Annotated in this window: 388 protein-coding genes, 3 tRNA genes, 36 pseudogenes and 1 riboswitch (2 of these 428 running past the window's edge); of the genes and pseudogenes, 237 read left to right on the top strand and 190 right to left on the bottom strand. The window is 42.5% G+C overall.

Going from position 1 to position 461,373, the window contains the following annotated elements:
- On the top strand, positions 1-1,656 hold the 3' portion of the coding sequence (locus tag P7F88_RS06380; RefSeq protein ID WP_277822939.1) for a methyl-accepting chemotaxis protein. Its footprint begins 354 nt before the window's first position; 1,656 of the gene's 2,010 nt are visible here — the last part of the coding sequence; its start codon lies beyond the left edge, outside the window; it ends in the stop codon at positions 1,654-1,656.
- An 80-nt stretch (positions 1,657-1,736) separates the two neighbouring features.
- Here P7F88_RS06380 and add read toward each other — a convergent pair.
- Positions 1,737-2,733: pseudogene (gene add, locus P7F88_RS06375) on the bottom strand (adenosine deaminase).
- A 66-nt stretch (positions 2,734-2,799) separates the two neighbouring features.
- Positions 2,800-2,899, bottom strand: a riboswitch (purine riboswitch).
- A 191-nt stretch (positions 2,900-3,090) separates the two neighbouring features.
- Positions 3,091-5,141: pseudogene (locus P7F88_RS06370) on the bottom strand (alpha-amylase).
- 188 nt (positions 5,142-5,329) lie between these two features.
- On the opposite strand from P7F88_RS06370, the gene P7F88_RS06365 reads away from it, so the two are divergent.
- Entirely contained in the window at positions 5,330-5,902 is a 573-nt protein-coding gene (locus P7F88_RS06365) for a hypothetical protein (protein WP_277822937.1), read from the top strand.
- Positions 5,903-6,072: 170 nt separating this feature from the next.
- Here P7F88_RS06365 and ltrA read toward each other — a convergent pair whose 3' ends face one another.
- Complete coding sequence (gene ltrA, locus P7F88_RS06360; protein ID WP_277822935.1) at positions 6,073-7,545, bottom strand: group II intron reverse transcriptase/maturase; 1,473 nt, start codon at positions 7,543-7,545, stop codon at positions 6,073-6,075.
- 888 nt (positions 7,546-8,433) lie between these two features.
- Here ltrA and P7F88_RS06355 point away from each other — a divergent pair.
- A complete protein-coding gene (locus tag P7F88_RS06355; protein WP_277822933.1) occupies positions 8,434-9,207 on the top strand; it encodes a methyltransferase domain-containing protein in 774 nt (257 codons plus the stop codon).
- A gap of 111 nt (positions 9,208-9,318) precedes the next feature.
- On the opposite strand, the gene P7F88_RS06350 is transcribed toward P7F88_RS06355, so the two are convergent.
- Positions 9,319-10,659 carry a MopE-related protein gene (locus P7F88_RS06350; protein ID WP_277822931.1) on the bottom strand — a complete coding sequence of 447 codons (1,341 nt, stop codon included), beginning with the start codon at positions 10,657-10,659 and terminating at the stop codon, positions 9,319-9,321.
- 930 nt (positions 10,660-11,589) lie between these two features.
- Between P7F88_RS06350 and P7F88_RS06345 the strand changes: the two genes are divergently transcribed.
- From P7F88_RS06345 to P7F88_RS06330, 4 genes are all read left to right on the top strand, one after another.
- Positions 11,590-13,287 carry a hypothetical protein gene (locus tag P7F88_RS06345; RefSeq protein ID WP_277822929.1) on the top strand — a complete coding sequence of 566 codons (1,698 nt, stop codon included), beginning with the start codon at positions 11,590-11,592 and terminating at the stop codon, positions 13,285-13,287.
- A 922-nt stretch (positions 13,288-14,209) separates the two neighbouring features.
- Complete coding sequence (gene cspE, locus P7F88_RS06340; RefSeq protein ID WP_277822927.1) at positions 14,210-14,422, top strand: transcription antiterminator/RNA stability regulator CspE; 213 nt, start codon at positions 14,210-14,212, stop codon at positions 14,420-14,422.
- A 546-nt stretch (positions 14,423-14,968) separates the two neighbouring features.
- Positions 14,969-15,256 (top strand): YkgJ family cysteine cluster protein, encoded by a 288-nt coding sequence (locus P7F88_RS06335; RefSeq protein ID WP_277822926.1) that lies wholly within the window; start codon positions 14,969-14,971, stop codon positions 15,254-15,256.
- Between the two features lie 522 nt (positions 15,257-15,778).
- Positions 15,779-16,600: a substrate-binding periplasmic protein gene (locus P7F88_RS06330; protein ID WP_277822924.1), complete on the top strand. Its 822-nt coding sequence runs from the start codon at positions 15,779-15,781 to the stop codon at positions 16,598-16,600.
- A 237-nt stretch (positions 16,601-16,837) separates the two neighbouring features.
- Here P7F88_RS06330 and P7F88_RS06325 read toward each other — a convergent pair whose 3' ends face one another.
- The 3 genes from P7F88_RS06325 to P7F88_RS06315 all read right to left on the bottom strand — a co-directional run bounded on the left by P7F88_RS06325 (position 16,838) and on the right by P7F88_RS06315 (position 21,682).
- A complete protein-coding gene (locus tag P7F88_RS06325) occupies positions 16,838-19,105 on the bottom strand; it encodes an EAL domain-containing protein (protein ID WP_277822922.1) in 2,268 nt (755 codons plus the stop codon).
- A 1,111-nt stretch (positions 19,106-20,216) separates the two neighbouring features.
- Positions 20,217-21,254 (bottom strand): alpha/beta hydrolase, encoded by a 1,038-nt coding sequence (locus P7F88_RS06320; RefSeq protein ID WP_277822920.1) that lies wholly within the window; start codon positions 21,252-21,254, stop codon positions 20,217-20,219.
- A 5-nt stretch (positions 21,255-21,259) separates the two neighbouring features.
- Positions 21,260-21,682, bottom strand: coding sequence for an XRE family transcriptional regulator (locus P7F88_RS06315; RefSeq protein ID WP_277822918.1), 423 nt, complete (start codon positions 21,680-21,682; stop codon positions 21,260-21,262).
- A 113-nt stretch (positions 21,683-21,795) separates the two neighbouring features.
- On the opposite strand from P7F88_RS06315, the gene P7F88_RS06310 reads away from it, so the two are divergent.
- Positions 21,796-22,704 carry an aldo/keto reductase gene (locus tag P7F88_RS06310; RefSeq protein WP_277822916.1) on the top strand — a complete coding sequence of 303 codons (909 nt, stop codon included), beginning with the start codon at positions 21,796-21,798 and terminating at the stop codon, positions 22,702-22,704.
- Between the two features lie 70 nt (positions 22,705-22,774).
- Here the strand turns inward: P7F88_RS06310 and P7F88_RS06305 are convergent, their stop codons facing one another.
- Complete coding sequence (locus P7F88_RS06305; RefSeq protein WP_277822914.1) at positions 22,775-23,488, bottom strand: glutathione S-transferase family protein; 714 nt, start codon at positions 23,486-23,488, stop codon at positions 22,775-22,777.
- Positions 23,489-23,617: 129 nt separating this feature from the next.
- Between P7F88_RS06305 and sigZ the strand changes: the two genes are divergently transcribed.
- Positions 23,618-24,160, top strand: a complete 543-nt coding sequence (gene sigZ, locus P7F88_RS06300) for an RNA polymerase sigma factor SigZ (protein WP_277822912.1) — start codon at positions 23,618-23,620, stop codon at positions 24,158-24,160.
- 36 nt (positions 24,161-24,196) lie between these two features.
- Here the strand turns inward: sigZ and P7F88_RS06295 are convergent, their stop codons facing one another.
- Entirely contained in the window at positions 24,197-25,087 is an 891-nt protein-coding gene (locus P7F88_RS06295) for a hypothetical protein (protein WP_277822910.1), read from the bottom strand.
- Between the two features lie 283 nt (positions 25,088-25,370).
- Between P7F88_RS06295 and P7F88_RS06290 the strand changes: the two genes are divergently transcribed.
- The 11 genes and pseudogenes from P7F88_RS06290 (at position 25,371) to P7F88_RS06240 (ending at position 38,423) form a co-directional block, all read left to right on the top strand.
- Entirely contained in the window at positions 25,371-26,465 is a 1,095-nt protein-coding gene (locus P7F88_RS06290) for a methyl-accepting chemotaxis protein (protein WP_277822908.1), read from the top strand.
- Positions 26,466-26,698: 233 nt separating this feature from the next.
- Positions 26,699-27,232: a hypothetical protein gene (locus P7F88_RS06285; protein WP_277822906.1), complete on the top strand. Its 534-nt coding sequence runs from the start codon at positions 26,699-26,701 to the stop codon at positions 27,230-27,232.
- A 24-nt stretch (positions 27,233-27,256) separates the two neighbouring features.
- The gene (locus tag P7F88_RS06280) at positions 27,257-27,934 is read left to right on the top strand and encodes an ABC transporter ATP-binding protein (protein WP_277822904.1); all 678 of its coding nucleotides are present in this window, start codon (positions 27,257-27,259) and stop codon (positions 27,932-27,934) included.
- The gene (locus P7F88_RS06275) at positions 27,931-29,190 is read left to right on the top strand and encodes an ABC transporter permease (protein ID WP_277822902.1); all 1,260 of its coding nucleotides are present in this window, start codon (positions 27,931-27,933) and stop codon (positions 29,188-29,190) included. The genes P7F88_RS06280 and P7F88_RS06275 overlap by 4 nt, the downstream gene beginning before the upstream one ends.
- The gene (locus P7F88_RS06270; RefSeq protein ID WP_277822900.1) at positions 29,183-29,947 is read left to right on the top strand and encodes an outer membrane lipoprotein-sorting protein; all 765 of its coding nucleotides are present in this window, start codon (positions 29,183-29,185) and stop codon (positions 29,945-29,947) included. Before P7F88_RS06275 ends, P7F88_RS06270 begins: the two co-directional genes overlap by 8 nt.
- A 2-nt stretch (positions 29,948-29,949) precedes the next feature.
- Positions 29,950-31,239 carry a hypothetical protein gene (locus P7F88_RS06265; RefSeq protein WP_277822898.1) on the top strand — a complete coding sequence of 430 codons (1,290 nt, stop codon included), beginning with the start codon at positions 29,950-29,952 and terminating at the stop codon, positions 31,237-31,239.
- Positions 31,239-32,295 (top strand): annotated as a pseudogene (locus P7F88_RS06260) (sensor histidine kinase). Before P7F88_RS06265 ends, P7F88_RS06260 begins: the two are co-directional and overlap by 1 nt.
- 9 nt (positions 32,296-32,304) lie before the next feature.
- Positions 32,305-33,094: pseudogene (locus P7F88_RS06255) on the top strand (LytR/AlgR family response regulator transcription factor).
- A 135-nt stretch (positions 33,095-33,229) separates the two neighbouring features.
- Positions 33,230-34,387 carry an efflux RND transporter periplasmic adaptor subunit gene (locus P7F88_RS06250; RefSeq protein ID WP_277822896.1) on the top strand — a complete coding sequence of 386 codons (1,158 nt, stop codon included), beginning with the start codon at positions 33,230-33,232 and terminating at the stop codon, positions 34,385-34,387.
- Complete coding sequence (locus P7F88_RS06245) at positions 34,381-37,533, top strand: efflux RND transporter permease subunit (RefSeq protein ID WP_277822894.1); 3,153 nt, start codon at positions 34,381-34,383, stop codon at positions 37,531-37,533. The genes P7F88_RS06250 and P7F88_RS06245 overlap by 7 nt, the downstream gene beginning before the upstream one ends.
- Before the next feature lie 542 nt (positions 37,534-38,075).
- Positions 38,076-38,423, top strand: a complete 348-nt coding sequence (locus P7F88_RS06240) for a DUF3316 domain-containing protein (RefSeq protein ID WP_277822892.1) — start codon at positions 38,076-38,078, stop codon at positions 38,421-38,423.
- 67 nt (positions 38,424-38,490) lie between these two features.
- Here the strand turns inward: P7F88_RS06240 and nlpI are convergent.
- Together nlpI and P7F88_RS06230 are read right to left on the bottom strand one after the other, a co-directional pair.
- A pseudogene (gene nlpI / locus P7F88_RS06235) lies at positions 38,491-39,416 on the bottom strand (lipoprotein NlpI).
- A 270-nt stretch (positions 39,417-39,686) separates the two neighbouring features.
- Positions 39,687-40,589, bottom strand: coding sequence for a chemotaxis protein (locus P7F88_RS06230; protein ID WP_277822889.1), 903 nt, complete (start codon positions 40,587-40,589; stop codon positions 39,687-39,689).
- 170 nt (positions 40,590-40,759) lie between these two features.
- Here P7F88_RS06230 and ppiC point away from each other — a divergent pair, with 170 nt between their 5' ends.
- Positions 40,760-41,038, top strand: a complete 279-nt coding sequence (ppiC, locus tag P7F88_RS06225; protein WP_277822887.1) for a peptidylprolyl isomerase PpiC — start codon at positions 40,760-40,762, stop codon at positions 41,036-41,038.
- Between the two features lie 34 nt (positions 41,039-41,072).
- Here the strand turns inward: ppiC and P7F88_RS06220 are convergent, their stop codons facing one another.
- Positions 41,073-42,701, bottom strand: coding sequence for a VRR-NUC domain-containing protein (locus tag P7F88_RS06220; protein ID WP_277822886.1), 1,629 nt, complete (start codon positions 42,699-42,701; stop codon positions 41,073-41,075).
- 292 nt (positions 42,702-42,993) lie between these two features.
- Here P7F88_RS06220 and P7F88_RS06215 point away from each other — a divergent pair, with 292 nt between their 5' ends.
- The 7 genes from P7F88_RS06215 (at position 42,994) to P7F88_RS06185 (ending at position 49,692) form a co-directional block, all read left to right on the top strand.
- The gene (locus P7F88_RS06215; RefSeq protein ID WP_277824564.1) at positions 42,994-44,058 is read left to right on the top strand and encodes a TRAP transporter substrate-binding protein; all 1,065 of its coding nucleotides are present in this window, start codon (positions 42,994-42,996) and stop codon (positions 44,056-44,058) included.
- A gap of 141 nt (positions 44,059-44,199) precedes the next feature.
- The gene (locus P7F88_RS06210; RefSeq protein WP_277822883.1) at positions 44,200-45,567 is read left to right on the top strand and encodes a ferredoxin reductase family protein; all 1,368 of its coding nucleotides are present in this window, start codon (positions 44,200-44,202) and stop codon (positions 45,565-45,567) included.
- Between the two features lie 23 nt (positions 45,568-45,590).
- Positions 45,591-45,806: a 4Fe-4S dicluster domain-containing protein gene (locus P7F88_RS06205; protein ID WP_277822881.1), complete on the top strand. Its 216-nt coding sequence runs from the start codon at positions 45,591-45,593 to the stop codon at positions 45,804-45,806.
- 5 nt (positions 45,807-45,811) lie between these two features.
- Positions 45,812-47,578: an FAD-dependent oxidoreductase gene (locus tag P7F88_RS06200; protein ID WP_277822879.1), complete on the top strand. Its 1,767-nt coding sequence runs from the start codon at positions 45,812-45,814 to the stop codon at positions 47,576-47,578.
- A 133-nt stretch (positions 47,579-47,711) separates the two neighbouring features.
- Positions 47,712-48,545 carry an AraC family transcriptional regulator gene (locus tag P7F88_RS06195; protein ID WP_277822877.1) on the top strand — a complete coding sequence of 278 codons (834 nt, stop codon included), beginning with the start codon at positions 47,712-47,714 and terminating at the stop codon, positions 48,543-48,545.
- A gap of 77 nt (positions 48,546-48,622) precedes the next feature.
- Positions 48,623-49,363 (top strand): AzlC family ABC transporter permease, encoded by a 741-nt coding sequence (locus P7F88_RS06190; RefSeq protein ID WP_277822875.1) that lies wholly within the window; start codon positions 48,623-48,625, stop codon positions 49,361-49,363.
- Positions 49,360-49,692: an AzlD domain-containing protein gene (locus P7F88_RS06185; RefSeq protein WP_277822873.1), complete on the top strand. Its 333-nt coding sequence runs from the start codon at positions 49,360-49,362 to the stop codon at positions 49,690-49,692. Before P7F88_RS06190 ends, P7F88_RS06185 begins: the two co-directional genes overlap by 4 nt.
- A gap of 67 nt (positions 49,693-49,759) precedes the next feature.
- Here P7F88_RS06185 and P7F88_RS06180 read toward each other — a convergent pair whose 3' ends face one another.
- Positions 49,760-51,391, bottom strand: a complete 1,632-nt coding sequence (locus tag P7F88_RS06180) for a methyl-accepting chemotaxis protein (protein ID WP_277822871.1) — start codon at positions 51,389-51,391, stop codon at positions 49,760-49,762.
- Between the two features lie 175 nt (positions 51,392-51,566).
- Here P7F88_RS06180 and P7F88_RS06175 point away from each other — a divergent pair, with 175 nt between their 5' ends.
- Positions 51,567-52,538: an ABC transporter substrate-binding protein gene (locus P7F88_RS06175; RefSeq protein WP_277822869.1), complete on the top strand. Its 972-nt coding sequence runs from the start codon at positions 51,567-51,569 to the stop codon at positions 52,536-52,538.
- A 40-nt stretch (positions 52,539-52,578) separates the two neighbouring features.
- Here P7F88_RS06175 and P7F88_RS06170 read toward each other — a convergent pair whose 3' ends face one another.
- The 10 genes from P7F88_RS06170 to P7F88_RS06125 form a co-directional block, all read right to left on the bottom strand.
- Positions 52,579-52,782 carry a hypothetical protein gene (locus tag P7F88_RS06170; protein ID WP_277822867.1) on the bottom strand — a complete coding sequence of 68 codons (204 nt, stop codon included), beginning with the start codon at positions 52,780-52,782 and terminating at the stop codon, positions 52,579-52,581.
- 281 nt (positions 52,783-53,063) lie between these two features.
- Positions 53,064-54,629: a putative bifunctional diguanylate cyclase/phosphodiesterase gene (locus tag P7F88_RS06165; protein WP_277822865.1), complete on the bottom strand. Its 1,566-nt coding sequence runs from the start codon at positions 54,627-54,629 to the stop codon at positions 53,064-53,066.
- A gap of 258 nt (positions 54,630-54,887) precedes the next feature.
- On the bottom strand, positions 54,888-56,837 hold the full coding sequence (locus P7F88_RS06160; RefSeq protein WP_277822863.1) for a methyl-accepting chemotaxis protein: 1,950 nt from the start codon (positions 56,835-56,837) through the stop codon (positions 54,888-54,890).
- A gap of 162 nt (positions 56,838-56,999) precedes the next feature.
- Positions 57,000-57,335, bottom strand: a complete 336-nt coding sequence (locus P7F88_RS06155) for a fructose PTS transporter subunit IIB (RefSeq protein ID WP_277822861.1) — start codon at positions 57,333-57,335, stop codon at positions 57,000-57,002.
- Positions 57,336-57,459: 124 nt separating this feature from the next.
- Positions 57,460-58,137, bottom strand: coding sequence for a fructose-6-phosphate aldolase (locus P7F88_RS06150; RefSeq protein WP_277822859.1), 678 nt, complete (start codon positions 58,135-58,137; stop codon positions 57,460-57,462).
- 28 nt (positions 58,138-58,165) lie between these two features.
- Complete coding sequence (locus tag P7F88_RS06145) at positions 58,166-59,077, bottom strand: SDR family oxidoreductase (protein ID WP_277822857.1); 912 nt, start codon at positions 59,075-59,077, stop codon at positions 58,166-58,168.
- Complete coding sequence (locus P7F88_RS06140) at positions 59,061-59,942, bottom strand: [formate-C-acetyltransferase]-activating enzyme (protein WP_277822855.1); 882 nt, start codon at positions 59,940-59,942, stop codon at positions 59,061-59,063. The genes P7F88_RS06145 and P7F88_RS06140 overlap by 17 nt, the downstream gene beginning before the upstream one ends.
- Positions 59,932-62,232: a formate C-acetyltransferase gene (locus tag P7F88_RS06135; protein ID WP_277822853.1), complete on the bottom strand. Its 2,301-nt coding sequence runs from the start codon at positions 62,230-62,232 to the stop codon at positions 59,932-59,934. Before P7F88_RS06135 ends, P7F88_RS06140 begins: the two co-directional genes overlap by 11 nt.
- 241 nt (positions 62,233-62,473) lie before the next feature.
- Positions 62,474-62,791, bottom strand: a complete 318-nt coding sequence (locus P7F88_RS06130; protein WP_277822851.1) for a PTS fructose-like transporter subunit IIB — start codon at positions 62,789-62,791, stop codon at positions 62,474-62,476.
- 107 nt (positions 62,792-62,898) lie between these two features.
- Positions 62,899-63,972: a PTS fructose transporter subunit EIIC gene (locus P7F88_RS06125; RefSeq protein ID WP_277822849.1), complete on the bottom strand. Its 1,074-nt coding sequence runs from the start codon at positions 63,970-63,972 to the stop codon at positions 62,899-62,901.
- Between the two features lie 556 nt (positions 63,973-64,528).
- Here P7F88_RS06125 and ptsP point away from each other — a divergent pair.
- Both ptsP and P7F88_RS06115 read left to right on the top strand, forming a co-directional pair.
- A complete protein-coding gene (gene ptsP, locus P7F88_RS06120; protein ID WP_277822847.1) occupies positions 64,529-67,033 on the top strand; it encodes a phosphoenolpyruvate--protein phosphotransferase in 2,505 nt (834 codons plus the stop codon).
- Positions 67,034-67,170: 137 nt separating this feature from the next.
- A complete protein-coding gene (locus P7F88_RS06115; RefSeq protein WP_277822845.1) occupies positions 67,171-67,635 on the top strand; it encodes a heme-degrading domain-containing protein in 465 nt (154 codons plus the stop codon).
- A gap of 70 nt (positions 67,636-67,705) precedes the next feature.
- On the opposite strand, the gene P7F88_RS06110 is transcribed toward P7F88_RS06115, so the two are convergent.
- On the bottom strand, positions 67,706-68,455 hold the full coding sequence (locus P7F88_RS06110) for a LuxR family transcriptional regulator (RefSeq protein ID WP_277822843.1): 750 nt from the start codon (positions 68,453-68,455) through the stop codon (positions 67,706-67,708).
- A gap of 500 nt (positions 68,456-68,955) precedes the next feature.
- Between P7F88_RS06110 and P7F88_RS06105 the strand changes: the two genes are divergently transcribed.
- From P7F88_RS06105 to P7F88_RS06035, 15 genes and pseudogenes are all read left to right on the top strand, one after another.
- A complete protein-coding gene (locus P7F88_RS06105) occupies positions 68,956-69,801 on the top strand; it encodes a histidinol-phosphatase (protein WP_277822842.1) in 846 nt (281 codons plus the stop codon).
- A gap of 43 nt (positions 69,802-69,844) precedes the next feature.
- Positions 69,845-70,708 (top strand): tetratricopeptide repeat protein, encoded by an 864-nt coding sequence (locus P7F88_RS06100; RefSeq protein ID WP_277822840.1) that lies wholly within the window; start codon positions 69,845-69,847, stop codon positions 70,706-70,708.
- Positions 70,709-70,875: 167 nt separating this feature from the next.
- Positions 70,876-72,393, top strand: coding sequence for a glucose-6-phosphate dehydrogenase (gene zwf, locus P7F88_RS06095; protein WP_277822838.1), 1,518 nt, complete (start codon positions 70,876-70,878; stop codon positions 72,391-72,393).
- 4 nt (positions 72,394-72,397) lie between these two features.
- Positions 72,398-73,111 (top strand): 6-phosphogluconolactonase, encoded by a 714-nt coding sequence (gene pgl, locus P7F88_RS06090; RefSeq protein WP_277822836.1) that lies wholly within the window; start codon positions 72,398-72,400, stop codon positions 73,109-73,111.
- 10 nt (positions 73,112-73,121) lie between these two features.
- A complete protein-coding gene (gene gnd / locus P7F88_RS06085) occupies positions 73,122-74,570 on the top strand; it encodes a decarboxylating NADP(+)-dependent phosphogluconate dehydrogenase (protein ID WP_277822834.1) in 1,449 nt (482 codons plus the stop codon).
- A gap of 119 nt (positions 74,571-74,689) precedes the next feature.
- Positions 74,690-76,753 (top strand): NAD(+) synthase, encoded by a 2,064-nt coding sequence (nadE, locus tag P7F88_RS06080; protein WP_277822832.1) that lies wholly within the window; start codon positions 74,690-74,692, stop codon positions 76,751-76,753.
- A gap of 395 nt (positions 76,754-77,148) precedes the next feature.
- On the top strand, positions 77,149-78,318 hold the full coding sequence (locus P7F88_RS06075; RefSeq protein ID WP_277822830.1) for a carbohydrate porin: 1,170 nt from the start codon (positions 77,149-77,151) through the stop codon (positions 78,316-78,318).
- A gap of 449 nt (positions 78,319-78,767) precedes the next feature.
- Positions 78,768-79,775: pseudogene (locus P7F88_RS06070) on the top strand (LacI family DNA-binding transcriptional regulator).
- A gap of 17 nt (positions 79,776-79,792) precedes the next feature.
- Positions 79,793-81,040, top strand: a complete 1,248-nt coding sequence (locus P7F88_RS06065) for an ABC transporter substrate-binding protein (RefSeq protein WP_277822828.1) — start codon at positions 79,793-79,795, stop codon at positions 81,038-81,040.
- A 53-nt stretch (positions 81,041-81,093) separates the two neighbouring features.
- Positions 81,094-82,100, top strand: a pseudogene (locus P7F88_RS06060) (carbohydrate ABC transporter permease).
- Between the two features lie 2 nt (positions 82,101-82,102).
- A complete protein-coding gene (locus P7F88_RS06055) occupies positions 82,103-82,969 on the top strand; it encodes a carbohydrate ABC transporter permease (RefSeq protein ID WP_277822826.1) in 867 nt (288 codons plus the stop codon).
- A gap of 111 nt (positions 82,970-83,080) precedes the next feature.
- Entirely contained in the window at positions 83,081-84,172 is a 1,092-nt protein-coding gene (locus P7F88_RS06050; protein ID WP_277822824.1) for an ABC transporter ATP-binding protein, read from the top strand.
- A 21-nt stretch (positions 84,173-84,193) separates the two neighbouring features.
- Complete coding sequence (locus P7F88_RS06045; protein ID WP_277822822.1) at positions 84,194-86,617, top strand: glycoside hydrolase family 94 protein; 2,424 nt, start codon at positions 84,194-84,196, stop codon at positions 86,615-86,617.
- Between the two features lie 24 nt (positions 86,618-86,641).
- Positions 86,642-88,345 carry a GH116 family glycosyl-hydrolase gene (locus tag P7F88_RS06040; RefSeq protein ID WP_277822820.1) on the top strand — a complete coding sequence of 568 codons (1,704 nt, stop codon included), beginning with the start codon at positions 86,642-86,644 and terminating at the stop codon, positions 88,343-88,345.
- Positions 88,269-89,732 carry a GH116 family glycosyl hydrolase gene (locus P7F88_RS06035; RefSeq protein ID WP_277822818.1) on the top strand — a complete coding sequence of 488 codons (1,464 nt, stop codon included), beginning with the start codon at positions 88,269-88,271 and terminating at the stop codon, positions 89,730-89,732. Before P7F88_RS06040 ends, P7F88_RS06035 begins: the two co-directional genes overlap by 77 nt.
- Positions 89,733-89,785: 53 nt before the next feature.
- On the opposite strand, the gene P7F88_RS06030 is transcribed toward P7F88_RS06035, so the two are convergent.
- Positions 89,786-90,805, bottom strand: coding sequence for a LacI family DNA-binding transcriptional regulator (locus P7F88_RS06030; RefSeq protein WP_277824562.1), 1,020 nt, complete (start codon positions 90,803-90,805; stop codon positions 89,786-89,788).
- A 356-nt stretch (positions 90,806-91,161) separates the two neighbouring features.
- On the opposite strand from P7F88_RS06030, the gene P7F88_RS06025 reads away from it, so the two are divergent.
- The gene (locus P7F88_RS06025) at positions 91,162-93,147 is read left to right on the top strand and encodes a methyl-accepting chemotaxis protein (protein WP_277822816.1); all 1,986 of its coding nucleotides are present in this window, start codon (positions 91,162-91,164) and stop codon (positions 93,145-93,147) included.
- A gap of 13 nt (positions 93,148-93,160) precedes the next feature.
- Positions 93,161-93,631: a P-loop nucleotide/nucleoside kinase family protein gene (locus P7F88_RS06020; protein ID WP_277822814.1), complete on the top strand. Its 471-nt coding sequence runs from the start codon at positions 93,161-93,163 to the stop codon at positions 93,629-93,631.
- 58 nt (positions 93,632-93,689) lie between these two features.
- On the opposite strand, the gene P7F88_RS06015 is transcribed toward P7F88_RS06020, so the two are convergent.
- Positions 93,690-95,381 carry an NAD-dependent malic enzyme gene (locus P7F88_RS06015; protein WP_277822812.1) on the bottom strand — a complete coding sequence of 564 codons (1,692 nt, stop codon included), beginning with the start codon at positions 95,379-95,381 and terminating at the stop codon, positions 93,690-93,692.
- A gap of 383 nt (positions 95,382-95,764) precedes the next feature.
- Between P7F88_RS06015 and P7F88_RS06010 the strand changes: the two genes are divergently transcribed.
- The 3 genes from P7F88_RS06010 (at position 95,765) to P7F88_RS06000 (ending at position 97,767) form a co-directional block, all read left to right on the top strand.
- Positions 95,765-95,917 (top strand): hypothetical protein, encoded by a 153-nt coding sequence (locus tag P7F88_RS06010; RefSeq protein WP_277822810.1) that lies wholly within the window; start codon positions 95,765-95,767, stop codon positions 95,915-95,917.
- Complete coding sequence (locus P7F88_RS06005) at positions 95,907-97,322, top strand: FAD-binding oxidoreductase (protein ID WP_277822808.1); 1,416 nt, start codon at positions 95,907-95,909, stop codon at positions 97,320-97,322. The genes P7F88_RS06010 and P7F88_RS06005 overlap by 11 nt, the downstream gene beginning before the upstream one ends.
- 64 nt (positions 97,323-97,386) lie before the next feature.
- Entirely contained in the window at positions 97,387-97,767 is a 381-nt protein-coding gene (locus P7F88_RS06000; RefSeq protein WP_277822806.1) for a YbaN family protein, read from the top strand.
- Here P7F88_RS06000 and P7F88_RS05995 read toward each other — a convergent pair.
- The gene (locus P7F88_RS05995; RefSeq protein WP_277822804.1) at positions 97,764-98,630 is read right to left on the bottom strand and encodes a patatin-like phospholipase family protein; all 867 of its coding nucleotides are present in this window, start codon (positions 98,628-98,630) and stop codon (positions 97,764-97,766) included. The genes P7F88_RS06000 and P7F88_RS05995 overlap by 4 nt on opposite strands.
- 260 nt (positions 98,631-98,890) lie before the next feature.
- On the opposite strand from P7F88_RS05995, the gene P7F88_RS05990 reads away from it, so the two are divergent.
- Complete coding sequence (locus P7F88_RS05990; RefSeq protein WP_277822802.1) at positions 98,891-99,028, top strand: hypothetical protein; 138 nt, start codon at positions 98,891-98,893, stop codon at positions 99,026-99,028.
- A 58-nt stretch (positions 99,029-99,086) separates the two neighbouring features.
- Here P7F88_RS05990 and P7F88_RS05985 read toward each other — a convergent pair whose 3' ends face one another.
- Entirely contained in the window at positions 99,087-99,698 is a 612-nt protein-coding gene (locus P7F88_RS05985; protein ID WP_277822800.1) for a glutaredoxin, read from the bottom strand.
- 206 nt (positions 99,699-99,904) lie between these two features.
- Here P7F88_RS05985 and P7F88_RS05980 point away from each other — a divergent pair.
- Positions 99,905-100,688: pseudogene (locus tag P7F88_RS05980) on the top strand (AraC family transcriptional regulator).
- Positions 100,689-100,752: 64 nt separating this feature from the next.
- Here the strand turns inward: P7F88_RS05980 and P7F88_RS05975 are convergent.
- Together P7F88_RS05975 and P7F88_RS05970 are read right to left on the bottom strand one after the other, a co-directional pair.
- Entirely contained in the window at positions 100,753-101,226 is a 474-nt protein-coding gene (locus tag P7F88_RS05975) for a BamJ family beta-barrel-assembly machinery protein (protein WP_277822798.1), read from the bottom strand.
- Between the two features lie 16 nt (positions 101,227-101,242).
- Complete coding sequence (locus P7F88_RS05970; RefSeq protein WP_277822796.1) at positions 101,243-101,866, bottom strand: thioredoxin domain-containing protein; 624 nt, start codon at positions 101,864-101,866, stop codon at positions 101,243-101,245.
- Positions 101,867-102,024: 158 nt separating this feature from the next.
- Between P7F88_RS05970 and P7F88_RS05965 the strand changes: the two genes are divergently transcribed.
- Positions 102,025-102,645 (top strand): OmpA family protein, encoded by a 621-nt coding sequence (locus tag P7F88_RS05965; protein WP_277822794.1) that lies wholly within the window; start codon positions 102,025-102,027, stop codon positions 102,643-102,645.
- 9 nt (positions 102,646-102,654) lie between these two features.
- Here the strand turns inward: P7F88_RS05965 and P7F88_RS05960 are convergent, their stop codons facing one another.
- Both P7F88_RS05960 and P7F88_RS05955 read right to left on the bottom strand, forming a co-directional pair.
- Positions 102,655-104,403 carry a formate--tetrahydrofolate ligase gene (locus tag P7F88_RS05960; RefSeq protein WP_277822792.1) on the bottom strand — a complete coding sequence of 583 codons (1,749 nt, stop codon included), beginning with the start codon at positions 104,401-104,403 and terminating at the stop codon, positions 102,655-102,657.
- A gap of 195 nt (positions 104,404-104,598) precedes the next feature.
- Positions 104,599-105,076: pseudogene (locus P7F88_RS05955) on the bottom strand (CreA family protein).
- Between the two features lie 355 nt (positions 105,077-105,431).
- Here P7F88_RS05955 and P7F88_RS05950 point away from each other — a divergent pair.
- From P7F88_RS05950 to P7F88_RS05910, 9 genes and pseudogenes are all read left to right on the top strand, one after another.
- Complete coding sequence (locus tag P7F88_RS05950; RefSeq protein ID WP_277822790.1) at positions 105,432-105,926, top strand: hypothetical protein; 495 nt, start codon at positions 105,432-105,434, stop codon at positions 105,924-105,926.
- Positions 105,927-106,052: 126 nt separating this feature from the next.
- Positions 106,053-106,226, top strand: coding sequence for an HAD hydrolase-like protein (locus P7F88_RS05945; RefSeq protein WP_277822788.1), 174 nt, complete (start codon positions 106,053-106,055; stop codon positions 106,224-106,226).
- 23 nt (positions 106,227-106,249) lie between these two features.
- Positions 106,250-106,711 (top strand): HAD-IA family hydrolase, encoded by a 462-nt coding sequence (locus P7F88_RS05940; RefSeq protein ID WP_277822786.1) that lies wholly within the window; start codon positions 106,250-106,252, stop codon positions 106,709-106,711.
- A 269-nt stretch (positions 106,712-106,980) separates the two neighbouring features.
- Entirely contained in the window at positions 106,981-107,520 is a 540-nt protein-coding gene (locus P7F88_RS05935) for a DUF3332 domain-containing protein (RefSeq protein WP_277822784.1), read from the top strand.
- Between the two features lie 381 nt (positions 107,521-107,901).
- The gene (locus P7F88_RS05930; RefSeq protein WP_277822782.1) at positions 107,902-108,261 is read left to right on the top strand and encodes an NADH:ubiquinone oxidoreductase; all 360 of its coding nucleotides are present in this window, start codon (positions 107,902-107,904) and stop codon (positions 108,259-108,261) included.
- Between the two features lie 137 nt (positions 108,262-108,398).
- Entirely contained in the window at positions 108,399-108,638 is a 240-nt protein-coding gene (locus tag P7F88_RS05925) for a hypothetical protein (RefSeq protein ID WP_277822780.1), read from the top strand.
- Positions 108,639-108,843: 205 nt separating this feature from the next.
- Positions 108,844-109,847, top strand: a pseudogene (locus P7F88_RS05920) (response regulator).
- The gene (locus tag P7F88_RS05915) at positions 109,847-110,284 is read left to right on the top strand and encodes a PAS domain-containing protein (RefSeq protein WP_277822778.1); all 438 of its coding nucleotides are present in this window, start codon (positions 109,847-109,849) and stop codon (positions 110,282-110,284) included. Before P7F88_RS05920 ends, P7F88_RS05915 begins: the two are co-directional and overlap by 1 nt.
- 19 nt (positions 110,285-110,303) lie before the next feature.
- Positions 110,304-111,791 carry an NAD(P)H-hydrate dehydratase gene (locus P7F88_RS05910; protein ID WP_277822776.1) on the top strand — a complete coding sequence of 496 codons (1,488 nt, stop codon included), beginning with the start codon at positions 110,304-110,306 and terminating at the stop codon, positions 111,789-111,791.
- 29 nt (positions 111,792-111,820) lie between these two features.
- On the opposite strand, the gene P7F88_RS05905 is transcribed toward P7F88_RS05910, so the two are convergent.
- Complete coding sequence (locus P7F88_RS05905) at positions 111,821-112,330, bottom strand: DUF2301 domain-containing membrane protein (RefSeq protein ID WP_277822774.1); 510 nt, start codon at positions 112,328-112,330, stop codon at positions 111,821-111,823.
- Positions 112,331-112,477: 147 nt separating this feature from the next.
- Between P7F88_RS05905 and P7F88_RS05900 the strand changes: the two genes are divergently transcribed.
- Positions 112,478-114,949 (top strand): bifunctional diguanylate cyclase/phosphodiesterase, encoded by a 2,472-nt coding sequence (locus P7F88_RS05900; protein WP_277822772.1) that lies wholly within the window; start codon positions 112,478-112,480, stop codon positions 114,947-114,949.
- A 330-nt stretch (positions 114,950-115,279) separates the two neighbouring features.
- On the top strand, positions 115,280-116,323 hold the full coding sequence (locus tag P7F88_RS05895) for a GMP reductase (protein ID WP_277822770.1): 1,044 nt from the start codon (positions 115,280-115,282) through the stop codon (positions 116,321-116,323).
- Between the two features lie 273 nt (positions 116,324-116,596).
- On the opposite strand, the gene gcvP is transcribed toward P7F88_RS05895, so the two are convergent.
- Complete coding sequence (gene gcvP / locus P7F88_RS05890) at positions 116,597-119,482, bottom strand: aminomethyl-transferring glycine dehydrogenase (protein ID WP_277822768.1); 2,886 nt, start codon at positions 119,480-119,482, stop codon at positions 116,597-116,599.
- Positions 119,483-119,526: 44 nt separating this feature from the next.
- Complete coding sequence (gene gcvH / locus P7F88_RS05885; RefSeq protein ID WP_277822766.1) at positions 119,527-119,907, bottom strand: glycine cleavage system protein GcvH; 381 nt, start codon at positions 119,905-119,907, stop codon at positions 119,527-119,529.
- A 433-nt stretch (positions 119,908-120,340) separates the two neighbouring features.
- Between gcvH and P7F88_RS05880 the strand changes: the two genes are divergently transcribed.
- The 6 genes and pseudogenes from P7F88_RS05880 (at position 120,341) to elbB (ending at position 127,411) form a co-directional block, all read left to right on the top strand.
- Positions 120,341-120,964 (top strand): helix-turn-helix domain-containing protein, encoded by a 624-nt coding sequence (locus tag P7F88_RS05880; protein ID WP_277822764.1) that lies wholly within the window; start codon positions 120,341-120,343, stop codon positions 120,962-120,964.
- Between the two features lie 102 nt (positions 120,965-121,066).
- Positions 121,067-122,183: pseudogene (gene gcvT, locus P7F88_RS05875) on the top strand (glycine cleavage system aminomethyltransferase GcvT).
- Positions 122,184-122,307: 124 nt separating this feature from the next.
- Positions 122,308-123,402: a S1 family peptidase gene (locus tag P7F88_RS05870; protein WP_277822762.1), complete on the top strand. Its 1,095-nt coding sequence runs from the start codon at positions 122,308-122,310 to the stop codon at positions 123,400-123,402.
- Positions 123,403-123,575: 173 nt separating this feature from the next.
- Positions 123,576-124,370 carry an HAD-IIB family hydrolase gene (locus tag P7F88_RS05865; protein ID WP_277822760.1) on the top strand — a complete coding sequence of 265 codons (795 nt, stop codon included), beginning with the start codon at positions 123,576-123,578 and terminating at the stop codon, positions 124,368-124,370.
- Between the two features lie 297 nt (positions 124,371-124,667).
- Entirely contained in the window at positions 124,668-126,689 is a 2,022-nt protein-coding gene (gene fusA, locus P7F88_RS05860) for an elongation factor G (RefSeq protein WP_277822758.1), read from the top strand.
- Positions 126,690-126,760: 71 nt separating this feature from the next.
- On the top strand, positions 126,761-127,411 hold the full coding sequence (elbB, locus tag P7F88_RS05855) for an isoprenoid biosynthesis glyoxalase ElbB (protein WP_277822756.1): 651 nt from the start codon (positions 126,761-126,763) through the stop codon (positions 127,409-127,411).
- A gap of 46 nt (positions 127,412-127,457) precedes the next feature.
- Here the strand turns inward: elbB and P7F88_RS05850 are convergent, their stop codons facing one another.
- From P7F88_RS05850 to P7F88_RS05805, 10 genes and pseudogenes are all read right to left on the bottom strand, one after another.
- Positions 127,458-127,805 (bottom strand): rhodanese-like domain-containing protein, encoded by a 348-nt coding sequence (locus tag P7F88_RS05850; protein WP_422127808.1) that lies wholly within the window; start codon positions 127,803-127,805, stop codon positions 127,458-127,460.
- A gap of 86 nt (positions 127,806-127,891) precedes the next feature.
- The gene (locus P7F88_RS05845; protein WP_277822752.1) at positions 127,892-128,917 is read right to left on the bottom strand and encodes a sensor domain-containing diguanylate cyclase; all 1,026 of its coding nucleotides are present in this window, start codon (positions 128,915-128,917) and stop codon (positions 127,892-127,894) included.
- Between the two features lie 162 nt (positions 128,918-129,079).
- Positions 129,080-130,191, bottom strand: a pseudogene (locus P7F88_RS05840) (ABC transporter ATP-binding protein).
- Positions 130,192-130,196: 5 nt separating this feature from the next.
- Positions 130,197-131,054 carry a carbohydrate ABC transporter permease gene (locus P7F88_RS05835; protein WP_277822750.1) on the bottom strand — a complete coding sequence of 286 codons (858 nt, stop codon included), beginning with the start codon at positions 131,052-131,054 and terminating at the stop codon, positions 130,197-130,199.
- A complete protein-coding gene (locus P7F88_RS05830; RefSeq protein ID WP_277822748.1) occupies positions 131,051-131,974 on the bottom strand; it encodes a carbohydrate ABC transporter permease in 924 nt (307 codons plus the stop codon). Before P7F88_RS05830 ends, P7F88_RS05835 begins: the two co-directional genes overlap by 4 nt.
- A gap of 82 nt (positions 131,975-132,056) precedes the next feature.
- A complete protein-coding gene (locus P7F88_RS05825; RefSeq protein ID WP_277822746.1) occupies positions 132,057-133,304 on the bottom strand; it encodes an ABC transporter substrate-binding protein in 1,248 nt (415 codons plus the stop codon).
- Between the two features lie 179 nt (positions 133,305-133,483).
- A complete protein-coding gene (locus P7F88_RS05820) occupies positions 133,484-134,923 on the bottom strand; it encodes an ATP-binding protein (protein ID WP_277822744.1) in 1,440 nt (479 codons plus the stop codon).
- A 14-nt stretch (positions 134,924-134,937) separates the two neighbouring features.
- On the bottom strand, positions 134,938-135,669 hold the full coding sequence (locus P7F88_RS05815) for a response regulator (protein ID WP_277822742.1): 732 nt from the start codon (positions 135,667-135,669) through the stop codon (positions 134,938-134,940).
- A 131-nt stretch (positions 135,670-135,800) separates the two neighbouring features.
- Positions 135,801-136,376 (bottom strand): TMEM165/GDT1 family protein, encoded by a 576-nt coding sequence (locus P7F88_RS05810; protein ID WP_277822740.1) that lies wholly within the window; start codon positions 136,374-136,376, stop codon positions 135,801-135,803.
- A gap of 120 nt (positions 136,377-136,496) precedes the next feature.
- Complete coding sequence (locus tag P7F88_RS05805; RefSeq protein ID WP_277822738.1) at positions 136,497-138,431, bottom strand: ATP-binding protein; 1,935 nt, start codon at positions 138,429-138,431, stop codon at positions 136,497-136,499.
- 199 nt (positions 138,432-138,630) lie between these two features.
- Between P7F88_RS05805 and P7F88_RS05800 the strand changes: the two genes are divergently transcribed.
- The 3 genes from P7F88_RS05800 (at position 138,631) to P7F88_RS05790 (ending at position 140,571) form a co-directional block, all read left to right on the top strand.
- Positions 138,631-139,653 (top strand): ABC transporter substrate-binding protein, encoded by a 1,023-nt coding sequence (locus tag P7F88_RS05800; RefSeq protein WP_277822736.1) that lies wholly within the window; start codon positions 138,631-138,633, stop codon positions 139,651-139,653.
- A gap of 63 nt (positions 139,654-139,716) precedes the next feature.
- Entirely contained in the window at positions 139,717-139,965 is a 249-nt protein-coding gene (locus tag P7F88_RS05795) for a DUF3297 family protein (protein WP_277822734.1), read from the top strand.
- Between the two features lie 60 nt (positions 139,966-140,025).
- Entirely contained in the window at positions 140,026-140,571 is a 546-nt protein-coding gene (locus P7F88_RS05790) for an SRPBCC family protein (RefSeq protein ID WP_277822732.1), read from the top strand.
- On the opposite strand, the gene manA is transcribed toward P7F88_RS05790, so the two are convergent.
- Positions 140,564-141,763, bottom strand: a complete 1,200-nt coding sequence (gene manA, locus P7F88_RS05785; RefSeq protein ID WP_277822730.1) for a mannose-6-phosphate isomerase, class I — start codon at positions 141,761-141,763, stop codon at positions 140,564-140,566. The genes P7F88_RS05790 and manA overlap by 8 nt on opposite strands.
- A gap of 204 nt (positions 141,764-141,967) precedes the next feature.
- Positions 141,968-143,863, bottom strand: coding sequence for a PTS fructose transporter subunit IIABC (locus P7F88_RS05780; RefSeq protein ID WP_277822728.1), 1,896 nt, complete (start codon positions 143,861-143,863; stop codon positions 141,968-141,970).
- Positions 143,864-144,231: 368 nt separating this feature from the next.
- On the opposite strand from P7F88_RS05780, the pseudogene P7F88_RS05775 reads away from it, so the two are divergent.
- A pseudogene (locus P7F88_RS05775) lies at positions 144,232-145,070 on the top strand (helix-turn-helix transcriptional regulator).
- 9 nt (positions 145,071-145,079) lie between these two features.
- Here the strand turns inward: P7F88_RS05775 and P7F88_RS05770 are convergent.
- Together P7F88_RS05770 and P7F88_RS05765 are read right to left on the bottom strand one after the other, a co-directional pair.
- Positions 145,080-145,871, bottom strand: coding sequence for a PTS sugar transporter subunit IIA (locus P7F88_RS05770; protein WP_277822726.1), 792 nt, complete (start codon positions 145,869-145,871; stop codon positions 145,080-145,082).
- Positions 145,872-145,881: 10 nt separating this feature from the next.
- A complete protein-coding gene (locus P7F88_RS05765) occupies positions 145,882-146,184 on the bottom strand; it encodes a PTS fructose transporter subunit IIB (RefSeq protein WP_277822724.1) in 303 nt (100 codons plus the stop codon).
- A 227-nt stretch (positions 146,185-146,411) separates the two neighbouring features.
- On the opposite strand from P7F88_RS05765, the pseudogene selD reads away from it, so the two are divergent.
- The 7 genes and pseudogenes from selD (at position 146,412) to P7F88_RS05730 (ending at position 152,851) form a co-directional block, all read left to right on the top strand.
- Positions 146,412-147,444 (top strand): annotated as a pseudogene (gene selD / locus P7F88_RS05760) (selenide, water dikinase SelD).
- A 36-nt stretch (positions 147,445-147,480) separates the two neighbouring features.
- A complete protein-coding gene (gene mnmH / locus P7F88_RS05755; RefSeq protein ID WP_338405539.1) occupies positions 147,481-148,533 on the top strand; it encodes a tRNA 2-selenouridine(34) synthase MnmH in 1,053 nt (350 codons plus the stop codon).
- A 170-nt stretch (positions 148,534-148,703) separates the two neighbouring features.
- Positions 148,704-149,333, top strand: coding sequence for a LysE family translocator (locus tag P7F88_RS05750; protein WP_277822722.1), 630 nt, complete (start codon positions 148,704-148,706; stop codon positions 149,331-149,333).
- Between the two features lie 156 nt (positions 149,334-149,489).
- Positions 149,490-150,116: a recombinase family protein gene (locus P7F88_RS05745; RefSeq protein WP_277822720.1), complete on the top strand. Its 627-nt coding sequence runs from the start codon at positions 149,490-149,492 to the stop codon at positions 150,114-150,116.
- Between the two features lie 45 nt (positions 150,117-150,161).
- Entirely contained in the window at positions 150,162-150,959 is a 798-nt protein-coding gene (locus tag P7F88_RS05740) for a siderophore-interacting protein (protein ID WP_277822718.1), read from the top strand.
- Positions 150,960-150,989: 30 nt separating this feature from the next.
- Complete coding sequence (locus P7F88_RS05735; RefSeq protein WP_277822716.1) at positions 150,990-152,177, top strand: multidrug effflux MFS transporter; 1,188 nt, start codon at positions 150,990-150,992, stop codon at positions 152,175-152,177.
- 104 nt (positions 152,178-152,281) lie between these two features.
- Positions 152,282-152,851 (top strand): NnrU family protein, encoded by a 570-nt coding sequence (locus P7F88_RS05730; RefSeq protein ID WP_277822714.1) that lies wholly within the window; start codon positions 152,282-152,284, stop codon positions 152,849-152,851.
- An 18-nt stretch (positions 152,852-152,869) separates the two neighbouring features.
- On the opposite strand, the gene P7F88_RS05725 is transcribed toward P7F88_RS05730, so the two are convergent.
- Positions 152,870-153,499 (bottom strand): hypothetical protein, encoded by a 630-nt coding sequence (locus P7F88_RS05725; protein WP_277822712.1) that lies wholly within the window; start codon positions 153,497-153,499, stop codon positions 152,870-152,872.
- 241 nt (positions 153,500-153,740) lie between these two features.
- Between P7F88_RS05725 and P7F88_RS05720 the strand changes: the two genes are divergently transcribed.
- Genes P7F88_RS05720 through P7F88_RS05710 form a run of 3 tightly spaced genes read left to right on the top strand, consistent with a single transcriptional unit; the run spans position 153,741 to position 155,315 of the window.
- On the top strand, positions 153,741-154,244 hold the full coding sequence (locus tag P7F88_RS05720; RefSeq protein ID WP_277822710.1) for a helix-turn-helix domain-containing protein: 504 nt from the start codon (positions 153,741-153,743) through the stop codon (positions 154,242-154,244).
- A gap of 10 nt (positions 154,245-154,254) precedes the next feature.
- Positions 154,255-154,977 carry an AzlC family ABC transporter permease gene (locus tag P7F88_RS05715; RefSeq protein ID WP_277822708.1) on the top strand — a complete coding sequence of 241 codons (723 nt, stop codon included), beginning with the start codon at positions 154,255-154,257 and terminating at the stop codon, positions 154,975-154,977.
- Positions 154,978-154,979: 2 nt separating this feature from the next.
- Entirely contained in the window at positions 154,980-155,315 is a 336-nt protein-coding gene (locus P7F88_RS05710; RefSeq protein ID WP_277822706.1) for an AzlD domain-containing protein, read from the top strand.
- A 73-nt stretch (positions 155,316-155,388) separates the two neighbouring features.
- On the opposite strand, the gene P7F88_RS05705 is transcribed toward P7F88_RS05710, so the two are convergent.
- Positions 155,389-156,990 (bottom strand): long-chain fatty acid--CoA ligase, encoded by a 1,602-nt coding sequence (locus P7F88_RS05705; protein ID WP_277822704.1) that lies wholly within the window; start codon positions 156,988-156,990, stop codon positions 155,389-155,391.
- A 495-nt stretch (positions 156,991-157,485) separates the two neighbouring features.
- Here P7F88_RS05705 and P7F88_RS05700 point away from each other — a divergent pair, with 495 nt between their 5' ends.
- On the top strand, positions 157,486-159,471 hold the full coding sequence (locus tag P7F88_RS05700; protein WP_277822702.1) for a hybrid sensor histidine kinase/response regulator: 1,986 nt from the start codon (positions 157,486-157,488) through the stop codon (positions 159,469-159,471).
- 62 nt (positions 159,472-159,533) lie between these two features.
- Here the strand turns inward: P7F88_RS05700 and cqsA are convergent, their stop codons facing one another.
- Both cqsA and P7F88_RS05690 read right to left on the bottom strand, forming a co-directional pair.
- Positions 159,534-160,709, bottom strand: a complete 1,176-nt coding sequence (gene cqsA, locus P7F88_RS05695; protein WP_277822700.1) for an alpha-hydroxyketone-type quorum-sensing autoinducer synthase — start codon at positions 160,707-160,709, stop codon at positions 159,534-159,536.
- A 267-nt stretch (positions 160,710-160,976) separates the two neighbouring features.
- Positions 160,977-161,960: a GGDEF domain-containing protein gene (locus tag P7F88_RS05690; protein ID WP_277822698.1), complete on the bottom strand. Its 984-nt coding sequence runs from the start codon at positions 161,958-161,960 to the stop codon at positions 160,977-160,979.
- A 496-nt stretch (positions 161,961-162,456) separates the two neighbouring features.
- Between P7F88_RS05690 and P7F88_RS05685 the strand changes: the two genes are divergently transcribed.
- From P7F88_RS05685 to P7F88_RS05655, 7 genes are all read left to right on the top strand, one after another.
- Positions 162,457-163,446, top strand: a complete 990-nt coding sequence (locus P7F88_RS05685; protein ID WP_277822697.1) for a Bug family tripartite tricarboxylate transporter substrate binding protein — start codon at positions 162,457-162,459, stop codon at positions 163,444-163,446.
- Positions 163,447-163,537: 91 nt separating this feature from the next.
- Positions 163,538-164,032, top strand: a complete 495-nt coding sequence (locus tag P7F88_RS05680) for a tripartite tricarboxylate transporter TctB family protein (protein WP_277822695.1) — start codon at positions 163,538-163,540, stop codon at positions 164,030-164,032.
- Positions 164,033-164,043: 11 nt separating this feature from the next.
- On the top strand, positions 164,044-165,549 hold the full coding sequence (locus P7F88_RS05675; RefSeq protein ID WP_277822693.1) for a tripartite tricarboxylate transporter permease: 1,506 nt from the start codon (positions 164,044-164,046) through the stop codon (positions 165,547-165,549).
- A gap of 205 nt (positions 165,550-165,754) precedes the next feature.
- Positions 165,755-166,846 (top strand): [citrate (pro-3S)-lyase] ligase, encoded by a 1,092-nt coding sequence (gene citC, locus P7F88_RS05670; RefSeq protein WP_277822691.1) that lies wholly within the window; start codon positions 165,755-165,757, stop codon positions 166,844-166,846.
- Between the two features lie 215 nt (positions 166,847-167,061).
- Positions 167,062-168,105 carry an extracellular solute-binding protein gene (locus tag P7F88_RS05665; RefSeq protein ID WP_277822689.1) on the top strand — a complete coding sequence of 348 codons (1,044 nt, stop codon included), beginning with the start codon at positions 167,062-167,064 and terminating at the stop codon, positions 168,103-168,105.
- A gap of 10 nt (positions 168,106-168,115) precedes the next feature.
- On the top strand, positions 168,116-169,261 hold the full coding sequence (locus P7F88_RS05660) for a hypothetical protein (RefSeq protein ID WP_277822687.1): 1,146 nt from the start codon (positions 168,116-168,118) through the stop codon (positions 169,259-169,261).
- Positions 169,230-170,501: a putative bifunctional diguanylate cyclase/phosphodiesterase gene (locus tag P7F88_RS05655; RefSeq protein ID WP_338405557.1), complete on the top strand. Its 1,272-nt coding sequence runs from the start codon at positions 169,230-169,232 to the stop codon at positions 170,499-170,501. Before P7F88_RS05660 ends, P7F88_RS05655 begins: the two co-directional genes overlap by 32 nt.
- A 69-nt stretch (positions 170,502-170,570) precedes the next feature.
- On the opposite strand, the gene citX (P7F88_RS05650) is transcribed toward P7F88_RS05655, so the two are convergent.
- Positions 170,571-171,107, bottom strand: coding sequence for a citrate lyase holo-[acyl-carrier protein] synthase (citX, locus tag P7F88_RS05650; protein ID WP_277822685.1), 537 nt, complete (start codon positions 171,105-171,107; stop codon positions 170,571-170,573).
- A gap of 256 nt (positions 171,108-171,363) precedes the next feature.
- On the opposite strand from citX (P7F88_RS05650), the gene P7F88_RS05645 reads away from it, so the two are divergent.
- From P7F88_RS05645 to P7F88_RS05590, 12 genes are all read left to right on the top strand, one after another.
- Positions 171,364-171,618, top strand: a complete 255-nt coding sequence (locus P7F88_RS05645) for an OadG family protein (protein WP_277822683.1) — start codon at positions 171,364-171,366, stop codon at positions 171,616-171,618.
- Positions 171,619-171,636: 18 nt separating this feature from the next.
- The gene (gene oadA, locus P7F88_RS05640) at positions 171,637-173,439 is read left to right on the top strand and encodes a sodium-extruding oxaloacetate decarboxylase subunit alpha (RefSeq protein WP_277822681.1); all 1,803 of its coding nucleotides are present in this window, start codon (positions 171,637-171,639) and stop codon (positions 173,437-173,439) included.
- A 9-nt stretch (positions 173,440-173,448) separates the two neighbouring features.
- Entirely contained in the window at positions 173,449-174,753 is a 1,305-nt protein-coding gene (locus P7F88_RS05635) for a sodium ion-translocating decarboxylase subunit beta (RefSeq protein ID WP_277822679.1), read from the top strand.
- A 154-nt stretch (positions 174,754-174,907) separates the two neighbouring features.
- Positions 174,908-176,539, top strand: a complete 1,632-nt coding sequence (locus P7F88_RS05630; RefSeq protein ID WP_277822676.1) for an ATP-binding protein — start codon at positions 174,908-174,910, stop codon at positions 176,537-176,539.
- A 312-nt stretch (positions 176,540-176,851) separates the two neighbouring features.
- Positions 176,852-178,486 carry an ATP-binding protein gene (locus P7F88_RS05625; RefSeq protein WP_277822674.1) on the top strand — a complete coding sequence of 545 codons (1,635 nt, stop codon included), beginning with the start codon at positions 176,852-176,854 and terminating at the stop codon, positions 178,484-178,486.
- Complete coding sequence (locus P7F88_RS05620; RefSeq protein WP_277822672.1) at positions 178,483-179,175, top strand: response regulator; 693 nt, start codon at positions 178,483-178,485, stop codon at positions 179,173-179,175. The genes P7F88_RS05625 and P7F88_RS05620 overlap by 4 nt, the downstream gene beginning before the upstream one ends.
- A 265-nt stretch (positions 179,176-179,440) precedes the next feature.
- Complete coding sequence (gene citD, locus P7F88_RS05615) at positions 179,441-179,734, top strand: citrate lyase acyl carrier protein (RefSeq protein WP_277822670.1); 294 nt, start codon at positions 179,441-179,443, stop codon at positions 179,732-179,734.
- Positions 179,734-180,609 carry a citrate (pro-3S)-lyase subunit beta gene (gene citE / locus P7F88_RS05610; protein ID WP_277822668.1) on the top strand — a complete coding sequence of 292 codons (876 nt, stop codon included), beginning with the start codon at positions 179,734-179,736 and terminating at the stop codon, positions 180,607-180,609. Before citD ends, citE begins: the two co-directional genes overlap by 1 nt.
- 72 nt (positions 180,610-180,681) lie before the next feature.
- Positions 180,682-182,151, top strand: a complete 1,470-nt coding sequence (gene citF / locus P7F88_RS05605; protein WP_277824558.1) for a citrate lyase subunit alpha — start codon at positions 180,682-180,684, stop codon at positions 182,149-182,151.
- Between the two features lie 3 nt (positions 182,152-182,154).
- The gene (gene citX / locus P7F88_RS05600) at positions 182,155-182,676 is read left to right on the top strand and encodes a citrate lyase holo-[acyl-carrier protein] synthase (RefSeq protein ID WP_277822666.1); all 522 of its coding nucleotides are present in this window, start codon (positions 182,155-182,157) and stop codon (positions 182,674-182,676) included.
- Entirely contained in the window at positions 182,663-183,595 is a 933-nt protein-coding gene (gene citG / locus P7F88_RS05595) for a triphosphoribosyl-dephospho-CoA synthase CitG (RefSeq protein WP_277822664.1), read from the top strand. Before citX (P7F88_RS05600) ends, citG begins: the two co-directional genes overlap by 14 nt.
- A gap of 98 nt (positions 183,596-183,693) precedes the next feature.
- Entirely contained in the window at positions 183,694-184,476 is a 783-nt protein-coding gene (locus P7F88_RS05590) for a DUF5718 family protein (protein ID WP_277822662.1), read from the top strand.
- A gap of 65 nt (positions 184,477-184,541) precedes the next feature.
- Here the strand turns inward: P7F88_RS05590 and P7F88_RS05585 are convergent, their stop codons facing one another.
- The 4 genes and pseudogenes from P7F88_RS05585 to P7F88_RS05570 all read right to left on the bottom strand — a co-directional run bounded on the left by P7F88_RS05585 (position 184,542) and on the right by P7F88_RS05570 (position 186,456).
- Positions 184,542-184,817, bottom strand: coding sequence for a hypothetical protein (locus tag P7F88_RS05585; protein ID WP_277822660.1), 276 nt, complete (start codon positions 184,815-184,817; stop codon positions 184,542-184,544).
- Positions 184,818-184,989: 172 nt separating this feature from the next.
- Positions 184,990-185,250: a hypothetical protein gene (locus P7F88_RS05580; RefSeq protein ID WP_277822658.1), complete on the bottom strand. Its 261-nt coding sequence runs from the start codon at positions 185,248-185,250 to the stop codon at positions 184,990-184,992.
- A gap of 160 nt (positions 185,251-185,410) precedes the next feature.
- Positions 185,411-186,009 (bottom strand): annotated as a pseudogene (locus P7F88_RS05575) (hypothetical protein).
- A gap of 132 nt (positions 186,010-186,141) precedes the next feature.
- Positions 186,142-186,456 (bottom strand): YfcZ/YiiS family protein, encoded by a 315-nt coding sequence (locus P7F88_RS05570; RefSeq protein WP_277822656.1) that lies wholly within the window; start codon positions 186,454-186,456, stop codon positions 186,142-186,144.
- 421 nt (positions 186,457-186,877) lie between these two features.
- Here P7F88_RS05570 and P7F88_RS05565 point away from each other — a divergent pair.
- Positions 186,878-187,345 (top strand): annotated as a pseudogene (locus P7F88_RS05565) (TetR/AcrR family transcriptional regulator).
- A gap of 67 nt (positions 187,346-187,412) precedes the next feature.
- On the opposite strand, the gene P7F88_RS05560 reads toward P7F88_RS05565, so the two are convergent.
- From P7F88_RS05560 to P7F88_RS05545, 4 genes are all read right to left on the bottom strand, one after another.
- Positions 187,413-187,670, bottom strand: a complete 258-nt coding sequence (locus tag P7F88_RS05560) for a YgjV family protein (RefSeq protein WP_277822654.1) — start codon at positions 187,668-187,670, stop codon at positions 187,413-187,415.
- A 271-nt stretch (positions 187,671-187,941) separates the two neighbouring features.
- The gene (locus P7F88_RS05555; protein WP_277822652.1) at positions 187,942-188,118 is read right to left on the bottom strand and encodes a hypothetical protein; all 177 of its coding nucleotides are present in this window, start codon (positions 188,116-188,118) and stop codon (positions 187,942-187,944) included.
- A 68-nt stretch (positions 188,119-188,186) separates the two neighbouring features.
- Positions 188,187-190,541, bottom strand: coding sequence for a fatty acid cis/trans isomerase (locus P7F88_RS05550; protein WP_277822650.1), 2,355 nt, complete (start codon positions 190,539-190,541; stop codon positions 188,187-188,189).
- Positions 190,542-190,661: 120 nt separating this feature from the next.
- On the bottom strand, positions 190,662-192,107 hold the full coding sequence (locus tag P7F88_RS05545; protein ID WP_277822648.1) for a methyl-accepting chemotaxis protein: 1,446 nt from the start codon (positions 192,105-192,107) through the stop codon (positions 190,662-190,664).
- A gap of 544 nt (positions 192,108-192,651) precedes the next feature.
- Here P7F88_RS05545 and P7F88_RS05540 point away from each other — a divergent pair.
- Positions 192,652-193,245, top strand: coding sequence for an acyl carrier protein phosphodiesterase (locus P7F88_RS05540; protein WP_277822646.1), 594 nt, complete (start codon positions 192,652-192,654; stop codon positions 193,243-193,245).
- Between the two features lie 67 nt (positions 193,246-193,312).
- Positions 193,313-194,584 (top strand): DEAD/DEAH box helicase, encoded by a 1,272-nt coding sequence (locus P7F88_RS05535; protein WP_277822644.1) that lies wholly within the window; start codon positions 193,313-193,315, stop codon positions 194,582-194,584.
- Here the strand turns inward: P7F88_RS05535 and P7F88_RS05530 are convergent.
- Positions 194,581-195,324 (bottom strand): TetR/AcrR family transcriptional regulator, encoded by a 744-nt coding sequence (locus tag P7F88_RS05530; RefSeq protein ID WP_277822642.1) that lies wholly within the window; start codon positions 195,322-195,324, stop codon positions 194,581-194,583. The genes P7F88_RS05535 and P7F88_RS05530 overlap by 4 nt on opposite strands.
- A 170-nt stretch (positions 195,325-195,494) precedes the next feature.
- On the opposite strand from P7F88_RS05530, the gene P7F88_RS05525 reads away from it, so the two are divergent.
- Genes P7F88_RS05525 through P7F88_RS05515 form a run of 3 tightly spaced genes read left to right on the top strand, consistent with a single transcriptional unit; the run spans position 195,495 to position 200,703 of the window.
- Positions 195,495-196,565, top strand: coding sequence for an efflux RND transporter periplasmic adaptor subunit (locus tag P7F88_RS05525; RefSeq protein WP_277822640.1), 1,071 nt, complete (start codon positions 195,495-195,497; stop codon positions 196,563-196,565).
- The gene (locus P7F88_RS05520; RefSeq protein ID WP_277822638.1) at positions 196,565-197,632 is read left to right on the top strand and encodes an efflux RND transporter periplasmic adaptor subunit; all 1,068 of its coding nucleotides are present in this window, start codon (positions 196,565-196,567) and stop codon (positions 197,630-197,632) included. The genes P7F88_RS05525 and P7F88_RS05520 overlap by 1 nt, the downstream gene beginning before the upstream one ends.
- Positions 197,633-197,679: 47 nt before the next feature.
- Positions 197,680-200,703 (top strand): efflux RND transporter permease subunit, encoded by a 3,024-nt coding sequence (locus P7F88_RS05515; protein WP_422127806.1) that lies wholly within the window; start codon positions 197,680-197,682, stop codon positions 200,701-200,703.
- A gap of 202 nt (positions 200,704-200,905) precedes the next feature.
- On the opposite strand, the gene P7F88_RS05510 is transcribed toward P7F88_RS05515, so the two are convergent.
- Positions 200,906-201,421 carry an NUDIX hydrolase gene (locus P7F88_RS05510; protein WP_277822634.1) on the bottom strand — a complete coding sequence of 172 codons (516 nt, stop codon included), beginning with the start codon at positions 201,419-201,421 and terminating at the stop codon, positions 200,906-200,908.
- A gap of 191 nt (positions 201,422-201,612) precedes the next feature.
- Here P7F88_RS05510 and P7F88_RS05505 point away from each other — a divergent pair, with 191 nt between their 5' ends.
- The 5 genes from P7F88_RS05505 (at position 201,613) to P7F88_RS05485 (ending at position 206,191) form a co-directional block, all read left to right on the top strand.
- On the top strand, positions 201,613-203,274 hold the full coding sequence (locus tag P7F88_RS05505) for an ATPase RavA domain-containing protein (protein ID WP_277822632.1): 1,662 nt from the start codon (positions 201,613-201,615) through the stop codon (positions 203,272-203,274).
- Positions 203,275-203,286: 12 nt separating this feature from the next.
- A complete protein-coding gene (gene viaA / locus P7F88_RS05500) occupies positions 203,287-204,732 on the top strand; it encodes an ATPase RavA stimulator ViaA (protein WP_277822630.1) in 1,446 nt (481 codons plus the stop codon).
- A 165-nt stretch (positions 204,733-204,897) separates the two neighbouring features.
- Positions 204,898-204,971, top strand: a tRNA-Cys gene (locus P7F88_RS05495).
- 3 nt (positions 204,972-204,974) lie between these two features.
- Positions 204,975-205,063 (top strand) — tRNA-Gly (locus P7F88_RS05490).
- A gap of 444 nt (positions 205,064-205,507) precedes the next feature.
- On the top strand, positions 205,508-206,191 hold the full coding sequence (locus tag P7F88_RS05485) for a MaoC family dehydratase (protein WP_277822628.1): 684 nt from the start codon (positions 205,508-205,510) through the stop codon (positions 206,189-206,191).
- Between the two features lie 75 nt (positions 206,192-206,266).
- Here the strand turns inward: P7F88_RS05485 and P7F88_RS05480 are convergent, their stop codons facing one another.
- A complete protein-coding gene (locus P7F88_RS05480) occupies positions 206,267-207,088 on the bottom strand; it encodes a phosphate ABC transporter substrate-binding protein (protein ID WP_277822626.1) in 822 nt (273 codons plus the stop codon).
- A gap of 178 nt (positions 207,089-207,266) precedes the next feature.
- On the opposite strand from P7F88_RS05480, the gene P7F88_RS05475 reads away from it, so the two are divergent.
- Complete coding sequence (locus tag P7F88_RS05475; protein ID WP_277822624.1) at positions 207,267-207,626, top strand: DUF3024 domain-containing protein; 360 nt, start codon at positions 207,267-207,269, stop codon at positions 207,624-207,626.
- A gap of 23 nt (positions 207,627-207,649) precedes the next feature.
- On the opposite strand, the gene P7F88_RS05470 is transcribed toward P7F88_RS05475, so the two are convergent.
- Positions 207,650-208,450 carry a helix-turn-helix transcriptional regulator gene (locus P7F88_RS05470; RefSeq protein WP_277822622.1) on the bottom strand — a complete coding sequence of 267 codons (801 nt, stop codon included), beginning with the start codon at positions 208,448-208,450 and terminating at the stop codon, positions 207,650-207,652.
- Positions 208,451-208,515: 65 nt separating this feature from the next.
- Positions 208,516-210,513 (bottom strand): exoribonuclease II, encoded by a 1,998-nt coding sequence (gene rnb / locus P7F88_RS05465; RefSeq protein WP_277822620.1) that lies wholly within the window; start codon positions 210,511-210,513, stop codon positions 208,516-208,518.
- A gap of 391 nt (positions 210,514-210,904) precedes the next feature.
- Here rnb and P7F88_RS05460 point away from each other — a divergent pair, with 391 nt between their 5' ends.
- The 5 genes from P7F88_RS05460 (at position 210,905) to P7F88_RS05440 (ending at position 217,165) form a co-directional block, all read left to right on the top strand.
- On the top strand, positions 210,905-212,767 hold the full coding sequence (locus tag P7F88_RS05460) for a DEAD/DEAH box helicase (protein ID WP_277822618.1): 1,863 nt from the start codon (positions 210,905-210,907) through the stop codon (positions 212,765-212,767).
- Between the two features lie 290 nt (positions 212,768-213,057).
- Positions 213,058-214,251, top strand: a complete 1,194-nt coding sequence (locus tag P7F88_RS05455) for an acetate/propionate family kinase (RefSeq protein ID WP_277822616.1) — start codon at positions 213,058-213,060, stop codon at positions 214,249-214,251.
- 315 nt (positions 214,252-214,566) lie between these two features.
- Complete coding sequence (locus P7F88_RS05450) at positions 214,567-215,724, top strand: alpha-amylase family glycosyl hydrolase (RefSeq protein WP_277822614.1); 1,158 nt, start codon at positions 214,567-214,569, stop codon at positions 215,722-215,724.
- Positions 215,637-216,503, top strand: coding sequence for an alpha-amylase family protein (locus P7F88_RS05445; RefSeq protein WP_277822612.1), 867 nt, complete (start codon positions 215,637-215,639; stop codon positions 216,501-216,503). The genes P7F88_RS05450 and P7F88_RS05445 overlap by 88 nt, the downstream gene beginning before the upstream one ends.
- A gap of 140 nt (positions 216,504-216,643) precedes the next feature.
- The gene (locus P7F88_RS05440) at positions 216,644-217,165 is read left to right on the top strand and encodes a methylated-DNA--[protein]-cysteine S-methyltransferase (protein ID WP_277822610.1); all 522 of its coding nucleotides are present in this window, start codon (positions 216,644-216,646) and stop codon (positions 217,163-217,165) included.
- Between the two features lie 12 nt (positions 217,166-217,177).
- Here the strand turns inward: P7F88_RS05440 and clcA are convergent.
- A pseudogene (clcA, locus tag P7F88_RS25620) lies at positions 217,178-218,532 on the bottom strand (H(+)/Cl(-) exchange transporter ClcA).
- A 405-nt stretch (positions 218,533-218,937) separates the two neighbouring features.
- On the opposite strand from clcA, the gene P7F88_RS05425 reads away from it, so the two are divergent.
- A complete protein-coding gene (locus P7F88_RS05425; protein ID WP_277822604.1) occupies positions 218,938-219,918 on the top strand; it encodes a CobW family GTP-binding protein in 981 nt (326 codons plus the stop codon).
- Between the two features lie 78 nt (positions 219,919-219,996).
- Here P7F88_RS05425 and ylqF read toward each other — a convergent pair whose 3' ends face one another.
- Together ylqF and P7F88_RS05415 are read right to left on the bottom strand one after the other, a co-directional pair.
- On the bottom strand, positions 219,997-220,941 hold the full coding sequence (gene ylqF, locus P7F88_RS05420; protein ID WP_277822602.1) for a ribosome biogenesis GTPase YlqF: 945 nt from the start codon (positions 220,939-220,941) through the stop codon (positions 219,997-219,999).
- Between the two features lie 351 nt (positions 220,942-221,292).
- Complete coding sequence (locus tag P7F88_RS05415; RefSeq protein ID WP_277822600.1) at positions 221,293-222,216, bottom strand: LysR family transcriptional regulator; 924 nt, start codon at positions 222,214-222,216, stop codon at positions 221,293-221,295.
- Positions 222,217-222,312: 96 nt separating this feature from the next.
- On the opposite strand from P7F88_RS05415, the gene P7F88_RS05410 reads away from it, so the two are divergent.
- The 4 genes and pseudogenes from P7F88_RS05410 to P7F88_RS05395 all read left to right on the top strand — a co-directional run bounded on the left by P7F88_RS05410 (position 222,313) and on the right by P7F88_RS05395 (position 227,728).
- Positions 222,313-223,386 (top strand): medium chain dehydrogenase/reductase family protein, encoded by a 1,074-nt coding sequence (locus tag P7F88_RS05410; protein ID WP_277822598.1) that lies wholly within the window; start codon positions 222,313-222,315, stop codon positions 223,384-223,386.
- An 89-nt stretch (positions 223,387-223,475) separates the two neighbouring features.
- Positions 223,476-225,012: pseudogene (gene pntA / locus P7F88_RS05405) on the top strand (Re/Si-specific NAD(P)(+) transhydrogenase subunit alpha).
- A gap of 10 nt (positions 225,013-225,022) precedes the next feature.
- Positions 225,023-226,417 (top strand): Re/Si-specific NAD(P)(+) transhydrogenase subunit beta, encoded by a 1,395-nt coding sequence (gene pntB, locus P7F88_RS05400; protein ID WP_277822596.1) that lies wholly within the window; start codon positions 225,023-225,025, stop codon positions 226,415-226,417.
- Positions 226,418-226,522: 105 nt separating this feature from the next.
- Entirely contained in the window at positions 226,523-227,728 is a 1,206-nt protein-coding gene (locus P7F88_RS05395) for a patatin-like phospholipase family protein (RefSeq protein ID WP_277822594.1), read from the top strand.
- A gap of 21 nt (positions 227,729-227,749) precedes the next feature.
- On the opposite strand, the gene P7F88_RS05390 is transcribed toward P7F88_RS05395, so the two are convergent.
- The 5 genes from P7F88_RS05390 to P7F88_RS05370 all read right to left on the bottom strand — a co-directional run bounded on the left by P7F88_RS05390 (position 227,750) and on the right by P7F88_RS05370 (position 232,289).
- Positions 227,750-228,562: a LysR family transcriptional regulator gene (locus tag P7F88_RS05390; RefSeq protein ID WP_277822592.1), complete on the bottom strand. Its 813-nt coding sequence runs from the start codon at positions 228,560-228,562 to the stop codon at positions 227,750-227,752.
- Entirely contained in the window at positions 228,563-229,444 is an 882-nt protein-coding gene (locus tag P7F88_RS05385; RefSeq protein WP_277822590.1) for a nuclear transport factor 2 family protein, read from the bottom strand.
- A gap of 155 nt (positions 229,445-229,599) precedes the next feature.
- The gene (locus P7F88_RS05380; protein ID WP_277822588.1) at positions 229,600-229,995 is read right to left on the bottom strand and encodes a hypothetical protein; all 396 of its coding nucleotides are present in this window, start codon (positions 229,993-229,995) and stop codon (positions 229,600-229,602) included.
- 93 nt (positions 229,996-230,088) lie between these two features.
- Complete coding sequence (locus P7F88_RS05375) at positions 230,089-231,081, bottom strand: quinone oxidoreductase family protein (RefSeq protein WP_277822586.1); 993 nt, start codon at positions 231,079-231,081, stop codon at positions 230,089-230,091.
- Between the two features lie 314 nt (positions 231,082-231,395).
- Positions 231,396-232,289 carry a LysR family transcriptional regulator gene (locus P7F88_RS05370; RefSeq protein ID WP_277822584.1) on the bottom strand — a complete coding sequence of 298 codons (894 nt, stop codon included), beginning with the start codon at positions 232,287-232,289 and terminating at the stop codon, positions 231,396-231,398.
- Positions 232,290-232,544: 255 nt separating this feature from the next.
- On the opposite strand from P7F88_RS05370, the gene P7F88_RS05365 reads away from it, so the two are divergent.
- Entirely contained in the window at positions 232,545-233,030 is a 486-nt protein-coding gene (locus tag P7F88_RS05365) for an ester cyclase (RefSeq protein ID WP_277822582.1), read from the top strand.
- Positions 233,031-233,368: 338 nt separating this feature from the next.
- Here the strand turns inward: P7F88_RS05365 and P7F88_RS05360 are convergent, their stop codons facing one another.
- Positions 233,369-234,076, bottom strand: a complete 708-nt coding sequence (locus tag P7F88_RS05360) for a LysR family transcriptional regulator (protein ID WP_277822580.1) — start codon at positions 234,074-234,076, stop codon at positions 233,369-233,371.
- Between the two features lie 419 nt (positions 234,077-234,495).
- Between P7F88_RS05360 and P7F88_RS05355 the strand changes: the two genes are divergently transcribed.
- The 6 genes from P7F88_RS05355 (at position 234,496) to P7F88_RS05330 (ending at position 244,551) form a co-directional block, all read left to right on the top strand.
- Positions 234,496-236,376, top strand: coding sequence for a methyl-accepting chemotaxis protein (locus tag P7F88_RS05355; RefSeq protein WP_277822578.1), 1,881 nt, complete (start codon positions 234,496-234,498; stop codon positions 236,374-236,376).
- A gap of 316 nt (positions 236,377-236,692) precedes the next feature.
- Positions 236,693-237,523: an ABC transporter substrate-binding protein gene (locus P7F88_RS05350; RefSeq protein ID WP_277822576.1), complete on the top strand. Its 831-nt coding sequence runs from the start codon at positions 236,693-236,695 to the stop codon at positions 237,521-237,523.
- A gap of 152 nt (positions 237,524-237,675) precedes the next feature.
- Positions 237,676-238,593: a sensor domain-containing diguanylate cyclase gene (locus tag P7F88_RS05345; protein ID WP_277822574.1), complete on the top strand. Its 918-nt coding sequence runs from the start codon at positions 237,676-237,678 to the stop codon at positions 238,591-238,593.
- Positions 238,593-240,461 (top strand): sigma-54-dependent Fis family transcriptional regulator, encoded by a 1,869-nt coding sequence (locus P7F88_RS05340; protein WP_277822572.1) that lies wholly within the window; start codon positions 238,593-238,595, stop codon positions 240,459-240,461. Before P7F88_RS05345 ends, P7F88_RS05340 begins: the two co-directional genes overlap by 1 nt.
- 191 nt (positions 240,462-240,652) lie before the next feature.
- A complete protein-coding gene (locus P7F88_RS05335; protein ID WP_277822570.1) occupies positions 240,653-242,596 on the top strand; it encodes an NAD(P)/FAD-dependent oxidoreductase in 1,944 nt (647 codons plus the stop codon).
- 14 nt (positions 242,597-242,610) lie between these two features.
- Entirely contained in the window at positions 242,611-244,551 is a 1,941-nt protein-coding gene (locus tag P7F88_RS05330) for an NAD(P)/FAD-dependent oxidoreductase (RefSeq protein ID WP_277822568.1), read from the top strand.
- Between the two features lie 164 nt (positions 244,552-244,715).
- On the opposite strand, the gene P7F88_RS05325 is transcribed toward P7F88_RS05330, so the two are convergent.
- A complete protein-coding gene (locus P7F88_RS05325) occupies positions 244,716-245,609 on the bottom strand; it encodes a LysR family transcriptional regulator (RefSeq protein ID WP_277822566.1) in 894 nt (297 codons plus the stop codon).
- Positions 245,610-245,700: 91 nt separating this feature from the next.
- On the opposite strand from P7F88_RS05325, the gene P7F88_RS05320 reads away from it, so the two are divergent.
- Entirely contained in the window at positions 245,701-246,369 is a 669-nt protein-coding gene (locus tag P7F88_RS05320; RefSeq protein ID WP_277822564.1) for an NAD(P)H-dependent oxidoreductase, read from the top strand.
- Positions 246,370-246,787: 418 nt separating this feature from the next.
- Here the strand turns inward: P7F88_RS05320 and P7F88_RS05315 are convergent, their stop codons facing one another.
- Positions 246,788-247,693 (bottom strand): LysR family transcriptional regulator, encoded by a 906-nt coding sequence (locus P7F88_RS05315; RefSeq protein WP_277822562.1) that lies wholly within the window; start codon positions 247,691-247,693, stop codon positions 246,788-246,790.
- A gap of 110 nt (positions 247,694-247,803) precedes the next feature.
- Here P7F88_RS05315 and P7F88_RS05310 point away from each other — a divergent pair, with 110 nt between their 5' ends.
- The 4 genes from P7F88_RS05310 to P7F88_RS25770 all read left to right on the top strand — a co-directional run bounded on the left by P7F88_RS05310 (position 247,804) and on the right by P7F88_RS25770 (position 249,745).
- A complete protein-coding gene (locus P7F88_RS05310) occupies positions 247,804-248,760 on the top strand; it encodes an ankyrin repeat domain-containing protein (RefSeq protein WP_277822560.1) in 957 nt (318 codons plus the stop codon).
- A 131-nt stretch (positions 248,761-248,891) separates the two neighbouring features.
- A complete protein-coding gene (locus tag P7F88_RS05305; RefSeq protein ID WP_277822559.1) occupies positions 248,892-249,086 on the top strand; it encodes a hypothetical protein in 195 nt (64 codons plus the stop codon).
- A 14-nt stretch (positions 249,087-249,100) separates the two neighbouring features.
- The gene (locus P7F88_RS05300) at positions 249,101-249,538 is read left to right on the top strand and encodes an ankyrin repeat domain-containing protein (RefSeq protein WP_277822557.1); all 438 of its coding nucleotides are present in this window, start codon (positions 249,101-249,103) and stop codon (positions 249,536-249,538) included.
- Between the two features lie 6 nt (positions 249,539-249,544).
- A complete protein-coding gene (locus P7F88_RS25770) occupies positions 249,545-249,745 on the top strand; it encodes an SDR family oxidoreductase (RefSeq protein WP_422127805.1) in 201 nt (66 codons plus the stop codon).
- 175 nt (positions 249,746-249,920) lie between these two features.
- On the opposite strand, the gene P7F88_RS05295 is transcribed toward P7F88_RS25770, so the two are convergent.
- Positions 249,921-250,871: an NAD(P)H-dependent oxidoreductase gene (locus P7F88_RS05295; RefSeq protein ID WP_277822555.1), complete on the bottom strand. Its 951-nt coding sequence runs from the start codon at positions 250,869-250,871 to the stop codon at positions 249,921-249,923.
- 194 nt (positions 250,872-251,065) lie between these two features.
- Between P7F88_RS05295 and P7F88_RS05290 the strand changes: the two genes are divergently transcribed.
- Complete coding sequence (locus P7F88_RS05290; RefSeq protein WP_277822553.1) at positions 251,066-251,458, top strand: hypothetical protein; 393 nt, start codon at positions 251,066-251,068, stop codon at positions 251,456-251,458.
- 37 nt (positions 251,459-251,495) lie between these two features.
- Here P7F88_RS05290 and P7F88_RS05285 read toward each other — a convergent pair whose 3' ends face one another.
- Complete coding sequence (locus P7F88_RS05285; protein WP_277822551.1) at positions 251,496-252,425, bottom strand: LysR family transcriptional regulator; 930 nt, start codon at positions 252,423-252,425, stop codon at positions 251,496-251,498.
- 68 nt (positions 252,426-252,493) lie between these two features.
- On the opposite strand from P7F88_RS05285, the gene P7F88_RS05280 reads away from it, so the two are divergent.
- The 10 genes from P7F88_RS05280 (at position 252,494) to P7F88_RS05235 (ending at position 260,766) form a co-directional block, all read left to right on the top strand.
- Positions 252,494-253,414, top strand: a complete 921-nt coding sequence (locus P7F88_RS05280; protein ID WP_277822549.1) for an SMP-30/gluconolactonase/LRE family protein — start codon at positions 252,494-252,496, stop codon at positions 253,412-253,414.
- Between the two features lie 139 nt (positions 253,415-253,553).
- A complete protein-coding gene (locus P7F88_RS05275) occupies positions 253,554-253,859 on the top strand; it encodes a hypothetical protein (protein ID WP_277822547.1) in 306 nt (101 codons plus the stop codon).
- Positions 253,860-253,998: 139 nt separating this feature from the next.
- Positions 253,999-254,880: a nuclear transport factor 2 family protein gene (locus P7F88_RS05270; RefSeq protein ID WP_277822545.1), complete on the top strand. Its 882-nt coding sequence runs from the start codon at positions 253,999-254,001 to the stop codon at positions 254,878-254,880.
- Positions 254,877-255,701, top strand: coding sequence for a LysR family transcriptional regulator (locus P7F88_RS05265; protein WP_277822543.1), 825 nt, complete (start codon positions 254,877-254,879; stop codon positions 255,699-255,701). The genes P7F88_RS05270 and P7F88_RS05265 overlap by 4 nt, the downstream gene beginning before the upstream one ends.
- Positions 255,702-255,805: 104 nt before the next feature.
- Complete coding sequence (locus P7F88_RS05260) at positions 255,806-256,510, top strand: 3-keto-alpha-glucoside-1,2-lyase-like domain-containing protein (protein WP_277822541.1); 705 nt, start codon at positions 255,806-255,808, stop codon at positions 256,508-256,510.
- Between the two features lie 280 nt (positions 256,511-256,790).
- Complete coding sequence (locus P7F88_RS05255) at positions 256,791-257,882, top strand: hypothetical protein (RefSeq protein ID WP_277822539.1); 1,092 nt, start codon at positions 256,791-256,793, stop codon at positions 257,880-257,882.
- Between the two features lie 131 nt (positions 257,883-258,013).
- Positions 258,014-258,253 (top strand): AlpA family phage regulatory protein, encoded by a 240-nt coding sequence (locus tag P7F88_RS05250; protein WP_277822537.1) that lies wholly within the window; start codon positions 258,014-258,016, stop codon positions 258,251-258,253.
- Positions 258,254-258,300: 47 nt separating this feature from the next.
- Complete coding sequence (locus P7F88_RS05245; RefSeq protein ID WP_277822535.1) at positions 258,301-259,644, top strand: YfjI family protein; 1,344 nt, start codon at positions 258,301-258,303, stop codon at positions 259,642-259,644.
- Positions 259,645-260,063: 419 nt separating this feature from the next.
- On the top strand, positions 260,064-260,375 hold the full coding sequence (locus P7F88_RS05240) for a YagK/YfjJ domain-containing protein (RefSeq protein WP_277822533.1): 312 nt from the start codon (positions 260,064-260,066) through the stop codon (positions 260,373-260,375).
- Positions 260,368-260,766, top strand: coding sequence for a YagK/YfjJ domain-containing protein (locus P7F88_RS05235; protein WP_277822531.1), 399 nt, complete (start codon positions 260,368-260,370; stop codon positions 260,764-260,766). The genes P7F88_RS05240 and P7F88_RS05235 overlap by 8 nt, the downstream gene beginning before the upstream one ends.
- 91 nt (positions 260,767-260,857) lie before the next feature.
- On the opposite strand, the gene P7F88_RS05230 is transcribed toward P7F88_RS05235, so the two are convergent.
- The 5 genes from P7F88_RS05230 to P7F88_RS05210 all read right to left on the bottom strand — a co-directional run bounded on the left by P7F88_RS05230 (position 260,858) and on the right by P7F88_RS05210 (position 263,915).
- Complete coding sequence (locus tag P7F88_RS05230) at positions 260,858-261,139, bottom strand: hypothetical protein (RefSeq protein ID WP_277822529.1); 282 nt, start codon at positions 261,137-261,139, stop codon at positions 260,858-260,860.
- A gap of 183 nt (positions 261,140-261,322) precedes the next feature.
- The gene (locus P7F88_RS05225; RefSeq protein ID WP_277822527.1) at positions 261,323-261,769 is read right to left on the bottom strand and encodes a DUF2787 domain-containing protein; all 447 of its coding nucleotides are present in this window, start codon (positions 261,767-261,769) and stop codon (positions 261,323-261,325) included.
- A 27-nt stretch (positions 261,770-261,796) separates the two neighbouring features.
- Positions 261,797-262,246 carry a DUF2787 family protein gene (locus P7F88_RS05220; RefSeq protein WP_277822525.1) on the bottom strand — a complete coding sequence of 150 codons (450 nt, stop codon included), beginning with the start codon at positions 262,244-262,246 and terminating at the stop codon, positions 261,797-261,799.
- Complete coding sequence (radC, locus tag P7F88_RS05215; RefSeq protein ID WP_277822523.1) at positions 262,243-262,710, bottom strand: RadC family protein; 468 nt, start codon at positions 262,708-262,710, stop codon at positions 262,243-262,245. The genes P7F88_RS05220 and radC overlap by 4 nt, the downstream gene beginning before the upstream one ends.
- Before the next feature lie 386 nt (positions 262,711-263,096).
- Positions 263,097-263,915: a WYL domain-containing protein gene (locus tag P7F88_RS05210; RefSeq protein WP_277822521.1), complete on the bottom strand. Its 819-nt coding sequence runs from the start codon at positions 263,913-263,915 to the stop codon at positions 263,097-263,099.
- Positions 263,916-264,199: 284 nt separating this feature from the next.
- Between P7F88_RS05210 and P7F88_RS05205 the strand changes: the two genes are divergently transcribed.
- The 10 genes from P7F88_RS05205 to P7F88_RS05160 all read left to right on the top strand — a co-directional run bounded on the left by P7F88_RS05205 (position 264,200) and on the right by P7F88_RS05160 (position 272,513).
- Complete coding sequence (locus P7F88_RS05205; protein ID WP_277822519.1) at positions 264,200-264,382, top strand: helix-turn-helix transcriptional regulator; 183 nt, start codon at positions 264,200-264,202, stop codon at positions 264,380-264,382.
- A gap of 9 nt (positions 264,383-264,391) precedes the next feature.
- Positions 264,392-265,096 carry a hypothetical protein gene (locus P7F88_RS05200; protein ID WP_277822517.1) on the top strand — a complete coding sequence of 235 codons (705 nt, stop codon included), beginning with the start codon at positions 264,392-264,394 and terminating at the stop codon, positions 265,094-265,096.
- 72 nt (positions 265,097-265,168) lie between these two features.
- Entirely contained in the window at positions 265,169-265,378 is a 210-nt protein-coding gene (locus P7F88_RS05195) for an AlpA family transcriptional regulator (RefSeq protein WP_277822515.1), read from the top strand.
- A gap of 446 nt (positions 265,379-265,824) precedes the next feature.
- Entirely contained in the window at positions 265,825-267,063 is a 1,239-nt protein-coding gene (locus P7F88_RS05190; RefSeq protein ID WP_277822513.1) for an ISL3 family transposase, read from the top strand.
- A 310-nt stretch (positions 267,064-267,373) separates the two neighbouring features.
- Positions 267,374-267,664: a co-chaperone GroES gene (locus P7F88_RS05185; protein ID WP_277822511.1), complete on the top strand. Its 291-nt coding sequence runs from the start codon at positions 267,374-267,376 to the stop codon at positions 267,662-267,664.
- 32 nt (positions 267,665-267,696) lie between these two features.
- The gene (gene groL / locus P7F88_RS05180; protein WP_277822509.1) at positions 267,697-269,301 is read left to right on the top strand and encodes a chaperonin GroEL; all 1,605 of its coding nucleotides are present in this window, start codon (positions 267,697-267,699) and stop codon (positions 269,299-269,301) included.
- A 234-nt stretch (positions 269,302-269,535) separates the two neighbouring features.
- A complete protein-coding gene (locus P7F88_RS05175) occupies positions 269,536-270,015 on the top strand; it encodes an Hsp20 family protein (protein WP_277822507.1) in 480 nt (159 codons plus the stop codon).
- Between the two features lie 72 nt (positions 270,016-270,087).
- Entirely contained in the window at positions 270,088-270,705 is a 618-nt protein-coding gene (locus P7F88_RS05170; RefSeq protein ID WP_277822505.1) for an Hsp20/alpha crystallin family protein, read from the top strand.
- Positions 270,706-270,769: 64 nt separating this feature from the next.
- Complete coding sequence (locus tag P7F88_RS05165; protein WP_277822503.1) at positions 270,770-272,128, top strand: Do family serine endopeptidase; 1,359 nt, start codon at positions 270,770-270,772, stop codon at positions 272,126-272,128.
- 22 nt (positions 272,129-272,150) lie between these two features.
- Positions 272,151-272,513, top strand: a complete 363-nt coding sequence (locus P7F88_RS05160) for a hypothetical protein (protein ID WP_277822501.1) — start codon at positions 272,151-272,153, stop codon at positions 272,511-272,513.
- Positions 272,514-272,622: 109 nt separating this feature from the next.
- Here P7F88_RS05160 and P7F88_RS05155 read toward each other — a convergent pair whose 3' ends face one another.
- A complete protein-coding gene (locus tag P7F88_RS05155; protein ID WP_277822499.1) occupies positions 272,623-273,570 on the bottom strand; it encodes a cation:proton antiporter in 948 nt (315 codons plus the stop codon).
- A gap of 14 nt (positions 273,571-273,584) precedes the next feature.
- Complete coding sequence (locus P7F88_RS05150) at positions 273,585-274,661, bottom strand: cation:proton antiporter (RefSeq protein WP_277822497.1); 1,077 nt, start codon at positions 274,659-274,661, stop codon at positions 273,585-273,587.
- Between the two features lie 636 nt (positions 274,662-275,297).
- Between P7F88_RS05150 and P7F88_RS05145 the strand changes: the two genes are divergently transcribed.
- On the top strand, positions 275,298-275,990 hold the full coding sequence (locus tag P7F88_RS05145; RefSeq protein WP_277824556.1) for an IS6 family transposase: 693 nt from the start codon (positions 275,298-275,300) through the stop codon (positions 275,988-275,990).
- A 214-nt stretch (positions 275,991-276,204) separates the two neighbouring features.
- Here the strand turns inward: P7F88_RS05145 and P7F88_RS05140 are convergent, their stop codons facing one another.
- Positions 276,205-277,197: a quinone oxidoreductase family protein gene (locus tag P7F88_RS05140; RefSeq protein ID WP_277822495.1), complete on the bottom strand. Its 993-nt coding sequence runs from the start codon at positions 277,195-277,197 to the stop codon at positions 276,205-276,207.
- A gap of 264 nt (positions 277,198-277,461) precedes the next feature.
- Here P7F88_RS05140 and P7F88_RS05135 point away from each other — a divergent pair, with 264 nt between their 5' ends.
- Positions 277,462-278,358, top strand: a complete 897-nt coding sequence (locus P7F88_RS05135; protein WP_277822493.1) for a LysR family transcriptional regulator — start codon at positions 277,462-277,464, stop codon at positions 278,356-278,358.
- Positions 278,355-279,344 (top strand): zinc-binding dehydrogenase, encoded by a 990-nt coding sequence (locus P7F88_RS05130; RefSeq protein ID WP_277822491.1) that lies wholly within the window; start codon positions 278,355-278,357, stop codon positions 279,342-279,344. Before P7F88_RS05135 ends, P7F88_RS05130 begins: the two co-directional genes overlap by 4 nt.
- Positions 279,345-279,406: 62 nt before the next feature.
- On the opposite strand, the gene P7F88_RS05125 is transcribed toward P7F88_RS05130, so the two are convergent.
- Complete coding sequence (locus P7F88_RS05125; RefSeq protein ID WP_277822489.1) at positions 279,407-279,706, bottom strand: DUF1330 domain-containing protein; 300 nt, start codon at positions 279,704-279,706, stop codon at positions 279,407-279,409.
- Between the two features lie 205 nt (positions 279,707-279,911).
- Here P7F88_RS05125 and P7F88_RS05120 point away from each other — a divergent pair, with 205 nt between their 5' ends.
- From P7F88_RS05120 to P7F88_RS05110, 3 genes and pseudogenes are all read left to right on the top strand, one after another.
- Positions 279,912-280,808, top strand: a complete 897-nt coding sequence (locus tag P7F88_RS05120) for a LysR family transcriptional regulator (protein WP_277822487.1) — start codon at positions 279,912-279,914, stop codon at positions 280,806-280,808.
- A gap of 82 nt (positions 280,809-280,890) precedes the next feature.
- Positions 280,891-281,487: a short chain dehydrogenase gene (locus P7F88_RS05115; RefSeq protein ID WP_277822485.1), complete on the top strand. Its 597-nt coding sequence runs from the start codon at positions 280,891-280,893 to the stop codon at positions 281,485-281,487.
- Positions 281,488-281,921: 434 nt separating this feature from the next.
- Positions 281,922-283,069 (top strand): annotated as a pseudogene (locus P7F88_RS05110) (IS3 family transposase).
- Between the two features lie 223 nt (positions 283,070-283,292).
- Here P7F88_RS05110 and P7F88_RS05105 read toward each other — a convergent pair.
- Positions 283,293-284,240 carry an NAD(P)H-dependent oxidoreductase gene (locus P7F88_RS05105; RefSeq protein ID WP_277822483.1) on the bottom strand — a complete coding sequence of 316 codons (948 nt, stop codon included), beginning with the start codon at positions 284,238-284,240 and terminating at the stop codon, positions 283,293-283,295.
- A gap of 189 nt (positions 284,241-284,429) precedes the next feature.
- Between P7F88_RS05105 and P7F88_RS05100 the strand changes: the two genes are divergently transcribed.
- Positions 284,430-284,822 (top strand): hypothetical protein, encoded by a 393-nt coding sequence (locus tag P7F88_RS05100; RefSeq protein WP_277822481.1) that lies wholly within the window; start codon positions 284,430-284,432, stop codon positions 284,820-284,822.
- 38 nt (positions 284,823-284,860) lie between these two features.
- Here P7F88_RS05100 and P7F88_RS05095 read toward each other — a convergent pair whose 3' ends face one another.
- On the bottom strand, positions 284,861-285,763 hold the full coding sequence (locus P7F88_RS05095; protein WP_277822479.1) for a LysR family transcriptional regulator: 903 nt from the start codon (positions 285,761-285,763) through the stop codon (positions 284,861-284,863).
- A 99-nt stretch (positions 285,764-285,862) separates the two neighbouring features.
- Here P7F88_RS05095 and P7F88_RS05090 point away from each other — a divergent pair, with 99 nt between their 5' ends.
- On the top strand, positions 285,863-286,783 hold the full coding sequence (locus tag P7F88_RS05090; RefSeq protein WP_277822477.1) for a hypothetical protein: 921 nt from the start codon (positions 285,863-285,865) through the stop codon (positions 286,781-286,783).
- Positions 286,784-286,938: 155 nt separating this feature from the next.
- On the opposite strand, the gene P7F88_RS05085 is transcribed toward P7F88_RS05090, so the two are convergent.
- Positions 286,939-287,568 (bottom strand): DUF1349 domain-containing protein, encoded by a 630-nt coding sequence (locus tag P7F88_RS05085; RefSeq protein ID WP_277822475.1) that lies wholly within the window; start codon positions 287,566-287,568, stop codon positions 286,939-286,941.
- Between the two features lie 141 nt (positions 287,569-287,709).
- On the bottom strand, positions 287,710-288,462 hold the full coding sequence (locus P7F88_RS05080; protein WP_277822473.1) for a nitroreductase family protein: 753 nt from the start codon (positions 288,460-288,462) through the stop codon (positions 287,710-287,712).
- Positions 288,463-288,568: 106 nt separating this feature from the next.
- Between P7F88_RS05080 and P7F88_RS05075 the strand changes: the two genes are divergently transcribed.
- Both P7F88_RS05075 and P7F88_RS05070 read left to right on the top strand, forming a co-directional pair.
- A complete protein-coding gene (locus P7F88_RS05075; RefSeq protein WP_277822471.1) occupies positions 288,569-289,468 on the top strand; it encodes a LysR family transcriptional regulator in 900 nt (299 codons plus the stop codon).
- Positions 289,459-289,782: pseudogene (locus P7F88_RS05070) on the top strand (GNAT family N-acetyltransferase); the annotation flags it as partial. The gene P7F88_RS05075 and the pseudogene P7F88_RS05070, both read left to right, overlap by 10 nt.
- Here the strand turns inward: P7F88_RS05070 and P7F88_RS05065 are convergent.
- From P7F88_RS05065 to P7F88_RS05050, 4 genes and pseudogenes are all read right to left on the bottom strand, one after another.
- Positions 289,779-289,952 carry a hypothetical protein gene (locus tag P7F88_RS05065; protein WP_277822469.1) on the bottom strand — a complete coding sequence of 58 codons (174 nt, stop codon included), beginning with the start codon at positions 289,950-289,952 and terminating at the stop codon, positions 289,779-289,781. The pseudogene P7F88_RS05070 and the gene P7F88_RS05065 sit on opposite strands and share 4 nt — an antisense overlap.
- Positions 289,953-290,018: 66 nt before the next feature.
- Positions 290,019-290,120 (bottom strand): annotated as a pseudogene (locus tag P7F88_RS05060) (oxidoreductase); the annotation flags it as partial.
- A gap of 7 nt (positions 290,121-290,127) precedes the next feature.
- Entirely contained in the window at positions 290,128-290,508 is a 381-nt protein-coding gene (gene gloA, locus P7F88_RS05055; RefSeq protein WP_277822467.1) for a lactoylglutathione lyase, read from the bottom strand.
- Positions 290,509-290,662: 154 nt separating this feature from the next.
- Positions 290,663-291,577: a LysR family transcriptional regulator gene (locus tag P7F88_RS05050; protein ID WP_277822465.1), complete on the bottom strand. Its 915-nt coding sequence runs from the start codon at positions 291,575-291,577 to the stop codon at positions 290,663-290,665.
- A gap of 128 nt (positions 291,578-291,705) precedes the next feature.
- On the opposite strand from P7F88_RS05050, the gene P7F88_RS05045 reads away from it, so the two are divergent.
- The 5 genes from P7F88_RS05045 (at position 291,706) to P7F88_RS05025 (ending at position 298,069) form a co-directional block, all read left to right on the top strand.
- On the top strand, positions 291,706-292,647 hold the full coding sequence (locus P7F88_RS05045; RefSeq protein ID WP_277822463.1) for an NAD(P)H-dependent oxidoreductase: 942 nt from the start codon (positions 291,706-291,708) through the stop codon (positions 292,645-292,647).
- A 1,347-nt stretch (positions 292,648-293,994) separates the two neighbouring features.
- Complete coding sequence (locus tag P7F88_RS05040; RefSeq protein ID WP_277822461.1) at positions 293,995-294,996, top strand: alpha/beta hydrolase; 1,002 nt, start codon at positions 293,995-293,997, stop codon at positions 294,994-294,996.
- 138 nt (positions 294,997-295,134) lie between these two features.
- Positions 295,135-296,025, top strand: a complete 891-nt coding sequence (locus tag P7F88_RS05035; protein ID WP_277822459.1) for a LysR family transcriptional regulator — start codon at positions 295,135-295,137, stop codon at positions 296,023-296,025.
- A gap of 605 nt (positions 296,026-296,630) precedes the next feature.
- On the top strand, positions 296,631-296,765 hold the full coding sequence (locus tag P7F88_RS05030; RefSeq protein WP_277822457.1) for a membrane lipoprotein lipid attachment site-containing protein: 135 nt from the start codon (positions 296,631-296,633) through the stop codon (positions 296,763-296,765).
- A 359-nt stretch (positions 296,766-297,124) separates the two neighbouring features.
- Entirely contained in the window at positions 297,125-298,069 is a 945-nt protein-coding gene (locus P7F88_RS05025) for a DUF4382 domain-containing protein (RefSeq protein WP_277822455.1), read from the top strand.
- Between the two features lie 283 nt (positions 298,070-298,352).
- Here P7F88_RS05025 and P7F88_RS05020 read toward each other — a convergent pair whose 3' ends face one another.
- Entirely contained in the window at positions 298,353-298,856 is a 504-nt protein-coding gene (locus P7F88_RS05020; RefSeq protein ID WP_277822453.1) for an EF-hand domain-containing protein, read from the bottom strand.
- Between the two features lie 584 nt (positions 298,857-299,440).
- Complete coding sequence (locus P7F88_RS05015) at positions 299,441-300,649, bottom strand: integrase arm-type DNA-binding domain-containing protein (RefSeq protein WP_277822451.1); 1,209 nt, start codon at positions 300,647-300,649, stop codon at positions 299,441-299,443.
- A gap of 446 nt (positions 300,650-301,095) precedes the next feature.
- Here P7F88_RS05015 and P7F88_RS05010 point away from each other — a divergent pair, with 446 nt between their 5' ends.
- Complete coding sequence (locus tag P7F88_RS05010) at positions 301,096-302,442, top strand: MATE family efflux transporter (RefSeq protein ID WP_277822449.1); 1,347 nt, start codon at positions 301,096-301,098, stop codon at positions 302,440-302,442.
- Between the two features lie 84 nt (positions 302,443-302,526).
- Here the strand turns inward: P7F88_RS05010 and P7F88_RS05005 are convergent, their stop codons facing one another.
- Positions 302,527-303,063, bottom strand: coding sequence for a hypothetical protein (locus tag P7F88_RS05005; protein WP_277822447.1), 537 nt, complete (start codon positions 303,061-303,063; stop codon positions 302,527-302,529).
- A 170-nt stretch (positions 303,064-303,233) separates the two neighbouring features.
- Between P7F88_RS05005 and modA the strand changes: the two genes are divergently transcribed.
- From modA to modC, 3 genes are read left to right on the top strand one after another with little or no spacing between them, the layout of a single operon-like run.
- The gene (gene modA / locus P7F88_RS05000) at positions 303,234-303,998 is read left to right on the top strand and encodes a molybdate ABC transporter substrate-binding protein (protein ID WP_277822445.1); all 765 of its coding nucleotides are present in this window, start codon (positions 303,234-303,236) and stop codon (positions 303,996-303,998) included.
- Positions 303,999-304,035: 37 nt separating this feature from the next.
- On the top strand, positions 304,036-304,734 hold the full coding sequence (gene modB, locus P7F88_RS04995) for a molybdate ABC transporter permease subunit (protein ID WP_277822443.1): 699 nt from the start codon (positions 304,036-304,038) through the stop codon (positions 304,732-304,734).
- Positions 304,731-305,843: a molybdenum ABC transporter ATP-binding protein ModC gene (gene modC / locus P7F88_RS04990; RefSeq protein WP_277822441.1), complete on the top strand. Its 1,113-nt coding sequence runs from the start codon at positions 304,731-304,733 to the stop codon at positions 305,841-305,843. Before modB ends, modC begins: the two co-directional genes overlap by 4 nt.
- Before the next feature lie 54 nt (positions 305,844-305,897).
- Here modC and P7F88_RS04985 read toward each other — a convergent pair whose 3' ends face one another.
- The 4 genes from P7F88_RS04985 to P7F88_RS04970 form a co-directional block, all read right to left on the bottom strand.
- Positions 305,898-306,335, bottom strand: coding sequence for a DUF3069 domain-containing protein (locus P7F88_RS04985; RefSeq protein WP_277822439.1), 438 nt, complete (start codon positions 306,333-306,335; stop codon positions 305,898-305,900).
- A 110-nt stretch (positions 306,336-306,445) separates the two neighbouring features.
- Entirely contained in the window at positions 306,446-306,658 is a 213-nt protein-coding gene (locus P7F88_RS04980; protein WP_277822437.1) for a cold-shock protein, read from the bottom strand.
- Between the two features lie 141 nt (positions 306,659-306,799).
- Positions 306,800-307,246, bottom strand: a complete 447-nt coding sequence (locus P7F88_RS04975; protein ID WP_277822435.1) for a DUF1499 domain-containing protein — start codon at positions 307,244-307,246, stop codon at positions 306,800-306,802.
- Positions 307,247-307,306: 60 nt separating this feature from the next.
- Positions 307,307-308,461 carry a GGDEF domain-containing protein gene (locus tag P7F88_RS04970; RefSeq protein ID WP_277822433.1) on the bottom strand — a complete coding sequence of 385 codons (1,155 nt, stop codon included), beginning with the start codon at positions 308,459-308,461 and terminating at the stop codon, positions 307,307-307,309.
- A gap of 340 nt (positions 308,462-308,801) precedes the next feature.
- Here P7F88_RS04970 and P7F88_RS04965 point away from each other — a divergent pair, with 340 nt between their 5' ends.
- The 11 genes and pseudogenes from P7F88_RS04965 to P7F88_RS04915 all read left to right on the top strand — a co-directional run bounded on the left by P7F88_RS04965 (position 308,802) and on the right by P7F88_RS04915 (position 319,325).
- The gene (locus P7F88_RS04965; RefSeq protein WP_277822431.1) at positions 308,802-309,173 is read left to right on the top strand and encodes a late competence development ComFB family protein; all 372 of its coding nucleotides are present in this window, start codon (positions 308,802-308,804) and stop codon (positions 309,171-309,173) included.
- 36 nt (positions 309,174-309,209) lie between these two features.
- Positions 309,210-309,491 carry an HlyU family transcriptional regulator gene (locus tag P7F88_RS04960; RefSeq protein WP_277822429.1) on the top strand — a complete coding sequence of 94 codons (282 nt, stop codon included), beginning with the start codon at positions 309,210-309,212 and terminating at the stop codon, positions 309,489-309,491.
- Between the two features lie 392 nt (positions 309,492-309,883).
- On the top strand, positions 309,884-311,419 hold the full coding sequence (gene pntA / locus P7F88_RS04955) for a Re/Si-specific NAD(P)(+) transhydrogenase subunit alpha (protein ID WP_277822427.1): 1,536 nt from the start codon (positions 309,884-309,886) through the stop codon (positions 311,417-311,419).
- Positions 311,420-311,429: 10 nt separating this feature from the next.
- Positions 311,430-312,824: a Re/Si-specific NAD(P)(+) transhydrogenase subunit beta gene (gene pntB, locus P7F88_RS04950; RefSeq protein ID WP_277822425.1), complete on the top strand. Its 1,395-nt coding sequence runs from the start codon at positions 311,430-311,432 to the stop codon at positions 312,822-312,824.
- A 164-nt stretch (positions 312,825-312,988) separates the two neighbouring features.
- Positions 312,989-314,432: pseudogene (gene vxrA, locus P7F88_RS04945) on the top strand (sensor histidine kinase VxrA).
- Positions 314,407-315,069 carry a response regulator transcription factor VxrB gene (gene vxrB, locus P7F88_RS04940; protein ID WP_277822423.1) on the top strand — a complete coding sequence of 221 codons (663 nt, stop codon included), beginning with the start codon at positions 314,407-314,409 and terminating at the stop codon, positions 315,067-315,069. Before vxrA ends, vxrB begins: the two are co-directional and overlap by 26 nt.
- A complete protein-coding gene (locus P7F88_RS04935; protein ID WP_277822421.1) occupies positions 315,069-315,932 on the top strand; it encodes a DUF2861 family protein in 864 nt (287 codons plus the stop codon). Before vxrB ends, P7F88_RS04935 begins: the two co-directional genes overlap by 1 nt.
- A 65-nt stretch (positions 315,933-315,997) precedes the next feature.
- A complete protein-coding gene (locus P7F88_RS04930) occupies positions 315,998-317,197 on the top strand; it encodes a conjugal transfer protein TraF (RefSeq protein WP_277822420.1) in 1,200 nt (399 codons plus the stop codon).
- A gap of 40 nt (positions 317,198-317,237) precedes the next feature.
- A complete protein-coding gene (locus P7F88_RS04925; protein ID WP_277822418.1) occupies positions 317,238-317,390 on the top strand; it encodes a YoaH family protein in 153 nt (50 codons plus the stop codon).
- A gap of 566 nt (positions 317,391-317,956) precedes the next feature.
- Positions 317,957-318,733: a hypothetical protein gene (locus P7F88_RS04920; protein WP_277822416.1), complete on the top strand. Its 777-nt coding sequence runs from the start codon at positions 317,957-317,959 to the stop codon at positions 318,731-318,733.
- A gap of 199 nt (positions 318,734-318,932) precedes the next feature.
- On the top strand, positions 318,933-319,325 hold the full coding sequence (locus tag P7F88_RS04915; RefSeq protein WP_277822414.1) for a DUF3653 domain-containing protein: 393 nt from the start codon (positions 318,933-318,935) through the stop codon (positions 319,323-319,325).
- Positions 319,326-319,592: 267 nt separating this feature from the next.
- Here the strand turns inward: P7F88_RS04915 and P7F88_RS04910 are convergent, their stop codons facing one another.
- From P7F88_RS04910 to P7F88_RS04860, 11 genes are all read right to left on the bottom strand, one after another.
- Complete coding sequence (locus P7F88_RS04910) at positions 319,593-320,663, bottom strand: hypothetical protein (RefSeq protein ID WP_277822412.1); 1,071 nt, start codon at positions 320,661-320,663, stop codon at positions 319,593-319,595.
- Positions 320,664-320,666: 3 nt separating this feature from the next.
- On the bottom strand, positions 320,667-321,896 hold the full coding sequence (locus P7F88_RS04905) for a hypothetical protein (protein ID WP_277822410.1): 1,230 nt from the start codon (positions 321,894-321,896) through the stop codon (positions 320,667-320,669).
- 131 nt (positions 321,897-322,027) lie between these two features.
- Positions 322,028-322,234, bottom strand: coding sequence for a hypothetical protein (locus P7F88_RS04900; protein ID WP_277822408.1), 207 nt, complete (start codon positions 322,232-322,234; stop codon positions 322,028-322,030).
- Between the two features lie 74 nt (positions 322,235-322,308).
- On the bottom strand, positions 322,309-323,157 hold the full coding sequence (locus P7F88_RS04895; protein WP_277822406.1) for a zonular occludens toxin domain-containing protein: 849 nt from the start codon (positions 323,155-323,157) through the stop codon (positions 322,309-322,311).
- Between the two features lies 1 nt (position 323,158).
- Positions 323,159-323,473, bottom strand: coding sequence for a DUF2523 family protein (locus tag P7F88_RS04890; protein WP_277822404.1), 315 nt, complete (start codon positions 323,471-323,473; stop codon positions 323,159-323,161).
- A 1-nt stretch (position 323,474) separates the two neighbouring features.
- On the bottom strand, positions 323,475-325,244 hold the full coding sequence (locus tag P7F88_RS04885) for a hypothetical protein (RefSeq protein WP_277822402.1): 1,770 nt from the start codon (positions 325,242-325,244) through the stop codon (positions 323,475-323,477).
- 145 nt (positions 325,245-325,389) lie between these two features.
- Positions 325,390-325,614 carry a phage coat protein gene (locus P7F88_RS04880; RefSeq protein WP_277822400.1) on the bottom strand — a complete coding sequence of 75 codons (225 nt, stop codon included), beginning with the start codon at positions 325,612-325,614 and terminating at the stop codon, positions 325,390-325,392.
- A 25-nt stretch (positions 325,615-325,639) separates the two neighbouring features.
- Entirely contained in the window at positions 325,640-325,882 is a 243-nt protein-coding gene (locus P7F88_RS04875) for a single-stranded DNA-binding protein (RefSeq protein WP_277822399.1), read from the bottom strand.
- Between the two features lie 36 nt (positions 325,883-325,918).
- Positions 325,919-326,257 carry a DUF1293 family protein gene (locus P7F88_RS04870; RefSeq protein ID WP_277822397.1) on the bottom strand — a complete coding sequence of 113 codons (339 nt, stop codon included), beginning with the start codon at positions 326,255-326,257 and terminating at the stop codon, positions 325,919-325,921.
- A complete protein-coding gene (locus tag P7F88_RS04865; protein WP_277822395.1) occupies positions 326,245-327,345 on the bottom strand; it encodes a replication initiation factor domain-containing protein in 1,101 nt (366 codons plus the stop codon). The genes P7F88_RS04870 and P7F88_RS04865 overlap by 13 nt, the downstream gene beginning before the upstream one ends.
- On the bottom strand, positions 327,335-327,544 hold the full coding sequence (locus tag P7F88_RS04860) for a hypothetical protein (RefSeq protein WP_277822393.1): 210 nt from the start codon (positions 327,542-327,544) through the stop codon (positions 327,335-327,337). The genes P7F88_RS04865 and P7F88_RS04860 overlap by 11 nt, the downstream gene beginning before the upstream one ends.
- A gap of 217 nt (positions 327,545-327,761) precedes the next feature.
- Here P7F88_RS04860 and P7F88_RS04855 point away from each other — a divergent pair, with 217 nt between their 5' ends.
- Positions 327,762-328,130, top strand: a complete 369-nt coding sequence (locus tag P7F88_RS04855) for a DUF3693 domain-containing protein (RefSeq protein WP_277822391.1) — start codon at positions 327,762-327,764, stop codon at positions 328,128-328,130.
- Positions 328,131-328,244: 114 nt separating this feature from the next.
- Here the strand turns inward: P7F88_RS04855 and yciH are convergent, their stop codons facing one another.
- On the bottom strand, positions 328,245-328,556 hold the full coding sequence (yciH, locus tag P7F88_RS04850; RefSeq protein ID WP_277822389.1) for a stress response translation initiation inhibitor YciH: 312 nt from the start codon (positions 328,554-328,556) through the stop codon (positions 328,245-328,247).
- Positions 328,557-328,558: 2 nt separating this feature from the next.
- Positions 328,559-328,924 (bottom strand): DUF3319 domain-containing protein, encoded by a 366-nt coding sequence (locus tag P7F88_RS04845; RefSeq protein WP_277822387.1) that lies wholly within the window; start codon positions 328,922-328,924, stop codon positions 328,559-328,561.
- Between the two features lie 436 nt (positions 328,925-329,360).
- On the opposite strand from P7F88_RS04845, the gene P7F88_RS04840 reads away from it, so the two are divergent.
- Positions 329,361-329,978: a tyrosine-type recombinase/integrase gene (locus P7F88_RS04840; RefSeq protein ID WP_277822385.1), complete on the top strand. Its 618-nt coding sequence runs from the start codon at positions 329,361-329,363 to the stop codon at positions 329,976-329,978.
- On the opposite strand, the gene P7F88_RS04835 is transcribed toward P7F88_RS04840, so the two are convergent.
- Entirely contained in the window at positions 329,962-330,966 is a 1,005-nt protein-coding gene (locus tag P7F88_RS04835) for a D-alanine--D-alanine ligase (RefSeq protein WP_277822383.1), read from the bottom strand. The two genes, P7F88_RS04840 and P7F88_RS04835, sit on opposite strands and share 17 nt — an antisense overlap.
- Before the next feature lie 153 nt (positions 330,967-331,119).
- Entirely contained in the window at positions 331,120-331,701 is a 582-nt protein-coding gene (locus tag P7F88_RS04830) for an SPOR domain-containing protein (RefSeq protein WP_277822381.1), read from the bottom strand.
- A gap of 209 nt (positions 331,702-331,910) precedes the next feature.
- On the opposite strand from P7F88_RS04830, the gene P7F88_RS04825 reads away from it, so the two are divergent.
- The 4 genes and pseudogenes from P7F88_RS04825 to P7F88_RS04810 all read left to right on the top strand — a co-directional run bounded on the left by P7F88_RS04825 (position 331,911) and on the right by P7F88_RS04810 (position 337,402).
- Positions 331,911-334,577: a bifunctional acetate--CoA ligase family protein/GNAT family N-acetyltransferase gene (locus P7F88_RS04825; RefSeq protein ID WP_277822379.1), complete on the top strand. Its 2,667-nt coding sequence runs from the start codon at positions 331,911-331,913 to the stop codon at positions 334,575-334,577.
- A gap of 455 nt (positions 334,578-335,032) precedes the next feature.
- Positions 335,033-335,779 (top strand): 5-oxoprolinase subunit PxpA, encoded by a 747-nt coding sequence (locus P7F88_RS04820; protein WP_277822377.1) that lies wholly within the window; start codon positions 335,033-335,035, stop codon positions 335,777-335,779.
- Between the two features lie 5 nt (positions 335,780-335,784).
- A pseudogene (locus P7F88_RS04815) lies at positions 335,785-336,485 on the top strand (5-oxoprolinase subunit B family protein).
- A complete protein-coding gene (locus P7F88_RS04810; RefSeq protein ID WP_277822375.1) occupies positions 336,476-337,402 on the top strand; it encodes a 5-oxoprolinase subunit C family protein in 927 nt (308 codons plus the stop codon). Before P7F88_RS04815 ends, P7F88_RS04810 begins: the two are co-directional and overlap by 10 nt.
- A gap of 266 nt (positions 337,403-337,668) precedes the next feature.
- Here the strand turns inward: P7F88_RS04810 and P7F88_RS04805 are convergent, their stop codons facing one another.
- The 3 genes and pseudogenes from P7F88_RS04805 to P7F88_RS04795 form a co-directional block, all read right to left on the bottom strand.
- Entirely contained in the window at positions 337,669-338,019 is a 351-nt protein-coding gene (locus P7F88_RS04805; protein WP_277822373.1) for a hypothetical protein, read from the bottom strand.
- A gap of 153 nt (positions 338,020-338,172) precedes the next feature.
- Complete coding sequence (locus P7F88_RS04800) at positions 338,173-340,605, bottom strand: ABC transporter permease (protein ID WP_277822371.1); 2,433 nt, start codon at positions 340,603-340,605, stop codon at positions 338,173-338,175.
- Positions 340,605-341,281, bottom strand: a pseudogene (locus P7F88_RS04795) (ABC transporter ATP-binding protein). Before P7F88_RS04795 ends, P7F88_RS04800 begins: the two are co-directional and overlap by 1 nt.
- Between P7F88_RS04795 and P7F88_RS04790 the strand changes: the two are divergent.
- The 4 genes and pseudogenes from P7F88_RS04790 (at position 341,280) to P7F88_RS04775 (ending at position 346,969) form a co-directional block, all read left to right on the top strand.
- A complete protein-coding gene (locus P7F88_RS04790) occupies positions 341,280-341,879 on the top strand; it encodes an arylesterase (RefSeq protein ID WP_277822369.1) in 600 nt (199 codons plus the stop codon). The pseudogene P7F88_RS04795 and the gene P7F88_RS04790 sit on opposite strands and share 2 nt — an antisense overlap.
- Positions 341,880-341,956: 77 nt before the next feature.
- Positions 341,957-343,157, top strand: a pseudogene (gene fabV, locus P7F88_RS04785) (enoyl-ACP reductase FabV).
- A 160-nt stretch (positions 343,158-343,317) separates the two neighbouring features.
- The gene (locus P7F88_RS04780; protein ID WP_277822367.1) at positions 343,318-345,237 is read left to right on the top strand and encodes a bifunctional diguanylate cyclase/phosphodiesterase; all 1,920 of its coding nucleotides are present in this window, start codon (positions 343,318-343,320) and stop codon (positions 345,235-345,237) included.
- An 85-nt stretch (positions 345,238-345,322) separates the two neighbouring features.
- Positions 345,323-346,969, top strand: a complete 1,647-nt coding sequence (locus P7F88_RS04775; protein ID WP_277822365.1) for an ABC-ATPase domain-containing protein — start codon at positions 345,323-345,325, stop codon at positions 346,967-346,969.
- 38 nt (positions 346,970-347,007) lie between these two features.
- On the opposite strand, the gene P7F88_RS04770 is transcribed toward P7F88_RS04775, so the two are convergent.
- The 4 genes from P7F88_RS04770 to P7F88_RS04755 all read right to left on the bottom strand — a co-directional run bounded on the left by P7F88_RS04770 (position 347,008) and on the right by P7F88_RS04755 (position 349,893).
- The gene (locus tag P7F88_RS04770) at positions 347,008-347,607 is read right to left on the bottom strand and encodes a DNA-J related domain-containing protein (RefSeq protein WP_277824554.1); all 600 of its coding nucleotides are present in this window, start codon (positions 347,605-347,607) and stop codon (positions 347,008-347,010) included.
- A gap of 24 nt (positions 347,608-347,631) precedes the next feature.
- Positions 347,632-347,937 (bottom strand): divalent-cation tolerance protein CutA, encoded by a 306-nt coding sequence (cutA, locus tag P7F88_RS04765; protein WP_338405556.1) that lies wholly within the window; start codon positions 347,935-347,937, stop codon positions 347,632-347,634.
- Positions 347,938-348,012: 75 nt separating this feature from the next.
- Positions 348,013-348,684, bottom strand: a complete 672-nt coding sequence (locus tag P7F88_RS04760; protein WP_277822361.1) for an ATP-dependent zinc protease family protein — start codon at positions 348,682-348,684, stop codon at positions 348,013-348,015.
- Positions 348,685-348,705: 21 nt separating this feature from the next.
- The gene (locus P7F88_RS04755) at positions 348,706-349,893 is read right to left on the bottom strand and encodes an amino acid aminotransferase (protein WP_277822359.1); all 1,188 of its coding nucleotides are present in this window, start codon (positions 349,891-349,893) and stop codon (positions 348,706-348,708) included.
- Positions 349,894-350,164: 271 nt separating this feature from the next.
- Here P7F88_RS04755 and P7F88_RS04750 point away from each other — a divergent pair, with 271 nt between their 5' ends.
- Both P7F88_RS04750 and P7F88_RS04745 read left to right on the top strand, forming a co-directional pair.
- Positions 350,165-351,727: a thrombospondin type 3 repeat-containing protein gene (locus P7F88_RS04750; protein WP_277822357.1), complete on the top strand. Its 1,563-nt coding sequence runs from the start codon at positions 350,165-350,167 to the stop codon at positions 351,725-351,727.
- Positions 351,728-351,747: 20 nt separating this feature from the next.
- Positions 351,748-352,992: a polymer-forming cytoskeletal protein gene (locus P7F88_RS04745; protein WP_277822355.1), complete on the top strand. Its 1,245-nt coding sequence runs from the start codon at positions 351,748-351,750 to the stop codon at positions 352,990-352,992.
- A gap of 8 nt (positions 352,993-353,000) precedes the next feature.
- Here the strand turns inward: P7F88_RS04745 and P7F88_RS04740 are convergent, their stop codons facing one another.
- The 3 genes from P7F88_RS04740 to nrdD form a co-directional block, all read right to left on the bottom strand.
- The gene (locus tag P7F88_RS04740) at positions 353,001-353,768 is read right to left on the bottom strand and encodes a helix-turn-helix transcriptional regulator (protein ID WP_277822353.1); all 768 of its coding nucleotides are present in this window, start codon (positions 353,766-353,768) and stop codon (positions 353,001-353,003) included.
- Between the two features lie 134 nt (positions 353,769-353,902).
- Positions 353,903-354,376 (bottom strand): anaerobic ribonucleoside-triphosphate reductase-activating protein, encoded by a 474-nt coding sequence (nrdG, locus tag P7F88_RS04735; protein WP_277822351.1) that lies wholly within the window; start codon positions 354,374-354,376, stop codon positions 353,903-353,905.
- Between the two features lie 3 nt (positions 354,377-354,379).
- Entirely contained in the window at positions 354,380-356,500 is a 2,121-nt protein-coding gene (nrdD, locus tag P7F88_RS04730; RefSeq protein WP_277822349.1) for an anaerobic ribonucleoside-triphosphate reductase, read from the bottom strand.
- A 285-nt stretch (positions 356,501-356,785) separates the two neighbouring features.
- Between nrdD and P7F88_RS04725 the strand changes: the two genes are divergently transcribed.
- Positions 356,786-357,694 carry an endonuclease/exonuclease/phosphatase family protein gene (locus P7F88_RS04725; protein ID WP_277822347.1) on the top strand — a complete coding sequence of 303 codons (909 nt, stop codon included), beginning with the start codon at positions 356,786-356,788 and terminating at the stop codon, positions 357,692-357,694.
- Between the two features lie 58 nt (positions 357,695-357,752).
- Here P7F88_RS04725 and P7F88_RS04720 read toward each other — a convergent pair whose 3' ends face one another.
- From P7F88_RS04720 to P7F88_RS04700, 5 genes are read right to left on the bottom strand one after another with little or no spacing between them, the layout of a single operon-like run.
- A complete protein-coding gene (locus P7F88_RS04720) occupies positions 357,753-358,799 on the bottom strand; it encodes an efflux RND transporter periplasmic adaptor subunit (RefSeq protein ID WP_277822345.1) in 1,047 nt (348 codons plus the stop codon).
- Complete coding sequence (locus tag P7F88_RS04715) at positions 358,796-362,113, bottom strand: efflux RND transporter permease subunit (RefSeq protein WP_277822343.1); 3,318 nt, start codon at positions 362,111-362,113, stop codon at positions 358,796-358,798. Before P7F88_RS04715 ends, P7F88_RS04720 begins: the two co-directional genes overlap by 4 nt.
- 43 nt (positions 362,114-362,156) lie before the next feature.
- Positions 362,157-362,612 (bottom strand): YeeE/YedE family protein, encoded by a 456-nt coding sequence (locus tag P7F88_RS04710; protein WP_277822341.1) that lies wholly within the window; start codon positions 362,610-362,612, stop codon positions 362,157-362,159.
- 13 nt (positions 362,613-362,625) lie between these two features.
- Positions 362,626-363,045 (bottom strand): YeeE/YedE family protein, encoded by a 420-nt coding sequence (locus P7F88_RS04705; RefSeq protein ID WP_277822339.1) that lies wholly within the window; start codon positions 363,043-363,045, stop codon positions 362,626-362,628.
- A gap of 21 nt (positions 363,046-363,066) precedes the next feature.
- The gene (locus P7F88_RS04700) at positions 363,067-363,360 is read right to left on the bottom strand and encodes an ArsR/SmtB family transcription factor (RefSeq protein WP_277822337.1); all 294 of its coding nucleotides are present in this window, start codon (positions 363,358-363,360) and stop codon (positions 363,067-363,069) included.
- Positions 363,361-363,527: 167 nt separating this feature from the next.
- On the opposite strand from P7F88_RS04700, the gene P7F88_RS04695 reads away from it, so the two are divergent.
- Both P7F88_RS04695 and P7F88_RS04690 read left to right on the top strand, forming a co-directional pair.
- Complete coding sequence (locus P7F88_RS04695; protein WP_277822335.1) at positions 363,528-363,713, top strand: YgaP family membrane protein; 186 nt, start codon at positions 363,528-363,530, stop codon at positions 363,711-363,713.
- Positions 363,714-363,849: 136 nt separating this feature from the next.
- A pseudogene (locus P7F88_RS04690) lies at positions 363,850-365,552 on the top strand (FAD-dependent oxidoreductase).
- Between the two features lie 51 nt (positions 365,553-365,603).
- Here the strand turns inward: P7F88_RS04690 and P7F88_RS04685 are convergent.
- Positions 365,604-366,691 (bottom strand): annotated as a pseudogene (locus P7F88_RS04685) (beta-ketoacyl-ACP synthase 3).
- 211 nt (positions 366,692-366,902) lie between these two features.
- Between P7F88_RS04685 and P7F88_RS04680 the strand changes: the two are divergent.
- Positions 366,903-367,091: a hypothetical protein gene (locus P7F88_RS04680; RefSeq protein ID WP_277822333.1), complete on the top strand. Its 189-nt coding sequence runs from the start codon at positions 366,903-366,905 to the stop codon at positions 367,089-367,091.
- A gap of 52 nt (positions 367,092-367,143) precedes the next feature.
- Here P7F88_RS04680 and P7F88_RS04675 read toward each other — a convergent pair whose 3' ends face one another.
- The 3 genes from P7F88_RS04675 to P7F88_RS04665 all read right to left on the bottom strand — a co-directional run bounded on the left by P7F88_RS04675 (position 367,144) and on the right by P7F88_RS04665 (position 369,576).
- A complete protein-coding gene (locus tag P7F88_RS04675; RefSeq protein WP_277822331.1) occupies positions 367,144-368,838 on the bottom strand; it encodes an SgrR family transcriptional regulator in 1,695 nt (564 codons plus the stop codon).
- Positions 368,839-368,914: 76 nt separating this feature from the next.
- The gene (locus tag P7F88_RS04670; protein WP_277822329.1) at positions 368,915-369,145 is read right to left on the bottom strand and encodes a DUF3389 domain-containing protein; all 231 of its coding nucleotides are present in this window, start codon (positions 369,143-369,145) and stop codon (positions 368,915-368,917) included.
- Positions 369,142-369,576 (bottom strand): hotdog fold thioesterase, encoded by a 435-nt coding sequence (locus tag P7F88_RS04665; protein WP_277822327.1) that lies wholly within the window; start codon positions 369,574-369,576, stop codon positions 369,142-369,144. The genes P7F88_RS04670 and P7F88_RS04665 overlap by 4 nt, the downstream gene beginning before the upstream one ends.
- Positions 369,577-369,658: 82 nt before the next feature.
- Between P7F88_RS04665 and P7F88_RS04660 the strand changes: the two genes are divergently transcribed.
- Both P7F88_RS04660 and P7F88_RS04655 read left to right on the top strand, forming a co-directional pair.
- Positions 369,659-370,438, top strand: coding sequence for a M48 family metallopeptidase (locus P7F88_RS04660; RefSeq protein ID WP_277822324.1), 780 nt, complete (start codon positions 369,659-369,661; stop codon positions 370,436-370,438).
- Positions 370,439-370,538: 100 nt separating this feature from the next.
- Positions 370,539-371,108 carry a PhnA domain-containing protein gene (locus tag P7F88_RS04655; RefSeq protein WP_277822322.1) on the top strand — a complete coding sequence of 190 codons (570 nt, stop codon included), beginning with the start codon at positions 370,539-370,541 and terminating at the stop codon, positions 371,106-371,108.
- A 44-nt stretch (positions 371,109-371,152) separates the two neighbouring features.
- On the opposite strand, the gene P7F88_RS04650 is transcribed toward P7F88_RS04655, so the two are convergent.
- The 3 genes and pseudogenes from P7F88_RS04650 to P7F88_RS04640 all read right to left on the bottom strand — a co-directional run bounded on the left by P7F88_RS04650 (position 371,153) and on the right by P7F88_RS04640 (position 374,177).
- The gene (locus tag P7F88_RS04650; RefSeq protein WP_277822320.1) at positions 371,153-371,539 is read right to left on the bottom strand and encodes an ATP-binding protein; all 387 of its coding nucleotides are present in this window, start codon (positions 371,537-371,539) and stop codon (positions 371,153-371,155) included.
- Positions 371,540-371,636: 97 nt separating this feature from the next.
- Positions 371,637-371,828 (bottom strand): hypothetical protein, encoded by a 192-nt coding sequence (locus P7F88_RS04645; RefSeq protein WP_277822318.1) that lies wholly within the window; start codon positions 371,826-371,828, stop codon positions 371,637-371,639.
- Between the two features lie 618 nt (positions 371,829-372,446).
- Positions 372,447-374,177, bottom strand: a pseudogene (locus P7F88_RS04640) (bifunctional metallophosphatase/5'-nucleotidase).
- 180 nt (positions 374,178-374,357) lie between these two features.
- Here P7F88_RS04640 and P7F88_RS04635 point away from each other — a divergent pair.
- On the top strand, positions 374,358-376,004 hold the full coding sequence (locus P7F88_RS04635) for a DUF2813 domain-containing protein (protein WP_277822316.1): 1,647 nt from the start codon (positions 374,358-374,360) through the stop codon (positions 376,002-376,004).
- Positions 376,005-376,046: 42 nt separating this feature from the next.
- On the opposite strand, the gene P7F88_RS04630 is transcribed toward P7F88_RS04635, so the two are convergent.
- Together P7F88_RS04630 and P7F88_RS04625 are read right to left on the bottom strand one after the other, a co-directional pair.
- Positions 376,047-376,538 (bottom strand): DUF1097 domain-containing protein, encoded by a 492-nt coding sequence (locus P7F88_RS04630; protein ID WP_277822314.1) that lies wholly within the window; start codon positions 376,536-376,538, stop codon positions 376,047-376,049.
- Positions 376,539-376,719: 181 nt separating this feature from the next.
- Positions 376,720-377,625 (bottom strand): LysR substrate-binding domain-containing protein, encoded by a 906-nt coding sequence (locus tag P7F88_RS04625; protein WP_277822312.1) that lies wholly within the window; start codon positions 377,623-377,625, stop codon positions 376,720-376,722.
- Between the two features lie 208 nt (positions 377,626-377,833).
- Here P7F88_RS04625 and focA point away from each other — a divergent pair.
- Positions 377,834-379,290 (top strand): annotated as a pseudogene (gene focA / locus P7F88_RS04620) (formate transporter FocA).
- A 47-nt stretch (positions 379,291-379,337) separates the two neighbouring features.
- Here the strand turns inward: focA and P7F88_RS04615 are convergent.
- Complete coding sequence (locus tag P7F88_RS04615) at positions 379,338-379,586, bottom strand: DUF2164 domain-containing protein (protein ID WP_277822310.1); 249 nt, start codon at positions 379,584-379,586, stop codon at positions 379,338-379,340.
- Between the two features lie 115 nt (positions 379,587-379,701).
- On the opposite strand from P7F88_RS04615, the gene P7F88_RS04610 reads away from it, so the two are divergent.
- Entirely contained in the window at positions 379,702-380,340 is a 639-nt protein-coding gene (locus tag P7F88_RS04610; protein ID WP_277822308.1) for a hypothetical protein, read from the top strand.
- A gap of 10 nt (positions 380,341-380,350) precedes the next feature.
- Here the strand turns inward: P7F88_RS04610 and P7F88_RS04605 are convergent, their stop codons facing one another.
- Together P7F88_RS04605 and P7F88_RS04600 are read right to left on the bottom strand one after the other, a co-directional pair.
- Positions 380,351-380,830: a LabA-like NYN domain-containing protein gene (locus tag P7F88_RS04605; protein WP_277822306.1), complete on the bottom strand. Its 480-nt coding sequence runs from the start codon at positions 380,828-380,830 to the stop codon at positions 380,351-380,353.
- 10 nt (positions 380,831-380,840) lie between these two features.
- Positions 380,841-381,734: an AraC family transcriptional regulator gene (locus P7F88_RS04600; protein WP_277822304.1), complete on the bottom strand. Its 894-nt coding sequence runs from the start codon at positions 381,732-381,734 to the stop codon at positions 380,841-380,843.
- A gap of 52 nt (positions 381,735-381,786) precedes the next feature.
- Between P7F88_RS04600 and P7F88_RS04595 the strand changes: the two genes are divergently transcribed.
- The gene (locus tag P7F88_RS04595) at positions 381,787-383,157 is read left to right on the top strand and encodes an MATE family efflux transporter (RefSeq protein WP_277822302.1); all 1,371 of its coding nucleotides are present in this window, start codon (positions 381,787-381,789) and stop codon (positions 383,155-383,157) included.
- Between the two features lie 32 nt (positions 383,158-383,189).
- Here the strand turns inward: P7F88_RS04595 and P7F88_RS04590 are convergent, their stop codons facing one another.
- The 7 genes from P7F88_RS04590 to P7F88_RS04560 all read right to left on the bottom strand — a co-directional run bounded on the left by P7F88_RS04590 (position 383,190) and on the right by P7F88_RS04560 (position 391,289).
- Positions 383,190-383,582, bottom strand: coding sequence for a nitrous oxide-stimulated promoter family protein (locus P7F88_RS04590; RefSeq protein ID WP_277824552.1), 393 nt, complete (start codon positions 383,580-383,582; stop codon positions 383,190-383,192).
- Between the two features lie 92 nt (positions 383,583-383,674).
- Positions 383,675-385,276, bottom strand: a complete 1,602-nt coding sequence (locus P7F88_RS04585; protein ID WP_277822300.1) for a glycoside hydrolase family 32 protein — start codon at positions 385,274-385,276, stop codon at positions 383,675-383,677.
- 140 nt (positions 385,277-385,416) lie between these two features.
- The gene (locus P7F88_RS04580; RefSeq protein WP_277822298.1) at positions 385,417-386,406 is read right to left on the bottom strand and encodes a LacI family DNA-binding transcriptional regulator; all 990 of its coding nucleotides are present in this window, start codon (positions 386,404-386,406) and stop codon (positions 385,417-385,419) included.
- Between the two features lie 198 nt (positions 386,407-386,604).
- The gene (locus P7F88_RS04575) at positions 386,605-387,255 is read right to left on the bottom strand and encodes an SH3 domain-containing protein (protein ID WP_277822296.1); all 651 of its coding nucleotides are present in this window, start codon (positions 387,253-387,255) and stop codon (positions 386,605-386,607) included.
- Between the two features lie 155 nt (positions 387,256-387,410).
- Positions 387,411-387,761: a hypothetical protein gene (locus tag P7F88_RS04570; RefSeq protein ID WP_277822294.1), complete on the bottom strand. Its 351-nt coding sequence runs from the start codon at positions 387,759-387,761 to the stop codon at positions 387,411-387,413.
- Positions 387,762-387,778: 17 nt separating this feature from the next.
- Entirely contained in the window at positions 387,779-389,014 is a 1,236-nt protein-coding gene (locus tag P7F88_RS04565) for a peptidoglycan DD-metalloendopeptidase family protein (RefSeq protein ID WP_422127802.1), read from the bottom strand.
- A gap of 241 nt (positions 389,015-389,255) precedes the next feature.
- On the bottom strand, positions 389,256-391,289 hold the full coding sequence (locus tag P7F88_RS04560) for a methyl-accepting chemotaxis protein (protein WP_277822290.1): 2,034 nt from the start codon (positions 391,287-391,289) through the stop codon (positions 389,256-389,258).
- A gap of 270 nt (positions 391,290-391,559) precedes the next feature.
- On the opposite strand from P7F88_RS04560, the gene P7F88_RS04555 reads away from it, so the two are divergent.
- From P7F88_RS04555 to yjeH, 3 genes are all read left to right on the top strand, one after another.
- Positions 391,560-391,958, top strand: coding sequence for a GFA family protein (locus P7F88_RS04555; protein WP_277822288.1), 399 nt, complete (start codon positions 391,560-391,562; stop codon positions 391,956-391,958).
- 217 nt (positions 391,959-392,175) lie between these two features.
- Positions 392,176-393,546 carry a YjiH family protein gene (locus P7F88_RS04550; protein ID WP_277822287.1) on the top strand — a complete coding sequence of 457 codons (1,371 nt, stop codon included), beginning with the start codon at positions 392,176-392,178 and terminating at the stop codon, positions 393,544-393,546.
- A 207-nt stretch (positions 393,547-393,753) separates the two neighbouring features.
- Positions 393,754-395,010 carry an L-methionine/branched-chain amino acid transporter gene (gene yjeH / locus P7F88_RS04545; RefSeq protein WP_277822285.1) on the top strand — a complete coding sequence of 419 codons (1,257 nt, stop codon included), beginning with the start codon at positions 393,754-393,756 and terminating at the stop codon, positions 395,008-395,010.
- Between the two features lie 94 nt (positions 395,011-395,104).
- Here yjeH and P7F88_RS04540 read toward each other — a convergent pair whose 3' ends face one another.
- The 6 genes from P7F88_RS04540 to P7F88_RS04515 all read right to left on the bottom strand — a co-directional run bounded on the left by P7F88_RS04540 (position 395,105) and on the right by P7F88_RS04515 (position 402,088).
- Entirely contained in the window at positions 395,105-396,550 is a 1,446-nt protein-coding gene (locus P7F88_RS04540; RefSeq protein ID WP_277822283.1) for an alpha-amylase family glycosyl hydrolase, read from the bottom strand.
- Positions 396,551-396,983: 433 nt separating this feature from the next.
- Positions 396,984-398,183, bottom strand: a complete 1,200-nt coding sequence (locus P7F88_RS04535) for a hypothetical protein (protein WP_277822281.1) — start codon at positions 398,181-398,183, stop codon at positions 396,984-396,986.
- Entirely contained in the window at positions 398,170-398,862 is a 693-nt protein-coding gene (locus P7F88_RS04530) for an ABC transporter ATP-binding protein (RefSeq protein ID WP_277822279.1), read from the bottom strand. Before P7F88_RS04530 ends, P7F88_RS04535 begins: the two co-directional genes overlap by 14 nt.
- 16 nt (positions 398,863-398,878) lie before the next feature.
- Positions 398,879-400,108, bottom strand: coding sequence for an ABC transporter permease (locus P7F88_RS04525; RefSeq protein WP_277822277.1), 1,230 nt, complete (start codon positions 400,106-400,108; stop codon positions 398,879-398,881).
- Complete coding sequence (locus P7F88_RS04520; RefSeq protein ID WP_277822275.1) at positions 400,098-401,327, bottom strand: ABC transporter permease; 1,230 nt, start codon at positions 401,325-401,327, stop codon at positions 400,098-400,100. Before P7F88_RS04520 ends, P7F88_RS04525 begins: the two co-directional genes overlap by 11 nt.
- Positions 401,328-401,335: 8 nt before the next feature.
- Complete coding sequence (locus P7F88_RS04515; RefSeq protein ID WP_277822273.1) at positions 401,336-402,088, bottom strand: outer membrane lipoprotein-sorting protein; 753 nt, start codon at positions 402,086-402,088, stop codon at positions 401,336-401,338.
- A 263-nt stretch (positions 402,089-402,351) separates the two neighbouring features.
- Here P7F88_RS04515 and glgC point away from each other — a divergent pair.
- A pseudogene (gene glgC / locus P7F88_RS04510) lies at positions 402,352-403,575 on the top strand (glucose-1-phosphate adenylyltransferase); the annotation flags it as partial.
- Between the two features lie 41 nt (positions 403,576-403,616).
- On the opposite strand, the gene P7F88_RS04505 reads toward glgC, so the two are convergent.
- The 3 genes from P7F88_RS04505 to P7F88_RS04495 form a co-directional block, all read right to left on the bottom strand.
- Positions 403,617-403,967, bottom strand: a complete 351-nt coding sequence (locus tag P7F88_RS04505; RefSeq protein ID WP_277822271.1) for a Dabb family protein — start codon at positions 403,965-403,967, stop codon at positions 403,617-403,619.
- A gap of 65 nt (positions 403,968-404,032) precedes the next feature.
- A complete protein-coding gene (tdh, locus tag P7F88_RS04500) occupies positions 404,033-405,064 on the bottom strand; it encodes an L-threonine 3-dehydrogenase (RefSeq protein ID WP_277822269.1) in 1,032 nt (343 codons plus the stop codon).
- A gap of 14 nt (positions 405,065-405,078) precedes the next feature.
- A complete protein-coding gene (locus P7F88_RS04495) occupies positions 405,079-406,275 on the bottom strand; it encodes a glycine C-acetyltransferase (protein ID WP_277822267.1) in 1,197 nt (398 codons plus the stop codon).
- A gap of 185 nt (positions 406,276-406,460) precedes the next feature.
- Between P7F88_RS04495 and P7F88_RS04490 the strand changes: the two genes are divergently transcribed.
- Positions 406,461-407,384, top strand: coding sequence for a LysR family transcriptional regulator (locus P7F88_RS04490; protein ID WP_277822266.1), 924 nt, complete (start codon positions 406,461-406,463; stop codon positions 407,382-407,384).
- 11 nt (positions 407,385-407,395) lie between these two features.
- Complete coding sequence (gene gloA2, locus P7F88_RS04485) at positions 407,396-407,779, top strand: SMU1112c/YaeR family gloxylase I-like metalloprotein (protein WP_277822264.1); 384 nt, start codon at positions 407,396-407,398, stop codon at positions 407,777-407,779.
- A 23-nt stretch (positions 407,780-407,802) separates the two neighbouring features.
- Here the strand turns inward: gloA2 and P7F88_RS04480 are convergent, their stop codons facing one another.
- Positions 407,803-408,546: a phosphatase gene (locus tag P7F88_RS04480; RefSeq protein ID WP_277822262.1), complete on the bottom strand. Its 744-nt coding sequence runs from the start codon at positions 408,544-408,546 to the stop codon at positions 407,803-407,805.
- 228 nt (positions 408,547-408,774) lie between these two features.
- Between P7F88_RS04480 and P7F88_RS04475 the strand changes: the two genes are divergently transcribed.
- On the top strand, positions 408,775-411,642 hold the full coding sequence (locus P7F88_RS04475) for an HD domain-containing phosphohydrolase (RefSeq protein WP_277822260.1): 2,868 nt from the start codon (positions 408,775-408,777) through the stop codon (positions 411,640-411,642).
- Here P7F88_RS04475 and P7F88_RS04470 read toward each other — a convergent pair whose 3' ends face one another.
- Positions 411,643-412,209, bottom strand: a complete 567-nt coding sequence (locus P7F88_RS04470) for an EamA family transporter (RefSeq protein ID WP_277822258.1) — start codon at positions 412,207-412,209, stop codon at positions 411,643-411,645.
- Positions 412,202-412,564 (bottom strand): EamA family transporter, encoded by a 363-nt coding sequence (locus tag P7F88_RS04465; RefSeq protein ID WP_277822256.1) that lies wholly within the window; start codon positions 412,562-412,564, stop codon positions 412,202-412,204. The genes P7F88_RS04470 and P7F88_RS04465 overlap by 8 nt, the downstream gene beginning before the upstream one ends.
- Before the next feature lie 90 nt (positions 412,565-412,654).
- Between P7F88_RS04465 and P7F88_RS04460 the strand changes: the two genes are divergently transcribed.
- Complete coding sequence (locus P7F88_RS04460) at positions 412,655-413,560, top strand: LysR substrate-binding domain-containing protein (RefSeq protein WP_277822254.1); 906 nt, start codon at positions 412,655-412,657, stop codon at positions 413,558-413,560.
- A 28-nt stretch (positions 413,561-413,588) separates the two neighbouring features.
- Here P7F88_RS04460 and glpD read toward each other — a convergent pair.
- A pseudogene (gene glpD / locus P7F88_RS04455) lies at positions 413,589-415,123 on the bottom strand (glycerol-3-phosphate dehydrogenase).
- Between the two features lie 258 nt (positions 415,124-415,381).
- Here glpD and glpK point away from each other — a divergent pair.
- Both glpK and P7F88_RS04445 read left to right on the top strand, forming a co-directional pair.
- Positions 415,382-416,869, top strand: a complete 1,488-nt coding sequence (gene glpK, locus P7F88_RS04450; RefSeq protein ID WP_277822252.1) for a glycerol kinase GlpK — start codon at positions 415,382-415,384, stop codon at positions 416,867-416,869.
- Positions 416,870-417,088: 219 nt separating this feature from the next.
- Complete coding sequence (locus P7F88_RS04445) at positions 417,089-419,428, top strand: patatin-like phospholipase family protein (protein ID WP_277822250.1); 2,340 nt, start codon at positions 417,089-417,091, stop codon at positions 419,426-419,428.
- Between the two features lie 30 nt (positions 419,429-419,458).
- On the opposite strand, the gene P7F88_RS04440 is transcribed toward P7F88_RS04445, so the two are convergent.
- Positions 419,459-421,456: a putative bifunctional diguanylate cyclase/phosphodiesterase gene (locus P7F88_RS04440; protein ID WP_277822248.1), complete on the bottom strand. Its 1,998-nt coding sequence runs from the start codon at positions 421,454-421,456 to the stop codon at positions 419,459-419,461.
- 212 nt (positions 421,457-421,668) lie between these two features.
- Here P7F88_RS04440 and P7F88_RS04435 point away from each other — a divergent pair.
- The 4 genes and pseudogenes from P7F88_RS04435 to P7F88_RS04420 all read left to right on the top strand — a co-directional run bounded on the left by P7F88_RS04435 (position 421,669) and on the right by P7F88_RS04420 (position 424,713).
- Positions 421,669-422,679 (top strand): annotated as a pseudogene (locus tag P7F88_RS04435) (PstS family phosphate ABC transporter substrate-binding protein).
- A 67-nt stretch (positions 422,680-422,746) separates the two neighbouring features.
- Positions 422,747-422,977, top strand: coding sequence for an alternative ribosome-rescue factor A (locus P7F88_RS04430; RefSeq protein WP_277822246.1), 231 nt, complete (start codon positions 422,747-422,749; stop codon positions 422,975-422,977).
- A gap of 169 nt (positions 422,978-423,146) precedes the next feature.
- Positions 423,147-424,460 (top strand): malic enzyme-like NAD(P)-binding protein, encoded by a 1,314-nt coding sequence (locus P7F88_RS04425; RefSeq protein ID WP_277822244.1) that lies wholly within the window; start codon positions 423,147-423,149, stop codon positions 424,458-424,460.
- 178 nt (positions 424,461-424,638) lie between these two features.
- Positions 424,639-424,713, top strand: a tRNA-Gly gene (locus P7F88_RS04420).
- 216 nt (positions 424,714-424,929) lie between these two features.
- Here P7F88_RS04420 and P7F88_RS04415 read toward each other — a convergent pair.
- Complete coding sequence (locus tag P7F88_RS04415; protein WP_277822242.1) at positions 424,930-425,142, bottom strand: helix-turn-helix domain-containing protein; 213 nt, start codon at positions 425,140-425,142, stop codon at positions 424,930-424,932.
- A 133-nt stretch (positions 425,143-425,275) separates the two neighbouring features.
- On the opposite strand from P7F88_RS04415, the gene P7F88_RS04410 reads away from it, so the two are divergent.
- The 4 genes from P7F88_RS04410 (at position 425,276) to P7F88_RS04395 (ending at position 427,484) form a co-directional block, all read left to right on the top strand.
- Positions 425,276-425,488, top strand: a complete 213-nt coding sequence (locus P7F88_RS04410; protein WP_277822240.1) for a hypothetical protein — start codon at positions 425,276-425,278, stop codon at positions 425,486-425,488.
- A gap of 9 nt (positions 425,489-425,497) precedes the next feature.
- Positions 425,498-426,676 carry a site-specific integrase gene (locus P7F88_RS04405; RefSeq protein WP_277822238.1) on the top strand — a complete coding sequence of 393 codons (1,179 nt, stop codon included), beginning with the start codon at positions 425,498-425,500 and terminating at the stop codon, positions 426,674-426,676.
- The gene (locus P7F88_RS04400) at positions 426,673-426,984 is read left to right on the top strand and encodes a hypothetical protein (protein ID WP_277822236.1); all 312 of its coding nucleotides are present in this window, start codon (positions 426,673-426,675) and stop codon (positions 426,982-426,984) included. The genes P7F88_RS04405 and P7F88_RS04400 overlap by 4 nt, the downstream gene beginning before the upstream one ends.
- 77 nt (positions 426,985-427,061) lie before the next feature.
- Complete coding sequence (locus P7F88_RS04395; protein WP_277822234.1) at positions 427,062-427,484, top strand: YlcI/YnfO family protein; 423 nt, start codon at positions 427,062-427,064, stop codon at positions 427,482-427,484.
- Positions 427,485-428,295: 811 nt separating this feature from the next.
- On the opposite strand, the gene P7F88_RS04385 is transcribed toward P7F88_RS04395, so the two are convergent.
- The 6 genes from P7F88_RS04385 to P7F88_RS04360 form a co-directional block, all read right to left on the bottom strand.
- Positions 428,296-429,144: a hypothetical protein gene (locus tag P7F88_RS04385; RefSeq protein WP_277822232.1), complete on the bottom strand. Its 849-nt coding sequence runs from the start codon at positions 429,142-429,144 to the stop codon at positions 428,296-428,298.
- Between the two features lie 218 nt (positions 429,145-429,362).
- Positions 429,363-430,202 (bottom strand): arabinose operon transcriptional regulator AraC, encoded by an 840-nt coding sequence (araC, locus tag P7F88_RS04380; protein ID WP_277822230.1) that lies wholly within the window; start codon positions 430,200-430,202, stop codon positions 429,363-429,365.
- A 57-nt stretch (positions 430,203-430,259) separates the two neighbouring features.
- The gene (locus P7F88_RS04375; protein ID WP_277822228.1) at positions 430,260-430,799 is read right to left on the bottom strand and encodes a hypothetical protein; all 540 of its coding nucleotides are present in this window, start codon (positions 430,797-430,799) and stop codon (positions 430,260-430,262) included.
- Between the two features lie 56 nt (positions 430,800-430,855).
- On the bottom strand, positions 430,856-432,343 hold the full coding sequence (gene araA, locus P7F88_RS04370; protein ID WP_277822226.1) for an L-arabinose isomerase: 1,488 nt from the start codon (positions 432,341-432,343) through the stop codon (positions 430,856-430,858).
- A gap of 9 nt (positions 432,344-432,352) precedes the next feature.
- The gene (locus P7F88_RS04365; RefSeq protein ID WP_277822224.1) at positions 432,353-433,102 is read right to left on the bottom strand and encodes an L-ribulose-5-phosphate 4-epimerase; all 750 of its coding nucleotides are present in this window, start codon (positions 433,100-433,102) and stop codon (positions 432,353-432,355) included.
- The gene (locus tag P7F88_RS04360) at positions 433,099-434,796 is read right to left on the bottom strand and encodes a ribulokinase (protein ID WP_277822222.1); all 1,698 of its coding nucleotides are present in this window, start codon (positions 434,794-434,796) and stop codon (positions 433,099-433,101) included. The genes P7F88_RS04365 and P7F88_RS04360 overlap by 4 nt, the downstream gene beginning before the upstream one ends.
- 370 nt (positions 434,797-435,166) lie before the next feature.
- Here P7F88_RS04360 and P7F88_RS04355 point away from each other — a divergent pair, with 370 nt between their 5' ends.
- The 3 genes and pseudogenes from P7F88_RS04355 to araH all read left to right on the top strand — a co-directional run bounded on the left by P7F88_RS04355 (position 435,167) and on the right by araH (position 438,755).
- The gene (locus tag P7F88_RS04355; protein WP_338405555.1) at positions 435,167-436,168 is read left to right on the top strand and encodes an arabinose ABC transporter substrate-binding protein; all 1,002 of its coding nucleotides are present in this window, start codon (positions 435,167-435,169) and stop codon (positions 436,166-436,168) included.
- 66 nt (positions 436,169-436,234) lie between these two features.
- Positions 436,235-437,750, top strand: a pseudogene (araG, locus tag P7F88_RS04350) (L-arabinose ABC transporter ATP-binding protein AraG).
- A 17-nt stretch (positions 437,751-437,767) separates the two neighbouring features.
- Positions 437,768-438,755: pseudogene (gene araH / locus P7F88_RS04340) on the top strand (L-arabinose ABC transporter permease AraH).
- 131 nt (positions 438,756-438,886) lie between these two features.
- On the opposite strand, the gene P7F88_RS04335 reads toward araH, so the two are convergent.
- On the bottom strand, positions 438,887-439,870 hold the full coding sequence (locus tag P7F88_RS04335; protein ID WP_277822212.1) for an aldo/keto reductase: 984 nt from the start codon (positions 439,868-439,870) through the stop codon (positions 438,887-438,889).
- 61 nt (positions 439,871-439,931) lie between these two features.
- Here P7F88_RS04335 and P7F88_RS04330 point away from each other — a divergent pair, with 61 nt between their 5' ends.
- Positions 439,932-440,882, top strand: coding sequence for a LysR family transcriptional regulator (locus P7F88_RS04330; protein ID WP_277822210.1), 951 nt, complete (start codon positions 439,932-439,934; stop codon positions 440,880-440,882).
- A 65-nt stretch (positions 440,883-440,947) separates the two neighbouring features.
- On the opposite strand, the gene P7F88_RS04325 is transcribed toward P7F88_RS04330, so the two are convergent.
- From P7F88_RS04325 to P7F88_RS04290, 9 genes and pseudogenes are all read right to left on the bottom strand, one after another.
- Complete coding sequence (locus P7F88_RS04325; protein WP_277822208.1) at positions 440,948-441,649, bottom strand: helix-turn-helix domain-containing protein; 702 nt, start codon at positions 441,647-441,649, stop codon at positions 440,948-440,950.
- A 55-nt stretch (positions 441,650-441,704) separates the two neighbouring features.
- On the bottom strand, positions 441,705-442,841 hold the full coding sequence (locus tag P7F88_RS04320; protein ID WP_277822206.1) for a TRAP transporter large permease: 1,137 nt from the start codon (positions 442,839-442,841) through the stop codon (positions 441,705-441,707).
- 135 nt (positions 442,842-442,976) lie between these two features.
- Positions 442,977-443,503 (bottom strand): annotated as a pseudogene (locus tag P7F88_RS25765) (TRAP transporter small permease).
- A gap of 112 nt (positions 443,504-443,615) precedes the next feature.
- Complete coding sequence (locus P7F88_RS04315; RefSeq protein WP_277822204.1) at positions 443,616-444,524, bottom strand: TRAP transporter substrate-binding protein; 909 nt, start codon at positions 444,522-444,524, stop codon at positions 443,616-443,618.
- Positions 444,525-444,581: 57 nt separating this feature from the next.
- On the bottom strand, positions 444,582-445,895 hold the full coding sequence (locus tag P7F88_RS04310; RefSeq protein ID WP_277822202.1) for an FAD-dependent oxidoreductase: 1,314 nt from the start codon (positions 445,893-445,895) through the stop codon (positions 444,582-444,584).
- Between the two features lie 13 nt (positions 445,896-445,908).
- The gene (locus P7F88_RS04305; protein WP_277822200.1) at positions 445,909-446,862 is read right to left on the bottom strand and encodes an aldose epimerase family protein; all 954 of its coding nucleotides are present in this window, start codon (positions 446,860-446,862) and stop codon (positions 445,909-445,911) included.
- 254 nt (positions 446,863-447,116) lie between these two features.
- Entirely contained in the window at positions 447,117-448,352 is a 1,236-nt protein-coding gene (locus tag P7F88_RS04300) for a sensor domain-containing diguanylate cyclase (RefSeq protein WP_277822198.1), read from the bottom strand.
- A gap of 57 nt (positions 448,353-448,409) precedes the next feature.
- Positions 448,410-450,302, bottom strand: a complete 1,893-nt coding sequence (locus P7F88_RS04295) for a methyl-accepting chemotaxis protein (RefSeq protein WP_277822196.1) — start codon at positions 450,300-450,302, stop codon at positions 448,410-448,412.
- A gap of 33 nt (positions 450,303-450,335) precedes the next feature.
- Positions 450,336-451,232 carry an EAL domain-containing protein gene (locus tag P7F88_RS04290; RefSeq protein WP_277822194.1) on the bottom strand — a complete coding sequence of 299 codons (897 nt, stop codon included), beginning with the start codon at positions 451,230-451,232 and terminating at the stop codon, positions 450,336-450,338.
- 478 nt (positions 451,233-451,710) lie between these two features.
- On the opposite strand from P7F88_RS04290, the gene P7F88_RS04285 reads away from it, so the two are divergent.
- On the top strand, positions 451,711-452,481 hold the full coding sequence (locus P7F88_RS04285) for a hypothetical protein (protein WP_277822192.1): 771 nt from the start codon (positions 451,711-451,713) through the stop codon (positions 452,479-452,481).
- Positions 452,482-452,494: 13 nt separating this feature from the next.
- Here P7F88_RS04285 and P7F88_RS04280 read toward each other — a convergent pair whose 3' ends face one another.
- The 5 genes from P7F88_RS04280 to P7F88_RS04260 all read right to left on the bottom strand — a co-directional run bounded on the left by P7F88_RS04280 (position 452,495) and on the right by P7F88_RS04260 (position 458,932).
- Positions 452,495-453,814: an anaerobic sulfatase maturase gene (locus P7F88_RS04280; protein WP_277822190.1), complete on the bottom strand. Its 1,320-nt coding sequence runs from the start codon at positions 453,812-453,814 to the stop codon at positions 452,495-452,497.
- Positions 453,815-453,825: 11 nt separating this feature from the next.
- Positions 453,826-454,671, bottom strand: a complete 846-nt coding sequence (locus P7F88_RS04275; protein WP_277824550.1) for a MurR/RpiR family transcriptional regulator — start codon at positions 454,669-454,671, stop codon at positions 453,826-453,828.
- Positions 454,672-454,733: 62 nt separating this feature from the next.
- On the bottom strand, positions 454,734-455,576 hold the full coding sequence (locus P7F88_RS04270) for an aldose epimerase family protein (protein WP_277822188.1): 843 nt from the start codon (positions 455,574-455,576) through the stop codon (positions 454,734-454,736).
- Positions 455,577-457,337, bottom strand: coding sequence for a sulfatase (locus P7F88_RS04265; protein ID WP_277822186.1), 1,761 nt, complete (start codon positions 457,335-457,337; stop codon positions 455,577-455,579).
- A gap of 50 nt (positions 457,338-457,387) precedes the next feature.
- Entirely contained in the window at positions 457,388-458,932 is a 1,545-nt protein-coding gene (locus P7F88_RS04260; RefSeq protein WP_277822184.1) for a PTS transporter subunit EIIC, read from the bottom strand.
- A 411-nt stretch (positions 458,933-459,343) separates the two neighbouring features.
- On the opposite strand from P7F88_RS04260, the gene P7F88_RS04255 reads away from it, so the two are divergent.
- Both P7F88_RS04255 and P7F88_RS25760 read left to right on the top strand, forming a co-directional pair.
- Positions 459,344-459,712 (top strand): YidH family protein, encoded by a 369-nt coding sequence (locus P7F88_RS04255; protein ID WP_277822182.1) that lies wholly within the window; start codon positions 459,344-459,346, stop codon positions 459,710-459,712.
- Complete coding sequence (locus P7F88_RS25760) at positions 459,709-460,032, top strand: DUF202 domain-containing protein (RefSeq protein WP_422127435.1); 324 nt, start codon at positions 459,709-459,711, stop codon at positions 460,030-460,032. The genes P7F88_RS04255 and P7F88_RS25760 overlap by 4 nt, the downstream gene beginning before the upstream one ends.
- A gap of 107 nt (positions 460,033-460,139) precedes the next feature.
- On the opposite strand, the pseudogene P7F88_RS04250 reads toward P7F88_RS25760, so the two are convergent.
- Positions 460,140-461,373: pseudogene (locus tag P7F88_RS04250) on the bottom strand (glycoside hydrolase family 1 protein) (it continues 148 nt past the right edge of the window).

Genomic DNA, 461,373 nt, shown 5'->3' with positions numbered 1-461,373 from the left:
CAACTACCTCCGGCAGCGCCAGAAATCGCAACCCAACTGGAACAGGTTAAAGCACTCTGGGGTCAGCAACATCAGAAGATCTCCCAAATCGCAAACAATAGCTATGACGTAAAAGCGTTAGAAGAAATAAGTGCTCATAGCGTTAAGGTTTTGGCGACGATGAACAAGGCAGTCGTGATGTTTAGTCAAGCATCTGAAAAAGCGATCCTTGTGATGGAAAGAAACCAGGTAATTGGTGCATTCATCGCTTTAATTGTGGCAATCGCACTGTCTTTTATTATTGTTCAAAACATTGTCAATCCGATTAATAGAGCGGTGAAAACCACTAAAAGAATCAGTAGTGGTGATCTAAGGGATTACGATGAAAATGAACATCACGATAATGAGATGGGTGACCTGACCAGGAATGTTGAACAGATGCGGGTGTCTCTGCATGACGTAATAAATGTTGTTCAGCAAAATAGTCGCCAGATGGCACATTCTGCTCAGCAAGTATCTACGGTTTCTGCAGAAATATCTTCGAGCAGCAAGTTAGAGCAGGAGAGTTCAACGCAGGTTCTTGATGCAATCAATTCCTTGATCGACACATCGAACGTGGTGAGTGAACACATTGATAGCACTACTGAGGTTTCAAAAACTACTTTGAATATGGCAGAGAAAGGTATTTTGGTTGTCAATGAAAGTATTGAGGAGCTTAATTCAGCTGTCCAATCGGTCAATCATACAGCTCAGCAAATGGAAGAGCTGCGTAGTTTTACAGAACAGATTAACGAAATTACCGAATCAATTCATAATATTGCAGATCAAACCAATCTATTAGCGTTGAACGCTGCGATTGAAGCAGCTCGTGCAGGCGAACAGGGTAGAGGCTTTGCCGTTGTTGCTGATGAAGTGCGTAACCTAGCAGCCCGGACTTCTAGCTCAAGTGGTGAGATTTCTGATTTGATTTCTCAATTAATGGAAAAGGTGGAGACATCTGTTGGTTCAATGCAAGGTGTGGTAAGCGCAGTACACCAATCACAGGAAAAATCAGCCCAGACTGTGGAATCTTTCACCTCAATGTCTGACGGTATCAGTAAGACTACCGAGAGTGCTTCTGTGATTTCAAGTTACAACCATGAACAGACAACAAACTTAGAATATCTGGATAGTAAATTGAAGGAATTGTTCTCAGTGTTAGTTGAGAGTAGTGGTAAAGCGAAAACGACATCTATGGTTGCTGGTGATCTCTACAACATTTCAGAACAGTTAGATGGACAGCTCAGAGGTTTTGTTACAGAACTCAATGAGTCTGTTGGGCTGGAAGGTCATGATCAGAGAAGAACCCCAAGAGCTGAGAACAAAATTCGTGTTCATCTTAGCCAGAACGCAACGACAGCGGATGGCTTAACCCATGATATCAGCATGGAAGGTTTAAAGATTCGTTCCAGCTCAGAGTTTGAAGTCAACAAAGTACTGACTGTTCAACTGCATATGCCCACAGAGATAGCTTCAAAAACGGGTAGAACCCTGTCATTGGGAGCAAAAATTGTGCATAGCGATCCATCAAATGAGCACTTCACGTACGGTATTCGTTTCGAGTCAATGTCAGCATCCGATAAGGATAAACTGAGGGAGCTGTTTACTTTCTTCAAGCAACCTTATAAGTACCATTAGTTTTAACCGCTTGAATTTATGCTAATAAAAACAGGCTAGCGTTTTGCTAGCCTGTTTGCGTTGAGGTTATGCTTCATTGCCTACTTTGGTAAGTGAGCCAGCAACAGCTGCTTTACCTCATCGGATGCAAATGACGATTCAGCGCTAATTTGATAGATCGCGAAGTATTCTTCTTCCGTTAACTCAAACTCTTCGATCACTTTACGCACTTCATCGGTCATGGTGGTGTTTGACACCGTGCGGTTGTCCGTATTGATGGTGATAGTTACACCATCTCGCAGGAACTTACTGGCAGGGTGAGACTTTAGGTCATCAACTGCTTTAGTTTGTACGTTACTGCTTGGACAAGTTTCCAGCGCGACGTTTTGCGCTTTAACCAAGTCATAGGCACCTTTATGGCCTTTTATGTGGATGCCATGTCCAACGCGCTCAGCTCCTAACATGCTAATAGCATCATAAACGTTCTGACCGGATCCTTGTTCACCAGCGTGAATGGTGATGTGGAATCCTTTTTCCGAAGCATATTTTGCGTAGGGGATAAATTCTTCACAAAAGCCGGGTAGTTCACCACCTGCTAAATCAAAGGCTGTTACGCCTTTACCCAGATATTTTGCGCCAATATCCACAACCTTCTTTATTTGGTCTTTTGGCATATGGCGTAAAATACACAGAATATAATTACCCTTGATATCGTATTGAGATTCCGCCTTTTGCATTCCTTTTACAGCAGCCGTTATGATCTCATCCAGAGAGGCCTCTTTGCTGGTGGAGCAATGGGCCAAATCGAACCTCAAGATACTTCACGTTTTCTTTCGCAGCATCTTCGAATACCTCAAAAGAGATTCGCTCAATCGCCTCAGCGCTTTGCATTACTGATAGTGGTAGCTCAAAACGTTTTAAGTATTCATCAAGGTTAGGGCAAGTTTCAGGAGCGATCATCAGCTCTCGAACTTGTTCGATATCTTCAGTAGGTAATGAAATATTTTGTTGTTTTGCCAGTTCAATAATAGTTTCAGGGCGAACGCTACCATCAAGGTGGCAATGTAGATCTATCTTAGGAAGGTCAAAATAATTCATGAGTCTCTACCTTTATTAAACAAAGATCAACGACAACAAGATCATTGATTTTGTTGTGAGTGACAAAAATAAAGTTACAGACTTCATAATCAAGAGTTTAAGGCTCTTGGTAGAAACTCCCAAACCATATCATTGGGATTATACGAAGTTACGTTAGTTTCATTTGATTTGAAACTTGGGCGTGAATACTAACGATATTTTTATCGACTGTCTAAATGATTTGATACCAAATTGAAGGGCAATCGTTAAAATATTATTAATATAGTAGATATTAGATATCTTTTGATGAAAAAATCCCCACGCTTAGTCCAAACCGTACTAAGTGTGGGGATTTTGTAATTGTCTGTTTGAGTATGTTTACTTCCCTGCGAAAACAACGATCACTTTGTCATCGCCAAGGCTTCTTGAGAATACATAAGCGCCATCTTGTTCAATGACTTTATGTTCACCGGCACCGATAGCGGCATGTGACTGGCGGAACTGACCTAGTTTTTTCCAGTGTTCCAGAAGGGACTGTCGTTTCTCATCAAGATTCCAGACCATATCGGAACGAGTCCCTTGATGGAAATCATCTGCATAAGGACCAATGTTTCGGCCAACTTCATCGCCGTAGTACACCTGCACTGCACCTGGACTTAGTAGTAGAGCACTAGCTGCACCGCGCTGCATTTCGAACGACTTGAATCGGCTGAAGAACAGTTCTGTGTCATGAGAAGACATGTAGCTCACCGGGTTAAAATCAGCTTCTTCCGACATGGTTTTTGCGTAGCTTTCGTAAGTACTATCCATTTCAGTAAGACACGCTGCACCACGATCCATTTTTTCTGCATATCGAAGTTGATGAGTGCGTCGAAGCCATCGTCGAAGTAAGGACTGCGGTAAGCAGTATGCCCCCACACTTCACCCATCATAAAGAAAGGCTGACCTTGTTTACTATTTTCTTTACGCCATTGTTCAAGGCTTTCAGAAGCTTCTTTCTTAAGACGCTTCCATACCTCACCTTCCACATGTTTTACCGTATCTACGCGGTATCCGTCGATGCCAAAGCGCTTAACCCAATCTGTTTGCCATTCAATCAAATAGTCGCTAACGGTATAGCTATCTTTTGCTTCTACTCTTGTCCCCGGGTTATCTAACAACCACTTTGGCGGTGTAACGTGTTTGTCTGACTCTGTCAAAAAGTCCGGCAAGCCAGCAAGAGAAAGCTTTGTGTCGCTGCTGCCCGGTTGTGGATAGCCCGGCAAACCAGTACGTACCCAGTCAGGCCCCCACCACTGCATCCAGTTAGGGCTCTTATAGTTAACTTGTTTGTGGTAGCTGTGCCAGTTTTCACCATCTGATGGTTTCCACTCGGCCCTCTGTTTTGGCCAACTATCCAGTGGTGTAACCACATCAATTTTATCAAACTGAAGATCAGCAAGTGAAGAGTATCCAGAGTGGTTAATCACCGCATCCAGAAGGACTTTAATGCCACGTTTATGCGCTTCCTCAACCAGTGTTTTTAAATCTTCATCCTGACCGAAGTTTTCATCAATTTTAGTGAAGTCTCGTGTCCAGTAACCGTGATATCCATAGAATGGGAAAGAGCCTTTCTCACCGCCGCCAACAAAGCCATGCATCTGTTCAACAATCGGAGACAGCCAGATTGCATCGGTGCCAAGGCTTTGGATGTAATCCAGTTTTTCGATAACCCCTTTCAGATCGCCACCATGAAAAGTGCCAACTTCGTCTTTACCATCTTTTTGACGCCCGTAGCTCTGGTCGTTGCTTTTATCTGCGTTGTAGAAGCGGTCGACCATGACGAAATAAATATTGGCGTTTCTCCAGTCTAATTCGCTAGAAGTTTTCTCTCTTTCAACGGGCTCCAATAAAGCAACACCACCACTTAGTGGTGAAGGCGTTAAAGACACTTTATTATCAGTGACCGTTACAATTGCACCGCTATAGGCATCACGTAGTTTGGCTCCATCTGGATAGGTTCCATCAAGGGTTATCGTGATCTCACCACCGTCATACTTTTCGCACTGGACATTAGGAAGGGGTCGTTTGAACTCTTTCTTTGCAGATTTTTTTGGTTGACGCTTTACCAGTATTATTTTTGCGTTGTCATCGTAGACAAAAGCATAGTCGCCACTAAAACGAATCTTTATTGGTAACTCGGTTGGTGCGCCACAGTTGAGTGACAGCGGGTTGTTAAAGCGAACTTTTTGATTTTCAGGGGCACTACAGTTGCCATCAACTTCGGTGATCTTCAGTACGTAGTTATCTTTTGTGAGAGAAACCACCAGAGGCTCACTTTCAGACAACGGGAAGTTACGGCTGTTAGTTGTGGTAGATACTGCTAAGTTTGCTGCGATAAGCGCCGGGGAAACTGATGCCAGCGCCAGAAAGAGGGCAGAGCGTTTCATGAATAAACCTTCCTATAGTTATTTATTCAGATAGTAAATAAAGAAAGTCTTTCCGACATCATTCTGTGGCTCTACGCCCTTTTTCGTTAACCAGATCAAATTTACTGAAGCATCTAATCCCTTTTGGGGCGTAGGACACTCATTGCGTATCGCGCTATATTAACCGGGCTTCTAATTTGGAAAATCTCATGAACATCAATCCGTTATTATTTTTGTTTTTGACTCTGATTTCTGGTCAGGTAACTGCGCAATCGGCGTCTTTATCGCTGCCATGGCTGGAACCTATGTTATTTGGTGATACCAGTGAGTTCGATGTGAGCTCACTGGAGCATATGCCGGGGCTGTTTGATTGTGGAGAGGAAGAAGGGGTGGAGTATTGCTCAGAGCCTGTACGCTATTACACCACGCTGGTGGATAGCTTCGTATGGGTAGAAAATGGCCGTGTTAAGACTGTTGAGTTAAATGCTCCATTTACACCGCTGAGTTACTCAGAGCTACAACTAAGCCTGCGAAAAGATGGTTATGTACTTGCTACGGTAACCATAGGTGATACTACAATCAATGTGAAAGAGGAGCTGGATACCAAACCCGTTTATAAGGTTGATCGTGAAGTGATGAAATTTATGAATAAAGGTTCGATCACTAAACCACGTACACTTATATGGGTGCCGAAAAATCAGTTTGAACACTCGAAGCCAGATCGCTACGCTGAGTTTATCAGCGATGGTAAAGAGATCATCGTCCGCTTCCATCAGCTCTAAAGACCGATAGAGTCACCTAGTAATCACAAGTCAGAGCCTTTAGCCTTCGAATAGTTTTTGTCGAGTAGACGACACTTGTTACCAAGTGCCGCCCCTCTAAGAACCGTACGTGCAACTTTCACTGCATACGGCTCAAGCCTCCACTAAGGCATCGTTTGATACCCAACAACTCATAAAGCAGTAGGAACAGGTTCGATCCAAGAGTTACGAGCTCGCCTTTTTGACTTTCGCTTAGCCAAGTATTCTTGGTACTCGGGGTCAAAAGGGGTCGCTGCACTCCTGATTTTCACATGTCGTTCGATAGGCACTTTAGCTATTTGGAACAGATTGAAATGACAGTCCATGTTCATGATTTTCTGCCAACCGTGAAATTGCCACTGGCCTTTACGATTGAGAAAGTACTTATGAACAACCCAGTCTTTGGGCTTGGTTGGATGACGTCTAACTGCCCAGTGCCATAGCGCTTGGAATAGTCTGTGGCCGATGTACCCGAATACTTGTTTGGCAACGCAATGACGATAGTAATTCGCCCATCCCCTAAGTTTTGGATTTATCAATCTGATAAGATCGTTAACAGGAATGGTTGCGTGCTTCTTGATAAGTTCACGTAGATTTCTCAAGAATAACAGCGTGTTGGATTTGCTCGGTTTGATGAGCAATTTCCCTTTGTACTTCCTGTGGTTGAAACCCAGAAAGTCAAAGCCATCATCAATATGAGTAATCTTCGTTTTCTCTTCGGATAGGGTTAACCCTCTTTCTGCCAGAAAGTCAGCAATCAACGGTTTGATGTCGTTCACTAGCACTTCCTTTGAGGCGCAGGTGACGACAAAATCGTCGGCATATCCAATAAAGTTGGCTCTTGTACCCTTTTTAAGAGCGGTAGACTTAATACGCCGTTCGAGACCAGAGAGCGTCATTAACATCAAGGTTGGGGATATAATCCCACCTTGAGGCGTGCCTTCATCAGTATCGTAAAACAGCCCTTTCTCTACAAAGCCAGACTTTAACCATTGCTCCAACATACGCTTATCAATAGCGACATTGTCCATAAGCCATTGATGCCCGATTTTGTCAAAGCAGGCTTTGATGTCACCTTCAAGAACCCATTGTGCTGACTGTTTTTGGCTCAAGCAGATAAAACACTGCCCGATTGCGTCAGCGGAGCTGCGTCTTGGTCGAAAGCCGTAGCTGTTAGGGTCGGCAAGACTTTCTGACACTGGCTCTAATGCTAATAGGTGAAGTGCTTGTTGCGCTCGGTCTATCATACATGGGATACCCAGTGGTCGAAGTTTGCCATTCTTTTTGGGGATATAGATACGCTTGAGTGGTCTGGCTTGATAAGCCTTTCGACTCAATTGATTCACTGCTTTCATGCGGCGTGCATCCGTATTCCAGATGACACCATCTATTCCAGGCGTTTTACTGCCTTTATTTTGAGATACTCGCCTAACCGCTAGGAGTTTAGCAGAGCGAGAATGAGTCAAGAGCCACTGTAAAGACTTCACCTTACGATATTTCTTTTCTCTAGTTGCTTTTGCGATACGCATTTGAAGCTTTAATACGTGCGCTTCAATGGGTTTCCAGTCGATAGACTGCCATTGGGCACCGTCAGAAGATGCACTAATCTCTTGCGAGACCACCATTTGCTTTTCCTCTTAAATAAAGTTCTTCAAATTCTCTCGCAAAGGGAGACCAGTCGGAAGTGGGCTCACTTTCGTGATCAGGGACAACCCTGTATCAACATCATTACAATGCAGCCTTTGCTTTCTCCGACCTCCTATACCTGCACCACTATCGGCCACAGCGGCTTTCCCCAAAGGGAGTGATACAGGCTTACCCTGTTCCATATGTCACGTAAAATGTCAGCTTAGATGCCCACTATAGTGCGGAGAGTACTGCGATCACGAAAGAGTACTGTCCAACTTCTTTCCGACTCTCATTGCCGTTTTGGCCACAGCGTATTAACCACTTCCGCTGCTTCATCATATAACGCGCCTTACGTGGATTCACTTACGTTCATCATACTGACACCCTAGCACTTACCCGATTTGTGGTTATCAGGAAGAACCTCCTCTCACGATTCAGTTCCCACTCGGTCTAGCGCAACCAAGTATCGTTACATTGTCGGATTCGCTGCTTTATTCAGAATCCTAGGGTCATCTGGTGATACAGATGGTTCACTCTTATCGTGGTGAACAACGCTTCATACGACTTCAGGTCGCACGGACAGAACTGAGTTTGGAGCTTCGGGCGCGATCTACCCTTCGGATAACTTCTGATATTGCAAAACGTAGAACGGCACCTCAATGTGAGATGCCGACCATGCAAGCTTTTGGACAAATGCTTCCACCTTTGAGGGGTGACGAAAATCTATTTTATGCAGGATTTTTGTAAAGCCATGCAGTATCTTGTCAGCACCAGAACCAATGTTGTCACTGAAATTGTTCTGAATCAGGGCTTAACTCTCTGCCCCCCTATAGTTCATCTATACTCAAAACTATCTACAGAATGATCCAAGTTAGGAGGCAAGCGTGAATACATTTGCTTATGATGAATCCCTAGCAAAAAAACAGGAGCAGATAGCAGCTACGTCAGATATGTGCATACAGCGTAAGACAATATTAGATTGCGCCAATATATCGGCCGGAGAACAAGTGATTGATATCGGCTGCGGCAACGGGATTCTTGCCCGCGATATGCTGGAATATGTGGGTAAAGAAGGAGAGGTTTATGGCTTGGACAGCGTGGTCCCAATGGTGGAACTCGCAAGTTCCCTATGTAGTCAGGGCAACTTTATTCTTGGCAGTGTTGACGACATGCCGTTGGAAGATGAACAGTTTGATGTTATCACGGCTAGCCAGCTATTTTGTTTCTTGCCACAGCCAGAGAAAGCCTTAGCCGAGTGTTGGCGGATACTAAGGCGTAGAGGGCGCCTCATTGTCCTCGACACCGACTGGGATTCACTTATCTGGCACTCATTGGAGCCGTCACTCTTTCAGCAAATCAAGCATAACATGCTGAAAAGATATACTGACGCCCACCTGCCGCGGACTCTGTCAAACAAATTAACTGACGCTGGCTTCACACTCATACAACGCAAATCATTACCGATTGTAAACTGGCAACTTACCCGTGACACTTTCTCGCAGCAGCTACTCAACCTGCTCAAACCCAAAGGCGAGAGTGCTACTGCTGAGGCAATCGAACTCTGGGAGCAGTGGCAACAAGCTTTAAAGGCCATTGATGAGCGTGGAGAGTATATGTTTTCAGTTAACCGTTATATCTTTGTTGTTGAAAAGCAGTAACTTTATGAAGAGTTGTGGATATCACCAAAACAGAGAGTTTTTTACATTCTATATAGCAAAAACAGCACTCACAATAGAGTGCTGTTTGTCATTTGTAGGGTATTTAAAAGGCTACCATTGGATTATCGCATATCCGTTGAGTCCAGACTTACCAATGCCAGAGTAACCGCATCCACTACCTCCATCACCTCCACCGTTTTGACCTCCTAATCCGCCAGAACATGTGCCACCATCGGAACCATTATAACCACCAGGACCACCTATACCACCAGCGCCTGGGTGACAAGCTTCAGCACTTTGACCTCCGGTTCCACCCAATGCAGAAATATTCGTAAAATCAGATGACATAAGACTAGAACTACCATTTTGTCCTGAGCCACTTCCCGCAACGCCTCCTGCACCAATGGCGATATTGAAAGTCTCACCCGGAGTAACTACCAAATCACCTATATAGCGACCCCCACTTCCACCGCCACCGCCACCATATCCATCTGAAAAACATGTCGATGAGTAAAAACCGGCACCACCGGCACCACCGCCGCCCCAAAGCTCAACATGAATCTGTGTAATACCTTCTGGAACAATAAATGAGCCGCTCTCGTTGAATCTGTCCTTATTAAAACCTTCATCAATTAAAGTATCACAGTCGTTATCGATGCCATCTTCAATTTCCGTTGCTGACGGGTAAACATTTGCATTGCTATCATCGCAGTCACCAGAGATGCTCACATAATTGCTCGGAGCACTACATGCTATAATTGTCGTATCCGCAGCCCCGTACCCATCTGAATCCAGATCGAGGTAATAGGTTGTTTCCCCTAGTGCACCAGATTCATCTATTTGTCCGTCACAATTATTGTCTATGCCATCACATGCTTCTGTTGCTTGAGGATTTACAGATGGTTTACTATCGTCGCAATCAATTGGAGAGCCACAACCAAATTGAGCAAAAAAGCCATCCGAATCATTGTCTGTGCATACTAAGCAGCCCTCATCTACAGAGCCGTTACAGTTGTTATCGACACCATCACCACAACTCTCAGGCATATTAGGGTTTACAGTCGGATTATTGTCGTTGCAATCAAGTGGTGGATTAAACCCATCCCCATCTCGATCCAGGCAAAAGTCTCGTGCGCCAATATCACTAATTTGTTTTTTTTCAACTTCGACTTGAGCAATGGTTCCAATAATAAGCCCATTGTTTACCACAACTAAATCATAGCTACCCTGCTGGACGTAGCTCAACTTAAAATTTCCGTTACCATCAGTAGAAGAGCGATACGAAGTCCCTCTGATGTACACTTCCATATCTTGAGTTGACTGGCTGCACTGGCTTAGTGAACCAATAATGTCGCCGGCTTCACGGATATTGTCAGAGGTTTGTGGGGCGGAGTTGGCACCAAAAGTAGCAACGCCATATAGTATAAACACAAAAAAGTGACCTAATTTCATAATCATAGTTCCTTTATTGTAGAGACAATACGAAGGATGAGCATACTGATACATTTAATAATAGTGTTTGTGAGGTTTTTTTGCATGAAAATAAGTCTCATTAATACATATAACACTTATTATGGGAGAGGACTTAATTGGTTTGAGTGTACTGTACTACTTATGCTAAACACGCCCTAGGAGACGGTTCTGTACCTGAAGATGATTTATGATTTTCCTAATTATTAAGGCTGTTGACGCAATAATTGTTCACATTGCCGGAGAGCGACACCTCTTCAATTGGTTAGATTCGTGAACGGAACTGGACGGCATGACTTACCGGATAGTTCTAATCTGGCATTAGGAAATGTAAGGAACTCTGATGACGCTATTTATCAGCCGAGAATCTTGCGGACACATAATGGGGCATAAACTGCTTAGAGCAATTACGTTAAATCATCGCTGGACATTTTCAATTTACGGCAACGGGCTGATTTCTACCCTTCGGATAACTTATGATGTCCCAAATTAACAAACGGCATCTCAATGCGAGATGCTGAACCTGAAAGGTTTGGACAAAAGCTGTCATTTGCGCTTTGTCGCATAATACTAATCTCATGCAGTAATTCTTAGAAAATATGCAACGTTTCACCAGTCACCCAAGCGCTAATTAGATGGGACGCCCCTCCAAGGGTTTAAGCGAACAAATCTACTTCTTAACTTATTATGCACAGCATCTCTTATTGCATGTGTAACTTAGTAAGAAGTAAATATAGATTTCGCAACATAGACAAAAACTCACCGTCATGACTGTATTTTTTGTCAAAACAAACCCCTTAATGTCTTAAATATCAATTAATTAAATCTGTTGCATAGTGATACCTAATATATGTATAGTCTCTGATGTGAAACGCTTGTTTTATAAACTATAACTATGAAAATTAGGTGATTATGAATAACGCAAAGAAGTTCAAAAGAATTGCTAGTATCGCAGTGTTACCGCTTGCTATTTCAGCATGTGGAGATGATAGCTCTGTAGACACATCATCCTCAGCTCAAGCAACTTATACCGCTATAGACGGGTACCTAGGGCAAGCTGAGGTATACTTTGATCACAACCGAAATGGGGTCGCTGATAGCGATGAGCTCCAAGGCTCTACAAACTCAAATGGTGTCTTTGTCGGTGATGATAGTGATGATGACCCAGTTATCATTAAAATTGTTGCAGGTACTACTACGGACAGCGACTATACAGGTGCACTAACCGAAAACCGCGAACTAGTTGCAGCAGCAGGTATTAATACCATCACACCTTTCTCAACTATAGCCTATCTGCAAGATATGGATATGTCAGAGTTAGCTACTGAGTTGGGGGTGTCGCTTGATGAAATTCAGGGAGATTTTATCGCTGAAGGTCATGATGAAGTACATGTATTGGCCCGTTCTATATACCAGCGTTTAGACTCTAGCTTAGCAGCTAGCGAATCTAATATTTCAAATATTCACTCAGAAGCTCAAACTATCAGTCAATTTATCAGCAATAATAGTACCGCAGACTTTAGTGATCTTATTGTTGAACTCGACGCAAGCAATAACCCTAGTTTTGCATCTATTACCGATTCTGATTCTAGCCCCGTAAATACTCAATTTAACTTTGCCACCGCAACCGTTCAATGGGAACAAAAAGATTTCAGTGCACACCAATACAATGGCAGTACGTTTCATCCATGTTATCCGCATAAATTGTCAGATAGCAAAATCATAGCAGGGGACTGTATGGGTGAGTACTTTATTGTACTTTCCGCAACAGACGGCTCCATCCTGTCGTCATTGGATATATCCTCTACGCCCGCAGAAAACTGGTATCTTGATGGTGAGGTTCTTATTGTCGAAACAAATAATACTACGTACTACTATGATGAAAATTTGTCTGCACTACCTTCTTACACACCAACTCAATCTGTATATTGGTCTGGTGATGAATGGAATGTCATCAACAACTCCAGCGAGACACAAATCGATAACTTGCAATCAGGTTTTAGTGATCACAAAACAACTTCAGGTATGTGGCGTTCTGAAGGCGTAGCGTACCGCGTATATTACACTTATGATCCTTCTAGATCAGATGGTGCTAATATATACACTGCACTGGTTAACGGCACACTGGATACCGAAAGTAATATAACATCTGAGCCTACCATCCAATCAGCAGTTATAACTGCGCACAATAGCTCTGAACTAGGTTCAGATTATACGGCAAGTACGAGTAACACTTCGGTGACTTACCTTTCACAAGGCTCTTTTTTAGTTCGGGTTGATACTGATTCTACCTATGTGAGTGATGACTACCATTACATGTATAACGATGGCAATGTGGCTTACCTTGGAAAATTCTACCAAGGAAGTTGGTACGGTGGCTTAGATAACAGCACTGTAACTTGGTATACTTCTCTTCGCTCAGCTAAAGTTAATGGTTTCTATCCAGAACCTCATCAATTTAAGCAATTTGCACTGGATGACGGTGAGCTTGTCGGTACTTGGGAAAAGCCTCATTCAGAATTTGAGCCAGTACTTTATCGCCAGGAGCATTCTTCTCTGGGGATTGTTTCTATTTCTGACTCTTACTCCTCAGTGTCTTTGATAAAATAAGACTCTGTTCGATTTAAAGGCATCTATGATTCACCATTGATGCCTTTTTGAACCTATCACTCTATTTTGAGTACAAACCTGCTAATATCAGCAAATACTGAAAAACAAATAGCCTGTCACTCCTAATTATTGACCTTAGTTGATATTTAATTTGGGCTGCATCTTCTATTTCTCCAAAATACCAGACGCAAACAGCAACATGTTTGAAAACCCCAAGCTGTTGGTATATTTCGTCCAAAGATTCTGCCTTGTTCATATCTATAAGTGAGCTATGCCTTCCAGTGAGCTTGCATAACGATGCAGGTAAAAGTTATTGATTGAGAACCCCGCCCAAGCAAATTTTTGGAGATAGCTTTTACCATGTTTTATCTTCCGTTCGTTCAGATAGTGCCGATAAATCAGGGACGAAATTTATCGGCACTAAATCGAACTGGCACGTTTTGGGCAAAGATGAGTCAGCGGAAGTCTCGCTGACTCAAAGATGGACAAAACCGACTTAACGTAAATGCTCTATCATCCCGCTTTCAGATTACTTTTCGTATCCTAAAACGAGATTCGGCACCTCTATGTAAGATGCCGAATCTGAAAGGAAATGGACAAAACTTTCCAGTAGCTGAAAGTTATTATGCATTTGTAGTTATGCATTTAATTAACATAAAAATAGCTCATCACTATTGATGTTGAACTGGGCTATCTCAAATTCAACAAATTTTGAAAAACATAAAATAAAGCTGTTCATTTTCCAAACAACCTGTATAGTGCGCGTAGCTCTTGCAAACGAGCTATTAGTGAAAATTTAGTACAAGCCCTCTCCCAGTTTCCTTTCGATACCTTCGTTTAGCTCCTGCGATTGCTTCTCGTCATAGTTTTTTAAATAGCAGTTGCTCGTAGTTTCAATATTATTAATTTCTTAGAGGTATCTATGTCTACTAAAACAACTGGTTCAGTTAAATGGTTTAACGAAACAAAAGGCTTTGGCTTTATTTCACAAGACAATGGTGGCGCTGATGTATTTGTACATTTCAGAGCTATCGCGTCTGACGGCTTCAAAACACTAGCTGAAGGCCAAAAAGTAAGCTTTAACGTTGAGCAAGGCCAAAAAGGCCCTCAAGCGTCGAACGTAACTGCACTATAGCATCAGTGGGTGTAATGCAAGTGCATTACACCCGTATTCTTTCCATATAACCATCTAATACACTTAAATTTCAGGAGTTTTATTGCCTCGAAGAACTAGTCGCCAGCGATACTGGTATAAAAAATTATCTGATAAACATAGAAGATCAAATGAAGCTGAGCTCAACGTATGTTCCAAATAGAGTTTTGCTTGGTCAATGAACAACTTAACTGGTCAGCAAGCATACATCAACTTAATAGTGACATTCTACAACGTCACATTTCCCCCAAACTTCACTCTAAACAGAATAATCTAGAATTTACCTTCTCTGAGTCAAATATGATGGGAAGTATATTATCAACCACTGGGGTGAAGTTAGGCACTTTCAAAGTTGACTAACAACCATGCTAAGGAAAGCTCAAATGAATAAGAGTAAAAAAAGATCACCTAAAAAAGAAAATAAACCACTTAAAGGTGAAAATGAAAGCACAAAATCAGCAAGAAGAAAAAATCGAAGATATTCTTGAAAAACGCGATTTTGATAAATTATTTGAGCTGTAATCTCTTATGAACATACCTGCCAAAAGCGAGATTGAGCCAAATATTAGTTGTTCAAACTGTAAGGCTTGCTGCTGCCGCCTTGAAGTAATGATTATTTCAGACACTTCAGTTCCAGAAGAGCATATTAGTAGAGATGCTTGGGGTGGAGAGACTATGCTTAGGTTGGCAGATGGCTGGTGCTCAGCACTAGATAGAGAAACCTTCAAGTGCAGTATATATGAGAACCGAACTTGGATATGTCGAGAATTTGAGATGGGCTCTTATGAATGCCAAGAAGTGTACAGTTTCAGATAGGTGATGGTGTAAAAAACTCTAGATCTTGCTTAGTTCCAAACAATGCTTTTCAAGGCAGTTGCATAACAATTCAAATAGGGAAATACGTGTAAGAAACACCGCACTTGCTCGAAAATGGGAGAAACCTTCCACCGCGTCTCGGTTTACTTTCAGACTAGGATGGTCCAAAAGTTAGGGCCGAAATTTATCGGCCTAATATCTTGCTGACTCAGAAAGGGGCAGAACCGAGATAGCGAGCTCACAGCTAACACATCAATGGACATGTTTAATTCACGACGGCGGGGTAACTTCTACCATTTCGATGAGTTTCGTTTATGAACTATTGGGATAGGTAGTGCTTGCTGAATCTTAAAGCAAGCGAAAGAGCCTCTGTAAGACTTTATGGTGGGCAGGATAATTGGTTATTTTTTCCAGAAAAACGTAATGAGGCTAAAATGTTGCGTTATAGGGCTTAGCACTTAAAATTATTCTTAATGACACTGTTACTTTAGCCCGACTCTAACAAATAGAGAAGATTATTTTATGGCTCTTATTCGTCTGATCTTAGTGAGACTAGTTTGCCTCGTATGCACACAGATATCTTGGGTACACGCCGTACAAGCAGATACGATCAACGTATCTGTACTTGAGTTTTGCCCTTACGTATGCGACCCGTTAAAAGAAAATGGCAAGCTTGGTTTTACAGTCGATATAGAAAAGGTGATCCTTGAAAGAGCTGGACATCAGGTTAATTTTGATATTGTTCCTTATGCTCGCTCGCTGAAAGGTACCGAGCTAGGGATTTACGACGCTGTAGGCATCTGCAATGACCATAGTTCCGAGGTCAATATCTGCTCTAGTGAAACTATTGGCCCAATGATCTATACCTTTTATGTACTTAAAGATCAGCCTTGGAGATATACCGGTATTGAATCTATTAAGCAAATAGTCCTTGGAACCATCGCAGGCTACAACTTAACTCAGATATCTCCTGAATATCAGGATTATGTCGAAGAGCACGAAAACGAGAAAAAGAGGGTTCATATACATCACGGAAAGGGGGATCTCGTTTATCGAATGTTTAAAAAAGTCGAATTAGGCCGTATAGACACGTTTAGCGAGGCATCTTACGTAGCGCAATATTACCTAAATACTCACAATTTGGCAGATAAATTCGTAGATGCAGGTAGGTTTAAAAAGACGTTATGGGGGCGTATTTGTTTTTCACCGAAAAACCCTAAAGCTCAAGAGTATGTAGAACTGATCGATAAAGGGGTAAGAAAGATGAGGGCTACAGGGGAACTGCAAACTATTATGGAAAGCTACGGGTTAGGGTTGTGGGAGTCAGAGATCAAAAGCAAGTGATAACCAACTATATTTCTAAATTTCTCGCTTCATTTATTCTATATAAATTTTGCTCACTTCTGGGAAATTTCTTTCAGCACTCTTCTAGTAACAACCATAAGTAAAAGTACGGCAATGTCATCGGCACGATCTGCCACTGAGTAACTGCGTTAACACCGAAAAGGGCAATTCTGAGCTATGAAGAGCCAACTGTCTCGACTCTAGAACATTGTGGGACAATTTGTCCCATCCGCAAACTTATGGACAAAGCGCTTTAGTGTTTCCGTTTAAGAAATGCACAATATTATAGATATCGATGATTGCCACATAATCTCCAAAGTCATCGATAACCACCCATGGAAATTGGTTTCTATTGTGTATCTTCTCGTGTATCTCACCAGTGTTAATGGTCTCATGCACGGTTGTTAATTTGGAGCTCATCATCGCACTCGCAACTTTGGACATTGTCTGATATTCATGCATTGTTTCTCTATCTGTCCCCATTGCTGGGGTAGCATGTAAGTTAAATTGCTCCCTCGTGATAATGCCAACGCATTTTCTCTCTAATAACACTGGAAATGCTGAAAAGCTGCTGTTGTCAAACAGCTCCTTAATTTCTCTCAGCGTATGTTGTGGAGTTAACATAGGAGGATGAGACATCAATTCAACTTCAGCAGAATCCAGTTCCTCTAATGATTCAATGCCATCAACATTAACAGTTTGAGCTGAAAGTTTTTCAATCGGTTGTGGCCGCTCAAAGTAGAATCCCTGAATATAATTCACTTTCAACTGACTGAGTATTTTGACTTCTTGAAGCTTTTCAACGCCTTCTGCGACTACTTCTACACCCAAAGTATGGGCAAGATGTGTGATCATTTTTACGATGTAGTAGTTATGAGAGCCCACAGTAAGATCCGTCACAAACTCTCTATCAATCTTCAATAAATCAAAATTGCCATCTTTTAAATAAGAAAAAGATGAATACCCTGTACCGAAATCATCAATGGCGACTTTTAAGCCCTTTTTCCTGAGTTCAAAGAGCAAGTTATTGTCTTTTTGCTCGCTATCGAAATACGCAGACTCGGTCAGCTCTACTGTTATAAATGGAAGGTGCCTAGCGTGTTTCTTAAATAGCCTTAACAAGTCGTTAAAAACCACTTTCATTGGTTTATCGGAGTTCAACGATATGTTTATTGTCAGTTCTACATTCGGTCCATATAACTTAGCTAAATCACGGCGGTAACTGATTGCTTTATCAGCTATTGCCAAGTCCAGCTCAGAGATTAACTTCATGTCCTCAGCAACTTGTATCATCTCTTGTGTGTTTAACAAGTTACCGTTGTAATCCCGAAATCGACACAACGCTTCTAACTTGGTTATTTTCCAGTTTGATGTATTCACAATGGGCTGAAAAAACACCTCCATTTTTCTATGACGCACTGATTGTGTCACGATATCTTCAAGAACTTCACGCCGTTTTATTTTTTTATGTAAAGTGCGGTTGAAAAAGCAAATGTTACTCGTTCCAGAAGTATGCTGCTCATACATCGCCTGAAGAGAATGGGAAATCATTTTATTTTCATTGTTTGCGTCTAGGCCAAGGACAGAAACACCTATCGTGCATTCTGTGACAGCTTTGTAGACTGAAGGCTCAACCCGCTGTTTTAACGTTTTAAACCTGCCTTTAATGGCTTCAAAAATAGAAAGCGAATGCGGTTTATCTTTATGACGCTCATACACAATTGATATCGAAAAAACAGCCTTTTTAATGAACCCGGCAGAGCAGTGATGCTCATAGTAGGCCAACGCACTTGCCAGCTGTTTCTTATTTTCGAACTCATATTCTTTATCAAATCGGGGGACGAAAGAGAGAACCAGCATTCCTTGATTCTCTTTGAGGTCTATCGCGCTATCTTGAACCTTGAGGAAAAATTCATCTTCACCAGGTAATTGTGTTAATAACTCAATACCACCATGCTCAACTCCCGCCACCCGATACAGTTTATTTGATAAATCCTGAGTCATCCCTAGATAAAATACGTAGCCACTAATGGACTCTAGCCGCTGTAAACGCAGCTCCTGGGGTTTGATGGTCCCCGTTTTCTCTTTGCTAAGAATAAGGCCATTCCAAACTCCTGTCTTACTGAGTTTTTGCCACATCTCTTGAAAGAAGGCCTCTCCGTGTTTGCCTGCATTAAACATGGATGTTTTTTGCCCAAGTAACTCATCTATCTTGTACCCTGTCGATTTTTCAAAGTAGGTATTGCACGCAAGAATTCGCGTCTCTTCATCGGTGACAACCATTCCTTGGCTTTTGTTTTCAAAGATTTGGAGAAAGAATGACGATATATCATGTGCCGTAGGCACCATGAACAAAGGAAGAACTACCCCAGCTATATGGTTGCCAGTGATTTTTTTTGCAGATACTACACATAAGGTAATCTGACCTTTACTCGTCGCGATACACGCCTTAACGGGTTCAGATGAAATATCTTCAATAACTTGTTGGAAGTGTCTAGCTACCAACTTTTGGTCCTCTTTTGAAAATAAGCAAAAAAATCGTCAATTTTCTCAAGAGGTTTTCTGGAATCGACAATGAAATTTAAGTCCTCCATATTGATGCTGAAGGAATCAGTTGCAACTTGCCATGTGAAAGGCATCTCTTTGTGCTTGTGATAACTAACGAGTTCTTCTTTAACCAACTTTGTTCACCGTTCGACGAATTTACTTAGTTATAAATATTTTTTAGATATATATAATATAGCCCAAAAAAACGTATCAGTTTACACATTCTCACTCTAATGGAATTAAAAACACATTTGCAACCTTAATAAACATTGCTTTTCATTGTTAAACTTCATTTGAAATATAGCCTTATTCTATCTTTACATGGAGAATGTTTCACTGTTAACAATATTGCTCGTTAATTAAATATTTAGGTTGCATATAACGTGTTGTAAATAAAGAGGGTGTGAGGAAATCTTTAGTAAGATAAAGTGCTTGCGGGAGAATTGCGATATCTTGTCTGATAGTAAGGTGCTTTCAGGTGTCAATTCAGTTTTAAATAATTAATACAAACTAAGAATATGAATCTAATAATATATTCTTGAAATCCATGAAACATATCACTCATTAATATAGAGGTAATACACTAAAACTAAATCTATAAAAGCACTGCCTGGCCATAATTGGAATATTAAAAACATACATACTTAGGCCGAGACAAAAGAGTCAGGTATGTTGTCTACCAATGAACTTACATGATAATCCACACTAGAGTTACTGATGGACGCGCCAAGGTCTATTACAGAATAGCTGTAAGGATGTACCAGATCTGATAATTGCTTAGGCTAGTTATCAACGCAGCACCGATAGTGGATAGAAGCAGTGAATATTTAGCTATTTTCATGACGTACTCCTGATGAGTATTGGTGAGCGATGGCGTGAATTATAAGTGAATCCTTATATAGGAAAAACAAATGTAATTACCATTCACTGGTGCCAGAATTGCAACAATGGAAGCTGTTATGCATAACTACGTGAAGCGTAAGAAACGAAGGGAAACCATGAATATGTGGTGTTACTGAGTTTCCCTAGCGCTGTTAAGGCAATGTTCCGTAACCTTCTCCGAAGGCACTTAATCAGCAGCTACTCTTCTTGGCTCGTGACTATTATCCCTTATAAACTGGTCAATGGTGTTTAACGCTCTGTTTCGAATTTCATCTCGCTCCATAGTAGGAACATGCTTGGACTTTGGAAAAAGCACCTGCTCACACTCTTCGATTAATGAGCATGAATTGGTGTGAGCTTCTTTGCTTACCAGTCTGTCGTTTCCTGCACTCAGGATTAACACCGGCACTTTTATCTTATTCAGAAACGATGCTTCGTTCACCATGTCCATGGAGTCGTATGCCTTGTTTAACCAGCGATAGGTTGCGCCACCCATTGTTAGCTCAGGCTCGTGTATACGCCAGTAAACGGTTGCTAAGTCGCGTTCTGGGTCGGTTGTACAGCAGCTCTTTTCTAGCTTGTAATCATCCCACAATACCCAGTCACCGTGACCTAAAACGTAAGAATCAGAGAAACCGAAAGAATCGGCAAGATACGCCAATGTACGCACTGCCCATTCTGGTTTGGCTCCAGTTTTAATATCGTACATTGGAACCTGTGCAATAAGCGCGTCAAAGTATCCGGGGTATTCACCAACATACCGGGTCGCAATATGCCCACCCAGGCTTGTACCCATCAATAATATGGGGGTGTTCTCTGTAGGATGCATGATCCTGGTGCGAAGGTAGTGAACGGCTTCGGTATAGGTAGAAAAGTCATCAATATATACCTTATGGCTGTTTTCTAGCCACCTTGTGGACTTACCATGACCAGGCAGATCCAGAGCCCAAACCTCTAGACCAAGACTTAACAAGTGACGGAACAGCTCGTAGTTAAACTCTGGTGACTCCATAATTCCGTGAATCATCACTAATGTCCCACGTTTGGGCAGCTCAGGCTTTATGGAAACATAGCGAATAGTCAAATCTGGTCTAAGCTGAAAACTGCCCCAGGTTGCTGTTTCTGGTTGTTTCATTCTTTCAGGTAGCTGAGTTGGCGGGTACTCCAGTGCAGCGACAGAAGTAGACAGTACTAGCGAAAGGAACAATGTTGCGACAATTTTCATATCTATTATTTTTCACTTTGCTCTGGGTTCTGCTCTTGTGGATGGCGGTTTAGGAAATTAACCATGGCATCTTTATCCAGATATCCATCAGATTTTTTATGCGCCCTAAGATACTGGTAGCCAGACACAATCAGCCTGTATTGCAGCTGCTCAGTTTCAGTCATTGGTTTTTTCTTGACCACTTCGTGCGCGATTTCTAAAGCTTCCATATCCACAACCTCGGCTTGTCGGTAAAGGTAACCACAGCCAGTTGCCAGCCATTCTAGTGAGCAATTTGCTTTTACCGCTATTTGATTCGCCTTAGCGAGACTTGGCTCACTGCCTTTGAGATATTTACGGATTAAACCTTCGCTCATATCAACGCGTCGGGCAAAACCACTAATACTCTCTTGCCCGATCAATGATTGTAGCCGTTCGGCAAAACTCATAAATTCGTACTCTGGTTCGAAATTGTTCCGTTTTACCATTGAGTGGGGGTATAAACAAGCATAGGATGAAGGCAAATTATTAAACCAATAAATCGCAACGGGGGAACTACCTTATGGTGGAGAAAGTATCAATTGCACCTCAGGGGCCGCAATTTTCTGAGTTGGTTCAGGGCTACTGGAGAATGGCAGAGTGGGGAATGACACCACAAGAACGCTTGTCATTTCTAAAGCAACATGTCGAACTGGGTATATCGACTGTTGATCATGCAGACATCTATGGTAACTACGAATGTGAAAAGCTGTTTGGTGAAGCGTTAGCGTTGGAACCTTCTGTCCGAGATAGCATTGAAATAGTGACTAAATGCGATATTAAGCTTTGCTCAGATAAGTTCCCTGAGCGTGAAGTTAACCACTATGACACCAGCAAACAACATATTATCGAATCGGTGAACAACTCTCTCGAGCGTTTGAATATTGATAATATCGATGTGTTGCTTATCCATCGCCCTGACGTGTTAATGGAGGCAGATGAAGTAGCCGAAGCATTTGCTGAATTAAAAAGATCAGGGAAAGTGACTCACTTTGGAGTATCTAATTTCTCGCCATGTCAATTTGAGTTGCTGCAATCGCGCCTTGAAGTACCTCTAGTGACCAATCAGGTTGAAATCAATCCACTTAACTTTGAAGTGGCTCATGATGGCACATTGGATCAGCTTCAGATGTTAAGAGCACGCCCAATGGCATGGTCATGCCTTGGCGGCGGCGCTATTTTCTGGGGTGAAGAAGAGCAACATGTACGAGTTCGCAATGAGCTAGAGGCTATAAGGAAAGAAGTCGGTTCCGAATCGATTGATCAGGTTATCTACGCTTGGGTGAGACGCCTTCCATCCAAGCCGCTACCGATTATCGGTTCAGGTAAGATTGATCGTGTTAAAACCGCAATTTCAGCGTTGAATATTGAGCTAACCAGAGAGCAGTGGTTCCGCGTTTGGGTTGCTTCGAAAGGTCACGGTGTGCCATAGAGCCTGAAATAGAACCGGAATAAGCCATTCCCTGAATGGGGAATGGCGAACTCTTATCAGCATCAAGAATCTAACAGCAGCATGAATCGGAGTTTGCTTCGCTTGAGCAGCAAGCCGGAGCACAAGTTGGCTTCTTCTCAATCACTGATGCAAAGTAATTATTAGTCAGGTAATAACTACTAAATCTTTCAATAAAGTCAGAAGGCACTGTTCGCTGAGGAAGGCCAGATTCCATCAGTGCTTGTTGCCATTGCTGTACCTTCGGAAACCCTTCCAGCATATCAATTCCAGAGTGCTCTTTGATGACATAGGCTCTATGAAGCAAAGGTAACCAGGCGATATCTACGTTGGAGATATAGTCGCCTTTAAAGTAGGTATTTTCGCCTAACTTCTTTTCTGCTCTGGCAAAAGATTTTGCCAGATTAGCCAGACGCGTTTCGTAAGTTTCTTTATCTTTGCTCGACATCGTGCTGCACTGAGGCATGTAGTGTTTACTGGCCTGATAGGACCAGGCGCGGTTTATCGCTTTCTCTTCGGGGTTTAACTCTTCGATTGGAGCATATTTATCGTCGAGATACTCAACAATAGCATCAGATTCATACAGAGCCGTTTTATTTTCCGTTATCAAAACGGGCACCTGGCCATTTGGGGAGATATCCAAAAACCATTGCGGCTTGTTGTTAAGTTCAATATATTCAATTTCATACGGAACCTCTTTCATCTCTAATGCCCCCATAACACGCTGTACAAAAGGGCAGTTTTTAAAGCTAATGAGTTTGATCATCTTTACTCCGGAATAGTCTCTTGGTTTGTTTACATACATAAGACGAACTGACTTTGAAAAAGACGAAAAAAAGATGATTTTTTTTACTTAAGGAACCATAGTGTTCAAAAATTAAGAGAGAACTTGAAAATGGATGTAGAGAAAGTTTGGCTAGAATACCAGTCAGGGCTAAAAGCATTTCTAAATAAAAATATCTCCAACACAGACGATGTGGATGACCTACTTCAAGACATTTTCCTTAAAACCTACAAGAATCTTCCATCTGTCAGTGACCAGGAAAAAATTAAGCCCTGGCTCTATCAGGTTACAAACAACGCTATCATGGATTTTTATCGACAAAGCTCGAAAGAGAGCGGAATTTTGAGTGAAGAGCTCTGGCAGAAGCAGCCTGAAGAAAATATTCAGCGAGAACTATCAAGATGTATTGCGCCTTTCATTTATAGCTTGCCTGAAGAAGATGCTGAACTATTAGTGGCTATAGAACTAGATGGTATTTCGCAAAAAGAGTATGCCCAAAAAAGTGGAATAAAATACTCGACACTTAAATCCCGAGTCCAAAAAAGTAGAAAACTGTTGCATAAAGTATTCACTGAATGCTGTGAATTTACCTTGAGTCATAGCGGTGGTGTAATTGAATATTCGAGAAAAAAGAAAGGTTGTACCGGTTGCTAGCCGATGAAGGTCGTATTCGACATAGTAATCATGAATTTAAGGAGGATATCTGATGCTGTCGTCATTATTTTCCTCCACAGTTGTAGTAAGGGAATCGGGTATTTCTGTGGCTGAAGTTAATGTTGCCTTGTCGAAATTATCATCAAAATGTTCTACCGGTGGAACACCAGATTCGTTGTCTACTTCTTCATTGCTCTCTTCTTCAGAGTCGGTAGTGAGCAGTTTGTTAAACTGAAATTCATCAGATAACTGTTCTTCTAGTGCCTCTAACTGTTCGAGCAGAGGAGCGATAGTACTCGCCGAGTCTATACCGGATTTCGACTCCAGGTAGCTTATACCCTTTCGAACCAATTCTGTTGCCAGGTCTTTTTGATCAAGCTCTAATGCATAGTTAGCTCGTTTAGTAAGGTTTCCAATCACAATTTGTGTCTGTAGGTTATTGAGCCTTGTGTTTTCATGCATAAACTCAGTGATATTAATGATTTTTTTGATACGTACTGTACGGATAATGACACGAAACTGTTTGATTAACTTGATCAGTTCAATTGCTTGCATCTCATTTGAGGGGGCTTCAAAAGAACTTGTATCAGCATATGAAGAGGATGACTTGAGCAACTGTATCTGCTCTCGTAAATATTCTGCCCGGTTAGCGAAAGGCGAGTTATCCGGATCCAGAGTCAAGATCGAATCTAAAATGTGTAATTGCCGTTGGTAGAGACAAAAGTAAAGCGTTTTGCTGAAAGGCAACTTCTTAGCGCCGTTTAATAGCTCATTAGAGCTTCTTAACTTACTAAATAGTATGGCAAGTTCTTTTTTCTTCTGAGCTTCTTGCCGATTGATATACATAGTTCTCAATCGCAGGAAAATGAACAGCGATGCGATGCCGGAAGCAAAAGTAATAATATAGCCAATCAAATCTAAATTCATCTTACGCCTTAGTACTGCCTTCGGTGGCTATCTGGTTCACTTCTATCGTATATTCACGGGGTTTATTGGAATATATTAGAATATTACGATGATTAATAGAGTGTTGATTGGTGAATTTTCTTAAAAGTGATGCTGATATAGCGTTTGTTGCATGTTGCACGCCAAATGGAGTCAGAGCACTAGATATAAAAGCAAATCTTGATATTCATCAACATATTGTGTCCTGCAATTAAAACTCTCGTCCTATAATGTAAAATAAGTGTTACTTGTCGAGTAAGGGATTATGTTTAATCGTAAGTTAAGGCTAGAAAACGAATTACTAAAACAAGAGCTGTCGGACCTTAAAGCTCAATATGAAAGTCAACTAGAACTAATGCGTCAGGATCTTACTGGTGTTAACCAAAAAGTTACGCAGGAGCAGTCCCAAAGTAAACTTTGTAATGAACTTATGCAAAGCAGCCTGAAGGGAGGCAGGATGCTTGATGCAATTCGTACGGGGATGGCGACTAGCGCAGAGGCTCTCGAAAGCGAAAATCATGAGCTTGCTCAGCTCGATGAGCTATTTAAGCAGACACATCAGGCGTTATCTCGTCTTGATACTCGTGCAGAGAATATCAGCAGTCAGGCCAGTAGCAGCATGGTGTCTGTGACCACCCTTGATAATACGGCTAACTCCATCAGCCAGTTAGTTTCGGCTATTCAGGAGATATCTGATCAGACGAACTTACTGGCTTTGAACGCAGCTATCGAAGCGGCGCGAGCTGGAGAAGCCGGACGAGGTTTTGCGGTAGTAGCGGATGAGGTGCGAACCCTCGCAGGAAAAGCGCATGAGGCGAGTAATCAGATAGATACACTGGTTAATCAAGTGCTGACTCAGGTAGCTTCTATCAAAAAGTCTGTCGAAGAAAATGAAATATGTGCGGCCGAAGTGTCGGCTTCTAGCGCTCAAATTGGCACGATCGTCAACGAAGTATTGGTGAAGTCTGAGCACATGCAAAAAGTCATTCATGTTGCTGCAACGAGAAGCTTTCTGGATACTGTGAAACTTGATCATGCGGTGTGGAAAAACAATCTCTACCATTTGCTTGAAAATCAAAAATTTGATGAAACGGTTAACACCCATAAAGAGTGTCGTTTGGGGCAATGGTATTACCAGGGAGATGGTCAGCAATATAGTAACCTTAGCGCATTCCAGGCTCTGGAGGGACCACATCAACAGGTGCATGATTTAGGCCGGGAAGCCATGATGAAAGGGCGGGATCAAAACTACACGTCATTGATAACCGCGGTCAATGGTATGGAAAGTGCGAGCGAAAGTGTGGTTGCCAGATTAGACAGCCTGTTAGAGCAAATCATCGCATCACGACAACAAGGGTAGAACAAGTAACTTAAAAACATTATGAGCCTGAACCTACACCGGTTCGGGCTTTTTATTTTCATCTGTCCTCCTCATTTACCGTTCACTCCGTTCATACCCCGTTCATCGCATTAGGAAAAAGTTCGAGTTCACCCGAGTTAATCTTTAATCAGGTTAATAAAAAGGGACAAACCATGTTAGTATGAACTCTATCAATCCTAAGTATCTCTTTGTTAGTTGCTGGACATTCTGCAATGGCCGCAGTGCCTACAGAGCTAATAAACATGTATAACCAAGCAGCGCAGGGCGACGAAGATAAAACTGAAGAAGTTTATAAAGCGCTGAGTTCACTTATTGAAAAAGAAGGGGCGAGTGCGCTTGGGCTGGTTTATCTCGGTGGTTCTGAAACCCTTCTTGGCCGGGATGCCTTTTTACCATGGAACAAAATGAAGTACGTAGAAAAAGGAGTAGCAAAAATCGACAAGGGCTTGTCGTTGATAGATGCAGACTTCGCTTCGCCAGATTTGGTTATGGGATTACCAGAAAACTATCTGGCGAGAGCTAATGCAGCTGCTGTTTATACCGGACTTCCAGACATGTTTAATCAGTTCGATAAAGGTTACGACATCTATCTTGAGCTTCTTAGTCGTGAAGATTTTCCAAGCTACCATCCCGCAGCCATATCCTGGGTTTATGAGTATGCTATTAAAGCGGCAGAAAACACCGGCGATTCAGAACAGGCAAATAAATGGAGTGAGCAACTTCAGACACTGAGCTCGGCTGATTGAGAAAAAGTTGTGTGAGGGGAAAATATGATTAGTTACGAGATGATTTCTAAAGATTATCAGCTGGGAAAGCAGAAAGTGCCTGCATTACAAGGAGTCTCTGGTGTGATTGAGCAAGGCGAGATGGTAGCCCTGTGTGGTCCATCTGGCTCAGGCAAAAGTACGTTATTAAATATTTTGGGGCTATTGGATAGAGAGTATCAGGGGGAGGTTTGCCTTGATGGAAAGCCGTATCCGACGACGGTGTCCGAAGCGGCGAAGTTGCGAAGGACCCAATTTGGATTTGTGTTTCAGAAGTTTAACCTGGTTCCGGTGATGACGGCGTTAGAAAACGTGGCTTACCCACTGTTTCTTAATGGATACGACAAAGTGCAACAACAGCAAATCGCGAAAGAAATGCTGGAAAGGGTAGGGCTGTCTGAGTTTGTTCACCACAGACCAGACCATTTATCGGGAGGCCAGCAACAACGAGTCGCTATCGCTCGTGCTTTGGTGCATAAACCGCAGCTTGTAATTGCCGATGAGCCTACTGCAAGTCTGGATAGTCACACAGCAAACTTGGTTATCGACATAATGCACACACTAGGACATGAAATGAAAACAACGTTTATTGTGGCAACTCATGATCCTCGTATGGCAATGCGGTGTGACAGAAGTATCGAGCTTCTCGATGGGAAAGAAAATGCAAGAAGGAAAGTTGCATGAGCAGTTTAATACCATACTCAATCCGAATGGCATGGCTGAATTTACTGAGAAATGCCAGACGAAGTTCTTTATCAATACTGATCGTAGCAATCGCTGTTTTTGCACTAGCAAGCGTTGGTGGATTTGGCTTGTATACATACGACTCTCTTAAAGAGATGGCAGCGAGAGACAGTGGTCACCTGACATTAAGTACGCCGGGATACTTTGAAAAAGATGAAGAAATGCCATTAAGCAACGGCTTATCTGAAACCGATAAACTAACAAGAAAGCTACTGAAGCATGACTCTGTCCGAGGTGTCCAGCCTCGTATCTACTTTACCGGGCTGGTTTCCAACGGAAGTAAATCAACAATCTTTGTAGGAACAGGAGTTAATGAACGAGAGTTTGATATGAAAGGACCATTCCTTTCAGTTCAATCGGGTTCTGCATTGGCTTCGATTAATAGTAGTCGGTATGACCCGGCTGAACCAGAAGTGATGTTAGCAAAAGACCTGGCGAAGAACCTTAATGTTGCTACCAATGATTGGGTCACCTTACTGGCTACCACAAGCGACGGGGCACTAAATGCTTATGACTTTAAGGTCAAAGGCATTTATTCCACCGGTGTGCCCGAACTGGATAAGCGCCAGTTGTATATTCATCTATCGATGGCTCAAGAGCTGTTGGTCAGCGAAAAGGTGAGTACCTTGTCTGTGTTTTTATTTGAAACCGCAGAAACAAACCGAGTTCAATCTTTAGTGCAGCGGGATTTATCCGATCTTGGTGTGCGCGATAATATCGCCATAACACCATGGCAGGAACGCGCCTTTTTCTACAAAAAGGTCAAAGATCTCTACGATCGTATATTCGGCATCATGGGAGCAGTTATGGCTTTAGTTGTGTTTGTCGCTCTGTTTAATACCATGACTATGTCGGTGACTGAGCGAACAAGAGAGATTGGTACACTTTCAGCTTTAGGCGCATATCCCACAGATATTATTGCTGATTTTCTCAGGGAGGCTGGTCTGCTTGCTGTAATAGGTGCAGTTATAGGTACGTTATTTAGTGCTGCTATTTCAGTATTTCTCTCATTTGCAGATATTCAGATGCCACCACCACCGGGAAGCAGCGAAGGATATCCACTTCATGTGTATTTTTCACTTGAGCTTGTACTTTATGCCGCGCTGGGAGTTTTAGTGATATGTCTGTTTAGCGCTTACTTATCTGCCCGTCGAGGTGTGCAGAAACCAATTACGGAGGCGCTAACGTATGTATAAGTATCTCAAGGTGATGATGTTTGTTTTTGCTTCTTTTCTTTCATTCGGGGTCGCGTCTCAAGAAGCTGATGTGAACGCGATGCTGGAAAGAGCGGATAGATACCGACTTCAGGAAGGTGCCTCAAAAGTTGTGTCGAACATACATCTATACAAACGTGGAGAACACGAAAGATCTCAGTTGTATCATGTGTACTTACGTGAAAACAGAGAGTCCCTAGTGATATTTAAATCTCAGGTCGAAGCAGGGCAAAAAATGTTAATGCTTGGCGATAATTATTGGCTTCTTATGCCCAAAAGCCGCAGGCCAATAAGGATTACACCGATGCAGAAGCTATTGGGAGAAGCTTCAGTAGGCGATATATCAACATTGACCTGGAGTGACGATTATCAGGGAAAATGGATTAAGCAAGAAGACATTACTCTGGAGAGTGGGGAGACATTTAAAACTAATCTGTTGGAACTAAATGCTAAAACAAAAGGAGCGACCTATTACAGAATTGAACTATGGCTTGAACAAGGCTCTGATTTTCCGGTAAGTGCAAATATGTATTTACGTTCAGGGAAGATGGCTAAAGTTGCCACCTTTACTAAAGGTGCGAGAAATGGCCTGGAGTCAGTGTTATCGATGACATTGGTAGACAAGATACAGTCAGAAAAAATGACTAAGGTAGAGTATTTGTCCGTTGAGCCAAAAGTACTCTCAGACAAATACTACAACCCGGCGTATCTATCGAGAAACAATGTATCGGAGCTTTAGCCATGGGACGATATTTACTGATGCTGATGCTTGCTCCCTTGTATTCTGCATATGGCGGCTCATCATCTGTGTTCTTGTTAGATCAAAGTGAGATTAACTTCGACTGGGATTGGACAGTGAGCTCTGAACATAGCGTCCATAGAGAAACGGGTTACGTTCAGACACACGAATCTCGCTCAACAAACTCTATTGATGGATTGCTAGATGTGGAAGTCAGGTACAAGCAATGGACAGGATTGTTCGCGCTTAGCGTTGGTGACTTATATAACAGTGGACATGCGCGTAGCGAATCTGACTTTGTTATCCAGGAACTATTTACTCAGGGCACTGTAGATGTAGGTGGGACGTCTTTGGATTATCTCCTTGGCAAAACCAGGCTGGATTGGGGGATTGGATACGGTCATAGGCCATTGGATATATTCAAACCGTACCGACGAAACCCCGTTGGTATTCAGGTTGAAGAAGGGTCAGGGGTTGCCTCTATTTCCTATTTTGATATGGATGGGGAGTGGACTCTTATCTATTCAGATTCCAGTTGGAATAACCAAAAAAGTGGGGAGCTGGACCAACTGAACGAACAACAAGGTGTTGGGTTACGTAGATACTGGTTATCAGCAAACTCAGAGTACCAGTTGATAGCTTATTATGACGACGTACGAAGAGGATTAGTTGGGAGTAGTCTGGTCTCTGTACTCGATGCTTCGTGGGAGATACACGCTTCGGCGCTTTTTCAACAACAATATTATGCTTATTCGATACCCACTAATTCGTTTGCACCTGTGTCGACAGAAAAGTACAACGATGGTGTTCAGGCACTGTTCGGTTTTACGTGGGCGAATGAGTCAGGCCATCAGGTCATTGGCGAATATTGGTACGATAGCCGAAGTTGGAGTAGGGACGAATGGAAAAATGCCAACTCGAGGGTGGATAATTTGGCCTCTTCGACGGCTTTTGATGGCTTAAGGTACTCTTATGCTAATGGCTTTAATCACGCGAATCTTGTACAGCACAATTTGATGATCCACTGGAGCCTGAACGGCAGTTCGCTTTCTACAATGTCTGAAAGTTACCGTTGGATCGAAGATATTACTCCAACCTTTGACCTGATTTTTTCTCCGGAGGACAAGGGTTTTATTGTTACTCAGTGGATCAATTATCAGGTGATTGATACAGGTGATTCACGTTGGGAATTGGAGGCAGCAGCACGTTTTTATAGTGGCGATGGTGATTCTGTTTATGCAAACCTCCCCGATAGGCATAAGATTCTGATGAATGTAAAAGGACGCTTTTGATGATAGAAAATCGTTTATCAAACAAATCCAACCATTGGATTAAAAGTTATCTGGTAACGACCGTGGTTTGTGTAGTTATTGCCGCTTTTACCAGAACGCTATGGCTCCGGGCCTTACCTGCAGCATTTAGCAATTAGCTTTGGCTTTGGTTATAGCTCTATTATTTCAGCGAATTTGCTCGCTTACTTTTTTCCGAAGCTAACGACGGCACAGAATAGTATATTGTCGATGCTATTTGCGGTGATAGTTGGCACGGTACATGCGCATTTTTGGCTTTCCACGTATGACGGCTATAGTGCTCAAAAAGGGCTTCTTTCTGTCGTTATTCTCGGCATTATCTTTACCAGTGTTTGCTTCAATTACTTCTATCACTATGAAAAAAAGCTTATTGCCGAAGCAGAGTTGGAGAAACTAAAAAGACAGGAGTCAGAGAAGGAAAAGGCACTGGTACTAAGCCAGCTAAGTCAGCTTCAAAGTCAGATAGAACCGCACTTTTTATTTAACACATTAGCCAATATTTTAGCACTTATCGAGAATGACAATGATAAGGCGAAATCAATGCTGAACAAGTTAACTGAACTATTGCGTGCCAACTTAAAGATTACACGAGAGAGCCTGACTACTATTGAGCAGGAAATGGCGCTACTGAACGCTTATCTTGGAATACAGCAGATTCGCTTAGCCGAAAGGCTTAAGTTTCATATTTCCTGTGATGAGCAGATAAAACTTACGTCATTACCTCCACTATTGGTGCAACCACTGGTAGAGAATGCCATCAGTCATGGGATAGAGCCTAAACCTGAAGGTGGAACGATCAATGTGGAGTTCAAACAAACAGACAGTTGTATCGTGATTACGGTTGACGATGATGGGCAAGGTCTATCAGATCAAGTTATTGCCGGGCATGGGATCGGGTTGAGTAATATCCGCAATCGATTAAAGGTGTTATTCGACGATGGTGCGGATTTGTCTATAACGGAAAAGGAATCAGGTGGTGTAACGGCGAGTATTACTCTTCCTCATAAAGAGTTGAATGCTCTGCATAACCAAAAATAAGGAGTTAGCTTGAGTAAGGAATTTCCCACAGCCATCATTGCTGACGATGAGCCTTTGCTGCGTCACCACCTAAACAAGATGCTTGCCGAGGTGTGGCCTCAATTAGATGTGGTTTCAGTTGTATCGGATGGCTTGTCTGCTCTAACAGAAATAGAGCAAAAAACACCGGATGTGGCTTTTTTAGACATACGTATGCCCGGAATGGATGGGATGACGTTGGCGAAAAAGCTCAATCGATTAGCTACACCACCGAAGATCGTTTTTATTACTGCTTACGATGAGTATGCGGTAAAAGCGTTTGAACAGTGTGCATTCGATTATCTGTTAAAGCCTTTAGATGAAGAACGTCTTTTTCAGTCGTGTAACCGATTAAAGGAGCAGTTGCGACGAGAAGTGCCAGAACAGAGTCAGGATCTTGCTGTGTTATTGGAGCAACTGACATTAAACAGTCAGACCTCCAGTAGGACAGAGTATCTTAGCTGGATTAAAGCTAGTCGGGGGAGATATCCACCTGATATCTGTTGATGATGTCCTCTATTTTAAGGCGGAGGATAAGTATGTGTCGGTTTATAAGAAGGCTGAGGGCAGGAAGGAAGAGTATGTAATTAGGACGCCTCTTAAGGAGTTGCTGAAAAAAATTGACCCGGACAAGTTCTGGCAAATTCACCGCTCAATGGTTATTAACGTCTCAAAAGTTGAGAAGGTTAAGAAAGGTTTAACCGGTAATATGAGCGTCATTATTGAGAATGAATCGCACCCTGTGAGCAGAAGCTCCCAAACTTTGTTTAAAAGTCTGTAAAAAAAGAAATTTTATCTATACTTGATGCTGTTACAAACTGATACAAATTATTATCAGAATTGATATAGCTCGGACATGAGCGCTATTGTAATTCTATAAGTTTCACGGTTAGTTGTTGCTATTGATGGTATTTAAATGAATAAAAGCAAAATTCTTTTGGTTACAGCACTAAGCTCTGCTGTACTGGTAGGTTGTGGTGATAAACAGGGACAAGGTCAGTCAATGCCTGCTCCATTAGTAGTCACCCAGGAAGCCATTGAGATAACTCTACAAAGAAGCAAAGAATATGTAGGAAGAATCAATGCAGTAGAAGATATTTCGGTAAATGCGCAGGTTACTGGTTATCTTGAATCCCGCCATTTTAATGAAGGCCAGATGGTGACCAAAGGCCAACTCCTTTATCAAATTGAATCCGCGCCATTTGAAGCTCAGGTTGCTAGTGCAAAGGCTTCATTAGCTCAAGCTAACGCTGCTCTAAAAAAGGCGAATCTTGATTTCGCTAGAGGAGAGGACTTGCTGCCTAAAGGCAACATATCTAAATCTGAATTTGATACGTTAACGGCAAATAAGCTTAGCGCAGAAGCTCAGGTTGAAGCTGCTAAAGCACAGGTTGAATCCGCTGAGGTTAGCCTTTCACATACGATGATTGTGGCTCCATTTGATGGGCGTATCAGTGAAAGCCAGGTTGGTATTGGTGATCTGGTGTCTCCTTCTACTGGTGTATTAACGACACTTGTCAGCCTGGATCCTATTCATGCTAGCTTTAGTGTGAGTGAGAGAGAAAGGCTTGAAATGGGCTTAGATAAGGCGAGTGGAGATGGTGAAGGTTCAGCTGAAGTCGCCGAAGTGCAACTTATTCTGGAAAATGACGAAGCGTACTCGGAGCTTGGCTATATCGATTACATTGCCAACAGGATCGATCTGAGCACAGGCACTATCGGTATGCGCGCTATGGTAGCGAATCCAGAGCATGTGCTACTGCCTGGCCAACACATCAAGGTGTCGTTGCGAGAAAAAGAACCAACCAAAGCAGTATCTGTACCACGCAGAGCGGTACAAACAGACCTTGAAGGTGACTTTGTAATGCTGCTTACCGAAGGAAATATTGCCGAGAGAAGAAACGTAGAACTTGGCAGGCAAACCGATACAGGGATAATTATTAATGAAGGCCTGTCAGTGGGTGATGTGGTCATCACTAAAGGGCTTCAGCGAGTGAGAAATGGCTCTACAGTGACTACAGAGCCACCATCGCTACCAGGCGCTAATTCTAAAAAGAGGGTTAACGCATGCTGAGTCGCTTTTTTATACAGCGCCCCAAGTTTGCGCTGGTTATCTCCATTATTCTGACGTTAGCTGGTGCGATAGCGCTTACCCAGTTGCCAGTTGCTGAATACCCTAAAATTAGTCCACCTTCAGTTAGTGTTACCGCATTCTATACAGGTGCAAGTGCTGAAACTGTGGAACAGGCAATCGCGGATCCTATAGAGTCGTCCGTTAATGGCGTAGAAGATATGATCTATATGTCTTCAAAAAGTGCAAACGACGGCTCTTATTCACTTAATGTGACCTTTGATGTCGGTACCGACCCAGATATGGCTCAGGTTAACGTGCAAAACCGGGTAACACAGATTGAATCGAAGCTTCCTCAGGAAGTTCGGTCTGTCGGTGTCACGGTTAAGAAACGTTCACCCGATCTTTTGATGGTTCTGAACTTTTATTCTCCAGATGGACGTTATGACGATAAATTTCTTATTAACTACATCAATCTGAACGTAAAAGATCAGTTAGCACGTATCGATGGAATTAGTGATGTAGCGGTGATTGGTGGTGGTGAATACGCCATGCGTGTCTGGTTAGATCCGGAAAAAATGGCAAACCTCAACCTAACAACCAGTGACATTCATGCCGCTCTTGCAGAGCAGAATGTCCAGGTAGCGGCCGGTAAAGTAGGTGCTCCTCCTTACAATAATGCTCAGGAAGTGCAGTTTAACCTTGTTACTAAAGGTCGTCTTGAGTCTGTATCTGAGTTTGAAAATGTTCTGCTTAGAGCGAATAACGATGGCTCGTCTGTCTATCTGAAAGATGTAGCCAGAGTTGAACTGGGTAAAAAGTTCTACGATGGTACGGGTAAGTTCCGTGGGCAGGATGCGTCGATTGTAACTTTATCACTTCAGTCAGACGCGAACGCGCTTGACAGTGGTAAAGCGGTTATGGAGCTGCTCGACAGAATGAGCCCGAACTTCCCTGAGGGTATGGCGTATGAAACCAGTTACGATACAACGGTGTTTGTTGCTGAATCTATCAAAGGGGTAGTGAAAACGCTGATTGAAGCGATTTTACTTGTAATAGCGGTTACCTACCTGTTCCTTGGTAGTGGTCGATCAACGCCTATTCCGGTTGTCGCCATTCCGGTATCTTTGATAGGTACATTCGCCATTATGTTGATGGCTGGCTTCACAATTAACACAGTGACGCTGTTCGGTCTGATATTGGCAATCGGTATTGTGGTTGATGATGCAATTCTGGTGATTGAAAACGTCGATACCACCATGCGTAATGACCCAAGTTTAACGGCTCCAAAAGCGACATTGATTGCTATGAAGCAGGTAACAGGGCCTATCATTACGTCGACTCTGGTTTTGCTTGCGGTATTTATACCCGTATCTATGCTTCCGGGCATTACAGGTATTATGTACCAGCAGTTTGCACTGACTATTTGTATATCTGTTGTCATTTCCTCAATAAACGCGTTAACGCTTTCACCAGCATTGTGTTCACTGGTTCTGAAACAAGGTGGAGATAATACGGCGAAGTGGTTTAAGTCGTTTAACCGTGGGCTGGACAAAGTGACAGATAAATACGGTAAAGCAGCAGGATTCCTGGTTAAGAAATCAGCAGTATTGGTGGCGTTCTTTATCGTGGCTGTTGTTGCGGTTAGCTTATTTGCGAAAACAACCTCGACGGGATTTGTTCCTCAGGAAGATAAAGGGATCTTGTTGGTTAACGTTCAGCTACCTGATGCTGCTTCGCTATCCAGAACGGAAGAAACAACCGAGAAGCTATCTGCGATTATTGAGCAAGAGCCAGGAATCGACGGTATCACCGTTGCGAATGGTTACGCGATGATGACAGGCGCTGCTGCATCGAACGGCGCCACTCTGTTCATTAAGCTAAAGAGCTGGGAAGAGCGGCTCGAGATGGAAGGTGAACACTCATCCTTTGCGATTGCTCAACGCATTAATGTCCGTTCAGCAATGCAGCTTCCGGAAGCGGCAATATTCGCGCTTGGTCCTCCAGCGGTTCCGGGAATGGGTACAGCGTCGGGTTTTGAGTTTGTTCTGGAAGATACGCTTGGCAGAAGCAGAACCGACCTCGCTCAGGTAATGAGTGAAGTGATTCAAAAAGCGAACGAGCAACCTGAGATTCAGCGCACATTCAGTACGTTCAGAGCGAACGTGCCTCATTACTATGTAGACATTGATCGTGATAAGGCGAAACAACTGGGAATTTCACTGGGCGATATATTCACTACGCTTCAAGGTAACTTGGGCTCTCTGTATGTGAATGACTTTACCTACTTTGGTAAAAACTTCCGGGTGACATTGCAGGCAGATAGTGAACACCGAGGTAGTATTGATGATCTGAAAAGGTTCCATGTTCGGTCTGCTCAAGGTGATATGATCCCGCTGAGTACACTGGTTACCTATGATCAGGTGTTTGAACCAGATGTGGCGTGGCGATATAACATGTATCGTTCTGCTGTGATTCAAGGTCAACCAGCTGCAGGTTATTCCAGTGGTGATGCTATTGCAGCGATGGAAAGAGTCGCAGAAGAAGTTCTACCAATGGGCTACCAGTTCGAGTGGACAGGCATGGCTTATCAGGAAGTGAAGGCAGGTAATCAGGCGATATATGCGTTTGCATTGGCGCTTATCTTTATCTATCTGTTTATGGTGGCACAGTATGAAAGCTGGGCAATCCCGCTTGCTATTATCCTTGTTGTACCTGTGGCAACGCTAGGTTCGTTTATTGCGATAAACCTGGCTGGAATCCCGCTGAACTTGTATGCGCAGATTGGTTTGGTTCTTTTGATAGCGCTAGCTGCGAAGAACGCAATTTTGATTGTGGAGTTTGCTAAAAATGAACGAGAACAAGCAAACATGCCTATCGATAAAGCGGCAGTGAAAGGTGGTACGCTGCGTTTCCGAGCAGTAAATATGACATCCTGGTCGTTTATTCTTGGTATAACGCCTCTGATATTTGCGAGTGGAGCGGGTCATATTAGCCAGAACTCGTTGGGTATCTCGTTAACCGGCGGTCTGTTGTGTGTACTACTGGCGGGTACTTTCCTAATCCCAGGGTTCTATGCGTTTGTACAAAGAGGGCGCGAGAAAGTGCATGGTGGTAATACCAAACTAATAGAACTGGATGATGAGTAACTAACAAGAATTAGTTAAACTTAATCGAAAATCTAAAAAAGGAGCCATATAGGCTCCTTTTTATTTAAAATAAATATATTACATATCTATTTCTTATATAAGTATCTAGACGGTTTTCATAACTAACTTACTGAGTTTTAAACTATTAACTGACAATGGAAAACACAATTGGATTACAAAATAGATGTTTAAAGACTATCTGCAAAATGTTTCCTATTAATAAATGTGTTAATAAACATTGGTTTATGTGTTTTGTTTTTATTTTTAATGGGAAGGTTTAGTTTTTTACGATAATTTAGTGATCTATATTTAGGTGAAAGAAGTACATTAAATTACCGTTCTACTTGAATATGTTTTCAAGGGAGGGATGAGTAAGAATAATCTGATTTTCATTTTTAGATGAATTACAGGTTTGGATAAATTGAATTTCGTCTCGGTTTTAAGTTTATATAATAATTGAGGCGACAAATTAAGGTAAGTTACGAGAAATTTGGATTTTGGGCAGTACAAGTTTCAAGTAAGTTTATAAAAAGGAAGGTATTATGAAAACTTTAATTGCTATTGCCGCTGGTCTTTTAATCAGTGCTTCTGTGACAGCTAGACCAATTGACACAAACCATCAAGGTCAAACATTTGTAACAGATAACTTTGGTACAAAGCAAGAAGCTTTAAATGCAGGGTTTGATATTTATGAATCACTGAATACTGCTAGCTCACAGGAGCTAAGACAAAAGCTGAGTGGTTTTGGTAATGATATCGTACTGGGTATTACAGTCGATAGTGCGCAGGTTAAGGTGGAAGAAATATCTACCTCGCGAGACAATATTATGTATCGCGCAGTAGTCGATGTCGATTACACATATCGCAGTAAAGACAGAGATGACAATTAATGTATAGGAAACCCTATGCATTAATACAAGAAAAGGCCTTAGTTATTTTAAGGCCTTCTTAACATATTTATCTCTTAACAAACTTATCTACTTGACCAGTTATTTTAGCCTCTTGGAATGCATTATAAATGTTTTGCAGTTCCAAAAAGAGTACCCATGTTCACCGTAGTCGAATACGTTAAATGAGATTGCTAGCTTGTACATCGATAAAGCTTCAGCATACTTTCCTTGTGACCTTTTCATTTTACCAAGATAAAAGTATGCTTCAGTAAGACGCTGCGCCATTGTGACATTACTATTAGTATTGTTAATAGCAAGTTCTAATGCTTGTTTCTCGGACAGCTCTCCTAGTAATACGCTAGCCATAGTCCAACCCCAACTTGGGTCGCTTGTTTCATGGCACCTGGTCAGGCGCTGAGTTGCTTTATCCTTATCTATTTTACTTTCAATAATGTAGTACCAGATTGCACTATAGGGATCTTTGGGATTGTTTTCGCTGTACAAACGAATGTCATCCAGTGCAAGTTGATATCGGCCACCGTAATAAAGTGCGATTGCTCTGTTATAGATAGCATCTTGATTTGACGGCATAAGATCTATTGTTGAGTCAAACGCTTCGTAAGCTGAGTCAAATTCGCCTACTTGTGTAAAATATACTCCAAGATGGTTGTAGATCATTGGTTGTGCAGGGTTAATCTGCAAGGACTTACCGTAATCTATCCGGGCTAAATCTTTTAAGCCAACACTCTCATAATACCTGCCTCGTTTATAGAATGCCTGGGCCTTTGTTTCTTGAGCGATGTTATTTTGCTGCAAGAGTGTGTTGAGTTTGGCGATCTCTATTTCCTGATTTAAGGTGGATTGAAGCGGAACAGCCATTGTTGGATAACTTGAGTTTTCAACAGTGGATAGGTGAGATTGAGACGCGAAGGTATTGCTGGAAGCGCAGCCAATAAGCGCTAACAAGGTTACTATTCGATGTGGCTTGAACATACCTAGAGTCATAATTCACCTATTTGAAGTGTGGAAATAGTTTTTGATACCGTGCATCTTTTATAACACAGTTGGTGAATAATTGACCACTATTAATTGTTATATCAATAGCGAATTATGTAAAATTAACGACCGGATCACGCTGACATTTGCTAAGTCATTGAAGTTAAATTCTCACTGAACAAACTTATTGGCTCATCAGTTGCAGGCAAGTTATAATTTCTAGGAATTAAAAATGAGCTTATAATTTATTTATAAGCTCATTATAAATTAACTATTGATTGCCTCAACCATGTCTGCACCTCTTAACATGGCTTGAACTAGTTCAGTAGCATCGAACTTAGTTAGGGCTTCATGAGCACCAACCTGATGGGCTCGGTCTGCACTCATTTCACTGGATAAAGATGTGTGTAGGATACGATAAGCATGGCTAAGTCGTGCATCGTTTTGAACTTCGAAAGCTAACTCATAACCATCAAGTCCGGGCATTTCGATATCACTCACCAGAATGTTTACAGGTTTGCCTTCGTCTGCAAAGTTCCTCATCAACTCTAGGGCATCCATTCCGTTTTTACATACAGAATAGGAGATGTTAATACTATCTAGTGCGTCAGAAAGCTGCTTTCGTGCGATGCTGGAGTCATCCACCAGTAATATGTTTAAAGGTTTCAGTTTCTCTCTTTCAACATCGGTGAGAATTGGTATTTTTGCAGACGCGTCCTGAGGGTAGATCTTAGAAAGCAGAAGCTCTACATCGAGCATCTGGACGATTTTATCTTCATGACGCGTAATACCAGTTACAAATACGTTTGAACCGGCTGTTTCAGGTGATGGTTCAATATTGTGCCAGTCACAATCTATGATTTTATCGATTGATCGAACCATGAACGCCACAACGGTTCTTAGGCAGTCAGTTACTATGAGGTAGCACTTTTCGTACTCCTCCTGTGCTATCGGCCTGAATCCAATCGCCGCTGCCATATCAATTACTGGTACTGTGAGATCCCTGATGGTAACTGTCCCGATAACATGGTGATGAGAATAAGGGATTTGAGTGGTAGGCATATAAGGCACAATCTCGCGAACCTTTAATGTACCTATGGCAAAGCTTTGCTGTTGCAGTGATAGCTTAAAGAGTAACATTCCCTGAGACTGGTTTGCTTTGCTTTTCATTGGCTGTCCTGATACGTCATTCAAAAAAGGGATATCTTTAATATATAGCTTTAATATTCATATTAAGTATTTATCAAGATCAAACTTTCCTATTATTACTTATATCTCGAAGAATTCATAACGATAAGCTACAATCCGCGACAAGTTTCAATCTACGTTAGGTTAATCTAATGGCAAAAACAGCAGCGGCTTTGCATATTCTGGTGAAGCATGAATCTAAGGCGAAAGACATCCTTCAGCAACTCAAAAAGGGTGCGAAGTTCCAGACGTTAGCTAAAAAGTACTCAACCTGCCCATCAGGTAAAAAAGGTGGAGATTTGGGAGAGTTCAGGCAGGGAGCTATGGTTCCTCAATTCGATAAAGCTGTCTTTAAGAACGAAGTATTGACGCCGTTTATAGTTAAAACTAAGTTCGGGTGGCATGTGGTAAAGGTATTGTATCGCTGCTGATTTATAGCTCCCCGATTACGATATTCCACGGTCACTATATAGCTTGCACGTAGCAAACCACGTAAGGAATTTCTAGCTGGTCGAAGTGCTGTATCCAGCGCTTCTGGCTGTCTTGTAGCTTATCTCCTGGCCCTTTTACCTCGATCCATAAAAACTGGTCATCTTTGAAAGCGATAAGATCAGGCATTCCGCTTCTATAGTGTTTTAAATCACTTAACTGGATTTCAAACAATGAGATGAGCTGTTCTGCGGAAAACGATCTTAAGCAAAGCCTCAGTAGTTCTTTTGTCATTACTGACCAATTGACGAGTGTATTTGCTATCCCTTGTTTTTGTTCGAAATGCATTCGAATCAGTTTCTTATGATCATCGTTCAGTTCGATAAGCCGATTTGAAATAAGCGACCTTCTTCTGGTTTCAAACTCGGGTTGATAAAGATCGAGAGGCTGATGTTGGTACGGGTTAATAAATGCTCCTTCAATCGGCGTGAAAATAATATCCCAAAACGCTAAACCAAACAGAGCATTGAGCAAGGCATTTTCGGTATAAAAAGCTTGCCAGCCTTGTGCTTTATAACGCGCTTGAACGGCCAACTCTACCCGAAGTGAGGATAAATCTAGTGTTAAATTCTGCTCGTTAAAAGCAGAGGGTTTAGCGCGGGATATTCGTTCCCCCGATTTTCTTCTTAACCTGGAGTCAAGCCTACTTGCGACTTCAAACTCAGAGATATCATATGGAGCGGTGAGCATCTCAGACACTAGAGACTTCGCTTCGGCATCTCTTTCCATGTTATCTAGAATCCTTACCCGACGCTCTTTAGACGGTGGCACAGCATTTTTCATGAACCAGTTTAGTGCCTTTTCATGTGCCCCAATACGTTCGTATTCTCGGGCGATAAGGTTAATCAGCCTATCTGTTTTTTTAGTCACATAAGGGTGTTTCGGGTTAGAAGGCAACAGAGTAAGCAAGTTATCGAGAAAGACTTCATCTCGCATTTCTTCAGTGTGAAATTGTTCGGTAAGTAAACTTATCGTTAACAGAGCGTCGATTTGCTCGCGAGACTGAAAAAAACGGAGTTTCTTGTCTAGTGAATAAGATTCAAATCGCTGTATACCGAGGTCACTGACAACAAATTGTGTGATGTCTTGTCGGGTATTGGCAAAAAAGAGTAACGATAAAACATCGATAATATGATGTTCTCTGACGAGATAAATATCAAAAGGTAACTGCGGTGCAGGCTCCTGAATTTCTTTCAAAATGTCATCAATAATTTGCGATTTTCTGGCTGAGCGGTTTTGTTCTGGGAACAGAGCCAGGAGCTCAGGCTTAGTAAGCAATTGTTCAGCGATAATCGAGAATTCAAGAGTCGGGTTTATCTCAAGAAAGCCTTGCTCGCTAAGCAGCTTAGCAGCAGTTTGTAAGTCTTCAATTTCTGGGTATGTGAGCTTATCGCTACGGAAATAAGGCCCCTTTCTGGAGATTAAACGTACCAATAGGCATTGGGCGCTTGATGTGAGGTTCTCAAAACACACTATCCAATCGAGTTCTTTTTCATTTAGTAGATCTCGATACCACAATAAGGCGTGACTGGTTAGCTTACGAAAATTGTCCCGGTAGTAGTGTTGGGATAGTTGAACGCTTTCGATCTCGTGTTCTTTTTTCATATTTGTACTCAGGTAGTTCGTAAGAAGCTAAAAATATAACCGAAGTCGTAATAAAAATTTTAACCTGCAACCGACACTTAGGTAAGTAATAGATCCTAATAATGAGCTAATTGATACCATATTGTCTTTAAGTAATTACGCTAGGTAGCTAATCCTATTTTGTACAAGTTACTGGTTGCGTAGATACTGCTTGACGTATTGAATATAACTCGTAAATCTATGTTTACAAATTGATAGGAATATTTTTTGCCTGACATAAAACGAGGTATAAATGAGTACAAAAAATAAAGCCATGCTACTGATAAAAACAGTAAGTTTGGCAGCAATCGCAGCATTCTCACTTTCTGCCCATTCCGCTGAAAAAGTTTATCGATTAAAGCTTGCTGAAACATGGGGGCCAAACACCCCTATTCTTGGTGATGCAAGTAAAAACATGGCTAAGTTAGCAAACGAAATGTCTAACGGACGCCTTCAGATTCGAATCGATTCAGCGAACAAACATAAAGCACCATTTGGTGTATTCGATATGGTGAAGTCAGGTCAGTACGATCTGGGTCATTCAAGCTCTTACTACTGGAAAGGCAAGGTTCCTAACACTTTATTCTTCTCTTCTATGCCTTTCGGGATGATGACCACAGAACAATACGCCTGGTTCTATCGTGGGGGCGGTATGGAGTTGATGCAAGAAGTCTATTCACCTCATAACCTACTTTCTTTCCCTGGTGGTAACTCTGATATTCAGATGGGGGGCTGGTTTAAGAAAGAGATCAACTCTGTAGAAGATCTTAAAGGCCTCAAGATGCGTATCCCTGGCTTTGCTGGTGAAGTGTTCGCACGCGTAGGTGCTAAGCCAACCAATATCGCACCAGGTGAGTTATTTATGTCGCTAGAGCGCGGTACTATCGATGCTCTTGAGTGGGTTGGGCCTGCGTTTGACTTACGTATGGGTTTCCAAAAAATCGCGCCTTACTACTACACAGCATGGCATGAGCCGGGCTCTGAGACTCAGTTCCTTGTAAACAAGCGCAAGTGGGAATCACTGCCAAAAGATCTTCAGGTGATTCTGGAAACTGCATTTCGTGTAGCGGCTTTCGATATGTACGTGCAGGCGATTGATGCTAACGCAGTAGCGTGGGATAAGATGCTGGCAGATAACCCAGATATTAAAGTTCGCGACTTCCCTGAAGAGGTTATGGACGCGATGCGCGCAGCAAATAAAGAGCTGTTAGAAGAGCAAGCGTCTAAAGATGATCTGGCTAAGCGTATTGTTGAATCTCAGGAAGAATATCTGAAGAAGGTTCGTGCATGGACCGATATTTCAACCAAAGCTTATCTGGACAGCAGTAAGCTAGATTAATCATCATAACCAATAATAGATGCCCGCACACTTCACCAGTAAGTGTGCGGGTATTTTATTAGAGTCCTCTCTTTCTCCACAATTTCTCCAAGGTTTTTAAGTAATTTATATCCAGATAAATACAACATACTGGATATGCTTATGAACACTAAAGTGAGTTCTTTAAATAGTAAGTTGCTTGCCAGCTATATGGCATTGTTGGTTATTCCATTTCTTGCAACATTTTCTCTCGATATGGACTACAAAGGTCTGTATGTCTGTATGTCTGTATGTCTGTATGTCAGTATTCTGGGGATGCTTAATGTCATCGCCATGATGGCATTTTTTGTTCAGTTTCCTTTAGGCAGTCGCGTTCGAAAGCTCGCTATGTTTGCCAATATTGACTGGAGCATGGCAAAGCACAAATCTGTGGGTCAGTGGATCGGTGTGTTTTTCCTGCTTCACTCTCTGCTTATTTTAGCTCCCCGTTTTCAACAAGCATTTACTGATGGCATCACCAGCGTGGTCGAGGTAGTGACTTCGCCACAAATGCTGATGGGACTCATAGCCTGGGTAACGATGGTTGTCTGGGTATTGATGGCGGTATTCAAAAATAAACTGAAAATGAGTTATGAAATGTGGCGCCTGACTCATGTTATCGGTTTTGTTGTTATCGCAGTTCTGGCGACACTGCATATCACCAGCGTAGGCAGTCACGGGCAGTTTGAAGCGCAGTTTAATACCATGTGGTGGGCACTGTGTAGTGTTTCAATAGCTTTAGTTATCTATAACTACTTTATTAAAAAGCTAAGCATAAACGCCAAGCCATTCACCTTAGTTAATGTTGAAAAAGTAAGTAGTAGCGACTGGCAGATCACTCTAGAGAATACCAGCGGCGCCAGCTTTGAGTTTGATGCGGGGCAGTTTGTTTGGATGAACACGTCCGCATCTGCATTCAACATGAATGAGCACCCGTTTTCCATCGCATCGTGTAAGAAAGAGCTTCCTCAAATGTCGATGATCATAAGAGAGCTAGGTGATTACACTTCTTCGCTAGATTCTTTGAAAGTAGGCCAGGATGTGTTTGTCGATGGCCCATATGGAAGCCTGAGTTTGAGTGAGAGTGATAAATCTGACGCTATTGTTCTTATCGCTGGTGGCGCCGGGATTGGTCCTATGTTGAGCTTACTGCGAGAACTTGCCTCTCGGAATGAACAGCGCCCGGTTCGACTTATCTACGGTAACGGCAGATATGACCAGATGGTTTTGCAAGATCAGATTAGACTGCTTGAAAATTCGATGCCTAATTTCAAACAGAAACTAGCGTGTGTTGAAAGCACTGAAAGCAGCGATGTCTATCATGGGGTGATTGATCAATCTTGTATTGGCAATGTTTTATATGATGCAAACGCTAATAACTGGACGGTTTACCTGTGTGGACCAGAAGCCATGATATCAGGCGTTAAAAAGAGCCTAAAAGCACTTAAAGTTCCTGCATCAAACATTCACTACGAGCAGCTTTCTTTTTAAGTACAGGTTTAGAGGTAACAGATATGCCAATTAGTCAGATTTCCGGTTGTATAGGTTGTAAAACCTGTGTTGAAAGTTGTCCAACGGATGTGATTCAGTTTGATGACAAAAAGAAGAAAGCGGTGATCGCTTATCCAGAGGATTGCCAGATTTGCCATTTATGCAGACTTTACTGCCCGGTTGGGGCGATCACTATCACCCCTGAAAAAACATTGCCTGTAATGGTTTCCTGGAGGTAACTAAGATGAGTAATAAAATGGATATGTCCAGACGCCAATTTATTGGTGTTGCAGGTGGCGTGATAGGTGCTTCTGCGTTTGCTTCCATGGCATTTGCAGACTCCCCAATTGAAAACCAACCTAAAATTGATGCCGGTAGTTTTACACAAGAGTCGCATGAAACTGATGTTCTGGTTATCGGTGGTGGTATGGCTGGGCTTTTCGCAGCCGTTAAAGCGTATGATGCCGGTGCGAAAGTATTAATGGTATCGAAAGGTCGTCTAGGTAGTTCCGGATTAACGCCATTTGCCAAAGGTATCTTTAGTTTTGATAAAGAAAACTCCGAGGTTAGCATCGATGAGTTTGTTGCAAAGGTGTCTGAATCCGCAATAGGGACCAATAACCCGGTGTTTACCCGACAACTAGCCGAACATTCCGCAGATAGAGTTGACGAGCTTAGGTCATGGGGCTTTTTTGATTCTCCACTATGTAACAAATCCTTTATGCGTCCAATGAAAGAGCGAAATATACCTCTTCAGGAGCGCATTATGATTACTCATCTAATGAAAGAGCAGGGGCGTGTAGTCGGTGCCGCCGGTTTTAGTATGGATGAGAATAAGGTTATTTTTTACAACGCTAAAACAGTCGTTCTGTGTACCGGTTCAGGTGGCTTTAAACCGAATGGTTTTCCAATGTGTGATGTGACTCATGACGGCACGATAATGGCGTATGACATTGGGGCTAAAGTCACTGGTAAAGAGTGGAATGATGGACATCCGGCTTCTGCTGAAAACTCTGGATCATGTTATGACAACTGGCATGGCCAGATTGAAGAGAAACCCGGAATAACAGGCGTTCAGGTGAATCATCACTTAGGCGTTGACCTGAACTACGAAGCGTATGTAAACGGCGGTGCCAAGCCAATGGGACCGCCTCCCGGTGCAGGAAAACCTGGAGGACAACCACCGAAAGAAAGTGATGACCGATATTCTCAGGGACCGTATGTACCCGAGGCGTTTAGACAATCCGGACCACCTCCAAGACCACCTGAGGAAACAGGTTTACTTTCTATGTTTAGTAAGCCAAAGCATTCAGGACCGCCGGGAATGAGTAGTGATAGGGTTGGTGGGTCTACCGCTGGCATGGCGATTCATAAGGCTGAAGGTCTGGTTCCTGTTGATGAGACCGGCTTGAGTACGATTCCTGGTCTCTATGCTGCTGGGGATGCTCTGGGTTCTTATATGTCAGGAGGGATATACACTCAAATTGGAGGTTCGCTTGCTGGTTCAGCAGTGCAAGGCACATTTGCAGGAGAAGCGGCCGCGAAGGCGAGTAAATCTGTAAGCCAGATTCAGGTAAGTGATGCTAAACAGGCGCAGATCCGACAGGAAATATTGGCTCCGTTAAAAAGAGAACTAGGCTATAGTCCGGCTTGGGTAACTCAGGTTCTACAGGGTGTTATGATTCCAAACTTTGTTCTTTATATAAAGAAAGAGCGCATGATGCAGGGCGCACTCGCTTATGTTGAAGAATTAAAAGAACACCATGTTCCTATGCTGCTGGCAGAAGATCGTCACGGATTAAGATTGGCGCATGAAACTAAAAACATGATCGTTTCTGCTGAGATGAAGTTAAAGGCTTCTATGATTCGTACCGAAAGCCGTTGCAGTCACTATCGCCTGGACTATCCAGAAATCGATTACGAAAATTGGCAGGCATGGCTTAATCTTTATAAAGATGAAAACGGAGAGATGCAGTTTGAGAAGCAGCCTTTCAATACATGGCCAGCTTAGTTAGCGTTAACAACAAACCTAAAGGGAGCTCAGATAGAGCTCCCTTTTTGTTGAATGCGCAATTTTGTACAAAAAATTGGATTGGGTGTAGGCTAGACTTGATGAAACACTATTCGGTATCTACAGAGCGTACATGGCAGACAAGAAAAAACGCAAGGAAAAAGCAGATTACAAAATCACTCAGGAACTGGGTGGGTTGGAAATCCTTGATGCTGAATATGAAACCCAGAACTTTTCCCGTCATAGCCATGAAGGCTACACAATAGGTGTCATCGAAAATGGTGCTCAGCGGTTCTATCGAACTGGAGGACACCACATTGCCCCTCAGGACACTATTATTCTGGTCAACGCTGATGAAGTCCATAGTGGCCATTCAGCTACAGAGGGTGGTTGGGCGTATCGGGCTATGTATCCGGTGCCTGAACAACTTGAAAAGCTGACCAATGAGTTGAGCTTAGGTGGATATGGAGCGCCATATTTCCCAAGTGCGGTGGTCTCAGACCCTGAGCTTGCCAACCAGCTAAGATTGGTCTTCAGTTCCATAGAAAATTCTGACAACCGCCTGCTTAGAGAGACGCTTATCTATGGTGCTCTGGTTAAGTTGATTGCAAAGCATGGAAAGTCCCGAATACAGGCGATTGATGAGCATAAGGCTCAAAGGCAGCTAAGGCTGGTTAAAGAGTTTTTAGATGATTTCCCTCAGGCCGATGTATCACTAGGAGATCTGGCTAATCTGGCGGCGATTAGCCCTTTTCATCTGGTTCGTTCATTCCAGAAGGAATTTGGTCTTCCACCTCATGCTTATCAGATTCAGGCTCGATTAAGATTGGCAAGAAAGTTACTCAAGCAAGGACACACTATATCTGATACTGCTCAGGAGTGTGGTTTTCATGACCAAAGCCATTTTCATCGTCATTTTAAAAAGGCCAATGGATATACTCCTGGTCAGTACGTAAAGATGCTCTAGGTAAAGCCGAGCAAGAAAGTACAATCACACACTCATTATTAGCAATAGACTTAAATAAAAAACATTGTGAGGAAACAATGAGTACAAAACCTATAGATAGCTCTCCTGGCCGACAGCTAATGAAAGGAGTGTTAGCTGTAATGCCTTTGAGTATCGCCGTTATTCCCTGGGGAATCCTTGCTGGTTCCTATGCAATTGATGCAGGTCTATCCCCACTAGAAGCCCAGGCGATGTCGGCTATTTTGTTTGCGGGATCGGCTCAACTGGTCGCGGCGGGCATGTTTAAAGCAGGAGTAGGATTAGGAGCCATGCTTCTCACGACTTTTTTTATCACTTCTCGCCATTTTTTATACAGTGTTTCTATGCGAGAAAAAGTAAAAAAACTGCCTGTTCGATGGAGGTTGTTGATTGGATTTTGGCTGACAGATGAACTGTTTGCTATTTGTAATAGTCAATCGGACAAAGCGTTTAATCGTTGGTATGCAGCGGGTGTTGGCGGTGGGTTTTATGTTATATGGAACCTCGCCAGTCTGGTTGGCATTGTGGCAGGGAGCTACATCCCTTCAATGAATGAACTAGGACTAGATTTTGCTGTTGCAGCAATGTTTATTGCGCTTGTTCTTCCTCTGGTTAAATCCCTGCCAGTTGTCGTTACAGTGTTAGTGTCATTAGTTTTGTCAGTGGTACTGTACATTTTACAGGTTGATGGTGCGCTTATGTTTGCGTCGTTGGCGGGTATGATATCCGGCTATTGGTGTGAAACGATGATAAACAGAAGGAATAGCAAAATGGACAAGATATTGGAGGAAAAAGCGTGACAGCAATTTCAATTATCCTGATGACTCTAGTTGTGTTTCTTAGCCGTTATCTGTTTCTAGAGCCGAGTGTCCCTGTAAAACTATCTTATGGTATGAGACGCTTTTTAAGTTATTCCAGTCCAGCGGTATTAACCGCCATTTGTGGGCCGATTGTATTTGCTCCTGATGGTGAAGCCTGGATTGGAATCGATAATCCTTACCTTATCGCAGCACTGGTGGCGGCGTTAGTTATGTTTAAAACAAAAAACCTATTACTGTCTATCGTGGTTAGTATGGCTCTGTTTTTATTGTTAAATCTGGTTTTGTTTCCAGCCATAACTCAAAGTTGAAATATGCAGTAACTCCGGCCTCGCCGGAGTTACTGATACACAATACGTCTCCTTTAGATGCACAAGATCAGACCTTAAACTCAGCGACCAGATCATCAAGTTTCTGGCACTGTACAGATAAGCTATAGCAGGCCTGATCTGCGCTACTTACCATTTGAACCATTTGATGACTATTATCGGTAATATGCTTAACATTGGTATTTACGTCGTTGCTTACATGCAGTTGCTGAGTGGCTGCTGTAACAATTTCAGTGTTCATCTGGTCTATTTGCTCAATTGCACCACGAATTACCTCTAGAGATTCTGTTGCGCGGTTGGTCATCTGTATCGCGTTTTCGCTACTGTTCTTGCTTTCAATCATTACATTTACAGCCTGTTTAGCTCCAGACTGAAGTTTCTCAATCATCGATTGGATTTCACCTGTACTATGCTGGGTACGGCTTGCTAGTGAGCGAACTTCATCAGCCACAACGGCAAAACCTCTCCCTTGTTCACCCGCACGAGCCGCTTCTATTGCAGCATTTAAAGCAAGTAGGTTGGTTTGATCGGCTATATCGCGGATAACATCCAGAACAGTAACAATACTGTCTACATCAGTATCGAGGTTATGAATGACTTCACTGGCGTTTTGAATACTGGATGACAACGCTTTGACTGAACTTGCGGTTTGTCCGACCGTTTGATTGGTTTGAATAACTTCGTTATTAGCGCTTTCACTCACATTTGCGGCTTCGGTTGCTCTATGACTGACGGTTGTGCTGGTTATCTCCATCTCGTTGACTGCAGTAGAGACGGACTCGCATTCTTGCTGCTGGGCGTTACTAAACGTTGACATCTGTCGAGTCAGGCTTTTTATGTTGTCCATTTCATTGCGAACTGTGCTGGCTGAGGTAATAACATCTTCTACAGTTTTATGAATTTTGCTTACGAAGCTATTAAATGAGTTCGCTAATGCCCCCAGTTCATCGTGGTTACGGATCTCAATACGTTTCGATAGGTCGCCTTCTCCCTGTGCTATATCTGCCATTGTCTGTTCTATCTCTTTTATTGGTGTAATGACATAACGTTTTGCTACCAATATGCAAAAGAGTACGCCAATGGCAATTGCGGCAGATGTAATCGAGATAATTTGTTCGGTAATATTGATGGAATCTGAAACGGCCGTCCTCAAATTTAACTGTTTTTCTTCTATTAAGTTTCGGATAGTGACAAGTTGTTTTCGAATAACGGTAAACTGGGCATCAAGTTCATTTCGGTTATCCTGATAATATCGGTTTGCGATCGATGGATCATTAAACATAGGCTCGTATAAGGATACCCATTTTGACGTCGATTTAATCAATTGATTTAATTCGTAAACTTTATTGCTTGGCAATAATTCAAGATCAAAAAGTAAAGCCACTTTTTCCATTCTTGGGCCAGCTTTATAACCATTAAACTCAAATTCTTTTTTATGGCGTTTTATTTCTTCTGGGTCACCATTGGCATGAGCAATGCCGAATGCAGCAACCTTGACCTGATATAAATCCCGGTAAGCGTCCTCCAGGCCATCATAAACAGGCTGAACATTTTCATTAAGCAGTATATTCAGAGACTTTTGCCTTTCCCCTTGATATATAACCGCTACGGCGGATAGAACTGCTAAGAAAAGTACGAAGTACAGCGAAGCATTAATTTTACTTGATATAGATTTATTCATATTTTTACATCTGAGATATTAAGAGCACGATTTAAACGTACTAATATTTTTATAAGTTCTATTTATATAATTTAAAGCTCACTCATAGAAATTGATATTGTTACAAACTGTAAAGGTCAGAAAATAGCGGGAAACAGATTTTGCAACTAACCTTAAACAAGGGGGAGGACTGCAAATGAACAGAAGTGTATTGCTGACGTGCTTAATGGCGTTTGTAAGTTTCTTCGCTCACTCAGAGGTCGTGTATGTGGTTGAGAGTTATCATGCCGAGTATCTTTGGGATAAGAGTTATAAGAAAGGGCTTGAAGAGGTATTAGCTAGTGAACACCAACTGATTTACTTTCAGATGGACACTAAACGCTTGCCAGAATCCATGTTTCAGGCTCAGGCAGATAAGGCCTGGGAAAAATACCAACAGCTCCGTCCGGATTTGGTTATTCTCGCGGATGATAATGCTCTTAAGTTCCTGGGACCCAGATTTCTGAACACATCCACTCCTGTGGTTTACCTGGGTATCAACGCAAATCCGAGAAAATATGGTGTAGCAGATGCGGCTAACTTCTCGGGTGTGATTGAGCGACCGCTATTGTTCCGATCAATACTAATGCTTAAGAAGTTTATGTCAGTTGATCGGCTTCTTATACTGTTTGATTCAAAAGAGACCAGTAAAGTTATCAAAGCAGACTCCTTTTATGGGAATGATTCTATAATAATCGCAGGAACTCAAATTGATCTGGAGTTCATCGGTAGTTTTCATCGCTGGCAACAGGTTGTACTGGAATCAGAAAAGAATGGATATGACGCGATTATTGTGGGGCTATATCACACACTTACTGATTCGAATGGTCAGTATGTTGATCCAGAAGATGTAATTGAATGGACCAGTACTCATACTCCATTGCCACCTTTTGGTTTTTGGGATTTTTCTGTGGGAATGACTAAAAATATAGGTGGTTATGTAATATTTGGTTACGAAGAAGGGAAGCTGGCTGCTGAGATAGCACTGCAGATGCTGGACGGTAAACGCACACAGGCAAGGCCAATGATCGGCGGGCAAGGGCGGTTTTTGTTTAGTAAGAGCCAATTAGAAAAGTGGGGGATCAGTTTACCCCCTAATATACTGAATGAATCGGAACTCTTAGAATAAATTCTCGCTGAAGCTGCGTTTTGAAGGTCACTGAGTATATTTACTTCATCAGAGACTGAGATCCCTCGTCTAACAAAAATAGTTCTCCATTACTGTACATGTACTCAACCTGGAACTCTTCATCATCTGTATACGTTACTCTCACATCGTCAGGTATCATACTAGTAACGGTTAACTTGACGGGTTCACACTCTGTCAAATAGATGATCTTGTCCAGTGCTTCTTTGATCTGCTCTCTGCACATAAACTCACTCCCACTTATTTACACTATCATCTATTCTAGCTGAAGGATCCGAGCTCTGCTGTCTGTAGTACAAAAAATGTGCGATTCTTATGAGCTGATATTGAAATTGCGTAGACGAGGTCACAGGAATTATGAAATATTCATGAATCTGACATTAATTTCATGAATTAGTACTTAATATGCGTTTTTTGCTCAGCAAATGAATGTTTCACACAAAATTTAAGAAGGCGTTCACGATAGTACATTTGAAAGTAAAAACCGCCCCTGAGCCTTTATCTAAACTAACTTTTATCCTGTTTAGTTGCGTCGTACCACAACTGAAATTCACTTAATGGAAGAGGTTTACTAAAGCAGTATCCCTGTAAATAATCACATTTCATGGTATTTAGCATGTCGGCGGTGTGTCTATCTTCGACTCCTTCTGCAACCGCTGAGCAGTTGAGAGACTTTGCCAGATAAAGCATGGATTTGACGATAGAATGATTCGCCTCATTTGTTGCCATATCTTTGACAAAAGAACGATCGATTTTGATTTGATTGAGAGGAAGATCTCTGAGCAGAGGAAAAGATGAAAAACCCGTACCAAAATCGTCGAGACTAAACGCAAATCCTAATTCGGATAGTTGCGCCATATTTTGAGTTGCGGTTTTGATGTCTGTCATCATAGCGCTTTCGGTTACTTCAAGCGTTATCCGGTGAGGCGCTGAAGTTTGCTTTATGATTGTTTCATCTAAGCAGGTTAACAGAGATTGGCTGTGCAAGTCTTTTACAGACAGGTTAATGTGCAAATTGCCAGAGAATCCATTTTGATCGAGAATTTGCAAATCATTAATAGCCTGGTCAATCACCCAGCAGGTAATGTCGTGTATTAGTGTGCTTTGTTCTGCAATAGGAATGAAAAGGTCAGGTGGAATAAAGCTTCCATTTTTTTGCTGCCAGCGTATAAGCACTTCAGCACCGTGTAGTGAGTGGTCGGCGGCATTGATCAACGGTTGATAATAGAGTTCAAACTCATGATTATCTAAAGCACGTTGAAGCTTATTCGCAATTGCCAGGTGTTCAGCTGCGTTTCTGTTTAGTTCTTCAGAGTACATTCGCCACTGGTTTCTACCAGTTTTCGATGCATCAAGTGCCTGTTCTGCCTGCTGGATTAGTTCGTCTATATCGTTACCGAAATTGGGGAATACGGTAACGCCAATACTGGCTCCCACTCTTAAATATTGGTTACCGATCGCGATTGGCTGCTCAAATGGTTCAAGTAGGGCGTTAACATCGTTAGTGATGTCATTTGCCTGATGTTTGTTACCCAGCACAGCGAACTCATCGGCTCCGACACGAAACAACAGGCAGTCAGTAGGGAGGGACGTTGATAGGTACTGAGCAATTTTCTTTAGTAGTTCGTCTCCGAATGGATAACCAAAAGCATCGTTAAAATGCTTAAAATCATTCAAGTCTATCAACATTATGTAGAATGGCTTTTCATTCTGCGTCATTAGGGCAATAGACTTGTTGAAAGAATGACGGTTTTTAAGATTAGTGAGACGATCGTGCGAGGCCTGGTATTCCTGATCCATTAGGCTATTTAAGGAGTAATGTGTCACGACAAACACAAAAGCGGCTCCTCCTACTAATAAGAAACCTAGCCCTAGGTATGCACTGATAAATTCTTCAGACGAGAAGATAAATATAAAAGCTTCTATATAGGCCACCAGAAAACAGCCAATAAGAAATAAGAGGAATTTCCAGCCACTTTTCTGAGTACTGTTAAGAATCTTCCTGGTGGGTTTTAAGCTGAGTGCTAACCACACAAGTCCGACGAGGATCAGGGACAATGCTAACAACTTCATTAAAACTGGCTGTCCTATATTAATACTAACTCCACCATTATCTTTGTGATATATGTGACAAAGTAACCAGTGGACAATTCGCGTACAAGAAATTTAGAAAGATGGATAACGCGCTGGTGTCAGAATCTAATCCATAAATTTATAACATGGTTAGGCACATAAACAATAGATATAAATGTTTACAGATTGTTGTTTGGCTCTCATTCTTAGCAAAAAGCGAATCGTAGCAGTCGATTCGCCTTTCGCCTATTCAAAACTTTAGACTTTGAACTGAGTGACAAGCATTTTCAACTGAGTTGCTAGTTTATCAATTTCGTTGCTAGAGCTTAAGGTCTGGTTGGATGCAACGGTGTTTTGTTCAGCAATGCTTTTCACATTTATCACATTCATGTTGATACTTTCCGCAACGGAACTTTGTTGCTCAGATGCGCTGGCTATCTGCATATTCATGTCGTTGATAATACCGATTGCTTTGGTGATTGCATTTAAAGCATCACCAGCTTGTGCAGCCTGCTTTACACAGTCGTCTGCTTGCTGACGACCCCGACTCATAGCTTGAACGGTAGCTTTAGTCCCCGTTTGAAGCTGTTCAATAAGGTCCTGAATCTCTTGTGTCGATCCCTGTGTTCTTGACGCAAGGGTGCGAACTTCATCAGCAACAACGGCAAAACCTCTGCCTTGTTCGCCAGCTCTTGCTGCTTCAATTGCTGCATTCAGAGCGAGAAGATTGGTTTGGTCAGCAATACCTCGGATCACATCTAGAATTGAACTTATATTGGCTACTTCTTGTTCTACTTCAGATAACTTCTCTGATGACAAGTGTACGGAATCAGAAAGAGAGTTAATCGAGTTGATGGTTTGGCCAACAACCACAGAGCCGGACTTTGCTTGTGTATCTGCCTGGTTCGCAGCCTCAGCAGCTTTGCTTGCGTTATCAGCTACCTCATGCACAGTGACTGACATTTCATTCATAGCGGTTGCGACCATATCAGTTTCCGCTTCCTGACCGACAATTCCTTCCTGTGTTTGCTCTGTAACCACCGCCAGTTCATCATAAGCTGAAGATAGGTTCGAGCTTGCTCCTGATATAGTAGAGATCATACCCTTTAGGTTTGTTGCTGTGTTTTGTATCGCTTTTAGCAGTAAACCCGTTTCATCCTTCCTTGTGGTTTCTACGTGTACGGTTAAATCACCATTGGATAGTTGATTTGCGGCGGTTACGGCCCTGTGAAGGGGACGAGTGATGTTTATTGTTAGCGTGTAAGCAGCGATAATACCAAGTAAAATTGCTGAGAAGGAAAGCAGTAGAGTTAGGTTGATGCTATTATCCGTGTTCTTTTTCAGCTCAGGGCCGAGTAAATTTTGTTCCTGCATTACAGAAAGTTTAATCTGTTCCAGAGTCGAAGCCACTTCCACACCAGTGAAATTGAGGGTGCCTTCAATAATCTGGTTGCGTTCAATAATAAGGTTATGGATCAAGTTAATATTTTCAATATATGCAGAACGGGCATTGTTAAACTCTTCCAGTAATTCTCTGTAGTCACCATTATTTATGTATTGATTAAGTTCATCTACCTGATGGTTAATAGCGGTTTCAATAAACTTGATGGCAACGACAAAATCACTTTCTGAGTTTGTCTGGAGAAACTTCACACTATATATCCGGCCTAACAACATTCTCTCCTGAACTAAAGCAGAGTAATATGCAACATCACTGCTTTCATCGTCAAATGCCGTTTCAACAAGATCAGCGATGGCTACACTCATCTCTTCACCATAAGGAACCAGCTCTTCATCGTGAACTCGATTTGTTTCGTTGACGATGTCTACGACTTTGGAGAACCCTTGTTTGTATGTATCAATTGCCTTGCTCATATTAGTGATGCGTTCGGCTCTTTTGGGTTCACTTATCTCTGCTCTTGCATTATCCAGAAAACCCTGCATTTTGGTCAGGTAGTTTTGATATTGTTCGAGGTCATCGGAGCTTTTGCTGATGAGGTAGTCTTTTACGCTTGTCTGAACCATCAGCATGTTGGCCTGAAGTTCTCCCGATAGATTGGTAGCGTTTGCAAGATCTCTGTACTGAGTGATGCCGTTGTCGGTTTTATTTAGTGCTGAGATGCTGATTCCGAGAACGATAGAGAGCAATAGCAGTACTACACCGAACCCCAGCCCAATTTTCAATCCTAGTCTTAAATTTTTGAACATAAGCCAACCGTTTGATAGTAAATATTATTAGAGCTTATATTCAAACGTAGCAGACTATGATTTATCAGGTATGACCGTGATCATGTATTGGAATTCTGCTCAAGGGATGAACAGTCGCGGAAGTTTAGAGGGGGGCATATATTGAAGTTGCCCCCAAGCAGGTTATACCTCTATTACCGTTTTAGGTGGTGAGTTATATACACGGTCTAATAAGTCGAATATCTCTTGAGGGTGTCTTAAAAAGGTGGAGATATTTGCTTTTATCTGTCTGGTATTCTCAAAGCGTTCGATACCTTCGATATTGATATCGGCAACGATTATGGCTACGTCAGCCTGTTCAATTTGCTCAGAATTCAGACCGTTTTCCAGCCCCAATGCTCCCTGAGTTTCAACCACGATTTTTATACCGTGTTTATTGCAATATTTTTCGATTGCTTCTGCCGCCATATAGGTATGTGCGACACCACTTATACATGCTGTAACTGCGACTATATTCATTTGAACCAAAATAAAATAGAGATATACCAAACAGTATATCTCTATTCTGACTATTAATGCTTTTATAAGAGAAAAAAATCAGTCTAATTAGTCACTTTGTGCGCTATGGCGCGTTAAGTGTTGGTTAAAGTACATCCAGAACGTTGGTTCCTTCACCATATACAGATTCCCAGTCAGATACGAAGCCAGCAACGCCTGAATCTGTTAGTGGGTGAACCAGTAGTTGGTCGAACACATCCGCAGCAATCGTCGCTGACTGAACACCTGCTTTTGCGATTTCATGTACTTGCTGAACATTTTTAAATGAAGCCGCCAGTACTTTAGCATCAAGACCATATACATCGATAAGGTGTGCAATTTCTGCCGCTACCTGAGTACCGTCAGCACAGATGTTATCAAGACGGTTAACGTAAGGTGCCAGGTATTCCGCGCCTGCTTTTGCAGCCATAAGCGCTTGCTGAGGAGTAAGAATCGCAGTTGCTGTGATAGGGATGTTTTTCTCTGTCAGCAGTTTCATTGCTTTGATGCCCTGCGGTGTCACAGGTACTTTAATGTATAGCTCCGGGTCGATCTTGCGCAGAGCTTCTGCTTCTTCAACCATCACCTCAGCCGTTTTACCCATTACCTGAACATGAAGCAGGCGATCTGGGCCAATTAGCTCACGAATGCTCAGAATGATCTCTTTCAGCGGCTTCTTCTCTTTTGCCACGATAGATGGGTTAGTTGTTACACCCGCAAGAGGGTATAGGTCTACTGCTTTTTTAATGGATTCCAGGTCTGCTGTATCTAGGAAGTAAATCATGTTGTCTCTCCAAAATTCTATAAATCGATTATTTCTTAAAGCCAAATTCTTTAAGGCATTTTGTGATAGCGGCTTTACTGTCGGTAAAGACAATTCCCTGTTGTGCCAGCTTAGAGGTATCTAGTCGTACATCTCGAGTTTTTGGTGCTTCAGTTGATTCCAGCACTTCACCCCAGCGGACTTCCTGATCCATCTCAGTAAGAATGTGCTTTGCAATATCAAAGCGGCTGTCTGGGTTGTGCGCGCCAGTGTGGTACGTTCCGTAAGGGATCTCGAAAATGTTCTCAAACTGATCGATAAGCTCGTGAATGTAGGTTAGTCCGCGGAACTCGTTGGTGCGCTCTTGCATTTTTTCACCACTCATCAGCGCCTGAAGGGTGTTCCATACCACGTTCGGATTGATGCTGGTGTTGCGCTCTGGTAGACCGAACATCCAGGTAAAGCGTAGAATCCACATCTCTTCAAGAATGCTCTTAAGTTCATGTTCCGCTTCCAGTTTGTTCTGACCATATACGGTATCTGGATTTGGTGTGTGCTCTTCAGAATATGGACCAGACTCTTCATTACCATTAAAGATCTGCTCAGTACTGATAAATACCAGCTTAGAGCCTTGTTCTTTACAGGCGTTTGCAACGTTGATTGCACCCTGAACGTTCACTTTGTGTGCTACTTGCGGGTGTTTGTTGCAGAAATCTGTTACGGCAATAGCTGCTGCGTGAATAACATAGTCCGGTTTTACCTCCGCAAACATTTTATTAACCTGGTCTGCGTCAGTGATATCAAGCTGCTCTACATCTGTAGGAGTGATATCGAACTTGTTCTGGTATTTGTTGATAAAGCGAGTGCCGAAAAAGCCATTAGCACCAGTAATCAGAATTCTTTTTTCATCATAGTTCTCCTGTTTGTCATCGCTATCTGGTTCACTAACCGCCAATGACAACCTTATAACCCTGAGCTTCGATATGCCGTTTCACCGAAGCTACTTCATCTTTTGTTGGAACGGTTACGTCTTTAAATTCGTAGTCCATCTCCAGCGTGTCGTATTTACTTGCGCCATACTGGTGGAAAGGCAGAATATGAACCTCTTTTAAACCGAATGGTTTGATGAAATTCATTACCTTGTAGACATTTTCCATATCCAGTGTGTAGCCAGGAATCAGTGGCAGACGAGGAATAACATTTACACCGTTTTCAACCAGTTTGGTAAACCCTTCGAGAACTCTCTCCAGATTGATACCGATAACTTCTTTTGCCTGCTCTTCATCCATTATTTTGAAGTCAAACAGCACTTCGTCACACAGCTCGCCAATACGGAGTAGCTGAGTGGTACTGCCCTGACCAGATGTTTCCACAGCGGTCTGGTAACCAAGCGCTTTTAACTTTTTCAAAAGCTCGATGATAAATGGTGCCTGAGACAACACTTCTCCTCCTGAGAGGGTAATGCCACCACCAGATGTGCGATAAAACACTTCGTCTTTGGCTATCTCTTTCAGTACCTCGTCCATGGTCATATCATGGCCGACCACTTCAACCGCGCCGCTTGGACATTCATCCACATCCATATCGCAGGTATCACAATGGATACATTTGGCTTCACGCTTGATGGTGTGTGGCTTGTGTGAACGAGATTCCGGGTTCGCACACCACGGGCATTTCAAAGGACAACCTTTGAAAAACACGACTGTTCTGATGCCTTCACCATCGTTTAGCGAATAACGCTGAATGTTAAAGACATGTCCTGTGGAAGAGGCGTTACCCGCCTCGTCCAGCTGAACAATATCAATTTGATTGCTATTACAGTTCATGAGCAGTTCTTCGGATAATGTCGTCCTGAATCTCCTTCGATAGCTCAACGAAGAAGGCACTGTATCCTGCTACTCGTACTACCAGACCAGCGTAGTCTTCTGGTTTTTCCTGTGCTTTACGCAGTGTATCTGCATTCAGTACGTTGAACTGGATATGTTGCAACTTCAGCTTCATAAACGCTCTTAGGAAGTCTCCCAGCTTAGAAAGGCCTTGAGCGCCTTCCAGGGTTGAAGGAGTAAACTTCACATTTAGCAGACTTCCGTTTGATAGTAGGTAGTTATCCAGCTTCGATACCGATTTAAGTACCGCTGTTGGACCCTGATGGTCTTTACCCAGCATTGGAGATAAACCGCCATCTGCCAGCTGCTCGCCAGACAAGCGACCGTCAGGGGTAGCTCCTACAACAGCACCTAAAGGAACGTGGGCCGATACTGTGTAGGAGCCTGGGGTAAACTTGCCGCCGCGTGGGTTGTCGTATTCTTCAACTTCTTTACAGAACAGACGAAGTAGGTCAGATCCGATAGAGTCAACCTCATCGATGTCGTTGCCGTACTTCTCATACTTGTTCATCAGGCGAGCACGTACTTTGTTGCCGTCTTCTGCTTCAAAGTTGCTGTCCAGCATCTCGATGAACTCAGCGAATGTTGCTCGTTTCTCTTCAAACACAAAGCGTTTCAGAGCGTGCAGTGAATCTGAAAGGTTCGCGATACCAATGCCCTGTACACCAGAGAAGTTATAACGGCCACCACCATAGGTAATGTCTTTTCCGTTGTCGATACAGTCGCTGATAAACGAAGAGAGTAGGGGAACCGGAGCCCAGTCACGGTGGCCGATATCGCAAATGTTTGAACCTTCTGCCATTAGTTTTACGTAATGACGGATGTCATCGCGTATCTCTTCAACCAGCTGGTCGTAGGTAACCTCTGCATTGTTCTGGTTACGCTTAAGAACCAGCTCCATTACTTTAAGCAGGTTGAACATGGCGATGTCATGCAGGCCATAGGTTTTGCCCGGAATAGATAGCTCTACACAACCAACCACTGAGTAGTCACGCGCATCTTCCAGTGAAACTCCACGGTTCAGGAATGCCGGAACGACGACTTCATCATTGAAGATCTGAGGGATACCAGTACCCAGGCGAATAGTCTCTGCCGTTTTCATCATGAACTCGCGGTCCATAAATTCGTTTACGCGTACACCAAGGTTTGGCTGAGGTAACTGCACACTCTGGTAAGCGTCCAGGCAAAGTGTAGACAGCTTGTTTACAGCGCTCTGGCCTGTTTCAGTCAGGCCACCCAGCAAGATGGTGTAACCAGTCGGGAAGCCTGCGAAAAACTTAGCACTGCCTGAAGAGCGAAGCAGAACGATGTCGTTTGTTTTGATCCATAAGCTTTCAAGATATTCTTTCAGGAATGCAGGATCTTCACCTTGTTCGATAGACTGGTTATAGAAAGGCATCATGTACTGGTCGAATCGACCCAGTGACAGTGAACTAGCGTTTGACTCGTACTGCAGGATGATGTTCATGTACCAGAATAGCTGACACGCTTCGATAAAGCCTTGTGGTTTCTCGGTTGCGATTTTTTCTGATACCGATGCGATGATTTCAAGCTCGATACGGCGGGTTTCATCATCGCAGTTCGCTGCCATCTCTTTAGCAAGCGCTTCGTATCGGCGGATATGACGTACAGAAGCATGAAGCAGGATCAGTACTGACTGATAGAATTCGTTTTCTGGCTGAGAAACAGTAAGCGTTTCCAGCTCATCGATAAGTGCGCCAAGGCCATTGTCCAACAAGCGGTCGAAGTCGATGATGATGTGTCCCTGACCTTTGTCGGTTTGGTTAACACTAAAGATTTTCTGACCAACAGCGTCTTTGATTTCCGCAGGGATCTGGCTGTTGATGAAGTCTTTCATAGAGCGTTCCGACCAGTAAGTCAGAAGCTCTTCGCGGTATACTTTTTTGTCTTCTTCTGAGATGTAGAATTTGTCTTGTGGACGTGATTCAAAGATATCCAGCTCTTTTTCAATCCAGTATGGGTCCATCTCAGGGGATACGATACCCGCACGAGGTATTACTGTACGGTTGCCAGCTACTAATTCATCTTCACGGATAGATATTGCAACGTTATCCAGGATATGAGCGGTTGCTTTTGCACGGCGGATTAGCGTGTGTTCGCCTTCAGTTTGCTTATGACTTTCGGTGTATAGCAGCGCTCGTTCTAGTGATATTTCTCTTTTGGCTGCAAATAGTGCCGATTTTAGTCTTTCGATTCTGGCTGTGCTCATCACAAGCTCCATTTCTATGTTATTCGGTTTATCAGGTTTGTTGAGTTTTATTGTTCTTTATTCTCTTTTTTCTCGTTCCCACGTTCCAGCGTGGTAATGAAGAAAATTCTCGCTCCACGCTCCCTTGTCTTCTCGTTCCCACGCTCTGCGTGGTAATGAATATGGAGGGTAGGGTAGTGTGCGTAGCTGTTTTTTGTTCGGTATGCGTTCCCACGCAGAGCATGGGAACGAGGGATGTTGTTTAAGCAGTTGCCAGGTGAGCTTCGATTTTATCCATTACTGCAGCTGCACGTTTTACTGCGTCGCTAACACCAATGCGTACAACCATTTTGCCTTCAAAGCGTTCCTGGTTCTTGATGTCGATATCTTTAGTCAGGATAACTACGTCTGCCGCGGCTACTTGCTCTGCAGTCAGTTCGTTTTCAATACCGATAGACCCCTGAGTTTCTACATCGCAGTTCCAGCCTTTTGCTTTTGCTGCTGCTTCGATTGCTTCTGCTGCCATGTAAGTATGTGCAACACCTGATGGACATGCTGTTACTGCTACTACGTTAGTCATAATACTCTCCAGAAATATAGATTTAGTTATTTGGTTGGGTGACCTGCCGTGCCTGTAAATGACGGGCCATCCGTTTGTTCGTTAAAGATTCGGTTTACAAAAAGTGATTAACCGATAGTAATGTCCAGGTCGATATCGTCAGAAGACTCTTCTTTTGGTGCTTCTACTTTGCGACGAGCTTTAAGAAAGTTAACCATTAGTGCTGTCACTACAGAACCAACCGCTAGTGCAATCAGGAAGCCAACGCGACCTTCAACTACAGGTAGTACAATCAGACCACCCCATGCAGCGAAACATTTAACACCTAGTAGAGCCGCTGTTACTGCACCACAAGCTGTACCAATCATGATTGAAGGAAGTACGCGTAGTGGATCTGCTGCTGCGAATGGGATTGCACCTTCAGTGATACCCATAGTACCCATTAGGATTGATGCACGACCTGCTTCTTGCTCGTCAGCACCGTATAGCTTTTTGTTAAGGAATGTAGCCAGACCCATACCAACAGAAGGTGTTGCTACTGCTACTGCTGAGATACCTGCAACGTTGTAGATGCCTTCACCAACACAAAGGATAACGAATGCGTAAGCTACCTTGTTTACCGGACCACCCATATCGAATGCGATCATTAGACCCATGATGATAGCCAGAACAACGATGCTTGAATCCTGCATACTTTTCAGGAATTCAGTAAGCGCTGCTGTACCTGCACCGATAGGCTCACCGATACCCCAAACAATTGCACCAGCAGTGATGAACGTACCAACAATAGGGATAACGAAAATTGGCATGATGGAACGTGCAAATGAAGGTACTTTTATCTTCTTAAGGTAGAAGACAACGATACCACCCAGCAGACCCGCGAAGATCGCTCCGAAGAAGCCAGTGTTGTACATGTTTGCGCCGATGAAAGCTGCGATTGCTGAAGGAGCAAGAGCAGAGCGGTCCGCGATAGAGTAACCAATGTAAGCTGCAAGAATTGGTACCATCAACTGGAAGCCTGCAACACCGATAAAGAATAGATCGTGTAACCAGGTTCCTTCTGCTGGTACGGCACCTTCACCGTATAGCATTACAGAAGCTGCGAGTAAGATACCACCTGCAACCACAAATGGGATCATGTGAGAAACACCAGTCATAAGGTGTTGTCTTGTGTTTTTCAGTATGGAAATGATGTCATTCATAATACTGTCCTTAGAGCACAAAGTTATTATTAAAAGTTTAGTTAATTAAAACAGTTCACGTTTACTCGCTGCGCAGCGTTTGTAATCCTTTTACTTTCCGAATGAAATACACTTCATCCGGGTTGTGTCCATAATATAGTGAGTAAATGTGCTGCTTAGTTAGAGGACAAAACATCTATTTACTGGAATATTGTAAGATCTAATCAAGAAGGTGATCCATGACACATAATTATGCGAATACTTAAAATTTAACACCAATACGTATTTTATTGCTTTAAATACAATATGTTGTAGTTATAGATTTGATATTTAACAACTATTAAACATGATATTTGTCACAAATTTGGTAGTATTTTTGAGCGTGATCACACTTGGTTTTCTATCTAACAAATGTCCAGTAAATCGAAGGAATGTCCAATAGTGGCAATCGAGAGGAAGTTCTATTGTGTATAAAAAGCGAATCAACGCTCTGACAGAGAATCAAACATCTGATATAGATAACCCATTCTAAGTATGTGCAGAGCGAACAAGATAAACTGTTCTGAGGTCAGAATTTATGAAAACTTTCTCATTTTCCTGCGAGCTTCCAAATGGTGTTCATGCTCGCCCTGCTAGTCATGTAGAAGCTCTGTGTAATGAGTTTGATGCTGAAATTAAATGGCAGAATGAGCGTACCGGCATTTCCGCAAACGCAAAAAGCGTACTTTCTCTTATTGGTACGGACACTTTATTAGGCGACAAATGCCTAATCACCATTGAAGGTGAAGACGAAGAGACAGCATTCGAAAAAATCAAAAGCTTTATCAGCAATGAATTTCCACATTGTGATTCTCCATTAGAAACAAATGAAGAAGAAGCTGGCGAGTTTGTTACTCTGCCAAGAAACTTTACAAACCTTGAAGTGCCAGTTGTTCATGGTAATGCTGTAAGCGCAGGGTTTGGGTTTGGTCAACTACTGCGTGTTGGTGCTATCAACTTCGATACCCTGACCGATCTTCCTGAAAAACGTGATCTGGACACAGAGAAAGCCGCTCTTGATCTTGGTGTTAAGCAGTTAGCTAAAGCGTTTGAGCTACAACTAAAAACGGCTAATCATACTGAAGCTGAAGTAGTAAACGCCCATTTCTCTATTGTTAAAGATGCAGAATTCAAACAAACACTGGAAAGCAACCTGGTTGAAGGTCGTAGCGCAGCGGATGCGGTTATCGCAACAGCAAAACACTTTGGTGAGCAGCTACAAAAATCCGCTTCCGCTTATATGCGTGAGCGTGAACTGGATATCCGCGATGTGTGCTTCCAGCTTCTGCAGAGCATCTATGGTGAAGAAAAATTCTCAAATCAGCTTAACCTAAGCGAGCCAACTATCTGTATTGCAGATGACCTGACACCAAGTCAGTTCCTTGAGCTGGATAAGAGCCTTCTTAAGGGTCTTGTGCTGACTCATGGCGGCAGTACTTCTCACACCGTTATTCTTGCCCGCTCTTTTGCTATTCCAACGCTTGTTGGAATTGATGAAAGTAAGCTTTCATCATTTATCGACTCTGAAGTACTGATCGACGGTAGCCTTGGTTTGGTTGCAACAGAGATTAACGAACCGCTACGCCGTTACTACGAACAAGAGCAGCGCGTTGCAGATACCATTAAACAGCGTCAAAGCCAGTTTAAAGATCAGAACGGTATGACTGCGGATGGTAAAGCACTTGAAGTTGCAGCAAACATCGCGCATTCCGTTGAAGCAAAAGCTGCGTTTGGTAATGGTGCCGAGGCTATCGGTCTGTTCCGTACAGAAATGCTGTATATGGACAGAACATCAGCGCCAGATGAAGATGAGCTGTACAACATCTTCTGTCAGGCGCTTGATGCGGCTGAAGGTAAATCTATCATTATCCGAACCATTGATATCGGTGGTGACAAGCCTGTCGATTATCTGAATATCCCGGCTGAGAACAACCCATTCCTGGGCTACCGTGCTGTTCGTATCTACGAAGAGTTTATCGGTATGTTCAAGATTCAGCTTCGCTCTATCTTGCGTGCATCGGCTCACGGCTCACTTAAAATTATGATCCCTATGATCTCGTCTATGGAAGAAATCCTATGGGTAAAAGACATTCTTTCTGAAGTACGTAAAGAGCTACGCGCAGAGCAGATTCCTTTTGATGAGAAGATCCCTCTGGGCATCATGATGGAAGTACCGTCGGTTGCATTTATCATCGACCAGTGCTGTGAAGAGATTGACTTCTTCAGTATTGGTAGTAACGACCTGACTCAGTACCTGATGGCCGTTGATCGTGACAACTCGAAAGTGACTAAGCACTACAATAGCCTGAACCCTGCATTCCTGCGAACTCTGGACCATGTGGTTCGTGAAGTACACCGTCACGGTAAGTGGATTGGCCTATGTGGTGAACTGGGGGCGAAAGGTTCGGTTCTTCCTCTGTTAGTTGGCCTTGGGCTGGATGAAATCAGTATGAGTGCACCAAGCATTCCGGCAACCAAAGAGCGTATCGCTAAGCTGGACAGCCGTGAGTGTCGCCAGCTACTGAACAAAGCGATGGATTGTCGTACTCCGCTTGAAGTTGAACATCTACTTGCGCAGTTCCGTATGCAGCAGTCCGATGCACCGCTTATTTCTCAGGATTGCATTACGCTGGATAACGACCTGCGCACCAAAGAAGAGGTGATTAAGACACTTTCTGACAACTTGTTCCTGGCAGGACGTTGTCGCTACCCAACTAAGTTGGCAGACGATTTATGGGCTCGTGAAGATGTATTCTCAACGGGTCTGGGTTTTGGCTTCGCGATTCCTCATACAAAGAGCGAACACATTGAACAATCGACCATCAGTGTGTCTCGTTTAGCGAAGCCTATTCAGTGGGGAGACGAAGAAGCTCAGTTTGTGATTATGCTTACGCTCAACAAGCATGCTGCTGGTGATCAGCATATGAAGATCTTCTCTAAACTTGCGCGTCGCATCATGCACGAAGAGTTCCGGCAGAGTCTGATGAACGCCGCATCAACAGAAGAGATCGAGAATAAGCTGAAAGCTGAATTAGAGCTATAAGTGATTAGGTGAATACCTAATTTATAAACGGGAAAATACTCTCCTCGGAGACCTTTGGCGGTGTATAGAAATATCACCGCCCTTTTTTGTTTATGCATTCCAACGCAGAGCGTTGGAACGAGAAAGAGAGATAAATAATGAAAGAACTACTAAACGAAATCCTGGAGCAAGAAAAACGGCTTCAATTTAATCAGTTTTCACACGAAATAGCGTGGGATCTTGGCTGTGCACTAAAGAAGGCGGCAGAAGAAAAAGGGGCTAGTGTTGCCATCGATATATCGATGAATGGCCTATGCATCTTCAGCTACGCGATGTCGGGTACAAGAATCGACAATGTCGAGTGGATTCGTCGTAAGAGAAATGTGGTTAACCGTTACCAGAACAGTTCCTGGTATATTGGCAACTACTATAAAAATAAGGGCGTATCGATAGCGGAAGGTTCGCTGGTGGACGGAAAAGAGTTCGCTGCGTTTGGCGGAAGCTTCCCACTGGCAGTAAAGAACGTAGGGATAATCGGTACGATTACCGTATCAGGTCTACCGCAAAAAGAAGATCACCAATTAATTGTGGACGTTTTAGAAAACTTTCTTAAAAACCAATAAAGACTCAAATGACTAACCAAACGGATATCGACCCTCAGTATCCGTTTGGCAAAATGATTTCAGAGCTGAGCTAGCTTTTATTTCGGTTTGCCGACGGATGCACATATCCATGAAGTACCGCTTTAGAGATGGCTTGATAACGATTTACTACGCCTAGCTTTTTGGTGGCGTTGTTTAAATGAAAGTAGACGGTTCGTTCACTGCAACCGAGGATATAACCTATTTCCCAGGTGGTTTTTCCTTCAGCCGCCCAATATATAACATCCCTTTCCCGGGAAGTTAACTTCTTCTCCTCACGTTTTAGCAGGCTATTTTCAATCTCGATTAATTTTGAAAAAGCGATAGGTGCCACTGCCTGGGAAACCAATAATATTTCGGTTAGTTCGCTTTTATTAAATGAATCATAATCCCTATCAGAGGCGAGACTAAATATACCCAATTCGCTCTTGTTTCCGTGAACTGGCACGCTTAAACCAGAAATTAGTCCATAGGACTTCGCTTTTTTAAAAAATGCCTTTTCTTGCCTGGAACTATATTTTTCCTCCAGCTCATTCCAAATCACAGCCCTGGTGCTGGAATAGCAGTGATTGACTGTTGGGTCGAGTTCGACGTAGTTGTTTTCGTCGTACAGCTGTCGCCACTTCACCGGGTAATTACTGAAAATAGCGGTATGACTGCGAGAAAAAGAGATCGGAATTGAGATACCAAAAAGGTAATAGGTTAGGTTGCAGTGTTCGGCTACCGCTCTCAGAACCTGTTCGACGTCGTTGGCGTTTAAAGATTTATGCAATGTCTCTGCATATTTAACCATGTTACGCATCAGTGAAATTTGCTCGATTCATGCAATAACCCCAACTACTGTTGTAAAAAATCTGACAAGTTAACAATTATGAGCATAGTTCAATATAGGAGTTTTATTGAATAATTAGCCGAATGGGTGATGTCGATGCCATTCTTCATGAGTAAAAGGTGCTAAAGTTTGAGAGGTTGCTTCAAAAGAGTATTAACACTAACTGTCAACCTGTCATTTACTACAGGTTGCAGTATATCGAATGAATCCTAGTATTAAATGCGAGGCTACTGAGAGTTTTATTAGAAAGCTCTAACTTAATGACAACTCATAACAACGTCGTAATAAACACAAAATATAATGCTAGGTGGTTCTCACGCTAGTGACCTCTTTTGAAAGAGGTCACTAGCGTAATTTTCTTTAATTGAATAAGAAGAAACTTATCAAGTATTTAAATTATTAGGTGATAACAGAGCTAGATTCGGTTTTAATAGAGCTTACTTAAGCATATTGTTTTATGGAAAGCCCTGATGTTATTGACCAACTATCATACTCATTGCCATTTCTGTGATGGCAAAGGAAGCCCGGATGAAATGTTAGCTCGAGCTCGTGAGCTAGGATTTAAAGCGATAGGCTTCAGTTCACATGCTCCACTACCTTTTGAAAACGATTTTACCCTTCAGCAGGAACGTGTTCCTGAGTATGTTCAGACTATCAGCAACATGAAAAATAATCTTGATGATATTGAGGTATACCTAGGGCTGGAAATCGACTTTATGGAAGGCTTGATGTATCCGGCACAAGAAAAGTGGGATGAGCTGGAGCTAGATTACAAAATTGGGTCAGTCCATGCGCTTGCTCCACCTGACGAACAGTATCCCATGTTAAGTGTTGATGGTCCGGATGAAGAGCTGGATGCTCTGATAAATCAGGTATACAACGGCGATGTTCGAGCAATGATCGAGACTTACTATCAACGTATTTCCGATCTCTGTAATCAAGGAGGCTTCGACATACTTGGACATTACGATCTGATAAAGAAGCATAATCTGAGAAAGCAATTCTTTGATGAATCAGCCCCCTGGTATAAAGATGTTGCGGTATCAACCCTAGATGACGTTGCAAAAGCTGGTGTAATAATGGAAGTAAACTTTGGTGGCATGCTGCGCGGGGCAACAGACGATGTCTACCCGCCGTTCTGGTTGATAGAGGAAGCTTTTAAAAAAGGTATTCCGATGCAGATAAACGCGGATGCTCACGCGCCGAAACACCTTGGTGTGCATCATGAGTATTGCCGTGATCTACTGGTGAAGGCTGGCTATAAAACTCAGCGAGTACTGTTAGAAGGGAAGTGGCAGGATATTCCTCTTGCATGAAATGGATATGAGCAATATCTTATGGGGATAATTTAAGCTGATAATGGTTACAGGTGTGTTCAGAAAATTCAGCCTTTTACTTATCTCTATACTTCTTTCGTTTTCTGTTTTTTCTGCAGAAAAATACTCCGAGTCGGACTTGCTCGATAGGCCTCTCATGGAGCGCTATATCATGGATGAACTCAAAGCGCTAAGACACGATCAACAGGATTTGGAACGCAGGCTAACGATTGAGATGACAGATCGAGAGCTGGAAGTGGCCGACAAATCTCTGAACTACGCCAATGTCACGGTTACCTACTTTTTCTATATTATCGCTGGTGTGGCCTCATTAGTGGCTCTTATTGGCTGGCAGTCTCTGAAAGAAATTAAGCAGAACACCAAAGAGATGGCTGATGCTCGTTTGGACAAAATAGCCAAAGAGTACGAGAAAAAGTTCCTTGCGCTGGAACGAGACCTTAAACGTAAAACCAGAATTATCTCTGAAAACAACCGTGAAATCGAAATCATCAACGAAGTCCACAACCTCTGGTTACGAGCGCAAAATGCTCAGACCGCAGAACAGAAAATCGAAATTTGTGATGAAATTCTTAAGATTCGCCCTGGTGATTTGGAAGCACTAACCTATAAAGCTGATGCCGCAATGGAGATCCGTGAGTACCACTGGGCAATGAGCATTTGTAACCGGGTGCTTGAGGTTGATGACTCAAACGCACATGCGCTTTACCAAAGGGCTTGTGCATACTCTCGCCTTGGTGCTGAAGAGCAGGCGATATACGACCTTCAACGCTCTATTGAAGCGAGTGCTTCTATTCGTGAACTGGCAGCGGACGAGCCTGACTTTGAGCTTCTTCGAGGTAACCCTAAGTTCGAATCCATGATCGAAATGGTGGAGAATAATAGTTAGATAGCAGCTATCGAAATGATAGATACTCGCTATTATTCCGATTGCACACACTCTGGTACTATTGTTGTCCAATTTGCACAAGTGAATTGTGTCGATTTTTATTGACAAATGTTACCGGTAACCTAAAGTGTAACGGTTCGGGTTTAGTGGTTGAATATGAGACTATTATGGAAAATGCAGAAAGCACGGTCAGACCGGAAAACAACGCTATTGTCATCTTTGGCGCGTCTGGTGATCTGACCCACCGAAAACTTATCCCCGCTTTTTATCATCTATTTGCCGACGGCATGTTGCCGGAAGGCTTCGCGATTCTGGGCGTGAGTCGTACGAAATTCAGTGATGATGAGTTCAGAGTGAAACTGAAACAGTCACTGGTTGAAAATGAAAAAACAGATGAATCAACGGTCGAGAAATTTTTCGAGCATGTTTACTATCAGGCGCTAAATACGTCTGACAAGCAAGAATACGGCTTGCTGAAGGAGAGACTTGACCATATCAAGTCAGCTCACAACACCAATGGTAATACGGTTTACTACCTATCTACACCTCCTAGCCTGTATGGGGTGATTCCTGAGTGTCTTGCTGCTCATGGGCTTAACGAAGAGAGCGATGGCTGGAAAAACCTGATTGTAGAGAAGCCATTTGGCTACGATTTACAATCTGCTATCGACCTGGATAAAAAATTGCATGACAGCTTCCAGGAGCACCAAATCTATCGTATTGACCACTATCTAGGTAAAGAGACGGTTCAAAACCTATTGGTTCTGCGTTTCTCGAACGCGATGTTTGAACCTTTGTGGAATCGCAACTACATCGACCATGTGGAGATCACTAACTCCGAGTTCCTTGGGGTAGAAGAGCGAGGCGGCTATTACGATGGCTCAGGCGCTTTGCGCGATATGTTCCAGAACCACCTTCTCCAGGTATTGGCAATGGTAGCGATGGAGCCGCCGTCAGTCATAAACGCGGATTCTATGCGTGATGAGGCCGTTAAGGTTATGCAGTGCTTCCGTCCGCTGTCTGACGACGATCTGAAGAACAACCTTGTGCTTGGTCAGTATACGGCTTCTATGGTCCGCGGAGAACCACTGCCAGGCTATCGCGAAGAGAATGGTGTTGCTGATGATTCGCGTACTGAAACCTATGTCGGTATGAAGATGTTTATTGATAACTGGCGCTGGAATGGTGTTCCTTTCTATGTTCGCACAGGTAAACGTCTACCTACACGAGTGACCGAAGTTGTTATTCACTTCAAAAACACACCACACCCTGTTTTTGGTGTTAACGCGCCGGAAAACAAACTTATTATTCGAATTCAGCCTGATGAAGGCATTCTTCTGAGCTTTGGTCTGAAAAAGCCTGGTGCTGGTTTCGAGGCTCAGGAAGTTTCTATGGATTTCCATTACCAGGATCTTCAGGAAACCAACATGCTAACAGCATACGAAAGACTGTTGCTTGATTGCATGAAATCGGATGCGACCCTTTTTGCTCGAACAGATGCGGTAAGGGCATGTTGGGAGTTCGTTCAGCCGATTCTCGATTTCAAAGACAAGTGTGAACACCTATATGGTTATGCGGCGGGTACGTGGGGACCAAAAGAAGCCGACCAGCTTTTGAAAAGTGATGGTCGCGACTGGCGTTTCCCATGTAAGAACCTGACTGTAACGGATTATTGTGAGCTTTAATTAAATGAATTATCAATTATTTGAAACACCTGAAAAGGTGGTTGAATCCCTGGCTGGCACAATGCTTGAGTTAAGTAAGCATGGACGACCTGTTCATATTTCTCTGTCAGGGGGAAGTACACCAAAGCTACTGTTTAAAACTTTAGCACAGGCTCCGCACAGCAAAGATATTGAGTGGAAAAACCTTCACTTCTGGTGGGGTGACGAGCGTTGTGTCGCTCCTGATGACTCAGAAAGCAACTATGGCGAAGCGAATGAGTTGCTGTTCAAAAACATTGCTCTGCCAGAGGGGAACATTCATCGAATTCGTGGTGAAGCCGATCCTGAGAAAGAAGTGCTACGTTTTGCACAAGAAATGGAACTGGTTATCCCGCCTAAAAATGGTATGCCGGTATTTGACTGGATTCTTCTGGGGATGGGTACGGATGGCCATACAGCGTCACTTTTCCCGAATAAGACAAACTTCCGCGACCCTGAGCTTTCAATTATTGCGAAGCATCCTGAAAGTGGGCAGCTACGCATCTCAAAAACCGCAAAGCTTATAGAAAACGCAGACAGGATTACTTACCTAGTTCTTGGTGAGAGCAAGGCAGAAGTACTAAAAGAGATTCAAGATACGCCGGCAGAACAACTTCCTTACCCGGCGGCAAAAATTCAATCCACTTACGGTCAAACTGAGTGGTATTTAGATTCACAAGCAGCAAAATTGCTGGCTTAAGGAGATAAGAATGAAAGGTGATATCGGTGTAATCGGTTTGGCGGTAATGGGTCAAAACCTGATTTTAAATATGAACGACAACGGCTTTAAAGTGGTGGCGTTCAACCGTACAGTTTCTAAAGTAGAAGAGTTCCTTGAGGGACCTGCAAAAGGTACTAATATCATTGGTGCTACATCAATGGAAGACCTGGTTTCAAAGCTTGAGTCTCCACGCAAAGTGATGCTGATGGTTCGTGCTGGTGATGTAGTTGATCACTTTATTGATGCATTGGTTCCTCTGCTGGACAAAGGTGACATCATCATTGATGGCGGTAACTCAAACTACCCGGACACCAACCGCCGTGTAGCAGCGTTAGAAGAGAAAGGTATTCACTACATCGGTACTGGTGTATCCGGTGGTGAAGAAGGCGCGCGTTTTGGTCCGTCTATCATGCCAGGTGGTTCTCCAGAAGCGTGGCCTCATGTTAAGCCAATTTTCCAGGCGATTTCAGCAAAAACTGACGCTGGTGAAGCGTGCTGTGACTGGGTAGGTAAAGACGGTTCTGGTCACTTCGTTAAGATGGTACACAACGGTATCGAATACGGTGATATGCAGCTTATCAGCGAAGCTTACCACTTTATGAAAGAAGGCCTTGAGCTTTCTCATGATGAAATGCAAGCGATTTTTGAAGAGTGGAAATCAACAGAGCTGGACAGCTACCTGATTGATATCACTACAGATATTCTGGGTTACAAAGATGAAGATGGCGAGCCGCTAGTTGAGAAGATCATGGATACTGCTGGTCAGAAGGGCACTGGTAAGTGGACTGGTATCAACGCGCTGGATCTTGGTATACCTCTAACCCTTATCACTGAATCTGTGTTTGCTCGTTGTTTATCTTCTCTGAAAGAGCAACGTATTGATGCAGAAAAAGAATTTGGTCACATGATTGCTAAAGTTGACGGTGATAAGAAAGAGTGGGTTGAAGCAGTACGTCAGGCACTGCTTGCTTCGAAGATTATCTCTTACGCTCAGGGCTTTATGCTGATTCGTGAAGCGTCTGAAGAGAATGGTTGGGCACTAAACTACGGTAACGTGGCGCTAATGTGGCGTGGTGGTTGTATTATCCGCAGCGCATTCCTTGGCAATATCCGTGATGCATACGATAACAACCCGGATATCCAGTTCCTTGGCTCAGATCCATACTTTAAAGAGATCCTGCTTAATGCGATGCCAGCATGGCGTAAAGTTGCATCTAAAGCGATGGAAATCGGTCTGCCAATGCCAACTATGACATCGGCGCTAACTTTCCTTGATGGTTACACTACTTCTCGTCTGCCTGCAAATATGCTTCAGGCTCAGCGTGACTATTTTGGTGCGCACACATACGAGCGTGTTGATCAGCCTCGCGGCCAGTTCTTCCATACAAACTGGACAGGAACAGGCGGTGATACAGCATCAACCACCTATGATGTTTAAAAATTAAGCTATTATTAAAAAGGCTTGCCATTGGCAAGCCTTTTTTTGTTGGCTAATACCTAATGAAATAGCATACTTAGCACAACTCATTGAATCGCACATTTTAAGTAGAACAGTTTATGAAAAAAGTTGTCGTTAGTGTTGCCAGTTTAAACCAGACTCCTGGATTGCTGGCACAAAACCGGGCCAATATTTTAAAAGCCAGTCAGTTAGCACAAAAGGCTGGAGCAAGCTTACTGGTTACACCTGAGCTTTCGCTTTCAGGTTATGGCCTGGAGGACTATTTTCATTCTCCAAAGATGATAGAGAACTGCTTTACTCATTTGCTTAAATTAGCAGAAGAGTTGCCTGAAGATCTGGTGGTGACGGTTGGTGTGCCTTACCTGTTTAGTGGTCGTCTGTACAACGCTGCAGCGGTTCTTCTGAATGGTAGAATTCAGGGGCTAACCTTTAAGAAAAACCTTGCTTCAAATGGTATTCATTACGAACAGCGTTGGTTTACTCAGTGGCAATCCAATGAAGTGTTCCGTGACAGACCTGCTGGGTTTGACTATGAAATTCCGGTTGGTACTCCAATCTTTGATATATCTGGTCTGCGTTTTGGTATCGAAATCTGTGAAGATGGATGGGTATCGAACCGCGTTGCATCACACTACTTTAACTGTGGCGTCGATATTATTGCTAATCCAAGTGCCAGTCATTTTGCCATTGGAAAATTTGCGACTCGTCAACGTCTGGTGCAGGACTCTAGCCGTGCGCATGGCGTAACTTACCTTTACTGTAACCTAAACGGCTGTGAATCGGGCAGGGCTGTCTATGACGGTGGTTGTTTAATCTGCTCTGATGGCGAAGTTGTTAATCAGGGCGAACGATTCCACTTTACCGATGTAGAGATAACCACATCGGCGATTACAAACAACCTGAGTCGCATCAGTAAATTCACAGCGAGTCAGCGCTATTCAGAAATGCCGACGGACACAAGTGAAATTGTAGTACCGGTACGATTCAAAAACGATCCGGTTAAAGATACTAACCAGTACACGGCAGAGAAACGACCTCAGCCTCTGCTAGATACGCCTAAAAACCGTATTCTTACCTGGGAATCTAGCGAAAACCTGGAACATGAAGAAGCAGTGCGTGCTATTGCCCTTGGCTTGCGTGACTGGTCTAAGAAGACGTTTACGGGAGGTTACGCGCTTTCATTAAGTGGTGGTGCAGATTCAGCCTTGGTTTCGGTGCTTTGCTACCTTTCTATGCACTATGAGATTTCAGAATTTAAGCGTAAAGGTATCGATCTTGCTCAAAGTTACTTTAACCGCTTTGTTGATGATATCGCTTCAGCAGATGCTCACGATATCATGAAAAAATACCTGACAACCGGTTATCAGCCAAGCCGTAACAGTGGCAGTGTCACACGTACAGCAGCGTATGAGCTAGCTCGCTCGCTAGGCGCGGATCACTATATTTTCGAGGTAGGTGATATCGTTGAAGCTTATGAAAATGAGCTAAGTAAAAACATGGGTATCAAGTTTAACTGGGAAGAGCATGATATCTTCAAGCAGAACATTCAGGCTCGTACCCGTTCACCTATGATTTGGGGTGTGGCTAACGTTAAGAACGCGCTGTTGCTTACCACCAGTAACCTTTCTGAAGCTAGTGTTGGCTACGTAACTCAGGATGGTGATAGTTCTGGTGTTCTGGCACCTATAAGTGGTGTAACGAAGTCTCGGGTGCTACGTATTTTGCAGTGGCTGGAAACTGATGGAACTACGGTAAGTCATGAAGATTCAAGTGCACCATTCAAGTTTGAAAAGCTTTCCTATATCAATGAGCAGCGCCCTACGGCAGAGCTACGCCCAGTTGAGCAGACTGATGAAGACGACTTGATGCCATTTAGCTTGCTAGACAAAATCATCGAACTGCATATCCAGCAAAATCACTCTCCAGTAGAGATCTTTGAAGAGTTGATTTGCCTGAACAAAGACAAATCAGAAAGTTATCTGGCAGAGTGCATTGTTAAGTATTTCCGTTTCTTCCATCGAAACCAGTGGAAACGTGACAGACAAGCACCAGGATTTCATATCGAGATAAACTCGCTGGATCCGAAAACTTATAAGCGAATGCCGTTACTTGGTACTGGTTTCCATGGCGAGTTAGAATTACTTCAGAAATATATTAACTAGACATTAAATATGCAGTAAATATATATATGCCGTGTTGTTTATATTTATAATCTATGTTTTAAATTTACAAAATCCTGAAAGCTTTCATTATTATGAAAGCTTTCATCTTATTTAGCTAAAAATAATTAATTTAGTCATCTCGATATATCCTTCCACCGTCATTTTTTATGAAATGAAACCGATTTCATCTTCTCTTGTATCAAGTTCTTTGTTTTTTATCTTATTGATCTTAATAAGATAGTTTAAAGTTTTCTTACTGACGTAAAGATCATTAAATTTCATAACACTACCTTCGAAATACTCTCGTGACCAGTCTCGAGTATTTCAGCTGTTTCAATTTATAAACTTTTCATCGCTAAAGGATAAAGCTTTATAAATTAAACATAGGTATAAATATGAAAAAGAATACTCTACTACCTCTTTCTATTGCAGTGGCAGCCGCTGTTTCGTCTCCGATGACGCTTGCTGATGATAGCCTGACTTTCTCCGGTTACGCGCGTTATGGTATGGCTTACCAAAGCGGAGACTCAGAACTTGTTGATGTTGACGGGCAGTTAAACGCCAGATCCGTTGGTCGTTTAGGTAACGAATATAACGGCGGTGAGTTCCAGTTATCTAAGGGATTTGAAGGGCCAAATGGAACAGAGTGGGATGTTGTGGTAATGCTTAACCACTGGAATGCGACTGACTGGGGATCTGCTGGTGACGTAGACTTAGTCAAGGCATACGCAGCGGGCAAAAACATTTTTAAATCTCAGCCTGATATGGTGGTGTGGGCCGGTCGTGATTTCCATCAGCGTCCACAAACAGGGCTGAATGACTATTTCTGGATGTCTCATGACAGCCAGGGTGGTGGTTTCAAAAACCTTAACCTAGGTGGAGCGAAGTTAGACTTTGCAGCTGTAGGACAGGTTGCTAACGGTGACTCAGGTTCTCTTGGTGATGATAGTGGCAAATATGCAATTACCTCTAAACTGCACGACATTGCCTTGGGTGAATCAGCTAGCCTTAATTTATATGCAAACTACGGCTTCGCATCAGAAGCAGCGAAAGGAGAAGCATACGAAGATACAGCTGCTTATCAGTTAGCAGGTGAACTAAACTTCTCCGGCCAACGTTTTATACTGCGATATTCCGACAATGCTCAAAACGCCGTGTTTGATTTAGCTGAGGGTAGAACTGCATTATTGGCGAGCTTTGACGGTAGCACTTCTCTTAGTGAACGCGCTGCAGTGGAATACTTGGCAGCATATCAGAAGCTTGAAGAGGACTCAGATAGTTCAGAAGACAGAGCCAACTACAATGTTATCGTACGTCCGACATACTCATGGAATGACATTCACTCAACCTGGGTTGAAGCTGGGTATTCGGTTGTAGATTATGACAATGACGATAAAAACTCCGCCTGGAAGGTGACTTTCTCTCAAAACATGTCCATTGGTAAAGAAACATGGGATCGCCCAATGCTTCGTTTCTACGCAACAGTTGGTGAAGCTGATAATAAGACAGCGGACACTAAAGTAGATACCTTCACAGTTGGCGCTATGTGGGAAGCATGGTGGTAATTCCCGAGGTCTTACGACCTAAATCTATCCTGTTTTTTCATATAAGGGGCTGGATATTCCGAGGGCAGATCTAATCTGAGTATCCACATTAACTCCTAAACTTTTGGGGCGATTTATTCGCCCCTTTTTCGTTATCCTACGTATCAATATTTCCTCTCTTTAACAGTTTCAACTCATGAAACAAATAGCATTCTTAGCCATTTATCTTAGTTACTCATGATAAGGTATTGAAACATAACTTATTTTTTTATGGTGCTCTTTTTATGCTCCATGAAACTGTTTCATGGGGTGGTAGTTTCATGTAGGCGCTTTCAAGCTTTTGCAGCACGTTTTTCCATTCTTAAATTCAGTGTGACTGGTGTCACAATTTGTGGGTGAGAATAGCTTAATATCCAACACATGAAAACGGTTTCCAAATCCGAAAATAGATGCAAAAGGAGTCAGTCGTAGTGGCAACAATTAAAGATGTTTCTGAATGTGCTGGCGTATCTCAGGCGACTGTCTCTCGTGTTGTTAATGGCACGAGCAGAGTCAGCCACGACAAGAAGTTAAAGGTTGAACGAGCGATTAAGAAGCTTGGGTATCGTCCTAACTCTATTGCTCAGGCTTTGGCATCTAGTCGTACCGGAAGTATCGGTGTTGTAGTGCCTGAACTTGGAGGGATGTTTTATTCCGATATGTTACAGGGAATCGAAGATCAGTTAAGACGATTTGGTTACCACCTGGTTGTGACTGCTGGAGACAACGATGAAGAAGGTCAAAAACAAGCCATAGACTCTTCTTGTAAGTCGCAGAGTAGATGCGTTGATTCTTCATACCCAGCATGTCTCTGACGACTACCTTATCGAACTGTCTAAGACGGGTTTGCCTATTGCATTCGTCAACCGTTTGGTTCCCGAGTTACCAGACTCCTGCATAAACCTGGATAACGAGCTAGGCGCTCTCATGGCAACTCGGCATCTAATCGACAAGGGACACAAAAGTATCGCCTGCATTACAGGGCCGCTCTATAAGGCTGATGCTCGTGCTCGTTTGCAAGGTTATCGAGTCGCTCTAGAAGAAGCTGGTATCGAGTTTCGCGAATTATTAGTTGTTGAATCGGGATTCACTGAAGATACCGGGCGTGCAGCTATGCAGAAGCTGTTGGCTCGTAATTGCAAATTCACGGCGGTATTTGCCTGTAATGATGACATGGCCTTCGGCGCTTTTGAAGAGATGAAAAAAGCGCAGGTATCGGTTCCTGATGACGTCTCTCTAATTGGATTCGATAACGTCCCGTTTGCTCGCTACCTAACACCAGCGCTTACAACTGTAGATTTTCCAATTGAACAGATGAGTAAAGAAGCTGTTCAACTCGTGCTTCAGAAACTGATGAAAAAGAAAACTGAAGTGGATTTTAAGTTTTCCCCTCTCTGGTTATCAGGGAATCGGTGAAACACCTTACCTCTGAAATATAACGATTAAGGACAATAAGATGAATTTTAAAACTCTTACCCTATCAGGAGCCGTTGCTCTTGGGCTTGCTGCCACGGCCAACGCTGCCGATTCAAATATTCGCTTTGATGGTTTTCCGGATTTCGATAGCAGTCTGAAAGTTATTCTGCCTGACTTTGAGAAAGAGACAGGCATCAAGGTTGATTACCTGATGAACAACCACGGAGATCACCATACCAAGCTAACCACTAACCTGGCGACAGGTTCAGGTGCGGGTGATGTTATCGTTGTTGATGTTGAAAAAATTGGTCCTTTCGTTGCTTCAGGTGGTCTGGTTAACCTTTCTCAACAGTATGGGGCAGATAAATACGCAGAACGTTTTGCGCCATACGCGTGGGCTCAAGGTAAGGGTGGTGATGGCGATGTTTATGGTATTCCTGTAGACCTTGGTCCGGGTGTTATGTACTACCGCACAGATATCCTGAATAAGGAAGGTGCAAAACAAGCTGACGTTATCAAGGACTGGGATTCATACATCGAATACGGTAAGCAGCTTAAAGAAGACAATATCTATCTGATTGCTTCTGCGGCCGATGCAGCTCAGGCAATTATCTACACAACTGTACCTGAAGGCGAAGGACTGTTCTTCGATGATGAGGGTAACTCAGTAGTAACATCAGAGCGTTTTGTAAAAGCATTCGAAGTGGCTAAGCAGATTCGTGATAACGGCCTGGATGCACGAATTACTTCATGGACGAATGAATGGTACGAAGGCTTTAAAAACGGCACGTTTGCAACGCAGCTATCTGGTGCATGGTTGTTAGGCCACCTACAGAACTGGATTGCACCAGAAACTTCAGGTAAATGGGGCGTATCAAACTTGCCTGATGGAATCTATGGTAGCTGGGGCGGTTCATTCCTATCTATTCCTAAGCAATCAGAGAAGCAAGATGAAGCATGGAAACTGATTGAGTACATGACAACTAAGCGTGAAATCCAGCTTAAGCACTTTGAAACGATCGCTGCATTCCCGGCAAATAAAACTACATACGACGACAAACTGTTTGACGAGAAGATGGAGTTCCTTGGTGGACAGCAAGCACGTCAATTATTTGCAGAAGTCGCTAAGAACATCAAACCTGTACAGCCAGGTAAAGGTGACCATGTTGCACGCTCCATTATCCTTGAAAACGCTTTAATGGAAGTACTTGATGAAGGTAAAGACATCAAAACTGCGCTTAAAGAAGCCGAGCGTCTAATCAAGCGTCGTACACGCAACCTTAAGTAATCTTTGAAGCATCCGGAGGCGTTGACGCGCCTCCTTTGAGTGAGGTCGTTATTATGAATCAGGCATCTAAGGTCGCTGATCTACCCTCAGCCAGAGACGACAATACCGAAACTAACGGTATTTTTTCTGGCCTGAGTTTGAAAGCGCTTACACCGTATGGATTCCTACTTCCATTTTTAATTATTTTTTCAGTATTTGGCGTGTTCCCGTTGCTGTTTTCCGTTTTCTTGTCGTTTCATGAGTGGAACCCGGTAGAAGGCCTGGCTGCGATGAAATTTGTTGGTGTAGAGAACTACCACATTGCTCTGACCGACCCGTGGCTATGGCGTTCATTGAAGAACACTTTCTGGCTAGCGATCACCTCTGGTGTAGCGCAGCACTTAGTGGCGATTCCTGTGGCTTATATCCTGGTTTCTCTGGGAGACAGAATGCGTCACTGGCTGACTTCAGCGTACTTTCTTCCGTATATTACTTCTACTGTCGCTGCATCGCTGATCTTTTTTAACATGTATTCGCCTAACAGTGGCGTAATCAACCAGACTCTGATTTCGCTGGCAGACAGCAGTCTTCTGGGATGGGCATTTGCCTGGGTAAACGACTATCAACCAATTCGTTGGCTGGATGACGCAACGCTAATCAAACCATCAATCGCGTTTGTAGTTTTCTGGAAATACACCGGATTTAACATTGTTCTGTATACAACGGGTTTGATGACCATCCCGAAAGATATATTGGAAGCGGCTCGCATGGATGGTGCTAATGCACTACATCGTTTCTGGCATGTTTCTCTTCTATGATTCGTCCGTTTGTTTTCTTTGCGGTAACCATGACGATTATCGGTAACCTACAGTTGTTCGAAGAACCATTTGTATTAACACGAGGTCTAGGTGGTACGGGCCAGTCAGGACTGACGATCTCAATGTATCTCTACAAGGTGGGATGGGAATGGCTTGAGATGGGTACAGCTTCCGCTATCTCGTGGCTGCTATTCGCACTGATCGCATTCTTTACAACTATTCAATTCTTGCTCTTTGGTAAGAAAGGCCTTGGGGAACAATAACGATGAACGCAAAAGTAATGAAACTGAGTCCGGATGTGTCTGAGCTTATCACCAAGATCCTGCTGGTGGCTTTAGCTTCGGTATTGATTGTCTCGGCACTACTGACAGTATTTCCGTTCTTGTGGTCGGCACTGCTATCAACTCGTGATCGCTCAGAAATTTTCGGTATGGGACTCAGCCTGGCAATCGGCGATAGCCTTGCCATGAACTATGAAAAGCTACTGCAGATAATGCCTTTCTGGCAGGCGATGTTTAACAGTATCTATGTGGCATTTTTGGGTACGACGATCTCTTTGCTTTTCTGCAGCATGGGTGGTTACGCATTTGCTGTATTTAAGTTCAGAGGCAAAAACATTCTGTTCGGAATGCTGGTTGGTTCGATGATGATTCCGCCAGTTCTAAGCCTGATTCCATACTTCATGATTGTTAAGTTCCTGGGGCTTCTTGATAACCATATGGCTGTTTGGCTTCCGTTTACCACAACACCTTTCGGTATATTCCTGATGCGACAGCATGTTGTGGCGTCAGTACCGAAAGAGTTGCTGGAAGCGGCCAAACTGGATGGCGCGGGTGAACTGAGAACTTATTGGAGTGTTGTGCTTCCGTTGATGAAACCAGCATTAGCGACCTTGGCTATCGTACAGTTTGTCTTCTTCTGGAACTGCTTTATGCAACCACTTGTGGTTCTGACTTCGCCGGAAAATTATGTGATCACGCAGGCTCTGAGAAGTGTTCAGGGTATTCCAAACACGCCTTGGGGCGCTGTGATGTTAGGAACGACAATTTCGATTCTACCGTTGGTTACCGCTTATATATTCTCGTCAAGACAGATGATTAGCGGACTAACATCCGGTGCAGTTAAAGGTTAATGCTCAATTTGGGAGCAAAAACAATTGGCATTAATGCCAGTTAAAACAGAATTAATTTAATCGGTGCAGAAAAAGTGTAAACGTGTCGCTTCTGTACCGGGGAGACAAAAAATGGCAAAAGTTGAGTTTAAAAATATTAAGAAGTCGTATGGTGACGTTGAAGTCGTAAAGCATTTCGACTTTACCGTCGATGATGGTGAGTTCGTAGTATTTCTTGGCCCATCCGGCTGCGGTAAATCTACCACATTACGCATGCTAGCTGGGCTTGAAGATATTTCTGCAGGTGATATCTATGTTGGCGACAAGCGCATGAACAAGATTGATGCTAAAGACCGCGATTTGGCAATGGTGTTCCAGAGTTATGCGCTTTATCCGCATATGACGGTTTATGAAAACATTGCCTTCGCACTGAAACTGAAAGGAATGCCAAAAGCTCAGATAGATGAAGAAGTTCGTAAAGCGGCTCAAATGCTAGAGTTGGGTCCACTGCTTGACCGTAAACCGAAAGAGCTTTCAGGTGGTCAAAGACAGCGGGTTGCGATGGGTCGAGCAATGGTTCGCACGCCTAAGGTATTTCTGTTTGATGAGCCTCTTTCAAACCTTGATGCTAAGTTGCGTGGCACCATGCGTGAAGAGATTAAGCAGCTACATCGTGAATTAAAAACGACGACTATCTATGTAACTCATGACCAAATCGAAGCGATGACGCTGGCCGATCGCATTGTGATCTTGAAAGATGGCTACGTTGAGCAAGTAGGTACACCAACCGAAGTGTTTAAACGACCAGCGAACAAATTTGTGGCTCAGTTTATTGGCAACCCATCAATGAACATGCTCGATAGCAAGCTGATTGCTTCTGGTGATGAATGGTTTATCCAGCTGGGTGATATTACTGTTGCACTTCCAGAACGATTCAAAGCACATGCTTCTCAAAATCTTGCTCTTAACCTGGGTGTTCGTCCAACCGATATTCATCTTCGAGCGGAACAAATTGATCACGATCGTGTGTTCCCGGTAACGGTGAAGATTCTTGATAAGGAGCTGTTGGGGGCAAGTATTCTTCTGAAAACAGAAATTGCGGGGCAGCAACTTATGGTTGAAACCCAGGCTGCGGAAGTTGATACCGACACTATAACTCTCTACCTGGATATGGATGAGATCCACCTGTTTGATGCGATGAGCGAAAAGTCTCTTGCGGTTTAAGTGAATTTTCAAGGAATTACAATGAAATTTGGATATTTTGACGATCAAAACAAAGAGTACGTAGCAACGACACCGATTACACCGATCAAATGGTGTAACTACGTAGGAACGCTTGGCTTTGGTGGCCTGGTAGATAGTAATGGTGGAGTACTTTTGTGCAAGGGCGACCCAGCTTTAAACCGCATTACTAAGTATATTGCTCAGATGCCAAACTCTGATTTTAAAGGTTCTACGGTTTATCTGAAGGTACGTAACAAAAAGGGTGAAACGGAAATCTTTTCGCCGTTCTATACACCGACTCTAAAACCGTTAGACAAATTTGAAAACCACACTGGGCTTTCATACACCAGAATTGTATCTGAGGCATTTGGTGTTCGTTGTGAAGTGACGTTCTTTGTTCCGAAAGACGATGAAGTATTGCTACAGGATATCAGGGTTACCAATATTTCAGACGAAGAGCTGCACGTTGATGTTGTTCCTGTTTACGAGTTTACCCACTTTGATGCTTTGAAACAGTTGTTAAATGCTGACTGGGTGCCACAAACAATGACGCTTAAAGCGCACGAAGAACAATCTGGTCATCTTGTACTGGAACAATACGCCTTTATGAAGCGTGATATAGCGGTAAACCTAATGACGGCGGATAGAGCCGCGACATCCTTTGATGGCGACCGCCAGCAGTTTCTTGGTCTGAGTGGTTATGGTAGCTGGGCTGCGCCAATGGCGCTTCAAGAGGATGAATTGGGTAACACCGAGTGCTTACGTGGCGACAACATCGGTGCGCTTAACCTTCGTCTTGGTTGGATGGATAAAGGCGCAACAGAGCGTACAGTTGTGCAACTGACTCAGATGGAAAGTCTGGATAGCGCGCGTCCGTTAATGGAAAAATATCGTAATCATGAGGCGGTTGATAAGGCATTTACCGAGCTTTCAGTGAACTGGGACGATTACCTGTCCACAATGCAGGTTGAAACGCCGGATGACTCGATGAACTCTATGCTCAATGTTCACAACCCTCGACAGTGTCACACGACTAAGAACTGGTCGCGGTACCTGTCACTGTATCAGCTGGGCTATGGAGCGCGAGGCATTGGTTTCAGGGATTCATCTCAGGATACTTTGGGCGTGATTTCACATATGCCTGAAGAGGCACGAGAATTTATCGAACGTTTGTTGTCAGTACAAAAAGGCAATGGTTCAGCGATGCATCAGTTCTTCCCTTCAACAATGGAAGCAAACGAAGGTGACTCGCGTGAGGAGGAAGATCGTCCGGATTATTACGGCGATGATCATCTGTGGATTATCTATGCGGTTACTCAGTACGTGAAAGAAACGGGTGATATTGAGTTCCTGAACAAAGTGATTCCTTTTTACGAGAAAAACGCACAGGGAGAACCGATTGATAAAGGAACCATCTGGGATCATCTATGCCGTGCAATAGAGTTTACTCGCACCAATACCGGTGAGCATGGTCTGCCACTACTAGGTTTTGCTGACTGGAATGATACAGTGAACCTGCCAACTGGTGCTGAGTCTATGATGGTGGCCAACATGTATGGTAAGGCTCTGCTGGATATGATTGAGCTGTGCAAAGCCAGAGATGAAGTTCAGCTCAATGAAGAGTTTCAGGCGCAATACCGACACATGCAGAGTGTTGTGAATAACCATGGCTGGGACGGGGAGTGGTATGTTCGCTATTTCGATGAAAAAGGTGAACCAATTGGTTCTCATACCAATGAACAAGGCCAAATCTATACTAACGGTCAGAGCTGGCCTGTCATATCTGGGTTTGCAACTGAAGAGCGTGCAGCGGCTGCGCTTGAGTCGGTAAACAGCAAGCTAAATACAGAAAACGGCATCAAGTTATCGACACCAGGTTACAATGGATTCGAGCCTCGTTTGGGTGGCGTTTCAACTTACCCTCCAGGTGCGAAAGAGAATGGTGGTATCTTCTTACACTCTAACCCTTGGGTGATAATCGCAGAAACCAAAGTAGGTAATGGTGACAGGGCATACGAGTACTATCGTCAAATTAATCCGGCTTCAAAAAATGAGAGTTTAGACATCTTCGAGTCAGAACCATATTGTTATCCTCAGAATATACTTGGTGATGAGCATCCTCAGTTTGGGCTTGGGCGAAATGCATGGCTGTCAGGCACTTCATCCTGGACTTATGTAGCAGGTACACAGTGGATACTAGGTGTCCGTCCGGAGTTGGATGGCTTAACTGTCGATCCTTGTATACCTCAAAGCTGGCCTGAATTTAAGGTAACACGTAAGTTCCGTGGCGCGACTTATCATATCAATGTTAAGAACCCGCATGGCGTGTCAAAGGGTATCTATCAGATGAAGGTAGATGGAGAGCTAATTGCAGGCAATAAAGCACCAGTATTTAGCTCAGGTGAACATCAGATTGAAGTGGTTATGGGAGAAGAGGGGCTGTAAGCCCTTCTTAGCTGGAATTGAATTATGAAAAATAGCATACCTTATACAAGCTTTAGTGGTAACGCTGAGCAGTTATGTAAACCGGGCAATGCAGTTGAGTTCATTCAACCCTGGTATACACCGATCTCTACCACACCTGAAAATACTGGGATTGCTGTAGGCGGCATTGGTAATACGTTTACCCTGACACCGCTAGGTGATACGCCTAGCTTTGCATTTATTCCGGGAATCTTTATTGATAACAGTGAAGAAGGTGTAAATTTTAACGACTTTTATGCTTCAGTGTCAGATGAGTTAAGTACTGATGTGTTGGGGATTCCAGATTTTGAAGAGTTAACTCAGTTCTTGCGTTTTTATCCTGCAACGTTTTTGGGGCAGGAGCTTTCGGCCGATAGTACAGAAGAGGCGCTGACCAAGATCCGCGATGCTTTAAAATCTGGTCTGTTTTACACAGAAAACGCAGAACGGTTTGAACGTTGGAACATCGAATTTACAGCAAAAACGCTGGCAGAGATTAAAGATAACCCTGCCTCATCGAGTACTCAGTTATTGGTTGCGATAGACTTTTTTGATGGCTTACTAACTAATGAGTCTGCAAAAAGATATGCTCTAACAGCGTCATATCAAGCGGATGATATTCAGGCAGTTTCAGCAGATTGTATTGAGTTTAAAGCTCTGTATCCTTTCGCTGAATTTACTTATAGAGCATTCGAGGAAGTGACTATTATCCGCAAGGTAGTTTCGCCTGTGCTGCGGGGTAATAAAAAGCTCTGTTCGTTGCCGATGCACTGGAATGAGTTTGAGCTGACAAACAATACTAATCAGAAAAAAGTGGTGACATTGGTTCAGTCACTGAGAAACCTTATTGGGTCGACCTATAAAAAACAGCGTCCGGGTGTACAAGACTCTGCATGTACGCTAACTCAAAACCCAGTCAAACAACTACATGGTTTGCATGAGTATTCCATGGACGACAGGCTCTTTAGAGGCGTTCTACAAACAACAGATTCAAATTACGCATCGGATATTGAAGGTGAAGTACTGTTTGGTGTCGATGTCTCGCTCGATCTGCTAAATCAACATAAGGCGGTGTCGTCTGCGAAGCCATCGGTTTACTGTGTTGATGAGCAAAAATCCATACTCAAAGCCTTGAACACTGGCCGTGTAAGTCATCGCTTTGACAAAGGTATATACAGTGGACGGGAAGCGTTAGCTTCTTTGGTCACTGTTTGCGTAGAGCTTGAGCCGAACGAGGCCGTATCTGTACGCTTTGCTCAAGTTATGGATCATAGCAAAATCGAACTTGAAGACTGGACAAGCCAAAAGGCTTACACGCAGTTTTATCCGGCGGTAGAGAGAGCCTGCACGATACTCGAAGATGTGTTACCACAGGTTGAAGATATTGAAACTGGGATAGTTGCTGAGCAACAAAGCTACCTTTCAAAATCGGTGGAAGCTATTGGTGACGAGAGCTCATCCTCTAGATTTGCGACCATGGCGATGAATAGCCTGTCGTTCATGGCGGAGTCTAGCGTATGGGACATCAACGATAAGTTCCTCGTAAAAGAGTGTGTGGACTATCCATTTTTCAACTCCCTTGATGTTTATTTTTATGGGTCTTTTTCGTTACTTTATCTGCTACCAGAGCTCGATGGATGCGTTATGCGAGACTTCTCGCAAGCCATTCTGGCACGAAGACTTAACAAAGCGTCGCTTCTGGGAGTATGAGGATAAGCCATTTGCGGAGTTGTGCGATAAGAAATATGAAGGAATCCGTGGTATTCGAGGGGCTGTGATACATGATCTTGGCAGCCCGTTTGATATTAAGCCGGATGCTTACACCTGGCACAATGTTAAAGAGTGGAAAGATTTGGCTCCTAAGTACATTTTAATGGTGTACAGACATTACAAGATGACCGGGAACATCAAGGTTGTTGAAAACTGCTGGCAAGCCGTCGAAGAAAGTATCGATTACCTCAAAAATCTCATTGTCGAAGGTGATGAGTTGCCACTGACAAGAGGTACCGATGACACCTTCGACAACTTGTCTTCACATGGAATTTCTATCTATTGTGCAAGCTTATGGGCTGCTGGGCTAAATGCCGCTTCTGAACTTGCCAAGTTAGTGGGTAAAACCGAGTTGGCTGAGGCGTACATCAGTCAGGGACAAAAGTCGTTAGCGCTTGTAGAGCGTGGCCTTTGGGATGAGAAAAATGGTTATTTCCATTTCTTTGTCACACCGATCCAGTCAGTCCATTTAACGGGAGAGAGCTTTCAGGATCTTGAGACATTAGGGTTAACGTTGACAGGCGATAAGTGTCGAGACAAAGAAATTCTTAACGAATATCTTGATAATGCTCACTACTGTGGGGGCGGTAGTAAGCTGAAGTCTCGGTTTGCTGCAAAACGGCTCTTGGCTGATGTTGCCCCTCAAGCCTTTACGGATGAGTTTCAAAAATACTGGAACTGGACTCTGACAACAGTTTCGGGGATGCAATGCTCGCCGACAGTTATGACGAAGCTTCTGGGTTTGGGTGACTTATTTGAAAGTGGCAAGGTAGAGCGTTCTCTGGAATACATCTATCAAACTAACTTTAAGAGAAACAGCCCCAAACTTGGTATTGCCAATATGACCTTGTCAGATGGGATGCCACATGACGCTTTTCAGGCTCAGGATGTCTGGATTGGTGTGCAGTTTAGTGTGGCAACTGCGCTGCGTTTAGCTGGCAAAAATGTACAGGCGATTGATGTGTTGGATACGGTCTACGATGCTTTATATCATCAGGCGAAGATACCTTTTGCAGCACCAGAAGGCTTCAACTGCTCTGTTCAGGTGACAACAGGTGAGTTGATGAATCAGTTTGACATCGAAGCGGATGTTGCAACTAATTGGTTTGAAAACTTAATCGCTTCAGGATGCCTATTGGTAGATGGCAGAGTTAATCCGGATATTTGTGAAAGTACAGCAGAGTTTGCTGATATAGCCGGAAGCTATGTAGAACAAAGTTATCTCGATGAGCTCCATCTTTGGCTTAAAAATACCGGTCTTAAATATACAGCAGGCCGTTATTTCAGGCCGGGGATGATCTTTGCTTACCTGAATGAAGCGCTGTAGGTAGTCATGACTTCGGAATAAAAAATCCCCTGATAGAATTATCAGGGGATTTTTTATTCATGTAGCGATTTAGTAGATTCCCGGACTATTAAATCAATAGGAGGAAGCTTGTCATCGTGCCTTTCACCGCTTAAAAAGTTGAGTATGGAGTGAGCCGCTACAGTTCCAATTTCTTCTATTGGTTGGCGAAGCGTGGTTAATCCTGGAGTGAAATACTGAGAGGTAGGAAGATCATCAAAACCAATGACCGATATATCGTCTGGAACCTTAAGTCCATGATCGTGTATCGCCTTTATTACACCGTATGCACTTAAATCGTTTGCCGCAAAGATAGCGGTAACTTTGGCTTTTGGATCATTTAAAAGCTCAGTGGTTAATTTATATGCTTTTGCTGAACTAAAGTCACCGTTCTTAATGAGTCGTCTATTTGGCTGAATACCTGCTTCTTTCATTGCTCTTTTATAACCTTCAAACCTTTGGTAGGCGTCAGGTTGATTAGCATGTCCCTTAATATGACCAATATTAACGTGTCCTAACTGAAGCAAATGCAAGGTAGCGATATAACCGGCAAGCTCATTGTCAATATTCACGCATCTTACCTGGTTGTTTTTAATATCGTAGCCAACCGCAATAACTGGAGTGTCTTTTGCCGCATCAATAATCTGGTTATTCGTTAAGTTGCCAGTGACGATAATCAGGCCATCTACGTTCTGTTGGGTCAGGTAATTCAGGGCATGAGTTTCTAGTTTTTTATCCCAATGCCCAGAGGCGATAGACAGTTGATAGCCCTGTGAAATAAGAACCTTCTCCATATCGTTAAGAATCTGGCTGGTAAATGGGCTATCCGGATGCTGCACCAGAGCGCCTATGGTCATGGAGCGACGATTACTTTCTGCTGGTTTAAAAACAGGTTTGTAATCGAGTTGATTGATTGCGTCTTCTATTTTTTGACTTTTTTCATCCGATACATAAGTTGTTCTATTTAAAAATCTTGAAACAGTAGCAGGTGAAACACCAGCAAGCTTAGCAACGTCGTAGACGGTTGGGGTGTTTTTTTCTTTCGCATAGGAAATCCTATTTTTATAATGTTGGATTTTATCTCTACAATAATTAATCAACAAACACTATCGTCTCAAAATACGAAAAAAATCAGGTTGTAGTGAGGATAAAATAGTGAAACATACTGACAGTTTTATGATCAAGATCTAAGTTAACAAATTAAGCTATGAAACAAAATGAATCGGAGGAGGCTTTTCGATTGTAACTTAATAAATAACAAGGTGTTAAGGTGTTTGTTTTTGTTCTTTATCCATGAAATGAACTGTATGTTTCATGGAGTGTTTCATAGTTGCAAGGTGTGACTATCACCACTGATATCAATATAGTGGTGTGAATAAATAGATACAAAGAAAGAACGAGTATCTACTTAATGAAAATTATATCTATTATTTCCAAAATCTACTTTGGATTTTCTGTGATTATCGCCGTTATGGTAAGCGCATCCTGGTTTAACCTTCAGTCAAATAAAAATGTTAGCTCATCAATTTATCAGGTAAATAATAAATCAACTCCGTTGCTTATAAATTTTTCTGAAATTCAAGGAGAGCTTCTAAATATCAATAGGAATCTAACTCCCTATCTGTTTGCATTATATATTGACGAGTTAGAACTGATTGAGGAAAAAATTAATCTGGCAGTTAATTCTTTTATGGATGAGTTCAACAGAACACAAGAATTGACCGTGGGCGACGCTGTTCTATCGTCTAATATAGAGAAGTTTGATTCTTTGCTAACGGAGGTATTAGCAACGCTAAAAAAGATACTTCAGGCTCAATATCTCTACCTGGACGCTAAAGAACTAAGCACTTTTAGCAACGAAGATATGTCGATATTTTTCAAGAAAACACATAATGACATATCCAGGTTAGCGAACAATAAGGGCTCTGTGGTTACATTGGAACGATTTGATAACGCGGTAAGTGTTCTTGAATTAAAAGCCAACAATATTTTATCACTTGTTGACTTTGGCGAGATTCGAAGAGAGATAAAAAATTTAGATATAAACCGAGAAGAACTAAAGCTGCTTTCTTCCGATTTTGAAAGTAAAGAGCCTGAATTATACAAGCAGCTGGAAGAGAGTTTCACTGGGTTAGAACATTTTGTGTTTTCAGAACAAGGATCTTTGGCTATTCACCTCAAAAAGTACCAGCACTATGAATCCGTTCAGACTCTTTATTATAAATTACAGTTATCATTGGATGACTCTCTTTCTCTGATACGAGCATTGTCTGATGAGGCGGGGCATTCTTCGGAAGTACTGATACAAGCTTCGTCTGAAGCGCTCAATTACTCTTTTTATAGTATTGTTGTGGGTGTCTGCCTATCCATGCTGGTGGCATTTTCGGTAGGGTATGGCATTACTCGTTCTATCAAAGAACCGGCGAGAAAAATCAATATGGCACTGGAACGTATTGCCAATAAGGAGTTGATGGTACGTGTTGATTATAAGGGGAAAAATGAGTTCGGAAACATCGCCAATAAAGTTAACCAAACAGTGGAGCAGATTGCGGAAGTTATACATCAGATCAGTGACGCTTCTGGTGAACTGAACACTGTCTGCAATGAAAATCACCAGCATAGTGATAGTTTAAGTTCATCGTTCGAGCAGCAGTCTTCACAGATGATGACGATCTCCTCTGCGATGGAAGAAATAGAGTATTCGGTCAATGAAATATCCAATGCAGCTTGCCAATCGCAAAGCCTGGTTACTGAAGCTGTGAACTATTCTGATAATAGTCAGGAGCAGCTCAGAGAAAATCATCTGTTGATGCATAGCCTATCGGAGAAGCTGTCCCAATCGACTCATACGATCTCCCTACTGGAAACAGAGAGTGCTCAAATCGAGTCGATATTGGAAGTAATATCTGGCATTTCTGAACAGACAAACCTTCTAGCTCTTAATGCGGCGATTGAAGCAGCAAGAGCCGGTGAGCAAGGGCGAGGATTCGCCGTTGTTGCTGATGAAGTTAGGGTTCTTGCGTCAAAAACAACCAAATCGGCCTCGGAAATAAGGGATAAAATAGAACACCTTCAAAACCGCGCACGCAACGCTGCTAAAGAAGTGAACGAATGCCACTCCTATATGAACCAGTATACTTCTCACGTAGACTCGGTAAACAGATCTCTGGCCGGGTTGCATGAAGCACTTAAAGAGATTGAATCAGGTAGTTACCAGATAGTTACTTCCACTTCAGAACATCAGATGGCCGCAAAAGAGGTCACTACTACGATAAATCTATTGCATGAGCTGACAGAACGGAATGCAAAAAATGCTAATCAGTTAGCGATGTTAGGGCAAAATCTGGAGTTGATGGCAGAACAACAGCAAACCCTCGCTAGTACGTTCAGGACATAGGGGCTTCATATTAATGGCAAAAATATACTTTGTTTGTGGTTTTATCGGATCGGGTAAAACGACTTACTCTAAACAGCTAGAAAAAGCTCAGGGGGCATTCCGGTTTAATCTGGATGAGTGGATGATCCCGCTTTTTGGTGAGCATATGGATCGGGAAGTTTTTGATAAACGCAAAAAAACACTAACTGATTTGTTTAAAGGCTCTGCGCTTAGGCTATTAGAATTGGATGTCCCGGTAATATTCGATTTCGGTTTCTGGAAAAAACAAGACAGAATCCAGATTAAGACATGGGCCAATGAAAATAACCTGACGTATGAGATGGTTTATCTGGATGTGGATTTTGATATTTGCAAAGAAAGGGCTACCAAAAGAAATAGGGAGCGTGGCCAAGACGCCTATGAAATGACGCCGGAGATGTTAGATCTATTCTGGTCCTGGTTCGAAGTACCGACTGAGGATGAGGGTGTGACTTTTTATCGTTAAACCTTTATAGAGAAAAGCGCCTGTTCCGGCGCTTTTGGTATCTGGGTTCAAGTCTGAGTTATACCGCGCTGCGTTTATACTGGCGGTAATCGGCTTCCCAGAAGTTGTCTGCGATCTTCTCTAAGAGTCTTTCGTCAGTTCGTTTGGAAGCGACACCTTGTTCCATTGCTTTTTTACCCACAGCAAATGCGATATGTTTAGAAACTTCCTGAATGTCTTCAAGTGGAGGTAACAGCGGGCCAGTACCATTTATTGCTAACGGAGAGCACTCTGCTAGCGCTCTGCTTGACTCCATCAACATTTCGTCCGTTACCCGCTTCGCGCGAGATGCCAGAACGCCCAGGCCGATACCTGGGAAGATGTAACTGTTATTACACTGAACGATGTCAAAAGTTTTGTCGCCAATAACAACTGGGCTGAACGGGCTACCAGTTGCCACTAATGCCTGACCATTTGTCCAGTTCAGGATATCTGAAGGCAGAGCTTCAACTCGGCTGGTTGGGTTCGATAGAGGGAAAACAATCGGCTGCTCGCAGTGTTTGTGCATCTCTTTGATGATCTCTTCTGTAAACAGGCCCGGAGCACCTGAAACGCCAATCAGTACCGTTGGTTTAGCGTTCTTCACTACATCAAATAGCGAAATTTGAGTCGAGGTGGTTTCCCATTCATTAAGCACTTCACGTTTTTGAACCAGATTTTGCTGGAAGTCGAGAAGGTTTGGCATATCGTCAGAAAGTACACCCCAACGATCAACCATAAATACCTGAGAGCGCGCTTTTTTATCGCTGATTGAGCCCTCAGACACCATTTGAGCGATGATAGCTTCTGCGATACCACAACCGGCTGAGCCAGCTCCCAGGAATACGACGCGCTGCTCGCTAAGTTTGGTTCCAGACGCTTTACATGCCGCCAATAGCGATCCTACCGTTACCGCTGCCGTACCTTGAATATCGTCATTAAAACAGCACACTTCATCTTTGTAGCGTTGCAAAAGAGGCGTTGCGTTCTTCTGAGCGAAATCTTCAAACTGAATAAGAGCTTCTGGCCAGCGCTCTTGCACCGCTGAAATAAAATCGTCTACGAACTCATTGTATTGCTTGTCGGAAATACGAGGGTTACGCCACCCCATGTACATTGGGTCGGACAATCTTTGTGGGTTGTTGGTACCAACATCAAGAACGACTGGCAATGTGTAAGCCGGGCTAATGCCGCCACATGCCGTATATAGGGATAGTTTACCGATTGGGATCCCCATACCACCGATTCCCTGATCACCAAGACCCAAAATTCTCTCGCCGTCAGTAACCACAATCACTTTTACATTGTTTCGGGAGGCATTGTTCAGCATATCTTCTATGCGTTCACGGTTTGGGTAAGAGATGATCAGACCACGAGCGCGACGGTAGATTTTCGAAAAGTTTTCACAAGCAGCGCCAACGGTTGGGGTGTAGATAATTGGCATCATTTCAGTGATGTGATTCTGAACTAATCGATAAAATAGGGTCTCATTTGTATCTTGAATGTTACGCAAATAGATGTGTTTATCCATATCAGATTCGAAAGAAGAGTATTGTTCATACGCGCGCTCAGCTTGTTCTTCTATGGTCTCAATAGCTTCTGGAAGTAGCCCTTCCAGATTGAACAGCTGCCTTTCTTGCTGCGTAAATGCGCCTCCTTTGTTGAGTAGTGGAGCTTCTAATAGTGCTGGGCCTGCATAAGGTATGTACAAAGGTCTTTTGTGATTACTCATTTTATTCACTTCTTGTTTTGAACACGGCTGATAAGGTAAGAAATTCTAATATCGATTGCCTGATAATTAGTGATTGATATGTTAACGCAATTTTGATTTATGTGATATCAGGGAAATGACCTTTCCCTGCTTAAGCCTGAGATCATAAGTAGTTTTGGCATATTTTCGTAACTATAAACGGCACTAGCACATGATTGAAATTTGTCCAATTGTTAATTACACATTATGGCTACAGATCACAACACATATACAACATATTGATTATAATAACTTTCAACTCAATAGCACTTAGTCATAGTTATCGTCGCAAATTGCTCCGAAGTATAGTGGTTTGGTTCATATCTTGCTTACCATAAACCAGCAAATGATAAGGGTATGGGAATATGGCAATTGACAATCATAATGTTGAACTGAAATCTCAGGAAGATAGACTGATTCTACCTGTGCCTGATACAAAGTATCTGTCTGATGCGTCGCAATTGAAAGGGGTTGCTGAAAGTATCTCCTTTCCCCAGACTACATCTGATGTTTTCTAAAATTATCCATCGGTTATCTGCATCGAATACGCCCATTACTGTTCAGGGAGCAAGAACAGGGCTAACAGGTGCAGGTGTACCGATGGGTAGCCATATTATGTCGATGGATAATATGAATCGAATACTCGGCCTGAGGCAAAATAGTGCCGGAGAGCTATTTGTTCATGTTGAGCCCGGTGTGAAATTAGACGATCTTCATACCATGGTAAATAGCGGCTTTAAAGATTTAGACAGTCCAGACGAAGAGACCCAGGAAGTACTACTATCGAATCCTGATATCGAAAATTATTTTTGGCCTGTAGATTTGCTGGAAGGCTCTGCAACGATTGGTGGTATTGCGAGTACCAATGCATCAGGTGTAACGTCGTTTAAATATGGTAGAGCAGCGCAGTATATCGAAGGGTTGCGGTTTGTAGGTGAATCTGGAAACGATATCTGGGTGTCACGTACTGGAAACAATATATCGGATACCCAACAATCGGAGGTTGCAGGCACAACTTTATTAACCCAGAATGATGTTCTTAACGCCATCCTTGGTGGGGAAGGGATGTATGGTGTGATTACGGAGCTTTCGTTAAAACTGATCCGTAAGCCTCATAAGAAGATGGGATTTTTGGTATTTATGCGCTCAGAGTCTCAGCTGGAATCTTTTATCGATAAGTGTCAGCTGATGCTATCGGATACTCCGCAGAGCACGCTCGCTACCGTCGAGTTTATGGATCAAAGGGCGATTGAAGCGATCAAAGCGCTTGGGAATCAGCTTGAACACTGCGAACCATTACCTGAGTTACCCACCGATATTAGCGGAGCGGTTTATATCGAGCTACATACCGAAGAGACTCAAGGTATACAACCTCTTGCCAGTTCTTATATCGAGTGTTTGCAAGATCTTGGTATTGGCTCCGATAGAATATGGTCTGCAACTGAAGATAAAGAGATTCAAAATCTCAGGATATTACGATATGCCGCACCAAGAGTAGCAAACTTACTTGTTTCACTTAACCAACAAAAGTGTCCGTCTATAACCAAGCTGTTCACCGATATTCGGTTTGAGGGCAACTTCTCTTCGGTTTTACAAGATTACCTTAGAGACCTGCAAGATACACATATGCCAGCAATGATTTATGGTCAGGTGTTAGATAATCATTTGCATGTGAATTTGTTTCCGGAAGATGAAAGACAACTTGGTATTGCAAAGAGGCTACTCGCTCACTGGGCGCAGAAAGTTAGAATTCAGCGCGGCACCCTTGTTGGAAATCATGGTATAGGAAAATTAAAAACAGAAGATAGTTATCCAGAGTTGTCAAAGCAGGAGATTTTCAAAGAACAGCAGCTTAAAGCCATATTTGACCAACGAGGGTTGTTTAATCCTCATAACCGATCGTCGTTATCTAAGCTCACTTGAGTATACTATCGAAGCCAATTAGGCTATTGTCTGGAAATGGAAATCATTTTCGGGTGGTGAGTGAGTGAAAAAGACGGTGTTATTTTCGGTTGGTTGTTTATCTACCGGACTTGGCTTTTTAGGGATATTTCTGCCTCTTCTTCCCACTGTCCCATTCATCTTGTTAGCCATGTATTGTTTTAGCAACAGTTCCCCTAAATTCTTACGTTGGCTTGAAAATAACCGCTTTTTTGGCGAGGTTGTCCAGCGTATCAGAGATGACATTGGATTAACGGTCAAGGAAAAATGGCGAATTTTGATTGCTAGCTACCTGTCAATCGGAGCGACAGTGATATTCGTGCTGGACTCATTCCACGGCCGAAGCATGCTTATTTTGATACTGGCGATAGAAACCTGGGTAATACTACGCTATAAAACTCATTACCCAGATAAATGCCCTGATTAGGGGACGAAAGATTTTTTTGCCGCCTGGTATCCGTAAGCAATCATCTCTTCAGCTCTATCAAACTCAAGTGTGCCACAAAGATTTTGTGGAATATCAATGATCTTGTCGGGCGGGTAAGCAGCTAGTTTCTGCCTTGCAATGGTGCTCTGCATCGCATCAAAAGCCTGATCGGCTATATCAAATGCATGTAAGTTAATATTGAAAGAGTCCATTACCGAGTCCTGAACTTTTTCAATATATCTGCCGATACGATCCTTCATCGATGGGTTGGTATGGAGATGCAGTGGTTCTGAGGTTTCCGGTTTCACAATATGATCACCGCCTAAATTGACAGCAAGCGTGAGGTCGGTTTTGTCACCAAAGGTCGGAGCAATAGGAACCGGATTCAGAACTCCGCCATCAATCAGCTGAACACCATCGATTTCATATGGTGTAAAAAATAGTGGCAATGAGATCGAAGCCCGAATCGCGTCAAATAGTGAACCGGAGTTTATCCAAACTTCTTTTTCTTCTTTTACATTCGCTGCGACTGCGGTAAACGGGATATCCAGTTCTTCGATTGAAATATTACCAATAAGATCGACAAGTGTGGCGACAATCTTATCTCCTTTAAATAGTCCGCTCGACTGCCAGGAGATATCGAGTAGCCTAGCCATTGCAACTTTATCGATTGCAGTTACCCACTCTTCAAACTCATCCAGTTTACCCGCTGCGTAAATACCTCCGACTAATGCTCCAGCCGAGCATCCCGAGATAGATTTGATTTCATAGCCGTTTTCTTCGAGCCAGTGAATAATCCCTATGTGGGTTAGCCCTCTTGCTCCGCCGCTACCAAGCACAAGTGAAACTGTAGTTTTTGACATGGAAATCAATCTTATTTAATTCATACGTTAGACAAACTATATACTTTTCTGGGAGTTATACTCAAGTAACCTCTAGGTGCAGCCCTGAATCCTCCATCTTGAGGTCACTTGAGTATATGAGTGCCAACTTTTTATTGGACACGACTAGTTAAATCTAGGTGTAATAAAATTACATATAATTGAGATATAGATCTTGCAAGCGCCATTAATGTGATTATAATCACAATTAGTAAGTAATTAAGTTACATTTGGAGTTCATTATGGGTAACGATTTAGGTGCAGCATACGTAAGCAACCTTATTGCGAAGAACATGGTTAATGAGGCGCTGTACGGCAAACCAGCTCGTCAAAAGAAAACATCTAGCCTGAAGAAGTTTTTCAAGAAGTTAGCAAAGTAAGAATTTAAAAGCCCTGATTTTTGATGTCAGGGCTTTACTTTTTGGGGCAGCAGAAAATCTAGCTGGCGGCTTCAATGTTCAATACATTATCAGGCGCTTTATCTAATCCTTTCTCCTTTAACAGCGCTTCCAGGTTATCTGAGCCCCCGACATAGTTACCATCCATCCAGATTTGTGGGACAGTTACCGGTGTTTTTTCGCCTATAATAGCTTTCACTTCAGGGATCATCCTATACAAAGCAGCGCTATCTTTAACTACATCATAGTAATCGTATCGTATGCCTGCATTATCCAGTGCCTCTTTCGCTTTAACGCAGTAAGGGCAAGTCGCTTTACCGAAAACAATGTTACCTTTTAATGTGTCTCGTTCTGTCCACTCTTTGATTACTGACTGAACAAGCACGCCTCGATTTAGTGCTTCTCCCTGACTAATTACCTTACCTTCGACGACGATAATAGGAGCATGCCAGGCACCAAGCTTCAATGGTTCCCACCAGTGTGAAAGCCAGTCTTTTACTTCCAATTCTACTGGTACATCTTTCAATTCATTGTCGAACGTATCTTTAAGAATATCCTTGGTCAGCGTGCATTCACCACAAGGAATCTTAACTTTAAAAGGACCCCAGCTACCCGCCCAGCGATAAAGAGTAATTTTTACAGGTTTTGTCATGTGTTCTAATCCGGTAATTGTTCGATTGTAATTAATAAGAACGGAAGACTTTGGAAATAATTTCAGTATATAGAAAAAAATACCTACCATAATAGGGCGGCGTCATCTCTGTGCGCACACTAATGCTTAAATTTATCAATTTTCATCAACGTGATGGCGAAATTGTGGTATATATCCCTACTCAGACATTCATAGGTAGGAACATTGTGGTCAAAGCAGCCAGGTTACACCCCAGGCTTGATCTGAAAAAAGCGCCTTCAGAGATCTTTATGAACTTTGATGCTTTTAAGGAGAATACAGAAACTCGTCTACACGCTCACCCGTGGGGTCAACTACAGATAATCAATGGCGGAACGTTAGAGCTGAACGCTGAAGGTATGCGCTTCTTGGCTCCTCCTCATTTAGCGATATGGGTGCCTGCTGGCGTGATGCACTACAGCTACAATAGAAAACAGTTGAATTACTGCTCGCTGAACATCGAAAGAAAACGATCAGAGGGGATGCCGGAACATACCTGTCTTGTGAGTGTTACCCCTATTGTTACCGCGATCCTTGATGATTTTAGAAGACGAAACATAAGTGTTGCGGAATCAATCCCTGATCAGCGGCTGGCAAATGTATTGTTGGATCAACTTAGCATCAGTAAAGAACAGCAACACTTTTTACCCAGCAGTAGCCACAAAATGTTGCAACCGATACTCGATAAACTGGAAGAAGACCCGTTAAACGATATGTCGCTGAAGGATTGGGCAACCACTGTTCACACAACCGAGCGTACTTTGGCTCGTTATTGTCAAAGTGAGCTGGGAATGAGTTTCACCGAGTGGCGTATTCGAGCCAGATACCTCGCATTCTATGACCTTGTTGAAGCAAGGAATGTCGGTGAAAGAGGTGGCTCTGACTCTGGGTTACAAGCGAGCGAGTCCGTTTATTTCCATGTTTAAGAAATACGCTGGAGAAACTCCTGAGCAATACAAAAACCGGATATAAAAAAGGCTGTAGTCGTAACTACAGCCAGTTAGGTATTGGGTATACGAAATGTTAGATATTCGATTTACAGAATCTCTAGTAACTCCACATCAAAAATAAGTGTCGCCCCAGGTGGGATCGGACCTGTACCATTCTTTCCATAGCCTAAGTTGCTAGGGATGAATAAACGAACCTTCTGCCCTTCAACCATTAGCTGCACGCCTTCCTGCCAGCCTTTGATTACCTTGTTAAGTGGGAAAGAGATAGGTTCACCTCGTTCAACAGAGCTATCAAAAACAGTACCGTCCATTAGGGTTCCGTGGTAATGAACTTTAACTGTACTTGCTGTGCCAGGGTGTACCTCTCCGGTTCCTTCCTTCAGAACAAGGTATTGAAGCCCACTCTCTGTTGTTACAACACCTTCTTTCTTAGCGTTCTCTTCAAGAAATGCCTGACCTTCAGCAAAGTTTACATCAGCAGCTTTGTGATTGGTCCAGGTACGGTAGATGAAGAAGCCTGCCAGAATGAAAATTACTATTGGGAAAATAATTTTAGACACGGTTTATTCCTTTGTTTTAGTTTTGCGTCAATAGGTAGTTCATCGTTTTAGCCAGATCTTCGATAGATTCGTGGCCTTCGGTGATAATTTGGTATTTACCGCCGACAATAAAAGTAGGAACTGAGTTGATTTGGCCGTCTTTTGTCACTCGATCAGCTATTGTGACCAACTTATTCAGTTCCTTAAACTCGGTTTCATCCATCTTGTAAGGGCTTTTTAAATTTCTTGAAGTGAAAGCCTCTTCAATGGCTTGTTGTTGTTCAGACATGGTGACGTCCTGCATCTGAACGGTGGCAAACAATGATTCTAAAAGTGCTTCATCGGGTTTGCCATCAAGTTGCATAACAGCACTATAATAAATAAGGGCTGCAACCTGAGCGCTTTGGTTGAACGTAACGTGAACCTTGCCAACTTCCTGATTAATTTGCTTTTCGATTTCAGGAATCATCTGTTCCATGTTGCGACAGTGACCACAGGTGAGCGAAAAGATCTCAGTGACCGGAGAAAGATTATACTGGCTAAGGTCTGCGGGTAACTGAGAGTACTGTTTTCCTAGCTCCGGTACGTCGTTTTTACTGCAAGCTACGGTAAGTACTAGGGCAACAAGTACAACGAAGGCTTTGAGAGATTTTTTTATCATAGTTATTGAAAGGCTTATGTGAATGAACCGTTGATTCTACATAGATACTTAAGTGACCTCAATAAGCAGAGCACTCACCGAATATGATTAAAGGTTTGTCGTCTCATGCCGATACTATGGCTATACGGATGTTCTGGTAATTGGTTGGTTTTAAAGTAATGAAGAAATTGATTGTACTTTTAGCTCTGGTTCTTACTGGATGCAGCACCTCGGATATGTCCCAAATGATGCCGGGATCGAAGCTTGATGTTGCACCAAAAAGTAGTGCAGAGCTGTTGCACCCGGATTGGGTTGAGGTGCCGACTGCTCAACGCGATCTTTCTATGGTGGAAGGGCCTTACGGAGAACGAAAGAGTGATTCGCTGGATGCGTTCTCTTATTATCTTTCTCAGTTAGGGATTGAGCATGAAATTCTCCCTGGTGAGCACCTGGTCATCAAGCTTAGAAAGAAGGTTCAGTTTAAAACTGGCTCTGACAAAGTTTCCATGGACTCGCAAGAATGGTTAAGTCAGCTTGGCTATTATGTGGCCAGAATGCCAAATATCGATGTGGTGTTGGAAGGGCATACCGATAATACCGGGAGCGCGGCAATCAACGAACGTCTGTCACAGAAGAGGGCATTAAAAGTAAAAGATGAACTGGTTAAACAGCAAGTGATGCCTGGAGCGATATTTACTCGCGGATTCAGCGATTACAAACCAAGATGCAGTAACAAAACCACATCAGGTAAGGCATGCAATCGCCGCGTAGAATTATCATTTATTCTGGCAAACAACTAATACACTGCTTTAGCTCAGGCCGATAATCTCTCCATCTTCACCAATATCAAGATTCATAAAGGCAGGCTTCTCTGGTAAGCCTGGCATCGTCAGTACGTTTCCTGTTAACGCATAAATAAACCCAGCTCCTGCACATAATTTTAGCTCTCTGACATCTATATCAAAGCCACTAGGAGCCCCTTTTACTGAAGGAACTGTAGAAATTGATAGAGGGGTCTTCGCCATGCAAACTCTCATTTTATCAAAGCCAAGCTTTTTGAATTGAACGAGTTGTTGCTTCGCTTTTTCAGATAGGTTTACTGACCTGGCCCCATAACCTACCTCAGCAACAGACATGATCTTTTCTTCCAGCGACTGGTCTCTGGTGTAAAGAGGCTTAAATTCTAATGGACATTCTGCAGCCTTGATAACTTTCTGTGCCAGTTCTACAGCTCCTTCACCGCCTTTAGAGAAGGCATCGCTAATTGCCGCTGTAACAGGTAACGGTAGGCTCTCAATCTTTTCAAGTAGCGACTGTAGCTCTTCATCTGTATCTTGAGGGAAACGGTTAATGGCGACAACGGCGGGTACACCGTAACGAGTGACATTCTCGATGTGCCATTTTAGGTTTTCAAATCCGGCTTGCAGTGCATATGAGTCAGGTTCAAAAATAGAGTCAGGCAAAGGTTGTCCCGGTCTTAGGTCGTAAAGGCCAGAGTTAGCTTTGAGTCCACGTAATGTTGCAACAATAACCGCACAGTCCGGTGCTTTATTAGATACTGCAGCTTTGATATTACACGCTTTTTCGAAACCCATATCCGAACCGAAACCGGCTTCGGTGACTGTATAATCAGTAAGTTTTAGGGCGATGTTGTCGGCAATAATAGATGAATTACCATGTGCAATATTAGCGAATGGCCCTGCGTGTATGAGCGTAGGTACACCTTCTAGCGTTTGCATCAATGTCGGCTCAATAGCGTCTTTCATAGAAACGGCCATTGCTCCTGCCACTTGCAGTTGCTCTGCGGTTACAGGCTGACCTTCCATGTTATAAGCCAGAACGATATCGCCAATACGTTTACGCAGATCTTTTAAGTCGGAAGCTAGAGCCAGCACGGCCATTAGCTCGGATGCAGCAGAGATATCGAATCCATCATTGCGTTCAAATCCATTGATTGTTTTTTGAGGCTCATTTTTGCCCACCGTAATCATTCGCAACGCGCGATCGTTATGATCCATAACGCGTCGCCAAACCACATTCTCTGAGTCGATTTTGAGTGCAGGTAAGCCAGTTTTTTCCTCAAATGCCTTATATCCATGACGCTGTTCGTGGTAGATACGGGCGTCAATGGCTGCTGCAGCGAGGTTGTGAGCTGCAGTAACAGCGTGAATGTCTCCCGTTAAGTGAAGATTAAGTTCTTCCATCGGTGCAACCTGGCTGTAACCACCGCCCGCAGCACCGCCTTTAACACCAAATACCGGCCCCATAGAAGGCTGGCGGATACAAGCTGCAACGGACTTGTTGATCTTAGATAAACCTTGAGCCAGGCCAATAGTAGTAACGGTTTTACCTTCACCGAGCGGAGTAGGGGTGATTGCTGTTACCAGAATCAACTTGCCTTCGCGATTCTCCTTAAGCCTGTTGATACTTTTCAAAGATACTTTTGCTTTGCTCTCTCCATGAGAAATAAACTCGTCATCCTTAAGACCAAATTTCCGACCTACTTCCGATATAGGGCTGAGTTGTGTATTCCTACAAATCTGGATGTCACTTAGCATAATTACCTCTAAATGCTATACGAAAACGTTTGCGCGGGCATAATACCGTGCAAAAATGCTTTGTAAAGCAAAATTAGCAGGTATCTAGCCTGGTAATTCTACACTAATTGGAATTTTTAGTCTGAGGGGTTAAAGGTTAAGCAGATGATTCGAAAAAACCACCCGAATCTGTGTTCGGGTGGTTACTGATAAAAATCAATTTGCTGGGGTGATTTCCGGTTGTTGGTAAGCCTTTGTATCCCACTAGTGGTACGGTGGAAAGGCTGTGTTTGAAGCTACCAGATGTCTCTTTTGTTGAATATGAAAGGTACATCAGTGTCTGGTGCTCTGCATCATAAATTCGGCGTATCTTTACATTCTTGAAGAAGATGCTCTTGGACTTTTTAAACACCACTTCGCCAGATTTAGAGCGATCAATTTTCGCAATCATCTCTGGGGTAATCTCTCCGGTCTGACGGCATGAAATAGAACTGTCGCTGGGATCAGACAGAGTAAAATCAGTCTCTACCGACGCAATATGGCAAGTTACACCCGGAACCAGAGGGTCTGTCAGTTTGTTCAGTTTGATGTCACTGAGAGTAAAAGCACCTAATGACACATCACCGACTTCATTGTCACTACATGCGGTTAACGCGAGTGTTATCGCGGAGGCTGCTAAGATTTTTTTCAACATAATGTACTCTCATTAAAGGACTATTCCTTTAACATATTGTCCAATCGTGCTTTTTTCAACCCAGAAGCGGTACTCTTTGCTAGATAAATCTTAACACTGTCGCTATCAATAAACTCCTATATGGCATATATTCTGCTTATTAGTAGGAGATACTCCTACAAGATAATTGAGTAAATATCCTATGCATCGAGGGTTAAACGAATGAGATTATTGACGATTGCCTTGTTGGTTTGTTTGCTTGGTGGCTGTAGTTCGTCCCCGGCATCCAGTGTATGTACCACAAAGATATGTGATATTTGGCATTAATATACTTTAGAGGTTACTTAAGTATAACTAATTCAGAGTTGGAATTCTGGTGAAAAAAATACAAGAACTGATAGATAAGAAAAATCAATGGCTTTACAGTCAGGTGGATGTTGATTTCCCTACCGCGGAAAGTATTAAAGGTAAGGCGTTATACCAGCATAGCAATGAAACCAATGAATATGAGCAATACCTTGAGCAAGACGCAGTGGACCTAGAGGTGGAGATATACAAAGCCGACTTCCACCGATTAACGGTGATGTTTGCGCAATTGCAAGCCAGCCAATATCAGGAAGAACAAAGTGCCCAGATACTGGAGTTTTTCGCTCAGATAATATTTTCCGAGCAACATGATATCTATCTCGGCTTTATTGAACAGAAAGTAGCCTTTGGCGCTATAGTGACATGTGATGAAGATACCACCCTGATCTCCGATATTGTTGTAGATTCAGATAACTCAATGCTTAGCCATCAAAAAGTCGTATTTCAGCTCATTAACTTCCTAGGAATAAATCATCGTCAGTCAAACGTTTGGTTAAATGTCTGAGAAAAGTGATCCGCATACGAATTTCATAAATTCTTCCCGCCTGGACTATCAGAATCTGCCATATCCTCTTTTTAATTACCGTCGGGTGGAATACTGACGGTAACGCAGGTAGTTTTGAGGAAGCCTATGAATACAAACAAAAACATAAGCTGTGTCATTTTTGATTGTGATGGTGTGCTGGTGGATAGTGAGAAACTTTGCTGTCAGGCTTTATCAAATGTGTTTAATCGTTTCGGTCTTGAAACGTCACGCTCTGATTTTCTGGCTCATTTCCAGGGGGAAAGCTTGCCGATATACTGACCGATGCAAAAATGCGGTTAGGGATGAACGTTTCTGTTGATACCCTTGAGCCACTTTACCGGCAGGAGCTTGAGAAACAGTTTGAGAATGGGCTCAACCCAATAGATGGTGTGGTCGATGTTCTGAACGAACTGGATGAGAAGGGCATTGATTATTGTGTCGTTTCAAACAGTCCTATGGACAAAATTCTGCAAATGCTCGAGCTCACTGGTTTGAAAGAACGGTTCACCTCCTGTTGCTTTTCTGCTTTCGATGCAAATAGCTGGAAGCCAGATCCAGATTTGTTACGTTACGCTGCTATGAACATGGGATATGCCATCCATGAGTGCATCTATGTTGATGATACGCTCAAAGGCGTTCAGGCAGGAGTGGGGGCTGATATCCAAACTTTTTACTTTAGAGCAGAAGTAGAAGAAGTCGATTCGGATAACGCTCAGGCTGTGTCAATTTCTGACATTCGTCAAATTGTAGAGTACTGTTTATAGATAAGCGATTAGGCGTTCCACTTTTCTTGTTTTTCTTTGAGATAGATTCGGGTGATAGAAGTGCCCGAATCGTTACTTTTTCTTTTGTTAATTATCCGATAGTGAACGGATAGTTAACTAATTTTGAACATAAATTTATTCGTAAGATCATAATGTTACTCTGTTTCTCTTAACACTGTTAAAAAGGTGTCAAAGGTTGCGCCGACCTATTTTCGTGCACCTTTGTCCGCTATACACTTCTATAACTTTTATCTACAGTGGGTTTTAAAATGAAACTATCAAAATTAAAAATAGCTATGGCGACTGGCCTTGGTGTGATTTCGCTTTCAGGTTGTATGGGACAAATGGCAACGACAGGCATGGTTACCAAGTTCAACTTAAAAGTTGTCGATAACCGTTACGGACGTGAAGGTATGTTTATCCTTCTTTCTCCTGTTTATGCAATTGCGTCGGTAGCAGACTTGTTCATTTTTAATGCGGTTGAATTCTGGACAGGTACTAACCCAATCACCAAGAAATCACCAGCAGTGGTGGATACTCCGGTTGATGCAATGATCAAAGTGAACGATAAACTGGACTCTTCATTAACAACAGTTCCTGTTGCGATGAACACCGATATCGAAGAAGCTACAATGCAACAAATCGATGAAAATACTCTTCAGATGAATGTTACTTACCTTGATGGTACTCAGAAAACACTTCGCGGTGAGAAAGCAGACGATGCTGTTAACTTTTATCTGAACGATGAGCTCATTACCACAGTTAGAGTTAGTGAACTAGAAAACTACGTAGCTGCATCTCAAATCTAACCACTTAGAGTTATTGACAAGCATAAAATGAGCCAGCCTTTTAAAGGTTGGCTTTTTTTGTACTTAACGAAAGACATGTGCGCAAAGAGGGTAAAAGTGTAAGAAAGTGTTTCAGTATTTACAATTTGCTTCAATTTAATTGCATGAAATACGGTTTAACTTAAGATTAACATATGAACTGTCCATTTTTTAAGCTATTTAAATTCATGAGGTTATATTGATCTATGTTAACTTAATGTTAAATAAGGATAAGTTTTGGAATAAATATTAAGTAATTTACATATTTAGGGTTGATTTAATGCTATAAATAAGGAAAATACACTGCAACATAAGATTTCAATTTTGAAAGGATGCTCTCAACTAGTTGTATAGAGGTGATTTATGAAACTATTTCTTGTATTAATAGCATCAATTTCTGCTGGCGTTATTTCAGCTGATCATATTCATTCTTTCATGTTGGGATTGACCGTTTCTTCACTTGCCGTCGGTAGTTGCTACTGGTTCGCGTTCAGAACAACCCGAGTGCCTGAACTGGCAATGATTCTGCTTATTTGTGGCGTGCTATCTAAATTGACCATTACGGTTATTGGTGTGGTAATAGGCATGCAGGCATCATTGATTACCTCTCCTCTGGTTTTTGCGCTTTCATACCTGTTTTTCTCTCTGGTTGTTACTTTTCTATGGTTTACATATAGAGATGCGATTACACCGAAGTTCAATAAAACCGAAAAAACAGCTTAAACAGTAATTCAAACCGAAATCTTTTTTAAGGGAGCTCAAACGAGCTCCCTTAATTGTTTCTACGACTATTGTCCAAGGGAAAAAGCTAGGGCTTAGATATAAAATTGTTTTAGTTTCACTGATAGAGGTCTTTGGGTATGGAAGCCAGTATGTTTTGGATAGAAAAAACAGTCTTGTTACTGGGAGTAGTATTTATCCTTACAGGTATTGTTCAATATGGAAAGCGAAGCACGGACTGGAAAGGTGTAGCGACCATGTTTTATAAGCGTATTCCTATGTCGATTTCCGAATACAAGTGGTATCGATTGGGTATCGCTCTGGTTGTCTTTGCATTTGTTCTAAGAATTATAACTTTAACGCTTTGGCCTATGAATTGAGCAGAATAGACTTCAGACTTTTCTCTTGCTATCTAAACATAATAAGCCAACTTTGTAACTGAGTTGGCTTTTTACGTTATTTCTCAGCACGCAAAACTAACAGCATTCTTTATCTCTGATACACTTAGTCAATAATTAGCGACTTTTTGTGTACGAGAATCGAACTGAAATCGTTCGAGGATTCCAAGAATTATAAGGTGTGAGTATGTCGTACCCTGTCATGATTTGTGATGACTCTGCGTTAGCCAGAAAACAAATGGCAAGATCATTGCCAGCGTCACTTGGCGCTGATATTACTTTTGCTATTAATGGGCTGGATGCATTAGAGAAACTTGAACAGCAAAGTTTTAAGTTACTGTTTCTGGATTTGACCATGCCAGAGCTGGATGGCTTCGGTACATTAGAAGAAATCAGAAAAAAAGAATTGATGTCTCCGTGGTGGTTGTATCCGGTGATATACAGCCTAAAGCAAAAGCGAAGGTAGAAGCACTTGGTGCTGTCGCTTTTATCCAGAAACCAATAGACAAAGAGATATTAAAGCAGGTTCTGAGAGAGCTTGTAGAACCACAGCAAACTCAACAGGTTATTGCATCAGCACCTGTTGCTTTGCCAATCCTAAAACGCCGGGACATCTATATGGAGGTTGCGAACGTCTCCATTGGTCGCGCTGCAGACGCTCTAGCAAGGCATTTTGATGTATTTGTGCATCTGCCACTTCCAAACGTGAATATCTTTGAAGTTAGCGAATTGCACATGGCGTTGCAGGATCTCGCCGGGAATGATGCGGTTTCGGGTGTTTGTCAGGGCTTTAATGGCGAAGGCATCGCAGGCGAAGCCCTAGTGTTGTTGAGCGACTCCAGTATTTCGGATTTGAAACGATTAATGAAGGTGCCTGCTGATAGCGAACAGCTTGAAGAGCTGGAACTGCTTATGGATGTTTCCAATATATTGGTTGGGGCGTTTCTGAACGGGCTTGGAGAACAGTCAGAAGTCCGTTTTTTCCAGGGGCAGCCTGTATTATTGGGGCAACACATTCCTATTGAGTCTGTTATTGACTCCACTACAGGTACTTTTTCTAAGACTATGACTTTCGAAGTGAGCTATACCATAGACAATACAAGCATTCGTTGTGATCTTCTGTTTATGTTTGTTGATGAGTCTTTACCGTTGTTAGACAACAAACTTTCATACTTAATGGAGGATTTCTAATGCTAGGTCTTCCCGCAGAATTCGAGCAGTTCCACTGGATGGTCGATATGGTTCAGAATGTCGATCTTGGTTTGGTGGTTCTGGATACGGATTATAAAATCCAAGTGTGGAACGGGTTTATGACTCACCATAGTGGCAAACAATCTCATGAGGTTATTGAAAAGTCGATTTTCGAGGTATTCCCTGAGATCCCTCAGGACTGGTTTATTATCAAAGCAAAACCCGTTTACGATTTAGGGTGCCGAAGCTTTATTACCTGGAGGCAACGCCCGTACCTGTTTAAGTGTCGAAACGTTCGCCCTGTCACTCAGCAAGCCGAATTTATGTATCAAAATGTCACCTTGAACCCGATGAGAACCCCAACCGGAGAGATTCGCTCTCTTTTCCTATCTATTCAGGATGCTACAGCCGAAGCGTTAATGGACAAACGTTTGTAATTTGCAATGGAGTTTTCAGGTGAAAACAAGTGACACAAACCTCTACTTAGCGAGTGATGTCAGGGAAGGAGAAAAAGAAGTCGCTTCCCGACTAAACCTCGAGATGTATGAACTGATGACTCGTGCCGGACAGGCCGCTTTTGACGTTCTGTTATCGGAATACCCAGAGGCGAAATCTCTGTTGGTTGTCTGTGGTGGCGGAAATAATGGTGGCGATGGTTATGTTGTTGCAAAGCTCGCTAAGCGGTTATGCCTTAATGTTGAGCTGTGGCAGTTAGGAGATAGCTCAGCACTGAAAGGCGATGCTGCTACAGCCAGAGATGAATGGCTGGAAGAAGGCGGTGAAATAGGTACACCGCAGAAATGTTTTGCCCAGGAACATGATCTTATTGTTGATGCACTTCTGGGAACCGGCCTTTCCGGAGAAGTAAGAGAAGAGTATGCGACTCTTATAGAGATCTTAAATAACGCAGAAAAGCCCGTTATATCAATAGATGTGCCTTCAGGGTTATGTGCTGATACTGGTGTTGAGCTTGGCCCCGTTGTTTATGCTGAACACACGGTTTCATTTATTGCTCTTAAACGAGGGCTGTTTACTGGTAAAGCAGCCAACTACGTCGGTGAGGTACACTACGCCACTCTGGACTTAGGCGATGAGTTTAGTGAAGTCGTAGAATCAACTTGCCACCTTCTTACTAAAACTGAGGCATACGATCATTTAATCCCCAGAACGCGAGTAGCGCATAAAGGGAGTAATGGTCGAGTGTTATGCCTTGGCGGTGACCGGGGCATGTTTGGTGCGATTCGCCTCGCGTCTGAAGCCTGTACCAGGGTAGGAGCCGGGCTGACTCGTGTTGTCACTCAGTTGGAAAATGTTCCGGCACTAGTGAGTGCGTGTCCAGAGGTGATGACGTATGACTGGAGGGGTAACAGCAATGAGATTAATGATCATCTTCACTGGGCTGACGTCATAGCAATTGGTCCAGGCTTGGGAACATCGAGTTGGGGACGGTCTCTGGTTGGTTATTCTCGAACCGCTGAAAAGCCTATGGTGGTTGATGCAGACGGATTGAATATTTTAACGAAGACGCCTGACTTTAATGCTCAAAGAATTATTACGCCTCATCCCGGAGAAGCAGCGAGACTGCTTGGTACCAGCATTGCCGAAATAGAGCAGGATAGATATAGCGCAGCCAAGATGATGCAGAGAAAGTATGGTGGTGTGGTTGTACTAAAAGGCGCTGGTACCGTTATATACGATGGTACGGAGTTCTGGGTATGTAACGCAGGCAATCCAGGAATGGCGGCTGGCGGTATGGGAGATGTGCTGACGGGTGTCATCGCGGGATTGCTGGGGCAGGGGCTGAGTCTTTCTGTCGCTGCTAGAGTTGGAGTCTGGCTCCATTCTAAGTCGGCAGATTTATGTGCAGACGAGTATGGCGAAAAGGGAATGTTTGCCTCAGATCTCTTCCCTTATATTCGGAAACTGGTTAATAAACGCCATTAATTAATGCTGCCCAAAGGTGTAGCTCGTGGTTACACCTCATATTTACTCTTGTCACCAATATCAAAGTGTCTTGGCATTCGCCATTTATAGAAGCTTGTTATCAGGAATAGCAGGGAGGCGATACCCGCAAGAATTTTAGAAGCGGTAACCATTTCGAAACTCATGCAAAACCATAGTGCAGCTAGTATCAATGGCTGAAGAGGCAAGCCTGGCACCCGAAAGCAAAAATACTCTTTAAAGCAAAGTCCACCTAAAGTAATAAAGGCTCCGCCAAGCCCAATCATTGGGAATCCCATCACAAAGCATAGTAAACCTACCCAGGTAGCGAACTGCAGCAACAGGCGAAACGGCTTCATATAGATATGGAGTGACGATGCACACATAGCAGCGCAGACAAAAACAAGTTTATCCATGGGGAAACCAATATCCCAAGGTAATAAAGCAATAACGGGAAAAGCAAGTGTGAACCCCAGGCGATAGATGATAACGGTAAGGTGATCTAACCAGTCCATTGGTGATTCAATATGCGGGTCTGCCATTTGTATTTCTCTGTAATGGGGATTTTCGTACTAGTGTAAGTTTTGCTAAGTGAAAATAATAGCAGAATTAAAGATTTGCATGTTCAGTACCTATTATAAGAACAGGTGCTATGCTTAACGTATTGTTAAAAAAATCATTTCTAATTTATGGCTGAACTGACGGATAAAAAGCTCCTTAGAATAATTACTTATGTGCCGGCATGCATTGTTGCCACCTTTACTATTTTGTGGGTCGTTGTAACGGTTAATGATGCTATTCAAAACTCTCAAAAAGAGCTGATTACTCTGGAAAATGACTTTCTTCAGCGTCAAAAAACAGAGCTCGTCCACCAGGTTAACTACGTTTCTCAACAAATAAAGTTCGCACGCGAGCAAACAGAAGCACAGTTAGAGTCGACGATTAAAGCGCGTATTTACGAAGCTCACGTCATCGCGACTCGTTTGTATGAGAGTAATAAAGACCGCCCGGAAGCTGAGGTTACAAAGCTAATTACAGACGCGTTAAGAGATATACGATTTAATCAGGGGCGCGGTTACTTTTTTATCTATAAAACAAACGGTATTAATGTCATGCACCCACTTCTCCCAAGAGTAGAGGGGACTTCCCTCTGGAACTTTAAGGATGTGCGGGGAAGTTATATCGTTCGTGAAATGGGTGAACAGGTTAAAGAAAAAGGTGAAGCTTTTTACCGTTGGTGGTTTGTAAAGCCAGACAACAAAAATCATGAGTTCGAAAAGGTTGGGTTTGGTAAATACTTCGAACCTTATGACTGGTTTATTGGAACTGGTGACTACGTTGTTGATGTAGAAAGTGATATCAAACAAACCATACTCAAATGGTTAAGAAACTTAAGATTTGGAGATCATGGTTACGTATTTGTCCTTGATAAAGATGGGACGATTCTTTCTCACATTGACGAAAGAAAAATTGGCGTAAACGGCCACGATGTTAACCCTGGAGGTACGCCTAGAATTTTGCAAACCAATGGCGATTTTGTTCGGTACACTGCTTCCTACGCGCCGCCAACTATTGATGACGCTTCGAAGGTCAGTTACGTCGTTCAGGATGAAAGCTGGGGATGGGCTATAGGCGCTGGTCATTACGACAAAGAAAGTTACCTCTACCTGCAACAGCGTCGAGATCAGGCAGAGCAAGAGCAGCAAAGTGTCACTAGGCAAATGATAACGATAGGTCTTGTTACCACACTAGTTATCGCTCTCTTTTCGCTCTCGTTAAGCCGTATGATTGCTAAACGTTTCCAACGTTTCCAGTCGCGAATTAACCATGACTTTAATAGCTTACAAACAACCAAAGATCAGCTTGAGTACCTTGCACAACATGATGAGCTAACCGGGCTTCCAAACCGTTCTTTACTCCATAATCACATATTAGATGGTATCAACTTCTCTAAACGTAACTTTACTCAATTAGCGGTGATGTTCGTTGATCTGGATGATTTCAAAAAAGTGAATGATCTCTACGGACATAGTGCAGGGGACAAGCTACTTAGTGAGATCGGTAAGAAGTTTGAAACTATTATGGATAACCATGACTTTGTTGCCCGTTTCGGAGGCGATGAGTTTATCTTTTGCTTCTCTAATCTGGCCAGTGTAGAACAAGCTCAGATAAAGGTTGAACAGATCAAAGAGGTGTTTAAAAGGCAATTCGTGATTGATGGAAAAGTGATGTTTGCCAGCTGTTCTATTGGCGTGTCCATGTATCCCTCCGATGGGGACGATCCGGAAGATCTGATTTCGAAAGCCGATATCGTTCTGTACAAATCTAAAGCTCGTCAGAAAGGCGACGTGCTATTCTTTGATAGTTCGATTAATCAGCAGGTTCAACATGACTTCTTACTTGAGCGTGAGCTAAGAGGGGCCATTGAGCGAGGGGAACTGACTGCGGTCTACCAACCACAAATAGAATCCACAACCGGTAAGCTCCATGGCGTGGAAGCTTTGTTACGTTGGAATAACTCTAAACTCGGGCATGTATCTCCACTTGAATTTATTTCGTTAGCGGAAGAGATAGGGCTGATATATGAGCTAGGAATGTTTGCAATAGAGCGTTCTTGTCAGGAGATAAGTGATCTACCTGCCGAGCTAGCATCCGATCTTATGCTTTCGATTAATATCTCTCCTATGCAACTAACCAGAGAATCTTTTATTTCTCATCTGCAAGAGACTATCGAAAAATACAATATTCCTAGTACCAGAATTACCTTAGAAATCACTGAAAATGTATTGATTAATGAGCTACCCGTAGTAACACCGATAATCATAGAGCTGAAATCGCTAGGTTATACCATCTCGTTGGATGATTTTGGTACGGGTTATTCGTCCCTCAGTTATTTGAGCCATCTTCCGTTGGATGAACTGAAAATCGACCGTTTGTTTGTTGATAATATGCTGAATTCGGAACAGAGTGATTCCTTAGTTAAAGCGATCCTGGCTATCGCCAAGTCATCTGAAATGCGAGTGGTTGCGGAAGGTGTTGAGACAAAAATGCAAAAAGACACCCTAATAGAATACGGATGTGACGTGCTACAAGGCTATTATTTTGAACGTCCATTGTCTGCAACCATGCTAAAAGAGAAGTATTTCAATTCAGAATATTAAAGTGCTTGCGTGGATCTGTTTGGGAAAAGACTGTTAACACAAGCTTAGTTATGGAATATCGTATTGATTAGTATAGGTTTTTGTAAGAACTAAGCGATTGGAGTGGTTTTTTAGGTATGGTATCTTCGAAAGAATAGCACAAAAAAATATTAATTATCAGACTTGTCACAAATAAATCACAGCCTATAATGCTGAAAACCGGAGCGTCTGCCAACGCTCCGGTTTTTTTGTGTCCGAAGAAAAGTAAAGCTTCTGCCAAAGCGTTACTGAGCACTGCTCAAAGTGTTGCCGTGTGAAGGACACACAGTTTAACAATCAAGGAATTGCACAATGCGTATCGAACAAGAACTTAAGCTTGGTTTTAAAGATGTACTGTTTCGCCCTAAGCGTTCAACTCTTAAAAGCCGCTCTCAAGTAAATTTAACCCGCGAGTTTACATTCAAGCATAGCGGTCGTCAATGGTCAGGTGTACCTGTGATTGCTGCTAATATGGACTCTGTGGCGAGCTTTGAAATGGCTGCGGCTCTTGCTGAACACAATGTAATGACTGCGGTTCACAAACACTACACGGTTGAAGATTGGGCTGAGTTCGTTAAAAATGCCGACGCGAAAACACTGAATAACGTGATGGTATCTACTGGTACTTCTGATGCTGAATTCCAGAAGACTCTGGATATTATGGCGCTTTCTGACGACCTTATCTTTATCTGTATCGATATTGCTAATGGTTACTCTGAACACCTTGTTGAGTACGTAAGCCGAGTGCGTGAAGCGTTTCCGGAAAAAGTAATCTCTGCTGGTAACGTTGTAACAGGCGATATGGTGGAAGAACTTATTCTTGCTGGTGCCGATATCGTTAAAGTAGGTATTGGCCCTGGTTCTGTATGTACAACACGTGTTAAAACTGGTGTTGGTTACCCTCAGCTTTCTGCTATCATCGAGTGTGCTGATGCGGCGCACGGCCTTGGTGGTCGCATCATCGGTGACGGTGGCTGTGCATGTGCCGGTGATGTATCAAAAGCGTTCGGTGGCGGTGCAGATTTCGTAATGCTTGGCGGCATGCTGGCAGGTCACGAAGAGTCAGGCGGTGATGTTGTCGAAGTGGATGGCGAGAAGTTTATGAAGTTCTACGGAATGAGCTCTCAGTCAGCTATGGACAAGCATTCTGGCGGTGTTGCACAGTACCGCGCTGCTGAAGGCAAAACCGTACTATTACCATACCGTGGTAGCGTTCATGGCACTATCTCAGACATCCTTGGCGGCGTGCGTTCAACCTGTACATATGTAGGTGCAGCAAAGCTTAAAGAGCTAACTAAGCGCACCACATTCATCCGCGTACAAGAGCAAGAGAACAACGTTTTCGGTAAAGAGTAAAACACCGAGCTTTCGAAAATTTGAATTATGGGAGCCGCTTTTAGCGGCTTTCTTTTTGGTATTTTACGGGCTTTGCTCTTTAATACCCCCTCGTTCCAGACGCTCCGCGTGGGAATGCCTACCGAACTCATGACATCCTTATGCTAATGAAAATAAACCAGATATGTTCAAGTGGCGTGTTGTATTTAAGGATAAAAAAAGCGAACCATTTCTGGCTCGCTTTTCGAAATTAGCTGATTTAAACCGACTTAATCAGGTGTCCTCAACAAAAACTCACTCATCCACATATTCATCAATCGAAGGGCATGAACAGATCAAATTTCTGTCTCCATATACATTGTCAACACGATTAACCGTTGGCCAGTACTTAGAAGCTCTTACTTGCTTAGATGGGAAGAACGCTAGTTCGCGAGAGTAAGGATGTTCCCAGTTGCTTTCAGTTACATCTGCCTGAGTATGCGGAGCATTCACAAGAGGGTTGTCTTCAAGTGGCCACTCGCCAGATTTCACCTTGTTCATCTCTTCGCGGATAGAAATCATCGCATCACAGAATCTATCTAACTCTTCCAAATCTTCTGACTCTGTTGGTTCAACCATCAGCGTGCCTGCAACCGGGAAAGACATCGTCGGAGCGTGGAATCCGTAATCCATCAAACGCTTAGCGATATCTTCTTCACTGATTCCGGTTTCTTCCTTAAGTGGGCGAATATCAATAATACACTCGTGTGCAACACGGCCATTTGAGCCACGATAAAGTACTGGATAATGAGGAAGAAGACGCTCTGTTACGTAGTTAGCGTTTAGGATCGCGACCTTAGTTGCTTCAGTAAGCCCTACTTCACCCATCATCGCGATATACGCCCATGAGATTGACAGAATAGACGCACTACCCATATCAGCCGCCGCAACAGCGTACTCTTTACCTTCGATACCATTTTCAATATGTCCCGGTAAGAAAGGCGCAAGGTGAGATTTTACGCCGATTGGTCCCATGCCCGGGCCGCCGCCACCGTGAGGGATACAGAAGGTCTTGTGCAGGTTAAGGTGAGACACATCCGAGCCGATAAAACCAGGAGAGGTTAAACCAACCTGTGCGTTCATGTTCGCGCCGTCAAGATAAACCTGACCGCCGGCTGCATGCACCATATCACAAACTTGCTGCACCTGCTCTTCATACACACCGTGCGTAGAAGGGTAGGTGATCATAATGCTGGATAGGTTATCTTTGTGCTTTTCTATCTTCGCACCCAGATCCTGAACATCGATATTCCCGTTTTCATCACATTTAACCACAACCACTTTTTGCGACATCATCGATGCCGTTGCCGGGTTAGTGCCGTGCGCGGAACTTGGGATCAGACAGATATTACGGTGACCCTCACCTCGGCTCTGATGGTAGCGTTGGATTGCAAGCAAACCTGCATATTCACCGGATGCGCCAGAGTTCGGCTGAAGAGAAAACTCATCGTAACCTGTTATTTCACACAGCATCTTCTTAAGTGAAGTTGCAAGTGCGCTATAACCAGCAGCTTGCTCTTGAGGTACAAACGGGTGGATAGAACCAAATTCCGGCCAGGTTACTGGGATCATTTCTGCTGCCGCATTGAGCTTCATGGTGCAGCTGCCCAGAGGGATCATACCGTGCGTCAGGGAGAAATCTTTGTTTTCCAACTGCTTCAGGTAACGCATCATCTGAGTTTCACTGTGGTGCGTGTTAAATACCGGATGAGTAAGGAACTCAGACTCACGACGACAGTTTTCTGGGATTGCAGCGAACTCATTCTGAGCGATTTCAGAAGATAAGCTTTCTACTGATTCTTTAACACCAAATACAGAGAACAGTGTTTCAATGTCTTGCGTGGTCGTTGTTTCATCCAGACTTACGCCAAGTTTGTTGTCAAACTTACGTAGGTTGATATCTGCTTGGCGTGCCGCTTTGTATAGCGCTTCGGTTTTATCGTTGCTTAACACGGTAATGGTGTCAAAGAAGCTGTTGTGCTCTAACTCGAAACCAGACTTAGTCAGGCCAGCAGCCAGAACGGCGGTCATATGATGGGTACGACGGGCGATAGTCTTCAGACCTTCGCTTCCATGATATACAGCGTAGAAAGCAGCCATGTTTGCAAGTAACGCTTGAGCGGTACAGATGTTTGACGTCGCTTTCTCACGGCGAATATGCTGCTCGCGGGTCTGCATTGCCATTCGAAGTGCCTGATTGCCTTTCGAATCGATAGAAACACCAATAACTCGGCCCGGCATTGTTCGCTTGTGCTTGTCACGAGTCGCCATAAATGCTGCGTGAGGGCCGCCGTATCCCATAGGAACACCAAAGCGCTGTGCACTACCAATTACAACATCAGCACCCATTTCACCTGCAGGTTTTAACAGCGTAGAGGCAAGCAAATCAGTCGCAACTGTCACTACCGTTTTATTGGCTTGAGCTGCAGCGATAATGTCAGTTAGATCACGTACTTCACCTGTAGTTGACGGATATTGAAGCAGAGCACCAAAAAAGTCCTGCTCAGCAAGTGTATCGATATTCGCAACAAGCACCTCGAAGCCAAAGAACTCCGCACGAGTTTTAACAACTTCAATGGTTTGAGGGTGCACATCGTCAGCAACAAAGAAGACCTTGCTCTTACTTTTACCAGCGCGCTTACAAAGTGACATTGCCTCGGCTGCCGCCGTTGCTTCATCAAGAAGTGAAGCGTTCGCAATTTCCATCCCGGTAAGATCCATCACCATCTGCTGGAAGTTAAGTAGTGCTTCAAGACGACCCTGTGATATCTCTGGCTGGTATGGTGTATATGCGGTATACCAACCCGGATTTTCCAACACATTACGCAGAATGACATTTGGAACAAACGTATTGTAGTAGCCCTGACCGATGAAAGTGCGCTTTATCTGGTTTTGATTAGCGAACTCCTTCATCTGCGCCAGCATATCGAATTCGCTCATCGGGCCTTCAAGAGAAAGCGGATTTTCAAGGCGAATCGATTTAGGTACTGTCTGCTCAATCAACTGATCCAGGCTTTCGGCCTTAATCGTGTTAAGCATTTTAGATTGATCTGATTTGTTCGGTCCGTTATGGCGCGCTACAAATTCGTTTTGGGTGTTTAGCTGACTTAACAAGCTCTGGTGATTAGTTAGATCTGTCATGTTTCCTTACCTTTTAAAAGCACTTTGCTTCTAAAATTCCGTTATTACTCTTCTTCGATGCTTTCTAGGTATTCTTCTGCACCTTTCAGGTTGTCAAGCTCTTCTGGATCGGACATTTTTACGCGTGCAATCCATCCACCTTCATAAGGTTCTTCGTTAACTAACTCTGGGCTATCTTCCAGCTCTTCGTTGATTTCAACGATTTCACCGGTAATTGGTGCGTAAATGTCAGATGCTGCTTTAACTGATTCAACTAGTGAGAAACTTTCACCAGCTTCAATTTCGTCTTCAATATCTGGCAGGTCTACAAACACTACATCGCCAAGCATTTTTTGTGCGTGGTCAGAAATACCGATAGTTACAGTACCGTCGCCATTGTCTTTAACCCACTCGTGACTATCAGCAAATTTCAGTGTCATATCCATGTATCAAATCTCCGATTCGTATTTAAGTCATTAAGAGCAGAATCCTGCTCGAATAAATTCTGTTTATCAGACAAACCTATTTTTTCGCCGTTAATGGTTTCACCGTTAATGAGCATAGCTTTCCTTTTGGAAATTGTTATCTCTTAAGGGCCGTTTGTCCGGTTAGATGTGATCCAGCTCTTGCATTGCAAAATTGATTGGTTTTGGTTCTACTTCTGCTTGTTAATGCAGCGCGTATACGTTTGCGTGTATCATCAATTGTTCATCTAACAAGGACGTAACATACCTTTACTGGAATCATTGATCAAACAAAAATTTCCTATTGGAAATTTTTCCTTGCGATGCACCAAAATAGGGCCATACTTGGTGCAATACTTGAAAACTCATCTGCTTGTGTGAGAATGCAGGGAGATACATGGAAGAAGAGAGTCTCATGCCTAACGAATTTCTGGATGAATACCCATCAATCACCTTAGCAAAAGAGAAAGTTGACGAGAACATAGAACCTCTGAAACTGGGTGAGAAAATAAAAGATATCCGTGCCAAATTAGGGATAACACTGGAGGAGGCGAGTCAGCGTACAGGCCTTGCCAGGTCGACGCTTTCAAAAATAGAGAACGAGCAAATCTCTCCTACGTTTCAGGCCATGCAGAAGCTGGCATCGGGGCTGCAAATCGATATGCCCCAATTGTTCGAACCACCAAAATCTAAGGCGGCAACAGGCCGCAGAGATATCACCCGACATGAGCAGGGTAAACCGCATCCTACGTCAACTTATGAGCACGAACTGTTAGCAACACAGCTTTCCAATAAGAAAATGATGCCCTTTAAAACCAGAGTGCGAGCAAGAAGCTTTGACGATTACGGTGACTGGGTTAAGCATGATGGTGAAGAGTTTTTGCTGGTTCTTGAAGGTGAAGTAACCTTGTTCACTGAGTTCTACGAGCCAATTAACCTCTGCGAAGGGGACAGTGTGTATTACGACGCAAGTATGGGCCATATGCTTGCGTCTGTAAGCGAAACAGATGCGCTAATCCTCTGGGTTACAGCAAAATAGTTTTTCTTGTCATTGCCTCCGTTAATCTGCTATTAATGTTTCAAAGTAAATTTATCCACTATTGGAAACATTAACGCAGATTTCAGTCTTTATGGAGGAAGTATGACAGAGTTACTAAAAACCCCGCTTCACGCATTACACGTTGAAGCAGGTGCAAAAATGGTCCCGTTTGCCGGTTATGATATGCCTGTTCAGTACGCACTGGGCGTGAAAAAAGAACATTTGCATACACGTGATGCTGCGGGGCTGTTTGATGTTTCACATATGGGACAACTTCGTCTGAAAGGCGAAGACGCTGCCAAAGTGATGGAATCACTTGTTCCTGTGGATATTATCGACCTGCCTTCTGGCAAGCAACGTTACGCCTTCTTTACCAATGAGCAGGGCGGCATTCTTGATGACTTGATGGTCACTAACTTTGGTGACCACCTTTTTGTTGTTGTGAATGCGGCATGTAAAGCGCAAGATATTGCTCATATTCAATCTAGCCTTCCTGATAACGTCGAACTTGAGATTATCGAAGATCGCGCGCTTTTGGCTCTACAGGGACCAAAAGCAGCAGAAGTATTGGCACGTCTCCAGCCGGCTGTCGCCGACATGGTATTTATGGATGCAAAAATCATCGAGCTGGACAGTGTTGAGTGCTATGTGAGCCGAAGTGGTTACACAGGTGAAGATGGTTATGAAATCTCTGTTCCAGCAGATAAAGCTGCGGAGTTCGCTAAAAAACTGACTGAATTTGAGGAAGTTGAGTGGATTGGTTTAGGTGCGCGAGATTCACTTCGCCTGGAATGTGGTCTGTGCTTATACGGACACGATCTGGACACAACCACTACGCCAGTTGAAGCAAGCTTGCTTTGGGGTATCAGTAAAATTCGTAGAGCGGACGGAGAAAGAGCGGGTGGATTCCCTGGCGCTGATATCGTATTAGAGCAGATTCAGACAAAAGCAGTCGAGCGTAAGAGGGTTGGCCTTGTTGGGCAAACCAAAGCTCCGGTTCGTGAAGGGTGCAAATTATTTGATCTAAACGACAATGAAATCGGTATTGTTACTAGTGGCACTGCGGGGCCAAATGCGGGTAAGCCAGTTTCTATGGGCTATGTAAAAACTGAGTCTCGCTGCTGTAGGCACCGAAGTATTTGCTGAAGTCCGTGGCAAAAAGCTAGCAATGACTATCGAGAAAATGCCGTTTGTGCCACAGCGCTATTACCGGGGTTGATTTAGCACTAAAACGTGAAAAATTTGGCATATAACCGATAATTACAAATAACCTGCTTTTTTCTATTTCTAATCTATGAATTAAGCAGGTACTATACTTTTTCACGTTGGTTGAAGGTTACTGTATGAAAAAGAAAAACATTTATGGGTTGGCTCTGCTTGCTGCATTCTCATTTAGCCCATACTCTTTCGCAGCAGATGTAGAGATAGCGCCTCAGATTGTTAACGGTAATGATGTTACTTCAGCGTCAACTTACCCATCCTACGCCCGTCTGGTTGCATGGATAGATTATAATAATGGGAGTTACTCATATAGTCGTTATTGCGGAGCAACTATACTAGATGACTACCACATACTAACGGCTGCCCACTGTGTTTATATTAATAGCAATAGTACTGAAGAAAGTATGCTGTTTACGTATGTCTACCCCCAGTTGACAAATGAGTCAGTAACGAATCTAGCAAGTTCTTCGACGCCAAAAGTTAGGATTTCTGAAGTTTATTATCCAGACTCCTACAATAACTCGACACTCTATCATGATGTGGCTGTATTGAAGCTTGAATCACCTTTAACGAATTTCTCGCTTTCTGGTAGTTATGCTGCAAACCTCCCTGCATCGGGGGATGATGCAACTACAAGTGGTGGATATCGAGAAACGGGATTAACGAATAATTTCACAGCTGTTGGTCATGGTAATACCTCTAGCGATGTTGATAACACAAACACCCTTCAGTATGCCACTTTGACTTATGTTCCTAATGCCAACTGTAATTATACTGCTGAAACAGATTACAATTTGTGCATGGAAGGAGATATTTCTTTTAGTTCATCTGGTAACGAAAATCTGGAAGCATCTACCTGTAATGGCGATTCCGGAGGCCCGCTTTACTGGGTTGATGGCAGTACACAAAAACTAGTTGGGGTGACCAGTTACGGACCAGCATCTATCTGTGGCGACCCAGACGTGTCCTACGGAGCAACATCAGTTTTCTCAGAAGTCCTAGACTTTAATACCTGGATTAACAGCGCTACGAGTGGTGCTGAAACGGCGAAATATACTTTTACCGAAGCTGAAAGACAAAACTTCCGTGATGGTAATTATACCTACAAGTATTCAGCTCAACCTGTGACAATAACCTCATCAGGCAGCAGTGGTGGTTCTGTACCATTCTGGGCTCTATTCTTTGTTGGAGGACTGGCTCTTCTAAGAAGAAAGTAATTCGTTTAAAAAGGAATAAGATCTCTGCCTTCGCAGAGATGACGATTTCCATAGAGCCACCTGCTGCCACAGGTGGTTTTTTATTGCCTAAAGTTAATAGGTATCTAATTTGTATTAAAATTGCCCATCAAGTTTGCTAGTATTAGCCAAATTCCAAATTAAAGAGCATCACCGTGACGACATCAAAATTACTCGCCAGCGACTACGACAAAACATTTTTCTATAAAACTAATCCTGAAGCTTTAGAGGTTAACCTTCAGGCGGTAGAAAAGTGGAGAGAGAAAGGCAACCTTTTCGCTATCAGTACCGGGCGTGATGCTGCCAGTATCGGGTTCGAACGTAAGGTAAGAGATGTCGATTACGACTATCTGGTTTCTCTAAATGGATCATTTATTGTCGATAAAGACGATAATGTTCTTTTTAAAAGTGCACTTGAGCATGATTTGGCAAAAGACATTGCTGCAATGTTACGTGAACAGTTTGACGACGAACTAATTGTCTCTAACGGCTTTGATGGATGTAATTTTACTAATCGCAAAAAGAGTCAGACCGATGCGGTTGCGAGAGAAGCGTTTGAGCGCAACTCCAAAATCTATAGTAAAACCATAGAAGAATCGCTTGAAGGTGAAGTACTGCTGCTTGGGTGTTTAAGCGAAGATTTAGAACAGGCACAAAAGGTGCGAGGCGAGATCTTGGATCTGTACTCTGATCAGGTTGAAGTTTTTATTAACCTAAATTATATCAACATAGTGCCGAAGGGCATCAGCAAGGCAAGTGGGATTGAGCTAATCGCTAAGCATGCGGGTGTTGCAACAGATGCAGTGTTGGCTATTGGTGATGATTACAACGACATTCCAATGGTCGAATCTTTTGTTGGTTATGCAGTCGCTAATGCAAAACCAGAAGTAAAAGCGGTGGCTAACGAGGTATTCGAAAGTGTAGCGGAACTGATCGAGAAAAAAATGTAAGTTCCACTTATCTATATTAGCAGAGAGATATGTCAGCCGAGAGAATCTGATACCTAGTTGGCATTTTTTAACTCTGCTACAACATTAGCGTCACAGCTATGAAATAAATCACATTTTTTATGGGGAAATAGGTTCAAGCTATATAACAAAGGATTGCGATGAACGGATTATTTTAATACCAAATGCATATTCCCATCCGAAAAATGACCTGGAAGACGAGTAGGCGGTTTGCCACCGCCAACTCCGAGAAAGTTTTGTGTTTAAATTTCTTAATCTTCCAGCTTTTAGGAGGTCTATATGCCAAACAGAATTCGCAATATTGCATTTGTTGGCCAAACTGGTACCGGTAAAACCAGCCTTGTTGAACGTCTGTTGTTTGAAGCTAAAGCAATAACGACATTGGGTAGCGTTGATTCTGGTGACACTGTCACTGACTTTGATGCCCAGTCTATTCAATACCACCATTCCATTGAAGCAACTCCCGTAACACTCACACACAACAATCACAGAATGAATGTCATCGATACTCCCGGACAGGCAGAGTTGCTTGGGCGTACGTTCAGCATATTCCCTGCCGTGGAAACGACAGCGTTAGTGTTAGATGCAAATACCCCATTAAGTCAGGTTTCAGATCGGTTATTCGAATTTGGCAAAGAGCAGCAGAAATGCCAGATGATAGTAGTCAATAAAATCGATCAGAACCCGAATAAAATCATTGAGCTTGTCGCAGAGATTCAGGACAGATTTGGCGATTGCTGTTTGCCAATCAACTTACCATCCGAAGATGCTGCTGATGTAGTTGATTGCTACTTTGAACCAGAATACGACAAACCAACCTTGTTCGATGATGCAACATCTGCCCATGAGCGTTTGATTGATCAGGTGATCGAAGTTGATGAAGAGTTAATGGAGATTTATCTGGAGCAAGGTTCGGAGCTTTCACCCACTCAATTGCATGACCCGTTTGAAGAGGCGTTAAGAACTGGCCACATAGTGCCTATATGTTTTGTCTCGTCTGAAAGTAATGCTGGCGTAGAATTGTTACTAAAAACTCTCGGCGAGATCATGCCGATGCCAGTTGAAGGCAACCCTCCTCTGCTTGAAAAGAACGGTAAGCAGATCCCGGTAGATTGTGACACTCTTGAGCATACTGTAGCACATGTCTATAAGGTAACCGTTGACCCTTATATGGGCAAGATGGCCTATTTAAGAGTGTTCCAGGGCGAAATAAATGCGGGTAGCCAGTTGTATGTTGGTGAGAGCAATAAAGCATTTAAAGTTGGTCACCTGTATCAGCTACAAGGAAAAGACCGAATTGAAATTTCTCGCGCCATTGCTGGTGATTTCTGTGTATTAGCCAAAGTTGATGATCTGGGCTTTGATTCAGTGGTACACGATTCGCACGATGAAGATGGCGTTCATATGCGCACCCTCAACTTCCCACAATCAATGTACAGTCTGGTCGTGCGTCCTAAGAAGCGGGGAGATGAACAAAAACTATCAGAGGTATTAGGCCGAATAGAGGCAGAAGATCCTTCTTTACGCATTGAACACCGAGTAAGAACCAATGAAACCTTGCTAAGCGGGCAAGGGGAGTTCCATCTAAAAGTCGCTTTGGAAAAGATGGAAAGTGTTTATAAGCTTGAAGTGGAAACCAGTCAGCCGAGTGTTGAGTACTTCGAAACCATCACTAAGCCAGCAGAAGGGCAATACCGCCATAAAAAACAGAGTGGTGGAGCCGGGCAGTTTGGTGAAGTGCAACTAAAAGTGCGTCCGCTTGATAGAGGGGAAGGCTTTAGTTTCGTGAATAAGGTTGTTGGTGGTGCGATTCCAACGGCTCTGATCCCGGCAGTAGAGAAAGGCATTCGTCAGGCGCTGGAAGAAGGTGCGATATCCGGTAACCCTATCAAGGATATCGAGGTTACGGTTTATGATGGCAAATACCATTCAGTGGACTCAAAAGAAATTGCCTTTGTTATAGCAGGTAAAAAAGCGTTTCTTGAGGCGGTAGAAAAAGCTGGGCCAATCGTACTAGAGCCTATTGTCGCGATGGATCTTCATATCCCAATCAGTGCAGTTGGTGATGTTTCTGGTGATCTGTCTGGTAACCGTGGCCTGATTGAAGGGACACACCCTGAATCAGCAAATTTTACACTTCTGAAAGCCAAGTCTCCTATCAATGAGTTGCAAGATTACTCACGTCGTTTGAGAGCGTTAACCGGAGGTGAAGGCAGCTTCAGTATGACACTGAGCCACTATGAACCAGCGCCACCAGCGGTTCAGAAACGTGTTTGCGCAGAAGCTGCTGAAGAGAAATAACGTAAGCTGTATATACTGATATTAAGGCGGGCTTGTCCCGCCTTCGCTTTGACACAAATAAGGATGCTGCCATGAGCAAAAAAGTAGCGGTTGTTCTGTCTGGTTGTGGTGTTTTTGACGGGGCAGAAATTAATGAAGCGGTGTTAACCCTATTAGCGGTAGAGCAGGAAGGTGCTGAATATCAGGCGTTCGCGCCGGATAAAGACCAGTTTCATGTGATTGAGCACAATAATGGTCAGGAACTTCTGGAAGGAAGAAATGTATTGGTTGAAGCCGCGCGAATTGTGCGTGGAAATGTGCTGGCACTGGATAAGCTAGACGTAGAAGAGTTTGATGCCTTGCTTATCCCCGGTGGTTTTGGCGTGGCTAAAAACCTATCTGATTTCGCGATAAGCGGTGACAAACTACAAATGGATTCAACGTTTGAAAGAGTATTACTGGCGTTCAAACAGGCAGAGAAACCCGTCGGTTATATGTGCATTGCTCCCGTACTAATGCCAAAGATTTATGCAGGAGTGAAGTGTACCATTGGCAGCGATGAAGCAACGGCGCAGGTTATTAATGCGTTAGGCGGGGAGCATATCAACTGCCCGGTTGATGATATTGTCGTGGATGACAAATATAAAGTGGTAAGCACGCCAGCTTATATGCTCGCTAGCAATATTTCAGAGGCTAAATCTGGTATCGATAAGTTAGTTCATGCCACCTTATCAATGGCATGATACCTGTTCTTGAGTTGTGCTGTGGTGAGTGATTACAGATTCACGCTTAATTATGTTGAGCGTGAATCATCTCTTCCAGGCCACCACCATTATGAACATTGGTAAAGCCAACTTTCTCCAAATAAGCTTTTGCCTGGCCTGAACGGTTTCCACTTCGGCAATAAACCACAATATTCTGATTTTTATCGATATCCTTGAAAGCACTGCCTATGGTGTTTAGAGGAAGGTTTATTGAATTATCCAGATGCTTAGCGTTGTATTCGCCAGGCGTTCTCACATCAACCAGTAAAGCGCCATTCTCGACTTGTTGCCACGCAACGTCCGCTCGTTCAGAAGCTGATGTAGTGGCAGATACAGCAAGAAGGCTAAGTGATAATAACAAGCTTCGCAGTATTGTATGTCCTTTGAGCACAATTATTCCTTTTCAAGGTCGTAGGTAGACGTAGATGATATCAATATACACTTTTGTCTCCAACACCGCTAAAACTGTTCCACGCGATTCCGACCATTCCGTTTTGCGTGGTACAGTGCTTTGTCTGCGTTAATGATTAGGCTGTCTAAACTGCCTTTCTGGGAATGAGCAGATGCAACACCGATGCTGGTGGTTATACTGATAGCCGTATCCTCGATGATGAGCGGTGTTTTAGATACGCTGAGCAGGATCTTTCTTGCGAGTTGTAAAGCGCCGTATTTGTCTGTCATCGGTAAAAATATTACAAACTCCTCTCCCCCAAACCGGCATAAAATGTCTGAGGTTCGAATCGTTTTTTTAAGATTTTGAGCAAACTGAATAAGCACTTTATCGCCAACCATATGACCATATCTGTCATTAATAGATTTAAATAGATCCAGATCGAGATAGAGTAGGGAAGAGTCCATTTCGGAATCAATATTTTCTAGTAACCTCTCAACATTTTCAAAAAAGTAACGCCTGTTACCTATTCCGGTCAACTGATCGGTAAATGCTTGCTCCTGTAATAGCACGTTGGATTGAGCTAACTTTTTGGTGCGATTTTTGACGGTTTTTTCAAGTTTTCTATTGAGCTCTTCTAGCTCTGTCTGAGCATTAGATAAGTCGGTTACATCACGGGCAAGCCCAAAAACACGCTTGGAACCATCAGCCTCATCGGTAATGGGGATTAACATGGTATTGAAGTAACGGTATTCACCATCAGCCCCCAAAAATCCTTCGTAGTAGCTGATAGGCGCATTTCGCCTCAGGCAGTTCATATATTTAGCCTGAAGACTTTTTGCGAGCTCTTCTCCCATGAAGTTGCGTAATTTTTGGTTGATGATTTTATTCGGAGGAAGCTTAAGTAATTTCGTCTGGGCAGGGTTGATATCCTCGGTAACAAAGTCACCGTCTTCGTCGAGTACCATAACAAACATATGGTCTTCGGTATTATGCCAGAAGTGTTCAAGTAATGTCTGTTTACCCAACTGCACCGAGGTTGGGTTATCTTTTTGCCTGAAATAGGTTTGCCAGTCCTGATATTTGTTGTTCACCCGACTACTCCCTGAGCGCAACGTAACAGCTAATAAATCGATTACATTAGTAGATACTTATATCATCAATTTATGATTATTTGAATGTGTTAGAAGATGTTTTTATGAAGCAGGTTTCACTTCAGGGGTGATGTGGTTGAAAGTCACCCCTGAAAAAGTGATCTAAAATTCGATACGTTCCTCCGTTTCTCCATCGAAATATACGGCTCGTGACAGGTCAAAGTTTAAAGAGGCGCTTTCGCCTGGTTGAGCTTCAAACTCGGGAGAAAGGCGACAAGCGACATCCTGATTATTCACTTTAACCATAGCAATTGTGTCCGGCCCGGTTGGCTCTAACACCTCAAGCTTTAGCTCCAAACGGGTAGAAGCCGTATCATTTTCACTGTCTGTATCCGTAATATGTTCAGGTCTCAGACCGATAACCACTTTTTTCCATCTTGTTGACGCATAGAGTCGGGCAGACGAATCTGGTGTTCGGCACCTTCGCTGCCTGTAACTTTAATGATTGGTTCATCATTGTCATCCAGATCAACCATGGTATGGATAAAGTTCATGGAGGGAGAGCCCATAAAGCCTGCAACAAACATATTGTTCGGTTTGTTATAGATCTCCTTTGGGCTACCGAGTTGTTGCAGTTCGCCATCTTTCATCACTGCTATTCGGTCGGCAAGTGTCATGGCTTCGATCTGATCGTGTGTTACGTACACAATGGTGGTGTTTAACTGTTGGTGGAGCCTTTTTATCTGGTGGCGCATTTCTACACGCAGTTTTGCGTCAAGGTTCGAAAGGGGCTCGTCGAAAAGGTATAGCTTAGGTCGACGAGCCAAGGCGCGTCCCATTGCGACACGCTGTCTCTGCCCCCCGGAGAGTTGTGAAGGCTTGCGATCAAGAAGGTGATCAATTTGAAGCATCTCGGAAACACGTTTTACTTCTGCGTCGATTTGCTGTTGAGGCATCTTCTTAATCTTTAAGCCAAATGCGATATTGCCTTCTACTGTCATATTTGGATAAAGGGCATAGGACTGAAATACCATAGCGATATCACGATCTTTTGGCTCGACGTTTGAAACGTCAACACCACCAATCAGTATTTCACCCGAATTGATGTCTTCTAAGCCCGCAATGGTATTCATCAGTGTAGACTTACCACACCCTGATGGGCCGACCAGGATGAGAAATTCACCGGAATCGATACTGATATCAATACCTTTTAACGTTTCTACGTCCGCGTTTCGGTAGGTTTTGCGGATCTGTTTTAAATCTAGTGTTGCCATTTTTATTATCCTTTTACTGATCCCGCGGTTAAACCACGAACGAAGTATTTTCCTGCTAAAACATAAACTAACAGTGTTGGCAGCGCAGCGATAATGGCCGCCGCCATATCAACGTTATACTCTTTCACGCCGGTACTAGTGTTTACCAGGTTGTTGAGTGCTACTGTAATTGGCTGAGTATCTGAGCCTGAATAAACTACGCCGAACAGGAAGTCATTCCAGATAGAAGTGAACTGCCAGATAACGGTTACCATGATGATTGGCAGCGATAAAGGAAGCATGATCTTAAAGAAAATGGTGAAGAACCCGGCACCGTCAAGCTTTGCGGCTTTTACAAGCTCATCAGGCACACCAACATAAAAGTTGCGGAAGAATAGGGTAGTAAACGCCAAACCGTAAATCACGTGAACGGCAACCAGACCAGTTGTGGTGTTTGCTAAACCTAGCTTACCCAGGGTTGTGGCCATAGGTAGTAGGATTACCTGAAACGGAATAAAGCAACCAAACAGCATGGCGCTAAAAAAGAAGTTAGAGCCACGGAACTGCCACTTGCTGATGACATAGCCATTAAACGCGCCAAGCAGTGTAGAAATGGCTACGGCCGGGATTACCATCTGCAAAGAGTTCCAGAAAAAGCCGTTTACACCTTCACATTTAACGCCGGTACAGGCTGAAGACCACGCCTTTCTCCATGCATCAAACACCCATTCAGATGGTAATGACAGCAGGTTACCCGTACGGATATCCGCCAACGATTTGAATGAAGTTGTTACCATTACAAACAGTGGCATCAGATAAATCAGGCAGAAAAAGAGAAGTACGGCGTAGATAAATGCGCGGCCAAGAGTCATTTTTGTATTCATGATTTCTGCTCCCTAAGTTCTGAGTAGAGATAAGGCACCAGAATCGCCAGAATACCGGCAAGCATCATCATTGCGCTGGCAGCACCAAGCCCGATTTGACCTCGGGTAAATGAGTGGGCGTACATAAACAGAGCTGGTAAGTCGGAAGAGTAACCCGGACCACCTGCCGTTAATACGGTGACAAGGTCAAAACTCTTAATGGCTATATGCGATGTGATGATAACCGCGCTAAAGAATACGGGTCTTAAGCACGGCAATATGATTCGAAAGTAGATAGTTGGCAAGCTGGCTCCATCGATTTGGGCTGCGCGGATGATTGAGCTGTCTATACCGCGTAATCCAGCCAGGAACATCGCCATTACAAACCCGGATGATTGCCACACAGCGGCGATAACCAACGTATAAACAGCCATCTCAGAGTTAACCAGCCAGTCAAAGCGAAAATCAAGATAACCCCAGTCATGCATAAGTTTCTCGATACCCAGCCCTGGGTTGAGTATCCACTTCCACGCTGTACCGGTCACAATAAATGAGAGCGCCATTGGGTAGAGATAAATAGTACGAATCGCACCTTCCTGGCGGATGTTTTGATCTAGCAAAATCGCAAGACCAACACCAATAACAATGGCCAGAAGCATAAATAGAATGCCGAAGATACCAAGGTTTATGATAGAGGTTATCCAACGGTCATTATCCATCAGCTTTTCATATTGCAGTGTGCCTACAAATTTATAGCTTGGCAGAAAACGAGAATTGGTCAGTGAAAGGAATGCTGTCCAGAGAATGTAGCCATAAATACAGACTAGTACCACCACCATTGAGGGAGCGAGTACTATTTTTGGCAACCAGTGCTGTAGTCTGTCGGCAAAGCTTCTTTGGGGAACAGGCTTTGTGTTAGGCGAAGTCAAAACACGCTCCATTTTTTTGATTAGAATTAGCGCAAATCAAGTAAGACGTGAGGTGAGACCGGGGGAACGGCCTCACCTGCTTACTTACAACAAGTTACATTGCAGCTTTAACGGCTTTTGCTAACTTAACAGCAGCTTCTTTCGGATCTGCTTTTGGATCGTTAAAGAAGTTAGTGATTACGTCGTACATTGCGCCTTGAGCGTAGCTGGTGGTAGACATACCGTGCGCCATACTTGGTACCAGGTCACCACTCTTAGCGGATGCTTTAAAGGTATCCATTGAATCGACGGCACAGCTATCAAACTTCGACATGTCTGCATCCATACGCACTGGAATTGAACCCTTGTTCAGGTTAAATACTTCCTGGAATTCGGGAGTCAGAATGGTTGCAGCTAGTGCTTTCTGAGCCTTCACATTCTCTTTATCCTGTAGCTGGAAGAATGCGAAGCTATCGACGTTGTGGGTAAATTGACCCGCAGTACCTGGTGCTGGTACACATACATAGTCTTTACCTGCCACTTTACCTGCAGCAGTAAACTCGCCTTTCGCCCAGTCGCCCATGATCTGCATTGCAGCATCGCCATTTATGACCATTGATGTAGCGATGTTCCAGTCACGTCCTGGAGAGTTTTTATCGATGTAGTTGTGGATTTTTTTGAAGATACGGAAAGCTTCGACCATTTTGTCGCCTTTTAGCGTATCCATATCAAGCTCTACGAAGGCTTTGCGATAATCTTCTGAACCGAGCACATCTAATGCTACCGCTTCAAATACCGTTGCGTCCTGCCAGGCCTGGCCACCGTGCGCTAAAGGAATAATGCCAGCGGCTTTAAGTTTGTCACCAGCGACGAAGAACTCATCCATTGTCGTTGGTACTTTTACGCCCACTTTCTGGAATACATCGCGGTTAGCCCACAACCAGTTAACACGGTGAACGTTTACCGGTACGGCTACGAACTCGCCATCGTATTTCATGATGTCTGTAACAAGAGAAGGTACTTTTTCTTCCCATTTATTTTGATCTGCTACATCATCAAGATTAGTTAGGAAGCCTAAGCCACCCCATTCCTGAATATCATGCCCTTTGATTTGAGCTGCTGCCGGAGGATTACCTGAAACTGCGCGGGTTTTAAGTACCGTCATCGCACTGGTACCAGAACCACCAGCGACCGCAAAATCTTTCCATGTGTGCCCCTGTGCTTCTAGCATGTCCTTAAGCGCGGCAACAGATTTCGCTTCACCACCTGATGTCCACCAGTGAAGTACTTCAACTTCGCCAGCGGTTGCAAATTGGGTAGCAGAGAGTAGGGAAAGAGCCAAAATGGATTTTTTTATATTCATCTTTCTCGTCCGTGTTTAGTTATTGGAATTAACTTATGTAGGTTTAGTTATTGGTACACCTGTTCATTGTGTCGCCCGAATCAGGTGTGCAACACACAATACGAGAATACGCCTCTTGCAGGGAAAGATTGAAACAAAGCGTAACCCCAATGTAACCAACTCGTTACATTAAAGGGCGATTATACCGCCAGGTTACGTGGAATAAGGACTCTGGCAGTTAACCCTCCGTTTTGAGAGTTTTCAAGAATGAGATCTCCGCCATGAGCATGGAGGATATTTCGGCAGATCCCCAGGCCTAGTCCATGGCCTTCATTGTCTTTTGCTAATCGGAAATAGGGCTCAAAAACGTCCTCAAGTTTATCTTCAGGTATACCCGGACCATTATCCTGTATACAAAGAACAAGCCCTGATTTTGTCTCTTCGGAAAATACAATCACGGTGTGACCGTACTTAACCCCGTTTTCGATAAGATTTGTCAGTACGCGCTTTATTGCCAGCGGTTTGGCTATGATAGGTTTGATTCTTGTGTTCTGAATATGCACGATAGTGGATTGCTGGTTATAGGATTCGGCGATATTTCGAAGTAAGGATTTTATATCCACTATCATATTATTTTCGTGAATATCGGTATCTTTTACTGTTTGAAGCGCGCCTTTTACCATGATTTCCAGCTCATCAAGGTCTGCGTTGAACTTGTCCTTTTCTGGTTCATCTTCCAGAAGTTCAGTTCGTATTCTTAACCGGGTTAGTGGAGTTTTTAGATCGTGGGATATCGCAGAAAACAGTGTTTCCCGGTCGGAAACGTAGCGTAGTATTCGTTTTTGCATTCGGTTAAAAGCTCGGGTAGCAACCACTATTTCAGAGGCACCTTCTTCTTCCAGTTCGGGTTGCTTGTCATCCATGCTCATTTTGTTAGCGGCGTTTGCTAGGTTCTTAAGCGGTCGAACTTGCCTGCGGATAAGCAAATAGGTAAACACGATCAGAATCGATGTTGTTAAGAAGAGAAACACCAGTTGGTCGGTGGTAAGGATAGTGTCGTCTAACATCACATAGGGATGGGGTAATAGGGCGGCGATGTAAATCCACTCCTGCGGATTGAGTTCAATCTGCACCACCAGAATCGGAGGATTCAGCGGTTCAAGTGTCAGAGTATAATGAGCCCAGGACCTGGGAAGATCGTTCAAGTAGATGTCGTTTTTAAGGATACGAAGCTTATCCGGTTTAGAGAAGTTAACATCTATCGTTTGTACGTTATTGAGCTTATCTTCAAGCACCTCTTGTATAGAGTTAATGGCAACCTGCTCCAGGTAATTATCTTCAATCGGGTCAATATCAAGCTTTTCGTGATTGAACGAAACAAAAAAGCGTGTACCACCCATATTGCGGATTTGATCGAGAATGATATGCCGATATTCGATTGGCAAGCGTTGAAAAAAGTTAACTGTCGAAGCAAACATGGTTGCCATACTGGCGGAGGTAGTAGCGATTCCTTCCACTTCTTTCTGTTTAGACTGGCTGTACCAAATTCCGGTCGCGATTCCCTGGGCGATTACGACGGCGATAAGTGTTAGCCAGAGTGTTCTGGCAACCAGTGAGCGAGGGTAGAAGAGCTGCTTCATAGCGGGTATACGTACTAGTGTTCGTAAGAAACCTGAGCAGTAAAGATATAGCCGTTACCACGCATGGTTTTTATATACTGATGACACTTCCCGTTGTCTCCAAGTCTGTTACGCAACCGGCTCAGTTGCACGTCGATTCCTCTTTCAAAGGGGAGCGCTTCCCGACCTCTGGTCGCACATGAAATGGTGTCTCGGTCGAGCACCTCATTAGGACGGGATAAAAACAGCATCAACAGTGAAAAATCACTTCCGGATAGTTCAAACTGTTCATTGGTTTCATAGTTTTGAAGTGTGTGGGCAAGGGTGTCGAGGTGCCAGGACCCAAAATTAATACCTTTCGGAATTGAATTAGAGTTGGATGTCTCTTCTTCGACCTGTGTTCTTCGGAGAACGGCTTTTATTCGCGCGACTAGCTGACGAGGATTAAAAGGTTTGGCGACATAATCGTCTGCACCCAGCTCAAGGCCAATTATTTGATCAGTAACATCCGATACGGCGGTGAGCATGATGATGGGAACATTTGAGTTCTTACGAACTTTCTGGCATAGGGTAAAGCCATCGTCACCCGGCAGCATGATATCCAGTAAGATAAGCGAAGGATAGCCGTTGTGCTCTATGTAACTCTCCATTGCCTCACCGTCTTCAGCGGTTGAGACGTGATAACCAACTTTAGATAGGTATCTATCCAGCAGGTCTCTGATCTCCTGATCATCATCCACTACCAAGATATGTGCCTGTTCTTTCATTGGTATTCCCTGTCGCTTACAACTCGATTTCAATAGTTTATACAAGTTGAGCGACAGAGCATGGAGATGTTACGCAAAGTTTGAACTTTGTTAATAAAGGATTGCGACTATTTGACCCGCTTCACGCCTTATTAATTGTTAAACAACAATAAAACGGCGAATAGGATAAAGATAAAACCGCTCATTTTATGCATGGCACTCGGATTGATTCGAGCCAACAGCTTTCTTCCTAGTAATACGCCAAGTACGCTTGTAGCACTCAATGCTAAAGTTGCGGTAAGCCATATTTGGATTGCTGAGTGAGTTGTACTTAATGTCACCACTGCTAGCTGTGTTTTATCAGCGAGTTCGGCCAAGAATATCAGGGTAAAGGTGCTAAAAAACACGCTTTTACTGGATCTAGTAGTGGTATTTTCGCCCTCGTCTTCGCCATCTGAAGAGAAGATTGAGCTTAAACCAAACGCCAAGAATAATGCCGCAGACAGATAGACCAGCCAGTGATGTGGAATGATATGTGCGAGCCCTGTACCCAGAGTAACGGCTAACAGGTTTAACAAACCAAAAGCAGCAATACTTCCAAATATAACGGGTTTTGCCTTATGCCTTGCGGCCAGTGTCATACATACGATCTGGCTTTTATCTCCAATTTCGGCAAGAAAAATCATACCAAAAGAGAGCGCGGAAGTGGTTAGTAATTCAATGCTCATGTGTTTTTTAAAATGGTATTCAGTGTTGATATTGTTTTTATATATTTAAGTGACCTGCTCAAAGGCAGGGGCGGAATAATACCAGAGTTTAGAGATGAGCAGAGTACTTTTTATATAGTATTACACCGTGGTAGGAAAACTCATTCTGAAATGAGCTCCTTTGTCTGATTCGATACAGATAATTTGTCCACCCAGTGTTTTAACGGTCAGGTTATAACTGATAGACATGCCCAACCCCGAGCCGCCACTGCCCCTTCTTGTAGTGTAAAACGGGTCAAAGACCTTTTTCCTTTGCGTTTCAGAAAGTCCAACACCATTGTCCTGGTAGTCTAAAATAACGCGCTCACCCATCTGTTTAAGATTGATATGTATTTGACCGTTAGTTTTATCCTTAAAACCATGATTTATTGAATTCATTATCAGGTTGGTTATTATCTGAGCGAGCGCACCAGGGTAACTATTCATCTCGATCGGCATATTGGACTCAACGCTAACTGCGTGTCCTCCTATTTTCAGTTGCGGAGTCAGGCTATGATTGAGCTCTTCGATGTACTTCTTGAGTTCAAATTCTCTTTTTACCTCGCTACTCTGATCTACCGCGACTTGCTTAAAGTTACGAATAAGCTCGACCGCGCGTCCGAGGTTGTGGGTCAACATATGGAGTGACTCCTGATTCACTTCAATCAGGTTCTCTACAGATTCGCGTTGGAGCCTGTTCTCTTTGTATTCTTTTTCGAACTCTTCAATGACCTCGCATAGGTGAGATGTAGCGGTGATGCTGACACCAAGAGGTGTATTTATCTCATGAGCAACACCCGCAACAAGATTGCCCAGTGCGGACATCTTCTCTGATTCAACTAATTGTGCCTGGGTGTTCTTTAAATCCGCCAGAGAAACTTCCAGCTCTTCTGTTCGGGATCTTACCTTGTCCTCAAGGCTTTCATTGAGCTCGATGATCTGATGTTCTTTTTCACGGCGTTCAGTGATATCGGTAGACACACCACCCGTACCAAGTAGCTCACCATTCTCGTCGAAGATGGGAAACTTAGCCGACAAGTAGAATCTCTGGGCATTGTCGTCGTGCATAATTTTAGAACTTGCCATCTCTTCTTCAAACATGATGGCACTACGCTTTTCTATAACCATTCGATCATGGCGGATCAGCGTATCTGAAATGCTATGACTGAACAACTCACTTGCGGTTTTTCCTATAACATCGGGCCATTCAAAGCCAAAGGTATCCAGATATCTCTGGTTGACCATGGTATAGCGGCCTTTTGCATCCTTCGCAAAAATAAGAGATGGCGTATTATCGATAATCGAACGAGTTAGCTGTTCTGCTTTTTCCCTTTCCTCTAGTGCCTTTATCAAGTTTGACTGCATGGTGTTTATTGCAATATTAACCTTGTCTATAGCATCGCCTTCTCCGGAGTGACGAGGAGGGAGTGTTAGAAACTGATCCGGGTTAGAGAGATCAACATCAGTGGCCCAGTTAGAAAGCGCATTGAGATGGCGGATCACCAAACGTTCTACCAGGGCAATGATACAGATAGACATTAGAAAGGTTTTAAACGCCTGAGTCAGTAGGATGATGATGGCCTTATCCAGTAATTGTTGATAGATCTCATCCAAAGTGGCGGTCACTTTGAGGCGACCAATTAGTACGTTCTCAGCAAAATTGTTGACATAGATTATGGGATAGACGCGATCAAAACTGTTGGATGCCTCATCCTGACCATGCTTAGTAATCGGATGATCATAGGTGTCCAGAATTTCCGCGTAAAGAAACCCACTTTGAGCCAAAAGGCCGACCAGAATATTGTCCATCACGTCTTTATCAAGTTTCCAGGCGGCGACGGCTAGGGCGGGAAGAACCGTTTCCTCCACATTATCGAGTGATGACTCGAGAGATTGTTTAGAATCACGATAATCTGCATACAGCTGAATGGTCGTGGCGATAATAGCCAGTCCGGAGCTTAATAGTAATATCCAGAACAGAAGTCTCAGTGAGAGTTTTTCGTTATTCTTAAATAATAATCCCGCGAGTTTATTCATATACTTGCATGTCAACTTGACGTATTAAATGATTATAGCTTTAACATTGTGTGTTAAAGCAAATAATCTGCCCAGTTTATTTACTAAACTGTAGCAATAAGCAAACTATATTATATTCGCCCCTATGCATTGCATTTATTTTTCATACTTTAGCAGGCTTGTTAAAACTATTTTTGTTATCTTTACTCTGGTATGGAGTGTGTGCACTTCTGCACAGGGAACGGAAGATAAACGCTCCATTCTGGTTATTCATAGTTGGCACGACATCTTGTGGGATCGTTTATGGGAAAAGGGGCTTGATGACAAATTAGGAGAGACGTACCAGTTAATTCATTTTGACCTTGATGCAATGCGCTCGACTCCAGAAGCGCTTCAGCAAAATGCAGACATAGCCTGGAGCCTGTATAAAAACTTAAAACCTAGTTTGGTGATACTGGGTGATGACGAAGCACTGCGTGTCATGGGAAATCGATTTGCTGAGAAGTTGCCCGTTGTTTATTTGGGTATTAATAACAACCCGAGAAAATTGGTAACGGATATCTTACCAAGGAATTTTACTGGTGTAATCGAAAGGCCCCTATATGAAAGGGCACTGCGCCACATTGTCGAAATACTTCCCCCTGGCACTGAAAAAGTACTTTTCCTTAATGATGTTGAGCTGGCGGAATCCAGCGTTACGGATATAGGCAATATCTTTCAGTCAAAAACATCAACCCAAGTGGGTGAAATTACTTTTGAACTGGAAGTGACTAATAATTGGGATGCCTGGAAGAAGGCCGTAACGGAAGCCGAATCAAAGGGGTATGGTGCTATATTATTTGATTCACGTTATCTGATATTTGATAGTGAAGGAAGATATGTTGAGCCGGAACCCGGGGTGGTTCGTTGGATGGCTGATAACTCCAGGCTACCCACGTTTAATTTTTATGAAGATGCAATTGGTCCACGTTTATCTGTCGGTGGTTGGGTACTTTCTGGCTACGGAATGGGATCTTACGCGGCAGATATTGTGTTAAAGATACTTGAGGAAGGGAAACAACCGAAAGATATATACCCGGTTTACTATAGTAATGGCGAGTATATTTTCAGTCGCACTCAATTACGCCACTGGGGATTGACGTTACCTGACGAGATAGCGAAGTATGCAAAATATGCTGAAGATCTTTACCAACTCTACTATTACGACTGTTCAGAGTACCCAAATTCAGTTTGTTTCGACTAGCCTTGTCGCTAAGCGTTGTATTGTCTACAATGCGCTACCAAATATTTATATCAGGTCATGATTATGAGCGACAACAACGAAAAACCAACTCTGCCAGATCGTCTATCAGGTAACTCACGTAGCAAATTTTTTGTAGCGGAATGCTTTGAGCATCACATTGGCATTCGCCTTAATGGTAAAGAGCGTACAGATGTTGAAGAGTACTGCATCAGTGAAGGTTGGGTGAAGATTCCTTCTCCAAGAGCAAAAGATCGCTACGGTAATCCGATGCTGATTACGCTGAAAGGTGAAGTAGAAGCGTTCTACAAATAAGCCTTGCCCCACAAGGGGCAATATTGATTTATTGCTCCTAAAACATCTTACGTATCTCCGATGACAGAAAAAGAACAACTCCGCGAAAGCCTTTTAACTATCCTTCAATCACAACGCGAAACCGCGTTAATTGCGGCGGATAATGCGCACGATGCTGCAACGCATGAACAGAGTGTTGCGGAAACTCAATATGACACCATTGGTTTGGAAGCCGCGTATTTAGCGCATGGCCAATCTCAGCGTGTAGCGGAATATGATGCGACGATAAGCCGTATTAGATCCCTGGCGTTACGTGATTTCGATATTGAAGATGATATCGATCTCGGTGCATTGGTTAACCTGAGCGATGGATTGACCTACTGGTTTTTACCTGTGTGTGGCGGAATGAAGCTAATATCTGATTCTGTTCAGGTATTGGTTGTTACACCACATTCTCCGTTAGGTGAAATGCTTGATGGAGCAGAGCTTGAAGAAATACTGGAAGACGGAAGGAAGTTATCGGTATTCGATAAGTTGAGTTCCAGAAGCGCCAAATACCCGAAAAACAAAAAGCGAGGTGATAAACAACCTCGCTTTCATTTTATTAAGAGTATTATTTTTAGTTGAACGCTCTTGCAACACGACCTTTTGAAGTAATGTTGAACTTCTTCGCGTATGCAGGGATAAATACGGATTCACCCTGGCTGATGGTCACGGACTCGCCACTCTTATGTGTCAGTGTCAGGTCGCTGTCCAAAGCAAGAAGAATCTCGGCGCTTTCGGTATACAGTGTCTGATCATCTGCAGACATAAATACAGCGAATCGGAAGTCATCAACCGGAATCGGGTAGTACTGACCGCCGTCACGGATTTCAGGCTGTGTCAGCAATGTATCAACAGGCTTTTCCTGGAAGATAGTGCACTTAACCAACTCTTCGACATCCATATATTTAGGTGTCAGGCCAGAACGAAGCACGTTGTCAGAGTTCGCCATGATCTCAAGACCAGTACCTTTTAGATACGCATGTGGCGTACAAGCGTAAAGGAACATTGCTTCACCAGGCTGAAGCGTAATTACATTCAGCATCAATGGGCAGAAAAGGCCGATATCACCAGGGTATAACTTTGCTAATTCGAGGATAAGAGCGAACAGTTCGTCTTCTTTATTCGCTTCAGCGAATGTCATCAACTCAGCAACGGCTTTTTCTTTTGCTTCGCCTTGCATTGAAAGAATAGCGTAGAAGAATTTCTCTAAGCCTTCTTCGTTTGCAGATGCTTTGAATGCATCGACTAGTTCAGCGATCTCAGAAAGCTGAACCTTATCGAACAGAGCTAGCATTTCAGGAATAACACGGAAGCCGTTCATTGCCTGGTAGGGTGTTAACGCGTAAACAAGCTCGGGTTTATGGTTTGGATCTTTGTAATTACGATTTGCAGCGTTACGAGCAATACCTTGCTCCTCTTCGCGCTGGAAGCCTTCTTCTGCCTGCTCTTTACTTGGGTGTACCTGAATAGACAGAGCACTTTCTGCGGCAAGTACTTTAAACAGGTATGGTAGTTCTCCGAACTGAGTATCGGTTTCCACAGTAAGGATGCCGGACTTGTCTAGGTTAATAAAATCAGACAATAGCTGAGTTTCACCGTTTTCAACAATCTTAGAGCAGCCGTTAGGGTGTGCGCCCATCCAGATTTCTGCCTGCGGTTTGTTTTCCGGGTTTGCGATACCGAAAAGTTTGTTGATAGAAGTTCGGCTACCCCATGCGTAATCCTGAATTACGTTATCCATAGGGAAAAAGTACTGAGTAGAACCCTGAGTCATTGTTACGCCCTGTATATTTTTTTTAAGCTAAGAATTAAATGAATTTTACATCAGTCATATTACAGTTCAAGTGATAATACATAACGAATACATAAATAATACATAAGTTTGATTTGTATTAAGTGCCACTAATTGAACCTATGAAATATGAAAAATCCCTTCCCGTTATAGAGAAGGGATATGTGTTGAGATATAACTTATTGATTATACGAGTGCCGTTTCTACTTTAGCCTGACGCATTTTTTTAAGTGATACGCAAACCAGAGCGGTTACCACTGAACCTACTGCCATACAAATCAGTGCAAGTAGAGGTTTGTTCATTGCACCTAATAGTGCAACTACAGGACCACCATGCGCAACGCTGTTGGTAATGCCGAACGAGAACGCCATAACTGCTGCAACTGCTGAACCAATTACGTTCGCAGGAATAACCGACATTGGGTCTTGTGCTGCAAATGGGATAGCACCTTCGGAGATGCCTACTAAGCCCATTGCACCTGCTGCTTTACCTGCTTCAAACTCAGATTTTTCAAACAGGTCCAGTTTACGGCCAAGCATGGTAGCTAAGCCCATTCCCAGAGGCGCTACAGGGATAGCACACGCCATCGCGCCCATAAACTGAGTTTGACCACTTGCAATCATGCCTACGGAGAACAGGAATGCCACTTTGTTGAACGGACCACCCATATCAAAGCCAGCCATACCACCTAGAACAATACCCAGCAGAACCACGTTACCTGTGCTCATATTCGTCAGAAGCGTATTCATGCCTTCCATCAAATCTGCAATCGGTGCGCCGATAACAAAGATGAACAGTGATGAGATAAACAATGAGCCAAGGATCGGTGCAATCATGATAGGCACCAGAGGCTGAATAAACTTGTGGTAGTTCAGGCTTGTTAACCAGCGAACGAAGTAACCCACTAACAGACCCGCAAGGATAGCTCCGATGAAGCCAGTGCCCGCTTCAGCGCCATAGAATGAACCGTTATTTGCAATCCAGCCACCAATGAAGCCAGGAGCCAGACCCGGACGATCAGCAATTGCATAAGCGATGTAGCCGGCAAGAATTGGAATCATCAGAGTAAATGCGACAACGCCGACATCCAGTACTTTGTTCCATAAGCTACCCGGAGGTATCGCCATTCCAGCTTCTGTTGGCTCACCACCGATTGCCAGAGACAACGCGATAAGCAAACCACCTGTTACAACAAATGGGATCATGTGTGATACGCCATTCATCAGGTATTTGTACAGATCGGAACGGGTAGAAGACTTGCCTGGCTCAGATGCATTCGATTTACCGGTAGCCTGATAAAGTGGCGCATCAAGCGCTTGTTGGATAACGCCTTCTGCGTCTTTGATAGGGGCTTTAACTCCAGTTTCAATGACTTTCTTACCCGCAAATCTTTCTAAATCGACTTGTTTGTCACACGCAACAATGATGGCATCTGCTTTCTCTATCTCTTCTGCGGTTGGCGCATTTTTTACACCGATTGAACCGTTGGTTTCCACTTTAATTTGGTAACCTAATTCGGCAGCGCCTTTTTCAAGTGCTTCAGCCGCTAAGTAGGTGTGTGCAACACCAGTAGGGCAACCAGTTACACCAATAAGGAAGCCTTTGTCAGCAGGAACTGCAGGTTCATTCGCATCTACTTTTTGTAGCAGTAATTCCAGAGCTTCAGTTTCGCTTTCAGTAGCAAGGAAACGTTCGATAAAACCATCAGTGATAAGCTTGGATGACAGTTCCGCTAATACTTCGATATGGTGATCGGCACCGCCATTAGGAGAGGCAATCATAAAGAAGAGTTTAGATGGCTTACCGTCTTCAGCTCCGTAGTCGACACCTGATTTACTTACACCGATAGCAACTGCCGGTTTGGTAACAGCGGCACTCTTGGCGTGAGGTAGGGCAACGCCTTCTTCGAACCCTGTGTTTCCAAGTTCTTCACGAGCTTTTATGTCAGTAAGAAATTGTTCTTTGTCGCTAATGCGGCCATCTTGGTGTAAGACGTCGATTAGCTCTTCGAATATGCCTTGTTTGGTTTTGGCTTGTAGGTCGAGACGAATCAATTTTTCGTTGATTAGTTCAGTAATCATGTTCCCTGTCCCCAATTGATTATGTGTTTATTGATTTATGGATATTGTCGTACTCATAAGCAATTCCCGATAGAGCATGAGAAAGACATTTACTGGAATATTGTAACCTGTAGTTTCTAGTGTGATTGAGATCATGTTTTCTTGTAACGATTTAAAAAATAACAGTGCTATAATAAAGTTAGTAAATACATGTAGTTAAAATAAGTTTTTTGTTTGTTTTTGCTGGTGTACAATGGCTTTAAATTTTAAATATAACTAGTTATGTGGATTAAAGTAACCCCAACTATCGGCGGAATTTTGTGTCTCGAATCACAGGTTTTCGTCATTTAACGGGTATGTTGCTGGACATAACTGAAGGAAATTTCGCGATGGTATTCCATGACCTCATCGATACACTTGTTTCAGAACGGGATAATTTTAACCGGGTCTGGTTCGCGAGCGATTATCTGGAACCCCCCTTATTTAGTTATCAGGTTAACTTTCCAAGGTTGGAACTGGTTATTAGTGGAGAATACCCAAATAAAATCGAAGACCCCGAGCAAGGCATCGTTGATATAAAAGTGCTGTCTGGCGATGCACTGTTTGTTCCGCCGAACTGCTGGAATAAGCCGGACTGGGATACTGACTGCTCAGTACTGAGCCTGCTTTTGGTCGTCGACAGCTTGGGTTTAGTTTGGTTACGAAGAATCGTGGAGATGCAGGTTTTGTCGATGTTCAAAAACACAGCATACAAACCAGAACAGGTCATGCGATTGACCATATTCTTGATGCGTTGAATGCGCTGGCAAAAGAGAAGCGAAAAAGCCCGATGGATGAGCATCTTCTGCTTTCTCTTTTGAGCTACTCACAGTCGATGATTGTCGATCCGGTATATTCGGCGAAAAAACGAAGTGAGGACCTCTATCAGGGAATTTGCATCTATATTCAGGAGAATTTTCACCGGAACATTACCCGAAGCAGTATTGCTGAACGTTTCAATATTACACCAAACCATCTTTCCCGAATGTTTCGCCAACAAGGACACATGACGCTAGCTGATTATATCTCCTGGGTAAGAATCGACCGGGCGAAGTTTATGCTTAGAAGATATCCGTTCAGGTTAAATGAGATCGCGACACGTTGCGGCTATCAGGATGTGAACTACTTTTTCAGAGTGTTTAAAAACAAAACCGGATTTACTCCCTCTGAGTACCGCAGTATGAGATAGTTAACGTCTTTATCGCGCTGCTTTTGCCATGGTATGTAAGAGTATCGCTTTCAACACACTTTCTTTGTGTGTTGAGGTGAGAATCTGGCAAAACTCTTGTTCTAAAAGTGCGCGGGACAGCTGAGTGAATGCTTTAATCACCGGCATTTCCGGTGGCGCTGGAAGAAGCAGGGCAATCAGGAACGATACATCGCCACGGGGTGACTGCCAGTCAGTGGGAGAGGCTAACCGGATAACATAGAGCTCTGGTTTTTCTATATCTTTTAACATTACATGGGGCAGAGCGATGCTATTACCTATACAGGTTGAGGATATCGCCTCTCGGTTTAAGAGTGCCTGATAGACGTTATCAACGGATTTTTCATCTACTACACCAGTAAGCTTGAATAAAAGCGCTGACTTGGTTAACTCAGTTCCTTGGGCGATTTTTTCATATCGATAGTTGATATCAAATTCAAGAGAGAATGCGGGGTGAGTGTCGATAATAGTCGAGTCAAACTTCGCGTCAGGGCTATGAGATGTGTTGATAATAGTAAATTCATCGGCAATAAAGTCGGTGAGTATCATACAGGCGAGTTCGGCGTCAGATCCTTCTATCCATAATTGGCACAGATCGTTTTGCTTGCTTCCTAAGCTAATCACCTTAAGAGTCTGCTCTGCATTCACAGAGCGGCCTAATGTAATGTTTCTTAGGATGACGACTGAGCGAAAAAAGCCAGACAAAGCTTTAAGCCGGTTTAGCTTCCAGGATGCAAAGCCTTCGCCACCGACAATAAAAGTTATCCTTCGCTCAATTTTCACAGCGTATTGCTCAAAGCTGAAGGCATCGATCAAGCACCTTGCTCGCATCAATAAGCACTTCCTCGATGGTCACACAGTGGATCTTACTTCCGGTAAAACGGGCTCTTTGCTCTACTTCGATATCTGATGCAATCAATACCAGGTCTGCATTAGCAATATCTGACGCGTTGAGCGGGTTTTCTATACCCATTGCACCCTGAGTCTCCACTTTCATCTGGATATGCCTTTGATGGGCTTCTTTTTTTAGTGCATCAGCAGCCATATAGGTATGTGCGATGCCGGTAGGGCAGGCAGTTACTGCAACAATTTTCATGTTAGGTTCTACAGTCTTGATATCGAATTACATCACGAAGTATATCAGAGTCATGGACTTATTCTTAATAACTAACGGTTGACCAAAAGCTCAAATAGCGCAACTGGTATAAAATTAGACGATTTTTGAGTGCTGACAGTAAATAAACTGAAATATTTCATTGAAGAACGTGACTGTATTAGTCGTCAGGAGTAAAATTTTGGCCTCTTTAAATAGCGGAAAACGTCATGGAAAAAGTAAGATTGACCCAATACAGCCACGGGGCCGGGTGTGGTTGTAAAATTTCTCCTCAGGTACTTGATACCATCCTTCAGACAGAGATAGCACCTTTTAATGACCCGAATTTGTTGGTTGGAAATGAGAACAAAGATGACGCTGCTGTTTATGATTTAGGTAATGGTACCGCAGTTATCAGTACCACAGATTTCTTTATGCCAATTGTGGATGACCCATTTGATTTCGGCCGTATTGCTGCGACAAATGCCATTAGTGATATTTACGCAATGGGTGGAAAGCCTATTATGGCGATCGCTATTCTTGGCTGGCCGATTAACACCCTTTCACCGGAAATCGCCCAAAAGGTGGTTGATGGTGGACGCTCTGTTTGTGCTGAAATCGGCATCTCTTTGGCTGGAGGACACTCAATTGATGCTCCAGAACCGATTTTTGGACTGGCGGTGACCGGTATTGTTGATTCTGATCGTATCAAACAGAACAGTAAGGCAGAAGACGGTTGTCAGCTTTATCTGACCAAACCTCTGGGTATTGGTGTACTGACAACAGCAGAGAAACAGTCAAAGCTGGCTGAAGAGCATATTGGCCTTGCTCGCGACTGGATGCGTAAGTTAAACACCCCGGAGCAGACTTCTCAATCTAGCAAGCGTGAAAGCGATGACAGATGTAACCGGTTTTGGCTTATTAGGTCACCTTTCTGAGATTTGCGAAGGCAGTGGCCTTAAAGCAAGAGTCCACCTGGATAAAGTACCTACGCTACCGGGTGTGATGGATTACATCGAACAAGGCTGTGTACCAGGCGGGACTGGAAGAAACTACGCAAGCTATGGGCACAAGATCGGAGAGATCACAGAACTGCAGAAATCGGTGCTTTGCGATCCTCAAACCTCTGGCGGACTGTTGCTGGCAGTTACACCTGAAGGGGCTGATGAAGTTAAGGCAGTGGCACAACAGCACGGTATCGAACTCGAAGCTATTGGTAAGTTAATAGCTCAGGATAGCGATGTGCTGGTAGAGGTAGTTTAATGCAACGTCCAAACAGCGGGGACTACAGACGTCTGTTTGCTTCCGATACTCTCTTTCATAGATACCAGAGCGCCTATCGAGTATGAGCGAGGCGCATTTCCTACTTCCGTTAATTTGCCATTAATGACAGATGATGAACGCAAGCAGGTGGGTACCTGTTACAAAGAAAAAGGGCAGGACGCCGCGATAGAGCTGGGACATTCGCTCGTTAACGGCGAAAAGAAACAAGCCAGAGTTTCGAAGTGGAAAGCCTTTTGTGAAGCCAATCCAAATGGATATCTTTATTGTTTTCGTGGTGGGCTTCGTTCTCGAATCACACAGCAGTGGCTTAAAGAAGCCGGGATTGATTATCCGTTTGTTGTGGGTGGCTATAAAGCGTTGCGCCGTTTTCTTATCGATACCATCGACGAGGTGGCTGAAAAGCCAATGACGATTGTCGGTGGCAACACAGGCTGCGGTAAAACGCTTCTTATTAATGAGCTGGAAAACGGTATTGATCTAGAGGGTGCGGCTCACCATCGAGGCTCATCGTTTGGTCGTTATGTTGATGAGCAGCGCAACCAGATTAATTTTGAAAGTGAGCTTGGTATCCAGATGGTTAAGAAACTGGAAAAAGGTATCAACTCATTCGTTTTTGAAGATGAAGGTAAGATCATTGGTAGTGTTTCTCTACCAATTTCTATCCACCAGAGCATGCAGAATGCCCCTGTGGTAGTGGTAGACGACCCATTTGATACCAGGCTAGAGCGCCTTATCGACGACTACGTGGTCAAAATGCAAAGCGATTTTGTTGACCACTATGGTGAGGAGTCCGGTTGGGAACATTTCGAAGCTTATCTTGAGAGAGGCATGTTTAATATCCGTAAGCGGTTAGGACACGAACGACATGCTGAATTGATAGATGCTCAGAAGAACGCGATTCTTCAGATGAAGCGTGATGGCAGTATTGATTCTCATCAAGCTTGGTTAGCACCACTTTTAGAACAATACTATGATCCAATGTACACCTATCAGTTAGGTAAAAAAGAAGAACGCATTGTTTACCGTGGTGACTACGACCAGGTAAAAGAGTGGCTTTCAACTCGCTGATTTAGTTTCTATTGTCTGTACATCTCAAGATCTCAAGCGTTAAGGGTATGGGCGATACCTTTAACGCTTTTTTCAAATTGCATCTTGAGGTTATTCAAGTAAATTGTTCAATTACCAGCCAATGTATAGTAAAAAAGCAGGAAGTGATTTTCTTATTCATGGAGTGAATAATGTCTTTTGAAGGTGCTGTGACATTTTTTGTCGCAATATTTGTGTTTAGTGTAACTCCGGGGCCAGGAGTATTTGCCATTATAGCGAGGGCTTTAGTCAATGGGGCGAGAAGTTGTTTAGCATTGGCATTAGGAATGGTGGCCAGCGATCTGATTTATTTGATTCTCGCCTGTTTTGGTTTAGCAACAATTGCTGAAAACTGGTCTGAAGTATTCATCGTTATTCGATACATCGGCGCTGCATATCTGATATACCTTGGCTATAAGATGTTTAAGGCTTTACCTGCGACTAAAGGTGCAATCGAGAATGGTGAGTTTGATGCGAAAGGCTTGTCTAACATGTCGAAGTTTATTCAGGGGTTCCTGATTTCGGCATCAAACCCAAAAGTGATCCTGTTCTATATTGCATTCCTACCGACGTTTATCGACTTAACGGCATTAAGGGCTGAGGATATTGCCCTTATTTCTGTGCTTTCTTCTATCGCACTTACTATGGGATTAATGCTTATTGCCTATAGTGCCTCAAGAGCGGCAGCGATGTTAAAAACGCCCGCTGCACATAAGAAGCTCAATAGAGGCGCTGGGGGCATTATGATCATGGCTGGAACCTATTTGGCTGTGAGCCGTTAGCTAATTACTAAGCAAAAAATGATTTTGGTGGTCAATTGGCCGCCATTTTTTTGCTTGTTAATGGCTCATTTGGTGTTTACAAAACCAAATGAGCCTAATAATATGAGCCTATTATCTAAATGAGCCGAAGTGTGTAACCCGATAAAAGGTGACCAGATGAGTGACGCTAACGCATACGGTTATATCCGATTCTCTCCTAAAAACCCGAACTTTGACGATGAAGTTGCGTCTATTGGCGCCCGCTTACCCGAAGTAAAGCTGTTTAAAGAAGTGCGGATAAAAGGATTTGTACCAGCAGCAGAACGCCCGCAGCTGCAAGAAATGTTGAACATACTGAAGGCCGGAGATGCCGTTGTTATTTGGTGGATTGATTCGCTTGGTTGCCATTTTGGAGACGTAAAGCAAACGATAGAAGAAATCCTCAACAAAGGTGCCAAAGTTATCACTATCAACCAGAAGTTGATGTTGGAGGCAAATAACCCAGAGACCACCGCTCAACTGAACCTTCTTGAAGGGATAGCAAAGGCAGAAAAAAGACGTCGGCTGGCTTTTGCAGAAGCGAGTCGTAGAGCGTTGAAGGAAAACCCCGAAGAGTGGGCGAAGCGATACAAGGGACGCCAAGCGAATCAAGCGCTTCATCACCAGATAGCGACGCTTCTTCTGGAAGGTAAAACTTTGCAGGCAACTGCAGACGAAACAGGAGCAAGCTTGTCTACGGTGAAGCGAGTAAAGAGCAAAATAAAGCACAAAGGCGATATGTCCGAGCTGCGTGTTCGTGACTAAGCGAATCCATTTGCTCAGTTTTAAAGATTACATAGAGAAATAAATATGAATAAACCGAGTCCGACCGTTGCAAGAGTAGTTTCTTCGCAGAAATTAACAGCAAACATGCAACGTATTGCTCTACAGAGTGATAAATTTACAGACTACCCGAACGATTGTGAAGGCGGCTATGTGAAACTTCTTTTCAATAAGCGGGGTGGCACTGATATTGAGTCAGGTTCGACCGAACGGCCTGTAATGAGAACCTACACCATCAGAAAATATGACCCAAATGCCGCTACTATAGAGATAGACTTTGTTCGTCATACTCACGCCGAAAAAAATGAGTTAGCGGATGAAGGTGGCTTTGCTAGCCGTTGGGCGGAAACGGCAAAACCGGGAGATAGCATTTTGGTCGCAGGTCCCGGTTTGATACAGGGCTTAAATCAGAATGCGGACTGGTATTTTCTGGTTGCAGATATGACGGCGCTTCCTGCTATGTCTGTGAAGCTAAAAATCCTTGAAGCGGATGCGAAAGGTTATGCGATTGTCGAGGTGTTATCTGAATATGATATTCAGCAATTGGAGCACCCAGAAGGTATAGATGTTGAATGGCTAATCAAGCCACATGGTGAGACGAGCAGGTTGGTAGAAACTGCAAAGAGTAAAGAGTGGATGAGTGGTTCAGTATCGGTCTGGTCTGCCAGTGAATTTGACAGCATGCGCTCGCTAAGGCAGTACTTCAGAAATGAACGTTCAGTAGACAGAGAATATATCTACATTAGTAGTTACTGGAAAAAAGGTGTGACGGAAGACGGACATAAAGTACTAAAGAGTCAGGATGCTCAGGAACAACAAAAATAATCACTAAAGGTCAAAAACCATAGGCTTTAAATGAATACAAAATTTGACTGGAGACCCGTGCTGTTGGCTGGCCTAATTGTCAGTGTAGGTCAGTTCAGCATGGGACTGTTAATGCCCGCTCTACCATGGGTAGCTTTAGATTTCTCCATTACCGCAGAAGATGCCCAGCGACTGGTTTCAATATATTTGCTCGGTTTTGGGCCTTCGCAACTGGTATATGGCCCTTTGTCGGATGCTTTAGGTAGAAAACCAATATTGATTGCTGGTTTGTCGCTGGCGGTCATTGGTTTAACGGTGGCCATTATTGGTGCTGACTCCTTTGAGATGTTGACTATCGGGCGCTTTATTCAGGGGCTGGGGGCTGGCTGTTGCGCAGTGTTAGCGAGGGCATCGATTCGGGATTCTTACAATGAAAACGATCTGCCAAGAGCACTTTCCTGGGTAACCATTGTAGCTTCGTTTACGCCAATCATCGCTCCCGTGCTAGGTGGTTTTATTAATGCGCATTTGGGTTGGTTAGCCGTGTTCATTGCGCTGTGTTCTTATATCGCATTGGTATTGATACTGCTTGTTAATCTATTCAGAGAGACGGTTAGAGAAAAACGTAAGGTTCCTAAAGTTGGGCGTATCCTCGAGACCTACGCAGGTTTGCTTAAGTCCGGTTACTTTCTAAGTTTTGCCAGTATTGGTTGGTTTAACTTCAGTCTTGTTGTGATTACGGTTTCTGTTATGCCGTTTATCATGCAGATTCAAATTGGGATGAGTTCGGATGAGTATGCCTTATGGGCGTTGATTCCGGCATTTGGCTTATTGCTTGGGGGGACGTTTAGCAATAGAGTCCGACCAATTCTAGGTACTGAAAAAACCTTGATGTTGGCTCCGGTACTTCACTTGAGTTCAGCTATCTGGTTTATTCTGGCGCCTTTAAGCCCAATGGCTATGATGTTTGGGCAACTTTTGCTGACCATGGGTAACGGTATTGCTTTTCCATGTGCTCAGACGTTGTTGTTGACACCCTATAAGAAAAACGCAGGCTCAGTTGCGGCATTGTCAGGGGGAGGACAGATGACGATTTCAGCACTGATAAGCATGATGTTAATGACGATGGGCATTAGCGAAGCGTGGCATCTTGGCGTCACTATTATGATTATATCGATACTATGTAGCGTTAGTATGTTGATTGGGTTTCGCAAAACACCAAAACTTGAACTGAACTAGCGATTGATGGTACGCATTCCTGTTGATTGTATGTAGAATAAATGTTCTATATATGTTGTTAAACAACAGAAATTAACAATTAGAACAATTCAAAAGGAAATGCGATGCTGAGCTTACTATTTGGTCTTGTACTGTTTCTAGGGATACATTCAGTATCCATAATCTCCCCTGGGTTCCGTGACAGGGTAGCAGCCAAGAATGAAATGATGTGGAAGGGCGTATACTCTTTTATTTCATTTGTAGGAATCTACTTTATTGCTGTCGGGTATGGTGCTGCACGCATGGAGCCTGTTCTTTTATATACGACGCCTTACTGGCTGCGCCATGTTACCTCTCTTCTTATGGTGTTTGCTCTAATCCTGTTTGTGGCACCGTATTTTCCAGGAAAAATTAAACAGGTAACTAAACATCCTCAACTAGTAGCGGTTAAGCTCTGGGCGGCTAGTCATTTATTAGTAAATGGTATGTTGGCAGATGTTGTTTTGTTCGGGGCTTTTCTGGCCTGGGCAGTAGCCGATCGCATTTCGATGAAGAAACGAGATCAGCGAGCGCTTCCGGGAATGAAACCGTCTGGTTTGAATGACGTATTGGCGGTGGTTATCGGGATAGCTCTTACTTTCGCGTTTGTAAAAGTACTACACGGCGCATTAGTAGGGATGCCTTTGATAAGTTAGATACAAGTATCTAGCAAGCTATCTACGACTCGCACCCGTAGTCATCATAAGGAAACCGCAAAACGCAGCGTTATTTGGCGTTAATGAGCTATCGGTTTTTGTGCGCATATCAATAATCGCTTCACGATACTTTTGGTAAAACTCATAAGTGGGTGTCGGTTTGTAGGTTAAGCCTTCCAGTTCAAAGTATTGGATTATGGCTTTGGTTGTAGTTGGCTTGACGAAAACTTCGTCTAGTGGTGAATAGTAGTTTGGTATGATTGTCATTAAAGACCACTTGGCGAGTTTGGCCGGGGCAAGAAGGCTTAGCATAGTATTGAACCCATACTCCTGATCGCCATGGAGTATGTCTTTTAAGGAGTAGGCGTAACTTTCTCGTTCATGGTGAGTCATCCCTTTGATCCAGTCGCGAAGTTTTGGTTTTTCGAACATTGAAACCATCGAACTTCTGCTAACCACCTTGACCATGTTTTCAGCAACAAGTTGTGGCTGGCTATAACACTTGGGAGCAAAGTACTCCTGTGACAGTTCAACTAATTTGCTGACATTATGCTTTTTGCCCACCTTAACCATCTCTGGATGAGTGAATCCTCCGGGAAACTGCGCTAAAAAATCGGCTTCTGCTGCTTTAAGTCGTTGCTCATTCATAGAAATTACCGTTGTTCGTAAAAGGGTTGCCTTTTGTTCACTAAAACCATTCTGTCTATTTTATTCTAATAGTAACGGGCTTAAGTCAAAATTCGGCTTAATACTATCATTATCCTTGATGTTGACAGTATTGTGAGAATGAACAAAACCAATAAAAGTTTGACATTTGGGTGTTCCTTATATAGAACGTTCTATATAAGGAACAAATTCGAATGTACAGGGTAATACTTTGGATAAGTTAATGTTAGAGGCATTAGGACGAAATTTGCAAAATATGCGCTTGGCAAAAGGGGTCTCGTTGTCAAAGCTCGCTTCAGATGCAGGGTTAGCTAAATCAAATTTGTCACGACTGGAGCAAGGCTCCGGGAACCCGACGGTCGATACTATTTGGCGATTAGCGGTACAGTTAAATGTGCCGTTCAGTAACTTAATAGCGCCTGTAGAGACGCCCTTTGGAGAAGACGGTGTACAGTTCAAACTTATTGAACAAGGAACGGACTCTACTAAAGTAGATGCTTATTGGATGTCTATGGCGCCGCGCACCAGAAGAGTGGCCGAAGCACATTCTAGCGGGTCTACGGAATCTATCACCGTAATAAGTGGTCAGTTGGAAATAACGACAGAAGGGCGAACGACGACGCTGAAAGCAGGAGATAAATTTTCATTCTCGGCAGATAAAGAACATGAGTATCGCTCTCGTGAGCTCTGGTCAACGTTACTTCTTACCATTGTTTACGCAGATTAGGAGGGAGCATATGAGCACGCAGGCTGACACCCTTAAAACTTATTCGTGGATTGCAGGCTTTAAAGACGCGTTGCCGTTGATGGGGGGATACGTTTCTGTCGCAGTTTCTTTTGGAGTTATATCACTGCAATCTGGTTTCAGTGTTTGGGAAACAATAGCGATCTCTGCATTGATATATGCGGGGGCTTCTCAGTTTTTATTTGTGGCGATGGTTGCGGCAGGTGCTCCTGTCTGGTTGGTGATCACTTTAACATTGCTTATCAATGCTCGTCACGTTGTCTACGGGCCAAATCTGGCACCTTACATAAACAAAAAACCTTGGTGGTTAATGTTTATGCACGGTTTGACAGACCAGGTGTTTGCATTGGCCCATACTCGATTACCACAGCTATACAACGACGCACGTTTGGGGTGGTTTATTGGAGCTAGCTTGATCGCCTGGGTTAGCTGGGTAGGAGGTACGGCGTTGGGCGCGATTATGGGAGGGGAGCTCATAGAAAAATGGCCACTATTAGGAGAAGTTCTTCCATTTGCTTTACCATCGCTGTTTTTAGTTTTACTGGCTCCACGTTTTGATTCAGTTTACTGGTCGGTTGCATTAGGTTCTGCTGTGGTTATCGCGATGGTCTTTAAGCTGGTAGGGTACACTAATGTGGCAATACCACTAGCGGCTGTGTGTGGAACGCTGTTGTATTATGTTGTTAGAAATGCATGCAAAGTAGAGAAGGGGTGAATATGGGAGACTCAACCTGGTTAGCACTGGCTGTTATCGCATTTGGGACTTATTTAATGAGAGTGGCACCTTTATATTGGATGTCTCGCAGAATTAAGCGTAGAGAAGGCAACTCACTCGCAAATATACCTGTTTGGCTCACTGTAATGGGACCAGTCATGATCGCAGCGATGTTTGGTACGTCTTTAGTGCCAGCTGAACTGACGACCATTACCTGGACTGCAACGGCTATCGGTACAATTGCGACCTTACTTACCTGGTATAAAAGCCGTACTTTAGGGCTTCCGGTTTTAATAGGGGTTGTCGTTTACGGTGTTGTTGTGTCATTCCTGGGGTAAGGGAAACAGGTCTTTTGTAAGTGAAATAAATATAAGCAGCCCACATTAGGGCTACTTAGCCAATACCATATAACTATAAATATTTACAGCGGAGTTCTTTTTTATCGACCTTGCCAACGCTGGTTTTATCAATAGCTTCTACGAATTTAAACTTCATAAGTAGCGCTTCCCGAGCCAGTATGCCTTTGGTGATAAAGTCTTTAGTGAAAGTGAGCAGTTCTTTCTCAGTAACTTGCACATCATCTTTTAATGTTACTAAAGCAAGAGGAACTTCTCCCCACTTATCATGCGATATACCAATGACTGCAACTTCAGAGACGGCTTTGTGCTGGTGGATGATGTCTTCCAGTTCTAGCGAACTCACCCATTCACCGGAGATTTTTATCATATCTTTTACTCGATCGGTAATCTTTATGAAGCCCTCTCTGTCGATAGTAGCAACGTCTCCGGTATGCAGATAACCACCACGCCATAGTGCTTTGGAGTTTTTGTTGTCTTTATAGTAACTTGGCGTTAGCCAGGGGGCACGAACTACTATTTCACCGCTTACTTCACCATCGTGGTCAAGTATCTGCATGTCTTCATCAACAATATGCGCTTCCACCATTGCGACTTTCTTACCTGTCTTCGAACGATACTCAGCCTGTTTATCCAAATCGAGCTCGAGGTGTTCCGGAGTGAGCTGGACGATAGACAGTATGGGGCAGGTTTCACTCATGCCATAGCCCGCAAACACGTCAATGTTACGTTCCAGGGCTGATTTGCATAGGGCTTTTGGTAGAGCTGCGCCCCCAATAATGCATTTCCAGTTGGAGAAATCGACTGAGTTTGCTTTAGGGGAGCTTAAAAGCAGGTGCAGAATAGTTGGTACACAGTGTGAGAAGGTTACCTGTTCTTGTTCAATTAGGTTTAACAGAACATCAGGAATATATTTTCCCGGATATACTTGTTTAACACCAAGCATGGTTGCCATATATGGCAGACCCCATGCATGTACATGGAACATTGGCGTGATTGGCATATAGATATCGCCCTGGTGCAGTCTCCCTTGAACAGCGTTTGTTCCGAGCGAGCTCAAAATGCCCAGAGTGTGCAGAACCAATTGCCGGTGAGTAAAGAAGACACCTTTTGGCATACCGGTGGTGCCAGTTGTATAGAAGGTTGTTGCTACCGTATTTTCATCAAAATCGGGAAAGTCGAATTGAGTACTTTCATTTTCTAGTAGTTGTTCGTATTCACACGGCTCACTATCACGTAAAACTACGTATTGATTTATGGTATCAATACGCCCTTTTATTTGATCCAGAATAGGTAAAAATTCTTCATGAATGAGCAAGATATCGTCTTCTGCGTGATCGATGGTGTACAGGATCTGTTCAGGAGAAAGACGAACATTAATCATATGTAATGTTGCTCCAATCATAGGAACAGCAAAGTAGCATTCAAGGTAGCGGTGCGAGTCATAATCCATGACTGCGACGGTATCGCCTTTTTTGACTCCCATCTTTGTCAGAGCGTTAGCCAGCTGTCGCACCCGATTATGGAAAGTCTCGTAGTTGTGCCGACGATGGTTGGCATAGACGATTTCCTGTTCAGGGTCAAAAGCCACGGGAGAAAACAAAATGTTCTTAATCAGTAATTGATAGTTGGAGGGTTCGTTTACGTATTGGCTCATATTAGTTCTTCAATATCTTGTTGTATTTGTTGGTGTTGCCATCCAGTAGAAAGGGCGAATGACACGAACTTCGCAGTCTTAGGTTGATATATTCTTGAAAGCACGGCAATCAGATTACGTTCCAACTGTTAAGCAGATGCAGTTTTTAATCGATAAGAGCTAGCTAGTTACGATAGGGCACAAAAAAGCCACTACGAGAGGAGTTCGTAGTGGCTTGGTTTTACTAACGTTGCTAGCGAATTTTATTGTGGAGCAGAGAGAGCTATCACTGATCATGGCTAAGTTTTGAACTAAAATATAGGGGTTGAACAATCAAGGAATGATTGCTTAAATTATACCGAATGAGTAATAATTCCATTAGAACAAAAATAGTACTTAAACTCATTTAATCTAAACTGCTTTGTAACGTCTCGGCGGAGTTGGCTCATCAAACATAGTGAAGGAATACGTAAGGTTTATCAGTATGCAGAACCTAACCTGACCTTAATAGGGTGGTTGGGTGTTGTCGGCTTCCCGCTATATTATCTTGTGTGGCAGCACTTTGTTCCTCAACCATATGAAAACCTGTTACTGCGTCTATCTTGCTCTGTACTCTTTCTGGTACTGGTTTATAGAAATAGCTTTAAAGCCAGAATACGCAGGCAAATGCACTGGTTCTATCTCGTTATCATTACTATTGGTTTACCGTTTTTCTTTTTCTATATGTTGTTAATGAATGACTGGTCCCAGGTATGGGTAATGTCGTTTATGTCGGCTATCTTTTTACATATTTTACTCGTCCATATCACCTGGATAATGTTTGCTCAAACTATAATCGGAGTGGGCTTAGCAACGTTTTGTGCCTGGGTGGCAAAAGGATTTACGCTTGATATTGCGATAGATTTTTCTCAGCTGCCGGTTTTCATCTTTACCTATCTGTTTGGTAGTTTGTGCTTTAATCGATATCAAGTTGATTACGACTCTAAGGTTGCACTAGCCAAGTCTTTTGGAGCCGGTATCGCACATGAGATGAGAAACCCACTTAGTAGCCTTAGTACATCCATTGATGTCATTCAATCGACAATACCCAATGAGAAAGCTAAAAAAGAAGGTCATTACCTATTGTCTGCCCGGGAAGTAGATAGGTTGAGGGAAGTGACTGATGAATCAATGAGAGTGATACAGGCGGGTAACGAAACCATTGATCTTCTTCTAACTTCCATCGACGAGAATCGAATATCCAGAACAACTTTCCAGAAGTACTCTGCTCAGGAAGTAGTGATGCATGCTATAGACAGTTTCGCCTATAAAACTACTAGTGATAGAGCGGCTGTTTTTTTAAAAGTTCAGCAGGAATTTGAGTTCTTTGGCAGTGACAATTTGCTTAAGTATGTAATGTTCAACCTATTGAAGAATGCCTTTTACCACCGAGGAAGTGATGAGTTCAGTATTCATATATCTCTTACTTCTTATAAAGGAAGAAACGCCATTGTTGTTAGGGACACTGGTTCTGGCATGACTCCTGTAGTTCTTAAAAATATATTTAATGACTTCTACACGACCGGGAAATCCGGGCGTTATGGTTTAGGATTGCCTTTCTGTAAAAGAGTTATGCGTTCTTTTGGCGGTGACATACAGTGCCGTTCAGAAGTTGGGAAATGGACAGAGTTTACTTTGCATCTCCCCTTATTAGATTCTAATGCTATTAAAGAAATCAAAGCCGAATTGGTTAAATCGAAGTCCGTTTTGCTGGTGAATGAGAGAAAAGAGTTGGGCTCAGTCATTCATAGTGCATCGTACAATATGGGATTTAACTTACTTGAGCTTGATGTTGAAACAACACTCAATAGACATGAATATGACTTTGAATACGATGTTATCATTTTGGATATTGCGACCGCGTCAAGGGATAGAAATGCAATTGACGCACTAGAATCTCTATGGACCTTCACTAATGCCCATATAGTTTATTTGTACGGTGAACAGCCCATACAACGTTATACTAAACCGGGACAATCACCGATTTGGCTAAACTCCGACAAGTTTGCTAGTGATTTAGAAGCTAACATAGAAGCTTTAATGTTTGATGCCGATAGTATCAAGTCAGAGAAGCTTTATGAGCCACCTATAAGCGATATAAAGCGTACGATAATGGTGGTTGACGATAATGAGTCGTTAAGAAGATTCACCGCCGTTCTTTTAGAAAAAGAAGGCTTTGAAGTCCTTGAGCAAGAAAATGGTGCAAAAGCACTGGAAGTTTTGGACGCAGTTACTGTCGACTTGATCCTTATGGATATCGAAATGCCGGTTATGGATGGTATAGAAACAACAGCTCGTATTCGGAATTCGAACAAAGATTTTGCAAGTATCCCTATCATTGCACATACAGGCGATAACTCTCATGACATGCTTTCGAAGATCGACGCTACGTACATGTCTGATTACCTGCTTAAGCCTGCGGGTAAGAACCAACTCCTTAGCGTAATTTCAAATTGGATTTAATTACAGAGTCTGGTATTCACCAGACTCTTCTCGCTAATAAACTTACGTGAACCTAGAGAAGTTTATACAAACTCTAATTCAGGGTTGTTGAAAGCGCCATGACAAACGGATAACACGCGATCTATTTCCCTGGTGGTTATATCTGCACTAACAGAGAAGCGCATGATATTTTTGTTTTTGCCAGTTGCGGGTCGACAGAAAATAGCCCCGAATACCCCTCGTTCTTCCAGGTAATCCCGCACTTTCTCTGTATTTTGTTCTGAGCCACATTCTAAAGATACAATTTGGGATTCACTGCGGATGTTAAAACCTATCTCTTTTAGACCGGTTCGCAAAGCTTTGGCTCTTTCGAATAGAGTTGTGCGCTTAAACTCTGAGCGCTTAATGACATCCAATGTTTTACTTAGCCTGGATAACTCGTGTGGCAATACAGTAGAACTAAAGATGGCTGGGTAGGATATGAATGGAAGTATCGTTCCTAGCTTTTTCGGTCCAAGGATTGCTCCTGCTCTATATGCAAAGGTTTTGGCCAGGCTCGCTGTAACAAAGTCCACTTGATTTTGTAGCCCAAACTCTTGAATCAAACCGGAGCCTTTAGGGCCGTGTGTCCCTAAAGAATGAGACTCATCGACAATCAGTGCACAATCAAACTTAGTTGCCATTTCGTAGATGACCTCAAGTGGTGCTATGGTACCAATGGTACTGTAGATAGAGTCTATGACGATAATACCTGGTCCGTGGCGTTTAATTTGCTTCATCAAATGCCTTGTATTGTTGTGCATAAATGGGTGGATCTCCGCTCCGGCAATTCTTGCTCCCTCCCATAGCGACATATGTGCGAAAAAGTCGATATAGACTGGTACGGTGGGCGCGCATATACCTTGCAATAATCCCACATTTGCAGTCCATCCGGATTGAGATATCAGGCAACTTTCCATACCCATGAAGTCAGCAAGCTCGCTTTCGAATTCTGGCTTGGATGCGGCATCCTGTAAGAATACGGCAGACATTACAACGTTGTCATCATTGTCTGAGATTGCTTGCTTGTGAGCACTCTGTATCTCCTGGTTGTGCGACAGAGATAGGTAGTCGTTGCTTTGCATCACTATGGCTTTTGAACAGGGACGCTTGCCAATAACAAGGTGTTGCTTATTTTGCGTTGTTTCAATTGTGTCTTGAATATAAAAATCCAGGCGTTCTTCTATGAAAGACGGAAGTCTTTTAGATCTCTTAGTCATACTAAATTCTCTTGTTAATTAGATATACGCCAGCGCTGACCTCTCATTATTTACGTACTTTTTATTGTCAGTCATCAGTGGAGTTGAATATATTCGGAGGTAGTTGCAAACTCTCTATATATTATTTGAATGGTTAGAAACAATGATGATGATTCCGAGATCTGTTTAGAATGAAATGTCTATCTAATTCTCTGATTTTATGGAATAAATTAGAGGTATAGTTAAGCTGAAAATAGGACAGGAAGTATGCTATTGAGGTTTAGTTGATTATTGGTTATTAGCGTAGTTATTCATTTCTTCTAATGAACAATTGCAGTTTTCAGTTTTATTTCTGCCATTGTGTTTGGCTACATAGAGACCACAATCGGCTTTTTCTATAAGAGATTTTGGTGTGGTGGTTTCGTCTGGAATAACGGAGAAATACCCTGCACTAATCGTAACGATATCGATTTCCGGGTCTGGATGCGGAATGGCCAGATCACGTACGTTTGTACGAACTTTTTCCGCAAATGCGAAGGTGTCGGGATTTTCGCCATAAATAATAAAGGCAAACTCTTCACCGCCGTATCGACACACAATGTCGGTTTCTCTGGTGCAGGAGTCTGACAGGGCTTGGGCGACTTTTTTTAAACATTCATCACCAGCATAATGACCGAGAGAATCGTTATATTTTTTAAAATGATCAATATCGCAGAAAATCAGTGAGATATAGCGGTGCTCTCTTCTTGCAAGATTCATCAAGAAAAGCAATTGACTATCAAATGTCCGTCGATTTTTCAGGCCCGTTAAACTGTCTATTGAGGCCAACTTATACAGCTCTTCACTTATTGTCTCGGGCTCAATGACCCCAAGTAGCAATGTGGCTTTGCCATTTTTATCTCTGACTAATGCTTTTGCCCTACTGGTGAAATAGCAAACTTTATCTTTGTCGGCATCGTAATAGGGGAAACGATTATCATATTCATAGATATCGTTATTTCTAAGCTCACGATATTCATTGAAAATTTGCTTCGCTTTATCACTACTGCTTATCGCAATGTATTTGTTGTAATCGCCGGCTATAGGGCATGTCTGGCTTACTGAATGGGAAGGGAGGCTAGAGTCGAGATGAAAAGTATCGCACATTGTCTGGTTGCAGTAGAAAACATCACTATTATCGTCGAGATCAATTATCCACCAGGATAGCCCGGAAAAGTCTAACAACTCGCTACAAAGCTTATAATATTTTTCAACGCGCGTATTTGGAAACATGGTTCATACATATTTGGTGTGTATAGTGGATATTATTGCATATGGACTATGCATATGTCAGCTTTAACTAATGGACTACCATATTTACATAATAGTTAAATTTTAAGAAAGTTATACTTAAGTTCATTAAATCCATACTGTTTTTTAACCCGAACCATCTAAGGGTAACTATTCACTGGAACACAATCTACAACAAAGAATTGAATCTACTTACTGTTTAATTCCTCTTAAACCTATGATCAACCCCACAATTAAGTGGGGTTTTTTATGAATTAAACTCAATCAAACAATATACAAGCGCTTTAAAAACAATGACTTGAAAGTGCGTTTTTGTTTAAGTCATTTACGCCATTTGCCGCATTAAAGACCAAACTTTTAGAGTTTTAAATCACATTACATATTTCCTGTTCAGCCAATAATTAACCCATCAATTCGCTGCTGAATAACAATTCTCTTGCGTTGATAAATTAACTAATAATGAAAATGGGATTTTTCAATGAACATGAAACTTAAAAGTGTGATGATTGGAGCTGCAATGGCATCTATTGCAGTAATGCCTCTAAGCAATGCTATGGCGAAAGACTACCCACCGAAAACTTTATCTATGGTTGCTCCTTCTGGTGCAGGTGGTGGTTGGGATCTAACGATTCGTACAGTAGCTAAAACCCTGAAAGACACTAAGCTGGTTAAATCCAATATGCCTGTAACTAACCGTCCTGGCGGTGGTGGTGCTGTTAACCTGGCTTACATGCAAACTCAAGTAGGTAAAGACAATCTAATTTCAGTTTACTCGCCACCAATTCTTCTTACTCACCTGAATGGTTCTAGCAAGTACAGCTACGAAGATACTACTCCTCTTGGTCGCCTGATTACTGACTATGCTGCTTTTGTTGTTTCAAAAGACTCTAAGTACACCTCTATTAACGAAGTGATGGAAGCACTTAAGAAAGATCCTAAGAGCATCAAGATTGGTGGTACTTCGTCAGCTGGTTCTATGGACCACATCCAGTTCCTAATGATTGCTAAAGCAGCAGGCGTTCCTAACCTGAATCAGATTGACTATATCTCATTCCAAGATGGTGGCGCGGTAGCACAAGTACTTGGTGGTCACATCGATCTTATTTCAACAGGTCTTGGTGACGTAACATCTCTTGTTAAAAGCGGAAACCTACGTGCGCTGGCTCAAACTGCTGACAAACGTATTGGCGAGGGTGTAATAGCTGAAATCCCTACTGTGAAAGAGCAGGGTATCGATGCAACTTTCGAGAACTGGCGCGGCCTGTTTGGACCTAAAGACATGCCTGAGTATGCTGTAACTTTCTGGAACAAGACACTTAAAGAGATGGCTGAAACTCAAGAGTGGTCTGAAGCGCGTACACGTAACGGTTGGGACGACGCTTACCAGAACAGTGAAGATTTCACTAAATTCCTTGCTCAAACAAACGAGCAGTACAAGCAAATTCTAAACGAAGTATTTGCTAAGTAATCTTTAACCTTAAAAGGATAAGGGGGAGAACTCCTTATCCTTTATTTTTACATATGTTTTATATCTCTATTCCGGCTTAAGGATAAATCCTATGGAAAACAAAACTATTCGTCCGAATTGGGATGCATTCACAGGTTTGTTCGGTGTAGGCTTCGGTTTAGTTTACGGCATCATGGCCTGGACTATGCCTCGCGCTGCATTCGGTAACCCTATGGACCCGATATATTTTCCACTTGGCGTTGCAGCCATCTCTATTTTAATTGGCGTCCTTTTGCTTGCTAAAAGTAATATCAAAGCGTCAATTATGGCGTACAAAGATCTGATTAATGAAGACGAAGTAAAGAAAGGCGACCGTCGTCGTATTCTTTATACTTGTCTGATTTCAATTGGTTACGCGGTACTTTTCGAACATCTGGGCTACGTTATCAGTACCTTCTTGTTTATGTTCTCAATGCTGACCATCACTAGCGGAAAAGAAAGCTGGCTAAAAAGCTCAGTTATCGCACTATTTTTTGCTGTAGGCGTGTTCTTTATCTTCTCTACGCTATTGAGCATCAGTCTTCCGCCACTACCATTTACTGAATAAGGGAACCTATCATGGCTGATATTCTTGCTAACTTAATGAATGGTTTCGGCGTCGCGCTGCAACCTTATCACTTGCTCTTAGTAACCGTTGGTGGTGTTTTAGGTACTATCGTTGGTATGCTTCCGGGTCTTGGTCCTGCGACTGGTGTTGCGGTACTACTACCAATGACATTCGCGATGGGTCCAACTGCAGCGCTTATAACAATGACCGGTGTTTACATTGGCGCTATGTTTGGTGGTTCTCGTAGCTCGATTCTGATTAACACTCCTGGAGATGGCGCGGCATTAGCTGCAACGTTTGATGGGTATCCAATGGCTATGCAGGGGCGCGCTGAATCAGCACTTGCGATGTCTGCAATTGCTTCGCTTATTGGTGGTACGATTGCTGCGGTTCTGATGACTCTACTAGCGGAACCAGTGGCGAGCTTTGCTCTTAAATTTGGTCCTGCTGAGTACTTCTTACTAATGGTGGCTGCACTTTCCATGACGGCTTCAATGTCAAAAGGAAATATGCTTAAGGGATTCCTATCTATGGTTGTAGGTCTTTCTATTGCGACGATCGGTATTGATGCGCAGTCTGGTGTAGAGCGCTTTACATTCGGCAATTTGGAACTGCAAACCGGCGTTGATTTCCTTGTAGTTATCATCGGTATTTACGCACTTGGTGAAGTATTTAAGAGCTTCCGTTCTCTTAGCCAAGGTACTAAGAAAGCACAAACCAAGTTTAAACGTATTTGGATCCAGGGTGATGACTGGGAGCGTTCAAAGTGGGCTATCCTACGTAGTGCGCCGGTTGGCTTCATTATCGGTTCGCTGCCAGGTGCTGGTGGTACAATGGCTTCCTTAATGTGTTACAACAATGAGAAGCAACTGTCTAAGAACAGCGAAGAGTTTGGTAAAGGTGCGATTGAAGGTCTGGCAGCGCCAGAATCGGCGAACAACGCCGCATCAATTGGTGCGATGATCCCAATGTTATCTCTGGGCGTACCAGGTTCTGGTACAACAGCGGTAATGATGGGTGCACTACTGATGTTAGGTATTCAGCCAGGTCCGATGCTGTTTGCTCAGTACCCTGAAACGGCGTGGGGTTTGATTGCAAGTATGTTCGTAGCGAACTTCATTCTAGCTATCGTAAACATCCCTCTAGCGGGCGTGTTGGTACGAGTTCTGGCAATTCCACCTAAGATCCTTTACCCAATCGTGCTTGGCCTTGCGTTTATCGGTTGTTACGCAATCAGTAACTCAGTAGTAGACTTCTACATCCTTGTTATCCTTGGTGTTGCTGGTGTTGTAATGAAACGTGCGAACATCCCGACAGCACCTATGATTCTTGCAGTGATTGTAGGTGGTACCATGGAACAGTCGTTCCGTCAGGCATACCGTATCTCGAACCAGGATCTATCGGTATTCATGCACTCTACAGTTGCTCAGGTTCTTATCGCTATTACGGTTCTTTCTATCGCTCTTCCAGTAATTGGTATGATGCGAAAGAACAAAGTTGAAGCACAAGCTGCTTAACTGTCTAATTGAAAGTCAGCCTAGTTAGTAGGCTGACTTTTATGGCTTTTATCACCTTATTTTTGTGAAGAGAACCTTTCACAAAGAATAAGTTCATAAACGCCATTGAAAAAATATAAACCTTCTTAATGACATGACATAAGTCATGAATTTTCGGTCGCTCCAGTAGGATAATTCTGTTGTGGGTCAATCGTAGGATAGTCAGGTGCTTGGGACATACAATTTCGAAAAGGTAGTTAACGGTAACAGCCGGAAGATGGAAAAGGTACGTTCATTCCTGACCATGATGGATTTGGGTGTTGATGTTGATGTCGAAATGTTTATCGTCGCCTATCTTGGCTATGAGGTGGTTGCTTGTGCTGGATTGGCAGGGAATACAATCAAATCTGTTGCTGTCGATGAGAGCCAGCAAGGGCAGGGCTTATCCACTAAGCTATTAACCGAAATCGTGACTCTTGCGTACGATATGGGACGTTATAACCTATTTATCTATACCAAGCCTGAAAACTATCAAATGTTTCATGCAGCGGGATTTTACCTTTTGACCTCGGTAAAAGATCGCGTAATTTTAATGGAAAATAGCAAAAATCGGTTGCAGAAGTATTGCAATAAACTTGCGCAGAAACGCCAGCAGGGTGAAAGAATTGGTAGCATTGTTATGAATGCTAACCCTTTTACTAAAGGCCATCGCTATCTTGTTGATAAAGCATCAAACGAATGTGACTGGCTACACCTTTTTGTAGTGAAAGAAGACAGTTCATTTTTTACTTATACTGATAGAGTCAATATGATTCGTGCCGGGGTTGAAGAGTTTGGCAATGTGATTGTACACCCTGGCTCCGATTATATGATTTCTAGAGCCACATTCCCAAGCTACTTCCTTAAAGATGAAGGGGTAATTAACTTTGCTCACACTGCAATCGATCTGCAGCTATTTAGGGAGTATCTGGCTCCGGCTCTTGGGATCACACATCGCTATGTTGGCACTGAACCCATCTGTAAGGTCACTCGTTTTTACAATCAGCAGATGAACCAGTGGCTTGCAACGCCTACATTGGAATCAGATCCAATCGAGTTAATAGAAATTCCTCGTTGCGAAGAAGGTGACCTACCTATTTCAGCATCCTTGGTGAGAAATTTACTATTTCAAAGTCGCTGGGAAGAGATTGAACAAATCGTACCCATAACGACATACACCTATCTTAAAGAGTTGTTTGAAGAAGATAGCTCCCCATATCAGGCGAAGCGCGAGCAAGCTAAAGCGAAAGGTGTTCCTCAGTTTAGTGTAGAAGCTTGAACCCAAACAGTTTCAATGTATCACGTTGCATATAAATAGCCTGAGTAGCATTTAATAGCAAAAATCCTCCTGGTATGAGTTGTTTATAGTTTTATATAATTCTAATATATATCGCATTAAAGAATGTATATGTATGGTAACGTTTACCTAATCTATAATTATAACTATATCAGTTGGATTTTGATGATTCTATCAGGTTCGATTTAGGGGGCTGTATGCGTTTGATAGTTAAGTTATGCGCATTGATTAACTTATTTTTTTTCTTGGCCTTACAGGCAAAAGCAGATGAGCTGAAGATATTCACCTGGGAAGATTACTTTTCTGAATCCGTCATTGAAGATTTCGAGTCAAAATACGGGCACACGGTTTCTTTGATTTTCTTCGAAAGTGAAATGTTGCGTGATGCAGTCGTCTACTCTGGTAAAGCTGCAGCGTATGACCTGATTATCATGGATGGCCTCACACTTGGTGAATTAGGAGAAGCCGGTTCATTGGCTGATATGTCTCATGTTATTACCAAAGGTAGCCAGACTTTTACCAAAAATGCTAACAAAGCATGTACTAAGTTTGGTGTTCCGTACGCTCATGGCACAATGGGTATTGGATACCGTACTTCAGTTGTAGCTAGCCCTATCAGTACATGGATGGATGTATTTGTCTATGCGTTAGAAAACCCACAAACCGTCGTGCTGCCAGGAGATGATTTCGATACTATCGCTATTGCTTTAATGGCTCTTGGTTACCACCCGATGTCAGAGAACGAAAGTGAACTAAAGCAGGCTTATCAATTGCTTTTAGAGGTAAAGGATAAGCTTCTTGTTCTGCGCACAAGTATAGGTTATGCGCTGGATAAAAAAGATAAGTCAGAGATGGAAGTAGCTGTGATGTATTCAGGTGAAACTGAACTCATTGGTGAAGTGACCGAGCAGGATGATTGGGCTTATACCATTCCTGATGAGGGCACACTGTTATGGCATGAGTGCCTGACCACTCATATAAACAAACCAATAAGCAACGCGGCTAAGGAGTTTCTGAATCATATCAACGAAACTGACAACGCTGTGAGAAATGCAGAAGAAATTTGGTTCGCAAGTTCTAACATTACTGCGCTTGGTTCTGCTAGTGATGAGTATTTGCAGGATGAAGAGCTATTTCCGGTTAATTTAACGGATGCTAATTCGTATGAGTACAAGTCTCTAGGCAGGGGTGCTGAAAATTTGAGAAGCCAGATTCTTTCTGTTATTCAGAACCGCAAGTAAAGTTGTTCAGATGAAACTATCTCAAAAAATAAACTATATTCTATTGCCGGTGATGGTGGTTATTTTCTCCATCGCTGGGGTGGTTTCCTACAACAGCCAGAAATATCAAATTAACTCTTCTCTATCCGACAAGCTTCAAAATGAGATCCGACATATATCTTCTGATTTAACCGATGCGATCAGAGAGTTAGAACATGTTGCATATATGAGTGTGGAAAACCACTGGGTTCAGCAAGCATTAAGTAATAGTAACGATGATTTAGATCTCTATTATCTTGAAAAGCAAATAGTGGAACACATCAGCCAGTTAGATGTTAATCATGGAGATATCGTTAGTTTTACTCTTCTGGATAGTAACGCAACAGAGCTGGTTTATTTCAATACATATGATCCTTTTGTTATGTATCAACCGACGAAAGTCGTTCAGACTCATATAAATAATATTTTTAGTCAGTTTGACACTCAAAATATTATTACTGTTAAAGATACGACCTATATGCTGGATAAGAGCGGAGATATGCCAGAATTTATTCTGGTGAAAACATTTACTCCCGAGCAGAGCCCGAACATTTCTACGTTTTCTAAAGGACAATCTCTATACACTATTGCTATTCGTGCCAGGGTCGGGCATTACGATGATTTTTACCAGGATGTGAAATCCAGGGTTAGTGGTAATGTAAAGTTATCTATTGAATCGGTTAAGGCATCAAAAAAAATATCTAATGAGCAAATAATTGAGAAAGTGTCCACGGATAACTCTGACCTGGCATATCAACTTAATGGTGAGTTGTGGAAGATTACTTTGTGCTTACCAGAAAAAGATTTAGTAAAACTTTACACGCCTTTTAAATTATTATTCGTTGGCATCGTCTTATCAGTAACAATCTTAACGTTTTTATTGCTTAGATGGCTAATTATAAGACAGATTATCAAGCCTGTTGAAAAGTTGACTCAGCAAGTTGAAATGGCTGAAAACGAAGGTTCCCTCTATATTGAACGTTCTACTGGTAGCGATGAAGTTTCAATATTAACCAACAAGTACATTAATTTAATCGCAGAGCTCGATGACTTAGCAAAAAGAGACAGTTTAACCGGGTTGCCAAACAGATCTAGATTTAACCTCGATCTCAGCTCGTATAAAAGAGCAGGCAAGTAAACTAGGGAATAAATGTGCGGTTATTTACTTCGATTTAGATAACTTCAAACAGGTCAACGACAAATACGGTCATCATACAGGTGACAAATTATTAGCGGTATTTTCTGAACGACTGGTTGAGAGCTTTGTTGATTTAGACTGGGAACATATATCCGTCTCTGAATTTGAGTTTGCGAGAATGTCGGGAGATGAGTTTGCTATTATTATCGGTGGAATTGATGATTTGGATGTTCTCTCTCTATTCACTCAAAAAGTTATTTCACTATTTGATAACGGCTTTATCATGCAAGGGAAAGTTTATGATATAGGTGTGAGTATAGGTATTTCCGTGTATCCGGATGATGCATCTACAGTTACTGAGATGGTGAACAATGCTGACGCTGCGATGTATGCTTCGAAAAACGGGGCGGCAAGGAACGGGTACCAATTATATTCAGAGGAACTTGATGACGAAATTAAAAGGCATACGCAGATAAATGAGTGTTTGAAAGAGTCGTTAGAACTGGGGTGCTTTTATCTGAACTATATGCCGATTTACTGTTCCATCAAAGGGGTAATGAAAGGCGGCGAAGTTTTATTAAGAACAAACCATGAAAAGCTTATCTCATATGGTCCTGCTGACTATATCCCTGTCGCAGAATCATCAGGCCTTATTAAAGATATCGATTATTGGGTCATTGATAAGGCTTTAAAGCAACTGTCTACCTGGATAAAGCAGTTCGGTTATAGCGGCACGCTTTCGATAAACTTCTCTTCATGGCAACTTTCCAACGTTGATTTTGTGGATGATCTATCGAGCTTATTGGATAAGCATGGAATAGCACCAGAAAGAGTAGAAATGGAAATAACCGAGACCTGTTTTGCTCCTGGTGATACCCGAAGTATTCAGATGTTAAGTGCTTTAAAAGAGCTAGGTGTAAAGATTGCGCTGGATGATTTTGGTACTGGCTATACTGCCTTCAGCCAACTTATAAACTACCCGGTTGATACGCTTAAGATAGACCGTATTTTTGTGAATGCTATTGATACTGATTCTAGAGATAGCCAGCTTTTCGATCTTATTGTTGAAATTGCAAGGCTTTATGATTTGAAAGTTATCGCAGAGGGTATCGAAACCAGCAGCCAGCTTGAATATGTAAAATCAAAAGGTGGGCCAGAGGTCCAGGGTTTCTATCTGTCTAAACCAATCAATGAGACTGACTTTTTATCTGCATGGAAATCCAGTGTGAATATCAAATAAAGCCTAGACCAAAGATGGCTACTTTCTGTATTTTTTGAGTGAGCCGGCAATGCGCCGGCACATTTCAGTTTAGGCAACGGCCTCTTCTTGAGAGTAGTAGGATTCCAGCAACGCGCTGACTTTAGACTCAATTTCATAAGCTGAGTGTTTATTGGCGGTAGAGCAATAAGACGCCGCATTGTTACAAACTATACATTTCCTGGGCTCCAACTCGTAAGCTTTTCTGGAAATGGTTTTTCCTTCACTATTCATAACATCCAGATTAATGAGTGAACCCAAAAAGTGACGCCGTTCCAGTTTAATCATCGCTTTTTTTAGCTGAGTAGGGGATGCTCCAGCGACGACAAACATGGCTTCGCTACCACTCTTCTGATTGAAAACTTCCTTTTTCTCGACTCGGCATCCAAGGTTATTTAGCTCAGACAACGTTGATTCCATAGCGGACAGAAATAGCTTTTTTGCGCCTGTCGAATGAACCATATGCTTAGGCATATAGGTTGTTAAGGTAATCAATGGTAGCTGATGTTTTGCTATCCAACGTTGCTGCCTTTGTGCTCGGGCTTGTGCACCTTCATGTCTGTCGTACACGGTTACTTGTTCTGACATTTTCGCCTCCTTAGAACGATAGTGACGAAAGTCTATCCTCCAAGGTTATTCCAGATTGAGTGTGTGGAAACATTTTGTTGTGACCCTAGTGTATTAAATGGTGTTTATGACCTTAATTCATGAGCCTATACGATTAAAAATCATAAACGCCATATAAGTTGTTTCGTGGGTGTTTTTGAATGATGGACTTCACGAAGTAAACCTATTTTCATCAGTTAGAATTTTCGGACACTAATCACTAAAGGTGTTTATTAACATGGGTGAAAGTCCGATTATTCTTGAAGGCGTAACTCTAATGCTACTTGGTATGGGGTTTGTTTTCTTCTTTCTTGTCTTGCTTGTAGGCGCGACACGCTTACTTTCAACCGTTTCTATGAAGCTTCAGCCAATTGCAGTTCCCAAAGCTGCATCAAATGCGGGTTCAGTAACAGAAGATTCAGATGACACGGTCGTTGCTGCTATAACAGCGGCACTTCATCACCATAAGAAAAAACTCAGTCAACAAGCATAGAATTATAGGGAATTTGTAATGTCCAAAACAGTTAAACCACTTGGTATCACAGATGTGGTACTACGTGATGCTCACCAGTCACTTTTTGCTACACGCATGCGTATCGACGATATGCTACCAATCGCTTCTGAGCTTGATGATATCGGCTACTGGTCGCTTGAGTCATGGGGAGGAGCGACTTTTGATTCGTGCATTCGCTTCTTAGGAGAAGACCCATGGGAGCGTTTACGTGAACTTAAGAAAGTCATGCCAAAAACAAAACAACAGATGCTGTTTCGTGGACAAAATATTCTGGGTTACCGTCACTATGCTGATGATGTTGTAGACAAGTTTGTTGAGCGTGCTGTTGTAAATGGTATGGATGTATTTCGCGTGTTTGATGCGTTAAATGATGTTCGCAACATGCAACAAGCAATTCAGGCAGTAAATCGTCAGGGTGCTCATGCTCAGGGAACTATCTGTTACACAACAAGTCCCGTACATACCATGCAATCTTGGGTTGATGTAGCAGAGCAACTTGTAGAGTGCGGCGTAAACTCAATCGCGATAAAAGATATGTCTGGTGTTATGTCACCCTATGAAGCCTATGAGCTGGTTTCTACTCTTAAGAAGCAACTTGATGTTGAACTTCACCTTCACTGCCACTCGACAGCGGGTATTGCAGATATGACGTTGCTTAAAGCTATAGAAGCGGGTGTGGACCGTGTGGATACCGCTATTTCTTCTATGAGTGGTACCTATGGCCACCCAGCAACAGAGTCCATCGTTGCTGCCTTGCAAGGCACAGAGCGAGATACTGGTTTAGATATCAAGAAGATTGAGAACATTGCGGCGTACTTCCGTGAAGTTCGTAAAAAGTATCATGCATTTGAAGGCCAGCAGCGCGGTTCTGATTCACGTATTCTTGTTGCTCAGGTTCCAGGTGGCATGCTTACCAATATGGAAGGTCAATTAAAGCAACAAAACGCCATTGATCGTATTGACGAAGTGTTGGAAGAGATACCTCGCGTGCGTAAAGACCTTGGTCATATACCTCTGGTAACACCAACTTCTCAAATCGTCGGTACTCAGGCTGTGATTAACGTGATGATGGGTGAACGCTACAAGACCATTACCAAAGAGACTGCAGGTGTTCTGCGCGGCGAATATGGTCAGACGCCAGCACCAGTAAACAGCGAGCTTCAGGAGCGTGTACTGGAAGGTAATCAGCCGATCACCTGTCGCCCGGCGGATTTGATTGAGCCAGAAGTTAATAGCCTGACTGAATCTGTAAAAGCGCAAGCAAAAGAAAAAGGCATCACATTAGCGGAAAATGCAATTGATGACGTACTGACGGTTGCACTGTTTGATCAGGTTGCCTGGAAGTTCCTTGAAAATCGTGGAAATCCTGATGCATTTGAGCCAGTTCCAGCTGTAGAAGTTGCTGCTTCTAAAACGGATGCTAAACCGCAGACTGCGGCGGACAATGCTGTTTATACCGTAAATGTGAACAACAAAGCGTACGTTGTACAGATTAATGAGGGAGCCGATCCCGAAGTGTTGGCTGTAGCAGATAAAGCGCCTTCAGTCGCGCCAGTATCAGCTCCGGTGACCGCGTCTTCCGGCGATGCTGAGCCTGTATCAGCGCCTCTTGCGGGTAACATCTGGAAGATCCATGCAAAAGCAGGTCAGGATGTGAAAGAAGGTGACACCCTTCTGATCCTTGAAGCGATGAAGATGGAAACAGAAATCAAAGCCGCCCGCGACGGTAAAGTCGACCATGTTGCAGTATCTGAAGGTGATGCTGTTCAGGTTGGTGATACTCTGCTTGCACTGGCGTAAGGGTAAGACATGGATAGTGTTTTAGCTCTTATTAACGATTTTGGCTTCCTGCATTTGCAGTGGGGCCAGGCCATCATGATTCTGGTAGGTATGGTGTTGCTCTATCTTGCGATAGTAAAGCAGTTTGAGCCTCTATTGCTTGTTCCTATTGGATTAGGAGGGATTCTCTCAAACCTTCCTGATGCTAACCTGGCAGTCAGTGCGGTTGAAGCGGCGATTCACGCAGGGAAAGCTGATGTGATGCAGTCATTTGCATCTCTGCTGGAAATTGCTGACACGGCGCCTAAAGCGATCAAAGAAGCGTACGCCCTGGCAACGCCGGAGCATAAAATGCATCTTCACCTGCTTGCCGAACAGCATAATTACACGGATGGTATGCTCTATACCTTCTACAGTGTTGCAATTGCATCTGGTGTTGGTCCACTGGTGATCTTTATGGGGGTCGGTGCGATGACGGACTTTGGTCCTCTGCTTGCGAACCCCAAGACTCTGTTATTAGGTGCGGCGGCTCAGTTTGGCATTTTCGCGACTGTACTGGGTGCCCTGGCTCTAAGTCAGTTCGGTATCATGGATTTCAGTGTTGCTCAGGCGGCAGCGATAGGCATCATTGGTGGCGCAGATGGCCCGACAGCGATTTATGTTTCCAGCATGTTAGCACCTGAGTTACTAGGTGCGATAGCAGTTGCAGCATACTCATACATGGCTCTGGTTCCAATGATCCAACCACCGATAATGAAAGCATTGACAACAGAGGCTGAGCGCAAAATTGAAATGAAGCAGCTTCGCCAGGTAGGAAAAATAGAAAAGGTTTGTTTTCCTCTGATGTTGCTTGTGTTAATCGCAATGTTGTTGCCTTCGGCTACACCCTTATTGGGAATGTTCTGCTTCGGTAATTTGATGCGTGAATGTGGTGTGGTTGAGCGCTTATCTGACACAGCTCAGAATGGGCTGATTAACATCGTGACTATTTTCCTTGGACTTTCTGTTGGTTCGAAGCTGATGGCGGATAAATTTCTTCAACCTCAGACATTGGGTATTTTAGCGCTGGGTATTGCTGCTTTCTGTGTTGGTACAGCGGCGGGTCTTCTCATGGCTAAGCTGATGAATAAGGTTTTTGAAGAGAAAGTAAATCCATTACTTGGTTCAGCAGGTGTGTCAGCAGTACCAATGGCTGCGCGGGTATCAAACAAAATTGGTCTTGAGGCTAACCCTCAGAACTTTTTGCTGATGCATGCGATGGGGCCAAATGTGGCAGGGGTTATAGGTTCCGCAGTTGCAGCAGGTGTAATGATAAAATATGTGCTTGGCGGCTAAACATAACCATTAAGTAGTTAACAAGGGAGAACGTGTTCTCCCTTTTGTCGTATCTGAATATTAGCAAAGACAGAGTTGAATAATTAAGAAAAACAAAAGATTATGTTCTTGAAATTCATAGGGACATGAAAACGATTAGATAGGCGGGAGTAGTATGAAAGAGAATTCACTTCGGTTACTGGAAAAAATACAGAGTAGCGTTTCCTTCAGAAACAAAATTTTTATTTTTGTTCTGGTTTCGATGGGGTTGCAACTGGCATTTATCGCAGTAAATCTGAGAAGTGCTGCCATGCATACATTAGAAGATCAAGTAGGGCTACGAGCATTGGTCCAGGCAAAAGAAATCGCCAGTGACCTAGAGTTGATAAAGTATGTAGCCGAAAAAGACTCTAGCCTGATTGAGCAGTTAATAGAGCGTCGTCGTCGCGTTTCCGACTCAAGTTTTATCGTTGTAGGTGATGATCGGGGTATACGCCTTTCCCACCCAGTAAAAGAACGAATAGGTTTGCCTATGCAAGGGTCAGATAATGAAGATGCTCTGGTTCGCGGAGAATCTTACATCTCAGTAAATGAAGGTAGTCTGGGAGTATCTATTCGGGGTAAAACAGCTGTAAAGGATGCAAGCGGCAATATCATTGGTGTTGTTTCAGTTGGCTATCTGATAGAACGATTTGACGGCTGGATAATCGAATATGCTCAGCCACTGGTACTTCATTTTTTCATCATATTGCTGATCACTTTGGTTGTTGGCTGGCTGTTCGCTAGTCACATAAAGAAAAACATGAATGGGAAAGAGCCAGAAGAGATTGCCTTTGCCTACAATATGCGAAAATCCATATTGCGTTCTGTGTATGAGGGAATCGTCGCTATTGATAAACAAGGGAAGATCCTGACGGTAAATTTCACGGCGCTTGAGCTAATGGGAACAGACAAAAAGCCGAGCCAACTTAAAGATCACGGTATTCTTGATTATATCAATCAAGGCCAGTTCTTTTTCCATACGCCTTACGATGAAAATTTGAAAGATGAATTGATTAAAGTAAATGGTGAAATGATGGTAGCCAACAGGGTCGCTATCTATGACAAGGAGCGGCTAACAGGCTGGGTGATCAGTTTCCGTAAAAAAGAAGAATTAAGTTCACTGACGGAAGAGTTGTCTCAGGTAAGACAATACACCGACAACTTAAGAGCCATGCGTGATGAGTACGAGAACAAAATTTCTACTATTGCAGGCCTTATCCAGATGGGAGAAAGCACATCAGCCCTAGGACTCATCTACAATGAAAAATACCGTAAGCAAGAGACCATTGATTTTATTACCTCCCGAATCCAATGTAAGCAGGTAGCCGGAATACTTATTGGTAAAGCGGCTCGTGCACGTGTTATGGGGCTTGATTTAAAGTTTGATGATAATTGTCAGCTAGATGCTCTTCATGAATCGATAGATACTAATGAGTTGTCGGCGGTAATAGGGAATCTACTTGATAATGCGTTTGAAGCGACACTGAAAAACCCTGAAAGCAGCAAGGTCGTGTCGTTCTTGATATCAGACGTGACTCAGGAACTAGTGATAGAAGTTAAAGACAATGGGTGTGGTATCGAGCCTGAAATCGCTACTACCATGTTTTCCCGAGGAGTCAGTAGCAAAGACGAAGCAAAAGGTAGCGGTGTTGGCTTATATCTGATCAACAAGTATGTGAACAATGTGGGGGGCGTTATCATGGTTGATGAAGTTCGACCAAAAGGTACAGTATTCTCAATCTTTATTCCTAAGAAACAACAGTAGCGCTCCATAGGGGTGAGTGAACAAATCACCCCATACTCCATTCGTGCGGTTTTTAGAAAAAAATTTTTTCTGAGAATAATTAAAATCATAAAAACCATTTAACGCATTTGAGGCAATTGAAAACATGATTAATTCTTCTAGATATATTTTTAAAATATATATTTCGTTATTTGCTAAAAAATAAAATTTAATAAATCATCTTCAGTGTCACACCTTTTAAAAATATTTATGAATAGAAATATAAATAAAAATATAATTACGTCGGTATATAAGGATAGCACGGACAATATAAGTGTTGATGGTAACCAGGATATGAGCGACATTTCAAATCAGCTGATGGATAAAGTTAAAACCGGATTTTCATTTAGAAAACAGGTTTTTATGCTGATCTTTGCTCTAATGTTGTTGCAGCTTGGTTTTATGGGCTCGAACTTTCATTCTGCACTAGTTGATACGCTGGAAGACCAGGTTGGTACCAGAGCATTGATACAGGCTCAGGAAATAGCGAGTGATCCGGAACTTATAGCTGAGGTAAGGATAAGAAACGTACCTGAAGTAGAAAAACTAATCGGTCGTTTGCTTAAAATATCTGACGCTAGTTTTATCGTTGTTGGTGATACTGAAGGTATACGCCTTGCGCATCCTGATAAGGAAAAAGTTGGATTTCCAATGCAGGGTGGCGACAATGCGGGTGCTCTTGAGCGTGGTGAATCCTATATTTCAATCCGTGAAGGAAGCCTTGGTTATGGTGTGCGGGGGAAGACACCGATCGTCGACGTTGATGGTTCTATAATAGGCGTGGTATCAGTCGGGTATTTACTTAATCGTTTTGATCAATGGCTACTGTTTTATGCGAAGCCTTTTGCTTATGACGTTATCATTGTTTTGCTTTTGACACTTGTAGGAGCCTGGTTCTTTTCCAGCCACATCAAAAGCCGAATGAATGGCATGGAGCCTTCAGAAATAGCATTGGCTCTTTATTTGCAAAAATCGATACTTAAGTCTGTATATGAGGGGGTCATTGCCATCGACAAACAGGGAAAGATCCTCACGGTTAACAAGACAGCCCTGGCAATGATAGGTACAGATAAAAGTGCAGTAGAATTAAAGAATCGTAGCATTGTGGAATATATCAGTCCGACTAGATTTTTATTCCAGGCCCCCTTTGAACAGAACCTCAAAGATGAAATTGTATCGTTTAATGGCAATACATATATTGCTAATAGAGTAGCGATGATAGATAACAATCAACTCATTGGTTGGGTTGTAAGCTTTAGGCGCAAAGACGATATTAACTCACTTACCGCTGAGCTAACCCAAATTAGGCAGTACACAGATAATTTGAGAGTATTGAGGCACGAGCACGCAAATAAATTATCCATGATCTCAGGTATGATTGAAATTGGTGAATATGATGCTGCACTTTCTTTGATTAATCGTGAAAATAATAGAAAACAACAGTTAATAGATTTTGTTAGCTCTAGAATTAATGATAAACAAATCGCAGGATTGTTAATTGGTAAGTCCACTCGTTCAAGAGAATTAGGACTTGAATTAGAGTTTGATCCGACTTGTCGAATCACAAATATAGCAAGCAATATAGATATTAACGAATTATCTGCGGTCATTGGCAATTTATTAGACAATGCCTTTGAAGCCACATTAAAAAATCCTGACAGCAATAAGGTTGTATCCTTCTTAATCACAGACGCAGGTAAAGAGCTCGTCATTGAGGTTGCAGACAATGGATGCGGTATAGATCCTGAGTTAGCAGATTCAATCTTTACCCGGGGTGTAACAAGTAAAAGTGAGAGTGAAGGTCATGGGATAGGGCTCTACTTGATTAACCACTATGTTAACAATGCAAATGGGGTAATCATGGTCGATGATGCAGAGCCAAAGGGAACCATTTTTTCAATTTTTATTCCAAATAACGGTATCAAATGATGGAATCGATAGACGTAGTAATAGTAGAGGATGAAGTAGGGATTGCAGAACTTCATGCTCAGTTTTTAAGACAGATGATCCGCTTTAAACCTGTAGGTATAGCATCTGATTTGAATATGGCTAGAACGATGATTAAAGTTCACAAGCCACAGCTAGTCATTTTGGATAACTACCTACCAGATGGGCAGGGGATTGATTTACTTCGTGAAATCGTTTCTGAAAAAAACGACAAAAAACCAGACGTTATCCTTGTGACTGCCGCTAGTGAAATGGATACGGTAAAAGAGGCGATGCATTGTGGTTGTTTTGATTATATTTTAAAACCCATTGCTTATGACAGATTAAAAGACACGCTTAATCGTTACCTCAAATATCATAGTGCCTTAAATGCCTACGATAATATCAGTCAGCGTCACGTTGATGATCTATTCAACATTCAGGCTAGAGAAAAAACATCCAATACACTTCCTAAAGGTATAGGCGAGCTGACTCTGGATAAAATTAAAATGGTCTTTATTGAAAATGTCGGCATTAAGTTTACCGCCGAAAGCCTTGGTGACAGGGTCGGGATCAGCAAAACAACCGCACGTAGATACCTGGAATACTGTGCGGCTAGCGGTTTTTTAGAAGCCGAAAATGAACATGGCCGAGTCGGCCGCCCTGAGCGTGTTTACCTGAAATCGAGCTAGTCACTTTTACTCTCCCTTATTAAGCTTACATACTTTTCAAGTGCCTTTTCCTAGGCACTTTTTTCTCTTCGAATTTCTTTGCTGAATTATTTAAGTTCATTAAATTCATTAATGGTTTTTAACCTGTGTTGAAACTTGATAGCAATCTCTAATTCCAACCCGCCAATACGGAAAATAGCCTCTAGACGAATTGGTAATTTTCTTGCCCATCCGCCGCGAATCAATTTATTGATGTACATACCACTGAGATTCACGAGGAAAGAACATGATAATAAAGCAGCGATCATACGCTGGAACACTGGAGTCTAGCGACCTGTTGGTTGAAGTCTGGCCTTCAGAGGATGACTCCCTGGACATTGAGATAACAAGTTCAGTTGAAAAGCAGTTTGATGACTTAATCAAGAAGGTAGTAACAGAAACATTATCTGAGATGGGCGTTCAGACCGCTACTGTAAACATAAACGACAAGGGCGCACTCGATTGTGTTATCAGAGCACGAGTTCAGGCTGCTGTTATGCGCGCAGCGAAGACTGAAGAGATGGTTTGGGGAAATCTATAATGAGCAAATTACGCAGAAGTATGCTGTTTGTGCCGGGCTCAAATGCAGCAATGTTAAGCAACTCCTTCATATATACGCCTGATGCCATCATGTTCGACCTTGAAGACTCAGTATCCCTTCGTGAAAAAGATACCGCTCGTATGCTGGTCTATAACACGCTGCAGCATCCCTTGTATCAGGACATCGAAACCATAGTGCGTGTTAACGGACTAGATACACCTTTTGGCCGTGAAGATGTTCGTGCGGTTGTAAAGGCTGGTGTGACAGCGGTTCGACTTGCAAAAACCGACAGTGCTCAGGACGTAATCGATATGGACAACCTGATCTCTGAAGCAGAAGAGCAGTTTGGTCGTACGCCTGGTAGTACTCGTATGTTAGCCGCGATCGAATCGGCAATGGGTATTAACAACGCGGTAGAGATAGCTAAAGCATCTGATCGCTTAATTGGTATCGCTCTGGGTGCTGAAGATTACGTGCGCGATCTGCGTACACAAAGAACACCAGAAGGGACGGAATTGCTGTTTGCTCGCTGTTCTATTCTTCAGGCGGCACGTGCGGCCGGGATTATGGCGTTTGATACAGTTTACTCTGATGCCAATAACGAACAAGGTTTCCTAAAAGAGGCGGAGCACATTAAGTCTCTTGGTTTTGATGGCAAGTCACTGATTAACCCACGTCAGATCGAAATGCTTCACAACGTATTTGCGCCTTCTCAAGCCGAAGTTGACCATGCCATAGCGGTTATCGAAGCAGCAGAAGAAGCGGAGGCTCAGGGTTCGGGTGTCGCTTCTCTCAACGGAAAAATGGTCGATGGTCCTATTATCGAAAGGGCTCGCTGGACATTACAACGCGCAGAATCAGGAATTAAAGAGTAGGGCATCACCATGACAAGCATTAAAAACGCACTAAACCGAGAAATACAGATACCGGCTGACGGGCACGCGAACATGCGTCCGTTTAGCCATGCTCATGAAGTTACGGGCCATATGTTGGAAAAGGAAAGTCGTCTGAATCGCAAGCTGCATGAAACTCTCGAAGAGGCGATTAAATCGGTTGGCTTGAGGGATGGTATGACTATCTCTTTCCACCACTCTTTCCGAGGCGGCGATAAGACAATAAATATGGTGATGGATGTTATTGCCGAGATGGGTTTTAAAAACCTGACTTTGGCTTCAAGTTCCCTATCCGCTGTTCATGCCCCGGTTGTCGGCCATATCAAAAATGGTGTTGTAAATAAGATTTATACATCAGGTATCCGTGGTGAACTGGCTGAAGAAATTTCGCGTGGTTTGATGGAAGAACCTGTACAGATTCACTCACATGGTGGACGTGTTCACCTCGTGCAAACAGGTGAACTTAAGATCGACGTTACCTTTGTTGGTGTTCCGACATGTGATGAGTTTGGTAATGCGAATGCGACAACAGGGCGCTCACGTTGTGGTTCTCTTGGTTACGCAAAAGTAGACGCACAGTACGCCGAAAAGGTTATTGTTCTTACCGAAGAACTGGTGGCATATCCGAATAACCCTGCATCGATTCCTCAGGATCATGTAGACGCGATTGTGAAAGTAGATGAAGTAGGTGACCCTTCGAAGATAGGTGGTGATGCAACGCGAATGACCACCAACCCAAGAGAGCTGCTTATTGCTCGTAAAGCGGCGGATGTTATCGAGCAATCTGGTCACTTCTTTGATGGCTTTACCATGCAAACCGGCTCTGGTGGCGCTTCTCTGGCGGTAACCCGCTTTCTTGAAGACAAGATGGTAAAGAAAAACATAACTGCAAGCTTTGGCCTTGGTGGTATTACATCCACTATGGTCGCAATGCATGAGAAAGGCTTAATCAAAAAGCTATTGGACGTCCAGTCGTTCGATTCTGATGCTGCAGACTCTTTAGCTCGTAACCCTGGCCATATTGAGATTTCGGCTAACCAGTATGCGAACCCTTCGTCTCAGGGGGCTTCGGTAGAGCGTCTGGACGTAGTGGTTCTGAGTGCTTTGGAAATAGATACTGATTTTAACGTCAATGTGATTACGGGGTCAGATGGCGTTATTCGTGGCGCCTCGGGTGGTCACAGTGATACTGCTGCTTCTGCTAACCTCACGATTGTCGTCGCTCCACTGGTACGTGGCCGTATTCCAACTGTCGTGAACTCAGTACTGAACGTGGTAACACCAGGTACAGAAATCGATGTACTGGTAACGGATCATGGTGTAGCGGTGAACCCCGCAAGAGAAGATGTTAAGCAACGACTAGAAGCTTCTGGTATCCAGACCTTCTCTATAGAAGAGCTTCAACAACGTGCAGAACTGCTTACAGGTAAACCGAAGCCAATTGAGTATCTGGATAACGTTGTTGGATACGTTCGTTACCGCGATGGGTCAGTTATCGACGTAATTAGACAAGTTAAGGAATAAACATTGTATTCAGGGCCTAAAGTAACGCTTGAACAGGTATTGGCGAACAGAGAGCGTCGAGCCAATCGCCAACGTGAATGGATTAATTCCTATTCGCTGCCGTTAATCAGCTTCACCATCAATATGATGGGGGAGGTTAAACGAAACAAGATTTCTAATGTTGCGTTTGACCAGGGCTATCAGGCGATACTGGATGTTTGCAGAATTCAGGATATACCGGTAGTTAGTATCGAAAAATACTGTTCGGATACCGGATCTGAGTTACTTATCTCAGCCGGTTTAAGTAGTGCTGAAGAAGTAAAGCATGCCATGGTGAGCATCGAAGATGAACACCCTTTAGGCCGCTTGTTTGATATCGATGTGTTAGATGAAAAAGGAATCGCTGTCTCAAGAGACAACTTTAACCTCCCTAGACGTAAGTGTTTGATCTGTGACAACGAGGCTAAGATATGCGCACGTAGCCGAGCGCATCAGCTACCGGAATTAATGAACAAAATGAGTGAGATGATACATGATTGCAAGTAACTCGATTCGTTGGTTATTAGACGATTGCTGTATATACGAGCCGTCCGCAACTGGATCCTTAAGGCTAAACATTACGGAGCTGGCTGGTAACCTGGCGTATCACGCAATGATGCTGGAAGCGCATCTAACGCCTAAGCCGGGGCTCGTAGATTGTGTATCAACAGGCGCTCATCGCGATATGGACATCAACACGTTTATCGCTAGTTCGGATGCGTTGCGTCCGTACATGAAAAGGTTTGTTCGTGCAGGTATCGAAGCGCAGGATCTTGAAGCTCATGACCTTCTTTTACCACTTCGAAAAGTTGGTATCGAGGCAGAGTGCGCTATGTTTTCAGCTACTCAGGATGTAAATACCCATAAGGGGATGATTTTTACACTCGGCTTAATTTGTGGTGCAGTTGGCTGGCTTTATGCGCGAAATGAATCGTTTGACGCGCAGCAGGTACAAAGAGTTATTAAGGCGTGTTGTTCGAATCTGGTATCCGCAGACCTCGACAAAGCTGGCAGTACGGCTATTACAGCAGGAGAAAAAATCTACCAGAAGTATGGTCTTACCGGCATCCGTGGAGAAGCGGCTGACGGGTATCCAACGATTTTTAATCATGGACTGCACGTATATGAAGAGTGCATGAGCAAAGGCTATTCGGAAGAGCAAGCGATGTCTAAAACTTTGCTTTCATTGATGGCATATAACTGCGATACCAATCTAATCAATCGTGGTGGAATTGAAGGCCTGAAATACGTACAGGATTCAGCTTCTCTGTTGTATCTCGGTTTTGAATCCAACATGTCTGATTACGGTACTCAATTAGGTCAACTCGATATTGAGTTAATTCAAAAGAATCTAAGCCCAGGAGGTAGCGCCGATCTATTGGCTGCAACATGGCTGTTGGCGCAACTGAATATCTGTTCTAAATAGGTGAAAAAGTAAATCTCCATTTCAACTCTCGTTGTTTCCCTGTGTATTCGGGGACTTTTTTATGCAAACGAGTAAATTATTTTTAAGCAAGGATAGTAATGTCAAACAACGCATATATTGGAATTATAGGCAACTACTTTGGTCATTTGAGTGGTGCTGAAAACGTAGAAGAACACCCATTACCTAATGGCATTTTTGTCATCCACCAGTCTCATGCTGATACCGTCTCTTCGGGGAATGTCGCCTTGTATCCATTAGAGGGAACCAATGTAGATATTGAGCCAGAATTTGTCATACGGTTTGAAGCGAACTATAAAAACGCCAAGTTAGAATCGCTTACTCCAAAACAAATGACTATAGGAAACGATTTTACCATCCGTAAACTCGATGGTTCTTTGAAGATTTCAGAACGTAAAGCATGGGGTGAAAAATCCAAAGGAATTAATCAAACCTGGTGGGATATGCATGAGTTTATCCCGGACAACTATGGGAAAAATCTAAATCTGATCTCGTACATAGAGCGCGATGGACAACTCTATTGCGCAACACCACTTGTTGATTGTTCTGATACTAAGGTGTTTTGTGGTGATTTGATTAGCTGGATTATCGATAGGGTAAACAATCAGGAACGTAATGGCATGTATGAAGAAATCTTGCCCTCGTTGGTTGATCTAAATTATCCAGAGGAAATCGTGTTATACACGGGAGCACCTAACTATTCAGATTGGGGTGAAGCTAATTTTGTTGAGAAGGGAGATAGGGTACATATCGCCGCGTTTGAATCAGGATCGTGGAAAGTAAACGATATAAAAGATTTGTTCTTAAAAAATGAGTTGGTAAACGACGAAAGTATCTTAACTTTTACCCAGGAAGTGTTTTAAGTTAATCACGCTCGCAATAAAAAAGAGCAATGACTACACAGATCATTGCTCTGTTCCCAAAATCCCTACAAACACAATTCTGCAGGTATCACATCAACATTTTCATCAATTTCGAGTTGATGCTGAAACCCATAACTATGCTCTTTACATAAAGGAACAACAAAAAACTTTTCGCTAGAGTGATCACGTTGCTTTACCAGAACGCCATGGTCGTGTTTTTCTGTGCAGTTGACTTCTGAACAATAGCAATACTGCCTTTCTGCAAAATGTTTCCAGTAGTTTAACCAGTTGTGGCGTGCGGTTTCGGTAACGGTGTCGTCTGAAATGTTGGTAACAATCATCTTAATCAATCTCTATGCAGTGGAACGAGATTAATTTTATGGTTTTCTGATAGTGTATTTTATGCGTGAATGCTCAACAGCAGGTGGCACTAAAACTTTAAACTGTGTTTAATGGTTTTAACCCAAATAACGGATTGCTATCGCTATGCAGCGTCTCCTAAGCACGTAAACTCTACGCGTAGGTGGAGATAAGCGCTCCTTTATTCTGATAAGGCTGAGCAGTGGTTCGCCCTTCAGCGGTATATGATGTTGGCGTTTTTTCGACGGTTGCTTTTGATCGGCGATAATAGTCTTTAATGTATGAAGGCTGAGAATAACTTGAGTTAAACGATCTCATTTCGGCAACTTCGCTCACTAACTGAGAAGCTTGAGACATGTTCAATACAGGAACATTATTGCGATTTAGATATAGTGGGGAACTTAATCTCATCATATTGACCCGAGTTAGTGATGGTAAAAAAGATGAGATAAATGTCACATATTGAACCTGTCAATATGTGATGCGGATTACAATTTGTGGTCAGAATATTGTCAGGAAAAGTCTGGGCAGTCCAAAGTGGTTTAATAAAGAATCGACAGTGATCAACAATACGCTATCTGGCTACGGCGCCACCTAGGGTTAAGTTTTCCGGCCATTTTCTAATAGTATTTCCACCAGGTAAATATTACCTTTTACTGTCATAGTCTCCGGGAAAGTAGTGATATTTGAACCACCAATATAGAGATTCCCATCAATTGTGATTTGGTTTGGCAGTTCTTCAAGCGGGGTACGTATAACGCTCAAATCGCCCTTAACATGAAGTCTTGGCGGGAGTGACTTAAGTGGGGTATCAGTCAGATTAATATAGCCACCAACATTAACGCCCGTCGGCCAGGTTTCTATCTGAGTACCAAGAAGGTTGGCAAAGCCTTTTATCCTGGTTCCTCTTCTTACCGTTTTTAGAGCGCTGTTAGAAGCCTCTAAACTTCCTTCAATGACCAAACCTTGCGGTAGTTTTTCAATCTGAGTTTTCGCAATGTTCAAATTACCTTTGACAGTTAGACCTGAAGGGAGGGATGTATAGGGTTTATTTCTGAGATAAAGGTTGCCGTAGTTGTCGATATGATTAAGTATCTTATACTGATCCAGCGGTACTCCGTTTGCGGGAATGCTTAAGATGCAGAGTAGGGTGAGTATCAGTTTGTTCTTCATTACAACTACCAATTTTATGTTTTTGATCTAGCTAATTTATCGGCAAATAGTGGGATAGCTGGAGTATCGTTATAAAAAAAGCGCGCATCGTTCAATGCACGCCTTTTCAGTAAATGATGCTAGAACACAATATTAACGAGCTAGAGAGCGAGTTTTTAGTTCGAAAATCAGTTTTTCTGCACTTACTTCAAACTTGATTCGGGCATGGAGTTCTTTTGCATCTTCAGATAAAGGTGCTACTTCAATCTCGGCGTTTGCATTTACCTGTTTAGCTAGGGCTTCATAATTTTTAAACTCTGCTTCTAGAGCAGCTTTAGAGTCACCGAACAAAGAAACTTCAGCCACGTCATCATCTTCTTTGATAATAAAGCCCATTTCAGCAGATACACCGCAAGCTTCGCACAACTCGGTTTTTGGTTCTTCAAATAACTTATTTTCTTCTGACATAACAACATCCTCTTAAAGCTTTTTATTGTATCTGGATGCTTGCACGATAGCGCTATTTTGCAGGTCAATCAATACGCTGTTGCTCTTCACTTTTGAAAAAAACACTAATTCAGTGTTAACACTATGATTAAAAGAAGGAAAAGTGCTTTACGTGATACCATGATGTAACAGTTTATAATCAGAGTGTAACAAGGAATTTCTGCGGGATTTTAGGACTTATTTATTTGTGTAAAATATGTATCTGCATCGGTAAGAATAAAAGTGATGAATACGTATAGAGGCGATATTTATCGTGTATATCACTGATTTAATATAGTTTTATCGATGAATTATAAGGACATAATAAAAGAGTGCTAATAAGAAGACATGTCTATGTCTTTAATAGCATCGAAATAAACTAAAATTAGCAAGAGCCTATATCATGCCAAAACGTAGTAGAGAAGAGACAGAAGTTACTATTCAAACCATTATGGATGCCGTCGCAGAATAACTTATCACTCTTGGTTACGATAAGATGTCCTATACGACGCTAAGTCAGCAAACGGGTATATCCAGAACAGGAATTAGCCATCATTTTCCTAAAAAAACGGATTTTATCGTAGCATTAGACGGCAGAATCTATGACAAATTTGTTGAGCACCTAGACACAGAAAACGACCTGGATGCATTTTCGAAAAGTTGGTTAAAAGCATTGGAAACGAGCGAGTTTGTCGCGATTTTGCGGATTCTTTTCCACCATATCGTCAACTCTGAAAGCGCGGTAGACTTTGCAAAAAATGGTGTGACACGGTTGTATTCACTAATTGAAGGCAAGTATGGTGAGCGAGGTGGCCGTGAACTTGAATGGCTATTAGGCAAAACCATCAGTAACATGGGATTAGCCAAGTAATACCGATATCATCGAGTAAATAAAAAGGCTCTGCAAAATTTGCAGAGCCTTTTTATATAAGGATTTTTTAAGCAGCATTCAACTTAGTGCTGGATAATTTGTCTTTTTTCTTCTCTTGCATCATTTTTGCAAGAAAGTACACGTTCACGATCGCGATAAATGCGTTAGTTGCTACAACTGGAAGGGCGCTGATCATCAAGCCGTATATAACAAAAAATGTGCAGCCTACGAAGTTTAGTACGCGTAGTTTCACAATGTCTTTCATTGTAAGAGAAATCGCAACCATGATTGATGCTGCGTAACCCATAATTTCGATAGTATCCATTAGATGACCCTCTTTTGAATGCCGATTAATTTCGGTACCAATCCTTCTCTTCGTGAGATAAATGAGGAAGCTCCATGCCTCGAACGGTCTGTTTTGTTTGAACGAAGCGCAATATAGCAAGCTACACAGTATGATGAAAGTCACAAAATGGGATTAATAGAAGGTTAGCGATTACGCAAACGTTTAACGTAAAAATTATCAGAAAATGAGGGTGTTAGTGTTGATAATATGGCACAAAAAGAAACCCCGACAAATTGCCGGGGACACTTAATCAGTCATCGTACATATAATCATCTAAGGCGTAAGGATCGTCATCCAACACGTGTTGCATCCTGCCTCTAAGCTGCTCTAGCTGATTCTCCAAGAGGTTCATCTGCTCTACGTTTCCTTCAGAGCAAGCTACATAGATTTCATGTTCAAGCTGTTCAATTTTCTCTCTAATGTCCATATTGGCCTCCTGTTAAGGATATCAAGTAGACACTTATAGCGTAGTAGAGAGTTATTTAATCCGCTACCTTATCTATTTTCGAATCGGTTGTAGTCAAGTAATCCAGCTTCTATTGGTTGATCCTGTTTATACCAATCGTAAACACTATCGCTGAACTGCCAGAAATCAGGAGACGTACGTCGGATAGCAAAGCGATCCAATAATTTTTCGTAGTCTTGTGCGTTAACGGTGTTTCTCAACATCGTTATAAACTCTGGAATCTCTGCTTCGTTAAGTGAGAAAAATACGGCAGGGTAGCTGCCAACAACACCTTTCACCAGGGTCAGATCATCGTCTTCCGGGAGTCGATTGCTTTCTTCATCAAAAAGACTAGAGATATTTTTATGAGCGTTATTCCTTAATAGAGTAAATAGCTGTCTATGACCTTGTTTGCCTTCAATCATAATCATGCTTATTTGCGGTAAGGTATCCTCACCAAACCCTTTGAGTTTATCAATGTTAGTCAGAAGTTTTTCGCTGTTATTAGAGAGTTCCGTATTCACGATAGCGTAACGATCATTCAATACTGGGGAGACAATATCTCTAAGCTTTGAGTAAAGTTCTGACTTAGGGTCGTCGGTTTCATATACTACATTTGTTGGCTGACTGAAAGGTGCCACGTTACGCTGCAAAAACTCGGTGAAATAAGAGCTTTGATCGATGTACCAGGATGCAAGCTCTTTATGACGAATCTCTGCCGGTAGAAGTGCGACAAAGTTACTCTCACCTTCAAGACGTAAAAAATCCATGTACATTCTTGTTATAAGTTGATGACCAAAATTACCGTAAACATCGAATCCCGCGACCAACAGATAGTGAATACGTTCTAGTAAGGCATAATCTAATACCCAGGCCGTTTTTGGCTTGGTGCCAATCAGACCCTGGACAACAGAGGCACTATCAAAGTGCCTAAATACTGTCAGAGCTGCATTTGGATTAGTGCCGTTTCCGTCCCAGATAATGTCTGTAGTCAGATGTTGACCGTCCTTGAACCACTGATTGACGAAATTAGATTTCGCCTCGAGGTAACGAGCCTGTTGTTTTGAGTATGAAATCCAGTTGAGGACCGGTCCGGTATTGCTCTCTTGTTCGCCAGGTAGTTTGAGATTGTCGGCTTGAGATTTGTAGAACTCATTTACTTCAGGGATGTCGGCTTTGTCAGGGTCTAAGAAAAACACCCAGAACCGGTCATTGATTACATTGAGCGCAAGCTGGCCACGACAGACTGGTCCCTTTATAAACGCCATAATGGTATTTTGTGCATTATCGACCAGGAATTTGAAGCGGCTTTTAACTGGAAGATCTGTGAATGCTGTCATCGGGTTAGCGGCTACCGATGGTTCATAGCCAGGTAGTTGGTCGACGACGTAATCGGCTTCTAAGAACCACTGATCCCAGTTGTTAAATCTTGCTTCATTAAGTGCGTATGGCATATGAGTTTTATCAACGATGGTTGCCAGTTCGGGGACCAATCGGTAATAAACTCGCTCTACACCAGGATCATCATAAGGACGACGAGTGCTGATCCTATGAACCGGCTGTCCTGGTGGTGTAGAAGAGCGAACAAGATTAAAGAACCTTGGCTCACCTTCTATCTCAGAGAAGTAAAGATGAAACAGATAAAGGTGCTCATATAGGTACCTAGCGGATAACTGTGCATTTAAGCTATTACCATTCAGCGCTGTTTCCCATTTCGCTATCTGTTTTTGTTCAGCTATCGAAACCGGCTTGTCTGCCGACATAATGGCGCCTGTTTCTAGCCAGTTTATCAGTGTTGTATATTCTTTGTTTGCTAGATTTGGCATGCCATAAGGCATTCCCCAGGTCGGGTAATCCTGTTCATACTGTGCATGCTCCTCAAGGGTCGGGCACTGTTCAACACGTGATGTCGAGAAATCAAACCCTTCCAACTGAACCTGCATCGGTAATGGATGGGCTTCTTTCTGGACTAGCATTTTCGCCATTAATCCCGCTTCGAGGTTTGCCTGAGAACTTTGAACCCGTTCGTTTAATACTGGGTGAAAGTGAAAATCACGCCACTGCTCGGTTGTTTCGGCGTCTTCAAACAATCTTGTCGGCGTAACGGCTCTGAGTCGAGTTCCTTCATACACCTTGTCTTTGCTTCCACCACGGTCAATGCCTTGTGTTGAAGACATTTTGTACTGGCACGGTGCGTCGTAGCAGGCGTGACAGACCACACATCGATTGTCGATAACGGGTTTCACCTCAGTCAGGTAGTGTATAGCCTCGGGAGAGTCATAAGGTGAAGTGCGTTCTTTAACTGAGGATTCGCCAAAAAGTTCGTTGTAATTAATACCGGTGTAAGTAGCACAACCGGTAAAGATAATAATACTCAGGAGAGCGAAGAGTTTTCGGTTAATCATGTCTAACCTAATGGATTTGTTACAATAAACAGAAGCTTAGCAGAATATCGAACGATGGCAAAAAAGAAAAGCCCGCGTTGAGCAGGCTTTGGGTGTTTGGTTTGTTCTGGTGAAATTGTACTAATTGGTCTGATAACCAGACAATACACTATTCAGGTTAACCGACGCGTCGCTTAATTCACGTACTCCAGTCGCTTGCTGCTGAGCAACACCGCGAATGGTGTTTGATTGAGTACGTATTTCGCTTAATTCACGTGCAATATCGTTTGCAACCGCACTTTGCTGTTCTGCCGATGCGGAGATTTGGATACTCATATCCATTACCGTTTTTGATGATTCAGCGACATTGTTAATATCGCTGCCCAGTTGAGTAATAAGTTCGCTACTCACCTGAGCCTGGTTAACGGTTTCATCCGTTTTATTGGCAATGCTGCGAGTTTCGTTTTGCACTTTCTCGATCATACTTTGGATTTCAACCGTAGCTTCCTGAGTTCTGCTTGCAAGTGTACGAACTTCATCTGCTACAACTGCAAAACCACGCCCTTGCTCTCCGGCACGAGCGGCTTCGATCGCTGCGTTCAGTGCTAGTAGATTTGTTTGCTCGGATATTCCATTAATCGTTGTGATTACTTCATTGATCTGTGTAGTGTTGTCGCTTAGTGTTGAAACTGAGTCCGATGTCTGAGAAATGTAGTTTGATAACTGCTCAATTTCTGAAATGGCATTCTGCACCAGATTCTGGCTTTCGATAACAAACGCAGAGTCCTGCTCAGAGCGATCTGCGGTAGACTGAGCGAGGTTAGAAACTTCCTGCGCGGAAGCTGTCATCTCTTCCATGGCGGTAGCGACAGAATCAAGAGAAGCGTGTTGATTGTTTATTTGAGCTTCACTTTCACGGGTTTCTATCTCGAAGCTCTTAGAGGTATTCTCTAGTGTTGAAGAGCTGGATTTTACTACTTTAACCAGGTCTGTCAGTGTGTCCATCGCGTCATCAAGCGCACAGCCTATGGTACCAAACTCATCACGACCGGGATGAAACCCTAGACGTGAAGTTAAATCACCATCTGCAATCTTTTTGGTGGTTTGCCAGAGAACCCAAAGCGCTCCGCCGAGAAAAGTAGTTACCCAATAGCAAAAGATACCAAACGGTATTACCCACAAGTACGTGAGTAACAATGTAGTAAAAGCATTATCTTTAACGGAGGATTCTGTTGATGCAACATTTTCTGTGATAGAAGCGTATTGTCCATCGCGAGTACGGATAGTGGATGTGACGACGTCACCATTTCGCATGGTTTGTTCTTTTCCTGAGTTAGAAAGTTTTACCCCAGCAGATTTTAATGAATCGTAATTTTGTGACTTGTCCGCGAGAGTTACCATCCCTTGAAGTTCTGCTTGTAGCAATGCTTCTGAACGTTGTTCTACTGCATTAACAGAGTCGTTATAACGACCCACGGCCGTTGTGGTGAGTGTTAATAAAAACAGGGCAAAAATAACCCAAATTTTGTCGTTGATAGACATTTTTATGAACAGTCTATCAATCATTCTAAATTGAACTTCTTTCATGATGGCTCCGATCTATACCGTCTCTCATGCGTATAACGCAAACTAATCTTGCCTGACATCTCATTTATAATGTAATAATTATTATCTATGCAGCTCAATACTGTGACGGTGATCGCCTTAAAGTCAGTTCTAGTTATTCTAATTAAAGCTGAAATTAGAGCATTGTCTGCATCACTAATAATAAGTCTATCGATCTTGTAACAAACTGTGAATACAAAATATTTACATATCTGAAATATAATCTTAGCAAACGTTTTCCTATGAAGTGATGCATGGTTTTTGTTCTACGATAAGAAATTTCTCTGTTATTGATAAGAAAAGTGTCATATAAAAGTGCTATCAATACTCGTAAGAATGAAAGGAGTGCGGTTTATGAGTGAATACAACAACGAACATGAAAGCCTAGAGTGGCTGGACGCTCTTGAAATTGGTTTCGATCTTTCTGAGTTCGATATTGATACAGAGTTACCAGAAGAAAACTGATAAAATGACAACTCTAAATGAGAATGCTTAGGAGAAACCAGCATAACGCTGGTTTTTTTATATGAATTTTTTGGCGCATCTACACATCGCTTATCGTTGCAACAGTGACCTGGCCGGAAACCTACTTGGTGATTTTGTTAAAGGCGATCCCTACGCTTCTTATACAACTAAGGTTGCAAACGGAATAAAGCTGCACCGATTCGTTGATAGTTTTACCGACAAGCACGAAGTGATGAAACAAGGAAAATCTTACTTTCCTGAAGAGCTCAGGCGATTTGCACCGATTGCTTTAGATCTTTTTTGGGATCACTGTCTGGCGAGCCGTTGGGCACAATATCACCCTAATAACCTGGATCACTTCTGTGATTACGCCGCGCGAAAAATCGGGCTTATTGATTATCACGTTCCCGAAAGGTTTAGTGTGGTGAACAAGAGAGTATGGGAAGGTAGGTGGCTTCAGTCTTACGTTGATTTTGATAATCTTGAGCATGCGCTTTATAGAATGTCTACACGCAGTTCTAGAATGGCGGCGTTGGCGTACTGTTTTGAATCCATCGACAAGAATTATCAGGAGCTGTCATCACTTTTTCCTACACTGTATGGCGATGTACTGGTTGCTTCCAAAGGTTACGTCGAATCTTTACCTCAGAACTAACATCTCCCTTATTAATCTCCGCGAACTTTGATAGAATCCGCGCCTTCAATTTAAACTGGTAATTGATATGTCTGAAACCAAAATCGCCTTTTCTTCGCTTAAACTCGTACCGTCATTATTAGATGTTGTACAGGAACTGGGCTATTCCGAGCCGACACCTATTCAACAGAAAGCGATTCCTCATGTTTTAGATGGATGTGATCTACTTGCTGGTGCTCAAACAGGTACCGGTAAAACGGCTGCGTTCTCATTACCAATTATTCAGAAATTGTTAGAAGATCCAAAAGAGTTGTCTTCCCAGGATAATTTCGTTAGAGCTTTAATAGTGACACCAACCCGAGAGTTAGCGCAGCAAGTCTTTGATAGCATAAGTGCGTTTAACAAAGAGACTAACCTTAAACTGGTAGTGGCTTATGGTGGAACGAGCATTAATGTTCAACAACAGAACTTAAAAGGCGGTGCAGACATACTTATCGCGACCCCTGGTCGTTTGCTTGACCACTGCTTTACTGGCTCGGTGAGTCTTCGAAAAACCTCGTATCTGGTTTTGGATGAAGCAGACAGGATGCTTGATATGGGATTTCTGCCTGATATTCAACGAATCATTAAAAGGCTGCCAGAAGAGCGTCAGACGATGTTGTTTTCGGCAACATTTGAGAAGCGAGTTAAGACGTTAGCCTATAAATTACTCAGAGACCCGGTCGAGGTTCACGTAGCCTCTGAAAACAGTACAGCAGAGTTTGTAGAACAGATTCTTTATCCGGTCGACAAAAAACGTAAGAGAGAGCTGTTGGCTTTCTTGATAGGTTCTCGTAACTGGCAGCAGGTGTTGGTATTTACTAAAACCAAGCAGGGTTCTGATGCACTAGTTAAAGAACTAAAACTAGATGGTATCAAAGCAGCGTCGATCAATGGAGACAAAAGTCAGGGGGCCAGACAAAAGGCACTTGATGACTTTAAGTCAGGAAAGGTTAGAGCACTTATAGCCACAGATGTAGCGGCTAGGGGCATTGATATAAAAGAGCTTGAGTGCGTCGTTAACTTTGATATGCCATATAAGGCGGAAGATTATATACACCGGATCGGGCGTACAGGCCGTGCCGGGCTGACTGGTTTAGCTGTTTCTTTAATGTCCCGTGACGAAGAATACTTATTAGAAGCTATCGAAAACTTGATAGATAAGAGAGTTCCTCAAGAATGGCTTCAAGGGTTCGAACCAAGCTTGATAGAAGAAGTAGAGGAAAGTGCCAGGCCACGGAAGCGGGGTCGTTCGTCCGAGAAAAGAAAGCTAAAAGCTAAGCTTAAGATTCATCAAAATCGAGGTAAAAGGAGAGGCTAAGCCTCTTCCTCATCTAAACAACAGCTACTTCTATTCCAACATTCAGCCATTGGCAGCAAAAACGTAGAAAGATCATCAGAATGGAGCATTTGATCTTCTTCGATAAGGAAGTTTTTAGCTACCTGAGAGTTATAAAGCTCCCAATGATTGACCAGAAGGCGAGATTCATCATCTTTTGAATCTGGCCAAACCGCCTTCAAAAATGGTTTCAGGCTGATTGCGGCATGAGCACTGCTGATTAAAAGCCACTTCTGTTCCCACATATTTACCCGGTTTTTCGGGTGCTTAGAGTTGAACTCTTCGACAAGAATGTCAAAAACATGCTCAATTTTTCCATGTTTATCGACCATATAGTCGAAAAACTCACCTTCTTGACGCACAACATCTGCGGTGAACTGCAGTGGTTTTGGAACCAGCAGCATATGAGCGTTCATGCGGATACAAAACTGATAAAGTCGCTGATTGACTGGAAGGTTTTGGTCGATATCTTCGAGCAGGGCAAAAAGATAGCCTTCCATATACTCATGTAACTTGTCGCTAATGGCATACCAGATTTGCTCTTTACTACCAAAATGATGACGAATCAGGCTATGTGATACTCCAGCAGAATCACTGATATTTCGCAGTGAAACACGCTCATAACCCAGAGTACAAAACATCTCTGCAGCTACAGTTAATATCTGATATTTAGTGGATTCTGCGGTCTGTGCGCTTCTGCGCCCCTGTTTTCTAACGTTCATAATCTTACTTCTCGAAAAGACGACGTATTTCTACCAAATTTCTACTCGTTCGTCATAAAAATTTTACTGTACACATGGTAAATATTTATTGATATTAGTAAAGAAAAACATATACTGCACGCATGTGTAATATATTTTAACCAAATTCTGACATATTGGGAGACAGTAAGGTGCGTAACAAAGCCTTGGTCACATTATCTAAAGTAGCGGTTGTTGGTTTTTTTTCGACCATTATAGCTGGATGCTACCCGGCAAATTCAGAACCTCAGCAGGAAGTCGTTAAGCCCGTTAAGCTTTATCAAATTCCCGCTTACACCGATAGTGGGTATGATGCGTTCCTCGCGGAAGTGGATGCTGGGGAGCGCTCTCAGCTTTCATTTCAGGTGCCTGGTGTAATTGAAAAACTTAGCGTGCATGAAGGACAAAAAGTCGTAAAAGACCAGATTCTTGCATCACTGGATCCCAATGATTATCAGCTGGCGCTAGAAGCTTCTCAAGCTCAGTTCGAACTGGCGGAAACTCGCTATCTTAGAGACGAGCAACTATTCAATAAAAAATTGATTAGTGCAGACGCTTACGATCAGTCAGAAACATCATACAAAGCCGCTATTGCCAATCTTGAAGAGGCTAAGACCGATCTTAGTTACTCCAATATCAAAGCACCATTTGACGGCATTGTGTCTCTTAGCTTTGTAAAAGCGCACCAGTTCGTTGGTGCTAAGCAGCCTATTCTGAACATCATCAATAACGAACAGCTTGATATTAATATCTCAATTCCTGTCCCATATGTGGATAGAGAAGGAATCAAGTCTCTGCGTGAAGGCAACTACGCAGTGGTTTTTGATATTCATCCTGAAGTCATGGTGCCTGCATCATTTAAAGAGATGTCTACTCAAGCAAACAGCGATACCAACAGTTACAACGCTACTGTTTCAATTGTTCGTCCCGATGCATTGAACATCCTGACAGGTATGACTGGCCAGGTTCTTATCGCCAATACCAAACAAGCCAAACCAATTCAACTTCCAGCCAGTGCCTGGGTTTCTAAAGAAGAGGGTAAAGGAACGGTCTGGTTGCTTAATGCCCAAAGTAATACGGTTCAGGCCGCTGATTTATCTTTGGATGAAGCAGGTTTTGTGGTCGATGGGCTGAGTGCAGGGGATTTTGTCGTTATCGCAGGAGCGAAAGATTTAAATGAAGGTCAGGTGGTTAGAGCCTGGACACGTGAAGGTGGTATTTAATGCGCAAACGTAATCTGAAATTTGCACTATTGCCTGTTGCTGTAGCTACGCTTTTAGGCTGCGGTGAAGAAGTCGTAGATAGGGAAAGAGTGCCTTTATCTGTTTCGACGTTTGAGGTTCAAAAGCCGTTAGAGAATCAATACCGTAATTTTAAAGGTACGGTGATGCCGGCGGATTTAACACCTATCTCATTTCGTATTGAAGGTGAACTTGAATCTATTCTGGTAAAAACAGGGCAGCCAGTTAAAAAAGGCGAACTGCTGGCTAAGTTAGACGACAGCAAGCTAAAGCAGCAACTTGCCGACGCTCAGGTACAGTATGAACTAGCGGTTAAACAGCATAGCCGTGGTAAGGATCTGATCAAGAGAAAGATGATCTCTCAGTCGGAGCTTGATGAACTAACGGCAAATCGACGAATTGCTGAGGTGAACTTCAAAGTTGCCAGCAATAACCTCGAATATACAAGACTAACAGCACCGTTTGATGGTTTTGTTTCAGAGGTACCAAAAGAATCTTTCGAGAGTGTCACTCCTGGCGAAACGGTCTTAAACGTATATCGTGGTGACGTTGTAAGGGTTCGAATTTCAATCTCAGATGTAGTTCTTGCTGCAATAAATCCTGATGATGAAACGCGTGATTACAATATTCCAACACAATACAGCGGTGATGACCGTGATTTCATTTTGAAGTACTACGAGCACTCTAGCGAACCAAATAAAGGTTCAAACGCTTTTGAGTTCTGGCTTGAGATGCCACAGGTAACACCGCCTATTTTACCGGGCTCTACGGCGAACCTGGATGTCGACATGCTAGAAGCGGGATTGGCCGTTGTGCAGGGATACGAAGTACCGATGACGGCTATTGATGCCGGAGAAAAGTCTGGTGAATTTTTTATCTGGAAATATGTAGACGGGATCGTACATAAGCAGAGTGTTGACATCATCAAAGTACACAGTAGTGGTGCTGTTATTTCAAAAGGCGTGAAACAAGGAGATCAGTTGGTGAGTTCGAGCCTTAATAAGTTACGCAACGAAGCCTCTGTGGTTGTGGTTGGAGAGGAACAATAACCGTGAATATAGCAGAATACTCAATTAAACACCGAGTTATCGCGTGGATGTTTCTAGTCATACTCATTATCGGTGGTGTGCAGTCTTTTCTGGGTTTAGGTCGTTTAGAGGATCCTAAGTTCACCATCAAAGAAGCCATGATTATTTCAACCTATCCGGGAGCAACAACCGAAGAAGTAGAAGAAGAGCTGACATATCCTCTTGAAAAACAAATTCGTCAGCTGCCATATGTGAAAAACATACGCTCAATTTCATCTCGCGGTATGTCTCAGATAAGAGTTGAGATGAAGTCAATTTACGGTGCTGAAGAACTCGCCCAGATTTGGGATGAGATGCGTCGGAAGATTAATGACTTTCAACCAATGCTTCCTGCAGGTGTGAATTCAGTTCAGATTATAGATGACTTCGGAGATGTGTATGGTGTCATGCTCATGCTTACCGGTGAAGGCTATTCATATGTAGAGCTTGAGCGTTATGCCGACGCGCTTACTCGCGAGCTGGATCTTGTTCCTGGTGTAGGTAAGGTATCGCAGGGCGGCGCTCAGGACGAACAGTTGTTCGTTGAAATTTCCATAGACAGGCTGGCATCTCTGGATCTTGATTTTAATAATGTTGCTAACCTGCTTGCTACGCAAAACAGCGTGGTATCTGCTGGTGATCTGATGATCAATGGTCAGAGCATGATGATCAGACCGAATGGTTCTCTGAACTCGGTAGAACACCTAGAGAATCTGATCATCAATGGCCGTGATACAGGGAATCTGATCCGCCTAAAAGACGTGGCAACCATTACTCGTGGTATAGCAGATAAACCAAGCAACGTTTTGACATACAACGGTAAACCTGCGATTAATCTGGGTGTTTCCTTCTCCGATGGCGTAAACGTCGTTGAGGTTGGTATGCGTATTGAAAAACGCATCAGTGAACTGGAAAGCCTTAAACCAGCAGGGCTTGAGCTTAACTATTTTTATAACCAGGCTCAGGAAGTAGATAGCTCGGTACAGGACTTTGTTATCAGCCTTGCAGAAGCGGTTGGTATTGTAATCGTCGTTCTGCTTTTTGCTATGGGCATGCGTAGCGGCATTATCATCGGGTTGGTACTGCTGCTAACGGTATTTGGTACCTTTATGTTGATGAAGGCAACGGATGTCGAATTACACCGTATCTCGTTGGGCGCTTTGATCATCGCGCTGGGTATGCTGGTGGACAACGCTATCGTCGTGGTCGAAGGTATTCTTGTCGGGTTGCAGAAAGGTAAAACCAAACTGCAGGCATCGGTCGATATCGTGAAGCAAACTCAATGGCCATTGCTTGGTGCCACCGTTATTGCGATTACCGCTTTTGCACCTATCGGCTTGTCAGCAGATGCTACAGGTGAGTTTATGGGGTCGCTGTTCTGGGTCCTGTGTTTCTCGCTATTTTTTAGTTGGGTTACTGCTCTGACATTGACCCCTTTCCTTGCGGATCTTCTACTTAAAGAAAGCGAACCTTCTGAAGATGGTGAAGTAGTAGATCCTTACAAAGGGGTATTGTTCGTCGTATTCGGTGCATTGCTCAAGTTCTGTATGCGTTTCCGCTGGCTAACGGTGATTGGTATGGTTGGCTTACTTTTCGGTGCGATTGTCGCGTTCGGAAGTGTAAAACAGTCGTTCTTCCCAGCTTCAAACACACCTATGTTCTACGTCGATCTTTGGTTACCGGAAGGCACTGATATTCGTGAAACCATCAAGCAGACCGAGAAAGTAGAAGAGTACATTCGTTCTCAGGAAGGAATAGATTATGTGACGACATCTGCTGGACAAGGCATGCAGCGATTCATGCTGACGTATGCTCCGGAGCAGTCGTACGAGGCGTATTCACAAGTTCAGATTCGTGTGAAAGACCGAGAGTTGATCAATCCAATGATTGAGAAGCTTGAAAAGGAACTACCGTCTTTATACACCAAGCCAGATTTCCGATTCCGTGTTCTTGAGTTTGGTCCTTCTCCGGCTTCAAAAATTGAAGCACGTATCTCAGGGCCTGAGCCACAGGTTTTGCGAGAACTGGCTAAACAGGTTGAAGATGTTATCTCGGCCGATCCAGGTGCTCGCAACGTTCGTCACGACTGGCGTGAAAGAGCCAAAGAACTGGTTCCTCAGTTTAACGAGTCTAAGGCACGTCGTCTTGGTGTAACCAAAGAAGATTTATCGAACACACTTCAGACCGCTTTTGGTGGCTCAACCATCGGTATGTTCCGCGACGGCACTGAGATTTTGCCAATTGTAGTGCGCTTACCAGAAGACGAGCGAGTGAACTTTGATACGGTTCAGAACCTGGGTATCTGGAGTCCAACATTACAGACATACGTTCCTATCGAACAAGTTATGGATGGAATCACTATGGAGTGGGTCGAGCCTCTTGTTCTACGCCGTGACCGTAAGCGAACTCTGACGGTACTGGCTGATCACGATATTCTGGGTGATGAAACACCGGCTGTGTTGTTCTCCAGAATCCGTCCGGCAGTAGAAGCTATTGACTTGCCTGAAGGGTATGAAATTACATGGGGTGGTGAGTACGAGTCTTCGTCTGATGCACAGCAGATGCTGTTTAGCTCGCTACCAATGGGTTACTTGTTCATGTTTATCGTAACCGTGTTTTTGTTCAACTCAATCAAGAAGCCTCTGGTTATCTGGTTTACTGTTCCATTGTCGATTATTGGCGTGTCCATAGGTCTGCTCGGTACTAATATGCCTTTTAGTTTTACTGCGCTGCTGGGCCTTTTGAGCCTCAGTGGTATGGTTCTGAAAAACGGTATCGTACTGATGGATCAAATAAATATCGAGCTGGAAACGGGCAAAGATAAGTATCAGGCTGTGTTTGACAGTGCTATCAGCCGTGTAAGACCAGTAAGTATGGCAGCAATCACAACTATTCTGGGTATGATTCCGTTAGTATTTGATGCCTTCTTCGGTTCTATGGCTATAACAATTATGGCAGGCCTTGGCTTCGCAACGGTTCTGACTCTGGTTGTTGTGCCGGTAATGTTCGCATTGCTACATGGTGTTAAACCACCAAAACCAGTGAAAAATTAATTTTAAGTTCTACGGATAGAGTCATATTTAGGTTCAGGATGCTACCTAAAGCCCTGTCTTCCGCATTGACGATAATTGCTAAGTGAATGCGGTTTTTCCACTGCCTTGGACAGGGTTTTTCTCTTATTTTTACGCCCGCATCTATTATGCGGGCGTTTCTTTTGGTGGTAGAGATATTGTCGGTGAGACCGGCTTGGCTTTATCAGACCAATTTAGCAAGCTTTGCACGGAATAATGCCGCGATGGTTTTAGAGTCGGTGATGTCTCCGTTTAATATTTTATTCTCTATTTCCTGTACGGAAAGCTCCTTTACCTCTATCACTTCGTCATCATCACAACTTAGCCTATCGGTTTTTTTCAGTTGCTTTGCAATGAATATAAACTGGGTCTCATCGCAAAAACCCGCAAGTGGTGTCAGTTCCCCAAGGGGGATAAATTCTTTGGCACTATAGCCGGTTTCTTCTTCTAACTCTCTTTGCGCGCAGACTATGGGTTGTTCATTTATCTCCATAGTTCCGGCTGGTATTTCAAGCATCCATTGCTTAATTGATGGTCGATACTGATATGTGATAATGACTTTACCATCATCAGTGATTGGAAGAATCACTGCTGCACCTGGATGTTTGATAGAAGTGTGAAGGATATTTTTATTGTTCGGAAGAGTGATGTTTTCTTCTGTTAGCTGGATGCTTTTCCAACTATGTATTTTTGTAATCATTGTTTTCAACCTGCGATGTACTTATCGTTCGGGTAAGGTTATATGTTTAGCGTTTCAACAACGACGCGATAATTAACACATATCTAGTAATTGTGCGTTACATGGATCAATTATCAAATAATTATAATTAGTAACAAATACGTAACAATGTCAGAATCTTATATACCCAGAACAAATAAGTGATATACCGTATGCTAGCTCCAAGTAGAAGTCATGCCAACAAAGCGTTACTTTCAGAAAGAATAAATAAACTGGCAAAAGCCCTGTCTGATGGTGTCTATGAACGCGAAGACACGGTCAAACTTTGTCTTCTCGCGACGTTAGCTGGCGAAAGTGTTTTTCTTTTAGGCCCTCCAGGTATTGCGAAAAGCTTGATAGCTAAACGGCTCATTCATGCGTTTGGCAGCAGCAGCTATTTTGAATATCTGATGACTCGATTCTCTACGCCTGAAGAGGTGTTTGGCCCCTTAAGTATTCAAGAGCTCAAAGACAATGGCAAGTATGTTCGATTAACGGAAGGATATCTGCCAAAAGCCGAGATCGTATTTCTGGACGAAATATGGAAAGCAGGCCCGGCCATTCTAAACACTCTTCTTACTGTCGTTAACGAAAAAACCTTTAAAAATGGGGCTGAGCTCGAGAAAGTACCAATGCGCTTGCTGGTTACTGCTTCCAATGAGCTACCAGATGAAGATAGTGGATTAGAAGCATTATACGACAGGATGCTGGTTCGGGTTTACCTGAATCGAATTCAAAGCAAGCAGAATTTTAAATCGATGCTCACGGTTGGCACGCCTGACGAAGCAACGATTCCTGAAGAGTTGGTCATTACTGATGATGAATATCACCGTTGGCAACAAGAATTATTGGATGTTGAACTGACGGATACCGGGTTTGAGAAGCTATATGAACTAAAAACTATGCTGGAAAACAAAGTTCAGGACTTAAATTCGGAGCTGGCTGACAAAGATCTTTATGTATCAGACCGCCGTTGGAAAAAGTCCGTTAAATTGCTTAAAGCCAGTGCGTACTTTAATGGGAGAGATACCGTAAACCCATTGGATTTGCTGCTACTTAGAGACTGCTTGTGGCATAGCCCTGAATCAAGGAACCTGGTTACAGAAGTTATAAGAGAGTTCGCTCTTTATCATGCGTTTGATCAGGATGTTATTCACCATCAAATCAGAGTTTGTAGAGATGATTTAGCTTCCATTAAGGAAGAAATTGAAGATCAGTTCTCGATGATGCTTTCTACTGAAATGCAAAACAAGTTATTAAGAAAAACCGAAGGGTATCAATATGATCTTTCTGGGGCAAAAACTTATAGCGTTGGTTCTGCAAGAGGGTTAGTAAAACTTGTTATGCTGCTTAGTAACATGTCGGTTAACGAAGCGGAAAAAGGTGATAGTCGCTGGGTCTATGTTTCCAAAGATGAGCTTGAGAAGGTCATCCGGGAAGGTGGTGGTGACGCGTACGGATATGTGAATCAGAACAGCAATATGTGTCGTTTGCGATTTGATCTTGGACCAGCGAACAACTTAGTTATTAAAGATATAGCCAATCGCTCTGTTCCCGTCGGACTTGTTGGCAGGGAAGGGCTGAATAGCAGCCTCTATGAAGAGTGGTGTGAAAAAGCGGACAAAGCGTTAACGCGAATTATTGACGCAGAACATCATCTTAGAAAAGTACGCTCTGATTTTCATGGTGCGTTACCTCATAGCTTTGTTGATCCATCACTACCTCGTGAAATGGAAAGTAGCTTACAAGGGGTTTTGGAAGAGCTGGAAGATATCAAAGAAAAGAGTGAGAAAGCCGCTCAACGAATCAAAAATTTTAACCAGTTTTTTGAGTAGAGGCGAATAGAAATGCTTGGCGCTGATGGTTTAAACCTGGCGATGATGATCGCTGAATCGGGGATTATAGATAGTGCTGTGAATGATCTTATCGGTCGTTCACAGTTATTGATGATCCCTGAAAATAAAGCTATCAAGGTATCTCTAAAAAGGCAGATAGTTAAGTGGCGTGGAAGTGCTAAAAAAAGAATTACTAAGGTCTGCGAAACAGAGCATTTTCAAAATGAACTGAATCTATATCAGGAGACGATTCATCTCACAGAGGAAGAGTTTTACCAGCAACTACCTTCTATTTTGGAAAGGTTGGACTGGCACTCATCTTTTCATAAGAAAGCCAAAAAGTTGGTAAATAGGAACAAGGGCGTAAGTAATCCAGTGTTCCCACACTACTTCTGTGAACAGTGGTACAAAAGTTTATCTAAGGCGATTAAGCAGGCTGAAATTGCCCAGCTTGAGTCTGATAAAGAAAAGTTTCTTTCGGAGCTTTATCAGCGTATTGAGACATTAAAAAATATGGATAAGCTAGAGGAGGTCGGAGAGCTTAACCAGATGGGAAGACTCTGGGATATGGCGGCCGCTCGTTTATCAAAGAAAGATGTTTCCACGATGAAGCGTTACGCCGAGTTCTTAAAGAAAAATAGTGAATTGCAAGCCATTGCTGAGCAACTTGGAAGAATGGCAAGTAACGTTGATGATCCGAGTCTGCATAAGTCTCCAGTTGAAGAGCTCAAACTAGTGGAAGAGAGAAGCGATTTCGCTACAGATGATATCGTTGGTGTGCATGAGAGTGACGACTTAAATCGTATGCTTCCTAATGAAACCATGTTTCTTGCTTATCCGGAACTAGAAGTGGTGTTCTACAAGCATCTGGTAGACAAGCGATTGATGAACTACAAGGTGAAAGGAAAAGCTCGAAAGTTAAGACAAGTAAAAGCACATAAGCCCGAGTCAAAAGTCGTTGATATAGAGAAAGGGCCGTTTATTGTCTGTGTTGACGCCTCAGGATCGATGAGTGGTTTCCCTGAGCAGTGTGCGAAAGCGATGGCGTATGCGTTGATGCAAATCGCCCTGGCTGAAGACAGAGATTGTTATGTGGTTTTGTTCTCTACTGAACAGATAACTTATGAATTGACTCGCCAGGATGGCTTAAAAGAGGCCAGTGATTTTCTTTCTTATCAATTTCATGGTGGTACAGATTTTGAGCCTGTTCTGATTAAGTCTGTGGATCTGATGCAGTCGAGCAAATATCGCAACGCAGATATGGCAGTAATATCTGACTTTATTGCGCCGAGGCAACCGGACGAGATTCTGGATTTGGTAAAAGGTCTACAGGCTCAGATGAATCGTTTTCACGCGATATGCTTGTCAAAATACGGTAATCCACAACTGATGCAGATGTTTGATCACTGTTGGTCTTACCACCCAAGTATGCTAGGACGCATAATGAAACGCTGGTAACGGCGAATAGATGATCAGTTTGATTCAATATTGTCCAAACGAACCGAATTTTGTAAATTCATAATTGACTCAGAAAAATAAAAGGGTAAAGTACGCATCAACGCAGAGATGAGGCAACTCTTTGTTATCATTGAATTCTGCGACTGTTATTTAAACAGATAAAAAGGCGCGTTGGCAGAGTGGCTATGCAGCGGATTGCAAATCCGTGGACCTCGGTTCGACTCCGGGACGCGCCTCCATTTGCGACACTAGCTCAGTTGGTAGAGCGCAACCTTGCCAAGGTTGAGGTCACGCCTAGAACCTCGAATTGGGAACCTCATGTGTCGCTCCAAATTGAAAATGCCCGATCAGAAATGGTCGGGCATTTTGCTATGTACTGGCCAATGTTGGCAACAGTTTAATTGTTAGAGTGTAACCTTGCCAAGGTTGAGGTCACGCCTAAAACCTCGAGTTGGGAACCTCGTGTGTCTCTCCAAATTGAAAATGCCCGATCAGAAATGGTCGGGCCTTAATTCATTTTAGTTGGTTTTATTTCCCAAAGCGTGCGGCAAGCCACACCAGGGTCGAAATATTTTCAAACAAAATAGTATGAGATCCGATGAGTTTTAGAAACTAATAAAATAGTGTTTTATTGCCTAAGGTGATGAATTATAAAAATAAAAGTAAAATCCGCTAACACCTGTACGCTCGAAACTATTTGCATCATATTGTGATCTCATTCAAAATTATGCTTATCGCAGTTCTGAGAAGAACTTTTTATTAACTGAGGGTTTATATGAAAGTCGTTGATATTCTAAAACACAAGAGTGAATCGCTCACCAAGCATCACTTCGAACTGAAAGAATTGATGTCACCGTTTTTGAAAGAATATTGGGATGACTTTGTTACAAAAACACACTCTAACCACCTGGTAGGGTGGGTTAAAGAGCATGCGTTGCCTGCCGTTAATGAAGAAGTAAAGCCAACTCAGGAAGAGACCTTCGAATTATGCGATGTTGCCAAAGCGCTTTATGTTGAGTTGTCTGAAAAGCTTGGTGAAGAAATTCACGTAGGTGATTGGGTGACTATTGACCAGGATAGAATCAATGCATTTGGTGATGTTACTGAAGATACGCAATGGATTCATACCGAACCTGAGCGAGCGGCTCAAGAATCGCCATTTAAAACAACTATTGCCCATGGCTTTTTGACTCTGTCTATGTTGTCTAAAATGACCGACAGTGTTGACCCGGAAAACCCAATGTTCCCGACAGCCAAGATGGTTGTTAACGTTGGTCTGAACGAAGTGCGATTCCCATATCCTGTAAAGTCAGGAAATAGAATTCGTACTCATAGTATTCTAAAAAAGGTAACGCCAATTAAAAAAGGTCTGGAAATTGAGCGTGAGCTTAAGGTCGAGATAGAGGGTGTTAGACGTCCTGGCTGTGTGGTTGTCTCGGTAGTCAGGCTGTACTTCTAATCTACGGCTGTTCAATTTAGAGAAGGGAGCTTTTCACGCTCCCTTTTTACGTTATAGCGGATTGTTACCTAACAATCACTTTTTGGTCGGTGTATAACCGTACTGAGTAATGAGTTCCTTAGCTCTGTTCGATTTGATAAACGTAACAAAACCAAGTGCGTCTTCAGTAATATTTTGCTCTTTGTAGAGAATAATAAACGGTCTGGCTAATTTATATTCTCCGGAAGCGATAGTCTTAGGCGTTGCTTCAACCCCTTCAAATTTTAGCTCTTTTACCGATCGATCCACTGAACCTTCCGAAACAAAACCAATGGCGTGCGGATTATTCGTAATAATGGTTTTCACCATACTGTTACTGTTTACGACTAGGTTAGTTGGGTTGATGTCAGATACTTGTTTACCTTTGATAACGCGTGTTAAACCAAGTAATGTTTCAAAACTATATCGCGAGCCAGAAGCAGCTTCTCGGGTTACAACGGCAATTGGCTTATCAGCGCCACCAATTTGGGTCCAATTAGTAATTTTGCCCTTGTAGATATCAAACAGCTGTTGGCGAGAAAGATCTTCTACTGGGTTTGCATGGTTAACAACAACAGCAAGTCCATCGTAAGCGAAAGTATGAATGATTAGGTCACTTCCGGACAACTCACCTTCAGTAATGTAACGAGAGCTCATTCCAATTTCAGCGACACCTTTTTTAACCAGCGTAACGCCTGCAGTTGAGCCAACTCCCTGAACAGCGATATAAGATTCAGGATGAGTCGAGTTGTAGTCCTCAGCGATTACATCCATCACACGGGCAACCGATGTAGAACCTGATACATTAATTTCTTCAGCATGTGCAGCAAACGAAATGGTTAAAGCTGCGAGTAACGAGCTGAAAACGAGACGAAACATAGAAAACTCCTGGAGCGTAAAATTCGATTTTTATTCTAGTAAGTTGACAATAATATTTCTTAAATATGACGCTAGTGTGACGTTGACGACATCTTTGATTTTGAGCTTAAATTTAACAAGTAAGAATTCTCAGATGGGAGTATCATCTTAATATCAAACTTCAATAAAAGAGTTGTATATGAAGCTATCTGAAATAGAGCTATTTCGTCTGGAAAAGGTTGTGCAAAAGTTCTGTCAAAGGCGTAATCAAAACGTGCCGGCAGAAATGGGAAAAGCTCAATATGAACTGGTTGAGGATGGTGTTTATTTCTCCAAACAGTGCTTCCTGTTAGATTCTTCGCATATCAACGCTGTTTGCCCTGTAGCGAAGCTGATTTTTAATCCGGAGGCGCTCACTTGGAAAATTGAGGTTGCTGAGTATGATGAGAGCAATCTGGAAAATGTAGATTGGTATGGCTACCCTTACAAGGAAGCGACAGAGAGCCTTGAGGAGCAACTCGACGAGTTACTCCACGATCCACATAATCTTTTCTGGTAGAGGAGGGAACGATTTAGTAATTGTTATCCACCGTGAACAATTCTTTGTCTGAACTCTTTCGGAGTTATACCTTGAACGCCTTTAAACGCGGTACTGAAATGCGCTGCACTCTTAAAGCCAGACTCAAAGGCTATTTCTGCGATGGACTTATTCGTAAGGCGAAGTTTGGTAGCAGCATAGTTAACCCTCTTGACTTTCAGTATCTGAGAGAAACTCAACCCTTCAGCCGCTAACCTGCGCTTTAACGTTGCCGTAGACATACCAAGGAAGCGCGCTGTATTTTCGAGAGACACTTCGTTTTCTATGTTCAGTTCAATAAAACGAATGACTTTCTGAGCCGCGCTCTGATTACACGCACGTTGTAAAATTGGAATGTGACTAGGAGATGTGGTGATAATCTCCATGATCAGGGCAACAGACAGTGCTTCCAGAGTTTGATCTGAGCTTTTATGTTCAGCAGCTTCAATAAGTAGGCTTAGGATATTTGGTGCAACTGGCTTCGCCGAATCGATGGGTGAGAAGGCTGATTCATCTGTGTAAGTTTGCTGCGGAAGCTGAAGATAAAATTGTTGTAGTAAACTTGGCTCAAAGGTGATTACTTTAGCCGCAAACTCGCCATTCACTGGGTGGGATTCAACCTTCTTGAACTCTTCCGAGTGATAGATAGTGAATTGACCAGCGCATAACTCACGGCTCTCATCTTGATGAGTTCGGTACTTAACCAAACCATGTTCGACCAGAATAATTCCGCATTGTGTTACGGGGTAACGGTCTTTTTTCCGTGTTGTGAAACTGCTGTGATTGTAGATGGTAATTCTTGCCATACTTTTTATTCTTATCTTTAAAAAGGCGCTTTTTTAATAAGCGCCAGTACCACAAATAAAGCTAGTTACTCAGATTTATTGTTCGGGTTATCTGCTTCAATGTCCGAAAATACTTCTGTTGGCTTTGCGACTATACTTCTATTTTCAATGTTTACTTCTGTCAGCACTATTTCTAACACATCTCCCAATTTGTAAACGTGATCGTTGTCTATTGAAACCGTGCCTTCATCGCCGTTACACACGATCCGTGTCTTGTTATCCAAAATTAGTGAGGCTGGAATAAATGCCGTCGATCCGTTTTCTAATATTCTTACGCGCATACCCGCGCGGTTAATATCGAAAATTTCACCTGAAAACTTAGTTTCATTTTTAGGCTCATTGCTCAACGTTCTCGCATACAACCAATCGGCAACATTTCGTTCAGCTATCTTGTGATGTTTCTTGTGGATAGCCAATTCCTCACCAATCAGGCTGTCTGGTTCCTGTACCGGCGCTTTTTGGAGTATGTGTGCTTTTAGTAGACGGTGATTTATCATATCGCCATACTTACGAATTGGAGATGTCCAAGTTGCGTAAACGTCAAGTCCCATCGCAAAATGTTCAGATGGTGTTGTACAAACTTCGCTGTAGGTCTGATATTTACGAATTCGATTATCGAGATAGGTGGTATCCTGGTCGTTTAGCCAACGTCTTAACTCGCTGAAACCTTCAAGTGTCTTAAGGCTTTCTTCAGTGAATGGCAGTATTGCCTCTGGGTTTACCAGGGATACAATGTCTTTAATTTTTTCTGGCTTAAAGCCTGCGTGAGTATTAAAAACACCTTTTTCAAACGATCTAGATAGTACTCGACCAGCGCAGATGTTTGCTGTAATCATTGCCTCTTCAACAAGCTTGTTTGCGGTGCGTCTTTTATCAGCATGGATAGCAATAACATCGTTGTCTTCACTTAGCTCAAAGCGGTAATCCGGTCTGTCAGGGAAAACAACTGCGTTTTCTTCACGCCACTTTGTACGGGCTGAGCTAAACTCGTTGAGCACTGTAAGTACATCGGCAATTTCGCCTTCAGGAATCCAGCACTGATCTTTTTCTTCAAGCCAGTCGGAAACATTATCGTACGCAAGGCGGGCATGTGATTTAACGGTAGCTGCAAAGAACTTGATTTCATCTGTGATGACACCGTTATTATCTACTTCGACTGTACAGCAGAGGGCAGGGCGTTCCTGATCCTGAATGAGAGAGCATAGATCATCGGCTAAATCGCGAGGTAGCATAGGAATGTTTCTACCAGGCAGATAAATGGTAAAGCCACGCTCTCTGGCTACCTTGTCCATATTATCTTCAGGTGAGATATAAGCGGTTGGATCGGCTATCGCAATGGTCACTTCGAAGTTGCCATTATCTAGCTGGCGAGCATACAGCGCGTCGTCCATATCTTTTGTTGAGTCACCATCAATAGTAACAAACGGTATATTTGTCATATCGATTCTGTTCAGGTCTTCATCGTCGTTTAAAGACCAGTTTTCGATACCTTCTGGCTCACTGTTCGGCAGGTCATTCTCTGCAAGGGTCACCCACCATGGCGCTATTTTGTCATTGGCATCGGTGATTTTTTCACTTATCTCAGCAAAAAAGCCATTATCGCCCTTTAGCGGGTGACGAATAAGATGAGCGACTACCCAGTCGCCTTCGTTAAGTGTTTCGGGATTTAATCCTTTTTTCGCTTTTGCCTTTAGGGACAAGCGTTTTAGTTGTGGCAGATCTGGTACCACATTTAGCTTACCCTTAAACATTTTGATACGACCAATAAAGCGGTTCAGGCTTTGCTCGATAAGCTCATCTGGTTCGGCTACTTCTTTTTCGTTTTCTGTACGAATCAGAGCGACAACCTTATCTCCATGGACGCATTTTTTCATGTATGGAGGTGGGATAAAGAGGCTGGTTTTGCTATCAACTTCTAAAAATCCAAAGCCCTTATCGGTTGCTTTGATCGTGCCTTCTTTTTTTGGAATATTTTCTTTAATTTGCTGTTTTAGCTGGGCGAGTAATGGATTGTCTTGAAACATCTCGATCTTGTCTTACGTAAGTGATTGGGCACACTATAGCATTGGCACGTTAGATTTCTACTATGAGCTCGGGTAATTTTCAGCGTTCAGGCGTTATTTCAGCTTAAAAATTTTGCAATATGATATTTTGAAGTCAAACAAACGATAAAAATCGATAAAAATCGATAAAAGTGTGATGAAATTCAATTTTTTCTGGCTTTTTATATGGTTTTGGTGCATCATCTCGCCCCCTTAAACGTTGTCCCTGAATGCTTTAAGTTATTTTGTACTGTCAATACGTACCTTCGGGTAGGTAATTGAATAGAATGGATTCCGCGTGTAGCGAACAAAGCAGTATTCGAATTGAATGAGCAAATGGGACCAGATATTAATCATATAAAGTAGGATCCCAATGCAAGATTCCGAAATCCAATTCAGCCAGTTAGCGCTGAATGACGCCCTTTTGTCTGCACTTGATGAAATGGGTTTTGTTTCCCCAACACCAATCCAGGCGGCTGCAATTCCTTTCCTTCTGGAAGGTAAAGATGCACTAGGTAAAGCTCAAACTGGTACCGGTAAAACCGCAGCCTTCTCTCTTCCTGTTCTTAACGGACTGGATATCAAACAGTACAAGCCACAAGCTATCGTTCTGGCTCCAACGCGTGAACTTGCTATTCAGGTTGCGGCAGAAGTTAAAAACCTTGGTCGTAATATCAAGGGACTAAAAGTTTTAGAAATCTACGGTGGCGCGTCTATCGTGGATCAAATGCGTGCACTTAAATCAGGTGCTCACATTGTTGTTGGTACTCCAGGTCGTGTACAGGATCTGATTAACCGTGACCGTCTGCACCTTGATGAAGTTAATACCTTTGTTCTTGATGAAGCAGACGAAATGCTGAACATGGGTTTCGTAGACGATGTAACTGAAATCATGGAACACGCTCCTGAATCAGCACAACGTGTACTTTTCTCAGCAACTATGCCTCCAATGCTGAAAACGATCGTTGATCGTTTCCTTCGTGATCCAGCGCGTATCGACGTAGCAGGCAGTAACCACACTGTTGAAAAAGTTGAACAGCAGTTCTGGGTAGTAAAAGGTGTAGAAAAAGACGAAGCAATGTCTCGCCTTCTTGAAACGGAAGAAACTGATGCATCTATCGTGTTCGTAAGAACGCGTCAGGATACAGAGCGCCTTGCAGACTGGCTGTCTGCTCGTGGCTTTAAAGCTGCTGCATTGCACGGTGACATTCCACAGTCTTTACGTGAAAGAACCGTTGATCACATCAAAAAAGGTGTTATCGATATCCTGGTTGCTACTGACGTTGTTGCTCGTGGTCTTGATGTGCCACGAATCACTCACGTATTTAACTACGATATTCCTTTCGACGTGGAATCTTACATTCACCGTATCGGTCGTACTGGCCGTGCTGGTCGTAAGGGTAAAGCGATTCTGTTGGTTCGTACTAACCAGATCCGTATGCTTCGTACTATCGAGCGTGTTACTAAATCAAGCATGGAAGAAATCCAGCTACCTCTGCGTGACATCGTAGCGCAGGCTCGCCTTGAAAAGCTGGGAACTGAGCTTGAACTGGAAAAAGAACACACGTCTCTGGAAAACTTTGCTGAACTAGTAGAGAAGCTACAAGAACAACTAGAAATCGATACTACAACTCTGGCTGCAATGCTACTAAAACGCACCCAGGGTAAACGACCTCTGTTCTACAAAGGTCCGGACCCAATGATTGCAGCTATCGAGCGTGATAAGCAACGTCGTAAAGAGCGCCGTGAAGGTGGTCGCGATGGTCGTCGTGGTGAAGGTCGTTCGTTCGGCGGAAACCAGGATTGGGATACATATCAGCTACAAGTTGGTCGCGATCAGGGTGTCCAAGTTAAAGACATCGTGGGCGCACTGGCAAATGAACTAGGTTTAACCAAGGGTTCTATCGGTGCAATCAAGCTAGCGCAAGGTCATACTTTTGTTCAGCTTCCTAAAGCGATGAACTCTGATACTGCGGGTAAACTTCGTAAGCTAAGAATTCGTCAGAAAGAAGCGGGCGCTGTAGTTGTTGATTACGATGACTTCCGTGAAAGAGGTGGACGTCGTGATCGTCGCGATGGTGGAAATCGTGATGGTGGTGGCTATCGTGGAAATCGCGATGGTAACCGCAATAACCGTGGTGGAGAGCGTCGTTTCGACCGTAACCGTGGTGGTGATAACAGAGGTAGTTATCGCGGCGAACGTTCTGGCCGAGGTCGACGTGGTGCAGAAGCATAAGTATTTAAAGTACTTATAGATTAATTAGAAAAAATCCGGGCTTTCTATTTGAAAGCCCGGATTTTTTTATGGAATTTTTATACGAAAATTTGAATTTGTATGCCATTTGTCATTAAATTTTAGCTTAAAACAAAATACAAGATTGATCACGATCAATAAAAAATGCATCGTGAATCACTTTAATTTCAATTAAAGTTGAATTATTAAAAAAATATTGAATAATGAAGCTACTCCACAGCTATACCGCATCTAGAATGCAAACTCGATAGGCAATATAGGAAATAAGTCCAATGGCAAACAGCTTTGTACTCGTGATTAACTCTGGCAGTTCATCACTGAAATTCGCAGTAATTGATTCAAACACTGGTGACGCAGTTCTTAGCGGATTAGGCGAGTGTTTCGGATTACCTGAATCAAGAATCAGTTGGAAGTATCAGGGTGAAAAAACTGAAGTTGCGATTACCGAAGAAGGTAACCACCATCAAGCTGCAATTGCTCGTTTGGTAGATTTAGTTAATGAACTTGGCCTGACTCAAGACGTAGTGGCTGTTGGTCACCGTGTTGTTCATGGCGGTGAAACATTTACTAAGTCAGTTCTAATTGACGAAAAAGCTATCAAAGATATTGAAGCTGTTCAAGACCTTGCTCCTTTACACAACCCAGCGAACATCCTGGGTATCAGAGCGGCACTTGAAGCATTCCCGTCACTTCCACATGTTGCTGTATTCGATACTGCATTCCACCAGACTATGCCTTCAAGAGCATTTACAGGTGCAATCGCGAAGAAACTGTATGAAGATTATGGCATTCGTCGTTACGGCTTCCACGGTACAAGTCATTACTATGTAAGTCGTGAAGCTGCGAAAATGTTGAACAAACCAGTAGAAGATTCCAGCTTTATCTCTGTACACCTTGGTAACGGTGCATCTGTTTGTGCAATCAAAAACGGTAAGAGTGTGGACACTTCAATGGGCTTTACACCGCTTGCTGGTCTAATGATGGGCACTCGCTGTGGTGACCTTGACCCAAGTATCATTGAGTTTCTGTTGAAGAAAGGTTGGACTCAGGAAGATATTTTCGACACTCTAAACAAGAAATCAGGCTTCCTAGGTGTATCTGGGTTAACAAGTGATGCTCGCGGTATTCTTGAAGCGATGGAAGAAGGTCATGAAGGTGCAACACTGGCTTTCCAGGTATTCACATACCGTGTTGCTAAGTACATCGCGTCTTACACCATCCCACTAGAGTCACTAGATGGTATTATCTTCACCGGTGGTATTGGTGAAAACGCACTGCCTATCCGTCGCGAGATCTTAAACAATCTTAAACTGCTAGGTTTTGTCGAAGATGCTAAAGGCAACGAAGACGCTCGTTTTGGTGCTGCTGGCATTATCGGCAAGTCAGAGCTTCTAGGAGCAGTTGCGATGGTTGTACCAACTAACGAAGAACTGGTTATCGCTCAGGATGCAATTTCTCTGGCTTAATGTTGCCAGAATATGAATAATCTAAGGCAGCTCTAAGCTGCCTTTGTTTTTTAGCCACGCTATGCTCTCATCTCAACCGCAGGTTATCTGAGTTCTGTCTTGTTGTACGCTGATCACAAATTGCAACTTAAATAGGCTTAACTTAGCTTAACTGTAACTTAATCTATCTTCTGTTATTTATTGCGCTTTCCATTTCTACTACTCTAAATGTCAGTATTAGACCTTTAAGTATAACGGTTTTTGATGTTTTGGGCCCGTTTTGTACGGTGTCTTAATCGTTAAAGTAGATAGAGTTTAAGTATCTCAGGAGTTTAGATGCAAAGTCCGGATATCGCTGAAAAAGCACTTAGTAGAGTACTTTCTACTATTGATTTACCAAAGCTAACAAAAAAAGACGAGAAAGTGTTTCATGACAGGTTGAATCAATACTTCCCATCACTTTTTGACAAACTATACCTACTGTATGGGGAAACGTACGATTTCTTTTATCACTTGCAACAACTGGTTATTGGTCTGGCCGATGCCTTTAAAGCTAGAAAACGAAAGCTCAAAGACAAAGATCTGTTACGACTAAATCAGCCTCGTTGGTACAGAAGCGAAAAGATGCTGGGTATGGCTTTGTATGTCGATCTCTTTGCCGGAAACCTTGATAACCTAGTTGAGAAGATCCCCTACCTAAAAGAACTTGGTGTTAACTATGTTCACCTGATGCCTCTGTATAAATCTCCTGACGGTGACAGTGATGGTGGGTATGCAGTTTCAGATTATCGTGATGTAGATAAAAAACTGGGTACAAAGAGAGACTTAATAAAAGTAGCAGACGCATTCAATGATGCGGGCATCAGCCTGGTGCTCGATTTTGTATTTAACCACACATCAAATGAACATGAGTGGGCACAAAAAGCAATCCAGGGCGATCCGCAATTTGAGGACTACTACTATTTCTTTGAGGATAAGCAAGAGGTTGACGAATATAACCAAACTTGCCGTGAAATATTTCCAACTGTTCGTCGTGGCAGTTTCACCTACCTGGAAGAGAAAAATAAGTGGGTCTGGACAACATTTAACAGCTTCCAATGGGATCTAAACTTTTCCAATCCCGCTGTCTTTAACGCGATTACTGGTGAAATGCTGTTTCTGGCTAACATAGGGTGTGAAGGTTTGAGACTAGATGCACTCGCGTTTATCTGGAAAGAGAAAGGTACTCAGTGTGAAAGTTTGCCAAAAGCCCATACACTGATTCAGTCATTTAACCTATGCTTACAGATTGTAGCGCCATCAGTTCAGTTTAAGTCTGAAGCCATCGTACACCCAGACGAGGTGGCACAGTATATCGGTAAAGATGAGTGTCAGTTATCTTACAACCCCTTAATGATGGCATTAATGTGGGAGAGTTTGGCTACGCGAGAAACCAAACTTCTTACTGCTTCGCTGCAAAAAGCTTCGAGATATCAAAAGAATGCAGCTGGGTAAACTATATTCGTTGCCACGATGATATCGGCTGGACCTTTGATGATAAAGTTGCACAACAGCTTGGAATCAATGGCTTTGATCATAGAAAATTCCTTAATCAGTTCTATACCGGTCGGTTTGAAGGCTCGTTTGCCAAAGGCGTTCCATTTCAGGAGAACCCTGCAACCGGAGATTGTAGGGTATGTGGCTCTTTAGCGTCGCTTGCTGGTTTAGAAAGAGCGATTCAAACCAAAGATCCTTTAAGACTTGAGTACAGCGCTAAACGGGTAAGGTTGTTGAACAGTATTAATCTGAGTATTGGTGGAATACCACTAATTTATCAGGGGGATGAGCTAGGTATTCTGAATGACTACAGTTATGAAGAAGTGCCACATAAACGCGAAGACTCAAGGTGGGTAAATAGGCCGGCTATTTCCGACAAAGCGATACAACTTGCTCATACCCAGGGTACTGCTCAGTGGCGAATTCATCAGGATCTGACTCAGATGATAAAACTACGTAAGTCGAGTCCTGTGTTTGGAGAATCGACGACAGAGATTCTTGAGACTTACCAACCACATCTGTTTGCCTATGCTAGGTGCCACGAAAATGGCGAAAAACTATTGGTGATCTGTAATTTCGCAGAGAAAACACAAACTGTTCCTAGTTCCATATGCGATATCTTAGGATCGAAAAACATAACTGATATGTTGTCAGGAAAATCAATCGCTAATTTCGAAATAGATGAAGACAAGATACTTTTGAATGGCTACGACGTAGTTTGGTTCAAGGTAAATTGACCAAAAGCGTAGAGTGTCCTTTTTGAATAGAAACCCTAACATGATTGTTGGGGTTTTTATTGTTATAACGACAATTCGCTGACCATTTTCTGGGATAGCGACTAAACAGTTTTTCTGATTGGTAAGGTGTCGTTAGCTATATGAATAAGATATACGTTCAGTATTACAAATCTCCGGTAGGTGAGTTATTAATTGGTGTCTACGATGGACATTTATGCTTATGCGATTGGCGATATAGAAAAATGCGTCACGCTATAGACAAGCGCATTTGCGATAAGCTGAAAGCTGAGTACTTTGAAGAGGATACTGAGGTAGGTAATCACACTATTTTGCAATTAGAGGAATACTTTCATTCGGCAAGACGGGATTTCGATCTTCCTGTTTTGATGGTGGGTACTGAGTTCCAAAAACAAGTCTGGAATCAGCTAATGCAAGTGGAGTTTGGTGATACATCAACTTACATGGAGCTTGCCAAGGGGATAGGTAACAAAGATGCGGTAAGAGCAGTGGCAAACGCTAATGGAGCGAATGCCATTTCCATTATCATTCCGTGTCACAGAATTATTGGGAGTGATGGCAAACTTGATGGCTATGCTGGTGGTTTAGAAGCAAAACGCAAATTGTTAATTCTCGAACAGGACATGTTTGCGCCCGAACGTTAAGCTCTGCTGAACTTACGCTTTTACATCATCCAGTTTCCAGTCCTTATGCTTGAGTTCTAATAGGGACGCATACAAAGGTTGACCACCAATTGCTTGGGCGATGAACGTTGCTCCAAGACAGGTCACCAAAATTGGCAGGATCAACTGGTAGTTGTTAGAGATCTCGACAACTAAAACCACGCCTGTTAGTGGCGTGCGTAAGCTTGCGGCTATAAGCGCTCCCATCCCTGCAACGGCATACATGCCAGCTTCGGAAGTCATGCTTGGTGCTATCTCGGAGATTAGTGCACCGTATGTCATTCCTAAAAATGTCCCCAAAGTGAGTATTGGAGCAAAGATCCCTCCTGGCGCACCCGAAGAAAAACAAGCAATAGTAGCTAACAGGCGTAAAACAAAAAATGCAGCCAAAAAGGATAGTGGGGCCGGGTTACTAAACAGATCTGCGATCACTGGAAGACTGCCACCAGATAAAATCGGTAGGGATACATGTAGTATGGAGAATACTGCTCCAAACAGCGTGCCTGTGGTAACAAGCTTCACCATGCTATTACCATGGAACTTCTTCATCCAAACGGTTGAAATCAAGATCATACGATTAAAATAGACACCGACTAGTCCGAAGATCATACCTAACGCGGCAAAAGAGACCAACGAATGGAGCGGAGGAGTTTGAAATTCAGGTATTTGAAGTATGGCGTTCTGGCCGTTCAGATATTCCATTACCACCGTACCCGCGATGACTGCGAGCGTGACGCACTTGATGGATGTGAAATTGTTGATAAAGTGTCGGCGCATCTCTTCATTGACGAACAATATAGCCGCCAGTGGTGTATTAAAAGCCGCGGCCATGCCTGCTGCGGAACCGGCTGCAATTAGGATATGTTGCGCCTGGTCGTATTTTTTGCTTTACTCGCCACCATTCTGCCAACAGTGCCACCGAGCTGGATAGAAGGGCCACCGCGACCAAGAATCATCCCGGAGCTTATAGACATAATAGAAGAAACAAACTTAACAGGAAGCACTCTATACCAACGAATATCGTGCTCTCCAACCAGTGCTCCTTCGATATGAGGAATGCCGCTACCCTCGGTTTCCGGGGCGAACCTATAAGTGAGCCAAAAGCCAAAACCAGCCAGTAAGCCACCGATAATAACGATGGTGACGGCTTCCGTCAGAAAGTTATCTGCGGAGTTGTAGTCGATATAATTAATTCTAGCTTCAAGTATCCAGTTAATGATGATGTTAAAGTAGGATACAACACCACCGGCAATCGTACCGGCAACTCCCGAGAGCAATACAACGACAAAATAGTCTTTTTGTGTCGTAAAAAATTGAGGGATGAGTGCTGGACGAGAGAGTTTTGACATTTTATTTTCAGGAATTCAATTGATTAGCGAGATAGCGGAAGTGGGTTATTCTAGCACAGTCCGTGTCAATAAAAGTTGCCTTTCTAGAAGCAAAACGTGCATGAATATCACAAAATATGTTTTCATTAATATTCTTTCTTGCGTTTTATCAGATCCGAACCAAACTTAAATTGTAGGGCATAAGGTTACCCATAGACATGGAGGAAAATGAGGCCTTACTTACAATTTGGTTGAGTACATATCATCAACTCTAGTCCTCGTAATTTAAATGGGATACATGCTTAGTTATTCCAGACCGCACTACTCACGATTGAGTCACGAGGTGTTCAAGGCGTACTTTAAGGGGTACGCCTTTTTGCGTCTGGAGCCTTCCTTTTTTATACTCCTGTTTAAAGGAGTAATTCAATGACAATAAAAGTACCAACTAATGTAATTACCGGGTTTCTGGGTGTCGGTAAAACAACAACTATCCTTAACCTTCTGAGGAACAAACCTGAAAATGAGTCCTGGGCTGTTCTAGTAAATGAGTTTGGAGAAATTGGCATTGATGGTGCCATAATGACCGATCAGGGTGCGCTTATTAAAGAAGTGCCCGGAGGTTGTATGTGCTGTACTGCAGGTGTACCTATGTCCGTTGGTATCAATGCACTGTTGAGGCAGAAACCGGACAGGCTGATCATTGAACCAACAGGATTAGGCCATCCAAAACAGGTTATTGCTACGCTGACTTCGGAGCAATACCAACCCTACGTGGAACTAAGAGCAACGGTAGCGCTGGTAGACGCACGAAATTTGTCTGACGAGAAGTACACCAGCAACCAGAATTTCAATGATCAACTCGATAGCGCAGATATCGTTGTGGCGAATAAAGCTGACCTCTATGAAAAGCAGGACAGTGCGGTATTCAGCGAGTGGCTGGAACAACAAAACCCACCTAAGCTGCATTGGGTCGAAGTTGAGGAAGGCAAGATCGATGCTTCATTGCTTGATATGCCGAGTAATGCAAAAAACAGTACTACTCAAACGAGCTCACATCATCATGATCACGAAATAATGCAGCCGCATTTTGATCTGCCTACTGGGGAAACCTTTATTAGAAAAGAGAGTAAAGGAAAGGGATACCAAAGCTGTGGTTGGTTATACAAAGCAGAAATAGCATTTTGTTTTGACGGCTTGTTTTCGTTATTTATGTCAGTGCCTGCAGAACGTGTTAAAGCAGTGGTGAATACAACTAAAGGGTGCCACGCGTTTAACGTGTCCAACGGTGTTGTTTCGGTTAATGAACTTTCTCTTGAAGATATTGAGTCTCGAATTGAAATCATTAATGAGCAAGCGCTGAACTGGGATGGCATAGAAGAACGTTTGAATCAAGCTATCGCTTCTTAACACCGTAATGTGATGCAAGTCTGTCATATAAATCTGCCACACTAGGTGTGGCAGACTATTGAAGGACACATTGGAAGCTTAGCGCTTGTTTTTTAGATAGCGCTTACGTCTTTCTTCTTTCTTCTTGGCCTTCGCTTCAGCCTTTCTGGTCTCTTCGATTTCTACTTCAATCAGTTCTTGGGTAATCATCTCAGGAAGTTCGAGTGTTACAAGACCGATAGTGCCGCTTCTTAGCTCGTGCAGCAGTATTTCAGAGGCCTTGTGCAGATCGATATTTCCCCCGGCACGAAGACAACCTCGTTTTGCTCCCAGTGCTTCCATTAACTCAACTTCAGTCTCTGGTAGTTCATCCAGCTGATAGCGTTCTTTCAATAGATGCGGGTATTGCTGAGCCAGATACTCGACCGTGTAAAACGCGACTTCATCGTACTCCATCGCAGTATCCTTCACGGCACCGGTAGCGGCCAGGCGAAAGCCACTGTGAGGGTTCTGTACTTTTGGCCATAGAATCCCTGGGGTATCTGATAGCACGATACCGTTTTGTAGGTTGATTCGCTGTTGGCGTCGGGTTACCGCAGGTTGGTTGCCGGTTTGAGCGATGGTACGACCCGCGAGTGTATTGATTATGGTTGATTTGCCAACATTAGGAATACCCATGATCATGGTTCGTATATTTTTGCCCATCGCCTCACGGTGCGGCGCAAGTTTTCGGCACAGCTCTGTGATTTTTTGCACTTCCTGAGCATTCGAAGTCGTGATTGCGATAGCTTTAACACCTTGTTCTTTCTCAAGGTGCTCGATCCAGAGCCCTGTTAACTCAGGATCTGCTAAATCTCGTTTATTCAATACCTTTACGACCGGTTTTTCACCCCTTATCTCTGAGATCATAGGATTTTCACTGCTGAAAGGAATTCTGGCATCCAGAACCTCAATGATAACGTCGATTTGTGGAACGGCTTCTTCGATCTCTTTCCGTGCTTTGTGCATGTGACCTGGAAACCATTGAATAGAGTTGTTAACCATTTGAAATAAATACCTTAATGTTTTTCTAAATTTTCTTGGGGTACAAAATGGGGTACATAAAATTTAGATTGTCTTGGCTAATGATAATGAAGGTTATTGTACTTGAGATCTGCCATGGTATCTATCTAACTCATTTCAAGTATACGGAATGTATTTGTCAGAGAGCTCAGAGGATTCAGTGTCACCTCTGAAGTCTCGATATTTGTATCGTTCTACGATGTCGAGCCGCAGTAAGCAAAGCTTCTTATATGTATTTTTCTTACTGTATTACCAGAGTTGGTTTTTGTTTACTATGGGCATCTAAGGACAGATGAGAACAATTAGTTGTAAACTTAGCTTGGTTGCATAGCACTATTGATAAGATTCTAAAAATACAGATTTTAGCCAATTAATTGCTGGATCTTTGTCATAAGCCGTATGCCAGCCCAGATAGAGCTTGAATCCTTTAGCTTCAAAAGGTAACTCAAACTCATCCAGATCATCGGAGTAATACTGCACTAACCGGGAAGGAAGCGTACAGACAAAATCTGAGCCTTTTAGCAATTCATTGACCATATTGAACTGGGTAATCGAGAGCGCAATTTGCCGCGATTTTCCCAGACTTTGCAGCTGTTCATCCATAAAGCCAAAGAAGCTGCCACCAGAAGTTGAGACGAGGATGTGTTTCAGCTGACAATACTCGTCCAGAGACAAAGTGCCAGTTCCTCTTGGATGGTTCTTTCTCTGTGCCAAAACGAATTTTTCTTCAAACAATAAAGCGGCTTTAGCGTCTAATGGAATGCCTCTTTCGGATGCAATGACCAGATCTAACTCCCCTCTTTCCATCATCTCACTCGCTTGTCTGACATCGGTATGAAAAGCAATTTGAACCCTGTCTCCGATCTCATTAAATAGCCTAGGTATTAGGATGTTGCTAATGATTGTCAGGGGATAATCCGCGATAGCAACATTGAAAATGCGTTTGTCCATTTGGGGATCAAATTCCTGACCATGTGATACCAACTCTCCCAAACTATGTAAAAGGTGTTTCAATGATGCGCGAATCTCTTTGGCCTTCGAGGTCGGAAGCATTCCTCTCCCATTACTGGCTGGAACCAACAGTTGATCATCAAAAACGAGTCTTAACTTAGATAACTGAGTAGAGACTGAAGATTGGCTCAGGTTTAACCTACGAGCTGCGCCAGTGACACTGTTCTCATCTAACAGGACATTTAATGAAACCAGTAGATTCAAATCCACTTTTCTTAAACTGTCTATCGAGCTACCTATCGTCATAACCAATACCCCTAATCTATATAATCAATTTCAAAGATACCCTACCGATTGCTAAGATTCAAATCCACACAAGAACCAGACCACAGGAATATTGGTATGCTAGAAGTTAAGTTATTAGACACAAACCAGCCAGTTAAAGTTGTTGAAAGTGACATCCCTAAAGCAAAAAGAAATGGCGTTGTAGTCAGACTTGAAGCCACACCACTACTGAGTTACTCCCGCAATTATCTTGAAGGTAAACTGCCTTATATGTATCCACCAATGCCATTTACTCCGGGTACAAACGCCGTTGGCGTAGTACATGAGGTGGGTGAAGGTGTACTGGGTCTGGAAGTTGGCCAAAGAGTTATCGTCGATTGTAACTGGGAAAAAGATGAGGCTGTGAGTGAGCCTGAACGCGTACTGATTGGATTAACGGGTATCAGCATGGGTAGCGCACCAATGCTGGAAGAATATCCAAATGGTACATGGCGTCAATACGGAGATTTCCCTGCATCTGTGGTTTTCCCGATTGAAAACACCGATGATGTCGACTCGGCAACGCTTGCCTCTATCGCAAAATTGGTTGTTCCATTTGGCGGCTTGCGCAGAATGGAGCTTAAAGCGGGTGAAACCGTCATCATCAATGGCGCAAGTGGCTACTTCGGCTCCGCGGCTGTCATGCTGTCACTCGCTATGGGGGCGAACGTCATTTTGACCGGACGTAACGAAGCCAAACTGAGCAAAGTGGTTGCGGATCTAAACGTATCTGAAGATCGCGTGAGAGTAGTGGCACAAACAGGTGATGTCGAGACAGACGTAGCTGCACTTCGCCAGGCGTTTTCTACTCCAGCCCACAAAGCACTATGTATGGTAGGACAGTCAACCGATTCTCACAGTACCTCGGTAAGCCTGAACGCGCTGCAGGTTGGTGGTCAGCTTATTCTGATGGGAAGCACTCTGGCAGAGTTGTCCATTGATTATAACCAGCTACTACTGAATAACTGGGAAATCAAAGGTAACTTCATGTACAACAAAGAAGACTACCTTGCACTGATTTCTTTGGTTCAGTCGGGATTGATCGATCTATCTCAGATCCCGGCAAAAACGTTCTCAATTGAAGAAATCGAACAAGGTGTCGATGAGGCAGGACAACTTCAGGGCCTAAACAGTGTTGTACTAACACTTTAATCGTTCAATAAAACCTTTCAATGGGAGTAAAACGGCAAACAACCTTTGAGAATTTTCGACAGGTTGTTTGCCGTTCGCAGGAATTAAGTATGCAAATTGGTGTACCTAAAGAGATACCCGCGGGTGAAACGCGAGTCGCTGCGACGCCGAAAACGGTAGAGCAGCTTTTAAAAATGGGATTCGATGTCACTGTAGAATCGAATGCCGGGGCCTTAGCCAGTTTTGATGATGTCGCTTATGAAAATGCCGGAGCGAGCATTGTTACAACGGAAGAAGTTTGGGCTGCAGACCTCATTCTTAAAGTCAATGCACCATCAGACAACGAGATTGATGCACTAAAAGATGGTGCAAGCCTAATCAGTTTTGTATGGCCAGCTCAGAACCCAGAGCTGATGGAAAAACTATCAAGCAAAAACATCAACGTGATGGCGATGGACGCGGTCCCACGTATTTCACGAGCACAGGCGCTGGATGCACTCAGCTCTATGGCCAATATTGCTGGTTACCGCGCAGTTGTGGAAGCCGCTCACGAGTTCGGACGTTTTTTCACAGGACAAATTACCGCAGCAGGTAAAGTGCCACCAGCAAAAGTTCTGGTTGCGGGGGCGGGTGTCGCTGGTCTGGCTGCTATCGGAGCCGCTGGCAGCCTTGGTGCTATTGTTCGCGCATTTGACGTACGACCTGAAGTAAAAGAGCAGGTTCAGTCCATGGGTGCTGAATTTCTTGAAGTGGATTTTGAGGAAGATACTGGCGCTGGTGACGGTTACGCCAAAGAAATGTCAGACGAGTTCAACAAGAAAGCCGCAGAGCTGTACGCTACTCAGGCAAAAGACGTTGATATCATTGTGACAACGGCTCTTATTCCGGGTCGCCCAGCACCAACGCTTATCACCAGAGAGATGGTGGACAGCATGAAAGCTGGGAGCGTGATTGTTGACCTTGCTGCTGCAAACGGTGGTAACTGTGAATATACCGTTGCGGATGAGGTTATCACAACAGAGAACGGCGTGAAGATCGTTGGTTACACAGATATGGTAGGCCGCCTTCCCACTCAGTCTTCTCAACTTTACGGCACCAACCTTGTTAACCTTCTTAAACTTCTTTGTAAAGAGAAAGATGGTAACATCGATATCGACTTCGAAGACGTTGTTCTGCGTGGTGTTACCGTAATCAAAGAAGGCGAAGTGACGTGGCCTGCGCCACCCATTCAGGTATCTCGCGCAGCCTCAGATAAAAGCGGAAGAGACCGTTGCTCCAGTAACGCCTGAAGATAAGCCTGTTTCCCCGATGAAAAAGATCATCGGTGGTGCAGCAGCGATAGGCGCATTTGCATGGGTGGCCAGTGTCGCTCCGGCGGCCTTTTTGGCACATTTTACCGTATTCGTGCTTGCATGTGTTGTTGGTTACTACGTTGTATGGAACGTAACGCACGCCTTGCACACACCACTGATGTCTGTGACCAATGCGATTTCAGGCATCATCATTGTGGGCGCACTATTGCAGATAGGACAGGGGAACACTGTTGTTTCTGTGATTTCATTTATTGCCGTGTTAATTGCAAGCATCAACATCTTTGGTGGTTTTACCGTGACCAAACGTATGCTTGAAATGTTCCGTAAAGACTAAGGAGTAACATATGTCTGTAGGATTAGTACAGGCCGCATACATTGTTGCTGCGGTTCTATTCATCATGAGTCTGGCAGGACTCTCAAAGCAAGAATCTGCTCGTGCCGGTAATTATTACGGTATTGCAGGTATGACTATTGCGCTTTTTGCAACGATCTTCTCTCCCGATTCTTCCGGTCTGGCATGGATCATTGCAGCGATGGTCATCGGTGGTGGTATCGGTATTTACTACGCAAGAAAAGTAGAGATGACCGAAATGCCAGAGCTGGTGGCGGTTCTTCATAGCTTTGTGGGAATGGCTGCGGTCCTTGTCGGCTACAATAGCTTTCTTGCGCCACCAGCACCGATTTCATCGGATCCTGCCGGGATTCATGCGGAGCACGTTATCCATCTGGTGGAAGTGTACCTGGGTGTATTTATTGGTGCCGTCACCTTTACCGGCTCAATCGTCGCATTTGGTAAACTTCGCGGAGTCATTTCTTCTTCTCCGCTGAGCATCCCTCATAAGCACAAGTGGAATCTACTTGCGATGGTTGTTTCAACACTACTAATGATCCACTTCGTTAATGCAGAAGGCAGCATATTTGCACTTATGGTGATGACGTTGATTGCTTTGGTCTTTGGTTATCATCTGGTGGCATCTATTGGTGGGGCAGATATGCCCGTTGTGGTGTCTATGCTTAACTCATACTCTGGATGGGCAGCAGCGGCAGCAGGCTTTATGCTGGCAAATGACCTGTTGATTGTTACCGGTGCGCTTGTCGGCTCCTCTGGTGCCATTCTTTCTTACATCATGTGTAAGGCGATGAACCGTTCGTTTATATCTGTTATTGCGGGTGGCTTTGGCCAGGAAGTGGTTGTAAGTGGTGACACAGATTACGGCGAACACCGTGAAACATCGGCCGAAGAGGTCGCTGAAATGTTGAAGAACTCCCGGTCAGTAATCATCACTCCGGGGTACGGAATGGCCGTTGCACAAGCTCAGTATCCGGTATTTGAAATCACTGAGAAGCTTCGTGCCATGGGGATTGAAGTTCGCTTTGGTATACACCCTGTAGCGGGTCGTCTTCCGGGTCATATGAACGTATTGCTTGCGGAAGCGAAAGTACCGTATGACATTGTATTGGAGATGGACGAAATCAACGATGACTTTACTGAAACAGATACCGTACTGGTCATTGGTGCGAACGATACGGTCAACCCTGCGGCACAGGAAGATCCAAACAGCCCTATCGCCGGAATGCCTGTGTTGGAAGTGTGGAACGCGAAGAACGTTATTGTATTCAAGCGCTCTATGAACACTGGGTACGCGGGGGTTCAGAATCCTCTGTTCTTCAAAGAAAACACTGAGATGCTATTTGGTGATGCTAAAGAGTCTTGCCTGAAGATTTCACAGCATATTTAAACCGCTCATCTCACCTCCCATAACGAATAAGCTTTTGGTCATTGGTATCGAAGAATTTCTTTGATTCAATTGCCAGAAGCTTCATTGCTAGAAGTGTAGAGAAAAATGATTTCAAAGATCTTTATAAGTTGTTTGGTTTTTACTTTCTTCCTATCTGGTTGTAGCTCAGCACCAGAGTCTCAGCTGGTGCCCAAAGAGCTGCATTCACAAGTAAACTTGTTCGACAACGAGCGCATCCGTTATTGGGGAGATTCCGACGAAGGCATTTGGGATGTTATCGAGTATATGCGTGAGAGACGAAGCTCTGAGGGAAAAGTGTTTAACTTTCTGGCTCTATCTGGAGGTGGAGGTAATGGCGCTTTTTCCAGTGGCATTTTGAGTGCCTGGACCGACTCAGGGGATCGTCCTCAATTTGACTCCACGACAGGCATCAGTACAGGAGCCATCGTCGCAGTGTTTGCCTACTTAGGCTCAGAATATGATGACGTTCTGACTGAGCTTTATACCGAAACGACTGAGCAGGATATATACACCAAGAACAGTGTCTTTTCTATTTTCAGTCGAAATGCGCTGTTTGACACAACGCCATTTCAAGAAATGCTCCGCAAAACAATTACTCCTAACGTCATAAGTAAAGTGGCCGAAGAATACAAGAAAGGTCGGCTTTTACATATAGGTACCACGCATTTAGAAAGTCAGCGACTTACCATCTGGAACATGGGGGAGATAGCCCTAACTGGAGGTGCTAAAGCTGAAAAGTTGTTCGAGGATGTCATTCTTGCTTCTGCAGCTATTCCAGGAGCCTTTCCTCCTGTTTTAATTGAAGTTGAAATAGATGGGCAAACCTATCATGAAGTTCATGTTGATGGTGGCTTATCCCGACAGGTTTTCTTCTACAACGATGTCATGACATATGATGGAGATTGGACGAACGGTGATGCTAAATCCAACATGTATGTCATCACGAATGGTGAGTTTTACCCTCAATGGAAGACAACAGAGCTTGATCTGGTTTATTTGGTTAGACGCTCCATCGCCACGTTGCTCAAATATCAAGGTCGAAGTGATGTACTTAGAATATACGATGAAGCCTCAAAGTCCGGGAACAACTTTAATTTTGCCTTTGTTGATGAGTCTCTAAGCCAGGCGCTGGCACAAGACAAAATTTTTGACCCTGAACTGATGAAAAAACTCCATCATCATGGTTATACCCTGATGTTAGCTGATATGCTTTGGCACAAGAAGCCGCCTGGATTTAATACAAGCACCCCAGAGAAAGACTTACGCTTTTCTCAAGGTGTTCTTGACTGACCAAAACTCGCTTACATGCTGTTAGCCGAATACCTGATTTTTCATAATATCAAGAACCTTACGGGCAGCAGGTTTCAACACTCTTTTGGAACCGTAAACCAAAAAGATATCGTAGCTATAGGGTTCAAGCTCATTATTCACAATAAACTCTGATTTCTGACTCGTTGTCGCAAGCCATTTATTTGAAAGATAGACTTCCATAGGTTGTGACTTGGCCATATTTTTCAACACTTGCATGGATGGGGCGATAACAATGGGTGTCCGTTTATCGTGAATGAAGGTATTGTCATAAGTGCCTAACGGTAATGTAGGTTCCTGTTCATACTCGTAATATCGATAAGCTGATAGTGTTTCGGTACCCACTTTACAAGCTTTTACTCCTTCACCTCCTGGTTCTCCTGCTCTAAGTGCAAAATCAATATTTTCGAAGTCTACGTCAACTAAGTCAGGAGATAAGAGCATTTCTACCTGAACTTCAGGATTGGAGTTTGTTAATTGATTTATTGCAGGAGCAAGATAAACGTCAGCAAGCTCCGGTAAAGTCGCAATCTTTACCTTCGCTTGAACTATCGATTTTTCTTCCTGGTAAATAAGCAGTTCCTCCTGAAGCGAAGCGACTTTATTGTAAACCTTCTGATAAAGCTTATTACCTTCATCTGTCAGTACCAGTTTTCTGGTATTTCTATAAAAAAGGTCAACACCGATCTGTTTTTCCAGACTGTTGATCTTGCGAGTCAGAGTAGCTACTGACATATTTTGGGTTTTGGCAGATGCAGAAAAGTTGCCGCTACGGGCAACTTCACAAAAACAGATTATCGAATTCCAATCGAGCATTTAGAAAACAGGATCTCTTGGGTTTGAGTTATCAGTAGGAATCGCCTGCAGGCCATCCCAGTGTTCCACTATTTTGTAATTTTCATCAAAGCGCAAAATGTCAGTTACTGCAAGCGTTTCTGAGCTATCAGTCCATTTTGCGTGGATGGCTGCGAAATCACCCGTAACGATGATTTTCGAAATATCAATCTGAACCTCATAGCCAGATTTTCCAAGATGCGACACTAGGTCAACCAGTGCTTTCTTGTCAGACTTCCCTTCTGTAAGGGCGCTAGGATTATGCTGTACGAAGTTCTCGGCAAGATACTTTTGAGCAGCGCTGGCATCCATGTTATCCCATGTGGTGTAGAAGTAGTCCAGAGCGATTGAGCGGATCTTCTCTTTATCTAATGGGCTGTTGTAGTTAACATCAGGGCCAGCAGTATAAAGCGCAGGCTCAACGTCTTTTTTATATTCGGCAACAACATCCCAGTGTTCGGTGATCTTGCCATCGTTTACTCGATACCAGTCGTAGCTTACTTCAATGGCGTTGCCTTCAAGGTAATCGACACTTTGTGTCAAAACGATATCGTTCTCTGCAAACGAACGAACGTTTTCAACCTTAAACGTCGGCATTTTCTCTTTCATAAACACGATAAACCCAACTAATCCTTGCGCTCCGTCTTTCCCGTTCGGAGTATGTTGGATGTAACGATCTTCACTCAGATAATCGTAGATGTTTTCTACCGATTTTTTATTGAAGTTGCTGATGCTAGAGTTGATTGCAAGCTGGATGTTTTGTTCCTGAACCTCACCCAGTCCCATGGAATCGCTAGCATAGCTAAAAGAGCCGAAAGCAAGTGCAATTGGAAAAACCAGCAGTGATTTACGAAGGGTATTCATGTTTAAATCCTTAGATATTTGTCAAAGCCAGTTCATTCTTATTCATTCCCAATCGTTACACTATAACCAAGGTTGATGAGCTGTTTTTCAATATTGATGGGACTCAATGGCTATAGAAGCAATTATCATCAAGAGTGCGGAAAGAAATAGGAGCATCAGGTTATAGTTTTAGCTACCCGTCCTTTTATAACTATCTCATTTTGCTCGTTGAGCGACACTTTCCAACTATCGTTTGCACGGAATGAAACTGGCTCGTTCGTTAACGTAGTTGCATCTACGGAAACAACCATTTGCACATCAAATATCTTGTCTTTGCCGAGCTGAATGACGTCTATTGATTCTACGGTATGCTTTATGTCTGGTTTTAGGGTACTTCTGGGGCCTTTCATCCACTCAATGAAACCCTGATGACCGAGATAGTGTCCGTCATCAATGCTAAGTTCGATGTCATCAGCGCAATAAGATAAGAAATAGCTGTTATCCACCATTTTATCTACGTTAGGAAACCATTCATTGATAAAAAAATTCTCTATTAACTCTTTATGTGTCATATCAGCCGCTCTTTGTTGGTTGTATTAACTATTATGTATGTAATAAAAAGAGCAGGCCCGTCAAAAGCCTGCTCTCGTGATTTCTAGTATTGTTTACTTAGCTTCAGGAGTGAGTAGAAGCTTGCCTAAAACTTTGCCGTCTTCTAGCCTGTCATGCGCTTCTGAAGCCTGGTTTAGAGGTAGCTGTGAAAAAACAGGATCAATTTTTCCCTGATCGAGAAGCGAGTATATTTCTTCCATAGACTTCTTAACTAACGGGAAGTTGCTAAAGAAGGTCGCATAAATTTCTGAGTAAGTAATGGTTGGAGCTTTAGTGAAGTGTTTTACAGCCTCTGCCTGAAGGTTTGTCTCACCAATACCAGCTAACAATCCGAATATCACGACATGACCTAACGTTGCTAGTACCTCAAGATCTTGCACTATCGTGTCGCCAGCTACCGGGTTGAATATGTAGTTTACACCCTGACCATCAGTGATAGCTTTAACTTGCTCCACCCAATTTTCTGTAGAGTTTAAGGCGTAGTCAGCTCCCACATTTTTCGACTGTTCTACTTTTTCATCACGTCGGTCTAAGGTAATGACCTTTAATCCTGCAAGTTTAGCCAGTTGAATAAGTGCAGTGCCAACACCACCCGAACCCGCATAGATCAGGGCAAATTTATCCTCTTCTGCACGTACAACGTTATGTAACATGTGGTACGCAGTGAAATAAGTCACCGGCATTGCGCCAGCTTTTAGCAAATCCGTGGAGTCTGAAAGTAAAAATAATTTGTCAGCATCGACAGCTACATACTCGGCATAGGTAGAATCACCAATAGAGCCAAGAAATGCCACCTTTTGACCCACTTTCAGATCACTGTCGTTGGAGTCAACAACAATACCGCTACCTTCAACTCCCGGTATAAAAGGCAGATCAGGCATCATTCCCGGAGGCATTTTCCCTTCACGGATCATGGTATCGATAAAATTGATTGGTGCCGCTCTCATCTGAATTAGGACTTGTCCAGCTTTTAGTTCCGGCTTTGGAATATCTTTATATTCCAGTTTATCGCTGCCACCTGTTTGCGCTAGTACTACCGCTTTCATTTTCTTCTCCTGCAAAAACATAGCTATATCGCTAATTGAATAGGGAAATGCTACCGCTGAGGAAACTTTGAAAATATAAGCAATTTGGGAATTGAGAATTGCAGAAATGGGATAGTCAAGAAGGAGGCACATGCACACTTCCTGGTGTTATCTAGCAGCTCTTACCAATACGTGTCTCAGGGGTTTACCTTCTTTGGATAAAGAAATATTGTAAAACAGTATTTTACTTCTAATTCTTTTATATGCTTACGAGTCATGCAAACGGAGCAGAACCCAACTTAGTATATAACATCAGTACTAGACAAAAATGACATCTAAGCTTCGATACTACTTAAGTGATCAATTAAAGTTCTAGTAGATAAAGGCATGTGATCTCTTGAGGAAAAATATAGGTAGATCGGGATTTTACTTCCCCAATAGTCTTTCAGTACTGGAACGATATTTTGGTCTAGTAGTTCTTTTTTGACGGCCCATTCTCCGATTCCTAAAATACCCCATCCAGAAAGTAATAATTGTTTTCCCGCCAAAAAACTGTCCACTGTGATCGACCCTTCTGGGACAAACAGTTTTTCGTTTCCGTCGTCGACTAATTTGATACTTCGAGTTTTACCATTAGAAAGAGAACGTATTGGAATACACCGATGTTGCTGCAATTCACCAATGTTTTCAGGTGATCCATACTTCTTGAGATAGTCAGTAGACGCAAATAAGCCTCCTTGGCCCATGAAGATCTTTTTAGCAATAATTCGAGAATCGTGATTTATGTAGGTACCAATACCAATGTCAAACCCATGTGTTATCAAATCTACAACGTCATCATTAAAGCGAAGGTCTAGTTTGATATCTGGATAATTGTATGCAAAAGACTCCAAATGAGGCAGAACTGTGTCTACTCCCAGTGAAGTACTCGGTAGATTGATTTTAATGGTACCAGAAAGTGTGTTTTTGCTTTGTTGTGCGATATTTATCGAAGCAAATAAATCTTTCAGAGTAGGTTGTAAATTTTGGTAAAACACTTCTCCTGCTGAAGTTAGGCTAAGTGAGTGTGGAGATCGATTGACCAATTTAACACCTAAATCTTTTTCAAGTCGAGAGATGGCTTTGCTCACTGCTGGCGTGCTAATGCCCAAATTTCTTGCTGCCGCGGAGAAACTTAATTCTTTGCATACTTCTATATAGATAGGTAGCTGTGTGGGGATGTTTTTCATTGTCTAGATGATCTACTTTTTTACATACTTTACAGGGAAAAGAATCAGTGTAAATCGCTAAGTTTATACTATCGATTCCATAGAAATATCACTTGGTGTTTTTAAACCCTTATTGTTTAGATATTTTATGTTTCTGAAGGTTAAAAACTAGCTAAACATGTGACGCTGTGGTTAAAACTATTTTAACCACAGGTTTATATCCAACGAGTAATACTAGTGTTCTAATAGCTTAACTAATACTTTTGGGAGATGAATATGAAAAATCACATACGCGTAATACTACTGTTATCGGGCCTAATGTTAGGCATCTCTGCGCCTGCGCACGCTTTGACCAATGATGAAGCTAAATTAATCGTAGGACCATTTTACGACTTCTTGAGTGGTAAAATTTCCGCAAATGAGGTTAAAAAAGTGTTTTCTCCTGATTGGAAAAACTACGCTAGTAATACTTATTCTAACACGCTGGACGAAACCGTTGGTTATGTAAGTGGTGTTATGCGCGCTAACGTACCCGATCTTGAGTGGACGATGATGCAAGTGTATGTATCTGATGATAAAATTATTGTTCGAGGAAAAGCGAATGGAACCCCTAAGTCATCTACGTTCTTGGGTATACCAATGTCAGGTAAGTCATTTGAAATAATGAGTATAGACATCCACACAGTTAAAGACGGTAAAATCAGTGAGTCTTACCACATAGAAGACTGGGCAGGTGCAATGCGACAGCTTAGCCAAAACTAAATAGTACATTTCACCCCGAAAAGAAGGTGCTCACAAGAGCACCTTCTTTACTTAGTATTTGTACTTCTCAAGGTTTGATGTCAATGCGAAGCTATTTTGATTGCTAGAATATGGTACTCAAGAAGAGGGTGGCATACTATACCCAATACTACTTTTGATTTGATTTCGTAGCCACTTAATTGCAGGGTCGACATCGTTACGAGGATGCCACGCAAGGTACATGGAAAAGCTTTGGGCTTGAAAGGGCAACTCAAGCGCATCTAATGACTGCGAAAATCGTTCTGCTAGTCTGGCAGGGGCTGTACAGACATAGTCAGTCGTTCTTAGTATTTCTGGGATCAAGGTAAACTGTTGAGTTGACAATACAACGTTTCTTTTTTTCCTAGTGCTTCAAGATGCTCGTCCATACAACCATAGAACCCCCCGCCATCAATGGAAACCAGTACATGTTGTAGTTCACAGTACTCATCGATATCTAATGTTCTTAACCCACGAGGATGGTTTTTGCGTTGCAGCAGCACAAAACGCTCGTTATAGAGTTTTCGGGCTTTCATGGTTTCAGGAACCATTCGCTTAGAGCCGATCAATATATCTATTTCACCCCGTTCCATCTGAGAAGCAATTTTTTCGCTACTAAAGTTATGAAAAGCCACTTGAATATTTGGATTTACAATTTTTGATATTGTTTCTACTAGTGGAAGGCCAATGCTTATGACCCCGTTATCACTGGAAGTGATATTGTATGTTCGAGAATCTTCTTTGGGGTTGAAAGAGGGTTTGTTTGCGACTATTTGCTCAACCGTTTTGAGCACATTTTTGATTTCCGGAAAGATCTCTTCTGCTCTTTTGGTCACTATCATTCCTCTTCCGGTGTCTGAAGGAATCAATAGCGGGTCATTAAATGCTTTTCGTAAACGTGATAACTGAGCCGACACTGTGGACTGCCGAACACCTAGCTTCTCAGATGCTCTAGTTACATTTTTTGTTTCTAGAAGAATGTTTAAAGAGAGTAGTAAGTTCAGGTCAATACTTTTGTAATCAATCATATCAATGCCACATATGCTTGTTATCGATTTCATAAATTACCATTTAGTTGGTAAGTTATCAACTTAGGGTCATAAAAGCTTCATAATAAAAAGACGCGAAACAAAGTTTATCTTGCCCTTTAGCGGCATGACAAATACAAGATTTTATTGTCTAGACTCAAAAGAGTTATTAACTTTGGTTTAAGTTGCTTTTAACCAAAAGTTTATGAAATGCACATGAAAAGAATGATTAAATTTTAAGAACCTTTCTATTAAATGTATTAGTAGACACGGTTTGAAGAGAGTTATAGGCAACCAAATATTTTCACCGGTTGTCGTTTCTATTTTTTATTAAGGGGGTAGGCATCAGTATAAACGTACCCGCGATGAAAACTAGAGGCTTGGACTAATATTACATGCTTATATATGGGGGGAGCATAGTGAACAGGTTTAAAGTAAGAATTGCTTTTACGTTGGCGGTTATCATTGTTGCTATCGTAGTTTTACTGGTGACAACCAGTTTTATTTCGTTTAAAGATGAAAGTGTCAGATTAAACAAAAGCATACTTCAAGGTCAAAACTCTGTAGTTATTGCGGGATTGAGTGAGAAGTTTCACGGTTATAAAAATGTGCTTTCTGGTGTAAATGTTGGTTCAGAAGATCTCCTTGAAAATAGCTTGTCTCCAAAGGCCATTGCACAGTTAGAAATGCTCTTTCGTACCCAACGGGATTTTATTGAAGGGGCATATGTTATTGATGTCGATGGGAGAATTTTTAACGTCAAAGGACAGCTATTAGATTTTAACGTTAAAGACCTTGGTAGATCGTATCATAAGGCGGTGTTTAATCAGGGACTGACCTTTTATGTATCACAGCCGTTTACTTCCGCTGTTACCGATAAGGAAGTGGTAGTTATGGCTTATAAACTTAACGGTCAGGTAGCCGTTATGACCTCTATTTACCTAGATGCGCTTCTAGAATCCCTATCTGGTAGCAAAAACCTGTTTCTTTACAGCCAAGACGGTACGATTTTGGTTTCTCCCTATCGAGATCTACTTGGAGAAAACATTTTTGATGTACGCCCACTCTATTCACAGTTCAACACGAATCGTCATGAGTTGAGCTATAGTGCGCAAGTGGGTGCTGAAGAAGTGAGTTTTACCGCGTTTTGGTCCTATATGGATCTTATCGATTGGAGCCTAGTCACGTTTATCAAAGATGAGACTATTGAAGAAAGTGTCGATAACCAACTGTTGACGTCTTTGGCGATAGGAGTATCAAGCTTGATTGTCGCATTAGGGGTCGTACTCTTTGCGATGGAAAGATTAGTACTTAAACCTGTTGGGGGAACGCCCAATGATATAGCTGCTTTGATGGAAAAAATGGCAGATGGTGACTTTTCTACGAGCCTTCAAGAAACGGGGAGTGAGACAGGGATCTATCGTTCGCTTATCAAGCAGTCCAGCAAATTAACTGAGCTTATTAAGAATTCTCACGGTATATCTGAAAGTGTATCGTCAGCCTCCCAGCAATTGACGGTAATAATGAACGATACTAAGTCTAATGCACAAGATGAACTATCTCAGGTTGAACAAATATCGACAGCAATCAATGAGCTTTCATCTACTTCTCAGGAAGTAAGTCAACAAGCTGTCAGCGCAGAAGAAGAAGCCAAAGGTGCAATGCAAAATGTTGACGATGGTAAACGAACGCTTGAGGAAAACATAACGCTGACCGATTCCATCAGCATCTCTGTGAATGAGAGCGCAGATATCGTAGACGAACTCAGACAATTCGCACTAGAAATTGGTTCGGTGACGGAAGTGATCAACTCTATCTCTGAACAAACAAATCTGCTCGCCCTTAATGCTGCTATTGAGGCTGCGCGTGCGGGTGACCACGGCAGGGGCTTTGCTGTGGTTGCTGATGAGGTAAGAAGTTTGGCGTCAAAAACTCAGGAGTCTACGGTGAGTATTCAAGAGATCATTGAGAAATTGCAAAATCAGTCAGAAAAGGCACAGAAAAACATGGTTCACAATGTTGAGTTGATAGAGCAGTCGGTTCAACTTGCTGATGGTGTTAAGGCATCTTTCGAAGACATATCAAAAGCAGTCGAGTCAATATCTGAAATTAATACATTAGTGGCTACCGCAGCGCAAGAGCAGTTCAATGTGACGGAAGATATCTCAAGAAATACAACGCAAGCGTTTGATCTCGTGCAGCAAAATGTGGCGGGTATAGATGAGACATTGCAAGCGTCAGAAGAACTGTCTAGGCTTGCTGAAACACAAAAAAGCGAACTAAGTTTCTTCAAAATTTAAGGTTGGGAGATGGTGTTTGCCAATATAAGGTTCAATAGCAATCAAAGCACCCCAAATGGGGACTCACTCTCGGGTATGTGCTTATATTTACTAATCTACAATAGCATTCACGCTAAATTGTATGACTGATTCGCTATTGAAATTTACGAGTGTAGGCTGGTGACGTTATGAGACGTATTTCATTCTTTCTCTTGTTTGTAACCTTTTTTTCTGGATTGTTTCATTTCACGGAGATGCTGAAACTGTTCTAGTCGTACAAAGTTACAATTCTAATAATTCTTGGGACAAAAGCTACAAGAAGGGATTGGAAGATTCTTTGGGAGAGAAACATGTTCTTATGTACTTTGAGATGGACACGAAACGACTTCCACAAACCGAATTTTCGAACCGCGCAGATAAGGCTTGGGAGTTATACAAAGAACGATCTCCGGACTTGGTAGTACTTGCGGATGATAATGCTCTGAAGCTTTTGGGGCCGAGGTTTGTAGGTATAAAAACACCGGTTGTTTACTTGGGTATAAATGCTAACCCCAGAGAATATGGTGTGGCAAGAGCAACGAATGTATCCGGCGTTTTAGAGAGGCCTTTACTTCGTCGTTCGATATTGATGCTAAACAAAATTATGCCTATAGATAAAGCTTTGTTGCTTATGGATTCTTCAGAAACCAGCAGAGTAATTAAAGAGGAAATCTTTTACGGAAATGATGAAATCAAGCTAGGAGAAACCCATGTTGATATAAAACTAGTCGACAATCTTGATCAATGGCATGAGCTTGTACTTGGTGCCAAAAAACATGGCTACGATGTGTTAATCGCTGCACTTTATCATACGTTATCCGATGGTAGCGGAAATCACATTGATGCCGAAAAAATTATTCAATGGACATCTAGAAATACCCCTATTCCACCTTTTGGTTTTTGGGACTTTTCTATTGGAAATAGTGCAAACATTGGCGGTTATGTAGTTTCTGGTTACGAGCAAGGTAAGGCGGCGGGTGAGATGGTTGAACGAGTCCTTACTGAAGGGGAGCGAGTTCGACCGTATATGTTAAATCGAGGTGAGTATGTTTTTAGTCGAAGTCAACTTAAAAAATGGGATATAAATTTGCCTGATGAAATAAAAAATGAGGTTAGGTTTATTGAATGAATTAGGGTTTAAATTTGATTCTCTAGATTTTTAATTACGTCTTTAATTTTTTATTTTGTCTTATGTTTATAGCTAATAATAAATAATAAATAATAAATAATAAATAATAAATAATAAATAAAATTTAAATTGTACAGTTGGTGGATGTAAATATGCGTACTGAAGTGATTGTTAATAATCTTCCTGATCACATTTTTATAGTGTCACTTCTAGGTGACATAGTTGATGCATATGAGGGTGAGGAAGTACCATTTGAATTTGATGTCAGTAAAATTATCGGAAAAAATATACGTGAAATATACTCCCCTCATCTTGCTACGTTTTTTAAAGAGTGCTTGCGTAGCTCTATTAATTCTGATGGATATTTGTTTTTTAGCTATTTTATAGATTGCAAAGAACTTTTTATAGATTCTACTAATAATAAAATAAACGAAAAGCAGTGGTTTGAGGGTAGGGTAAAAGCGCTTAGACGTGATGGTAGTAAAGAAGTTATATTTATTTGGATAGTAAGAAATATAACTAGGAGGGTATGTGGCGATAAGAGATTGCTCAACTTGGCCTCAATGGATGAATTGACGAGTATATATAATAGAAGAGCATTTATGAATCAGCTTTCTATTGAGTTTGAACAATGCAAGTTATATTCGAAAAAATCCAAATTTAGTATATTAATGTTAGATATAGACTACTTCAAAAAAATAAATGATGAACACGGACACTTAATGGGAGACAAAGTTATTCAACATATCTGCCAAGTATGTTTATCTGAGCTTCGTTTACAAGACGTTTTTGGTAGGCTTGGCGGTGAAGAGTTTGCAATAATGCTAAAAGATACAGACTCTAAACAAGCCCATCTTTTAGCTAACAGGTTGCTTAAAAAAGTAAAAGAAACCCCCTTTATAGTAAATGATAAGTATATATATACAACTATTAGCGTAGGTGTGACCGAGTTTAGTAGAACAGACTTAAACGTGTTGGATGTACTTAGAAGGGCTGATATGGCTATGTATAATTCAAAAGAAAGAGGAAGGAATAGGGCGTCGGAATACTCCCTTACTAAGAGTTCATAATGAGTCATTATCATCTGCAAGCTCAAGATGAAATTCTTTTATCCTGGCAGCGCTCGAAAAATTATGATGTCGATCCATTAAACGCAATATCTCCTGTTTTATCCCGGAAGGCGTTAAACGATAGAATTAAGGTAAATCAAGAGCTGCTGCAGATTGCAAAGCCATATATCAACAAGCTATACCAGATTGTTGAAGGCACCGGATTTCGGGTAATGTTGTCTGACACGTTAGGATGTGTTTTACACTGCATTGGCGATGATGTCTTAGTTGGTGAGTTGGCAGAGCCGGTACCTGGTACGATATACAGTGAAGATGTTATTGGAACTAACAGTATTGGTACATGCATAGCTATCAACGCACCAATACAGGTATGGGCGGAAGAACATTTTTGTCAACATTATCAAGTTCTCGCAGGCTCAACTGCACCTATTAAGGATAAATACGGAAACCTGGTAGGGACAATAACCCTTGCGGGGAATAAGTCCGAAGTTCACGCTCATACTTTAGGTATGAGCATTGCCGTTGCTGATGCCATCAGTCGTGCCCTTCAGATAGATGTTCTTTATCAGGAAAAGCAAAGATTACTCGATGAAAAAAATGCTATCTTTCAAACAATCTCTGAAGGCTTGTTAGTAGTAGATCCCTACGGTGTAATTAATGAGTGTAACTCAGCTTTCTGCGATTTTTTTGCGATAAGCAGAGAACAACTACTGGCTAAGCGGTTAAGTGATTTACCCACCTTGAAACAGCTGGATAATCTGATCTACAAAGATTATGACATCAGCAATGTAGAGCTAAGTATCCCGATAAAAAGCAGTTTCATTAGCATGTACCTCTGCATCAAGAGGTTATCTGATGTCGGTGGACGAAAAGCGGGTTCAATTATTTCGGTTAGAACAACACAGACTGTAAATCAGTTGGTGCACAAAGTTATATCAGCCAAAGCATACTACTCTCTTGCTGATTTTGTCGGAAAAAGCGCCGATACTGCACACATAAAAGACCTTACCCGGCGAGCGGCAGATTGTCGGGATAATGTGCTTATCACTGGTGAAAGTGGGACGGGAAAAGAAGTTATCGCCCATGCTATACATACACATAGTGGTAGACGTAATGGCCCTTTTATCGCTATCAATTGTGGTGGTGTGGCTTCAAATGCCATCAGCGAAGAGCTGTTTGGCATCGCAGCAGAAAACAACTTAGATGGTAAACCAGGCAAGATCGAATTGGCTGAAGGCGGTACGTTGTTCCTCGATGATATCAGTAATATGTCGCTAGAGATGCAAAATGTGGTTCAGAGAGTAGTTGAGGATAAAGTGGTTTCACGACAGGGCAGTAACGAGCTACGTAAAGTTGACGTAAGGATCATTGCCGCCTCTGGCGACGTAATCCAGGAAAAGCTGTCCAACGGACTATTTCGTTCCGATCTGTATTATCGGTTGAGTGCAATCAGTATCTACCTTCCTCCGGTGAGGGAGAGACAAGACGATATAGACAGCATTATCAACCATTTGCTCAGTAAACTTACCAGCACCGCAAGTAACCTCGACCTGGCACCTGATGTGCGTGATACTTTGATTAATTATGAGTGGAAAGGTAACGTCAGAGAGATAGAGAATGTACTCAGGACCATGGTTAACAATGCTGGTGGTAGCATCCTGAAGTATGGCGATTTACCTCAGTATATTCGTAACAGCCGCAGTGTAAACGAGTCTAGAAGGTTTAACTATATCGATACCAAAGAAAAGTCTCTTATTGTTGATATGTTGAGGAGCAAAAAGGGCAATATTCGCCAGGCTGCTATTGAGCTAGGGATAGCCAGAAGCACGCTATACGAAAAAATGAAAAAGTATGACATTAAAAAGTAGGGCGTGATTGTTTCTGTCTCTAAAATGTGATAGTTCAACAAAGTCTACTTGGTTACATGTCCGATATTCAGACATGTACATGCCGACATGTCCGTATTTCTTTGATCTAACTACACTTTATTTACCTGTAAAAGTCGTGTGGTTATAGTCTCAGCAGTGTTTAATTATCTTAAATATGTGGAGACAACAGGATGAAAGGTGCTCATTCCAAACTATTTGAATCCGTACAACTTGGCAGACTAAAGCTTAAAAACCGAATAGCTATGTCGCCGATGCAACCTCGCTTCGTTGAGGGAACACATCAGGACGCAACGTTTTCCAAATGGTATGTTGACTATTTTAAAGAACGTGCAAAAGGTGGGGTTGGTCTGATCATTACCGGGCAGATTAAAGCTGAGAAGAATATTGACCCGTATCCGACTAATGCCTGTTTTCCGGTGCTGGATAGCGAAGAAAAGGTCAAAGAGTTTGCAGAGCTGACTGAGGTAGTGCATCGTTACGGCACCAAGATTATCGCCCAGCTTTCGGCCGGTGCCGGGCGTCTTGCGGATTATCCGCGAGAAGAACAATGGCCAGCCGCTCCTTCTGAGCTATCCATGTTTTATAACCCGGATCTAAAGACTCGCTCATTAGAGTTAGATGAGATCAAAGGGTTGATTGCTGCTTTTGGCAAAGCTGCTGGTAAGGTAAAACAAGCAGGCTTCGACGGCCTTTACTTTCATGCCGACGCTTATCTGATTGATCAATTTATTTCATCCTGTTGGAACCAGCGTACCGATGAGTACGGCGGAAGCTTTGAAAACCGAATGCGTTTTTTCGATGAATGTTTTACAGCAGCTAAAGCTGCCGTGGGTGATGACTTCCCTATCTTTGTTGGCCTTGCGTTAGACCATGGTTTTGAAGGAGGGAGAAAGATGGATGAAACCCTGCAGATCGCCAGATATATGGAATCTAAATATCATATTGATGCTTTCCACATGCGCAACGGTTGCTATGACGGATTCAGCTCTCTTTCACCGAACGCGCACTACCCTGATGGCACCGTAGTTGATAATGCCAAGATTTTCCGTAAAGAGATTAAGACACCGATCATCATTGACGGTAAGTTTGGTGAGCCGGATCTGACGACTGAAGTAGTTGAGTCCGGACTTACCGATGTCGTTGGTATGGCCCGGGCACTTCTGAGCGACCCGGAGTGGCCGAACAAGGTAAGACAGGGCCGTGTGGAAGAGATACGACCATGTATTCGCTGCATGGAGTGCTTTGATCGGGTATTAAAAGGCAAATATATGGGCTGTTCAGTTAACGCCAAGGTAGGCCAGGAACGCTCTCTGCCGGTAATGCCAGCGATTGCTCAAAAGGATGTTCTGGTAATTGGTGCCGGTCCTGCTGGGATGGAAGCTGCACGTATCGCCGCACAAAGAGGCCATAGAGTAACGATTGCTGATAAAGCTCAAAAGTTGGGTGGACGCCTGAATGAAGCTGCTGCACCGGACTACAAGTATCTGGTTGGCAAATTCAAAGACTGGCAAGCGAATGCGATGTCTAAAATGGATATCGAAATTAAGATAGGTATCGATATCGATGCTGCTTATGTAGAACAGCACAATCCAGATACGGTGGTGTTAGCGACCGGAGCCAAGCCGTTTGTACCCAAAATTGAAGGGATAGAGAAAGCATTCCATGGTGTAGATATTCTTAATGAAAAAGTGACAGTAACAGGCAAGACTGTCGTGATCGGCGGTGGGCTGGTTGGCTGCGAAACTGCATATTTCCTGGCGAAGCGGGGTGTAGAGGTTGAAATTGTCGAACTTCGTGATGATATCGTCACCGACGTATCGGTATTTAATCGCTTTGAGATGATTGGTGAGCTGGAAGCGCTCAATGTAAAAGTACATACCGATTCAATGGTCAGCAAGGTTGCTGGAGAAGGAATTGTGGTTGTTAGCGCGGGTGAGGAAAAAGTGCTGAACGCTGACAGTATAGTACTTGCAGCTGGCTTTATTCCTGATGACGAGCTTTATTTTGATATCCAGAGCATGGTTGATGAAGTTTACTTGATTGGTGATGCGACCAAAGCTCGTAAGATTTATGATGCGGTGCATGACGGTTATGAAATAGGCAAAGAGATCTAAGGGAGATGGTATCGATGAAGATGTTTGAACCTATGAATATTGGCTCTCTGCAGCTAAAAAACCGTATTATCATGGCGCCAATGCTTACCAACTTTATGCAAGAAGACGGCTCGGTAACAGATCGCTATATTGAGTACATACTTGCTCGGGTGAAAGGAGATGTCGGCCTGGTGATCACTGAAGGTGCTCATATTATGCAGGCGGGCAGAGGTTTTACCCGTGGTTTGGGAATCGATAGTGATATGTTGATAGAAAGCCATAAAAGACTAACGGAAGCCGTGCATCAGCACGGTGGACGAATCGCTTTACAGTTACATCATAGTGGCCGACAAACCAGCTCACAGATCACCGGACAGGCGATTGTTTCAGCCTCAGCAATACCTTGCCCTATTTTCAAAGAAGTGCCAAAGGTACTTGATACCGACGAGATCAGGGTGATTGTTACTGCTTATGCTCAAGCTGCATTAAGAGCGGAGCAGGCAGGTTATGATGCCGTAGAGATCCATGGAGCACACGGATATCTGGTGAATCAGTTTTTGTCCGAGTATAGCAATAAGCGGCAAGACCAATACGGTGGTTCGATTAATAATCGCACCCGTTTTTTGAAAGAGATTCTTGCAGAAATTCGTGCTGTGGGTTGCACTTTGCCACTTTCTCTGCGTCTGCCCAGCGATGAATTTGTTGAGGGTGGTATCAAACTTGAACAGGCAATAGAGATAGCCAGGCTTGCGGTCGAATATGGCATTGACTGCCTGCACGTGACAGGAGGTGTGTACCAGTCTGCTCATCGGATTATTCAGCCATCGATTGTCGGCCAGGGCCTATACCGGGATAACGCCAGAGCTATCAAGGAAGCAATTAACTCTGCCGTGCCGGTTATTGTAGTAGGCAGAATTAAAAAACCGGCAATGATAGAGGAGATCCTTGATAAAGGGAATGCTGACGGTATCGCGCTCGGGCGAACTCTGCTGGCCGATCCTGAGTTTATCCTCAAGATTAGAAACAGGCAGTTCGATCTGATCAGACCATGCATCGCCTGCAATCAGGGCTGTGTTGATAACATTAATTCCGGTCAGTCTATTAGCTGTATTGGTAACCTGAAGGTAGGCAAGGAGATAGAGTTTGACGAGCAGGCTGAGCCCGTGCAGGGGTTAAACATTGTGGTTGTCGGTGCAGGGCCTGCAGGGCTGGAAGCAGCACGTACACTGGCCGAAAATGGTAACGTAGTAAAAGTGGTTGAGCAGCGAGGTTATCTGGGTGGTCAGATGGAGCTGGCATCTCGTCCACCGCATAAAGGTGAGATAGCTGAGTTTTTGAGTTTCCTGGTCAATGCCTGTAAAAAATCTGATGTTGAATTTGTGCTTAACCAGTCGGTAGATAAGCTTTACTTGCAACAAGAGCTGCCGGATGCTGTTGTTATTGCTTCCGGTACATCCAACTTTATTCCTGAAATAGAGGGATTGAAAGACTACATCACTGCCGATGATATCCTGATGCAGGAAAAATCAGTTTCCGGCAGCACTGTGATTATTGGTGGAGGATTAGTGGGATGTGAGACTGCCGAGTATATCAGACAGCGAGACTCAGCTAGTGAAGTACATATTATAGAGATGCAAGATGACATTGCTGTTGATATGAGTCCTTCTGCCAAGGCTATTCTGAGTAATAGCCTGATAGACCTTGATGTGAATATCTGGTTGAAGACCACGGTAGTAAAGGTGAGTGATGGTAAGCTGCATGTCCAGAATCAGGATGGAACGCATATTCTTCAGGCTGATACCGTGGTATTTGCCACCGGTTATCGTTCACAGAACAGCCTGAACAACATATGTAACGATCTGGGAATACCTTATGCGTCGGTTGGCGATTGCAACAAGCCGAGAAATATTCTGAGTGCGGTACATGAGGGACATAACTTTGTCAAAAGCGCTCAACTCTTACAAACGAGTAATTGAATGGCAGCGTCCATAAATAGATGAGATTTGTCTAGAGGAGTCTGGGCAGTACAGAGTGAGAGCCTGGACTGCCCAGTGTAATTTTTTAACTAAAGTTATCTTAAACAATGAAACATTAAGCTACTTGCTAGAACTGCTGAAGAAGTTCCTTACGTTGACTGATTTTACAGCGTTATGGAGGCTAAGTAATTAATCAAGGTTCGGGTTGTGTGAGGCATGTACTCCCGTGAAGAAAAGTATAAGTAGACCGGAATTTTCGGCCCCCAAAACGGCTCTAATACTGGTACTACATCACCACTTAATAGCTCTTCTCTTATAGCCCATTCTGTAATGGCTGCAATACCACCTCCGGACATCATCAGTGCTCTTGCTGCTAAGAAACTATCGACTACCAACGGTCCTGTAGGAGTGAAAGATATCTCTGTCTCACCATCATATAGGAAGATAGTCCTCACTTTTCCGCTGGAGGTTGAACGAATAGGTATGCATGGGTATCCACTTAAATCTGTAGGATGGTGAGGCTGACCATGCTTAGCGATGAACTCTTTAGATGCAAACAACCCTAATCGGCTTAACATGAGCTTTTTCGCTATCAGTCGCGAGTCTTGATTGACATAAGTTCCAATTCCCAAATCAAAGCCATTTGAAACCAAATCAACCAAATTATCGTTAAACCTTAAGTCTAGTTTTATTCCGGGGTGTTCATCCGAAAACTTTTTCAGGTGTGGGAGAATAGTATCAACTCCCAATGAGGTACTTGGAAGATTGATTTTTACTTGACCCAATAACTCCTGATTGTTTCTTTGAGCAGCGGTTATCACCGAAAACAAATCATTTACCGTCGGCTGGAGGTTATGCAAAAGCTCTTGTCCCGCATGCGTGAGACTCAGGGAATGGGAAGAGCGTTGAAACAGTTTGAGCCCCCATTCCTCTTCAAGCTTTGTAATAGCTTTGCTTACAGCCGCTGTCGTTACACCTAAATTTCTTGCCGCTGATGAAAAACTCAGCTCTTTGCTGACTTCGAAGAAAACCGGAATCTGGGATGGAATTTTATTCATATACTTTTAGTTAAATCTAGGTTTACTTTGGGTGCGTTGTTGGTAAATGAATTCTAAATTAGTATTCACACCAATACAACTTGGAGGGTTTATGAAAATTCTTATAGTCTACTGGCACCCAGAGCCAAAAAGTTTTAACGGCGCAATGTTGCGCCAAGCACAGGAAACGCTTGAAGAAGGTGGCCATGAGGTCAGAGTTTCAAATTTGCATGAAATGAACTTCAACCCGGTATCAGGTCGTCACAATTTCGACTCAACGAATGATCCTGATTATTTTAAGCAGCAAATAGAAGAGATCTACGCAACTGAAAACAATACGTTTTCGAGTGAGGTTGAAGCTGAGCTGCAAAAGGTAGAGTGGTGTGATCTTATGATCTGGCAGTTCCCTCTTTGGTGGTTTAGCTTGCCTGCCACCCTCAAAGGCTGGGTGGATCGTGTGTTTGCGATGAAACGCGTCTACGGTGGTGGACGAGGATATTACCAAGGAGCATTTAAAGGAAAGAAAGCATTGCTTTCCCTTACTTGTGGAGCCTCTGAAGAGATGTTTCAACCAGAGGGTCTAAATGGTGACTTAAAAGGTGTGTTGAAGCCTATTCAACGAGGCATGCTGCAGTTCCCTGGCTTTGATGTATTAGAACCGCATGTTGTTTATAGCCCAGCACGTATCGGTGAAGAAGCGCGGATAGAGGAGCTTAAACGATACGCGAAACGACTAGAAAATATTGAAAAAGAAAAAGTTATTGAAATTGGTGAGTACTAACGTATGAAACTTCGCTATTTATCAAAAATGGCACTCCTACTAGCCGCTGTAAGTTCAGCTGGTTATGCAAAAGCTGTGGAACCTATGGTCGAATCATTAATTGCGTTTTCGCCCGGCCATTTTCAGAAAACTTGATATACCTGATTGGCAATGAATTTATCGCGACGGATTATACGGGTATGTCGTTATACAAGTACAATGAAAATGGTGAGTCTAATTATTGTCAAAGGTGAAAGGACATCCTGTTTCTATTCGTTTCGATAAAAAAGGTAATGGATTATAGATAGTTCATTACCTTTCAATCAGGGACTGTGACAATTTTAGTAGTGGCATCGCGCTATATAAGGTGAATGTCTCAGGTGGACTCAGTCTCGCCACGTTTGAGAAAGCTGGGTACAAAGCTATGATGATCAAGAAATTATATTGTTTGATCGTTTATATGTTCTATCAGATAGGAAATTAATAACTTCACCCTCGCTGGTAAATACTCCCGAGAAGAGTAATACAGCCAGATTGGGATACGCTCCCCGCAACATTGTTCTAAAACGGGTATTACACGCTTTTCTCTTAATTCCTGTTTAAACATCCAATCCCCTAAGCAAGAGATACCAGCTCCAAGCAATGTTGCCTCCTTGGCGGCTCCAAAATTATTTACAGTAAGCGAGCCTTCTGGCTCATACATCAATGTGTTGCCTTTGTCGTTTAAACGCCATTTATGCGTACGACCTGTAGTAAGAGAGCGCACAGGTAGGCAAATATGCTGGCTTAGCTCTGCAATTGTTTGAGGCTCTCCATGTCGAGCGAGGTAACCGGAAGAGGCATAGAGTCCAACTGACGTGGAAAATAAAGGGCGGCCAACCAAGCGAGAGTCTTCGTTTATTGATGCGCCAATACCTAAATCAAAACCGTTCTCTATCAAGCCCACCGTCCTGTCATCAAAGCTTAAGTCACAATCTACTTCTGGGTAGAGACTCATGAAATTTACAATATGCGGCAAAACAATATCTTGCCCGATAGAGCTGGCGGGAAGATTAACTTTTATTCGGCCAGATACCTTTTGGCTATCGTCCGTTAGTTGTTCAATCTGACCTTGGATGGACTCCACTGAAGGCGTTAGTTTCTTGTATAGCTTCTCACCAACAGGGGTGAGGCTAAGTGAATGCGACGATCTGAAAAACAGCTTGGTTTGCCACTCTTGCTCTAACTTGGCAATGGCTTTGCTTACCGCCGGTGCAGAAATACCTAACTCTCTTGCAGTTTTAGCGAAACTACCAAATTTAGCGACTTGAATAAATACAGGCAACTGTGAAGGGAATGATTTCATTAACTAATGGTTATCTTAGAAGTAATTTAATTCACACTACAAGTTATTGGTGTTTTGGTCAATACTACTGCCATCTTTAGAGTACAAAACAAACGAAGAGTAATTTGACAATGATGTTACCCCGCTTACATACACTGATTATCGAAAACGATTATAAAGAATTTGATAAGGCAATCGCAGGTAATGCAGATTGTAACCAGCTTGATCCTGTTATGGGCAACTCACCATTGCATATTGCTGCGCAACAAAGCTCAACACGATGGTTGCTGCGCCTTATTGAAGGTGGAGCTTTTGTGAACCTACAAACACCAAAACATGGTGCAACGCCGCTAATGATTGCTGTATGGCATCGTAAACCTGAGATGGTTCGGGAGCTACTAAAGCAACAAGATATCAACACAGAGATTGTCTCTACCTTTGGCTTAAAAGCAGAGCAGTTGGTAGATTTCGGTGCTTCTGAAGACGATGTATACGCTCAAGAGCAAGTCGAAGAGATAAACGGCTATTTTGCTGAATACCGAAAGAGACTAGAAGCGAAGCAAGGCATGTTAAGAGCATTTTCAATCACAGCAGATGAAGCATTAAATGATAAAGAAAAAGCATCCCAAATTGCTTCTATGGCCGTTTTTGAATCGATTAATCAGCCATCTGATGTAACTTGTTCGGGTAATGACGAGCATACGGCTGTGATGGTGGCTGCACGTGATGGGCTTAACATGACATTAGACACACTAATGAAACTAGGTGGCGATCAGACTATCCCTGATCATTACATGAAAGCGATTCCATTACACAAAGCCGCTTATAACGGGCATGCCCAAATTATAGAGATCTTATCTGAATATTCAGGCTTTTGCGAAGCACTGAATGCGCAAGGGCCAAACAATGGTTATACACCGCTGCATGACGCAGTTTGGCATGGTCACAAATTGGCAGTAGAAAAACTCATAGCCGCTGGAGCAAGAACCGATCTACGAGGCTACGATGGTAAAACACCTCTAGATCTTGCAAAAGAATATCACTATCAATCAATTATCAAATTACTAGAGACTTCATCCGGTGATTAGCAGACATAACGGCTATGTTACTTGCGTGCTAATCTTAGTCATAAAATGTTCAGGTAGATGAGAGCCTCAACACTTTATGCAACACCTATGATGCTGTAGCACATTATGAAAAGCGTAACGAATAACATTGCTTGAAATGCACACAGCACCGTCGCTATGAAGGCAACTCGCGACCAACAAAATGGTTGGAACGTTTCTATAACATTAACTGGAAAGCTAAATTCAAAGACAACCAAAGTTACGACGGTATGGTTCACCAGGAGCTACGAGTGATACGTATCTGTGAGCAGCATAAATTGACAGAACTTGAAGCAAACATTTTTTAGTAACGAGGTTTACAATGAAAAAACTTGTTGCGGTAACAGTAATTTTGATAACCGCTCTGACTGTTTCATATCAGGCTGTGGGCATCGATACGATTCACTTAGCGGCATATCATGGCAATGAAGCAAAAGTCATTGAATTACTGAGATTAAATCCTGACCCCGACGCACGGGATTCATATGGTGGTACTGCCCTACATGCTGCAATGTTCCAAAAGAATGTGAAAATTGTACAGCATCTGATTGATGCTGGATTTGACGTCAACGCTGTGGGCCCAAGTAATGGCTATACACCATTACATGATGCGGTCTGGGCAAACAACCTGCCGGCGCTAAAAATATTGGTAGCAAATGGTGGTGATCTCACAATTAAAGGTCAGGATGGAAATACACCATTGGGTAAAGCCAGAGCAGAAAACAAACAAGAAATCATAGCTTATTTGGAGTCTCTTTAGTCCAATATTAATACTGAGCAATTTAACGAAGGGATTCTCAGCGAAGAAGAATCCAAAGCAAGAAAGGTACAGGTACTACAGCAGCGCTTTGGTAAATCAAGCGAGATTGCAGACATGGTTTACTTTCTGGCATCAAATGAGGCTAGCTATGTAAATGGTCAGGACATTCTCATTGACGGTGGTTTGACTGCGGTTCATAACTACTAATCTATGAACCTTTAACATATACAACTGAGTGATTACGCCGCTAGTTTGTGTGGTAACAAACTGTTTTTTTGCTTTTTTGAGTAATTGCTAACTATGCATATGAAATACGTTAGTTTACAACATCACTTTTGAACGTTTCAGGAGAAAATGGGTCCATCGGAGGACCCATTTTTTATTACTGTGTTTGGATGTCCACAGTCAGTAACAGTACTGTGTTGTTTGGCGCTATTGCTACTTTGCAGTTTACTTGTGCGCTGATAGCCTTGTTAGTTCCGGAGGTAGTTTGCCCATCAATTTCAACATGCATATTGACCAGGAATTCATTTTTCGCGCCGGCTTTTGTTACGCTAAATTCCACAACGTTATGCGTTAAGTTTGGCTGGTATTGTTCACGGAAGCTGTTCATCCACTCAATAAAGCCTTCATGTCCGGTATAAGCTTTATCGTTTATTTTCAGAGCTGTATCAGCAATGCAGTGCGCCGTAAAGTAACCATTTTCTTCCAGCTCATCAAATGCTGGTAACCATTCGTTGATGAAAAACTCTTTGATATGCTTCTCTTCTGAGAACTGAGTAAGAGACTGAATACGTTCCACCAGCTCTTCACCATATCCCTGAGCACGTTTTTTGACGATCTTCTTACTCTGGTAGATATCAGGAATATAAACTGAACCATAGGCCAGGACAGGTTTTTGCCAGCGCATACGGGTTTTTAGTGCGGTCTGCTCAAACGGGTAGAGTAGCTGCGACATATAGAAATTGTTGCCTCCACCAGGTTGGTAGAATTCCTCAGCGGCACCAACGGTAGTTGAAATAATGAACTGCTTTCCTTCCAGTTTGTCACCTAGCGGACCATATGCCCAATTGAAAGCGAATACGGCATCAATGTACTCTTTAAGCAGTGATGGTGCGCTGTACCAGAACCACGGGAACTGAAAAACAATGACATCCGACTGCTCTAGTGCAGCCTGCTCACTTTCTACATCGATCTTAAAGTCCGGATACAGAGAATAGATGTCTCTGATTTCTACATCTGCTGCTTTTTCTTTTACTACGTCGACAATGGATTTATTGGCTAATGAGGCATCCATATTCGGATGCGCCAGGATAATTGTGGCTTTTTTCATAACTTATTACCTGAGTTAATTTCGTTTGTTAGTTCTCCTTATAGTACCTGGCGTGGATGACCTTGGTAGATTCTGATAAGTTAAGTTGACTTTAACCATTGGTTAATGAAAACAGGTATGTTTTTTTAATCTATGTGTGATGTTTTTACTTCATATACTAGAGATATGAAGAGCGAGGGAGTCAAGATAGAGAGATGTTTAAAGAGCACGGCGAGTTCGAAATATGGGTAACCAAGGATATTCTGTACGCCCGATTAAGCGGAGCGTGGAATGAAGAAACCGCAATTCATTATGTTAAGGAGTTTAAAAGGCTGGTGGATAGTGACCTGCCCGATAAGTGGGCTCATGTTGTCTATCTGGATAGATGGGAGATGGGAACTCCGGAAATAGAGCCGGTTATTGAGGAGTTAGTGGATTGGGGTGTTGCTCATGGTGGTGTTCACGTTGCTCAGGTATTTGGCAAAGAAATCCTGAAGTTTCAACTTGATAAAATGGTCATAGCTGAAAACCCCAAACTTTGCCGAAAACAGTTTGAAGCGGAAAGGGAAGCGTTGTGCTGGCTACAGGAATGTGGTTTTAACGTGTAAGAAGCGCAAACCAGTATACATTTGCTATGTTTTGTTATTAGTTAGAAAAATCTATATCGGATAAATAGTCTATCAATGCTCTGACACTTTGCGGGATATAGTCTCGAGAAGAGAAGTATAGATATACGGGGATAGAAGGCCCCCAGTATTTCTGCAGAACCGGGACTACGCTTTCAGCTTCCAACTCACTTCTTATCATCCATTCGCCTAAGCCAACGATTCCCCAGTGAGCACATAGCATGCCTTTGGCGGCAATAAAACTATCTACTGTTACCTTACCCTGTGGAGTGAATATAAGCTCCTGGTCGTCATCATAGAGGTTAACACTGCGTATTTTCCCTCGCTCTATTGAGCGAATAGGCAGACATTGGTGGCGCGTCAGATCGACTGGCGTTGTTGGTAATCCGTTTTTCTCCGCATACTGAGCTGAGGCATACAGACCAATTTTGCTGGAAAAGAGGCGACGGGCGATTAACCGGGAGTCCTGGTTGATATAGGTACCAATACCAAGATCGAAGCCGTTTGCCACTAAATCCACACTCGCATCACTAAAATGAAGATCAAATTCGACGTTAGGGTTTAGCTCAGAAAATGCCATTAAATGGGGCAATATGACATCGACACCAAGAGAGGTTCCGGGCAGGTTGATCTTAACAATACCTGAAAGCTCGTTGTTCACTTCCTGACTGGAAGCAATAGCGGAAAATATCCCTTCTACAGCAGGCTGCAGATCAGTGAATAACGTTTGTCCTACAGAGGTCAGGCTTAACGAGTGTGAAGAGCGATGGAACAATTTAAGTTTCCACTGGTCTTCCAGTTTGTTGATGGCTTTGCTCACGGCGGGAGTGGATATCCCAAGATTTCTTGCCGCAGCAGAAAAGCTTTGCTCTTTAGCAACCTCAATAAAAATGGGAAGCTGGCTTGGAAGTGACTTCATAAACTTTAGGTTAACACTAGTGTTATTCATGGTTTATAGATGGTTAATAAAACTTAGCTTATTATTCTCTGCAACACAACAGAGAGCGAGAGATTTTTATGTTTAAGCACACATTAACCACATTAGCACTATCCGTTTTGGTATTCACAAATGTGTCAGAAGCCAAAGCCCAGTCTGCTGAAACAATGATTGAGTCTGTCATTTCATTACCTGCAGGTCACTTTTTTGAGAACCTGACGTTTCAAAACAAGGAAGAGCTGGTTGCGACTGATTACACTGGAATGTCACTTTATAAATATCATGAAGATGGTCAGGCAACACTATGGTCTAAAGTAGACGGTCATCCCGTTTCAATCCGTTTTGATGAGGATGGGGAAGGTCTGCTATCGGTACACGAAAGGTCCATACTAGAAGGTAAAAGCTTTCTCAAGAGTATGGCCTTGTACAAAGTTAATAAAACTGGGGAACTGACCAGACTACTGGGTATCAAGTCACCGGCTTTCTTAAATGGTATGGCCTATCTTGGTAACAAAAAGTACCTGATTGCTGATGCTTTGAATGGAAAAATCTACCAGTTTGATATGAGTACTACCGAGCTGTCGATTTGGTTAGATGACGCAATTTTCCAGCCGGAGGCAGAGCGCCCAGGCTTACCCGGCATCAATGGTATCCAACTATATAAGGGAGCGCTCTACTTCACTAACTCAGCCAAACGGATACTAGGTAAAATAAGCCTGCAGGACCAGAAAGCCGTTTCTACCGAAATCGTGGAATCCGGTATTCAGGCGGATGATTTTATCATCGATGGTGACGGTACCTGGTTTATTACCACTCATCATCACGAGATCATAAAACTGACTGCTGACAAAGAGAAATCTACAGTATTTGAGCATGGTATTGATGGTAATACCGCTATCCAGATGAGTAGAAAAGAAACGGGGACCTTTTATATCACTAATGATGGTGGTTTGATGTTTGGTGGCAGGGATAATGCTGGTTTACACAAAGTGAAGTTATGAATCTATTAACTTAAACGCGTTTAAATTAACTTGTGGGATAAATAAGCCTTATGAAGGGACTAGAACCACCAGTCCTAAAGCCCATTTTTTGTTGAGATGGTTTTATATTCTTTAGGATATACCGAGAAAGGGTTTAATTATGCAACTAAGCGAGAAAAAAGTAGAACAAATTTTGTTGATGTGGGGTGCAAGTACAGCACAGTTAAATGCAGTTCTTGAGTATGATAAAGGCAATCATATAGAGCAAAATCAAAGAAACATTTGTTCAATTCATGAGTGCTTAAAGTTACTTTTTGAAGACGAAAAATCTATACGTAGATTTATGTCTAATCCTAGCAACCAATCTTACTTTAAAGGAAGATCACCGCTTGAAATTATTTTAAGAGGTTCTAACGAAGATATTGAAATTACATACGAATCAATTCGAAATATGTTGTGTTTTTGACTGCTCTCATTTGAAGGCGCAAGAAAACTAGTGCTTATGCGTTTCAGAAATGAAATGCCGTTCAGCGACATTGTTAATACCAATAGATCAAAGAATGTATAAGAATAACATTTAGTCTAAACATAGTTGAGGAAACAAAATGAAACATGTACAGAGCTTCTTTTTGGTAGGGGTTGCTTTAGTGGGATTCTGTAGTAGTGCTTATGCAATTAACTGCAATGATTATTCAAAAAATCTAAGAAAAAATATAAATCTTGTAATTGAATCTAGTGATACAAGTTTCAACAAAAAAAAGTCAGAACACGTTTATGAATATTTTAGTTCTAAGCGCTATATCCAGCACTCGCCTGGGGTTACTGATGGTGTGGAAAACATCGTTAGTTTAATTGAGTATATGAAGAATGATCTCCCATCATTTCAAATGGAAACAGTTAGAGCACTAGCGGAAAATGATTTTGTATTAACTCAGAGCGTTGATTATATTGATAATGAAGCAGTTGAAGTAAGTTTCGATTGGTATCGGGTTAATGATGGAAAGATAACTGAACATTGGGATGTGATATCCGAATACGATAAAAACATTGACGCTTCCATATATACATCTGGCCCTAATGTAAATCTAGAGATTTGTTTAGATAAGGAAAAAATTCGATCAATAGCACTAGATTACTTTTATGAAACATGGGATAAAATGAGTACTCAAGCAATTGAAAAACACGTAGCAGACAATTTTATCCAACATAATCCAAGTGGTATCGTTACTGGAAAATCGGATAAGGTAGCGCTCATAGATATGATCAACTCAATGCGTAAAAATGGGTATAACGCTAATATCGAGATATCAAAGGTAATTGTAACAGGTGATTTTGCTGCTGTTCATGCGAAATGGAGTGACAATGATGGTGTATATGCCGTAACAGACCTATTACGGTTCGATGAAAAATATAAAATAGTTGAACATTGGGATGGTTTGAGTTCTATTCCTGTCGACAATGTTAACCCTCGAGACGCAGTGTTTTGATTATTGATTGGAATAGTGTATTTTATTTTTGTGAAGTTGCCAAAAATAAAAATTTTACTAAATCTGCTTTGAATCTTAATATTTCTGTAGCTACCCTAACGAGAAAAGTCGGGAAGTTAGAGGATTCTTTGGGTACTATATTATTTTACCGAAATTCACATGGGGCAACTCTTACTGAGGACGGTGAAGTATTTTACGATAGCGTAAAAGAAAAAGTGTCCGGACTTGATGAGCTACTGAGGTTTCAATTGAGTAATAGTCATGAGACTAGGAATAAAATTGTAGTAGCAACAATGTCTGAGTTGGTAGAAGTATATGTCCTACCTTTGTTAAATATTATAAAAAAGGATAACCCTTTTATCGAGTTAGAGTTTTTATTGTCTACTGATCTAATAGATGTAGATTATAAAAGCGTTGATTTCGCAATAAGGGTTGGTGAACCTAAGGATGAAAATATCAAGGCATGTAAAATAGGTGCTGATACGATTTCTGCATATTATCATCATAATGTTGAGCTTTCTGATGAGCTACCTATAGCAGCGCCAGATGGATTATATATTCCAAATGGTAGGTATGGAATCATAAGTTCTTCGATGAAGGTTCTTAAGGAGTTGGTGGATAATCATTCCCACATAGCATATTTATCCGATAGATGGCTCTCTTACCAATTAAATAATATAAATGATAGGTATATCAAGGTTCCAGCTCTTCAAACTTATTCCTATGATATTTATCTTGTATATGGGTCTAAGAAGCACCTGAAGAGCTCTGCTAGAGCTGTTGTAAATTCGATAAAGAACAGTGCCTTCAATAAAAAATAATCCGAAATTCTTATCGCTACTACTTGAATTTTTGGTTGTTAATATGTTTATAAATTTAGAGTAAAAATTAAGAGTAATTTAGTCAATGTATTTAAGGTAAATAAATGAAATGTTTTAAAATTTTATCTGCTGTTATATTAACGCAGATCTTTTCATATTCTTGCTTTGCTGATGAAGTATATAATCATCCGCTAACTTCGCTTGAGTCGTTACAAAAAAATTCAGTGAATGCGTCTGTGGTAACATATAAAGGTTTTAAGGCAATCCATGCCACAGTTTTAACTAATCATAAAAGTATTGAAGACGGAGGGTGTGATAACTGTACATACTTATCCCTAACAGACGTGATTTTTTCAAATGGTACAATCGAGGTTGATGTAGCAGGTAAGCCTCAAGAAGGTGCTCCGGCATGGGCAAAAGGTTTTATTGGTGTAATTTTTAGAGCTAATACCAAAGAGCAACATTATGAAGGTGTGTACCTGAGACCAGTAAATGCTGAGTTAGACAATCAGCTTATGAGAAATCATTCGGTTCAATACTTCTCCTATCCAAATTTTGAGTGGAAAAGGCTTAGAGATGAATTTCCTGGTCACTATGAAACTTATGCCCCTTTGAAATCTGGTGAATGGACTCATATGAAGATAGAAGTTAAAGATGAAGAGATGAAGTTATATATTAATTATTCAGAATCTCCTTCTTTTATTGTTACAGACCTTAAACTAGGTAAAGATCAAATAGGTACTGTAGGCTTGCTCACAGGCGTTGGTTCTGATGCTTACTTCAAAAACCTAACTATAACTCACAAATAGAATTACCTATATAATGATGATGCTAACCATGATATGTTATAAAATATAGTAATGTTTTGAAGAAAATAACCACCGGGGTAACCGGTGGTTATTTATTTTATGAATTATGATTTTGGTTAGAGAATAGTAAACTTCGATATCAGAGTGATGCCATGTTACAAAGTTAACTGGGTAACCTATTGACAGAAATAGATAAAATTATGAACTGAATAACATAATGTGCATGCTATTTTTGCTATTAATAGCAGAAATCACAAGATTTAACGCGATGGGAGGGATTGTGAACGGTCATCAAAAACTATTCTATAGACTAGCTGATGTTCAACCTAATATAAAAACTCAAGAAAAACTTAACACATGCGTAAAATTGAATGTGCCGGTTCTAGTACGTATTTCTGATAACCTAAATGTATGGGCCATTGACAGAAACTTAAATAAATTAACAAAAGAAGATGTAGTTTTAAGTCAATATGATTTTTTGAAAAAGTGTGCTTTCAAAAATTATTTCTTCGAAGAACCTCCATTTGACATTATTTTTGGTCAGCCAAAGTTGTCAACGTATAATTTAATTTCTTCTACTTTAGTAGAGGATGTTGATTTTTTACAGTTGACCGATAAGGATATAAAAAAGCTGGTTTTGTCTGATGGTATTTTAGTTGATGCGTATAAAGGAGTTGTTATTTATGATGAGAATAGTGAAACACTTCAACTAAAAAACACTGTAGAAGTGCAAGGGTATAATTATGAGCTTCCGGAAAAATTTGAACAGAGGCCAGCAAACAGCGGCATCTTAACCTTGCGTGGAAAAGCTAATGCTGAAAACGCTATTTTTGTTTTGTGTGACTTGGCTGTTAAAGATGAACGTGACTACAAGTTTCCAGTTGACCATATAAAGAAAAATTCAATTCAAGCTTCATCTTGTTATATAAGAGAATGTGATGTGGCAAAGATAGGGTTCAATGAAAAGGAGTACCATGTGTCACCTTTTCATTTGGAACCTGAGTATCACATATCTTCTTCTTTTCTGGATTTGTCCCATGCAGGATACGACCTACATATTAACAAGGTATCGTCTATCTCTGGTGGGCAATCTGGTTATATCCAAAGACATTACTCAAACCTAGACAAAGGGTACTTAGCCAACGCTGCAGCACGAGTCATTAAACCAGTTGAAGGAGAAGAGTTAGGTTGTAACTTCATAAAGTTAAAAAAGATATTTGCTGATTACTGGTTGGGTTTTAAGGCTGAGCACAAACAAGCGTATAAGAGCAATGTTCAAGCTGTATTAGGTGTAATTGAGTCAGAATTAAAGCTCAACTCGACTTATGCAAAAGCAGTGGAAAAGATAATACGACCAGATAGGTTCAAATAGTTTAAACGAGTTCAATCCCCTGTGTCTAAAGCCTTTGAGGCTGATTCAAACTTGTTTTCTCTATTTTCTCGTTTTTTTTTGTCATCACATCATTGTTTACTTCTCCTTGAAACCAAACAAAGGAGAAGTTTATGCAACATACCCAATCCCAACTTTTTACATCTCGGGTTTTTCGACTCAGAGATGTCATGTCTGTTACCGGTCTTTCTCGCTCTACCATTTATGATAAGCAAAACACCGACTCACCGCGTTATGACCCAAGCTTTCCCAAGAAAATTCATCTAGGAGCTAGGGCTGTTGGCTGGATGGGCGATGAAATCATCGCATGGGTGGATGCAATGAGAGCACAACCTATCAAGGGAGGTGAGTGATCAGAAAGCTCAATTATATTGTCAAAAGATAAGCATAGGATTTGTCTATGAGTAGTATCAATCATCAATTTCCGGTTGGCTGTAATGTTTCGCCAACCATATCACAATCCAAAAAAATAACTGCCGCTTACAATGAAGTTGTAATGTCGACACAAGCCCCTGAGCCAATGGTTTATCTCACTACCCTAAGCGCTGTTGCAGTAGCGGTACAAGGTATCCTCAACGCAGAGATGCCCACGGGAAAAGTCGTCCCAACTTCAATTATGGCACTGTCTATAGCAGGCTCTGGAGAAAGAAAATCATCTGTCGAAAACAAACTTACGAAGGGAATCAAATCATTTTATAGGGACAGTCAAAAAAGGTATCAAAAGCAACGAAAGGAGTATGAAATCAGGTCTGAGCTTCATGAAAAGAAAACAGCTCAACTAAAGAAATCGATCAACCAGGATGATGAAGATCAAGTTGACGAAATGTTGGTGAGAATACTTCAGCATGAAGAGCGAGCACCAAAAAAACCAAAACTCCCTTTACTTACATTCGAAGACAGCACTTCTGAAGCCCTAGTTAGCGCCATGAATGAACATACTCCCAATGGGTATCTGGGGTCGAGTGAAGGCGGTGTGCTGCTAAATGGTAGAGTCATGTCTCGTACACCGGCCCTCAATTCTATTTGGAGTGGAGATGATGTCACCGTCAACAGAAAATCGTCGGAGTCGTTCACTATAATCGAGCCTAGACTCACGATGAATGTCATGGCGCAGCCAAATGTCGTCGAAGACTATATTAAGAAAACAAATGGAAATGTTCGGGGAAATGGCCACCTATCTCGTTACTTGGTCTGTGCGCCAGATTCAAACTGCGGTTTTAGGTATAACCATGGCATAAACTACAGTGAGGATAATCTGGAGATCTTTAACGATAGGATTTATGAGCTCTTATCTCAGGCCGCTGAACTATCAGACTATAAGGATAAAATAACGGTAAGTTTGAGTGACGAGGCAAAAAAGTATTGGTATGCCATAGCAAATGACATCGAAGATAAAATGAAACCCGGGGGGATTTACGAATATGCCAGAGATCATGCATCCAAGCTTGGTGAAAACATTGTAAGGCTGGCTGCTTTAATTCATTACTTTGATGAGTCATCTCAAGAAAAGATTTCCTTAGATACGCTGGTTGAAGCAACCGAGCTGGTGGCTTACTTTTCTGATGAATTTATGAAGGTGTTCGCCTGTCCACCCAAATATAAAACAGACGCAGAGAATCTATTCCGGTGGTTCACCACGTACGCCAACTCGGGGGTTAGGTATATCAAAAGAAACAACATCTTGCAATTTGGCCCATCTGGTACAAGAAAAAAGCAGATCTTGAGCTGGCATTTGAGTATTTAAAAACAGGGGTCAATGTCAAAGAAATTGTTATAAATCGAACCAGGATTATTGATTTATATCCAGATCAGGATATGGACACAGATAGATTGAGAAAAGATTTGTTATGTGAGGTTGTTTTATAGGTTAATTCTCGTTGTTCTATAAAGTTTTTATGTGAGTGGTTTTTAACGTTGAATTAATGATTTCATTTCTTTGTTGCTAAGAATACACTTTATTTTTATTGCTTTTTTCATTTTATTAATTTCGGTTTGGTAATATATGAAGTAATAGTGATTTATTTATGTGTAATTAATATGTATTAATATAATACATGTTTAATGTATAGTAATAGAGATGTATTAACTATAAGAGAGTATAGTATTAATAATATATTAGATGAATAGAGTGACTGTATTAGTGATATTTATTGGTTGTATCGTATGGACAATATCAATAAGCAATATTTCCCTGAAGCTTACGAATGTTTGGAGTATCAAGGACTAGATGTATTGCCTGGATACTTAATGGTCGAAGAGTACTTGGCCACGACTTTGCGTGTGCTAGAGTTGGCCACCAGCCACTATACCAGAGTGTGTGTCTTACGATTTGACCTTCGATTACCCGAGCGGCTGGATTGTCCTGACTTTCCTTCTGAGTATGATACAGGGCTTATAACGGAGTTCATTCTTTCACTTAAAAGCCAAAACCGTGCAAGGTGTAAGCGCAAAAAAAGAAGGGAAGTTGTTGCATGAGAGCAACATACGTTACGTATGGGCAAGGGAAATCCATCATTCTAATCAACCCCATTACCATGTTGCTTTGTTGGTCAATAAAGATGTCTATCGAGGGTTTGGTAATTATTTATCGGATAAAGAGAGCTTAGGAGGAATGATTATTGAAGCTTATGCACGAGCTTTGCAACGTCCAGCAGAAGAGATTGGTCAGCTTGTTAATTTTGCAACGGGTAGTAGCCGGGACGAGCGCAATGAGAATGACGATCCACCAGTGTATTACCTGGATAAGAATTCTCCTGAGTTCCAGCAGCAACTTAATATGGTGTTTAGGCGATTAAGCTACCTATGCAAACTGGAAACCAAACCCTACGGTAACAAAGGGAAAAATTTTGTTGGGAGTCGTTATTAAGTAAGAATGGTGTAAACATCAAAAGTCGTAATGTTGATTTTAAACGGCAAAAAAAACAGGTGCCATCATGGGCACCTGTATGCGTTAGGCATTAAAGACCAAATTCAGTCTTGAGTGCCTTGTATTCACTTTCAATAGACTGTTTCACCAGCTGTCTACGTGCTTCGATTGGCGCACGATCACTAAGCCTGTGAGCCTGCTGTTCAATGTGGCTTAGCTCTTCCTTGTACCAGGTATCCAGTACGATGTTGATCTGCGACTGAGTCAACGTTTGTTTGATGCTAGCAACACTCAACTGAGTAATCGGATCCGCAGCAGACACGTTGGTGGATAACATCAGTAGTGCCGAAGAGATGATGGTTGAAAGTTTCATAGTCGTTTCCTTATTGATTAAAACCAGCGATGTTGAAGCTCGCTGTGTGATTTCAGAAAATGTAATGGTTGATGTGGCAGTAGCTGCCGTTTGAAAGAGGTGATGTCAGGGAGTTGAGAGATTCGGCAAAAAAGGCCTTTTTCTCTATAATATGTATTTCAAATACAGTTGAATCAGATTGGGTCAGTTGACGGTCACTTTGATTTCATCAAATGCCTCCATATCCAGGTAAGTCAGGAAGTTCTGTTCCCAGGTTCGGTAAAGTTCGATAAATCCTGAGCTGCCCAGGCTTTGCCAACCAATTCCTGTCGCAAAAGCCATGTTGTTCCCAATATCGAAATCAATATCTCGCTCAAGCTCTGGGTAACCCAAACCAAAGTACGCAAAGTCGGTGATGTAGCTGATACACCACTTATCTTTAGCTCCTTTGAGGATGGAGACTTCTACCGGATGAAAGCCACCCTCTTGCGCACTGTAGCTGGTATCTCTGAAGTTGAGTGTTAATGAATGAGCCGCAGCGAGTTCAGTCTGGATGACCTGTTGGCTGATGGCATCGTGAAATCTCGAAGAGACGGGTAGGGCACAGGTCTGAAACTGCAGGCTCTGTTCCGCCGGGATATTTTTGTCCATAAATTGATCCTATGTTATGAGAAGTGGTTAAGCGGTCTTAACCGAACTATTGTTGATGCTAACAAGGGTTGCCTGGATATCATCGAAGCTTCGTTGTTTGAACTGCTGCATCAGTGTTCGTTCGTATGCCTGATAGAGCTCCTTAACCTTTGGCTGGTGGAGCTCGCACCGCTTTATATCTGGTTGATAAAACCAGCTTCGTAGAAAGTTGAAGTAAAGCTCTACATCAACGTGTTCTGCCGATTCATCTGGATACGAAAAGCTGGCGATAAACACGATTCGCCATTGCATCGCTTTTGACTCACTGGCTACTCTTTCCATCTGGATTTCGACTGGGTGAAATCCGGCTCTGGTTTGGTAGTAACTGGTGATACGAAAGTTCAATGCGATACGTTTGGCGTGCTCTGGAATATCCAGCAGGCTAATGAGTTGCTGAAGATAATTAACCAGGGTGCTATGTGGTGTTGTCTCACTCATATCAGACCTCGCTCTGCAAACGAGACACAGGTTTCCCCAACAACAAAGTGGTCCAGTACCCGGATATCCACCAGAGCAAGGGCGTCGGATAGCCGTTGGGTGATGCGTTTGTCTTGTGTAGAAGGCTCAGCTTCTCCAGAGGGATGATTGTGAGCAAAGATGACCGAAGCCGCATTGGTTGTTAAGGCTAACTTAACCACTTCTCTTGGATAGATACTGGCCGCATCTATCGTGCCGTAGAACAGTTCGTTGTACTCGATTAATCGGTTCTGATTATCCAGTAACATGACGGCAAAAGTTTCCCTTTCCAGGCCTCCTAATTTGTACCGTAGAAACTCTTTTACCTTCTCAGGGCTAGAATAGGTGTCGCCACGCAGATAGGTATCTGCAAGAATTTCAGCGGCTTTTTCTAGTATCTGCTTAGCGCAGGTTGGTAGTGCAAATTCATAATCATTGTTGGGCATGCGTCCTCCTTCTTATCTGTAGGGCAATGCACCAGAATGATATGTATGTGAAAAAGTTTTAAATCGAATGAACAACTTAAAAGAAAAGGGGAGACCGTCGTCTCCCCTCCCTTATGCTCCAGGCTGAAATAGAACCTGGGGCTGTTCGTGATATAACGAATGCCAGCTGAGCGGGGCTGCCTTCCCCTATCACCGTGTCACTTTTCGCTTTGGAGTTAATAAGCAAAATAGCGCGATGGTAAATTTCAGCACAGAGAATCGCTAAATCAACACCTTTGTCGATATAGCATTCATGACGTGCTTTACCGAACAAGAGGCAAAAGGATATGCCTGTACAAGCACATTGATGCTAGCACTTATAAAGGCAATACCTGCCGGAAGATTGCTCAACGGAGATTGATGGAAGAGTCCATTGAACGATTCAGGTAGGTATGGTTATTCAACGGATTCGCTTCGTTTATGTTGTATCGTTTGAGGTCGAAATTGGTTGGGTAGGTGAAACTGTAGGTAGAAACATGCAATCGCTGAATCTGGTTTAGTGGAATATGTTCTATTTCCGGTTTTGATTTGCTCTGATAAACCAAATACAAGATATTTTCAAACGCCAGTAGACCAAGTGGCATCGCCTCAAAGGGTTCGTTCTTCATCTCAGTCGTGGTTTCAATGGTGAGACTGACCTTACGACTGTGATACAGAGCAATACACAGGTTTTCGAAAACGCTGCTTTGTATCTCCTGTAAGGGCGTGGTGCTGGTGGAATGGATATGGACCTTTGTTGGTGTGAGCAAATCCATTTCATCATTAAGTGGCGCATATTGAATCATGGCCTCAGTGAAGGTGGACTCAACCGCACTCATGATTTCTTTTGGTAACACCTGCCTTAACTGCTCTTCGGCCAGTGACAGTATGATCGCTTCTCTAGCTCCTACCGTGCGCTTGTTGTTGCTTCTGCGTGAATAGCCATACGGCTTGTCTCTCGTATCTTTCTCCACGTCAAAATAACGCACTAACACATCTAGGTTACGCTGGATGGTACGGATATCCCGCTCCAGGTTTATCTCTTTTAGCTGAGCCTGCAGTTCGGATGCGGTTATTTTGCGTCGGACTGGGATTCGTTTATACAGCTCGAAGGCAAACAAGATGCCATCAGCAATACTGGGTTTTCTATGTTTTGCAATTGTTGTTCTTTCACTTATTTCAGGCAAAGCAAGGCTCTACCCACGAGCCTTGTAGGCAGGGTATGAAATGCTATGCACGGAATTGATTAGGGACAGGTTCGCAGATGAACCGGAGCTGGATGCCGGATGCGGTATGGTGAAGTGAAGTTGTGTAGTCGGGCTCCTTAATATCAGTAGTACTCACCAGGATATTAAGTGTCTGAAATGCTTTTATTTTAAGTGGGAGTTGCTCTCATGGCTGATATGGAACTCGGGAGACGTTTGTGGACAAAAAATGCCTATTGTTATGAATCGAAAGACATGTGGTGTTTATGAAAGTAATACGATTGCCGGAACTAACAAGCCGCATAGGCTTATCTAAATCGCAGGTTTATAAGATGTGCAGAAAAGGCTCCTTTCCCAAACCAATGAAGCTTGGTCCGAGAGCGAGTGCATGGGTAGAGGAAGAAGTTAACCAGTGGATGTTATCTAAAATCCACCAGCGTGGATCTTAAGGAGGTTGTATGGACTACCGTATCGTTTCAACTAAGCCAGAACACAGCAGTGCCAAAGGTTATACCGCGCCGGTATTTGATAGCCTTCCCGTGGCTACTGACCTTTATGAATTAAGTCATGCTGCTTTGCTTCGATTATCTGAGAGGTTAAGGCGATATCATCATCAACGACCAAAGGTTCTAATGGTTAGGGTAAGTTTGGCAGGAGTACCTCAAGGAGGGATATCAGAAACAGAACATATCAATCGTTGGATGTATCTACTGCAGAGGAGAGTGAATGTTGAGTTAGGCAGTCCGCCTTTAAATAAAAAAGAGTGCAAATTAACTGCGTTTTCAAAGTATGAAGAACTTGAAGATGTGGGGGCTTGTTATCGGGTTGCGGTGCTTTTTGATCTGAAAGCCTTTGATGACGATGATATGGAAGGTCTTTCGGAAAGAATCCGGTATTGGATGGGAGAATCTTGGTCACAAGTAGTAAAACAATGGATTAGTATGATACACAACTATGTGGCATTTTCAGACGTCGATAACTTTATTATCCTGGATGAAAATACACTTGAGGGTCACGCTAATAAGCAAATAGCTTTTTATTACCTTAGTCAGTTAACTGAACGACAGTACACGGGGACTTTATCTCAGTACTCGACCTTCCAGCATCATCGTACACGCATCAATCAGTCTCCGACGAGGCAATATGCTACGCCATTTCTATAGTCGCTGAGGGAAAGGCGTCGCTTTTCCCCGGCTCGACGTTTGACAGTATTTAATCAGTTGCGAGAAACAACTATGCGGTTTATTCGAATTGAAGAAGTAAAAGAAAAGACGGGTCTTAGCCGTTCAAGTATCTATAGTTTTATCAAACAAGGTCGTTTTCCAAAGCAGATCCAGCTTGAGGGCAGAATGGTATGTTGGTTGGAAAGTGATATCGATGAATGGCTAGGGTTTGAAAGAGGGAAATTTGGTTACGTTGATAGAGTTTTCCATAAGGTTGGCTAATGAGGTATCTATAAACGCTAGTCTTTGTTTAGGGCAGAGTCGATGACCAAAAATGGGCCAAAGGATAAGTGCTAGTTGTTAATTGTTTAGAGGCTATGAGAGAAGATTGACGCACAATTGAGTAAAGGATTAAGGAGCTTATTGGGATCACGGTTTTTAAAGGTCTGTGACTGTTCTGAATGTGTTTCGGATTAGTCTGGACTGAATCTATAAGAGCGGAAACAACGATGTAACCAGATCTAATATAGATTGCAGACGCAGTTTGAGACAGGTTGACTCATTTATGCCCCAATGTTTGTCTGCTTGATTTGGAACCGATAAATCCAATCAGGATTTGCCCTACGTTTTCGGCTCTTCTCCGCTTGCATGAGTCTGCATATATAAACTCACTACAAGTAAAGCGCTGATTTACAATACTTATTTATTCTGTAGAGCAGTGACATACCTTGCCATCATTATCTTCCACGTTATTTAACTTTAAAGGCCAATGTGTCGAATCTTTTTCAGTAGAAGATGACTCTCAATCAGTTTTGGTTCAGTGTCGTCGAGATAGACGGTTTAAGGTCAAGGACCCATTGAACGGCTCACCTTGTACTGTCGACCACTACATCCGGAGACGCCTTCAGGATCTCCCTGTTAGCGGGCGGCCATGTACGATAGAAATTGAACTAGCTCAGACTCGAGATAAAGAAGGACGAAGGCTTATTGAAGCAACGGAGTATGTTGCCAAAGGAGGCCGGTATACGGCTCGTTTTTGTCAGTTCATTAGTGGCTTATGTCGTCATATGAGTATCCATGCGGTGTCTCAGCACTTAGGTATTCGTTGGGAAACGGTGAAGAATATCGATAGAGAGTACTTGCGTGAAAACCTACCTGCATTGGAGCCAGAGAAACTAAAAAACTTAATGCACATAGGTGTTGATGAAGTCGCTAGAGCTAAAAGGCATGACTACATGACGGTGGTATACGACCTAGTATCAGGCCATTTAATTTGGGTTGAGCATGGTCGACGAGCAGAGGTTCTCATCGCCTTCTTCGAGCAACTGTCCGTCAAGACAAGAGAAGGTATCAAAGCTGTTTCAATGGATATGGGTCAGGCGTATCAATCGGCCGTAAGAAAGATGTTACCCAATGCCGATATTGTTTTTGACCGGTTTCATGTAATGCAAAATTACTGCATCTTAATTAGGAAAGAGAGAGCGAGAGCTTTTAGAAAAGGCTCTCATGAGGAGAGGAAAATGCTCAAAGGGACGCTCTTTCTCCTTCTGAAAAACGCGGTGAAACTGGACGAACGACAATCTGATAGGCTCGACGATCTACTCGAAAATAACAAGACACTGTGCATCATTTACATGCTGAAAGAGCAGCTTCAGGCGGTATGGGATGAACATAACTACGAAGCAATGACCACAGCTCTTGAGGCATGGTGCCAACTTGCCAAATCGACAGGAATCTTATCGTTAAATAACTTTGCTGACGCTTTGCTAGAAAGAAAAGTGGGTATCTGTAACTACGCCAAATACAAGCTAACCAACGCCCGAGTAGAAGCAGGGAACGTGTCTATCGGCTTGCTTAGAAGAAGAGCTCGTGGTGTTCGGGACACTGATTACTTCAAATTAAAGATCAGACAGACCTCAGTCCCTGACACTCACTCAACCTTTTATCCAAAGATCAAGCTCATCTAAGCGGAGAAGAACCCGTTTTCTAATGCCTAACTAGAAGAAGATCATGCTTGTAACGGGCATAATCGTCCACTTTGTACCGAAGAAACTTAACGATTGCAAGCTGACTGGATAGGCAATTTTCTATAAAACAGTATATAACAGAAAGAAATAATCAATCATTATTTCTATCGGAAAATAGAATATAAAATTTTTTTATTTTCCCTTGAACTTACCTTTCTTTGTCCCTATTTTCCTGTTTGGTAGAGCATTACTTGGCTCTATCCGTCACTAATATGTCTTTTATGTTTAACAATTGTAGGAGGCTAACCTCATGAATATTCGTCCTTTAAATGATCGGCTGATAGTTGAGAGACTCGAAGCAGAACCCCTATCTGAAGGAGGAATTGTACTTACGTCCCAATCAGTCCAAAAATCCAATCGAGGGAAAGTCGTTGCTGTTGGTTTAGGTCAGCGACTGGACAATGGAAAAAGGGCCGCGATGGACGTTAAAGTCGACGACATCGTCATTTTTAATGATGGCTATGGTGTCAAAACAGAAAAAATCGATGGTTCAGAGTACCTTATCCTCTCCGAATCAGATGTGTTAGCAATCGTTGAGTAATTGATTTTTCATTATTTTTTGAGGAGATAATCATGACCGCAAAAGAAGTTATATTTGCTGATGAATCACGTCAAAAGATGCTTAATGGCGTCAATCTGCTAGCTGATGCAGTTAAAGTTACTTTAGGACCTAAAGGTCGAAACGTTGTACTGGATAAATCATTTGGCGCTCCAGCCATCACAAAAGATGGTGTCTCTGTCGCAAAAGAAATCGAGCTTGAAGATAAGTTCGAGAACATGGGCGCACAAATGGTAAAGCAAGTCGCATCGAAGGCTAATGATGAAGCGGGTGATGGAACTACAACGGCAACAGTGTTGGCGCAATCTTTGATCAATGAGGGATTAAAGGCTGTCGCATCGGGTATGAATCCAATGGATTTGAAGCGAGGTATAGATAAAGCAACGGAAGCTGCCGTCGAGAAACTTCGTGAAATGTCTCGACCTTGCAGTGACAAAGAATCGATTACACAAGTAGGAAGCATTTCAGCAAACAGTGATAAGTCGATTGGTGACATCATAGCGGAAGCGATGGACAAGGTAGGCCGTAATGGTGTCATTACCGTTGAAGAAGGTCAGGGTTTAGATAATGAGCTTGCGGTCGTCGAGGGTATGCAGTTTGATCGCGGGTATCTTTCTCCGTACTTCATCACCAATCAGGAGAGTGGCTCCGTAGAACTAGACAGCCCTTACGTTCTTTTGGTGGATAAAAAGGTAAGCAATATTCGTGAATTACTGCCTATTCTTGAAGAAGTTGCTAAGCAGTCTAGATCTTTATTGATTCTGGCAGAAGATATTGAAGGTGAAGCACTGGCAACACTCGTAGTGAATAATATGCGTGGTATTGTGCGAACTGCTGCCGTTAAAGCACCAGGGTTCGGTGACAACCGCAAAGCAATGATGGAAGATATTGCGATTCTTACTGGTGGCACTGTGATTTGCGAGGATCTGGGGCATGAGCTTGAACAAACCACGTTAGAGCAATTGGGTAGTGCAAAGAAAGTCACAGTGACAAAAGATACAACCACTGTTGTTGGTGGTTTAGAGAATGAGCAGGTTATCAAAGACCGCGTTAAATCGATAGAAAATCAAATCGAATCATCAACCTCTCAATATGATAAAGAAAAGCTCCAACAGCGAATAGCGAAACTCGCTGGTGGGGTCGCAGTCATTAAAATTGGTGCTGCGACTGAAGTTGCGATGAAGGAGAAGAAAGATCGTGTCGATGACGCACTGCATGCCACTAGAGCTGCCGTTGAGGAAGGCATCGTTGCCGGGGGAGGCGTCGCTTTGGCGAAGATAGGTAAGGAGTTGGTTGACCTTTCTGGTGACAACGAAGACCAAGATGTTGGTATTAGAGTGGCGTTACGTGCGATGGAAGAACCGCTCCGTCAAATTGTCACTAATGCGGGCGATGAAGCCTCTGTCGTTGCGAACAATGTCAAAGCAGGTGGTGTGAACCATGGTTTTAATGCGGCTACAGGAGAATACGGCGATATGTTTGAAATGGGTATTCTTGATCCGACAAAAGTCACGCGCTCAGCACTTCAATATGCAGCGTCTGTAGCCGGGTTAATGATCACTACTGAAGCGATGATTTCCGAAAAAATAACAGACAAGCAACCAATGGAGCATATTTAATAAGATATTAAAGCGGGAAGGGAAGCTCGCTTAACTTTTTGAATATGACAAACCAATAAATATCAACCTTATTATGGATGATGATTAGCATGTGTTTTTTATAAATAAAATTTATAAAAATACACTTGAAAATGGTTCGTTAAAACACTATAAAATTAATGTAAGGGTTGTCTATATAGAAACTCTTTACATACATTGTTTTTATTTTGTATTGCTTCTTATGGAGGATATATTATGAACTCAATCGACCTAACTCCACTATATAGAAATAGTGTAGGATTTGACCGCCTCGCATCATTATTGGATCATGCGTTGACCAGTGAAACAACGGTTGGCGGCTACCCCCCATACAATATAGAAGTTCTTAGCGAGCATCGTTATGCCATTACTTTGGCTGTAGCGGGGTTTGTTGAAGAAGAACTTGATATTCAAGTCGAGAAAGGCGTGCTCACTGTGCGCGGTAATAAGAGCTCTGATCAAGAAAGTAAATATCTATATCAGGGTATCGCCAATCGTACATTTGAGCGTAAATTTAACTTAGCAGACTATGTTGAAGTTACCGATGCCGATCTCTCTAATGGCCTGTTAACTATTACTTTGGTTAAAGAAATTCCTGAGGAAATGAAGCCTAAATCTATTGCTATAAATAAAGGTGGTAATATTTTAGAGCATAAATCTGAAGGTGTTAATGACGGTAAGGTTAATGATGAGTAAATAATTAGAGGGTGTTTAACGCACCCTCTAATTATTAGCCATGAATTGCACCCATATTTGGGAGGGTATTTTATGAACATTGAAAAACTAAATCCCTGGAATTGGTTTAAACATGAAGATAACTCTAAAAACCAAATTCCAGTATCTAAAGATGAAGCATTTTCTGAAGTTCGTACTGGTGGCAATACCTACGTATCACCACAACAAAGTTCTGTAAATTCGCTTCTTCAACTACACCGGGAAATGGACCGTTTGTTTGATGACGTATGGCACTCTTTTGGTGAAGCAGGCTCTTCACATCTATCCCGCGAAAATTCATTGCTCGGTGGTAATTTACTAAGCAATAGAGTCCACAATGCAAACCGAGCAAAACTCGATGTTTCCGGCAGTGAGAAACAATACGAAATTTCAGTCGAGCTACCTGGTCTATCAGAAAATGACATTCAAGTTGAATTGAGTGCAAACACGCTGGTTGTGAAGGGACAAATGCAGGAGGAAAAAGAGTCTGAAGATAAACAGTATTACTGCGTTGAACGCAGTATGGGTACATTTCAACGTACCTTATCTTTGCCAGAAGATATAGATAAAAATGCTATCTCGGCAACAATGAAAAACGGTCTTCTGGTCATTCAGATCCCAAGAATAACAACAACGAGCGATAACATTAAGCGTATATCTATTTCGTCATGAATAAGCGTGGAGGCAGTCAAATCTGCCTCCTTTGTTAGTAATGTATTCTTAGGGAGAGACTTAAATGATAAAAAAAGTTATCTTTACGACATATGTTGTTGCAGCACTAGCTTTGAGTTCTGCTCAGGCGGCATTGCCTAATGTTACGACTGAAGGTAAACCCTTTCCGTCAATTGCACCAATGATCAAAGAAGTTCACCCTGCCGTGGTAAACATATCCACGTTTTCAACTCAGCAACATATCGATAACCCTCTGTTAAATGACCCTTTCTTCCGGCGATTTTTTAGCGTTCCTGACCAACGGCTAGACCAACCCCTTCAAAAACGCCAGCAAAGTGCGGGGTCAGGTGTCGTGGTTAACGCAAAAAACGGTATCGTCATGACCAACTATCACGTGATAAAAGGGGCGAACGAAATCCAGGTATCGCTTGTTGATGGCCGAACCTATAACGCCAAGGTACTCGGGCAAGACCCTGAGTTAGATATTGCTATTTTGAAGGTAGCTACCCACGACCTAGCGGAAGTGACATTTGCAAACTCCGATAATTTAGAAGTTGGTGATTTTGTTGTGGCGATTGGTAATCCATTTGGGCTAGGACAAACAGTAACAACGGGTGTGGTCAGTGCCTTAGGCCGTACAGGGTTGGGTATTGAAGGCTACGAGAACTTTATCCAGACAGATGCGTCAATAAACCCAGGTAACTCAGGTGGCGCGTTGGTGAACCTGGCTGGAGAACTTATCGGTATCAATACCGCTATTATTTCGCCTGCGGGAGGGAATGTAGGAATAGGTTTCGCCATCCCTTCTAATATGGCCTATTCCGCGATGAATCAAATCATTGAACATGGTGAGGTCAGGCGTAGACAAATCGGTGTGGGGATTCAGGATATCACTCAGGAGCTTCGTCAGGCATTTGAGCTGGAAAATGGTCTTAGTGGTGTACTCGTCACCCGTGTTAAGGAGAATTCACCAGCGGATAACGCCCAATTGATGCCTGGAGACATTATTTTGAGCGTCGATGGACAAAATACCTCCTCCACAAGCCAACTGCGAGCTCAAATTGGAATGAAAGAAGTTGGGGATAGAGTCACCCTAACGCTAATTCGAGACGGAAAAGAGCTTCGTAAACTAGTAATAGTAGGAGAGCAAACTTTAACCGCTTCTCACGACGGTCATTTACCTGATTCTCTTCAAGGCTTGCAACTAAAAGAGACAGATGATGGCTATGGTGTAAAGGTATCTGGCATTGTTTCACATTCAAAAGCAGTATACAGCGGATTGCGCCAGGGAGACATTATTATTGCAGTGAACCGGCAGAAAGTTAGGAGCGTCCACACTCTGACAAAAGCTTTGACTGAGAGCAAAACCCTGCTACTTCAGGTCAATAGGGGGATGGGATCACTTTTTATCGTGATTCAATAAACATGTCTTATGGAGGTTACCCATGGCTACAAATAGTTGCAAAACCAAGTCGTTGAATAATGTACTGCTGATTTGTAAGGCAAGTACGAATATAGAAGGCTTCACACGTCTGTTCGACAGCTATGATTTTTCAGTGGAGATCCGCCATGACAACTTTCAAGACATTGATTTTAGTCAGTATGGAGCCATTGTGCACATTACAAACTCTTTTGAGTCCTTGACTGCAATGCTCGGCCCTAGAATCGAGTCAATTAAAGATGAAGAGTGGATCTTAATTTCCGGCGATGATAATGACTTACATTGTACCGCCCAGCTTACTATTCAGGCATCTGAGGACCTGAAGCTATACATAAGGACACTTTGGGCTAAATTTAACATCACGTAACGTGGTTATAGCTGCGCTCAACTCAGCTTTAGGTGCAGGCTATTACGTTGGGAAAATCAATTCGAAGGGAGAATCAGAAAAACCTGCTGACTCTCCCTTTTTTGAATATTTATCGACCACTATCTTTTTGTATTTTGTTAGACATCATTTTCATGAGCTCTTCCCGAATAACATCTCGTTCTGATGCATTAATCAGGCGCTGCCGGACGAACTTATTAAGGTGTGAGCTATGTATTGTGTTTAGCATTTGATGTAGCCATCTCCTCTGAGCTTGTGCTGTTAAAACCGGGTGCTCTTTTTCAAGTCTCCGAATCATCGCTTCGCTTTGTTGATGCCAACTACGCCAGATAGAAAACACCTGATCTGTAAAAAGCTTATTAACTGGCTGTTCAGCAAGGAGTGATTCAAGTTCAGTTAACGCAAACTCTGAGGTTAACAATCGGGCCCAAGACACTTCGTATTGGAAGACTATACCCTGCTTTCTGCTGCCTGGATGACCGAAAAGCTTGCTTTTCCAATAACCTGCGATTAAAAGACTCTTTGGTTGACGGTATTTATGCCTGGCTGCGTCCATTTGCCGATCAAACGATTCTCTCTGAAATTGATATATCTCACTTGAAATTATACCTTGTTCGTAAAGTATGTATAAATAACCAGCTTCGATGCTAAGCCCTCTCATGATAAGCCTTCGATATAACCCCTCAGTACCGACCTGTTCACTGTAAAGGTGCTCGAGCTGTTTCTGCTCTTCAGATAGACAGGACTTCAGGGATAGCATCAACTCTTGCGGAGCACCACTGCTTGATAACGGGGTTTGAATAAACTGGGACAACGCATGTTTACTGGCGCTCATCGCTGAAAGCAGTAACTCTTTTTTCGTGATTTGATTGTCCAAGCTAATGTCATCTAACGTCAGGTAACGGGCTAGAGGCGATAAAGTTAACCCTTGAATGATAATAATGAAAGCAACCGCTCCCATCGCTATGGCTAATAGTGTTTCTTTTTGCTCTAAGTTAAGTACGGCAGTGTGGGTTATAGCCAGCATGGCAAGAGCCAACGTAACCGCTCCTCTTAACCCTCCCCACAGGCAAATATGCTGATAGGCTTTAGGCAGCAAATACGAATGCTGACGTAGCTGTCCAAAAAAGGTAATACGCCGTATACCAGTATGCTGCGGGCCAACAACATACAGATCACAGCCAGCAGAGAACTTAACCAATGTGAAGCAATAAGACTGATGTCCAGCCACATTCCAACCAGTATAAACACAAATGCCTTTGATACATCAGATAAGTAAGTCCAGAAGTTTTCCAGATAATGGCTTGAATTATTACTGATAGGAAGAGGAGTGTTTTGAGACAAGACCAATCCGCATACCGTTAAGGCAACAATACCACTCGCTCCCATGTACTCTTCAATCGCAACGAAACAACCAACAGCAATAATCAGGCTAATACTGATTTCAATATAGGGCTCGTCCGGCAATGTTCTCATTAACCAGATTAGCAGATTCCCTGCTATCCATCCCGAAATTGCCCCTGCGCCAAATAGCCATAATATCTTCCAAGAACTGGTCAAAGCCATTTCATATGGTGTGAGGTTGACCGCTAATACCACAGCAGCTACTTTGTACAATGCGATAACCGTTGCATCATTGAGTAGGCTTTCACCCTCTACGATAGTGACCAAGTCTTTTGGAGCACCCAACTCCTTAAAAATGGCGATAGTTGCGCTAGGATCTGTCGCACTTAGAATGATCCCCAGTAATAACGCAACTTCCGGAGTCAGCCCCGCCAGGAATATCAAACTGCATGTGATCACTAACATAGAAAAAAGTACGCCCGGGAAAGCCATCAAGACAATAGGCACCCAGTTTGCCGCAAACTTTGATACGTCGAAGCGATATGCAGCATCAAAGATCAGTATCGGCAGTAAAACAAAAATAATCGTTTGCTGTGCTACTTCTGCACTGAGAAAGAGATTAATACCGCTCGGTATTGGGGTCTGAGACAAAATAACACCGGAAAAAACCAGCATGATTGGAAATGGGATACGTGCGATTTTTGCGGCTAAAAAAGCGGTAATCGATATCACCATAAAAGCCATTATAGCGAAAATAACAGGAATGAATGTTTCAGACGTATCCATAGGGTTTGAGTTACCCTCCAAGAGCAAGCATCTTTATCAAGCATGGACGATCTTTTGAAAATTTTCCTGGCTTTTGGATTGTCGAATTTAGCATTTTAAGGTGAAAACCCTACATGAAAATAACAAGATATAGCAGGTGTTGGCTACACTTTTTCCACTAGTAAACATAGCCTTGCCCTAGTGCCAAGTTAGGAAAATTAATGGCAGCTGAAGAGCAAATCGACGTGTTAGAAATCTGATTAATCGTTTTGGGGGAGAAGCGCTTTAGGGGTTAGCCTTGATTTGCATGCTCTCAGAGAAATATTGCATAAAGTGAATTTCGCACTATAACTTACGGATGAACACTTCTATCCAATTCCTTGCTTGGACGGCACCATATCAAACGTTGCCACTCAATCTTTTGTAATACCAAAAGTTATCCGTGAATAGCTAATTTAGCAAATGCGCTGACAAACTTCTTTCCAGAATCGTTTCAGAACGATGGCTCTAAGGCTTGTGACCACCAAGCGATTTTGTCACAAGCTTTGGTGGTGTAGGAAGTTATTTAGCGGTAATCTGAACCCCCCAACCTTTTGGTTTTGTCGCAACCTGGAGTGCTGAGTTATGCTCTCCTCTGCACTCATTACCTTTAGCATTATGACTATCAACTTTTCTGGTCGCCACTTTCCTTCCGACATCATCCTACAGGTTGTTCGCTATTATGTTTCTTATAAACTCAGCTACCGTGAAATCGAAGAGATTATGGCTGAGCGGGGTATCCATGTTGATCACTCAACCATCAATCGGTGGGTCATCAAATATGCTCCCTTACTGGAACATCAGGCTCGTCGAAGAAAGAAGCCTGTCACCTCTTCGTGGCGGATGGACGAGACCTATATTAACGTCAAAGGTCAGTGGAAATACTATTACCGGGCCGTTGATAGGTACGGCAATGTTATTGATTTTTTACTATGCGATCGCCGTGATGAGAAAGCCGCTCGCGCCTTCTTCATTAAGGCAATAGGCCACAACGGATTACCTGAAAAGGTGGTGCTTGATAAGAGTGGTTCCAATGCGTTAGCGCTGCATAATATCAACGTCCAACTCTGGCTGATGGGGAGGATGCTCAACCTGATTGAAGTGCTTCAAGTTAAGTATTTGAACAACCTAGTCGAGCAAAGCCACCGGAAAGTGAAAGGTAAGATGCATCAATGTTTAGGATGGAAATCAGACGAAGGGGCAAAGGCCAAACTCGCTGGTGTGGAACTGTGGTCGATGATTAAAAATGGACAGCTTGGCAACCCTGATGGTTTATCGGTTTGGGATGAATTCTACGCGCTTGCAGCCTAATTGCATCTGGAAACCAGTGCGCTTGTACTTCAGCATAACTTTGCGACAAAACCCAAAAAATAGCTGTTATCCGCCATTTTATCTGCGTTTGGAAACCAATCATTGATGAAAAAATCCTCGATCATTTTTACATGCATCATATCACCGACTCTTTTCTGCTCAAATTAAAAAAAGAGCAGGCTTTTCGGCAAGCCTGCTCATGATATTTGTAAATTTATTCGGCTTCAGGCGTAAGCAGAAGCTTGCCTACAACCTTGCCGCTTTCCAGCCTGTCATGCGCTTCAGCAGCCTGTGCTAGGGGGAGCTGTGAATAAACTGGTTCGATTTTGCCCTCATCAAGTAGTGCGTATATCTCGTCCATAGATTTCTTCACTAACGGGAAATTGCTAAAGAACGTCGCATAAATTTCTGAGTATGTAATGGTAGGGGCTTTGGTAAAGTTTTTTACTGCTTCTGCCTGAAGGTTTGTCTCACCTATTCCGGCTAACATACCAAATATCACAATATGTCCCAACGAAGCAAGTACGTCCAGATCTTGAACTATTGTGTCGCCAGCTACCGGGTTGAAGATATAATTTACACCCTGGCCATCAGTGATAGCTTTAACTTGCTCCACCCAATTTTCTGTAGAGTTTAAGGCGTAGTCAGCTCCCACATTTTTCGACTGTTCTACTTTTTCATCACGTCGGTCTAAGGTAATGACCTTTAATCCTGCAAGTTTAGCCAGTTGAATAAGTGCAGTGCCAACACCACCCGAACCCGCATAGATCAGGGCAAATTTATCCTCTTCTGCACGTACAACGTTATGTAACATGTGGTACGCAGTGAAATAAGTCACCGGCATTGCGCCAGCTTTTAGCAAATCCGTGGAGTCTGAAAGTAAAAATAATTTGTCAGCATCGACAGCTACATACTCGGCATAGGTAGAATCACCAATAGAGCCAAGAAATGCCACCTTTTGACCCACTTTCAGATCACTGTCGTTGGAGTCAACAACAATACCGCTACCTTCAACTCCCGGTATAAAAGGCAGATCAGGCATCATTCCCGGAGGCATTTTCCCTTCACGAATCATAGTATCGATAAAATTGATTGGGGCCGCTTTCATCTGAACCAAGACTTGTCCAGCCTTGAGTTCCGGTTTTGGAATATCTTTATATTCCAGTTTATCGCTACCGCCAGTTTGCGTTAATACAATCGCTTTCATTTTCGTCTCCCGTAAAGATATAGCGTTATCGCTAATTGAATAGGGAAATGTTATCTCTGAGGAAACTCAGAAAACATAAGCAATATGGGAATTGAGAATTGCGGAAATGGGATATTTAGCTATCGTTGATATCTATACCTGAAATCTAAATAATCAATCACTAAGATGTGTTATTGGCTGCTATTATTCAAATCCGCCCAAGGGTGCTGTTCTGTCCGAACTTAAGCAAAGGCGTTGTGTGTCCTGATTAGTGGAAGAGATTCTATGAAAAGAGTATTTGATGATCTGAATATTTTTATCTCAGTAGTTGAAGCTGGAAGCATGAAAAAAGCTTCTGAACTACTTAAGGTTCCGCACAGTACGGTAAGCCGCAGAATTGACGCGTTAGAAGAGGCTCTCGGGCTACACTTGCTGCACCGCACGACCAGAGAAGTAAAGGTAACCCACAAAGGCCAGAAACTATATGACGATTGTGAGCCTTTACTAGCCTCTCTCAGCCAGACTGTTGATCTTGCGATAGACAATGAGATTGCGTTTAAAGGAAACCTTACCGTGTCAATGCCGGTGCGCGCTGGACTTGATTTTTTGGGAAACTGGTTAATAGACTTTGCTTCACTTCATGAGGCGTTGAAGCTTGAATTGTCGTTATCAAATCAAAATTTAAACCTGGTGCAAGAGAATATCGATCTGGCATTTCGCGTTGGCCCCCTGGTTGACTCTTCTGCAATTGCTCTGCGACTTTGGGATATACCGTACTCTCTCTGCGCTAGTCGCAGTTTTGTGTCTGCCAGTGGTATTAACCCAGATGATGTTTCTCTAGAACAGCTTCAGCAATTACCTTGTGTCATATCGATGCCATCAAAGGTTTGGACATTTGTTGGCAAGGACATAAAGGAGCTGAATGTACAGCCTGAAGCTAAATTAGTGGTTGACGATCTGAGTATGGCGTATCACGCGGTCGTGAGCGCCAATTTTATTGGAATGATACCTGATGAGATGATTTTAGATGATGATGTGGTGCGCCTTTCAATACCTGAATTAGTACCAAGAACCAGAACGATGTTTGCGTACTATATGGGAAAGCGCCACACTATGAGTCAGATTAAACACATTGTAGATTATATTAAGAAACGGAACGAAGAGAGGAAAATAAAAGCGTGAAAGCAATAACTTACCAGAAGTCTTCAGACACATTTGTGCTAAAAGAGCTTGCACGGCCGAAACCGAAAACCGAACTTGATGTGGTAATCAAAGTGTCTGCTATCGGACTGAATCCAGTCGATGCTAAAGTTAACTTCTGGGCGGACATGGTAGAAGAGATGGATGATAATTTTGTCGGTGGCCTTGATGTGTCCGGTAAAATTGTTGAAGTCGGAGAAGCGGTAACTGAGTGGAAAGTCGGTGATGAGGTTCTTTATCACGGTAATATGAGGCGTCATTGTGGAGGGTTTGCCGAATATGCCCTTCAGGATAGCAGAACTCTGGTTGCCAAACCCTGTGTCAGCCATGAGGTGGCCGCTGCGACACCATGTGCAGCCTGGACGGCATACCGCGCATTACACGATAAGCTGAGAATATCGGAGCGCAAAAGCCTATTTATCGCAGGCGGTGCTGGTGGTGTTGGCAGCTTTGCCATTCAACTTGCAAAACTGGCAGGTGTAAAAACGATTATTACTTCAAGTTCAGAGCCAAAGCATAACTATGTGAAATCGCTAGGCGCGACTCACGCAATTGATTACCGTAAACAAGATGTGGCCACGGAAATCATGAAGATCACTCAAGGTCAGGGAGTGGAATGCTCGCTGGATTGTGTGGGTGGTGAGAATGCAGTGCTCAGTGCCCGGGTTCTGGCTTTTGAAGGTGAAATGGTAGAGTTGGTGGATACGGTTAACCCAACGCTGTATCAGGATGCTTTCATGAAAGGTTTGAGTTTCCATCAGTTAAGTCTTGGCTCTGGTCATGTACACGGCTTGCAGGGCAGGGATAGCATTATCCGTTCAGGGAAAGTGGTTTCAGAAATGCTGGAGCGTGGAGAGTTGGTCGTTCCTGAGCTGAAGATTATTGATTTGGAAGAGATCGGTCAGGCGCTCAGGGATATGCGCTCACAACGTACTATGGGCAAGATCGTTGCTAAGATCAGATCCTAGTACTTTAATCGCTAGATAAACGTTAAGCCTGACAACTTGTCAGGCTTTTATGTTACTAACAGTTAGTTTATTGCGGGAACAGGTATCATCTTCAGATCGCCCATCGCTTCTTCATCACGCAGCTTTTTAAGGGGTGAATATTCCGGAGAATCATGCCAGGTTTGTGCCGCTTCAATGGAAGGCCACTCTTGAATTACACAGACATCTGCAGCTACTTCACCACACATGGCTGATGGAGCCTGATTTACGGCAATAGTCTTTCCTCCGTAAATCTTGGTGGTTTCAGCCACCTGTTCTGTGTAGCGCTTGAATGCCTGCATATCTTTTATTTTAAACTGAATATATAAATATACTGTTTGCATACTATGTCCCTGGGGGGTATGAGTTTAGAGCCGTCACGGTTTTTTAATCACTATCGCTGACAGCACATTAAATAATGCATCTTACGCTTTTTAGTTGTAACCAGTAGATGGTAAGTGGTTAATTAAGCTATAACTAAAAGTTGAATACCGACAGTGTGATTTGGACTAGTATCACCTTTTTCTGTTAACTTCTGGAGAAAACAGTATGATTCCTTCACAACTACCGCTCTTTATTGTTGCTGCTCAGGAAGGCAGTTTTTCTGCAGCAGGAAGAAGGTTAGGAATTTCTGCCGCAGCGGTGAGTAAGGGGGTTGCGGTACTTGAAAAGCAGACCGGTGTAAGACTATTCCACCGTAATACCCGCCAGTTCTCTCTTACTGAAGATGGTGCAACTCTGTATCAGCAGGTATCTCCATTATTGTCTGAGATTGAAAGCAGTATCGATGGTCTGGCTGAGCAGAACAGAAACCCGGCAGGGAAAATACGGATAAACTTGCCAGACAGCTTTGGCCGTCAATTTATCATGCCCCATATCCCCGAGTTTCTTCAGCTTTATCCGGATATTCAGTTGGATCTGGTGTTTGATGATCAGGTGCTGGATATTATTGAAGAAGGCTTCGATATTGGTGTCGGTAACCAGATCAACGAGGACAGCCGGTTGGTAGCCCGCCCCCTGTATCTGATGCAGGGAGGTATTTTTGCCAGCAGAGATTATCAGGAATTATTCGGACTACCTCAGTCAATTGAGGAGCTTTCGGAACACAACTGCATTACATACAGGCCGCTCTCTTCCGGACGGAGATTTTCCTGGCCCCTGATGGATCCCGCTGGTGAACATATCCAGTTTATCCCCAGAGGAAACCTGAGCGTCTCCAATATAAGCGCCGCGAAAATAGCAATGCAGCAGAATCTGGGCCTTGCGTATATGGGGAGCTGGCATGTGGAAAAAGATCTGGAGAGGGGGGATGTTGTACCCGTTTTAGAGTCTTGCTGGATTGGACCAAAACCGGTCTGGATTTATTACTCTTCACGGGAAAACCTGCCAAAACGAATCCGGCTGTTTATCGATTTTATTGTGAGCCAGTTTCAACCTAAGGTTTAAAGTAAATCAACTTTTACCCATCTACCGGAAAGGAATCGCTTTATGAATAATGTACCTGACTCAAAACAAACGGAGAAAAAACATGAAAAAGGTACTTATTCTTGGCGCCACCGGCCTTATTGGAAACGCAATTTCTGAACTACTTGAAGGTAAAGCAGAAGTTATTAAAGCTTCATTCAGTCACCCAGAAAATAAGGTTGACATATCTGAACCAGAATCATTGAAGGCGCTGTTTGAGAAAGTAGGTAAAGTGGACGCTATCGTTTGTACAGCAGGTATGGCGGAATTTGTTCCTTGGGAGCAGGCAACGGATGCGCAGTGGGACTTTGGTATTAAGAATAAGATGATGGGCCAGATCAACACTATCCGCTTTGGTGAAAAGTATGTAAATGATGGTGGTGCAATCGTTCTTTCTACTGGTGTTTTAGCACAATACCCAATGCCAGGCAGCGGAGTTCTGACCACAGTTAATGCAGCGGTAGAAGCTGCTATCAAAGCATCGGTTACTGAAATTGAAGGTATCCGTATCAATGCAGTATCGCCAGGCTGGGTTGCGGAAACTATGGTGGCTATGGGTATGGATCCAGAACCGGGCCTTCCTGCGAAAGATGTCGCTCAGTACTACGTTGATCTTATTGATTCGAGTAATAGCGGTGATATTGTGGTTGCGGCGAAGTAATAATCAGTTTTCACCTTTAATCAATGAAAGTTCTGGTTTTCGGTAAGGATTCACTTGGTTAAATTCGTGAACTCTGGTACGAACAAACCGTAGAACCAGGCTGGGACCACCGATAGATACTCTAAAAAAAAGCCCGGGATAACCCGGGCAATTTATTGGCGGCCGCCAGTATGTTTGGTGCTATACCCAATACTACTTTTGATTTGATTTCGTAGCCACTTAATTGCAGGGTCGACATCGTTACGAGGATGCCACGCAAGGTACATGGAAAAGCTTTGGGCTTGAAAGGGCAACTCAAGCGCATCTAATGACTGCGAAAATCGTTCTGCTAGTCTGGCAGGGGCTGTACAGACATAGTCAGTCGTTCTTAGTTGATCCGCACCATTAGTTTTGGACACTGAGTTAAGTGAGTAAAATCACTAACGAGGTGAACTATGACAAACAAGAAAAAACGTATTATCCATTCTCCTGAATTCAAAACAGAAACTCTCAAGCTTGCTGAAAAAGTGGGTGTAGATGCTGCCGCTAGACAGCTATCTCTGCATGAGTCTCAGATCTATGGCTGGCGTAAAGCTGCAAATAAAAACTCCAGCACTACTGAACGGGAAAAAGAATTAGCAGCAGAAGTCGCAAAGCTCAAAAGGCAGTTGGCGGAACAAGCAGAAGAGCTAGAAATAGTAAAAACAGCCACCTACTTCGCGAAGAATATAAAGTAAATTGCTATGAATTTATGCTTGAACACCTACTGTTCTTCCGCGTTTCACGGATGGCTAAGGTGTTCGGCATATCGCGAAGTGGGTTTTATTACTGGATTAAAAATCGCCATAAGGATTGCCTGCGGGAACAAGCCCGCCAAGTCTGAGATGGAAAGGTAAAAGAAGCGTTCGATAACAGTAAAGGTAGAGATGGAGCTAGACGTATTCAGGCAGAGTTAGCTGATAACGGTGATCATCACGATGTGAAGACCATCGCCAACAGCATGAAACGCCAAAGCCTAGTAGCTAAAGCGGCTCGTAAGTTTAAATGTACAACGGACAGTAATCACAGGTTACCAGTCGCTCCCAACTTGTTAGAGCAGGACTTTACTGCAACTGCCCCGAACCAGAAGTGGGCGGGTGATATTACCTACTTAGCGACCAGCGAGGGCTGGTTGTACTTGGCTGTAATCATTGACCTTTACTCACGACAAGTCGTGGGCTGGTCGATGGATACGAGAATGACAGCTACATTGGTAAGCGATGCACTTTCGATGGCTTTATTCCGCCGTGGCTTCCCTGAGCAAGTTATCGTCCATAGTGATCGTGGTAGCCAGTACTGCTCTAAGGACTATCGAGATCTGATAAGTGCCTATAATTTAAGGCAAAGTATGATTCGAAAAGGAAATTGTTGGGACAACGCCTGTGTAGAGAGCTTCTTCCATTCCATGAAGGTGGAAGCGATACAATATGAGCCAATAATGACAAGAGAAGAGATGCGTCAAACGATCTTCGAATACATTGAGGTTGATTATAATCGGACGAGAAGGCACAGTGTTCTTGTGTATCTAAGCCCAGTTAACTTTGAAAAGCAAAATGTCGCTTAATGAAGTGTCCAGTCTGGCTGGAGCAGATCAATGGGCATACACCGATTGATTTCGCACAAAGGCTAAACCGAACCAACATGCTTAAAGTACTCTAGAAAGCGTTTTACAGATTGAGGGCTAAGCCGAAATCGTAGCTTGGTTTGGTAAATAAATGTTCTTAGCGTTCACACCGTCTAACTTTTAAGCAAAAAAAAGCGGGTCCTTCTGAAGGCCCGCTTGTTTATTACTGTGTTTGGATGTCCACATTCAGGAGCAGCACGGTGTTGTTTGGCGCTATTGCTACTTTGCAGTTTACTTGTGCACTGATAGTCTTGTTGGTTCCAGAGGTTGTTTGCCCAGCAAGATCAACGCGCATACTGACCAGGAATTCATTTTTCGCGTCGGCTTTTGTTACGCTAAATTCCACAACGTTATGCGTTAAGTTTGGCTGGTATTGTTCACGGAAGCTGTTCATCCACTCAATAAAGCCTTCATGTCCGGTATAAGCTTTATCGTTTATTTTCAGAGCCGTATCAGCAATGCAGTGCGCCGTAAAGTAACCATTTTCTTCCAGCTCATCAAATGCTGGTAACCATTCGTTGATGAAAAACTCTTTGATATGTTTCTCTTCTGAGAACTGAGTAAGAGACTGAATACGTTCTACCAGCTCTTCACCGTATCCTTGAGCACGTCTTTTTACGATCTTCTTACTCTGGTAGATATCAGGAATATAAACTGAACCATAGGCCAGGACAGGTTTTTGCCAGCGCATACGGGTTTTTAGTGCGGTCTGCTCAAACGGGTAGAGTAGCTGCGACATATAGAAATTGTTGCCTCCACCAGGTTGGTAGAATTCCTCGGCGGCACCAACGGTAGTTGAAATGATGAACTGCTTTCCTTCCAGTTTGTCGCCTAACGGACCGTATGCCCAATTGAAAGCGAATACAGCATCAATGTACTCTTTAAGCAGAGATGGTGCGCTGTACCAGAACCACGGGAACTGAAAAACAATGACATCCGACTGCTCTAGTGCAGCCTGCTCACTTTCTACGTCGATCTTAAAGTCCGGATACAGAGAATAGATGTCCCTGATTTCTACATCCGCCGCTTTTTTTACTACGTCGACAATGGATTTATTAGCTAAAGATGCATCCATATTGGGATGCGCCAGAACGATTGTGGCTTTTTTCATTACTGATTACCTGAGTTAAATTTCGTTTGTGAATTTTCTTTATAGTACCTGGCATGTAGGGTCTTGGTAGATACTGATTAGTTAAATTGACTTTAACCGTTGGTTTATAAAAAGCTCCAATCTTTCTATTAGTGCGTCGGTTTTGCTTCTATACTAGGCTTAGGGAAAATTAAGGGGAAAGGCAAAGAGATGTTTCAAGAGCACGGTGGATTCGAAATATGGGCCAGCAAAGATATTCTTTATGCCCGACTCAGTGGAGCGTGGAATGAAGAAACTGCCATTCATTATGTCAAAGAGTTTAAAAGATTAGTTTACAATGATTTACCTGCTCAGTGGGCTCATGTTGTATATGTGGATGGTTGGGGCATGGGAACCCCAGACATAGAACCGGTTATTGAAAAGTTGGTCGAATGGGGTGTCGCTAATGGTGGCGTTCATGTCGCCCAGGTATTTGGCAAAGAAATCATGAAGTTTCAACTTGACAAAATGGTCATAGCTAAGAACCCCAAGCTTTGTCGAAAACAGTTCAGAACCGAAACAGAAGCATTGTTCTGGTTACAAGAATGTGGCTTTAGCGTGTAAGAAGGAAAAAACAGTAATTGTTCCCCCCTTTATTTGCCCTATGACTGAGAAAAATCTAAACCGGATAAATAGTCGATCAATGCCCTGACACTTTGCGGGATATATTCACGAGAAGAGAAATAGAGGTATACCGGTATTGAAGGCCCCCAGTACTTTTGAAGAACTGGGACAACACCTCCGTTCTCCAACTCACTTTTAATCATCCATTCTCCTAAACCCACGATTCCCCAGTGTGCACATAACATGCTTTTGGCTGCAACAAAACTATCTACCGTTACCTTGCCCTGTGGTGTAAACAAAAACTCCTGGTCACCATCATAAAGTTCTACGCCGCGTATTTTCCCTCGCTCTATTGAGCGAATAGGCAGACATTGGTGGCGCGTCAGATCGGCTGGCGCTGTTGGTAATCCGTTTTTCTCCGCATACTGAGCTGAGGCATACAGACCAATTTTGCTGGAAAAGAGGCGACGGGCGATTAACCGGGAGTCCTGGTTGATATAGGTACCAATACCAAGATCGAAGCCGTTTGCCACTAAATCCACACTCGCATCACTAAAATGAAGATCAAATTCGACGTTAGGGTTTAGCTCAGAAAATGCCATTAAATGGGGTAATATGACATCGACACCAAGAGAGGTTCCGGGCAGGTTGATCTTAACAATGCCAGAAAGTTCGTTGTTCACTTCCTGACTGGAAGCAATAGCGGAAAATATCCCTTCTACCGCGGGCTGCAGATCAGTGAGTAACGTTTGTCCTACAGAGGTCAGGCTTAACGAGTGTGAAGAGCGATGGAACAATTTAAGTTTCCACTGGTCTTCCAGTTTGTTGATGGCTTTGCTCACGGCGGGAGTGGATATCCCCAGGTTTCTTGCCGCAGCAGAAAAGCTTTGCTCTTTGGCAACCTCAATAAAAATAGGTAACTGGCTTGGAAGTGACTTCATAAACTTTAAGTTAACTCTGGTGTTATTTATGGTTTATAGATGGTTAATAAAACTTAGACTACTATTCTTCGCAACACAACAAGAGAGCGAGAGATTTTTATGTTTAAGCACACATTAACCACGTTAGCACTATCCGTTTTGGTATTCACAAATGTGTCAGAAGCCAAAGCCCAGTCTGCTGAAACAATGATTGAGTCTGTCATTTCATTACCTGCAGGTCACTTTTTTGAGAACCTGACGTTTCAAAACAAGGAAGAGCTGGTTGCGACCGATTATACCGGGATGTCGCTGTACAAGTATCATGAAGATGGTCAGGCAACACTATGGTCTAAAGTAGACGGTCACCCAGTTTCTATCCGCTTCGATGAGAAGGGAGAAGGTCTGCTATCGGTACATGAAACGTCCATACTAGAAGGCAAAGGCTTTCTAAATAGTATGGCACTGTACAAGGTTAATAAAACTGGCGAGCTGACCAGACTACTGGGTATTGGGTCGCCAGCTTTCTTAAATGGCATGGCTTACCTCGGCAATAGTAAGTACCTGATTGCGGATGCTATTAATGGAAAAATCTACCAGTTTGATATGAAAACCAACCAGCTGACTACCTGGCTTGATAACGCGATATTACAACCGATGCAGGATCGTCCAGGGCTACCAGGTGTTAATGGTATTCAGCTATATAAGGGAGCGCTCTATTTCACGAATTCTGCGAAACAGTTACTCGGGAAAATAAACCTGCAGGATCAAAAAGCCGGTGCTATCGAAATCATAGAATCCGGTATTCAGGCTGATGATTTTGTTATCGACGGTGACGGTACCTGGTTTATTACCACTCATCATCACGAAATCATTAAACTGACCGCTGACAAAGAGAAATCTGTGGTGTTGAATCATGGTATTGCAGGCAATACCGCTATCCAGATGAGTAGAAAAGAAGCCGGGATCTTTTATATCACTAACGATGGTGGTCTGCTGTTTGGTGGCAAGGATAATGCTGGTTTGCACAAAGTGAAATTTTAATCTTCATTGATGGCGGAACAGAAGGGGAGGATTCTGCTTCGTGATGATATTTCCAGACGTGACTTTATGTTTAAACCTGGAAAGGGAGACCTTTTTAAGAAAAGGTCGCCCTTGTTGTGGTGACAACTTCTCTAACGAGAAATCATAGTGTTTGATCAAACCGCATGCGCCAGCCATTTACATGGTTCTATGCTCATATCTGAAAAAGTCGCTGTGAAAGATGACTTCAGCGGACTACAGGCATAAACACCAAACTTCACTTTGTTAGTCGCTGGTAGCGGAGGATTGCATTTACCCATTTCTGCAGTAGTTTTACCCAGCGAATGAAGGTGGAAAATCCGCATCTGTTTGAAATCCTGACCATCTAAGGAATACTCGATAAGAAAATCCGGACCTCTGCGGCTTAAGCGATACCAGATGTGACTCGGAAGTTGAATATCCGTTGTTGCCCAGTCGGAGTAACCCAGATTTGTCACCACACTACCCAAACGCGAGAACTGTTCATTCTCGTATTCAATGGATGCTTTAAACCAGTTTTCGTTATCGAGATAAATAATTAAACCACACTGATCAAATTGAGCCTGATAGTTAAAACTGACCTTTGCTGTAAAAGTGAAGTTTTCTCCTGACTCCAGTTGCAGTGCAGGGGCGTTGTCGTTTCTGAATCCATAGTACGAACGTTGCCAGAAGTCGGTTTCAGGTTCAGTGGTGATTGAAACAAGTTCAGGTGTGACATTATGCTGCTTAGGCTCAAATATCCATTCGCCTCTTGTAAAATCTATCATTGTTCTTATTCCTAACCGTTTGATATGTTGATTGTATAGATGATTTATCTGAAAAAAAGAGGGAGACATCATGTCCCCCCTCAAATAAGTATCGGAGAATTAAACCGGAGTTAATTCTCAGCAGCCAGGCTCTTCTGGTAGTTATTCTTTATCAGTAAAGACAAAACCTTGCTGTTCAAGTGTCTTAGCTACCTGAGGGAAGTAAATCTTGCTGTAGAATTGAGCTGTCTGAGCAGTGTAGCTCGGCATCTCTTTCATACCAATGTTATCCCACCACTGACGCAGATCGGCATCGTATTGCTTGGCACCTTCTGCCACTTTTTCAGCGTCGTATTTTTCTGACATTGCAAAACTATCCAGAGCAACACGTGGTTTTACTGCTGACAGGATGTCCTTATCAGGAACACCAATGGTTGAACCTAAAGCTGGGAATGTGTTCTTCGGTAGTCCAAGCAGTTCGATCATTGCTTCAGGGTTATTTCGGATACCGCCAATAACGGTTGTGCCGTATCCAAATGACGCCGCTGCGGTCTGAAGAGCATTAACGGCAATGCCCGCATCAACCGCACCTACAACAATACCTTCCGCTGAGCGTGAAATAACCATTTCCTGATCAATTTCTTTCATTGCCGTTTCTGCACGGTGGTAGTCAATGACAACAGTTACAAATACATCAGCCGTTGCAACCTGTGGCTGACCACCTGCTATTTCAGCAATTTTCTTTATCGTTTCTTTATCGCGGGTTACAACCAGAGAAACCTGCTGACCATTGATGGATGTCGGTGCCTGCTGAGCTGCTTTAAGAATTAGTTCAAGATCCTCATCTTTAACCGCTTCACCGGTAAAGTTACGTACTGAGCGGCGGTTAAGCATCTGTTCTAATGTTGGATTCATATTAATTACCTTATTATGCATTTGGGTATGAAGGCTATATTAACCTCTGCTTTAATTACTGGTAGTATCAAATAAATTAAAACTATTGTTACTCAAAGTTAAAGAAATGAACCTGGAATTGACTAAGTATCTGCCTTCATTTATACATGCTGCCACAACACTGAATTTTTCTCAGGCTGCCAGAAATCTGGGAGTAACTCCGGCGGCGGTAAGTAAAAATGTAAAGAGTCTGGAAGAGCAGCTGAATCTGCGCTTGTTTCATCGCTCTACTCACGCGCTCTCTCTTACCGATGAGGGGGAACAGTTTCTCGCCAGTATCACCCCCCTTGCTGAGCAGCTTAGCGATACCTTTGAAGGTGCACGTAACCTTTCGTCCATTCCCAAAGGCAGGCTGAAAGTAAGCCTTTCTTATGGGTTTGGTAAGAAGTGGATTCAGCCTCTAATCAGTCCCTTTATGAAGGCTTATCCGGGAATCAGTCTGGATATACGTTATGAGGACAGGTATGTCGATCTGGTGGAAGAGGGCTACGATATCACGCTTGGCAACCGGGCAGATGAAGACAGCCGGATTGTGTCCAGATATCTGACAGAGTTTAAACCTATTTGCGTGGCAAGTGCTGAGTATATTGAACAATACGGTATACCAGAGACACCTTCTGATATCGGTAACCGTCCTTGTATCCGCTACCGGACATCTACATCGAATAAGAACCTTCCCTGGAAATTTATCGATCAGAATGCGGGTCAGCAAGTTATTGATCCTGTTAATTCGGTCATCTCTGTGACTACAGTGGAAGCTGTCTGTGACTTTGCTGTTCAGGGGCTGGGGCTTGCTATGGTTGTTCCTTGGGATGCGGAGCCTCATTTAAAATCAGGACAGCTGATTCAGGTACTGAAATCTTATACACATAGCGCCGTTCCGGTAAGAATTTATTATCCTTCCCGACAGCAACTACCTGCAAAGGTGCGGGTGTTTATTGATTTTATTTGTCAGCATATACATTAACAATGACACCGATTGATCTGGAGGCTTTGCCCGATAAGTTAAAGAAAAAGCACCAGTCATCAACCTCTGGTGGTCTTATTGCCCGTTTGGCTATAGATCAGCGTTACAAAGGAAAAGGATTTGGTGAATGGATGCTTATTGATGCTCTGCGTAAGCTTTTGAACGCCAGTGATAGCGTGGCATTTCCGGTAGTAATTGTTGATGCCAAAGATGGCGCAAAACACTTCTATGAACACTATGGATTTCAAGCTTTTCAGGAGGCAGAGAACAAACTGTTCATTGCCATCTCTGATGTGAGAGCAAGCCTGGGTTAGCTTGAAGCTTTTTCCTGATTTCTCTGCTGCTTGATATATTCAACAATGTGCCATATCTGGCTGATGGTATGGCGCTTACCGATAAAGCGTCCGCCTTTTACAGCATGATAAGCCAGCTCTAAGTCATCAACGGTTAGTTGCGTATTGGGCTGAAACAACTTCTCACTCATGTTATTTTCTGTAAACGTCCAGGCTCGGGCTGGCAGGGAAATGCAAGCTCAACAGACTGTTCCAAAGAGTTCAGCAAGGAAGCGCAGCCGGTTTTCTATAGAGCCACCGTATTCATCGGTACGGTTGTTAGCCTCTGAGTCGATAAATTGGTTTATCAGATAACCATTTCCTCAATTACTTGCTAACTTGAATGAGTTCAATTTGATAGCCATCAGGGTCGGTTACAAATGCAATATGAGTTGTACCGCCTTTCATGGGACCAGGTTCGCGGGTGACTTTGCCGCCAAGTGTTTTAATCTTATCGCAGGTAACGTAGATGTCTTCTACGCCCAGAGCAAGGTGACCAAATCCGTTACCCAGGTCGTATTCATTTGTATCCCAGTTATATGTCAGCTCCAGTGTTACTGGCTGATCTTCATAACCGACAAATACCAATGAGTAACGATATTCAGGATTTTCAAATTTATCCAGAACGCTCATACCAAGTACTTTGGTATAAAATTCAATAGATTTTTCCAGATCGCCTACGCGAACCATAGTGTGCAGAAATTTCATGTTTAGCTTTGTACCTACGATGGTGATAATTAACTCCCCCCACAATACTCGTTTATTAATATCTCAGTAAATTAGTATTAATAATGAAATTGATAATATTCCGTTATCGATTGGAAAGGTAAAACGGTGTGACGCCGAGGCAATTTGTAAAGCTCTATATAGGATTGAGCTTTGCCTTTTCCAGAAGGAAGTCGACCAGTACCCGAATCCTTCGGGCTTTTTGACTATTTTGTGAGAAGTAGACATATAAGCCAGGCACTTCATGCCAATAAGGCTTTAGAACCGGAATTAAATTACCTTCCTGAAAATGGTTTTCCACCAGCGGGGCGAGAAATCGTCCCATACCAATGCCTTCCAGTGCGGCATCAACGCTAATATCAGTGTCGTTTACTATCATAGCCAGAGGCATCTCAACGGTGATGGTGCTGTTATCCTGCTTTAGATACAGCGGTGCAAGTCGGTTTGAGGTTCCAAAGCGATACTGGATTAGCCGGTGCTGCTCCAGATCCTGAGGGGTTTCAGGAATACCGTTCTGCTCCATATATTCTGGTGATACAAACAGCGCTTCTGGGATTGGTGGTGTCAGTTTGCGGGCGACAACACCCTCTTCAATCAGATTTCCAAAACGGATACCAATATCGATACCTTCTTTGATGATATCGATGGCGGAATCCGAGACAGATATCTCCAGTTCGATTTCAGGGTATAGCCGACAGAACTCAGGAAAAATCGGACGTAAGACACTCTGATAAACAAAGCGGGGAACCGTCATACTCACCTTGCCAGACGGGGCGTGGGATAGGTCATGTACCCCTTCAAGAGCGTAGTCCAGTGTTGCTATTGCTTCGGTAGTATTCTTCAGCAGAAACTTACCGGCTTCGGTCAGACTCATTTGGCGGGTAGATCGGTTGAACAGAGGGACATCAAGTTTGCTTTCCAGCAGCTTTAGCGATTGGCTAATTGAAGGCGCTGCCATTTCCAGTTTTCTTGCCGCACCACGAATGCTGCCTTCATTTGCAATCGTGTGGAAAATGACGATCTGGTTATAGCTTGCTCCGGCACCTTTCATATTGACCTCTCCATTTATTGTTAGATTTATCCTAACAGTCTATTAGGTCTGTATCATCTAGTTTTAATCAGTTGAAGGACTAGAATGTGCGCATAGGTTGAGATTATACATTTACCTCTGGAGTTAATATGAGCAAAGTCGTTGTTATTTCCGGTCACCCTAATCTGGATGAGTCCTGGACAAATAAAGTTATTCTGAACAAGCTACAGCAAAGTGTAGAAAGCATTGATATTCGCCGTCTGGATACGCTGTACCCTGATTACAAGATCGATATCGAAGCTGAGCAAAACGCGCTGGTTGATGCTGACGTTATTGTTTTCCAGTATCCATACTACTGGTACTCAGTCCCGGCGTTACTTAAAAAGTGGATTGATGATGTGTTTGCATTTAACTTCGCATTCGGCCCGGAAGGTGACAAGCTGAAGAACAAACATTTTATCCTTTCTTTCACTGTTGGTGGTCCGGAAGAGTCTTATGATCCACTAGGCTATAACCACTTTACCATCGAGGAACTGGCGCGTCCGCTTCAGCAACTTTGCTACCTTGCAGGTATGGTGTATCAGCCACCGGTTTATACTCACAGAATGGTTTATATTCCTGGTGTTTACAATACTCAGGAAGATGTAGAAGGACGTGCAGCCGATCACGCTGATCGTCTGCTAGCTAAGATTGATGAACTTTCAAACTCAACCGAAGCGAAGTTCGATCTGTTCGTGAAGCAGTGGTTTAGTCAGTTTGATCAACTTCCTGAAGATAACAGTTATTTCTTAGGTCATATTGCAGAAAATATCGAACTTACCGATCCAAACGGTTCATATATGGGGAGCGCAGGATTTAATGACTGGTATAAGTCTCTGCTGACCATATTTAAACCGGGTGTTAAACACCTTATTGAGCAAACGTCTATTAAGTCAGCTGGTGACAAGTTTGACGCTGAAATACGTATCCGTGCTCAGGGTGACATGACTAATGGTGAGAGTATCAATCAGCTGCTCAACGAAAACTGGACGGTATCGATTGATGAAGAGGGTAAGTTTACTATTCATAGTTATGAGGTGGCTGCGGTATAAATCCATTCATCGCAAACCGTTCTAATCTCTGCGGTTCAGTATGAGTACACTGGATGAAATTGCCCCAATTGGCGCGTTTATAAGAGCGACTCTGGTTTAACTGAAACAGAAAATAGCCTTAAAGCCCGTGATTATGCCGGAGAGCGTCACGGGCATTTTTTGCTATTTACTACTAAGAACCGGCTTTATGCCAATTAAAAAAAGCATCTATCCCAGAGAACGATCTCATAACGCTATATTTTTTCAGAAGCGTTTTAGAACGATGGCTCTAAGGCTTGTGATCACCAAGCGATTCTGTCGTACCTTAATTACCAAGCTTTCTGGCACACAGTGGGACATTAGCAATTTAGTGCTTCCACTCTAAGTAAGTTTTGCCCCATTCGGTGTTAACGCAATTACTCAGTGGCAAATCGTGCCACTGAAATCACCGTACTTTTGCTCATGGTTGCAACTAGCTGTGTGGTGAACGGAATCTCCCAAAAACGTTTACCCATTAACATTTCTAACCCTGAGCCATGCTCGCATAATTATGCAGCTTCCTTTAGGAGATAAATCGCAAAGGGATACAAATGATTTGGGAACATAGGTTGCAATCTACCCTTCGAATAACTTTTGTACCGCAAAAAGAAGAACTGCACCGATACACAAGTTGCCTTCCGTGAAAGATTTTGGACTATTTTCTGCCACCATGCTTATATATTCGCCATTCTGTTTTGAGCTCTAGCGGTACGTAATTTATGCACACTATGTTCAGTGATGGCAATACATTGCCCGAGACAAGAAGTTTTTGTCAGGTGAAAACAAAATCCTCACTCGCAATGGAGTGAGGTGTTCTGGTCAAGCGGAAGTCGATACCCACACCAGGCGCTTAAGATGAAAACCCCTGCTGAAGCCTATGCATTAGGGGCTTAGGTTGTCTAAAATAAGCTGGATCATCACAAGCTTCGATACTCTATCTTTCTTGATATCCCTGTTCGAGCGGTATCCTTGATGAGGAGTAGCCGTGTTGTATGACATGTTTGCCCGCCTCTAGTTTAAACTCGTCGGTATCGCAACTCCCTTTAATCATGTTTTCTCTTTATGGTTCAGTCGCATAATCACCATAAAGAGCGTCTACATGTCTTAGGCTTTACTAGGCTACCTTTAAATTAATCGGGGTAATTCCCCCCATATGTGATTTTTTGTGGGGAAAAGGTCGCTCTATACTGGTATTTCATCAAGGGACATTGATGAGGCATTTAAATCCGTAGGGAGCATATTTGACGCAATTACCAAGTTCTGTAGTGAATCGATGAGACAGAGTGTACTGCCAACTCTACACAGAACCCCAAATTCAGGAAACAAGATATGAAAAACAAACTTATAGCAACGTTGATGCTCGGATGTACCGTATATGCAGTCACTGCTCAGGCTTCTTATTACACTGAAGGTACTGTCGACGTCGTGCGGTATGACGTCATTACTGATGTAACTTATGGCCAAGGTGCAGTGATGGCTGAGAATGAAAATACCATGATGGACCTGACTATGGATGTCTACTCTCCGGTAGAAATGACAGATGAACCATTGCCTGCAATTATCCTAACTCACGGTGGTTCTTTTCACCGCGGAAATCCGCGTATTCCTTATGTTGGAATTGGCGGACAAACGACAACCATGAGTCAGTATGCGATGCGTTATGCTGAAGAAGGCTATGTAGTATTCACTATCAAGTACCGTGTTGCCCCAGACAACCCTGTTATCGATATGAACGAACACTATAGTAATGATCTGTTACTCGACTTCTTCCAAACACCTGAGGCCATCCATCAGGGCAATGTTATTCGCTCACAAATGGGATTAGAGCTGTTTACGGAGGACAATGTGGTGGAGATCATGAGAAATGCGGTGGTAGCCGCCGCTGAAGATCTCCGAACAGCACTACATCATGTAAAAGCAGAGAACGCGACGTACAATATCGACCCTGACCTTATTGCGTTGGGTGGGTTTTCTGCAGGTGCTGTGACCTCCATTAATGTGGCCTATGGCATGCAAGAAGACGTTGCAGCAGTAATTGCCAACTCTGGTTATCCGTCGGTATTTAATATGGATAAGCTAATTGATGAAGAGAGTGAACTGCCTCCAGGCCTATTTTTCCTCGCACAAAATGACTATCCAGTTGTAGATATGGAACTAAAACCATTTATCAAAAAGCTGAGTTCGCTCAATGCTGACTACTCATTTAACTGGATTCCGAGCCATGGCCATTTCTATCCGTCGGGAGTAACTAGCCTAGGATCTGACGGCAGTCAAATGTCAGTTGAGCAACGCTCGATCGAGTTTCTCAATGAAGTACTTAAACGCAAGTGATTGTCTTTTAGCCTCCAATAGGAGGCTTTTATCATTTTCACGCTATAATTGAGCCAAAGTTCACAGATTTCACGGCAATAAGGCTCTAAACAAAATAGCTTGTTGCCTTAATCGATGAAAGAAACCCTGGAAGTTACTATGTTCACATACGACCAAGTTTGCTGTTTCTGCGCCGTTTACGAGAACGGTTCGTATAGTGCTGGGGCAAGAAAACTACGGCGCGATCGTTCAACAGTACGTGAGCATATCGCAGCGATGGAAGATACGATTGGTGTTCCGTTATTTGATATTGTTGGTAAAAGCGCTACCCCAACAGAAACCGCACATAAGCTGTATCCCAGGGCACTGGTTATAAACCATCAACTGAGAGAGTTTAGTGCCGAAGCCGCTACCTCGTTTGATGATGAGTTATCGTCCGTAAATATTTACTATGATGCAATGATCCCAACGAGTTTGATTGCAGAAGTCGAAACTAAAGTTGCTGATGTTTTCCCGCATGTCCGGTTTCACTGGCTACTGAGAAATCGCCAGGAAGCCATTACCGACCTGAGCAATAATAAGGCGCATCTTGCTTTGATGCCTGTGCTCAACCGCGTATTGCCCGAAGGCCCTGTGATTTTTACCAATTTGGGCGCAATGCGCTTTGGTGTGTACGTGGGAACGCAAAGCCCTCTTGCCAATAAAACTCAAGTACAGCTCAGCGATTTGCAATTAGAAAAACAGTATATTGTTGAAAATCACTATCTAGCAGAGCTACCCAACAGTAAGGTATCACCGCATTATCACTTGGTTAGCAGCAATGATGTCCTTATCTGTCTACTAAAAAGGCAGGGGTGGGCAGTGTTACCGGAAGAAACAGCTAGGCAGTATGAAGCTGTGTCTGACATTCAACGGATAGAGGTAAAAGAGCTCGTTAGCAACTACAACGTTAATATATGTACTTTTCATACGCCATCAGGCGAGAGAAACCCTATCATCACATTGCTGAAGGAGGTCATTAATGATTATGCAAAAAAACATTTGTTTTGATACTGGATTCAGTTTTATGCACTAGTCTTAAACTTTTTCAATCCGTAGTTCTAAATGCAAATTGGATACTGAGAAATTAATGCTAGAGAGCAACGAATTTGAGAGATAAAAGTCTACTAACTTTATGGTGTCCAACTGATACGTACCAGAAGTAGGTTGGTCGATTCAGCATACGAAAATGAGGCAGCCTTGATTGAGTTCGAGAAGTTTAAGGCTAGTCTTCATATCGCTTAGTAATGTAAAGTCAGTTTTGAATTCTTAGTCGTACTTTCTGCATAAATCACTTCTGGTAGCGTACGGTGTTCGTGAAAGCTCATGTCCAATTCCGTTCACTGACGGCACCTTATCAAGTTGTCTCGTTCGGTGATTAGCAGTACTAAAAGTTGCCTGCATACACCTTCATTATCAAAGCCGTAAGCTCAAAAATGTCCAAATAGTAGAGTTTGTCGACTCGGAAATATAACTATCAATCTCATTTTGTAGAGTTGAGACTTACCTCAACAAATAGTGTTGAAGCTTTCTTTTGAAACGCGATTCAGCGATCGTGGAATCAAGACCGAATTTTGATATCATTTTACTTAAATGCGTTTTCTGAGGTTATATAGATGAAAAAAATCCTGTTATTGATCACTACCACGTTGTTTTTTGCCGGTTGCTCTAATACTTGGGATGGGGTCAAAGACGATTCATCAAAAATTTGGAATGACACAAAAGAAGCTGTGCATGAAGCTACTGAGTAACTAGTGCGTTCATATGGAATGAGCCTCTAAGTATTCGACTATTTATACGACCACTGTTCGGTTCAGGCAGTGGCCGAACTAAACCCCAAATGATACAGAGTAAATAACAAGTATTTTGTATCTTTCCGGCAGAAACGCCGTTACTCCCAAAATTTCCACTGTTTCTTGCTATTTTCAGCTATTTTTTCCTGCCCCTTTTCTGAGCCTTTATCTAACTGATTTTGAACTTTCTGAGACTTTTTCTCTCACTGGTTGAATTTGCACCTCGTTTATTTTCCTGAAATACACATTTCGCTAATTTAGAGCTGACATTACCTCTCTATATTACGGATCAATTTTATGCTGATTGGTAAATAACTATGAAATTGAAATGGCTGGCACTTGGTACTTTTCTGATGACCCTTTTAGGGTGCAATAGCAGTGATGGTTCAGACAACACCGCCTTAGTTTCTTTCAGTGTTTCAGATGCTCCTGTAGAAGACACCACCGAAGTTGTTGTCGCCTTTGATGCCTTAGAGCTAATCCACGAAAACGGCCATCGCTATTTCCTCAATGTAGTGGATACCAATGAACACAGCGACTACCAGCAGATTGATTTACTCGAACATCAAGGTAGTAATTCAAAGTTAATTCTTTCTGACGAACGTATTGCCAAAGGCCATTACAAGAACTTAATCATTCACATCAAACCAAACGCAGATCTAAATTGGGTGATGGCTAATGGACAACATGATTTAAAAGTACCAAGCAATAAACTTCAGCTTGGCAGTTTCGAAGTCACCGAGGAAACTGTTCAATCTTTCACTATTGAATTTGATCTACGGCAGTCCTTGGTTTTACGTGGTAACAACACAAATAATAGTGGTTATAACCTGAAGCCACAGGGTGTGAAGATAGTAGATAATGGCTCTGCTACATCCATATGGGGCAATGTCGAACCTGCCTTATTTAGTGAGGGTGAAGCGTGTAGTGATGATGGTGGTAATGTTGTTTACCTATACCAAGGTCATGACCACAATGCAGCAGCGTTAGTTGATAATATTGATACTCTTGATGACGATTATCTTAATAACTCAGAACTACCAGAGGGTTTTGTAGTTCCTTATGCGTCTGTCTCGGTCATGGAAAATGGTGACTATTATTTCGGTTTTATTCCATCGGGTAACTACACCATTGCCTTTACATGCAGCGCCTATGTTGATGACCCCATCCAATACGACCAGATTAAGATTGCTAATCCGAATGAGCAGTCAGCGGAAATAACGACTTTGCCAATCCAAGAGTACCAACACAATTTTTATTGAGTACTTTTTTGTATAAGACCACTAATGAAAATGTCCATTTTCGTTCACGAACTGCATCATATAAAGTGATGCAGTTTTGCTATTTGGGCTGGCAGAAGTTATTTTAAGGGTCAATTTCGTCCGAAGCGCTAAATACTTTCTGTCTAGAAGTGTGCCAGAGCCCAGAGTACGCAATCCCAAAGTTTTGCCCGATAAACTATCTCTGTGTTCTGAAACCTGGTAAGTCATGATGCCTGGCTGAACGGTTACGATGAGTAAGCCTCAACTCTATGAGGCTTTTCTTTTACTTATCTTTTCCTTTGCCACCCTTGTTACTGCCGCCGCCTCGATTACTATTCCCGCCACCTTTATTGCTGTTTCCACCGCTTTTTTTACTCGATTTGGATTGACTACTTGCTTGATTGGTTGAAAGCAACTGTTGTTTCTGAGCTTTTAGCTCTCCGGTTCCATTGCCTGGATTAGAGTATTTCGCGTGTGCATTGAGTTCATCTTGGCTGACGAAGCCATCTTTATTTTTATCGAATGAGGCGAATGCACTTAAACCGATCTGACTTTCATCATCATCACCCTCTTGTTCGCCTTCTTGCTGTGAAACCGTCCCTGAGCCCCCAAGACGAAACTGATTAAACTCCTCCTTTGACACTAATCCATCACCATCGCTGTCCATTTCCTCAACAATAGGGGCGACTTTAGTTCGATTATTCTCATCCTCTACTTCCTCCGCCGAAACAGCAAGGAAAGAGACAGTGGTCAATAACGCCACCAGCAAATTAGTAAACTTGTTCATACTTTTCTCCATATCAGCACACCATTTATAATTTTAGACTAATACGGTTTAAAAATATGACCTAACAGAAGCAGCTCTTTCTGGCCTATCATATTGACACAGAGAGCAAAAAAACTGATTTATTGATTACTTGCTCCACTACAGCGTCAGTCACTTCAGATTTCATCGTCGAACATTTTTTTGTACGTAGTGTACGATTTCACGTGTCATCATTTCCTTCGCATAAAGGCAATCATGAATTTGAATTGGTTCCGATCATTGCGAGCTAGCTGGTGTTCAAAGCTTGCGGAGATAAATGGTTACAATGCATGGACTATCATTAGTACTGCATGAAACGGGTAGAGGTATAAAAATCAAGATGAGCGGATTTGTCCATTTCCTTCCATCTCAGGCACTGCGATAAGCGGTGCCTAAATGTGTTTTGCGATACTAAAAGTTATCCGGCGGGTAGATTCGTTCCATAAAGCCAAACTCGTCTTTGTCCAAAAGCTTCTTATGCGGAGTTGTGGTTTGTTTGTGGTTTGTTTGTACATATGTTTGTCGCAATCTAGATAGTGTGCTTGAGTTCGGTGTAGGTTACGCCCTCAATCTCTTTTACTCGCACTATCAATATATGTGCTCCACCACTGCATAATTTGTTTCCTTTGCTCAAAGAAATCTGAGCGGTTGTAACTTGCGCGTGTTTCATTTTGGTCTGAATGAGATAAGCATGCTTCAATATGAAGGGTATCGAAACCTTCTTCATGTAGTGCGGTTGAAGCAATTGCTCGTAGTCCATGAGCAACAAGCTTGCCTTGAAAGCCTAAGCTGCGCTTAAGTGCAGCATTCGCGGTAAAGACACTTACATGACTATTTGGATCTCGCTCTCCCGGAAAAACAAATTCTCTTCCTTCACTTTGTGGCTTCATTTTATCCAGAATATCAATACATTCCTCAGTCAGAGGAATCCTATGTTTTTTTCTGCGTTTCATCTCAGTTGCAGGAATAGTCCAACATTTAGATACTAAATCAATGTCTTTCCAACGTGTTCTAGCTGCTTCCTTGGGTCTTGCTATAGTGTGTAGTTGCCATAGTAATAAACACTTAGTTTTATCTTGAATTTTGTTGTTACTTTCTAATCTAGAAAGAAATGTCTCAAGCAATTCGGGGCGTATTGTAGCCATATGCTTGACATCATGTCTTTCAAACGCATTGATCATTCGAGTTAGTGGATTTGCGTTGATAACTCCGCTATCGACACCATATTCCATAATCTGATTTAGTGACTGACAAATACGTTTAATAGTTGAGAGCTTTTGATCTACTTCTAAAGGTCGAAGAATTAAGATCGTATCTCTGCGAGTAATTTCCCCAATTGGGACATTCCCAAGCTTAGGTAGGGCATATTTTTCTAGTGTACGCCATGTCCTCTCCGCGTGAGCTGCACTGATGGTTTTCTTTTTTCTTTCGAACCATTGCTTAGCAACAGAAAGGAAGATGCTGGATTCTCTTCTTTTTGCTTCTTGCTTTATTTCTTTTAGTTGTTGCTTTGGATTTACTCCATTTGCTACTTGGTCGCGGTGTTCTTGTGCGATTTTTCTCGCATTAGCGAGGGTTAGTTTAGGGTATGAGCCAAGAGAAATTTTCTTAACTTTGCCAGTCATGGGGTCGCAGTATCGGAATTGCCAAGATTTAGTACCATTTGGTCTGATACGAATGTTCAATCCATTTCCATCAGCAAGGACATATTCTTTATCTTTAACAGGAGTGTTTTTGATCTGTCGGTCGGTCAATCTTATTGTTGGCTTAGGCATGGGAACTCCTTGATGGTTGTTCCTCTATTATACAGCAGTTATATTTATGGGGTACAAAATGGGGTACAAAAAATTATGGATTTAGTGAAACGACTTAGGACGTTATTAAATAGGGATGTTTGATTATATGTATGTTTATAAAGAATAAAATGCATTTAATTAGACGTTATTGTATTTCAATTCAGTAGACCTGGAAACCATTGAATTGAATTATTGATCATTCGAAATGTGCCTTACTGTTATTAATCTAAGCAGCGAATTTGCGAGGGATTCTATCATCATCCGGCAATGGTATGTAGCCCATAGGCAGGGTGTCGTTTTTTTATTGTTTTATGTCGGAAACTTTGTAGAACGCTTCCCTAATATAGGCGTATGATATTCCGTAATATTTAATAATATATGCATGCCTTTAACAGACTTTTGTTAAACGGTTTCATAGGTAAATAATGACAAAAATTAAAAGTATGGACCAACGAATGTCCATCATTGCGATCGGCTGGCCAATACTGGTTGAAGTTCTACTTCGAACCGTTTTGGGAACAAGCGACGTATTCATGCTAAGTAGCTATTCAGACAAAGCGGTGTCCGCGGTCGGGGTTATTACACAGCTCACCTTCTTCCTTATGATTGTGTCTTCCATGGTCAGTAGCGGTACCGCGATATTGATTACTCAGTTTAATGGCGCCGGTAAATCACAACTAGCGGCAGACGTTGGTGTCGCTAGTGTATTTCTTTCAATCATTGTAGGGTTGTTTTTGAGCGGGCTGGCTGTTTTTGGCGCTTTCTACTTTATACCGTTATATGGGTTAGAGCATCAGGTAGAAGTGTATGCACGAGATTACCTGTCTATTGCTGGCGCATTTACATTTACCGTTACTTTAGGAATCGTTTTTTCTACGATTTTACGTAGTCACGGTTATTCTCGGGCACCCATGGTGGTGAACTTAGCGACTGGTGTTATTAATGTTATCGGTAATTACATTGCCCTTTACCAACCATTCGGTTTACCTGTTTTTGGCGTCCAGGGTGTTGCTATTGCGACTGTCTTTAGTCAGATACTGGGAACAATTGTGCTATGGGTTATCTTAGTTCGAGCGGATATTAAACTGCCATACCGAGCTTTTTTAATGGTTAGCCGCGATATATACGCAAAGATCTTAAAAATTGGCAGTATGAATGCTGGCGAAATTCTGTTTTATAACGTGGCTCAGATCATTATCGTCTATTTTGTGGTTCAGATGGGTACTGCTTCCCTGGCTGCGTATACTTATGCCCAAAATATTGCCCGATTTTCGTTTGCGTTCTCAGTGGCCCTGGGGCAAGCAGCGCAGATCCAAACTGGATATTACGTTGGAAAAGGATGGATAGATTCGATACATAGTAAAGTGCAAAAATATTTTTATGTCGGTTTTGCTGTATCCATTGCTGTCGCTTCGATGATCTACCTGTTTAGAGAACCAATATTGAGCCTTTTCACTCATGATTCAGAAGTGCTTGTGTTAACCGTTTCTCTGTTATTAGCATCCATATTTCTTGAAGGTGGAAGGGTATTTAACCTGATCTTCATTTCAGCATTGAAGGGAGCGGGTGATGTCAAATTTCCGGTCCAGATGGGGATATTGAGTATGTGGGGCATTGGGGTTTTTATGGCCTATGTTCTGGGAATTCATCTTGGATATGGCGTCGCAGGGGCGTGGATAGCGGTAGCGCTAGATGAATGGATACGTGGCCTAATCATGGCGGTCAGATGGCGCTCAAAGATCTGGACCAGGTTTAAGCTGGTGGATGCGTAAAGAGTAGTAGTAGCTTTTACAACAATTTAATTAGGACAGAGCTGATAACTCTGTCCTAATTAAGCGAGAGCCTTGAAATGAAAATCAGTATTGGAACCGTACGTTCATCATAAATTGGCCACCATAGATACCGTTGTTGCGTAACCCTGCGCCAAGTACCAGTTGTTGGGTTGAATGGAATCGGGCACCTGCATTATAAGATGTATGGGTTTCGTCACCGTCAATTAATTGACCAATATCGCCATATACCTCAACATTCTGCAACAGCCATACTCTTGCTCCAAGGCCAAATTCAGGTAGAAAATCTTCACCAACAAGTTCGTCACTGCCTTCTTTAACATTGTTAAGCAGCAGGTGTCCGTAGATATCCGCAAATTGGTTGACTGGGCCATTAAAGCCAACACCACCAGTAAGAATCCAATCGCCTTCAAACTGACTTTCGCCACTGACGATAAAATGACTGTTTTCGGTAAACTGAGTACTGAAGCCCATCCCAAAAGAAGTCGGGCTTGAACCTATGTTGAAGTCAAAGTTGTTGTAACTGAAATTGTTAGCGTTAGCAGCACCTGATACCAACAGCGTTGAAATTAACAGGCTTAGTGAGCGAGCTTTTCCTTGCATGGAGACTCCGAAAAAGGTTAATTTAAATCTTAATCTGTTAATGCAATTAGCACGCCAACAAAAGAGCCATTAACCTGACTTAATCGTATGTTGTGATAAAAACTTTACGCAGAGCACAACGAATACGGTAAAATTAAGGTATTGTATCAGGCCAAAATGATAGTCTCAGGATGTTAAAGTTGATTCGTAGTTTGTTTATAGCCCTGGTTGTTTTTTTCTCCGCGTCTTCAGCAGCAGACAGTTTAAAAGTTTACGCTGCTTCTTCTATGACCAATGCGATTCAAGACATAAGTAAGCGGTTTTACGATCAAACCGGGATAAAAGTGGTTACTGTGTTTGGTGGTTCGGCTTCCTTAGCAAGACAAATTGACAAGGGAGCACCTGCAGACATATATATTTCCGCCAATAAAAAATGGATGGAGTATCTGATCCAGAAGGGCACTATAACCAGTGAAAACGCGACTGATATTGCCAGAAACAGACTAGTGGTTGTTGCAGGTGCTAATTTAAGTGATGAGCCTTTTGATTCGTCAAACAAACAATCCTGGGTTAGCTTAACTCAAAATAGCAGGATTGCTGTCGGGCAAACTGACTCAGTACCGGCTGGCATCTACGCAAAACAATCACTTCAAACTCTCGGAGTATGGGAGGTGTTAAAATCGCGTTTAGCAAGCGCAAACAATGTTAGGTTTGCATTGGCTCTAGTTGAAAGAGGCGAGACCGATATTGGGATCGTATATCGAACAGACGCTCTGTATAGTGACGCGGTAACAATAATCACGGAGCTACCAGAAAGTAGCCATGATCCTATTGTGTACCCAGCTGCGTTGGTCAATGAGAGTGAAGATGCACAAATGTTCTTTAAATTCCTTATGCGTAACGACGCGAAACAAGTGTTGAATAAGTATGGTTTTCAAACCATAAACTCGAACTGACACAACGTTTTTGAATAAACTGGTAGGGAACCATTTAATGTTGACCGAACTCGAAGCTGAGGCGTTACTTTTAAGTATTAAAGTAGCGTTTTTTGCCGTATTGTGGCTTGTCCCGATTGGGATAGTGCTCGCCTGGCTTTTAGCTCGTAAAAACTTCCTCGGTAAAAGTCTTCTCGATAGCCTGATTCATCTGCCATTAGTTTTACCTCCTGTTGTTATTGGCTATCTGTTACTGATCCTGATGGGTAGACAAGGGGTTGTAGGAAAGTTCTTGAATGATGTGTTTGGCATCAGTTTTAGCTTCAGTTGGAAAGGGGCTGCATTAGCCTCTGCGGTAGTCGCGCTTCCTTTAATGGTAAGGGCTATACGACTCAGTCTGGAGTCGGTAGATACCCGCCTAGAACATGCGGCACGCACACTAGGAGCATCACCTATAAAGGTGTTTTTTACTATTACACTGCCCTTGATTCTGCCTGGCATTGTAACTGGAACAATGCTTGCTTTTGCCAGAAGTCTTGGGGAGTTTGGTGCCACAATTACGTTTGTTTCCAACATCCCAGGTGAAACCCAGACTATTCCTTTAGCTATGTTTAGTTTTATCGAGACTCCGGGGGCTGAATTCGAAGCAGCCAGGTTATGCGCTATCTCGATAGTTGTAGCTTTGACTTCTTTATTTGTCTCGGAGTTGCTTAATCGAAAAGCACAGCGTCAGTTGAACGGGAGTGTAGCCAGGTGATTTCAGTATCGGTGAAACGTACACTCGGTAATATTTTGCTGGATGTGGAAACAGAGCTTCCCTCAAAAGGAATCACGGCAATTTTTGGTCGCTCAGGCTCAGGGAAAACGTCAATCATCAATGTGATAAGTGGTTTGCTCCAACCGGATTCGGGCCAAATAAAAGTAGGGGAGCATACCCTTTACAACGATCAGCAGAAGATCAACGTACCTATCGAAAAACGTAATATCGGCTATGTTTTTCAGGACGCACGGTTATTTCCCCATTATTCAGTTAAAGGAAACCTTTTATACGGTGTGAAAGGGGAGCTGGATGTTCACTCGTTTGAGCACATTATTCAATTATTGAGTTTAGAACACCTTCTTAAGCGCTACCCCTCAGATCTGTCAGGTGGTGAAAAACAACGCGTCGCTATTGCCAGGGCGTTACTATCCAGTCCACAGTTACTTTTGATGGATGAGCCTCTTGCGTCTCTCGATCTTCCTCGTAAAAAGGAAGTAATGCCGTTCCTGGAAAAACTGGCTAAAGAAGTGAAAATTCCGATTCTCTACGTCACGCACAGTTTAAACGAAATCTTGCGTCTTGCTGACCATATCTTGCTGATCGATCAGGGGAGTGTAATCGCTAGCGGTCCATTGGAAGAGGTATGGGGTTCAGAAGCGATGAAGCCATGGCAATCATTCTCTGAACGAAGCACTTTACTTGAGGGTGTTGTTATTGAACATCATAACGATTATGCATTGACGCTTGTTAAGCTGAATGATCAGGCTCGCCTTTGGGTTCAGAAGATAGACGAAGAGCCAGGAAGCCAGATTCGACTGCAGATTCGCTCTAACGATGTATCTGTGACGACAGAGAAACCCGTAAACACTTCTATCCGAAACATCATTCCTGCGAAAGTGCTGAGCTCGGAAGAGGTACGAAATCAGCATGGTAATCTAAGTATTGCCTTAAAACTGGATTTAGGAAGCAATTGCCGTCTTGAGGCAACGATTACTCAATGGGCAATGGATGAGCTTAAGTTGAACAAAGGAACACAAGTGTATTTGCAGATAAAAGGCGTGAGCGTCACGCAAAAAGATATGGCGCCTATACCCGTGCACGAATAATAAAAAATGCCGCAAAGCAGATTACTTTTGCGGCATTTTTTATCAGCTAGTAAGTTATTTAGCGAACACGTCGATAAACTCTTTTTTCAAGATAGGGTCACGACGAGCTTTTTTCACTTGTTTGACCATATCTTTTACACAGTTATGCAGAACTTGATCTAACAGCTGCGCACGATACTCTTCTTGTTCTTCATCACTCATCTCTTTAGGAAGGTTAAGCGTTTGATACTCTTCCATAAAGTTAACTCCGGCAAATGACTGGCTCACGGTAATTAGAGCGTGGAATTGCTCGAAGTTGTCCAGAATGTTCTGCGCACTAGCTGGCATCTGATCCCATGCTTCTCTCACTGCGTCTTCCGAGACTTCGTGAATTGATACAACCATATGATGCATTTCTTCAGGAACTTCATCATATTCAATCACTTTGCGTAGCTCTGCCGAAACTGTAGATAAATCGACCTTAATTGGTTCTTGTGTTGTCTCTTCTGACATAGGACATTCTCTTTAATGTAAAAACGCACATGCTAAGTTGAATAATTTAAATGTCAACAAACTAAAAAGCCGTCAACGGGTGACGGCTTTGATAAAGCTGGTTTTACTGATCAGATGGCGCTGACGTCTTCTGCTTGAGGGCCTTTCTGGCCGTTAGTCACCACGAATGATACCTGTTGACCATCCTGAAGGTTACGACGACCCGTACCATTGATTGCTGAAAAGTGTACGAACACATCTTTGCCGCCGTTTTCTGGTGTGATGAAGCCGAACCCTTTATCTTGATTAAACCACTTTACAGTGCCATTGATTTTATCACTCATACCTGTTCTCTATCCATATAACTGATTGATGCAAAAGCACATCAACAAAGTTACCGTACAATATTGGTTATTAGTGCGCCAGTTAAAGTATGATGAATTTTTGAAGGATGTGATCTATGCCTGTTGAACGATGAAATTAGCCTATTCCGAAGCAAAATATAGCTTAGAAAAAGTGTAGTAACGCTCTCTGTTCAGCCCACGATCGCTATATCCAACACGTGATTGAGAACGGTATTCTATGCGTTGACTGGTTGTATCGAAATAGAGCTCAACATCATCTTTGTATTGCATGGTTGGCGTTGTAAAAACGATATGCATATAAACGTTTTCATCGGTGACTATGTTATTTCCGCCCATCTTCTCGAGCACACTGTAAACAGCTTGCTTGGCTTTATCTAGCTCAGTAAAAGGAAAAGGGTCTACAAGCTTTTCCGGGTCATCCGATTGGGAAGAAACGGCATTAGGGGATGATGGAACGGGTGAAAACTTGCCATCTACGACGCCGAGATAATCTGGCAAAGTGTTATTTTTATATCCCATAAAGCCGCCACCAAGAATAATAATCGCAGCAATTAGTTTAAGTAACATGTTGAGTTCCTGTTTTGATTTCTATTTTATTGAATGAACAAAATATTAACAGGATTAGAACTAGTCGGAAACACGATTTCGTCCAGATTGTTTGGCCCGGTATAACGCCTCATCTGCAGCTTTAAGCACAGACTCTGGATTTTTGGTGTCGTAACTGTCTGCCATACCGATGCTTATTGTGACGCTGACGGTATCATTTTCACTTTGCTTTTTACGTTGTTTAGAGCCGACCTTGTTGTTCTTAGGGCGGTTGTTCATGTTTCGGATCGTCATTTGGTAATCGGCGATGTTTTCTCTTAGTTCTTCAAGGAACGGATGCGAATCATCGGTATATTTTCCTTTGAACAACACCGTAAATTCTTCACCACCGTATCGATACACTTTCGCTTTTCCACGGGTATTCATCATTTTGCTAGCAACCAGTTTAAGTACATCATCGCCAGTATCGTGACCATAGGTATCGTTAAACTTTTTAAAGTGATCTACATCCAGCATTGCGATGGTGTATTTACGGCCAAGATGACGCATTTCAGTTTCAAGCGCTCTTCGACCGGGTATTCCGGTTAACTGATCAACATAAGCGAGCTCATGGCTGGTTGTAATAACAATGACAATAAGCATCACACCGGTTAAAGAGAAGAGCGTCGCAGAGATGTAATTGGTGTCAAAAAGGACGAAAGTTAACAGCGTCAACACCTGGCAGGTATAGATAGCAGCATCAATTGATTTGTTAAACTTAAGAACACGTATGCCGTACCAACCAGTGACAAACGTGCTGTAAAGAAAGATCAGTACCGGAAGTTTTGATAGCTCAGGGACGGTAAAGAGCGCATTTTGCCAAAACTCATTTAAGCCAGTTTCCTGTACATGGACAACGGTAATAACGCCCCAGGTAATTAGCATCGCCAAAATTACGAGGTAACTTAAGCCTTTGGTAGTGAAAAGCTTACACTCTTTATAAAGACTTGCAGTAATACAGGCGACAGGGAAGATAAAAGCGAGGAGCAGATATTCCAATTTAGTTGTGCCAGTGGAAAGAGGAGACTGCAGACGTTCCTGAATGACATAGTAGGTCACACACATGGCAAACGTGACCATACCGATGCGCCCCTGATTAAACAGCTGACACAATAAGATGCAAATAAGGAAGAGCAAGTATGGCAAATTAGCGGCGAGGTGGATATTTGTTTCGATAGTCCCTGAAATGGGCTGCATCGCGAATTGCAATACCAAAACAAAAAACAATGGTAGAAAGAATTTAATCAGATTAGGACTAAAAAGTGACATCGCGAGTCTACAGCCTGCTTACTAGTTGTATAAAACACCAGCGCCTTAGTTGATAATCAAATAAAACTAAGATTTTCAATAAATGAGCATAATGCCAATAAATCTATCAGGGAACAATAAAAACATGAAAAGTGTGGCTAAACTATCAGATTTGCTATAAATGATGCGCATTGACAATCTTCGCGGATTTACCTTTATAAGTATTAGGTTAAGCTTAGGTTACTTGAGTATACAATTTGTCTATATGAACGATTAATGGAGTAGAGACATGCAAATCAGTGTTGAAGTTCATAACTATATGGAAACGCTGGTCGGTAGAAAATTGGCCGGACCTGAATATGCGGACAAGTATGACAGTGAGCAACTAGCCGACTTAGCTTGTATTGCACTCAACCAACTGCGCCCGGTATATATACGTCATGACGTAGATTTCTTATCCAGTGTACAGGAAGAAAAGATTAATCAATTACGGATTCAAGCAACGATTGCTCTTGAAGCTGCTGAAACGATGATTAAAGATGACAGAAGGCGGGAGCGTGGCGAAGATGACATTGATGTCATCTATAAAGATCTTTCTGAGGAAGAAGATCCAGAATTAGAATGGTTTGAGAAGCCCATTATTCCGCCAAAGACCAATTAATTCAGAGCAAACAAATTTTATTACAGGAGTTTTAGCGTGGGATTTTTCTCAAAACTATTTGGGGGCGGTAAATCGCAAGCGTCAGCTAAAGAGGTCGAGCCTGTCGAGCATAAAGGCTTCCTTATATATCAGGAGTCCAAAGCTGAGTCCGGCCAGTATCGAATTGCTGGTCGTATAACAAAAGAAATAGATGGTGAGCTAAAGATTCATCATTTTATCCGTTCTGATGTGGTGACGTCAGAAACAGACGCAAATGAGTTGATGCTGTCCAAAGCAAAGATGTTTATCGATCAGATGAACGGCGATATTTTTAAATAGGTTGTTTTTGTTCAATCAATAAAAATCGCCCTTTCAAAATTGGAAGCAACTTGTTGATGTTCGTCATATATATGGGAGTCAATAGCATTTAAGCTGTTGGCTCCTTTTAATGAAAAGCGCGTTATAGCTGCATCGGTAATAAAATCTATCAAGTTAGAAACCGAGCCTTTAGCAAAAGGGAGGTTCGACCTGATAGCTGTAATTACATAATGTGGTTTTTTTACAAGAGATTTATAGGTATGCTTGAGAACATACTTGTAAATTATGACGGTTTTACGTGCTTTTTCTACAAAGTGCTCAAAACTTAAGCTAAAAACCTGAGGACATCGTGTTTTTAGTATATGAGTAGTATAAAAATCAGAAATTCATTGTGCCAATAGTAGGGAATAACTATGCAGATTGGTGTGCCTAAAGAGATACTCGCGGGTGAAACACGAGTTGCTGCAACGCCTAAGTCGGTAGAGCAGCTAATAAAAATGGGATTCGATGTAGCTATCGAATCAGGAGCTGGTGTGTTAGCCAGCTTTGATGACGTCGCTTTTGAAAGTGCTGGTGCAAAAATCGCTTCAAACGAAGAGATTTGGCAGTCAGACCTTATTTTGAAGGTGAACGCACCATCAGACAAAGAAATCGACTCTATTAAAGAGGGAGCAAGCCTGGTTAGTTTTGTTTGGCCTGCGCAAAACCCTGAATTAATGGAGAAGCTATCTTCTAAGAATATTAACGTAATGGCGATGGATGCTGTTCCGCGTATTTCACGTGCTCAGGCACTGGATGCATTGAGCTCTATGGCAAACATTGCAGGCTACCGTGCTGTAGTTGAAGCTGCACATGAGTTTGGTCGCTTCTTTACCGGACAGATCACCGCCGCTGGTAAAGTTCCACCAGCGAAAGTTCTTGTTGCAGGTGCAGGTGTTGCTGGCCTTGCTGCAATCGGTGCCGCTGGTAGCCTTGGTGCTGTTGTTCGCGCATTTGACGTACGTCCTGAAGTAAAAGAGCAGGTACAGTCCATGGGCGCAGAGTTCCTTGAAGTTGATTTTGAGGAAGACACTGGTGCAGGTGATGGCTATGCAAAAGAGATGTCTGACGAGTTCAACAAGAAAGCGGAAGAGCTGTACGCAGCTCAGGCTAAAGACGTTGATATCATCATCACCACTGCATTAATCCCAGGGCGTCCTGCTCCTAAGCTAATTACCAAAGAGATGGTAGATAGCATGAAAGCGGGCAGTGTAATAGTGGATCTGGCTGCTGCAAACGGCGGTAACTGCGAATACACGGTAGCGGATAAAGTTATCACTACTGACAACGGTGTGAAAATCGTTGGTTACACAGATATGGTTGGCCGCTTGCCAACTCAATCTTCTCAGCTTTACGCAACAAACCTTGTAAACCTTCTTAAGCTACTTTGTAAAGAAAAAGACGGTAACATCGATATCGACTTTGAAGATGTCGTTCTTCGTGGTGTAACAGTAGTTAAAGAAGGCGAAGTAACCTGGCCTGCACCGCCAATTCAGGTTTCAGCACAACCTCAGGCGAAAGCTGAAACAGAAGCGCCAGTTGAAGTTAAGGAAGAAGAACCAGCTTCTCCAGTTAAAAAAGCAGTTGCTTTGGCAGCTGGTATTGGCGCGTTTGCATGGGTGGCAAGTGTTGCACCTTCAGCATTCCTAGCGCATTTCACGGTATTTGTACTGGCATGTATTGTTGGTTACTACGTGGTATGGAATGTCACTCACGCGCTGCATACACCTCTAATGTCTGTAACCAATGCGATTTCCGGCATTATCGTCGTGGGTGCGTTACTACAGATTGGGCAGGGCAATACTGCAGTGTCTGTGTTGGCGTTTATCGCTGTGTTAATTGCAAGCATCAATATCTTCGGCGGTTTTACCGTTACGAGACGTATGCTTGAAATGTTCCGTAAAGACTAAGGAGTAACAGATGTCTGCAGGATTAGTAACAGCCGCATACATTGTTGCTGCGGTCTTATTTATCATGAGCCTGGCTGGGCTTTCAAAGCAAGAGTCTGCACGTGCCGGTAACTACTACGGTATCGTTGGTATGGCAATCGCGTTGATCGCGACGATCTTCTCGCCAAGCGCTGAAGGTTTTGCGTGGGTCATTGTAGCAATGGTGATCGGTGGGGCGATTGGTATCCACTACGCGAAGAAAGTTGAAATGACCGAAATGCCTGAACTGGTCGCTATTCTACATAGCTTTGTAGGTTTAGCGGCAGTATTGGTTGGTTATAACAGTTACCTTGCTCCACCAGCCCCAGTTTCTATAATTCCATCGGAAGTACACGCTGAACACGTGATCCATCTGGTTGAAGTATTCCTGGGCGTATTTATCGGTGCGGTAACCTTTACCGGTTCTATCGTGGCATTTGGTAAATTGCGTGGTGTTATTTCATCGTCACCGCTGAGTATTCCACATAAACATAAGTGGAATCTTCTGGCAGTGGTTGTTTCGACACTACTGATGATCTACTTCGTCAATGTCGATGGAAGCATGTTTGCACTTATCGTAATGACACTTATCGCATTTGCTTTTGGTTATCACCTGGTTGCTTCTATCGGTGGCGCGGATATGCCAGTTGTTGTTTCGATGCTTAACTCATACTCTGGTTGGGCAGCGGCAGCGGCAGGTTTCATGCTGGCAAACGATCTTCTAATCGTTACAGGTGCGTTGGTTGGTTCGTCAGGTGCGATCCTTTCATACATCATGTGTAAGGCAATGAACCGTTCGTTTATCTCTGTTATTGCTGGTGGCTTTGGCCAGGAAGTAGTGGTAAGCAGCGATACAGAGTACGGCGAACATCGTGAAGCAAGTGCTGAAGAAGTTGCAGAAATGCTGAAGAACTCTAAGTCTGTAATCATTACTCCGGGATACGGTATGGCGGTAGCACAGGCTCAGTACCCAGTGTATGAAATCACTGAAAAACTTCGCAATATGGGTATAGAAGTACGCTTTGGTATTCACCCTGTTGCCGGAAGGTTACCGGGTCACATGAACGTTCTATTGGCTGAAGCGAAAGTACCATATGACATCGTACTGGAAATGGATGAGATCAATGATGATTTCACCGAGACTGATACGGTACTGGTAATCGGTGCGAACGATACAGTAAACCCAGCAGCACAAGACGACCCTAACAGCCCTATCGCGGGAATGCCGGTACTTGAAGTATGGAACGCTCAAAACGTTATTGTATTTAAGCGATCAATGAATACTGGTTATGCTGGTGTACAAAACCCTCTTTTCTTTAAAGAGAATACACAAATGCTATTCGGTGATGCTAAAGAGTCGTGTCTCGCGATATCTCAGCATATATAATACAAAGCGTAACACCTATAAGGCTCGCATATGCGGGCCTTTCTTTTGTTTACAATTCATCGAAAAGTCTTGATGTTAATAGCTTTTAACCTGCTTAGTAACGTAGGATTTTGCTGATTTATCAGTTATATTAAAGGACATATCAATCGCGCTGGAAATCAGATTTGAAGTCTAAACAATTACTACTATTTATAATATTTTTGCTGCCTTTTAAGGTTTTTGCAGAAACATTACCAGAGCGAATAGAATTGTTTGTCGACTTATTCGATAAGAATACGGCGAGTTCAAAGTACGATATTCGTATTCTGCAAACAGACTTTCCTACGAAGTTAATTTCACCAGAATTTATGCTTCCTCAAACGGGGAAGTATCCACTAAAAGACATACAGCAGTTATATCACCTTTCCCAAACTTGTTCTGGTAAGCTTCCGTTGAGTCCAACGGTTACTGAACCACTAGTGTTTGTTAGGGCGCTTTGTAAAGGTACACCTCTTTCAAAAAAATGGTTTGCTCGCACAGGCCTGATTCACCCGGGGGGAACGTATGCGGCACGCTATGCTAAAAGTCATCCGGATAGCTTTGATGAGCTCCAAAGTTATATGCATATTCAGGAAAGACCCAAAGCCGAAAAACAAACATTACTGGGTCGTCTCCAGCGAATGTCATACAGTGCGTTAACTGCGCTAATTGCCGGCGAGAAAATGTTTGTTGATGATGGAGAGTTATGGTTGCGCAGGGGGAACAACTATTTCTTATACGAAAGTGACATATGGCAGAAAAATGTAGAAACAGCCGAAATATCAGTGTGGCGAACGGACAAAAATAGCAACTGTTTTGTTCAGCGAGGGAACTTGTGTATAGAAGTTCAGGATCAATCTAACCTCTTATTGAGGATTATGGTCGCGTTGATCATCGCAAACGTTGCTTTAATCATCGGTTGGGCAATCTATCGCTGGGAAATAAAGCGCAGAGAACTCAAAAACAGAATGCTGGTTTTGCAAATTCTTACTCATGAGCTGCGAACTCCAATTGCGAGCCTGGCGCTGACTGTGGAGGGGTTTAGGGAGGGAATTTGAAAGGCTTCCTGAAACAGTATATGACGAATTTAGAAGATTATGTGAAGACAGTCGAAGGTTGAGACAATTAGCTGAAGCAAGTAAAGACTATTTGCAGTCAGACAAGCAACCTTTAGCTACGGAATGGATCCCTTCTATTGAAGAGTGGTTGGATTATCGCTATGAAGAAAGTGCTAATCCACCAACACTACGGATAGAAAACGATAGATCCGTAAAAGTAAACGTGTACTGGTTAGGCACGTGTTTAGACAACCTGGTTAATAATGCGGTTAAGTACGGTGTCGCTCCTGTTGAACTGGAAGTTGAAATTAAGTCGAATAGAGTTAGATTCAACGTCATAGATCAAGGGCAGCTTACGAGCAAAGATTGGAAGACACTTAAGAAGCCGTTTGTTAGCAAAGCCGGATTAGGGCTAGGATTAACTATAGTAGAATCGATGGTCGCTCGGATGGGAGGCAAAATGTCTCTTGATGGACCACCGACTACATTTACCTTGGAGATACCTTGTGAAACAGACATTGCTACTCGTTGAAGATGACAAAAATTTGGCAGATGGCTTATTAGTGAGCCTGGAGCAAGCGGGTTACGAATGCTTTCACGCAGAAACAATTGCAGAAGTTGCGCCACTGTGGGAAAAGGCAGACCTCGTGATTCTTGATCGCCAACTACCAGATGGTGACTCTGTAGAGCATATACCTGGTTGGAAAGAGATCAAGCAAGTACCTGTAATATTGCTGACGGCGCTAGTGACAATCAAAGATAAAGTTTCAGGGTTAGATGCGGGAGCAAATGACTACTTAACGAAACCATTTGCTGAAGCTGAATTGTTCGCTCGTATTCGTGCCCAATTGCGTCAGCCAGATGGTGATGAAGGTAGTGATGGAAACAAAGTCACTACAGAACACTTGGTTATTGATAAAAGTACACGTGATGTATTCTATAATGGTGACCCTGTAACTCTAACCCGGACGGAATTCGATCTTTTGCTGTTCCTTGCAAGTAACCTTGGGCGCGTATTTACTCGTGATGAACTACTGGATCATGTATGGGGTTACAATCATTTTCCTACAACACGTACAGTCGATACACATGTTCTTCAGTTGCGTCAGAAATTACCTGGTGTTGATATCGAAACCCTTCGTGGCGTTGGCTACAAGATGAAATCTTGATGCGAAATAAACTACTCACGGCATTATTATTATTCACGCCATTTTCCGCAAATACTGCGGAAAACTGGTTTGAAGGGTCGTCGCCACTTATTAAGGCTCATCAGATGTTGCTCGATGGGAATCTAGAAGAAAGTTTTTCTTCTTTAATTCAAGTCTGGCAAAACAAAAACGACGCCTATATGGAAAGCCACCTTAATCAGTTGCTGTTAAAAGCACTAGAAACGGATTGTGGTAAAAGTCTTAGTTCAACGCCATTAGCTGAGTGGTTAGATGAAGTTGTCATTCGAAGACAATCGATTCAAAGTCCGGGTAGAAGAACCGAACGAGTAATTGTTGATGTGGTTACGAAAGCAGACATAGAAAAGGTCAGCTTAGTTAAGTGGCCAAATGACGCTGTATCCGATGATAGCGAATACAAGATAATTGAAGAATCCGATGAGACAATACACAGTAACATTTTTTCATTAAATCAACGCTTAGGAAAAGGGCTATATAAAGTTATTATTCGTTCGGCAAGCAACGGGGTGTGGGAGTCCTGGATTGTAATGGGCGAAGCCGCTGCAAAGCAAGTCGTTCGATGGGAAACGAAAGACAAGTGGACGGTTGATACTTTTGGCTTATTAAATCCTTATTGTGCTTTACCCGTAATGGACATTGGACTATATGATTATGTCGATGAACAGTATAAGCAAATCTGGAAAAGATCATACGAAAGTGATTATCCGAAAACTTTACCACTAGAAAACATAAAAGCGGATCGATATGTGCTAGCTGTATCTATCACTCACAAAAGATGGCAAGGTGCGATCACCATTGAAGAGCAACAAGTCATCAGTAAAACTCACGATATATCTGAAGAGTGATGTGATATTTAGAGCTTCGGCCCTGATTGCCGATACACTGTAAAGGATGATTTAGGTGTAACCATATGAATAAACTACGTTTAGCTGTAGTTAGTGCGATTTCTTTAACTTCTTTTTCTACTTTTGCCGCTAACTATGCCGTTGATGCACGCGGCGATGCGATGGGCGGTACTGGTGTCGTTTCCGCCACTTATCTGACAGCCCCATTTTATAATCCAGCACTGGCAGCAATTTACCGCCGTAATGATGACGCCGGCATGTTGTTGCCGAGTTTCGGACTCATGTATGACGATTCCAATCAAATGGTCGATAACCTCGATACAATTTCAGATAATATTGAAGCGATAAGGGGCGGCACGGCTGATGCCGCTACATTAACCGAAGTTGATACTGCTTTAAAAAACTTGCAGGGTAGTGAAGCAAAGCTTGAGTTGGGTGGCGCTGTTGCATTTGGTATTCCCAATCCTTATATGTCGATGACCATTTTCGGCAAAGCTTATACAGAGTCTTATGTGGCGCCGGATGTGTGGTCGAGTAGTGAATCCAATGAAGCCGTTAGAATAGCCGAAACAGCAGAACTAACAGCGGTCAATGCAGTTTCAATTGGTGTAGCAGAAGCTGGTTTATCTATTGCTCGCTACTCGACTGTGTTTGGTCAGCACATGTCATTTGGTATTTCTCCTAAATTGCAAAGAATGTATACCTATGTGTATACCGCTTCAGCAGATAGTTATGAAATTGATGACATTAGGGAAAATGGTACTGGAGAAACAATTTTTAATATTGATGTCGGTGCGCTTTGGTTCTATGGTCCGCTACGAATTGGATTCACTGGAACAAATTTAATCGGTAGAGATATTGAAACTAAAGTCGTAACGACTACTCTGGAAAGTCAGAACACAAATCAGTCGCGAACGATTACTACAGACTACAAATACCAAATGAAACCACAGTATACCGTTGGTATTGGTTATGTGGATGACTACTTCGCGCTGAGTGTGGATTACGATTTGAATGAAGATGAACGTTATACTTCATTCGATGACAACACACAGTGGCTGAGGGCTGGTATTGAAATAGATATTTTCAGGCAGCTAGCTCTGCGAGCTGGATATAAGAGAAACTTAGCTTACGATGATTTAGATGACACAGTAACTGCCGGTATTGGTCTCTCGCCATTAGGGCTATTTGAGATGGATGTTGCGGTTAGCTACACAAATGAAGATGCGATGGGTGGCTACGTAAACTTCCTTGCTACCTACTAAAATCCTGCTAATATTCGGCTCCTGATAAAAGGAGCCGAATATGTTTAACGACCTTCCTAACTTAATTCACCAAGAGCAACAAGAAGCAGTAGAAAAAATCCAGAAATTAATGGCTGAAGGAGTGAGTACTGCAGAAGCCATTCAGATCGTGGCTAATCAGATTCGTAAAGAACAACAAGAAAAGTCGGAATAAAGGGATAGGGGAGCAATGCTCTCCTTTCTTTAATACCTTAATGCAATATAACTAAATGCCTTTCTAAAAATTTCACCATTCCTAGAATCCCACAAAAACTACAATTAAAAACTTCAAATCATAAGACCCAATTATTAACTAACTAAAGGGTAGTCTATTTAAATGTTAGCTAAATAACAGGTCGATAATACAAATCAAGATACAAATATAATGTGGTGTAACTTAATTACAAAGCATGAGCTGCGCTCCGGAGTTTTATGCTGCCAGAGAGGTAAAAGTGACAAAGCGTAATGTAAGCATTCACTTAGCCTGAAACTTAAGGAAGCTTGGCTTATTGATATTAACTTATGGTTAATATGACTTCAGTTAATGAAGTTTTAGTAATATGAGGATGTTTTTTCCCCTGTGATGACACTCAAAAATCTTTAGAACTGAGTCAATGGCAAGCTACAGCAATTAAATCGTTAATAAACGAATGTATTAGTAGTTTTCTCAATAATGATAAGTCTCCTTAACTTAGCTCAGCTAAACTTTAATTAAGCCGTGATTAACTCGGAGACCATGGTATGGAAGATCAAAAAAACGACAGTTTGGATACAGTTGAATTCAGTGAAGATAAATCCCGCTTTAGTAGAAGGCGGTTCATTCAGGCAGGAGCAGGCGCGTCACCACTTTTGTTTGCTCTGAAAACACCGGTTGCATGGGGAAGAGGCCAATCATTTGGGGATGGTAATTGCAGTGTGACCGTGCTTTTGTCGGCTAATGCATCAAATCCCACCTGTACGGCAGAAATCAAATCTCCAGGTTATTGGCATGCTGTTTTAGGCTCGGAGCCAGGAAGTACGCACTATGTTGTAAAACAAGCGTTGGCAAACAGTAACCCGAGCATCTATCCGACGTTGGCATTCAATACATTCTTTTTAAATGGGTTTAGCCATTCTTACAGAGGTTGGTTGTGTTCTATTTCGCCAACCAGTGATAATCCATCATTTATTGATGTGTTGCCATCTAATGGCAATGGGAATGGGAACTCGTTAGGACTCACTCTACTGATACGATGTGTAAAAGCAGGAAGTTTAGCCGACGACCTCGATATAGCGAGAATACCCAACATTCACATGATATCGGTCGCGGCGTATCTAAATAGTATGTTCGCTCCATCCATTATTCCATACCCTTATTATCCAGCTCAGGTAATTGTCGCTGTTCAGGAGTTAGTTAAAAGTAGTGTGGAAGCGTATATCGATAAGATTGAGGACGGGGTAACTATAAATGGATCTGTTCTAAATGGAATTTTTGGACCACTAAAGGATACATTTAAGTCAAACTTCGAACTTTGGTAGTTGGCCATACATAAAGTTAATAAACCACCTAGAAAAACCGATGTTTTCTAGGTGGTTATTGCCATAATGCTAATGATATGGCTAAATAGCTCTTACATACATATATACTGCGCATTATGTAACTCTATGTTAAATAGGGATTTTTTGAACGGTGTACGGTGTGCATAATGAAAAGTTTTCTTAAACTTGGAGATTATGCATGAATCGTACAGAACTCACGAAAAACCTAGTTTTCCGAAAATTCGTATGTGGTTTGAGTGTCAAAGACACAGCAAAATTATGTTTAGAATCTGAGAGCGAGATCAAAAAATGGGATGAAGGAAAAACCATCCCGCCCATATGTAAACGGCTAATGAGAATGGTGAAAGGGCGAGAATTGCATCATTCAAAAGAATGGGATGGCTTTTGGATCGAAGGTGATACCTTAAGACTCCCAAACGGAGAACGCCTAACTTCTACACAAATTTTATCAGGTAATTTAATACTCAAGTGGGATGTAGCAAAAACACCTTGTGATAAAAAAATCTTAACTACCATGCTAAGAACAGCCCGAAACATCGCCCGCCTAGATAACCGAATTATAAAAAGGTAGTTCGAATCCTTTGAGTTATGAGGGAATTTACCCCGTAATACAGAACGGGGGTTCTGCACCTTCGGTGCCCTCCCGACGAAACGAGCCCCTCCCGAAGTCGCAGAACCCACCTTATGAATGAAGTGGGTTGCTGTAGCATTGATACCCTTAGTCGTTGTAATGCTCTGCGAGGAGCTAAGCAGGACGGAATAGGAAAAACAAGTTCCTAAGTAATATTTAGGTTAAGTTGTACTACATTGCCCATTAATACGATGCTTGTAAATAAGCTTATAAGTCTTCACTATAACTTTCGTATAGGTGTTCTATACCAACAAGCATAAGCGATAATAGTTGTACCCAGTCGTTATCTTGCAGGTCTGAAGTCTCTTTTGCTTGATGAACGTTTATGTTTCGAAGTTTATACAGCTTATTAGCAACTTTTTCTGGGGATTTGCTTTCGAGATCCCCAAAAAAACTGGTTTCATCTAGCTTAGTGTTGAAGAGTTCGGATTTCATACACTCTTGTAGAAGTTTACGGAGAGATATTTCTTCCTTTCTTCGCCAATCCAAAGAATCAATACATTTGTCCGCTAACTCAATAGCCTTTCCTTCGTAGTCAATAGATTGTTTTAAACAGAGAGCAGAAGGTATAACAAATAGTCCTTCAAAGCATCGGTAGAGCTCCAAAAATGCATGTTTCCAGTGCGTTGATGTAAGCGATAAAAAGATATTTGCGATAGGTCGAAGTTCTTTTTTTGCGAAGACTTCAGCATATTGGCTCAAAGTTTGATCTAGGGGTAATGGGATTAGCTCCTCAAACTGCATGGTTATTAAATACGTAAGTGAATCGAATGAAATATCATACAATATGTGACTATTATCTATTCTACATAAGGAAAAAGTTTCAAAGTACTCAAAAACCTCAAGAAGATTATGTCCGGCATACTCCTCCTCTTCTTGTTGATAAAGTAGGTTATTCATGACGAGCGATTTTGAATTTCTACGATTGACTTTCAATCCAAACTCTTTGACACAATAAAGGCTTTCTGCCTCCATTGGAGCACTAAAATCTGCATCTTCAAAAGCACCATTGAAACTGTCGTCTCTTTCCTCCTCCCGGGGAAGGTTTACAATTAAATACCTAGTATTATCTCCATAAAACTCACCGACAAAGACCCCGGGTAAGATATTAGTCTTTTGTGATTTAGATAGTGTCTTGAAAAGATCAAGTTGTTCTTTATCGCCTGGAGGGGCTGGTTTCATTTTAGATCTAGTGTCGGTTGGTAAAGCGAAATCGTGTCCAGCGTAAGACACGATCTCATCAAACACATAATCAACATGGTCATGGATATTCGCCATATACTATCTAGCCATCCAGCAAGGTTTGAGATCTTGTAGCTTTTCATTGTATTTAAACATCGCACTGAATGCTTTGTGGAAAAAATCCCTTTCAAAGGTACCCACTTTACCAGAACGGGATGACACCTTTTCATTCAATAGTTCAAGTTGTAGAAAATCGTCCAAGAGATGGTTGTCTAGTATTTCGATTTTAGAAATTAGAACCTGCATATCATGACACCAAGTATCAAGATTGGCTTTAGCTTCTTCGAAATCTAACTCAAAACCGGGTGGGCCAAAAATGAACTCAGCAGCAGCGGCAACAAAGCCTGCACCAGCAGTGACGCTGGTAAACAGATCCTTGCCTTTTTTAAACTTGCCACCTTCGAATAATGTATCAGTTTTTGATACAGCATGATCAAGTTTTACAAACCAGCTTATGACCCTGATAAAATCATTTAGTAGTTCACCATTTGAAGTAGCTGCTATAGCGTCCATTCTTGCAAAGTCTTCTGCAACTTTTTCCTTGATATCAACTTCTGGCTTTCTAGATGTAAAACACAAAAAGTATTCTATTAGCTTACTACTTTGATGCTGACCCGGCTCAGCCCTTCGGCCACTATCATCTAATAACTTAATGTCTAGGTCATCTACAGAATCATTAAGGCTTCTGATTATAGGTTCATAGATAGTGTTTAACTGTCGCTTCATATCCCATGGTACTTGCCCTGTATTCAATACCAACATGCGATAAATAAGACTATTCAAAGAGGTTGAAATCCAAAATTCAACTCTAATGTGACGCGCTAATATTTCATCCAGTTTATTTTCATCGTTAGACTTTTTGGCTGTTTCAATCGCTTCCATAATCGCGGTAGTTCTCTGCATACCGTCAATAATTGAAAAGTTTGCTTGATATAACGCATGGTTTGTTTCGAGAGCTGAGCCTTGTTCTAGTTGTTGTGTTAGTAGCGTTATAAAGCTATCTGAGTCCCTAATTTTGTCATACCCACTTTGGCTAACTTCGGCACCAATAACTAACGGCGGCAATACAGCACCATCTTCAATATCTTTTACCATTCGAGCTCGTATCGTTTGAGCTGTTTTAGTTCGCAAAGGTGCTCTTTGGCCTTTGATGCCTCCGGTATGATGCTTATAAATGTCTTCGACTAGATCTAAATAATCCTTTACGTTTATTGTCTGGAGTATGGATAAACAATTAATTTTAGAGTCTTCAAGTTTGTGGCCGTCCATTATATGCACCTAATAACAAATGATATTTAGAAAAATGATAAAGCAAGTGTGACGATATGTCTTTGTTTTTTTACTTATGAGTATCTTAGATTTTTGAGAAATCAATTACTTTAGCTTCTTAATACTACATTTTATAAGATAGGTGTGGGGTTTAATTCTGTAACATCTGCTTCTTGTTGATCTTCTTTAATTTCACCACACGTTACCATATTCTCAGTTCCTTCCCATGTGACAAGGTAAAAACACTCAGCGAGTATTTCAAAGCCATACCCAAGCCGTTCTAGCTCGAAGTTATTAGTGGTGAATAGAAGCTTTCTATCCAGATATACATCTATCATCACTTTGTCAAAAGTGAGTTGGTTGTTTATCTTCAGCTTGTTGTTGTTTGCTTCTCGGTAGAAAGTGACTTGCCTTATTTGTCCGGCTCCGAATAGTTCGAACTGTTCAAGAACGCCGAAAGGTTGCTTTGGTGGTGTTGGGGAAGCTGTTCAGAAACGGATGTTGATATGGTTTCTCCCTGGTTTATTGTTGTTGGTTCCGGTTTGGAAACATGGCCTAAGAAGCCATTACTAAGTACAAAGTACAAGCCCCCAATAATCATCAATATAGATAGCCACACATACCACTTCTTCCATATAGGCGTAATGTCAGAGGCCATTGCTTCTTCGACAGCTTTGTTTGATGCGGTATGACTTTGGTAAAAAGGAAAGAAACCTTTTTTGTAGGTTCTGACCGACTGAGAAACGACCTCACCATTTGCACCGTTCTTAACCTTCCTGGTGTATGACTTACTAGAACCAATTGCCGTATTTTTAGCGCAATAGTAAGAGACCTCAATCATGTCTTTAATATCACGATGGATCTTTCGAAGGTTCTGAGTCATCAAGAGTATGTCTATCCCTCGATGTCTGTGCATGGAGTACCATTCCAAAATCTCAGGAGAACAAGACCGGGCAGGTAACACCATATGTGCTTCGTCTATTACGTAAAGTGGTGCTTTGCCTTGTTCGTCTCGCCATTCATCATTGTAGTCATCAATCTTTGAAAAAGGACGTTCCAACGAACCAAAGTCATCCAGCTTGCCATCGACAACGTGGATAAGTTCATCAACTTCAGCACCGAACACTTTAACGAAATGATCCAGGTTAAGGGGTAGGTTGGTTACCACTTTACGACCAGATTCTATGGCAGGGATAACGTGAAAGGCGACAGCTTCATAACTTTTGCCCCCTCCAGGTCTACCAGTAATAGCGTTAATCATATTAAGACCCCAATCGTGTAAATGGTATGAGTTGAAGCGTCAGTCTGATAAGGATGGCAGCGGTTATCATGGCTAAACATTGGGGGAGTCCAATCTGACCAAGCATCCAGCCAACCTCAGAGGGAAGGCCAGTGAGGTATTGTGATATATCCATTGGTGCAAATAAGGCAGCGATACCCGACAAGAGGAATTCTATTGCTTTCATTACTTGCTCAAGAATCCAATAAAACATGTCTTGCAGGACGGTAACCAAAGACAACAGCAGGTTGTATAAGAAGCTAAGTAGCTTATCAAAGAGATTAATTATCCATTCCATATTAACCACCAAACACTAATTGTCTGCACAGAAAGATCGTGCTGAAGATCATGCAGAAACGTACAAAAGCCCAGACATAACTAAAGTCCACATAATCATTTAAGTCGTACTGACCAAAACCAAAACCGGACATATCGAGCACGAAAGAAGGAGCATCACCGGAAAACTCGATATTACTGAACCCATCAACTATGGGTTTGAAGGTCTGGGTGGTGATGGTGTTAATACTTTTATCTAATACACCGTTAATGCCGTTTGGATACTTTGATTCATAGAAACCTTTACACGTTCCGGTATTGATACACGCACCAGAGCCAGCATTAGAAACATCGGCATTAGCGATTTTATCCAGGTTACTTTCTATTTTTGCCGCGGATTCTTGTATGCCAGCTATCGAGGTTTCCATCGAAGCCATAGAGTTTGTGGTGTTGGTATCTAGGGTGGTAATGCTGTCATTGAGTGTCGTGATTTCTGTTTGCATTTTATCGAAACCGGCATCGACTTTTGTACCGTTCTCATTAACCGAGGTGTTTAACGCCTGGATATTATTGGACAGCTCGGTTTTATCAATTTGTTGCTGTAACGCCATTGCATCAAGCGAAGTGTTCAGGTCGGTTTGCATATCCTGAATTTGGTTTGCTAAGGCTTTGATGTCAGAGTCAGACGTTAAATCTGGTGGTGTACCTCCGTCAACAGTGTCACTAGGCCACCAATCTGAAGGCCAGTTTTTGCATTCAGGATAGTAGTAAGTTGTACTTTGAGGGGAGCAGTTAGGGTGGTTGCCAATATCCGGTTGTGGCTTATCGGTTACTGGCTTGAGACAAGTATTTAAGGTTGAATCATATGTTTCGCCTTGAGCACAATCCGGCGTAGTGGTATTTCCGTCAGGCGGAGTGGTATCTCCGTCAGGCGGTGTGGTGTCTCCGTCAGGCGGTGTGGTGTCTCCATCAGGTGGCGTAATGTCTTTATCAATGGGGACACACATTTGCAGATCGGTTTGAAAAACTTCCCCAAACTGACAACGAGAGCCAGTAGATCCACCTGTATCTGTTACGCTGTCACCATTACCCCCAGTGTTATCGGTATTATCAGTATTTCCAATGTCCCCGCTACCAGTATCACCAGTTCCAGTATCCGGTATACTTGTAATTGGCGTGTCAGTGCTTCCGGTATCCGTTGTTCCACCATCGCCTGTACCTGTATCTGTGCCTGTATCATCGGGATTAGGTTGATCGGGGATGGAGGTATCAGCGGTGCAACTAAAATGATAGTTATGGGTGTTGGTAGGGCATGAATGGGTAACTTCATAAAATTCATGAGTCTCTATACACAACTTTAGGTCATTACTAAACTGCAAAAATGCTTCTGAACTATCACAGTAGTAGGTTTCACATGTGCCTTTGTCGGTTAAATACTGATTGGCCGGACAGCCTGTTGCATCTGATAACGTACCTACGTATATCAGGTCTCTGCCACTCTCATAATATTCAGATATCTCCCACTCATAGTCTAAATAAGCTTTACCATTTTTCTTTACGACATCAACGACTAACGTATCTATGTAATAGGGTGCTAAGTCGTGACCATCAGAAGCCCAGTTTTCACAAGTTCTACCGATTAAAGATTGTAAGTATCCTTCCGTTGCAACGCCGATATGAATGGACTCTATCGGACAATAACCGCGATGATCCTCAAAAGGACTGATATTAATAAACTGGGCGTGAACGTTTAACGAAGTAATGAGTAGTGTTAATAACAGGATGAATTTCATGTATCACTCCTGAAAGAGTATAAAAAGAGGGCAGTTAAGCCCTCAATAAATACTTATCTCATGTTCAGAGAAGCTATAAAGCCAGCAAGCCCCCCAAGCAGAGTAAATATAATTAGCTGAATATCATGCAGTGCGACCAACATGATCAGGCTTTATTAACAGCACGTTTAGCCAGGCTGATAGCTTTAAGGGCAACGGCTATACCAATGGCAACAACACCAATACCGATAACATTGGTAGCAATGCCAGAAAGGTCGATAGCGTTGAACAGGCTGGATGTGTCAACGGTAGCAGCGGTAGTACTTGCGTTCGCTACGCCAGTGACGAGAACAAGGGACGAGATTACAACTTTACGGATAGACTGTTTCATAAGATAGTTCCTTACTAAGTTGAGATTAAATAAGCCTTACGACTTGTAACGCTGCACGTATGGCAAACGTCATTAAATAACCCCCCACAAAAACCAGAGCAAAACCCAGGCTAAAGTAAGAGGTAATTTCTTCAGCGGTAACTTGCGTGTAATCCATCAACTCGTTGTAGTCAGCAGCAGTTAACGCTATATACCCATTACAATATTCAATCGGAGTTTGGCTATTTACGTATAGATAACCACCATAATCACCTAAGCATTTCGGCATATTTCTTACCTCCGACAATCAATAAACGGACGGTGATTAACCTTTAAGAGACTCGGCAAAAAGTTTCTTTACATCGTCATCAACAGGAATGAGTTCTACGATTTCGTTCTGTAGGGTTTCTGGGTTGAGTGCGGTCTTAACCTCGTAGTTCCTAAGAGGTGCGAAGCATCGACGCTCAATTAACTTGGCGGCGTAGGCATCATTGATAAAAATTTCTTGTCTGCCAAAAGGCAAATCAGTCGTAACACCAATAGCCTGAATAGTGATCTTGTCATTCTCTACGTTGCTAACTGGGTGCATCAATTTAACGAACGATTCGAATGCGTTGCTTTTAGCGAACTTACGTCTGGTGATATTAGCGATTAAAACGGACATTCCTTAACTCCTAACAATGCTTGTGAAAGATGTTTGTTGGTTTCAGGTAAGTCGATAGTTCGACCCCGATGTTTTGAAGGGATTAAGAGTCCAAAGACTTGCATCAAATCCCCATCATAAAAATCAACGAGTTCAGAGAGCGTTTTGCCAACTTGTTGGCGCGCCCAGGCTGTTTTGGCTTTCAATTCCAGACAGGCTTTTTTCTTGATTGTCTTGAAACGAATACCATCGGTAGGTTCGATACTTGCTGAAAAGTCACAAAGGCCAGCGAAGAACGCAGCGGGTGACATCAATGCATCGATAGAAATTTTCTTAAGTTCAACTTCGTTTCTGTACCAGATAACAGAACGGTCTTTGATGTTTTGCTCTTGGGCTTTGTCATAGATGCGCCAGTAGACTTTTGAGGTACGAGAGCCAACGGATATAGCGGTAATGTTTTCATTTCCATTGCCGTCATACTCCACAAACGGACGCATTTTTGGGTAGTTTCCCCTGGATGATGTTCTAAATGCACCGTCAAAATACGCGATAGACGCATAACCAATATCGAAATTTCCGGTGTAGTCATCAACCGCTAAATCAAGGCGGGATAGGGTAGTAACACCTAACGCGCTGGATAGCACTTTATGGATATGCAGGTAGGATTTATGGTCAAAAAGGTACTTACAACCAAGGCCAGAAAGCTGAATAAAAATAGTGTCGTTATTACCACCATAGCCAACCAAACCAAGCTCATGATTACCTGTTTTATCAAACAGACAGAACGACTCAGTATAGCCATGAAGCCCACGACCTCTTGGGGCTGAGAGCGTCATTCCAAACTCCCAGTAAATGAAGTTTTCGAACAAAACCTCAAGATGATTAACCACTTCAGCTTCATAACGTTCTACAAGTGTGTTGTAGATATCTAAAGGCATCATTGGGATTTTTTCAGGGTGTTGTGGTATGTCAAACCGATAACGTTTTCTGAAATCTGGATGCGTAGCCAGGTGCCTAAGATCGCGTATAGGGAAAGTGAACGCTAAATGATCCACAATCACAGGCTGGCGTTTTTCTGCTTCAACTTTGAAATTAGGCTTAGAGAACACCAGAAAATACCCCCATACGCACACATTCTTCATAGTTGCCGTTGGTGATTTCGATAAGTTCGAAGTCTTTCCCGAAACGGTCATCAACGTACAGCTGTAAATCAGTCATAGAGTTGAAGAAATGGTGACCCCAGATGAAATACGCATTCACACCAATATTTGGCTCGTAGTCGAAATAAATTTGATTACTTGTGAACATGACAACCACCTGACTGATTGATGCCCCAAGTGCCTTGAGTCAAGGTCAAAAGCACAAGGGGACTTATTAAATAATCCCAACAAATTCATGACATTAATACGGTAAAATCACGAATCTCAGTTCGATTTTTCGTGAGTCTAAACCCGAATATTCGTAGGCACAAGGTGCGAAAAAACGTTCGATATACGCTAAAATGATTGAAAATGGAGGTCAAGCTATGTACCAAAGTAACCTGTTAGATGCCTATAAAAAGGCGCAAAACTACGTACAAGACAAGCAAGTTGCACATGACTTAGGTGTAAACCCGACTAGAATCTATGAAATGCGCAGAGGAATCCGAAAAATCTCGGATAAAGAAGCACTTATCTTAGCCGAGGGTGCAAATATCTCACCAGAGGTTGCATTACTGGGTTGTCATGCAGATCAGAATGATGACCCAAGAATTAAGGCTATTTGGGAACGTCTTGCGAAGTTCGCAAACCCAAGAGATTTATCTAAGATTTCAGCAGGTTATACCGTATTAACCATAGGTGATATGATGATGCACGAAACTATACCTTACTGCGTATTATGTGTGTTATGTTAAATTATGTGGATTGCAAAGGAAGTTAATTTGTTACTTCTACTCCCATACTACCTATACGAAAAAGCCAGCTTTAACGCTGGCTTTCTGCTTATTAACTATAGAACGATAGATAGCTTATCCACCTGCTAGCTTTACGGTGTATCCTTTCTTTTCGAGATGTGTTTTGATTTTGTCTCTATTATCACCCTGTATTTCGATTGTTCCATCTTTTACAGAGCCACCACAGCCACAAACTTTCTTTAGTTCGGCAGCCATCAATTTTAGTGGTGCATCATCGAGATCCAGGCCGGAAACAATACAAACGCCTTTACCTTTACGACCTTTAGTTTGGCGCTGAATTCGAACAATACCGTCACCTTTCTCTCGTTGAGGTTTGTCTTGCTCTGGCTTAATACGGCCGGATTCTGTGGAATATACTAAACTCATTATTACTTCTTCTTTCTGCTCGCATTAACTGCAAGATGTTTGTCGATGTGCTTCTTAATGGCTTCTTTTGAACCTTTCACTAGTTTGCCTTGAAACATGCAGTACCAGCTATTTTTAGTGCCTGTATCGCTTTTTATCGTGAAGCCATTATACTCTTCGAGTTGCTCATTTGCTTCTTCTGTTGACTTGGGTGCCAGTGAAGCAAACTCTTTAGGGTCGATAACTGTTGCTGTATCACACCACCAATCAATGGACTTTTTTACAGCGGGAAGATTCCCAGAAAGAACCTGGTTTTTGATTCGCACGTGCCAAACTTCTCTATCTGAACTTGACTGTATGCAATATCCTCTATGAAATGTAGTAGCCATACCGCTTGATTATCTTTTTAGTAGGAATCTTTTAATGATAATTACATTTGAGTGATATTCAAGCCAAAAATACATGAATAAAGAGCTAAGTCGTGAGTAAAAAAATCTTCAACCCATTGAAAATAGCAAAGAACTTGAGCTAAGTATCAAGCGATTTAAGCATTCAGTAGACTACGCTGTAGTTTGCAATGTGACACGAGGCGTTTATTCAAAAAGTTCTGAGTTAGCCATAGCTTCAGATTGGAATCGATTCGCTTTATTTTGCAGTAAGTATAATGTTACACCTTTACCTGCTTCTTTCACTGCCGTTAGGTTATTTCTCGAAAAAGAATCCAGTATAAGAAAGTTCTCTTCAATAAAACGTTACAGTGTATCGATCGGTGTTGTCCACAAAGTACATGGCTTCCGTGATCCTGGAACTAATAAGCAGTTACGGTTGGTAATTAAGCAGCTAGAGTTAGAGAAAAACGGAGATGCAAGGCAAGCCAATGCTTTTACCAATGAGCATTTATCTCAGTTGGACAACCTGATGAAGAGAGATAACTCTCCCCAGGCTTATCGGGATCTCGCTATTTACTATTTGATGTTCGAATGTGCGTTAAAGCGCTCCGAATTGCGATATCTAGAATTAGAAAGCGTTAAATTCGATCACGGCCAGGCAGTAGTTTCTGTCGGCGACAATCGATATGCTTTGTCAGGCAACGCTTCAAACGCACTATGCAGATGGCTTGACCTGCTACCAGGCAAAGGGATTTGTTTCAGGCGGATCGATAAGCACGGTAATATTGGCGAAGATGCGCTGGATGACTCTTCAATATATCGGGTGATGCGCCGGGCTAGTGATAAGTTAGGCTTGTCTGAAGAGATGCGATTTACGGCACAATCGCCCAGAGTTGGTGCTGCGAGGGCATTAAAGTTACAGGGTCATGATTTAAAGGGTATACAGGAGTTTGGTCGCTGGCTTAGCCCTGCTATGCCAGCGCAATATCTAAACTTTCAGAGTACTTCTGATACGGAAAAATCTAAGTTTAAAACAATCAGGCCTTGGATTTAATAGCTTTTCTCACCGCAGACGCTAGAAATTCACTCACATCGTGGCCATTATTTTCAAGCATTTTAGGGAACATTGAAATAGGCGTCATTCCAGGGAATGTATTGATTTCATTCAGATAAAGTTCACCATCCTGAGTGTAGAAGAAGTCTATACGTGACAAGTCTTTAAGGTGTAACTGTCTAAACGCTTTAGCCGAGTATTGTTCAATTTTAGCTAAGATCTCTTCCGGAAGATTTTTAGCTTCTATTTCGGTTATAGAATGACTGTCAGCACTGTATTTTTCGTCATAACTGTAGAAATCTCCCTCTGGTGCGATAACTTCTCCAGGCTTTGTAACGTATAACTCACCATCAATTTCATACGCTGCTACTTCGAGTTCTCTTGGTTTAACTGACTTTTCAACGAGAACCTGACTCGAATACTTAAATGCAGATTCAATAGCTGTAGATAAACCTTCTTTAAAAGTTACACTGTAACAGCCAACTGAAGAACCCTGACTTGCTGCTTTTACAAATACTTTATCCCACTTTTCAAAGGCTTGTTCGGCTTTTGTTGTTTCAAGAGGACTGTTTTCTGTCAGATAAAGATATGGTGTGTTTGGGATGCCTAATGCGTCATACCAGAGCTTGGATGTGATTTTATTGAAACAAACAACACTTGCCTCTGGGCCACAGCCAAAATATGGGATACCTGAAAGCTCGAATAGTGACTGAAGATCTCCGGTTTCACCAGGGTAACCGTGAACACAAGGAATGATATAGTCTATTTGGGTTTCGCAAGAATCAGAAATCAGAGACTTCTTGTTAATATCAAGGATGACCTCTTTCCCTTCGTCTGTTACCCAGACGTCGGCCTTAATCTCTACTCTGATCACTTTAAAATCGGGTTGTTTTTTAAGTTGATCTAATAGGTAAGTAGCAGAAACCAGAGAAACTTCATGCTCGGACGAATTACCGCCACAAAGAAGAAGAATTGTAGACATAGTCATTAAGAAATCATTCCATGAACAACGAAAAGTAATATGGACTAATCATATCTAACTGACCAGATAGGTACAGCCCAAATAGGTAAATATTATGACAATTCATTTCATTTGGTTAGAAAAGCGCCTTAAAAAAGGGCCTTAGGGCCCTTTTATGCATTATTTCAGTTTTTTAAGCTTTGGATATTCTGAGTTTTTTACATCATCCAGGCTTTTTACGAACGGTTTCAGCTCTCTGAAGTAAACTGGCAATGTACTAATTGCGGCTTTGGCTTCGGATTTTGTTTCGTAGTCGCCATATAGCAGCGCATACCAGTCAGTCCCGTTCACACGTTTATAGTGTTCCCAGACAGAAGTTCCTGAAGGTAGCTGATTGGCAAGAGTTTGCGCCTTCTGGGCGCTATCTACAGCTATAACCTGAAGTGTGTAACCAAATCGTTGTACTTTATCTCGGTGTTTCTGCTCGGCTGCGACAATCTTAACTTTCTTAGATTGTGGTTTGGCCTGAGCCCTTACTGTACTTTCCTCTGGCGCAACCAACATAGTCGTGTTTGGTTTAGCTTGAGGTTTTGGCTGGGTCATTGACGTTTCAGTCATCGCTTCATTGCTCGGAACGGTTGAAGCAACCACTTGCGGCTTGAAATCTTCCTTGTAACTTTCTGACGTTACGTCTGTGGTATAGGAGCCACTTGAACAAGCTGCCAGTAAAGTCGTAAGCCCTATAATCGAAATCTTTTTCATGGAATAACTAGTAGTAATAAAACACTACTAGAATCATGCCTATACACAACCTCAGAATCAAGTGGCGATTTAATCAAGAAACAAATTTGGTGTGACCCAAGGCACAAAGTCAGCGTCAGAAGGTTCGGCGCTCCACAAAGCATGGCAGTAAATCGTTCATTGTTAGATAGATGAATTATGATTAATAGGTGCAGAATACAGGAGCAAACATGAATAATATCACTAAGTTACTGAAACCTTCTTCCGTAGCCGTTATTGGTGCCTCAAACAAACCGTTTCGTGCCGGCGAAGTGATAATGAAAAATTTGCTTCAGGGCGGTTTTCAGGGGGCGATTATTCCGGTTACACCTAAGTACAAGTCTGTTTGTGGTGTGTTGGCTTACCCCGATGTACAGTCGATGCCAATTGTTCCTGATGTCGCTATTCTTTGTACCAATGCCCGCCATAACAAATCGCTGTTTCTAGACTTAGCAGCACGTAAAGTGCCTTCGGTAATCATACTCTCCTCCGATATGCACAATACGGGAGCAAACGATCTTACTATTGAACAAGAATGTGTAGAGATAGCAAAGCAAAACGGTATTCGAATCCTTGGCTCAAACTCTTTGGGATTAATACTACCCTGGCTTAATTTTAATGCATCTTTTTCACCGGTTACCGCCCAAAAAGGAAACATTGCCTTTGTTTCGCAATCAGCCGCAGTCTGTACAACGGTACTAGATTGGGCAAACGATAAAGATATAGGCTTCTCTGCGTTTATTTCTATTGGTAACGGGAGCGATATCGATTTTGCTGAGCTATTAGATCATCTTTGTACAGACAGCAAAACCAGCGCTATTCTACTTTATTTAGACTCTATCAAAGACGCGAGAAGGTTTATGTCTGCCGCCCGTGCTGCTTCACGTAATAGAAGAATTCTGGTGCTCAAAGGTGGGCGAACACACGCAGGTAGACAAGCTGCCAAACGTCATACCGGAGGCGGTGACACGATAGACATCATCTATGATTCCGCGATTCGAAGAACGGGGATGCTTCGCGTGAACAACACTCATGAGCTATTTGCTGCGGTTGAGACGCTTACTCATGCTGTTCCTCTGCGCGGCGAGCGACTTGGTATCATTACCAATGGTGGTGGTCCTTCCATTATGGCTGTCGATACTTTGTTACAGCGAGGTGGAAAATTGGCGAAATTGGATGTCTCAACTAAGGACAAGCTAAGTGCCGTATTGCCAGCTTCATGGTCTCAAAGTAATCCTGTTGACATGGTTGGTGATGCTGACAAAGACAGATATGTAAAAACCATCAATGCAATGCTAGACAGTGATGATATCGATGCACTTCTAATAATGCACAGCCCATCTGCTGTAGCGCATTCAACAGAAACCGCACAGGCAGTAATAGACTGTATTAAAAACCACCCGAGGCATAAGCGCTTTAATATATTAACTAACTGGAGTGGAGAAAAAACGACTCGTGAAGCGCGAGCTCTGTTTACTCATGCTGGTATCCCTACTTACAGAACGCCTGAAAGCGCTGTGGTTGCCTACATGCACCTGGTAGAGTATAGACGAAACCAGAAACAGCTTATGGAAACGCCTACTACGGCCGAACAACTAACGCGAATGCAGGTCAAGGCCGCTCGTGATTGGGTAAAAGATCAAGTTAGCGAAGGTAAGGTAACTCTCGACACTCACCAGGTCACCCCTTTACTTAAACAGTATCATTTTGGTGTTTTGGATACATGGATTGCCCAGGAACCGAGTGAAGCGGTACAGATTGCTGAGAAAATAAGTTACCCTGTAGCGGTTAAGCTGCGTTCTCCCGACATCGCACATAAGTCTGATGTTCATGGTGTTTTCCTTAATCTGAAAACGGCGACAGAGGTACAGAACGCTGCTCAGTCAGTCTATGATAACGTTCAGCTGGAATTTCCTAATGCCCGCATCCATGGACTGATAGTTCAGGAGATGGCGAGCCGGATTGGTGGATATGAGTTAAGAGTTAAAGTCGCAACAGACGAAACATTTGGCCCAGCGATTTTTTTAGGTGAATGTGGTTCGCAATGGGATGAAAATATAGATGCTGCTGCGGCTTTGCTACCTTTAAATATGGCACTGGCCAGATATCTGATAATCCGTGCTATTAAAGGACACAAAATTCGACCTCAACAGACTTCATTTCTGAATATCGAAACATTGTGTGAGTTTTTGGTTCGTATTTCCCAAATGGTTATCGATAACCCTGAAATCGATCAGCTTGATATTCATCCTTTACTGGTCGGAGAAAACTCACTGACAATCCTGGACGCAGACTTGATGCTCAAGCCATTTGAAGGTGATGCGCATCAACGACTGGCTATCCGCCCCTATCCTGTCGAGTTTGAAGAAAGTGTCAAGCTGAGAAATGGTCAGGAAATACTGTTACGCCCTATCCTACCCGAAGATGAGCCTACGCATGCAGAGTTTATTAAAAACGTATCGAAAGAAGACCTTTACAAGCGTTTCTTTACTGATGTGGGTGAGTTTAACCATGAAGCGCTGGCTAATCTCACTCAAATAGATTTTGACAGAGAAATGGCGTTTGTCGCTGTAGATAATCAGGGACAAATTTTGGGCGTATCCAGAGCTTCTATTGACCCTGAAAACATCGATGCAGAGTTTGCCATATTAATCCGTTCTGATCTTAAAGGTCAGGGATTAGGAAGAATCCTGATGGCTAAGATCATTGATTATTGCCGCATTAGAGGGACGAAGCAGATGTCCGGAATGACCATGCCGACAAACCGCGGCATGTTAACACTGGCTCAGAAGTTGGGTTTTGAGCTGGATATTCAGTTTGAAGATGGTACGGCAGATATGTTGTTACCTCTCAATTAAGCTCAGAAATGCGAAAGGGCCATAAAAAATGGCCCTTAATCGTAAAAATCAAAATATTCAGAATAAAATGAAAAATAAAAGATGTCTGAATTATTTTTGTTTCATCTCTTTTCTAACCATTATCACCGCAGCGACGATAAAGGTACAAATAAGCGCAAGCTCCACCAAATCCCCCTTTTTCAATTATAAAATTGTTAAAACCAATTAAAGTTTAACATGGTTGACTGGATTATATACGGTAAATAGTATTTTTTGTATAAAGGTTGAGCTGAGTCAAATGAATTGGCGGAAACAATAATCGAGGTGAATGTGTAGTTTGTTTTTTCATCAACATTTGTCTTTAGAAGTTAATTAATATAAATGTTGCGTCTACGTTAATGATTAGATGAAATGGATCACTGATTATTTAGCTAAGTTGATGCATTTTAAATAAATAATATTTTGGCTGGATATTTATGAAACTTAACGAACGTTTAATGATTAACTGCGATATGGGTGAAAGTTTCGGCGCCTGGAAGATGGGGAATGACGAGGAAGTTATGCCCTGGATTGATATGGCCAATATTGCGTGTGGCTTTCACGCTTCTGACCCTTCAGTAATGTCTACGACCATACAACTGGCGACTCGGCATGGAGTTAAGATAGGCGCGCATCCTGGCTACCCCGACCTACAAGGATTTGGACGCAGAACAGTAGCGCTTAAAAATGACGAAATAAGTCAGATAATGGTATACCAAATTGGCGCCATAAAGGCGTTGTGTCACTACCACAATGCTGAATTGCACTACGTAAAACCTCATGGTGCGCTTTATAACGATATGATGAAAGATCCATCGGTGTTTAAAGCTGTTGTAAGTGCTTGTGAATCTTTCTCTCTACCTCTGATGATCCTCGCGACTAAGCAAAATGAAAAATATCTCGAGTTAGCCGATGAATATAATGTCCCTCTTTTGTTCGAAGCGTTTGCCGATAGAACTTATCAGGACAATGGGTTGTTAACACCCAGAAGTCACTACAAAGCAGTATTAAAAAACAGTGAGGATATTTTTTATCAAGTAATGCAATTGGCAGAGTACGGAAGTGTCACTTCAGTGACTGGCCAAAAAATTCCTATTGAAGCCGACACGGTTTGTATTCACGGTGACAATTCACTTTCAATAGCCGTCGTAAGAAGATTGTATGAATCATTGGAAGGATTATAAGTGATATGAAGTGGGATCAACTTTCAATAGAAGCTGTGTGTGAGTCTTCAATCCTAATCCGTTTCTCCAACGAAATTGATACACAGTTACCCAAATATATTAGTGCGATTGCGGAAGTTATTGTGTCTGAACATCAGGATGTAATTATGAGCGTAACTCCATCGTACACCACGCTTCTGATTGATTACCTGCCATTTCGGATATCAGAACAAGAGTTACTTACCAGTATTGCAAATCTTCTTCATAGTATTGAGTTATATCCCGAAGAAGACCGGCAGCAAAGTATTGTTTTACCAGTTTATTATCATGAGTCTGTTGCGCCGGATCTTATTAGCGTAATGGAAGATAAAAAGCTGACACTCGAGCAATTAATAGAGCTACACACTGGCAGAGAGTATACCGTTTGTGCGATCGGCTTTGCCCCGGGGTTTGCTTTCCTCGCTCACGTGGATCAAGTACTCGCAACGCCAAGATTGGCTACACCTAGACTTAAGGTTTTAAAAGGAAGTGTCGGTATCGCCGATACCCAGACCGCTGTTTATCCAAGTGACACTCCCGGGGGTGGAATATCATCGGGAATTGCCCGGTTGAACTTTTTGACCCTGATAGTGATCAGCTCTCTCCTTTTCGTGTTGGCGAAAAAGTGCGTTTTCAGTCTATCGATAAGTATGAATATAAAGAACTGGGTGGCAAATTATGGCGATAATGAAAGTAGTAAAACCCGGCCAGTTGAGCCTGATCCAGGATATTGGACGCTTTGGTATCTCTCCGCTCGGTGTGACTCAAGGAGGACCTTTAGATGAGTATGCGTATTGCTGGTCAAATTTGTTATTGGGTAATACACCGGGTTGTCCGGTATTAGAAATTACTTTAGGGCAGGCAGAGTTTACTTTTACCAAAGGATGCATGGCGGCTATTTGTGGCGGAGATCTTCAGGTTAAACTCGATGATAAACCGATTGTCAATTGGTCCTCCTTTTATATTGCCAAAGGGCAAACGTTAAAGTTTGGATTGCCTAAAAATGGACTGAGGGCATATCTTGCTGTCGCCGGTGGTTTTATCGTCGAACCCCATCTAGGCAGTACTTCAACAGTGATGAGAGAGCGATTAGGTGGGTTGCATCAAGACGGAACGCCATTAATTGAAGGGGATGAGATTCGAATTGGCCTGTCCGAACACAAAAAAGACGCACAGCAGGTTTCGTTTAGATTTATCCCCGATTATAACCTTCCTTTAAGGCTAAGAGTTATAGAGTCATATCAGGCGCAGGATTTCCCTAAAGAAACTCGGCGAGCTTTTTACAGAAATATGTACAGCGTCAGTCAGTCTAGCGACAGAATGGGTTATCGCTTGACGGGGCAACCTATCGCACCACCTTATAGCGGTGTCATTTCTGAAGGCATTGCATTGGGGGCGATCCAGATACCGCCAGATGGGCAACCGATTGTGCTACTCAGCGACAGACAAACACTTGGCGGATACCCAAAAATCGGTGTATTGGCACGAATCGATCAACCTCGTCTGGCTCAGGCTAAACCCGGCCAGTCAGTCCGGTTTATAAAAGGTAACCGACATCATTTACAAGCCATTTGGAATGCATGGGCGCTCAGGTTCGGCTATTAAGGCGTATATAAGATTACATTTTAACCAGCTCTCGTTATATAGTTAAAACGTATTAAAATTTACTTGACCGGGATTCGGTGTATAAGTCTGATATGATGGAATAAACACAGTACACGTCCCAATGACAGGCATACTCTGCCCTGCAAAGATTAACCTAATTCAGAAATATTACTTATCCCAAATGTTATCCACTGTTTTTGTGGATAACTTAAAAAGGTATTGGAAAACGCGAGGATTGATGGGAGCTGGTCATTATGACCAGTACTTTATTTCTGATCGGTAATACGTCTGAAAGCAACCGACTTATCTAGCATAGATGGGAGAGAGAACGAGCTTCGATATTTAGAGCTGATATGTACCGCCTGCTGTCGCTGGTTCGTTGCAGCTGCATAGTGAGCGATATACTCTTCAGTGATTGGATAACCCGATGCCGACCCAATAACCTCGCTCTCTTCACAGTAGGGACAAATAGCGGTACTGCTGTGCCCTACCCATTCAACAACCATTGCAGGTTTGAATATACGAAGGCAACTAAGGCAACCGCAGCGACTCGACGCAATGATCTCTCTAAAGTTACGTTTTGTGTGTTTCTTGATTGCCTGTTTGTTGAGTTCCATTAAAACAATTTTCCACTTTTTCCCTGGATGTTGGCATTCATGCTAACACTCCCTGATGATAGGAATCATTTTCATTAGTAGTGCCCTATGTTACATGTTAGTGCTAGCTATTTGAATATCTAAGGTAAATTGTTTTTGATAGATTGATACATATCACTGATAAATTGGATTTAATAACTTCTTTATCAGTGTATTAAGGGTTAAGGCCAGTACTGCAAAAGCAAGAATTGGCAGCATAAACCAAAGCGTAGGGTGGAGATTGCTTTCCAGTTCAAACCCCCAGATCATTAGCCCTGCTACGCTTGCTTCAGCACCAATGCTGGACACTAAACCTGCCACAAGTGCCATCAATCCATATTCACTCCAGATAGTTTGTTTGATCCTTTTCTTACTCGCTCCTAGAGTTCGGTACAGGCGGATTTCGTCCTGCCGTTGGCTCAAGCTTAACCTCAGGAGTGTGAAGATAAGTAATATCCCTGCTATAACACCCAGACCAGCTAGTACGGTCACAGACCAAATAATCTGGGCCAATAGTGCCTGAATTTTACTACCCATTGTACGTATATCCAGTATGCTGACCGTTGGGAACGAACGCGATAACTCGCCGAGAAAACGATTCTGTCCATCAGCAATTCTGTAACTGACCATCCAGGTCGCAGGAAGTTGTTCAAGCACATCGGGTGTAAACACAAAATAGAAGTTTGGCTTCATTTCTCGCCATTCAACCTGGCGAATAGAGTTTACCGTCGCGGTTACATTCTGGCTGTTTATAACAAAGCCCAGTTTGTCGCCTATCTTAAGGTTAAGCTCAGTTGCTATCTCCGATTCTACAGAAACCCCGGCTGTTGTTGTCCAAGCTCCTTCAATTATCGGATTTCTTTCCGGAATACTCTCTGCCCACGTGAAGTTGATTTCTCTTTGCAGTGAGTCACTTTGTTTATCTACACCCTCATACTCTTTTGCTTCATTCCCGTTAATCGAGCTAACACGACCTCTGATAATTGGATACGCTTGAGAACGCTCGATGTTACTTTGGTCCAGCGCTTCCAGATATGAGTCCTTTTCATAAGGTGCAATATTAATTGAAAACACGTTCGGTGCATTATTTGGGATGGTTTGCTGCCAGTCAGCAAGCAAATCGGTTCTGACCAGCCAAATCACCGCTAAAAGCATTAGAGATAGCGCTAACGCGCCAAACTGTATACCACTTGAAACGGAGGAACGACTGATTCTGCTAACCGCGAGCTTTAAAGATGTTGAAAGCGGAAGCTTACTTACAACCCGAATCAGGAAGATGCTTATTACCGCAAGCAGAGCGAATAACCCGATAATTCCCCCCAGGACCAACCATACGAGAATGTTCTCTCTATAGACCGCCATCATAGGAAATAAAGGTACTAGAATAAGCCACAAAGCTTTTTTGCTGCTTTTGCGTTCAGCTGGCTGCATAACGTTCACTGCAGACGTGCTAATGAGCGAATAGAGTGGAATCCCAAGCGCAGGAATACCAATAAGCGCACATGATAATACCGCAACTAACGCTGGTATAAATCCATAACCCGGGAGTGGGTCTGGAAGAAGGCCGTCTAATGGCACTCTTAATAAAACTTCCAGTCCGATGCCAAGAAGCAATCCGAATGTTACTCCCACAGCAAAAAGAAGTAGCACTTGTAGACTGAGCCAGTGAATCAGCCACGGTTTCGTTGCTCCTAAACTTTTTAACATTGCGACCGTTTGTTGCCTGCTCGCAACGTAACTTTGACAGGTAAGCACTAATGTCGTTGCTGCCATTATGATGACGATAGCAACAGTCAACGATAGGTATTGAGTGGTTGTATTGAACAACTCGTTGCTTCGAGAGGCACTCTCTTGGTCTCGCCAACGATCACTAGGTGTAAGCTCTATGGAATCTTTTATATTTCTTAGTGAGGAGTCATCACCCTGTAGGTAGAGATGAAAACGTACGCGGCTTCCTAGCTGAAGAGCGCCTGTTTTTTCAATATCTGAGTTGTGAATATAAACCGCAGGCATTTGTTGAAAGGGATTAAAACTCAATCCTGGTTCTTCAGCAACCCGGCCAGATATAACAAAATCAGCATCGCCCACAGTGACACTGTCACCCATTTCAACATTCAACAATGAAAATACACGCTCATCAAGCCACAGTTCACCTGGAGCGACAAAACCTTTTCTCTGGCTGCCATTATCCAGGGAAAGATCACCTCTGAGGGGATAATTATCATCCACAGCTTTAACCGTTACTAACTGCATATCGGTGTCACTAAATGACATAGTGCCAAAACGTGTCATCGATGAAATCTGAACAGAAGGTGTATTAGAAGCTGTTAGAGTGAGTTGTTCAGGTACTGGATTCGAGGAAGAATAAACGAGGTCGGCGGTAAGCGCGTCTCTTCCCTGCTTAACGATAACCTGCTCCATACGCTCTGCGAGAGCAGACAGAGCAAACACGCAGGCAATAATAAGTGTTAACGCTACAGCTACAGGCCAAAGTTGTCCATGCCTTATCTCTTCAACGCTCCAGCGAAAGAGCCGCGTATTAACCGACTGATTTTTTATGTCTGTCATCACTGAGCCTCCTCGAGACTGCCAGCGTGCATGTGAAATACGCGATCGCACTGTTCAGCAAGTGTCTGATCGTGTGTAACAAGGACAAGTGTCGTGCCGTGAGTTTTGTTGAGTTCAAACAGAAGCTCAACGATTTTTTCCGCGGTATGCTGATCCAGGTTACCTGTTGGTTCGTCGGCAAACAGTATCCTGGGTTTGATCATAAAGGCTCTGGCAAGTGCCACCCGCTGTTGCTCTCCCCTGATAATTGCGATGGCAGGTGATCTATCCGTTTACTTAACCCAACTGATTCAAGCAGTTCTACTGCTCGCTCTCTATCTTCTTCATTGCCCTTTAGTAAACAAGGTAATGTCACGTTCTCAAGAGCAGTAAGGCTTGGAATTAACAGAAAGCTCTGAAAAACGAATCCGATAGACTCACTTCTAAGCGAGGCTCTCTCTTCGTCGTTCATGGTAGACAAAGCTTCACCCAGGAGCGTCACTTCACCTTTGGTGGGGACATCTAAGCCAGCAAGTAAGGTCATAAGTGTTGATTTACCAGCGCCGGAAGTCCCGACGATTGCAACCGACTCTCCTTCAAAAATATCTAGATTTACATCTTCAAGGATTGTTAAATGCTCTTTGTTGGTAGAAACTAATTTAGCAATTGATTCAGCTTTAATTACGGACTGTGGCATGATTCGACTTATTTCCCTGTTAGTTATTCTTTTTTCTTCATCTGTTAGTAGTAACACAATTTTGGTACTTGGTGATAGTTTAAGCGCCGGTTATCAAATGTCTTTAGATCAAAGTTGGCCATCCATTCTACCAAATGAGCTGAAAGAGCGCGGTTTCGATTATGAGGTTATAAATGCCAGTATTTCTGGCGATACCACTGGAAATGGCCTTCAAAGGTTACCGGACCTGCTCTCTCAGCATTCCCCAGATGTATTGTTAATTGAGCTTGGTGCCAATGATGGGTTGCGGGGCTTTCACCCAAATACGATAAAAAACAATCTAACACAGATGGTATTAAAAGCTCAGAATGCAGGTTCAAATGTTATTCTTATGCAGATTCAAATACCGCCTAACTATGGTAAAAGATATAGTCAAGCTTTTAGTAATATTTATCCCGCCATTGCTAGGGATGCCGATTTGCCTTTGATTCCTTTTTTCCTTGAACACATCATTCTTAATGAGGACTGGATGATGCAAGATGGTCTTCACCCTAACGCAAAAGCTCAACCATGGATTGCTGAATATATGGCTGACAACATGGCACTTTATCTGGAGTAATGTTGCTTTAGCTCAAGTCAAGTTAAGTATTACAAATATATATTCGATAGCTACTGTGCTTAAAAAGGATTAAGTAGATGATTATCAAACCTGAAATTCAGGGAGTGGTTGCGCGCTCGGCCCACCCTATAGGATGTGAAGCTTCGGTACAAAAACAAATTGATTACGTTAAAAGTGCCAAGCCAATCAAAAATGGTCCGAAAAGAGTGCTTATTCTAGGATCATCATCCGGATTTGGGCTTGCAGCCAGAATTGCACTGACCTTTGGTGGGAGCCAGGCGGATACTATTGGGGTTTCTTTTGAGCGTGGCCCATCAGAAAAAGGCGTTGGTAGCGCGGGCTGGTACAATAACATTTTCTTTAAACAGAAAGCAGAGCGTGAAGGTAGTAAAGCGATCAACATTGTCGGCGATGCCTTTTCTGATAAGGTTCGCGAGCAGGTCATTGAAGCCATAGAGACGCATTTTGATGGAGAAGTCGACCTTATCATATACAGCCTCGCAACGGGTGTACGACCAAAGCCTTACGGCGACGGGATGTGGCGATCTTCAATCAAAACCATCGGTGAAAGCGCCACAGGTGCAACAATCGTTCTTGAAAATGACAGCTGGCAGCAAACCACCGTTGAGCCCGCCTCTAAAGAAGAGATCGAATCAACAATAAAAGTGATGGGTGGAGAGGATTGGGAGTCATGGATAGATACTCTAATCAATTCGGATTCCATTGCTCCAAGTTGCAAAACTATCGCGTTCTCTTATATCGGACCAGAATGTACTCATCCTATTTACCACTGAAGGTACATTGGGCAGAGCTAAAGTAGATTTGCACCAGACCAGCCATGCTTTGAATCTTAAACTGGCTAACTACGGTGGCGGCGCTTACGCAACGGTCTGTAAAGCATTAGTTACCAAAGCAAGTGTGTTTATCCCTGCGTTTACTCCCTACATCCTGGCGTTATACAAAGTAATGAAGGCTCAAGGAACTCACGAAACCTGCATTGAACAGATGCAGCGTCTATTCTCTGACAAACTCTACAACCCGCAAGGCGTACCAGTCGATGGTGAGCGTCTTCTTCGTATTGATGAATATGAATTAGCTAGTGACGTTCAGGAACAGGTGTCTACGCTGATGGGACAGATGAACGAAGAGAACTTTAAATCAGTGGGTGATTATGCAGGATACAAACAAGAGTTTCTGCAATTGAATGGCTTCGACATTGAAGGGGTTGATTATAACCAGGAGTTTGACTTCGAAGAGTTAGTATCGTTAAAGCCCTAGTTTGTCTCAGGTCTAAAATATTTATGATAAAAACCTCTGATTTCGGAGGTTTTTTATTATTCGCCGCATAAACAGCATATACTGAACAATAGGTAGTTTGAGATCAGGATGATCCAGATAACCTAAGGAAGTTAATCATTTCAACATGGATAGTTGTAGTATGAATCGAATTGACACAAGCACCCTATCGATCCCGGATGAAATCCTAAGTAGTTGGCAGAGTACGCTTGATATCTTAGCGGAGATCACCGCTGTACCAAGTACACTAATAATGAGGGTGCATGAGAATAATATCGAGGTTTTTGTCAGCAGTAATCGCGAAAATAACCCTTACAATAAGGGAGATACCGAATCCATCCCTCAGGGCCTCTATTGTGAGACGGTAATAAAAAATCAGCAAGAACTGCTTATCCCTAATGCTCTGGATGACCCTCAATGGGACAACAATCCAGATATTAAACTAGGGATGGTTTCCTACCTTGGCTTGCCAGTTAACTGGCCCGATGGTTCAGTGTTTGGCACCATGTGTATCCTTGATAACAAGCCAAACCACTACTCTGAGACTTACCGAGCACTCCTTGATACCTTTAAAAACTCAATTGAGTCTCAGTTGACCATTATTTATCAGCAAGCGAAGTTAATGCGTTTAAATAAAGAGCTGAAAAAACGGGTAAAAAATCGCACACGGGATCTCGCTAATCTGAATTATTCACTCAGTCTTGAGATAGATAAACGTAAGGCTGCTGAGCAGGAAATCGACTATCAAAAGCGTCATGATACAGCGACTGGACTGTATAATTTAGACTCATTTAAGCAGAAAATTGATAGTAAACTTCAAACGTTACATCCTGATTCTGCTTTGTATCTGGTGCAAATTGGTTTTACCAATGGGAGACGCCTGCAGGCAAGGTATGGTGAACAAGCGCTTAGTGACCTTATTGTGGCTTACCGAGAACGAATCGGGAATATAGACACAATGGACTCGTTTAGTGGGCGTATTGGCGTCGCTGATCTGGGTATTGTCGTAGAAGTGAATAAAAATCAGGCGTTTATTGATGCTTTTTGTGCCCGCCTTTCTGAGTTGAGTCATTCGGAATTTATGTTAGATAGTGAAAGAGTACACCTGCATGCTTTCTTGGGGGCGGCTTCAAACGAAACTTCTGAAACTGCGTCAATGATGAGTAAGCATGCAAGGGAGGCAATGCTGGCGTGTAAAGAGTCAGGTCAGAAATATATGCTCTATTCAATGCAGTTTTCAAGAGAAGAAACTAACGCAAGTAAACTTGAGAGCTACCTGTTGCAGGCGGTCAGAAATGATGACCTTGTGCTCTATTTTCAGCCCAAGGTTGAATTGAAAACTGGCCGCTGGATTGGGGCTGAAGCGCTTATCCGCTGGAGCCATCCAAAGCTTGGAGTTATTTCTAACGAAACACTGATTCAGATGGCCGAACAGAATGGTTTGATTTTTGAGGTTGGCAGCTTTGTCTTGAGAGCGTCTATTGAGCAGGCGAGTGAATGGTACAACCACACAAAGGACTTTAAGATTGCGGTGAATGTTTCGGCAGTTCAATTACAGAACAAAGATTTTATAGAACAAGTTAAACACCTGCTGAACACCTATCAATTACCTTCTTCGTGCCTGGAGATAGAAATTACCGAGAACTCCCTGATTCATAACGAAATATTAGCGAATCAAACCCTGCATCAATTAAGGGACTTGGGGGTGACCCTGTCACTGGATGACTTCGGTACCGGGTATGCGTCATTCAGTTATCTAAAAAAATACCCCTTCTCTATCATCAAAATCGATAAGAGTTTCACACAAAACATAACCCATGAAGACAACGATAAAGAAATCATGCGCTCTATGATCAGAGTGGCCAAAAAGATGAATATCGAAGTGATGGTCGAAGGTATCGAAGATTTAGATCAGGAGCTTTTCGTTGTTAGCGAAGGTTGCGACTATGCACAAGGTTATCTCTATGGAAAACCAATGGACTGTCAGCAGTTTAGCGAAGTGTTTATACAACAAGCCCGGCATACTATAGAGTTTTCAAACCAGCCATCACACAAGCACTAATTGGTTGGTATTTTTGATTAATGCCTTAGGTTTAACTATAATCCTCGCCCTCTTGAAATAAGATACAGTTCACACAGCGGATAATATGGATCAACTCACTGCAAAACTTAAAAAGCTAGAGAAACAGAATTACAAGGCTTACCAGCAGATTAAGGGCAAACACTCGTTCGAGGACTTTGATCTCTATATTGATCATGTACAGGGGGATCCATATGCCTCTGCTTCCAGGATTCGTGCAGTAAGACCATGGGCTCCTACCGGGCTGTTGTGGTTACGCGAAAAGTCCAATACTTATCAAATCGCAGCACGAGACTTTATTACCCGAACATTTGCGGAATATGCTAAGCATGATTCTGCAATTTCTATCGCTGTTACCGGACAAACGGTACTCGATCATACTTCGGTATTATTTACCGAAGAAGGGATTGAGTTAAGGTTCAGAGTTAACCTTCCTGCGGAAGGTAGAAATATTTTAGCTAAAAAGGCCCTGAATCTTTTAACCTTTCACCTGCCAAAGATGGTTCGAAAGTCGACTCTGGAAAGAGAGCTGGATATCCCTGCGTTGAAACATCATTGTGAGGTTATTGAAGATCAGGAATCGCTAAGATCCCAGTTAGAACAGAATAATCTTGTTGCCTTCGTTGCAAACGGTGCCGTATTACCAAGATTTGCAGGGAATCAGGATATAGCGATGAAAGATGCCGTTGCATTTACATCACCGGATTCGCTGGAAATTGAGATGAGCACCCCCAACCGTGGTTTGATCAAAGGTATGGGCATCAAAAAAGGTGTCACCTTGATTGTTGGTGGTGGTTTCCACGGTAAGTCGACATTGCTGAATGCGATAGAACGCTCTATATACAACCATATCCCAGGAGATGGCCGAGAATTTGTTGTTGCTAACTCAGATGCAATGAAAATCAAAGCTGAGGATGGTCGTTGTGTACACAAGTTAAACTTATCTAACTACATCAATAACCTACCGATGGGGAAAGATACTTCTTGCTTCTCTACTCAGGATGCCTCCGGCTCAACCTCACAAGCGGCCTGGTTACAAGAGTCTCTTGAAGTTGGTACATCTACCCTTCTTATCGATGAAGATACGTCAGCAACTAACTTTCTTATTCGGGATGAACGAATGCAGGCGCTGGTTTCGAAGGGAGAAGAACCTATCACACCGTTGGTAGACAGCATTGACCATCTACGAGATGAGCAAGGGGTCTCTACTATTATTGTTATGGGTGGCTCCGGTGATTATCTTGATGTTGCAGATACCGTAATACAGATGCACGACTACCAGGCGCTGGATATTACTGATAAAGCAAAACAGGTAATTTTACAGCACCCTAATAAGCGACAGAACGAATCTGGGGCTCAGTTAACACAATTCAAACCTCGTAAACTGAACACGACTTCGTTACAGTCGATTTTAGCTGAAGGAAAGTTCAGGGTAACAGCCAAAGGTGTGGACTCTCTTCGCTTCGGTAAAGAGTATGTCGATTTAACAGCTCTGGAGCAACTGGAGTCCAGCAGTGAAGTGAATGGCATTGGTTGGTTATGGTTCTTGCTTGTTCAGCAACAGAATAACGCTGGTGATCTTTCTGCTGAGATCACAAAACTGGTTGAAGGTAATTTGTTTCAGTTGCTTCCTCCACACGGAGATCTGGCGAAGCCCAGACCGATTGATGTGTTAGCAGCGCTTAATCGCTTACGTAAAGCTAAATTTATTTAGTAACGAGCGAGAGGCCAGATTTATTCTGGCCTTTTTGTTTACTGGGTTGCTTTAGCTCTGAGCGTAGACCAGGCCATATAGTAGATACGAAACTTATCTTTATCGCCCTCTTCTCTGTCCGGGTGCCATTTTAAAGCTAGTTTACGCCATTTACGCTTGATTTCAGGCTGAGTTGCGCCTTCGGGTAGTTCGAATACATCCAACGCTTCTTTATACGATAAACCCTCTTTTGTCCCCCCAACATACTGGCTGTATTTTAACCAAAATTGATCGAATAACTGCTGGATCTTGTCTTCGGATGTATCGTAGTTACTCCAGTCTAGGTAGTAGTCTCGAAGCGGATCTGTGGGATCAGGGAGTTGAGCTTGTGTCTGTGTTGAGCTGAATAAACGAATATCCATGGAATGAACTTGCAGATACTTATCTTCCGGTAATGAGCTTTGCAATTCGTACAAGGCGTTCATTATTAGAAAATTCTTTTTAAACAGATCTTTATTAGGCGAACTGTCTAATTTCGGGAGTAGGTTCTCTTTTACTAAACTATCCAGAATTTCATGTACTTTCCAATTCGGCTTGGGCTTATCCCCCTTATTTTGCTTTAAGTATTGAAAAATTGGCAATATTAAGGGGTTATCCATCATGTATGTTTACCTTTATCAGGATTAATCTTGCTGAGTAGATTGTTCGATCCAGCTTAAGTAAGGATTAAACCCGTCAGTAAACGGGACTTGCACTATCTGTGGTACGTCGTAATTGTGTAGGTCGCAAATCAAGGACTCTATTTTGCTATAGAGCGCTTTTTGGGTTTTTAAAATTAATATTTGTTCGTGATCTTCTTGCACACTCCCATCCCAAATATAGTGACTATGGATCGGTATAGACTGGATGCATGCGGCAAGTTTTTGTTCTAGCACTGATTCTATAATTGTCTTTTTTATCGAGTCACTATTAACGGTGGTTAATACCATACAGTATTTATTATTCATTTCTGCCCCAATCGGTATATGAAGTTAAAAAAAGACCCGGATAACCGGGCCTTAAACTTATTTTTTACTTTTTGGTTGAACGTACTTTCTACTGATATCGACTATTGCAACATCCCTAAAAAAGCTCTGCCCAAGAATCACCGGCGTTTTCATATGGGTTCTGTCTGCCAAAGTGAATTCGGTTTTATCTTTAAATTCGCCAATTTGGACCCAGGAAGTGACTACTGGGCGTTTTTGCGATTCCTCACTGTTTGACTGCTTTACCTTTGCCCAACGAAGTACAGGAAGACTTATTTCATCAGAACTCATTTCTTTATGGTTAATCTTAAACTTAACCCAGTCTTTACCATCTCGCTCAAATTTAACAATATCGGTGGCGCTAATTGATGAGGTTGTTGCCCCGGTATCGACTTTCGCGACAAAATACTTGCTTATTCCAGGGATAAAAACCCACTCTTCCTGACCAAAGATATATTTACCTTCCTCGGTTTTAGTCGGCAATGGTTCAGGCTTAGGTTCAGGCTTGGGCTCGGGTTTAACTTCGGGCTCAGGTATCGGTACAACCTTGTTTTCATCATCTGTAGATTCATCTACTACAGGTTTCACTGGCTCTACTTCTGCGGGCTTTTCAATTTGGTTGGACTCTGTTTCTTCTACCTCTTGGGTTGTTGAACAAGCGGCTAATCCAACACACAATGTAAGAGCGAATAGAGTCTTTTTGTTAAGCATTGTTCCTCCTGGTAAAAAATATCAAGATGCAGCAACCTGCGAAATGGCAAGGGCAACATAAGGAATGTCGCTCTCTTTGAGTCCTGCAATATTGATACGTCCGTCACCAACCCCATAGATACCAAATTGCTTATTCAGTGCTTGCATCTGTTCCTGAGAGAATCCTAGCACAGTAAACATGCCTTTGTGAGACTCAATAAAATCAAACTGTTGGGAATTGTGAACTAGTCTCAACTCTTCGCAAAGCTTCTGACGCAGAGTGACCAGTCTCTGCTGCATTTCAACTAATTCGTTCTTCCAGGTGGCCGTTAATGCTTCGTCATCCAGGATCGCAGAAACAAGTGCTGCCCCGTGCGCTGGTGGCATGGTGTAAGTCGATCTTGCCAATTTCAAAAGCTTGCCTTTGGCGTTAATGGTATCGGCTTGGGTTTTACCGACTACAATCGCGGCTCCCGTACGCTCCCTATATAAACCAAAGTTCTTAGAGCAAGATGTGGCGATCAGGACTTCTTCAAGATTATCTGCCATATATCGCAGCCCTAGAGCATCTTGCTCCAGCCCATCTCCAAACCCCTGATAGGCAATGTCTACAAATGGCGTGAAGCCGTTTTTGTGAGACAGTTCAGTAATTGCCTTCCAGGTATCAAAATCAATATCTGCGCCGGTAGGGTTGTGGCAACAGCCGTGCAACAGAACCACATCATTGGGGCCTGCCTGTGAAATATCTTCAAGCATCAACTCAATATCAACGGTCTTTGTTTTCGGGCTGAAATAGCGATAATGCCTGACTTTTAATCCGGCAGACTCCATAACAGGTTGGTGGTTAATGTAGCTAGGATTACTTAACCAAACCGTGGTATCTGGCTGTGCGACTTTCATAAGGTCACCTAACATACGTAACGCCCCACTCGCCCCTGGCGTTTGGATAGCGGAAACTCTGCCGATGGCAGATGTACCTTCCAACAGAAGGTTTGTAATTTGCTGATTAAACAGCTCATTACCGGCTAGCCCAATATAAGATTTCGTGGTTTCAGTTTCCTGTACCTTGATCTGGGCCTGTTGAACCGCCTGCATTATGGGCGTGTCACCCTGGCTATTTTTATAGACGCCTATGCCAAGGTCCACTTTCTCGGAGCGTGGGTCTTCCCTGTAGGCCGTCATTAGAGAAAGTATTGGATCCTTTTCAGGAGTTGGTAGATGTGAAAGCATGAAAATCGCAACCCTTTGAAATACTGTATTAATGAAACCAAGTTATCACTTGTTCTAAGAATTCAAAAGGGCTTTTTGACAGCTATCGCAAAAATAAAATAAATCTGCCCTCTTTCATTAACGAATAGAGCGCTAGCACTAATTGATTGATACAAGTCAAATCCAATCAAAATTAACCATGCGCATCACCCTTTAGGGTGATGATTCCCTCTTTCCGATTCCTATTCTAGCGTTAGACGAATGGAAGGATGTTAGTACTTTGGAGGGAGTGATGAATTTAAATCAACTAGTTCTCGCCTTTGGAGCCGCAGGAATAATCAGTCTTTCGGGGTGTAGTGATTCAGACCCTGTCACAGATTCTACCTCGCTGGCTCCACAAACAACGTATTCGGTAAAGGCCATTGATGGCTATTTAAGGAATGCAGTTATCTGGCTTGATGTTAATCAGAATAACCAGTTAGACACAGACTCAGAGCCAAACACAACCACGGGTGCCGGTGGTGTAGGCGTATTAGATGTGACGGGAATAACCGACTACGAACAATACTCGTTGTTCGTTCAGGCCATACCTGGCGAAACCATAGATGAAGCGACTATTAGTGAAGCAAATCCGGAAGGCGTTGCTGTACAGAGCGCGTTTATGATGTCTGCACCAGCCGGTGAGGCTGAAGTCACTCCTCTCTCTACGATGGTCAACGTTTTAATGCATAAGAACCCTGATGCAATGTCTGACCCCGACCAGGCAGCGCAGTTAAAGCAGCAAGCGGTGATGGAGGTTGCCGATCAATTAGGTATCGATCCGGATAGTGTCCTGGGAGATTTTGTCGCCGACGAGCAAGAAGAAGCGGTTTTTGCTGCCAGGGCGGTCGTTGAATCTGGTCACGTATTGCCGACAAGCTCTGAAGAGTTTGACTCAATGTTACAGCAGGTAGAAGAACAAGCGGAAGACGCAACGGTACTAAAGGTAATTGAAAGCATTAATGAAGAGATTAAAACGGTCGTTGCTGCTACGCCAGCAGATCAGCTTGCTACAACAGATAGCCCGGTTTCATCCGGTACAGATATGTCTACCGACACTGACACAGATGGTGTACCAGATGAGTTAGATAGTTTTCCAGATGACGCCGATGAGTATTTGGATTCTGACAGAGATGGCACTGGCAACAACGCAGATGACGACGATGACAACGATGGGTTTCTGGACACAGTAGATAGTTATCCAACGGATAAGTTTCGGGCTGGTGACCATGATGGAGATGGATCCGACAGTCTTATTGATAATGACGATGATGGTGATGGCTTTAACGATGATATAGACCAGTTTGCGCTGGACAAAACTAAAGCTGGTGATCACGACGGCGACAGTGTTGATAGTGTCGATGATGCTTTCCCTAACGACTCAGGTGAGTCTGTAGATACTGACGGTGACGGTATGGGAAACAATGCTGACCCTGATGATGATAACGATACCTATCTTGACGGCGTAGACCAGTATCCTACTGATCCAGATAAGGCTGGTGACTTCGATGGAGACGGTATTGATGTTATTGACGACCAATATCCGAATGATACCGATAACGACGGCTCCAACAACGACGTAGATAAGTTCCCGGATGATCCTAATGAAACAAGTGATTTTGACAATGATGGTCAGGGAGATAACGCGGATCTGGACGATGATAACGACGGCGTTAATGACACAGTAGATAACTGTCCGTGGGACAGTAACCCTGTTCAGGAAGATTTCGATAACGATGGTATTGGTGATGTGTGCGAAAGCGTCACGGTCTCAAAATTTGGTACCGCTAAGTTTGGTGAAGCCACTTGGCAATAGCAATTTAAGGAAGAAGAGTTATGTGTAAAAAACAACTTTTAACAGCCGCTATAACGATAGCGCTTTCTGCCGGAGCAGCCGGTGAACTTGTTGAGTTCCAAAGCGGAGATGTTATCCAGGCTTCAACAATGAATAGTAACTTTACCTACCTAAAAAATCTGGCTGAGACTAGTAACAGAGGAGTTAGCGTAACAGACAGCGTAGATTGTACATCAGACTCTACTGCGCTGGCTCAGTATTTTAATACCTCTAAAAACGTTGATTTTTTAATTGTCGAACTAACCGGGAGTTGTGATTGGCAAGGTGTAAACCTGAATCGCCCTGGAATAATGATTAGAAACGGTTCCATTAATGGCGATATCTTCATCGATAGTCTTCAGCGCGTAGGGTTTGTGAATGTAGCGGTAAATGGCGGTATTACCTATAGCGGAAATGCTAACGGTTGGCTTGAAGGCGTTACCGGAAACGGTAGTACAGAGTTAACTGTTCATGGCGGTTCTAGAGTATGGCTAGGTTCTAATAACACGGGATTCGCCGAAATATCGGTACAGGATGGATCATCGCTGCAAACCAATGATCCAATTAGCTCTTCGGTACTTGAAGCTGTTGCGATGAGCTCTGTTGCCGTACCGCAGGTGACAGGCGTCAATGAAGTCTATATTGAAGCCTCATCGATCTTTGTCTGGCAAGACGATAATCTGAATAATTCGGGAATGCTTGATAGTAATAGTGTTGTTGTTGAAGAAAAAGGACACCTTGTTATCGAAGGAAATGCAGTGGTAGGCGGTGAAGTTATAACTACTCACGCGAGTTCGTTAGTTGTACGTGGCGATGTGAATGCAAGCGATTTTAAAGTTCACAATTCTAGCAGCGCTCAGGTAGACGGTGATATTGCGGCGACTGGCTTGGTTGAGGCTCGCTCAGCGTCTTCGTTGACGGTTGATGGTGCGATAACCTCTCCGGATGTAGGAGCACATAATAGTAGTAATTTGCGGGCAGACAGCGTAACAGCGAGTACCACATTTGCGATGCAGCATTCATCTTCTGCAGATGTTCGCACCATAGATGTTGGTAACTTTTTCTGCCGTACTTCTAGCCTGTATAACGATGTTAGTTTTACTTCCACCACAAAAGACCTATGGGGATTCTGTTATATGGAAGCAGCATTTGATATGGGCTCTCTATGCGGCAACACTGACCAATCTGGTCCAGTGTTAGGTTGGAGTACTACTGCTCACAACAGCTTCCCAGGAGACTGCCCTTAGTAAGAAAATTAAACGGATAGTGACATAGAGTTGGGATGCACATGTGCACCAGAACTAAAGTAACGAGACAGTAGTTGGTTTTGGTGCCGACATCCCGTTTTATGCAATATCTGCTTAATCTGAGATTTTATGGTCTCTTTAGATACATTACGACGCTGTGCCACTTCACTGCCGTCAAAGCCCTGCACGAGCAGCTTTAATACTTCGATTTCGGCTGTGGTAAGCGATGACAATTGAATGGCGGTCTCATGAGGTACATTTAGTTCCGAAAGCTGGCGGGACATGTTCTGTTGCGCTACCCAGTAATTCCCCCATGTCCGTAAAAAGCGCCATAGAGTTTGAGCTTTTTTTGTCGCCTTAAAACTTAATCGGCTTTCGCTGTGGCTGCTCAGAATTAAGTAGTGTTCATCAAGAAGTGGTATCAGCCCACTATAGGAATGGCTATATTGCACGGTAGGTACCAGTACTTCGTTAAAAATCTGATCCCGAATCCTGCTCATAGGCAGCATGTCCTGTAAATAAACAAACTGCCCCTGCATATTATTTCTCATATAGTGGTTAAGAAACTGGTCATGTTCTCTATGCTGTTCGTAGATGTTGATCTGTTGAGCGGTGAATCCACCGACATATTGAAACACTGGTAACTTGTGGTTGTTGAGGATCATCAGTACATAGTGTTCTAGCCCGATACCATTGAGTTCTTCTTCAAGGATATGCTCTATCTGCCCGGCAGACAGATGTTGGGGTAGTTCACTCAACCGACGACACTCGTTCATTAAATGCTCTTCTTATTATTACCAAATATTTTTAGGAATATTTATGTATGTAATAATAATTAAGTAGCTGGTTATCTTCGAGCTATTGAGCGAATAAACACACTTTTAGTATGGGAAACGAGAAGCGGGTCAGCTTATGTAGGGGTGTTGAAATAATGAATCACCTGATTGGAACTTCCACGCCATTTGAGACTTGGATCAGCTTTTTCTTGCTCAAATTTGCCGTCTATTAGCACATCAATCTGTTCTACAACTTCCTTTTGAACAGCAGTTAACTCGTCCAGAATATAGCCAGTCCATGCCCAGATATCTTTCCCCGGACATTCACTACGCACACGTTTTACCAATTGAAGAACCGCTGTCAGATTGTCAGGGTGAAGTGGGTCACCTCCCGATAATGAGAGCCCTCTCCTTTTAATACGAGTATCGTTCAGGTCATTAATGATCTGGTCTTCCATTTCTTGTGTAAACGGAAGGCCAGAATCGAGCGACCAGGTTTTTTTGTTGTAACATCCTTTGCACTGATGAATGCAGCCAGAAACAAAGAGCACGCAACGCGTGCCCTGGCCGTTTACAACATCAATAGGATAATATTGGCTGTAATTCATCGATTATAAGTGCTTCACTCGACGCTTAACTTCTTCCTGTTTGCCCAGGTTGAATGGGCGAGCGTCAGGGCTGCCAAGGTAACCACACACGCGTCGGGTTACAGATACTTTAGTTGAGTCATGGTTACCGCATTTAGGGCAAGTAAAACCCTTACTTGTACATTCGAATTCGCCTTCAAATCCGCACTCATAACATTCGTCAATTGGTGTATTCGTGCCGTAATAAGGTACTCGGCTGTAGCTGTAATCCCACACATTTTCAAGCGCTTCGATGTTCTGTTGCATGTTAGGGAACTCGCCGTAACAGATAAAACCACCATTAGACACAGCAGGATAATCCATTTCGAAATCGATCTTGTCGTATGGGTTAACTTTCTTTTCGACATCTAAATGGAAACTGTTTGTGTAGTAACCTTTATCTGTAACACCCTCAATAACGCCAAAATCTTTTGCATCGATTCGGCAAAAACGGTTACATAGGTTCTCACTAGGCGTTCCATACAGGCTGAATGCATAACCTGTTTCATTTTTCCAGGAATCAACCGCACGCTTCATAAAGCTAACAATCTCAACCGCTTTCTCAGCCAGATTAGGATCGTCGTAAACGTGTGCACTATTTTTGTAAAGTGCGTTGATTGTTTCGTGAATACCAATGTAGCCAAGTGAAATAGACGCACGACCGTTCTTGAAGATCTCAGCGATAGAGTCGTCAGGTTGTAAGCGAACGCCACATGCGCCTTCCATATAAAGAATAGGAGCAACACGTGCTTTTACGGTTTCTAAACGAGAAATACGGGTTTCAAGTGCCCTTCTTGCTAGTTGTAGTCCTTCGTCCAGAAGTTTGTAGAACTTACGCTCATCACCGTTTGACTTGATAGCGATTCTTGGCAGGTTCAGACTTACAACACCAAGGTTATTACGACCATCGTGGACGATTTCACCCGCTTCTTCGTATGGGTTCAAGAAACTGCGACATCCCATAGGCGTTTTGAATGATCCAGTCACTTCTACAACCTTGTCGTAGTTCAGGATATCAGGATACATACGCTTAGACGCACACTGAAGAGCAAGCTGCTTGATATCATAGTTTGGATCGCTTGGTGCATGGTTCAAACCATCTTTAATCGCAAATACCAATTTAGGGAATACAGCTGTTTTACGGTTTTTACCCAGACCAGCAATACGGTTTTTCAAAATGGATGCCTGGATTAGCTTTGAAGCCCAGCTTGTTCCCAGACCAAAACCGAATGTCACAAACGGTGTTTGACCATTTGCTGTATGAAGGGTATTTACTTCATATTCCAGAGACTGGAATGCGTCGTAACACTCTTTTTCTGTACGCGCTTTTGCGAACGCTTTTGGATCGTGGATATCCCACTCTTTAGCTACTTCCAGGTGTTTTTCGTAGCTAGCCATTACATATGGTTCCAGGATCTCATCGATAGCGTTAATTGTGGTTCCGCCGTAAATATGAGACGCAACCTGAGCGATGATTTGAGCGGTTACTGCAGTCGCGGTAGAGATAGATTTCGGCGTATCGATCTCCGCGTTACCCATTTTAAACCCGTGCGTCAGCATGCCTCGAAGGTCGATAAGCATACAGTTAAACATTGGGAAAAACGGTGCGTAATCCAGGTCGTGGTAATGAATGTCACCATTGTCGTGTGCTTGAACAACGTCACGAGGTAAAATATGTGTCTTCGCGTAGTGTTTTGCAACGATTCCGGCAAGCAAATCTCGTTGTGTAGGGATTACTTTACCGTCTTTGTTGGCATTTTCATTTAGCAGATCTGCATTGCTCTGTTCGATCAGGCCCTGAATTTCCTGGCTTAGTGCACTCTTTTTCTCCCGTGCAATATCTCGGTCGTGTCTGTACTCGATATATGAGCGTGCCATACCTTTGTATGGACCCTGCATCATTTCGTTTTCAACCAACATTTGAATATCACGAATATCAACTTCGTATCGGTCGGCGAGAAGTGACTCTACTTTTTGAGCTACAGTGTGTGCATATGCGGTTACTTCTGAGTCAATATAAGTCGCTGAGCTTTCCACTGCTGCAATGATGCGATCCTTTGTAAAAGGGGCACGAGAACCATCTCTCTTAATAACGACCAATTTCAATTTATACTCCTTACCCCAACGTTATGCACAGCGTATACACAAACACACCATATAGGGCTACTTTTCGATGAACAGACACAATATATTGTGGCGTATTAAACGCATTTAACTGACGAATAGTATTGATCGAGATCAAAAAACAATGAGAGCTGACTAAGATCAAATCGATCTTAATGCATGAGATCTCGTTATAAAAATAAACATAAATTTCATGTAAAAAGTGTCGTTTGAAACTTGATTTTTTTGATAGTCTTTAGCTGCAAGACTTAGAGAGATGTATCAGATATGAGAAATACAATATTACTAAAAATTACTCGATGGACTTCACTATTTTGTATCTATTTACTGTCAATCGGCACGGTTTATGCCGGACAGCTTTCAATTGCATCATGGAATTTAGAATGGCTCACTTCTTCACCAATTGAACGATTCCCTCAATCTCAACGAAGTAGGCAAGACTTTCAGGCATTACAAAGCTACTTTACTCGGATGTCTCCGGATATTTTGGCCTTTCAAGAGGTGAATGACGTTGAATCAATCAAAAAATTAGTTGGTTTAGACTACAAGATAATGTTATCCGAGCGATCGGAAACCACATATAGCTCACACCAGTTCAGCGATATTAACCAATACACAGGGTTTGCTTATCGCTCTTCTCTAATCATCAAAAGTTACCCTAGCCTGCATTTAGCATCAACACCATCAACGAAGCTAAGGTTTGCTAGCCACCTTTCAGTTAGGACAGAGCAGGGAGAAGTTCACCTGCTTTCAGTGCACCTTAAGGCAGGCTGCAGGGGAAAATATAAGAACAATCGTAGTTGCCGATCTCTAAAGTCGGAGGCTGAAGGAATTAATCAATGGATTAGTGAGCGCATAAAGCGTAAACAGAAATTTATTGTGGTCGGGGATTTTAACCACAATCTGAGTTACAAAAATGACTGGCTGTTCAATGTGATCAGTAAAGGCGTTTCGTCTCAAACTGAACTTAAGACTCGAAATACTAAATCCCATTGTTATGTGCGCTCGAACAAACAAAAAAGAAAGTTGCATTCTTACCGTAGCCTAATCGACCATATTATCTCTAGTAAGGATCTGGAAATGAATCTGCCTTACCAGTTTCTATATGATGAATCTGACCTACACCGGTATCAGTTGAGTGACCACTGTCCTTTGGTTTCCGCATTTGATATTTGATGGATAAGCCGTGTCGCCTCAAGAATATAGAATAAAAAACACGGCTTTTAGAACCCACTTAATAAGAAAGTGGGTTTAATAGCACGACGTCGCCTGCGTTTATCCCCTTCCTAACGCGGTTATCGGCACCAAGCTGTACTAACCGGTGTTTAACGATACCTTCATCAACGACTTTTACATAGTCGAGCTGGCCCACATGAAAAACCGCATCCTCCGGAAGTTGGATTATATTGTGTGTCCCCTCTTCTACTATTATCCGGCCAAAGATACCGGGATAAACTCCGAGTTTACTATCTAAAGCGACTTTTACGGTAAAGCTGCGAGAGTTGTGGTCTGCGGCTGGGGCGATTTCTACGACTTCGCCAACACCTTGAACATCGTAAGTAGGTAGTTGATAACTTAACTTACTTCCGAGCGTTATATTTGAAATCAGACTCTCGGAAATGCTCGACTCTAACTGCATTGTTTTTGGGTTATAAAGACTAAGCAATGCCATACCTGGTGTAGCCGTGTCTCCCTGGTTAATTGGGCGTTGAGTGATAAGACCGTCGAAGGGCGCGGTAATGATGCTGTAAGACGACGTTGTTTGCGCTTCTGTTACCGCAGCCTGAGCTTGCCTGAAGTCTGCCTCGCTTGTTTTTAGTTCACTTTCTGCTCGATCAAACTCGGATTGCGACAGTAGCTTACGGCCTACTAGTTCTTTGACACGTTTATACTCTTTACGAGCAGCGTTTAGTCTAGCCTGGGCTGAAGATAACGCTTCCTGAGTTTGTAAAACTCTCGCGTCCAGATCGCCACTTTCAAGGCGCATTATCACATCACCTTTTTCAACCCGGTCTCCAACATCAAATAGCACTTCAGCAACCTTCGCTGTTAGCCTGGCTGACAAGGTGGCCTGTTGATCGGAGATCACTGTACCTGTGTATGTCCTATCAACCGGAACATTGCTCTCTTTTATCGTGACCGTTTGTGCATTGCTCAGATCAGCCAGCCTGACAATACGTTGTTCTGGCAATTTCTCGGTAAAATATCCCGCCATATGCAGAAATAAGACACCCAGTATGGAGAACAGAACGACTCCTAGAATCAATTTTGACATTTTCATATTTCTTCCTCCTGAACAGGTAGTCCATGCCCTTCTGTATTCTGATATGCAAGGTTGTATACAACCGGAATTACAAACAGTGTAAATACGGTAGATGCTGCAATACCAAAAATGATTGCCCACGCTAGTCCATTAAAAATTGGGTCAAGAGTGATAACTATGTTACCCAGTAACGTCGTACCAGCGGTCAGAAGTATGGGTCTCATCCTTACCGCGCCTGACTGAATAAGCGCTTCTTGTAGTGGTATTCCATCTTTAAGTGACTGTTGAATAAACTCTATTAGCACCAGAGAGTTGCGAACCACTATACCTGCAAGTGCTATCATGCCTATCATCGCTGTTGCAGTGAAAAGCGCCGGATTTGGATACCCTTCTATGGGTTCACTTAACGCATTAAGTAGCCAGAATCCGGGCATTATTCCGATGACGGTCAGTGGGATGGCTAACATAATAATGCCCGATACTGCTGGTAAACCCGTTTGTATCAACATTACGATAAATACACCCAGCAGTGCGGCACCGTAGGCGATACCCAGATCCCGAAATACATCAACGGTAATCTTCCACTCCCCTTCGCCACTCCAGACGACATGTATATCTTTATCAAGTGACCACCCATCTCCTGCGCCATTGTTAAAATAGTGACGTTCTGCCAGAGAGCGTCTTGATTGCAAACTTTCTTCACCTTGATCGGAAATCACATCTGCAACAATTTCGCCTGGAACTCGCCCTACTGTTTCCGCGTAGACATAAACTACAGGCTTAAGGTTTTTGTGAAAAATTGGCTGATTGGTATCGTGTTTAACGAACTGACCAATCTCGGACAACTGCACTAATGGTTGCGGCGCGTCAACAAGAGAACCTTGTACGACCTGTTTACTGATACCCGGCCTCCCTTTAACATACAGTGACATCAGCTGATGGATATCATCACGATTGGTTTCGGGTAATCGCACGAAAATCGGTAGCTCATTGATTTCTCGTTCTGCATTCAGATTCGCCAAAACAAAACCTTTATTTGCGGCGCGTATAGTCTGGTTTACGTCATATACAGACACACCTGATAATGCGGCTTTTTCCCTATCGACGATAAACTGCCAGGTTTCGTAGGTACCCTGAATACTGGTGTCTACTTCGGTGACGAACTCTTCGCGCTTTAGCCTGTCTGCCAGCACATTGGCCTGCTCTTGCAGACGGGAATATGATGTCGTCTCTTCGCCATAGACTTCTGCAGTAATGGTGGCAATTACTGGTGGCCCTGGTGGCATTTCAACCAGTTGTATATCAGCGTTATGTTTATTGGCGATGGACTGCAGATCGTTTCGTAATCTGGTGACCACTTCATGAGACTGATGATGTCGACGATCTTTATCCGCCAATACGATTCTTAGTTCACCCTGACTTGGTAAGTTACGCATAAAGTAGTGACGAACCATTCCGTTAAAGTCCATTGGCGATGCCACACCAGAGAATGCTGATACAGAACTTACTTCAGGAACGGTAATCAGATAATCCGAAAACTCTCGAAGCACATTAGATGTACGAACAAAACTGCTCTGCTCAGGCATGTTCAGCACCAGTTGGAACTCATTTTTGTTGTCGTACGGTAGCAGTTTTAGCGGTACCAGCCTTAAAGCCGGTAGTAGCGCTGCTGAAAAAAACAATACCGCAACCAGGCCAAGAAACATCCAACTCTTACTGCGACTTGATAGCAGTGGAAGAAGCAATTTCTGATACCACTTATAAAGCAGTGTGGTTTTTACATCATAAACACCTTTTTCATCCGCAGCTCTAAGGATCTTTTTCGCCAGCCAGGGGGTAATCATGAACGCAACGAAGGTACTAAAAATAACACTAATCGGGACGTTAAATGCCAGCGGCCCCATATATGGCCCCATCATTCCGGTGATAAAGAACATAGGGGTAAATACAATAACGATAGCAACTGTCGACATCAGCAGCGCGTTGCGGATTTCAGCCATAGCAAAAACAATGGCTTTAGTGCGAGTAAGGTCTTTTCGTTTCAGGTAGCGCTCGATGTTATCAATACTCGCGATTGGGTCGTCTACAATCAAGCCAAGCGCCAGAATCAAGGCAAACAGGGTTACTCTGTTTATGGAATATCCAAACAGCAAATCCATTCCCAATGCAGCACCATAGCTAATAGGGATTGCGATACCAACAACTAACGCGCTTCTCCAATTTAGGAACAGCCCTACAAACACGACAACAGTAAGAATCGCGATACCGAGGCTCGAAACCAGATTCGAAACTTTATCGCTGGCTGTCTGGCCATAATTCCTAATGATGCTCACTTCCACTGAGTCGGGAAATTGAGTCCGCTGTATATGATTTAGCTCTTCAAGTACACTCTCGGCAACACCAACAGCGTTAGCGCCTTTTTGCTTGGCAACCGAAATAAATACGGCTGGATATACATCACTTATCTCTTGATCTGCCGGTCCGTATTGAAACCAGGTGTCGTTCCACGGTTCCTCGGGTCCATCGGTAATAGTGGCGATGTCTTGTAAGTAAACAGGTTTACCATCGACAACATTGACGACCAAAGAACCAAGTTCTTCTGAACTAGTAAAGAACTGACCAGAGTCCAACTGGTAAACTTTACCGGAAAGGTGTATTAGACCGGAATCCTGTTTGGTATGGCTTAATTTGAACGCGTTTTGTAGATCGTCAATCGTCGTTCTTCGGCTTGCCATAGAGGCGGTATCGAGCGCAACCTCCACGATTCGTGATTGGCCGCCAACCACTTCTACCACGTTTGTGCTATCGAGTGCTTTTAGCCTTTGTGTCGCCTGCTGCGCAATTCTTCTTAGCTCGTAGGAAGAAACGATGCCCGGTTTGGTTGAATAGATTGAAGCAACTACAATAGGAACATCATCGATTTCAACTGGTTTAACGATCCAGCTTGTAACAGATGAAGGGATTTTATCCTGGTTAGAGTAGAGTTTGTTGTAAAGTTTGATTAACGCGTCTTCTCGCCCTTCTCCGACAAAATAACGCACAATAACCTGCGCGGCTCCTTTCATCGAGGATGAGTAAACGTATTCTACGCCGTCAATTTGGCTAAGTAGCTTTTCAAGTGGTTCTGTAACTTGCTTTTCTACCTGTTTGGCACTTAGCCCCGGAGCCTGAATGATTACGTCCGCCATTGGTACGACAATCTGGGGATCTTCTTCCTTGGGTGTTAACCAAAGAGATACGGCCCCAACCAGCAACGCAAAAATAATGAGAATAGGAGGGAAAAAACTGTTCATCACCTTGTACACCAGGCCAGATTTTAATTCCTTTTCCATTTTCCCTCCTTAATAGTCCTTTATGTAGAGTTATCTATTAAAACTAGTTGCTAGACACAACTTGTGTTTTTGATTCTCTATTTTTATTGATGCAAATCAGTAAATTAGTTATTCCCAACCCAACCATCATGAAAGCGAAAAACAAAATAACACCTCCATTGCCTGCTGCTAATGAAGCCACCGCAGGTCCGGGGCAAATTCCAACCAATCCCCAGCCAATACCAAACAGTGATGCTCCTGTAATAAGCCTTGTATCCACCTTTTTACTGTTTGCCATACAAAACTCGCCAGCAACAACTGGGGTCTCCCTTGGTTTTATAATGAAGAAATAAGCAGGCATAAATACCATCAGCGCACCGCCCATTACAAAAGCCAAATTAGGAACCCAACTTCCTGCAACATCCAAAAAGCCTATTACATTAGCAGGGTCTGCCATTCCGGAAACCCCCATACCAATACCAAATAAAATACCTGAAAATAACGCAATCAAACGAAACATAAGACTCTCCGGGTTACAGCAAGTGAAGGCGGAAAAATACGGTGATACCCGCAGTCAACATGAATACACAGGTCGCGATAATTGAGCGATGAGATAATCGGCCAATGCCGCATATACCGTGTCCACTTGTACATCCGTTACCCAATTTGGTTCCGATACCAACCAGTAATCCTGCTACAGCAATCATCATAGGAGTTGCTGCAAACTCAGTTGGAATATGTGCGCCCAAAAATGCAGTACTAATAAATCCACCCAGGATCATTCCTGCAAAAAATAAGAAACGCCATGAGTAGTCATTTGATTTTGGAGTAAGTAACCCTGTTAAAACCCCACTTATCCCTGCAATTTTACCGTTAAACAGCAACAAAATTGTCGCCGAAATACCCAGTAGTATTCCTCCAAATAGTGACTCCCAGGGAATGCTAAAGCCCATACGTAAACCTCTTTTACTACGTTAATTACAATAAATAGTGTGTAAACTTTTGATAAGATCAGAAACTCGATGATCCGCTAATGAATAGAAAACTTGTTGAGACTCTTTCCTTACACTAACCAACTTGTGTTTTTTTAATACGGTAAGATGTTGCGAAAACGCCGACTGGCTTAAGCTCGAACATGCCTGTAACTTCCCTGCACCTACCTCACCTTTTGTTAACTGACATAACACGAGTAACCTGTCTGGATGTGCCATTGTTTTTAAAAGATCTGACACTTCTTCAGCATTTATCTGCATTTTTTCAATATCCATCAGGCACCTCGATATCGTATGTATTGTTTAGATAATACTAATATAGATTAATTAGTCAATGCTTAATTAGTAATTTTAAATGAACCAAAATAATATTAGACATATCTAATTTAGGGGTTTATATTAACTACATCTAATAGAAGAGACGACCACTCAAGGAGAAAGCGATGACACTCGAAAATGGAGTAAGAGTATTAGCCGGAAGCATGATATTGCTCTCAGTAATTCTCACAGTTACGGTGCACCCTAATTTCGTTTGGCTTACAGTGTTTGTTGGACTGAACTTAATTCAAAGTGCCTTCACTGGTATTTGCCCTGCAAACTTTTTCCTGAAAAAGCTCGGGCTGCAATAGTAATATAGAACACAAAAAAGCATTGCATGCACTAGCCATGTATATAAGGTCAACAGACCCAATACATTTTCATGGCGTGTGTGCTTTTTTGTTTTTTATGTTTGTGGTTACAACAGATTGTTAGTTGGAGATAAAAATGACCAAAATCGTAATAGTCGGTGGTGTTGCAGGCGGAGCTTCTGCGGCGGCACGTGCACGTCGCCTAAGCGAAGACGCAGAGATTATCATGTTCGAACGTGGAGAGTTCGTATCGTTTGCTAACTGTGGCCTTCCCTATCATATCGGTGGAGATATTACCGAGCGTTCTAACCTGCTTTTGCAAACACCACAAAGCTTCTTAGCCCGATTTAATGTAGACGTTAGAATCATGAGTGAAGTGATCAGCGTGAACAAAGAACAAAAAGAGGTGACGATCAGAAACGTACTTGACGGCTCTGAATACACTGAGTCTTACGATTTCTTACTTTTAAGCCCTGGTGCAGGCCCTATTGTGCCGCTTATCCCTGGAATAGATAATCCATTAACGCATTCGCTGCGTAATATCCCTGATATGGATAAGATTCTTAACACTATTAAGATGAACCGCCCAGAACACGCGACTGTCGTTGGTGGTGGATTTATTGGTCTGGAGATGATGGAAGCTTTTCATCAGTTAGGCATTAAAACGACATTGGTTGAACTTGCTGATCAGGTAATGACTCCGGTAGACCGTGAAATGGCAGGTTTTGCACATGCTGAAATCAAAGAGCGTGGTGTCGATTTAAGGTTGGGGGTTGCACTAGAAGCGGTTGAGTATGTTCAGGAACCTCATGTACCTAATCTGGAGAGTGGTGAGTCCAATGAGCATTCGCACATTGAAGGTCACCTGAACCTGACGCTTAGTAACGGCGATAAAATAGAGACAGAAATTCTCGTTATGGCTATCGGTGTTCGCCCTGAAACCAAACTGGCTCAGGAAGCAGGACTTAAAGTTGGTGATCTTGGCGGTATCTGGACAAACCCAAGTATGCAAACCAGCGACCCTTCTATATACGCGGTAGGTGATGCGGTTGAAGAAGTTGATTTTGTGACGGGTAATCCGACCCTTGTTCCATTAGCGGGTCCGGCTAACCGTCAGGGAAGAATGGCTGCCGATAACATGCTTGGACGTGAAGAAACTTATCAGGGGACTCAGGGAACCGCGATCTGTAAGATTTTCGACCTTGCAATTGCGTCCACTGGTAAGAATGAAAAGTCGCTAAAGCGTGAAGGTATCCCATACAAAAAGATTTATGTGCATACCGCTAGCCATGCAAGCTACTATCCTGGAGCAGAAATCGTTTCGTTTAAGATGCTGTATTGTCCCGAGACTAAAAAATTCTGGGAGCACAAGCTGCCGGTAAAGATGGTGTCGATAAGCGTATCGATATCATGGCAGTGGCGCAGAGAGCCGGAATGACTATAGATCAGCTACAACATCTTGAGCTAACTTATGCTCCACCATTCGGTAGTGCAAAGGATGTGATTAATCAGGCTGCTTTTGTCGCAAACAATATCGAAAACGGTGATATTAAAGCGATTCATTTTGAAGAGCTGGATGCGCTAAAAGCTGATCAGCTTGTTCTAGATGTTCGTACACCGGGAGAAATTCAAAAGTTTGGCACGCTTCCAAATTCAGTGAACATTCCTGTGGACGATCTAAGAAACCGTATGGAAGAACTTCCTAAAGATAAAGAGATTCTCGTGCTCTGCGCAGTAGGATTACGTGGTAACGTAGCGTGTCGTCAACTTACAAACCGAGGATATAACGCCCGCAATATTGTAGGTGGTTACAGAACCTATATGTTCTCGAAAGCTTAAAAATATATAGGGAGCCAATGGCTCCCTAGTTTCACTACTAACGATTACTTCTTAGCCTTTTCGGCTTTGGCAATGTTTTATTGCGTTATCAAGAAGTTCAAGTGCGGTCTTATCACATTCAGGCAAAGCTGCGTCAGAGGTGTTGATTGGTTCAACTCTCTCACCCCATTTTAGAAGACCAGCGCCCCAGGTCAAAACCTGCTCCGAATGCTGCCAGTAAAATAGTATCGTTTGGTTTTACCCTTCCCTGCTCCACCGCTTCGCAAATAGCAATAGGTACAGTTGCCGCAGAGGTATTACCGTAGTTCTGGATATTTACAAACGCCCGATCCTGGCCAATACCAGCTAGATCAGCAAGTGTCTGGATAATCCGTATATTTGCCTGATGCGGAATAAGAAGGTCTATCTGGTCGGTAGTGATTTGGGCTCTTTGGAGTACCGTTTGAGCGGCTACCCCCATCCCTTTGACTGCACGTTTGAAGATGTCTCTACCGACAAAGTTAAAGTCCCAATAGCCATTGTCTGCAGCAAAACGATCCATACACGTACCAAACTTAGGTACAGATAAAATATCGCGTCCGTCAGAATCACAGCCAATCAGAGCTTCCTGTAGTCCTAGCTTCTCTTCTGTTTTACTCACTACGACCGCGCCAGCACCATCTCCAAAAAGTACGGCGGTGTCGCGTTTAGTCCAGTCTATATAGAACGAAAGCCTTTCCGCACCAATAATCAGTGCGTGCTTGTATGAACCAGCCTGAATCAAGCGAGTTGCGGTTTCAAGGCCGTAAACAAATCCTGTACAAGCAGCATTAAGATCGAACGCAGCAGCTCCGGCGACGCCAAGGTTTTGCTGTACTTTAGAAGCAGTGTTCGGGATCAAAGAGTCCGGAGAACATGTTGCCACTATAATTACGTCCAGGTCTTTTGCTTCGATGCCAGCGGCTGCAAGCGCTTTTTTTGCAGCAACCGTCGCCATATCGGATGTGTTAACGTGGCTTATGCGTCTGTTTTCTATGCCGGTTCGGGTTTTTGATCCATTCATCCGACGTTTCTAAAAATGTACTTAAATCTTCGTTAGATAAAACCGCAGGAGGAACACATTTTCCCCAACCTGTAATCTCAGCATAGTACTTAGTCATTGACCGCCTCTATATTCATTATTATTTATATGTACTGGAGTATACGACGAAAAGGTCACCCAAGTTAAGAGTACTTTTAAATCAAGAACAAAGGCTGAGTCACTAACTTGCTTGTAAGTGGCGATAATTCGCTCAATTGAGACCTTTTCCAGTTGACTAGACGTCATAAAACTGTAAAGTGATAGCCGTTGTATATACTTGAGATATTATCGTGGCTTCTACTACTAGTAAGAAAAAGAATGACCAGAATAAAAAAGATAGTCAGCTGATTATCAGAATCAATGGTCAGCAGCGAGATGAATTTGTTGCGTTGTGTGAAGACTTAGACACATCTGCAGCACGTGAGATAAGACACTTTATTAAAAGATTTGTCGCAGAACATAAAGAGAGCGCCGAATAAAAACACTTTTTATCTCACTAAAAAAAACCAGCATATCGCTGGTTTTTTATATCTATACGCTTAAGTCAGGCTTTATCCAAACTGAACTAAAATCAAACCAGCCAAGTGCATTACAACGAGCGTTTTGCAATGTACCGCAATGATCCTTACTTACTCCCAACCAACAATGAAACATCGGTATTATCTGGCAATGTTCTGAAAGCGAGAGCCCAATTTGTTTTGAAGGAAACGGAGCATCACTTTGGGAGCGCCACTCATCAATTATATTGTGCCAATGGGCAAATGTTTCGCGGTTGCTCAGTTTGCTAATATCACTGTAGTCAAGTAACCAAGCAGCAAGCGCATCATCTCTGTTTGTACCAATCCCCATTGGTTTAAACCAGATATCGACATTTTCTGGCCTGTCGAGATGATAATCGTATCTAACCAACTCTACATGATGACCGTCTGACTCCAGGAGCTTTGAAATAGACTTAACCATAGCTGGAAATACCGGATGTTGTGCATGATAAGCCAAAGTTATTCTGCTCGTTCCTGGCTTCTCGGCTACCGTTCCACCATGATACATATGTTGCCAGCCAGGCTTAAGCCCCGTCGCTGGCAGTAGCCCCATGTCGATGATGGTTTGTTCAGGTAAGCTTTTAAACAAATTGAAGGAGTTAAGTCGCGAAACGATATACTTCGCCCATTGTTCATCCTTGAACAGCCCATTTTTTCGGTTAAGCAGCAGATATGTGCACCCAGGATCCAACTCTACATCATCTGCTGAACTGTTATGTGGTGCGATAGGATTAGATAAACTTGGGAATACCATGGCAGAATAAGCATCATCAATGACCCAAACTTCTACCTTGTCTACCAAAGGTCTGAAACCGTAATAGCCGTCGAATACTTCAAGTACCAGTTTTTTGTCGTTGTTCAATGCAACCCTGTATGGGCCTGTACCGATCGGCAAAAGGTCAAAACTGTCAGAGCGCCATTCCTCAGGAGGCATTATCTTCGCCGAGGCTTCACAAAGGAATAGCGGAAGATACCAATCAGGTTTGTTAAGCTCAATATCCACTATTAATGGTGCTGGGCTAGAAACTCTCTCTATATGTGAAAACAACGTTTTTTGCTTGCTTAACAAAGCCAGGCTTTCAACTACGTGGGATGTCTGCAGATTGTTGCCATTATGAAACCGAATCCCCTTACGGAGATAAAAACGCCAGTGAGTAGAACTCAGCGCTTCCCATGTATGTGCTAAATCAGGCTGGATTTGTTCTTTTTCATCGAGCCGGGTTAAACCACTAAAAACCTGATGAATAATATGTTGTTCAGAGCGCCTGTGGTGTTTGATGGGATTAAGCATTGAGAGAGCGCGATAGTAAGGCAATCGAATTACCTGAGCGCCCTCGACATGTTGTACACCAAGGTAGCCTTCAATTACCTTCGCAAGTTTTCCGCTGTCTCTGTCCAGAACGTTAAGAGCCTGCCCTATTTTTCCCTCTTCAAGGTAACGCTTAGCCAGGTTCTCACTGACATCCTGCCTATTTCGCTTAAAGACTAACCTGGATAGGTTTCCTCTTCCTGCAGCAGGGTGCCATTCAATCCATCCTTCCTCTTCGAGCTTGTTTAAAACGATTCTGGCATTACGACGTGTACAGAACAAAATTTCTGTAATTTCGTCAAGCTGTATGCCGCTGTCTTTACCGTCAAAGTGTTCAAACAGCTTTTCGAACTGGGCTCGTAATCGAGGACTGCTCATAAAGAGGAAATTTCCTTATTCACTAAATGAAGAAGATTTCCTATTTTAGCACATAGAATATACACGTCGGCAATTTTTATCGAATATCTATACCGACTTCTTGAGACAGTTGTTGGAGTTGGTTTTCATTGTCGAGCTTTACCGACCATTTGCATTCGGAACCATTCGCCGTGATAACGTTAGCACCAGAAATAAGTTCAATAGCATCGACTTGAGATTGCATCGTAACCATATTTTCGCCATTTAATCGGACAACAACTTCAAACTGGTTAGCGATAACTTTGCCATTTTTAAACTCAATAATCACTCGGTTACCTTTTTCTTACGCTGCACTGCAATAGTCAGCCTGCTAGAGCACACCAACCTTCCCCTCTCATCATTTATTTCAATTTGCCATACCTGGGTAGTCGCGCCGAGATGTATCGGTTTTGCAGTACCTATCACGAAGCCGCTACGCATTGCTCTGATATGATTTGCATTGATATCCAGACCAACACAGTAATAATTTTCGTCAACACAATAGTTTGCAGCTAATGAGCCCAGTGTTTCTGCTAATACTACCGATGCTCCGCCGTGCAGCATTCCCAAAGGCTGATGGGTAAAACTACAAACAGGCATCCTGGCTGACAGTGAGTCAGAAGTAATTTCGGTGTATTCAATTTGTAGATGTTCGATAAGGGTATTTTTGGATGTGGCGTTCAGTTTATCGAGATCAATCTCTTTTTTCCAAATCGTCATAAGTCGTCCTTATAGGTTGGTGTTATTATTATACTCAAGTGACCTATTTGCTAAACCACTACAAAGTAAGGATTCTAACCGAATGAAATGGAAAATGGCTCTTCTTTCTGCTGCTATTACCTCAATAACGGCTTGCAGTTCTTCTCCAACAGGCAGAAAACAGCTCATTATGTTCTCAGACCAACAGATGGTCAGCCTGGGAAGCCAATCTTTTGAACAAATGAAGAAAGAGCAAAAGGTAAGTACAGACCAGAATACCATTGATTACGTTCATTGCGTCACGGATTCCATACTCCCTTATGTTCCTAAGCAGCCGGGCTTTGACGAATGGGAAGTCGTTGTTTTTGATAGCGATCAGGTCAATGCTTTTGCGCTGCCCGGAGGTAAGATAGGTGTTTATACCGGTCTGCTGAATGTCGCATCTACGCCAGATCAACTCGCTACCGTTATCGGTCATGAGATTGCGCATGTACTCGCAAATCATAGTAATGAACGAATCTCTCAGGCACAGCTCGCTAATGCCGGATTACAGATTACAAACGTAGCGATGGATAACAATGAATACCGCGACATGACTATGGCGGCATTGGGTTTAGGTGTGCAATATGGTGTGTTGTTACCTTATGGGCGAACCCAGGAATCGGAAGCGGATATTGTGGGGCTTGAGTTGATGGCAAAAGCAGGGTTCAATCCAAATGCCAGCATTGACCTGTGGAAGAACATGGCGAAAGCCTCAGGTGGAAGCCAGCCTCCGGAATTGTTGTCCACTCATCCATCTCACAGCACCAGAATCGACGATCTAACGAACAAGATTAAACAATTGCCCAACGCAAATGCAGGTAAGCCTAATTGTGAATTTTAAGTTTGCCGAAATATTGATAAAGCGCTGACATGAAACCCTTTTATTATCCGTTATAAAGTGCATAATACTGCGCAAATTAACCCTATCAAAGGTAAGTACAATGGCAACTGAAGCAACCATGCTAGAACGCTGTGGCTCAAAATGTGAACTTTGTGGTTCGGATTCTGCGCTTTCCCCTTTTATTGTTTCTCCGCACACACAAGTAACTGTTGATCACGCTGTGATGATCTGTGATACCTGCAAAACTCAGGTAGAAAACCCGGAGACAATGGATGCGAACCACTGGCGTTGCCTTAATGACAGCATGTGGAGCCAGGTTCCTCCAGTGCAAGTTATGGCATGGAGACAATTGAAGCGTCTATCTGCGAAGGAAAGCTGGGCCACTGACCTGCTAGATATGATGTACATGGAAGAAGAAGTAGCACAGTGGGCTGAAATTGGTATGGATCAGGACGGTCTAAAACACGTTGACTGTCACGGTGCTGAGCTAAAAGCTGGTGACAACGTGACTATCATTAAAGACCTGCCGGTTAAAGGTTCAAGCATGGTAGTAAAACAAGGCACTATGGTTAGAAACATTGGCCTTGCGAAGGATGACTTCGAACTGTTCTCAGGCAAAGTTGAAGGCCAGTCTATGTGGCTGCGCTGTGAGTTTTGTCGTAAGAAGTAAGTCAAACTCTTCCAAACTTATAAAGGCGCTTTTCCGGCGCCTTTTTACTCTTCCCAATTTTTCCGCATGTTTTCGATCACATGATTAGGTACATCATGAATATTGCGGTATTCGCCAACACATACCCTAACTGACAGCTGTACACCTAACTCAGAAGCCATCTTCTTATACGGCTCCATTTCCCACTGTTTTACAAACGTATTAGCCACAATTACGGACACTCCCCTCTTAAGAGCTCCTTCGGTACAGGTCTGACACCAGCGGTGAGCATCACCAACCCTTGAAGCGTCATAGGTATAGTTGCCACGCTTATCTTCAAAATACATATCGGCTTCGTAATGCTCTGCATTGAGTGTTTTTATTAACTCTCTGGCTAATGTTGATTTGCCGGACCCAGGTAAGCCCCTAAGTAGGATAAGTTGAACTGCCATCTAATTGCCTGATTGATTTAGTAGCGAAATGATTACATATCTACCAAAAAGAAAAACCCCGGCTAACAAAGCCGGGGTTTTAGAATTCATTTATCAATCAACGCATCATGCCGATATCTTTTTGCATATGTGTTGAAAGTTCGCCTGAATAATATGTCTTTTCTGATTCATTAGAAACAAACAAGATATCCAGAAAATGAGCAATCAATCCTTTGATGTTTACCGAGTAGGTTTTCTTATCCATAGAGGTTGTAGCGGTTACTACGTTTGCATGCATTACCTGAGCCATAAGCACCTCTCTTGAAAATTTGATTACTAGATTTTATGGGTATTATATTAGCCAAAATTTGCTTTATTAAAAAATGACAAAAATTGAATTTTCAGATTAGAAATATTTATGCGAAAAAAGTAAAGTTCGTGAGAGGCAACAAAACCCATAACTCGGTTGAATGGTTGATTGGGCATTTACGCATAAATCATTGTATAAATGGGCTTTATCGTTGACGGTAGTATTCTTCTATTGCGCACTTCATAATAATTTCTATGCGGAAAACGCCCTAACCAAAGCCAGGTCTCGGGTAAAATATTATTATCCAAATCACATTGAAGAATTGAGTGCGTCATCTACACTCTTAAAACAGTTCTTGTTATTGATGAATGATAGTTATAAATATAAAAACGCCAGTCAAAATTCATGACTGGCGCTATTCACTTAGAGTGACTTTTATATGCCGGCTAGAGGTACAAAATAAACCAATGCTGACCAGGCTGCGATCCACACAACGACGACCGCAGTATCTAACCAATCTTTAATCCACATTTGACTCTCTCCCATATCAGGGTTAACACCAGGATTAGGCTGCTCTTCATGAGCTTCAGAGAATCTATAGCAATAGTTGTACCAATATTAACCAATCTGCTCAGTAATTGTACGAGGCACTCTAAGTCGCTCCGGACAACTTCGAACAAACGAAACAAAACAATCGGCCATAGAATAATTAGTTACAGTACCTACCCCAATCATATTGGTAATAGCGTCGTACCCTTCCTTACCTTTCATCGTATAAGCTGAAGAAGTTCCGGTATACAGCTGATCGGGATGAACTTCCTCCCAGCCAGTTGATGAACGGTATATTTTAAGGTTTTGTATTCGTTCCCCTGGGGCCTTCTTCTCATCGTAAGTGAAGTCCAGATTATAGGTATAGGGATAGCTTCCCGACCCTGTTCCAATGACACCGATATTGAAGGCGTTGTTTATTGCTCCTCGAGCGTAAGGGCAAGATCTTTCCCCTTAAGCTGATAAACGCCAATTGGAACGGCAAAAGGTAGCAGCTTGCCGGCTATATCCGCGACGGATACCGGACCTTGTTTTAAATCGGTACGGACACCGCCAGCATTATGGATGGCAAATTCTGGTGAAAAGCCCACTTCTGTCATCATATGATAAAGGACTCCGCTACCAGAGGTGCAATCTCACTGGCACCTTGTGAATCTGGCAACCGAACATGGCGTAAGTTGTCTGGCACCACGCCAATCTTTTCCTGCTGAAGCTTTCGAACTCTAGGTATGTACTTATCTTCCAACAACGCGTGCAAATCGGGATCTTTTTTACAGACAACAACGTTTTGATGGCAACGAAGATAAGATGCGGCTTTACTATGCAAATCATCATCGTGAGCTTGTTGCAAGGTGGCATCGATACATAATCTACGCCCAACAAGTAGCTCGTTCTTTCCAACAAACGAAGTAACTCTCCCTCTGCGTTGAGATCGATATGACAATGCCCAATGCCTTGTGTATGCATACCCGCTTGTACAATATGAGTATTGTTGATGTTAATACCGTATTCTTCTTCTTTAGCCAAACCTAGTGAAGAAAAATCACCCTGAAGAGTATGAGTGTGGCCGCCGATAATAAGGCTAATCCCTTCAACTTGCTGAGCCAACTGCTTATCAACGTCAAAACCTAAATGACTGACCAGGATTATTTTATTAATCCCATTATTTCTGATTGCTTCTACTGTGTTTCGGGCGGTAATAATGCTGTCCATAAACGGTGTATCAGGGTCGACATTCGCAATGTCTTTCATCTTATCTATCGACAGCCCGAATATAGCAATCTCCTCATCCTGAACGTTTTTCGTTATCCAGTTTGCACAATGAGACGCGGGATTGTAACTGATGAGATTGGGGCTATTTTGAAGGCGTAATTTCTTTTCTTTACTCTCATTTGAGATGTCCCAGTTTCCAGACATTAATGGAAAATCTATACGGCCGAGAAATTCCGCAACAGGATCGTTACCCATATCGAGTTCATGGTTACCGAGTGTCATTGCGTCAATTCCCAGGGCGTTCAACATTTCAGCGTTAGCTTTGCCCTTAAAAAGCGAGAAATATAACGTTCCCTGAAAACAATCCCCTGCATGGAAAAATAAGAAGTCTCTATTTTCTTCTTGTGCATGCGCTTTTAGTTGTTTTGCCCGAGTCGCGATACGTGCGAAACCGCCATTACTGACAAATGGTGTCACCTGATAGCCGTCTATGTTTAATGAAAGCTGAAGTGACTGCGGTTCAAAGTACGAATGGGTGTCATTTATATGAGCCACGGTTAGTTTTACGGGCTTATTCTTTTTATTCATATCTTCTTTTCTCTCTAATTCGCCGCAATAGTAAGCCAAACCATGTGACAATGTCATGAAAACTTTTATCTCGTTTCTGCCTTTATACTTTTTTCTTTTTAAATCAAAGCGAAGCCATACAATAAACTAGGCAAACCTTAACTTTATGAATTATGATTAACATAAGTTGAGGAGTAAGTTATGCAGTTGAGTCGTATTGATATTTCTGGCTTCCGGGGCATTAAACGCCTTTCTCTAACCTGCGATGAACTAACCACACTCATCGGAGAAAATACCTGGGGTAAATCGTCTTTGTTGGATGCGCTTTCGATTGCCCTTCCTGCAGATGGAGAACCCTATGAGTTCGAAATGCAGGATTTTCATGTTGATTACGCCATTGCCCACCCACAAACACAGCACCTTCAAATCATACTTACCTTTGTCCCTAACTTCGCCGGTGAAGAACGTTCCGGCCGATACAGAAAACTAGGCCCTGTATGGGTAGAGGATGGACAAGGTAATAAGAAGCTGATCTATCGGGTAAGTGCCGACAGAGACTTATATAAGATTACCCAAAAGTTTTCATTTTTAAACAGTGATGGGACAACCAAAGCACTTCACCATCCAGAGAAACTCGCGACAGAACTAATGTCTCTGCATCCGGTTATCCGATTGAGGGATTCACGTCGTTTGAGAAATGGTAATAATGGAAATGGTACAGAGCAAGAAGCAATAAGTTCGCGTCTTGAACGTAGAATCCAAAACACATGCCGACGCTTAATAGATATGCCAGGACATGTAAATAAAGGAGAGGTCAAAAGTAGCCTTAACTCAATGTACGACCTTGTTGAGCACTATTTCTCTTTTAAACAACGACGTAAGGTACCAACAAACAGAGCTCGTGATAGTCTTTCTTTCACTTCCCATACTGGCAACTCTAAAAACCTTTTGCAGGAGATAGAACAGACAAAAAATAGCCAAACCAGACTGCTAATTCTTATTTTGCTTAATAACTACCTACAGGCAAAAGGTCCGAACAACTTGCGCAAATGTGCTAGGCCAATATTTATTATCGAAGATCCCGAGGGGCGACTTCACCCTACCCACTTGTTAAGAGCCTGGAACCTGGTTAGTTTGATACCAATGCAAAAAATCCTGACCACTAACAGCGCCGATTTGCTTGGCTCAGTTCCACTTCATTCTATAAGAAGGCTGGTTAGAAAATCAGATCGTACTGTTGCAAAACAACTACCAGATAAGCTGTTGAGCCGGGATGAGTTAAGACGTGTAGGATTCCATATCCGCTTTCATCGCTCTAGCGCTTTATATGCAAGATGCTGGCTTTTAGTTGAGGGGGAAACCGAAGTATGGTTATTTAACGAACTGGCTAAATTATACGGCTACAACCTGGCCGCAGAAGGTGTTCACATTATTGAGTTTGCTCAGTCAGGATTAAAGTCACTGCTAAAAGTGGCAAAAGCATTCGAAATAGATTGGCATGTTGTAACCGACGGAGATACCGCCGGCAAAAAATATGCAGCAACAGTTTCAAATATGTTGGGAAGCGATCTGAAACAACATCGATTGACAGAGTTACCAGAGAAAGACATTGAACACTTTCTCTATCTGAATGGATTTGAATACTTCTTTAAGGATTTGATTAAGATCCCTCATGATCATCCTATACCGCCGAAGAAAGTGATCACGAGGGCCTTAAAGAAATTTGCTAAGCCAGACTTAGCATTAGCTATTGTGTCTTACTGTGATGAATGCGGTCCTGAATGTGTACCTAAGCTAATACGTACAACATTAAAACGAGTCATCACTATGGCAAACGGTAATACTTAACAAAGTTGTCGCTTGCCATGTAAAAGTTATTGAACCTTGTTATCAGTTACTTTGAAGCGCAGCACCTGCTCTGTTCGACTGACGGTTTTCCGCCCATGCTTTAAGGGATAAACCGGTAAATTTCATCAGATACCCAAACACACCACCAACGATGATTGAAGGAATAACCAATGACCAGTCACCACCAGAAGCAAACGTGGCGCAGCAACCGATGAAAGTGCCTGGTATATAGGCCAGCAAAGAGGATTTAGCCTGAATACACATTAGAAACGATACTAGCCCAGTGAGAACAAATCCCATTATCTCTAAAGGAATAATACTGCCGCCTTTTATGATCATCATTGCCCAGAATACACCTGAGATATTTGCAACCATGCTTAATCCAAGGCCTTTTAGTCCATCTGTAGGAGACGCAAAGTAGCTGGTACACCCTAAGAAACCAGCCCATGTGATTAAACCTAACGATATTGATACCCATCCCCAGAACCCGGACAAAATCCCGGTTGTAAGTGCGATAGCAAAAAGTGGACTCATGATTGCTCCAAATACCTATAGTGGTGATTTAAAGCGCAATAATAGTGTTATATCGAGAATTTAATGTGATACACGTCACTTAATGCATTGCTCAATACATTTTATTACATAGATAATGTGATGCAATCGATTAATCAACAGATATGGTTAAACTATCAAATTAACTTAAACTGACCATCAATTATAAAACACTCGGTTTTCCTTGTGCCATCCTTAAGCCTTCCCGAATGATGCAATCAGCTAATGGACTTTCGGACATATCGGCTCTCCAGATAAAAGAGAGCGTACGCTCCATTTCAAGTTCCGGTACATTTAGTGCCACTAACTGACCACTCTTAATATGGTTTTCCACATCCAGATATGGGAGGCAAGAGAGATAAGGGCCATTTTCAACCATACTTCTCAAAACCGGAACGTGTTCGTACTCACGCCAAACGTCCAAATCAGAAATTAAGTGATGAATCGAACTATCAAAAATTTTTCTGGTACCAGAACCAATTTCTCTCAATACCCATTTTGCCTGCTCTAGTTGAGCCAGACTGACTCTTTCTCGGTTAGCAAACGGATGATGGGCAGAAGCTACGACAATTAAATGATCCCTGCACCAAACCTCTTGATTAATACGGTTGTCATCACAGCGACCTTCGATGATTCCAAGGTCATAGCGATAATTCAATACTCCGTCTATCACCCCACGCGTACTCTTTACTTTTAGATTCATTCGAATCTCAGGAAAGTCATTATCAATGATGCTGATAAGCTCAGGAACAAGGTGTTCGGCTGGTGTTTGGCTAGCACCGATTCTTATCTCACCGCTAACTAAATGCTGATCATAGAAACCGAGTTGAATTTGTTGAGCATCCTGTAATAGCCGTTTAGCCTTGGGTCTTAACCACATACCCCAGTGAGTCAAAGACATTCTCTTCCCTTGTCTTTCAAACAAAGGACGACCCAGCACTTTTTCAAGTTGAGACAGCGACATACTAGTGGCCGATTGGGTTAAAGCCAAGTTATCAGCAGCCTGACTAACGCTTCCGGTATCAGCAACCGCATCGAAAACAGCCAACTGTTTTAATGAGTAACGCATTAATAAATCTCGTTTTTAACGTTTTGTATATCGTAACAAAAACCCTTTTTTAGTCCAAAGAACAATATCAATTTTTTTGATTAGCAACCTAATTATTATCAATTTTACCTCTACATATTTTTCGTCGTAATGTGGATATGCCCGAAATACAAAGGGCGGTTATAAATCAGGACTATTGGTCCCTGCGTCATAGGAGGATATACACGTCATGTCGACTACAAACTCGATAGACTTACGACAGTTCTTTTCACCAAAAGAGATGATGTCAGAAGCAGAGAAATTCGCTTTAGGAAAAACCAGTAAAACTACCAGCATGACAATTAGCCTTGCCATTATGGCTGGCGCATTTATTGGATTGGCATTTTTGTTTTATATAACAGTAACTACCGGAAATCCTGAAGCAGGCTGGGGAATCAGCCGCTTTCTTGGCGGACTGGCATTTAGCATGGGGCTGATACTGATCGTACTTTGCGGGGAGAGCTTTTTACTAGTTCAGTACTATCGAGTATCGCTTGGGCTAATAAAGAAATTAGCTTTAATAAAATGCTAACCATCTGGGGCAAGGTTTATATCGGTAACTTTATCGGTGCGACCGTACTACTGGTATTGGTTAGTGCTGCCGGGTTGTATCAGATGGATCACGGTAGTTGGGGGCTGAATGCATTAAATATTGCACAACATAAATTGCACCACACTCCTGTACAGGCTTTTTCGCTAGGGATCTTATGTAACTTGCTTGTATGCCTTGCTATATGGCTGACCTTCAGCAGTCAAAATGCAATGGCTAAGGCATTTATGGTAATGCTACCCGTTGCAATGTTCGTAAGTAGTGGCTTTGAGCACTGCGTAGCGAATATGTTCATGGTTCCACTGGGTATCACTATCAAGGCAACTGCACCCGATGCATTTTGGACACACTTAGGTGTAGAAGCTTCTCAATACTCTGATTTAACTATCTCTAACTTTATCACTGCGAACTTAATTCCCGTCACTCTGGGTAACATCCTAGGAGGCTCTGTGCTAGTTGGACTATTCAACTGGGCGGTTTTTCGCATGCCAGAAATTAAAGCTGCCGAATTAAGACCGGTAACAACAACAATCAATACTAACAACGTCAAGGATATAACTATGAATACCAATATTTTAGTAAGAGACATCGTCAATACAAATGCACCTGTATTAGTTGCTGATATGCCGGTTGAAATCGCGATGGACACACTATTAAAAAGCGACCAACAAGGTGCTCCGGTAACGGATGTAAGTGGTAAATTGGTAGGCTTTTTGTCACTTCATGATGTAATGGTGGAACTTTGGTGTCAGGATTACATCCCGGAAAAAGGTCAGAAAGTCGTAGACCTAATGACTCGTGATGTGCTCGCAGTTAATGCCGACGATACGCTACTTGATATTTCAGAGTACCTCTGCATCGACAAGGAACAGCTATACCCAGTTTCTGACTCTGGTATCGCGATGAGACTAAATACACTGTCGCTGGAAGAACGAGCGAAAAGTATGAAGGTAACAAAACCACATATGATGCCAGTATTGGATAACGGCGAGCTTATCGGTGTTGTTTCAAGAATCGAAGTAGCAAGTGCTCTGAGACCTATCTACGGCGATACGCTGAACCTTGTTGAAAAAGAACAAGTGCTGGAAACGGCTTAAATCCAAATGGTGCCCGGACACTCCGGGCACCATTTACTCGAATATAGCTACAAATCAGTCTCTTTTTCTATCTCGTATAGCTCATCCGCAATATCGATTACTTTCCTTTCAATGACTGCCTGAGCATCCTTTACGCCCTGGTTATAATAGATAGAACCCATTTTTTTGCTGATAAAATCGATGAGAAAATCCGCATCAAACTGACCTAGCTCAGTATTTAGCTCCTGGTCAAAGTAGTCTTGTAGCAAAGAGATCATCGCCTCTTTTTGTATGGTATCCAGTTTTATATCGCTCATTTTTGTTACTACATCATAGAATCGAATCAGTATTTTGATAATACTTCACAACCAAACACAAAACACTGTATCTTAGGGAAAAACTAGGATTCATAAATTATCCGGGAGAAGGACCTTGTTAAGGGATCTGGTCATTAAGTGCATTCAAAATTTCCAAAAAGACTGTCTTAAGCTGTGTGAGAATCACTACCCTACTGTACACAACAGAGGAATGAGCGAACACCACCTTGGGCGCGCGTTTGCACGCAGGCTTAGCTCTACATTCGACGACTTCGGCTACCATAATCAGTTTGAGCCAATAGAAACGGTAAAAGCAACTGACCACCCACACCACTATCAGATTGCTTCTGAGCTTGGTACAGTCTGGGTTATTACTCATCATATGGCGAGTGCAAGTCATAGTTGTAGAGAAAAGTTGCTTGCGGATATCAGTGAATGGCAGGCCGAGTATGGTTTCGCCATTCAACCCAACGATATGTTGGTTCTATTAAGTGATCACTGGATCTCGAGAAGTAAGCTCAGCCGAGAACTGCTTTCATGGTGGATGGGAGAACTACCGGATGATGTTAATGAGTATAGCCAGCAAGGTATAACCCTTTACAAAAGCGAGTCTCAATTAACTTTTGAGCTGGATGAGAGATTTAAGATCCGCCCCTGTTATCTTAGGTTTGGGCATCCACTAGTACGCTCCACTGATCAACAACTGGTTCGAAAATACATTCAATTGTACGCCATACTGGAGTGGCAGCATTAGCTGCCACGGTTTAGAGCAATAAATCGTCTTCTATTGCGTGGTAATAACTCGCTTTCGATATCAGGCTCTGTGCGGTAAGAGACTCAACGCTGTATACGGTAAAAACCTTGCCATATTTTTCTATCACTCTTTCTGCGAGCAAATCGAAGTCGCCGTCTCCAGAGAGCAGAATTATCTCATCCACTTCATTATTTGCTGCAGCTTCTATAACATCTAGCGTAATTCCGACGTCCCAATCCCCCTTCGCGGTGCCATCAGATCTTTGAATATAGGGTTTCAGTTTTACTTGAAAACCGATTCCTCTCAATATGTGATGAAACTGTCGCTGCTTTTCGTTATTGCTGGCGATAGCATACGCATTGGCGCAAAGGATGTTATAACTATTATCGATTTTTCTCCAAAACGCGTTGTAGTCAAAACGACGGTTAAAGCCGTCTCTAGTGGTGTAATAGACATTTTGCACATCTACAAATACGGCAACATTTGTCATTGTATTCTCTTTAAACATTATTTATGTGTTTTTTACGGTACTCTCTGGGTGAACAGCCGAAATGGGCTCTGAACCTGTGAGTAAAATTATAGGGATCATTATAACCAAGACGTTGCGCTATCATACCAACAGTCCAGTCTTTGTTGTGTAACAGATCCACTGCCTTTTCCATCCGGAGGGAAATCAGGCGGCTTCGTGGGGAACAGCCGTAAAGTGATTTGGAAATTCGGTTAAGTTGCTCTTCGCTGATAAAACACCTGGCCGCCATATCTTTCACTGTCCAGGGCATCTGCAGTTGTGACTCTATTTGATTAAACAACACCTGTACTCGCATTACCGACGTCATTGGCTTGGCTTCAACACCTGTCAATAGTCTTGAAATCTCACTAATCAACAGTTTTCGATAACTGCTGCGTTTCCCAATCTCAGAGTGAAGTAAAACGAGCATCGACCATATCTGTTCACACTCCTGAAATGGGACAACACTTTGGCCAAATTCGGCTAAATAGTCCCATTTAGATCCGGCTGGCAATAATACCCACACCATCTTCCAATGGGTGTCATGTTCGGGTAGCTCAAATCTAAACGGTATATTTGCAGGCAATATTGTCAATGTGTCCTGCTTCAATGGAACTCTGGTATTAGATGTGGTGAGCTGTCCTTCTCCTTCCAGAGTAAAAAGCAACGTATGCAAGTCAGCGCCAAGTCGTTCAACTTCGTAGCCATCTCTTAGCTCAGACAAGCCTGCCATAAAGAACTGCTGAGCCTCTAGTTCTGGGATATCTGACAAGGTTAAGAATCGCTCTTTGCACGCGGGTGCAAGGTAAGTGTGATCTTGCCAAATCACTGGAGGTTCAAAATCACTAATGACGGATTTGAACAGGTTTTTGTTATTTTTGAACATGTAATAAATCTAGAGCTCACACTATATTACCCACCAAATTACAGGAGCAGTTATGACATTTCAATCACAATCTAAAACTACTCCACCCCGTTTGATAACAAGGGTGGCAAAGCTTGCGCTACCCGTTGCGATTCAGAGCGCACTGGTCGCAATTCTTGCGCTGGCAGATGTTCTCATGGTTAGTGACTTCGGAAAGGAAGCCACTGCAGCTGTGGGAATTGCATCAAAATGGCATTTCGTCGCCATTATGATCATGGCAGGATTAAGTACAGCAAATGGAATTCTGGTTTCCCAGTATTGGGGGATCAAAGATGCGTCTTCTGCAAAGACGGTAACACTACAGGCAATTAAACTCGGTATTAAAATTATTGTACCGGTAACGCTGTTGATAACTGTGTTATCTCCGTGGATTATGCAACTACAAACCGGTGACGCAACAGTCATCGAATATGGTTCTCAGTATCTTTGGTATGGGTTTCCTGTATTACTACTCACTCACGTTATTATTGTGATTGAGTCGAGCATGCGTTCGAGCAGCGATGCGATGACACCCCTTTACCTGGGAGCAATTACTATCGCCATTAATATTGGCCTAAATCTATGGTTGATTAAAGGTGGGGTTGGCATCGAAGCGATGGGGGTTGCTGGTGCAGCGTTAGCAACGACATTATCACGATTTATACAGGTGATGATGATGCTTGGCTATATATATATGAAACGCCACTGGTTGCTCTCGGCTCACAAGCTGGACGACGGGAAAAAGTTATACCGGTCATTTAAAACGTTGGCGGTGCCAAATGCGTGTAACTCATTACTTTGGGCAATGGGGACTCTGACTTACCAAATGATTTTCGGTCATATGGGAACAACCGAGCTCGCGGTATATAGCATGCTTGGCCCGTTCGAATCGTTATGCTATTCGGTGTTCTTCGGTGTTTCAGTCGCCTGCTCTGTTTTAACGGGTCAGACGCTTGGACAAGAAAGATTTGAACAAGCGATAGCCATGTCGAAAGTGTTTATACGACTAGTGTTTGGTATCGGCATTGTTCTAGGCGCGTTTTTACTGCTACAGAGAGAAGTACTACTGGAATGGCTTGGCTTAAATGCTCAGGAATTTTACCCGATGGCGCTACCCGCGATTTCGATTTTATGCTGTGGTATCTGGCTAAGAATGCTTAACCTTATCATCATTAACGGCATACTGAGAGCGGGCGGAGAGACCTCATTTTGCCTTCGAATGGATTTTATCGCTATGTGGGTGACCGGTATTCCGCTAGCTTTCTTTGCTGCTCATATCGCGGGTTGGAGTTTTACAACAGTCTATCTGCTATTAATTGCTGAAGAGATAGTGAAGTTTACTCTCTGCTTCACACGTTACCTGAAGTTGACCTGGGTCAGAAACTTAACCCTATCTCATAATTAATCTAAGCTAAAAAATAAGCTAGGCTTATACACCTAGCTTATTTTATTTCTGTTTAGCCGAATGTATCGATTAGACATGTTTTTTGGCACTACATCGGGCGCAGCTATTTTCTCATGCCTTAAATGCCTGATTGCGAGTATTGGATGCGATAACAACATTCGAGGGCCGGAAAAACGCATTACTACTTTCATTTGTTCTTTTGGCTCAGGTTTGTAGCAATGAATCGGGCAATTGTTGCACGTAGGTTTGTCCTGACCATAGGGGCAACGGTCAAGTTTTGTCTCCGCATAAGAAAGAAGGCTTTCGCAATCATTGCAAAGTTGTTTTGATTTATGTTGTTTCCGGCAATATATCTGCATCATTGCGGTAACTGTTCTAAATTCAGTTTCAAGCTCGCCTTCTAAAACAGTTTTCGGTTTTTCCATGCTTTTCATACTCTATTCATGAATGCATACATCAAGGATACTATAATTCCGAACCCGTTTAATTAACTCTTTAGAGGTATACTCTGTGACGGTTATTTCTGTTTTAAATTAATTAGTTGCAACTCTGCTTTTCCTTTAACAGAAATATTCGTTGAATCAGTTGGCACAAATATACGTCCTGTCAGTACTTTCTCTCCATTATTTATAAATACTTCTATCGAAGAGGTATCCACAAGAATTTGCAGGCTTACTGTACTGGAACCAAGCTCAACTTCGCGTATGGTGTCCCCTTCCCTAATCAGGGTACAGCTTCTGTCCAGTCTTAATACCTTAAGATCTGCGTCCAACTCAATATTTACCTGGTACTCATTACCTTTAAACAGTTGAAGTGATTGGCCCCAACTCAGCTCCGTAACAAGTTCATATTGATTAGAACCAGTGTCAAACTCAGAGTCTTGAAGAACAATACTCTGTTGGTTGCCGCGTAATGCTTCTAACTCTTTAATTGGCCGCTGAATAAGCTTTCCATCAGACTGGATCAGTTCTCTAACCGATGTTAGCTGATGTATCCAACCATTATCTACACTTGGGTGATCTGTTTCATCAGGCAAGCCCATCCAACCAACCATTAACCTCCGCCCGTCTTCGCTTAACGCTGTTTGAGGTGCGTAGAAGTCAAACCCATAATCGAGATGTTCAAACTCGCCAAATTCAATATTGGCGTCAGTATCTATTTCGACCTTTGCAATGCCGTTGTGGTGTGGAATGGTGTGGTGCTTGCCCAGAGCGTCTATTCCTTGAGGACCAATAACCGTGTAGCTCTGCCCATTTAACTCGAAGAAATCCGGACACTCCCACATGTAGCCAAAGTCACCATATTCCTCTCCGCACAGTTTGAAAAAATCCCAATGATATAAATCATCAGATTTATATACGGCTACTCTACCTTTCAAATCTTCAGTCTGAGCACCAAGTAACATTACCCATTCATCACCATGTTTGAATACCTTGGGATCGCGGCAATGTGGTGTAACACCTGGTGGTAACTCTCCGATTACCGGCCCAACTTTTTCAAAGTTGATTCCGTCTTTAGATTTGGCAATACACTGCGTTGTATGGCGATCCCTCGCCTCACCAATCCTTACATTCCCGGTGTAAAAAAGTAGAAGTTCATTACCATGACTTAAGGCGTGACCAGAAAACACACCATGGCTATCAAACCAACTCGAAGGTGTGAGGGCTAATGGGTTCCAATCCCAATGAATCAGGTCTTTACTCGTTAAATGAGCCCAGTACTTATCTTTATGCTCACATCTATAAGGGTACCACTGATAAAACAGATGATATTTGCCCTCATGAAAAATAAAACCATTTGGATCATTCAATAGTCCCTGTGGTGGCGACACATGCCAGAGAGGACGATATTCACAAGGTAATTCAGTTAGATGATTCTCTGCATCGTTTTTCTGTTCAGTGTCAATTCTTGCACACAAATCAGTTAACGACTGATCAGAAATTTCTTCAGTTCTGGAATACGCTACCTGACGAAGCATGGAGTTTAACTCGCCTCTTTGCCCGTTTAGCTTGAGTAGCTCTGGATTCACATACTCTAGGATTAGCCTATTGTCCGGGGCGAGTACTCGGTTTAAGTTTGAAAAACCGCCGCATTCTTCGACATAACGTTCTAGTAACATAATCTGACTCTGAATTATTGGGAACGTTTGCAATTTATGGTAAACAAGAGATGAAAGCAAGTTTTTATTGATAGTTGTGTGATAATTGGTGGCTTAATCCCCACTGGTTTAGTAATCAAACAAACCAATGGGAACAGGACTTAGCAGGTTTCGCGTTTAATAGGTTCAAAGCCCAATACGACCTTCGAGGATGAGTGCGGTTTTTCATTAATCAGGTCTAAAACCGTGTTCGCAGCGGTTTCTCCCGCGTATTCAAAGGCATAGGCAAAGGTGGTTAGTGACGGCGTAACTACAAACCCTAGTTCGTCGTTACCTACACCAATAACTTTAATATCTGTTCCTGCTGTTTTTCCCGATTCATTGATTGCTTTAATTGCACCAATAGCAATTTTATCTGTAGCGCAAAATAGCCCTTCAATATCGGGATACTGTGTCAATAAGCTTACAGTCTGTTCATAACCAGACTCTATAGTGAACTCGCCCCGACTATGGAAAAGCGGCGCACCCAAATCATTGTGTGACAAAGCCTGTTCCAGGCCACTATAACGCATAATATCTACAGCGATATCTTTACTGGAAACACCAATGAAGCCTACCTTTGAAGCCCCTTTTTCAACGAGCGTCTGCCCTGCAATAAAACCTACGCGCTGATCATCGTGAACAATACTTGGAATATTAAAAAAGGAGCCATCCTGTCCGACTAGTACGACCGGCGCAGAGGACTGAGCTATTGCATCGGTAAGCGTTTTGTCGAGATGCGTCGCATATAGAATGATGCCCTCAACTCGCTTTTGATTGAACAGTCGGATGTATTCCAGCTCTTTTTCGTAACGGTGCTGACTGTTTGCCAGGAGCACATGTTTCCCTTGCTCTTCAAAAACTTTTGTCAAACCATCGACACCTAAGGACGTCGCATTTGACGACATGGTTGGGACTATTACCCCAATAAGGTTGGTTTTTTGAGACTTCAGGTCTTTCGCTACCTGGTTAACAACATATCCGCACTCTTCAATCGCTTTACGGACTTTTTCTTTAGTAGAGTTCTTAACTCCATATTCATCGTTCACGACACGCGAAACGGTGGACTTTGATACACCTGCCAGGCGTGCGACGTCATGAAGGCTGGCCATTATTTATAGTTCTAACTCGATTAGTTATCGGATTTTGCAATTTTGTCTCTTTCGGGAAGATAAATAAAGCGATATGAGGTGAACAACGTTTCATTTTTCGGCGTTTGTAGTGACTTAAATCACGATTTCTACTTAATGTTGATTAACGTTTAGCGTTTGTGCGAAACATTTAGCAAACGTTCCCAATTCATTAATGTATTAGGGATAAAATATCTTCCCGGTTTCAACATTCAAGTAGACCTTATCCTCTCTATCTATGCCTCCGCAATACACAAAGTAGACTGGATCGGGCTTATTGGCGACAGAAGCCAACCAACCACCTAATACTTCAAAATCTTCGAAGGTGCATACGCCATCATCGATAAGTTTTTGTGTCGCTATAACAAACTGGTCTTCGTGGTCTGCATAATCATCCGATTTTTTAATTAGCTTAACCATCGTTTTACGCTTCTCCTCCGCAGTGATAACTGGTGGAGTTTCAGATAAAAACTCGAGGTTAATCCAATCAGCTACATCATTTCCGCTATCGTGGACCATATAGTCAGATATTCGAATCCACTCTCCTGCTACCTCAAGGGCTTTGATTTTTGTCCCCTTCCTTAATACAGAACGAATCAAGGAGGACTCATCCGGATACGACCGCACATTAAGCCGCTCACTAATTACGTAATAATCTGAGTTTTGTATAACGGCTTCTTCGGTTACAGGAATTGGTTCTTCTATCGGTGTTGGTTCTGTGGGTTCTGCTGCTTCAACAACTTCCTCGTCATTCATCATGAAGAAGTAATAGTACGCCCCCCCTCCTGCGAGAATAAGAAGCACAACAATGATAATAACCAACTTTTTCATATCGTTTATCTTAGGCCATTTCTTTTATTAGTAATCGGCCTAGTCTGTAAGTTCTTTAGTTAATATACTCAAGTGACCTCAAGATGCAGTATTCAAAGCTGCATCTTGAGGTTGTATGAGTATAAAAAAGGAAGCAATATGCTTCCTTATTAAATCTAGCTTTTTTTCCGCTGTTTGAATGTCTTACCAGCTGCCTGGTATACATCTTTCTGCTTAAGGTCAAACATACTGGAGAAGAACCATGCGACAAAGTAAATAATGTCCTCTCCTTCGTTCATGATGTGCTCTACGTATTCTTCTTGCTCACCGTTATCATTTTCCTGAAGAGTGACATGATAAATTCTTTTTTCACCTTCTACTTCGGCAAGTGCAAATTGACCTGTTAATGATTCTGCTACTTCTGCGACATCAGTATCTTCGCATGACTTTAATAACGCTAAAGCTTCTGGAAGCGTTTCTTTCTGACATAGCTCTTTTACCAGAGCTTCAAACTCGTTCTGTACCATCTTATTATCCGATAGGTTTATTGTTGTTTACTTTCTGCTTTCGCTAGCAGCTGTTCTTCTTCGACGTTAACCAAAAGCGCATCATACTGAGCAATCTTGGCTTTAAATTGTGCTAGTTCTTTTTTTGGAACTGAGCTGGCCATCGGGATTTTCGCTGTCATCGCATTCACCGGACGGCCTCTTATAATGAACTCATAGTGTAAGTGTGGTCCAGTTGAACGTCCTGTGTTACCAGAGAGTGCAATTTTCTGACCTCTGGAGATCTTCTGCCCTTTTTTAACCAGGATTCGACCTAAATGAAGATAACGGGTTTTGTATGTACCACCATGATCAATCACAACATATTTACCCGCGTATGGATGATTTCGCGTTAACTCAACCTTTCCATCACCAGTCGAATATACTGGCGTACCCATCGGCGTAGCGAAGTCTGTACCATTGTGGGGGGAAGTACGCCCTGTTACTGGGTGTTTACGCTTTGGGTTAAACGGTGAAGATATACGATATCTCTTTGATGTCGGGAGACGCTGGAATGCCCTTTGTAAGCTCTCGCCATTACTGTCATAAAACTGACCATCGGTATGCAGATAAGCATTGATTACACGCCCACGATTATGGATTTTGATAGCCTGGAGTTCAATTTTACCGGTTGGCTGAGAGTTCACAAACTGCTCACGTTGAATAACTTCAAATTTGTCTCCAGCTCTTAAATCACGAGAAAAATTAAGTTTGTTTTTCAGTAGATTATTTATCTGTTCAATTTGAAGATTGCCTAGGCCGGCTTTATTGGCGGAAACGGAAAAATTACCGTGAACTTCACCAACAAACGGTGTTAGCTGCCAATCACCGGGAATAGATATGTCGTTATAAGCATAATCCCCGTCATCTAGTCGCGTATACGAAACTCGATCAGCGGCATTAAACTCTAACACCATTTTCTTAAGGTTCTTCCCATCTTCACTTGGCCAGAAAAGCAGCTTATTTCCTGGTTTTAAAGTATCCAGCATCAGATAGTTAATATCGACTTCCATAATCTTAGTCAGATCACTATAAGGAAAGCCAAGACGGCTAAATATGCCACTTAAATTATCGCCTTTTTGAATGACATAAGAGTAACTAGGGATAGTATCGAAAACAAATTCTGAATCTGATTTAACTGAAGAGAGGTAGTTTGGTAGCTCATGAAAGGAAAGTGGGATTTCCTTCCTCTCGGCTGTAGTTGCAAAAGAGTGAAATGCAACGGCCACTCCCATCAACGGGAGTAATGAAAATAATGACTTTTTAAACACAAAAGTACCCAGATTAATACAGTTGGAGCATCAAGATGAAACTTGTGGATTATAGCAAATCTTTATGACTAGCTATATAGCTCTGATTAACTAACAAAAACGCTGATCACTCTATAACACTTATAACTTGTGGTACAAGCTGATTTACAAAAAAGCCAACACTGAAGAAGCGTTGGCTAGATATGGTTCAGAAATACATAGAGGCCTAGTGAAAAAATTCTACCTGCTGTTTTAGCTCGGTCGATTGAGACTGTAAGCTATCAGCGCTACGCGCTGTCTGACTTGTCACTTCCTTCGTTTCTGCGTTGAGCTTACTGATATCACTGACACTTTCTGCTACCTCTCGTGAAACCTGAGCCTGTTGTTCTGAGGTTGTCGCAATGGTCTGAGCCTGGTCTGATATAGAACCAATCTGGGTAGCAATCGCTTCTAATGACATCCCCGCGTGCGCGGCTTGTTCCAGTACTTCATTTGCATTTTCCTGGCTTGTTTTCATCAAATCTACTGCGCCGCTAGTCGCTTCTCTAAGCTTGCTTATGATAACGACCACTTCCTGAACAGACGTTTGTGTCCTGTGGGCAAGCGTGCGAACTTCGTCAGCAACCACAGCGAATCCTCTCCCCTGTTCTCCTGCACGAGCGGCTTCAATCGCAGCGTTCAGAGCAAGTAAATTGGTTTGCTCGGCAATCTCGTCGATCATTTTTGTGACTTGCTGGATGCTGTCGCTTTCTTTTGCTACGTTTTCAATCGCATCAGCGGATCGGTCTAATAACTCGTTGAGTTCGGCGATATCTATGCTTACTTTCTCTACCCTACCAAGACCTTCCTGGCTGTTAGAATCTGCTTGTTGAACATTAGAAGCAATGTGCTCTACCTGAGTAGCAACATCTTGCGCCGATGTAGCCATCTCTTCGATAGCAGCGACGATATGTTCAATCCTCGCCTGCTGTTCTTCAGACTGCTCAAGGTTTTGATGCGCATCTCCCGACACATTATTTGCCTGTTCAAATACAGCGTCGCTGGTTTCTCTTATTTGCGTTACCAGGCCATTTAATTGGGAAGCCATAGTGTCCAGGCCATTGGTCAAACGAGCAACTTCATTATTAGAGTCTTCTTGATCTCGTTTGATTTCGATGCTTACTTCACCTTTACCTACACGTTCCATATACCCGGTTAAAGCAATAAGAGGTTTCGTAATTCTGCTGACCAAAATACTAATAACAGCGAAAGTCAAAATACCTACAACCAATGACATAATAGCGATAATGTTGAGCAGTTCTTTGCTCTCTTTTGTTACTTCATCGATAAAGGTGCCACCAAGTATTTTCCAGTTCCAACCCGGTATCGTGGCGTAAGCTACGTATTTTTCGCCAATAATCCCCTGATATTGATGTTGATATCTGATAACACCACTGTCATTTTGAAATATTGGCTTGTAAACATACTCGCCATTATAGTCAGTAAGATCCTGAATAGGCTTATCTTGTTGATTTCTGGTTGGGTGGAGTAAGTGTATTCCTAGATTATTTTCTTTGTTACTTACAATAAAGGTATATCCGGTATCTCCCCAAACCATGTTTCCTAGTTTAGTAAATAACTCTTCCGTGGCGCTGCCTACAGGTAAACCGATAAAAGAAAGTCCGGTGACTTTTCTGTCGAAATTCAAAATCGGTTGATAGTAAGTTAAATAACTTCTGCCAAAGAGTTCTACCTGGGCATAATAAGGTTGGCCATTGATTAAACTATTGTAGCCAGGATGGTTTCTACCTAAAAGAGTGCCAACTGCTCTATCGCCGGATTGTTTTTTCAGTGATGTAGAAACTCGTAGAAAATCATCGCCAGACGCGGCAAAAAGAGTGGCGACAGCGCCCGTATCTCGGGTAAAGGCGTCTACTAGCTTAGTATCACCAATTAATGATTCGCCATATTGAGACAGGATTTTTACATCATGACCCAAAAAATTTACGGTTGATTCTTCTGTCTGAATTCCTGCGATATAACCGTTACGAAAAGCGGATTCAAGTTTTTCTGCACTATCCAATAAAGTATTGAACTCGCCTTCTACAACACTAGCTAAAGCTTCAATACTACTCTGGTGCTCTTCCATTGTTTTATTTAGCAAGGTTTCAGAAGCGTTTTTATATGCCATGTATCCAATGGCACTAAATGCTATTAATAAACATAGAGATAGGATTAGCCTTAACTGAAATCCAACCGTTTTGTTGGTAAAATTAAACATATTTGTGCTCTACCCCGCTAACAAAAAACACTCTAAAACCTTACTCATACGATGGCATAAGCGCCAAATATTAATGTTATCAATATAAATAATCATCGCATTATTTGCGTAAATACTTTAAAGTATTTTATTGGTTCATCCGTGTTCGGGATATACCTTTGTTTCATAACATATATAAGCATACTCATGTGTATACAAACGATGTTCTTGAGTTCTGCATTTTAAATGCTAGTGTGTAGATAGAAGAGCTTTTCGATGGAGTTTTATGAGATGAGCAAAATAAGAACCGCAACCTGTTCTTGCAAATTGGTGACTTTAACCTGTAAAGGTGAACCTATTCGAACATCAGCATGTCATTGCTTTGAATGTCAAAAGCGCACCGGTAGCGTTTTTGGAGTACAAGCACGTTTTTATAAAGAGCAGGTCTCTATCGAAGGTGATGTATCCAGCTACACGCGTGTCGCCGATTCCGGAAATGAAGTGTCATACAATTTTTGCCCGAGCTGCGGCACTACTTTATTACTTAAGCTAAGTGCTGCACCAGGTCACTCAATCATCCCACTAGGTATTTTCAGCGAGCAAGACTTTCCTGCGCCGACGTTCTCTGTCTACGAAGAAAGAAAACATGGGTGGGTTGCTTTTGACTGCGAGGTAGAGCACTACGACTAAAAGTCCCAAGGAGTAATTATTAACAAATATAACAGTGAGTACACATAACCAAAGAACCGACACTCGCTTATCGCTTTATCTGCATATAACCTTGATATTAGTGAATAGTATTGCACAAAACCTTAATTCTGGTATTATCCACATCAATGACTAAAACAGGAGTTTTAGTGCATGGTTATCCAAGGATGGTGTGATAACTAAAATTATTGAGATTCTAATGCAAAACAACACCCAGTCTTTGGAAAAGCCAGTAAAAGCTAACGCACTGTGGATTTTCCTTATTCCATCGATAATTGGCCTATTCCTTTTTATGGCGCCTATCAATTATCAAGGCGATATAACGATTCCTGTAGCAGTACTCGCTAAATCCCTTCTTAGCCTTATAGGTGATGCTATTGTTCCAATAGTAACAGCCGTCATTGCTATTACTGCTGTAGCTTCCATTGCCTACCACTTTGTAAAGCCAGCAGTAATTGCTAACCATCGCTTTTTGAACGGGCTTTTATCACCGTCTCCCCTTTGGCTAACCGTTCGCATTATTGGTGGTATTGCTGTAGTGATGACATACCTCCAGGTTGGACCAAAAGCGATATGGGAAGAGAACACCGGCGGTCTGGTACTTGAAGGGCTTTTACCAACCCTTTTCTCTGTATTTATTTTTGCTGGTTTGCTACTTCCACTACTACTTAACTTCGGCTTATTGGAGTTTATCGGCACGCTACTAAGTAAGATTATGCGTCCGGTTTTCAACCTACCGGGACGCTCCGCTATCGACTGTATGGCATCTTGGCTTGGTGATGGTAGCGTAGGTATTCTTCTCACTTCCAAGCAATATGAAAGTAAATTTTATACGCAGCGCGAAGCCGCGGTGGTGGGTACAACCTTTTCTGCTGTATCTATTACTTTTAGCCTGGTGGTTTTGGCTCAGGTAAACCTTGAGCAGCACTTTTTAGCGTTTTACGGTGCAATCTGTCTTGCTGGTATTGTCGCTGCGATTATTATCCCTCGCCTTCCGCCATTAAGTCGTAAAAAAGATACTTTCATTGATGGCACTTCGCCATCCAGCGAACAAGATCTGCTCCCTCAAGGCTACACAACTTTCGGCTGGGGCTTTAAACTCGCTTTAGACAAAGCATCTAACATTAAGAGCACAAAAAAAGTGTTCTCAGAAGGCATCGAAAACGCTGTAGATATGGTTTTCGGTGTACTTCCTGTCGTTATGGGATTAGGCACGATTGCACTTGTCGTAGCGGAATACACATCAGTATTCGCTATTCTTGGTAAACCGTTTATTCCGTTCCTTGAGCTATTAGCTATTCCAGAAGCAGCAGCTGCATCAGAAACCATGGTTGTTGGGTTTGCTGATATGTTTATCCCAGCAATTATTGCAGCGTCAATTGATAGCGAGCTTACGCGTTTTGTTATCGCTGCCATGTCGGTAACTCAGCTTATCTATATGTCAGAAGTTGGCGCACTACTACTCGGCAGTAAAATACCGGTAAACATTGCAGAACTATTCATAATTTTTATTCTGCGTACGCTTATTACACTTCCGGTTATTGCAGGTGTCGCACACTTAATATTCTAACCCGTTAGTATTCCCTTCAAAGCCTCGAATTTTCGGGGCTTTTTTCGTTTCAGAACGCCTCCTTAAATGTATTGACTCTAACTGAATAAAATTTCACTTCTAATGGTATCAGCCCTGCAATAGGAGTATGCTACTCGCCTAGTTACATAATAAAAACTGATAATAGTCAGGGTTTGCATATACATTTAGAGCGCGTTGGGGTTGAGTTTGAGCGAGTTAAAAAAGGAGATCACCCTCCTATCCGGCATTGGTCAATTATCTACTACTTTACTAGGTACCGGATTATTCATGATACCTGCGTTAGCAGCGGGGATTGCAGGTGAAGTATCATTATGGGCCTGGGTAATATTGTTTATCGCTGTCGTACCAATTGCACTGACATTTGCAGCATTGGGGAAACGCTACCCTAGTGCCGGAGGGACGGCTTATTTCGTTCGAAAAGCCTTCAACCCAAAACTCGAAAGGAATGTAGCCTGGCTTTTCTTAAGTGTTATACCAGTTGGCATTCCAGCAGGTATTGTTTTAGCAGGCAGCTTCGGTACCAAACTCTTACCGGTATCCATGAGCTCTCCTATTTTCGCAGAGGTGCTGACGATTTTGTTACTTGTGATTGTTAATCTCACCGGAAGTAAATCGTCTGCAAAGCTGCAAACATTGATTGCTTTGGGCATTCTTACCTTAATCAGCCTTTTTTGGATTAAAGGTAACGTCGGGATCTCTGATGTATCTTTCCCGGAACTAACTTCAGGTGACGTGCCTAATATTGGGGCAGCACTGGCCGTTATGTTCTGGTGCTTCGTTGGTATAGAAGCGTTTGCTCATATGGGAGAGGAATTTAAAAACCCTCAGAGAGACTTCCCAATCGCCATTATTGTCGGTTGTCTAGTTGCCGGAATTGTCTATTGGGCCTGTACCGTAGTCGTCCTGAAATATCATGCGTATGGAGCGCCGGAGCTCGAAAAAGGGTCCATTCCCTGGATAAGTAGCCAGTTATTTGGTTCACAAATTTCTGTATTTATCAGCTTAATTGGCTATCTCGCCTGTTTTTCAAGCCTAAATTTATACATGCAAAGTCTTGCTAGGATGGCATGGGCAATGGCTAAAGAAAATAAACCTAATAGCAGATTGGCTAACCTGTCAGTAAAAGGCGTTCCTGCGAATGCCACCATTACCATTGCAGTTATCCTTGCTGTCTGCTCCGTGATCGGAGAGTTGTTAGGTCTTCATCTGGATGATCTAGTCAAACTAGCAAATGGGGTGTTTATACTTATCTATTTGCTGGCAATGTTGGCAGCAACACGTTTGTTAAAGGGTTCAAGTCGGGTTCTAGCGTTCATTTCACTCGTCATCACTGCGATAGTATTTTTATGTCTAAGCTGGTCTGCAGTTTACGCAATTTTGGTTCTGTTAATACTTCATTTTTCGACGGATAAAACTGTCCCCAGCAAAAAAATTTGTCACTAAATAAGCCCAGCTAAAGAAATAAGAAGGGGGAAGTCTTTGACTTCCCCCTTCTTATTTTGACGATAGTATCATTTACGATAGTCTCACCGATAATTTAAACCAACATCATCGCTGACTTTGCATCTAAAACTAGATTTAGCTCGCCATCTTCTACCGGATAGTATTGTTCACTAAATAAATCGGTCATCTCCCTATGCCATTCGAAATCAACCACCAGCGGAGTGTCTGACTTATTGATAGCAACTAGCCCTTTTTCACCCCTGGAGAAAACTAATATATCTTTATCAGAGACGATAGGAATCATTGTTTCGCCATGAACCTGATTGTGAAAATCAATCATTTTCATCATTCTCTGATCCTTCCAGGCATTCATCCAGCGTGGTTTGTTATCTCTCCCTTTTATACCGCTGGTATCAAGGTCGGTATATATTAAAGGCACGCCACCATCTCTACCCAAAATATAACTATAAGCGAGCCACTCATCCTCTTCATCAAGAACAAGATCCAAAAATACATCGTTATTTGGTATATCGTGTGTAATCACAAAGGTAATGGCTCTGTGATTAGATAACGCTTGACCAAAACAATATGGATCTATCAGCGAAGCCATACTTCCTTCTTTTTGGAATGCTTCGAATACCGTGTTAAAAAGCGGAAAATCGTACGCACCGAGGCGAGTTTGTTCCAGGTAAGGCTTTAGAAAAATCTCATACTCTTCTTTTGTAGCCCCACCATCAGTGATTATCTCACCAAAAATATGCATGCCTTCGGTGATTTCATTCGTCCATACCATCTTTAGATGGTCCATGCTCATGTGTTTGGCAGCGTCTATTCTAAAACCCTTAACGCCCAATTGCTTTAAAGAGCGAAGGTACTGCTGTTGCTGCTCGACAACATGCTTACAAACCTTTAATGTTGGTAACCCCGGATCATCAGGCCCGCCTGTTATACGCCCGTTTTGTACTTCCCAGCGATCTTTCCAGTCAGAAATACCAAAGGCAGTTACAAAGTGTTCCTCATCGAACAGAGGCTTTGATAAATCGCCAAATAAAACCTGTGACTGATACCCTTCCCAATCGTTGAGATACTGTTCAATATCTTTATCCGCCGGGTATTGCAGATCTGCCCTCTTATAGGATTCGTTGGCCATATGGTTAAACACAATATCGGCATAGACACGAACACCGACTCTCTGCAGAGCAGATATCATCTCTGCAAAATCCTGAGTATTTCCCAGCTGATTATCAATGACTCGATAATCCTGTGGTTGATATCTTTGCCACCATTCCGTGCCTTCCTTGTGCTTGAAGGATTTCATTGGTGGAGAGACAAGAACCGAACGATAACCCAGCCCACTGATTTCCTCTGCTTTAGCAGTAATGTCCGCATAAGGCCAATCAAAAGCGTGCAAGATCACGTCTGTTTTGTTTTTTGAGATGAGCTTTTCTACAGCTTCTTGTTCGTTTGAGCGGTAGATAGTCGCAGCGCTTTTATCTGTCAGTTCAGTCTCAGCGATGCGTGTATTAATATAGTCAGTCATTTTTATTCTCCTGAGAGGCCTGCTGACGAATGCAAATATAATCAGGAAAAAGCAGGCCTGGTTGAGTTAATAGCGAGGATCACATTCCATTATCGGCAGATCACTCAAGCGTGTAACTTTTTAGAGATGCGTTCATTATACAAACAAAAATGGGTCTCAGATCACCCTTTTTATTGATTGAAGGGGGTGATTTAAGGGGGCGTAGTAGACAATTTTGTTATCAGTAAGGGGGATATCATCAATAGATACAATATGGATTTGAAATAATATTCAATAATAACAAAGGGATAAATGACATCTTTAATACTCCTTAAACCAAGCGTTAGAAATAAAACTGTCATTTAAAATTCATGCATTTAATTCGCAAATAGTAAAAGTGACTTACATTTATCCAGGAAATTAACATAAACAATAGGGCCTAAGGCCTACATCTCTAATAATCCCACCTTACCTGAAGGTAAAAACTCGTGTTTTTATTGAAAGAAAACAGGCTATCCCCCCTACCAGAGTACCTTTGGACTATGGAGTATAACTGCCATTCGTTGGACAAAGAGTAGGTATCAGTTAAAGATAAATAATAAGAGTTGTCTTGATAGTAAACGCCAGACAACACAACTCTGTTTAATGGAGAGGTATCAAAACCCAGGTCGGCATAAAAAGTATGGTGGGTAAAGCTCAACGTTTTTGCTGTAAGTGGCAAGTTCAAATACGTATTAGCGTTAAGCGGTTCTTGCGGTTCGGAGACAAATAGATAAGCCGAGCGAATAACGATATTGTTTTCACTGCCCATATTATAGTCAGCCTCAACGCTTGCAACCACAGTATTGCTCTGTGTTTCGTTATCCGGGCCTGCCTCTGTGCGATCGAAATAGCTTATTTCCGCTCTAATGCCCGCCCCCATGTGATCACCAGCAATGCCAACGCCATAAACATTATCATAGGAAGCGCGTCCTGAAATTAACTGCGCATCCCATCCATTTTGATTAAACAGATACCTAAACGCCCAGCTATCTCTATTGTCGTAAGCATCTGACTTTACCGGGCTATAAACAAAATCAAGTTGAGCCGCGTAATCAAGCTTTCTGGTTATCGCCACAGCATCGGTTCCGGGCTTCTCCTCGTAATCAAAGTCGTAAATTGAGTATGCATTAAAGATATCATTAGGGTTCCAGATACTGTTCATACTCCAGTTGATACGAAATCGGCCTAATCGGCTGTTCCATAAAGTCGTATCGTGATTTATTGAAAGTCGATCCAGTTGGCTTACCGCTAGCACGTCATTTTTCGAGTGCCACATTTTCGACAAGTCGAAATAACCAAAATCGGTGGAAACAAGCTCACTATAAAGTGGCTGATCAACGGAGTCACCTTTAATAACTCTGTTTCGTAATCCTAAATTAACTCGTGTTTCCGATGAAAATCTATATTCAAAATTAAACCGTTGGTGTATCAAATGATCTAAGTAGTTATCACCTGCGTCATTAATCGTGTAGCTAGGCATATATTTTACATACCCATTTAAGGCCCATTGTTTTTCAGGCTCAAGCCCCGGTATTTGAGAGACAGCACAGGGCGATACAACTAATAACACGCTAACAAGGCAACGCTTGATTTGATTATTAACTAACTGCATTAGTTTTATCTTCTTTTAGCGTTCCATCTTCAAATACGATAACCCTTCTAGCTCTGGCAATGACTCTGGGATCATGAGTCGAAAAGATAAACGTTGTACCCTCCTTTTGATTGAGCTTTTGCATAATATCGAGAAGCTCAGTGGTACTTTGTGCATCCAAATTCGCTGTAGGCTCGTCCGCGATAACAAATCTAGGCGATGGTGCAAGCGCTCTTGCAACAGCCACTCTTTGTTGCTGTCCCCCCGATAAGGAAGGAGGCACTTTGTTCATCTGCTGTTTAAGGCCCACCATTTCGAGCAAGTCTGATGCTCTAGTGTTAGATTCACGTTCAGAGCGCCCTTGTAGTTGCATCACAAACTCTACATTTTCCAATGCGGTTAAAACAGGAAGTAAACTGTAGTCCTGAAAAATAAAGCCAATATTATCTCTACGAAAGACAATTTTTTCTTTTTCACTTAAATTGCAGATATTACAACCATCAATTTCGACCGAACCAGAGCTAGGCATATCTATACCACCTATCATATTAAGCAGCGTCGTTTTGCCCGATCCGGAAGGTCCCATGATTGCAACAAATTCTCCTTTCTCTATAGTCAGATCGACGTTGTTTACCGCATGTACGGGATAGTCACTCTGTGATTCATAAACCTTGTTCAGGTTGCTTACTTTTATCGTCATATCGTTCCCCTCCTTTTTAAACGGCCATTGCGTCAACTGGCTTTAACTTAAGGACTTGTCTCGCCGGATAAATCGCTGCAATAACAGAGGCAAACACAACCGAGGTAAATATAAATATATAATCTGAATAAGCTATGCTTGGGAACAATAAGGTGTCTATGCCATAGGCTCCTAGCCCTTCAGCCATCGAGCCCAAATTAAGTCCTGTATAACCCAGCAGTAACATCATAACTTCACTGACGATAATACCAATCGCCCCACCACAGATGCCAAGCCAGGCACTTTCGAAAATGATCAATGTTAGTACCTGATTTTTTTGCATTCCAACAGCCATTAGCACTCCGAACTCCTGCTTCCTTTCATACACGGCCATTAGCATGATATTGACTATCCCCAGGCACATAGCTAAAACAAAAATGCCCAAAATAATGGCGTTGCTGGTAGCCATGGTTGAAATCATCGATGCCAAAAGTGGTTGTATCGACTTCCAATCTCTGACTAAAACATTTTCGTCGGTTACGGATTTCAACGCAGCAACTCGGGAAAGTAAGTAATCAACATTACCATCCACTTTCTCCTGTTGATAACGTATCGCTATTTCATGTAGTCCTGTGTTGTTAGCTAATTTTTGTAGATCGTTAATACGAACATATATATTTCTATCATCGAAGGCGGTTGAAGGAGTCTTAAATATCCCCTTTACCCTAAAAGCAGCCCCAACCACCTCCCCAGAGCTGTCTGCAAAAGTAATAACTACTTTGGAACCAGGACGCGCACGTAAGCGTTTTGCTGTTTTTTCCGAGATAAGTACAGGATTGCGTCCTTTATCAGATAGCCACTCTCCATTGGTTATACCGCTATCAATGGGGGTGATCATTTTTTCCTTTTCTGGATTTACACCGTTGATTTGTACGCCCCTGCTACTTTTGGCTGTACCGATCATCCCGTTAACAATAAAGCGACCGCTATAAGCCTCGATATCTGGCTGATTAGACAAAAAACGTAAGAATTCTTCAGAGTTAGAAATGGTATCTTCGACAGTTGGGTTGTCGAGTTGCTTAGGGTTGTGAACCTGGATATGGCTGGTCTGCCATGAGATGGCATTGTTTATCATGTTATTCACCATGCCATTCATAAACCCAATCATTAGGATAACGCCTATAAGGCCGAAAGCCATTGCCGCAAGCATAACTCCAGTGCGCAATTTGTTTCGCCACAAGTTTTTCCAACCAAGTTTAACCAGCATGCCTTCCCCCTTTTAAACCCGAGACAAGGTCCAACTTCCATAAAAAATATAAGGGGTACAAGAGACTCAGGAGTAACAATAAGGATACTGCCCAGATCTGATCGAGCAGTAAATGTGGTGACAGTGAAACCGGCATTACCGGTTCAAACCCCGAATCAATCATCAGCTGTGCTGTTTCGCCGGTAAGAGTGATCGGGTGATAATAAAAGTAGATGAGTACCGGACTGGCTAAAATAATACCCATACAAATGCCGATAAAGCCTATATAGAAAGACTCGAGTAACAAAAGCTGGACTATTTTTAACCGGTGCATTCCCGTTGCAAGCATCACGGAAAACTCACGTCGTCTTTCCAGCGTCATCATCATGATTGTTGCAAAGAGGCCGAATCCTACAACACCGTAAAGGACATAAATCAAAAATATACCGCCAGCTTTATCCATTGCGATTTGCTGTGCTAGTTCAGGCGCTAAATCTTCCCATAACCTGATGTTAACGTCCTGATTAATTCTTTTTTCAAGATCATCTACAATTTCAGCTAACCCGTTTAATTTTTCGGTGTGCAGTACCCAGGATGTAATATTCCCTTCTGTTGAATAAAGTTTCTGAGCCGCGTTAAGTGGCATATACACAATCTGACTATCTAAGTCAGATAATGGATAATGTATGACACCTTTCACCTCGTAAAGTCCCGATGCCGTCTGGCCTCGGTAGCCCTGGCCGTAGAGAATCAGTTCATCACCTACCGTCAATTCCAGGTAACGAGCAAGTCCTTCACCAACGAGAACCGCGTTATCGTTTGAAGAAAGGTAGTTCCCGGATTTAACCTTGGACTCAATGCCCGAGTAATGATTCTCTAGCTCAGGATTTACACCTAATACCAAAACGCCTTTTGATTTTTCACCATGAGCGCCAAGTGCCACAGATTCTATACGCGGGAGCATAGTGGTAATCGCTTGTTCACTTTTTAGTACATCAACTAGTGTTCCCGACTCTTCTATCAGATCATCAATGCTCATACTTTCGCTAAAATCTGGGTGCTGAACCTGTATCAACCCTGTATAAAACCGGGCTGCATTATCAATATTCGAAGAGTAAGTACCTTCCTGTAGTGATCGAGTAAATAATGAAAGGCATAAGGCAAGTGCGACTGACATGGCCGTGATTAGCGTTCTTCGCTTCTGACGCCAAATGTTTCTCCACGAAAGTCTGAATAACATTAGAACACCTAATCCCGTAACGATTTCATTTGTGCTTGCGAGAAAAACTCATCGCTAATTTCAAAGTTGAAGCTAGCGTCATGAGTGATAATTTCGGTTCGGTTTCCAGGTTCGTCGACCGGAATCATCTCCATGCGAGTGGCAATAAATCTACCTCCTACTTTTTTTATATCGAAGGTTTGTAATTGATTTACCAGTTCGTCAAATTCATCATAAAACTCAACTTTTCTTTGCAGATAGTTAGTTGACGAAATCCATAATCTTACTTTGCTCCAAACCACAGGCGCATCAGGCTTAGCAAAAGCATCAACGACATAGGTTACTTCGTCGTCGAACTTCTCCTCCCCCTGGAGTTTGTGTGTGTAATCTACGACTATCGACGATTGGTTAATCAGGTCGTCATTGGTAAAATCAGACCCCATCCAGGATTGGCTTAGCATGGATGGCGCTATCTTGATTATTCGTTCGATATTAGGAACCCAGTTCCACATCTCGCGATCGCGTTTTAACGATGCGCTACCTTTATCCTTTGCTGGCGATGTAACTAAAACCATGGAGAGCTCTTTGCCTTTTGTCCAGCTCTTCATACTCATACTCCGGGTCCAGTCGGGGCGCACAATTTTCATCGTCATCTGTGTATAGCTGGAATCCCCCCGCATCTGTTGATCTGATTTTTCAACGATATCTTTTGCACTCTGCGCATAAGATGAGCTTAGTTGGATAGCGTAAAGGCACACTATTAACGTTATGAGTCTTCGCATGAATCTTCCCATAATATCAATCACTTTTATAAACTAAGCATAGCAGTCAATTTAGGGTATTTATTCGATTTGTGTTTGTGCCCGCTCTCATTTTTACTGCTTATAATTGGCCTAAGCACCAAAATGATGCATGACCTAAATCAGTGCTCACCATTTTAGTTCATCGCTTTATAGTCTATTTGCTATCTATCTGTTATTTATCTAATTTTTTTATGGCTCAATTCTTGTAACAACCTTTTCACAAACGCACATCATCAGGGAATAGAACGATGCAGGAAACACTAACGGTAGTACTCGCAGGCGGAATGGGATCAAGGCTTTCACCATTAACAGACAACAGAGCAAAGCCCGCTGTTCCATTTGGGGGCAAATACAGAATCATCGATTTTACGCTGACCAATTGCCTTCATTCAGGGCTAAGACGAATTTTGGTCCTTACTCAGTACAAGTCTCACTCGCTTCAAAAGCACTTACGAGACGGGTGGTCTGTATTCAATCCAGAACTCGGAGAATATGTAACCGTTGTGCCACCACAAATGAGAAAAGGTGATAAATGGTATAGTGGTACTGCCGATGCGATTTACCAAAACCTTTGGCTATTATCCCGAAGTGAAGCTAAGTATGTCGTTGTTCTATCCGGTGACCATATTTATCGTATGGACTACGAGCCTATGCTAAAAAAACATAAGGAAAATAGCGCTGACCTTACCATTGCATGCATGGAAGTACCTGTAGAAGAGGCTAAGTCGTTCGGTGTTATGTCTATTGATGAAACCCAAAAAATTGTAGCATTTGCGGAGAAACCAGATAGCCCAGAACCTGTACCATCTGATCCTACGAAAAGCCTCGCTTCCATGGGGATTTATATCTTTACAACAGAGGCCCTGATAGATGCCCTCGAAGCAGATGCCGAAGATCCAAACTCGAGTAATGACTTTGGTAAAGACATAATTCCAAAGCTTATCGACAAAGAAGGCGTCTACGCACATCGATTTGGTGAGGCAGCGGGTCGTGTTTCCCGAGATGCATACTGGCGCGATGTAGGAACCATCGACTCTTTTTACCAGGCAAATATGGACCTGCTAAAACCCGTACCACCAATGAATCTTTATCAGCAGGACTGGGCAATCCGAACCTATGAACCTCAGCTACCACCAGCGCGAACCGTATCCTCTGTAACAGGTAACGAAGGCATCTTTATTAATTCTATTATCTCCAGTGGCGTGATTATTTCTGGCGGCTCTGTTCAGAACTCGGTGCTCTCTTCTAATGTACGAATAGAGAATGGTTCAACTGTTTCTGACAGTATCCTGTTTGATCACGTTGAAGTTGGGGAAGAGTGCCAGCTAAGAAACTGTATTATCGACAAGCACGTTAAGATCCCTGCTGGTACCAAAATTGGCATTAATTCAACTGAAGATGCGAAACGTTTTAAGATCTCTGAGGAGGGAATTGTCGTTGTACCTGAGTCTTACGTTTTCGATTAAGACTTTCCCCGAAAAGGGGCTTTGTCTAAGCCCCTTCCGAGTTACACCTGATAATCAAAAACGATAATATCTTCAAGTAGCGGGCGAAAAACCTGCTTTAGTGCATTATGTTCTGGATGAGGTAAGTAGTTTTGTCTACCTGCTTCATCGGCAAACGTCATGAATACTGTATGTGTATAGTCTTTATTTTTGTTTTCGGGGCTATCATTAATCCCCCACTCTACAGATACAACACCTTCAACCTTGTCAGGCATATCGATAAATAGACCTTCCAGTTTTTCTATCTCTTGTTGTGGTGCCGTTTCTTTAAACTTAATAAGCAGAATATGTCTGATCACCCCGGATCCTATAGTTAGCAATATATTGGTAAGCGTAATAGTAACGTTTTTCATATAAAACAAAAGGCTCCAATCGAAATTAGAGCCTTTTGATTATTTAGTTATGCTTATTTCTGTTTTTATTCCCAATCGAGAATAACCTTACCGGAAGCCCCGCTACGCATGACGTCGAAGCCTTTTTGGAAGTCATCAATCTTGTAGTGGTGAGTGATGATTGGTGTAAGATCTAAGCCAGATTGGATAAGGCTTGCCATCTTGTACCATGTTTCGAACATCTCACGGCCATAGATACCCTTAATAATCAGACCTTTGAAAATCACCTGATTCCAGTCGATACCCATATCTGAAGGTGGAATACCTAACAGCGCAATACGACCACCGTGGTTCATCTCTTGCAACATGCTATTAAACGCAGAAGGGTTACCGGACATTTCCAGACCAACATCAAAACCTTCAGTCATGCCCAGTTCAGCCATAACATCTTCTAGGCTTTCTTTAGCAACGTTTACTGCGCGGGTAACACCCATCTTTTTCGCTAGATCAAGCCTATATTCGTTAACATCTGTAATAACCACATGGCGAGCACCTACGTGTTTTGCTACTGCGACAGCCATGATGCCAATCGGACCAGCACCAGTGATTAGTACATCTTCGCCAACAAGGTCAAAAGAGAGTGCGGTATGAACCGCATTACCAAACGGGTCGAAGATTGATGCCAAATCATCTGAGATCTCTGCCGGGATTTTAAATGCGTTAAAGGCAGGGATAACCAGATACTCAGAGAAAGCGCCTGTACGGTTTACGCCTACACCTACCGTATTACGGCATAGGTGTGTACGCCCCCCACGACAGTTACGGCAGTGTCCACAGGTGATATGTCCTTCACCAGATACACGGTCGCCAATTTCAAATCCGCGTACTTCCTGGCCGATACCAACAACCTCGCCCACATACTCGTGACCAACAACCATTGGTACAGGGATTGTGTTTTGCGACCACTCATCCCAGTTATAGATATGAACGTCTGTACCACAAATTGCTGTCTTCTTAATTTTGATCAGCAAGTCGTTATGGCCTACTTCTGGCATTTCTACTTCGGTAAGCCAGATACCTTCTTCAGGTTTTAACTTAGAAAGTGCTTTAATCGTCATAGCTCTGTTCCCGCTTACTTAATAATGCCCATGTCTTTACCTACCTCGATAAACGCATTAATGGCTTTATCAAGTTGTTCGCGGCTGTGAGCTGCCGACATTTGAGTACGAATACGAGCCTGGCCTTTTGGAACAACAGGGAAAGAGAAACCAATTACGTAAATGCCCTTCGCTAGTGCGCGTTCTGCAAATTCTGCCGCCACTTTTGCATCACCAAGCATAATTGGAATGATTGCATGGTCAGCTCCGCCCATAGTGAAGCCAGCAGCTTCCATACGAGTACGGAAGTGTGAAGCGTTTTCCCATAGGCGCTCGCGAAGCTCACCACTTTCTTTTAGCAGATCAAGCACTCTGATTGATGCAGAGACAATAGATGGTGCTACTGAGTTTGAGAATAAATATGGGCGCGAACGCTGACGAAGCCAGTCGATAACTTCTTTTTTACCAGATGTGTAACCACCAGAAGCGCCACCCATTGCTTTACCTAGGGTGCCGGTAATGATGTCGATACGATCAATAACATCATGATATTCATGGGTGCCTTTACCGTTTTCACCCATAAAGCCAACAGCATGAGAGTCGTCTACCATAACTAATGCATTGTATTTATCAGCGAGATCACAAATAGCCGGAAGATTGGCTACTACACCGTCCATCGAGAATACACCATCGGTAACGATCAGTTTATGACGTGCACCCGCTTCGTTTGCAGCAATAAGTTGTTGCTCCAGTTCTGCCATATTGTTGTTTGCGTAACGGAAACGCATCGCTTTACAAAGACGAACACCATCAATGATAGAGGCGTGGTTCAGGGCATCAGAGATGATGGCATCTTCTTTGTCCAGGATTGTTTCAAATAACCCTGCATTCGCATCAAAGCATGAGGTATAAAGAATCGTATCTTCCATACCCAGGAAATCAGATAACTTCTGCTCCAGCTCTTTATGCGCATCCTGCGTACCACAAATGAAGCGTACAGATGCCATACCAAAGCCGTGTTTATCCATACCTTCTTTCGCTGCGTCAATAAGCGCCGGGTGATTCGCTAAACCAAGGTAGTTGTTAGCACAAAAATTTAGTACCTCTTCACCAGTAGAGATAGACACTGCTGCCTGCTGCTGTGAAGTAATGATACGTTCGGATTTATAAAGACCTTCAGCTTTAACTTCTTCTAATTGCTGATTAATTTGGTTATAAAATGCAGTGCTCATACAAGCATTCCTCAGTTTTAATTAAAGTTATTCGAAACAGTAAGTTAGGGGTGATTTCTTTCAGACATATAAAAATATTTACAGTGTAAAACTATTTTAATTCATTCCGTTTAATACTATTATCCCCATAGATGGAAAAACATTAATGAATCACAGGCAATAATAACTAATAAGGATGATCACACTTGGCTTCAAACAGACTCATCGCCATGATGCCCGACCTCGCTGCTTATATTTTAGTTGTTCAGGAAAAAAGTTTTACCGCTGCTGCCAAAAAGCTTGGTGTGACACCATCTGCACTTAGTAAAACAATCACCAGACTAGAAAAAGCGCTCTCGGTAAAGCTGTTAGAAAGAACCACGCGTAAATTATTGGTTACCGATGCGGGGGAAAAAATATACCAACAGTGCGTCAGTATGGTGAACTCAGCTCAGCAAGTGATTGATATCAGCAATAAAGACCATGACTTAGCCGCAGGGCCTATCACTATTGCCGCCCCAGAAGCCTTCCTGAATGACGTATTACAACCGTTGGTGATACCCTTTTTAAAACAATACCCAGATATACAGCTCAAATTAAGGGCGGCAGATGGTGCCATTGATATATTTGCAAACAAGATAGATGTCGCTTTTAGGCTCACTGATAAACCCGATGAGAATCTGGTACTACGCAATGTTGGAGTGACAAAACTAGTGTTATGCGCCAGTGCGGAATACCTCGAAATCAACGGTACTCCAACTCACCCTAATGATCTTATGAACCATGACTGTCTCTATCTGGCCGAAACCGACACAGACCATATCTGGAGTTTCTTAAAAGAAGATTCATTAGTCTCCGTTCCGGTGACTGGTCGATACGCTGTAAACCATTCACAAATGCGGCTCAATGGTGTCAAAAACGGCCTAGGTATAGGTATTTTTCATGACTTTGTTGTAAAGAGCGCCATAGAAAAAGGTGAAGTGGTTGAAGTTTTAGCTGACTGGACTGTCAAAGGGAATTACCATGGAATCATTGCGCTTCAATATGCACAAACGAAATACCTACCAGCGCGCATCAAGGTATTTATTGAATATGTAATGAAACAACTACCTCAGACGCTCGCCCATTAATAAGGAACCTCATGCTAAAACGTATCCATCACACCGCAATCATCTGTTCTGATTATCCTCGTTCTAAAGAGTTTTACATTGAAGTCCTAGGTTTGAAGGTAGTTGCGGAAAACTATAGAGAGAACCGAGATTCATATAAGCTTGATCTCGAGTTACCGGATGGTGGTCAAATTGAGCTATTTTCATTTCCCGGAGCACCAACACGCCCTACTAGCCCAGAAGCTCAGGGGTTACGACATCTGGCATTTGTCGTTGAGTCGGTTGAGAAAATGAAAACATACCTTGAGTCAAAAGAGATCGAGGTTGAAGATATCAGGATCGATGAATACACGGGCAAAAAGTTCACCTTCTTCAAAGATCCTGACAATCTACCGTTAGAGCTATATGAGGAATAGTACAGCCAAAGCTAATATTAGTATTAGAAGTTCGAATATTCTTCGATTTCTTTGTGACCCCGTAACTCTAAAAAATCAAGGAACTGACGAGGGCTGGTCGTAATAATTTGTTCGGACGGCATGTCTACCGACTCGAGCAATTTTTCGGCTAGCTCAAGCTTCCCTATCGCATCACAGAAGTGTGCATCACTACCCGTTGTGATATACGCCCCTAAGTCTCTTACTACTTCTGCAATTTTGTAGCAACGTTCAATGCTGCCAACCCGGCTATGACCCTTTAATGAACTGGCGTTGATTTCAATGGCAACATTGTGCTCTTTGGCACAACCAATAACCTCTTCAAAATCGAAGTCAAAACTTGGATTACCCAGATGACCTAAAGCATCAACTCTTCCACTTTTAATCACATTTATAAGCGTTCTTGTATGAACCGCTTTATTTTTCGGGGCAAATACCGGTTCGTGGAAACTTGCAATTGCCCAGTCAAGCTTTTCACCCGCGCGAGGATTGATATCAACTTCTCCAAGTTCATTAAGAATGTTGGACTCGATACCGCGAATCACCGCCACATCAGAAAGAAATCGAGGTAAGACAGTTTGGTTCATAAAAAACCAATAGTGAGGCGCTCCTGGCATTGAATCTGCGTGATCCGTAGTACAGAACATCTTTAGCCCATTTTCTTTGGCAGCCTTAGCATTTTCGATAATAGTGCTGTATGCATGACCACTAGCCAGCGTGTGAGTGTGCGTATCTACCTCAAGTTTCATATAGCCCCGGTAACTCTATCTATAAAAAAGATTAGTTTACCAATTATTGTGATCAAGGACAGACTTTCTTTGCTGTTATCAACGAAAATTAACCTTTCATCTAACACACCGATTTACATCACAGATATCAATAATAAAGCATTCAAGAAACTAATATTTCGATAGTTTTCTGGCAACGCGAATTATATAGACGATACTTGGTATTAAGCTGATCTAAAGAAATACGTAATGATTAAACATAGGTACTCGCTAAATATTCATATCACTACACTCTTCCTGATACTGGCAATTATGTTGGGAGGGGGATTGATTACTATCAGCTACTTACATTCTCAGCAGTTACTCTCACAGATTTCAAAAGCACTAAGTAAGGAGAATGCAACTAAGTTAGAAAATACCTTCCAAAGAAAAATATCTCCTATCTTAACGACTTTGGATCTAATGGCGACCAGAGCGCTACCTCCAGCGCCTGAGTCAGAGGAGGATCGACGACGCTGGCTAAAGTCAATTCAAATGATATTTTCCAGAAACCCAGATCTCGTGGCGCTTTTTTATGGTGATAATGCTGGAAACTCTACTCAATTTAGGCCGTTAAACGACCAATTTACCAAAGAGTTATTTTCGGTCCAGGAGACAGATGCCAGTATTATGCTTAATTACACCGCTATATCCGGTAAAAATGACTTTCTGTTTTTTGACGATGAGTTAAAACACGTTACCACTCAATCTGGCGACAATAATCAATATGACCCAAGAAAACGCCCCTGGTATATAAATGCGCGACCAGATGGGGAAATAGCGTTAACCGAGCCGTACGATTTTTATTTTCTTAAAACGATGGGAGTGACGCTATCTCGTGTTTCTATGGATAACGATACCGTAGTTGCAGCGGATATCACTCTGGACCAACTGTCCAGACAGCTCAGTGATATTGCGATTTCTGGCGATACAAAGCTTGCTCTCTTTGATACCAAATTCAACCTTATCGCCGGGTACCAGTACGTACCGGAATCTGATAACCCTAGTATTCCTTCGACTTCCGAGCTGTTTGAACCAGTACTGAACCGCACCAGTAGTAATATAATTTACGAAAAAGTGTTCTATGAAGATGAGTACTGGTCCGTGACACTGACTCCGGTAACACTCACTAACCATATTAATTTAATTCTTGCTGAAGCGACGCCCGAAAGCGAATTACTGTTCGATCTCTACTCGATGAGGGACAAACAGATATTTGCTGCTCTACTCATGCTAATAGCAAGCTTTGTCGTGATTTGGGTGACCGTCACCAGATTAACCAAGCCTTTAAAAATTCTTAGCGTTATGACTGAGAACATAAGGAGCTTCAGGTTTAAAAAGACCAGATATCCAAAAAGTATTATTCGAGAAGTTAACGAACTTACCTACTCTATTGAGCTAATGGAGCACACCTTATACGATTTGTTGACCTTGCTTCAGGACACTGCTTCCAAACATGATTTTGAACAACTGGCCAAAACCATAACAAAGCAAACCTATTTAATAACAAAAGCAGAAACTATTGTGCTTGCTATCGATAAAGAGCAGGACAATCAATTCACCGTCGAGGTAAACCATTCAATTATTCCTTTTAAAATAGGAATCAATGAAATACTGGAAAATACACCATGGTTAAAGTCAGAACTTTTAAAAGGTGAAATCGTAAAGATCAGCAAACACGACAACTTAATTAAAAACTATCAAAATATTTTTTACAACAGTGAAGCCTATCTTTTCCCTATGTTAAACAGGCGTAAAAAACTGGTGGGAGTTCTTATCGTAGGTTACGAACGTACGTGTAACAACATACAGAAAGACAAGCATGCATTTTTACGAGAGTTGCTTAACTTCGCTCAAATATCAAAAGAAAACATAGATCAAATAGAAAGACAGAAGAAGATGGTTTCTTCCTTTATTGAGCTAATGGCCACCGCAATAGACACTAAATCACCATACACAGGAAGCCACTGTCACCGGGTGCCACAGATAGCACAACTATTAACAGAAGCCGCAGTAAAAGATAAATCCGATTTTGCCGATTTCTCAATGACCCCTGAAAACTGGGAAGAACTCAATTTAGCCGCCTGGCTGCATGACTGCGGAAAAGTAACCACTCCAGAATACATTGTTGATAAAGCGACGAAACTTGAAACCATTTATGACAGAATTCATGAGGTCAGAATGCGTTTCGAGCTATTAAAGGCAAACGCAGAGACAGAGTTTTGGAAGTCAATAAACCGGGGTGAAGATAAACAAAAAGCGCAGTTACTTCTTGAGGAAGCTCATCAACAACTTGATGAGGAGTTCGAGTTTATCGCCAGTTGTAACCTGGGGAACAAAACCATTACTTCAGAACTGAATTCTAAAATAGAGCAAATAGCTTCAAGAACCTGGACAAGAACTCTAGACGATCAACTTGGAGTCTCCTGGGTCGAGCTCGAGCGAGCAGGTGAAAAAATGCCCTTGCCTACAGAAGAGAAACTACTCAGCGATAAAGATTCACACCTCGTCCCTTGGGACGAGACTTTAGATCCACGAAAAAACTGGGACGAAGAATATAACCTTAAACCTTCGCATGTTCAGTACAATCGTGGGGAGCTATATAACTTATCCGTTAAAAATGGGACGTTAACAGCTGAAGAGCGTTTTATGATTAACGATCATATCATCCAGACCATAAAACTTCTCAGACAGTTGCCGTATCAGGAACATATGAAGAATGTCCCTGATATCGCCGGAAATCATCACGAACGAATTGATGGTCAGGGTTACCCGCGAGGTCTGACAATTGACCAGCTTACCGTTCAAGAAAGAGTAATGGCAATTGCAGACATATTTGAGGCAATAACCTCTAGTGACCGACCTTATAAGAAGGCGCACACTCTTGAAGAAGCTATCGAGATTATGAGTCACTTGGCTACCTCTGGTCATATAGATCCCAAGTTATATCTGCTGTTTTTGACTAACAAAATCGACCAAACATATGCAGGTGAACACCTCAAGTCTTCTCAGATTGTTGAGTTTGATCGAAATGCTCATATAAAAGCAATTAAGTCCTATATTGCTGAAAATAGCTGATTACCTATGTGCGAGCGGTTGCTCCTGTTTCAGTTTAGCTATCGAAGGTATAAGCACCTGAAGCATACTCGCAGATATAATTAGTGTGATTCCCAAAAGCTGATGAAAACTGAAGCTATCGTCGAAGAACAGTTTTTGCCACACTGCGGTGAAAATCAAGTTAGTAAAAATCAAGGGGGCTAATTGAGAATTGCTTGATGCCAGCTGATACGCTTTCGCCCTGAAAAATTGAGTGTTCATAATTAACAGTGCTAGAGCAACTATAGCGAGCCAAACACCGACATGGTTCTGCGGTTCGGCAAACGTAGCGATGTCCTGCGCTGAAAAGCCTTTTAGTGCTAATACCGGTATCAGACAAATTGTAGCAACCGTAAATCCCCACGCGTTAATCTCCAGTGGCGTCATCGTGGTTTTTGTCGAACGGAATAAACTGAGTTGCGAACCTGCGTTACATAATCCCGCTGCCACCCCCCAAAATAACTCTGGTTTCAATGTAATACCTGACGTATCTCCGGCAAGAAAAATGACACCTATAAATGTCAGCGACAACCCAATTTTGTCACCCATTTATAGAAACACCAAAAAACAGTTTTTCAAACACCGGGATAAATAACGGCCCTGTTGCAAATAATACAACACTTTCGACAAGTGTTAGTTTTTCTAAAGCGACTAAGAAACATATCTGGCAGGTAGCAATAGAAATACCACGCGTTACTAGGGGCTTCCACATCTCTTTTGTAGGCAAGTTAATCTTAGAAATGCTCAATATTCCGAATACCATGATTGCAGGTAGTAAGAATCGAATGAAGCTCAACCATTGGATACTGACTGAATTTGCTAGATATTTTGCGGCTAAACCATTAAAGGACAGGCTCAGCGTAGACATTAACATAAATAGTATGGGACGGATTTCAGACGACATTTTCTCCTCCTTAGATAGGGCTATTGTATGGGAATGACTAGAGGAAAAAAAACGAGTAATATTAAACAAACCTGTAAGAATATCTAACATATGAGAACACTCGTCCCTTTAAAATCGATATACGCGTTTGTTGCGGTAGCTGAAACAGGAAGCATGACCGAAGCTGCTGCTGTACTAAATGTCAGTCATTCAGCAGTAAGTCAGTCGATCAAGAGTCTGGAAAATCAACTCGGCACTTCACTTTTTAGGCGTGTTGGTAGACGAGTGGAACTTAATACTGTGGGTAGAAAATACTACCGGAAAGTTGCCCCTGCTCTTGAACAAATTGTTGGCGCCAGCGAAGAGCTTCAACAACCAGCCAACCCAAATCGTTTGAATGTTAATATGGTCGCATCTCTTGCCATGCACTGGTGGATCCCAAGAGTACAACACTTTCAGGAAATGGCTCCAAACCTTGATATACGGATATCAAATATAATTGGACCTTTTAACATGGAAAAAGAAGACGTAGATGTCACTCTTGTACATGGTGTTCCGGACGAATGGGAGAACTATTACTGTGATAAGCTTGGTGACGATGAGTTAGTACTGGTGTGTCACCCCGATATAGTAACCAACGATATTTCACTTAACGAACTGCTAAAAACTTACCCTGCTATTTACGCTAACAATGAAAGGCGGAAAGAAGACTGGAAGAACTGGTGTCGCGAGAACAAGGTATACGTTCCAAACAGGCGAAACAGCCTGAGTTTTACCTCTTCTTTGCAAGGGCTTCAGGCAGCAAAGCGAAAACTTGGTGTTTTCGTCACCCACCGACTTTTTGTTAAGGACGATGTTGAACACGGTTTACTTGCCGAGGTCGGCAAACCCGTTCTCAATCCTAATCAAAGCTTTTACTTTGCCTGTCCTACCGGAAATTTAAAAATGGAGAGTGTTCTTGCACTCCGTACCTGGCTACACAAAGAATTTGATCGAAATAGCAAGAGCAGTAAGTAAAAGAGAAGCTCACGCTTCTCTTTTTGGGTTAGCTAGCGTTTTTTAACGCGTCCTCAATAGAAAATTTCTCGTTTAGGTAATGAGTAAGAGTCGCCGCCTGCTCCTGAGTGAATTCTAGTCCAAGCTTCGAACGCCTCCACAAAATATCTTCCGCGCTAATCGCCCACTCTCGCTCGATAAGATAGTCAACTTCAGCCTGATAGAGACCGTGTCCAAAGTCCTGCCCTAAATCGTCTAAGCTATTGGATTCATCCAGGAACTCAGAACTTAACGTTCCATAGGCTTTTACCCAGCGCCAAATCGTTTCATCTTCAACCCACGGATATTGGTTGCCTAATGCTTTTTTAAGGTTTTCTCTGCTAGTGAAATCTCCCCTGGCAATGTCGCTTCTTTGGTCCACTGCTCGCTCATATTGGGGAAGAATGGGGCAAGTTTGTCTACCGCTGCTTGTCCCAGTTTACGATACGTCGTTAGCTTGCCACCAAATATCGACAGCAATGGTGCATCGTCGTATTCGTCTTCTAATTCGATAGTGTAATCTCGTGTAACGGCTTGAGCGTCCGAAGATTCATCCTCACAAAGTGGGCGAACACCCGACCAGGTTGAGATAACATCTTGAGGAGAGACTTTTTCAACAAAATGTTGATTGACGATATCGCATAGATATTCAATCTCATCGTTATCTATGGCAACTTTTGAAGGATCTCCTTTGTACTCAACATCGGTTGTACCAATCACCGAGTATTTGTCGAGATAAGGAAGTACAAATACAATCCGACCATCCTGGTTCTGAAGTATAAATGCGTACTCCCCTTCGTACATTTTAGGAACGATCACATGGCTTCCTTTAACCAGGCGGATACCTCGTGGAGCTCGCAATTTAAGTTGTTTGTCATAAAACTTATCTACCCATGGTCCAGCCGCGTTTACAAGCGCTCGCGCTTTTACTGATTTAATTTCGCCGCTGCGAGTATCCTCAATTTGAATATTCCAGCCGTCATCTAAACGCTCAGCACCTACGCATTTATGTCGCGTAAAAATATCAGCACCTTTTTGCTCTGCTAGCTTCGCATTAATTACAACAAGGCGCGAATCGTCTACTGCGCAGTCCGAGTATTCGAAGCCCTTTTTCATTTCCGGTAAAAGAGGATCACTTTCAGCGAACTTTAATCCACGGCTGCCCTTAATTGAAACTCGTTTACCAAGATTATCGTATAAAAATAAACCCGCACGAATCATCCATGCCGGTCTTAGATGTGGCCTGTGTGGTAATCGAAACCTCAGTTCAGAGACTAGATGTGGCGCATTTTTTAGTAACACTTCTCGCTCGGCTAGCGCTTCACTTACTAATCTGAACTCGTAGTGTTCTAAGTAGCGCAAACCACCATGAATAAGCTTACTGCTAGCAGAAGACGTGGCAGAAGCCAGATCGTTCATTTCATATAGAGCTACTTTTAAACCTCTTCCTGCTGCATCAGAAGCGGTTGCCACGCCATTAATTCCCCCACCAATTACCACTACATCATAATCAGTTTCTTTTTTTTGCACCTGGCTATTACTCATGACCACCCTCTTTGATTTCGATATTGCTCGATAACGCTCATTTACGATAATTCAAGCACAATAAAAACAATAGATCGAGCATTTTTTATAATTTATATATAACAAACTCAACCCCTGTTATCACAAAGAGGTATATCAGATAACAAATGTCACACATTAATGTTGTTTAACTTACAATAAATGACATTTAGTGGTACAACTTCGCGCATAGTTTATTTCCCCCTTTGACCATAAATTCCACCAGGAGAACATAAAAAAATGGAAGAGAAGCAGAAAGTCGTTGTCGCACTCGACCAGGGAACAACAAGCTCAAGAGCGATTATTTTTGGACATGACGCTAATATACTGAGCTCAACTCAAAGAGAGTTTAGTCAAATTTATCCTAAAGCAGGCTGGGTTGAGCACGATCCTATGGAAATATGGGCGACGCAACGTTCGTCTTTAACCGAAGTACTCGCGCAATCTGATGTTGAAAACTCGGATGTTGCTGCTATAGGTATTACCAATCAGCGCGAAACAACCATCGTTTGGGACAAGGAAACTGGCCACCCTATATACAACGCTATTGTGTGGCAGTGCCGCCGTACAGCTGACCGTTGTGACCGTTTAGTCGAAGAAGGCCATGACGAATACATTCGTGAGAAAACAGGTCTTGTAGCAGATGCTTACTTTTCTGGATCAAAGATCGAGTGGATTCTTGATAACGTAGAAGGTGCACGCGACAAAGCAGAACGCGGCGAACTTCTGTTCGGTACTGTCGATACCTGGTTAGTATGGAAACTTACTAATGGTGCTTCTCACGTTACAGATGTCAGTAACGCTTCTCGTACAATGCTGTTTAATATCCATACTTTGGAATGGGACGAAAAGCTCTTAGACATATTCAACATACCTCGATCTATGCTACCGGAAGTGAAGTCGAGCAGTGAAATTTTCGGTTACGCAAATATTGGTGGCGGAACAAAAATCCCTATTGCAGGTATCGCTGGCGATCAGCAAGCAGCGATGGTTGGTCAACAATGTATTACCAAAGGCCTGGCGAAAAACACCTACGGCACAGGTTGCTTCCTACTGATGAATACGGGTTCAAAAGCCATTCGCTCAAAGCATGGCTTGTTAACGACGATCGCATACCAAATCGGAGAAGAAGTAGCGTATGCATTGGAAGGAAGTGTGTTTATGGGGGGTGCGACCATTCAGTGGCTTAGAGATGAACTTGGCTTAATTCGAGACGCATCCGATACGCAATACTTTGCAGAAAAAGAGGACGATACAAATGGCGTTTATCTGGTTCCCGCTTTTGTTGGTTTAGGCGCTCCATACTGGGATCCTCGCGCGCGCGGCACGCTTACTGGGTTAACTCGTGGGACCAACCGTAACCATATTATTCGAGCTGCACTTGAATCTATTGCTTTCCAGAGTCGCGATGTTCTCGAAGCAATGCAGGAAGACTCAGGACTAATGCTAAACCAAATCAGAGTTGATGGTGGTGCTGTCGCAAATGATTTCCTCATGCAGTTCCAGGCCGACATCGTAGGTTCTAAGGTTGTTCGTCCTATCGTTCGCGAATCTACTGCATTAGGTGCAGCGATGCTGGCAGGTTTAGCCGTTGGGTTCTGGAACAGTTTTGACGAGCTAAGTGATAAAAAAGAAATTGACCGTGTATTCCAGCCAAATATGGATAAACAAGCACGTCAGGAAGCTTATGACGGCTGGCTTGATGCGATAGAACGCACTAAAAGCTAAACAAGTTAATCACTTAAAAGTATAAGGAGAGCCTCGGTTGCTCTCCTTTTTCTCTCTTTGTTTGGTACGTTTGGTCTTAACAAAATTCCACGCCGTTATTAACCCTCGATCACTCTGTAGTTCAAAAAACACCGTCATAAATGGTGATGTAATTTCAGTTGTAGTAATCTTCATTCATACTGTATATCTATTTCCGTTCAGTAATTACAAGGATTTATCATGATTCAACTCCGGAAACTAGGAACGTTGCTATCTTGCTTACTCGGATTTATAACCATAGCCCTACCTTCTGCTGCTGCCATAACCACTTTCGATACCCAACAGCCAGAAAGACCTAAAATAGGTGTTGTGCTGGCGGGTGGAGGTGCTAAAGGTGCTGCTCATATCGGTGTGTTAAAAAAGCTTGAAGAAATGAAGATCCCTGTAGATTACATTACGGGAACCAGCATGGGCGCCTATGTTGGCGGCCTTTATGCAACAGGTATGAGCGCTGATGAAATAGAGGTGTTATTTGAAACTGTCGACTGGCAAGAAGGATATGTAGACAAAATAAGCCGAAGCGAAAGACAAGTAAGAACGAAGGAGTATGAAGATTATTTTAATCTAAATCCTGACATCGGCATAGGACCCGAAGGGCTGCGTTCTCCTGTTGGCGTAGTTCAAGGTCAGACAATGATGAGTATTGTTCGAATGACCAGTGGCAATATTCCACAAATGAAGTCATTCGATGATTTTCCAATTCCTTATCGCGCTATTGCTACCGATATCGAAAATTTCGAAGAGATCGTTTTAGAAGACGGATGGTTGGCAGATGCCATGATGGCCAGTATGTCTGTACCTGGTGCACTTCCACCTTATGAACTTGACGGAATGCTGTTAATTGATGGCGGTGTGACCAATAACATGCCGGTTAATGTCGCTCAGACGATGGGCGCAGATATTATTATTGCCGTCGACATCAGTAGTAACTATCTGGAAAAAGATCAGATATCAAATGTTCTCGATGTAGCCTCTCAACTGTCAAATTATCTGGTTCGTAGGACGACAGAAGAACAAAAAGAGCTACTGGATGAAGATAAAGATATACTACTGATTCCTCACGTAGGTGATATTGGAACCACCGATTTTCATAAAATGCCTCAAGCCCTTCAGTGGGGCTACAACGCTGCTACGAGCATTGAAACCTCACTTTCTCGTTATTCACTCTCTTCTGCAGATTATCAACGATACATAGATGAGAAACAGAAGAAAAAAGTCCTCCATAGTGACGAAATGGTCGTTAATAAACTCGTCCTGAACAATAATTCGCATTACCGCGATGATATGTTGCTCGACTATCTTGGAATAGATCCAAGAGTTTTAGATGGAGAGACTAAATTCAGCGTTACACCTTCTTCAGAACATATAGAAGAGAGAGTCAAAAGACTCTATGCCTTAGACAGATTTGAGAATATCTATTATAAATTCGAAACCGGATCTGACGAAAATGGAGAAGAGGAAAACACGTTATACATCAATGTTGACGAAAAAAGTTGGGGACCAAACTACCTCAATTTCCGTTTTATTGTAGAAGAAGACTTTGACTCTGACAGTAATGTCGCACTAGGTGTATCTACCAACTTTACAGGCCTAAACGATTATGGTGGTGAGCTTAAAGCCAACGTAGAACTTGGTACTGAACGCAGAGCTTCACTAAACTATTCATCACCCTTTTATTTGAGCCAGAAGTGGTTTAATTCTTTAGGCGTCTCTTATATTAAAGAGGATAGATATACTCAGGAAAATTACCTCGATGGAGAAGTTGACTTAGGTATGCACGAAAGCTCTAACAAGAGTGATATCGAAGAAGTCGAGTTTGAAGGCGCGATAGGTATACAACCTACTTTATGGCAAGAAGCAAGGGTCGGCCTTCGTTACATCAGCGGTAGCTTAACACCTTCCATTGGAAGCATAGACTACAAACGGAAAGGCGTTTTTGGGAGATATCGGATTGACACACTCGATGACTACTCTATGCCACGCCATGGTGTGCTACTAAATGTTGAATACTTCGCATCCGATGATTCGCTCGCGGGATCTGCGTCCTTTGATGCGATCGACTATGATTTTACTGACGAGGTCGTCCATGAATTTGATGTTAGTCTGCGAGGGGCTGAATCCTTCGGGCCTACTACATTGGTTGGCAACGTTGAGTTTGGTACTGTCGAGAGCAAATCATCAGAGAATGCCCCTATTCAGCCTAAGGAACTAGGTGGATTCCTGCGGTTATCGGGAATACCTCGCGATAGTTTGATAGGGCAAAACCTGTTCTTTAGTAGTTTGATGGTTCGACATCGACTATTTGACGACGTCGGTGGCTTGCCTGTGTATGTTGGCGCGTCTCTAGAATATGGTGGGGTCTGGAATGATGTAGATACATCGATTAGTGACGCCCCACTCTATCATGCTGGCTCTTTGTTTACCGGTGTAGACTCTTCGATAGGTCCGGTCGTACTCGCAGTTGGTGCGACGGAACAGGGATACCGTTCCGTCTACTTTATCATCGGTAAAACATTCTAATAACTTATAAAAAAGACTCTTATGCGCCGATTAAACGGCGCATAGGGGTACAACATTATCAACTCGCTCAGAAAATAGCTTTTCGATTAGAGGTTTTGCCGGCAGTGGCGGTGTTTTAAAATACCCCTGGCCAATTTTACAGCCAAACATCATCAGATCTCTTTGTTGCTGGATGTTTTCTACACCTTCAGCGACCACATCTAATCCAAGTTCGTTCCCTATTTGTACAATGTGCTTAAGTAAAACTTTAGATGCATGGTTGTCCTGATAATCTGAAACAAAGCTTCGGTCTATCTTTAACGTATGAAAATCAAAATCTTTCAGGTAAGAGAGAGATGAAAACCCAGTACCAAAATCATCCAGCGCAATGCGAATACCCAACTGAGACAACTCTTTGAAAATCGTTTGTGCAAACTGATCATTTTCAACCAGTACGCTTTCGGTTATTTCAATTTCCAACCTCTCTGCAGGGATTTCCGATTCAATAATTACACGCTTAAGTTGCTCATAAAATTCATGGTTTTTAATACTTTTTGCCGAGATATTAATGCACATTAATCCAATATCAACACCTTGTTTCAGCCATACTGAGTTTTGCTCAATCGCTTTTTTGGCAACTAAAAGATCCATCTTTCGAATAAGACCAGATGATTCGGCTACTGGTATAAACGAATCTGGATAAATCATTCCTTTTATTGGATGCTTCCAACGCACTAACGCTTCTACACCCGAGATTTCGCCTGTGGCTAAATGCCACTTAGGTAAGTAATGAAGTTCAAACTCATCTTTTGTAATTGCTTCGTTTAAATCCCTTTCTGTTTCCAATTGCGACATAGAAATACGGTTAAGCTCTTCGGAATAAAACTGAAAGTTATTTTTCCCCAGCGCTTTGGCGTGATACATAGCATTATCTGCGTATCGAATAAGAGCATCCCGATCTGCACTATCTTCGGGATTAATAGAAACACCAATACTCGCAGAAATAGTGACGCTCACATCGCCAATCTTAAATGGTTGTTGAAGCGATTTAATAAGATTGTTTGCAATTTTATTGGCGGTGTTCATCGCTTTTGAAACGTCATTTAAGTGCTCTAAGACAACAATAAACTCATCACCACTAATACGCGCCGCAGTATCGGAAACTCTGATACAGTGATTGATTCTTTTCGCCACATTCTGGAGTAACTTATCCCCTACCTCATGACCGTACTGGTCGTTGACCGATTTAAAATGGTCCAGGTCAATAAACAGTACCGAAAACGCCATATCAAGCCTATCGGCGTTAAGTATTGTTTTACCAAGGCGGTCAATAAACAGTACCCGGTTAGGTAAATTGGTAAGCGAGTCGTAGTGCGCTTGTGTATGTAACTGCCTGTTCTTCGCTTCGATAGACTCATTGGCGTGCGAAAGCGAACGAAACAAGCCTTCACGATGTTTTTCAATTCGATAAAGTGTAGAGTTAAGATATACCGCAATAATTATTGAGATAAGGATGAGCGTAAGACTAATAATTTGGTAGCTTGATATCCCGGTTTCCAAATGGTTTTTTACCGCTCTTTGAACGTCATCTGCTTTTCGGATAAACTCCATAAACATTTTGTCCGAGCGAATGTCAATATCAGAACCGGGACTTGAGATCGATTTAAATCGGTATCGAAGTTCTGCTTTTTCATGAAAATCGGCCAGTGTTTCCCGCATCGATTTTAAGATCGCTCTTAACTCCGGATCTTTTAAGGGTTTATAGCTCCCCTTAATACTTTCCCCACCTTCAAGCAACGCGAGTGCATACCAATCCGCAATTTCAAGGTAATACCATACTTCCTGAATAGACTGTGTTGTGTCTCCGGAAAGGACTTCTTCAAACCAGAGATGCGCGAGAGTGCCGTTTACTTTAATTTCTTCAGACGCTTCAATAAGAGGGGCTTTTTCAACAAGAAGTCGGTTGCCTTGAACAAAAAGTAATACAGTGAGGGTAATTGCCATTCCGGCAAGGGCAAATGTCAATAAAAACAGGCGTTTTGCCGTCATAGTGAAAACTCCAAAGATACTACAGTCACCAACTAGCCTATATAATTATTCTGGTATTTATTAAGCCGCCGATTATTACTGACCGATATGAAAACAATATTACAATGCAGTGAATTTTGTAGCTCTCCCATTGTCACCCATTCAGATAATCCCTATATTAATTTCGCTTTAAAGTTCTTACAGTAATTCTAAATAATGTAATAAAGGTTGATATGAAGCGCTCGATAGCCATTACTAACATAATTACGTTAACCAGCCTGATAGGTTTATCAGCAACACTTTCTGTTGTTCCAAATAACGTACTAGCACGTGATCTTATAAAAATTGATGGCTCTAGCACCGTATTTCCTATTACTCGCACTGTTTCAGACAACTTTACTCGTCTAGAAAAAGGGAAAACCCAAATAGCCGTTGGAATTACCGGCACAGGAGGCGGCTTTAAAAAGTTTTGTCGAGGTGATACGGATATATCAAACGCATCACGCCCGATAAAAGAGCAAGAAAAGAAGCTATGCTCTGAAAACGGCATTGATTTTATTGAGCTGCCTGTTGCACTTGATGCACTCACCGTTGTCATAAATAAAGATAATAGCTAGGCTGAGTCTTTGACGGTAGCAGAGCTAAGCAAAGCGAGGCATCCCGTGTCTGAAGGTAAGGTTACTTCATGGAAACAGCTGAACTCCGACTTTCCGGACAAACCGCTGGTGCTATATGGCCCGGGCACCGACTCTGGAACCTACGATTATTTTGTAAATGCTGTTGTAGGGCAGAAATACGCCCGTAGAGACTACAACCCTAATGAAGATGATAATGTCATCGTCGAAGGTGTGGCTAAAGACATTAATGCGATGGCGTTTTTTGGCCTGGCGTATTACGAGGAAAACCAGGACAAGTTGAAGGCGGTTTCGGTTTCATGGAAAGGCAGCACCCCTGTCGCACCAAATATCTACAATGCTCGTACAGGACTTTATCAACCACTATCCAGACCAATATTCATCTATGTAAACCGAAAGGCTGTCGACAGAAGAAAATTTGTAGAACGTTTTGTTCAATACTATTTGGACAAAAAACGAACACCAGATATTGTTCGTGACGCTGGTTATGTCCCTTTACCTCCGAATGCGTATGAAATCGCACTCGATAACTTTAATAAGAGGAAAACTGGCTCTCTGTTCAATGGTTCCGAGGTGGGCGTGAGTATCGAGGAGCTGCTAAAACGTTAGTTTTGTGCTCAATTTGACTTAATCGCAGTTCTAGCAAATAATCGCTTTGTTTTATAAGGAGACCAGTATGGGCAAGAATAAACGCCGCAAACCTCCTGTAATAAACAACGTTTCGCTCAATCAAGAAAACGAGAGTAGCGTTGATACAGGCAGAGGCACCATTAACGATAACGCGCTAAAAGCGCTGGTTACAAGTAAACTGTTTACATCAAAGATCGAAAAAGCCAAAAAAGGCAAAGGTAGCTTCCAAAGGAAAGCAAAGCATAGAGGCAAAGAGCCCTATTCAAAAGCAGCTTAACGTTGGGTTTGAATAGGGCTTTTTAATTTAACTCAGAATTTTTTAGAGCATTAATACTAATTACATCCTCCTGATCACATTTTGTTTACATTAATACCCGCCATACCTCAAAGCTTCTACACTTAATACCGCAAGGAAGTAACTAAAAACATTATAAATTGAGGTGTACATGTATATTGTAGAGATTTTGCTCGTAGAAGCTCCCCATAAACCAGGTTACATGGCAAAGGTGCTTGGGGTTATTGGCGCATTTGGTGCCACAGTCGAAGGGTTAAATGCCGTTCAGAGGTTAGACAAAGAAACCGTGTGGGAAGTCACCCTTGAATACGACGATTCTCTGAATATTCACGAGCTATTTGATCAAATTAATCAATTACCTGATACATCGATCATCGGTAAATCTGATCGTGTTTTCAACCGTCACAAGCAAGGTAAGATAAAAACAATTTCTTCAGTAAGCATCGATTCTCTTGAGATACTTCGTGACGTGTATACTCCTGGTGTTGCCAGAGTATGCGAAGCGATCCAACAGAAACCTGATAAAATAAAGGACTTCACAAATCTACAGAATACAGTAGCCATTGTTACAAACGGCACTGCGATACTTGGATTAGGCGATATTGGCCCCGAAGCAGGTTTGCCAGTAATGGAAGGCAAAGCGGCTATTCTATCTGAAATGGTTGGCCTTTCTGGTGTGCCCATCCTTTTAAAAGAAAAAGACCCTCTAAAAATCATTGAGGTAGTAGAAGCGATCTCCCCTTCTTTTGGTGCGATTTTGCTTGAAGATATTAAAGCGCCAGAGTGTTTTACTATCGAAGATGAACTCATTGATCGTGTAGGTAAACCAGTTTTTCATGACGATCAACACGGCACTGCAATGGTTGTTCTCGCCGCCCTGCTCTCTGCAACCAAACAAGCAAACGTGGATTTAAAAGAGACGACATTTGGCCAAATTGGTTTGGGTGCCGCTGGAATGGGTATTTGCAGCCTATTGCTTGAGTATGGAGTAAAAGAAGTCGTTGGTTGTGATCTGGACGAAGATGCACAGAAAAAATTGCGCGGTATGGGCGGTAACCCAATGAGTCTAAACGATGTTATGTCTACCGCAGACGTTGTAGTTGCGACTACCGGTGTGAAAGGTTTGATAAAACCGGAAATGGTTCGAGAAGGTCAGATCATTATGGCGTTAAGTAACCCCGATCCTGAAATTGAACCTAGTCTGGCTATTGAACACGGCGCGTCATTCGCGACTTGCGGTAAGGTAGTTAACAATATGCTCGCGTTCCCGGGGTTATTTAAAGGCACCCTCGCTGCCGATGTGTCCCATATTTCCCATCAAATGAAGATAGCGGTATCAGAAACACTATCCGCCCTTGCCCCAAACGACGACTTGGTTCCTGCTGCTCTGGATAAAGATATGCACAATAAAGTCGCTGATGCGGTATACAGAGCTGCGATCAAACAGAAAAACGAATATCTTTAATAAAATACCAATTGAATGGCTGGGCTACAGGTTACATACAGGTTACAGCCATTCAATTGATTGCAATTAGAGCACTTTGGGCAAAATACGTTCAAACAGTTGAGTTTATTCGAAATTATCTACTTTTAGGGGTTCCATTTTAAAATCCCTGTGGCATTATAAATTCCAACAACGAGATGCGTGCATCGTATAATGGCTATTACCTCAGCCTTCCAAGCTGATGATGCGGGTTCGATTCCCGCTGCACGCTCCAAGTTTCCTTTCTTGTTTTAAAACTCCCAACGTATTGAAATTAAACGCTTTACGGCGTGTTTTTGTGTATCTGCTACTTTCAAAACACCTATTCCAAAGATGCTAAAATGGACACTGTGGCCAAATGGTGGCTATAACGGTGTCCATGCTTGATTTTAGTGTCTTTCAAATTCCGAACTGCCAAAATTCAAAATTCATCAGCCCAATATAAGTTCTACTAATCCAAACTCTCACTCTTGTGTTCAAAGAGGTCTCCAACGCTAACTTGTAGATACTCACACAAGCTATCTATTACTTCCAGATCAACTCGGGTTGCTGTTTCATTATATAGCCGGGTAATTGTGCCTCGGTTGATGTCTGTATCCCTCGCTACATCAGAAATTTTCAGCCGCTTTTCACCCATTATTTTGGATAAATGGCACTTCAACATGTTCTTCTCCTACATAAAATGTGCTCCTGCAGGTTAAAAATGGTTGCAATAGGTGATTATTGTGATACATTTTGTTCCACAGGAGGTCATTTAGACCGATTAAAAAGCAAATAGTGTTATAGGAGATTCTACGATGAACCATACCTATCTGACAACTTCAGAACTCTCTGAACGTATCAAGTATGACTCTCGTGTTATTCGTGAGCAATTAAAGGACTCAGTCCTATTCGAAGGAATCCATTACATCCGCCCGTTTGGTGGAAGAAAGATTTTATTCATATGGGAACGAGTTGAAGAAGAAATGCTAAATGGTATTTCCTCACAATCCCTGTTAACCGGACTATAGGAATGAACTATGGGTGTAATTAACGTTAGAAACAACAAACTGGTGCTGCAATTTCGTTATAAAGGCCAACGCTGTCGCGAACAAACTCAATTGCTTGATACAGCTGCAAATCGCAAACGGCTTACAAATCTACTGAAGAGAATTGAAGCGGAGATCATCATTGATACGTTCGATTATGAAAAGTACTTCCCTAACAGTAAAGCTGTTACTCGTTTTAAAGATCTAGAGACAAAAAAACAAACCGCCCAACAGTACTTTGATTCTGTTGATTCACCTAAGGTAAAGGATTTTTCTGAAATATGGCTATCTGAGAAGAAAATCGAATGGCGTAAAGGCCATTATCAAGATGTGGAAGGCATTCTGAACAAGTACATCATTCCGATGTTCGGTAATAAGAAGATCAGCGCCATCACTAAACAGCAAATCTTAAGCTTTCGATCTACACTCGCCAAAGTCCCAGGTCGAAAAGGTAAAGAGTTAAGCCCTTCACGCATCAATCATATCATGACACCACTAAGAGTTATGTTGAATGAAGCCGCTGATCGATATGATTTTACTTCGCCGTGGAAGAATATCAAAGCATTAAAAGTAGGTCGTACAGAAGTTGACCCATTTAACTTACAAGAAGTTGAACAGGTTATTGCCCATGCACCGGACAAGTACAAACCGTACTACATAACTCGATTCTTCACTGGTCTTAGAACTGGTGAGATCGACGGACTAATGTGGAAAGACGTTAATCTGGACAACAAAACAATTACGGTTAACCAAAGCCTTGTTCGCGGTGAGCTTTCAGATGTTAAAACTGAAGGTTCATACCGTGTTGTGATGCTGACAGACCGAGTCACCGAAGCGCTTCGCGAGCACAAAAAGACGGCTTATCTTAAAGATAAATACGTCTTTACTAACGATAAGCGACTCCCTTTAAACTATCAAACTTTGTCTAAGTCCATTTGGTACCCTACCCTTCGTAGAGCTAAGTTGAGGCCACGTAATCCGTACCAAACACGGCATACCTATGCAACATTACTGCTTGCGTCCGGAGAGGCTCCTGAATGGATTGCTAATCAAATGGGGCACACTACAACCACTATGTTATTCCGGGTTTACTCACGTTACGTGCCTAACTTGACCAGACGCGACGGTAGTGCTTTCGAACATTTTCTACAAAAAGGAGGGGAAGCATGAAATATTCACCTTTAGCGGTTCATTGCACTAGTCTCTGCTTTGATGTAATTCAGAAGTCGTCATTCAAATCGATGACCCGCACTGATATCGAAGGCTTTCGCAGTGACATCTATTTACTCATTCGAGAAAGAACTTCGTTACTTCCAACCAGACACAAACGCGAACACCTGTTTTTATGTCACGTCACTGATGGCGTTATCCGCGTATTACAGCAGTGCTTAAATAACCCAGAGGCGAGAGATTCCGTTTGGATACTAGCAGCCCTAGAGTCACGAATTAATATCTCTATAAAAACTATCCTACATTAACCACCCGGCTGTGCGCACAGCTACAATTCCATATGTGCGCACACTTACCTACAACTTATTAATATTTGTCTACGCCCATGAAAAAAATAGTCGTAGTATTAAACAGCAATACCAACCGCCAATCAGCGAAAAAGAACATTCGCTTTGAACACGAGCTACTGGTAGAAATTGAAGAAGTTAAACCAGCTGATATGAGCTTTTCTGAATGGGTGAAAAATGCTTGCCGAGAGAAAGTAGCGAACACTAATAACGCTACTACCCTGTGCGTACATTCTCTCGGGGAAGAGAGCATAGGTGTGCGCACAAACGTTGATTCTTCGGTGCGCACAGAAACCCAGAAGCTTGAAGAAACCGCGGCCTACCTTGCAATACAATGGCACTCTCAAGGAATGTTCCACCAGCAGATTGCTGATAGGTTGAATCAGATGGAAAAATATACTCCGGACGGAAAGCCATGGACGCGTTTGTTGGTTCGACAAATAGTTAAACAAAGAGAATGATTGTGCAGCGCACAGGTCTTTCTGACTCGCTTTCGCCGGAAAGCAATTTATCGGTCCTATTTTTATTGCTCTTACCTTCAGCCCATAAATCATTGTTTAAGTGTTACTTTAATGTGTCTTGTAATGTTAAAAGGGGCATACAATGGTTGGTCGACGGAACAAAGGATTGCGGGTAGGACAGAAAAAACGTAAAGACTAGAAGAAATCTGGCGGATACCGTTCTGCCAAGAGTTAGAGGAGCATTTAAAAGATTTAGTACTCTTCAATCTTGCGTAGACAGCAAATTACGCTCATGTATTTACACAGCCTTAAGGATCGAGACGTTGACCGGAGTGACCTTACACTATCAGGGGCGACTATCCGGCTACTAAAGACAAAGAGGCATGTTTAGTTTGAAATTACACCGAAAACTCAACAACCAAATTCACAGTTGAACTTTCCAATAAGCTACTAGCGGAAAACTACCTTTTTCTAAGTTTTTGAAAAGCAGATCAACATATCTCATACCATAGCTACTTAACTCTTATGGGCAGGTGGTCGGGGAATTGGACTAGATATCAACCAGTACGGTGCGCTTTCATTGTGCCGACACAAGGCTTTATTGATTTATACCAAAACCAAGAAATTAAGAGCCATTCAGCTACTGGTAGGACAAGTAAAGTTAGAAAGTACTGTCAAGCATTTGGGTGTTGAAATAGAGGATGCATTGACGTTTTCAGAGAACTGTGACGACTAGTATCACTCTAATACATATCATTATACAGTGGTTTCCAGAAAACTGATTCAATAGCCAAATGACTTAAAACGTTTATTATCGAGCCCTGACAGGCTCTTCTTTCCAGTGACATAAAATAAACTCAGGTACCAAGTCCACTGGCACAATGAACCTAGCTGTCGAAGGCAGTTCAGGTCGGTCGGCTGGAGACCAGGTTCTCGTTTTTAAACTGGTTTGTGAGTTGGTGAGTAAGGGTTTAACATCTACTCCATTGCGCAAGGCCATGATAGCGAGCACCGTAACCGGCATACAAATTAAGTTATCCGTATTTAATGCCCACCGTTGATAACGAGCTTCATGGCAATGCCCTTCAAGCATCTCTGTCACGCCGATTGCCATTTCGCCCACATCTTTTGCGCACAATGCTGTAACAGCTTTGATAAAACCGGGTTTTATGAATTTTTCACTTTTCTTTTCTTCAAGCTTTTTTAATGCTGGTATCAATGGGAGGACGCGCTCAATCTTGCCCGGATAAAGATGGGCCATCGCCACATGATAAACCGACTCGGTAAACATACGAACTTGTTGCACACCTTGAGCCACAATGATGTTGGCCGATTCAGTGGCTTGCTCTTTATTGCCTGTGGTTAATGCATAGTTGAATAAAGCATATTGATTTTCAATTTCTTCTTCAACGCGAAGACTTGATGCTATTGCCAGTCGGATATCAGGTATTACACGCTCATAATATGCACCGGCTTCATCACTGCGACGAAGCAGATGAAGGAGTCTCCCGATCATAAGACATGTTCCCCCCCGACCAAGATATGAGAAGGCTTTTCTCTCTGGTATCGCCCTGTCCGGATTTATAGATTCAAGACTGGATATTGCCCATTTTAACCGCAGAGTAAACTCCTCCAGTGTGTCTTCGGGCATGACCTCCATTTAACATCCTCCTAAACGATATATTGATTGTTTCACGCAGGTGAAAGACGAGAGCCCCTTTGGTTTGAATAGTTATCTTCTCAAAAGATGTACTCTCGAGTAGCTTTTATTAAACCCCACAATGACAAAATTGCCGGAAAAGTCGGTTGACAACCTAACACCATAACCTGCAGCGTTTAATGCGTAGGCCGTACGATACAGAAAACCCCATATCTAACTCAAATAATCTGCTCTCGATAGTGTTTGGGACTTACTCCCGCTTTTCTTTTAAAGACTCTTGAAAAATAAAGCGGATCGGTATATCCCACTATGCGACCGATATGATTGACCGAATAGTTGGTCGTAACAAGAAGATGTTTAGCCCGACTTATACGTTGATCGTCTCGCCATTGAGTAATGGACATATTCATTTCTTCACGGAACAAATGCCCGAGGCGGGATGGGGAAAGGCATACATGATCTGAAACATCTTCAATTGAGAAGTCTTGGTTTAACTGCTGCGTCATATAATTTGTAGCGTCAATTATACGAGGATCGATAGGCTTACTTATAATGTCAGGCTGCGTAGTTTTGCACCGGATAAGTAATTGTTCAAGTAAGTTGATCGCCAGATCATTTTTATATGGTACGTCTGATTTAGCTGTAAATTCTATATCAATAAATAACTTTTCTATCTGACGAATACTTTCATCATCAAGACCTTTAGTAACATAAACACCGTTCCTTTCCTCATGCCAACTTAACCAGTCATTCCAATAAGCTCTTGGTCGAAAATAGACCCAGCGATGAAACCAAGATGAGCAGTCGGGTTTTCTATGGTAGTAGTGAGAAGCGGTTGGAGGAAACAATAGCAAGTCTCCCGGAGAAACATCAAACGCATGCCCACCGAAGAAAACGGTACCTTCACCTTTTGTAGTTATATTTACGATATACCCTTTCATACCATTTGGTCTATCAATTGGAATATCAAGCTCATCACCCTCAATAATTGGGGTCAATCCCGCTACCAAATGGGCGTCAAAATTATATCCGGGTTTTAGAGGGTCGTCGTTTTGCATAAAGACAGATACTTAATTGATAATTCAAGGAGAAGTTAAACTAATAATTTTATAGGCTCAAGCAGCAGACTCACACTTCTCCAACATGATCCACTGTGTACAATAAAAAGCTTCACGAAAAGCACTTTGCCCTTGTTTCGTTGAACTTAAATGAGAACGTGTTTTCTCTTCATGCTGTAACCCAGTGAGCAATGTCGTAAATTCTTCAGGTAAAATTCCTGAATGATAATTTAGGTCAACTAACTCAATACTGTGCACGATATCAAGAAGAGTAGGTATACTACTTCTCGCTAGATATTCGATACAGAGCGTCTTCTCGTCGAATCTATAGGTAATACTCACAGACAAGGATGTTTCATCCCGAATATTGCACCATTGCTCTAACCTATCCTCTCCGGAACGAAATGACCACTTTCCAGAGCTAATGTTTATTGGCAAATTGTTGTTTTTGAGGTTAAGGTTACCGCGAAAAACTAATGTATTGCTTTTAAATAGAAAAAATTCAACGGCTCTACCACCGGATATACTCAAACACCAATCACCATTCTTAAGAGAATAGTTCGAGGCTTGCTCTGTATTCTTCACTTCTTTGTTCAAAATTATACCTGTCAAGGCTCCCCTGTGGGGAGCCCCTCATAAACGTAGATCCAAGCCTAGCGATAATAGATCACGTTGTTTCTTAACTCAGTTTTAAACTGTCTAATTCTGGTATCTTCGTCAATTACGACCATTTCTATACCTGCAATATCCGCGTAATCACTAAGCATATCGACAGTAACTGCCTGACTATAAACGGTATGATGCGCACCGCCTGCGTGTATCCAGGCCGCAGCCGCAACTTCAAGACTTGGTTGAGGTGTCCATAGGGCATGGGCAACTGGTAAGTGTGGCAAAGCCTTTGGTGGCTTTACTGTATTAACAGTATTCACCAACAATCGGTAGTGACTGCCTAAATCTACTACAGAAACGTTTAGCCCGAATCCCGGCTGAGCGGAGAACATCAAACGAGGAATATCGCAATTACAACCTATGGTATGCCTATGAATTTCGATACGTGGTTTGCCCGAGGAAATGGTCGGGCATACTTCCAGCATATGTGCACCTAGAACCTGACTCTTTTCGCCAAAGTTGTAGGTATAGTCCTCCATAAAAGAAGTGCCACCTTCTTTACCCTGGCCCATCACCTTCATAATCCGGGTCATTGCTGCGGTTTTCCAGTCCCCTTCACCACCAAAACCGTAACCTTTTTCCATCAGGCGCTGAGTAGCTAGACCTGGTAGATTGGAAATGCCAGTCAAGTTTTCAAAGGTGTTACTAAATGCACGGGCATTGACAGAATCTAAAAATCGTTCCATTCCTAGTTCCAATCGCGCTTCCTGACACAGAATTTTTCGGCTATCAATATCATCGAAAAGTGAGGGAGACAAAATGTACGTAGAGGCATACTCATCCAAGAGCGCATTTACATCGTTGTCTGAAACCTGGTTCACGCTGTCAGCGAGTTCACCCAATCCGTAGGCATTCACTTCATACCCAAACTGGATTTGAGCAGAAACCTTGTTACCTTCAGTCACCGCCACCTGACGCATATTGTCACCAAAGCGAGCAACTTTTAAACTTTTGCCTTCATGAATCCCAATAGCAGCCCGGCACCAATCATCAACTTGCTCGTGAACAACCCGACTCTCCCAGTGGCCAACTACCACTTTTCGGTCAATGCCCATTCTAGTGCCAATAAAGCCAAACTCTCTGCACCCATGAGCACTTTGGTTCGTGTTCATGAAATTCATGTCGATAGCATCCCACGGCAGCGCAGCGTTAAACTGGGTATGTAAATGCAAGAAGGGCTTATTCAACAAACTCAGACCTGCAATCCACATTTTTGCCGGAGAGAAGGTATGCATCCACAAGACTAGACCAATACACTTACTATCATTGTTCGCCCGACGACAAACTTCCGATATTTCATCAGGCGTTTTCACCGTTCCCTTTTCTATCAAAGGAACGGATATAGCTGGTGATTGATTCAGACCTTCCACAATCTGACTGCTATTCAGGGCAACCGTTTTAAGAACTTCCGGACCGTACAGGCTCTGTGACCCCGTAACAAACCAGACTTCTTTGTCTCCATATGTTTTCATAGTAACCTCTTATTTTCCTACTGATTCTGATTGTCCGTAGTAAGCATTTTTGCCATGCTTTCTCAGGTAGTGCTTGTCTAGTAGAGCAGGATTGATATAGCTAACCTGAGGATTGATAGTTAGTGTTTGCAGTGCCATTCCTGCAACCACTTCCATGACTACTGAGTTATGTACTGCGTCGTCCGGAGTTTTCCCCCAGCTAAAAGGACCATGCTCTTTAACCAGGATACCCGGCTTTTCCAATGGATCACTTTCGGCAATAGCCTCAATGATCACTTTGCCAGTATTTGCTTCGTAATCTGATGCAATTTCTTCATCCGTGAGGGCTCGAGCGCACGGAATGCTTCCATAGAAATAATCTGCGTGAGTCGTACCGAGCGCCGGGATGGCACTTCCAGCTTGTGCCCACGAAGTTGCATTCTGAGAGTGAGTATGCACAACTCCACCAACATCGGGATAAGCCCTATATAGCGCAACGTGAGTCGCTGTGTCAGAGGAAGGTTTTAACGTTCCCTCAACTATCTCTCCATTGAGGTCGACAACAACCATGTTCTCAGCGCTAAGCTTTTCATAAGTCACACCACTTGGCTTTATCACCACCAAACCTGATTCCCGATCTATTCCCGAAACATTCCCCCATGTGAAAGTGACAAGGTTATGCTTTTGAAGAGCCAAATTTGCCTGCCAGACCTGATACTTTAGTATCGCAAGGCGCTTATTTAGTGATTTGTCAGAGAGTAATTTTGATTGCACGTTCATGAGATTTCTCGCTCCTGAGCTAGCTTAAACTCAGCAAGACCTTCAACTTGAAGCCCTAAATATCGATAGGCTTCTGCCCTGCTTTTTCTGAGTTTCTCGACTCCGGGTTGAGGTTTGTAGGTATGACATATAGGGCTTGCCATCACTTTCTGTGCTTCCTCGGTATTGGCGTATTGACCAGCAGCAACAGCAGCAAAGATTGCAGCGCCTAAAGCACAACTCTGCTCAGATTCTGCAACTACGATCTCCCGTCCAATCACGTCTGCGCAAGTTTGCATTACAAAAGGCGATTTTTTCGATATACCACCAATTGCTACGACTCTGTCAACTTTTACTCCCTGCTCGACGAAGCTATCGACAATGGCTTTTGCGCCATGTGCTGTTGATTCAACCAGCGCACTAAATAACTCAGGTGCATCTGTGCCCAGGTTTAACCCCCCGATAGCTCCTTGCAGACGTTGGTTAGCATAAGGTGTTCTTCGGCCGTTATGCCAGTCTACTGCAATAGCACTGTCCGCTACCGTCGAACAGCTAGCATCTGTCAACATGGGAATGATAGATTTCTCTATTTTATCAACGGGAATGGCAGCGTCAGGGTTGAGATTGTTGTACTGCTCGATTGGCCACATCAACAATCGCTTATACCAAGCATAAATATCACCAAAAGCAGACTGTCCCGCTTCTAATGCCAGTAAACCGGGGGTGGCACTTCCCTTTACCTGACCACAAATACCAAAAATAGTCTTGTCACCAACATCTTGCTCTTCGACCATAAGAATGTCGCAGGTGGAGGTACCAATGACCTTAACCAGATCATACTTCTCTGCACCAGCACCAACCGCGCCCATGTGACAGTCAAACTCTCCTATTGCAACCGCTATACCTTCTGGAAGGCCTAGTTTATCCGCCCACTCTTTAGTTAGTTTCCCTGCTTGTTGATCAGCGGTATATACTTCGGTGAACATGCGATCTCGGATGCCGTCTAGGGTTGGGGAAATAGCAGATAGAAATCTTTGCGAAGGTAAGCCACCCCAGCTTTCATGCCACATAGCTTTATGACCAGCTGCACATATCCCCCTTCTTATTTTCTCTGGGTGTTGATTACCTGACAATATCGCTGGTATCCAGTCACAAAGTTCCACCCAGCTATAGGCATTTTGGGCAACCTTAGAATCTTTCTCTGAAATCCATGCAGCTTTAGCCCAGAACCATTCAGATGAATATATTCCACCTATATATCTCGTGTAATCAAGGTGTTCATTAGAATGTGCAAGGCTATTAATCAGCTCTGCCTTTTCTACAGACGTATGATCTTTCCATAGAATGAACATAGCATTTGGGTTGTTCTCAAACTCAGGTAGCAAGGCAAGTACATTACCTTTTGCATCTATTGGCGCCGGTGTTGAACCAGTGGAATCTACACCAATTCCTACCACCGCATCAGCAATGTCTACCGAAACTTTAGAGACGGCTTCTTGAATCGCTTGTGTCATCGCCTCTAAATAGTCTCGAGGGTGATGTCGAAATTGTGATTGTGACGGGATACAGTATTTACCTTCCATCCATCTTGGGTAATAGGTGACAGCCGTTGCTAGCTCTGTCCCTGTTTCGGCATTAACTATCAGAGCTCTTACTGAATCAGAACCAAAATCTAACCCAATAGTATATGCCTGATTATTTATAGTATTGTTCATGTAAACTCCACATAAAAGTCTGCGATTACTTTTACGTTATAGCAGCCAAACTCACATCACCACCATGAACTCTCTGGCTATTTATATGGATTTTTTGGTCAGTCAATAATATTTGTGCCGTATGAGACAAACCTCTACAAAAGCGTATTTTCTTTAAAACAGTCAAATAATCAGCTGTAATACACCTCAATAAGACATTTTTTATTATTAATTCTAACAAAATGAGACCCACCTCATAGCTTGGAACGCTGAATACATGGATTATTTAGCTGCTCTTTTTTAGCGTGACACACATCACTTCATTCTCGCCAATTTGTCATTAAAACTAAATACGAACATCAACCAAACCAGTGGATGGAAAAACAAAATGATTAAACTAAAAACAACACTTGCTACGGTAGCTTTGGCAGGAACCACCCTACTAAGTACATCAGCCAGTGCCTTTTTTGGTAGTGACGACGACTCCATTAAACTTGGATATCTGGTCAAACAACCAGAAGAGCCATGGTTCCAAACAGAATGGAGTTTTGCTGAAAAGGCCGGCGAACAATTCGACTTCGAAGTGATTAAAATGGCGGTACCAGATGGTGAAAAAACTTTGAATGCGATAGACACCCTAGCCGCTAGTGGTGCCAAAGGTTTTGTTATTTGTACACCAGATCCTAAACTTGGTCCTGCCATTATGGCCAAAGCAAAAAGCTATGATCTCAAGGTTGTTACTGTTGACGACCAGTTTTTAAACGCCAAAGGTGAACCGATGACAGATGTCCCTCTCGTCATGATGGCAGCAAGCGAAATCGGCTATCGACAAGGTAGTGAGCTCTACAAGGAGATGACCAAACGAGGCTGGGATGCATCTCAAACAGGTGTGATGGCAATAACAGCAGATGAACTGGACACAGCTCGTCGCCGTGTAGAAGGCTCCATAAAGGCGCTAAATGAGAGTGGCTTCCCAAGTGACCAGATCTACAAAGTACCAACTAAGACCAATGATATCCCCGGCGCCCTTGATGCCGCCAACTCCCTGCTGGTCCAATATCCAAAAGTAAAAAACTGGTTGGTGGTAGGTATGAACGACAACACTGTACTAGGTGGTATCCGCGCGACAGAAGGCCAAGGTTTTGCAGCAGAAAACATTATCGGAATTGGTATCAATGGTGTGGATGCGGTCAATGAATTAGCTAAATCAAAAGCGACAGGTTTCTATGGTTCACTGCTTCCTAGTCCCGATGTGCATGGTTTCAAAAGTATCGAATCTCTCTATAAGTGGGTTAAAGATGACGTACAACCAAAGAAATTCGTAGAAGTTACAGACGTAGTGCTTATTACTCGGGACAACTTTAAAGAAGAGTTGGCGAAAAAAGGACTTTAAGTAGTAAAGGCAACACATTGGCGGGAGTCATCCTGCCTTTGTGTTGGCATAGTGGGAGACCAGGGTATGACAACTTCACCCTCTTATTTAGAATTTAACAATATATCTAAGCAGTTTCCGGGCGTCAAAGCACTTTCAAATATTAGCTTTCGTACTAATGCAGGAAGCGTTCACGCATTGATGGGGGAAAACGGCGCAGGTAAATCTACGCTATTAAAAACGTTAAGTGGTTTGCACCAACCCACTGAAGGAGAGCTTGTCATTGACGGGGAGCCTATTTCTTTTTCCTCAGCTGTTGATGCACTAGAGCAAGGCATTGCAATAATTTATCAAGAATTAAATCTTGTTCCTGAACTCAGCGTTGCTGAGAACATCTTCCTTGGACAACTTCCAACGAAAGGTGGAAAGGTAGATGCAGAAACCCTTAATAATAATGCACGTAAACAATTATTAAGACTAGGGGAAGACTTCGACCCATCCAGACCATTAAAAGAGTTTTCCATCGGTCAATGGCAGATGGTAGAGATAGCTAAAGCATTAAGCCGCAATGCTCAAATCATCGCGTTCGATGAACCAACAAGCAGTTTGTCACAAAGAGAAATTGAGAATCTATTTAAGGTGATTCGAGAATTGCGGGACGACGGCAAAATCATTCTTTATGTATCTCATCGTATGGAAGAGATATTTGAGCTTTGCGACGCTATCACAATATTTAAAGACGGTACTCATGTCCAAACCTTTTATGACATGTCTCAACTTACTCACGATCGATTAGTCGAACTAATGGTGGGAAGAGAGATTAACGACATTTTCAATTATCGCTCCCGCCCTCATGGAGCAAGTGGATTGGAGGTAACCAATTTACAGGGGTCCGGTTTAGCCTCCCCACTATCTTTTTCCATAAAACAAGGCGAGATTTTAGGGCTATTCGGCTTAGTTGGGGCAGGTAGAACAGAGTTAACTCGACTAATCTTCGGTGCTGAGAAGGCTATTGAAGGGACAATTAAAGTAAATGGTACAGACAAGAAAATCCGTTGCCCAGGTGATGCAATAAAGGCAGGCATTACTTTATGTCCAGAGGACAGAAAAGCCGATGGCATTGTACCGATACTATCTGTACAGGAAAACACAAACGTCAGTGCTCGTCCGTGGAATTTGAAACTAGGTAGTTTGATTGATTTCTCCTGGGAAAAAAGCCAATGCCGACGAACAAGTTAAGACCTTAAACATAAAAACTCCATCAATTGAACAGCTCATTGGCAACCTTTCTGGAGGCAATCAACAGAAAGTAATACTTGGTCGCTGGCTCTCTACCGACATGAAGGTCATTCTTCTGGATGAACCAACTCGGGGGATCGATGTGGGAGCAAAATCAGAAATCTACGAGCTGATATTCAAACTTGCAGAAAATGGCGTCACTGTTCTAGTCATATCAAGTGATCTACCTGAGGTGTTAGGTATCAGTGACCGATTACTCGTAATGAAAGACGGAGCTGTAACCGGAGAGCTTCAGCGAAACGAATTTGATGAACAAACAGCCCTGCGGCTTGCCATGCTTGGTAACGAACCAGCAGTAGCATAAATGAAAGGAATATAAATATGTCTGTAATTAGTTCAACAAAAAATGTTGGTTCGGAGAAGAAACCTTCGATGAATTTGGCTCAAGTATGGGATAAGTTCGGCATGCTTATGGTATTTGCTGTTCTGTTCCTTCTGTGCTGTTTTTTGTTCCCTACTTTGCAACCTTCATTAATATGAAAGGCTTAGGCCTGGCCATTTCTATGAGTGGGATGGTTGCCTGTGCCATGCTTTTTGTCTGGCCTGTGGGGATCTAGACTTGTCTGTTGCCTCTGTTATCGCTTGCTCAGGTGTCGTCACTGCTGTCGCCATTAATGCTACTGGTAGTGTGGTTCTCGGAATTGGAGCTGGTCTGTTATCGGGAGCTGCATTCGGCCTATTAAATGGTTTTGTTATCGCACAACTACAGATAAATGCGTTGATTACAACTTTAGCGACGATGCAGATTGCTCGTGGTCTGGGTTACATCATCTCGGATGGTAAGGCTGTAGGAATAACAGAGGAAAATTTCTTTGCGTTGGGTAACTCTTCCCTATTTGGTATCCCAACTCCGGTCTGGCTAACCATCGTTACCTTCGCTGTTTTTGGTTTTCTGCTAAATCGTACAGTCTACGGTCGAAACACTCTTGCAATAGGAGGCAATGAAGAAGCAGCACGCCTCGCAGGTGTGAACGTAATGAAAACTAAACTTATTATTTTCACAGTATCAGGTTTTATTTCTGCGCTTGCAGGTGTAATTCTGGCTGCACGCATGACTAGCGGACAGCCAATGACATCCGTGGGCTTTGAACTAGTCGTTATTTCGGCGTGTGTTTTAGGGGGAGTATCGCTAAAAGGTGGTATTGGTAAGGTATCCTATGTCATCGCTGGCGTTCTAATTTTGGGAACAGTGGAAAATGCGATGAATCTATTGAACATGTCACCATTTGCTCAATATGTGGTGCGTGGCTGCATCTTACTTGCCGCCGTTATCTTTGATAGATATAAGCAAAAGATTGGTAAAGCTTAGCTGTTAAAAACTATTTCACGAACAATTACCCCTGTCATCGCTAGCACTCTAATTAAGAGTGCTGGCGATGGCTTTACATTTTCTAGTTTTAACAAGTTGTTCTCTAGCAGCAACACGGATGATTAAACGACTTACAAGTTAACACCCTTCATTCCTTCAGGGGTATATCGTTCTCCTGCGGGTTGAAATTCTCCAATCGCCAATTCTAATTTAGTTATATCTTTTGGAGTAAGGTTAATACTGGTTGCGTTGAGGTTATCTGATAGGTGTTTCTTATTCTTCGTGCCTGGAATAGGTACAATATCGCTCCCTTGGGCTAATAACCACGCGAGAGCAATTTGAGCAGGACTGCATAGTTTAGATTTTGACAACTCTACTACTGCATTAGACAAATGAAGGTTAGCTTCTAGGTTTTTCTCACTGAACCGTGGTAAAGCCCTTCTGGAATCATCTTTGTCAAAAACTGTTTCTGAATTAAAACGACCAGTAAGAAATCCACGACCCAATGGAGAATAAGGAACGAAACCAATACCTAGCTCTCGGCACGTCGGTAGAATTTCTGTTTCTACATCTCTGGTCCAGAGCGAATACTCCGTTTGCAAAGCCGTTACTGGATGCACTAAGTGAGCTTTTCTAAGTGTCGATGAACTGACCTCTGACAGCCCTATATGAGCTATTTTGCCTTCGGATACTAGCTTTGAAAGAGTTTCCATCGTCTCTTCAATTGGCACATCAGAGTCTTGACGATGAATATAATAAAGGTCTATACACTCAATACCTAATCGGCGAAGCGAGTTTTCACATGCTTGGCGAATATATTCGGAACTGTTGTCAATGCGTCTCTTATACTCACCTGGGCGACGAACAATTCCACATTTAGTTGCCACTTTTACTTCAAATTGATTCCTTTTTAAAAAATCTCCTATCAATGCTTCATTGTGATGATTTCCATATGTATCTGCGGTATCAAAGAAGTTACAGCCCAAATTTATCGCTTCGTAAAGCACTTCCATTGATTCACTATCGTTTCTTGGGCCATAAAATTCACTCATACCCATGCAGCCGAGCCCAATCGCTGATACATTTAAGTTATCCCCTAATATTCGTTTTTCCATTTTTATTCCTGCTGTGTTTATTGTATTTTTTTCAGTATATTTTCCAGTAACGAATGTTTGTATGAATAAAAATTACAATCAGCTTTCCGATAATGGAAGGAAAAGAACGAGCAATTTAAATTGGGACGACGCTAAAATATTTTTAGCTATCGCCCGGGAAGGAACTTTAAGCGGAGCTTCAAAAGCTCTTAAAATAGGGATAGCAACAGCATCAAGGAGACTGGAGCGACTTGAAAGTGCTTTAGGTGTGCGGCTTTTTACTAGAGATCAGCTTGGTTATAAATTAACTGATGAAGGAGTCACATTACTTCCACAGGCCGAAGCACTTGAATCAGCGGGCTACGCATTTAGTTCGGCGGCTCAAGGAAATGACATAACTGTTTCGGGACACGTTCGTCTAGCTACCGCTCAGGGTCTTGCTGATAATCTTATCGTTCCTGCTTTACCTAAATTAATAGAAGCTCACCCTAATCTGACATTGGAAATAAACACCAGTGTGTCAACCGTTAACTTACACAGGCGGGATGCAGACATGGCGTTAAGAATGGTTAGGCCAGAACGAGGAAATATTAGTATACGTAAGTTAGGTGAGTTGGGCTTTGGAGTTTACGCTTCTAAGGACTATCTTGTTCTAAGCTCAGAAAAAGAGCACGACGGTTCACTTGAACATTATAGTTTCATTGGATGGTCTGAAACTCAGCAACATTTACCAGCAGCGCGATGGCTAGAAAGCACCTTACGAGGAAAGCCCTGCAAATTGATTACATCCAACATGTCAGCTCAAATTAGTGCGGTTGAAGCAGGAATCGGAGTTGCAGTGCTTCCTCACTATATAGCGCAACAAAAAGGGTTAGTCTGCGTCCAAAGCAATATAGGTTGCGATCAACCAGTTTGGTTGGCTATTCACTCAGATCTTTCTTATTCCCGAAGGATAAGAACCGTTGCGGAGTTCTTAACCAGCCTAGTTTTAGAAAATAAAGACGCATTGGCAAAAGGAGTGAGTATTTTTTAGTCCTAACAACAAAAAAACAGGCTGTCTACTATTTTAGGCTTGGTTTAGTTTCTGACTAAATAAGATTAGGTTGTTTCTCCGTTAATCTGATTTCCTAATTTTTTAAGCGCCTCTAGCTTTAATGGTACGCTATTGGGGCTAGAATTTTTAAAGCGTGAAAATGCTATCGCCACATCGCTTTTTTCATCGAGGGGGATTGCGATGGTTACTTCAAGTGGATCGGTATGATGTTGTTTCGAATACCCATGTTCTCGCGCAAAACTAAGTTTATCTTTGATTTTCTCAAACTTTTGGTCACCCAAAATGGCCATCACCTTTTCGTCTTGCATACGAGAAAGTAGCAACAAACCTATGGTTGACTTACTCGCATCGTATAAATGGTTGTGAATGATACTTTGGGAAAAAGACTGATTTGGCTCCGCGTGCACTAGATAACTTACTTTATCCCCCCATAGAACCCCAATAGAGATAATGTGATCACAGGGTAACTGCTCTTCTATAACAGGTAGCGCTTTGCTTAATAGTGTCGAACCATGAATAGCTTGGGCCGCCAACACGTGTATACCAGGACCTGGCATATATGCCTTTTTTTCATTTTGAGTCACAAGCCCCATGGACATCAACGTCATCAAGACTCTATTTGCTTTCATAGGTTGAAGGTCTAATTGCCTTGCTAGTTCACGCACTCCAATAGGCTCACTACTTGATGCCAGTGTCTGCAAACAGGTAATTCCGTCTATGATGCTCTTATTCGGTTGAGATGACACAAGGTTTCCTTCGTTGATTTAGGGAAGAAGGGAACCTTTACGGTTCCCATAAAGTTTAAAAGACTTTGCTAGGTAGCCACAATGAAAAAGCTGGTACGTAGGTTAATATAAGAAGAAATAAGAATAAAGGAATGTAAAATACTTTAATGCCAGAAAACATCTTGTTGTAGCTCACCCCCGCAACCCCCATCATAACAAACAATAGCACGCCAAACGGTGGGGTAATTGTACCTATCAATAGGTTGATGATGACAATTAACCCAAAATGTACTGGGTCGATACCAAGCGACAATACGACTGGCATCAAAATAGGTACGGTTATTAGAAGTATAGCTGTGGTATCTAGTAGACAGCCCAATATGATCAACGCTATGTTTATCAAAAGCAGTATGATCATTGGATTATCACTAATACCTGTTAGAAATTCCGCTAAAGCATGAGGCACACCTAAAAGAGCTAATATCGCACTAAATGGTACTGCTGCTGCAATTATAAAGACTAATGCTCCGCATGTGACGCAAGTCTGTTTGGCTGCTTCAAGTAAGCCCTGACCATCTAGCTCTTTGTATACCACCCCAAGAATAATTGAATATATTACCGTTAGAGCCCCCAACTCTGTTGGAGTAGCGACCCCTGTCAGTATGCCCGTAATCAGTAACACTGGAGCCATCAAAGGTAAAAATCCATCTTTAAATGCGCTCCATATTTCTTTTACTGGTTTTCTTTCGAACTCGGGACAGTGAACTTTTCCTGTTCGCGCTAAGTAATATATCGTCACCATCAACACCAGTGCCATTGTGAGGCCAGGAATGATACCTGCAACGAACAACTCGGGAATAGAGGTACCTGACAAGACAGAATAAATGATCATGATTCCGCTCGGTGGAATTATCGGCCCGATAATAGATGAAGCGGCAGTGATGGCAGCACTAAATTCAGGGGAGAAGCCTGACTTAGTCATTGCTTTGACTTCCACTGTGCCTAGTCCTGCAGCATCCGCTTGTGCCACACCTGACATCCCCGAAAAGATCACACTCGCGATAACGTTCACATGAGCTAAACTACCCCTGATATGTCCAACTAATGCAAGTGCAAAATTAAATATTCTTTCTGCTAACCCACCAAAATTTAACAGGTTGCCGGCAAAAATAAAAAGAGGAATAGCCAACAATACGTAACTATCAATACCCACACTCATACGCTTGTACAACTATGGACAACGGCAATGAAGGCTCTATAGCGATAAAAGTGACTGCCGACAACACTAATGCAAATGCGATTGGCACTCCTAGTAACCCAAAGGCTAGGAGAATTAAAAAAAGTAAGATTATTGACATGCTGCCACCTTATCCGTGCCTATATATAACTTTCTAACTTCATTCGTTATGTTCACTACACTAGTTATCAGCAATGAAATCGTCGAAATAAATAACGGAATAGAGTAAAAATATGATTTTGGAAGTCTTATAGGGAGTGCGATGGTTTTCATCCTAGACTCTATGGGAATGATATCCAGAAGCGTTAGAGCCATAACTGAAAGTAGTACAATCATTAGAATATTTACTACAATTTCAATCGCTATCACTATCCGTGGCTTACCATTAAAAAGAAGAAATATTGCGTCAATTCTGATATGGCTATTTTTTTCCAAGCATAAGACGCAGATATAAATACTAACCAAATAAAAGCGTAGGTTAACGCCTCTTCCATCCAGGCTATAGGGGAATCGAACACAGTCCTTAGTACAACCTGACACAATATCCCAATGACAGTAAAAGCTAAGCAAACTAAAGCAAATGAGATTTCTAGAATGCCAATGCTTTTGACTAGCTTATTTAGAACAGCTATAAACATAATTTCACCAAAGTGGATAGATGGTAGCAGCGCTACCATCTATCAAATAACTTAACGTACCGCCTTAATCTCATCCCATGTACCTTTCGGCCACAGACCTTCTTTTTCCATCTCATGTGCGGCTGCAGCTGACAGAGCTATCAGAGGAGTTCGATCTCATTGTGCTAACTTTTGCACCCTCACTGATCATCTTCTGTTTTACCTTATTGCTGTCGACTTGTGCCTCGTTTCGCAGCCACACAATAGCTTCTTGAGCTGCTTTTTTAACGGCTTCTTGGTTCTCGTTAGACAATGACTGATATGTCTGTTCATTTATTGATATGTCTGCAGCAGAAAATACGTGATTGGTTTCAATAATATAAGGAGCTGCTACATGGAATTTTTGAGACATCGCACCGCTGTAATCAGCTTCAGCAGCTTCTACCAGACCACTATTTAAAGATAAAAATACTTCCGACCAATCTACTTGGGTCGGTCTTGCTCCAGCTGCTTGCCAAAATTTAAGGTACGTTGTTATTTGGGGAACACGCATTTTAAGGTTATTTATCGTTTGTGCGTTCTCAATTTTCTTTGTCGAAAACATAACTCTAGCCTGATCAGGTCCTGCCGCTAAAATACGGATACTTACAGCAGAGATAAGCTCTTCATTCCACCGTTCGAAGGAATTACTAGCGAAGAACTTGTCCATGTGCTGTCTGTCCTCAAAGGTTAATCCCCAACTTAGGATGCCAAACTCTGGAACATACTCACTGTAATATTCGGGGCGTGTAAAGTTTATATCTACTGTTCCCATCATTTGTTGTTGAATAACTTGAGGGGCTGTCCCCATAGCATTACCCCGAATTAAGTTTACCTCTAAGTTGCCATTGGAATGCTTTTTGATACCCTCGGCTAGTTGTACAGACATTCTATCCAAGAGAGAACCAACCGCTTCGGAACCCGCTATAACCAGTTTCTCAGCCTGTGCGAGTGATGGAATCAGCGATGCTATAAGTGCTGTTGCTAATAACGTGTTTTTCATTTGTAATTCCTTTTGTTTCTCGTAGTTAGGTACATATCTTTATGATCAAAAAATTAACTAAACTTCAACACCTTGTTCTATAAGCTCCTGTTGTATTTTTTCATATGGGGTTTTTCGAACCGGTGAATTATTCTTATTTGCTATCGCGGCGCAGACACCAGCCCCCTGACCTACATTCAAGCAAATTGCCATAGCTCTGTAATTGGAATGAGCAACATGAGTACCGCCTATAGAGCGACCTGCAAGCAGTAAGTTTTCAACTGACAATGGAATAACCGCTCCCATGGGGATGGTGTACTTTTTCTTCTGTTGGAACTCATTTTGTTTCCCGTTTTTGTCAAGGCCGGCTCCCTCAATATTGTGAATGTCAAAGTTGAAGTAACAACGAGTAGCGATCCAGTCATCAAATACTCTAGCCTCAGATATATCTTGTTCCGTTACAGTGTATTCGCACGCGAAGTGACGCGTTTCTCTAACACCAATCATCGACGCAGTTCGGTACAGCCGACAATCCTCGTAACCAGGTGCATACTCTCGGAGAAAATCAATTACCTTATCAATTTGGAGTCGGAGTTTGACTTCTGAGCTAGAAACCTGTTTATCATCAGTACCGTCAACTCCCGTTAAGTTCGTCATGTTTACAGTAACTACACCATCTATCGTTGATGGATAAAGTAGTACATGTCCCATTGGATTTTCGAAATAGTCATGTGCTAGGTCTTGAATAAATCCTTTTGGTACTTTTATATTGTCTTCGAACTCGCCAGGGAAAATAGCTTTGTTGTAGTCAACCCCTGCAACTTGTAGCATCAGCGTTACCGGTTGCATGGCGTTATCCCCGTCCCTCCCTATTTGATATGTAACACCGGCCTTAGCGGCAACGTCCCCATCACCGGTTGCATCTATAATTTTCTTAGCTAATACAACGTGCCGACCAGACTTGTTCTCAACAATGACACCATTGAGCTCTTGCTCCTCCATTACAACGTCACAAACCTGTGTATAAAACATAATTTTCACATCATGTTCAGTTAGCATCTTTAGCATTGTGAGGCTAAGTTTTTCGTGGTCGATGATAAATTTAGATTTGAGTACTTTCTCTCCATAATAGTTGTAATCTTTCTCTGAAACCTTTGCTCTACTCAACATGTCGTCAAGTACAGGACCTTCACTATCACCTGTCCAATGGCTCATTAACCCCGCGGTAGCCATACCGCCGATTATGTTGTTACGCTCAATCAAAATAACAGCTTGCCCGGCTTTAGCGGCGCCTATGGCAGCTCCAAAACCAGCTGGTCCTCCACCACATACCAGTACATCACACTCTTCACTGACTGGTATTTCTCTTACTGGCTCAATAATGCTTTTCATTCTTCATCTCTCTTCAAACAAAATTATAACTATCAGTTTCTTTGTATATTCGATCGCAAGTTATATATGAACGAGCGTTTTCCTTTTCAAAATAATCACTAGTTGGGTACATAGGCTCTAGGCAAACAGCCCCATGCAAAGAGTTTCTTTCGCATAACTTGATAGGATTGTTTGTCGTATAAACTTGTAATGCAGGCTTAGTTGTCGTTATTAACAAATTCACCCTTGCCTCCGGGTGAGAAACTAAAGCGGCGTAATTTCTAGACCTTTGCAGTAAATAACAGGTATTTATTCCGTTATTTTTTTTGAGCCTTTCTGTCGAAAGATCCTCCCTCAGTAGCGACAACTCCTTGGATCTAATAAAGCAATCTCTTTCATTCTCTATGTCAACAGTCATGGAAGTAGGTATGTTACTCTCGTCTGTCGCGACGACTTTGTTAGAGTTGATCGACATTGAATGCCCATAGATATCTTTATCCTGAACCAGATTGAAATAACTATGATTAGTCATATTCATCCAAAAATCTGAATCAGAGCTAGCTTCATAGGTTATATCTAGTCCAAATGGAGTCAGCTCAAAAAGTACTGATACGTTTATCTTGCAATTAGCAAAACTATGCTCGTCTTCGAGGGATAGCTTGACTGAATTTTCGTTTAATAAAACTACAGACCAGTATCTTTTGTCATATGCATCATTTCCGCTATGTAGGCTATGAGACCCATGATTTTTATGAAATGAAGCAACCGCCTTATCGGTAGAGATTTCCCCATTTCTAACTAGATTAGCTATCGGTCCAATTGTTGCTCCCTGAAAAGCGGTACATGTGAGGTAGTCCTCCACTTTTTCCGCAGCTACCACGACGTTATGGTTCTCAGAAATACCAAGCTTATGAAGCCTAGCCCCATAATTCACAATGGTGGCATGAACCCCAGTTGGATGCTTTAAACGGAATGCTCTCAATTTCATATCGACACCTTGTATCTATAATAGATACATTAATCTCAGAGCATAATTTGTCAATCACTGATCGTTTTTCAATCAGCCTTACGTGACAAATGTCCATTTTTTTTGTACGTGTTAATGTATTTGTGTGATTTGGAACACTGCATTAATATGACAGTAGTTCGTGCTAAGGGGGGAACCAGAGAGTTTTACCAACCAGATATATATTAAATTCGATTTTCCAATCTATTTATTTAAATTTTTGTTAGTACAGAGCCTCAGGAAAACGGTTCACTTGTAACTGTATTTCTTCCATTTCGTTTTGATTCGTATAACGCGTCATCAGCACGTTTAAGTAGCTTACCGATCTTCTCGTCTGGTTTAGAAGATGCCACACCCAGGCTAGCAGTAATTGAATACGGCTCGCCCATATCATGCACCTCAATAGCTTTTCGCAGTTTTTCGGCTAATTGAACCGCTCCACACAATTTCGTATTGGGGCAAATAACTAGAAACTCCTCCCCTCCCCATCGACCCACGCAATCAACTTTCCTGACTGTGCTCTTAATAACTTTAGCAACTTCAACAAGCGCCTTGTCACCAGCTTGATGACCCCATTTATCATTGATAGTTTTAAAGTAATCTAAGTCAAGAAGGATGATAGAAAACTTGTGTTGATAACGAGCAAAACGACTAGTTTCTTCATTCAAAACTCTATTGAGTTCATATCGATTGGCTATCTGAGTTAGAGCGTCAGTGATGGACTGCCTCTTCAGTTCTTTTTCTAACAGAACCTGTTTTGTTACATCTTCTATAACGGCTTGCATGGCAGGCTCACCGTCCCATTCAATTAAGTTGTCATAAACACTGAAATAACGCTTTTTTCCATCAAAACATATGTTTTCGACTACCGTTTTTGCACCATCTATCTTTCCTTCAATTATATCTTGGTACTGCTGTTTAGCTGTCTTGTGCTGACTGACGGGTAAAAAATCTAATATGTTAATATTCTCAATTACATACTCTATTGAAGGCGCATGCATCAAATCGACCCAAGCCTGATTGACCAATACTGGCTTAAAGCGCTTGTGTACAGCAATCCCTTGCTTTGAAGCAGTAATTAACCTTTTGTATTTACGCTCACTCTCTATCAGTTTATCCTGGGCTTTTACTGTTGCAGTCAGATCGATAACAGTGACTTGAATAGCAGGCTTACTTTTCCATTCGATTACATGATCAATAGTAAATACAGTAAAGCTTTGGCCATTCCGATCTATGTTGTTAAAGGTACGTCCCCGAGGAATAACATTCCCTCGAATCTGGTTGTAGTAGTTTTCTCGCGCAGCCTTGTGATGTTTAGGTTCCACTAGATCTAGAAAAGAAGTTATATGACTCATTAGCTCGTTAGCTGAGTCATACCCATAGATATTAGCGTAGTGGTCATCTAAATAGACGATATTTAGATCTTGGATGATCACAATACCATATGAAGAATCAATACGAAGCTTAGGCATAGTTCATTCCAGTTTCACAAGAAACATGCTCTCTTTTGAAAAACATACATAAAAACTTTATCGCAATTTAAACCGTCTTACCGTCTGATTTAGGTCGTCAGCCATCCCGTTAAGTTTTGTAGCAATTGAAACGTTCTCTTGGATACTGCTCTTTGTATTAAGTGCCATCGTATTTACTTTGACAACTGTTTTATTAATATCCTCAGCGACAGTGGATTGCTCCTCTACAGCCGTAGCAATTTGGTCGTTCATAGCTTGAGTCGTATGTATTTTATTCTCTATTTGTATCAGAGAATCATTCGCCTCATTGGCCATATCTAGCGTTTGATCTACCTTGACAGTATTCTTTGCAATAAGCTCTACCGAACTATTCGCTTGGAGTTGGAGAACTTCTATCATCTTTTGAATTTCGTCAGTGCTCTGTTGCGTCTTATTTGCTAATGTTCGAACTTCGTCTGCAACTACTGCAAACCCTCGACCATGCTCACCAGCCCTTGCAGCTTCTATAGCAGCATTTAGAGCTAACAGATTAGTTTGATCCGCGATTCCACTAATTACATCTAAAATGCTACCAACATTTATTGTTTCTCTATGAACCCCAGTAATAACTGTTTGAATTTCTCGGATATTATTGGCAACGTCTGAAATACTTTCATTCATATTTTTCACAATGACCATGCCTTCAGTAGCTTGTTCGCTAGCATAACTTGAAGAGCTAGAGGCTTCTACAGCACTATTTGAAACCTCTGAAACTGCTGCAACCATTTGATTCATTGCAGTAACAACCTGTTCTAACCCCAGAACCTGAGACTCTGAAGCACTACCTACATCGTTAGATGACCTATCTACCTGACTCGATACTTCTAACAGTTGAGTGGAAGCGTTGTCCAAATTAAATACAACCTCTCTCAAATAGCTTGCCATACCTAAGATAGAAAGATATACCCCCGTAGTGTCACTAGTCACATCCGGTATACCAGTTAAATCACCTTTTGCGATTTTACTAACTATAGCTTCGATTTGCGCAGGTTCTCCTCCGACTGGAACGTATATTAGCTTTGTAACAAGAACATAAACTCCTACGATACCGGTAAAAAGTAGTATCCCACCAATTAACACGTTGTTCTTAACTGCGGAATCAGATGTACTATTAATATCTTCCCAACTAGCCCATGCCCACACCGTCCAATGTAGAGATTCTATCTTGGAAGAAACGACTAAAAAATCACCTTTATCCTTGACCGTGTATGAATGCTCGCTACTTTCTTCTTTAGCGAATGCTTGATAACTTGGACGTAACTCAAATAGGTTCTTGCCAACAAACTCTGGATAACTTGCAGCCATTGTGTGACCATCTTCCCGCGCAACAAATATATTGGGAACCAAAGACAGCTCATTTATGTAGGCAGTAATATCACTGACATTTAAACTAATACCAACAACAGCGATAATTTCATTATTTTTCTTAACAGTTCTTACAACTGCCATACTCGAATTTCCGGTCGAGCCTTTGAATGGCTTAGTGACAATTTTATCCTCCCCAGCCATACCCTTTACAAACCACTCTCGCTGTTTATTCTTTGCATTAAAATTTGGGATCAAGCCTCGTGTTGACGCTGCATAGGTCGAGCCGTCAGGTAGACCAATAAAAACATTGTTCACCTTAAGTCGACTCTTTATATCAACCATCAAATTTAGAACTTGGCCACTGATATCAACATGACCATTTTCTGAAATAATCAATGGTGATACTGTATCTAAGATACTAAAATAATTATCCATCCTCTCTTCGAGGGCCTTAGATATTAAAAATGACTTGTTTAGCAATTTATCACGATAGTCACTAGTTGAAGACTTATTAATCAATTTGTAGCCAACTAATGACAGTACCAACACAATGATAAAGGTAAGAAAGCCTATGGATATTAGCAGCTTATTTCTAGCGCTCATTGTACTCTCCATATAGATATTTTTAGCGATTTGCTAGGCATAGCTATTCACAAAATACTTGCTTGAATGTTGCTTTACCCAGGAATTAAACCTTTGGTATGGCATCGGTTTAGAATAAAAGTAGCCTTGCCCGATAGTACACTTTTTGCCTTTTACCAGAAGCAAGGTTTCACTTGTTTCAATACCTTCAGCAACCACATCAACACCATAAAAATCGGCAAGAAGTACTACCCCCTCTACCATTTTTTCTATTTTCACATCAGCGTCTAACGCCTGTACAAAACTTTTATCAACCTTCAATTCAGATATTGGTAATAAGCCTAGTTGACTAAAAGTAGAGTATCCGGTTCCAAAATCATCCAACGAAAACTTTACACCTAATTTACGGCAATTCTTCATCGAACGTTCTAGATTAGAAAAATCGGATATACACGTTGTCTCTGTTAACTCGATAGTTAACATCTCAGGATTGCTATCAGGGTATTTTAGTAAGGTATTAACCAAACTGGTGAAAAACGTTTCTTGCTGAAGGTGATAGGGAGTAATGTTTATGCTTATAGATAAATCGTCTTTTCTTTCAGACTGAATTCTTATCGCTGTTTCTAAAACCCATTCTCCGAGCTTCACGTTGATTGAGCTCTCTCCTATAAGATATAGAAATTGATCCGGCGCCAACAATCCTCTTGAAGGATGATTCCAACGCACTAACGCTTCCGCTCCTCGTATTTTACCGGTATCTAAGTTCAATTGAGGCTGAAAGAAGAGTTCAAGTTCATTTCGTTCGATCGCTAACCATAGTTCAGCAATATCGATAGCAGATACCTGTTCGCACTTATCACTACGTGCAAACGATTTATCTCCTTTGATTCGTTGATTGGTTGCGCAGTAAGACGAGTTCGAGCTCTGGACTGTATAAAACGGCTTTGTCATAAAGAGTTCACTTTGATTTATAGTTACTAAATACGCTTACATTTTTTACTTATATGTGTAAGCGAACGATAACTAACCATTGACTCAATAATCATATTACAGCCAATATGCATTCATATAATGAATTATATGCATAGAATACATTACGGATATACATGTGGTTTTAACGCAAAATACACACTCGTTTAATATCCCGAAATATCAGTGGGTTAACCGTGCGCTCAGGAATCTCGGAATGTTTGAGTTGTATTGGTTGAAGGCGAGAATACTACTATATGGTTATTTTTCAAAATAACACTAGAAGCGCAGGTTTTATCTCTAAGCTCAGGTACGACTCATTGGTGATTAACGAACTGCCACAGATAGTGTTCTCTGAGCTCTTTCTCCATGTATATACGAGTTTCGAACCTACATACAAATATCAAGGCATACGCTAACCTTGTAATAGTAGAACTATCAATACAGGGTTAAAGACGCAATGAAACATAGAGCTGTTTTTCTGGTGTTGCTTCTCACTAGCGCCGAAATTACATATGCGAATCAAGAAAACCGTTTTGTACTTTATTCTAACCAAGCAAAAGGTTCTGCAATCGATGCGTGGCTCACAAAAGTATATCGAGAGCTGTATTCCGAAATAGGGAAACAAATTGAAGTTGTATCTATTCCAGAAGCTCGTGCTTCAATTAAGGCTGAAACTGGCAAAATTGATGGACAGTTTGGTCGCATTTATGAATACCAGGATGTTTACCCTGATCAAATTAGGATTAATGTGCCATTGATTAAGATTACATTAGAGGCTTATGTTCGTTCTGACTCAGGCATCAGGTTAACCTCCGGCTGGGATAGCTTTAGAGGCACCAAACATCATGTAGATTATCGACGAGGAGTACTCATTTGTAAGCAAAACCTTGAACGAGTAGTGAAGCCATCTAACCTAAACACTGTAACTTATATTCACCAAGGGCTATTAAAATTAAAACATGCGAGAACAGATGTATTTGTTCAGGCTAACAATGGAGTCGTTCCTTATCTTAGATCACCGGAGTTTAGTAACGACATCGTCTCTGCAGGTAAACTCGAGTCGGTAAACATATATCATTACGTCAATATAAAGCATAGGGATTTGGCCCCTAGAATTGAACAACAACTATTGCAGCTTAAAACTAGCGGAAAAATAAAGAAATACTGCATAGAAAACCTGGGAGTAGAACAGGCTGAAACATGTGAATCACTAACTGATACTGATTAGTTTCAACCCTAAGTCACTTCATACAACAATTTTTATACTTTTTACCACTACCACAATAACAACTGTCATTTCGGCCAATAGACTTCTTCATGCTGGCCATATCGTGTTTTTGCATAATATTCATTACTTCTGAAATGGACATATTATTTCTTGCAAGGCTACTCATTAACTTCATCGGCTCTTCTGAATGCTTAAAAAACATTTTGTAGCTTTTGCAGAAATAACTTAAATCATACTTTTTTGTTGATTTGGTTTGAGAAAATCGATGCTTGGGACATCCACCGTGACAGGCAAATCTAAATTTACAACTATGACATTCATTGCTTATTTGATCGCGCTTATCGTCCCCAAACTCTATAGCTTTGGCACCATTATTAATTTCACGGATTGATATATCGTGGATATTGCCAAGTTTGTAATCGGGATAGACGTAGTGATCACACGCGTACATATCACCATTGGCTTCCATCGCAAATGCCGAACCGCAAGTTTCCGAGAAAATACACAATGAGGCGGGTATTCCTAGCCAAGAAGACAAAGTTGAATCAAACATTTGTACAGAGTACTTCCCTACATCGTTACGTACCCACTCATCGAATATATCAACTAAGAATCTACCAAATTCGTCAGGTTTAACCGACCAAGATGTGACGCTTGCGGAAAAATCATAATCAGGAGATACAAGCTGTAATTCTTCATTGGATTTTGTGTTTGATTTACGTTCAACCAAAGGAATAAACTGGAAATAATCAGTGCCAAGACTCTTTAGAAACTCGTAGACCGCCAGTGGCTGTTTTACATTAACGTCGTTTACAACAGTAAGTGTGTTGAACTCTATTCCATGTTTACGTAGGTAACTAATACCCTTCATAACCTTGTCAAAAGTTGGCTTGCCCGAGCGGTTTACACGATAGTGATTATGCAGCTGTTCTGTCCCATCAATAGAAACACCAATCAAAAAGTTATTTGCATTAAAAAACTCACACCACTCGTCATCCAACAAAATTGCGTTTGTCTGGAAGGCGTTTAGGATACTCTTGCTTCCTCGGTATTTGTTCTGAAGAGCGACGGCTTTGCGGAAAAAATCAATACCAGCGAGAGTTGGCTCTCCTCCTTGCCATGAAAACACCACCTCATGAGTTATTTGAGCATCAATAAATTGCTTGATATACAGCTCTAGAGTCTCATCGCTCATTTTCCAGTTACTGTTTCGTTCGGGATATAGTTTTTCTTTCTCGAGATAAAAACAGTATTTGCAGTCCAAGTTACATACTGAACCTGTTGGTTTTGCCATTACGTGGCATGACTCACGCATTGATGGTGTTCTTTCCATAGTTCTTCTTTTTAATAAATTTTGTTCTTAATTTTAATTTTTGAAGACTTCACCCGGTCAAAATTCTTCTTAAGAAGCTCGGTGTATATCACCTCAATCAAATACATTTGTGAAGTTCTGATACCAATAGAATCACCTTCATAAAACCCACCTTGGCTACAGTTCTGTAGTACTACATCAGATAAAACACCCAAGTTTGATTTCTTGTTGTGAGTAATCGCAACAACAGATGCCCCATTTTGCTTAGCTGTTTGAGCCGCTTGTACAATACCTACTGTTTCACCCGAGTGAGATATGGTAATAAGTAAGTCATGTGGTTTTATATATTGAAGCGTATAAAACATCCTGTGTTTTTCGTGAAATCCGCTGACATCCACACCGATTCTCGCGAACTTATGTTCGGCTTCGATTGCTGTAAGTCCCGAGCCTCCAAGCCCAACAAAAAATACTCTACGAGCATCCTCAATACAGCGAATAACATTGTTTAGCTCTTCAAGGTCAATTATTTTTTTCGTATCTTCGAGACTGGCTAACACAGCTGACTGAACTTTATCTATTGTTGTTTCAAGATCATCATCGGCATAGATATTGGGACTGACCTCCCTAGGAGCTCTATTTGTCTCTTCTATAAGCTCAGCATTCAAGCGCTCCTTGAGTTCGATATATTTCAGATCGCTATACTTCTGACAAAATCTGATCACAGTCGCGTCGCTCAAGCCTATTGCTTTAGAAAAATCTCTTGCCGATGAACAAACAAAGAAATTTGGATCTTCGATAATCTTATCGACAATAACTAATTCGGACTTGGTCATTGATGAGCGGGAGGTTCTTAACTTGAGTAATATGGCACTTTTCATGTTCTTTAGTAGCATAATGTAATTCAACGCTACATCATGCTACTAAATTATTATTGTAAGCACTACATTAAATTTATCTCATATTCTGTCCTAAAGCATGAGCCTCTGCCAAGTTCTCTCAGACCCGGCTTATTCTCAAAGCTTATTTGGCTGTCTACATAAGGTTCGGTAATTCCAAAACAAGGCTCGATACAAATGAACTTTGCCCCTGGTTCGCGCCAAATCATTAAATATGGGCAGGAAGGAACCCTTAAAGCGATAACTTGACCACCTGTTTTAAGCTTAATAAGCTGTTTTTCTATATTTTTTATGTATATGGCCCCACGAGAAAAATTAATCATATCCAATGCTAGGAGGTTATTCTTGATCGGCCTTTGTTTGTTGTTGTCAAAACTGACAAAACCATTTTCTCCATAAAAGTAACTACTCGGAGGTGTACCAAAAACAAGTTCCCCTTCCTGATCGCATACAAAACCAGGATGGTACCCTAGAGAAAAAAGCATATCCTCATTACCCGAGTTTTCAATCTTCGCTGATATATTAATACCCTCGTTTTCAATCGAATACGTTACTAAAAAACGAAACTGGAACGGGTACGTCAATATAGTTTCACTGTCCGACTCTAGCATCAGAGAAACAGAACTATCTGTTTGTTGCGTAACTAAAAATGCTTTGTTTCTTGCAAAACCATGTCTCTCCATTTCATATGAGTTACCCTTATAGGTGTAGCATGACTCAGGTAAGTTTCCAACAATAGGAAATAGCCAAGGAGCGGAACAACGCCACTCCTCACCAGACCATATAATGCTTGGGTTCTTGCCTCGCCTAAGAGTAATTAGTTCCGCCCCTAAAGAGTTAATAGTCGCAGATATTCCATTTTTAGATATTGAAACCAAGGTACTCATTTATTCATACCTCATTACCATATTTAATTGGTATATCGCTTTCTTTAGCAACTCTCCCGAAAATAAACCCCTTGCGATGTCAAAGACATCTTTAGCCGCTACCTGCTTATCTAAGTACTTAAGTTCGCAACATATTGAGTCATATATATCGCTATCATTTCCTTCAAGCACGCACAGTAGCTCTAATCCTTCAGCTACACAGCTATGTTGCAATTGAAAACGACTAAAGCGACTGGCGCTATATTCTTCGTAGCTCATACGTTCATATTGCAGTTGCTCTTTTGATACGTCTTCGAGCGAATAGCGAGATAACAGTTCTGTAGGTGCATCATTACTTTTCATGAGACCCACTATCTTTTCTGCTAACTCAAGCTCTTTATTCCAATTAAAAAGAGGGGTCATTTGGGTCGGATCGGCGTCCACATTGTATAGCTTGTCCCAAAACCGATACGCATTCGTGTAGTTTATTTCTGAAGGAACTTTCAAAAGGTTACATCCCTGGCAAAAGTCAAAACCACGAACGAGCTCTGCTTTTCTTAATTGTTTAACACTAAAACGCGAGTCTATCGCTGTGGGCATCAAAGTATACTCAAACTGAGAGTTCTCCTTTTCTCGCGGAGCTCTCATATAAACGGACTCACCATCAGTAACGTTTATATGTGCTCCAAAGTAACCAAAAAGCGCATAATCTCTAATTTTTTCATCCGCTCTTAAATACTTAGTTATCGGGCGCCCTTCCATTACCTTTGGAACGTCATGCCCAAAAAAGTCCATCAACGTGGCGGGTATATCAATTGTCTGCGCTAAGGCTTCGCACTGTTCTCCTTGACGCCTAGACACAGGGTCATAAATATAAAACGGTATATTCGCTATTTCATTGTAAACTGGCATGATATTTTTGCCCCACCACTCATGCTCGCCTAAAAGAAATCCATGATCAGTATTTACAATAAGTAGCGTATCTTCCCATAGGCTATGCTCATCGAATGTATCCAGTACCTTCCCCAGGTAGTCATCACACATAGTAATCAAAGCTTTGTAGAATATTCTTATTAAACGTTGCTTTTCGGGACTATCGGTATTTGCGTTGTAGTACATCCATCCATCGAAATCGGATTGCGTACATCCGTACATCTTCAAGTACTTATCCGGAACAAAGAAAGGCTCATGTGGGTCAAAGCACTCTAACTGAAGAAACCAATTATCTTGCTTTGCGTTTTTATGTATAAACTCAAGCCCAGCACTCATTGTTCTAGCTAAAGTATGCTGATGTTCTTCCTGCATATAGTTACGATTAATGAAATCTTGCTCTATCCTTCTGACCCTACGATCAATGACAGCTTGTTCTTCATTGCCGGTATATTCGACTTTGGGCTTTTCAACATGTCCTTTCCAACGATCGCCTTCCTGCCCTCTAACGAACTCACAAGTTGAATATCTGGTGTGATAAGTGGCACCACCATCTCGCCAGTAGTGCTTATGATCAGTAACTAAATGCGTATGAACACAGTTTTTTGAAAGAAACTCAGGCATTGAAAAATCAAAGGGTTCTATTGGGCCCCAACTTCTATGCAAAAAATTGTAACGGCCCGTATGCATTTCTCTTCGTGCTGGCATGCAAGGTGCGCTACCGATATAAAATCTATTAAACTGTACCGTTTTTTCAGCCAGACGTGAAAAATTTGGCGTAATTGCATCTCCCCCATATGTTGAGATGAAGTTTTTGGTTAGCGTGTCAAACATCACTACTACTGCTTTCATATATTACCTATTTCAAAAACAATGGGAGGCAAGCGCCTCCGCATACTTAACTAGACAGTTACCAAATAATCCGACAACTCATTTTTAAGAACCGTTACACCTGGGCCAATAACAACCTGGACACCACTACCTTTCACTACAGTGGCGATTGCCCCATACTTTGTGAATTCATCTTTACTAATTAGGGCAGGATCTTGCACATTAACTCGTAGACGAGTCGCACAACAATCAAGGTCCAAAATATTTTGCTTCCCTCCAAATGCAGCGATGATCCCAGCGAGTCTCTCAGTACCCTCTATTTCTAGTACATCTAGTTCTGATTCAACATCCTCGCGACCTGGTGTTTTTAGGTTTTTCCATGTGATTAAGAACCGGAAACCAAAGTAGTAATAACAGAACATTGCACAGCCAATCGGAATCATTGTGATCCAGTTGGTTTTTGCATTTCCTTGCAGTATTCCAAACAAAATAAAGTCAATGACACCACCAGAAAACGTTTGTCCTACCGTGACGTCAAACATGTGGCAAAGCGCAAAAGAAATACCAAGGCCGATTGCATGCATTACATAAAGTAGTGGAGCGGAGAACAAGAATAAAAATTCTAATGGTTCAGTAATACCAGTAATGAATGACGTTAACGCTCCCGAAAGAAGAATACCCGCTACTTTTTTCTTCTGGCTAGGCTTAGCACAGTGATACATTGCCAATGCGGCACCTGGAAGACCGAACATGAAGTCCGCAAAACGGCCAGACATAAACCGAGCAACACCTTCAAAGTATTTTGTAGTATTTGGGTCACTTAGCTGAGCAAAAAAGATTTTCTGAGCACCTTGATACAACTCTCCATTGATAACCATTTCGCCACCAACAGAAGTAAACCAGAAAGGCATATAAAATATGTGGTGCAAGCCAAGTGGCAATAAGGTTTTCAAGGTCACACCGAACGCGAAGCTACCAAAATACCCTGTGCCATCAACCAGAGACCCTAACCCGGAAATACCTGCTTGAAAAAAAGGCCAGAAGAAGTATAGGAAAACCCCCAGAAATATAGCAGCAAAAGAAGTTACGATTGGGACAAAACGAGAGCCGCTAAAAAACGCCAACAAATTGTGTAGCTCTACTTTGTGGTACTTGCTATGCATGACCGATGTCATTATGCCAGTCAAGATACCGCCTAAGACCCCAGTTTGTAAGGTCTGTATGCCCAGAACCATCGCCTGACCAGCTTCTTTGAGGTTACCTGTAGCTAACTGACCAGAGAGCATTAAACAAACTTTGATAGTTACATTCATTATCAGAAATGCTAGTACGGCAGCTAAACCTGCAGTACCTCTATCAGATTTAGCTAGACCAACCGCAACACCGACTGCAAACAAAAGAGACAAGTTTCCAAAGACGATCGCGCCCGCATTTTTCATCAATATAAATATTGCTTGTAACAAAGCTATATCCAGAATTGGATATGTTTGTATTGTCATCGGGTTCGAAAAAACACCGCCGATACCTAGCAATAATCCCGCAGCCGGGAGGACCGCTATAGGCAACATAAATGCCTTGCCCAAGTTTTGAGCTTTCGAAAATAATTGTTGTTTCATAAATTACCGTTCCATGTATTAAGAGGTGAATTAATAATACACACAAATGTAGCATATGCTACATCTACATATATTTAAGTGTAGCATTCGTGATCAATGTAGCAACACCATCCAACTAAGTACCATTTTCTTTACTCCCCCCTCGTATTTGATGGGCATAAGAAACAAATTTTCAAACCATTAACTACGAATACCAATTAAAATGTAGCATTCACTACTTGATTAAGAGCACTACATATAGCACCATTAGACCTAACCCGTTTACGTGCATTTTCTAAGTAAACGAACAGATAGCATGCTTCAGGGGAGCCCTGTTCTCAGCTGAAAATGCTCAAAAACCACGGTACTCTCTTTTTTTGTAGGATAATTAGGCAATTGCTTTGAATTAATACTTTACGCAAGCGAAGAACAATGAAATTAAGAATAAAGAACAGAGACTCTAATTGGCGACACCAGGGCAAAGCGCCTGACTATCGTTTTTCTCTAGCCAATGAAAGAACATATTTAGCCTGGATGAGAACCGCAATTGCACTACTCGCAGGCGCTATCGCAATTGATCAGTTGACACCAGACCTAGCAGATCCTCTTATACGCATCTTCCTCTCTATATTCCTTTGTTTGTGCTCTGGATTATTATCTTTTTTTGCGTACAAACGCTGGTCCATAAATGAACAAGCTATGAGGCACGAAAAAGAGCTCCCTTACACTAGCTTTATCAAATTGGTAAGTGCATTTCTAATATTTTTAACAGCATCCGTTATATTGGCTATTGCTTTATGAATTCAAATCAAAGAGACCCAGGGCTGCAACCTGAGCGTACGTCTCTATCGTGGTTGAGAACACTTTTAGTTCTGTTCGCAGTGGCTTTATTGCTATTTCGAGTGAGTGAGTATCACAATATAGCAACTTTATTGAAAGTTAACGCATGCTTGATTATTAGCTACATTGCATACTTTTTGATTTATGGAAAGGCGCGGTTCTCTAACTTTATGAGCAATAAAGAAACCGTAGTAAGAAAAGATATCAGCGTAAAAAAAGCGCTTTCACTTATTATGTCTGTTACTCCTCTAGTTTACTTAGTTTCATCATATATTTTGTAGTTTACTCATAGCTTTTTTGCCCGTCTTTACTCACACAGTATTTAATGTTCCCTCAGAATCGGCAATGATGGAGGCTAAAAGTAAAAAGGCCACCATCGTGAGGTTATTTACTCAATACCATTATTAGTGACTACTCGGGTAAACCACTCACCCGATTTTTTTATTCGACGCTCTTGAGTTTCAATGTCTAGTTCATACCACCCATAACGGTTTTTATATGCATTAGTCCATGACCAGCAATCTATAAAAGTCCACAGATGATAACCTTTGCAGTTTGAACCTTCTTCTATGGCTCTGTGGAGCCAGTTTAAGTGTTCTTTCACGAAATCAATACGATAGTCGTCCTGTATCTGACCTTTTGCATTTCGGAACTTGTCTTCGCCTTCTACACCCATACCGTTTTCTGATATAAACCAAGGTATATTGGCATATTGTTCTTTTAGTTTTATAGCGATGTCATAAATACCTTTTTCATATATCTCCCAACCTCTGTGAGGATTGAACTTTCTTTCAGGCATTTCATACTCTTGAAAAAGACATTCCGGTGTGAAAGAGTTTTCTGAAATAGAATCAACGTCTGGTGCTTGCACTCTAAAAGGATAGTAGTAGTTGATACCAACCAAGTCGACTATGCCGTCTTTTATTATATCGCTATCATCAACTTTAGGTTCTGGAAACTGGCCATGTTTTACTAATATCTGAATCAACTCTTCAGGTATAGAACCCTTGGTTACCGGATCCAAAAAAATCGATTTAAAAAGAGCTCTGCATGCTTCGCAGCTAAGGAATCATCCTCACTAATCGTGCGAGGATATACAGGCAGGTGGTCTAAAATTATACCAATTTCACCAGATAAGTTGAGCGGTCTATACTCGGTGACAGCTCGTGAATGAGCCAGAACCGTATTGTACATAACAGTTACGGTTCTTTTGAAATCGACTACATTTGGATAAGCAAGGTCCCATAAGTATCCACCAATAGCGTTTGACAGGGGTTCATTGAAAGTAAACCACTTAGAAACACGATCGCCAAACAATTCAAAGCAGGTCTTCGCATATATTACATATGCATCAATGACTTCTTGTGATTCCCATCCACCTATATCTTGCATTTTCATCGGCATATCAAAATGAAACAGATTTATGAATGGTTCGATATCATTGAGAATAAGCTCATCGATAACGTTGTTATAAAACTCTACAGCTTCTGGATTAACCACTCCTGTTCCATTCGGAATTAGGCGTGCCCAGCTGATAGAGGTGCGGAAGGAATTGTGACCCAACTGCTTCATCAGTTTGATGTCTTCCTTCCAGTTTTTATAAAACGTTGACGTATCTTCAC

Origin of the sequence: Vibrio hannami (assembly GCF_029589055.1) — a bacterium.
GTDB lineage: Bacteria > Pseudomonadota > Gammaproteobacteria > Enterobacterales > Vibrionaceae > Vibrio > Vibrio hannami.
This window is presented reverse-complemented; position numbering and strand designations above follow the sequence as displayed.

Coding starts and splice junctions, on each gene's coding strand:
- P7F88_RS06130 (WP_277822851.1), bottom strand. CDS start 62,791: ATGACTAACGTAGTAGCAGTAACAGCATGTCCATCAGGTGTTGCACAT.
- P7F88_RS05185 (WP_277822511.1), top strand. CDS start 267,374: ATGAATATTCGTCCTTTAAATGATCGGCTGATAGTTGAGAGACTCGAA.
- P7F88_RS05005 (WP_277822447.1), bottom strand. CDS start 303,063: ATGCAAGGAAAAGCTCGCTCACTAAGCCTGTTAATTTCAACGCTGTTG.
- P7F88_RS05425 (WP_277822604.1), top strand. CDS start 218,938: ATGACAATAAAAGTACCAACTAATGTAATTACCGGGTTTCTGGGTGTC.
- citX (WP_277822685.1), bottom strand. CDS start 171,107: ATGTCAGAACAAGTAACCGTGTACGACAGACATGAAGGTGCACAAGCC.
- P7F88_RS04465 (WP_277822256.1), bottom strand. CDS start 412,564: ATGTCGTCTGAAATCCGTCCCATACTATTTATGTTAATGTCTACGCTG.
- P7F88_RS05280 (WP_277822549.1), top strand. CDS start 252,494: ATGTTTAAGCACACATTAACCACATTAGCACTATCCGTTTTGGTATTC.
- P7F88_RS06305 (WP_277822914.1), bottom strand. CDS start 23,488: ATGATCAAACTCATTAGCTTTAAAAACTGCCCTTTTGTACAGCGTGTT.
- P7F88_RS05900 (WP_277822772.1), top strand. CDS start 112,478: ATGGCTGAACTGACGGATAAAAAGCTCCTTAGAATAATTACTTATGTG.
- P7F88_RS04570 (WP_277822294.1), bottom strand. CDS start 387,761: ATGGTACAGAACGAGTTTGAAGCTCTGGTAAAAGAGCTATGTCAGAAA.
- P7F88_RS04935 (WP_277822421.1), top strand. CDS start 315,069: ATGCGAAATAAACTACTCACGGCATTATTATTATTCACGCCATTTTCC.
- P7F88_RS05790 (WP_277822732.1), top strand. CDS start 140,026: ATGACAGAAAAAGAACAACTCCGCGAAAGCCTTTTAACTATCCTTCAA.
- P7F88_RS05620 (WP_277822672.1), top strand. CDS start 178,483: ATGATGGAATCGATAGACGTAGTAATAGTAGAGGATGAAGTAGGGATT.
- P7F88_RS04905 (WP_277822410.1), bottom strand. CDS start 321,896: ATGGACGGCCACAAACTTGAAGACTCTAAAATTAATTGTTTATCCATA.
- P7F88_RS06040 (WP_277822820.1), top strand. CDS start 86,642: ATGAAAAATAGCATACCTTATACAAGCTTTAGTGGTAACGCTGAGCAG.
- P7F88_RS04740 (WP_277822353.1), bottom strand. CDS start 353,768: ATGAACGAGTGTCGTCGGTTGAGTGAACTACCCCAACATCTGTCTGCC.
- P7F88_RS05555 (WP_277822652.1), bottom strand. CDS start 188,118: ATGGACATTAGAGAGAAAATTGAACAGCTTGAACATGAAATCTATGTA.
- tdh (WP_277822269.1), bottom strand. CDS start 405,064: ATGACGATTAAAGCACTTTCTAAGTTAAAACCTGAAGAAGGTATCTGG.
- P7F88_RS04985 (WP_277822439.1), bottom strand. CDS start 306,335: ATGTCAGAAGAGACAACACAAGAACCAATTAAGGTCGATTTATCTACA.
- P7F88_RS05335 (WP_277822570.1), top strand. CDS start 240,653: ATGAAAGGTGCTCATTCCAAACTATTTGAATCCGTACAACTTGGCAGA.
- P7F88_RS06210 (WP_277822883.1), top strand. CDS start 44,200: ATGAACACTAAAGTGAGTTCTTTAAATAGTAAGTTGCTTGCCAGCTAT.
- P7F88_RS06345 (WP_277822929.1), top strand. CDS start 11,590: ATGAATAACGCAAAGAAGTTCAAAAGAATTGCTAGTATCGCAGTGTTA.
- P7F88_RS06310 (WP_277822916.1), top strand. CDS start 21,796: ATGGTGGAGAAAGTATCAATTGCACCTCAGGGGCCGCAATTTTCTGAG.
- P7F88_RS05135 (WP_277822493.1), top strand. CDS start 277,462: ATGAAAAGAGTATTTGATGATCTGAATATTTTTATCTCAGTAGTTGAA.
- P7F88_RS05145 (WP_277824556.1), top strand. CDS start 275,298: ATGACTATCAACTTTTCTGGTCGCCACTTTCCTTCCGACATCATCCTA.
- citG (WP_277822664.1), top strand. CDS start 182,663: ATGATTGCAAGTAACTCGATTCGTTGGTTATTAGACGATTGCTGTATA.
- P7F88_RS05195 (WP_277822515.1), top strand. CDS start 265,169: ATGCGGTTTATTCGAATTGAAGAAGTAAAAGAAAAGACGGGTCTTAGC.
- P7F88_RS04595 (WP_277822302.1), top strand. CDS start 381,787: ATGACATTTCAATCACAATCTAAAACTACTCCACCCCGTTTGATAACA.
- P7F88_RS06350 (WP_277822931.1), bottom strand. CDS start 10,659: ATGAAATTAGGTCACTTTTTTGTGTTTATACTATATGGCGTTGCTACT.
- P7F88_RS06240 (WP_277822892.1), top strand. CDS start 38,076: ATGAAAACTTTAATTGCTATTGCCGCTGGTCTTTTAATCAGTGCTTCT.
- P7F88_RS06015 (WP_277822812.1), bottom strand. CDS start 95,381: ATGAGTAATCACAAAAGACCTTTGTACATACCTTATGCAGGCCCAGCA.
- P7F88_RS04415 (WP_277822242.1), bottom strand. CDS start 425,142: ATGTTGAAGTGCCATTTATCCAAAATAATGGGTGAAAAGCGGCTGAAA.
- P7F88_RS04900 (WP_277822408.1), bottom strand. CDS start 322,234: ATGATAGATGTATATCTGGATAGAAAGCTTCTATTCACCACTAATAAC.
- yciH (WP_277822389.1), bottom strand. CDS start 328,556: ATGAGTTTAGTATATTCCACAGAATCCGGCCGTATTAAGCCAGAGCAA.
- P7F88_RS06365 (WP_277822937.1), top strand. CDS start 5,330: ATGAACATCAATCCGTTATTATTTTTGTTTTTGACTCTGATTTCTGGT.
- P7F88_RS04365 (WP_277822224.1), bottom strand. CDS start 433,102: ATGAACGTGCAATCAAAATTACTCTCTGACAAATCACTAAATAAGCGC.
- P7F88_RS04625 (WP_277822312.1), bottom strand. CDS start 377,625: ATGCGTTACTCATTAAAACAGTTGGCTGTTTTCGATGCGGTTGCTGAT.
- P7F88_RS05835 (WP_277822750.1), bottom strand. CDS start 131,054: ATGAATACAAAAATGACTCTTGGCCGCGCATTTATCTACGCCGTACTT.
- P7F88_RS04805 (WP_277822373.1), bottom strand. CDS start 338,019: ATGGAACTCAACAAACAGGCAATCAAGAAACACACAAAACGTAACTTT.
- P7F88_RS05230 (WP_277822529.1), bottom strand. CDS start 261,139: ATGAAACTTTCAACCATCATCTCTTCGGCACTACTGATGTTATCCACC.
- P7F88_RS05170 (WP_277822505.1), top strand. CDS start 270,088: ATGAACATTGAAAAACTAAATCCCTGGAATTGGTTTAAACATGAAGAT.
- P7F88_RS05225 (WP_277822527.1), bottom strand. CDS start 261,769: ATGGACAAAAATATCCCGGCGGAACAGAGCCTGCAGTTTCAGACCTGT.
- P7F88_RS04560 (WP_277822290.1), bottom strand. CDS start 391,289: ATGTTTAATTTTACCAACAAAACGGTTGGATTTCAGTTAAGGCTAATC.
- P7F88_RS04290 (WP_277822194.1), bottom strand. CDS start 451,232: ATGACAAAGCCGTTTTATACAGTCCAGAGCTCGAACTCGTCTTACTGC.
- P7F88_RS05250 (WP_277822537.1), top strand. CDS start 258,014: ATGCAACATACCCAATCCCAACTTTTTACATCTCGGGTTTTTCGACTC.
- P7F88_RS05515 (WP_422127806.1), top strand. CDS start 197,680: ATGTTTCTAGTCATACTCATTATCGGTGGTGTGCAGTCTTTTCTGGGT.
- P7F88_RS05450 (WP_277822614.1), top strand. CDS start 214,567: ATGCAAAGTCCGGATATCGCTGAAAAAGCACTTAGTAGAGTACTTTCT.
- ppiC (WP_277822887.1), top strand. CDS start 40,760: ATGGCAAAAACAGCAGCGGCTTTGCATATTCTGGTGAAGCATGAATCT.
- P7F88_RS06275 (WP_277822902.1), top strand. CDS start 27,931: ATGAGCAGTTTAATACCATACTCAATCCGAATGGCATGGCTGAATTTA.
- P7F88_RS05320 (WP_277822564.1), top strand. CDS start 245,701: ATGAAAATTCTTATAGTCTACTGGCACCCAGAGCCAAAAAGTTTTAAC.
- P7F88_RS04645 (WP_277822318.1), bottom strand. CDS start 371,828: ATGGCTCAGGTAATGCATGCAAACGTAGTAACCGCTACAACCTCTATG.
- P7F88_RS05830 (WP_277822748.1), bottom strand. CDS start 131,974: ATGGAGCGTGTTTTGACTTCGCCTAACACAAAGCCTGTTCCCCAAAGA.
- P7F88_RS05520 (WP_277822638.1), top strand. CDS start 196,565: ATGCGCAAACGTAATCTGAAATTTGCACTATTGCCTGTTGCTGTAGCT.
- P7F88_RS04480 (WP_277822262.1), bottom strand. CDS start 408,546: ATGAAACTTGAGGTAGATACGCACACTCACACGCTGGCTAGTGGTCAT.
- P7F88_RS05710 (WP_277822706.1), top strand. CDS start 154,980: ATGGGAGACTCAACCTGGTTAGCACTGGCTGTTATCGCATTTGGGACT.
- zwf (WP_277822838.1), top strand. CDS start 70,876: ATGGAAAATGCAGAAAGCACGGTCAGACCGGAAAACAACGCTATTGTC.
- P7F88_RS06270 (WP_277822900.1), top strand. CDS start 29,183: ATGTATAAGTATCTCAAGGTGATGATGTTTGTTTTTGCTTCTTTTCTT.
- cspE (WP_277822927.1), top strand. CDS start 14,210: ATGTCTACTAAAACAACTGGTTCAGTTAAATGGTTTAACGAAACAAAA.
- P7F88_RS05285 (WP_277822551.1), bottom strand. CDS start 252,425: ATGAATAACACTAGTGTTAACCTAAAGTTTATGAAGTCACTTCCAAGC.
- P7F88_RS04530 (WP_277822279.1), bottom strand. CDS start 398,862: ATGACGATAAAAGTAAGCAACCTGAACAAGGTTTATGAATCACAGAGT.
- P7F88_RS04800 (WP_277822371.1), bottom strand. CDS start 340,605: ATGACAGACATAAAAAATCAGTCGGTTAATACGCGGCTCTTTCGCTGG.
- P7F88_RS06215 (WP_277824564.1), top strand. CDS start 42,994: ATGCTACTGATAAAAACAGTAAGTTTGGCAGCAATCGCAGCATTCTCA.
- P7F88_RS05925 (WP_277822780.1), top strand. CDS start 108,399: ATGGAAGCCAGTATGTTTTGGATAGAAAAAACAGTCTTGTTACTGGGA.
- gcvP (WP_277822768.1), bottom strand. CDS start 119,482: ATGACAGATCTAACTAATCACCAGAGCTTGTTAAGTCAGCTAAACACC.
- P7F88_RS05530 (WP_277822642.1), bottom strand. CDS start 195,324: ATGAACGTTAGAAAACAGGGGCGCAGAAGCGCACAGACCGCAGAATCC.
- P7F88_RS05585 (WP_277822660.1), bottom strand. CDS start 184,817: ATGATTGTTACCAACATTTCAGACGACACCGTTACCGAAACCGCACGC.
- araA (WP_277822226.1), bottom strand. CDS start 432,343: ATGAAAACATATGGAGACAAAGAAGTCTGGTTTGTTACGGGGTCACAG.
- P7F88_RS04255 (WP_277822182.1), top strand. CDS start 459,344: ATGAAATTAAGAATAAAGAACAGAGACTCTAATTGGCGACACCAGGGC.
- gcvH (WP_277822766.1), bottom strand. CDS start 119,907: ATGGATATGACACTGAAATTTGCTGATAGTCACGAGTGGGTTAAAGAC.
- P7F88_RS06155 (WP_277822861.1), bottom strand. CDS start 57,335: ATGAATATAGTCGCAGTTACAGCATGTATAAGTGGTGTCGCACATACC.
- P7F88_RS04720 (WP_277822345.1), bottom strand. CDS start 358,799: ATGAAAATGTCAAAATTGATTCTAGGAGTCGTTCTGTTCTCCATACTG.
- P7F88_RS05970 (WP_277822796.1), bottom strand. CDS start 101,866: ATGATAAAAAAATCTCTCAAAGCCTTCGTTGTACTTGTTGCCCTAGTA.
- P7F88_RS04515 (WP_277822273.1), bottom strand. CDS start 402,088: ATGCGAAGACTCATAACGTTAATAGTGTGCCTTTACGCTATCCAACTA.
- P7F88_RS25760 (WP_422127435.1), top strand. CDS start 459,709: ATGAATTCAAATCAAAGAGACCCAGGGCTGCAACCTGAGCGTACGTCT.
- modA (WP_277822445.1), top strand. CDS start 303,234: ATGTTAAAGTTGATTCGTAGTTTGTTTATAGCCCTGGTTGTTTTTTTC.
- P7F88_RS06135 (WP_277822853.1), bottom strand. CDS start 62,232: ATGAGCACAGCCAGAATCGAAAGACTAAAATCGGCACTATTTGCAGCC.
- P7F88_RS04855 (WP_277822391.1), top strand. CDS start 327,762: ATGTACCAAAGTAACCTGTTAGATGCCTATAAAAAGGCGCAAAACTAC.
- P7F88_RS05310 (WP_277822560.1), top strand. CDS start 247,804: ATGATGTTACCCCGCTTACATACACTGATTATCGAAAACGATTATAAA.
- P7F88_RS05805 (WP_277822738.1), bottom strand. CDS start 138,431: ATGAATAAACTCGCGGGATTATTATTTAAGAATAACGAAAAACTCTCA.
- P7F88_RS04975 (WP_277822435.1), bottom strand. CDS start 307,246: ATGTTACTTAAACTAATTGCTGCGATTATTATTCTTGGTGGCGGCTTT.
- P7F88_RS05325 (WP_277822566.1), bottom strand. CDS start 245,609: ATGAATAAAATTCCATCCCAGATTCCGGTTTTCTTCGAAGTCAGCAAA.
- P7F88_RS05895 (WP_277822770.1), top strand. CDS start 115,280: ATGCGTATCGAACAAGAACTTAAGCTTGGTTTTAAAGATGTACTGTTT.
- P7F88_RS05090 (WP_277822477.1), top strand. CDS start 285,863: ATGTTTAAGCACACATTAACCACGTTAGCACTATCCGTTTTGGTATTC.
- P7F88_RS06050 (WP_277822824.1), top strand. CDS start 83,081: ATGGCAAAAGTTGAGTTTAAAAATATTAAGAAGTCGTATGGTGACGTT.
- sigZ (WP_277822912.1), top strand. CDS start 23,618: ATGGATGTAGAGAAAGTTTGGCTAGAATACCAGTCAGGGCTAAAAGCA.
- P7F88_RS05220 (WP_277822525.1), bottom strand. CDS start 262,246: ATGAGTGAGACAACACCACATAGCACCCTGGTTAATTATCTTCAGCAA.
- P7F88_RS05115 (WP_277822485.1), top strand. CDS start 280,891: ATGAAAAAGGTACTTATTCTTGGCGCCACCGGCCTTATTGGAAACGCA.
- P7F88_RS05175 (WP_277822507.1), top strand. CDS start 269,536: ATGAACTCAATCGACCTAACTCCACTATATAGAAATAGTGTAGGATTT.
- P7F88_RS04285 (WP_277822192.1), top strand. CDS start 451,711: ATGAAACATAGAGCTGTTTTTCTGGTGTTGCTTCTCACTAGCGCCGAA.
- P7F88_RS05705 (WP_277822704.1), bottom strand. CDS start 156,990: ATGAGCCAATACGTAAACGAACCCTCCAACTATCAATTACTGATTAAG.
- P7F88_RS05365 (WP_277822582.1), top strand. CDS start 232,545: ATGAAAAATCACATACGCGTAATACTACTGTTATCGGGCCTAATGTTA.
- P7F88_RS05025 (WP_277822455.1), top strand. CDS start 297,125: ATGAAATTGAAATGGCTGGCACTTGGTACTTTTCTGATGACCCTTTTA.
- ylqF (WP_277822602.1), bottom strand. CDS start 220,941: ATGGTTAACAACTCTATTCAATGGTTTCCAGGTCACATGCACAAAGCA.
- elbB (WP_277822756.1), top strand. CDS start 126,761: ATGAGCAAAAAAGTAGCGGTTGTTCTGTCTGGTTGTGGTGTTTTTGAC.
- P7F88_RS05375 (WP_277822586.1), bottom strand. CDS start 231,081: ATGAAAGCGGTAGTACTAGCGCAAACAGGTGGCAGCGATAAACTGGAA.
- P7F88_RS06200 (WP_277822879.1), top strand. CDS start 45,812: ATGAGTAATAAAATGGATATGTCCAGACGCCAATTTATTGGTGTTGCA.
- P7F88_RS05340 (WP_277822572.1), top strand. CDS start 238,593: ATGAGTCATTATCATCTGCAAGCTCAAGATGAAATTCTTTTATCCTGG.
- P7F88_RS04700 (WP_277822337.1), bottom strand. CDS start 363,360: ATGGATATTGAAAAAATGCAGATAAATGCTGAAGAAGTGTCAGATCTT.
- P7F88_RS05125 (WP_277822489.1), bottom strand. CDS start 279,706: ATGCAAACAGTATATTTATATATTCAGTTTAAAATAAAAGATATGCAG.
- P7F88_RS05345 (WP_277822574.1), top strand. CDS start 237,676: ATGCGTACTGAAGTGATTGTTAATAATCTTCCTGATCACATTTTTATA.
- P7F88_RS05015 (WP_277822451.1), bottom strand. CDS start 300,649: ATGCCTAAGCCAACAATAAGATTGACCGACCGACAGATCAAAAACACT.
- P7F88_RS04705 (WP_277822339.1), bottom strand. CDS start 363,045: ATGGGCTTTAGCATTCCCTGGGAGTCACTATTTGGAGGAATACTACTG.
- P7F88_RS05735 (WP_277822716.1), top strand. CDS start 150,990: ATGAATACAAAATTTGACTGGAGACCCGTGCTGTTGGCTGGCCTAATT.
- P7F88_RS05085 (WP_277822475.1), bottom strand. CDS start 287,568: ATGATAGATTTTACAAGAGGCGAATGGATATTTGAGCCTAAGCAGCAT.
- P7F88_RS05505 (WP_277822632.1), top strand. CDS start 201,613: ATGCTAGCTCCAAGTAGAAGTCATGCCAACAAAGCGTTACTTTCAGAA.
- P7F88_RS04385 (WP_277822232.1), bottom strand. CDS start 429,144: ATGGAGGTCATGCCCGAAGACACACTGGAGGAGTTTACTCTGCGGTTA.
- P7F88_RS04930 (WP_277822420.1), top strand. CDS start 315,998: ATGAATAAACTACGTTTAGCTGTAGTTAGTGCGATTTCTTTAACTTCT.
- P7F88_RS04410 (WP_277822240.1), top strand. CDS start 425,276: ATGAACCATACCTATCTGACAACTTCAGAACTCTCTGAACGTATCAAG.
- P7F88_RS04470 (WP_277822258.1), bottom strand. CDS start 412,209: ATGGGTGACAAAATTGGGTTGTCGCTGACATTTATAGGTGTCATTTTT.
- P7F88_RS05550 (WP_277822650.1), bottom strand. CDS start 190,541: ATGATTAACCGAAAACTCTTCGCTCTCCTGAGTATTATTATCTTTACC.
- P7F88_RS04915 (WP_277822414.1), top strand. CDS start 318,933: ATGAATCGTACAGAACTCACGAAAAACCTAGTTTTCCGAAAATTCGTA.
- P7F88_RS04405 (WP_277822238.1), top strand. CDS start 425,498: ATGGGTGTAATTAACGTTAGAAACAACAAACTGGTGCTGCAATTTCGT.
- P7F88_RS05745 (WP_277822720.1), top strand. CDS start 149,490: ATGAGTGACGCTAACGCATACGGTTATATCCGATTCTCTCCTAAAAAC.
- P7F88_RS04315 (WP_277822204.1), bottom strand. CDS start 444,524: ATGAAAAACACGTTATTAGCAACAGCACTTATAGCATCGCTGATTCCA.
- P7F88_RS04755 (WP_277822359.1), bottom strand. CDS start 349,893: ATGCTTTCACATCTACCAACTCCTGAAAAGGATCCAATACTTTCTCTA.
- glpK (WP_277822252.1), top strand. CDS start 415,382: ATGGAAGAGAAGCAGAAAGTCGTTGTCGCACTCGACCAGGGAACAACA.
- P7F88_RS04475 (WP_277822260.1), top strand. CDS start 408,775: ATGATTAAACATAGGTACTCGCTAAATATTCATATCACTACACTCTTC.
- P7F88_RS04830 (WP_277822381.1), bottom strand. CDS start 331,701: ATGAAAAAGATTTCGATTATAGGGCTTACGACTTTACTGGCAGCTTGT.
- P7F88_RS05930 (WP_277822782.1), top strand. CDS start 107,902: ATGAAACTATTTCTTGTATTAATAGCATCAATTTCTGCTGGCGTTATT.
- P7F88_RS05040 (WP_277822461.1), top strand. CDS start 293,995: ATGAAAAACAAACTTATAGCAACGTTGATGCTCGGATGTACCGTATAT.
- P7F88_RS06025 (WP_277822816.1), top strand. CDS start 91,162: ATGAAAATTATATCTATTATTTCCAAAATCTACTTTGGATTTTCTGTG.
- P7F88_RS05675 (WP_277822693.1), top strand. CDS start 164,044: ATGGCTGATATTCTTGCTAACTTAATGAATGGTTTCGGCGTCGCGCTG.
- P7F88_RS04790 (WP_277822369.1), top strand. CDS start 341,280: ATGATTCGACTTATTTCCCTGTTAGTTATTCTTTTTTCTTCATCTGTT.
- P7F88_RS05120 (WP_277822487.1), top strand. CDS start 279,912: ATGATTCCTTCACAACTACCGCTCTTTATTGTTGCTGCTCAGGAAGGC.
- P7F88_RS04870 (WP_277822397.1), bottom strand. CDS start 326,257: ATGTCCGTTTTAATCGCTAATATCACCAGACGTAAGTTCGCTAAAAGC.
- P7F88_RS05960 (WP_277822792.1), bottom strand. CDS start 104,403: ATGCTAAGTGACATCCAGATTTGTAGGAATACACAACTCAGCCCTATA.
- P7F88_RS04330 (WP_277822210.1), top strand. CDS start 439,932: ATGAATAAAAATTACAATCAGCTTTCCGATAATGGAAGGAAAAGAACG.
- P7F88_RS05360 (WP_277822580.1), bottom strand. CDS start 234,076: ATGATTGATTACAAAAGTATTGACCTGAACTTACTACTCTCTTTAAAC.
- P7F88_RS05140 (WP_277822495.1), bottom strand. CDS start 277,197: ATGAAAGCGATTGTATTAACGCAAACTGGCGGTAGCGATAAACTGGAA.
- P7F88_RS05630 (WP_277822676.1), top strand. CDS start 174,908: ATGAAAGAGAATTCACTTCGGTTACTGGAAAAAATACAGAGTAGCGTT.
- P7F88_RS04505 (WP_277822271.1), bottom strand. CDS start 403,967: ATGAAAAACGTTACTATTACGCTTACCAATATATTGCTAACTATAGGA.
- P7F88_RS05540 (WP_277822646.1), top strand. CDS start 192,652: ATGAATTTTTTGGCGCATCTACACATCGCTTATCGTTGCAACAGTGAC.
- P7F88_RS05535 (WP_277822644.1), top strand. CDS start 193,313: ATGTCTGAAACCAAAATCGCCTTTTCTTCGCTTAAACTCGTACCGTCA.
- cqsA (WP_277822700.1), bottom strand. CDS start 160,709: ATGACTAAGAGATCTAAAAGACTTCCGTCTTTCATAGAAGAACGCCTG.
- P7F88_RS05150 (WP_277822497.1), bottom strand. CDS start 274,661: ATGGATACGTCTGAAACATTCATTCCTGTTATTTTCGCTATAATGGCT.
- P7F88_RS04525 (WP_277822277.1), bottom strand. CDS start 400,108: ATGCTGGTTAAACTTGGTTGGAAAAACTTGTGGCGAAACAAATTGCGC.
- P7F88_RS04600 (WP_277822304.1), bottom strand. CDS start 381,734: ATGTTCAAAAATAACAAAAACCTGTTCAAATCCGTCATTAGTGATTTT.
- P7F88_RS04745 (WP_277822355.1), top strand. CDS start 351,748: ATGTGTAAAAAACAACTTTTAACAGCCGCTATAACGATAGCGCTTTCT.
- P7F88_RS04750 (WP_277822357.1), top strand. CDS start 350,165: ATGAATTTAAATCAACTAGTTCTCGCCTTTGGAGCCGCAGGAATAATC.
- P7F88_RS05380 (WP_277822588.1), bottom strand. CDS start 229,995: ATGACACATAAAGAGTTAATAGAGAATTTTTTTATCAATGAATGGTTT.
- P7F88_RS05200 (WP_277822517.1), top strand. CDS start 264,392: ATGGACTACCGTATCGTTTCAACTAAGCCAGAACACAGCAGTGCCAAA.
- P7F88_RS05905 (WP_277822774.1), bottom strand. CDS start 112,330: ATGGCAGACCCGCATATTGAATCACCAATGGACTGGTTAGATCACCTT.
- P7F88_RS04540 (WP_277822283.1), bottom strand. CDS start 396,550: ATGACTGACTATATTAATACACGCATCGCTGAGACTGAACTGACAGAT.
- pntB (WP_277822425.1), top strand. CDS start 311,430: ATGTCTGCAGGATTAGTAACAGCCGCATACATTGTTGCTGCGGTCTTA.
- P7F88_RS04425 (WP_277822244.1), top strand. CDS start 423,147: ATGTATATTGTAGAGATTTTGCTCGTAGAAGCTCCCCATAAACCAGGT.
- P7F88_RS06320 (WP_277822920.1), bottom strand. CDS start 21,254: ATGAAAATTGTCGCAACATTGTTCCTTTCGCTAGTACTGTCTACTTCT.
- P7F88_RS04885 (WP_277822402.1), bottom strand. CDS start 325,244: ATGAAATTCATCCTGTTATTAACACTACTCATTACTTCGTTAAACGTT.
- citD (WP_277822670.1), top strand. CDS start 179,441: ATGATAATAAAGCAGCGATCATACGCTGGAACACTGGAGTCTAGCGAC.
- P7F88_RS04305 (WP_277822200.1), bottom strand. CDS start 446,862: ATGAAATTGAGAGCATTCCGTTTAAAGCATCCAACTGGGGTTCATGCC.
- P7F88_RS04585 (WP_277822300.1), bottom strand. CDS start 385,276: ATGTTACTAGAACGTTATGTCGAAGAATGCGGCGGTTTTTCAAACTTA.
- radC (WP_277822523.1), bottom strand. CDS start 262,710: ATGCCCAACAATGATTATGAATTTGCACTACCAACCTGCGCTAAGCAG.
- P7F88_RS05795 (WP_277822734.1), top strand. CDS start 139,717: ATGAGCGACAACAACGAAAAACCAACTCTGCCAGATCGTCTATCAGGT.
- P7F88_RS06170 (WP_277822867.1), bottom strand. CDS start 52,782: ATGTGCAGAGAGCAGATCAAAGAAGCACTGGACAAGATCATCTATTTG.
- P7F88_RS04880 (WP_277822400.1), bottom strand. CDS start 325,614: ATGAAACAGTCTATCCGTAAAGTTGTAATCTCGTCCCTTGTTCTCGTC.
- P7F88_RS06205 (WP_277822881.1), top strand. CDS start 45,591: ATGCCAATTAGTCAGATTTCCGGTTGTATAGGTTGTAAAACCTGTGTT.
- P7F88_RS04615 (WP_277822310.1), bottom strand. CDS start 379,586: ATGAGCGATATAAAACTGGATACCATACAAAAAGAGGCGATGATCTCT.
- P7F88_RS04580 (WP_277822298.1), bottom strand. CDS start 386,406: ATGGCCAGCCTTCATGACGTCGCACGCCTGGCAGGTGTATCAAAGTCC.
- P7F88_RS05580 (WP_277822658.1), bottom strand. CDS start 185,250: ATGATGAGATTAAGTTCCCCACTATATCTAAATCGCAATAATGTTCCT.
- P7F88_RS06065 (WP_277822828.1), top strand. CDS start 79,793: ATGAATTTTAAAACTCTTACCCTATCAGGAGCCGTTGCTCTTGGGCTT.
- P7F88_RS05455 (WP_277822616.1), top strand. CDS start 213,058: ATGGCAAACAGCTTTGTACTCGTGATTAACTCTGGCAGTTCATCACTG.
- P7F88_RS05100 (WP_277822481.1), top strand. CDS start 284,430: ATGTTTCAAGAGCACGGTGGATTCGAAATATGGGCCAGCAAAGATATT.
- P7F88_RS06195 (WP_277822877.1), top strand. CDS start 47,712: ATGGCAGACAAGAAAAAACGCAAGGAAAAAGCAGATTACAAAATCACT.
- P7F88_RS05870 (WP_277822762.1), top strand. CDS start 122,308: ATGAAAAAGAAAAACATTTATGGGTTGGCTCTGCTTGCTGCATTCTCA.
- P7F88_RS04675 (WP_277822331.1), bottom strand. CDS start 368,838: ATGAGCAGTCCTCGATTACGAGCCCAGTTCGAAAAGCTGTTTGAACAC.
- P7F88_RS05095 (WP_277822479.1), bottom strand. CDS start 285,763: ATGAAGTCACTTCCAAGCCAGTTACCTATTTTTATTGAGGTTGCCAAA.
- P7F88_RS04550 (WP_277822287.1), top strand. CDS start 392,176: ATGCAAAACAACACCCAGTCTTTGGAAAAGCCAGTAAAAGCTAACGCA.
- P7F88_RS05050 (WP_277822465.1), bottom strand. CDS start 291,577: ATGAAAGGTGCCGGAGCAAGCTATAACCAGATCGTCATTTTCCACACG.
- P7F88_RS04920 (WP_277822416.1), top strand. CDS start 317,957: ATGGAAGATCAAAAAAACGACAGTTTGGATACAGTTGAATTCAGTGAA.
- P7F88_RS04605 (WP_277822306.1), bottom strand. CDS start 380,830: ATGACAAATGTTGCCGTATTTGTAGATGTGCAAAATGTCTATTACACC.
- P7F88_RS04360 (WP_277822222.1), bottom strand. CDS start 434,796: ATGAACAATACTATAAATAATCAGGCATATACTATTGGGTTAGATTTT.
- P7F88_RS05680 (WP_277822695.1), top strand. CDS start 163,538: ATGGAAAACAAAACTATTCGTCCGAATTGGGATGCATTCACAGGTTTG.
- P7F88_RS04925 (WP_277822418.1), top strand. CDS start 317,238: ATGTTTAACGACCTTCCTAACTTAATTCACCAAGAGCAACAAGAAGCA.
- P7F88_RS06220 (WP_277822886.1), bottom strand. CDS start 42,701: ATGAAAAAAGAACACGAGATCGAAAGCGTTCAACTATCCCAACACTAC.
- P7F88_RS05915 (WP_277822778.1), top strand. CDS start 109,847: ATGCTAGGTCTTCCCGCAGAATTCGAGCAGTTCCACTGGATGGTCGAT.
- pgl (WP_277822836.1), top strand. CDS start 72,398: ATGAATTATCAATTATTTGAAACACCTGAAAAGGTGGTTGAATCCCTG.
- P7F88_RS05075 (WP_277822471.1), top strand. CDS start 288,569: ATGAACCTGGAATTGACTAAGTATCTGCCTTCATTTATACATGCTGCC.
- P7F88_RS05485 (WP_277822628.1), top strand. CDS start 205,508: ATGAAAGTCGTTGATATTCTAAAACACAAGAGTGAATCGCTCACCAAG.
- pntA (WP_277822427.1), top strand. CDS start 309,884: ATGCAGATTGGTGTGCCTAAAGAGATACTCGCGGGTGAAACACGAGTT.
- P7F88_RS05045 (WP_277822463.1), top strand. CDS start 291,706: ATGAGCAAAGTCGTTGTTATTTCCGGTCACCCTAATCTGGATGAGTCC.
- P7F88_RS04825 (WP_277822379.1), top strand. CDS start 331,911: ATGAATAATATCACTAAGTTACTGAAACCTTCTTCCGTAGCCGTTATT.
- P7F88_RS05240 (WP_277822533.1), top strand. CDS start 260,064: ATGGACAATATCAATAAGCAATATTTCCCTGAAGCTTACGAATGTTTG.
- P7F88_RS05725 (WP_277822712.1), bottom strand. CDS start 153,499: ATGAATGAGCAACGACTTAAAGCAGCAGAAGCCGATTTTTTAGCGCAG.
- P7F88_RS05730 (WP_277822714.1), top strand. CDS start 152,282: ATGCTGAGCTTACTATTTGGTCTTGTACTGTTTCTAGGGATACATTCA.
- P7F88_RS04395 (WP_277822234.1), top strand. CDS start 427,062: ATGAAAAAAATAGTCGTAGTATTAAACAGCAATACCAACCGCCAATCA.
- P7F88_RS05740 (WP_277822718.1), top strand. CDS start 150,162: ATGAATAAACCGAGTCCGACCGTTGCAAGAGTAGTTTCTTCGCAGAAA.
- P7F88_RS06075 (WP_277822830.1), top strand. CDS start 77,149: ATGAAAAAGAATACTCTACTACCTCTTTCTATTGCAGTGGCAGCCGCT.
- oadA (WP_277822681.1), top strand. CDS start 171,637: ATGTCCAAAACAGTTAAACCACTTGGTATCACAGATGTGGTACTACGT.
- P7F88_RS05720 (WP_277822710.1), top strand. CDS start 153,741: ATGTTAGAGGCATTAGGACGAAATTTGCAAAATATGCGCTTGGCAAAA.
- P7F88_RS05765 (WP_277822724.1), bottom strand. CDS start 146,184: ATGAAAATTGTTGCAGTAACTGCCTGCCCTACCGGCATCGCACATACC.
- P7F88_RS05160 (WP_277822501.1), top strand. CDS start 272,151: ATGGCTACAAATAGTTGCAAAACCAAGTCGTTGAATAATGTACTGCTG.
- P7F88_RS05715 (WP_277822708.1), top strand. CDS start 154,255: ATGAGCACGCAGGCTGACACCCTTAAAACTTATTCGTGGATTGCAGGC.
- P7F88_RS04565 (WP_422127802.1), bottom strand. CDS start 389,014: ATGGGAGTGGCCGTTGCATTTCACTCTTTTGCAACTACAGCCGAGAGG.
- P7F88_RS05660 (WP_277822687.1), top strand. CDS start 168,116: ATGAAACTATCTCAAAAAATAAACTATATTCTATTGCCGGTGATGGTG.
- P7F88_RS06280 (WP_277822904.1), top strand. CDS start 27,257: ATGATTAGTTACGAGATGATTTCTAAAGATTATCAGCTGGGAAAGCAG.
- P7F88_RS04770 (WP_277824554.1), bottom strand. CDS start 347,607: ATGGATAACCCCTTAATATTGCCAATTTTTCAATACTTAAAGCAAAAT.
- P7F88_RS06160 (WP_277822863.1), bottom strand. CDS start 56,837: ATGTTCAAAAATTTAAGACTAGGATTGAAAATTGGGCTGGGGTTCGGT.
- P7F88_RS04575 (WP_277822296.1), bottom strand. CDS start 387,255: ATGAAAAAGTTGGTTATTATCATTGTTGTGCTTCTTATTCTCGCAGGA.
- P7F88_RS05510 (WP_277822634.1), bottom strand. CDS start 201,421: ATGATTACAAAAATACATAGTTGGAAAAGCATCCAGCTAACAGAAGAA.
- P7F88_RS06295 (WP_277822910.1), bottom strand. CDS start 25,087: ATGAATTTAGATTTGATTGGCTATATTATTACTTTTGCTTCCGGCATC.
- P7F88_RS05820 (WP_277822744.1), bottom strand. CDS start 134,923: ATGAAGCAGCTCTTCTACCCTCGCTCACTGGTTGCCAGAACACTCTGG.
- P7F88_RS04630 (WP_277822314.1), bottom strand. CDS start 376,538: ATGAGTCCACTTTTTGCTATCGCACTTACAACCGGGATTTTGTCCGGG.
- P7F88_RS05990 (WP_277822802.1), top strand. CDS start 98,891: ATGGGTAACGATTTAGGTGCAGCATACGTAAGCAACCTTATTGCGAAG.
- nadE (WP_277822832.1), top strand. CDS start 74,690: ATGAAAAAAGTTGTCGTTAGTGTTGCCAGTTTAAACCAGACTCCTGGA.
- P7F88_RS04275 (WP_277824550.1), bottom strand. CDS start 454,671: ATGAAAAGTGCCATATTACTCAAGTTAAGAACCTCCCGCTCATCAATG.
- P7F88_RS05635 (WP_277822679.1), top strand. CDS start 173,449: ATGGATAGTGTTTTAGCTCTTATTAACGATTTTGGCTTCCTGCATTTG.
- P7F88_RS05965 (WP_277822794.1), top strand. CDS start 102,025: ATGAAGAAATTGATTGTACTTTTAGCTCTGGTTCTTACTGGATGCAGC.
- P7F88_RS04430 (WP_277822246.1), top strand. CDS start 422,747: ATGGGCAAGAATAAACGCCGCAAACCTCCTGTAATAAACAACGTTTCG.
- P7F88_RS04400 (WP_277822236.1), top strand. CDS start 426,673: ATGAAATATTCACCTTTAGCGGTTCATTGCACTAGTCTCTGCTTTGAT.
- nrdG (WP_277822351.1), bottom strand. CDS start 354,376: ATGAATTACAGCCAATATTATCCTATTGATGTTGTAAACGGCCAGGGC.
- P7F88_RS05010 (WP_277822449.1), top strand. CDS start 301,096: ATGACAAAAATTAAAAGTATGGACCAACGAATGTCCATCATTGCGATC.
- P7F88_RS04780 (WP_277822367.1), top strand. CDS start 343,318: ATGAATCGAATTGACACAAGCACCCTATCGATCCCGGATGAAATCCTA.
- rnb (WP_277822620.1), bottom strand. CDS start 210,513: ATGTTTCAAGACAATCCATTACTCGCCCAGCTAAAACAGCAAATTAAA.
- P7F88_RS04260 (WP_277822184.1), bottom strand. CDS start 458,932: ATGAAACAACAATTATTTTCGAAAGCTCAAAACTTGGGCAAGGCATTT.
- P7F88_RS06165 (WP_277822865.1), bottom strand. CDS start 54,629: ATGAAGTTGTTAGCATTGTCCCTGATCCTCGTCGGACTTGTGTGGTTA.
- P7F88_RS05545 (WP_277822648.1), bottom strand. CDS start 192,107: ATGAAAGAAGTTCAATTTAGAATGATTGATAGACTGTTCATAAAAATG.
- P7F88_RS05810 (WP_277822740.1), bottom strand. CDS start 136,376: ATGAGCATTGAATTACTAACCACTTCCGCGCTCTCTTTTGGTATGATT.
- P7F88_RS04665 (WP_277822327.1), bottom strand. CDS start 369,576: ATGACGATTTGGAAAAAAGAGATTGATCTCGATAAACTGAACGCCACA.
- P7F88_RS05470 (WP_277822622.1), bottom strand. CDS start 208,450: ATGGCAAGAATTACCATCTACAATCACAGCAGTTTCACAACACGGAAA.
- P7F88_RS04555 (WP_277822288.1), top strand. CDS start 391,560: ATGAGCAAAATAAGAACCGCAACCTGTTCTTGCAAATTGGTGACTTTA.
- gloA (WP_277822467.1), bottom strand. CDS start 290,508: ATGAAATTTCTGCACACTATGGTTCGCGTAGGCGATCTGGAAAAATCT.
- P7F88_RS06110 (WP_277822843.1), bottom strand. CDS start 68,455: ATGCGTAACATGGTTAAATATGCAGAGACATTGCATAAATCTTTAAAC.
- P7F88_RS06315 (WP_277822918.1), bottom strand. CDS start 21,682: ATGAGTTTTGCCGAACGGCTACAATCATTGATCGGGCAAGAGAGTATT.
- P7F88_RS04300 (WP_277822198.1), bottom strand. CDS start 448,352: ATGCCTAAGCTTCGTATTGATTCTTCATATGGTATTGTGATCATCCAA.
- P7F88_RS04635 (WP_277822316.1), top strand. CDS start 374,358: ATGCAGTTGAGTCGTATTGATATTTCTGGCTTCCGGGGCATTAAACGC.
- P7F88_RS06335 (WP_277822926.1), top strand. CDS start 14,969: ATGAACATACCTGCCAAAAGCGAGATTGAGCCAAATATTAGTTGTTCA.
- P7F88_RS04440 (WP_277822248.1), bottom strand. CDS start 421,456: ATGACGGCAAAACGCCTGTTTTTATTGACATTTGCCCTTGCCGGAATG.
- ltrA (WP_277822935.1), bottom strand. CDS start 7,545: ATGGTGGTCTCGCAAGAGATTAGTGCATCTTCTGACGGTGCCCAATGG.
- P7F88_RS06230 (WP_277822889.1), bottom strand. CDS start 40,589: ATGAAAAGCAAAGCAAACCAGTCTCAGGGAATGTTACTCTTTAAGCTA.
- P7F88_RS04715 (WP_277822343.1), bottom strand. CDS start 362,113: ATGGAAAAGGAATTAAAATCTGGCCTGGTGTACAAGGTGATGAACAGT.
- P7F88_RS04535 (WP_277822281.1), bottom strand. CDS start 398,183: ATGCAGTTAGTTAATAATCAAATCAAGCGTTGCCTTGTTAGCGTGTTA.
- gloA2 (WP_277822264.1), top strand. CDS start 407,396: ATGCTAAAACGTATCCATCACACCGCAATCATCTGTTCTGATTATCCT.
- groL (WP_277822509.1), top strand. CDS start 267,697: ATGACCGCAAAAGAAGTTATATTTGCTGATGAATCACGTCAAAAGATG.
- P7F88_RS05440 (WP_277822610.1), top strand. CDS start 216,644: ATGAATAAGATATACGTTCAGTATTACAAATCTCCGGTAGGTGAGTTA.
- P7F88_RS05570 (WP_277822656.1), bottom strand. CDS start 186,456: ATGTCAGAAGAAAATAAGTTATTTGAAGAACCAAAAACCGAGTTGTGC.
- P7F88_RS05780 (WP_277822728.1), bottom strand. CDS start 143,863: ATGATTACTGAACTAATCAACGAAAAATTGATTCGTCTCGACCTACAA.
- citE (WP_277822668.1), top strand. CDS start 179,734: ATGAGCAAATTACGCAGAAGTATGCTGTTTGTGCCGGGCTCAAATGCA.
- P7F88_RS06180 (WP_277822871.1), bottom strand. CDS start 51,391: ATGAATAAATCTATATCAAGTAAAATTAATGCTTCGCTGTACTTCGTA.
- P7F88_RS04875 (WP_277822399.1), bottom strand. CDS start 325,882: ATGCCGAAATGCTTAGGTGATTATGGTGGTTATCTATACGTAAATAGC.
- P7F88_RS04910 (WP_277822412.1), bottom strand. CDS start 320,663: ATGGCGAATATCCATGACCATGTTGATTATGTGTTTGATGAGATCGTG.
- P7F88_RS05245 (WP_277822535.1), top strand. CDS start 258,301: ATGAGTAGTATCAATCATCAATTTCCGGTTGGCTGTAATGTTTCGCCA.
- P7F88_RS04725 (WP_277822347.1), top strand. CDS start 356,786: ATGAGAAATACAATATTACTAAAAATTACTCGATGGACTTCACTATTT.
- P7F88_RS04820 (WP_277822377.1), top strand. CDS start 335,033: ATGAAACTTAACGAACGTTTAATGATTAACTGCGATATGGGTGAAAGT.
- P7F88_RS06045 (WP_277822822.1), top strand. CDS start 84,194: ATGAAATTTGGATATTTTGACGATCAAAACAAAGAGTACGTAGCAACG.
- P7F88_RS06020 (WP_277822814.1), top strand. CDS start 93,161: ATGGCAAAAATATACTTTGTTTGTGGTTTTATCGGATCGGGTAAAACG.
- P7F88_RS05825 (WP_277822746.1), bottom strand. CDS start 133,304: ATGAATATAAAAAAATCCATTTTGGCTCTTTCCCTACTCTCTGCTACC.
- P7F88_RS06010 (WP_277822810.1), top strand. CDS start 95,765: ATGGCAATTGACAATCATAATGTTGAACTGAAATCTCAGGAAGATAGA.
- P7F88_RS05940 (WP_277822786.1), top strand. CDS start 106,250: ATGAACGTTTCTGTTGATACCCTTGAGCCACTTTACCGGCAGGAGCTT.
- P7F88_RS05625 (WP_277822674.1), top strand. CDS start 176,852: ATGAGCGACATTTCAAATCAGCTGATGGATAAAGTTAAAACCGGATTT.
- P7F88_RS04460 (WP_277822254.1), top strand. CDS start 412,655: ATGAGAACACTCGTCCCTTTAAAATCGATATACGCGTTTGTTGCGGTA.
- P7F88_RS04810 (WP_277822375.1), top strand. CDS start 336,476: ATGGCGATAATGAAAGTAGTAAAACCCGGCCAGTTGAGCCTGATCCAG.
- P7F88_RS04520 (WP_277822275.1), bottom strand. CDS start 401,327: ATGTTATTCAGACTTTCGTGGAGAAACATTTGGCGTCAGAAGCGAAGA.
- P7F88_RS06100 (WP_277822840.1), top strand. CDS start 69,845: ATGGTTACAGGTGTGTTCAGAAAATTCAGCCTTTTACTTATCTCTATA.
- P7F88_RS05985 (WP_277822800.1), bottom strand. CDS start 99,698: ATGACAAAACCTGTAAAAATTACTCTTTATCGCTGGGCGGGTAGCTGG.
- P7F88_RS04860 (WP_277822393.1), bottom strand. CDS start 327,544: ATGTTCACAAGTAATCAAATTTATTTCGACTACGAGCCAAATATTGGT.
- P7F88_RS06330 (WP_277822924.1), top strand. CDS start 15,779: ATGGCTCTTATTCGTCTGATCTTAGTGAGACTAGTTTGCCTCGTATGC.
- P7F88_RS06150 (WP_277822859.1), bottom strand. CDS start 58,137: ATGATTTACTTCCTAGATACAGCAGACCTGGAATCCATTAAAAAAGCA.
- P7F88_RS05395 (WP_277822594.1), top strand. CDS start 226,523: ATGATTTCAAAGATCTTTATAAGTTGTTTGGTTTTTACTTTCTTCCTA.
- P7F88_RS06175 (WP_277822869.1), top strand. CDS start 51,567: ATGAACAGAAGTGTATTGCTGACGTGCTTAATGGCGTTTGTAAGTTTC.
- P7F88_RS05035 (WP_277822459.1), top strand. CDS start 295,135: ATGTTCACATACGACCAAGTTTGCTGTTTCTGCGCCGTTTACGAGAAC.
- P7F88_RS05685 (WP_277822697.1), top strand. CDS start 162,457: ATGAACATGAAACTTAAAAGTGTGATGATTGGAGCTGCAATGGCATCT.
- cutA (WP_338405556.1), bottom strand. CDS start 347,937: ATGGTATTAACCACCGTTAATAGTGACTCGATAAAAAAGACAATTATA.
- P7F88_RS06125 (WP_277822849.1), bottom strand. CDS start 63,972: ATGAATGACATCATTTCCATACTGAAAAACACAAGACAACACCTTATG.
- P7F88_RS04965 (WP_277822431.1), top strand. CDS start 308,802: ATGCAAATCAGTGTTGAAGTTCATAACTATATGGAAACGCTGGTCGGT.
- P7F88_RS05315 (WP_277822562.1), bottom strand. CDS start 247,693: ATGAAATCATTCCCTTCACAGTTGCCTGTATTTATTCAAGTCGCTAAA.
- P7F88_RS05945 (WP_277822788.1), top strand. CDS start 106,053: ATGAATACAAACAAAAACATAAGCTGTGTCATTTTTGATTGTGATGGT.
- P7F88_RS06005 (WP_277822808.1), top strand. CDS start 95,907: ATGTTTTCTAAAATTATCCATCGGTTATCTGCATCGAATACGCCCATT.
- P7F88_RS06290 (WP_277822908.1), top strand. CDS start 25,371: ATGTTTAATCGTAAGTTAAGGCTAGAAAACGAATTACTAAAACAAGAG.
- P7F88_RS05270 (WP_277822545.1), top strand. CDS start 253,999: ATGAAACATGTACAGAGCTTCTTTTTGGTAGGGGTTGCTTTAGTGGGA.
- pntB (WP_277822596.1), top strand. CDS start 225,023: ATGTCTGTAGGATTAGTACAGGCCGCATACATTGTTGCTGCGGTTCTA.
- ptsP (WP_277822847.1), top strand. CDS start 64,529: ATGAAAACTTTCTCATTTTCCTGCGAGCTTCCAAATGGTGTTCATGCT.
- P7F88_RS05935 (WP_277822784.1), top strand. CDS start 106,981: ATGAAACTATCAAAATTAAAAATAGCTATGGCGACTGGCCTTGGTGTG.
- P7F88_RS05165 (WP_277822503.1), top strand. CDS start 270,770: ATGATAAAAAAAGTTATCTTTACGACATATGTTGTTGCAGCACTAGCT.
- P7F88_RS05030 (WP_277822457.1), top strand. CDS start 296,631: ATGAAAAAAATCCTGTTATTGATCACTACCACGTTGTTTTTTGCCGGT.
- P7F88_RS06250 (WP_277822896.1), top strand. CDS start 33,230: ATGAATAAAAGCAAAATTCTTTTGGTTACAGCACTAAGCTCTGCTGTA.
- P7F88_RS05260 (WP_277822541.1), top strand. CDS start 255,806: ATGAAATGTTTTAAAATTTTATCTGCTGTTATATTAACGCAGATCTTT.
- P7F88_RS06285 (WP_277822906.1), top strand. CDS start 26,699: ATGGCCGCAGTGCCTACAGAGCTAATAAACATGTATAACCAAGCAGCG.
- P7F88_RS04265 (WP_277822186.1), bottom strand. CDS start 457,337: ATGAAAGCAGTAGTAGTGATGTTTGACACGCTAACCAAAAACTTCATC.
- P7F88_RS05750 (WP_277822722.1), top strand. CDS start 148,704: ATGTCTTTTGAAGGTGCTGTGACATTTTTTGTCGCAATATTTGTGTTT.
- P7F88_RS06055 (WP_277822826.1), top strand. CDS start 82,103: ATGAACGCAAAAGTAATGAAACTGAGTCCGGATGTGTCTGAGCTTATC.
- P7F88_RS04775 (WP_277822365.1), top strand. CDS start 345,323: ATGGATCAACTCACTGCAAAACTTAAAAAGCTAGAGAAACAGAATTAC.
- P7F88_RS05415 (WP_277822600.1), bottom strand. CDS start 222,216: ATGACGATAGGTAGCTCGATAGACAGTTTAAGAAAAGTGGATTTGAAT.
- fusA (WP_277822758.1), top strand. CDS start 124,668: ATGCCAAACAGAATTCGCAATATTGCATTTGTTGGCCAAACTGGTACC.
- P7F88_RS05560 (WP_277822654.1), bottom strand. CDS start 187,670: ATGGATACTATCGAAATTATGGGTTACGCAGCATCAATCATGGTTGCG.
- P7F88_RS04445 (WP_277822250.1), top strand. CDS start 417,089: ATGATTCAACTCCGGAAACTAGGAACGTTGCTATCTTGCTTACTCGGA.
- P7F88_RS05410 (WP_277822598.1), top strand. CDS start 222,313: ATGCTAGAAGTTAAGTTATTAGACACAAACCAGCCAGTTAAAGTTGTT.
- P7F88_RS04760 (WP_277822361.1), bottom strand. CDS start 348,684: ATGCTTAACAAAAAGACTCTATTCGCTCTTACATTGTGTGTTGGATTA.
- P7F88_RS06140 (WP_277822855.1), bottom strand. CDS start 59,942: ATGAACTGTAATAGCAATCAAATTGATATTGTTCAGCTGGACGAGGCG.
- P7F88_RS04980 (WP_277822437.1), bottom strand. CDS start 306,658: ATGAGTGATAAAATCAATGGCACTGTAAAGTGGTTTAATCAAGATAAA.
- citF (WP_277824558.1), top strand. CDS start 180,682: ATGCGTCCGTTTAGCCATGCTCATGAAGTTACGGGCCATATGTTGGAA.
- P7F88_RS05330 (WP_277822568.1), top strand. CDS start 242,611: ATGAAGATGTTTGAACCTATGAATATTGGCTCTCTGCAGCTAAAAAAC.
- P7F88_RS04270 (WP_277822188.1), bottom strand. CDS start 455,576: ATGAGTACCTTGGTTTCAATATCTAAAAATGGAATATCTGCGACTATT.
- araC (WP_277822230.1), bottom strand. CDS start 430,202: ATGCAAAACGACGACCCTCTAAAACCCGGATATAATTTTGACGCCCAT.
- P7F88_RS04495 (WP_277822267.1), bottom strand. CDS start 406,275: ATGAGCACTGCATTTTATAACCAAATTAATCAGCAATTAGAAGAAGTT.
- manA (WP_277822730.1), bottom strand. CDS start 141,763: ATGACTCAGGGTTCTACTCAGTACTTTTTCCCTATGGATAACGTAATT.
- P7F88_RS04650 (WP_277822320.1), bottom strand. CDS start 371,539: ATGGCAGTTCAACTTATCCTACTTAGGGGCTTACCTGGGTCCGGCAAA.
- P7F88_RS05645 (WP_277822683.1), top strand. CDS start 171,364: ATGGGTGAAAGTCCGATTATTCTTGAAGGCGTAACTCTAATGCTACTT.
- P7F88_RS04890 (WP_277822404.1), bottom strand. CDS start 323,473: ATGGAATGGATAATTAATCTCTTTGATAAGCTACTTAGCTTCTTATAC.
- P7F88_RS05065 (WP_277822469.1), bottom strand. CDS start 289,952: ATGAGTGAGAAGTTGTTTCAGCCCAATACGCAACTAACCGTTGATGAC.
- P7F88_RS05815 (WP_277822742.1), bottom strand. CDS start 135,669: ATGAAAGAACAGGCACATATCTTGGTAGTGGATGATGATCAGGAGATC.
- P7F88_RS05080 (WP_277822473.1), bottom strand. CDS start 288,462: ATGAATCCAACATTAGAACAGATGCTTAACCGCCGCTCAGTACGTAAC.
- P7F88_RS04660 (WP_277822324.1), top strand. CDS start 369,659: ATGAAATGGAAAATGGCTCTTCTTTCTGCTGCTATTACCTCAATAACG.
- P7F88_RS06105 (WP_277822842.1), top strand. CDS start 68,956: ATGTTATTGACCAACTATCATACTCATTGCCATTTCTGTGATGGCAAA.
- P7F88_RS04710 (WP_277822341.1), bottom strand. CDS start 362,612: ATGTTTCGTTTGATTGCGTTATTTTCAGGTATTTTATTTGGTATTGGT.
- P7F88_RS04895 (WP_277822406.1), bottom strand. CDS start 323,157: ATGATTAACGCTATTACTGGTAGACCTGGAGGGGGCAAAAGTTATGAA.
- P7F88_RS04970 (WP_277822433.1), bottom strand. CDS start 308,461: ATGCAGCCCATTTCAGGGACTATCGAAACAAATATCCACCTCGCCGCT.
- P7F88_RS05290 (WP_277822553.1), top strand. CDS start 251,066: ATGTTTAAAGAGCACGGCGAGTTCGAAATATGGGTAACCAAGGATATT.
- P7F88_RS06115 (WP_277822845.1), top strand. CDS start 67,171: ATGAAAGAACTACTAAACGAAATCCTGGAGCAAGAAAAACGGCTTCAA.
- P7F88_RS05475 (WP_277822624.1), top strand. CDS start 207,267: ATGAAGCTATCTGAAATAGAGCTATTTCGTCTGGAAAAGGTTGTGCAA.
- P7F88_RS05995 (WP_277822804.1), bottom strand. CDS start 98,630: ATGTCAAAAACTACAGTTTCACTTGTGCTTGGTAGCGGCGGAGCAAGA.
- P7F88_RS05690 (WP_277822698.1), bottom strand. CDS start 161,960: ATGTTTCCAAATACGCGCGTTGAAAAATATTATAAGCTTTGTAGCGAG.
- P7F88_RS05205 (WP_277822519.1), top strand. CDS start 264,200: ATGAAAGTAATACGATTGCCGGAACTAACAAGCCGCATAGGCTTATCT.
- P7F88_RS06035 (WP_277822818.1), top strand. CDS start 88,269: ATGGATGCGTTATGCGAGACTTCTCGCAAGCCATTCTGGCACGAAGAC.
- P7F88_RS05105 (WP_277822483.1), bottom strand. CDS start 284,240: ATGAAAAAAGCCACAATCGTTCTGGCGCATCCCAATATGGATGCATCT.
- P7F88_RS05390 (WP_277822592.1), bottom strand. CDS start 228,562: ATGCTCGATTGGAATTCGATAATCTGTTTTTGTGAAGTTGCCCGTAGC.
- viaA (WP_277822630.1), top strand. CDS start 203,287: ATGCTTGGCGCTGATGGTTTAAACCTGGCGATGATGATCGCTGAATCG.
- P7F88_RS04295 (WP_277822196.1), bottom strand. CDS start 450,302: ATGAGCGCTAGAAATAAGCTGCTAATATCCATAGGCTTTCTTACCTTT.
- P7F88_RS06245 (WP_277822894.1), top strand. CDS start 34,381: ATGCTGAGTCGCTTTTTTATACAGCGCCCCAAGTTTGCGCTGGTTATC.
- P7F88_RS05460 (WP_277822618.1), top strand. CDS start 210,905: ATGCAAGATTCCGAAATCCAATTCAGCCAGTTAGCGCTGAATGACGCC.
- P7F88_RS05300 (WP_277822557.1), top strand. CDS start 249,101: ATGAAAAAACTTGTTGCGGTAACAGTAATTTTGATAACCGCTCTGACT.
- modB (WP_277822443.1), top strand. CDS start 304,036: ATGTTGACCGAACTCGAAGCTGAGGCGTTACTTTTAAGTATTAAAGTA.
- P7F88_RS04695 (WP_277822335.1), top strand. CDS start 363,528: ATGACACTCGAAAATGGAGTAAGAGTATTAGCCGGAAGCATGATATTG.
- P7F88_RS04335 (WP_277822212.1), bottom strand. CDS start 439,870: ATGGAAAAACGAATATTAGGGGATAACTTAAATGTATCAGCGATTGGG.
- P7F88_RS04835 (WP_277822383.1), bottom strand. CDS start 330,966: ATGACTATGTCTACAATTCTTCTTCTTTGTGGCGGTAATTCGTCCGAG.
- P7F88_RS05385 (WP_277822590.1), bottom strand. CDS start 229,444: ATGAATACCCTTCGTAAATCACTGCTGGTTTTTCCAATTGCACTTGCT.
- P7F88_RS04280 (WP_277822190.1), bottom strand. CDS start 453,814: ATGGAAAGAACACCATCAATGCGTGAGTCATGCCACGTAATGGCAAAA.
- P7F88_RS05275 (WP_277822547.1), top strand. CDS start 253,554: ATGCAACTAAGCGAGAAAAAAGTAGAACAAATTTTGTTGATGTGGGGT.
- P7F88_RS05665 (WP_277822689.1), top strand. CDS start 167,062: ATGCGTTTGATAGTTAAGTTATGCGCATTGATTAACTTATTTTTTTTC.
- P7F88_RS05880 (WP_277822764.1), top strand. CDS start 120,341: ATGCCTAACGAATTTCTGGATGAATACCCATCAATCACCTTAGCAAAA.
- P7F88_RS05590 (WP_277822662.1), top strand. CDS start 183,694: ATGTCAAACAACGCATATATTGGAATTATAGGCAACTACTTTGGTCAT.
- P7F88_RS05020 (WP_277822453.1), bottom strand. CDS start 298,856: ATGAACAAGTTTACTAATTTGCTGGTGGCGTTATTGACCACTGTCTCT.
- P7F88_RS04845 (WP_277822387.1), bottom strand. CDS start 328,924: ATGGCTACTACATTTCATAGAGGATATTGCATACAGTCAAGTTCAGAT.
- P7F88_RS06190 (WP_277822875.1), top strand. CDS start 48,623: ATGAGTACAAAACCTATAGATAGCTCTCCTGGCCGACAGCTAATGAAA.
- P7F88_RS06265 (WP_277822898.1), top strand. CDS start 29,950: ATGGGACGATATTTACTGATGCTGATGCTTGCTCCCTTGTATTCTGCA.
- P7F88_RS05370 (WP_277822584.1), bottom strand. CDS start 232,289: ATGAAAAACATCCCCACACAGCTACCTATCTATATAGAAGTATGCAAA.
- P7F88_RS05480 (WP_277822626.1), bottom strand. CDS start 207,088: ATGTTTCGTCTCGTTTTCAGCTCGTTACTCGCAGCTTTAACCATTTCG.
- P7F88_RS04655 (WP_277822322.1), top strand. CDS start 370,539: ATGGCAACTGAAGCAACCATGCTAGAACGCTGTGGCTCAAAATGTGAA.
- P7F88_RS04590 (WP_277824552.1), bottom strand. CDS start 383,582: ATGGAAAAACCGAAAACTGTTTTAGAAGGCGAGCTTGAAACTGAATTT.
- P7F88_RS04310 (WP_277822202.1), bottom strand. CDS start 445,895: ATGAAAAGCATTATTGAGCCAGTAAGAGAAATACCAGTCAGTGAAGAG.
- gnd (WP_277822834.1), top strand. CDS start 73,122: ATGAAAGGTGATATCGGTGTAATCGGTTTGGCGGTAATGGGTCAAAAC.
- P7F88_RS05295 (WP_277822555.1), bottom strand. CDS start 250,871: ATGAAAAAAGCCACAATTATCCTGGCGCATCCGAATATGGATGCCTCA.